Consider the following 440,994-nt stretch of genomic DNA (forward strand, 5'->3'; position numbering starts at 1 on the left):
CACCGCATAGGTCGTCGCGAATGGCGTGAAGCCTTCGGCAGCGAGGCCCGAGGCGGCGCCGAACAGAAGCTGCTCGGCCATGCCCATCTGGTAGTAGCGGTCGGGGAATGCCTTGGCGAAGATGTGCAAGTCGGTGTACTTGCCGAGATCGGCCGTCATGCCGACCACGTCGGCGCGGTTGCGGGCGAGTTCGACGAGTGCGTGCCCGAAAGGCGCGGGCTTCGTCCTTTGCCCCTCGGCCGCAATCGAGGCGATCATGGCCGACGTGGTCAGGCGCGGCTTGCCCGGCGTAGCTGATGCAGTGGGCTTCATGACTGCCTCCCTGCTTCGAGCGCGTCAAGCGCGAGTTGCCATTCGTGCGGCTCGACGCGGATGAAGTGGTTCTTCTCGCGCTGCTCGAGGAACGGAACGCCTTTGCCCATCAGCGTGTCGGCGACGATGATGCGCGGCCTGGCCTCGGCGTGGGACTTGGCGGCGTCGAACGCGGCCACCACCGCATCGAGGTCGTTGCCGTCGACGCGCTGCACGAGCCAGCCGAACGCGGTGAGCTTGTCCACCAGCGGCTCGAACGCCATCATTTCGGTCGAAGGGCCGTCGGCCTGCTGGTTGTTGACGTCGACGATGGCGATCAGATTGTCGAGCCTGTGGTGCGCGGCCGACATGATCGCTTCCCACACCGAGCCCTCGTCAAGCTCGCCGTCGGAGAACAGCGTGTAGACCCGCGCGCTGGAATTCTTGCGCTTCAGCCCGAGCGCCATCCCCACGGCGATGGCAAGGCCGAGCCCGAGCGAGCCGCCCGACATCTCCATGCCCGGCGTGCAGGAAGCCATGCCGGACATCGGCAGACGGCTTTCGTCGCTGCCATAGGTCTCGAGCTCCGCTTCGGGAATGATCCCGGCCTCGATCAAGGCCGCATAAAGCGCGATGGCATAGTGGCCGTTCGAGAGCAAGAACCGATCGCGGCCTTCCCACGACGGCTCCTCCGGCCGGTAGTGCATAGCGTGGAAGTAGGCGACGGCAAGCACGTCGGCGATGTCAAGCGCCTGCGCGATATAGCCCTGGCCCTGGACTTCACCCATCCGCAGCGCGTTACGGCGGATGTTGTGGGCGCGCTGCGCCAGCGTCGGCGTGTTGGCAATTGTCCCAACCGTTTCCATGGCGATCTCCTTCCTCTGCCGCTCAGTGGATGAGCATGCCGCCGTTGACGTCGATCACCGCCCCCGTGACGTAGGCGGACAGGTCGGACGCAAGGAACGTATAGATTCCCGCAACGTCGTCGGCTTGGCCGAGGCGGCCGAGCGGAATGCCTTCGAGTATCTTCGCCTTCATCTCGGCGGTGAGCTTGCCGGCGGTGATGTCGGTTCCGATCAGGCCGGGCGTGACGCAATTGACACGGATGCCGTCGGGTCCGAACTCGCGCGCCATGGCCTTGGCCAGTCCCAGCACGCCGGCCTTGGCCGCGGAATAATGCGGGCCGCCGAAAATGCCGCCGCCGCGCTGCGCCGAGACCGACGACATGCAGGCGATCGAACCGGACTTGCGCGAGCGCATATGCGGGATCACCGCCTGCGAGAGAAAGAGCACGCCCTTGAGATTGACGTCCTGGATGCGCTCCCAGTCTGCCGGCGTGATTTCGAGCAGCTTCACCGGCTGGGTGATGCCGGCATTGTTGATCAGGATATCGATCTGGCCGAAGGCGGCGACGACGTCGTCGATGGCCTTCATGCAGGACTCCCGATCGGCAACGTCGCATCCAAGGCCGAGGTGCGGTCCGCCGGAAACGGCCTCCAGGCTCTTCGATGCAGCTTCCGCCGCGGTGCCGTCGATGTCGAGGATCGCGACCCGGGCACCTTCCGCCGCAAACCGCCGGGCGGTTGAAAGACCAATTCCGCGCGGCGAGGCCGCGCCCGAAATAACCGCCGTCTTGCCGCGTAGCAGCATGTCTTCCTCCCTGGCATTCGATCCCGCAAGGCGTCGATCGGCGCCTCCTTTGTTGAGAATATCGATTACGCCCGGACCTCGATGGCGACAAACGCGCAGTTGTCGCCGATAGGTGAATCTGGTTCACTTATGGCATGTTGTTGTCCAGTATCCCGATTTCGGCGATCCGCGCCTTCGAGGCGGCCGCGCGCACCGGCTCCTTCCGCGACGCTGCGAGCGAACTCCATTTGACGCCGAGCGCCGTCAGTCACGCGATCCGCAAGCTGGAAAGCGCGATGAGCACCACGCTGTTCGAGCGCAGCGCCCGATCGATCCGGTTGACGCCGGCCGGACACAACCTGATGCGTCACGCCGGTGCCGCGTTCGACAATCTGCGCCGCGGAATCGAGGAGGTCGCGGGCCGCGGGCCGCAACTGCTTCGGGTGCATTGCGCGCCGAGCTTCGCGGCGCAGTGGCTGGCGCCGCGTCTTGCGAAGTTCATCGCCGCCGAACCCAGGCTGGAAGTGCGGCTCGCCGCCAGCACCGAATATGCCCGGTTCAGCAATGACGATTTCGATCTCGATATCGTCTATGGGCAGCCCAGGAACGATGCCCTGGAGATCATTCCGCTCGGCGAGGAGACCGTGACGCCGCTGTGCACGCCGGCGCTAGCCAAGAAAATCCGCAAGCCGAAGGACCTGTTCGGCCAGGTGCTCATCCGCTCCGAGGTCAAGCAGGTGCAGTGGCATCAATGGTTCGCCGCGAACGGGCTTGAGTCACCCGCGATCCACGGCATGCGTTTCGACCGCAGCTTTCTTGCGATCGCCATGGCATCGAGCGGTCTCGGCGTTACGCTGGAATCGACGCGTCTTGCCGAGCGCGAGATCGAGACGGGCAGATTGGTCGCTCCGCTCGCCGGCCGGTCCGTCGATATCAGCTATGTCGGCCACCATCTCGTCTTCCCCCGCGCCAACCGGCAGCGCCGCGCGGTGCGGGCATTCGCCGATTGGATCATGGCAGAGCTTGATCGGACCACCACGCGGCCTTAGTGCGCTAAATCATGGAAGCGACCGAGCACATCGGGACGTAGACGCACCGCACGCGGCAGCATCTCCACCGGCATTGCAGAACCAGGGATCGCACCGCATAGCTGGCGCAGGCCGCTCCAGGGTGGTATTCTCATTAGAAGCTATTGATACTCCGAGACCGAAGATTTCGCTCACGCGATCAATCGCGGTCGAGACAATGGCGCTCGAAGAGATGCACTCCAAAGTCAAGCGGACGATCGCGCCTGCGGTCGGATGGCGCGGAAAATGGAGGACGTTATGGCGTCGTGGCGTGACGACAAGGCCAGGGCAACCCTGATCCGCGATGCAGCGGGAAGCGTCCAGCCGGGCAAGACCCCCCGGACTTTTGCCGAGCTTCTGTTCGGCCACACCAATAGCGAGGATCTTGCCAGCTACGACGCTTCGTCCCTCGCCTTCCTGGCGGAACAGGCTTGGCAGCATGTGCAGCAACGCACGGCAGGCCGTGCCGATATCCGCGTCATCAATCCAATGATGCCGGACGGGCGCGAGATTTCCGTGCTCGAAGTTCTCAACGACAACATGCCCTTCCTGTTCGATTCGACCATGGCGGAGCTTGCCGAGCAGGGCATCGAAGTCACGCTGGTCGCCCATCCGATCGTTGCGGTGGAGCGCGACGAGAAGGGCAAGCTCCTGCATTTCTACGGCGAAACGCTGCCAGAAGGGGCAAGGGGTGAGCGCGAAAGCCTGATCCATCTCCACATCACGCGGCTCGACGCCGATGCCGACCGCGAGAAGCTCATCGACGGCCTCACAAAGACATTGAACGACGTGCGCGCCTGCGTGACCGACTGGCGAGCCATGCGCGCCCGCGTCGAAGGGGCGATCAAGACCTTGAGCTCCAATCCGCCGCCGCTGCCGATCGACGTGGTCGCCGAAGCCAACCAGTTCCTGCAATGGCTGTGCGCCGACAATTTCACCTTCCTGGGCCTGCGCGAATATCGCTTCTCGCCCGACAGCGCTGCGTCGGACGAGATCAGCAGCGACGAAGGTCTCGGTATCCTGCGCGATCCTGATGTGAGGGTGCTGCGCCGCGGCACCGAAATGGTGGTGATGACGCGGGAAATCCGCGAATTCATGCGCGAGCCTACCCTCCTGATTGTCATCAAGGCCAACGTCACCAGCCGCGTTCATCGCCGCGTCCACATGGATTATGTCGGCATCAAACTCTATGCGTCCGATGGGCGGCTCGAGGGCGAATTGCGCCTGGTCGGCCTGTTCACCTCGGGCGCCTATACTCGTTCGGTACGGCAAATCCCTTACGTCCGCCACAAGGTGGCGCAGGTGCTCCAGCGCGCCGGCTTCGACGCCAATAGCCATTCCGGCAAAGCCCTCCTGCATATCCTCGAAGAATATCCGCGCGACGAGCTCGTTCAGGTCGACGCCGAGACGCTCTACAATTTCGTCATGGAAATCCTGATGCTTTCTGAGCGCCCCCGCGTACGGGCGCTGGCACGGGTTGATAAGTTCGATCGCTTCGTTTCCATCCTCGTGTTCATCCCGCGCGAGAAATATGACACCGACGTGCGCACGCGTGTTGGTGCCTTCCTGGCGCAGGAATACAAGGGGACCGCGGCAGCCTCGTACCTGTCCTTCCCCGAAGGGTCGCTCGCCCGCGTCCACTACATCATCGCGCGCTTTGAAAGTAAAACACCTGTCGTCGAGCGCGCCACGCTTGAAGCCGGGATCAGCGCAATCACCGCGACCTGGGGCGACAAGCTGAAAGCCGCGCTTGCGACCACCACTGACGGCATGCGGGCGCGCCTGCTCGCCAACCGTTATGCCCGGGCCTTTACCGGCGGCTATACGGAGATCTTCGACGCCTCACAGGCCATCAGTGACATCGCCACCATCGAAAAGCTCAGCGCCGCTCGTCCCGTGGCGCTTTCGGTCTACCGCAGCGACGGCGATGATCCGACGCGTTTCGGCCTTAAGGTCTTTTCGCGCGGCACGCCGCTATCGCTGTCCTATCGCGTCCCGGTGATCGAAAATCACGGCCTGCGCGTCGTCAACGAGCGCACCTACGAGATTGCGCCCAGCGCCACGCCTGCACCCGCACCGGTTTGGTTACACGACATGACGATCGAGGCCAATGACGGCAAGCCGATCGTTGTTACCGAGGAATTCGCCCGTCGCCTGGAAGCCTCGATCATGGCGGTGGTGGGCGATCGCGCCGAATCCGACGGATACAACGCCCTCATCCTGCGCACGAGCTTGAGCTGGCGCGAAGTTTCGGCCATCCGCGCCCTCTCCCGCTACCTGCACCAGATCCGCGCTCCGTTCAGCCAGGACTATATGTGGGGCACGTTGCGCAAGAACGCCGCCATCACCACCAGCATCGTCGCGCTGTTCCAGGCTCGCTTCGACCCGCGCCTCGGAGCCACCAATGCCGAGCGCTCGGCGCGCGAGACGGCTCTCCTCGCCGAGATTGAGGAGCAGCTCAAACTCGTCGCCTTGTTAGACGAGGACCGCATTCTGCGCCGCTTCACCAATCTGGTGCAGGCCACCGTGCGCACCAACCTGTGGCAAATCGGCCAGGACGGACATCCGCGTCCGGTGATTTCCTTCAAGTTCGACACCCGCAAAATCGATGACCTGCCGGCTCCGCGACCGCTCTACGAGATCTTTGTCTATTCGCCGCGTGTCGAAGGTATCCATCTACGTTTCGGCAAGGTCGCGCGCGGCGGCCTGCGCTGGTCCGACCGGCCGCAGGATTTCCGCACGGAGATCCTCGGCCTTGTCAAGGCACAGCAGGTCAAGAACGCCGTCATCGTGCCGGTCGGCGCCAAGGGCGGCTTCGTGCCCAAGCGCCTGCCGCCGCCGTCCAATCGTGAGGCCTGGATGGCGGAAGGCACCGAAGCCTATCGCATCTTCGTTCGCTCGCTGCTCGAACTTACCGACAATCTCGATGGGGATGCGATCGTGCCGCCCGATGACACCGTGCGGCACGACCAGGATGATCCGTATCTCGTCGTCGCGGCCGACAAGGGCACGGCGACTTTCTCCGACACCGCCAACGCGATCTCAGTCGAGAAGGGCCATTGGCTCGGCGACGCTTTCGCCTCCGGCGGCAGCCAGGGTTATGACCATAAGAAAATGGGCATCACGGCGCGCGGTGCATGGGAAGCCGTCAAGCGCCATTTCCGCGAATTCGGTACCGATATCCAGACCATGCCCTTCACCGTTGCAGGTGTCGGCGATATGTCCGGCGACGTCTTCGGCAATGGTATGCTGCTTTCGCCGGCGACAAGGCTGCTGGCGGCCTTCGACCACCGGGACATCTTCCTCGATCCCTCGCCCGACCCCGCCATCAGCCACGCCGAGCGCCTGCGCATCTTCAACCTGCCGCGGTCGAGCTGGCAGGACTACAACAGATCGCTGATCTCGCAGGGCGGCGGCGTTTTCTCGCGCTCGCTCAAGGCAATTCCGCTTGCGCCGGAAGTGCGCACCCTGCTGGACCTCGACAAGCCACAGGCCACGCCTTTCGAGGTGATGACGGCGATTCTGAAGGCACGCGTCGACCTGCTCTGGTTTGGCGGCATCGGCACCTATGTCCGCGCGTCGACGGAAAGCGACGATCAGGCGGGCGATCGGGCCAATGATCCGATCCGTGTTACCGGTTCTGATATCCGCGCCCGAGTGATCGGCGAAGGTGCCAATCTCGGCGTGACCCAGCGCGGCCGCATCGAAGCGGCGCAGAGAGGCGTCAAGCTCAACACCGACGCCATCGACAATTCGGCCGGAGTGAACACCTCTGACGTCGAGGTCAATATCAAGATTGCGCTGGCACGCCCCGAACGCGATGGGCACCTCAGTCCGAGTGACCGCAACAGCCTGCTTGCCGCGATGACCGACGAGGTCGGCACGCTGGTGCTTCGCAATAACTATCTTCAATCGCTCTCGTTGTCGCTGGCCGAACGCAAGGGCGTGGCCGACAATGGCTTCCTTGCCCGCCTGATGCAATCGCTCGAGCGGCGGGGCCTGCTCGACCGCGCCGTTGAGTTCCTGCCGGACGACGTCGCAATCGCCGCGCGCACGCAGCGCGGCCAGCCCTTCACGCGGCCGGAACTCGCCGTGCTGCTCGCCTACGCCAAACTCACCCTTTACGATGATCTGCTCGTCACGAGCGTGCCGGACGACCCTTATCTCACCGGCGAATTGTCAAAATATTTCCCGCACGAGATTCGAGACAAGTTCCCCGATTCCATCAAACATCATCGTCTGCGGCGGGAGATCATCTCCACCAATCTTGCCAATGCCGTGATCAATCGCGGCGGCCCGACCTGCATCGGGCGCCTGATCGATGAGACGGATGCCGACGTATCCACCATCGCCATGGCTTTCGTGGCGGTGGAGGAATCTTACGGTCTCGAGCGGCTGAACAACGCGATTGATGCGCTCGACACCAGGATCAACGGTCAAGTGCAACTCGGCCTCTACGCGGCGATTCAGGATCTCCTGCTCTCCCGCATGGTCTGGTACGTGCGCAACGTTGATTTCAAAACCGGTCTGCACGCGGTGATCTCGCGCTTCGGCCCGAGTATCCGCGAGATCGCCGCCGGACTCGACAACGCCCTGCCGCAGGACTTGCAGGCCGGCCGCAGCAAGCGGCGACAGGACCTGATCGATGCCGGCGTTCCCACCGACCTCGCGGAGGAACTCGCCGATCTCGACGCCTTGATCTCCGCACCGGATATCGTGACTGTCGCCGAGCGCACCACCCGCGCCATCGGCGACGCCGCCACGACCTTCTTCGCTGCCGAGGCCGACTTCCATCTCAATCCCATCATCGTCGCCGCGCGCAGCGTGCCCGCAAACGATCATTTCGAACGTCTTGCCATCGACCGCGCGGTTGACCAGATCGCAGCAGCCGAAAGAAAATTGGCCGCTGATATGCTGACAACCGGCCAATGCGGCCGGCAGGCTGCCGAGATCTGGCTCGCTGCTCATCCTGAGGCGACGCGTATCCGCCGCTCGGTCGAGGAGATTGCCGTCAGCGGTCTGACGCTCGCCAAACTGACTGTGACGGCCAACCTGCTGGGGGATTTGGTGAAGGACTGAAGGGCACGCGGCGGCTATACCAGAGCGCGATGTCGAACCACAAACCCGCCGGACTGGACTGCACCAAGTCACAGGCTGGCGTGCAAAATCGTGACTTTGGTAGCGGGGGAGGGACTCGAACCCCCGACCCCAGGATTATGATTCCCGTGCTCTAACCAGCTGAGCTACCCCGCCACGGCATCGCGGTAGCGGCAGGCAATGCCGCGGTCGCGAACGCGCGGCATATAAGGAGCGGGTCGACGACCTGTCAAGCAAAGCGAGCTGTCCGGCCGGGCATCTGCAAAATGGCGCTATTTCGGCCGAATTGTCGGGTCGCCGCCGGGGCTGCCGGGCGGTGGAATCACCGGCGTCCTGCTGCCGTTTGGCGCAGGCGCGTGCATTTCGGGATCGATCCCCGGAGGCGGGCACAATACGCCTTCGGAGCGGGCCAGTTTGTCGCCTAGCGGCTCCGACCGCTGGCCAGTGGTCGTTCCTTCCGGAACCGTCGGGCTCGAGTGTGGCGTCGGCTGCATCGGTGCGCAGTTGGCGGCGGCGCGGTCAGGCGATGGCGGCGCGGTCTGGGCCGGAGGCGTCGTCGGGCCGGGCGGCGCCTGTGCACCCGCTACGCCCGCGGTCGCAATCCATACGCATGAAAGAAGAAGTGCGCGTTTCATAGCCATGTGGAGAAAACGGTCCGCGCGCGCGGAGGTTCCTCCAATAGATGCCGCTCGCGCCTCACGATTTCCGAAAACGGATCAGCGAAAAATGCCCCATCGGCGGCATCGGCCGTCGCTCGGTCAAGGTGACGCCGCCATGTTTGGCGGCCCAGTTGGTCAGGCGTTCCCACGGAAATTCCGGCCGCCAGCCCAGCCGGCGCGCCAATGGCGCGAACGCCAGTTCGAACGCACGGCGCGGACCGGTTTCCGCGCCGATGTGATTGACCAGAATGAGCTCGCCGCCGGGCTTCAGCACGCGGATGAAATCATCGAGCGTGCGTTCCGGATCCGGTACCGCCGTGATGACATATTGCGCCACCACCGCGTCGAAAAACGAATCCGGGAACGCCAGGTTCTTGGCGTCCATCACCGCAAGCGCTTCGACATTGGTCAGGCCGAACTCGCGCACGCGCTTGAGCGCCCGCCGCAGCATCGGCTCGGAAATGTCGACGCCACACAGTTTCGTGTTGCGCGAATATTCAGACAGCGACAGCCCGGTGCCGACGCCGACGTCGAGAACGCGTCCGCCGATCTTGTCGGCTTCGGCGATGGTGGATCGACGGCCCTCGTCGAACACCTTGCCGAAAACCAGATCGTAGACCGGCGCCCAACGCCCATAAGCCTTTTCGACCCCCTCGCGGTCGATGTCCCCAGCCATTCCCTCTGCCCCGATTTTTCTTAAGTGCGCATCACCTCGGCGAGCGGCGCGGCCTTTTCCTGCGCCCCTCCCCTCGTCACCGGATGGCGTGCGGTCGCGCTCTTGATGAATCCGCCGCCGAGCACGCGCGCCTGTCCCGCAGGCGCATCGTAGAACACGCAGGCCTGGCCGGGCGAAACGCCCTCTTCGCCGGCAACGAGTTCGACCTCATAACCGCCGTCGACCGCGCGCAGCCAGGCCGGCTGCGGCGCGCGCGTCGAGCGCACGCGCACGAACATCTCGATGCCGTCGCCGATGACGCGGTCGAGCGCACCGTCGCCGATCCAGTTGACGTCGCGCAACAGAATGCGATCCATCCGCAACGCCTCGCGCGGCCCCACCACGACGCGGCGGCTGACCGCATCGAGCTTGACGACGTAGAGCGGCGCGCCGGCCGCAATGCCCAGACCCTTGCGCTGGCCGACGGTGAAATGAACGATACCTTGATGGCGGCCGATTGTGCGGCCCTCGAGATCGACGATGTCGCCGGGCTCGATCGCGCCGGGCTTGAGGCGGCCGATGATGTCGGTATAGCGCCCGGTCGGCACGAAGCAGATGTCCTGGCTGTCCTGCTTTTCGGCGACTTCGAGGCCGAAGCGCCGCGCCAGTTCGCGCGTCTGCGGCTTGGTCATGTCGCCGAGCGGGAAGCGAAGATAGTCGAGCTGCTCGCGCGTGGTCGCGAACAGGAAATAGCTCTGGTCGCGATCGGCATCGGCAGCGCACACCAGCGCGCGCGATCCGTCGGCAAGGCGGCGCGAGGCGACATAGTGCCCGGTCGCGAGCGCCTGCGCACCGAGTTCACGTGCGGTCGCCAACAGATCGCGAAACTTGATCGAGCGGTTGCATTCGATGCAGGGCACCGGCGTTTCACCGAGCGCGTAGCTGTCGGCGAAATTGTCGATCACGGATTCGCGGAAGCGGCTTTCATAGTCGAGCACGTAGTGCGGGATGCCGATCCGCTCTGCCACGTTGCGGGCGTCGTGGATGTCCCGTCCCGCGCAGCAGGCCCCCTTGCGATGGGTGGCAGCGCCGTGGTCGTAAAGCTGCAGCGTGATCCCGACCACGTCATAGCCTTCGGACTTCAGCAAGGCAGCCGTCACCGAGGAATCGACGCCGCCAGACATGGCGACCACGATCCGTGTGTCCTGCGGACGACCTTCGAGATCCAAACTGTTTCGCATGCCAGGGGTCATCGACTTCCATCGCGAACGCGCCATGGCGGTTCGCGGCCAAGGTTAAAAATGCCTTTTATTATAAGGCCTTACGGCATCAATCGGCCATACCGGGCCGGATCGGACGCCGCTCTTTAATATAGGCCGTATTCTCGTGAAGCAATCAGCCGATCCTCATTTTGGAGCTTGTCCAGGACGGCAAATCTTGCCGCCGGGCAGAAAAGGAGACCACGATCACGCTTCCACAACCCAACCGCCGCGCTCGTAAACAGTTGAAATTACACGATATTTTTTCAGACGGCCGGTGGCCCGGTCCTTGCTGAATAGTAGCCGAGAGCTCAGCGCGAGGGTTACCCGTGGTTAGTGTCACGTCAGAAGTATCGGCAAACGCATCTTTCCAGAGCGCGGCGGCGAAGTCCGCCCGGCCGGATTCCGATCCGCCGGCCGAAAACGGCAGCTTCGCGGCGCTGGTCGATGGCAACAGGGCGGCCAGCAACAACGACACGCGAACCCAGGACAATGCGCCCGCCCCGCGCCGCTCCGACGATGCGCAAGCCGCGTCCGACAACCGCTCGCGCGACAATGCTGCCGCATCGGACAAGGCCGCGCGCAACGATTCGAACGATCGCAACGCCGCGGCCAACGCCCGCAACGACAAGGCGCGCAACGATAAGGCGCGCAGCGACAAGGCACGCGACGACAAGAAAGTCGACGCCGAGACCAATACCGATACCAAGAGCGATACCGACACCAAGGCCGCGACGACCGGCCGCGCCAATTCGAAATCCGAGGCATCGAAGTCCGAGAAGGCGACGTCCGACGAGACGGCGCAGGCTTCTTCCGGCGACGCCTCGCCAGCGACCGATCAGACCGAGCCGGCGCAGGATGGAACGGCCGCGGCAATGGCCGACGCGATTGCCGTCGTCATCCCTGCTGCCGCGCCGGCGACGACGGCCGCCGCCTCACCCGCGACCGATAAGGCGACCGCGCCGCTTGCCATCGCCGCGGCTGCGATCGCAGCCTCAGCTTCGCTCGCCGCCGAGACCGCACCAGCCGGTCCCGCCGGTGAAGACGCCGTAGCCACCGCGCCCAACGCGCTAGGGGACGGCACCAAGACCAGCGCGCAGGGCATCGGCCAGGCCGTCAGCGCCCAAGCCACATCCGCCGACCCGTCCGTCACCACCGGCATCGCTCAGGCCGCTTCCGTGGTTGCAGCGACACCCGGTGCCACCAAATCGACCGTGCCGCTCAAGAACCCGGATCTCGCCCGAAAAGGTGCCACGACGGTCGTCGAGCAGGTCAAAGCCACCGACGCCAGCGCACCCGCGGCTCCTGCCGCTGACACCATCGTGCCCGCCGTGACGCCGCCGACCGAAGCCGCAGGCAAGCCGACGTCCGAAAATGGCATCGCCGAGACCATCAAGGCCGACGCCTCAGGCAATTCCATCGCTCCGTCGGCCGCCAACGCCAACACGCATTTTGCCGCCCCTGGTATCGTCGACCAGACGCCGGTCAACGCATCCGGCAACGGCGGCCTGCAGGGTCCCGGCGCGATCCAGACGCAACAACCGGCCGCTCCCACCACGACGACTGCCGCTACACTCACCGCCACGGCAGCCACGAGCGCAGCGGTGCCGGTGAGCGGGCTTGCGATGGAAATCGCCGCTTCCGCCAAGAGCGGCAAGACCCGGTTCGAAATCCGGCTCGATCCTGCCGAACTCGGCCGCATCGACGTCCGCATCGACGTCGATCGCCATGGCCAGGTGACGTCGCATCTGACGGTCGAACGGCCGGAAACGCTACAGATGCTGCGTCAGGACGCCAACCAGTTGCAGCGTGCACTCGACAACGCCGGCCTCTCGACCGGCAATGGCGGCCTGCAGTTCAGCCTGCGCGACCAGTCTTCGCAGGGCCAGAACGACGGCAACCAGTCCAATCCAAACGCACATCGCCTCGTCGTCAGCGAGGAAGACAGCGTGCCGGCCGTCGTCGCCGGCCGCAGCTATGGCCGCATGCTCGGGGCGAGCGGCGGCGTCGACATCCGAGTTTAAGGAAGACCGCCATGGCAGTCGATGCAACCATGCCGACGACCGTCGTCTCGGCGCCGGGGACCGGCACCGCCACGAGCAACAACACCGCGTCGGAGAGGACGACTGGGATCGCGGATAATTTCCAGACCTTCCTGACGCTGCTGACCACGCAGTTGCAGCACCAGAACCCGCTCGATCCGCTCGACACCAACCAGTTCACCCAGCAGCTCGTGCAGTTCGCCGGCATCGAGCAGCAGCTCAAATCGAACGAGCAGTTGAAGGCGCTGGTGGAGATCGAAAAGAGCGCGCAGGCGACGCAGGCGCTGGTCTATGTCGGCAACACCGTCGCCGTCGACGGCAGCAAGGCACAGTTCGACAAATCGGCGACCTGGAATTTTCAGTCCGAGAAAGATACGACCGCGACGATCACGATCACCAATTCGACCGGGCAGACCGCCTACACGGGCAACTTTACGCTGAAGCAGGGCGGCTCCAGTTTCGTCTGGGACGGCAAGGGCAATGACGGCGTGCAGTGGCCAGCCGGCACTTACACCTTGACCGCCACCGGCAAGGACAGCTCCGGCAACAACGTGGCGATCTCCACCGAGGTCCAGGGCATCGTCGATTCGGTCGACCTCAGCGCCTCCCCGCCGCTGCTGTCGATCGGCGGCCAGAGCTACACCACCGACAAGATCAAGCGCGTGGTCCGTCCGAGCACCTCAAGCTAGCCCGACCGACCCACTCGGGCCCGGCTCCGACTATTTTTACCCGGCAATCCCTGATCGCCCGAACGCGGTCCGGGAACCGGGCGGACGTATTTTACGGTCATTTCCAAGGAGATTCGTATTGAAGCCGTAGGCTTAGGCAAATTTTAAGCCGCGAGGCGTAGGTTACCATGGTGAGTTCAGTGGTTGAGAGTTTGTGAGTACGCCATGACAGAACCCCATCGCCCGAGGGTGAAATACGTCATCGGGCCTGACGGCAGTCCGTTAACAATTGCAGACCTGCCCGCGCCCGGAACCAAACGGTGGGTGATCCGCCGCAAGGCCGAAGTTGTCGCCGCGGTCCGTGGCGGCCTGCTCTCCCTCGAGGAAGCCTGCAGCCGTTACACGCTGACCGTCGACGAATTCCTGTCCTGGCAGTTCTCCATCGATCAGCATGGCTTGGCCGGCCTCCGGACCACCCGGATCCAGCAATATCGGCAGTAAGCTCTCCCGAACCGAAAGATTTGATGAAAACCGGCTTCGTTTTACGAAGCCGGTTTTCTTCATGCCGGAACTATTCGCGGCGGCTTTAACGCTTGTTAACCATATGGAAACCATCCCCTAGGCAATAATTGCCCAGTCGGTCCCACGGGCCGAATCCCTGGGGGCGGTTGGTGCAAAGTCTCGTTGCTTTCCTGAAAGGCCTGGGCGCAGCGCGGCTGATGGCCATGGTTGCGGTGACGACCGCGCTGATCGGCTTCTTCGCTTTCGTCATCATGCGCGTCACGACGCCGCAGATGACCACCCTGTTCACCGACCTTTCCTATGAAGACTCCTCCAGCATCATCAAGGATCTGGAACGCCAGGCGATCCCCTTCGAGCTGCGCAATGAAGGCGCGGTCATCATGGTGCCGAAGGACAAGGTCACGCGGCTGCGGATGAAGCTGGCCGAAAGCAACCTGCCCAAGGGCGGCGGCGTCGGCTACGAGATTTTCGACAAGTCCGACGCGCTGGGCACCACGAGCTTCGTCCAGAACATCAACCATCTGCGCGCATTGGAAGGCGAACTTGCCCGCACCATTCGCGCCATCGACCGCATCCAGGCCGCGCGCGTCCACCTGGTGCTGCCGGAGCGGCCGTTGTTCGCCCGCGAAGCGCCGGAGCCGTCGGCCTCGATCGTGGTGCGGGTGCGCGGCAGCCTCGAACCCCAGCAGATCCGCGCCATCCGCCACGTCGTCGCCTCCGCCGTCAACGGACTGAAGCCGCAACGGGTATCGATCGTCGACGAAGCCGGCCGGTTGCTGGCCGACGGCGCCAGCAAGGACCCCGAGATCGCCGTCGGCGACGAACGCCGCACCGCCTTCGAGAAGCGCATGCGCAACGAAGTCGAGGCGATCGTCTCCTCGGTGGTCGGCCAGGGTCGCGCCCGCGTCCAGCTCACCGCCGACTTCGACTACAACAAGGTCACCCAGACTTCCGACAAGTTCGATCCCGAGGGCCGCGTGCTGCGCTCCAGCCAGACCCGCGAGGAATCTTCCCTCATTGCCGAGAACAACGGCCAGGTGACGGTCAACAACGAACTGCCCGGCAATCAGGCCAACACCACCGGGCCTGCGGCCCGCGACCAGAGCAAGAAGAGCGAGGAGACCAACAACTACGAGATTTCCCGCACCACCAAGACAGAGGTCACCGAGGCGGGACGGGTCAACCGGATCTCGGTCGCGGTGCTGGTCGACGGCGCCTACACCAAGAACGAAAAAGGCGAAATGGTCTATCAGGACCGCAGCAAGGAGCAGCTCGACCGCATCGCCACGCTGGTGCGCTCGGCGATTGGCTTCGACCAGAAGCGGGGCGATCAGGTCGAGGTCGTCAATCTCCGTTTTGCCGAAGCGCCCTCCGTGCCCCCGGTCGTCGAGCCGACCGGCCTGCTCGGCTTGCTGCAGTTCACCAAGGATGACGTCATGTACGTCATCGAACTCGGTGTCATGATGCTGCTCGGCCTCGTGGTGCTGTTCCTGGTGATCCGCCCGCTGGTCAAGCGAATCCTGGCCGCCGAAGTCGTTCCCGCTTTGGCCGAACCGACGCCAGCCTTGATCGAGGGCAGCGGGCCAAACGGAGAACTCGGACCCAATCAGGCCTTGATCGCCGGCACCAGCGGCGCCGCCCAGTTGATCGACGTCGCCCAGGTCCAGGGCCAGGTCCACGCCCAGGCCGTGCACCGGGTCGGCGAACTGGCCGAACGTAATCCGAACGAGACCGCCTCCATTGTTCGCCAATGGCTGAGCGAACCCGCCGAGAGCTGACATGGCCGCCGTACCGCAAACCTCGAACGCCAACGACATCACCACCGTCATCTCGGCGCTGGCGAGCCGTCAGAGCAACCGGCCCAAGGGCAAGCCCCTCAGCGGCCCGAAGCGCGCCGCCATCCTGATGCTGGCGCTGGGCGAGCAATATGGCGGCAAGGTGTGGTCGCTGCTCGACGACGACGAGGTGCGCGAACTGTCGATCCACATGTCGACGCTCGGCACCGTCGAGGCCGATGTCGTGGAAGACCTGCTGCTCGAATTCGTCTCGCGGATGTCGGCTTCGGGCGCGCTGATGGGCACCTTCGACGCCACCGAGCGGCTGTTGCAGCAATATCTGCCGTCGGAGCGCGTCAGCGGCATCATGGATGAAATTCGCGGCCCCGCCGGCCGCAACATGTGGGAGAAGCTGTCCAACGTGCAGGAAGAGGTGCTCGCCAACTACCTCAAGAACGAATACCCGCAGACCATTGCGGTGGTGCTGTCGAAATTGAAGCCGGAGCACGCCGCCCGCGTGCTGGCGATCCTGCCCGAGGACCTCGCGCTCGACGTCGTCGGCCGCATGCTGAAGATGGAAGCGGTGCAGAAGGAAGTCATCGAGCGCGTCGAGCAGACGCTGCGCACCGAATTCATGTCCAACCTGTCGCAGACCCGCCGCCGCGACGCCCACGAGGTGATGGCGGAAATCTTCAACAATTTCGACCGCCAGACCGAGACCCGCTTCATCACCTCGCTGGAAGAGGAAAACCGCGAATCCGCCGAGCGCATCAAGGCGCTGATGTTCACCTTCGACGACCTCATCAAGCTCGATTCCGCTTCTGCCCAGACGCTGATGCGCAATGTCGACAAGGACAAGCTCGGCATCGCGCTGAAGAGCGCCAACGAGGAGGTGCGCGCCTTCTTCCTCGGCAACATGTCCTCGCGCGCCGGCAAGATGCTGCTGGACGACATGGCCGCGATGGGACCGGTGCGTCTGCGCGACGTCGACGAGGCACAGGCGCTGCTCGTCAACCTCGCCAAGGACATGGCTGCGAGGGGCGAAATCACCCTGACCAAGAACCGCGCCGACGACGAATTGGTGTACTGATGGCCGCGCCCGCAAAATTCCTGTTCGACACCGACTTCGCGGCGCCCGACAAGGCGCGCGAGCGTGCCGCGACGGCCGCCGAGATCGCGCAGAAGGTCGCGGAGGCCGAGGCACGTGCCTACCGCGCCGGCTACGAGGCGGCGCAGCGCGAGGCCAAGGTCGAGAGCGACCGCCGCTCGGCGGTGGCGCTGGAAGAGATCGGCATCGCCATCAAGGGCATCGCCACGCGCTTCTCCGGCATCGAGGCCAGGATGGAAACCGAGGCTGTCGATGTCGCGGTGGCGGTGGCGCGCAAGCTGTGCACCGAGTTGATCGCCCGCGAGCCGCTCGGCGAAATCACGGCGCTGGTCAGCGATTGCTTCTCGCATCTGGTCGCCACCCCGCATCTCGTCGTCCGCATCAGCGACCAGCTCTACGAAGCCGCCCGCGAGAGGATCGAACGCCAGGCGGCCCAAAGCGGCTTCGAGGGCCGGCTGGTGATCCTGGCCGAGCCCGGCATCGTTACCGGCGACTGCCGGATCGAATGGGCCGACGGCGGCGTGGTGCTGGAGCGCGCGGCCATCGAAGCGAAGATCAGCGAACTCGTCGGGCGCTATCTGGCGTCCCGCGATCAGGCCGCAATGTGAAGGCCATAAGGACTGAACCATGAGTGACACCGACGCACAGGTACCGCTACCCGATCTCAACGCCGCGGACGCGCCGCCGGTCGACGACCTCGCCTACAACGAGGACGAACAGGCCTCGCGCATCGCAGCCGACCTCGAGGCCGTGTTCGACGTGCCCGTGCAGGTCTCGGCCGTGCTCGGCCGCTCCAAGATGGACGTCGGCGAGCTCTTGAAACTCGGCCCCGGCACGGTACTCGAACTCGACCGCCGCGTCGGCGAAGCCATCGACATCTACGTCAACAACCGCCTGGTGGCGCGTGGCGAGGTCGTGCTGGTGGAAGACAAGCTCGGCGTGACCATGACGGAAATCATCAAGGCAGAGCGCAGCTAACATTTTTGGCGATACGCGCCCTGAACGGCGCGAACAGACGGACAGGAGACAGATATGCGGCTTCTCATCGTTGGCACCTTGAAGGGCCAGCTCACGACCGCCACCAAGATCGCGATGGCAAACGGCGCTTCGGTGACCCATGCCGAAGCGACCGAACAGGCGATGGCGGTTTTGCGCGGCGGCAAGGGCGCCGACCTGCTGCTGGTCGACGTCGGTCTCGACATCCGCGACCTGGTGATGCGGCTGGAAGCCGAGCACATTCACGTGCCGATCGTGGCCTGCGGCATCTCGAACGACGCCCGCGCTGCGGTCGCCGCGATTCACGCCGGCGCCAAGGAATACATCCCGCTGCCGCCCGATCCCGAACTGATCGCTGCCGTGCTCGCCGCCGTCGCCAACGATTCACGCGACCTGGTCTATCGCGACGAAGCCATGGGCAAGGTGATCAAGCTGGCGCAGCAGATCGCGGGCTCCGACGCCTCCGTGATGATCACCGGTGAATCCGGAACGGGCAAGGAAGTGCTGGCGCGCTACGTCCACACCCGCTCGACTCGCGCCAAGCGGCCGTTCATCTCGATCAATTGCGCGGCGATTCCCGAGCACCTCCTGGAATCCGAACTGTTCGGCCACGAGAAGGGCGCCTTCACCGGCGCGGTCGCCCGCCGCATCGGCAAATTCGAGGAGGCCAGCGGCGGCACGCTGCTGCTCGACGAAATCTCGGAGATGGATGTTCGGCTGCAATCCAAGTTGCTTCGCGCCATCCAAGAGCGGGTGATCGACCGTGTCGGCGGCACCAAGCCGGTGCCGGTCGACATCCGCATCATCGCGACCTCGAACCGCAACCTGTCTGAGGCCGTGCGCGAAGGCACCTTCCGCGAGGATCTCTTGTTTCGCCTCAACGTCGTCAATCTGAAGATCCCGCCACTGCGGGACCGTCCGGCCGACATCCTCGAGCTGGCGCAACACTTTGCCAAGAAATACGCCGACGCCAACGGCGTGCCGCTGCGTCCCATTTCTGCCGATGCGCGGCGGGTGCTAACGTCAAACCGCTGGCAGGGCAACGTTCGCGAGCTGGAAAACACCATCCACCGTTCGGTGCTGATGGCGCAAGGGGACGAGATTGGGCCCGAGGCCATCCTGACCCCCGATGGCGACCGCCTCGACCTCGCCAAGACCGCACCCGCCGTGGCCCACGCCACCTTTGCCGCCGAACAGGTGACCCGCGCCCTCGTCGGCCGCACCGTTGCGGACGTGGAGCGCGACCTGATCCTGGAGACGCTGAAGCACTGCCTCGGTAATCGCACCCATGCCGCCAACATCCTCGGCATCTCGATCCGCACGCTGCGCAACAAGCTGAACGAATATGCCGACGGCGGGATACCGATCACGCCGGCGGGCGCGGGCGAGCACCAGCGGTTTGTGAGCGCGGGGTAGCACAGATCCCTCCGCCGTCATTGCGAGGAACGCAAGCGACGAAGCAATCCAGCTATCCGTTATGCCGCATCATGGATTGCTTCGCTACGCTCGCGATGACGTGGAAAGCGCGGAATAACTCGGCGCATCCGGATTGCGAAAAATGCGAATGGGATCGCCGGGCTGCAGGTCCCGCCCAGTAAACATCGCATAGGCATACAGCGCGAGATAGGCGATCGCGATCGTGCCGACGCCGTAAAACACCCAAGTCGCTAGCCGCTTCATCTTACAACTGCACCGCATTGAGCCACGGCATAGACTAACATACCGCGCAGTGCCGGCCCAGCCACTACCCCGCCGCCACTTTCTGCGCCGGCGCGACATTGATTGCGAGCTTGCCGTAGCGATCCGAAAACGCCTCGGTGTCGATTTCCTCGAGCTGGATCGCGCCGCTCAGCACGCCCTGCTTCCATTCCTCGTGTTCGAGATCATGCTGGAACTCCGGCATCACTTCTTTGGCAAACAGTTCCAGCGACTCGCAGATGTGCTCATGCGTATTCTTGCCCGCCTGATTGAGGAGGATCACCTGGTCGATGTGGGAGGTGCGGAAACGTCTGAGCTTCTTGCGGATGGTTTCCGGCGACCCGATCAGGCCGCCGCGCAGCGCCGCCTCCTGCGCTTCGGGATTCTCGCGCTTCCACTTGTTGTACTCGTCCCACATGTTGACGGTGCCGGGGTCGGGGCGCTGGCGGTTCTGCGAAGCGCCGTAATAGCGCAGCGCGAACTGGAAGAAGGTGGCGCCATCGGCGCGGGCACGAGCCTCCTCATCCGTCTCAGCGCACATGAAGAACGACACCAGCGCCATGTTGGGGTTGATCTCGTAGTCCGCGAGTTTCTTCAGCCGCTTGGTGATCGCATTGTAATAGGCATGCACCCAGGCATGCGCCGCTTCCGCGCTGACGAACTGGAAGCCGAGCGCGCCAAAGCCGTTCTGGCCGGCGCGCTCGATGGTCGGGAGCTGCGAGCACGCCATCCACAGCGGCGGATGCGGCTTCTGCACCGGCTTCGGCACCACATTGCGCAGGGGGATGTCGAAATATTTGCCGTGATGCTCGGTGCCGACCTTGCTGAACATCGGAAAGATCGCCTGAACCGCTTCCTCGAACACCTCGCGCTTCGTCTCCATGTCGCGGCCGAACGGCGTCAGTTCGGTGATCGACGCGCTTTCACCCATGCCGAATTCGCAGCGGCCATTGCTGAGCAAATCAAGCACCGCGACCCGTTCGGCAACGCGCGCAGGATGATTTGTCGTGAGCTGGAAGATGCCGTGGCCGAGACGAATGTTCCTGGTGCGCTGGCTCGCCGCGGCGAGGAAGGACTCCGGTGCGGGCGAGTGCGAATACTCTTCCAGGAAATGGTGTTCGACCACCCAGGCGTAGTCATAGCCGAGCCGGTCGGCGGTCTCGAGCTGCGTCAGCGCATTCTGATAGAGCCGCAGCTCGTCGCCCTCTTGCCAGGGGCGCGGCAGTTGCAGCTCGTAAAAGATGCCGAATTTCATGACGCCTCCCGAAACCCCTTGTTGTTTTCGGACAGTGTATCCTCCGCAAGTCGCAAGTCTAGCCTTGGTCGCGAAGGGCAATTCCGCGTCACGGAAGTTGTCTTGCATGGAACGCGCGAATGGTTAGCTTTACAGTCCGTTGAGTCGCGGCCTTCCGCCCGCTCTTCTCTCCATCTGGACCCCATGACTATTTTTACGCCGCATCAGGATTCCGCGCTGAAGGCCGTCGCCGACTGGCTGAAGGCCAAGCCGGGCCGCAACGGCACACCGCCGGTGTTCCGACTGTTCGGCTATGCCGGCACCGGCAAGACCACGCTGGCGCGGCACATCGCCGAGGGCGTCGATGGCGAGGTGAAATATGCCGCCTTCACCGGCAAGGCGGCGCTGGTGATGCGCAACAAGGGTTGCGACAACGCCTCCACCATCCACTCGCTGATCTATCGCGCCAGGGAATCCGGCGTCGAGCAGCCGAGCTTTGAATTGTGGGACGACGCGCCGGCTTCGAAGGCGAAGCTGATCGTGATCGACGAATGTTCGATGGTCGACGCCGAACTCGGCCGCGACCTGATGTCGTTCGATTGTCCACTGCTGGTGCTCGGCGATCCCGCGCAGTTGCCGCCGATCCAGGGCGGCGGCTTCTTCACCAATTGCGAGCCCGACGCGATGCTGACCGAGGTGCACCGACAGGCGCAGGACGACCCGATCGTGCGGATGTCGATGGATATCCGCGAGGGCCGCGAGCTCGAAATCGGCCGCCACGGCGAGAGTGAAGTGGTGCCGCGCAGCGAGCTCGATCCCGACCGCGTCATGAGCGCCGATCAGGTGCTGGTCGGCCGCAACAACACCCGCCGCGCCTACAACATGCGCGTGCGGCAGAAGCAGAACATCGAGGATCCCCTGCCGGTCGCGGGCGACAAGCTGGTCTGCCTGCGCAACAACCGCAAGAAGGGCCTGTTTAACGGCGGGCTGTGGCGTGTGAAGTCGCGCACCCAGCCGCGATCGAAATCGCAGATATTGAGCATGCGGCTGTCGCCCGACGAAGAGTTCGGCCACAAGGTGACCAAGGTCTCGGTGCGCCATGATTGCTTCCAGGGCGGGATCGAGGCAATCCCGTGGGAGCAGCGCAAGCCCTATGACGAGTTCGACTACGGCTACGTGCTCACCGTGCACAAGTCGCAGGGCTCGCAATGGGACGACGTGGTGCTGTTCGACGAGAGTTTTGCGTTCCAGGACAGCCGGGCAAGGTGGCTCTACACCGGCATCACGCGTGCGGCGAAACGGCTGAGCGTGGTAGTGTAGCCGCCGGCGTTCCCCGGATGGCATAAGCGCGTTCACGCGCGTCTTCGACGCGCTATGGTGATGCGCTGCTAAGCCGGGGTCCAACGAGCGAACGGCAATAAGTCCCGGCTCTGCGGAGCAGCGTTGCACGCTGCACCTCGATCCTCGGCTCCCTGACGACGCGCACGAGCACCGTGGCGAACGGGCTGTTGAGGGAATCGCCGTCAAGCGCGGTCTCGCCGTGCTTGGCGGCGTAGACCACCATGACGAACTCGTGCAGGGCGGCGAAGGCCCGCAACATCGGCGAAACGCTCCGGCGCATGGATTTTGGTCGCGGCGCGCCCCCGGTTCATTGTGGAAAGACAGGCCCGTTCCGGTCAGGCATCACCCGATCGTCGCCCCCTAAATGCCTGGGTAGATGGCCTTATTCACGAACTCGTGTGGCGCATGCCGTAACAATCGCGGGCAAGCGCCGTATCTTGGGCATCGGCGAGAATTGAGCCGATTGCGAAACGCCGGTCCCGCTCTAGACTGCCCCAACCATTGCCGAAAGAGGAAACCATGTCCCCTCGCCATTTCAGCCGCCTGTCGCTCGCCGCTGCCGCCCTCGGCGTGCTGGCCGTCGCAGCCTTCGCGGTCGGACCTTCGCGCGCTTCGGAGGAAGCCGTCGTCATTCCGGCCCCCGCCGCCGACGTTCAGGCGGCCGACGGCATCCAGACCGCCGTGATCGCCGGCGGCTGCTTCTGGGGCGTGCAGGGCGTGTACCAGCACACCGCCGGCGTGCTCAACGCGGTGTCCGGCTATTCCGGCGGCAGCAAGATGACCGCAAACTACACCATGATCGGCACCGGCACGACGGGCCACGCCGAGGCGGTTGAGATCAAGTACGATCCGAAGAAGATCAGCTACGGCAAGATCCTGCAGATCTTTTTCTCCGTCGTGCACGACCCGACGCAATTGAACCGCCAGGGTCCTGATGTCGGCACGCAGTATCGTTCGGCGATCTTTGCCGTGAACGACGAGCAGAAGAAGGTGGCGGAGGCCTATATCGCCCAGCTCAACGCCGCCAAGGTCTACAAGAAGCCGATCGTGACCAAGGTCGGCCCGCTGCAGGCGTTCTATCCGGCGGAAGACTATCACCAGGACTACCTGACGCTGCACCCGAACCAGCCCTATATTGTCTTCAATGACATCCCGAAGATCGAGAATCTGAAGAAGATCTTCGCGGAGAACTACATCGAGAAGCCGACGCTGGTGCGCAACGCGAAGGCTACAAATTAAGGAGGGCAAATGTCCGACACCAAAGCATCCGGCAAGGTTGTCAAGAGCGAGGCCGAGTGGCGCCGCGAATTGACACCGATGCAGTATGCCGTGCTGCGCGAGAAGGCGACCGAGCGGCCATTCTCGGGCGAATATGAGCACGAGCACCGCAGGGGGACCTACACCTGCGCCGGCTGCGGCCAGACGCTGTTCGAATCCGATGCCAAGTTCGATTCCGGCTGCGGCTGGCCGAGCTTCACCGCGCCTGCCGTGGACGGCCATGTCGACGAGGAGCGCGATTTCAGCCACGGCATGATCCGCACCGAGGTGTTGTGCTCCAAATGCAACGGCCATCTCGGCCACGTCTTCAACGACGGCCCCGGCCCGACCGGCCTGCGCTACTGCATCAATTCGGCGGCCTTGAAGCTGCAGCCGAAATAGTTGCAGTAACGCTCGAACTTGTTCCAACCCCCGTGCGACCAAGTGCAGGTCGCGCGGGGTTTTTTGTTTGGTGGGGACGTCCTTTCCGGCCTGCCCCGGGCGCGGAGTAAGGAAAATTTTCGACATGCATATTTCCAAACGTCTGCTGCTCGGTATCGGCGCAGCCACCCTCATCATGGAGAGCGTCGTGATCCTGCCTGCTTTCGCCGCCGACAAGGTCTCCCTGTTCAAGGTCATCACCACCAAGGACGAGATTGTGATCGGGATCAGCGAAGGCGATCTCGCCCGGATCGAAGGCCAGAACGCCGGCGGCGTCGCCAGGATGCTGGTCGCCAGGGGCTCGATGAGCGCCTGGCAATACGCGGTACGCAAGTCCTCGAGCGGCGATCTCGAACAGGTGCCGCTGCACAAGATCGGCCTGCTCGCCAGCGACAGTCTTCGCGTCGAGCCGTATGCGACGCCGTTGAAGGTGCTGCCGATCGACGAGACGAGGAAGTGACGACGTAGTCGTCATTCCGGGATGGTCCGAAGGACCAGACCTCAGGTGCGCAATTGCGCACCGGGGAATCTTGAGATGCTCACGCACCTGAATTCGATGCTGCGCATCGCCCCGGAATGACGGTGTCTCTCTAGCTTTCCGGCGGATCGGCCAAGGACTCGCGGCCCGGAATATGCTTTGATCGGGGCCGCGGGAGCGTGTCCCCGCGGGCCTTCGGGGAGCGCGCCATGTCGCTTGGGACGATACTCGTCATCATCCTGATCGTAGTCCTCCTGGGCGGCTTCTCCGGCCGCTTCCGCGGTTATGGCTACGGCTACGGCCATTCCGGCATGGGGCTTGTCGGGGTGATTTTGATCGTACTCCTGATCCTGCTGCTGCTCGACAAGATTTGACCCTATTAAGCCATTGAAATAACTTGATTAAATTTATGTTCCCCGCAGCCATGCGCGGATTCATCATCACCCCCGATGTCGGGCTTCAGGGGTCGCATTTTTGTCAAAGAAGCTTATATTAGGACCCGAAATGACGTGCACGGCGTGGCCCGCCACTGTGGCCCACCGTCATCCAATCCCCATTGCTCACACGAAGAGAGCCGAAAAAGATTGAGGTCACCGTCCATGCGTCCATTCAGCTACAACACCGCCGCCGAACTGTTTCCCGCCGCGATCCGCAAGAAGAAGCGGGCCGGGTTTGCCTATCGGCGTTTTGGCACCGCGGCGGAAGCGGTTCGCTTCGCGATCGAGGAGCTGCCGGCGGACTCGCTGAACGGCGCCTATCTCCAGGTCGAGGAAGCGCGCTTTGACCAGAGCGGCATCCGCTCGCTCTATGAAAGCGAGGCGTTCCCGCTGCCGCGCCGTCCGCGCCCGGCTGCCAGCACCGACGACAAGGCCGACGCTGCCTAAGCTTCCATATTTTCAAACAGCGCGCCCCTGAGATTCGGTCTTGGGGGCGTTTTTTCTTGATCCTTGTGCGTGACCTCGATCCGAAAACCGGTCGCCACTTTTCGGGGTCACGCGCGCGGCTGCTTGTCGAGCCAGCGCTTGAGCATGCGCACGTTGCGGACGTTGGCGCGGAACATGACGTCGAAGGCATCGCCCGCGACCGGCACCAGGCCAACCGCGCCGTCCACCGCGACATTGGCGAGCATCCGCGCCGTGATGTGCCAGGGGGCGCCAAGCGCGCGCGCCTCGCGCACCACCCACAGCGAAATCGCCGTCGTGATGATGTCGCCGACCACCGGGATCAGGCCGATCAGCCCGTCGATGCCGTAGCGGAAGTTGGTGCCGGGCACGATGAAGGCGACATCCAGCAATTTGGCGATGGCATCGAGCCGCGCGATCCGCTGCTCGCGCGTCAGCTCGCCGAACGGATTGGCGGCGGAATGACCGAAATCGAACCGCATCCCCTCGAACCGCGTATGCAGGTTCGCCTCGGGAAGTTCGCGCCCCTCCTGGTCGATGACGGGGCCGCGTCCGGGCGCGCGCGTCCGGGAAGACGGTCCGGAACGCGAACGGGGCGGCGTATAGATATCATCCTCTGGCATGGTCATCAGATGGTAACGCCAATGCGAGGCGCAAGTTGCGTCATGCGGTCGCTGCTTTAGACCAACGCCGTCATCCCCCGCGTAGTCGGCGTGGGATCCAGTACGCTGTGGCTTCTCGGTTCGATCACAGGCTGCCTCTGAAATACTGGATCACCCGCTGGAGCCTGTCATCGGGCGCGCATTCGCGCGACCCGTTGGCGGGTGACGACGGCTGAATATGCGTTAGCGATCTCGCGACGCATGCGCCCGAGTTTTGCTGTCAACTTCCCACCCTCTCAAACAGAGGGCATCGCAGCCGCGCATTTGAAAATTTCGCTTGGGCGCGAGGCAAATAAGCTTGCAGTCCGCAGGGTTGGCATGGCGCAGATGCGCCTTTGCTCGTGACGGGCTTTTCCTGACATCCCCGAACGAAGCAGGACTCTAATATGCCTTCGTTGCGCGCGACGCAGGTGGAATGCGCGCAGCGGGCCGACCCGCCATTGAGACGCCTTCGGACAAATCAACGGCACGAAGTGAAGACAGATGAAGAAATTCGTCCATCTCGCAACTTCTTTCTTTCTCGCACTGGGAAGTGCGGCGATCGTGGCCTACGCGATGGCGCACCTCGCGCACCATAGCCTGGGCTTTCCCCGATCAGTACTTCGAGAGCAGGCGCTGATCTGCGCGGCTATTCTCCTTAGCCTCGTCGCGATCGAGTTCCTTGCAAGCAGGGAGTGATAACGAGGTAGCCGACGATGAGGATCATAGACCTGGCTGTCGCCGTCATCTTCTTTATCGCGAGTGCCGGCGTGGCCGCACTCCTGATGGCCGTGTTCATTCACTACGGATTGGGCGTCTCTCCGGCGGCATTGAGGATGAATGCCCTCATCTCGGCCGGCGCCCTCAGCGTCGTGCTTCTGGTAGCGATGGCGGGGGCTCATGAGAGCGAAGACTAGTTCGCGGACAATCACGATGGGTGCTACGGGGAAAACGGGGGCTGGAATGTTCAGTGGCAGGACAATCGACGATCGACCTTTGGCGTATTGCGTTCCATGTTCGGAAAGGACGCCGCATCGTTACGAACGATGGGGCGTCAACGGACGTCTCACATCGAGAGCCATCTGCCTGGTCTGCAACAATGATTCGCGCAGCGGCGCGGGTCACGCGAGCGCCACCGAAATCGCATCCGCAAAACTAGGCACAGCGTGAGCATCATGGCCACTGACAGGTTTTTCCTGACGCGCCGGCGCAAGATTGCATTCTAGGATGGCGATCATTCGTGGGGTGGCGTGCGCAATGGGACGAGGAGTACGAAGGGTGGGTCGAACCAAACGCAAATTGATCAAGCTGTCTCGGGCCGAACTGCTGCATGAGCGGGCCGCCTTTTGCAAGCGTCTGGCGATTGGCGCGGGCGATCCGGGCTTTTCCGAGAAACTCCAGGCATTGGCCGACGAATATGAGGCCGAGGCCGCGCAGGCAGCGTTGCAAGCCGGCCCGCAGCCCGGATTCGGCGAGGCCAGCAACACCCGGCCGCAGCATCAGACGGGTTGACGCATTCAAGTACGTACGGCGTGGCGGCGGTGCCGCCATTCGAAGATTCCTTGATTCGGCGATTCGGGCATCCGGTGCCGATCGACACACATATCAGCCCACGGCATGGCAACGCGATACGTTCCCGACGACGTGCGGGACTTCATATTGAAGCACATCGCTTCGGTGGCACAGATCGAATCGCTGCTTCTGATCTGGTCCAGCCCGGAAGAGCGTTGGGGGCTGCGCCAGATTGCGGCGCGCATCTATGCCAGCGACCCGGAAACCGAAAAGGCGCTGGCCGGGCTTTGCGCCGACGGGCTGCTGGTTTGTAAGGGCGGAGTCTTCAGGTTGGGGACTTCAGCGGAAAATGCCGAGATGATCCGAAGGCTTCAGGAAGTCTACGCCCGCCACCTTGTTGCGGTAACCGACGTCATCCACAGCAAATCCCGCAACATACTCCCGGCCGCCGACACGTCCGGGCCTGGAAAGGAGCAATGAAGGTGGCAAGTGTTTCCTGCAAGATGGCAGGCTTGGGTGCGTTCCTGACGGCCTTGTTCATCGCCCAGCCGTGCGTAGCCCAGAAACTCCATTCTTACGAGCCGCTGATGATGGATCCATACTCCACTATCTACGTCGATGACGGCTCCTGTTCGGCTGGCAAGGTGCTGAAGGTGCAGGGCGCACCGAGGAATCATCGCCGGAAAAAGAGCTGCGTGCCACTGAGTGATCTGCAGATCGGCGTGCGCTCGGGATCGGCAAAATAGCCGACGACGAGACGAAGGCGTCGCCGCGACCTCGACCGCCGCGGGCCGCGACGACATCGTCCGCGGCCCGGGACCTTTCCGCTATGGGCAGGGATGTCGATTGCCGTCATATCCGAGATAGGTGCCGGATGCGGGATCATAGGAACGGTATCGTTGCGCGCAGTAGGCGACCGCCTCATTTGCCCGGGCCTGACTGTTGGCGATGGCGCCTCCGATGATAGCGCCGGCGGCCAGTCCGCCGAGCACCGCCGCGCCGGTGCCCTGGTGGCGTCGATGCCAGCCGTGGCGGTGGTGATACGGTCCACGATGCCAGCGCCGATACTGCACGGCCTCGACCGGTTGAGTCGATGCTGCCAGCCGCTCTGCCCCGGCGACCGCCATCATCGGAGACGCCGCGGCCGGCTGGAGCGGGATCAAGGGCGAAACTCCGAGCGCAATCGCTGCCGAGACAAGTTTCCATGATTTCATCTGATTGCTCCTGTTTCTGCGCTCTTGTCCAAGCTCGATCGACAACGCCTCCGTGGCGGGATCGTTCTGACAGGTTAATCCTGACGCTTGACGTGCACGGAGCAGGAACTGGTATTTCCGACAGCGCTTAATTGGGAGCAGCGAGCCAGCCCCGCCTGATGCCGTAGCGGACGATATCCGCGCGGCTGTGCAGGCTCTTCTTTTCGGATGCTCGCGCCTTGTAGGTCTCGACGCTCTTGACGCTCACCTCCAGCTCGCCGGCGATCTGCTTGTTGCTGAACCCTTGAGCGACCAGCTTGAGCACATCCTCTTCACGCCGGCTGAGTTCGCCGCCGGCATCGTCATCGGCCGACGTCAGTTCGGGAGCGTTCGTTGACGCCTTCTCGGCGATGGCCGGATCGAGATAGATGGCGCCCTCGTTGACGGCCCTGATCGCGCGAAGCAGTTCATCACCGGCGGATCGCTTCAGAAGATATCCCCGCGCGCCCGCTTCGAGAGCCGGATGAATATAAGCGCGGTCTTCGTGCACGGTCAGCGCAATGATCTTCACCGCCGGGCACCGCTTGCTCAGCCGGCGCGCCAGTTCCAGTCCGCTGATGTCAGGCAGCGAAAGATCGATCACCGCAATGTCCGGCGAGCATTCGCAAATGGCCTTCAGCCCCGTTACGCCCGTATTGGCCTCGCCAACGAGTTCGACCTCGGGCACGCCCTGCAACAGCGCGCGTATGCCGGCGAGCACGACCGGATGATCATCGACGAGCGCGACGCGAATGGGCGTCATGCGGCCGTTTCCTGCACTTCCATCTCCTGCAGTTCCAGCGGGATCTGGACAAAGATCGTGCTGCCTTTTCCCGGCGTGGATTCCACCGCAATCGTGCCGCCGAGCAGCGCGACCCGCTCCTTCATGCCGGAGAGCCCCAGTCCGGGCGGCTGACCGCGGCCAATCGCATTGCGGCCGACGCCTTCCGGATCGAAGCCAACGCCGTCATCCTCGAGAACAAGTGCCAGCCCGTCCGATTTCTTCTCGAGCACGACGCTGACCTTGCTGGCGCTGGCGTGCTTCAGGACGTTGGTCAATCCTTCCTGAACCAATCGATAGAGCACCGCCGCGACATCGGGAGGCAGCGAATCGTCCCGCCCGAACGTCTGGATATCGACACGAACGCCGTAACGCTCCTGCCACTCCGCCACGTAGGCTTCGATTGCCCTGAAAATTCCGAGGTCGTCGATTGCCGTCGGCCGCAGGTCCGATGCGGTGCGGTGAATGTCCCTGCCGATCTGCGCGGCAAGCTGTTCCAGCCATTGCACCTGCTCGGTCGCGGCTTGCACGTCGCAGCTTTTTGCCAATCCCTGTTCAAGCGCCTTCAGGCCGAGAGACAATCCCGTCACCGTCTGGCCGATCTGATCGTGCAGTTCCCGCGATATCCGGCGCTGCTCCTCTTCCTGGGCCGAGGCCAGGCGACGAAGCAAGTGGGAACGCTCGGCCTCCGCGCGCTTGAGGATATCGATGTCGGCGAGCACGCCGTGAATCACGTGACGCCGGTTGGGCGGACCTTCCGCCCTGCCTGCCGCACGCAACCAGTATTCGCCGCGATCGTCGGATTGAACCGGAAATTCGACGCTGCCTGATTTGCCGCTTTCGAGGCAAGCGCCGCCGAACGAGGCCAACGCCGCGCGGTGCGGCGGGTCGAGCAACGCAAAGATCCGGTCCGCGGACCACCTGGTTTCGCCCGATCGGGCGCTCGGCAAACCCAGCAACGCGCCAAAGCGATTGCAACCGCTGAACTCGTTTGCGGTCAGATCCCAGCGCCATGTACCGAGTTCGGCCGCATCGATTGCAAGGGCCCCGCGCTTTTCGCTGTCCAGCAGCGCTGCCGCCGACTGGAGCGCCTCCATGCGGCGTCGTTGCGCGATCTCGCGGGCGATCACCAGCCCAAGGGCGATGGCGAGCCCGACACTCGCCGCCGTCCCGCCGACCAGTAGCTGCAACGAGCGGGATACGGGAGCGTTCAGTTCAGCGACCGGGACGCCCACGTGGACCGACCACCCTTCGGTGCCCACAAGGCGGCGATGGACGGTTTCGACGTCCATTCCCTCCCGCGTCTGCGTGCGCGGCGAATTCGAGCCGCTGCGGGCAATGGCTTCCTGCACCGCGGGCGTTTTCGCGCTTGCACTGACGGCTCTGGCATCGGGCGTCCGCGCGACAATCTCGTCCTTGGCATCAATGACGGTGCCGACCCATCCCGCGGGCAGACCGCCCTGACCCAGAATGGTGCCGATCTGATCGGGTAACAGCCCGACGGTCAGCACGTAGCGAAGCTCACCTTCTCGAACAACCGGCACGCGCAGTGCAACCAGCCGCTTGCCGATGGAAGCCTGGTACGGACCCAGCCCGCCAAGGGCCGGCTTTCGCGTGCGCAGTACGGCGTCGAAGCTATCGGCGTCGGTCACCGGCCCGAGCGACGTGCCGAGCGGCCGCAATACGTTGAGGACCTGCTCCCGGTCCGGCTTGGTCAGGAACGCGGTCTCCCATAGCGGGCGGGCGGCGACTATTCGCTTCGCCTCGCGATAGAAGTCGGTCAAGTTGCCGTCGTCGAGCGCGGCCGAGCTCGCAAGCGTCTCCGCGACCTGTATTTCGTGGGAAATTTCGCCCTCGATCCGATGCGCCACTTGCGTCAGCGCCTCGGTGGCGGCTTTGCGGGCGTAGCTTCGTTCCTGGTCGGCGGTGATATAGGCCATCCATCCCCCGAGCAGCAGGACCGGAATGGCGGCCGTCAGAACCAGCGCGATGAAAAGCCAGACGGCTTCCTTGCTTCGCCCCGAACCGGAGGAGAGCCTGTTACTTAACTCCGCAATCATGGACGCGCGCATGTTCTTCCGCCGGCGAAAACTGACAACGCTATGGGCTCCTTTACGTTGCATTGCCCGATCGGACCAGCCTGACATTCGTCTGCCAAGCGTCAACTTGACGGCTGAGGTCAGGTAATTCCTGACGTTCGCCGCCGGCAATCCCGCTCCCCGACACGGTCATCTGTGCTTAGTTGGAAGCGTCGCCGTCAGGAGGCCGGCGTGACACTCCAATGTCAAGAGAGCGTGCTCCCTCCAATCATCCCGAACTGGTTGACCGGGACAGGCAGATCGAGGCTTCCACCGGTTCCGACCGAGCGGGCTCGTCCACGCCCTGCCGAACAACCGGACCGGAATCATCGCCGGCTGCATGCGCGGCGGAGCTTATTTGATGGTGAGGTTGCGCGTGCACAAGCAGATAGTTCGACCGGTGAAATATGTCGGCCTCTGGCTTATCTTGATCTTCGCACTCGCACTGGCAATTTCGCCTCTCTCCAAGCGGCTGATAGAACAATGGTCTCGAAGCGACGTCGAGAGCCGGTCCCGACTGGTTTACAACGCAATCCAGAATGCATTGGTTCGCGCGATGTCCGACGTCGAAGCGTTGCGCATCTCGTCGATCTTCGAGAATGTCGCCGCCGACGAACGAATTCTTGCGGTCGGCCTCTGCGACCGTGACAGCCGGTTGCTCAATCCGACCAAACTGATGCCGGCGACTTTCTCGTGCGGGAAGGTTGCCCGTTCCGACGGCGAAAGCTTCTCCACCATTGTGGACGACGGCCGCCGTGTGCTGGTTGGGGCGTTCCCTATCGGCGACAAGGCTCAAAGAGCCCACCTGATAATCCTCCACGATTTGAGTTTTGTGGACGCGCGTTCCGGACAGGCACAGGCCTTCCTGATCGCCACCCTTGGCGCTGCAGGAACCGCGATCGCCGGAGCGGCGGCGATATTCGTCATCGTGGTGCTGCGTGACTGGATGCGTTCCCTGCGGCGGGCAATCGACGAAATGAGGTCCGGATCAATCCCGACGGGGTCCCCATCCGGCTGGTATGCGATCCATCCGGAAATCAAGAAGCTGATTGGAGAACTCGAGGGCGGCCGGGACGCGATCTCGCCGCAGGTCGACTGGTCGCCGACCACTCTGCAGAAGCTGCTTCATGAAATATTGCCGGGTGCCGAGGTTCTGATCGTCTCGAATCGAGAGCCCTACATTCACAACAAGGAAGGCGGGCAGATCGCCATACAGACGCCGGCAAGCGGCCTCGTATCGGCGCTCGAGCCGGTCATCCGCGCCTGTGGTGGAACGTGGATAGCACATGGCAGCGGGACTGCGGATCGCGAGACCGCAAACCGCGAGGACAAGATCGACGTGCCGCCGGGGGCCCCCTCCTACGCGCTCCGGCGCATCTGGATATCGGACGAAGAGCAGGATGGTTACTACTATGGCCTGGCCAACGAAGGCTTGTGGCCATTGTGTCACATCGCTTTTGTGCGGCCACAGTTCCGGCAATCCGACTGGGAGCAGTATCGCAAGATCAACCGGCGTTTCGCCGACGCTGTGATTCATGAAGCCAAGACCGAAGATCCTGTCGTGCTCGTACAGGATTATCATTTTGCCCTGGTTCCGCGCATGATTCGCCAAAGCCTGCCAAGGGCCACGATCATCACCTTCTGGCACATTCCATGGCCGAATGCGGAAACCTTCAGCATCTGTCCGTGGAAGGAGGAAATCATAGACGGCCTGCTCGGCAGCACGATCCTCGGGCTCCATACCCAGTTCCACTGCAACAATTTCTTCGAAACCGTCGACCGCTTCGTCGAGAGCCGCATCGACCGGGAGCACGCCACGGTCACGTCGAAGGGACACGAAACAATGGTGCGCGCATATCCGATTTCGATCGAGTGGCCGCCGGCGGCGCTCGCCGGACAGCCCCCGGTCGAGCGTTGCCGAACCGAAGTGCGCCAGGCGATCGGGATCGCGCCCACGGCCAAGCTTGCGGTTGGCATCGAGCGGCTGGATTACACCAAGGGCATTCTCGACCGGATCAAGGCGGTCGACGACCTGCTGACCCGCGATCCCTCGTGGAAGGGCCGCTTCACGTTCCTGCAGGTGGCAGCTCCGTCGCGCGGCAAGCTGGCAAGTTACAGTTCGTTGAGGGAAGAGGCGCTGGCCCTGGCCCGGGACATCAATTCACGCCACGGCGACGCCGCATATCAGCCGGTTCGGCTGGTGATCCAACACCACGAGTCGGCCGAGGTCTTCAAGCTGTTCAGAGCCGCAGACGTTTGCATCGTAAGCAGCCTTCACGACGGGATGAACCTGGTTGCCAAGGAGTTCGTCGCTTCGCGCGACGATGAGCGAGGCGTACTGGTGCTGTCCAGTTTCACGGGGGCAGCCCGAGAACTCGCGGAAGCCCTCATCGTCAATCCCTACAATACGCAGGAAATGTCGTCGGCCCTGGCAGCGGCCCTTCGGATGCCGCCGAACGAACAGCAGGAGCGAATGCGGCTGATGCGGCAGCAGGTCCGGGAATGGAATGTCTATCGTTGGGCCGGACGAATGCTGATCGACGCCGCGGCGAGCCGGCAGCGGCAGCGAATACTGGCCATCGCCAGCGCGGCCGGATAGCCGATCGCGCGTTCGGGATCGAACAGTTTCGTTCTTTGCGGATCGTGCGCCGGCGACTGCATCACGCGCTTCACAGCGCGTTTATCAGCAGCGCCGAGCCGAAGGCCAGAAACACCAGCACGAGCGGAGGGTAGAGCACCAGGGCCGCATTGAACCGCAGGAAGCGGGGACTGCGCCCGTCCTTGTCGGGCCATCCGGCGTACAAGAGCACGGCGGCTACCGCCACCAGCGCTATTCCGATGCCGTAGTTCATCCTCTGTCCTCTCGACCTGCGCCTCAGCTCTTTCGGCTGCAGCGATCTGGCGGATCAAAGCGCCGATGGCGCTCCACGTGTTCGCCGCGAAAGCTACGCGCGGACGCGGCGCTCAGGTATCCAGACCAAGGGACGAGAAAAGACAGGGACTAAAGTCTAACGACCGGAGGGAACGAACATCGACGTGCGTGGTGAATTACGTCGAATGCACTGGCTGACGCTCGTCCGCGTATCGATGCGCAAGCCACGACGACAGGGCCGCAGGCACCATGCCGACGATGCCGTAGAGCAAAAACTGCAGCACGCCGGTATCCGGCCCGCGCGAGCCATAGATCAACTCGGATGCAGTGAAGCCGATCGCAGCCACGATCAACAGCCGCACCGCCGGAGAGATGCGCTTGACGTGACAGAGAATGTCGTCGATGGCGCCGATCATCAACGCCGGCACGATGCCGAACAAATAGCTGTATTGCAGCGTCTTGACGAATGCGCCGAGAAATTTTCGGATCTCCGGCCAGTTGGTGTCGATCCAGTAGCCCGAGGCCATCGTGGTTGCGAACAGCATCAGAAACCCGCCGACGAACGGGCCGACGGCCCCGAAGATCAGATAGCGTTTCATGGCACTGCCTCCTGCGATGCCTTTTCCATTACAGGAGCTCAAGTGCCAAGTAAATTTGTCCCGCACAACCCCCGATTGCCCGGCCGGGGCCGTTGTTTAGGCCATTGCTCGCGAGGCGCACGGCCGATGTAGGGAAAGGTTGGCTCGCGCGGCTGGAAACGCATTCGTCTTTACCGCCTACGAGATCGACTGGTGCTAGCGATATAAAGGCGCTGAGCTTCAATATTTGTATTTGTAAAAAATGGAACCCGCGCTCCCTTTCATTGCCGGGAGGTCGACGGACCAAGTGACGCGCGACTTAACCGCTGCCTGCTTGAGCAACAAAAGAGGGCCCTTCATTTGGAATGACAGGATTAAAAGCCATCCGAGCATTTAACTGACCCGGCTCGGTTCCTGGAACATCATGCTCTTTCGCCCGTTTTTGAACAGATAATAAAATGGAGGAGGACACCATGCCAGTATTGCTGCTTTGGGCCGTCCCCACCGTCATCGTGGTCGGTGGTCTCGGCTATTATTTTCTTCGCGTAGTCCACTAAAGAGATTGTGAAAAGCCCGCGCCGGCGTTGGGAAAAAGCGGCAAAACTTTCTCTCCGTTAGGAGAGAGCGGAGCGGCCCCGGTGACACCCCCTATTGCCCGGCCGGGGTCGTTTCGTTGCCTAACTAAACAGGGAGCAGCGCTATGCGGAAGCGGCGCCGTTTCAAACAAACTGATCCTCTCGACAAGCGCATCTCAGAGCAGGTGGAGCGACTGCATGAGAAGGCCCAAAGCGCACCGCCGGGTCCGGAGAAGGACAGGCTTATGCGCAGAGCCCAGTTTGCGGAAACCGCCTCTCATGTCAGCGAGTGGCTCAATTCGTCGGGCCTCCGGTCTCCCGATTGACCTACGTAGCCTGTCCACCGACAAACGGGCCGATAGCTCCGAAGATCAGATAGCGTTTCACGTAACGGCATCCTGGCGCTCGTTACTCCAGGACAGTAGCCCAAGGGCCAAGTAAATTTTCCGGTCCACCCTCCCATTTGCGCGAGAATTACCGACAGGACCAGCATTGCCGCTGAGCCAGATGAACGAACGTTCAGCAATATGAAAACGGCCGAACGTAAGACCGAAGCAACTTCCACGCGCTTTCGGAATTATTGCTGACGGGAAAAAGCGGCATGGCGTCAGGCCCGCGAAGGGCAGCCGTGGCGCGAACGTACCGAGATTTGGAACGTGAGGCGGCATTGCCGCGAATGCGATAACCGTGGAGGCGACCGTTTGATGTCCATGCTCACTTCTGCCGTTCAACGGTCCACCCTCGGGCTGCATACGCTCGAACAGTACGAGCCGCTCATCGGCGCTGCGGCGGTCGAGCGCATCGCGGCCAAGGCTGATCGGGTGCGCACGATGCGCATCGCCCATATCAGTTCGACGTTCTACGGCGGAGGCGTCACCGAACTGCTCACGCCGCTCACGCTGATGATGAACGCGACCGGCATCGAAACCGACTGGCACTTGATTCAGGGAACGCCGGGCTTCTTTGGCTGCACGAAGAAGCTGCACAATACGCTGCAGGGCACCAGCCTGGAGTTTTCCGACGCTGAAAAGACGATCTACGAACAGGTCGTCTTCGAAAATGCCACGCGGCTTCATCTCGACGATTGCGACGCCGTCATCGTGCATGATCCCCAGCCTCTACCGCTGATCACGCATTTTTCCGATCGGGAAATGCCGTGGCTCTGGCAATGTCACGTCGATCTGTCGTCGCCGCACGCTCCGGTATGGAGTTATCTGCGCAAGTTCATCGAGCAATATAGCGCGGCGATCTTCTCGCTACAGGAATACGGCCAGGATCTTCAGGTCGGCCAGCATTTCGTCACCCCGGCGATTGATCCGTTCTCGGCGAAGAACCGGGAAATGTCCGACCGCGAGAGACAGGAATTCCTGGGCAACTACAAAATTCCGACAGACCGTCCCCTGGTGACGCAGATTTCCAGGTTCGACCGATGGAAAGACCCTATGGGCGTGATTGAGGCGTTCCGCAAGGCGAGAGAGCAGGTCGACTGCACGCTCGTGCTCATCGGCAACAATGCCTCCGACGATCCCGAGGGCGGGAAGATCCTCGAAACAATCGAGAGCGCAGCCGATGAAGATATCATTGTTCTCAGCGTCGACGATCCAACCCTGGTGAACGCGCTGCAGCGCTCTGCCGCGGTCGTTCTGCAGAAGTCGACCCGCGAAGGCTTCGGTCTCACGGTCACTGAGGCAATGTGGAAGGGCGCCGCCGTCATCGGCGGCGACGTGGGAGGCATCCGGCACCAGATCAAGGACGGATGGAACGGATTTCTGGTGAGCACGCCCGATCAGGCGGCCGCAAGAATGGTCCGGCTCTTGAAGAATCCGAAGCTGCGGGAGGAGCTCGGTGCGCGTGCGAAAGAAAGCGTGCGGCAGAACTTTCTGATGAGCCGACTATTAGAGGATTGGCTCGACCTGCTATCCAAACACGAACGGCCGGTAGTCTAAAAGGCGCGGGTTCGACAAGCCCCGGCATCTCGATGGTGAAAACGCCGATGCGGATTGCCCAAATGGCGCCTCTGGCCGAAAGCGTTCCGCCCAAGCTTTACGGCGGCACGGAGCGCGTGGTGGCGTGGCTGATCGATGAGTTGGTGAGCCTGGGGCATGAGGTGACGCTGTTTGCCAGCGGGGACTCGGTTGTGTCAGCCCGGCTTCATGCCGTTTGGCCTCGGGCTCTTCGCCTCGGCCGGCCGCGGACCGACCCGATGGTTGCCCAGGCGGCGTTATTGGAAGCCGTCGCCCGCAACGCGACCGAGTTCGATGTCATTCACGCGCATATCGATTGGCTGCACCTGCCGCTTCTGAGCCGGCTTGGCGTCCCGTTTCTGACCACCTGCCATGGGCGGATGGACTTGCCCGGCTTTGCGGACGTGGTCCGTCACTTTCCCGACGCGCCGTTCGTTTCGATATCGGATAATCAGCGCACTCCCTTGCATGAGGCTAACTGGATCGGCACCATCTATCATGGCCTGCCGGCCGACCTGTTTCGGCCTTCGTTCGAGGCCGGCTCTTACCTTGCCTTCCTGGGCCGGCTGACGGCGGAGAAAGGACCGGAAGCCGCCATCCGGATCGCGCGCGCCGCCAAGATGCCGCTTCGTATCGCCGCGAAGGTGCCACGCGGAGATAGAAGTTACTTCAAGGAACAACTCGAGCCGCAGATCGATGGCGAGCAGGTCCAGCTCACCGGTGAGGTCAATGATGATGCCAAGCGGCAGTTTCTGGCGGGCGCTGCGGCGCTATTGTTTCCGATCGATTGGCCAGAACCCTTCGGGCTTGTCATGATCGAGGCGATGGCGTGCGGCACGCCCGTCATCGCGTTCAAATCAGGCTCGGTGCCCGAGGTCATCGACAACGGCATTACCGGCTTTGTCGTAGCGGATGAAGCAGAAGCGGTCGAAGCGATCGGAAGACTTTCCGAACTCGATCGAAGCCAGGTGCGCAGGCATTTCGAAAAGAGGTTTACGGCAAGGCGGATGGCGCAAGAATATCTTCGTCATTACACTGCACTGGCTAGCAACCGCGCCAATGAAGCCATCCCCGCATGAGCGGAGCCGTCGTGTGTAAGCTTCTTGGCTACCTTCTACCGGCAGCCGCTACAGCCGCCGGGGGCTCGCTCTTCTTCCCGAGAATCCGGTCGGAGCCGAACCGAATGGTCCACTGCGCTACCGACAGCAGGAGCGATTCATAGATCGCCACGCATTGCTCGAGTTCCCGGTCGGTGGATGGCGGACAGTTCGGACGGTTGCGGACGATCATAGTGGTCGTCGACCAGCTCAGCAGCGCCGCCTTGCACGCGACGATCAGGCCGTATACCCGGTCGGGCTCGAGCAGGGGTTCGATGGCCTCGATCTTGACGTCGGCCTTTAGCGCAAGCGCAGCGACGACGTGCGCGTATTCACCCCTCACCGCAAACCGGTTCACGATCGAATCGTTGAGCTTGCCCGTGCGATTGAGCGCAACGACTTCGCTTTGCGCCTTTGTATAGTCAATCGCCTTCCGGGCTGCGCCCTGTCCAGCGCTTGCCGCAACAGAACCTTTGGTTCTCTGCCGTGCAACGGGTCGCGAGGCCGTCAGGAACCGCGCGCGAACCACGTCGGCGACCTTGTCCAGCAGTTCCCGCAGCAGGCTGCCGGGAATGTCCAACCGAAGACCGAGCTTTTCCGCGAGGACTTCGTCACGCTCAGCCCGTCCCACCAGCGTCGCATAGCCGCATTCGGAGAAGCGCGCCGGCGTTGCGCGCAAGCGCATTGGAGACGTTGACGTCGCCAAATCGCATCAGCGCATCGGTCAGCGCCTCATTGAGGATCTTTCTGTCCGAGATCGCCAGCAGATGGTGCTGGCTGCGGCTCTTGACGATTTCAAGAAGGTCGGCATCCACCAGGCAGTTGGAGCATCTGAGAACCGGCGCCGCCAGCACGTGGTTTTCGTGAAATGCGAGCTTGCGAATGGTCTGACGCGGAGGCCGGTCGATGGTGGAAAGGGCTTCGCTGAGCTGGACCACGGTTTTCGCGTCCACCCGCTCGATCAGGTGGGCGAGCACGCCATCGACTGCAGCGATCTGCGAGTCTCCGAGCCGATCGACGTTGGACAGGAACAGGTCCGTCACCTCCCCGAAAATTCGGGCATCGTGCTCGGGTCCCTCCTTTTCGGCGCCGTTCAACTCCGCGCGCAGGCTCGACGATGCGGCTGGCATGGCTAGCTCAGCTCCATCCGGATCGTCCAGGGTCGCCGCAACGCCTCCGGCCGGGGCCAACCCATCGCGCGGATCGCCGGCATCTTCGTGAATCCATCGGCAGCGGAAGCAACGAGCATGTGAGTGCCACTCGAAAGGCTGGTTTCGGCAGCCCTTTCACTCCAACGAAAGCAATGAGGCGCGCGCGAGCAATAGCCACTGATCGTACCCGGTCTTCCCTAACGGGTGGTTGTTCCGGATCCGGAATTTTCCGCATTTGTACGGAGTTTGGTAGCGAAGGAAAGGTCATGCCCATGGGCCGACAGCCGGGCGAAATCGCCGTTCCGAAGACGGCCGCGCGGATATCCGCCCTGTTCCTTCTTCGAAACCCATGGACTACCCCAATGGACCAGGCAAAAGCGCAGCCGTCAAAACCGAGTTGTCTTGCATCTGCGCTTCGCCCGACGTGGCGCGCTCGCAACAGTCCAGGAAGTGTTGGCGCGAGCCATTGCAGCTTCGCAGCGTTGGCGCATAATTCACTTTGGACGGCGCAGCACTTTTGATTCGAACATCGGCAGAAATCGAGCAACCACACCGGGTGACTCCCGCGTGATGGATGACGCGTGCGGCAGCGCAAACCGCGTGCAGCGCCCCCAATGAACAGCGGCCAGCACCGCACGCAACCCTTCGCACGCAACCCTTGGGGAACGGCTCAATGACCATCCATCATACAAGCAAGATCGCACTTCTCTTCGCCCTCGCCGTCGCGGCGACCGCGCTTTCCGCACGCCCAAGCCTCGCCTTCTCGGAGGCGCAGCAGATGTGCACCGGCGACGCCATGCGGTTCTGCGGCCATGAAGTGCCCAACGTCCAGCGAATCACCGCCTGCATGGTCAGGCACCGCGCGCAGCTCAGTCCGGGCTGCCGCGCCGTGATGGAGCGCGAAGGCGCCGCCCGGAGGCGAGCCGCTGCCGCGCAGTAGACCGGTCGCCTCAGTTGACGCCGAATGCAAAACGGCCTCGGCGGGAGCAATGCTGAGGCCGTTTTCGTGTGTGGATTGTTTGGCGACGCCCGCGGCAATCGATGGATTGCTGCGGCGGATATCAGTTCGGGCTTGAGCGCGCATCGGCGGCGCTCGCCGTAGCTACTCTCCCCACAGCGCGAACGCGTCGTTGAACGCGCGTTCGCCCGGAGAGCCCTTTTCGATCGCGATGATGGCGCGGCGCTGGTTGACGTAGACCAGCGGCACGTCGAACCAGGAGCGCTCCTTCAGAAGCTGCAAATTGCGGGCGCGGTCGGAATCGACGTTGGAGAGGCCGACCAGGAAGAAGCCGTCGGTGACCTTCACGGCGAGGCCTGCGAGGGGCGTGCCGCGCGCCTGCTCGTTGGACTTCATCAGGATGCCCGGCACGTTGCCGACGCCGCCGCCGGAAAAATCCTGCGGCAGGATGAAGGTCAATTCCGCGGTGTGGCTCGCCGGCAGCGAGGTATCGGTGTTGCGGCGGAACGACATCGTCATCTTGAACTTGCGGTCGGGAATCTCGATGTCGGCGCGCACGGCAATGTCCGGCTTCTGGTTGCCGCTCGCCTTGATCGGTTCGGTGCGCCAGATCACCGAGCCGACATATTGCTTGCCCTTGGGATCGGACGGGTCCTCGTCATACAGCACGACGCGCTGCGCCACCGGCGCGACGTTTTCGCCCGGCGAGGGCTGGCCGACGCGATCCGGAATCTTCGGGCGCGACTGCGGCGCGGCCGGATCCTTTGGCGCTTCCACGACGGAGGAGGATTTGAACAGGCCGCTCACGGCTGTGACGACCGACTTGCCCCACAGGATGCCGGCGCCGACCAGAATGAGCACGATGCCGACGGCAATCGCGCTCTTGAACGGAAACGCGGCGCCCGTGCGGGTGCGCTTATTCGGAGGCTCGCGGTCGCGGTCCTGCGACAGCCGCGGGCGATCGCGCAGCGGCGGCGGCGCGTGGCGGTCGGCTTCCTCCGCCGACTCGTCATACGAATAGGGCACCTCGGGATCGGCGCCGCGGTCTTCCATGCTCGGCTCGAGCCGGTCGAATTCCGGCGAGGGCGACGGCACGTTGGCATAGGTTTTCCGCGCGTTGCGGTTGGCTTGCGCGGCGGCGCGGCCAAGATCGTCGGCATCGGCGGCGATGTCGCGGAAGCCGCGCATTCCCGGCGGCTGCGGCATCGGCGGCGGGCCGCCATTCTCTGGGCCGCGGCGGGGGCCGCGCTCGCGGGGCGGCGGTGGCGGCAGGCCGGCGTCCTGCGTCGGAATCTGCGGCGGCTGCGGGCGCGGCGCGCCGGGCGGCGACGCATCGGGACGCAGGTTGCGCGGCGGTCGCGGCTCGTCCTGACCAAGCGGCGGACGGCCGTCGCGCGAGGGGCCTTGCGAAGGCGGCCGCGGGCGCGGCGTACCCGGCGGCGTGGCAGCCGCTTCGGGCGGGCGGGCATTGGCGCGGCGGAAGGCATCCCCGCCGCGCGCGGCCCCGCCAGCGCCGGGCCGCGAAGCCTCGCGGGCGCGTTGGGCCGCTTCCGATTCGACCTTGCGCACGGCCTCTTCCAGCGACAGCCGCTCGCGAGTGATTTCGGATTCGGAAAGCGGCGGCTGCACGCTGCGCAACTGCGCGATCAGCGCGGTGCGCGCCCGCTCATAGAGCGCACGACGGCTCTCGCCTGGAGCATTGGGGTCCAGGCCGGCGATAGCGCGTGCGATCAGCGGGTAATAATCAGCCATTTCTCTTCAATACTGCAGACCCGGCGGTAACATCCCGTTAAGCCTCGAACGGGTTCTGTACCAGGATAGTATCCTCGCGTTCGGGGCTCGTGGAAAGCAATGCAATCGGACAACCCACGAGTTCCTCGACCCGGCGGACATATTTAATGGCCTGGGCCGGCAAGTCCGCCCAGGAGCGGGCATTGGCGGTCGGCTCTTTCCAGCCCTCGATGGTCTCGTAGACCGGAACCACCCGGGCCTGGGCGCCCTCGCCCGCTGGCAGATGGTCGATTTCCTTGCCGTCCAGCATATAACCCGTGCAGACCTCGATGGTGTCGAAGCCGTCGAGAATATCGAGTTTTGTCAGCGCCAGACCGGTGATGCCGCAGGTGCGGACGGTTTGCCGCACCAAGGCGGCATCGAACCAGCCGCAGCGCCGCGGGCGGCCGGTGTTGGTGCCGAACTCGCGGCCCCGCTCGCCGATCTTGCGGCCGATCTCGTTGTCCTGTTCGGTCGGGAACGGGCCCTGGCCAACCCGCGTCGTATAGGCCTTGCAGATGCCGAGCACATAGCCGACAGCGCTCGCGCCCATGCCGGTGCCGGTCGCGGCCTGTGCGGCCACCGTGTTGGACGAAGTGACGTAGGGATAGGTGCCGTGATCGACATCGAGCAGCGCGCCCTGCGCGCCCTCGAACAGGATGCGCTTGCCCTCACGGCGCTTGAGATCCAGCAGCCGCCACACCGTCTCCGCATAGGGCAAAAGCTTTGGCGCCAGCGCGGTAAGCTCTTTCAGAATGCCGTTGCCGTCGATCTCCTCGAGATTGAGGCCGCGCCGCAGCGCATTGTGGTGCGCCAGCAGGCGGTCGATCTTGTGCGGCAGCGTGTCGAGGTCGGCTAAGTCCATCAGGCGAATCGCGCGGCGGCCGACCTTGTCCTCATAGGCCGGGCCGATGCCGCGGCGCGTGGTCCCGATCGCGGTGGCCGTGTTGGCGGATTCGCGGAGCGCATCGAGCTCGCGGTGCATCGGCAGGATCAAGGTGACGTTTTCGGCAATGCGCAGGTTTTCCGGACCGACGGCGACGCCCTGGCCCTTCAGCCGCACCACCTCGTCGAGGAAGGCTTGCGGATCGAACACCACGCCATTGCCGATGACGGCAAGCTTCGACGGCCGCAGCACGCCGGACGGCAGCAGCGCGAGCTTGTAGGTCTCGCCGTTGATGACGAGCGTATGACCGGCATTATGGCCGCCCTGGAAGCGCACGACGATATCGGCCTGCTCCGACAACCAGTCGACGATCTTGCCCTTCCCTTCGTCACCCCACTGGGCGCCGACGACGACAACATTGGCCATTTTTAAGGTGTTCCCTGCAAATCTCTTGGTTCCAGCATGATTTCACCGGAGAACCGGTACTGACGTTTCCGGACCATGCTCTAGCTCGCCCAGCCAAAATCACGGCCGGGGCCGCTCGCGTGCAGGGCGCCCCACCGGATAAAGGAAGCAGGTGATCTAGGCAAGCAAGAAGGCGGCTTTAAGAGGGCCTTAGAGCGGCTCCAACCCATTGATATCCCCGTAAAATCCTGGCCATCCCGGCCTTGCGCGGGCGAGAATCGCATTAACATTCGGCAATGACGGAAAGGCCATGTCCAAAACCACCCGTGCAACGGTAGCGCTGGAAAAGCTCGGCGTGAAATTCGCCCTGCACGCTTACGACTACGACCCGGATGCAGCGAGCATTGGCTTACAGGCGGCGGAAGCCCTCGGCGTCGACGCGGCGCGCGTGCTGAAGACGCTGATGGCCGAAGTCGACGGCAGGCCGGTCTGTGCCGTGGTGCCGTCTGACTGCGAGGTCAGCATGAAAAAACTCGCGGCCGCCTTCAACGCCAAGGCGGCGAAGATGATGCGGCCGGCGGATGCCGAACGGCTGACCGGCTATCATGTCGGCGGCATCTCGCCGTTCGGACAGAAGAAGCGCGTGCCGGTCGCGATCGAAGAAGCCGCGCTCGGCCATACAAGCGTGTTCCTCAATGGCGGCCAGCGCGGCCTGCAGATCGAACTCGATCCCAACGACGCCGTGAAGGCTGCGGGCGCGATTGCGCGGGCGCTCGTGGCGTGAGCGGCCTTCGCCACGGCGGAGAGCCCTATTTGGTGAGTTTGGGCTGCGTCTGCGCCCATAGCATCGCTTCGATGATGGCCTCGCGCAGTTTTGGGCGCTGCTCTTCATCGCATTCGATGAACGCCAATATGGAATTGGCGCGAACGGCAAACTGGTGACGTGTTTCGGCTTCTTCGGCCGACATCGGCTTGTTCAAGGAATGATCCATCATCTGCAAAGTTCGATGTCACGGACAGGCCAAACTCTTAGGAGGCGAATCGCCTGCAGCCCGTGGTCCCTACGATCGAACGAACGCCCAATACTGAAAGTAGCCCCGAACAACTCACTGCATGTGCCCCGGAAAACAAACCAAGGTTGGGTCACATGAATCAATCGTCCTTTGATTGCATACTTGCCCTGCCGCTGGCAACCCCAAACGACTGACAAGGCGGGCTGCATGGTCGCGATGCATCTTGCACCATTGATGAGCGGCGCAAATCCGTGTCTGTGACAGGGGCCGGGCCACATTCCGGCCCGGCGTCGATCGCCGGGCGGGCCGCGGCGCCATGAACCGGTCCCAATCTTGGTTTGACGCGTTTTCTTTGCGCGAACCGGTGTCCACTTCGCTTGAAAACGCTATGGACCGCGAATGTCGGCTACCGAACAGACTTCACCCGCACGATCCGCGAATTGGCTCGCCAATCAACCTTATCTGCTGCTCAGCATCACCGCGCTGTGCTGGGCCGGCAATGCCATCGTCGGGCGGTTGGCCGCCGGCCACATTCCACCGGTGACGCTTTCATTCCTGCGTTGGTCGTTCGCGTTCCTGATCATCCTGCCGTTTGCCTGGAAGCATCTTGTAAAGGACTGGGCCGCGATCCGCAGCCGGCTCGGCATCATGATCGTGCTCTCCGTCACCGGCATCGGCGCCTTCAACACGCTGCAGTACTGGGCGCTGGAGCACACCCAGGCGCTGAACACGCTGTTGTTGCAGTCGGCAGGACCGCTGGTGGTCGCGGTGTGGTCGCTCGTGCTGCTCGGGGTGCGGCTGACGCTGGCGCAGGCCGCCGGCGTTCTGCTCTCGATGGCCGGCGTGCTCATCATTCTGATGCATGGCGACCTCACCAAGCTATCCGGCATCGACTTCAACATCGGCGACCTGATCTTCCTGGTGGCGCTGGCGATCTTCGGCATCTATTCGGTGCTGTCGCTGAAGCGACCCGCGATCCACGGCCTGTCGTTTGTCGCCTTCACCTTCGGCGCCGGCGCGGCCTGCCTGATCCCGCTGTTCATCTGGGAATTATTCGCGCGGCCGCTGATGCAGATCGACGCCGCGAATATGCTGACGCTCGCCTACGTCGCGCTGTTTCCCTCGACCATCGCCTATCTCTGCTTCAATCGCGGCGTGCAACTAATCGGCGCCAACCGCGCAGCCCCGTTCTTTCACGTGGTACCGGTGTTCGGCACCGTCATGTCGATCATCTTCCTCGGCGAGCATCCGCAGGCGTTCCACTTCATCGGCTTTGCGCTGGTGCTGACGGGGGTGTTTGTCGCGTCGCGGAAGCCTCAAACTGCTTAGAACCTGTACTCATATCGCCGATGTCTGATTTCTGAGCTCAAGCGGACACACCTTTGAGCACAGGTGGATGCCCGCAAATGACCCTGGCTGTGTGAAAAGCCACGAGTCAGGTACGATTCCTCCGTTTCCTGATGGGGGATACGGATGGGACGCTTCGTTGAAGGCGCGGACAGATCCCAGCTGACGCTCTTGCCGGAATGCCTGGAGGATTGGGTAAGCGAGGACAACGCGGTCCATGTGATCGATGTGTTCGTCGAGGCGCTCGACCTGCATGGACTGGGGTTTGAGCGTGTGATCGCCAAGGAGACGGGCCGGCCCTCCTATCATCCGGCAGTCCTTCTGAAGCTTTACATCTACGGTTATCTCAATCGGGTGCAATCCAGTCGGCGCCTGGAACGTGAGGCGTGCCGGAATGTCGAGGTGATGTGGCTGATCGGCCGCCTGGCTCCCGATCACAAGACGATCGCCGATTTCCGGAAGGACAATGGCGCGGCGATCCGGAAGGTTTGCGCGAAGTTCGTTGCGCTATGCCGGCAAATGGGCCTGTTGCAGACCCCGAGCGTCGCGATTGACGGCAGCAAGTTCAAGGCGGTGAACAACCGCGATCGCAACTTCACGCATACCAAGATGGCGAGGCGGATGGCGCAGATCGAGGAAAGCGTCGGTCGATATCTGCGTCAACTCGATAGCGCCGATCGGCAGGAGCCTTCGGAAGCGATCATCATCAAGACAACGAGGATCAAGGAAAAGATCGCTCGGCTGAAGCAGGAGATGGGCCGCCTGGAAGTGCTTGATGCGCAGATGCGTAACACGCCGGATCAACAGATATCGCTCACCGATCCGGATGCCCGTTCGATGGCCACCAGCGGACGCGGATCGGGCGTCGTCGGCTACAATGTCCAGGTCGCTGTGGACACCGAACACCATCTGATTGTTACGCACGAGGTCATAAACGTCGGCAACGACCGTGGGCAGCTTGCTCGGATGTCGAAACAAGCCAAAGAAGTGCTCGAAGTGGACAAACTCGAGGCCGTCGCCGACCGTGGCTACTTCGACGGAGAAGAGATATTAGCCTGCGAAGAGGCTGGCGTTGCAGTCACCTTGCCCAAGCCCATGACGTCGAACGCCAAGGCTGAGGGCCGGTTCGGCAAACAGGACTTCGCCTACCTGCCTGATGCGGACGTCTACCGCTGCCCATCCGGCCAGCTGCTGTCCTATCACTACACCAACATCGAGCATGGAATGACGCTGCGCCGGTACTGGTCGACAGCGGCGTGCCAGAGCTGCGCGATCAAGAGCCATTGTACGCCGTCCAAGGAGCGCCGCATCACGCGCTGGGAGCATGAGCATGTGGTCGAGGAGGTCCAGAGACGGCTCGATTCCAATCCCGACGCCATGCGGACGCGGCGCGAGACGGTCGAGCATCCCTTCGGCACGATCAAAGCCCGTATGGGTGCGAGCCACTTCCTGATGAAGCGCCTACGGAATGTCGCCGCTGAGATGGCGCTGCATGTTCTCGCCTATAACCTCACACGGGTGATGAACATCGTCGGCAAACCGAGCCTGATTGCAGCCATCCGCGCCACCTGAAGGTCGGAAAGTGCGTCGAAAAGCGTAATACCGCGTCGCGATACCCACTTTGGCCGTCATTGGACGATCCGACGCGAGAACATCGGCCGCCTGCCGACCACGGCCGCGTGCCGACTTATCGGTTTGCACACAACCAAGACCCAGACCGGACGTACCCCCCGGAAATCGAGGGTCGTCCTGGGCGCGATGGCCCCTCGGCGAATATCTTGAGCAATGGCCCTTGACTATGAGCTGCCGACCCTCCATGTGCCATCTGTACGGATGGTGCATGGATGGTGGAACTCATGTCGAACAATATCCGCGAACTCCGATTAAAGCCGGCTGATACCGAAAAAATCACGATCAATCTGGGTTACGTCGACCTTGGGCACGTCGACCTCATGGTCCAGGAAGGGTTCTACTCGAACCGTACCGATTTCATTCGCACAGCAATCCGCAACCAACTCCAACGTCATGCGGATGTGGTCAAACAGTCGACTGCTCGGAAGAGTCTGGACCTAGGCCTACGGAATTACAGCCGCGAGGATCTCGAAACGGTGCGACGAGCCGGCGAGATGCTGCACATCAATGTGCTAGGTCTTGCGACAATTGCCCAAGATGTCACGCCGGAGCTTGCTCGCGCCACGATTGCCTCGGTCTCTGTGCTTGGAGCCCTCCATGCCAGTTCGGCGGTGAAAGCCGCGCTCGCTGACAGGACGCGGTGACGGCGATGCTCAAGCAGGACATCATTCGCGAAGCTACACGTCTCACGCGCGCGGGCCGACTCGTCGAGGCCACGGCACTTCTCCAGCACATGCTTCGCGGTGAAAGGACGACGGACGCGACATTCCGCACCGATGCCATCGCCCTCCCAGGAGGTAAGCCGTCAATTGTAGACGCGAAAGCAAATTGGGTTAAGGAAGCGGGGAGCTCGCAGTTACCGCGGACCACATCCGCTCAACCGCGCAAGTTCAGCGCCCAGTCAAATCGCACGAACAATTACCCCGGGCTCCGATTGCGGGGCGCAACCAAGCGGGCTCCGCTGTCTACGCGCGATATCGTGCCGGAGGGTGCGAGATTTATCGACGGCAGCTACAGAAATCCTGCGGGAAGTCGTGCCTACCGGCTCTTCATCCCGAGCGGTTACCATGGGCAAGCTCTTCCATTGATCGTCATGCTCCACGGCTGCACCCAGTCGCCAGAAGATTTCGCCGCCGGCACGAGAATGAACTTTGTCGCAGAAGCGCAACCTTGCTTTGTGGTGTATCCCGCGCAGCGTAGCGAAGCAAATCAGGCGAAATGCTGGAACTGGTTTCGCACAACCGACCAGCAGCGTGACACAGGGGAACCCTCGCTTATCGCGGGGATCACGCGCCAAATCATGCGCGAGTACTCAGTTGATCCAAAGCGAGTCTACGTTGCTGGACTTTCGGCCGGAGCGGCCGCAGCCACCATCATGGGAGCAACGTATAACGATCTATACGCGGCCGTCGGTGTACATTCTGGACTCGCATGTGGTGCCGCCATCGACCTTCCCTCTGCGCTCCTCGCCATGCGACAAGGCGGCGGCTTCGATCATCAGGCAGCTTTAACCGACAGGCCAACTGTCCCGACCATTGTTTTTCACGGCGATCGCGACAGCACAGTGCACCCAAACAACGGCGATCAAGTTATTAAGCAGTCCATCAAAGCAACGAGCGTGGAAAGAAACGTGCATCGCGGGCAGGTGCCTGGAGGCCGCGCCTATACTCGCACCGTCCATAGCGACGCCAGTGGACGCCCCGTCTTAGAGCACTGGAGCATCCACGGAGCTGGACACGCATGGTCGGGGGGAAGCTCCGTGGGCTCCTATACCGACCCGCTGGGACCGGACGCCACAAGAGAAATGCTGCGTTTTTTCCTCGAGCATTCGCTTCCGTAGCAGTGACAGATCCGAGCTGGTCCGTTTCTGTGAATTTTCCGGACTTGCGGTGATGTCCGATTGACTCCGGAGTGCGCGCCTAAGCGGACGTCCGCCAACCAATCGAAATTTATGGGTTCACGCCTATAATCAGAATCTCGCCTCAGAACCTCCGCACCAGATCCGGCGTGATCTCGCTGAGCTTGCGAATACCAAGCAACGCAAGATCTCGGTCGATCTCGGACTTCAGAAGCGCGATCGCGCGCTGCACGCCGGCTTGGCCGCCGGCGATCGCGGCGTAGAGGAAGGGGCGGCCGACCCAGACGAAATGGGCGCCGAGCGCGAGCGCCTTGATCACGTCGGTGCCGCGGCGGATGCCGCCGTCGACCATCACCGTCATGCCTTCTTCGGCCGCGATCTCCGGCAGCGTGCGCAGGCCGGACATCGTGTAGTCGAGCTGGCGGCCGCCATGGTTGGACAGCATCACGCCGTCGACGCCGCTCTCGCGCGCGATTCTGGCGTCGGCCGGCGAGACCAGGCCCTTGACCACGAGCTTGCCCTTCCACTTCTTGCGGATCAGCTCGACATGCTTCCAGGCGAGCTGGTCGCGGGCACCGATGTTGCGCATCAGGTTCTTCGCCAGCACCGGCGGCCCGCGCTGCGCGTCCATATTCTCGAAATGCGGCATGCCGTGGTTCATCACGGTGCGCGCCCAGGTGCCGAACAGCCAGTGCGGATGCGTGACCGTGTCCCAGAACACGCGCGGCGTGATCGCAAGCGGCACCTGAAAGCCGTTGCGGATGTTGTTCTCGCGGTTGGGCGGCACCGGCACGTCGGCGGTGACGACGAAGGTGTCGTAGCCGGCCGCCGCTACGCGATCGACCAGCGGCTCGATCCGCTCCGGCAAGCCTGCGAGATAGGCCTGATACCACGCCGCCTGATTGGCGGCGCGCACATCCTCCAGCGTGATCAGCGAGGAGGCGCTCAAGATCATCGGCACGTTCTCGGACGTTGCCGCCTGCGTCAGCACGATGTCGCCGCGATAGGCGCACAGCGCCGAGGAGCCCATCGGCGGAATGCCGAACGGCGCGGCATACGTCTTGCCGAACAGCGTCGTCGTCTGGTCGCGGCCGGAGACGTCGTTGAGGACGCGCGGCACGAAACCGTATTCGTCGAAGGCTTTGCGGTTGTCGCGCATGGCGGCGTCCGTCTCGGCGCCACCGGAAATATAGCCGTAGAGAAACTTCGGAATCCGCCGCCGCGCCACGGGCTCGAAATCGTCGAGCGAAAGATATTTTTGCAGAGTCCGCGGCACCGCGCTCTCGGTGCGGGTCACGGTCGGAGGCGGTGCAGTCAAGCTTGCGGATTTGTCGAGCACGTCGGGCGTTCCATCTTTTTTTGGTTGTTATCGGAAAGGCAGGTTAGCGTCGGGGAGGTGGCCCGCCAAATTTTTGGCCCGCCTTGTTGACGGATTCGCTGACGTCGCCGAGCATTTTTCGCGTCTCGGCGATCACCCGCCCGGACTTCTTGTCGAAACTTTCGATCAGCTCGCGCAGCGAAATCACGGTTGGCAGCAATTCGCCGCCGTACTTGTCGCTGGCGAGGCTGCCGAGGAAATCCTTGGTCTTGTCCATGGCGCCGTCGACCGCGCCGATGCCGGATTCGGCGGTTGCGATGATGGACGTGATCCTCTCGCCACTGCCTGAGAGCGAGGCGGTGAACGTCTCGAAATTCCGCAAGGTATCCTTGATCGCCACCTCGTTGTCGGCGATCACGCGGTCGACGTTGCGCAGCGCCACGCGGATTTTTTCCTGGGTGTTGAGTGTGCCTTCGCGATCCGCGGTGAGCTCTGGAATGCCGTCAGCGCCCTTTGTCGGCGGCGGCGCCTCATCGGAGCCGCCGGTAAACGAGATCGCGGCGATTCCCGTCAGTCCCTGAAACTCGAGGCCGACCTGGGTGTCGCTCTTCACCGGCGTATTGCCGTCGATCATGGCGAGCGCGACCACGCGGCGCGGATGGTCGAGCTTCAGCGACACCACTTCGCCGACCCGGATGCCGGCGAAATTCACGCTGCCGCCCTTGCGCAGGCCCGACGCCGAGCCTTCGAAGATCACGCGGAACGGCACCTTCTGCTTGATCCCGGCGAGCTTCTGATAGCCGAGCCACGCACCAAGCGACCCGGCGATCAGGGCCAGGGTCAAGGTGCCGATCATCACATTGCTGGCGCGGACTTTCATCGAAATTCCCGTGAGAAGCAGGCCAAAGAGATAACGGTTTTATGACGGCAAGTCACCGCCGCGGCCGTACTGATGCAGGGGTACGATTCCGCCTTTCTCGGAAGCAGACATTGGCACAGCCTGCCGGCATGTCGGGCTTGGGCCAGATGTTATTTCGTGTGCTGCGACGCTCCGAATTCATGAGAGGATTCTGAGTATGTGAATGGCGTTCGGGAACGGTCATCGATCAGGTGACACTTAACAGGATCATTCCGGCAACCGTAACGATGCGTGCGAGGTCGGCCCAGCGGCGCTCGCCCTCATAGCGTGCAGCCGATCGCCAGACGCCAACCGTTGCGACGATATTGTAGGGCACTGAAAGTGCGTAACCGACGACAAAGGCCGGGACAATACGATCGGCCATGATCAGAGCCAGAAACAAAATTGACGTGAGCATGTTGACCGCAATTCCGCCGGCCACCGCCCAATTCCAGAACGCCTGCGGCAGCGGCAGGTCCCCTTTCCAAAGGCGAAAGGCGTTCATGTGGACCAACCCGGTATAGGACGGCAATGCCTCGAAACCGAAAACGGCATGACGGTGTGATCGGCTCGCGCAAGTGGTCTAGATGGAAGGTTAGCTTAGCATTCGTCTTTGCGCCAGCGTGAGTGACGAAGCGTGTCGATATGTGGTTGGCCAGAGTAGTCCGCTCAGGGTCTTGGTTGTGTGCAAACCGATAAGTCGGCACGCGGCCGTGGTCGGCAGGCGGCCGATGTTCTCGCGTCGGATCGTCCAATGACGGCCAAAGTGGGTATCGCGACGCGGTATTACGCTTTTCGACGCACTTTCCGACCTTCAGGTGGCGCGGATGGCTGCAATCAGGCTCGGTTTGCCGACGATGTTCATCACCCGTGTGAGGTTATAGGCGAGAACATGCAGCGCCATCTCAGCGGCGACATTCCGTAGGCGCTTCATCAGGAAGTGGCTCGCACCCATACGGGCTTTGATCGTGCCGAAGGGATGCTCGACCGTCTCGCGCCGCGTCCGCATGGCGTCGGGATTGGAATCGAGCCGTCTCTGGACCTCCTCGACCACATGCTCATGCTCCCAGCGCGTGATGCGGCGCTCCTTGGACGGCGTACAATGGCTCTTGATCGCGCAGCTCTGGCACGCCGCTGTCGACCAGTACCGGCGCAGCGTCATTCCATGCTCGATGTTGGTGTAGTGATAGGACAGCAGCTGGCCGGATGGGCAGCGGTAGACGTCCGCATCAGGCAGGTAGGCGAAGTCCTGTTTGCCGAACCGGCCCTCAGCCTTGGCGTTCGACGTCATGGGCTTGGGCAAGGTGACTGCAACGCCAGCCTCTTCGCAGGCTAATATCTCTTCTCCGTCGAAGTAGCCACGGTCGGCGACGGCCTCGAGTTTGTCCACTTCGAGCACTTCTTTGGCTTGTTTCGACATCCGAGCAAGCTGCCCACGGTCGTTGCCGACGTTTATGACCTCGTGCGTAACAATCAGATGGTGTTCGGTGTCCACAGCGACCTGGACATTGTAGCCGACGACGCCCGATCCGCGTCCGCTGGTGGCCATCGAACGGGCATCCGGATCGGTGAGCGATATCTGTTGATCCGGCGTGTTACGCATCTGCGCATCAAGCACTTCCAGGCGGCCCATCTCCTGCTTCAGCCGAGCGATCTTTTCCTTGATCCTCGTTGTCTTGATGATGATCGCTTCCGAAGGCTCCTGCCGATCGGCGCTATCGAGTTGACGCAGATATCGACCGACGCTTTCCTCGATCTGCGCCATCCGCCTCGCCATCTTGGCATGCGTGAAGTTGCGATCGCGGTTGTTCACCGCCTTGAACTTGCTGCCGTCAATCGCGACGCTCGGGGTCTGCAACAGGCCCATTTGCCGGCATAGCGCAACGAACTTCGCGCAAACCTTCCGGATCGCCGCGCCATTGTCCTTCCGGAAATCGGCGATCGTCTTGTGATCGGGAGCCAGGCGGCCGATCAGCCACATCACCTCGACATTCCGGCACGCCTCACGTTCCAGGCGCCGACTGGATTGCACCCGATTGAGATAACCGTAGATGTAAAGCTTCAGAAGGACTGCCGGATGATAGGAGGGCCGGCCCGTCTCCTTGGCGATCACACGCTCAAACCCCAGTCCATGCAGGTCGAGCGCCTCGACGAACACATCGATCACATGGACCGCGTTGTCCTCGCTTACCCAATCCTCCAGGCATTCCGGCAAGAGCGTCAGCTGGGATCTGTCCGCGCCTTCAACGAAGCGTCCCATCCGTATCCCCCATCAGGAAACGGAGGAATCGTACCTGACTCGTGGCTTTTCACACAGCCAGGGTCATTTGCGATTTTGCCGGCCCGCAGCATGTCCGGTCAGTGGGTAGTCTCGGAAGCTCCGGCTATCCGGCTTCATCGGTTGAAGACATCGGTGTGGGGCGAGAAAACACTGCGCTCACCGCTGCCCGTCGTGGACTGAAATCTGATCCACCGAGAGCCCGCCGATGCGCGCGTGGGTGCGGCCGCCGGTCGCCATCACCAGCCCGAACACGATCTCGTCGCGCCGCGGCGCGTCCCAGATCGTCATCTCGGCGGTGCCGAAATGACTGCGGACATAGGCCGCCTCGATATGGCCGAGCGGGACCATCAGCCTGGTGCCAATCGCGCCGACGGTCTTGGCCGCAGGTACGATCGCCTTGGCCTGCGCGATCACTTCGCGGATCGCAGCACCACCCGCCTCATGCCAGACCGCGCCATGCTCGAGTTCGCCGTCGCCGCCGACGATCGCGCCTTTGCCATAGGCTTCGATGGTGTGCTTGCCGCCCAGCCGCTCGCACAACGTCCGCGCCAGTTGCCGTCCGAGATCGCGCAAGCCGGCCTGAAACGGCATCAGATCCGGGTCGTAGCGGCCGGCATGGGGATTGCTGATCACGGCGAGCGCCGTGCCGATCAGAAGCGGCTGCGCCCGGCGCGGCCCGCGCTCGTGCCAGATTTCCTCGATCGAGACCTGCGTCTTCCTGATGTCGTAGGCCATCACTGCGCGGCCTCATCGATCACGGGATTGCGCAGCACGCCGATCTTTTCCACCTCGACTTCGACGACATCGCCGGGCACCAGGAACATCGGCGGCTTGCGCGTGAAGCCGACACCGGCCGGCGTGCCGGTGGCGATGACGTCGCCCGGCACAAGATCGAAGATCTCGGAGGCGTAGTTGATCAGCCGTGGAATCGAGAAGATCAGGAACGAGGTGTCCGACTTCTGCACGGTCTTGCCGTTGATGCGGGTCTCGAGCTTCAACCTGGTCGGATCCGGCAACTCGTCCGTCGTCACCATCCACGGCCCGAACGGCCCGGTGCCAACGAAATTCTTGCCGGCCGCGATCTGCTGCGCATGCATCTGGTAATCGCGCACGCTGACGTCATTGTAGATCGAATAGCCGGCGACATGGTCCATGGCGTCGGCTTCGGAAATGTAGCGGCCGGGCTTGCCGATGATGACGGCGAGTTCGCCTTCCCAATCGAGATGCGTCGACACTCTCGGCCGGACCACCGGCGCGTCATGCGCGACCTGCGAACGCCACACCCGCAGGAAGATCGGTGGGAACGCCGTAATCTCGCGCTTCATGCCATGGGCCACCGCCTCCTGGTGGTGGTCGAGATAGTTGCGCACGGCGCAGACGATCTTTTCGGGACGCGGGATCACCGGGAGGTATTTGATGTCTGACAGTTTCAGATCCGGCTTGTGGCCGGCCAAGATATGATCGCGCTTTTCGAAATCGGGGCTCGCGATGAAGTCCTGCAGCGTGGCGTGGGGCACCTTGCTGCCGAGGTCGACCACGCCGTCGCCGACGATCGCTCCCCAGGTCTCCTTGCCGTTGTTCAGAAATGAGAGCAGCCGCATGGGACGTATATCCTTCTCGGTTGGACGGGCTGATGGACTAGAATTTCGTTAGAAGCGACTATTTTCGAAAATTTTGCCGAACGCAACCGAAATCCACCGTCCCCAGCGGCCTCCATTGCGCACTTTTGTGAGGAAGGTCGGCCGCCGGCGATCAGCCGGCGCTGATCACGCCGGATGCGTATTTTGCGACGTTGTTTGAGGTGGTCTGGATGTGGCTACGGATCAGATCGCACGCCTGATCGGCATTGCGCCCGATCGCGGCCTGCATCAGCGCGCGATGCTCGCCGACCTTGTCGCGCGGGTGCGGCCGGAACATGGCCGACAGATTGCGGTAACGCTCGGCGCGATCGAACAGCGAGTTGCGCACGGCAAGCAGCGTCGGCGATCCCGATGCCGAAACCAGCGCCTCATGGAACTGGCGGTGCGCCGCCTTCCATTCAGTATTGCTTGCATAATCTTCCGGGGCCCGCTCCTCGATCCTGGCGAGCCGGTGAAGCGACGAAATAACCCTTATTTCCCAGTCGTCATCGCCCTTTTCGATCGAGCGGCGCATCAAATCGACCTCGATCAGGATGCGGGCATGCGTCAAGTCCTGCAGATCCTCCAGCGTCACCGGCGCCACCTTATAGCCACGCTGCTCTTCGGCGACGACGAGCCCCTCCGCCACCAGCAACGTCAAGGCTTCGCGCAGCGTCGTGAAGCTGGCGCCAAACGACAGGCGCAGCGCATCGAACTTCAGCGATTCATTCGGCTTGAGCTGGCAGGTGACAATCTCGTTTCGCAGCCGGTGGGCGATGTCGGAGGCGAGCGTCTTGCCGAATTCCTTGCGCGCCTTGAGGGCTGTCGTTGTCATTGATTTTTCTCGCGATCCGTGGCCCGCGATCCTAGCCAAAAAGAATCCCGTTGCAATAATTTTCGCAATGAGCAATATTTTCGAAAATACTCAATTGGGGGAGCCGCTCTTATGAAGGCTGTGCTGGTGCATCGCCCTGGAGGCCCGGAGGCGCTCGACTATGTCGAGGTGCCGATGCCGGCGCTGGGCGAGCAGGATGTTCTGATACGTGCCCAGGCCTTCGGTATCGGCCAGCCCGACAAGCTGATCCGCAGCGGCGTCTACAAATGGATGCCGCCGCTGCCGGCCAATCCAGGCAACGATGTCGCCGGCATCCTCGAAGCGGTCGGAGCGCGGGTGAATGGGCTTTCCGCAGGCCAGCGGGTGCTCTTGAGCGCGCGCGACCTCGCCCAACGCGGCGGCTGCTATGCCGAATATGTCGCCGCCCCGGCTGACGCCGTCCATGTGCTGCCGGACAACGTTGCATTCGAGGACGCGGTTTGCCTGCCGAACTACCAGGTAGCCTGGGCACTGCTGCACAATTGCGGCTCCGCTACGCCGCCCCACTCCGCCCTCGTCATCGGCGCGGCCGGCGGTGTCGGGACGTCGCTGGTGCAGCTCGCGAAAATCGCCGGGATGAAGGTGATCGGGACCATCTCCACACCGGAGAAGGCCGCCTTCGCCCGAAAGATGGGCGCAGATGAGATCATCTTTTATCGCGATGAGGACGTCGTCGCCCGGACTCGCGCCCTGACCGACGGACGCGGCGTCAGCCTGGTGCTCGATCACGTCTGCGGCCCGGAATTCTATTCCTATCTCGGCGCGCTCGACAAATGGGGCACCATCGTCTCCTACAACGCGTTTGCCGGACTGCCGACGGAAAACCTGATGGGCGAGATGCGGAAGTATCTCGACATCTGTCCGGCGATCCGCTGCTTTTCCTTTCACATTTACGATCGCGACCGCGAAGGCCGGCGCGAGATCATGCGCAAGGTGATTGGCTATCTCGCCGACGGCGCCATCTGTCCGTCGATCTTCAAGCGCTTCAGGCTCTCCGAAGTTCGCGCCGCGCATGAACTGCTCGATTCCGGCGCGGCGTTCGGCAAGATCGTGATGACCCCGGGTTGAGAGCCGCGCGATGCTTTCAATCCAAGCCATGCGAGTTCAAGAGGTCACGAGATGATTAGGGTCAAGCGGCTGCGACACGTCACCTTCACCAGCCCGGACATCGAGGCGCAGCTCGACTATTACCAGTCCATCATCGGGCTCGGCGTCATTGCGCGCAGCGCCGGCCGCATCCTGCTCGGCACCGAGTCCGACGAGCTGACGCTCGTTCTCGAGCGAGGCGCTGCCTCGCAACTGACCTCCATTGCCTACGAAGTGGCGCCCAACCTCGATCCGGCCGACCTGCAGAAGTCGCTGGCAAGCCTCGGCATCAAGTCGGAGATCAGGAGCGACACCGCGCCCGGAGTAGCGAAGGCGCTGATCTTCGACGATCCCGACGGACACCGGATCGAACTGTTCTCCAAATGGCAATTCTGCAAGGCCGTCGAACCGATCCGCGGCCTTGCCGTCGCCAAGCTCGGCCACGTCGCGCTCCACACGCCCGATCCTGAAAGCACCGCCAAATTCTTCGGCGACGTTCTCGGCTTCCGCGTCTCCGACCGCATCGAGGAAAATTTCGTCTTCATGCGCTGCGGCCCCGAACACCACGCGATGAACTTTGCCCGCGGCACCGACGGCCGTCTGCATCATCTCGCCTTCGAGCTGCGCGATGCCTCGCACATGCACCAGGCCTGCGACCTGCTCGGCCGCAACAGGTTTCAGATTCTCTGGGGACCGGTGCGGCATGGACCCGGCCACAACGTGGCGGTCTACCACCACAATCCCGATCGCCATCTGATCGAGCTCTATTACAGCATGGACCTGATGCTCGACGAAGAGCTCGGCTATTTCGAGCCCCGTCCCTGGCACCGCGACCGTCCGCAGCGGCCGAAGACCTGGGTGGGCCTGCCGCGCGACGTCTGGGGCGTCGGCCCGGCCAGGGAAGCCACCGAATTTTCTCCGGCGATGCGCGGCGTGAAGTAATCGCGCCGCCACCACCAGCCGGAGCTGATGTTCAAACAACAAAACACCAGGGATGAAAACAAATGGCTCGATCGTTGAACCTCCTGCGCGGACGGTTGCTTGCCCTGCGCTGCTGCATTGCTGCCGCAGCGCTCAGTCTGGCCTGTGTGGCGCCTTCCATCGCCGCCGCGCAAGCCTATCCCAACCGGCCGATCCGGCTGCTGCACGGCTTTGCGGCCGGCGGCGCTGCCGACACCATGGCGCGCATCGTCTCCGATGGACTTTCCAAGCGCCTCGGGCAGCCGGTGGTGGTGGAGGCCAAGCCGGGCGCCGGTGGCAATCTCGCTGCGGACGCCATCGCCAAATCGGCGCCGGACGGTTACACGATCGGCCTCGTCACGGGGGCGCACGCGATCTCGGGCGCGCTGTACAAGCAGCTCGCCTATAGCCCGATCGACAGTTTCGATATGCTGTCGACGATGGTCTACTACGCGCTGGTGATCGCGGTTCGCGCCGATCATCAGGCCAAAACGCTGCCGGACCTGATTGCGATGGCGAAAGCCAAGCCCGATGCCCTGAGCTACGGCTCGGTCGGTTTCGGCAGCACGCATCATCTTGCGGGCGAGCTGTTGAACGTCACCGCCGGCACCAAGATGGTGCACGTCCCCTATCGCGGTGACTCACTGACCGTCACCTCCCTGCTCGCCGGAGACGTTCCCGTGATCGTCGGAACAACCGTGCTGCTCGCAGGCCAGATCGAAAGCGGCGCCATTCGCGGCCTTGCCGTCACCTCGCCCGCGCGCACCAAGCTGCTGCCGAACGTGCCTTCCGTGCAGGAAGCCGGCATTGCAGGCTTCGACGTCCGCACCTGGGCGGGGCTGGTAGCTCCGAAGGGCACGCCGCCCGATATCGTCAAGCGCCTGCACGCGGAGATCCAGTCGATGCTGGCCGCCCCCGCGACGAAGGCGGCGCTGGAGACGGCGACCGGCGGCGAAGTCCGCGACAGCACGCCGGAGCAAATGCGCGCGCTGATCACGTCGGAAATCGGCAAGTGGTCGAAGGTGATCAACGACGCCGGCATCCCGCGCATTTGAGGGGTTGGGCCGGGATTGGTGGAAAGCTCTGAGGCACTGCGCTCTCAGCGACGAGAATGTCGCCACCCGCGAAAGCGATCCAGTAATCCAGAGGCCACAGATGGAGCCGAGACGCCGCGGCGTACTGGATGCCCCGCCGGAGCCTGTCATCGGGCGGCCGTTCGGCCGACCGGTGGCGGGGCATGACGGGAAGTTGGTCACGCGCACTCACGATCCTGTCTTGAACTTGCTGTATGCTTCGCGCGTCGCGATGATCACGTGCTCGGCGCAGCCGTTGGTGCGATGCGGGTCGCAGCGCTGCTCGTAGTCTTTCGACGTCATCATGTCGATGAAGGCGGCGACGCTCGGGTAAGACACCAGCGCCAGATAGTCCCAGGTATTGCCGGCTTCGAGTCCGAGCGCCACCATCTTGGCATTGCCGGTCCATAGCAGCGTGCCGCCGCGCGCCTTGATCATCGGCACGGTAAGCGCGCTGTAGCGCAGATAGGCGTCCCAGCCGGAGCCGTCGCCGTCGAGCGAACGCTCGCGGAAGCGCATCAGGTTCACCATCACGACCGGCGCCTGCTGGTCCAATTTCTCAAGACCCCTGACATTCAGAAACTCCACACCCATGGCCGGCACTCCGCGTCACAAGAACAAGCATACGACATTGTAGCATTGCGCGGGCAGGACTTGTCGCGCGGCGGAATTTTCGCCCTACTCGGACCTGCGACATGACCAAGCCCGCACCAGTGCCGCCTGCCTTCCATCCGGTCCGGTGGCTGACCAACCAGCCTTATCTGCTGCTGAGCCTGACCTCGCTGTTCTGGGCCGGCAACATCGTGCTGGCGCGCCATGTCGCCGGCCATGTGCCGCCCTTGACGCTGTCCTGCGTCCGCTGGATCGGCACCTTTCTGATCCTGCTGCCCTTTGCCTGGCCGCATCTGAAACAGGACTGGCCGGTGCTGCGCGCGCATCTGCCGATGATGCTGTTTCTGTCGCTGGTTGGGTTCGCCTACAACAATGCAATCTCCTATTGGGCCCTGCAATATACCGAGGCACTGAACGCGCTTCTGATCCAGTCGGCGGGTCCGCTGTTCGTCGCGCTGTGGTCGCTGGCGCTGTTCGGCGTCCGCCTGACGCCCGCGCAGCTCGCCGGCATCACCATCTCGCTTGCCGGCGTCCTGACCATCATCCTGCGCGGCGATTTCGGCGCGCTCGCCAGTATCAGCTTCAACCGCGGCGACCTGATGTTTGCGAGCTCCCTGGTGTCGTTCGGATTGTATTCGGCGCTGATCCCGCGCCGGCCGGTGACGCACGCACTGTCGCTGATCTCGTTCACCACCTGCTGCGGCGCGCTGATGCTGGTGCCGTTCTCGATCTGGGAATTTTCGACCGGCGCCACGCTGAAATTCGACATGGTCTCGATGGCGACGCTGGGCTATGCCGTGATCTTTCCCTCGACGCTGGCGTATCTGTTCTTCAACCGCGGGCTGGCGCTGATCGGCCCCAATCGCGCCGCGCCGTTCTTTCATCTGGTCCCCGTGTTCGGATCGGCGATGGCGATCCTGCTGCTCGGCGAGCAGTTGCGGTTATTCCATCTCGTGGGCTATGCGCTGGTGCTGGCCGGCGTCGTGATCGCGTCAAGGCGGGCTTCGGCGAAGACGTAAGCTCTCGTGTCCCGGACGCGGTGCAGCGCTTCAGCGCTGCTCCGCAGAACCGGGACCCAGCGACGGTGGGCCCCGGTTCAGCAGCGCACCACTTCGCGCTGCGCCGCGCCCGGGGCGGGGCATGCGGCGTGGCGTCTTGCCGGGCTTCCACTTTGTCCCCCGGCAGGCTAGCTTGCCGGCCGATTCAACATAAGAACAACAGAGGAAACGACTTTATGTTTGCGTTATTGAAGCGGTACCGGCACGTCGCTGCAACGGCCCCCCTGATGCTGGCGATGATCGCCACGGCTTCCGCGCAGGCCCCCTACCCGAACCGCAACATCACTTTGGTGCTGCCGTTCGCCGCCGGCAGCGGCACCGACACCACGACGCGCATCATCTCGAAGGAGCTCGGCACCGCGCTCGGCGTCGGCATCGTGATCGAAAACAAGCCGGGCGCCAACGGCTCGCTCGCGGCGAGCCAGGTCGCCCGCTCCGCGCCGGACGGCTACACGCTGATGGTATCGACGAACACGCCGCATTCGGCCAATCCGTATCTCATGAAGAACATGACCTACGACCCGGTCAAGGATTTCACCCCGGTCGCGCGCACCGGCGACCTGCCCTTCATGCTGGTGATCCATCCGGACATTCCAGCGAACTCGGTGGCCGACCTGATTGCGCTGGCGAAGAAGGAGCCGGGCAAATACTCCTATGCCAGCGGCAGCTCGGCTGCGATCGTCTCCGGCGCAACGTTTGCCAGCCTCGCCGGCATCGACCTCCTGCACGTACCCTACAAGAGCTCGCCGCCCGCCTTGACCGACCTGATCGCCGGCCGCGTCTCCATGATGTTCATCGACGTGCCGACCGGCCTGCCCCACGTCAACGCCAAGGCGCTGAAGGCGCTCGCGGTCACCACCAAGCAGCGCTCGGCATTGTTGCCCCATCTCCCGACCATGAACGACACAGTGAAGGGTTTCGACATCACCTCGTGGCAAGGCTACTTCGGCCCGGCCGGAATGCCGAAGGATATCGTCACCAGGCTGAACGCGGAAATCCGCAAGGTCGTCGAGCGGCCGGACATCAAGAGCGCGCTCGCCGAGCGCGGCATGGAAGCATTCTCCGGCACGCCCGAGGAGTTCGATGCGTTCGTGAAGGAGCAGCTCAAGGTGTGGGAGAAGCTGATTGCGGGTGCGGGGATCGAGAAGCAGTAGGGCCGCTGCTTCGCTGCGTAGGGTAGGCAAAGGCGCCTTGGCGCCGTGCCCACCATCTATCCGTTAGACCGTCTTTGTGAATGGTGGGAACGCGGAGCCTGTCATCGGGCGCGCATTCGCGCGACCCGGTGGCTTTGCCCACCCAACCAGCTCGCTTACGCCGCCCGCACCTTACCCAGAAATTCGTCCACCGCGCTGCGCAGCATGCCGGACTGGGTGTCGAGTTCGCGGGCGCTCGCCAGCACTTCGGATGCCGCCTTGCCGGTCGCGGCTGCCGCCGTGGTGACGCCGCCGATATGCGTGGAGATTTCGCTCGATCCAGCCGCCACCGACTGAATGTTGCGGGCGATTTCGCGGGTGGCGCCGCCCTGCTGCTCGACCGCGCTCGAGATCGAGACCGTGATCTCGCTCATCTGCGCGATGGTTTCGGTAATGCCGCCGATCGAAGCCACGGCTTCGCTGGTCGAAGCCTGCATGGCCGCCACCTGCGAGGAAATTTCCTCCGTTGCCTTCGCGGTCTGATTGGCCAGCGCCTTCACTTCCGATGCCACGACCGCAAAGCCGCGGCCGGAATCGCCGGCGCGTGCGGCTTCGATGGTGGCATTCAGCGCGAGCAGATTGGTTTGCGCCGCGATCGAGTGGATCAGCTTGACTACTTCGCCGATCTTCTCGGCGCCGGTCGAGAGCGCGCCGACGGTGGCGTTGGTGCGCTCGGCGTCGTTGACTGCCTTGGCGGCGATCTCGCTGGAGCGCGTCACCTGGCGGGAAATTTCGGTAACCGAACTGGAGAGCTCTTCGGCGGCGGATGCCACCGTGCCGACATTGTCGGACGAACGCTGCGATGCCGCGCCGACGGTTGCCGCCCGCGCGCTGGCGTCGCCGGCGGTCGTGGTCATGGATTGTGCCGTGCTCTGCATGCCGGCGGCCGCCGTCGAAACCGAGCGGACGATGCCGGTCACGCTGCGTTCGAAGTCGCTGGCGATGCTTTCCATCGCCGCCCGCCGTTCGGCTTCGGCGCGCGCCTGCACCTCGGCTTCCTTCTGTTCGAGCCCGCGGATGCGCACCGCGTTGTCCTTGAAGATCTGCACGGTCGCGGCCATCGCGCCGATCTCGTCGCCGCGGCCGATGCCGGGAATTTCACCGTCGAGCCGGCCCTCGGCCAAATCCTGCATGCGGGCGCCGAGCTGACCGAGCGGCTTCGAAATGCTGCGGCCGATCATCCAGGCGATACTGCCGGCAACCAGCGCGATGCCGAGAACGGCCAGCCCGAGCACCATCGCGATCGGCTTCATCTTGGCGTCGAGGTCGTCGAGATAGGCGCCAGTGCCGACGAACATGTTCCAGCCGGGGATCGGAACCGCGTAGGAGAATTTGCGGATCAGTTCCTCTTGTCCGGGTTTGCGGAATTCATAGCGCAGCATGATTTCGCCGTTGGCAGCGATTCCGTCGCGCAGCTCACGCACCAGCTTTCGACCACCAGTATCGATGTCCATGCGGTTCTGGCCGATCTGGCTGGGAACCGGGGCCAGCACCGCGACGCCGTCCATCGTGTAGGCGAACACGTAGCCATTGCCGTTATCGAAAGTCAGCGTATTGCCGCGCTTGCTGAACTCGGCGATCGCCGCCTCCTTGGTCATCTGGCCGGCGGCAACCTGCTTCTGCAGGCCGAGCGCCATGTTGCGCGCCATGTCGACGATCGCCTTGGTCTGCTCGATCCGCGCATTGAGCATCTCACGCTGCATCAAATAGCCCGCGAGCAAGCCGGCGGCGCAGAGGCCGAGCAGCGTCACGCCCACCAAAATGCCGAGCTTGGGGGTGATCTTGAGGTTGGTGAGCTTCACGGGGGGGTCTCCGGAAATAGGCGCGTTGCACGCGATTGGCCGATTGATTCGGCGCACAATATCGTGAGACCCTTTAGCGCTTTGTTACGAAGGCCAGCGGAAATCCGGTAGAAGGCGGTGCTGCTGATTTAAACAGCAACCGGCGATTGTAGCCGAAGCAGGTCGGGTCGCGTAAAAGACGAAGTCTCGTAAAAGAAAGGGCGGCGCTCGCCGCCTCAAACCAACACCGAAGAATAAAATCGGGAGCAGGAAATGCCGAAATTCAGGGTGGTGACGCCGAAGGGCGCGAGCTTCACGGTCGCCGGCGGCGGCTATGACTATGAGAAGGAAGCGCTCGATCCGATCGGGGCGGAAATCATCGAGGCGCCGGCCAACGAGGCGGAATTCATCGTCGCCGCACGGACCGCCGACGCGATCTACGCCAAGGGCATGCCGATCACCAAAGCGGTTATCGACGCGCTCGAAAACTGCAAGGTGATCACGCTCGGCAGCGTTGGCGTCGACAGTGTCGACGTCAAGGCCGCCACCGCCCGCGGCATTCCCGTCACCAACATCCCCGACACTTTTATCGAGGAAGTCGCCGATCACGCCATGATGCTGCTGCTGGCAGGCTTTCGGCGGCTGGTCGAGCAGGACAAGATGGTACGCACCGGCCGCTGGTCCGAGGGCCGGCCTGCGCTTCTGAAGATCCCGCGGCTGATGGGGCAGACGCTCGGCTTCATCTCGTTCGGCCGGGTGGCCCGCGCGGTCGCCAAGCGCGCGGCTCCCTTTGGCTTGCGCATGATGGCCTACGATCCCTTCATCCAGGAAACGCTGATGTACGACCACGGCGTGATCCCGGCGACGCTGTCGGAGGTGCTACAGCAGTCGGATTTCGTTTCGATGCATGCGCCGGCCCGGCCCGAGGTGCATCACATGCTGACCGAGAAGCATTTCCGCCAGATGAAAAATTCCGCCATCTTCATCAATACCGGCCGCGGCGCCACCGTGGACGAGGAAGCGCTGATCAAGGCGCTGCAGGAGGGCTGGATTGCGCATGCCGCCCTCGACGTGCTGGAAAAGGAGCCGCCGTCGCACAACAACCCAATGCTTTCGATGGAAAACGTCACCTTGACCGCCCATGTGGCGTCGGCATCGGCACGTTTTGACGAGGCGCGCAAGCGCCGCGTGGGCTACGAATTGTCACTGGTCCTGCAGGGCATGTGGCCGGTAAGCTGCGTCAATCCGTCGGTGCTGCAACACACCTCGCTCCGCCGCTGGCAACCCGTCAGCATGGATCGCGGCCCGAACAGCTAACACGGCGAAAGACGTTTCGAACGACAGGGTTCACCAGCGATTCAACGCCGGGAACCAATACAGGGAGAGCATCATGAGGAACGACATCACCCGTCGTGACGCCTTGGCTTTGGGCGCATCCGCCGCCGCGCTGGCCGTGACCGGCGCATCGGCGCAAACCGCGTCCACGATCAAGGCCGCCGACGTTCCGGCACCCAAGTTCGCAATCGAAAAAGGCGCATCCTTGCGCATGCTGCGCCCGGTGCGCTTCGTGCAGGCCGACGAGGACGTGTTTCGCGCCAATGCGGCCAAATTCACCAAGGAGACCGGCGTCGACGTCAAGGTCGACTTCGTCGGCTGGGAAGACATCAGCCAGCAGACCGCGGTGACCTCGAACTCCGGCGCCGGCCCCGACATGATCATCGGCTTCTCCGACGCGCCGCACATCTATATCGACAAGCTGGTCGAGCTGACCGACGTGGCCGACTATCTCGGCAAGCGCTACGGCGGCTGGCAGCCGCTGGCGCAAAAATACGGCACGCGCAACAAGAGCAACGCCTGGATCGGATTGCCGTTCGGTGCCACTGCCGGCCCGCTGATCTACCGCAAATCGGTGCTGCAATCGGTCGGCTTCGACAAGGTGCCGGAAGACCATGCCGGAATTCTCGACCTGTGCCGCAAGCTGCAAAAGGCCGGCAAGCCGGCCGGCTTCGCGCTCGGCAACGCCAAGGGCGACGGCAACGGGTTTGCCAACTGGGCGCTGTGGTCGCACAACGCCTCCCTGCTCGACGAAGAGGGCAACGTCGTCATCAACAGCAAGGAGACCATCGCCGCGCTGAACTGGGTCAAGGAGCTGTATCCGACCTTCATCGCCGGCACGTCGTCGTGGAACGACGTCAGCAACAACCGCGCCTACTCCTCGCAGGAAATCTCGCTGACCGCCAACGGCGTCTCGCTGTATTTCTCGCTGAAGAACGATCCGGCGACGCGCGCGATCGCCGAGGACAGCGAGCATCAATTGCTGCCGAAGGGCCAGGCCAAGATTTCACCGATGGCGGGGCTGACGCTGAACGCGATGCTGTTCAAGCACAGCCAGTATCCCAACGCCGCAAAGGCATTCCTGCAATTCATGCTGGAAAAGGAACAATACGAGCCGTGGCTCAACGCCAACTCGGGCTACTGGTCGCAGCCGCTTGCCGCCTATGCCGACGCCGCGGTGTGGTCCAGCGATCCCAAGGTCGCGATCTTCAAGAACACCATGAACAGCTCCTATTACGACGGCTACAAGGGCCCGATCTCGACGGCGACCGGTGCGGTCAGCGCCGACTACGTGCTGATCCAGATGTGCGCAGCAGTTGCGACCGGCGCCTCGACGCCGGAAACCGCGGCCGCGGAAGCGGAGCAGCGCGCGAAGCGGTATTTCCGGCGGCAGGGGCGGTGACGGCTACCGTCGAACGGCACATCTGGATCAAACCGTCATTGCGAACGAAGCGAAACAATCCATAACGCCACAAAGGAGGAATGGATTGCTTCGTCGCTTCGCTCCCTTGCACAAACGCTTCGCGTTTGTTGCAGGCAATGACGACGATGGACGAGTATTCAATGTCTGTAACCACTCTCCCCTCGCGCGGCATGGCGCTCCGGCAACCAGGCTGGATCGCGCGCCTGTTCGACTACAAGCCGTTCCTGATCGTGATGTGCCTGGCGCCGGCGATCGGGCTGTTGACGGTGTTCCTCACCTACCCGCTCGGCCTCGGCGTCTGGCTCGCCTTCACCGACACCACGATCGGCCAGCGCGGCATCTTCATTGGCCTGGAGAACTTCCAGTATCTGTGGACCGATCCCTTGTGGTGGGGCGCGGTGTTCTACAGCGTGTTCTACACGGCGATCGCGACCTTCGGGAAATTCGCGCTCGGCTTCTGGCTGGCGCTGCTGCTCAACAACCACTTCCCGCTCAAGAGCCTGCTCCGCGCCATCGTGCTGTTGCCGTGGATCGTGCCGACGGTGCTGTCGGCGCTGGCGTTCTGGTGGATCTACGATCCGCAGTTCTCGATCATCTCCTATCTGCTGGTCGACGTCTTGCATATCCGCTCGACCAACATCGACTTCCTCGGCACGCCATGGCCGGCGAGGTTTTCGCTGATCGCAGCCAACATCTGGCGCGGGATTCCCTTTGTGGCGATCTCGCTTTTGGCCGGCCTGCAGACCATCTCGCCCTCGCTCTATGAAGCCGCGATGCTGGACGGCGCCACCGCCTGGCAGCGCTTCCGCTACATTACGCTGCCGATGATGATGCCGATCCTGGCGATCGTCATGACGTTCTCGATCATCTTCACCTTTACCGACTTCCAGCTCGTCTATGCCATCACCCGCGGCGGTCCGGTCAATTCCACGCATCTGCTCGCAACGCTCGCCTTCCAGCGCGGCATCGCCGGCGGCGAGCTCGGCGAGGGTGCAGCGATCGCGGTCTCGATGATCCCGTTCCTGGTGTTCGCGACGTTGTTCAGCTACTTCGGCCTCGCGCGCCGCAAATGGCAGCAGGGAGAAGCCAATGACTGACGTAGCCGCTCAACCGGGCAACAGCAATGTCGCCAGCGCCACGCCCGACACCATGGCGTGGGATTCCCGCGCGCGGCGGGTGATGATGATCTACCTGCCGCTGGCCTGCTTCGTGCTGATCCTGCTGTTCCCGTTCTACTGGATGGCGATCACCTCGTTCAAACCGAACGCGGAGCTTCTGAACTACAAGCAGCACAACCCGTTCTGGATTTCCTCGCCGACGCTGGCGCATATCAAGCACCTGCTGTTCGACACCGCCTACCCGACCTGGCTGAAGACCACGATGTTCGTGGCGATCGGCTCCACGTTCCTGTCGCTGTTCGCTTCGACGCTCGCAGCCTACGCGATCGAGCGGCTGCGCTTCCGCGGCAGCCCCTATGTGGGCCTCGGCATCTATCTCGCCTACCTGGTGCCGCCCTCGATCCTGTTCATCCCGCTGGCCACCGTGATCGTGCAGTTCGGACTGTTCGACTCGCCGCTGGCGCTGATCCTGGTGTATCCGACCTTCCTGGTGCCGTTCTGCACCTGGCTCCTGATCGGCTATTTCAAGTCGATCCCCTATGAGCTCGAGGAATGCGCACTGGTCGATGGCGCCACACGGCTGCAAATCCTGCGCCGGATCACGCTGCCGCTCGCGGTGCCCGGCCTGATCTCGGCCGGCATCTTCTCCTTCACGCTGTCGTGGAACGAATTCATCTACGCGCTCGCCTTCATCCAGAGCGGCGCCAATAAGACGGTGCCGGTCGCGATCCTGACCGAACTCGTCACCGGCGACGTCTACCAGTGGGGCGCGCTGATGGCAGGCTCCCTGCTCGGCTCGCTGCCGGTCGCGCTGTTTTACTCGCTGTTCGTGGATTATTACGTGTCGTCCCTGACGGGCGCGGTGAAGGAGTAAGGAGAGCCGCCGTGTGCGGCCCATCCTAGTTGGGCCTGAACTCCACCGGAACGTTAATGGGCATTGTCGCGTAAGTGATCTCGGGTGGAAATGCAGGGAATGGCTGAGCTTGGCGAACCAATGCCATGGCCAGTGCATCGAACGCAGGAACTCCCGAAGAGCCGCCGACGCGGCTCGACAATACCTGACCGCCGCGGCCCAGCGTGAAGGACAACCTGACGACGCCGCGCTGGCCGTTGCCGCCGGATGGATATTTATGGAAGCGTAACAAATGCGCGCGGACCCGCTGAGTGTAGGTCGCCATCGCTGAGGCAGAGGCACCCGCGCTGATCGCCGATGCGGCAGGCGCCTGGCGCTCGGCGCGCGGCGGCGCGCTGGTACGCGGAGCCGGCGGCGCCTCCGACGGCTTCTTGGCATCCGGCCGGACGATTTTCGGCTTCACCGGTACCGGCTTCTGCTCGGGGACGATCTTCGCTGGCTCGGGCTTTTCTGGTGTCGGCTGCTGCTTCTGCTCCGGCGGCGCAACGACTTCCGGCTTCTCCTGCGGCGGGGTCGGCGCGATCTGCTCGGGCACGGCGTCTGCGGCCGCGGGCTCGGGCGGCGACGCGTCCGCCTCCTGTATCTCTGGTCCCGGCATCATGTCCATTGTTGCTGCCTCTGGCGACGACGTGATGGGCGCTAGATCGACCATGATGGCGGGCATCGCCACGCCGGGCGCCGGCTGCTGGGTGTACCAGTTCATCGCCAATGCGATTAGTGCGGCATGCGCGGCAACGATCGCCGTCGCCGAAGCTCCCCAACGCCGGACGACGGCCTGATCGGAGACGTCATGCAGGGCGAACGCGTTCATGTCAGTCAAGTGCGGCCGTCGAGGCCGACCAACGCGATCTTGAGATAGCCGGCATTACGCAACAGGTTCATCACCTCCATCAGGTCGCCGTAGCTGACGGCCTTGTCGGCGCGCAAATAGATACGCTCGTTCTTGTCGCCCTTCGTGGCGGCATCGATGGTGGCCGTCAGCGTATCGCGTGCGATCACATCCTCGCCGACTGCCACGGAAAGGTCCGGCTTCACCGTGACGAACACCGGCTTGTCCGGGCGCGGCGATGGCTCGACGGCACTGGCGGGAAGATTGACGCCGAGATCGACGGTTGCGAGCGGCGCGGCGACCATGAAGATGATCAGAAGCACCAGCATCACGTCGATGAACGGCGTGACGTTGATTTCGTGCGCCTCGACAAGATCCTCGCCGCCGCCACGCCGTCCGCCAACTGCTTGCCCGAGCTTCGCGCCCATCGCTTCACTCCGCAGCGCGAGCGAGGCGGAACGCGCCGCGGTCGCCCTCGCGGCTGATCAGGAGCAGCACCAGCGCCGAAGCATCGCCCAGCAACGCCCGATGGACTGAGATCGTGCGGGTGAGATGGTTGTAGATCACGACCGCGGGGATCGCCGCGACGAGACCGAGTGCGGTCGCGAGCAACGCCTCCGCAATGCCGGGCGCGACCACGGCAAGGTTGGTGGTCTTGGCTTCGGAAATGCCGATGAAGGAGTTCATGATGCCCCAGACCGTTCCGAACAGGCCGACGAACGGCGCGGTGGCGCCGATGGTCGCGAGCACGCCGGTACCGCGCGCGATCTGCCTGGACATCGCCGCCTCGACCCGCTCCAGCCGCAGCGCGACCCGTTCCTTGAGGCCATCGTCGAAATGACCGCCGGAGAGACTGGCCTCGCGGGCGGCGGACTGGATGATCTGCGCCACGGCATCGTTGCCGCCGCGGCTTTCCTGTTCGGCCTTGGCGAGCACGGTGTCGGTTTCCAGCATGCTCAAGCGCCGTTTGGCCATCGCGGTCTTGCGGCGGATTTCGACCGTCTTGGCCAGCCAGATCGTCCACGTCGCCAGCGAGGCGAAGGCCAAGCCCACCATGACCGCCTGCACCACGACGTCCGCATTCACGAACATGTTCCAAGGGGACAGATTGCGCGGCAGCAGCGCAACATCAGTGGCGGCGAGCGCCGCCCCCGGCATTCCAGCCACGCCGGCAACGCCGCACCAACGGATCATAACGTTCAGCATTGTTCGCTGCATGATCGTCTCCCGGCTGACAATGCGGATCGGTTACGCCGCGCGGGCGGGCGCGATCCTTTCCGCCAACGCATGAAAGCGCTGCAACTGGTCGCCGCGCAGCGCGCGCTGCTCGTCGCGGCCGACAAACACCTTGAACATGATGCCGCCGTCCACATTGATGAACGCGATGAAGGCCGACGATTTGCCCATGAAGGGCCGCTCGACGAAGGCGATGGCTCCGCAGCGTTCGTGCCGGAGGTGACCGTGCAGTCCCTTCGGCTGCATCAGGTTGAAGTAACCGCGGCCTACTTCGCCTCTCGGGATGCTGCCGGTGAACTCGAAGATCGCGTCGTCGGTATGGACGATCATCGTCACCTCGCCCCACTGCGCGACGTCGTTCATCGCAGCGGCGAATTCACTGCCGGGGCCGAGGCGCACCATCGTGTCCGGCAATGCCTCGAGCACGGCGCGCGGCGCGACCTTGCGCTCCCGCGCCACGTCCTCGATCACCGCACCCGGATTCTCGGCCATATGGGCCTTGAGGTCGGCAAGGTCCGTGCTCAACATGGCGCCCTCTCCGTCACGCAGCAGCGCTGGACTTGCGCTCGCTCAGGATCACCTCGAATCCCTCGAACTTCGGATGGCCGAGGTAAAGGCTTTCACCGGTCTTGTTGTCGGCGCGGGCATGCGCGCGGCGGAACTCTTCCGATTTGGTCCAGGCTTCGAATGCGGCCTTGTCGACCCAGACCGTATGCGACGAATACAGCGTGTGATCCTCGGCAACGGGCCCCTTGAGCAGGTGAAACTCGACGAAGCCGGCCATGTTGCTGAGATAGGACTCGCGCGTGCGCCACACGGTCTCGAAGGCCGCTTCAGAGCCAATCTTCACCTGGAACCGGTTCATCGCGATAAACATTTGAAATCTCCTCGGCTTAGTTGCTGGGGTGCGCCTGGCGTACCGTTTGAGTTGGTTGAAAACATGGATGCACCGAAGCCGCGCTGGAGCATCAGCGCGGCCCGGTGCAACTTTAGTGGTTTGTCAGCTCGTCGAACTACACTCCGCCAAAGTGAATCTTCAATCCGGCCTTGTAGACCCTGCCCGGTCCGGGGCTGGACCAAAGCACATCGTTTTGGTTGGTGCCGTCAGTCGAATTGCCGGGGATCGCATAGGGCCGATAGTACTGGTTCAAGAGATTGTCGATCGATGCCGTGAACATAATGTCCTTGGTCGCGTGCCAGGTCAGGTACAGATTGACCAGCTCATAGCCGGTCGCGGGCAGGTAGCCGGCGGGCACGTCGTTGTTGGGACCGAATGAGGACCATTGCGCCGCCAGGATCAGCCTGCGGTCAAGCAGACGCACGCCGCCGGTCGTCGTGATCTTGCGCGGGGTGATAGTCGAGAGCCCAACATTGGTAGCGACGTTCTTGCCCTGCATCAGGTGACCTGAGAAACCGACATACCACAGGCCGGTGTCATACGCAGTTTCCCACTCGAAGCCTTCGATCCGGGCGTGCGCGATGTTCTGATACTGATAGAACTGGCTAAACAGGCCGGGGACCGGGACCAGGATGGCTGGTCGCGGGGCCGACGCAACGAGGTCGATATAACCATCCACGTCATTGCGGAAGACATTGAACTTGCCGCGGAAGCTGTCGCCGGCCGCGAACACGTCGTTGTACTTGAGATTAACGCCGACTTCCTTGTTCTTGCCGACCTCCGGCCTCAGGTTCGGATTGGACAGGAAGCAGAACAGGCCGGCAGTGCCGCCCGGGCACGGGAAGAGAGCGGGACCACCGCCGGTGGCATGTGCGCCGGCGATCAAAGTCTCGGTAATCGCGGGCGCGCGGTAGCCTTCGGCATAGCTGGCATACGGCGTGAAGCCAGGCACCGGCGTCACGCCGACCGTGAACTTCGGCGAGAAGCGGTCGCCGCCGCCGCCGGTCGCCACTGTCGGCGAATGCAGATCGTAGCGATCGTAGCGGATTGCGCTGACGGCCTCAAACCAGGTCGAATAGTTCTGCTTCAACTGCGCGAACCCGCCGGACACGGTCCGCAGGCCGCTCGGCGTGGTGATGTTGGAATTGCCACGACTATCGAAGGTTTTCACGTCATCCTGAAACGCATCGAGGCCGAGTGTAACCGCGTTGCGCCAATCGCCGACATTGAACCTCGTCGTGTTGTTGACGTCGATCCCGAGCGTATCGAGCACATAGCCGCGCCTGTCGCCGACGCAGCCCGAGATGTTGTTGCCAACGTTGCCGGGGCCGCAAAAAGCCGCGCCGCTTGCGCTGTTATGATGTGTCTTCGTCTGGTCGTTGTCGGTGCGGTTGCCGTACAGCGACATATTCCAATCCCAGAGATTGTCGTCCGGCCTGGCGTACTTCCAGGTGAGCGTTCCCGTGTAGTTCTTGACGTCGGACGCGTAGACTGACGAACCCTGGAAGAGCGCGCGTTGTGCCGCCGTCAGTACCGGCCCGCGATTGAACTGGCCGATGCTGTATTGGTAATCCTGGAAAATGCCGCCGAGTTTGACCTCGTGCCCCTCGGCCGGTCGTACCGTGAGCTTCATCAGGCCGGCCGCGATCTCGTTGCCGCTATTGCCGATCTCGGTGCCGTTGCCGTCCTTGTAATTGCCCTGCGTGCGATAGACTGCGCCGCCGAACACGTCGACGTTGGGATCGGCACGGACGCCGCCGAAGATCGAGCCAAGGCCGCGCGCGTTGTTGGTGCCGCCGGAGCCGGTCATGTCGACGCCCCAGCGTTCGCCCGGGCGCACCACGTCATCGATGTCCTTGGTGCGAAACGAGACCACGCCGCCGATCGCGCCGGAGCCGTAGATGTTGGCGGTTGGGCCGCGCACGACGTCGACGCCACCAACCAGCTCGGGATCGAGGAAGAACGAGCCGTTGGCATTGTGGCCGGTACGTTGGTAGTTCTGCCGCGCGCCATCGACGACGACGGCGACGCGGCCGAAATCCTGCAGACCGCGGATGTTGATGACGGTCGAAGGATCGTCGCCGCGCTCCTGAAACGAGACGCCGGGCACGTTGTAGAAAATGTCGGAAAGCCGGTTCGGCTGCAGGCCCTGAATCTGGTCGAGCGTCACGGAGCTGACCGGCGCCAGCGCGTCGATCGCGCGCTCCTCGGTCTTGGTCGCGACTGCCGTAATCGTATCAAGCGACTGCACCGGCGCGGCTCCAATCTGCGCCCGCGCATTCATCGCCGGCGCTGTTGCCTGCTGATCCTGCGGCGGCTTCGCCGGCTTGCGCCGCGACTGCTTCTGCCGCTCGGAAGAGCCGCTCGCAGCCTGCGTACCCGCCGTCTGCGCGTTGCCGGCTTCCCCGACCAGCAATGCAATTGAAAACACCGACGCGCCCAACAAGAGGGCGCGCGAAATCCTAGCCCCGTCAGCCATACAACCCCAGCCCCGATATCTGTTCTTTATGGGTCTGGCTGGCGGGCGCTGCGCGTAACCTGCGAGCTGCTTGCTGGCTGCCACATTCAGGATGCAGGCATTGTGCCAGCATCGCATCATGCTTGGTTACGTGGCGGTTCCCGGGCGGTCAAGAACCGCCTTAGGCACTTTATATCAATTGTAAATTGCCGCGGTTGGATTGCGGCCCACCGCAACGGTACAAGCATGGCATCGACAGACTTTCGGGGCGCCACAAACGATATGTCCGCAGCAACAGGAGACAAGCTCGGAGCCGCCCGGACGCAAGCCGGCAATCCCGCTTCCGCAGCCAGATCGCTTGCCATCAGCGGCAACCGGATCGACAGCCGCGAACTGTTCGCCACCGAGCGCGAGATCATCATCGCGCATGGCGAGGAGCACTATCGCCTGCGGCTGACGTCGCAGAACAAGCTGATCCTGACCAAGTGACGGACCTGGTGCACCGGAAATGACAATTCGTCGCACGCTCGCAATGTCGGCCGCCGCGGGCTGCTTCCTGCTCGGCGGCGTCGCGCTCGCTGCGGGCATTACCGTGCATGATGCCCGCAACCGCGACGTCACGATCGCAGATCCCGCGCGGATCGTCTCGATCGGCGGCGCGATCACGGAAATTCTCTATGCGCTCGGTTTCGAGGATCGCCTCGTCGGCGTCGACTCGACCAGCCTCTATCCGCCTGCGGCGCTGCGCGACAAACCGAACGTCGGCTACATGCGCCAGCTTTCGGCCGAGGGCGTGCTCGGGCTCAACCCCTCCCTGGTGCTGGCGGCGCAAGGGTCCGGGCCGAAGGAAACCATGGACGTGCTGGAAGCCGCCAAGGTGCCGCTGGTGCTGGTGCCCGAAACCTTTTCGGAAGCAGGCCTGCTCGACAAGATCAAGCTGGTCGGCCACGCCATGGACGCGGACAAGAGGGCCGAATGCCTGACCGCAGCGGTGTCGGACGATTTGGCGCAACTGCGCGAGCTGCGCGCCAGGGTGACGAAGCCGGTGCGCGTGATGTTCGTGATGTCGCTGTTGAACGGCCGGGCGATGGCCGCCGGAAAGAACACCGCGGCGAACGAGATCATCGCACTCGCCGGCGGCGTCAACGCCATCGACGGCTACGACGGCTACAAGATCATCAACGACGAGGCGATCGTGGCGGCGAAGCCCGACGTGGTGCTCTCGATCCAGCGCGGCAAGGATTCGGTGGTCGCCGAGACAGTGTATCTTCATCCGGCCTTCGCGCTGACCCCGGTCGCGGCCAACAAGACCTTCATCTCGATGGAAGGCCTCTACCTGCTCGGCTTCGGACCGCGCACGGCGGCCGCCGCCCGCGATCTCTCGATCAAGCTCTATCCGGCGCTGGCGCCGCAGGCCGAGAAATTCAAGCCTGTGGCACTCACCGCCGATTGCCGGAAATGACCGTTCTGACCGAGGGTGGCGCCAAGCGGCGCAGCGGATACGCGTTGCGCCCTCCGGCCTCACTGACCCTCATCTGCCTGTTCGCCGCGCTGGCCGGCGCAGCGCTGATCGCGCTGACGGTAGGCGCTGCCGGAATACCGCTGGCGCGGCTGCCGGCCGCGCTCGGCCTGTGGGGTGACGCCGCGGCTGGTCCAAGCCTCGCGCGCGACCAGCTCGTGCTGTGGTCGATCCGGATTCCACGGATCGGCGCGGCCGCGATGATCGGCGCGTTGCTCGCGGCATCGGGCGCCATCATGCAGGGGCTGTTTCGCAACCCCCTCGCCGACCCCGCGCTGGTCGGCGTTTCCTCCGGCGGCGCGCTGGCAGCAGCCGCCGCGATCGTCTTCACCGATAGCCAGATCGGTCAGAACTTCCGCTTCATGCAGCATCAGTTACTGCCGATCGCCGCCTTCGCCGGTTCGCTCGCGACCACCGTCATCCTTTATTCGATTGCAAGCCGCTCGGGACGGACCTCGATCGCGATTTTTCTGCTGGCAGGCATTGCAATCGCCGCCATCGCCAATGCCGGTATCGGACTCCTCGTGTTCATCGCGGACGATCGCCAGTTGCGCGACATCACGTTCTGGCTATTGGGCTCGCTGAGCGGCGCGACCTGGCCCAAGCTCGCCACGCTTGCGCCGGTGCTGGGGTGCGCCGCGATCGCCTGCCTCTCGATCGCGCGTGGACTCGATGTGCTGGTGCTCGGCGAGGCCGAGGCGTTCCATAGCGGCGTCGACGTCGAACGGCTGAAGCGGATTTCGATCGTGCTGGTGTCGGCGATGACGGGCGTGGCGGTCTCGGTCTGTGGCATCGTCGGATTCATCGGCATCGTGGTGCCGCATCTGTTGCGGCTGGTGATCGGGCCGGCGCACCGGTTGCTGCTGCCCGCTTCCATGTTGCTGGGCGCGGTGCTGCTGGTGGGGGCGGATACGCTGGCCCGCACCATCGTCGCGCCCGCGGAAATGCCGATCGGCATCCTGACGGCGGCAATCGGCGCACCGTTCTTTTTAGGGATGCTGCTCCGCCAGCGCGGGCTGGTTTCGCTATGACCGCCATTCTTGAAGCGCAGTCGGTTTCGATGGTCATTGGCGGCGCCACGCTGGTCGATGGCATTGATCTTTGTGTCGCGCCCGGTGAGATGGTCGCGATCGTCGGCCCCAACGGCGCCGGCAAATCGACGCTGCTGCGGATGCTATCAGGCGATCTCCGCCCGACGCGCGGCCAGATCAGGCTGAAGCAGCGCGACATCCACCTCTATGCGCCGCGGCTCCTCGCGCATCACCGCGCGATGCTGTCGCAGCATGTCAACGTCACCTTCCCGTTCACGGTCGAGGAGATCGTCCATATGGGTGCGGGCGATGCCGGCCGCGCCGCCGCGCAGCGGCTGGTCGATGCGGCGCTCACTGAGGTCGATCTGGCGCATTTCAGCCAGCGGCAATTGCCGACGCTTTCCGGCGGCGAACAGCAGCGCGCGCATTTCGCCCGCGTGCTGGTGCAGCTCGCCCGCGGCGAGGCGCAGCATGGACCCGGCCTTCTGCTGCTGGACGAGCCGACCTCGAGCCTCGACATGCGCCACCAGATCGACCTGGTGGAAACGGCGAAGCGGCGCGCGCAGAACGGCACCGCTGTCATCGCCGTGCTGCACGACCTCAATCTCGCCATGCGCTTCGCCGACCGCATCGTGCTCTTGCATCGCGGCCGGCTTGCCGTCGACGGCGGCCGCACAGACGCGATCACTACGGAAACCATCCGCCGGATCTTTGAGGTCGACGTCAGAATCGACTACACCGAGCAGGGCGTGCCGTTCCTGCTGCCGCAAACCATGCGGCCCGCCGGCGCGCCGGCATAACGCCGCAGCCGCTTATCCAACGGCGTTACAGGTTCTTCACGGAACTGTCAGTCAACTGTAACAGCCGCTACGCAAGACAGGCGCATCGTCATCATATGGAGATCCGCCATGCGCGTGTCGTTGCTCTGCTCTATCGCGTCAGTCTTTCTGGCCGGCGCCGCCTTCGCCCAGGGTGAAGGCGAGTTTCCCGCCACGCTGAAGGGCCACGCCGTGCTGCCGGCGCAGACCTTTATCGACGCGCCCACTGACGCGCCTGCCGATCTCAAGACATCAGGCAAATACACCACCGGCCGCCGCATGGATGCTGTCGGCACCGTGATGGGCAAGTCCTACGAACGCCCGACCGGCGTGTCGCTACCGTTCAAGGGCCAGCCGTTGCAGGGTCATTCCGGCATCAAGGTGATGCCGGACGGCTCGTTCTGGGTGCTCACCGACAACGGCATGGGCTCGCGCTACAACTCGGCCGACTCGATGCTCTATCTCAACCGGCACAAGATCGACTGGTCGACCGGCAAGATCGAACGACAGGAAACCGTCTTCCTGCACGATCCCGACAAGAAGGTGCCGTTCCGCATCCTGCATGAGGACACCGCCAAGCGCTATCTTAGCGGCGCCGACTTCGATACTGAGGGCTTTCAGATCATCGGCGACACCTTCTGGATCGGCGACGAGTTCGGGCCCTATGTGCTGAAGGCCGACAAGACCGGCAAGGTCCTCGCGGTGTTCGAAACCACCGCCGACGGCAAGCCGGTGCGCTCGCCCGATCACTGGTCGGTGCAGTCGCCGGCAGCGCCAGGCGCGAGCTACACCACCGTCAACCTCCGCCGTTCCAAGGGCTATGAAGGTTTTGCCGGCTCGAAGGACGGCAAGTTCCTCTACGGCCTGCTCGAGGGCCCGCTGTGGGATGCCGAGAAGAAGGGCTTTGAAAAAGTCGACGGCAAGGAAGCCGCGCGGATCCTCGAATTCGACGTAGCAGCCGAAAAATTCACCGGCCGCTACTGGCACTACGTGTTCGAGCAGAACGGCCACGCCATCGGCGATTTCAACATGATCGACGCTTCAAACGGCCTGATCATCGAGCGTGACAATGGCGAAGGCACCGCCGACAAGGCCTGCCCGGCCGGCCAGCGCGGCGAGAACTGTTTTGCGGACCTCGCCAAATTCAAGCGCGTCTACAAGGTCGAGCTCTCCGACGCCAATGTCGGCAAGCCGGTGCGCAAGATCGCCTATATCGACCTGATGAAGATCAGGGATCCCGACAAGAAGGCGCGCAAGGCGCTCAATGACGGCGTGCTGACCTTTCCGTTCTTCACCATAGAGAATGTCGATCGCGTCGACGAGGCACACATCATCGTCGGCAACGACAACAATCTGCCATTCTCGTCGAGCCGCGATCCCAACAAGGCGGACGACAACGAGTTCGTGTTGCTGGAAGTGGGCGAGTTCTTGAAGGCGAAGTGAGCGCCGAAGTTCTTGATTGCGGACGAACTCTGGCAATCCCTTCCCGCCCGCGGGGGAGGGATTGCTCGCGTATTTGCTAGCGTCTCTTTATCCCAATCGCGCAGTCCCCATATTTGATGCTTCCAGACATCACAGGGGACGTCGGTTTGACCGAGCAGCTCGCATTTTTTTCCCGGGTAACCGGCTCGCCGGCGGGCCTGCAATACGTTGCCGAATTCATCCAGCCCGCGCTTGAGCGCGAGCTGATTGACCACGTCTCGGCGCTTCCATTGCAGCCGTTCCAATTTGGCGCCTACGAGGGCAAGCGCCGGGTAGCATCGTTCGGGTTCCGATATGATTATACGCTGCGGCGGCTGCAGCCGGCCGAGCCGATCCCTGGCTGGCTCGGTCCGCTGATCGGGCAGATCGAGGCCTATGGCGAGCCCTCGACCAAGATCGCGCAGGTTCTCTGCACCGAATACGATACCGGCGTCGGCATTGGCTGGCACCGCGACAAGCCGCATTTCGGCAGGATCTTTGGCCTGTCGCTCGGATCGTCCTGCAAATTCCGGTTTCGCCGGGCGGCGGGCGAAAAATGGCAGCGCTACACGCTCGAGGCCGAGCCGCGCTCGCTTTATATGATGTCCGGCGAGGCCCGCGAGGTCTGGGAACACAGCATTCCTGCCGTCGAGGCGAAGCGCTATTCGATCACGTTCCGCACGATGGCTGACCGAAAGACCTGACGGCTCGGCTGCCCGGTCTGATAAGCTGGCCGCCGATTCAGATACCGCAGGAAGCGATGGCAAGACGTACCGGCAGCGCCGATCTACCTCTGCATGGCGGGCGCGTACCCGCTTGGCTCGGGGTACGCATGTCCTCGCTCGGCGCGATCATCACTCAGGCGATCGTGCACCATTACGGCCGCGACGAATTCTTAAGTCGGCTGTCGCACCCGTTCTGGTTTCAGTCGTTCGGCGCTGTAATGGGCATGGACTGGCATTCATCCGGCATCACGACCAGCGTCATCGGCGCGCTAAAGCGCGGGCTCAAGCCGCTGGAGCGTGAGCTTGGGATTCATGTCTGCGGCGGCCGTGGCCAGCACTCTCGAAAGACGCCCGACGAGCTTCGCTTGCTCGGCGAACGCACCGGCTTCGACGCGCCCCGGTTGGTTCGCGCCAGTCGTCTCGTCGCCAAGGTCGACAGCGCCGCCGTGCAAGACGGCTTCGACCTCTATCTTCACGGCTTCTTCGTTACCGACGATGGCAAATGGACGGTCGTGCAGCAGGGCATGAACGGCGACAAGCGGCAGGCGCGGCGTTACCATTGGCATTCCGAGCAGCTCGAAAGCTTCGTCGACCAACCACATAGCGCGATCGACGGTCCGGCACAGGGCGAGATCGTCAATCTCACCGACCGGCGGGCGGCGTCATCGCGCTCGGCGCAGCTCGAGTTGCTGAGCGAGATGGGGCCGGATCGCATCGTCAATGAACTGGCGGTTATCGAACGCAAGGAGCCGGCCCAAGCCTTGCTGCCGCATCTGGTGATGCCGGCACATCACGATGTCAGGTCAAGCGACGTGTTCAGCCGGCGGCTGCACGGCACGCTTGCCGCCGCCGCCGAGCGCGGGCCGGTTGATTTTCCGGAATTGCTGCTAACGCCGGGCGTCGGCCTGCGCACCGTGCGCTCACTGGCGATGGTCGCGGAGGTCGTCCATGGCGCACCCTATCGCTTCACCGATCCCGCGCGCTTCTCGCTGGCACATGGCGGCAAGGACCGCCATCCCTATCCCGTCCCGATCAAGGTCTATGACGAAACCATTCGCGTCCTGAAGTCGGCGGTGCAGAACGCGAAACTCGGCCGCGACGAGGAAATGCAGGCGTTGAAGCGCCTGGACGACCAGTCGCGCCGGCTCGAACGTTCTGCGGCCGGGCCGTCGCTCGACGCGTTCATCGCCGGTGAACGCGCGGCGTCGCCGCAGCTCGGCGGACGTTCGGTGTTTGGATGGGAAGCGGAGTTGAAGGCGGTCAAGGGCAAATGAGCACGGGTGCCAAGTCCCTCCCTCTCCCCGCCCTTCGCGGGGAGAGGGTCGGGGTGAGGGGCCATCTCCACAATCACTGCTGTTCGAGTTTACTGAACGATCCTCTCACCCCTGCCCTCTCCCCGTGAAGAACGGCGAGAGGAGAGCTGCAGCCTTACCCCGCCGGCACCATCACCACGCCCTTGTCCTTGGGCCAGCGTATCCGCCACGCAAAGTTGATATCCCTCACCTCGCCAGCCTTGGCCTCGAACGCCCATTCCAGCACGCCGCGTTTGTCGCGGATGTTGCTCGTGGTCGGCGGCGTCGTGGACGACAGCGTTTCGACCTGGATTTCCTCGTTCTCGCTGACCGGCAACTGATCCTCGATCGCGATGCGGATCGGGAAATCATGGCCGTTGCGCACCGTCGTCTTGAACGCGCGCTCGTCGGTCTTCGAGGTCGTCACGATCAGGCCGGCCGATCCCTCGTTGCGCTTGAGAACCGCGCGTTCGATCTTGATCTTGTCGTCGGCGCCGAAGCCGAGCCGCACGGTCTCGTCCTTGGCCGCAGCGGCCATCTGACCGCGGCCGACGAACACACCGTCGCGGTAGATCGAGACTCGCCCAGGCAATAGCGGAGCGTCCTCGTTCTGCTTGAAGCTCGCTTCGAGGAACGCGGTCGGGTCCTTCACCGGCGCGGCGCGCACCGCGAGATCGGGCGCGATGGTCGCGCCGGAGACACGCAGGCTCTTGGCGCCTTCGCTGGCGCCGAGGCTGACGCGGCCGGGAATTTTGAACACCACCTGGAAGCCGCTGACATCCGCCGTGGCCTGCTGCTCCTCGGCCTTCCCGCCCAGCGCCTCCGCCACCTTGGGCGCCGGCGCCGAGCGGAGCCGATTGTCCATCGCGCCGCTGACGGACGCTTGAGGCCGCGGCGGTGGCGGGTACTGCACGATCAGCGAATTGAGTTCGGGCGCGCTGCCGCCGCGCGCGGTGCGCACGGTCGAGACGCTGAGCGCGACGTTCGACCAATCCTCGCCGGTTGCCTGCGAGATTTCGGCGCGGCGCACCAGTTCGAGCGCGGGCTTGCGGTCTTTGGCGCCGGTGTCGAGACGAGCGTCGTAAAGTGGCGTCCAGCGCGCGCTGCGCACCGCATAAGTCACACGCAGCGTCGCCCTGGTCGCGGCCGCCGCCGCGAGCTCGATCCGCACCTCCAGCTTGCTCGGCGGCTTCTGCGCCTTGTCTTGTTCGAGGCGCGCGATTTCGCGGTCGAGTTCGCGCTGCTTGCGCTCGGCCTCGCGGATAGCAGTGTCGGCGCTGGCGATTTCCTCGCCAACCGCAGCAAAGGCCGCGCGCCATTCGGCGATCGGCCGCGCCTCGCCCTTGTCGCCGATCCCGGCCGGAGACGTATCGGCAAATCGCTCGGCGAATTTGCGCCGCGCGGTCGCCGCATCGATCGCGCCCTGCAGATCGACCCGCGCGTCCTTTAACGCTTCGATGCGCTTGTCGAGTTCGGGCAAATTGACCGGCGGCGCTGCGCGCGGCGGTTTTGCGTCGATCGCGCCGATCGTGAGCTTTGCGCCGGCTTCGCCTTCGACCCGCAGCGACGACGGATCCAGCGTCAGCGGAAAATCCTTGAGAACAGCCGAATTCTCGCCGGCCGGCAGATCGAGCGTGACGAGGCGCGTGACGCTGGCGCCATCGGGATAGACGGTGACGGCATCTACCGCTGAGCTGGCGGCGATGTCGGCAGCCCGCGCCGGCACGGCGGCCACCGCCGTCAGAACGACGAGGCTCGCCGTCAAATAGCTGTTCGCATTCAATCGCATGGAATTTCTCCTGAACCGCGCTTGATGGCAGCGCGCGAAAAGCCCACCACCCCGATGATGAGACGTAGCGAGTGAGAAACAGGTTCGATTAGGATTTGCGGCAAGACTACGGCAGACGACGCCTCAGCGAATCCCGATCCAACCGCTAGACCCCGGAGTTATCGAACAAGCCGAACAGCCACTCGACGCCGGCATCCAGCATCGCAACCTTCGGGGCGATGGCGCGGAGTTGAAAGCTCCGCATCGGCAACGGTGGATCCATGCCGACCAGACCGAAGCGGGCGCCATGGGCATCAATAAGGCCCTTCGGCAACGCGGCGATCAGATCGGTCTCGGCAACAACCGCCAGCATGAGCATGAAACTCGGAACGGTCATCGCGACACGGCGGGACAAGCCTTTGCTTGCGAGTACGTCATCGACATAGGCACGCGTATCGCCGGCAGGCGACACGATGACATGTTGCATCTCGCAATAGCGCTTCAGCGTCGGTTCGTCCGCGAATGGATGCCCTTGTCGTGCAACAATCTGGAATCTGTCTTCGAACACGACCTTGGACACGAAACGGGCAGGAACTTCATCGATGGGTACGACGGCGACATCGATCGCACGCGCATCCAGCTCGGCGAACGCCATGTCGCGCAACACATATCGCAAAGCCATATCGATCAACGGCGCGTCCCGCTGAACGAGCTTGAGCAATTGCGGCATCATCACCGCGGCGATCGCGTCCGGCGCGCCGATCGTGAAGCGACGTTTCGAGCGGGCGGGATCGAACGGCTCCCCCATTCCGATCACACGCCGCGCCCGCGCGAGGACGTCGGCGATGGAGTCGGCAAGCTCGAGTGCGCGCTCAGTCGGCACCACGCCCTTCGGCGCCTTGAGGAATAGCGGGTCGTTGAACTGGTGCCTGAGACGGTTGAGCCCGTGGCTCACCGCCGACGGCGTCACATGCAGCCGCGCCGCCGCCCGCGCGACGTTGCCCTCGGAAAGCACGGCTTCGAAGACCGGAAGCAAATTCAGGTCGACTCGAGCTAACTGAATATCCTTCATCATATTACTGAAATTATATACGGAAACTAATTTTGGAACAATGGCGACCAAGGATCATGCGGCGATCAACAAACCCGCTGCACACGGAAAGCAATGTTTTTTCAAACCCTTATGGAGAAATGCCATGTTTACATCTGCCAACCATCTCACCTCTCGGCTCCTGCAGAGTGCAGCGGCCTCGATCCTCCTGTTAATGGCCGCCAGTAGCGGCGCTCATGCCCGCGCGAACGGCACGATCGCCGGCAACGGCTTCAGCTCTACCATCCTGAAGGTCGTTTCCGAGAATGGAACGTCGTGGACCAAGATCGAGGGCAGCACCATCAGCCTGCCCGTCAAGGTCCACATCACAACGCCGTTGTATCCCATCGTGAACTACAAGGTGCGCCAGCTCGGCCACCCCGAAGGCATGTACTTCGTCAACGTCTCCCCCGATAAAAAGCACGACGATGAGGTGAGCTTCTCGACCACCTATGAAGGCTCGACCGACTTCATGACGGCTGCGGAAAAGCAGGCCATCATTGCGGCCTGCAACAAGAAGCTCGGCGAAGGAAAGGGCATTCGCGAAAGCCACAACACGTTCGGCTCGGTCGGCGTCGAGCTTATCGCCTCGTTCCTGAACCCGGGCAATGATGTCGGTCCGCTTCCTTCGGGCGGACTGGGAGCGCCGCACAAGCATACCGGCAACGTGGTGGTGCCGGTGGAATGCGAAGGCAAGCATGGCAAGGCCGATGACGTCGTCGCCAAGGAGCCGAACTTCAGCGTCAAGGACATCCACCTGCGCTTCATGACCTCTGCCGGCCATGTGACGAGTCCCAACGCCGGGGCGAAATGCCAGATGACCCACGCCCGCGTCCGCGTCGGCACTAGCAAGCCCGGTGGGGTCAAGTTCAAGCTCTGGACCAAGGTCGGTAACGAGCCGATGCAGAGTCAGTTCGTCGAAGCCTGGTCGTCGTTCGTTTCGCCGGGCAAGTACGAGGCGGTCTTCACCAAGAAGATCTCGGTGTCGAAGACGACGAGCGTGCAGGCGATGGCCGAAGACAAGACCAACCCGATCGGTCAGTCGACCGGATGGAAGCAGGTCTCGCTCGACTGCACGGGCGCAGGCGGCGGCGGTTTTGCAAGCACGCCCAACAACGCCAATCCCGACAACAGGACGCACGCGCTGCCGCCGCGGCCGGGCCGCATCCTGGGTGGCGAAGCAAAGCCGCTGCCCGGTGCCCCGCTGTTCCGCCCACGGCTCGGCGAAGCCAAGTTTGCGCCGAAGCCGCAGGCTAACGCAACCGGAGCGAAGGATCGGTTTTACCCATCCAAACCGCACGTCAACTAAAGCATGATCCGGGAAAGTGGACACCGGTTTTCCGAAAAGATCATGCTCGAAAAGTCCGGCCAGGACCGTTGACTTCTGACGCTCCCGAGCGAACCTCGATCCCATCCGTCGAGGTTCGCTCAGCGTTTTGAAGCGGGGTGGCTAGAACGCCAGCGCCTTGGCCTGCTTCACCTGGGGCAGCGCCTGCACCTTGGCAAGCACGTCAGCCGGCACGGGACCGTCGATCTCGACGAGTGCGATGGCGTCGCCGCCCTGCTTGACACGGCCGAGATGGAAGGTGGCGATGTTGATCTTGGCGTCGCCGAGCAGGCTGGCGAAGCTGCCGATGAAGCCGGGCTTGTCCTCGTTGGTGACATAGATCATCGACTTGCCGAACTCGGCGTCGACCCGGATGCCCTTGATGTCGACCAGCCGCGGCTTGCCATCATGATAGACGGTGCCGGACACCGAGCGCTCCTGCCGTTCGGTGGTGACGGTCACGGTGATCAGGCTTTCATAATCGCTCTGCGCCGCGCGCACGATCTCGTCCACCACCATGCCGCGCTCCTTCGCAACGACCGGCGCCGAGACCACGTTGACCTCACCCAGCATCGGCCGCAGCAGGCCGGACAGCACCGCCGAGGTGATCGCCTTGATCTTCATCTCGGCGACATGGCCCTCATAGGTGATCTGGGTCTTGAGGATGCCGCTCTCGGTGAGCTGGCCGGCGAACGAGCCGAGCTTTTCGGCGAGCTCGATGAACGGCTTCAGCTTCGGCGCTTCCTCCGCCGTGATCGAGGGGAAGTTGACCGCATTCGAGATCGCGCCGGTGAGGAGATAGTCGGACATCTGCTCTGCGACCTGGAGCGCGACGTTCTCCTGCGCTTCGGTTGTGGAGGCGCCCAGATGCGGCGTGCAGATCACGTTGGGATGGCCGAACAGCACGTTCCTGGTGGCGGGCTCCTCGACGAACACATCGAAGGCGGCGCCAGCAACATGCTTGGAATTCAGTGCGTCCAGCAACGCCTGCTCGTCGACCAGGCCGCCGCGGGCGCAATTGACGATGCGAACGCCCTTCTTCATTTTCGCGAGCGCCGCCGCGTCGATGATGTTCCTGGTCTTCTCGGTCAGCGGCGTATGCAACGTGATGAAATCGGCGCGCTTCAACAATTCGTCGAGCTCGACCTTCTCGACGCCGATATCCTTGGCGCGCTCCGGCGACAGGAACGGATCGAACGCAACCACCTTCATCTTCAGGCCGAGCGCGCGGTCGGCGGCGATCGAGCCGATATTGCCGCAGCCGATCACGCCAAGCGTCTTGCCGGTGATCTCGACGCCCATGAAGCGGTTCTTCTCCCACTTGCCGGCCTGCGTCGAGGCGTCGGCCTGCGGAATTTCACGCGCCAGCGCCAGCATCAAGGTGATCGCGTGCTCGGCAGTCGTGATCGAATTGCCGAACGGCGTGTTCATCACGATGATGCCCTTGGCGGTCGCCGCGGGAATTTCGACGTTGTCGACGCCGATGCCGGCGCGGCCGATCACCTTGAGCTTCTTGGCCTTGTCGATGATCTTCGCCGTCGCTTTCGTCGCGGAGCGGATCGCCAGGCCATCGTAATTGCCGATGATCTCGGCGAGCTTTTCCTTGTCCTTGCCGAGATTGGGCTCGAAGTCGACCTCGACGCCTCGATCCCTGAAGATCTGCACGGCAGCGGGAGACAGCGCATCGGAAATGAGAACTTTGGGTTTGGTCATCTGAACGTTTCCTTCACCCTCCCCTGGAGGGGGAGGGTCGGCGCGCAGCGCCGGGGTGGGGTGAAACTGTCGATTTGAAATTCGCTGTGCGTCGGATGCGGAGAGATCACCCACCCCGACGCACCTACAGTGCGTCGACCCTCCCCCTCCAGGGGAGGGTCAGGCTTCAAGCCGCCTTCGGCAGCGCAGCCTTGGCTTCGGCGAACGCCCAGTCGATCCACTGCGTCAGCAGCGCGACGTCGGAGGCTTCTACCGTTGCGCCGCACCAGATCCGCAGGCCCGCGGGCGCATCGCGGTAATAGGCGAAGTCGTAACCGGCGGCTTCCTTCTCCACCAACGCAACCAGCTTCTTGGAGAATTCGGCCTGCGCGTCCGCGGTCAGCGAGGTGATCGCGGGATCGACGAACTTCAGGCACACCGAAGTGTTGGAGCGGATCGCGGGATCGGTGGCCAGGAAGTTGATCCACGGCGTCTTCGCCTTCCAGTCCGACAGCACCTTGGTGTTGGCGTCGGCGCGCGCGATCAGAGCCTTCAGGCCGCCGATCGATTTCGCCCAGTTCAAGGCATCGAGATAATCCTCGACGCACAGCATCGACGGCGTGTTGATGGTCTCGCCCTCGAAGATGCCCTGGTTGAGCTTGCCGCCCTTGGTGAGGCGGAAAATCTTCGGCAGCGGCCAGGCCGGCTTGTAGGTCTCGAGCCGCTCCACCGCGCGCGGCGAGAGGATCAGCATGCCATGCGCGGCCTCGCCGCCCAGCGCCTTCTGCCAGGAGAACGTCACCACATCGAGTTTTGCAAAGTCGAGTGCTTGCGCAAACGCAGCCGACGTCGCGTCGCAGATCGTGAGGCCTTCGCGGGTCGAACTGATCCAGTCGGCGTCCGGCACGCGCACGCCTGAAGTCGTGCCGTTCCAGGTGAAGACGATGTCGGAGGCCGGATCGGCCTTGCTCAAATCAGGAAGATCGCCATAGCCGGCGTGCAGCTTGGTGACGTCCTTGAGCTTCAATTCCTTGACGATGTCGCTGACCCATCCCTCGCCGAAGGATTCCCAGGCGATCGTGGTGACGGGGCGAGCGCCGAGCAGCGACCACAGCGCCATTTCGACCGCGCCGGTATCGGACGCCGGCACGATGCCGATCTTGTAGTCGGCGGGAACTTCAAGCACCTCGCGGGTCAGTTCGATCGCGAGCTTGAGCTTGTTCTTGCCGATCTTCGCGCGGTGCGAACGGCCGAGGGCTGCGTCCTTGAGATTTTCGGGATTCCAGCCGGGGCGCTTGGCACAGGGGCCGGAGGAAAAATGCGGCACGTTCGGCCGCGAAGCGGGCTTCGCTACGGTCATGATCTATCCTTCCAGATAGTAAGCCTCCCGTTGGGGGGAGGTGTCCCGCCGCGGTCATTAGGGGAATCGGGCACGATCGTCAAGAAGCTTCGGGTGCTTCACGCTCGATTGATGGGTCCTCGTCCGCGCAAGGAGCCGGCTCCTGCTGCAGAAGTTCGGCGGCATCGGTGACCAGCTTGGCAGCCTCTCGCCGGCTCGAGACCTTCAAAATGCTGGTCTTCCCGGCCTGCACGACATATTCGTCTCCGATCCGGACTATCGAATATTTTTTCATTGGAAATCCCCAAGCTGCCCAAAGCCCCATGGGAGACGCCGGCATAGCGGAGACTTTCCGGTCCGTAAAATCACGGACGCCTGCGTAGTTTATCGGCTGTTAACCGGATCGCGTAGTGAAGACTACCTCAGACATTCGTCGCAAGCGCGCTTCAACCGCGGTTGGCTGACCTTTATTCTGACGCGTTTTCTTTACGCGAACCGGATTCCACCCCCGGATCAAGTCCGGGGGCATGCTTCGCTCGAAAACGCTATGGCTATCAAAATCGCAGCGTCATGCCGACATGGCTGCGCGCGAAGCCGAGCCGCTCGTAAAATCGTTGCGCGTCGACGCGGGTCTGATGCGTCAGCAGTTCGACCAGCTTGCAGCCCCGCGCGCGTGCCTCTGCAACGGCCCACTGCACCATTTGCTCGCCGATGCCGCGGCTGCGGCAGTGGCTGGCGACGCGAACGTCCTCGACCAGGCCGCGTGAGGCACCCTGCGAGCTCAACCCCGGCAGAATGCAGAGTTGCAAACAACCGACCACGGCGCCCTCGCCGTCTGCGGCGACGACGAGAAGGATGTTCGGGTCGCGGTCGACCGTCTCAAAGGCTGTGAAATAGCATTGCGGCAACGGATCTCCGATCCGCTCGCGCGGCCCGCCGAGCGGATCATCCGCCAGCATGGCGACGATGGCACCGACGTCCTCGCGACGCGCGCGACGGATGGTGACGTTCGAGATGGCAGACATGACGATTTCCGGTGAAGTCAGCGCGCCGGCGGGAGGCCGAGGAATTTTTCGGTCTCGCCGATCCAGCGGCGCACCGCGGCGTAGCCGTCGAGATGAAAGCCGCCTTCATGCGCCACGCGGGTATAGGCCAATAGCGATATGTCGGCGAGCGTGACGGCGTCGCCGACCAGGAACGGCGTCAGCGCAAGCTGGTGCTCCATCCGCGCCAGCGCCGCATAGCCGCGCGTGACCTTTTCAGGGTCGAGATCAGAGGCCGGCTTCTTCAGGTAGAACATCTGGAAGCGGCAGACGGCGATGTAGGGCTCGTGGCTGTATTGCTCCCAGAACAGCCACTCGTCCATCTTGGCTGCCGCGAATGCATCCTGCGGAATGAGACGAGAACCGCGGGCGAGATAACGGATGATGGCGTTGGATTGCGCCAGCGTGCGGCCGTCGTCGAGTTCGATTGCTGGCACCTGGCCGGCGCTGTTGAGCTTGAGGAAGTCCGCCGTCCGCGTCCCGCCCTGGAGGGTGTCGACCGCGACCCAGGTGTAGGGCAGCGCGAGATGGTCGCAGACCCATTTCACCTTCAGGCAATTGCCGGAATTGGTATCGCCGTAGATTTTCATGTGCCGCCCCTCGTTAGGGCGACACTGCAACAGGCGGCGGCAATTCTGTCAACGGCGCCGTGGCGGGATCAGAATTTGTAGCCGAGGCCGGCGCGGACCGTGTTGACGCTGGTGTCCACCGAAGAGGTAAAGCGTACGTATTCCCATTCCGCGCGCATGAACAGATTCGATATCAGCATTATCTCGGTGCCGAGACCGAACGAATAGCCGTAGATCAAATGGCTGTACTGGCCATCGCTTGCGCTGATATCGAACGGCACGTTGTCGAAAGGCGGCGGAGCGGCCGGATTGACCTGAGTTCCGTAAACACGGGCGGTGCGAATGATATCGGCCTGCCCTAGCGCTATGCCGGCAAACATATAAGGGAGAAACGAACCGTAGGCGTAGCCGCCGCGGACCCGAAGCGTTCCCATGTCGGAAATATTCATCCGCGCAGTCCCTTCATAGGTGGCGCCGACCGTGTACCCGGAAGGAAGCGTGAAGATCCGCGACATGCTGCCAGTCTGCGAGCCGCCGAACTTGCCGTGCGTGTAATTCAATTCAACGCCTATGACGACGTCGGTCCACTGGAAGTTGTAACCGACGAATCCGCCGAACCCCTCTCCGTGAGCCGAAACTTTTCCCATGATCGGCCACTCAGATATTCGCTGGATCTGCTCCATCTCCGTGCCGTCCAAGAGGCGCGCTGCGATGGTCCTCGTCGAATTCGCAAAATTCATGTTGGAGGTGCCATAGGCGGCATGTCCGCCGATGTAGCCGCCTTGCCAGTTCACTGTGCTGGTGCTCGGCCCATCGGTGAAGCTGCCGCGGAGAAACGGCAGGTCCGGCATATCGGCCGCCCGGGCGACGCTCGCCGCTCCGCACAGCACAGCCACAAGCAACAATCGACGCATTGCAACGCTCCATCAGACACCCTGAACTTGCGTTGATCATCGCCTGTTAACCTTAACCAATCGTTGTCGCGTGCACCGATTGGGCGCAATCTTGCCGGAAAGCCGACAAACATTTTCGCGTGGTCGCAGCTCCTGCATCGCGATGCGCCAAAAGCGAACGGCGCGGGAGAGGCCCGCGCCGTTCGACAATCGTTAACGAAGGAAGGTCGCGATTAACCTTTGCGGATCAGCGGCGGCGGCGCGTAGACCTGCGGGCTGGTCAGATCCCAGCGCACGCCGAGCTTCAGGTCATGCGAGGTGATGTTCTTGAAGGTCGTCGGATTGTTGATGGCGTTGGTGCCGTCAAACGTGCGGAGATCGCCGGTCAGGCCGTCGCCCATGTCGAGGTAGCGATACGCGAGTTCGACGGTGAAGTTCGGGGTGACCTTGTAGGCGATACCGGCATGCGCGGCCCAGGCGAAATTCCACTTCGCGACGTTGTCGCCGAAAGCGAGACTGGGCGATGTGACGCCGCCAATATTTGTGATGCCCTGGTCGGTGAAGTTCGCGATCGAAACCCGTGCTCCGCCGACACCGGCGCCGATGAAAGGGGTGATGCACCACCACGTGCCGAGATCGACATAGGCGTTACCAAGCACCACCCATTCCGACTTGGTGGCGTGATAGGTATCGGTGCCGAAGCCACCCGGAAAGGTGATGACATCTTTGCCGAAGAACTGCGAATTGCCGCGATACTCACCGGTCACGTCAGCACGGAACCAATTGTTGACCTTGTAACCGACGCCGAGGCCGAAAATGCCAGCGGTGCCGAAGCTGTTCGTCTGCACCGACGAAGTAGTGGTGGCATCGAGCGCATTGTTCAGACGATCGACGCGCTGATTGCTGAAGCCGATATCGCCGCGCAGATACCAGCCGCCGAAATCCTCGACCACCGGAGGAGCATAAGGGGGCGGCGCAATCGCCATGTCGGCAGCAAACGTCGCCTGGGACAACAAAGTGGCCGCACCGGCGGCAATGAAAGACTTAACGCTACGCATGGGCTTCGTCCTTTGTCCGGTGAGGCTGACTGCAAAAGGCCCCACTTCAAAAACTCACGGAAGGACGATGCCATTAAATGCTTAAGCGGCGCTTAACCCTAATTTTTAAGGTTGACAATCTCTGACTTTTTTCGCGGCGCTATTTTTCAACGCGAGTCCCGATGCATTTTGCAACACGACAGATGAGGCGCAACGCGCCACACGTCCTAACGAAGTATTGAGAAGCCCGCAGCTGCGCCGTTAAGAATTTATTGATGCGGCGAGTATGCGCTCGCCCTCGCGCGAACTCATCAGTGCGCGTGCTTCGGCATCTTCGGCAGGAACACCGCGAGCAATCCGAGCGCGGGCAGGAATGCGCAGAGATGATAGACGAAGGCGATGCCGGTGTTATCGGCAAGCTTGCCGAGCACCGCCGCGCCAAGCCCGCCGATGCCGAAGGCGACGCCGAAGAACACGCCGGAGATCATCCCGAAGCGATGCGGCATCAGCTCCTGCGCGAACACGATGATCGACGACGTCGCCGACGAAATGATCAGCCCGATGAACACCGTCAGCACCGCGCTCGCGTAGAGGCCGGCATAAGGCAGCGCCAGCGTGAACGGCAGCGCGCCGAGGATCGAGAACCAGATGACGTATTTGCGCCCGAAGCGATCGCCGAGCGGCCCACCGAAGAACGCGCCCGCAGCGTTGGAAGCAAGAAACAGGAAAAGATAGAGCTGGGCCGCCTGCGTCGAGACCTGAAACTTTTCGATCAGATAGAAGATGTAGTAGCTCGACAGGCTCGACACGTAGAGCTGCTTCGAGAACAACAGCGCGACCAGCACCGCGAGCGCGATCTTTACGCGCCGCGAATCCGGCAGATCGGGATGACGCTCGACCGCAGCCGATTTCTTCGTCGTGATCTGCGGCTTGTACCAGGCGCCGATCCGCCACAGGATCACGATCGCCAGAAAGGCGATCGACGAAAACCAGGCAATCGAGGGCTGGCCGAACGGCACCACGATCAGCGCTGCCAGCACCGGTCCCATCGACGTGCCGAAACTGCCGCCGAGTTGAAACACCGATTGCGCCATGCCGTAGCGCCCGCCGGAAGCCAGGCGCGCGATCCGCGCCGACTCCGGATGAAACACCGCAGAGCCAAGCCCGACCAGCGCCGCCGCTATCAGGATGATCGGATAAAGATGCGCGACGCTGAGCAGCAGCAAGCCGAAAAACGTAAAGCCCATGCCGATCGCGAGCGAGAACGGCTGCGCCTTCTTGTCGGTGAAATGCCCGACCACGGGCTGCAGCAGCGACGCAGTGAACTGGAACGCCAGCGTGATCATGCCGATCTGCGCATAGTCGAGCGCGTAGGCATCCTTCAGGATCGGATAGACCGAGGCAATCAACGACTGCATGGTGTCGTTGAGGAAATGCGAGAAGCTGATACCGGCCAGCACGACGTAGGCCGGTCCTGCCACCGCCGCTTTCGCAGCGAGGACCGGCGCCGCGTCCGACACGACCACCGGCGCGGTCGCGGTTTCCTCCGTTACGATGACGGGCTTGTTCAACGGCGCATTCCCAAAAGGATTCGCTGACGCAATGCTGCCTTTTACGTCGCACGCCAGGTTGCGACCAGCAGCAATAGCCGATAGCTGCGATGCGCTGCCGCGCACCGCCGATCAGCGATCACGCATCCTTCGGATAAAACGCGCTTATGCTGCCGCGGCGTGGCCCAGCGCATTGACGATCTGGTCGACGACGTCCTCGACCAGGACACGATCGTCGCCCTCGCCCATTACACGGATGACGGGCTCGGTGCCGGACGAGCGGACCAGCAAACGGCCGTGGCCGTTGAGGCGATTCTCGCCGTCTGTGATCGCCGATTTCACTTCGGCATTGTCGAGCGGCTTGCCGGAGCGATAACGCACGTTCTTCAGGATCTGCGGCAATGGATCGAAGCGGTGGCAGACTTCCGACACCGGTCGGCGAAGCTTTTGCACCACGGCCAGCACCTGCAGCGCGGCGACGAAGCCGTCGCCGGTCGTGGCGTAGTCGGAGAGAATGATATGGCCCGAGGGCTCGCCGCCGAGATTGTAGCCCTGCGCGAGCATCTGCTCGAGCACGTAGCGGTCGCCGACCGGCGTACGCACCATGCCGAGCCCCTGCCCTTCGAGGAAGCGCTCGAGTCCGAGATTCGACATCACCGTGGTGACGATGCCCGGCTTGGCGAGACGGCCCTCTTCGTTCCAGCTCTGTGCGATCACCGCCAGCAACTGGTCGCCGTCGACGACATGGCCGCGCTCGTCGACCAGGATGACGCGATCGGCATCGCCGTCGAGCGCGATGCCGATGTCGGCGCGCATCTCGCGCACCTTCTTGGCAAGCGCTTCCGGCGAGGTCGAGCCGCATTCCTTGTTGATGTTGAAGCCGTCGGGATCGACGCCGATCGCGACGACGTCGGCGCCCAATTCCCACAGCGCCTCCGGCACCACCTTGTAGGCCGCGCCGTGCGCGCAATCGATCACGACGCGCAGGCCGTCGAGCGATAGCTCGCGCGGCAGCGTGCGCTTGGCGAATTCGATGTAGCGGTCGTGGACGCCGTCGATACGACGGGCGCGCCCTAAGCTGGCGCTCTGCGCGAGTCGGCGATCGATCGGCTCGTCGAGCAACTGCTCGATCTGCTTCTCGACATCGTCGGACAATTTGAAGCCCTGCGGACCGAACAGCTTGATGCCGTTGTCCTCGAACAGATTGTGTGAGGCCGAAATCATCACGCCGAGATCGGCGCGCATCGACTTGGTCAGCATCGCGACCGCAGGCGTCGGCATCGGGCCGAGCAGCAGCACGTCCATGCCGACCGAGGTAAAGCCGGCGACCATGGCGTATTCGATCATGTAGCCGGAGAGGCGCGTATCCTTGCCGATGACGACGCGGTGGCGGTGATCGCCACGCTGAAATACCAGGCCGGCCGCCTGCCCCACCTTGAGCGCGAGCTCCGGCGTGATCAGACCATTGGCGCGGCCCCGAATTCCGTCGGTACCGAAATATTTGCGGCTCATGTGACCCCCAGCCAATTCAGGTCTTCTTGAGGCCATCACGGCCACGAATCCCGAACGCCTCCATCGTAGCGTGCTGGGGGTTATAATCCTTCGCCCGCTAAAATGGCTTCAAAAAATATGATGAATCATTACGGCCATTAGTGGTACCACTAACGCATAACCCGTTGTTACAGCATGATATTCTTGTAGAACCACAGCACCGGGTCAAGGCGCTAGCCGCCCCGCTTGACGTGGTGGTCGCCCTTCGAGGGAGGCGGCTGGATGACATTGACCGGGTCGGACGCCGGAAAGGTCTCCTCCAGCCCTTCCTCCAAGGCGTCGTCGAGCCGGCGCTTTTCCTCGCGATCGGCTGGGCCGGTGTCGGTTCGGGTGGAAGTGCGTGGTCCGGCCATGGGATGTCCTCCCGGGAATGGCGCCGCGAGATGCGATTTGGCTGGCCATCCAGCCATGATAGATGACAACACAGCCAAGGAATTCAAGAAGGGGCCGGGACGTCCATGAAGCATATCACCTGCATTGAGGATCTGCGCCAGTTGCACAAGCGCCGGGTTCCCAAGGCGTTTTTCGACTACGCCGACCGCGGCTCCTACACCGAGGACACGCTGCGCGCCAATTCCGAGGATCTGCAGCAGATCAAGTTCCGCCAGCGCATCCTGGTCGATGTCTCCAAGCGCGATCTCTCCGCCACGATCCTCGGGGAACCTGCCGCGATGCCTTTGATCCTGGCTCCGGTCGGCCTGCTCGGCATGCAGCATGGCGATGGCGAAATCCACGCCTGCCGCGCCGCGCAAGCCGCCGGCATTCCCTTCACCCAAAGCACGATGTCGATCTGCTCGATCGAGGATATCGCAGCTAGCGTCGACAAGCCGTTCTGGTTCCAGCTCTACGTGATGAAGGACCGCGGCTTCATTAAATCGCTGATCGAACGCGCGATTGCGGCAAAATGCTCGGCGCTGGTGCTGACCGTCGATTTGCAGGTGATCGGCCAGCGCCATCAGGACATCAAGAACGGCATGTCGGTGCCGCCGGAATGGTCGCTGTCGAAGCTGATCGATTTTGCCAGCAAGCCTTCCTGGGTCGCGGGCGTGCTGCGCGGCAAGCGCCGCACCTTCGGCAACATCGTCGGCCACGTCAAAGGCACCGAGGATCTCACCAAGCTCTCGGAATGGACGGCGTCGCAGTTCGATACCTCGCTGAGCTGGAAGGACCTCGACTGGATCCGCTCGATCTGGCCGGGCAAGCTGGTCCTCAAAGGCATTCTCGACGTCGAGGACGCCGAGGAAGCCGCCAAGACCGGCGCGCAGGCAATCGTGGTCTCCAACCATGGCGGGCGTCAGCTCGACGGCGCCCCCTCGTCGATCGAGGTGCTGCCCGAAATCGTCGATACCGTCGGCTCGAAGATGGAGATCATGTTCGACGGCGGCATCCGCTCCGGCCAGGACGTGGTGCGCGCGCTCGCGCTCGGCGCCAAATCCTGCATGATCGGCCGCGCCTATGCCTATGGCTTGGGGGCCGCCGGCCAGGCCGGCGTCGCCAAGGCGCTCGATATCATCGCCAAGGAAATGCTCACGACGATGGGGCTGTGCGGCGTCAACACGATTGCCGAAATCGACGATCGCGTGCTGGCGGTTTAGGTTGCGCGCTCTTTTGGCCCCGCTCCGGCAGAGAGGGTTGGGTGAGGAGCTTACTATCTTACGCAAGGACCCTTTTCGCTGCCGGACCATAATTTTAGAGGCGCGTGTAACCTGCTCTCTTCCGTCAGCGAACCTTCCCGTGGACTTTTCCATGCCGCCGGCGTCTGCCGAGCGACATATGGTCTTGTGTCAGCAAAATTCTTCGTGGCCGCAACGACTTGGCGCCATCAGGAATTCGGAACGAACTGGAATTGGCCCGGTTGTTCTACTGAATGGACAATAAGATCCATTCGGAATTGATGGAGGACCCTCTCTCGGGAGGATCTGAGAAGGCGCAGCGCTCCCGGGGCGAACGCACATTCGCACAGGAGGAACCGCATGCAGGTACACAATTTAAGCCCCAGCGATTGGGGCAAAGCTGCCGGTGTCGGACTGGCGGTCGCCATTCTCACCGCGGCGTTCATGTTCACAGGCTTCAAAACCGGCATCTCACCACTTCCCGAATCGCTCGGCCTGGCATTTTCCGAGACGCTGCTTGGAAGGGAGTTGCCGCTGCCCGTCGGGCTTCTGTTTCATACAGCATGGGTCACACTGTTTTCAGTGATCTATGTCGTGCTGTTCCGCGATTCGCTGACATTCATGCGGGCCTTCTGGCTCGCGTTCGCGCTGTGGATATTGGTCCTTGTGTTCTTCTTTCCGTTCGTCGGATGGGGGTTCCTGGGTCTGAACATCTCGCCGAAGCTGATCGTAGGCTCCGCCGTGCCGCACCTGCTCTTCGCGGTGCTTCTTTGGGGCTTGTGCAAAATGATTTTCAATGCGCCGCGCGAACAGCCCGCGCATGACGTGCAGCACCGTTATCAGCATCGGTGATGCGAACGGCAAGTCTCGGGGCGCGGACGATACGCGGATATTGCGGGCCTCACATCGGCGGCGTGATGCCGTCGCGGCCGACATTGACGCGCGCGGCTTCGAGCGTGCCGTCGTCCTTCTTCACCGCGCCGAAGATGATGATCTTCGCGCCCGGCTTCAGCTCGGACTTGTCGCCGGCGACGAAGGTAACGATTGGCGTATCCGGCGGCACCACGACTTTCTTTTCGCCGTCCTTGTATCTGACCAAAATATTCTGTCCATCGGTGCCCTTCACCGTCTGGGCGACGGTGGCGTTCGTCATGGTCGAGTTCGGGCGCTGATCCCACGGCCGAAAGCCTTCGGCCGCGCCGCGCTGGTTCTCCGGGAAGATATGCACCGCAACCGCCTTTTGGGTGCCGTCCGGCTCCGGCATGCCGGTGACGCCGATGTAGGAGCCTTCCTTGATCTCGGACAGCGCGGTCTTGGCCACGCCGAACACGGCGACATTGTCGGTGAGACGGACCTTCATGTCGGCGCCCTCGCGCGACTTGATCGACAGCATGGACCCGTCGACCGCCTCGATGGTGCCGCGAATGCGCACCGTCGGTGGCTGCTGCGCCGAGGCCACTGATCCGAGCAGGATGACGCAGGTCAGCGAGGCCGCGAGCGCGCGCGGCCATGAAGAACATTTCGGCATGGTAGTCCTCCCAAAGTTGGATCGGCGCCCAATCCAACGCCAACAGCGGGAGGAAATGCCTATTCCACGACTGGCGCCCGCCTACCGATCATCAAGGCGTGATCGGGTTTAGGCGCGCCAGGGCCGATCATGTATTGGTGAGATCGGCTTCGATGAGCGCGCGAAGCTCCGGCGTCACCTCGGGGCGCCGACCGAACCACAATTCGAAGCCGCGCACCGCCTGATGCAGAAGCATGCCGAGCCCATCGGCGGTCTTCAGGCCGCGGGCGCGTGACGCCGTCAGCAATGGCGTGTCGAGCGGCACGTAAACGAGATCGGCGACGACGGCCTGCGACGGCAACAACCCGATGTCGATTTCGAGCGGCGGCTGGCCTTTCATGCCGAGCGAGGTCGTATTCACCAGAAGCCCGGCGCGCGGCAGGAGATCGCCGAGCGCATCCCACGTCACGGGCAACACGCTCGCGCCGAACTGATCCGCCAATGCGCTCGCGCGCGCCATGGTGCGATTGACGAGATGAATGCGCTTGATGCCGCGTTCGCGCAGGCCAAACACGACGGCGCGCGACGAACCGCCGGCGCCCAGAACCAGCGCATCCTCGCACTTGTCCCAGCCGCTGGCGCAGGCGTCGAGATTGTTGATAAAGCCTTCGACGTCGGTATTGGTCGAGCACAATTCGCCGCCTGCGAACCACAGCGTGTTGGCGGCGCCGACCGCGCGGGCGCGCTCGTCCGGCTTTGACAGCGCAAGCGCGCGCTCCTTGTGAGGAATGGTGACATTGGCGCCGACGAAGCCGCGCAGCGACAGCCGGAAGATGAAATCCTTGAACTCGTCGGGCGGCACCGCCTCGATGACGTAGCCGCCCTCGATGCCCAGCGTCCTCAGCCAGTAATGATGGATCAACGGCGAACGCGAATGCGCAGCCGGCCATCCGATCAGGCAGGCGGCGCGCGGCTTAGGCACGGTCGGTCTCGGTGGAGCGGGCAGGCATGGTTTCCTTCCAAAATTCTTGGAAGGCGATCCATTTCGTGTCCCGCCAGCCGTGTCAAGCACGCGGCCGGTGTTCTCTCCCCGTCCTTCACGGGGAGAGAGAGAGACCAAAGCTACGCCGCGACGCGATGCGCGGCGATGATCTGGTCGGCGGCGCGGCCGGTGACCTCGGCCATGCGGTCGAACTGGCGGGTGAACCCGCCGGCGCCGGCGGTGGCCGAGCGCAACTCCACGATCAGGTCGCCGATCTCCGCCTCCGGCATGGTGGCGCGGACGCAGTCCCATCCCGGCCAGCCCTCGCGGGTATCGAAGCCGAGAATCTGGCCGCGCCGCGCCGACAGGATGGCGTTGATCTTCGCCGTCGCTTCCGTCGGGCAGACGATCTCCACCATGTGGATCGGCTCCAGAAGCACCGGCTGGCACTGCGGCAGCGCCTCGCTCATGCCGATCCGGGCTGCCGTACGGAAGGCGAGATCGGAGGAGTCGACGCTGTGATAGGAGCCGTCGATGAGCGTGACATCAACGTCGATGACGGGAAAACCGAGCGGGCCCTTGGCGAGGCCGTCGACTACGCCCTCTTCCACCGCGCCGATATAATTTTTCGGCACAGCGCCGCCGACCACCTTTTCGTGGAACTCGAAGCCCGAGCCGCGCGGCATCGGCTTGATTTCCAGCACCACGTCGCCGAACTGGCCGTGGCCGCCGGATTGCTTCTTGTGCCGGCCGCGCTGGGTGATCGATTTGCGGATGGTCTCCTGGTAGCCGATCGCCGGCGGCTGCGATTTGACGTTGACGCCGAAGCGGTCGCGCAGGCGTTCGAGCGCGACGCGCAGATGCATCTCGCCCTGCCCCCACAACACGATGTCGTGGGTGCGCTGATTCTGGATCATCGTCAGCGACGGATCTTCCTCGTTCAGCCGCAACAGCGCCTGGCCGAGCTTGACGTCGTCCTTGCGATCGGCAGCCGACAGCGACATCGCCAGTACCGGCGGTGTCGGCGCGATCTGCACCAGCGCCGCCGGCGCGGTCTTGCCGCCGGACAGCGTGTCGCCGGTCTTGATCGCGTCGAGCTTGCCGAGCGCGATCGTCTCGCCGGCGTCCGCCGCGGCGCGCTTGGTATCGTGCCCGCCGTTGACGGCGAGAATGCCGGACACCCGCCCGGCCTCGCCGGAGGAGGATTGCAGCGTCGCGCCGTCGTCGAGATGACCGGCGAGCAGCCGCACCATTGACAGCTTGCCGCCGTGCTGCAGATGTAGCGTCTTGAATACATAGGCCAGCGCTTCCTTTTGCGACGGCACACCGAGGCGCTTCGCGGTTTCGGCCACGCCGGGCGATTCATGCCGCAGCGCCTTCATCAGCCGCAGCACGCCGTTTTCGCGGCTCGCAGCGCCCAGCAGCACCGGACAGATCAAGCCTTCGCGCAGTTCGCGGGCGAGATCGTCGAACACCGCGTCGCGTGGCGGCTGAATGTCCTCCAGCAACTGCTCCATCAGCGCGTCGTCATGATCGGCGAGCTTTTCCAGCATCGAGAAGCGCGCCTCCTTCTCGCGGTCGAGATCGCCGCCTTCCAGCGCGATCACTTCGGAAGGCTTGTGTTCGCGATAAACAAAGGCCCGCTCCAGCGCGAGATCGACAAAGCCTTCGATCAGATCGCCGTTCCAGATCGGAATCTGGCGCAGCACCAGCGGCACGCGCGAGGCCGGCTGCAACGTCGCCAACGTTTCGCGGATGCGCTTGTTGGCGCGATCGATCTTGTTCAAAAACAGGAAACGCGGAATGCCGAGATCTTCCAGCTCGCGCAGGATGATCTGCAGTTGCGGCAGCTTCTTTTCGTCCGCCTCGCAGACCACGACCGCGGCATCGACCGCGGGCAACGCGGCGCGCATGTCATGCGTGAACTCGACCGAGCCTGGACAATCGACAAAGGTGTAACTATCGCCCATGAAGGTGGTGGTGGCGGCGCTCAAGCCCACGCCCATCTTGTGATGGCGCGCTTCGGGGCTGGCATCGCCTACGGAAGTTCCGGCATCGACGCTGCCGGCATTTTTAATGGCGCCCGTTCGCGCCAATATTGCCTCTAACAGTGTGGTTTTACCGCTTTGGAAAGGGCCCACCAGTGCAATGCACCGTGGACCTTGGGGACTTCTGACGTCTTGTCCCATTGCCGCCTCCTTACTTTTGGAGCTCGGCCCGTGATTGGGTCGGCGACCTCTGATGCTCCGCCTGTCGCAACGATTTGGCAAGCGGGAAAACGCGCTGCGGTGCGAGGCGGTACGAGGAGGAGGCGCAGCAGCGTGATCCGGTTTCAGACCGAGCCGTGCGGGAAGTTCCGCCCGGTCTGGAGGCGCTGCTGCGTCCATCCGCATCCCGCCCCCGACGTTCGCCACGACGACCATCGCCCGTCTGAGGGACCGCTGCGCCACCGTCACCGTGGGCGGTCTTAGAACGAAAGTAATGTTGACCCGGTCGCTCTTTGCGCCAGCGCAAAGAGCACCGGATCGTGCGCATCCAGGTTGTGGGCGATCAAGACAGCCCGATTGCCATCCAGATCAACCTCAAAAGTCAGGAGCTGCCCAGGGTGTCGCTTCGGTGACGGCCTGGGCAGACGTGACGATATTCGCGTGGGCAGAGGAATTGTTCGTGACCGAGAGAAGAGTGTGGATTTCGACGGCACCGCCGTGCCTTGTGCCTTCGTGCGGGACACGAGGAACGAAATTGTTGTCGCGGACAGCGTCGGCATTGTTGCTGTCGACTGCTGCCAGCCAGGTCTGCCTCGCGCAATCGGCCAGTCCGTGCTCGGCGGTGCGCTCAATTTCGTCTCGCCGACCGGCTCGACGCAGCCGGGCGCTCAGGTGACGGTGAGCGGCGGAAGCTTCGGTCAGATCGGGAGCACCGGCCAGGCCGGCTTCAAGAAGGACAACGTCGATGGCCTCATTCAATTCGATGCGAGCCGTCGCGACGGCTTTCGCGACTACAATAGCTTCGAGCGCGTCAGCATAAGCGGCAATGTGGGAGTCAAGCACTCGGATAATGTGACCACGCGGTTCTTCGCCGGTTATACCGATCTTGGCTTCGACGTGGCGGGACCGCTGACGAAGAGCGCGATGTATGCCGATCCGCGTCAGGTCCATGGTGGACCGAGCGTCGTCGGCGGCGTCGCCATCAACCCTGGCCCCAACGTGCTGCGCGACAAGCCCCGGCGCGAAGCAAGCCAGTTCCTCGTCGGGTCGAGAACCACGGCGATTTTCGATGCCCACCTGGTCGACGTCGCAGTTGGATACACCCATACCGATGACATGTTCCGGTTTCCGATCTCATCGGGCGTCCGGACGACGGAGGGCGGCGATCTCACCGGGGTGGTGCGGTACGCCTATAGTCCCGGCGCTGCCGTTCTGCCACTGCTGGAGACTACGGCACAATTCTCCGCGGGCTCGGCAGACCGCGAGAATTACATCAACCAGGCCGGATCGACCGGTGCGAAGTTCGGACAAAGCGAGCTCGATGCCACCACGCTTGCGCTCTACTCCGGACTCAACATTCCGATCTGGCCAGCCTTCACGCTTTCACCGGCCATCTCCTATGCCCATGCAACGCGCGACAACGACGATACCTACAGGCTCGCGACACGCCCGACGATCGCCTACAATCCAGCCAATCCCACGATGCTGTTGCCGAACGGCGCGGTGCCGACGCAAAGCACGAGCTACTCGCGCGCTTATGAAGGGTGGAGTCCAAGTCTCGCGCTGTCATACCGGCCCGACAACATCAGCACGGTCTTTGCCGCCGTGAGCGGCAGTTTCGAGCCGCCGACCCATGACGATCTTCTCGCCACCGTGAATGGCCCGCCTAACTCGAGTCCGGGTCGGCCGATGCCGGGCAATCCATTACTGGCGGCGGCGGCCTTCAGGACTATGTCTTGAGCGGCTGCCTCTGGTCGTTCGCGTTCGCGATCTGGCTCGTTGGCTTCGTGCCGCTGCTGCGATACCCGATTGACGAAACGGCACGTCAGGCTTGACGCATTCGCTGTCGACGAGGATTTCCCAAGCCGCCTCGCCGCCACCGCTCCAGCAATGACGGCAGACAGCCTGACTACCGCCCCGGCCGCAGTTCCAGGCTTTCCAGTCCGGCGGCGATACTGACGCCGACCTGGCCCTGCAAGCTGAGCGGCTGCAGCGCGATCGAATTTGCGGAGCCGCCGACCAGCACGTTGCCGCCGACACCGACGCCGAGCGTGGCGCTGCCTTGCGCGCCGACATAATCGCCGGAAAGGCCGCCCGGTCCGAGCCGCACCACCGGCGCGTAGACGACCCACGCGAGCGCCGACTCCTGGGTGATGCCGAGATCGAGCCCCACCTTCCGGATGGTGGCGACATAGCGATCCTCCGGCACGCCTTCGGCGCGCAGCACGCAGCCGAGATGAGTGACGGAACCGACGACGAAACCGACGCTCGCGCCGCCGCGGCACTCCAGCACGCCGACCTGCACACGCTGCTGCTGCGCATTGGCGCCGCCGGATGCAGCCAGCGTGGCGAAAGCGGCAGCGGCAAGGATGAGAGAACGACGCATGAAGTAATCTCCGGAAAAATCGTGAGGCGAGCAAGAATCAAGAACAACGCCATGCCCAGGGCACTCGCCGTTCTATGCCACATCGTCACTGGGCGTGCCACATTGGTTGGAGCTGAAGCAAGCCGTCTCCATTCGCTCGACATTCCGGGACGATGCGAAGCGACGAACTATGGTGCGCAATTGCGCACCTGAGAATCTCGGGATTCTCCGATGCGCAATTGCGCATCGTAGTTCGATGCTGCGCATCGCCCCGGAATGGCATCAACAAAAAGGCCCGCTTGCGCGGGCCTTTTCCTTAACGTGTCATCCTCAGCCGCGGCGGTGATGGCGGCGGACGTGCCGGCGCGGACCGTTGCCGTAGAAGGGCTGCAGCTCAAGGCCGGCGATGCCGGCGGTGACGTTCAATCCGGTCTGCCCCTGCAGGCTGATCGGCTGCAGCGCGTAGGCATTGGCGGGACCGCCCACCAGGAAGTTGCCGCCACCGCCAACGCCGATCGATGCGTTGGCGCCGACGCCCCCATAGCTGCCGGCGAGTTCGCCGCGCCCGAGCCGGCTGTTCGGCGCACTCACGGCCCAGGACAACTGGGTCTGTTCAGTGACACCGAGATCGAGGCCGATGCGCTGCACCCTGGCGATGTAGGGTTCAGGCCGGCGGCCTTCGCTGCGGAACACGCATTCGAGGCTGGTCACCGAGCCGACCACGAAGCCGACATTCTGGCCGCCCTGGCATTGCAGGATGCCGGCGCGCACCGGCGGCGCCGCGTCAGCGCTTGCAATCGGCGCGATCAGTGCCGCCGTGGCGAGTGTCAATGTCAGAAGGCGCATGTGTCCCAGTCTCCGCATGTTGATGAACAAATTCAGCGGAGCGGACAGGATGGAAGCGCCGTGTCGAAAACATGGCGCTTCTTCGAGAAGCCGTCAAAACATTGCGCAGTCGTTCACGCGCGATGTGATTTGACGGCCGTCCTTTTGACGCGATTGTTCGTTGCGAACCGCAACCCGTCCCGCATCAACTGCGGAACGGGCTTGTGCCGCGAAAACGCTTCCTATCGCAAATTGCCGCAAAAGCGCTGGATGCGCTTGCAGGCGTCTTCGAGGTCGGAGGTTTTGGTCGCGTAGGAAATGCGGAACGCCGGGCCGAGACCGAACGCGGAACCCTGCACGACGGCGACGCCTTCGCTCTCCAGAAGCTCCGTGACGAAGTCTTCGTCATTGGCGATCACCTTGCCCGAGGGCGAGGTCTTGCCGATGGTGCCGGCGCAGGACGGATAGACGTAGAACGCGCCTTCCGGCCGCGGGCATTCGATGCCCTTGGCCTGGTTCAGCATCGACACCACGAGGTCGCGGCGTTCCTTGAACACCTTGTTGTGCACGGGGATGAAGTCCTGCGGACCGTTGAGCGCCTCCACGGACGCCCACTGCGCGATCGACGACGGGTTCGAGGTCGACTGCGACTGGATCGTCGCCATCGCCTTGATCAGGTCGGCAGGGCCGCCGGCATAGCCGATGCGCCAGCCGGTCATGCAATAGGCCTTCGAGACGCCGTTCACCGTCAGCGTGCGCTCGTAGAGTTTCGGCTCGACCTGCGCGGGCGTTGCGAACTGGAAGTCGTCGTAGACCAGGTGCTCGTACATGTCGTCGGTCATCACCCAGACATGCGGATGCTTCACCAATACGTCGGTGATCGCCTTGAGTTCGGCGCGCGTGTATGCAGCACCGGTCGGGTTCGACGGCGAGCACAGGATGATCCATTTGGTCTTCGGCGTGATCGCCTTTTCGAGATCCTCAGGCCGCAGCTTGAAACCGCTCGACGCCGGGCACACGACGGGGACCGACTCGCCACCGGCGAGCGCCACCATTTCCGGATAGCTGACCCAGTACGGTGCCGGGATGATGACTTCGTCGCCGGGGTTGAGGGTTGCCATCAGCGCGTTGTAGAGCACCTGCTTGCCGCCGGTGCCGACGATGACCTGGTTCGGCTTGTAGGAGAGCCCGTTCTCGCGCTGGAATTTGGCGATGATGGCTTCCTTCAGCTCCGGAATGCCGCCGACGTCGGTGTACTTGGTCTTGCCCGCCTCGATGGCGCGGATCGCCGCCAGCTTGATGTTGGCGGGCGTGTCGAAGTCCGGCTCGCCGGCGCCGAGGCCGATGACGTTGCGCCCGGCCGCTTTCAGCGCGCGCGCTTTATCCGTGACCGCGATCGTCGCGGACGGCTTCACACGGGCGAGCGAGGCAGACAGGAAGGGCATCATCATCTCCTGGCAAACGTCGTGACCTCAAGAATTCACGACTCTTTTTGATGGGAACGCCGCACCCTAAAGTGCTGCGCGCTGCCCCGCAAGAAGCTTGGCCGGATCAAGGCCAAACTTTAGGGAACGTTAAAGCGGGCTCGGTACGGTCGGAACAATACGGCGCAATATTCGTAAAAATCCAGCGGTGAAATGACTCATATCTGGCAAAGGTTGCGAACCGGCGATTGGCTGACGGCGGCGCGCATGCGCGGTTACAGCCTGCTGCTGCTCGCCCTCTTCGTCCTGGTATTTGCCGGATGGATCGCGGTTTCCGATGGCCTGATCGACCGCAACGGCAAGCCGATCGGCACCGATTTTTCCAGCTTTTACGCGGCCGGTTCGCTCGTCCTCGATGGCCGGCCCGGTGACGTCTATAATATGGCCGCCCATTACGCCCGTGAGCAGCGGATCTTCGGCGCGGCCACACCCAACTACGGCTGGCTGTATCCGCCGATCTTCCTGTTGGTGGCGACCCCACTTGCGTTGATGCCCTACATCATGGCGCTGGCGGTCTGGCAAATCAGCACCTTCGCACTGTATTTGTCCGTGATCGGCGCCATCCTGCGGCGAATACCGGGCAACGTGATCGGCCCTATATGGCTGCCGATCGCCGCCGGATTTCCCGCGGTCTTCATCAATCTGGGACACGGCCAAAACGGGCTTCTCACAGCGGGACTGTTTGGCGCTGCCTTGCTCGCGTTGCCCGCCAGGCCGGTCCTGTCCGGCATCTTGTTTGGTGCGCTCGCCTACAAACCCCAATTCGCGCTGGTGGCACCCTTCGCGTTGCTCGCCGCAGGTCAGTGGCGCACCGTCGTTGCCGCCGGCATCACCGTGGTGGCGCTGATGGCCATAACAAGTCTGATATTTGGCGCCGATCTCTGGCTTGCTTTCGCCGCCTCTACCGAGACGTCGCGCAGGCTGCTGATTGAGCAGGGCAGTGTCGGATTCGAAAAACTGCAAAGCGTTTACGCAGCGGTGCGAATGTGGGGTGCTAGCGTCCCGGTCGCCTACGCCGCCCAGGGCGCAGTGTCAGCCGCGGTCGTGTGCTGCACCGTGTGGGCATGGCGTTCGGCTTGTAACCCCGACGTCAAAGCCGCACTCCTCGTCATCGCGACATTGCTGGCTTCACCGCACGTTCTGGATTACGACCTCGTGATTCTCGCTTTGGCGATCGCATTCGCGGTCAGAGCCGGCTTTGCCGGTGGCTTTCGCGACTACGAGATCAGCCTGCTTGCCGCGGCCTGGATCGCGCCGCTGTTGTCGCGCAGCATCGCCGGCGCCACTTACATACCCCTCGGTCTGCTCGCGGTGCTGGCCTTCTATGCTTTCGTCCTCCGGCGCGCGACCCTCGATCGCGGACAACTCCGGGTCGGCGCGCCAGGCGTCGCGCAAGCGTGATCTCAATTGTTCCGATGTGCAGATAGAATCATTCTGCGCGCGTGCAGTGCAGTAAAGGTTTTCGACTTTTTCCATTCCTCGGGTCTTGCGACGCATTCGTATCGGCATCATTGTTTAGCCGCGTTGCGGCGCGAAGGCTTTCCGCAATTCGCTTCTGTGCGCCTCTCGACCCTGTGAACCCAACGACGATGTACAAGCTCTATTCGATGCAGCGCTCCGGCAACAGCTACAAGGTCCGCCTTGCGCTGGCGCTGCTCAACGCGCCCTATGAGGCGATCGAAGTCGACATTCTCCGCGGCGAAAGCCGCACGCCGGAGTTTCTGGAGAAGAATCCCAGCGGACAGGTGCCGCTCCTGGAAGTCGCCGAAGGACGCTACCTCGCCGAGTCGAATGCCATTCTCTGGTATGTCTGCGGCGGCACCTCGCTGGCGCCGGAGTCGCGGGTCGAGCGCGCCGAAGCGCTGCAATGGATGTTCTTCGAGCAGCACGCGCTGGAGCCCAATATCGGCGCCGCCTATTTCTGGCTGTCGCTGGTCAAGGGTGGCCGCGACCTACAGACGCATGCGCTGGAAGACTGGATGGAGCGCGGCTATGCCGCTCTTCAGGTGATGGAAAACCATCTCAAGACCCGCGCCTATTTCGCGGCTGGACAACTCACGGTCGCCGATATCGCACTGTACGGCTACACCCACGTCGCCGACCGCTGCGACTACGACCTCACGACCTTCCCCGCCATCCGCGCCTGGCTGCGGCGGGTCGAACAGACGCCTGGTTTCGTCACCATGGACTGGCGGCCTCAGGCCGAGGTCGACGACCAGGCCGGCATGGCCGCCGGCGCATAACCGCCCTCGCCTTCTCACTTTCGCGCGAGCACGCCGGCAAAGGTTAATAATAGCGGGCATAACGTTAACCTTTGCCGTGATTCCGCCATTTTCAGCCCCAGATCGCCAAAATGTTGCCGGTGATCGTTGCAAGATTTTCCTGACGTCGTGAGTCGCGGGTGATTCGGCCCGCGTTACAAGGATTTACTCCATGATGCGGTTACCCGGCGCGGTCGGCTTCGAGAGCAGCCGCACGCCCGTCGCTTCTTCCCGATTGCTTGGTGCCATCGCTACCTCGCTTGCGATCGGCACACTATCGCTTTGCCTCGTGGTCACCCTGACGGTGCTGTCGATCAAGGCTACCGTCGCGATGCCCATTCCGTGACAGGTCCAGCCTTTTTGTTTGCATCATTGGACTAGCGAACGCGCGATGATCGGCATCGCGATTGGACTCGGATGAAGACACCCGTCGCCCTTGTGACCGTCGCCTTGACGGTAGCGATCCTGCTCGCCGTCTCGTTCCTGATCGCCACCAGCACGCGCGGCGAACAGCCGGCGTTCGACTCGTCGGCAGGCGAACTCGAGGTTCGGACCATTGCAAGGGGCCTCGCCAATCCCTGGGCGCTGGCATTCCTGCCCGATGGAAAGATGCTGGTGACCGAGCGTGCCGGCCGCATGCGCCTCGTCAACACGGAGGGCCAGGTCTCGCCGCCGCTCAAGGGCGTGCCTGACGTGTGGGCCTCAGGTCAGGGCGGCCTGCACGATGTCGTCACCGACAAATCCTTTGCGCAGAACCGGACCATCTATTTCTGTTACGCCGAACGCACCGAGGGTGGCGGCCGCACCACGGCCGCGCGCGCGAAACTGAGCGACGACAATGGCCGGCTCAACGAGGTCAAGATCATCTTCCGCCAGCAGGGACCGCTGTCGTCGGGCAATCATTATGGCTGCCGCATCGCGCAGGCCGAGGACGGCAATCTGTTCGTGGGGCTGGGCGATCACTTCACCTATCGCGACCAGGCGCAAAATCTCGGCAATCATCTCGGCAAGCTGATCCGGATCGCGCCCGACGGATCGGTGCCCGCAGGCAACCCGTTCGCCGGCCGCACTGATGCCAAGCCGGAAATCTGGAGTTACGGCCACCGCAACGTGCAGGCGCTAGCGATCAATCCGGCGAGCGGCGAGCCCTGGGAGATCGAACACGGCCCGCGCGGCGGCGACGAGGTCAATGTCGTCGGCAAGGGCAAGAATTACGGCTGGCCGGTGATCGGCTACGGCATCGATTATTCCGGCGCGAAAATCCACCAGAGCACGGCCAAGGACGGCATGGAGCAGCCGCTCAAATACTGGGTGCCGTCGATCGCACCCTCAGGCATGACCTTCTATACCGGCAAGCTGTTTCCGAAATGGAACGGCAGCCTGTTCACCGGCGCGCTGCGCGGCGCCATGCTGGTGCGGCTGACGCTGAACGGCAACGCGGTGACATCGGAGGAACGCCTGCTGCAGAACCTGCACGAGCGTATCCGCGATGTACGCCAGGGACCCGACGGCGCGCTGTGGCTTTTGACCGACAGTACGAACGGACGGGTGTTGCGGGTAGCGCCGGCCGTGAAATGACGATGATCTGAACAAAAGCGCTCACCATTTGTGAAAGATCAGAAACGCGCCGATGGCGATGAAGAGAAAGCCGAGCGCGTGATTCCACCCCAGCGGCTCCTTCAGATAGAGTACCGAGAAGCAGGCGAATACCACCAGCGTGATCACCTCCTGGATGGTCTTGAGTTGCGCCGCCGAATACACCGCACTGCCCCAGCGGTTGGCCGGCACCGCCAGCCAGTATTCGACGAAGGCGATCCCCCAGCTCGCCAGCACGACTACCGGCAATGCGCTTTCCTTGAATTTCAGATGGCCGTACCAGGCAAAGGTCATGAAGACGTTGGAGGCAAACAGCATCAGGATCGGCAGTAGCGTCGGCGAAACGGTGGGCATCGATGTCCTCTTGCAAATGTCGAGCAGTTCAATGGTCGGGTGCGATCCGGCGTTCCTTAACTCGATATCATTTGATTTCAAAAACGCGAAAGCTTTACGGATCCGCGCAACGCTCTCTTAGGACTGGCGGCAGAAAGGCGTGCACAATCGCAACAATCAGGCATGCTTGCGTCTTATTCCCGGCAAGTGGCGAGAACGGGCATGCAGTTAGACTGGCGCGCAATCTCCGGTCCGGCTCTTACGACAGCGACGGCGTTGATCGCCTTCGTGGTCGACCGACATTTCGTTGCAGTCCCCAATCCCGCGCCGCTATTCGTCTGCATCGTCGCGTTTGCCGCTTCCATCAGCGGCATCACCTCCGGCATGATCAGCGCCGTGATTGCGGTGGCATCTTCGGCGGTGTTCTTCCTCAACCACCGCGCTACGCCGGGTTACGACATGTCGGATTTGGCGCGCATGCTGCTGCTGGCGGCAACCGCCGGCGGCACCGCGCTGATCACGGGCCTGTTGCGGCAGAAATGGGTCGATGCGTTCGCGTGGGAAAAGAAGCATCATGCCACCGCGGACCGATTGTCGGCCGCGCTCGACCAGGTCGACATCGGTATCGTTCTGCTCGATTCCGACACCCGCGCCGAATTCATCAACCGCGCCTTTCGCGATTATTTCAAGCTGTCCGACGAGCAGGCCGACAGCAAGCCGCCCTTCATTGCGCTGATGTATCACGGCCGCGACACCGGCGCCTGGCAACTGCCGGAGGACGAGTTGAGCGCCTTCATCGCCAAGCGCACCGAGATGATACGAGCAGGCGATTCCACGCCGATCAACCTCGATCTCGCGGATGGCGAGGTGCTGCGCTTCACCTGCACGGCGCTGCCCGATGGCGGACGCATGCTGAGCTATGCGCCGGTCACCGACCTCGTCCGCCACAGCGACGATCCCGGCAGCGCCAACTATTATCGCGCGCTGCGCGGCAGCCATCGCAGCCTCGCGAGGCATCTCGGCGCCGCGGAGTAGCGAAGCGCGCGACGACGAGCGGTCGCTCTTCAACCTCGCCCCGCCTGCAGGAGAGGTCGGATCGCGAAGCAATCCGGGTAAGGGGGTACAGGTCTCACCACGATCACGACTCGCGGAAGCAGCCCTCACCCCAACCCTCTCCCCGTGAAGAACGGGGAGAGGGAGTAGAGCCCTTCTGCAAAGTTGATCGCACCCGAATGCGTCTGTAATAGGAGTCTTCCCCAGCGTGTTCGCGACGCTGCTCCCTCTTATCAACGCGGAATCGCGCATGTCCGGCGACCTCACCATCCGCTTCGTCACCCGCCAGGACTACGCGCAATGGCTGCCGCTGTGGGATGGCTATAACGCCTTCTACGGCCGCGCCGGCGCGACCGCGCTGGCGGGCGAGATCACGGCGATGACCTGGGCGCGCTTCTTCGACGCTTACGAGCCGGTACACGCGCTGGTCGCCGAGAGCGGCGGCGAGTTGCTCGGGCTGACGCATTACCTGTTTCACCGCTCTACGACCATGATCGAGCCGAACTGTTATCTGCAGGATCTCTTCACCAGCGCCGCCGCACGCGGCAAGGGGGTCGGCCGTGCCCTGATCAACGGCGTGTACGAACAGGCGAAGCTCGCCGGATGCTCCCGCGTCTACTGGCAGACGCACGAGACCAACCACACCGCGATGCTGCTCTACGACAAGGTGGCGGAGCGTTCGGGTTTCGTGGTGTACCGCAAGATGCTCTGAGGAACCGCTGTAAGTTCGCGCCCCGCCATCGTTGTCACGCAGACGTAACAAAGCCCGGGTAGCCTGCCCCTGCGTCTGATCAGGCCCCCCGTCTCATGATCACGCGCCCCCAGCGGTCCCCGTCAGTCGCCGCGTCTGACCGGGGCCGCATCTTTTTGTGCCGCATGGCTGCCAAGCGCGGGCGCTGGTCCCCTGTTCTTGCGGGTCGAAGCCGTGCGCGCCACAATGCGCCTCCCCGCTCTTCCCACAGGATCGATCCATGCAAATTCGCAACCTCGGCGGCTCCGGCCTGCGTGTTTCCGCCGTCGGCCTCGGCTGCAATAACTTTGGCCAGCGCACCGACCTGGAGACCTCGCGCAAGGTCATCCACAAGGCGATCGATCTCGGCATCACCCTGTTCGACACCGCCGACATCTATGCGGGCATGGGCGGCTCCGAGACCGTGCTCGGCACCGTCCTCGGCGACCGCCGCAAGGACATCGTGCTGGCGACGAAGTATGCGAAGCCGATGGCGACCGACGGCACCAGGCAGGGCGCCTCGCGCCGCTACATCATGTCCGCGGTCGAGGCCAGCCTGAAGCGGCTGAAGACCGACTACATCGATCTCTACCAGCAGCATGAATACGACGCCCTGACGCCGATGGAAGAGACGCTGCGCGCGCTCGACGATCTCGTCCGCCAGGGCAAAGTCCGCTACATCGGCAATTCGAACTTTCCGGCGTGGCGCATTGCGGAAGCCGAAATGCTGGCGCGGCAGATGAACGTTGGCCGCTTCGTCTCGTGTCAGGACGAATACAGCCTCGTGGTGCGTGGCATCGAGAAAGATCTGTTGCCCGCCGCGCAGGAATACAAGCTCGGCCTGCTACCGTTCTTCCCGCTGGCGAGCGGGCTTCTCACCGGCAAATACAAGCGCGGCACTGATGCCCCCGCCGACACCCGCTTTGCCAAGGCGCCGGCGCTGAAGGATCGCTACGCCACGGCGCGCAACGAGGACATCGTCGAGAAACTCCAGGCATTCGCGCAAGAGCGCGGCCACACCATGCTCGAACTCGCCTTCTCCTGGCTCGCCCAGCGCCCGCAAGTCGCAAGCGTCATCGCCGGCGCCACCCGCGTCGAACAGGTCGAGCAGAACGTGAAGGCGGTCGGCTGGACGCTGAGCGCAGAGGAACTGGCAGAGGTGGATCGGAGTACGAAGTAATTGAGACGGCGGTCTCGCCCTCCCTCTCCCCGTCCTTCACGGGGAGAGGGTCGGGGTGAGGGGCTGCTTCCGCGAGCTCTGAACGCCGTGAGACCTGTACCCCCTCACCCGGATCGCAAGAGCGATCCGACCTCTCCCCGCAAGCGGGGCGAGGTTAAGAGAGCAGCGCGGTTCTACTTCAAGAGCTCGGCTTGTATCGAGAGTAGGACGCCTTCGGTATTTCCGAGAACGTCGTTGTTCCAGAATCGTAGCACCCTGTAGCCGGCTTCGATTAAACGCCGATCACGGACTGCGTCGGCGGCTGATTCATTGTGCTGTCCACCATCCACTTCAATGATCAGCCGCCGCTCGCGGCAGACGAAATCGCAGACATAGCCAATGATCGGCTGCTGCCGGACGAACTTGTGCCCGTCGATCTGCCGGTTGCGAATGCGATTCCAGAGGATAGTTTCCGCATCTGTTTGATTGACCCTCAATCGCCTCGCGATTCGGATAGACTTTTCATTGCGGCCGCGCATTGCCATGCCCCTCACCCGGATTGCTTCGCAATCCGACCTCTCCCCGCAGAAGAGCGGGGAGAGGTTAAGATACCAGCCCCTGCATCGGCTTCACTGCCGCACTGTCCGGAAACACGCTCTCCGCCAGCACCCGTTCCGCCAGCCCGAACTGGTCCTTCAGCATGCCTTTCATCACCGCGCGCAGATCGGTGGTCGGCGCGAGGTCGCGGCCCTGGTAGAGGCTCGTCGCCTTCAGCCCCGGCCAGTCCGCGATCACGCGCCCGCCGTTCACCGCGCCGCCGGCTAGCAGCGCGACCGTGCCGGTGCCGTGATCCGTGCCCTGCGTGCCGTTGATGCGTGCGGTGCGGCCGAATTCGGTGGCGACCACGATCACGGTGTCGCGCCAGCGCGGGCCCAGGCCGCGCTCGAATTCGGCCAGCGCGCCGTCGAGGCCGCTGAGCAATTGCGCCAGCCGGCCGACCGCGCCGCCTTCATTGGCATGCGTGTCCCAGCCGTCGAAGGCGAGCGCACCGATCCGCGGTCCGTCGTCGGCCGCCATCAATTTCGCGGCGCCGCGCGCCACCAGCCGCATCGCGGCCACGCCGCCGGCGCCCGGCTTCGGCTTCATGTCGTCGCCTCGCGCGGCCTTGTCGAGCGCCAGTCCCTGCTTCAAAGCCGATGCCAGTGCGGCGTCGCGATGTTGATAGAGCTCGAGCAGCCGCATCGCGGTATCCTCGGCAGCCTGCGGCAACGCCACTGGCGCCCAACCGACCGTCGGCGCCGTGCCGCGCAGCACCAGCGGCGTGGTCGGACCGACCGCGAGCGCGCTCGTCACCCGCTCGCCTCTGGGCAAGCCTTCCAGCGCGCGGTTGAGCCAGCCGGACTGGACCCGGCCGGGGCCGGCAAAGCCGCTTTCGAGCACGTCCTGCCCGTCGAAATGCGAGCGGTCGCGATAGGGCGTCGCCACCGCATGGATCACCGCGGCTTTCTTCTCGCGATACATCCGCGAAAATTCCGACATCACCGGATGCAGCGAAAAGAAATTGTCGAGCGGCAGCGCCGCGTTCGGTCCGCTCGACGACAACGCGATCGAACCGTGCAGGCCGGCATAGTCGGGGTCACCGATCGGCGCGACGGTGGCAAGCCCGTCCAGTGCGCCGCGCAGGATCACGATGACCAACCGCGGGTCGCGGCCGTCGGCCCCGCGCGCAAATTTCGGCAGGTAGGCCCATGCCGCAAAGGAGGCGCCGCCGAGCAACACGGCACGCCGCGACGTCACCAATGATCGCATGTCGTCGCAGCAATCCATTGTCGTCTCCATTGGCATCATCTCCTCTGGAATTCCGGCGACATCAACAACAGCGCGAGCGCCTGCTGCCGCGATTCCGCGCGCTCGATGGTTCGCCGCGTCTCGGGCGAAGCCGCATCTGCGGCGACGAGTTCGAGCAGGTCGCGCGGATCGATGCCCTCGGCGAGCCTTGACGCAATCTGCGCGGAGATGTCGAGCCGCAGCTTCATCCCTTCCGGCGACGCCCATGCCGCGTTGCCGTCGGGAAAACCGTTCGGTCCGGCCGGCGACCATAGCGGTTGACCCAGCACGTTGAGCCCGCCGAGATAGCGGCCGGGATCGTTCGGGATCTGCACCAGCAGCCGGCCGGCCGCGATCAGGAATTCGTAGGGCGAGCGCATCTTGGAAAGCGGCGCCTTCCAGGCCTCGTCGGAATCCACCAGCGCCACCGCCAATGCCTTGAGATCGCCGTCGGTCCTTGTGAAGACATCCGCCAGCCGCGCCACCAGCGCGGGCGGCGGATCGTCGGCCACGAAGTGGCGCGCGAATTTTGCCGCGATGAACTTTGCGGTCGACGGATGGCGCGCGATGTCCGCCAGCACCGCCTCGCCCTGCGCGACGCCGGGCGCGTCGTAGATCTTTCCCATCACCCGCTGCGCGCCGGGTTGGTGGGCGTTGGCGTTGAACACGAAGCTGCCGGGCGCGCCCAACCGGCCCAGCCTTCCCGCATAGGTCCACCCGGTGATGATATTCGCGAGCGCCGTGACGTCGTCCTGCGAATAGCCGCCGCCGACGCCGAGCGTATGCAGTTCGAGAATCTCGCGGGCGAGATTTTCGTTCAATCCGCGGTTGCGGTTTTTCCCCGCGCGCGAATCCGGGCCCAGCGATTGCTGGTTGTCGAGGAAGAACAGCATCGCCGGATGCTGCTCGACCGCCCTCAGCATGTCGCCGAAACGTCCAAGCACGTGCGGCCGGATCGCCTCGCGCTCGAACGAGCCCGCCCACATCCGCGCCGGCCCGCCCTTGCTGGCGGAGATGCAGAAATGATTGGACCAGAACACCACCAACCGCTCGGCAAATCCGCCATCGGTGATGACGGCGCGCTGCAACCGCGCCAGCGCCTCGGCGCGAAACGTCTTCTGGATGATGTTGAGCGGAGGCGGCGACAGCTTTGGCACATTCGGCTGCATCGTCTCGGCGGATGCCATCGCGCCGGAATTTTCGGCGGGCCTTGCCTGCGGCTCCTTTGGCGCCATCTCCATGGCGATGCCGTTGAGTGACGGGTTTCGCCGCTGGCCCTTGGCCTCCGGCCGCGGCGATGTGCCTTCGCCTGCCGCCGGCGGCGCGGCCGATTTGGCGGCGGCGTCGCGCGCCTGCTGGATTTCGAACTGATAGTCGAACACCGCCTTGCCGAGCGCGGGCGTCGACTGCAACCCGGGCACTTCGAGCAGCACGCCGTTGGAACGGCCGAGTTCCGCCTTGACGAAGCCGCGCGGATCGGACGCGGCATTGAGAAAATCGCCGGACGCCCCGCCGCGCGCGCCGAAGCCGAAGCGATTGAGCGCAACGAGGGCCGCTTGCGAATCGCGGGCCATCGGATTTCCTTCGAGTTTTTCCGGGCGTATAGTGCCGAAGTATAACGCGCTTCGGCGTGAACCCGGGATTAATTCCTCGTCAGGATTCAGCCTCGTTGATGACAAATCGTTTGGAAAATGCGCGCTCGCGCCGCCTCGCCTGCGCAGGCTGCGGCGACGATTTCGGCTGCAACCCGTCTGGCCCCTGCTGGTGCAACGACGAGGCGTTCCGCCTGCCGATGCCGGTGGACGGCAGCGATTGTCTATGCCCGGACTGCCTGCGCAAACTCGCTGGCCAGCGCACCGGCGCGGGTGCGGCGTGAGCGGCAAATGGGACGTCGGCGCCGTCCTGCTCGACATGGACGGCACGCTGCTCGACACCGAGCGGGTCTATTTCGACAGCCTGGTCGCGGCACTCACCACGCATGGCTACACCGACGACGCCGTGACGCTGTGCCAGGCGATGGTCGGCCTGCCCGGCCCGGAGTGCGAGGCCCTGCTGCATGCGCGCTACGGGGCAGACTTTCCGCTTGCGGAGGTCAGCCGTGCCTTCGTCAGCAACCGCGATGAAATTCTCGGCGCAGGCCTGCCGCTGAAGAGCGGCGCGATCGAACTCTTGGATGCGCTGCGGGCGGCCGAATGTCCGATGGCGATCGTCACCTCCTCGTCGCTGCGCACGGCGGATGCGCATCTAAAGCTCGCGGGTATCCGCCACCGTTTCGAAACGCTGCTGACCTGCGACGACGTCGCCCGCGGCAAGCCGAGCCCCGATCTCTATCTGCTTGCGGCATCGCGGTTCGGCCTGAAGCCGGAGGTTTGCGTCGCGGTGGAGGATTCCAACCACGGCGTGGCCGCCGCGCACGCCGCGGGCGCGATTACCATCATGGTGCCCGACATGGCGACGCCGACGGAGGAGTCCCGCGCACGATGCGCGGCTGTGGTGCCGAACCTCGTTGCGGTACTCGAGATACTGCGCGAGCGTGGGACCTTAACGCGAAACCGCCAGCAACCGTCATTGCGAGCGAAGCGAAGCAATCCATAGCGCGCCACGGAGGCATGGATTGCTTCGTCGCTATCGCTCCTCGCAATGACGGAGAGTTACGTGCCCGCCGCGCTGGGCGAACGCATCGATGCGTGGCTCGAACGCCGGCCGCCGCTCCATCACGGCGACTAGCGCCAGGCCAGGATCCTGCTACCGGCTCCGTCCCGGCCGGCTAAGCGGCGTCCTTGGTCGCAACCATCGTCCGGATGTCGCCGGCCAGTTCGCGGTAGTGCAAGCCGAGGCGCAGGTATAGCTCGCGCTTTGCCCCATCCGACGTCAACTTGCTGATCAATTCGCATTCGGCAGCGAGAGTCTCAAACCGCTCCAATTTGGCCTCAAGATCGGTCATGACGCGTCTCCCCTAACGGCCACCAGGGGAATCAGCTTACGCCTCGATTTTACGTCATGGCTAACATCGTTATCGGATAGAACTAATTTACAGCCTCGGCGATAGCGCGGACAGGCGCGCAATCATTGCTGCCTGTTTTAGGCCAACGAAGCTCATGACGCGCAGCGCCGACGTCAGGCGTGATAGCTCGGCGACTTCCGCGCGGTGCCGTCGAACGCGTCGAGCAACCGCTCGCGCCAGGCATAGACCGGATCGTCTTCCATCAGCAGCTTGAACGGGCTGACCACGCGTGCCCATTGGAACGCGCCGAACACGATGTAGTCCGCATAGTTCGCTGCCGCGCCGCCGAGGAAAGGCTGGGTCCGCAATGTCAGCCGCAGCGGATCGAGGCTCTTGCGAAAGCCGTCGACCGCCTGGTCGCGGCTTGCCATGATCTCTTCCAGCTTCTTGCCGAAGCGCGCCTCGCGCGTCTTGCGGAAGTAGGCAGCGTCCTCCGGCTTCAGGTTGAGCGGGATGTCGGCGATGATGAGCGGAAACATGCCGCCGATCACCCCGTCGCCCCACCAGTTCAGCATCCGCCCCATGGCACGACCGCCCTCGCCGCCGAACAGCGAGGGCCGGTCCGGATATCTGTCTTCGAGATAATTGGCGATGGTCCAGGAATCGACCACCGCGCTGCCGCCGTCGAGCAGCACCGGCACCTTCTCCGAGCCATGCGGCGCGATGGCGCCCTTCTCGGTGAAGCACCAGGGAATGGTTTCCGCTGATAACCCCTTATGCGCCAGCGCCATCCGCGTGCGCCAGCAGAACGGGCTGAACGGACGGGATGGATCGGTGCCGACGAGTTCGTAGAGTTTGAGTGGCATGCTGGACCGTTCCAAGATGATTACCAGCCTAGCCGTCAATGCGAGGAGCGCAAGCGACAAAGCAATCCCTCTGTCACCGTCGTGCGAACGCAGGGACCGATAACCACAGATGTCCGGGATGTCATCTGAACTCGGCTGCGCTTCGCCGATATTGCCTATGTGTCTTTCGGATGGATATCCGGGATGTGGGTAGAATCCCAGCCGATCGCGCCGGGAAGATGGACACGGGGGCTTCGGCGCCCCGCGTGCCCATGGGTGCGTACGCCGCGGACCCTGCCCTACCGCACCACCGCCGCGGTTTGGCCGAACAGGATTTTGCGTTCCTCCTCGGTGCGGTTCACCGGCTGGCCGAAATTCGGGTTGACCTCTTTCGCCTTGGCATAGGCGCGCTCGGTCGCCGGCCGCGCGCGGATGGTTTCCAGCCAGCGCTTCAGATGCGGGAAATCGTCGATGTTCTGGCTCTGGTTCTTGTAAGGCACCACCCAGGGATAGCTCGCCATGTCGGCGATCGAATAGTCGCCGGCGATGAATTCGCGGTCCGCCAGGCGCTTGTTGAGCACGCCGTAGAGGCGGTTGGTCTCGTTCACGTAGCGGTCGATGGCGTATTTGATCTTCTCCTGGGCGTAGTTGGAGAAGTGATGGTTCTGTCCGGCCATCGGCCCGAGATTGCCCATCTGCCAGAACGTCCACTGGATCGCGTCATAACGGCCGTAGAGATCGGCGGGCAGAAACTTTCCGGTCTTCTCGGCGAGATAGAGCAGCATCGCGCCGGATTCGAAGATCGAAATCGGCTTGCCGCCGCCCTTCGGCGCGTGATCGACCAGCGCCGGGATCCGGTTGTTCGGCGCAATCGCCAGAAACTCCGGCTTGAACTGCTCGCCCTTGCCGATGTTGACCGGGAAGATCTTGTAAGCCAGCCCGGTCTCCTCGAGGAACATTGTGATCTTGTGGCCGTTCGGCGTGGTCCAGTAATGGAGGTCGATCATGGGGCGATCCTTGCAGTGCGTTGATTTCTTGTTTTTCGCAAGAAAGATGCGATTGCATGAATTTGATCGGGCCGGTGCCCCAAGTCAATGCAGGCCGACGGCGTAGCGCGGAAATGTGATGACGCGGGACTAGCGTTGCAGCGGGCCGATGCGGCCGTGTTCCCGCAGCAACTTTTCGCCTGATGCGGTGACGGTCACCATCAATCCGGTTCCGGCGATGGTTTCGCGCACGACGTAGCCGCGATCGGACGCGTCTTCCCAGATTGTCAGGCGCGGACACGAGGTCCGCCAGGTCGCAACCACTTCCGCATAATTCCGCGGCTCGTGGGCGATCCATTCGACGAAGTCGAGCACCAGGGGATCTGCAGCATCCGGCATCCGCCCTCTCCCTTCAGAAGGAAGCAACCGAGCCGCGAACCAGCAGCAGCCAGCTTCCGTAGAGGATGTAATAGCCGGCCACCGTCGTGATCAGCCGGTTCGCCCAGGTGCGAAACTGCGCGTCGCTCATCGCTTCCAGGATGCGCCGCGCCAGCGTGGTGCCGAGCATCGAGGCCGCGACCGCAACCGCAGCCAGCACCGGATCAAGCGTCGCCGCCTGATCGACGATGCCGCCGAAATAAATGAGCTTTGTGAGGTGGCTCGCGACCTGACAGGTTGCCTTCGTTGCCACCACCTCGCGGCGGCCGAAATTGCCGCCGAGAAAGAACGTATCCATCAGCGGGCCGGAGACGCCGGTCATCAGCATCAGGCCCATGCAGATGAAGCCGTAGAACGAGCCCTGCCAGATGCTGTCCGGATTGGGCTTGAGGTTCTTCGGCATCAGCCGCGCCATGAACGGCGTGGCCCCGAGCAACAGCAAAGCAATCGGCTTGTCCGGCACGTAGCGGGTCAGCGACCAGACGCCGAGCGCGAGCGCGCAGCCGATCAGATAGACGAACACGGGCCGCCAGCGGATATGCGCCCGCCACAGAAAGGCGCGCCAGCCGTTGGAGGCCATCTGCGTGATCGCGTGCAGCACCATGGCGGTGGGCAGCGGCATCAGCATCAACAGTACGCCGATCAGGATCATCCCGCCGGCCATGCCGAACAGCCCCGACAGGAAGGCTGTCGCGACCATCAACGCACCGAGGGCTGCGATCATCAGCGGCGTCATTGGGAAACCTCCTTCTTCCCTTGTGCCTCGCTTGTCGCGCCTGCGCAAACTGAGTTATCTTGCACTGGCATCAGTTTTCCTGAGGGTTAAGTGCGGCGGCTGCTCTTTCTCAACGGCATCAAGGCGTTCGAAGCCGCGGCGCGCACCGGCAGCTTTGCGGCGGCCGGCGCCGAGCTCAACGTATCGGCGGCTGCCGTCAGCCGGATGGTGCATCTGTTGGAAGAGCGGCTGGGGGTTGCGCTGTTCGAGCGCAAGGCCAACCGCCTCGTCACCACCGCCGCCGGGCGCGCCTACCAGAACGGGCTGACACCGATCTTCGATGCGCTGGCGAGCCTGACCGCACAGGTGACCGCACCCTCGAGCGTGCGCGTGCTGACCATCGGCGTCGGGCCGACCTTTGCGATGAAGTGGCTGATCCCGCGGCTGGCGGACTTCCGCAAGGAAGACCCCGACATCGACGTCCGCATCACCACCGGCGGCGCTGCGGTGCCGTTCGGCGAGGACTGGAGCTGCGGCATCAAGCTCGGCGGCGGCGAATGGTCCGGCCTGATCGCCGAGCCGTTATTTGCCGCGGATCTGCTTCCGGTTTGCGCGCCGCGCCTTGCCAACGCGCTCAAACGTCCCGGCGACCTGAAGGGCCCGGCGCTGCTGCGCGTGGCGCATTCGCCCGACGACTGGCCGTCATGGCTCGAAGCGGCCGGCACCGCCCGCATCAGCGCCCGCGGGCCGGAGTTCGAATTTTACGGCCAGGCGCTGCAGGCCGCGGTTGACGGCCTCGGCATCGCCATGGGCATCCGGCCCTATATCGACGACGACCTCGCCGCCGGCCGGCTGGTCGCGCCGTTTGCGTTAAGTGTGCCGAAAGGCATGCGCTGGTATCTGGTCTATCGCGGCTTCAGCACCGCCCAGCGCGATTTCGCCGCGTTCCGGCGCTGGATCATTCGCGCGGCAGCCGAGCCCGCCGCGCGCCGCAGGGGCCATAGACATGCCGGATGAGAAGATCGAAACGCTGGTGATCGGCGGCGGCCAGGCCGGCCTCGTGATGAGCCACCGCCTCAAGCAGCGCGGACTGTCGCATCTGGTGCTCGAGCGCCACCGGATCGCCGAGCGCTGGCGCAGTGAACGCTGGGACGGATTGAAATTCCAGTTTCCGAACTGGTCGGTGCGGCTGCCGGAGTTTCCGTTTCCGCACAGCGATCCCGATGGGTTTTCGGACACGTCCACCATCATCAAATTCATCGAGGCCTATGCGGATTTCGTCGCGCCGCCGATCCGCTGCGGCGTCGCGGTGACGCGGCTGGCGCAGCGCGACGGCGGACGCTTCATCGCCGAGACCACGGACGGCACGATCGAAGCCGACAATGTCGTGGTCGCCACCGGCCCCTATCAGCGCAACGTCATCCCGGACCTGTTGCGTGATCACCCGGTATTTCAGGTGTGTGCCGCCGACTACAAGAATCCCGAACAGCTTCCGCCCGGTGCGGTGCTGGTGGCCGGCGCCGGTGCGTCCGGCGCGCAGATCGCCGAGGAATTAATTGAGGGCGGCCGACGCGTCTATCTCTCGGTCGGACGGCATCGCCGGCTGCCGCGCCGCTACCGCAGCCGCGACCTGATCTGGTGGCTGGCCGAGATGCAGTTCGACCAGATCACGCCGGAGGAGCGGGGGCCCGCGCGGCTCGGCCCGGTGATCTCGGGTGCCTATGGCGGCCGCAACATCGATTTCCGCGACTTCGCCGCCCGCGGCGTGATCTTGCTCGGACGTCTCGACGGCGCACATGACGGCGTGCTCGACATCGCGCCGGGCCTTGACAAAAGCCTTGGCGACGGCGACATCGCCTTCACCACCTTCCTCGATACCGTCGATGAATATGTGAAACGGCGCCGCCTGGACTTGCCGGAAGAACCCGGCGCGCGCGCCACGCTTCCCGACCCTCCTTGCGTCACCGCGCCGCTCACGCGCCTCGACCTCGCCATGGAAGGCATCTCCTCGATCGTCTGGGCCACCGGCTACGGCGTCGATTTCGGCTGGATCGATATCCCGGTCCTCGACGCCCGCGGCGAAGCGGTTCACCGCAACGGCATCTCAGCCGTATCGGGCCTGTACTTCCTCGGCCTGCAATGGCTGTCGAAGATGAACTCTTCGTTTCTGTCCGGCGTCGGCGACGATGCCGTGGTGCTCGCGGATCATATTGCTTCCCGACGCTGAGCACTCGTGTCGCGGACGCGGTGCAGCGTGAAACGCTGCTCCACGGAGCCGGGACCCACGACTCTCGCCCGAACCGATGGACCCCGGAACAGCAGCGCATCACGCCGCAAGGCATAGCGCGTCGAAGACGCGCGTGAACGCGCTGTTGGCGCTGCGCAGCATCCGGGGAACGCCGACCGGGACGACGCCACCGAAAAACTCCGCGACATGTGAACCCCTTCACATCTGCCTCCGCTGCGCCGTGCTCTGCTCGCGCCATGCGCAATTCCGGGGGACGCGCCATGATCTACGGCGGCTTTGAAATTCAGTCGTTCGAAGCAGGGAGAGGGCTATGGCACGCCAGGATTCAACGGGCCGACCAGGAGCCGGTGGTGATCGATGGCATGGCGTTTCCGACGCTCGAGGTCGGCTTCGCCTGGTCGGATCCGGAAGCGGCGATCGCGGATGCGAAAGCCCATATCGATCGCTTCATGCCGCGGTTCACGAATCGGTAAGCGTGCCGGCCGGCCGAATCTCGATACCCGTTCCCGAACAGACCCTGCAGGCGACGCCGGTGTTGTCCACCTGCCCGGATTGCTCGGCCGCGCTGGCGGTCTTGCGTATCATCCCCGGCCGCGCCGGTGCCGAGTACTGGACCATGCGCTGCACGCGCTGCGGCGGGATTCATCTGGATATCGTCAAGGCGACGCCGGCCAGAGCGGATAATGGCGATCTTCACGTCTGAGGCGCACGACGGTTCCCAATTGCGGTCTTGCTGACATCTGCTGACAGGCGGAAGCGCGCGCTTTCGCGCGGCCATTTGCCCTTTTCTCACCGGCTGACTCGTCCCATATTCGCCGCATGGCGAAGAAACCGGACGCTCCCAAAAAATCAGGCAAAACCCCGAGATCCAAGGCGCACCGGCCCGAAGTGCAACCAATCGGACCGGCGCTGGCGGAACTGCTCAATCCCGCCATCAACCGCGGCGATGCCGGCACGGGTTCAGGCACTGGCCTGCAGCCTCCGCCCGACAATTCCTGGGATCGCCGCGCCGGCGGCGAGGCGGCGGCGCATCGCGCTCGCGCTTCGACAAAGGGGACGGGCGATGACCTCGCAACACGCGATGCCGGACGCGGCCTCGACGAAGCCCCCCAAGCCAACTACGGCACCGCGGCCACCATCCCCACGCTCGACCCCGAACTCGCGCGCCAACTCGGCCTGCCGACCGCCGAAGACGACGAGGATGCCCTCGCTCGCCCGCCGCGCAACAAGATGGAAGCGCTCGGCGTCAAAGCGACTGCCGATGCGCTGGAAAGCTTGATCCGCGACGGCCGCCCCGAATTTCGCGGCGATAACGGCCAGCTCAAAGTCTGGACGCCGCACCGGCCGCCGCGCCCGGAGAAATCCGAAGGCGGCGTGCGCTTCGAGATCAAGTCCGAATACCAGCCGAAGGGCGACCAGCCGACCGCGATCGCCGAACTGGTCGAAGGCGTCAACCGCAACGACCGCACCCAGGTGCTGCTCGGCGTCACCGGCTCCGGAAAAACCTACACCATGGCCAAGGTGATCGAGGCGACGCAGCGCCCGGCCCTGATCCTTGCGCCGAACAAGACGCTCGCCGCCCAGCTCTATGGCGAGTTCAAGAACTTCTTCCCCGACAATGCGGTGGAGTATTTCGTCTCCTACTACGACTACTACCAGCCTGAGGCCTACGTCCCGCGCACCGACACCTACATCGAAAAGGATTCTTCCATCAACGAGCAGATCGACCGCATGCGCCACTCGGCGACGCGCGCGCTCTTGGAGCGCGACGACGTCATCATCGTGGCCTCCGTGTCCTGCATCTACGGTATCGGTTCGGTCGAGACCTACACCGCGATGACCTTTGCGCTGAAGAAGGGCGAACGCATCGACCAGCGGCAGTTGATCGCCGACCTCGTGGCGCTGCAGTACAAGCGCACGCAGGCCGATTTCACCCGCGGCACGTTTCGCGTCCGCGGCGACGTCATCGACATTTTCCCGGCGCACTATGAGGACCGCGCCTGGCGCGTGAACCTGTTCGGCGACACCGTGGAAAACATCGAGGAGTTCGATCCGCTCACCGGCCACAAGCAGGACGATCTCGAATTCATCAAGATCTACGCCAACTCGCACTATGTGACGCCGCGGCCGACGCTGGTGCAGGCGATCAAGTCGATCAAGTCCGAGCTGAAGCTGCGGCTCGACGAACTCAACAACCAGGGCCGCCTGTTGGAAGCGCAGCGGCTGGAGCAGCGCACCACCTTCGACCTCGAAATGATGGAGGCGACGGGAAGCTGCGCCGGCATCGAAAACTATTCGCGCTACCTCACCGGACGCCGCCCCGGCGAGCCGCCGCCGACGCTGTTCGAATACGTGCCCGACAACGCGCTTGTTTTCGCCGACGAAAGCCACGTCACCGTGCCGCAGATCGGCGGCATGTTCCGCGGCGATTTTCGGCGCAAGGCGACCTTGGCCGAGTATGGCTTCCGCCTGCCCTCCTGCATGGACAACCGCCCGCTGCGGTTCGAGGAGTGGGACATGATGCGCCCGCAATCGGTCGCGGTGTCGGCGACGCCCGGCGGCTGGGAGCTGAACGAAAGCGGCGGTGTGTTCGTCGAGCAGGTGATCCGCCCGACCGGCCTGATCGATCCGCCGGTCCACATTCGCCCCGCGCGCACCCAGGTCGACGATCTCGTAGGCGAGGTCCGCGCGACCGCTGCCGCGGGCTATCGCTCGCTGATCACGGTACTGACGAAGCGCATGGCGGAAGACCTCACCGAATATTTGCACGAGCAGGGCATTCGCGTCCGCTACATGCACTCGGATATCGACACCATCGAACGCATCGAGATCATCCGGGATCTTCGCCTCGGCGCGTTCGACGCGCTGGTCGGCATCAACCTCTTGCGCGAGGGCCTCGACATTCCCGAATGCGCGCTGGTCGCGATCCTCGACGCCGACAAGGAAGGCTTTCTGCGCAGCGAGACCTCGCTGATCCAGACCATCGGCCGCGCCGCGCGCAACGTCGACGGCAAGGTGATCCTCTACGCCGACCAGATGACCGGCTCGATGGAGCGCGCGATTGCGGAGACCAACCGCCGCCGCGAAAAGCAGGTCGAATACAACACGGCCAACGGCATCACGCCGGAGAGCGTGAAGAAATCGATCGGCGACATCCTCAACTCCGTCTACGAGCGCGACCACGTGCTGGTCGAGATCGGCGACGGCGGCATGGCCGACGACGTCATCTCGATCGGCCACAATTTCGAGGCCGTGCTCAACGACCTCGAAACAAGGATGCGCGAAGCCGCCGCCGATCTGAACTTCGAGGAAGCCGCCAGACTCCGCGACGAAGTCAAACGCCTCCGCGCCACGGAGATGGCGGTGGTCGATGATCCCACCGCCAAACAACGCGCCGTGCAAGGCAAGGCCGGCGCGTATGCCGGCACCAAGAAATACGGCGAGGCGGCCAACTTGCCGACATCCGCGATGAAGAAGCGCCGCGCCTCTTCACCCTCCCCTGGAGGGGGAGGGTCGACCGCCGCAGGCGGTCGGGGCGGGGTGAGCCGCAGCGGCGGTCCCTCCACCTCCAAAGTCCACAAACCCCACCTCGACGAAATGCACGGCCCCGAATCCCTGCCCTACCGCCCCGGCGGCGCCAAACCGCGCAAGCCCGCGATCGGCAGCGGCAGCAAAATCTTCCAGCCGACCGACTCGCGACAATCAGGGCCGGAGTTCGGGCCGGCGCCGCGATCGAGCGGCGGCGCGCCGGGGCATCGGGGCGGGTGGAAGAAGAGGTAGGATTCGCCGTGCCAGCTCTTGGATGAGCCTGCTGCAACTAACCGTCATTGCGAGCCTAGCGAAGCGATCCAGCTTCTTGGCTCTGGATTGCTTCGTCGCGGAGCCAGCCATCGGGCGCGCATTCGCGCCTGCAAAGAGGAATTCGAACTCAAGAGCCAGAAAGGCAGGTTCGGAACGCGAGTCGTCGACGGCGCGTTCAAGACCAAGTGCGAACGTCTTGCCGCCAGCAATAATCCGAATCTGCTTCTGATGAATTACGACCTCAAATCGCTTGCGGTCGTGAACCTGCTCATCGTGCCAAAGCACTTCTTCGTTCGTGAGATCATCGAGGAACGTAAGCCGTTGGCTTCCACCGCGCGACGGGCCGGCTGGATCGGCTCCAACATCCTGCTCAGCCGAATTCCAGAGTCCGGAAAAATACACATCGTCCAGAACAGCGTCGTTCGCGCGAAAGAACTCGTTCTCGCCGATTGGCAGAAGACACTCTTCCTCAGAAATGAATCTCCGGAAACCCGCGGCTGGTTGCTGGACGTGATGAACTGCGTGGAATCGCTCGGCAAGCGAGACTTCACGCTTGACGAGGTCTACGCGTTCGAACGGCACCTCGGCGATCTCTATCCCGGCAACCAGAATGTCAGACCGAAGATTCGGCAACAGCTTCAATATTTGCGGGATCGCGGGTTTATTGAATTCGTTTCGCGCGGGAATTATCGTCTGCGGCAGTAGGGAGGCTGGCCATGGCGTGGCTTCTAAATCACTACAAATGCGACCGTTGCAGACGCCGATGGGCTGATGAATGGTCCTGCATGTGCGACGACACCTGCCCGCATTGCGGCGCGCGAGATATGACGCCTTATGAAAGCGAGGAACTGACCACGCTGATTGAAGAAGAGGGCAAAGAGTTCGTCGTGTTGTGGTCGCCCGAAACGGCCGAGCACGACCCTGACTATCGTGAACTGGGCCGCTTTCCTACCCGTGAGAAGGCATTGGAGTTTCTGGCTGCCGACCAATGATGCTTTGTCATTCCGGGATGGTCCGAAGGACCAGACCCCAGATGCGCAACGCGCATCGGGGAATCTCGAGATTCCGGGTTCGAGCTTTGCTCGCCCCGGAATGACACGCGGAAACCTACCGCCCGCTCGCCACCGCCAGCACCGACAGCATCATCACATTCGTCACCAGTTGCAGCGACACCGTCGGCTGCGCGCGCCATTGCGCGAGTTTGTCGGAAAACGACAGGCTGGCATCGAAGAACAGCGGCTCGTAGCTGTTCCTGAAAAACTTCGGAAATTTTGGCGCGAGCCAGGGCGTCAACAGGCCGTGGAAGATCGAGGCGGCGACTACGAACAGCACCGCGCCGCCGGCGATCGGATGATGCGAGAGCTTCAGCAGCAGCGCGGCGGCGGCGAAGGTCGGAAAGCCCTGGAAGATGGCGGTGAGCGCAAAGCCTTCGACGCGGTTCTGGAGGGATGATTTCGGGGCGGCGATGGCGATCATGGCGGCGGCTCCGGAGAAAGTCCTCGGCGAGGACGGTCATGAGCGCCAGCCTGCCCAAACACGGGCGGGATTGCCGTGACATGTGTCACGCTGAAGCGCTGGAGCGCGTGGCGAGGGCCCTCACCCGGCGCTTCGCGCCGACCTCCAAGAGCGAGCTTCGCTCGTTTCGACCTCGCAAGAGGCGGGGTGAGGTGACTTTCGGTGCGCTTCGCGCGCTCGCGAACGGGTGTTCCGGCGCACCTGCAGTCCGCCGTGTGCATTTTTGCGCACGACTGCGGTGTTTGGGCACCCGGCTTTCCCTCGGCTTTCCCTGCGCCCTCTTCGATTTCGAGGGCGAGCGAAACTGCAAATCTCGGGCGGATGGCGCTGCGGGAGGTTTGGTGCTGTTTGAAATGCAGAGCGAGCGTGAGGCGCATTCGGTGTCGTCCCTGCGTTCGCACTGCGTTCGCAGGGACGACACCGAGAATGCCGCAGCACCGCTCCCCTCACCCCGACCGCCGGTGGCTGGTGTTCTGCGTCAGATTGCCGTGCCCGGCCTGTTCGCGGATGTTGTTCTTCTCGTCGTCGCGATGGCCCTTGGTGGTGTCGAGGGGCACGCGGGGCGCGCTACCGGGGCCCTTGGGGCTCTGATTGTCCCGGGGAATCGGAGGCGCGGTCTTTGTCATTATAGTCTCCGTCATCAACGGAAAGGACAACACTGGCCTTGGCGAAATCGTTCCGCTGATAACGGCGGCATGCATTGTCGCCGGCCGCAAAAGCCGGTGCCATGACAAGGCAAGGTTCGTGATCGACATGCAGACCAGCAACGCGGTGCCGGAAGCGGAGTGCGGAGAGCGTCAGGCCCCGGCGCGCATCGCGGCGTCGCCGCACCGCGGACGGCAATGAACCTTTTGGAAACCACCGCGTCAGATACTGTAGGTCCTTATGCTGTTGATCCCGCCGCCGCTCCCTTCATAACGAATCGGGCCGTGCGGGTCGAACACAGGCGGGGAGCGACGAATGACCGACGGATCAAATCGTCAGCGCGTGCTGGATTTTCTCGAGGTCCTGTATTCCGGCGACGTCGAAGGCGCGCTGGAGCGCTGCACCGACGACATCGAATCCCTCGCCAACGCCCCGATCGACATCCTGCCGCATATGGGCCATCGCCGCGGCAAGGCCGAAATGCGCGAGATGTGGAACGCGGTGCGCGCCCGCTATTCCGAACTACGCTGCGAGGTGCCGATCCTGGTCGTCGAGGGCGACAAGGCCGCCGCCTTCATCCGCGTGTTCTTCCGCAAGAGCATCAACCAGCGCATGGTGCAGTTCGACATCGCCGGCTTCTACACGCTGCGCGACGGCAAGATCAGCCAAATCAGGGAAATCATCGACACCTTCGATCTGGTCCAGCAACTGCTCGAACGCGACGTCGCTGCGATCCTGACCGGTAGAAGGCCGTAGCCGATTTAGCGATTAGCCATCGGCGTCATTCCGGGGCGATGCAAATCATCGAACTACGATGCGCAATTGCGCACCGTAGTTCGCACTTCGTGCGCCCCGGAAGGACACCCCAATTTCCCCGCGCCATTGAACCTCACCGCGCTGTCCGCGACACATCACAAGGATTTTTGCGGACAAGAACACCCCATGAAGATCGCGTTACTGGCTTTGCTTGGTTTGGCGTTGGGGGCGCTGGGAGGCGCGGCACTGGGCATCGGGGCGGGTCTCGCCTGGGTGGAAATCTTCAAAACCACGAGTTTTGAAGGCTATAGCGGCATGCTGGTGTTCTTCACCTTCATGCCGCTGGGGGCCGCGATCGGTGGCATCGGCTGTGCCCTGCTGTTCGCCATCCTCGCCATTCGCGACGCCGAGATCGCCATCGAGCGCAAGCCGGTGCACGGTCGCGACCGATAATTCGGCCAAAACAGTCGCATTTGTGCATTGCAAAAACGACAATTGTATTCTGGCGAAACTGCTCTATTTCTGGCTGCAACAGTGAAGTTCGGCATTTCGGCCCGGCGTCGATGAAGACGCCCGATTGGGCGCGATTGCCGTTTTTTGAAATCCAGTTTCAGGGACCTAATCGAAATGACAGAGCATAGTCTCTGGCGTTTTTCGCGCGCGTTGCATCGTGCGATCAATGAACGCCAGCCCGCCGATCTCGAAGCCCTGCTCGACGAGGAAGTCGACTGGGCGATCTATGGACCGATCGACATGTATCCGTTCTTCGGCTCGCGCCGCGGCAAGGCGGCCGTGATGGAAGTGATCAGGCAGATCGCGGACAATTTCCGCGTCCATCGCTTCGACCGCGAATCGATCATGCTTGGAGTGGATTCAGCCGCCTCGATGATGCGCTATTCGCTGACCGCGCTGGATTCGAACAAGCCGATCAGCCTGCGGATCGCCCATTTCGCCCAGTTCAAGGCGGGGCGCCTGACCAATCTGCGCGTGCTGGTCGACACCTTCGATCTGGTCGAGCAGACCGTGGGCTACCCGATTCACCTGCCGCGGATGGCGGTGTAGCTCACAGATGCCGTGACGAGAACCCGGTCATAATTTCGCACTAAAACAAACGCATTCTTGGCGCGACTTGGAATGCGGGCGGGCAATGATTCCGAAAATGCGATTTGGCTGGGCGCGGCTGCCAATGCTGGTGGCCGGCGCAAGTTTGGCTTCGATATTGGCTGTGGCGGCGCAAACGCCGCCGGCCGACGACGAGCCGGAGATGCAGGAGGCTGAAGAAGCCGAGGTCGCTCCCAGCGTCAACGATGCCGACATCATGAAGGACATCGACGTCGAAAAGCTCGACTGGAGCCAGCTCAATGTCGATGCATCGACGCTGACCGGCCCGGCGCCGAAGGGAAGCAACGCGTCGAAAGGCGCTACCAGCGCGGACGCCTCATGGTCCGCCAATGAGAGGCCGAACGGCACCTCCGCGGTGTCGGTCAAGCAATCCATCTCACCGTTCTGGGATACGCGGATCGGCGCCGACATGACGGTCGCACGACAAGGCATCGCGACGACATCCGAGCTGCTCTCCGAAAGACTCGCCAATGGCGGCAGCCTGCCGCAATCGTCCGGTACTGCGTGGGCTGCGATCACGGCCCCCGGCGTTGCCTCGATCTGGGACACGACCGCGGTCGAGGCCCGGGTCGATCCCGGATCCGAGCAGAGCAAGTTCGGCACCTCCTTGAGCAAATCGCTGCCGATCAGCGAGCAATATTCGCTGACCCTGAAGAACGACTACAACCTGATCCAGCAAGGCATCGTGCCGGTGCCCGGCATCGTCAGCCATCCAGCACGCAGCTACGAGACCGACCAGTCGGCAAGACTCAGCATTGCCGAGACCGGCACCAGCTTGATCGCCGGCCAGACGCTATCGACATCCGACGACAAGTGGCTGCGCAAGGTCGGCGCCGAGCAGAAGCTGTTCGATGGCGTCACCATCTCCGGCTCGATCGGCGAAATGCCCTCGGGCGGCGCCAACACGAGCCTCAACGCGGGCTTCAGGCGTAGCTGGTGAGGGCCGAAGTCGTCCCAATTTGACGCGCTTTCCGGCCTCGAGCGCACCGCCCGCGAGAATGAACGACCATTGCCGCAGATTGGCCAAGATGCGGCCAAAATCGGCAGGACAGATGGGACCGCTCCACTTCGTCGTGCGGGGGACTGTCCGCGCTCGCCTGAAAGCGAAACAGAGGAATAGCCGATGAACGCCATCAATCGTTCCGAAGAAGTTGATTCCACCCCGGAAGTCGACGGCGATCTCGCCGCCGTATCCGAAGTCGAGGCCGGAATCCGCGATTTCGTTCGCAACGATATCGCCTATCTGCGCCGGCCCGCGGTGGCCCCGGATACCGCGCCGCTCGATGCCAATGCCGAAGCGACCGTCAACAACGTCAACTCGCTGATCCAGCGCGTCGCCGGTACCTCGCTGGCGGAAATCGAGAAGCTGATTTCCGAACTCGAAAGCCTCCGCGACCTCCTGCATGCCGAAGGCCAGCGCGTCCAGCGCGAGATCTCCGGCTATGCCCAGCTCAGCCAGGCGGCGATGAAGTCGACGCGCATGATCGCCGACAACGTCACGCAGTGGAAGCGCGCCGCCGACGGCCTGCGCAACGCCTGATCCCGATCGTTGCAAAAATCTGACACTCCGCCGCGTTCCGTACAGGAGCGCGGCGGTTTTGTTTGGCTGTGTTCGATCTGAACTTTATAAGCACGGTCGCGTCCAACGACGGATGTCGTCACGTGGCGGCAGGCACCTTTTGGGGACACACCGGCGATGCAAAACGTTCAGCCAGACAACATGGATTCAATGCCGTTGCGGCAATCGCCGCATAGCATGCGCACGCTCGTGATCCGATTCGTCGGACTGCTGACGCTTGCGGTCGTGGCGATGACGCTGATCTGGAGCCGCTGAACTGCTTCAGCGCTGATTGCTGCCCGATCCGCAACTACTGGCGGACGAACGCGGTATCTTCGATCGTGTAGACACCGTCGGCATAGGATTTCACCACCATGGTGGCGGTCAGCATCACCGCCAGCGTGACGGTTGCGAAGACAAAGCCGACGAATTTCAGGCTGCTGCGATCTGCCATGTTCATCCCCTCGGTACTTCCCCTGAGACGCATTTGGCAGGCAGAAAGTTCAAAATGCGTTAGCAAAAAAACGGTTTCGTGGAGTCGTGGATTACGAAGCACTAACGAAACAATTGGCTAACCATGTTTCGCCGGACGGGCGCGCGTAACCCGGATGGAGCGCGTGGCCCGGATGAGCAATCGGGCGCGCCTTCGCGTGACCCGTTGGCTCATCCGGCTACAATTAACCCGCATTCCGCCGCGGCACGAACGCGGTGGCGAGGAACGAGAACACGACTTCGCCGCGCTGATTGGTGCCGGTATTGCGGGCCTGCAGGATGCCCCATTCGGGACGCTTCTCCGAGGTCCGCTTGGTTTCGACCTGGTTGGAAAAGCTGACGGTGTCGCCCACCAAAACCGGCCTGATCCAGCGCAGTTCACGAAAACCCGGCGACGGCCCCCACACCGCGACCTTCTCACCGCGTGCGGCGGCCTCGGCTGTCAATCGCTTGCCGTCGGCGACCAGGAGCTTCATGCACACCGCCGCGACGTGCCAGCCCGACGCGGCCAGCCCCCCGAACAGTGATTTGCGCCCCTCTTCCTCATCGAGGTGAAAGCGCTGCGGATCGAACTGCGCGGCAAACCTCTTGATGTCTTCGGCGGTGAATGTAAACGAGCCGAACTCGCGCCGCGCGCCGATCTCGATGTCCTCGAAGAAACGCATCGCTACTCCGCTCCCGCTTCAAGGCGCCGCCGCACGATGATCGGGGACTCCATCTCGCACAGCACGACCCCGGCCGCGTTGCGGATCGTGCCCTTGAAGGTCACGATGCCGGTCTCGGGCCGGCTCTTCGAAATCCTGGCCTCCGCGACGCTGACATCCAGCGTCAGATCGTCGCCCGGGCGCAGCGGCGCCAGCCAGCGCATTTCGTTAACACCGGGCGAGCCGAGCGAGGCGGTGCGGCCAATAAAGCCGTCGAACAGCATTCGCATCATGAGTGAGCCGAGATGCCAGCCCGAACCGGACAGCCCCTTCAGCATCGACGCGTTGGCAGCAGCTTCGTCCAGATGCATCGGTTGCGGGTCGTATTCGGCGGCAAACGCCAAAATTTCCTCGCGCGTGACGTGGCGCGGGCCGAACGTGCCGAAATGGCCGGGCGTGAAGTCTTCGAAGGTCAGCGTGGTCATCGATTGAGAATTTGGATTGAGGATTGTAGCGGGGAAGCCCGATTGTGGCCGTTATTTGCAGCAATCTCAACCCGCCCACCCGCATGGCTCGTTCGCCGGTGGCGAGTACCGTCCGCGGCGCTCGCCCTGACTTGCCCGAAGCAATTTTCGGGGATAGCCCTGTACCATCTGGGACCAGTTTTTTGACTCGCCGGAGAACCATCGATGTTCGATTTCCAGGATCTGTTTCAGTGGGACCGCTTCATCACGCCCACGATCATCAAGACTTTCTACTGGCTGGTCATCGGCTTGATCGTGCTGTTCGGCCTGTCCGGAATTTTTTCGGCGCTTGCCGCCATGGCGATCAGCCCGTTCGGCGGATTCATCCTGCTGTTGTCCTCGATCGCCGGCGTCGTGGTCGGCGTGGTGTTTTCGCGCATCGCCGCGGAGTTCATTCTGATCGTCTTCCGCATCAACGAGCATCTCGGCGCGATCCGCGATCAGGGCGGGATGCGGTAGTCGGCGCGGGAATTGTAGAATTATAGGGTGGGCAAAGCGTAGCGTGCCTATCATTCACTCGCACTGATGGAAGGATGGTGGGCACGGCGCGATGCGCCTTCGCCCACCCTACGGGATCCACATCCGCGGCACCCAATTTCTCACGTATTAAACCTGAAATGCATCACGTCGCCATCAGCGACGACGTATTCCTTGCCTTCCAGCCTGAGCTTGCCGGCATCGCGGGCGCCGGCTTCGCCGTCCAGCGCGACGTAATCGGCATAGGCGATGGTCTCGGCCCGAATAAAGCCCTTTTCGAAATCGGTATGGATCACGCCGGCCGCAGCCGGCGCCTTGGTGCCGCGGTGGATGGTCCAGGCGCGGGCTTCCTTCGGACCGACGGTGAAATAGGTGATGAGGTCGAGCAACTGGTAGCCGGCGCGGATCAGGCGATCGAGGCCGGCCTCTTCCAGCCCCAGCGTCTCGAGGAATTCGGCGCGCTCCTCGCGTGACAGGGTCGCGATCTCGGATTCGATCTTGGCCGAGATCACCACCGCGACCGCGCCTTCTTTCTTGGCGTGCTCGAACACTTGTTTTGAGAAGCTGTTGCCGTCCTTGGCCGAACCTTCCTCGACGTTGCAGACATAGAGCACCGGCTTCGACGTCAGAAGGCCGAGCATGCCGAACGCGCGCTCTTCCTCCGGTTTGCGCTCTAGTGCCCGCGCCGGCTTGCCTTCGCGCAGCAGCACCAATGCGCGATTGACGAGGTCGAGCGCTTCCTTGGCGTCCTTGTCGTTGCCCTTGGCTTTCTTGGCGAGGTTATCGACCCGCTTCTCGAGACTGTCGAGATCGGCGAGCATCAGTTCGGTCTCGATGGTCTCGATATCGGCCAGGGGGGCGATCTTGCCTTCGACATGGGTGATGTCGGAATCTTCGAAACACCGCACCACGTGCGCCACCGCATCGACCTCGCGGATGGTGGCGAGGAACTGGTTGCCGAGGCCTTCGCCCTTCGAAGCGCCGCGCACCAGCCCTGCGATATCGACGAAGGTCAGTCGCGTCGGGATGATCTGCGCCGAGTCTGCGATCGCCGACAGCTTGTCGAGCCTGGGATCAGGCACGGCGACTTCGCCGACATTGGGCTCGATGGTGCAGAACGGATAATTCGCCGCCTGCGCCGCTGCCGTCTCGGTCAGCGCGTTGAACAGCGTCGACTTGCCGACATTGGGCAGGCCAACGATACCGCATTTGAATCCCATTGCGTGTCCTGAAGTTCGTTGCTGACGGTCGACAACGCGTTACGTCGCGCCATCATCACCCTTGTCGAAAAATCCCTTAGCCTGCAGCGCCAGATGCACCTTGTTCGCGAACGAGGAATCATGCCCTGCGGCCAGCAGACCGGCGTTGTCGGCAACCGCCGCGCACAGGGCTTCCACCCAGGCGCGGTCGCTCTTGGCGAAATCCGAGAGCACGTGGCTGTGCACCAGCTCCTTGACGCCGGGATGACCGATCCCGAGCCGCACCCGGCGATATTCGTTGCCGATATGCGAGGTGATCGAGCGCAGCCCGTTATGGCCGGCGATACCGCCGCCGACCTTGACGCGGACTTTCGCCGGCGGCAGTTCGAGTTCGTCCTGGAACACGGTGACGTCGGAGGCACCGAGCTTGAAGAAGTTTGCGGCTTCCTGAACCGCGCGCCCGGACTCGTTCATGTAAGTGGTCGGCCGCAGCAGGACGACCTTCTCGCGATCGAGCGTGCCCTCGGATGTCTCGCCCTGAAAACGGCGGCGCCACGGTGCGAAACCGTGACGCCGCGCAATTTCATCGACGGCCATGAACCCGATGTTGTGCCGGTTGTTCGCGTATTTCGAACCGGGGTTACCGAGACCGACAAACAGGCGCATGACGCGGCATCCTGCCGCTGCTTACTTCTTCTTGTCGCCGCCCGCCGGCGCCTTAGCGGCCGCCGCCGGAGCTGCAGCACCTGCCGCAGGTGCGGCAGCAGCCGGAGCCGCAGCACCCGCCGCCGGAGCAGCGGTGCCTGCAGCCGCAGCAGCCGCGGCAGCCTTCTGCTCTTCAGCGTAGCCGGACGGCGGCACGATGGTCACAAGCGTCGCGTCTTCGCGCGACAGCGACCTCACGCCCTTCGGCAGCTTGATGTCGGACAGATGCAGCGAGTAGCTGATTTCCAGTGCGCCGGCATCGGCCTCGATGTACTGCGGAATATTGTCGACCGAGCATTCGAGCTCGATGGTGTGGGTGACGATGTTGATGGTGCCGCCGCGCTTGACGCCGGGCGCGGTTTCGCCGTTCACGACGTGCAGCGGGACACTGACGCGGATGGTCGCGCCTTCGCCGAGCCGCAGGAAGTCGACGTGGAGCGGGAAGTCCTTCACCGAATCGAGGTGAAAGTCGCGCGGAATCACGCGGTGCTTCTTACCTTCGAGATCGATATCGAACAGCGTGGTCAGGAAGCGGCCGGCCAGGATGCGCTGGCGCAGTTCCTTGTCGTCGACCGAGATGGTCACGGGGGGCTGGTTGTTGCCGTAGATCACTCCGGGCACTCTCCCGGCGCGACGCTCTGCCCGGGCGGCCCCCTTGCCGCTCTTCGGACGCGCGGTCGCCTTCAATTCCTTGACGGTCGCCATCGTGTTAAGTCCTTGTTTTCAAAAAGTTAAAGGCCGCATCGCGGCCCGTTGGCGTCCGACAGCAAGCCTCCAGGGGTGCGGGGGCTGCGGACGTGGCGGGCTTTTAGCCCCAAAGGGGCGAAATGACAAGGAAATGAAGGGATTTTTCTGCGGTTATTACCCTCCCCTGGAGGGGTCCGGACGAGCGAAGCTCGCTCGGGGGTCGACGCGAAGCGGCGGGGTGGGGTGACGGTCCATCCCTCGATCCGTGCCCGAGTGGAGAGATCACCCCACCCCGTCTCACAGTTCGCTGCGCTCCATGTGAGCCGACCCTCCCCCTCCAGGGGAGGGTTGGCAAATCCTCTACCCGTCTGCCAAACTGCCGGCGGCCGGCGCAATTCCGAGCTTGGCTTCCAGGACAGCAATCCGGCTCTTGAGCGCCTCGTTCTCCTCGCGCGCCAGGCGAGCCATGTCCTTGACCACGTCGAACTCCTCGCGCTTGACGACATCAAGATCGCGCAGGATGCGCTCGGCCTGATTGCGCATGACCGTGTCGACCTCGCGCTTGACGCCCTGAGCGGCGCCGGCGGCGTCGTTCATCAAACGGCCGATCTCGTCGAAAAACCGATTGCTGGTCTGGGTCATCTGAAACGCTCCGGTCGCTGCAAATTGATTGTCACGACAAGACAATGGCAATCCCAAGGGAAACGTTCAAGAGCGCGGTTCAACGCCAACGTGACGGCCGTTCGCCTTGTCATGCTGCGGTTTCCTTGCAATCGTATCGAACACCCAGCCAGGCACCAGAATCACAAGCAAAAAGAAGCGCCCATGATCGACCAGCAGATCGATATTGCGACCAAGGACGGCAAGATGACAACCTTCATCACCCACCCCGAGCGCGGCGGTCCCTTTCCCGTCATCATCTTTTACATGGACGCGCCGGCCATTCGCGAGGAGCTGCGCGACATGGCGCGGCGGCTCGGCACGTCGGGCTATTACGTGATGCTGCCCAACATGTACTACCGTTCCGGCGTCATGGAGCTGGGGCCGATCCCACCCGATCCGGAAGCGCCCGAGCGCAAGCGGATGTTCGGCTTCATGAACTCCATCAATATTCCCATGGTGATGGAGGACACCAAGGCCCTGCTCGCTTATGCAGAGACGCAGAGCGCAGCGAATACGAAGATCGTCGGCACGGTTGGCTACTGCATGAGTGGCCGCTACGCCGTCAACGCGGCGACGCATTTTCCGGACCGTGTGAAGGCAGCGGCTTCCATCTACGGCACCCATCTTGCGACCGACCAGGCTGACAGCCCGCATCTGGCTGCATCGAAGACCAAGGCTGAACTCTATTTCGCCTGCGCCGAGACCGACATCTACGCGCCGCAGGAGATCATCGACAAGGTGAAGCAGGCAATGGAAGGCACGAAGAACGAGGTCGAGATCTACCCGGGCACCCATCACGGCTTCGCCTTCCCGAAGCGGCCGGTCTATCATCGCGATGCTGCCGAGCGGCACTGGGAGCGTCTGCTGGCGCTCTATCGCCGCAACCTCACGCAATAGACCTTCCGCCCGATGCCCGTTCTCACCATCGCTTTTCCGGTATTCGACCCGGTCGCCTTCTCGATCGGGCCTATTGCGATCCGCTGGTATGCGCTGGCTTATATTGGCGGCATCGTGCTCGGATGGATTTACGCGCGCTCGCTGCTCAAGAACGAAAGACGATGGGGCGGGCCAGCGCCGATCACGCTGGTGCAGCTCGACGACTTCATTCTATGGGTCACGATCGGCATCATCCTCGGCGGCCGCACCGGTTACGTGCTGTTCTACAATCCCATCTTCTTCATCCAGCATCCGGCCGAGATCTTCCAATTGTGGAATGGCGGCATGTCGTTTCACGGCGGCTTCCTCGGCTGTGTCGCTGCGGTGATGCTGTTCGCCCGCCTGAACAACATCCCGATCCTGTCGCTTGGCGACATCACGACTGCGGTTGCGCCGATCGGGCTGTTCCTCGGGCGGCTGGCCAACTTCATCAATAGTGAACTCTGGGGCCGGGAGACGGATTCCAGCGTGCCCTGGGCGATGGTGTTCCCCAACGGAGGGCCGGAGCCGCGCCACCCCAGCCAACTCTACGAGGCCGGCTTGGAGGGCATCCTGCTGTTTGCGGTGCTGGCGGTCATGGTCCGGATGGGCGCGCTGAAGCGGCCGGGCCTGATCCTCGGCAGCTTCATCGCCATCTACGCCCTTGCCCGCATTACCAGCGAATTCTTCCGCGAACCCGATCCCCAGCTCGGATTTTTGTGGGGCGGGCTGACCATGGGTATGTTGTTGTCAGTACCAATGATCATTGCCGGGGCCATCCTGATCATGATGGCATGGCGCCGCGAGACGCAGCATATAGAGAAGTCGATTTAAGGCAGGCCGTGACCGAATTTTCGCCGTTAGAGTCGGAGATCCACAAGCTGATCAGATCGTCAGGACCGATGCCGGTCTGGCGGTACATGGAACTGTGCCTGATGCATCCCGAGCACGGCTACTACGTGTCGCGCGATCCATTGGGCCGCGAGGGCGATTTCACCACCGCGCCCGAGGTCAGCCAGATGTTCGGCGAACTGCTTGGTCTATGGACGGCCTCGGTGTGGAAGGCGATCGGTTCGCCGCCAATGCTGCGGCTGGTCGAACTCGGCCCGGGCCGCGGCACCATGATGGCGGACGCGCTTCGCGCGGTCCGGGTGCTGCCGCCGCTCTATCAATCGCTCCAGATCCATCTCGTCGAGATCAATCCGGTGCTGCGCGAGAAGCAGCAGGCGACGCTATCGGGCGCGCGCAACATCACCTGGCATGACAGCATCGACGACGTGCCTGAGGGCCCCGCGGTCATTCTCGCCAACGAATATTTCGACGTGCTGCCGATCCATCAGGTGGTCAAGCGCGAAACCGGCTGGCACGAGCGCGTCGTCAAGCTCGACGATGATGGCAAGCTGGTATTCGCCGCCGCGGACGAGCCGATGCCGCGCTTCGAAGTTCTGCTCCCGCCGCTGGTGCGCGCCGCTCCCCTCGGCGCCGTGTTCGAATGGCGGCCGGATACCGAGATGATGAAGATTGCGGCGCGGGTGCGCGACCAGGACGGCGCGGCACTGATCGTCGATTACGGCCATCTGCGCAGCGACGCCGGCGATACCTTCCAGGCGATCGCTCGCCACAGCTTCGCTGATCCCCTGAAAAATCCGGGACAGGCCGACGTCACCGCCCATGTCGATTTCCAGGCGCTGGCGCGCGCGGCGGAAGACGTCGGCGCGCGCGTTCATGGCCCGGTAACGCAGGGCGAGTTCCTCAAGCGGCTCGGCATCGAGACCCGGGCTGTTACGTTGATGGCAAAAACCACGCCGGAAGTGTCCGCCGATATTTCCGCCGCGCTCAAGCGTCTGACCGACAGCGGCCGCGGCGGCATGGGATCGATGTTCAAGGTGCTTGCGGTTACCGAGCCCAATCTTACCTCGGTCGCAGGCCTCAACGACGAACCGCCGGCGCCGGGAGACGAAGCAGCATGACCTTCGGATCGTCGTTGCTCGCAGCCATTCCCGGGCTGCGCCACGCGTTCTTCACCCGCGCGGGCGGGGTATCGGGTGGAATTTACGAAGGCCTCAATGGCGGCCTCGGCTCCAACGACGATCCGGCCTGCGTCGCGGAAAATCGCCGCCGGATGGCGGAGCAAATGGGCGTTGCGCCCGAGCACCTTCTCAGCGTTCACCAGATCCATTCGCCCGATGCCGTGGTGGCGAGCGGACCTTGGCAAGGCGACAAACCGCGCGCCGACGCGCTCGTCACCCGCACGGAAGGTATTGCCATCGGCGTCACCGCCGCGGATTGCGGCCCCATCCTGTTCGCCGATCCGACCGCCCGCGTGATCGGCGCGGCACACGCCGGCTGGAAGGGCGCGCTGACCGGCGTGCTGGAATCCACCATCGACGCGATGGAGAAACTCGGCGCCGAGCGCAGTGGCATCGTCGTCGCGATCGGCCCGCTGATCCGCCAGCACTCCTACGAAGTCGGCAGCGAATTCGTGGAGCGCTTCCTGGATGCCGACGCGGAGAATGGCATGTTCTTCATCCCCTCGGTTCGATCAGGACATTCGATGTTCGATCTCGCCGGCTTCATCCGCATGCGGCTGGAGAATGCCGGGATCCTGATGATCGACGATCTCGGCGTCGACACCTATTCCGACAAGCGTTTTTATAGCTACCGCCGCTCGGTGCACCGGAAGGAGCCGGACTACGGCCGTCATGTTCATGCGATTGCGTTGGCGAGCGAGTAATTCCTACTTCACCCGCAGTACCACCTTTCCCCGCGCCCGGCCGGCTTCCAGGTAGGTGAGCGCCGCCGGCAACTGCTCGAAGGCAAATTCGCGATCGATCACCGGCTTGATCGCGCCGCGATCGACGAGCTCGGCGATCTCGCGCAACTGATCGCCACTCGGCTCGGTGAAAAACCAGCAATAACTCGCACCGGCCTCGGCGCTCGCGGCATAGACCTTGCGGCTCATGAACCAGACCGCCGCACGGACCAGCCAGCCGGCGCCCTCGCGCCGGGCGAAATCGCGATCGGGTGGCCCGCTCAAGGAAATCACGGCGCCGCCCCGCTTCACGATCTTGAAGGCATCGACCGTGAATGCACCGCCGAGCGTGTCGTAGACGATGTCGTAACCGCCGCCCGCTTCGAGATAGTTCTCGCGGTCATAGGCGATCACCCTGTCGGCGCCTAGCGACTTGACGAAATCGACGTTCTTCGAACTCGTGGTCGTGGTGACGTGAAGGCCGAGATGCCTGGCATACTGGATCGCGAACGTGCCGATCCCGCCGGCGCCGGCGTGGATCAGAATGCGCTGGCCGGCGCGCGCCTTGACGCGTGCAAATCCCTGCAGGGTCGTTAATCCCACCAGCGGCAGCGCCGCGGCTTCCGTATACGAGATGGCGGCCGGCTTGGGCGCCACCAATTTCTCCGGCAGCGCGATCTTTTCGGCGAACGTGCCGATGGTCTCGCGCGAGGCACGCACGTAGACCGCATCGCCCGGTTTGAACCTGATAGCGCGCGCACCCGTGGACAGCACGATACCGCTGGCATCGAAGCCGAACGGGCGTGGGAGTCGGTATTTCGAGACGCGCTTCAGGTCGCCATGCACGATCTTGAAGTCGATCGGATTGAGGCTGGCGGCATGGATTTCGATCAGGACGTCCTCGAGACCCGGGGCCGGATCGGCGATTTCGGCAAGGCGGACATGGTCGGCGGTCGCGCCATAGCCGTCGAGAACAAAGGCTCGCATTGAGCGTCCTGTGGCGTTGAAGAATTCTGGCAACAACAAGGAGAAACGGGCCGAGCCGGACGCGATCTTTTTGGCGAGCCTATCCACCGGCTGCCCTAGACCTTAACACATTTTAACGATATCGCAGGGAGCAATGAGGAACACCTTGATTGCTTCGTGCCTGCGAGCTCCGCGCGCCATGATCGCCGCGGTGCTGCTTGTCGTTTCTTGCGCGCTCGGTGGCTGTGCCGGTGGCGGCGCGGCCAGCGGCTCGTATGCGATGGCACCGAGCGCAGGCGGCGGTCCCACCGTGGCGTTCGAATCGATCGACGGTCCGCCGCCGCAGGTGTTCGACCGGATGGTCAGCGTGCTCGACAGCGAATCGAAGCTCCGAAACCTGTCGATCGTCTCGCGCGAGGGCGGAGCATCCTACCGCGTACGCAGCTATCTGTCGGCGCAGGTGGTTCGCGGCAAGACCGTGATTGCCTGGGTCTGGGACGTCTATGACAACAACCAGCAGCGCGCGCTGCGGCTTTCCGGCGAAGAACCCGCCGGCAAGGCTGGCCGCGACGCCTGGGCGGCGGCCGACGACCTCGTGTTGCGGAAAATCGCGCAGGCCGGCCTCAGCGGTCTGTCCGGCATGGTCAACGGAAGTCCGGATGCAGCGCCTGCGCCGGCCCCGGAGCGCCGCGGTCCCGCCGTCGCGAGTGCGGAAGAAACAGTACCCGCCCAGGATGCGGCCGGCGTCACGACGCTCAGTTTCAGCGCCCAATAAACAGCCCTGTTAAAGTCCCGTATCGGCCGATTTTTGACCGGGAAAACGACATCAACGGGTTGCCAGCCGAGCCACCCGCCTGATATCTCCTCGCTCACAAAACGCGCCGGTTCCCGAGGACTTCTCGATATGCTGAACGTCGTATCCAGCAAGGCGCGAGGAGAAGCGTTGATGGCGGCCAAGAACGGCTCGATCAAGCTGGTCGCTGGCAATTCCAACCCCGCGCTGGCCCAGGAAATCGCGAACTGGCTGCATCTGCCGCTGACCAAGGCGGTGGTCCGGCGCTTTGCGGACATGGAAATCTTCGTCGAAATCCAGGAAAACGTCCGCGGTTCGGACGTCTACATCATCCAGTCGACGTCGTTTCCGGCCAACGACCACCTGATGGAACTTCTGATCATCACCGACGCGCTGCGCCGGGCTTCCGCGCGCCGCATCACCGCCGTCATCCCCTATTTCGGCTACGCCCGCCAGGACCGCAAGGTCGGCTCGCGCGCACCGATTTCCGCCAAGCTGGTCGCCAACCTGATTACGCACGCCGGCGTCGACCGCGTCATGACGCTCGATCTTCACGCCGCCCAGATCCAGGGCTTCTTCGATATTCCGGTCGACAATCTCTTCGCCTCGCCGGTGATGGTGCGGGACATCAAGGAGCGCTTCGACCTCGGCAATGTGATGGTGGTGTCGCCCGACGTCGGCGGCGTGGTGCGAGCCCGTGGATTGGCCAAGCGCATCAACACGCCGCTCGCCATCATCGACAAGCGCCGCGAGCGCGCCGGTGAATCCGAGGTTATGAACGTGATCGGCGACTGCGCCGGCTACACCTGCATCCTGATCGACGACATCGTCGATTCCGGCGGCACGCTGGTGAACGCGGCCGACGCCCTGATCGCCAACGGCGCCAAGGAAGTCTACGCCTATATCAGCCACGGCGTGCTCTCGGGCGGCGCAGCCGCGCGCATCGCCTCGTCGAAAATGAAAGAGCTCGTGATCACCGACTCGATCCTGCCGACGGAGGCGGTCAACAAGGCCGCCAACATCCGCACGCTGTCGATCGCGCCCCTGATCGCGGAGGCGATCAGCCGCACCGCCTCGGAAGAATCGGTGTCGAGCCTGTTCGACTAAGATGTAGCTTGTAGGGTGGGCAAAGCGCAGCATGCCCACCATTTGATAGCGCTGGGATAGATGGTGGGCACGGCGCAAGAGCGCCTTTGCCCACCCTACCGCTCCCTCATTCAAATCCCGGTCGCGGCACCAGATTCATCAGCATATTGGCGTAGCCGCCATCGACCATGATCTCCTCGCCGTTGACATAGGACGCGCGGTCGCTGGCGAGAAACAGGATCGCGTCGGCCATGTCCTGCGGCATGCCGACCCGCCGCAACGGTACGACTGCGGCGCGGCGTTCGGTGACGCCGGGCGTATCGTAGAACGCCTGACTCATCGGCGTGATCACCATGCCGGGGCTGACGACATTGCTGCGGATGCCGTGCGGCCCCCATTCATTGGCGAGCTGCCGCGACAGCATGATCACGCCGGCCTTGCTGACGCTGTAGGCGCCGCTCTGCCCCTGCGCGTTGCTGCCGGCGATCGAGGCGACGTGAACCAGGCTGCCGCGGCCGAGCGAACGCATCTGCCGGCCGAACACCTGCGCGCAGAGGAAGTAGCCGGTCAGGTTGACGGACAAAACGGCGTTCCATTCGGCAAGCAACAAGGTGTCGAGCGCCCCGGGACGCAGCACGGCCGCGGTGTTGACCAGCACTTCGTACTGCCCCAGCGATTTCTCGATCTTCGCGGCCGCGGCGGTGACGCTCTCGACGTCAGTCGTATCGCAGCGCGCGATGACATGCTGAGCGCCGAGCTTGCCGAGCTAGGCGTTCGTTATCTCAAGGCCACGTTCATCGAGATCGATCGCGGCCACGCGAGCGCCGGCCTGGGCAAAACTGAGGGCAACGGCGCGGCCGATTCCGCCTCCCCCGCCCGTCACCACGCAGACGCGGCCTGACAGGCCGAGCCAATCGGAAGATTCTCTTTCGGCTGTGACCATCGATGACTCCAATCCTGCATCCATTCGTCATTGCGAGGAGGTAGCGACGAAGCAATCCATTCTTCTTTTCGTGACGAGATGGATTGCTTCGCTTCGCTCGCAATGACGGGACTTGCTACCCCACGATCCCCGCCGCCACCTGGCCGCGCAGCCGCTCCAGGCTGTGCAGCGTGTTGGCGCAGGCTTCGGCTACCTCGATGCCCTTGATGACAAAATGCTTGCGGAAGAATTCGTGGTGCACGGCGCTGTCGTGGAATTGCTGTGGCGTCAGCACCGCGGAGAATACCGGCACCTCGGTCCTGAGCTGCACGTCCATCAGCGCCTTGATCACGGTGTCGGCGACGAATTCGTGGCGATAGATGCCGCCGTCGACCACGAGCCCTGCCGCCACGATTGCGGTGTAGCGCCGCGTCTTGGCGAGCAGTTGCGCGTGCAACGGAATCTCGAACGAGCCCGGCACCTCGAACAGATCGACCTGCGCGCGCGTGATATGGCGCGCCTCGATCTCTTCGAGGAAGGCAATGCGGCATTCCTCGACCACGTCGCGGTGCCACGACGACTGCACGAAGGCGATGCGCTGCGGCTTGACGAAACGCGGATGCACCGGCGCCGGCGGACGCTCGGGCACGTCAGGAACGTGATGGGCTTCGGCTGCTTGGGATTGGACTTCAGGCTCTTGCAACATCTGATTCATGGCTTTCCTCTTTCAGGACCAGAATCAGGGCATACGGAACGACGCCAGCCCACGCGCAAAGGTGCGAGGCCGCCGCAAACCGTTCTCTTTCATCCGGACTGTAACCGTCGGCTTCGGAATCGCACCGAATCTGCTGACCCTCCTGCTCAAGCGAGAAGAAGGCGCTCGCGGGCTTGGGCTACGTCACCCTTACCGCCGGTGGGGATTTTCACCCCGCCCTGAGAACATCGGCCGCCCGGAATGGACGACCTGCCTTCAGGATATGACCAACTTTGGGGCGGCAGCAAGCGTCTTTGGCATGGGGAAACGGCATGTCCCCATGCCGCCGAAACAGGGGTGCAGCACGCCAGCGAACAGGCGTTAACGCGCGATTTGCGAACGGTCTGGGAGGTAGCGATGCAGGGGCGAAACATTCACGAATCCTTAAAGCCGGCGTCCTAGAGGTGTCTATCGTGCCCAACTCCAGATCGCCCGGCCGAACGCACATGGAACAAGCGTGACACACGCCGCTGACGTTACCGGCACGGATGCAGCAAGGCCCGCGGACCGGGCCTGGCGAACGCCGATCCTTCAAACCAACATCCTGGTGCCGATGGCCATCGCGCTCGGCTCATTGCTGGCCGGCGCTATCTACACCTGGTTTGCCGGCGAGGACGTCAACTGGGATTGGCGGAATTACCACGAGTACAACGTCTGGGCCGTCATCAACGGCCGCTACGGCATCGATGCCTTGCCCGCCGGCTTTCAGACCTATTTCAATCCAACCGTCTATTTCCCGGTCTACTATCTGCGTCACCTGCTGCCGCTGCCCTACGGCCTGATGATCATCGGCGCGGTGCACGGCCTCAATCTGCTGCTGATCTATTTTCTCGTCCGCGTCCTGCTGCGGGAAGCGGCGACGGCAAGCGCGATCGGGGCAGCGGTCCTGATTGCCGCCGTCGGGCCGATGACGCTTTCTGAAGTGGGCACGAGCTTCTCCGACATTCTCACCGCACTTCCGATTGTTGCAGGCTGCATCCTGATTCTGTCGTCCAATGGATCGCATCACGGGCGCTACGTCCTCGCCGGGCTGTTGATCGGCGCGGCCGTCGGGCTGAAGTTGACCAACGTCGTCTATGCGCTCGGCGCGGCTGCCGCCGTGCTGGTTGCGGCCCGGCCGCTGCTGGCAACGCTCTGTCTCGGAGTTGGCGGACTGATCGGCGCGTTGGCGACCGGCGGCGCGTGGGGGCTGATGCTCTGGCGCGAGATGGGTAATCCGATTTTCCCGCTCTTCAATGCCGTGTTCCAGTCCAAAGAACTGATCCCGATGAACATCATGGACTGGCAGTTCATGCCGCGAGGCATTCTGGATGCGCTGGCTTATCCGTTCTACTGGTTGGTCGGCGACAACAGGAGCTCTGAACATCCGTTTCGTGACGCGCGCTTTGCGGTCGCGATGCTGCTTCTTGTATTCGGCATCTGCAGGTCTCTCGCCACCCGCGTTACGATCTTCACGCAGCGCGATATCCAGTTTCTGCTGTTCTTCATTGTCTCGTATGCGACATGGCTCGCGGTCTTTTCGATTCAGCGCTACGCGATCGTGTTGGAGCTCTTGTGCGCGCCGCTGATCGTCCTGATGATTTCCCGGGCTTTGGCTGGGCCGCCCGGAGCGGTCACGGAGGGCACATCGTCGCTGCGCGTCAATTCGGTTATCGTCACGACAGCCCTGTTGATCGCATTATGGTCGCAGCCTGGAGACTGGTTCCGCCGCCCATGGTCCAATCCATTCAACCCGGCCATTCCCCAGCAGCTTCGCCAGCCTGCAGACTATTTTGTTCTCGACAAGCCGATCGCCTATATCGCCCCGCTGCTGCCGCCGCAGTCGCGGTTCTATCAGATCGCCGACATTGCCTTGCCGATCATGCCTGATGGCAGGTTCGACCGCCGCATTCGTGCCGGGCTCCAATCCCCGTTGCCGGGCGGCACATGGGAATTGCACATGCGGGGCAAACCGATCCGCGAACAGTTGCTGGAGCGATTTGGTCTGCGCGTGGATCCTTCCAGGCCCTGCGTCGAAATCGAGGGCGCGCAGCTCGGGACCGCGATTGAGGCGTGTCCATTGGCTGCGCGCGAGTAGGCCGTGTCTTCTTGGAGCACCGGCGAACGCGAAGAGGCCTTCTTAACCGTCCGTTAACCATTGTGGCGGCAAGACTCCTTAGTTCCGGAATCCGATTCCGGTTTGTTCTCAAATTTGCATTCGTAGCCCCGAACACCTGTGGACGACGTCGCTTTGGCCTGTGGACGGACTCAGGGGTGAGTTGCGCGGATTCCGCAAATCACATCACTTGAGCTCGGCAGGCCCCGGGATGATCCGCGAACGGGGGATTGCAGTCGGCGCCGCCGCATCGGTTCAGCGCGCGCCGTGCTCCGCGTGCGTATCAGAAGAATTCAAGAAACAGGGTCGAGACGGCATGTCCCTCCTCGAAAGCATTATTGATTCCCGGAACAACCCGCTCGCGGCCGTCGAGGACATCGCCGCCGAAAACAATTGGGCGTTCGAGCGCTCCGGCGAAGACGAAGTCACGATCGTCTCCAAGGGGAACTGGACCGACTACCAGCTTTCCTTCACCTGGATGGCAGAGATCGAGGCGCTGCACCTGGCCTCCGCCTTCGACATGAAGATTCCCCCCACACGTCGCGCCGAAGTGCAGCGGCTGATCGCGGCGATCAACGAACAATTATGGGTCGGCCACTTCGACATCTGGACCCACACCGGCATGATCATGTACCGGCAGGCGCTGGTGCTGCCGGGCGGGCTGACCGCCTCGACCGCGCAATGCGAGGTCATGCTGGCCGGCGCCATCCACGCCTGCGAGCGCTATTACCCTGCGTTCCAGTTCGTGGTCTGGGCAGGAAAGAGCGCCGCGGAAGCCATGAGCGCGGCGATGTTCGACACCGAGGGCGAGGCGTAGGCCCCCCGTTGCTTCCAAACACTCAGGTCGTCCCTGCGAACGCGGGACCCATACTCCGTCACTTCTCGGCTCGAGCAAACTGCTTGTGGCTCCTGCCGAGCTCTACTAAAACCGCCGGTGGCTATGGGTCCCTGCGTTCGCAGGGACGACGGCACAATCCATGGTGACACCGTGAACACCAACACACTCCAAAACCTACACGGCACCATTGCGCTGGCCGGCGCCGGCAAGATGGGCGGCGCGATGCTGACTGGATGGCTGGCGGGCGGCCTCGATGCCAAGCGTGTTGTGGTGATCGAACCGCAGCCATCCGCCGAGATCGGCGCGCTGGCGGCGCAAGGCATCCGCCTCAATCCGAAAGACGCCGGCACGGTCGATACGCTGGTGATCGCGGTAAAGCCGCAGACGTTCCCCGAAGCGGGGCCGGCGCTGAAGTCTTTCGTCGGAGCAAGCACGCTCGTCGTCTCGATCATGGCGGGCACGACGATTGCGGCACTTGAAAAAGTCTGCGGCGGCGCGGCGGTTCGCGCGATGCCGAACACGCCGGCCGCGATCGGCCGCGGCATCACGGTTGCGGTCGCGGCGAAAAAAGTCAGCGCCGCGCAACGCGCCACGGCCGATGCGCTGCTGCGCGCCACCGGCTCGGTCGAATGGGTCGAGGACGAAAGCCTGATGGATGCGGTGACCGCCGTATCCGGCTCCGGCCCGGCCTATGTGTTCCTGCTCGCCGAAGAACTCGCGCGCGCCGGCGTCGAGGCCGGCCTGCCGGCAGAGCTTGCGACAAAGCTCGCGCGCCAAACCGTCGCCGGCTCCGGCGAATTGCTGCATCGCTCGGAACTTGCCTCGGCCACGCTGCGCCAGAACGTCACCTCGCCCGGCGGCACCACCGCGGCCGCACTGGAAGTGCTGATGGCCAAGGATGGCCTGCAGCCGCTGATGATCCGCGCGATCGCCGCGGCAACGAAGCGCTCGAAGGAATTGGCGAAGTAGTTCGTAGTCGCCGCTACTTCCCTGCAAGCCTCTTCGTGAACGTCTCGACATTGACGAGACCGCGCGCGTGGCGGCCGTCGCCTATCTTCCGCTCGCCCTCGAAGGCTTCGACTTCGAAGCGGATCACGCGGCGCTCGACGGCTACGACCTTTCCCGTGACGCGCACCGTCGCGCCGACCAACGAGGCGCCGAGATGGCGGATATCGACCTCGGTGCCAACCGTGATCCAGCCCGGCTGAAGATGACTGCGGATGGCATCGCTCGAGACCATCTCCATTTCCAGGATCATCATCGGCGTCGCATAGACCATCGGCATGTTAGGCACGAAATGCCCGACCGTGCGCTCGGGCGGCACGACCAGCGTCCGCTCGGCGCTCATGCCGATCTTGATGAAGTCGCGTGCGTCCATGGATTGTTTCCGCAAAACCGGCGTCGTCGCGGCCCTTATGCGCAATTGCGCATCAGGAGCCGGGCCCCATAACCACAAACAGCCATTGTTGCAGCAGGCTGGAGCTCCAGCTTCGCCCAACAACTAATATTGCTGGTTATGGGTCCCTGCGTTCGCAGAGACGACGGGAAAGCTACTTCTGCATCGCCTTGCGCTCGACGAAGGTCTTGCCGCCCTTCATCTTGTGGGTAAGCGGCGCCTCGTTGATCTGGATCACGACGGCTTCCGCGTCGACGCCGAGATTCTTCACCAGCGCCTGGGTGATGTCGCGCATCATGCCGACTTTCTGTTCCTCGGTACGGCCGGCGGCCATGCTGATGGTAATCTCAGGCATCTTGGTGCTCCCTCGTTGTTTTTGTCGCGGCCGGACTCGTTCCGGCCATCCACGACCTTTCCATCAAACAAGACGTGGATGCCCGGGACAAGCCCGGGCATGACGCCAGGAATGAATGGCTATCCCCAGTTCACGTCATGGCGCGCGAGCACCTCGCGCACTTTTGCGACGATCTCGCCCTCAGCGCAGGAAAACTGCGCCGGGCGGGTCTCGCGCCATTCCTGGTTGGAGGCGATGGCGGCAGCCGCCTTCGCGCCCTCGATCAGGTCCTTGATCTGGATTTCGCCGCGCGCCTTTTCGTCCGAGCCCTGGATGATCACGCAAGGCGAGTTGCGACGGTCGGCATATTTGAGCTGGTTGCCCATGTTCTTCGGGTTGCCGAGATAGAGCTCGGCGCGGATGTTCGCGTTGCGAAGCTCGGCGACCATTTTCTGGTAGTCGGCGACACGATCGCGGTCGAACACGGTGACCACGACGGGGCCGAAGTCCGGCCGCGTGTCGAGCTTGCCGAGCATCGTCAGCGCAGCCTGCAGGCGCGACACGCCGATGGAAAATCCCGTCGCCGGCACCGGCTCGCCGCGGAAGCGCGAGACGAGGCCGTCGTAGCGGCCACCGCCACCGACGGAGCCGAAGCGCACGGGACGGCCTTTTTCGTCTTTGGTTTCGAGCGTGAGTTCGACCTCGTAGACCGGACCGGTGTAATATTCGAGACCGCGCACAACAGAAGGATCGATCACGATACGATCCGCTCCATAGCCCGACGCCGTCACCAGCTTGCTGATCGCATCGAGTTCGTCGCGACCTTCCTGTCCGACCTTGCTGTCGCGCAGCCGCGCATCGATCTGCCCGCCCTGCTCGATCGCACCGACGACCAAGGCAATGTCATCAGGCTTCAGGCCGGCGCCTTTGGTGAAGTCACCTGACTCATCCTTGCGGCCCTCGCCCAACAATTGCTGCACGCCGGAAATGCCGAGCCGATCGAGCTTGTCGATCGCACGCATTACCGTCAGCCATTGCCCGTCATCGGCAATGCCAAGCGCGTCTCTCACCCCATCAAGCACCTTGCGGTTATTCACCTTCACCACATAGCTGCCGCGCGGAATACCGAGCGCTTCCATCGTGTCCGCCGCCATCATGCACATCTCGGCGTCCGCCGCAGGCGAAGCCGAGCCCACCGTGTCGGCGTCGAACTGCATGAACTGGCGGAAGCGGCCTGGGCCCGGCTTCTCGTTACGATAGACGTAGCCGGCGCGGTAGCTGCGATACGGCTTCGGCAGCGCGTCGAAATTTTCCGCGACATAGCGTGCCAGCGGTGCGGTCAGGTCGTAACGCAGCGATATCCACTGCTCGTCGTCGTCCTGGAACGAGAACACGCCCTCGTTCGGCCGGTCCTGGTCAGGCAGGAATTTGCCCAGCGCGTCGGTGTACTCCATCGCCGGAGTTTCCACCGGTTCAAAACCGTAACGCTCGTAGACCTCGCGGATTTTCTCGACCATCTGGCGCGTAGCCGCAATCGCGGCCGGGCCACGATCTTCCAGCCCGCGCGGCAGCCGCGCCTTCAGTTTCTGGGGTTTTTTGGGTTTTTCAGCCATGGCGGGTAGGTATCAGCCGAGGCGCGGCAGGGCAACCCGGGCCAATGTACCCTCTCCCCTTATGGGCCCCACAAGGGGAGAGGGAAGAATCATGCGGCCACGGCCTTGCCCTTCGGCTGCACCTCGACGCTGTAGTCTGCCATCAATTGCTCGGAGATCTTTCCCGGCGTGAACGTCCAGTTCGCGATCTCGGACACTGGCGTCACTTCGGCGGCGGTGCCGGTGATGAAGCACTCGGTGAAGCCATCGAGTTCTTCCGGCATGATACGGCGCTCGATCACCTCGATGCCGCGGCGTCTGGCGAGGTCGATCGCGGTGGCGCGGGTGATGCCGGCGAGGAAGCAGTCGGCGATCGGCGTGTGGATCTTGCCGTCCTTGATGAAGAAGATGTTGGCGCCGGTGCATTCGGCCACCCGGCCCTGCCAGTCCAGCATGATGGCATCGGCATAGCCTTGGCGTTCCGCCTTGTGCTTGCTGATGGTGCAGATCATGTAGAGGCCCGAGGCCTTCGCCATCGCCGGGATGGTCGCCGGATCGGGCCGCCGGTATTCGGCCATGCACATACGAATGCCCTTCAGCTTCTCCGCCGGATCGAAATAGCTCGGCCAGTCCCAGGCGGCGATGGCGAGATGGATGGTGTTGGCCGGCGCCGAGACGCCCATCATCTCCGAACCGCGCCAGGCGATCGGGCGCAGATAGGCGTCGGGCAGATTGTTGTTGTCGATCACGAGCTGCTTGGCGGCGTCGATTTCGGTGACCGAATAGGGAATCTCGAAATCGAGAATGTTGGCCGAATTCTTCAGCCGCTCGGAATGCTCGGTGCTCTTGAAGACCTTGCCGCCATAGGCGCGCTCGCCCTCGAACACGCAGCTCGCATAGTGGAGGCCATGGGTCAGGATGTGAACATTCGCATCAGCCCACGGCACCAGCCTGCCATCGTACCAGATGACACCATCGATCTTGTCGAACGAAACTCCCATTGGCTCCCTCCCGGTTTGGCGCTGTTTCAATGAGCCAAGCGTCAGCCTCGCGCGACTCGACGAGACGCGCGCTACCGGGCGCTTGAAGTGATCTATCGGCTTAAGCGGCGGAATAATTCCGCCGCCGGTCACAGGACCTTTCTGATCCAGTCGTGCGGATCCGCCGCGCGACCGTACTGAATATCCACGAGCTTCTTGCGCAGGCCCATGGCGACAGGCCCGGCCACGCCGCCGCTGATCTGAAAATCGCCGCTCGCCGAACACACCTTGCCGATCGGCGAGATGACGGCCGCCGTGCCGCAGGCGAACGCCTCTTTCAGCTTGCCGCTGGCGGCATCGGCGCGCCACTGCTCGATCGTGTAGGTCTCCTCGCGCACGCGCGTGCCGGAATCCTTGGCGAGCGCAATGATCGAATCGCGGGTGATGCCCGGCAGGATGGTGCCGAGCGGCGGCGTTGAGAGCGAGCCGTCGTCGAACACGAAGAAGACGTTCATGCCGCCGAGCTCCTCGATGTAGCGGCGTTCGATCGCGTCGAGGAAAACGACCTGGTCGCAGCCGTGCTCGATGGCCTCGGCCTGCGCGCGCAGGCTCGCGGCGTAGTTACCGCCGCACTTGACGGCGCCGGTGCCGCCGACCGCGGCGCGCGTGTAATTCTCCGACACCCAGATCGACACCGGCGCAGGTCCGCCCTTGAAATAGGAGCCGACCGGCGAGGCGATGACGGCGAAGATGTATTCCGCTGATGGCTTCACGCCGAGGAAGATCTCGCTCGCGATCATGAAGGGCCGCAAATAGAGACTGCCCTCGCCGCCCGGGATCCAGGCGCTGTCGATGCGCACGAGCTGTTCGACCGCTTCGAGGAAGATAGCCTCGGGCAGCGGCGCCATGGCCATGCGCTCGGCCGAACTGTTAAAGCGCCTCGCGTTGGCGTCGGGGCGGAACAGGTTGACGCCGTTGTCGCGCTTGTAGGCCTTGAGACCTTCGAAAATCTCCTGGGCGTAGTGCAGGACGGCTGTGGCCGGATCGAGCGGAAAATTCGCGCGCGATTCGACCCGCGCGTCATGCCAGCCGTTCGCCTGGTTGTAGCGGACGATGGCCATGTGATCGGTAAAGATCCGGCCGAAGCCCGGGTCCACGAGCTTGGCCGCGCGCTCCTTTTCGGCAGTTGGATTTGCCGTAGGCCGGATTTCGAATTTCAAACTCATTCCCTTGTTTCCCGCCCTTGCTTCCCGCTATCGGAATCGACGCCAAATCGGCGATGGCACGCTTCTTTCCGGGCCTGCCGGCTCAACAGTCTGGACTTCACAGGTCTGGACTTCACCATCACCGGCCTTGCGGCCGGCTTCCGTCGCCGTCATGTCGGTGGAGGACATGCTTTTGCGGGATGCCGAACTCCAGTATGTTTGCCGAAATGCCGCTCGACAATCGCACGGTAGTCCATTTGCGGCCGTTGCCGCCATCGCTGGCTTTTTCCGGCTGCCTGACACGTCACCAGGTTCGAAACGACCTAAAGTTTCGTCGTGGCTGGCAGTTTTGTAACATTGAACCCAAGATATGTCAACATGGCTGACATAAATTTCTCAAAGGGCCCCGCAACCTCCGATTCGCAGGGGACCGCCGGTCCTGCCCCGCGGGCCGGCGAATTTCGCTGGGACATTATCGAACTGCTGTTCTTCGCCTATCGCGACTTCGTCGGCGATGCCGATCATGAACTCGAGGCTTTCGGGTTCGGCCGCGCCCATCACCGCGTGATGCATTTCGTCTACCGCTACCCCGGCCTCAAGGTCGCCGACCTCCTGGACGTGTTGCGGATCACCAAGCAGTCGCTTGGCCGGGTGCTCAAGCAGTTGCTCGACGAGGGCTACATCATCCAGAAGACCGGCAATAACGACCGCCGGCAGCGCCTTCTTTACGCCACCCCGAAGGGCGAAGCGTTGGTGGCAAAGCTCGCAGGGCTGCAGACCGATCGCATCACCCGCGCGCTCCGGGACATCAATCCCGAAGGCGCCGCGGCGATCAGCCAGTTCCTGCGCGCAATGATCGATCGTGACGACCCCGACAAGGTGTTAGAGGCGATCTTCGGGATCGGCAGCAAGAAGCCAAGGGAGTGATCGTGCCGCAAGGAGCAACCATCGCTGCAGCCACCACGCGCGCGCCGCGGCAACTGGCCGATGACGCCCCGCATCTGCTCCTGGTCGACGACGACCGCCGTATCCGCGATCTGCTGTCGCGGTTTCTGACCGGCGAGGGTTATCGCGTCACGACCGCCTCGAGCGCTACCGACGCGCGCGCAAAACTGCTCGGCCTGCATTTCGACCTCCTGATCCTCGACGTCATGATGCCCGGCGAAACCGGGTTCGAGCTGGCGCGGTTCATTCGTACCTCCTCCTCGGTGCCGATCATCATGCTGACCGCGCGCCACGAGGCGGAGGCGCGGATCGAGGGCCTGCAGATCGGCGCCGATGATTATGTGGCGAAACCGTTCGAGCCGCGCGAGCTGATCTTGAGAATCGGCAATATCCTCAAGCGCTCTGCGCCGCCGCCGGTGGAGGCGCTGGAGCAGATCGCGTTCGGCCCTTACGTTTTCCATCTCGATCGTGGCGAACTGCGCCAGGGCGAGGAGATCATTCACCTGACCGACCGCGAGCGCGAAATGCTGCGCATCCTGGCTGCCAGTCCCGGCGAAACGGTACCGCGCGCCGCACTGACCGGCGGCGGCACGGTGAACGAGCGCGCGGTCGACGTTCAGATCAACCGCCTGCGGCGCAAGATCGAGCGCGATCCCGCCAATCCGCTGTTCCTGCAGGCGGCGCGCGGCATCGGCTATCGCCTGGTCGCGTCGCCCTGAGCCAGCTCATGAGCACGCTCGACACCGGCCTGACGTTCATCCGCAACGCGTCGCAACGCGTCTCCAGGGCCAATGGCTGGATGGGCAACGCGTTCAAGAGCTGGATGCCGACCGGCCTCTATGCCCGCGCGCTCCTGATCATGATCGTTCCGATGGTGATCCTGCAGACGGTCGTGGCGTTCGTGTTCATGGAGCGGCACTGGAACACGGTGACGCGGCGCCTGTCGGCAGCCGTCGTGCAGGACATCGCCAGCCTGATCGACGTCTACAAGGCGTTTCCGCAGGACAAGGACCGCACGCAGTTGCGCCGCATCGGGCAGCGGCTGCAACTGGTCGTCGATTTTCTTCCCGTGGGCGATATGCCGCAACCCGGGCCAAAGCCGTTCTTCTCGCTGCTCGACCAGACGCTGTCGGTACAGCTCAGTCGGCAGATCGGCCGCCCGTTCTGGATCGACACCGTCGGCAAATCCAATCTGGTCGAAATCCGCATCCAGCTCGACGATGCCGTGATGCGCGTGTTCGCGCAGCGCAGCGCCGCCTATGCCTCCAACTCGGAGATCTTCATCTTCTGGATGCTCGGCACATCCTCGATCCTGCTGATCGTCGCGGTGCTGTTCCTGCGCAACCAGATCAGGCCGATCCTGCGGCTGGCGGACGCCGCCGAAAGTTTTGGCAAAGGCCGCGAAGTGCCGCATTTCCGTCCCCGCGGCGCGCGTGAGGTGCGGCAAGCGGCACAGGCGTTCCTGGAGATGAAGGCACGCGTCGAACGCTCGATCGATCAGCGTACCGCGATGCTGGCCGGCGTCAGCCACGATTTGCGCACCATCCTGACCCGCTTCAAGCTCGAGCTGGCGCTGATCGGCGACAGTCCCGAAGTCGACGGCATGCGCAAGGATGTCGACGAAATGTCAGGCATGCTGGAGGCCTATCTCGCCTTCGCGCGCGGCGACAGCGGCGAGATCGCGCAGCCGACCGACATGGCGATGGCGCTGGAGGAATTGCGCAGCGACGCCGAACGCCACGGCCATGCCGCAACGGTGACGTTCCACGGGCTGCCGGTGGTGACGGTGAAGCCGGCCTCGTTCAAGCGCTGCATCGCCAACCTGGTTTCCAATGCGGCGCGCCACGCCAACACGGTCGCCATCACCGGCCACCGCGATCACCGCTATCTGACGGTGACGGTCGACGACGACGGGCCGGGCATCCCCGTCAACATGCGCGAGGAAGTGTTCAAGCCGTTCCTGCGGCTCGACGATGCCCGTAACCAGGACGAGGGCGGCACGGGCCTCGGCCTCGCCATCGCCCGCGACATCGCCCGCTCGCACGGCGGCGACATCACGCTCGGCGACAGCCCCATGGGCGGATTGCGGGCGGCGGTAAGGGTGCCGGTGTAAATCGGGGCTACGCCCTACTTCTTCGGGATCAGCGCCTTCAGCTTTTCCATGTCCTTGATGTTCATCTTCATGCCGCCGGGCATGATGATGTCGCCAGGCTTCTGATCCGCCTTGCAGGCGCCGAGCCATTTGGCCTCGATCGTCGAGCTGTTGTCGCGCGCGGCGCCGGCCATGCCGCCCTCACTCTGCGAGGTCGATTTCACGGTGTACGCGGAATTGAAGTCGCCGGTGATCTCGGCACGGGATTTGACCGTAATCCCTGCGACGCCGCAGACGGAATCAGTGACATAACCAGTTGCGGTCTTCTGGATATCCTGCTTGGAGCAGATCTCCTTGGCCAACGGCGACATTGCGGTGCTCATGCCCTTGTCGGTGGTCTCGTCGGTGCATTGCTGCATCGTCATCTCGGATGACGGCGAGCCTGTGCTCACCACCTTCATCTCCCACAGCCCGGCCTTGCGCACTGGCAACTCCACGGCGACGGCGCCGCTTGCCGACAACAGAGCAAGCGCACCAACGGCCAAACAAGATACAAGAAGCAGTCGTCTCATGCGTGGCTCCCGCTGAACTCTTCCAGAGATCGTCATCGCGAAGTGAACACACGCTCGGCGTGGCGAAAACATGTCCAGCGGGAAAACAGGAGCGCCAGCGCTCAGTAAAGCGTGCGTAGCGGTCGCTCGGCGGCGCCATAGGGCACCCAGCGGCAGGCAAAGGAAACGTAGCCGCCGTAATTCGGCTGCACGCCGAGGAATTTCACCACCTTGCCGTAGCGGGCGCAGTGATCCACGGCGAGCTGACGGGCATCGGCCTGCATCGCGAGCGGATAGGCGATGATGCCGCCGGTGTCGTTGCCCTTGAACGGCGGCACCGTGTCGATGTCCCACCAATGCGCCGGCGCCGGCGCCGCCGCCAGCATTCCGCCCATGGCAATCAGGCTCGCGGCCACAATTCTTCGCATCGCAGACTCCATTTCGCTCGAAGCCCACCATAGTGTGCGCCGGTGGCCGTGAAAAGAATGCTTGCGGCACGAGGCGGACTTGGCTGTCAGGTGTTGCCGCGCTGCACTTGACCTCGTCAGGGCTTCGCGGCACCGTCCCGTGCGTTGGCTTACCGGCGGATTCCCCATGCGCAATTTGTTCAAATCCTTGAGAGCACTCGGTCCGATGACGGCGGTGCTCGCCCTGCTGGTCTCCGGCCATGCCGCCCAGGCCGCCAATCCCCTGGAATTGAATTTCTGGCTGTCAGGCCCACGCTATGACGGCCGCGTCGCCGAATGCGAGCGGGCGCTGTCGACCATCGCGTACCAATTCCGGGAAAAGGAGGGCAAGTTCTGGAATTCGGCGCTGACGATCACCGGCTTTGGCCGGATCCATGAAACCGCGTTTCGGCCCTGGCAGTCCGACAACATTCCGCGCCGTTATTGCAGCGGCGATGTGATGCTGAGCGACGGCAAGATGCGCAGCGTGCACTACTCGATCATCGAGGATGGCGGCTTTGCCGGCTTCGGCCAGGGCGTCGAATGGTGCGTGACCGGGCTCGACCGCAACTGGGCCTATAGCCCGGGCTGCAGGGCCGCGCGGCCCTGATCGCCTCGCTTCTGTCGCTCGAACCAGGCCAGCCGACGGCTGGCTTCGGGATCTATTGAATTTTGTTCTTGAAATGTTCTGGCCCCCTGCTAGGCTCCCGGTAGTCGGGTAGAGGGGCGTTCGATGCACCGGTCCATCATTATTTCGCGGCTTCTGATTTCGCTGGCTCTTATTATCGTCCTGGCCGGGACGGCGTCCGCACAGGACCGCCGGCAGAACGCCCCGGGCGAGTTCGATTTTTACGTCCTTGCTCTTTCCTGGTCGCCCTCCTTCTGCGAGGCGGCGGCCGAACGCGGCAATAGCGGGCGCTCACAGGCCCAGTGCAGCCGTCCCTATTCCTTCGTGGTTCACGGCCTGTGGCCGCAATATGAGCGCGGCTTTCCCGAATATTGCCAGCGGCCCTCGCCGCGGCTCGATCGCAACATCATGACCTCGATGCTGGACCTGATGCCGGCGCCCGGCCTGATCTTCAACGAGTGGGACAAGCACGGCACCTGTTCGGGCCTAAGCGCGCGAGCCTATTTCGAGACCACCCGGAAAGCGCGCGCGGCGGTAAAGATTCCCGAGGAACTCCTGCAATTGTCGGAGCAGAAGATCATCGCCCCCGCCGATCTCGAAGAGGCCTTTATCAAGATCAACCCGGGCTTGAGCAGTTCGGCGATTTCGGTGACCTGCTCCAGCCGCCGCCTGAGCGAGGTGCGGGTCTGCCTGAGCAAGGACATGCAATTCCGCGCCTGCGACGAAATCGACCGCCGCGCCTGCCGGCGTGACGAAGTGGTGATGCCGCCGGTACGGGGCGGCTGAAGACCCGCTTACCGTCATGCCAGAGCATGGCGGCCTCATGCGCAGACCGCTCGAAGTTGTCTGCGTTCCCGGTCATCCACGGCTTATCGTCATCTGCAAGACACGTGGATGGCCGGGACCTATCTGTAGCAAACGTCGTCGGCATTTCGGCCGCGATGCTGAGGCGTTTGCGAGCAGGACCCGTCTTCGCCAAGGCTTCGCCGGGTTTTCAGCCCTGGTCCTCCGAAGCGTTTCGCGAAGGAGGACAAGCCCGGCCCTGACGCGTAGAAGACACTTTCGTCTTCTCCAATTGGTCGGCCGATTGCCATGAACTACCGACACGCCTTTCACGCCGGCGGCTTTGCCGATGTCATCAAGCACATCGTGTTGGTACGCATGCTGACCTATCTGCAGGAAAAGCAGGCCCCGTTTCGCGTCATCGACACCCATGCCGGCGCCGGGCGCTATGACCTCACGGCTGAGGAAGCGCGCCGCGGCGGCGAATGGCTGACCGGCATTGCGCGGGTTATGCAGGCGCGGTTCTCGGAAAGCGCGCTGCCGCTGGTGACCCCCTACCTCGATATCGTCAGGGCATTCAACGCCCCGGGCCGGCTCGAGGCCTATCCCGGATCGCCCCTGATCGCCCGCGCGCTGCTGCGGCCGCAGGACCGCCTCACGGCCTGTGAAATCGAGCCCAATGCCCGCAGGCAACTGATCGATGCGCTGCGCCGCGACAGCCAGGCGCGGGTGGTCGATCTCGACGGCTGGACGGCGTTGCCGGCCTTCGTGCCGCCCAACGAGCGGCGCGGCCTGGTGCTGATCGATCCCGCGTTCGAGCAAAAGGACGAATTCGAGAGGCTGGCTGGCGGATTTGCCGAGGCGTACGCCAAATGGCCGACCGGGAGCTATCTGATCTGGTATCCGGTGAAGAGCCGGCGCGCCGCCGACACGCTGGCACGGCACGTCGCTGGCGCCGCCGCGGCCAGTAAGCCAGCCGGGAAATGTCTAAGGCTCGAATTCAGCGTTGCGCCGCAGGCGCCGGGCGGTCCCCTCGCCTCGACCGGCCTCCTCATTGTCAATCCGCCGTGGACGCTGGCGGGTGAGTTGAAGACAATTCTACCCGAACTCGAGAAGCCGCTCGGCCAGGGCGGCGCTGGCCGGTTCAAACTGGAGACGCCCAAGCCGTGAGGCTCGGCGCGAGCCGGTGAAGCGTGCGAATCCCGTAGTCAATATACGCGAAACCGTATTATGCTCAGGCCATTGGGACTGGCTTTACGTTCCGCTACCGCGAATGGTTGCGGCGGAGTGATCAAGGCCGAATAAAATCCGGGTCGGTCGGCGACGTGAATGCGATCGGCTCAGGTGGCCAAGCTTCCGGCAGCGAATGTCCGGTCAGCCGTTTCGCGACGTATGCGTGGCGGCGGAGCAATACGGGGGAGGAGTTTCCCGATGGCCATGACTGGAACAGTCAAGTTCTTCAATGGAGAACGCGGCTACGGCTTCATCAAGCCCGACGACGGCGGGCGCGATGTGTTCGTGCACATCACCGCTGTCGAGCGGGCCGGATTGAAGGATTTGACTGAAGGGCAGCGCATTACGTTCGAGGTCGAACCGGACAAGAAGGGCAAAGGCCCCAAGGCGGTCAACCTGGTGATTTCATCGTGAGCTGACGCTCGCGTTGAACGCGGACTGAATTCTTGCTGCGAAGATTGCGCTGGGCATGGCGTCGCCGTCCACAGCGTTGAGATTTGCAATGCCCGTGGCCTGAAGAAAAAAATCCCGGCGACCACTGCCGCCGGGAGATGGTAGCTGCCAGTTTCTTTTTTCTTAGAAGTGCCAGTTCACGCCGGCCCGTATCAGACCGAACCGGTAACCGTTCGAGGCGCCCGTAATAACGAAGTTGCTGTTGGCCAGATCGACATAGAGATATTCGATCTTGGCGCTCCAGTTCGGGGCAAGGCCTACCTCGGCGCCGGCGCCTAGCGTCCAGCCCGCATTGGTATGGGATTCCGTCAGGCCAAAGGTGGTGGCGCGCAGCTCGCCGAAGGCGAGACCGCCGGTGCCGAAGAACAAGATGTTGTTGAACGCGTAGCCGGCGCGGCCGCGAACCGTGCCAAACCAGGGATTGGAAAATTTCCATGGGGCGAAGGTTTCTTCGGCACCGGTCGCCTGGATGTCGCCTTCGAGACCGAACACCCACGGTCCGTTCCGCCAATTGTAGCCGGCCTGAACACCGCCGACGAAACCGGACGGCTTGGTCGGATTGTGTGCGACCGATCCCCAGGCGTAGCCGAGATTGCCGCCGAGATACGGACCGGCCCAACTATCGGGACGAAGCAGCGTGTGATTGACTGTCAAGGGCGCGCGCGATCCGTAGAGGTCTGCTGCCTGAGCCGACATGGTCCAGCCCGCAGCGATCAGCGCCAGCGCGCCCGATACGACCCTACTCATCACGCAACTCCACGCAACTGCCGCGACCATGCCGGGCGAGAAACCGGCCTGGTTACGGAACTCCACCTTTTTCGCTAAGATTTATCGAGAGTTTTAAGTTAAAGGGTTGTTAAGCTGGGTTAGCCGCCCACTCATCAGTCTTAAGGAAGCGTTACCGGCGTCTCTTGGGGAGCGCGTTGCGAGCGCTGGCGATGCCGCCCTGCAGCGCTTAAATTTCGGCCCATGGATCACGATTCTACCGACCATCCGAAGCCTCCGCGCAGGGCGCGGCGGGGTTCCCAGCCGGATTTGCCGTCACCGGACCTGATCGCTGCCGATGTCGATCCCGCGACCTCCGCTGCCGAGGAGGACGACGAGGCTCGCCTGCCGGAAGCGCCCGAGGAACCTGCCGAAGCGATTGCCGAAGGCCCGCTGGCGATCGGCCACGCGGCCATCGAAAACGCGGTGCGCCTGGCGCCGACCTCTGCCGGCGTCTACCGCATGCTCAATGCTGCGAGCGACGTGCTCTACGTCGGCAAGGCGAAAAACGTCCGCAAGCGGCTTACGTCCTACGCTCGCGTCAACGCGCCCTTGCCCGCGCGCATCCTGCGCATGATTGCCGCGACGGTGACCGTCGAGATCGTCTCCACCACGACCGAGACCGAAGCGCTGCTGCTGGAAGCCAACCTGATCAAGCAGTTGCGGCCGCGCTTCAACGTGCAACTGCGCGACGACAAGTCGTTTCCCTATATCCTGATCACCGGCGACCATTGGGCGCCGCAGATCCTCAAGCATCGCGGCGCCCAAACCCGGCCCGGACGGTATTTCGGGCCGTTCGCATCCGCCGGCGCCGTCAACCGCACCATCACGGCACTGCAGCGCGCGTTCCTGATCCGCTCCTGCACCGACGGCTTTTTCGAGAGCCGCACGCGGCCCTGCCTGCTGTATCAGATCCGCCGCTGCTCCGGGCCCTGCACCCGCGAAATCGACTTCCCCGGCTATTCCGAACTGGTGCGAGAAGCGACCGATTTCCTGTCCGGCCGTAGCCATGCCGTGAAGGAGTTGCTCGCCGCCGAGATGGAGAAGGCGTCGAACGAACTCGAATTCGAGACCGCGGCGCTCTATCGCGACCGCCTCGCGGCGCTGTCCGCAATCCAGTCCCAGCAGGGCATCAATCCGCGCACCGTGGAAGAGGCCGACGTGTTCGCCATCTATCAGGAAGGCGGCTATTCCTGCGTCGAAGTGTTCTTCTTCCGCACCGGCCAGAACTGGGGCAACCGCGCCTATTTTCCGCGCGCGGAGAAGTCGTTCACGCCGGAGGAAGTGCTGGCCTCGTTCCTCGCACAGTTCTACGACGACAAGCCGCCGCCGAAACTCATCCTGCTGTCGCATGACATCGAGGAATGCGCGCTGCTGGCCGACGCCCTTTGCGTGAAGGTCGGCTACAAAGTCGAAATCTCCGTGCCGAAGCGCGGCGAGAAAAAGGAACTGGTCACGCATGCGCTGACCAATGCGCGCGAAGCGCTTGGCCGCAAGCTCGCCGATACCGCGACGCAGAGCCGGCTCTTGGAAGCGATGGCCGGCACGCTCGGACTGCCGCAGGTGCCGAAGCGCATCGAGGTCTACGACAACAGCCATATCCAGGGCACCAACGCGGTCGGCGCGATGATCGTGGCGGGACCGGATGGCTTCATCAAAAATCAGTACCGCAAGTTCAACATCAAATCCGAGGGACTGACGCCGGGCGACGACTACGCGATGATGCGCGAAGTGCTGGAGCGGCGCTTCAAGCGTCTGTTGAAGCCGCCGGAGGGCGACGCGGCCAAAGCCAAGGCTGACGATGACTCGTTTCCGCAATGGCCCGACCTCGTCATCATCGACGGCGGCCGGGGGCAACTCAACGCGGTCAGGGAGATTTTCGAAGGTCTGGGACTTACCCAGGTCTCGCTCATGGCCGTGGCAAAAGGCCCGGACCGCGATGCCGGGCGCGAGACCCTGTTCATGCCGGACCGCGAAGCCATCAAGCTCGAACCACGCGATCCCGTGCTGTATTTCATCCAGCGGCTGCGCGACGAGGCGCATCGTTTCGTGATCGGCTCACACCGCAAACTGCGGAAAAAGGACATCCGGGAAGCCGGCTTACAGGAGATCCCTGGCATCGGCCCGTCACGCAAACGTGCCTTGCTGCATCACTTCGGAACGCTGAAGGAGATCGAGCGGGCCTCGATCGCGGACCTTGGCAAGGTTCCGGGCGTTAGTGCCGAAAGCGCCCGCAAGATCTTCGAATTTTTCCATGCACAAGCGGGTTAAGGGGACTTCGCGTCGAAAGGTATGTCATTGGGACGTCGCCTGCGGCAGATGATCTGGTTCCGCACGGTTGACCTTCACGCTCCAGCGGTATTGGTAAGACGGATGAACATCGCAACAGCCAAGGGGCAGGCCAAGACCCTGTCCCTGCCGAATATTCTGACCTACGCCCGCATTGCCGCCATTCCGGTGGTGGTCGGCTGCGTTTTTGCCCAATCCATCCAGGACGGCCCGCTGTGGCTGCGCTGGGTAGCGCTGGCGGTCTTCATCGCCGCCGCCGTGACCGATTACCTCGATGGCTACTATGCACGAATTTGGGACCAGCAGTCCGCCTTTGGCCGGATGCTCGACCCGATCGCCGACAAGCTGCTGGTAGCGTCCTGCCTCTTGATGCTGGCAGCCGACAGCAGCATCCATGGTTGGACCCTATGGGCCGCCATCGTGATCCTGTGCCGTGAGATTCTGGTCTCGGGCTTGAGGGAATATCTCGCTGCGTTGCGGGTCAGCGTGCCCGTGACCAAGCTGGCGAAATGGAAGACCACCATCCAACTGGTCGCGATCGGCTTCCTGATCGCGGGCGAGGCCGGCGAGCAGATATTCCCTGCGACCACCCTGATCGGGATCATCTTGTTGTGGATGTCGGCGCTCTTCACGATCTATACCGGCTGGGACTATTTCCGCGCCGGGATCCATCACCTCACCAAGGAGGATGAGGGATGAGGGTCAAATATTTCGCCTGGGTGCGTGAGCGGGTCGGCGTGGCGGAAGAAACCGTCGAGCCGCCGGCCGACGTTCGCACCGTGAGCGACCTGATCGGCTGGCTTTCCAGCCGTGGCGAGACTTACGCCCATGCCTTCGAGAAGCCCAAGGTGATCCGCGCCGCGATCGACCAAGCCCATGTCAAGCCGGATGCCGTAATCGCTGGCGCGCGCGAGATCGCGTTCTTCCCGCCGATGACCGGCGGCTGACCTACTATGTCCGTCACCGCGACCATTCGCATCCAGGAAGCGGATTTCGACGCTGCGCAGGAAATCGCGGCGCTTACCCGTGGCCGGACCGATATCGGCGCCGTCGTCACCTTCAGCGGCATCTGCCGCGGCAGCGAGAACGGCGAGCCGATCGCCGCGCTAACGCTCGAGCATTATCCCGGCATGGCCGAAGCCGAGATCGGGCGCCATGCCGACGAGGCGCTGTCGCGCTGGCCGTTGCAGGGCCTCACCGTCATTCACCGGTTCGGCCGCATCGCGCCGGGCGAGAACATCGTGCTCGTGGTAACCGCCTCGCCGCACCGGCAGGCAGCCTTTGAAGCGGCGGAATTCCTGATGGATTATCTAAAGACCAACGCGCCGTTCTGGAAGCGCGAGGAAAGCGAAAAAGGCACGAGCTGGATCGAAGCGCGCGATCATGACGACGCCGCAGCCGCGCGCTGGACCAAGTCCTGATGGCCAGGCGCACGAAGCCGGCGGCGAAGCGCGGCCAGACCACATCAAAACTTCCCAAGGTCGGCGCGGGAGAATTGCTGACGCTGCTCGATTTCGTCCGCTATGCCGTCAGCCGCTTCGTCGAGGCCAAACTTGTATTTGCGCACGGCACCACCGATCCGGTTGCCGAAGCCGCATTCCTGGTCTGCGAGGCGCTGCACCTCCACCCCGACCAGTTCGAGACCTTCGCGACCGCGCGCGTCACCGCGGCCGAAGGCAAGAATATCCTCGATCTGATCGCGCGCCGCGTCACGACGCGAAAGCCTGCCGCCTATCTCGTCAACAAGATCTACATGCGCGGCCTGCCATTCTATGTCGACGAGCGCACCATCGTGCCGCGTTCCTTCATCGGCGAATTGCTGGACCAGCATTTCGGCCGCGACGGCGACGACGAGGCGGGCTCGCTGATCTCGGACCCCGACACGGTGGAAAGCGTGCTCGATCTCTGCACCGGCTCGGGCTGTCTTGCCATCCTGGCCAGCCGGAATTTTCCGAATGCCGCGGTAGACGCGGTCGATATCTCCAAGGATGCCCTCGAAGTCGCCGCACGTAATGTCGGCAACTATGGGCTTCAGGACAGGCTCACACTGTACCGCGGCGATCTGTTCAAGCCGCTGGGGGATAAGCGCTACGACCTCATCATTTCCAATCCGCCCTATGTCGATGCGGAAGGCATGGCCGGCCTGCCGCGCGAATGCCGCGCCGAGCCGAAACTCGCCTTCGATGGCGGCTTCGATGGGCTCGACATTGTCAGGCGCATCCTCGACGAGGCGGCCGCGCACCTGACGCCGCAGGGCGGGCTGTTATGCGAGATCGGCCGCTGCCGCCCGCAACTGGACGCCGCCTATCCGCAACTGCCGCTGCTCTGGCTCGACACCGAGGATTCCGAGGGCGAAGTATTCTGGATCGCCGCGACCGACCTCTGAACTGTCCGATTGCGCGAAAATATCACGTCGTGGTGGCGTTCCCGTGTCGCGACGAAACTGATAGGTTTGCAGCCAGCCGCTCACAACTCAGAAGAGGCCTTCCATGCTGGACAAGAGCCCTCGCCCCACTCCCGTCAACGTTCCGAACGATCTCGCCGCGCACTGGATGCCGTTCACCGCGAACCGGGCGTTCAAGAAGAATCCGCGGCTGCTCGCCGGTGCCAAGGACATGCACTACTTCACCGTCGACGGCCGCAAGATCATCGACGCCGCCTCGGGCATGTGGTGCACCAATGCCGGACACGGCCGCACCGAGATTTCGTCGGCGATCGCCAAGCAGGCCGAGGCGCTGGACTATGCGCCGCCATTCCAGTTCGGTATCCCGCAGGCGTTCGAACTTGCGAGCCGCATCGCCGAGCTGGCACCCGACGGCCTCGACCATGTATTCTTCTGCAACTCCGGCTCGGAGGCGGCCGACACCGCGCTCAAGATCGCTCTCGCCTATCACCAGATCAACGGCCAGGGCAGCCGTATCCGCCTGATCGGCCGCGAGCGCGGCTATCATGGCGTCGGCTTCGGCGGCACCTCCGTCGGCGGCATCGTCGGTAACCGAAAGCTGTTCGGCTCGCTGCTGACCGGCGTCGACCATCTGCCGGCGACCTACGACCGCGAGAAGCAGGCGTTCAGCAAGGGCGAGCCGGAATATGGCGCGCATTTCGCCGACGAGCTGGAGCGCCTCGTCAACCTGCACGGCGCCAACACCATCGCCGCCGTGATCGTCGAGCCGATGGCCGGATCGACCGGCGTGCTGCCGGCGCCGAAGGGCTATCTCAAGCGCTTGCGCGAGATCACCCAGAAGCACGGCATCCTTCTGATCTTCGACGAGGTCATCACCGGCTTTGGTCGGCTCGGCTTCGCCTTTGCCGCCGAACGCTATGGCGTCACGCCCGACATGCTGACCTTCGCCAAGGGCGTCACCAATGGCGCGGCGCCGATGGGTGGCGTGCTGGTGCGCGACACGATCCACGACGCCTTCATGAACGGCCCGGAATATGCCGTGGAACTGACCCATGGCTACACCTATTCCGCGCACCCGCTGGCCTGCGCCGCGGCTCTTGCTACGCTCGACATTTACCGCGACGAGAAGCTGTTCGACCGCGCGCGTGAGTTCGAGCCGAAATTTGCCGACGCCGTGATGTCGCTGCGCAACGAGCCGGGCGTCGTGGATATCCGCACCATCGGCCTGACCGCCGGCATCGATCTCGCGCCGCAGGCCGACGCGCCGGGCAAGCGCGGCTTTGCCGGGCTCAATAGCGCCTTCCACGACCATGATCTGATGCTCCGGGTGGCCGGCGATACGCTGGCGCTGACCCCGCCCCTGATCGTCACCGAAGACCAGATCGGCGAGATCATCGACAAGGTCGCCAAGGTGATCCGCGCCACGGCGTAGGCGGCCGCGCCCGGGTCCCGGCTCTGCGACGCAGCGTTACACGCTGCGCCGCGTCCGGAACACACAACCGACCGGCACTGCATTTTCCAGTTCCGACCGTGTCCAAAGAATCACTAGCCTTGCGAATCAACATTGATGCTAAGGTTGTGTGGCGCTTGGGGGAGCGCAAACCGGAACGTGCCTGAAACTTCCGTGTTTTCCCGGGTGAAGACAGTTCGGACCTGAGGGCGTAGCGCGCGACATGATTCGCATTTCGACGATTTTCATCGCCATCTGCATGGTGCTGGTCGCAGCCTCCCTTGGCCTCGTCCTGCATGCGGTGGCGGGCTTCAATGGCACCGAATCCGCGATCGTGGCGCTCACCGCGCTGACGTTCCTGATTCTCTACAACGCCGTGTCGATGCGGCTGCGCGACCGCTCCGACGTCGGCGGCCAGATCGCCGACCTTTCCCGCGGCACCGCCGACCTCGCCCGTCAGGTTGCCGAATTCGGCCGCCGGCTCGCCGCCGTCGAGGGCCGCCTGGTGTCGTCGAACTCCGCAAGCTCCGATCGCATCCAGGCGGTGGTCGGCGAAATCAACGAACTTGGCGTCCTGGTCAAGCAACTGGCCGTCTCGGTGGCCGGCCATGAGGATCTCTTGGCGCAGGGTGCGGCGGCCGCAGCCCCCGCCCCGGCGAGCCGGCCGGATCCGGAACCTCCGAGCGAACCGGCGATCGCCGCGGAGCAAACCGCGCCGATCGTCGCCAGGCCCGCACCGGCTGTTGTCGCAAAGCCGGCAGCGGCTGCAATTGCCGGGGAAGCCGCTTCGCCCTCGCGCAACCAGCCGCAACTGCTTGCCGCAGTGAAGAACGCCATCGAGGAAAGCCGGCTCGACATCTACCTGCAGCCGATGGTCACGCTGCCGCAGCGCAAGGTGCGCTTCTACGAGGCGGTGACACGGCTGCGCGACGACAAGGACCAGATTCTCGCCGCCGACGATTTCATTCCCACTGCCGAAGCCGGCGGGCTGATCGGCAAGATCGATCACATGGTGATGCTGCGCTGTGTGCAGGTGCTGCGCCGCCTGATGGTGCGCAACAAGGACGTCGGCGTGTTCTGCAACGTCTCGGCGGCGACGCTCGGCAATGCCGCCAATTTCGCGCAATGCCTCGACTTCCTCGAGGCCAATCGGGCGCTGGCGCCGTCCTTCGTGCTCGAATTCAAGCAGGCGGCGTTCCGCCACCTCCGTCCGACCGAGATCGAGAATCTCGCCGCGCTGTCGCAGCGTGGTTACCGCTTCTCGATCGATCATGTCACCGACCTCAGGATCGAGCCGCGCGACCTCGCCGATCGCGGCGTCCGTTTTATCAAGGTCCCGGCGGCGTTGTTGCTCGATCCCAAGCAGAGCTCGACCTCGGACATTCACCCTTCCGATCTTTCCGACCTGCTAGGCCGTTTCGGCATCGACCTGATCGCCGAGAAGATCGAGGGCGAGCGCGCGGTGGTGGACCTGCTCGACTATGACGTGCGGTTTGGCCAGGGTTTCCTGTTTGCGCCGCCGCGGCCGTTGCGGCCCGAGGGGGCATCTGCTACCGGCGGGGCGACAGCGAACAAGGAATCCGGAAGCCCCAATGGCTCCAGCAACACCATTCCCATGGCCAGCCAGACCGCAGAGCCTCCGATGCGGGCGACCGGCAATGCCGCTCTGGCGCGCCGCGCCGCGGGACCAGGCTAACAGGCTTCCAACATCATGACCTCATTGCGCTTCGTCGAGCGGCTGCGCGACCTCGTGGACGGCGTCGAGGTCATTCTCTCCGATATCTGGGGCGTGGTGCATAACGGGCTCGAGGCCTTTCCGGAAGCCTGCGAGGCGCTCCACACCTATCGCCAGCGCGGCGGCATCGTCATCCTGATCACCAACGCGCCGCGGCCGGCCGATTCCGTGCAGCGGCAATTGCGCAAGCTCGGCGTCGCCGACGAAACCTACGACGCCATCGTCAGTTCCGGCGACCTGACCCGGCACTTCGTCGCCGATCACCCCGGCAAGAAGATATTCTGGGTCGGTCCGGAACGAGATTCTTCGATCCACCGCGGGCTCGATGCCGTGCTGGGGCCGCTGGAGCAAGCCGACTACATCATCTGTACAGGCCTGTTCGATGACGAAACCGAATCGGCCGAAGACTATCGCGCGATACTGCTGCAGGCGCGCGAGCGCAAACTGCCGCTGGTCTGCGCCAACCCCGACATCGTGGTCGAACGTGGCGACCGGCTGATCTATTGCGCGGGCGCCATTGCCGAACTCTATCGCGAGCTCGGCGGCGAGGTGGTTTTCTACGGCAAGCCGCACCGGCCGATCTATGAACGCGCCATGGTGCTCGCCGCCGAGCGCCGCGGCCGACCGACCTCACTCGACCGCGTGCTGGCGATCGGGGATTCAGTGCGCACTGACCTCACGGGCGCGCTCGGCTTCGGGATCGACTGCCTGTTCGTGACTCGCGGCATTCATTCCGAGGAATTCGAAGGCATCGAGCAGCTCGACCCGGCCTCGGTGAAAGAGCTGTTCGGCCACCCGCCCCGCGCACTGATGCGGGAGCTGCGCTGGTAGGTGCATCGCTGCACCGGACTCAAAATTGCGAAAACAACCCCATGCAAAGTAGGAATGGGCCTTACATCATCCGACAACGCAAGACCTGGCAGGCCGTGGACTCATGAGAGCGCAGCATGCCCGGGACTGGGCCGGGCATCGCGAGAATTGGAGCGAGTTGGAGACCAGGCGCCTTACGCCGTCGCCATGTCCGGGAAGACCGCCTCGATCTTGGTCTTCAGCGTTGCCGCGTTGAACGGCTTGACGATGTAATTGTTCACGCCGGCCTTCTTGGCGGCGATCACGTTCTCGGTCTTGGATTCCGCCGTGATCATGATGAAGGGGGTGGTGGCGAGGTTGGGATCGGCGCGGACTTCCTTGAGCAGGTCGTAGCCAGTCATCGGCTCCATGTTCCAGTCCGAGATCACCAGTCCGTACTTCTTGCTGCGCATCTTGTTCAGCGCGGCCGAGCCGTCGCTGGCGTCGTCGATGTTGTCGAAGCCGAGCTGCTTCAAAAGATTTCGGATGATGCGGATCATGGTGCTGTAGTCATCAACCACCAGAACCGGCATGGACAAATCAACCGCCATCTTTTCCCCCGCTCAACGCTCTACGCGACAAAATATCGACAGGCCTGCGCGATCCGCAGTCCTCCTCCAACGTCTAGCAGCAGCCGTTAAACAGCCCGTTAACCGGGCGACACCGGATTGCACTCGTTTTGGCCCGACCCGCCCGGCTTGACTTCGGCGGCGACGCCGCGTCACCGTCCGGCCGCCTTCACCGAGACCAAGAATCCTTGAAATGACAACTGGTTTTACCGTTATCCGAGACACCACCCCTGCCGCCGACATCCCCCGCGGGGCGGTGGTCGCCATGGGCAATTTCGACGGCGTCCACCTGGGCCACCGGGCCGTGATCGACGCGGCTTTGCGGATGGGCCGCGCCCACGGCAAGCCGGCCTTTGCCGTCACCTTCGAGCCGCATCCGCGCAGCTTTTTCAGCCCGAACAGCCCCCAGTTCCGCCTCTCCGACGAGACCAGCAAGCTGCGGCTGCTGGCCGGAACGGGGCTAGACGGCGCGGTCGTGATGACCTTCGACAAGACCCGCGCCGGAACCTCGGCGCAAGATTTCATTCACCATGACCTGATCGGGCGGCTCGGCGTCAGCGGCATTGCGGTCGGCTACGACTTTCATTTCGGCAAGGGCCGGGCCGGCTCGCCGAGCCTCTTGGTCAGCGAGGGGCCGCGGCTCGGCATCGAGGTCGACGTCCAGGCCCATGTCGATATCGAGGAACGGCCGGTGTCCTCCAGCGCGATCCGTATGGCCTTGGCGGAGGGCCAGATCGACGAAGCCACCGCCATGCTGGGCGGACCGTGGTTCGTCAGCGGCGCGGTGATTCATGGCGAGAAGCGCGGCCGCGATCTTGGCTATCCCACCGCCAACATCCGCCTCGACAAGAATTGCAGCCTCAAGCATGGCATCTATGCGGTGCGGGTTGGCCGCGGGACTGATCGCTTCGACGCCGTCGCAAGCTTCGGCCGCCGCCCGACCTTCGACAATGGCGCGCCGCTTCTGGAAGTATTCCTGTTCGACTTCAAGGGCGAGCTCTATGGCACGGTGCTCGACGTCGCCTTCATCGGCTTCATCCGCGACGAACTTAAATTCGACTCGATCGACGCGTTGATCCGGCAGATGGACGACGACAGCACGCGCGCCCGCGCGCGGCTGGCCGCCGCGCCTGATGCGTTTCCGAAGCTCGGAGTGATCGGTTGAGCAAGACCGAAAAAGAAAAGATGCTGGCCGGCGAGCTCTATCGCCCCGGCGATCCGGAACTGCAGGCGGATGCCGCCGCCAACAAGGCCTGGCTCGCGCGCTACAACGCGGCGATGGCTGCGCCTGTGTCCGAGCGGCATGCGCTGCTGTCGGCCCATTTCGGCCGTGTCGGGACTGGTGCGGTGATCCGTCCGCCGTTCTTTTGCGACTACGGCTACAATATCCGGCTCGGCGACGAGGTGTTTCTCAACTTCAATTGCGTCATCCTCGACGTGGTCGAAGTGACGATCGGCGACCGCACCCAGATCGGGCCGGCGACGCAAATCTATGCCGCCGACCACCCGCGCGACGCCGAGACGCGGCGAACCGGCCTCGAATTCGGTCGCCCGGTGCGGATCGGCAGCGACGTCTGGATCGGCGGCGGCGCCATCATCCTCCCCGGCATCACGATCGGTAATGGCGCCGTAATCGGCGCCGGCAGCGTGGTGACGCGGGACGTCGGCCCTGGCGTCACGGTCGCCGGAAACCCGGCGCGGCCGCGGTTGACATCAACAGCTTGACGGCCTTCCTCGGACCGCGACGCCAGCTCAGGCAAAGATTCCATGATCGATCTGTTCGAGCAGTTCGCGAACAACAACCGTGCCGAGGTCATCCTTCAGGAGGTCGCCGGGCTTTTGGCCTGACAACGAGCCGTTGGGTCGCTGGAGCCAAGCCTCGGCTTTCTCCTCATCGCCAAAGATCTGATTGGCGAACGACCGTATCTCAAGAATTCTGACCAAATTCACCGCATTATCCGAAGCGCTGGATGCTTCATTTATCTCCGATTATCAATAAATTAGTGCCTCAGGAAACATCCGCAACACAACAAGCAAACCCAATAAGCTGCCCGGCAGGCAGACCTTTGCGATTTTCCCGGCCCCCTGCTATGGAAAGCCCCATGTTTGCGCGGCGCACCATCAGCATTAGCGGCCCGGCTTCCGCCTGAGCTTTGGCTCGGCGCAAGACCGGGATTTCCCTGTTCACCCCGCGATATCCGCTTTTCAGCGCCGTCTTCGAGCCAACCAGAGCGTTCATGTCCCAACAGCCGCAAAAGTCCGACGTATCAGACTATTCGAAAACCCTGTTCCTGCCGCAGACGGAATTCCCGATGCGCGCCGGCCTGCCGCAGCGCGAGCCGGAGATCCTCAAATACTGGAACGAGATCGACCTCTACGGAAAGCTGCGCGAGAGCGCGCAGGGCCGCGCCAAATTCGTGCTGCACGACGGGCCGCCCTACGCCAACGGCAACATCCATATCGGCCACGCGCTGAACAAGATCCTCAAGGACGTCGTCACCAAGAGCCAGCAGATGCTCGGCTTCGATTCCAACTACGTGCCGGGCTGGGATTGCCACGGCCTGCCGATCGAATGGAAGATCGAAGAGGAGAACTACCGCTCCAAGGGCAAGCCGAAGCCGGACTTCCGCGATTCCACCGCGATGGTGGCGTTCCGGAAAGAGTGCCGCGCCTACGCGACGCACTGGCTCAACGTACAGCGTGAGGAGTTCAAGCGGCTCGGCATCATCGGCGACTGGGACCACCCCTACGCGACCATGAGCTATCCGGCGGAAGCCCAGATCGCGCGCGAATTGATGAAGTTCGCCGCCAACGGCACGCTCTATCGCGGCTCGAAGCCCGTGATGTGGAGCGTGGTAGAGAAGACCGCGCTGGCCGAAGCCGAGGTCGAGTACGAGGACTATACCTCGGACATGGTGTGGGTGAAATTTCCGGTCACCTCGCCGGCGCATGGCGCGCTGGCCGAGGCCTCCGTGGTGATCTGGACCACCACGCCGTGGACGCTGCCCGGCAATCGCGCCATCTCTTTCTCGCCGAAAATCGCCTATGGCCTCTACAAGGTCACCGATGCGCCCGCCGACAATTGGGCCAAGACCGGCGATCATCTGATCCTCGCCGATGCGCTCGCGGCAGAAGTATTCAAGCAGGCGCGCGTCACCGCCTATGAAAAGGTGCGCGACCTGCCCGGCGACACGCTCGACGCGGTGGAATGCGCCCATCCGTTGAAGGGCTTTAGCGGTGGCTACGAGTTCACGGTGGCGCTGTTGCCCGGCGACCACGTCACCGACGACACCGGCACCGGCTTCGTCCATACCGCACCGGGCCACGGCCGCGAAGATTTCGACGTCTGGACGGCAAATGCGCGTGAGCTCGATCAACGCGGCATCAACACCGCCATCCCCTACACCGTCGACGAGAACGGTGCTTTCACCGATCACGCTCCTGGCTTCACCGGCAGGCGCGTGATCAACGACAAGGGCGAAAAAGGCGACGCCAACGAGGCCGTCATCAAGGCGCTGGTCGAGGCCGGCAAGCTCCTGGCCCGCGGCCGGCTCAAGCATCAATATCCGCATTCCTGGCGCTCGAAGAAGCCGGTGATCTTCCGCAACACGCCGCAATGGTTCATCGCGATGGACAAGGACATTGCGATGGACGGCAAGACCAAGCCTGGCGATACGCTGCGCGCGCGCGCGCTGCACGCGATCTCGGTAACGCAATGGGTGCCGCCCGCCGGCCAGAACCGCATCAACGGCATGATCTCGGGCCGCCCCGACTGGGTGATCTCGCGCCAGCGCGCCTGGGGCGTGCCGATCGCCGTGTTCGTGCGCGAGAAGGGCGACGGCTCGGCCGAAATCCTGCAGGACGACATCGTCAACCAGCGCATCGTCGAAGCCTTCATGGAAGAAGGCGCCGACGCCTGGTACATGGACGGCGCACGTGAACGTTTCCTGGGCGAGCGCGCCGGCGAGGATTGGCAGAAGGTCGACGACATCCTGGACGTCTGGTTCGACTCCGGCTCGACGCACGCCTTCGTGCTGGAGGACCGCCAGAATTTTCCGAGCCTCGGCAACATCGTCCGCAAGGTCGATGGCGGTGCCGATACCGTTATGTATCTCGAAGGCAGCGACCAGCATCGCGGCTGGTTCCATTCCTCGCTGCTGGAGAGCTCCGGCACCCGCGGCCGCGCGCCCTATGACGTGGTGCTCACCCACGGCTTCACGCTGGACGAGAACGGTCGCAAGATGTCGAAATCGCTCGGCAACACCGTCGAGCCGCAAAAGGTGATGAAGGATTCCGGCGCGGATATCCTGCGGCTGTGGGTCTGCGCCACCGACTATGCCGACGACCAGCGCATCGGCCCCGAAATCCTCAAGAACACGATCGAGACCTACCGCAAACTGCGCAACTCGATCCGCTGGATGCTCGGCACGCTGCATCATTTCAACCCGGCCGACACGGTCGCCCATGGCGACATGCCTGAGCTGGAGCGCTTGATGCTGCACGAACTGGCAAAGCGCGCGACGACCGTGCGCCAGGCCTATGCCGAGTTCGACTACAAGACGGTGGTCGCGACGCTCGCGGCTTTCATGAACAGCGAATTGTCGGCGTTCTACTTCGACATCCGCAAGGACACGCTCTATTGCGATCCGCCGTCCTCGGTGGCGCGCAAGGCGGCGCTGACCGCGATCGACATCATCTGCGATGCGATCCTGCGCTGGCTGGCGCCGGTGCTCAGCTTCACGACCGAAGAAGCGTGGCGGATGTACAAGCCGGACGCGGAAGCCTCGGTGCACCTGACGCTGTTCCCGGAAGGTTTTGACCAGTTCCGCGATGAGAAGCTCGCCGCCAAGTGGGAGACCATTCGCGACGTCCGCCGTGTCGTCACCGGCGCGCTCGAAGTCGAACGCGCGGCCAAGAACATCGGCTCCTCGCTGGAAGCCTCGCCGCTGGTCTATGTGTCGGACAAGAACATCTTCAACACGCTGTTCGACGTCGATCTGGCCGAGGTCTGCATCACCTCGAACGCGATGGTGACCCATGACGATGCGCCGGCCAGCGCATTCAGCCTCGCCGACGTGCCAGGCGTCGCCGTCGTGGTCGAAAAGGCCATGGGCACCAAATGCGCGCGGTCGTGGAAGATCTTGCCGACCGTCGGCGAAGATACCGAGTATCCCGACGTCTCCCCGCGCGATGCGCAGGCCTTGCGGGAATGGGAGGCGCTTGCCGAAGGCCGTAAGCCGGTCGACGCGGTTGAACATGCCAAGCCTGTCGCGTTGGTCGAGCAGCCAGCCGTAGAACAACCGCAACAAGCGGAGGAGGCGCTGGAGCAGGCCGATTCAGGAAAGGCAACGGCGGACACGACTGCGAAGAAGGTCAGAGCCAAGAAGACTTTGCAAACCGCGGAGGCCGAGCAAGCCAAGAGCGAGGCGAAAGCCAAGAGCGCCCCCGAACTCAAGGCCGAAGTCAAGAAAGCAGAACCCAAGAAGGCTGCAGCCAAGACGGCCACAACCAAGAAAGCCAAGGCCAAGAAAGCCAAGGCCAACAAAACCACGGCCAAGAAAGCCAAAGCCAAGAAAGCCAAGGTCAGGAAAGCCGCCAAATCCAAAAAAGCAGCTTCGGCAACGAAGGCGGCCAAGAAGGGAGCCAAGAAGAAAGCGGTAAAGAAGGCGAACAAGAAAAAGGCCGCCAAGAAGACCGGAAGAACGTCGTCTGCGACCGCGTCGAAAAAGAAGAAAAAGAAGAAAGCGAGATAAGTGTCTGGCCTCGAACGCTCGACAACCCCTCACCTTCGCGCCGGCGTCATGGCCGCGGTCGCGACGCTGGCGTTCGACCAGGCCTCGAAGCTATGGCTGCTCTACGTGTTCGACCTCGCCAATCGCGGCGCGGTCAGGGTCACGCCGTTCTTCGACCTGGTGCTCGCCTGGAATCTCGGGATCAGCTTTGGCTGGTTCCAGAGCGATAACCAGCTCGCCCAGCTCGCGCTGATGGCGATCAAGGCGATTGCGGTGATCGTGCTGGGAATCTGGATGGCGCGCTCCAGTACCCTCCTGGCGACGCTGGCCCTCGGCCTGATCATCGGCGGCGCGGTCGGCAACGGCATCGACCGATTCGTGCACGGCGCGGTGGTCGATTTTGCCCTGTTCCACATCGAGATCGGGGGAAAAACCTTCAATTGGTACGTGTTTAACCTTGCGGACGTGGCCATTGTTGCCGGGGTAGCGGGCCTATTGTATGACTCGTTCCTGGGGGTACCCGCCGCAAAAGCGCCCTGATCCCGGCCGATACGAACCCCTGCGGTATGGAGCCGTTAGGCCCCTTAAGCGCGGCCCCCGCGTGTTGCAGAAATTGTGAATGGGAACAGCGCGATGCGCGAGACCGAAGCCCGCTTCTGGATGGTGCAGGATAGCTCGCTGAGCCGGGCGCTGCGGTTCGCCGCGATTGCGCTGGGCATCGGCCTCGTGATGGCCGCTGGCCCGGTCCGTGCGGCTGACGACGAGGACGAAGACGACAAGACCTTCGAGGAAAAGATCATCGAAGGCATCATGCGCGGCATCGGCGGCACCAACATGGAAAACCGCGGCATCGAATACCGCGAGCGCTCCCCGTTGGTCGTTCCACCCAAACTGGATTTGCCGCCGCCGGCCGCGGCCGCGGCCGACGCGAACGCGCCGAACTGGCCCAAGGATCCCGACGAGCAGCGGCGCAAGGCGGCGATTGCGGCCCGCAAGAAAGAGAACAAGGATCCGCGCGAAGCGGCCCGCATCCTGACGCCGGCCGAACTCGCGGTGGGCAAGACCGCGGCGCCTGCGCGCAAGGACAACGATCCGGTGCAGCCCGGCACCTCGAACAACAACCCAATCCTGAGCCCGTCGCAGCTCGGCTATAGCGGCGGTTTCAGCGGCCTGTTCGGAGGCAACAAGTCCGAGACGGCCCAATTCAAGGGCGAGCCGACGCGGGACTCGCTGACCCAGCCCCCGCCCGGCTACCAGACGCCGTCGCCGAACTATGCCTACGGCACCGGGCCGAAGGAATCGCTGAACAAGGAATACAATCCCTCCAAGGGCAAGTATGGCGATTAGTTAAGCTGATCTCTCGCCATCGTGACGATAGTTGATACCGGCGCGGTGTACGATGCCGCGGCTTTGATCCCGAACGGTTTTGTCGGGTTACTTCTAACATTTGCGCGGATTGGTTTCGCAGGGCCGGTAACCAGCTTTGCGGAATTTTAGCGCCAGATAGGTCATGATGTCCTCACACCGTCTTGCCGTTTCTCTCGCTATAGCCCTCATCTCGACGTTTGCTTTCTCCGCCGGCAGCGCACTCGCCCAGACCACGGTCACGTCGGAACGTCCGGCCAGCTTCACCCTCGACAACGGCCTGCAAGTCGTCGTGATCCCGGATCACCGCACACCCGTCGTCACGCAGATGATCTGGTACAAGGTCGGCTCCGCCGACGAGACGCCGGGCAAATCGGGACTGGCGCACTTCCTCGAACACCTGATGTTCAAGGGAACGGCCAAACATCCCGCCGGTGAATTTTCGCAGACCGTGCTGCGGATCGGCGGCAATGAGAACGCCTTCACCTCGCTCGATTACACCGGCTATTTCCAGCGCGTGCCGCGCGAGCAGCTTGCGAAAATGATGGAGTTCGAAGCCGACCGCATGACCGGCCTTATCCTCAAGGATGAGAACGTACTTCCCGAGCGCGATGTCGTGCTCGAGGAATTCAACATGCGGGTCGCCAACAATCCGGACGCCCGGCTCACCGAACAGATCATGGCGGCGCTGTATCTCAACCATCCCTATGGCCGTCCGGTGATCGGCTGGCGCCAGGAAATCGAGAAGCTCGACCGCGAGGATGCGCTGGCGTTCTACAAGCGCTTCTACGCGCCGAACAACGCGATCCTGGTGATCGCGGGCGACGTCGATACCAAGGAAGTCCGGGCGATGGTGGAGAAGGCCTATGGCGGCATCCCGGCGCAGCCGGCCATTCCCGCGCGACGAATCCGTCCGCAGGAGCCGGTGCCGGCGGCGCCGCGCACGGTGACGCTGTCCGACCCGCGCGTCGAGCAGACCAGCCTGCGGCGCTATTATCTCGTCCCCTCTTCCACGACCGCTGCGGCCGGAGAAGGCCCCGCGCTCGACGTGCTCGCACAACTGATGGGCGGCGGCTCCAACTCCTATCTCTATCGCGCACTGGTAATCGACCGTCAGCTCGCGACCAGCGCCGGCGCCGGTTACCAGGGCACCGCGCTGGATCCCTCGCAGTTCTCGATCTCGGTTTCGCCAAAACCCGGCGTGGAGTTTTCGCAGATCGAGCAGGCGATCGACGGCGTGATCGCGGAGGTCATCCAGAATCCCGCCCGCGCCGAGGATCTCGAGCGGGTCAAGACCCAGTTGATTGCGGAAGCGATCTACGCCCAGGACAACCAGGCCACGCTGGCACGCTGGTATGGCGGCGCGCTGACCACGGGACTGTCCATCGACGACATCAGGAGCTGGCCGGACCGGATTCGCGCCGTGACCGCCGAGCAGGTCCGTGACGCCGCGCAGAAATGGCTCGACAAGAAACGTTCCGTGACCGGCTATCTCATCAAGGATACGACGGCAAAACGCGAGGAGAAGCGCTCGTGATCCGTTTTTCGATTCCCGCGCAGCGCCTCGCATCCGCCCTGATCGCCGGCGCCGTATTGCTGTTGCTGGCGGCGAGCCCGTCGCACGCCGCAGCAAAGATCCAGCGGCTGGTCTCGCCAGGCGGCATCGAGGCCTGGTTCGTGCAGGACGCCACCGTGCCGCTGATAGCGATGGAATATGCCTTTGCCGGCGGGGCCGCCCAGGATCCGGCCGGCAAGTCCGGCGTCGGCAACATGGTCGCCAGCCTGCTCGACGAGGGCTCCGGAGGTCTCGATTCCAAAACCTTCCACGAGCGCCTCGAGCGCCGCGCCATCGAGTTGAGCTTTTCGTCGACCCGGGATTATTTCCGCGGCTCGCTCCGCATGCTCAAGGACAACAAGGACGAGGCTTTCGGCCTGCTCCACCTGGCGCTGACCTCGCCGCATTTCGACGCCGCCGATGTCGAGCGCATTCGCGCGCAGGTACTCTCCAGGCTGCGCCGCGACTCCACCAACCCGACTTCGCTGGCGAGCCGCAATTTTCTGGAACTGGCCTTTGGCGATCATCCGTATGGCCGACAGGCCAACGGCACGCTGGACAGCGTGCCGAAGATCGATGTCGCCGACATGAAGGATTACGTCGGCCGCGTGATTGCGAAGGATAGCTTGCGGATCGCCGTGGTCGGCGATGTCGATGCCGACACGCTCGGCAAGCTCCTGGACAAGACGTTCGGCGGCCTGCCGGCCAAGGCCAGCCTGACGCCGGTAACCGAGGTCGAGGCCACCAAGCCGCCGCGGCGCGCGTTCGTGCCGCTCGACGTGCCGCAGACCGTGGTGATGTTCGGCGGCCCCGGCATTCGCCGCCACGATCCGAATTTCATGGCCGCCTATGTCGTGAACCACATCCTCGGCGGCGGCGGCTTGTCGTCGCGGCTTTACAGGGAAGTCCGCGAAAAGCGCGGCCTCGCCTATTCCGTTTATGAATCCCTGCTCTGGATGGATCGCTCCGCGCTGTTCATCGGCAATACCGGCACCCGTGCCGACCGGGCCGGCGAGACGGTGGACGCGATCGAGAAGGAAATCCGCCGCATCGCCGAGGACGGCCCGACCCAAAAGGAGCTGGACGAGGCCAAGTCGTATCTGAAGGGCTCGCAGATGCTGGCGCTCGATACGTCCTCGAAGCTGGCGCAGGCGCTGCTGCAGTACCAGCTCGACAAGCTGCCGATCGACTACATCGAGAAGCGCAATGCCCTCGTCGACGCCGTGACGCTCGACGACGCCAAGAAAGCCGCGCAGAAGCTGTGGGGCCAGGGCCTGCTCACCGTGATCGTCGGCCGCGCCCCGCAGGCCGCCGTGCAGCCCGCTGCGGCGCCGCCGAAGGCGAACTGACGGGTATTTCTCCGCCATCGCCGGGCATAGCCGTCCGAAGGACGGCGTCGCTTCCGCTCGCCTGTGCCCGGCCATCCACGTTTTCTTTTTTTGATACGCTGGTAAGACGTGGATGCCCGGGACAAGCCCGGGCATGACGATTTCCGGTGAACGCCATGCGGGTTTCCCGCGACCTCACGATCGACGAAAACGACATCGAGATCGGCTTCGTCCGCGCCTCCGGCCCGGGCGGGCAGAACGTCAACAAGCTCGCGACCGCAGCCCAGCTCCGCTTCGACACGCGCAAGATCACGCTGCCGGAAGATGCGGCCGCGCGGCTCGTCCGGCTCGCCGGTCAGCGCATGACGAAGGAGGGCGTGATCGTGATCCACGCCCAACGCTTCCGCACCCAGGAGCGCAACCGGGCCGACGCAATCGACCGCCTGCTCGAATTGTTGCGCGAGGCCCTGATCCGCCCGACGCCGCGGCGGCCGACCAAGCCAACCTTCGGATCGAAGCAGCGGCGGCTGGAAGGCAAGAAGCGCCGCAGCGACATCAAGGCCAAGCGCACTTCCCGCTTTGACGATTGAACCTCCGATCACGACGTCTTAATCGCGGATCAGATATTCCCGGATCATCAATCGCGCGCGGTGAATGCGCGCCTTGACGCTTTCGCGCGTCAAGGCAAGAACGCCTGCGATCTCGTCGATCGATAGTTCCTCGATGTCGCGCAACAGGATCACCTCGCGATAGTGGTCGGGCAGCGACTGGATGGCGCGCGAAAGGTCGATGCGAATGTCCTCCGGCGCAAGTTGCGCCAGGCGTATTTCCGCATCGCCGGCCGGCGCCTCCGCGCCCCCTGCTGCGCGACGCAGCAAGCGAAGGCAGGCGCGACGCGCGACCGCGAACAGCCACGCCGAAAACGACGTCACCGCGCGCAACGTGCCGACCCGCCGGTACAGCAGCAACAGCGTTTCCTGAACCGCGTCGTCGATGTCGGCCGCGCGGCAATTGCGTGCGGCATAGCGGCGGATGTCGGGTTGCGCCGCTGCGATCAGCGACACCAGCGCCTCGGTGTCGCCGCCGCGGGCGGCCTCGATCAGCGAGGGGCTGCAACCCCTCGCCCGGACCAACGCGCTCATGACGAGGAGAGCCTGCGGCCAGCCATGGCGCACATCGGACAAAAGCCGAAAAATCCGGTCAGAATCGCGACAGCTCCGGTGGCCGCGATCAGGTAGCCGACCGTTGTACCGGGCATGCCGAAAAGCCCATAGGCGATCATCACAACGCCCAGAATCGTCCGCATCGCCCGCTCCCAGCCCGGCAAGTTCTTGCGATAAAACATAACAGCTCCTTTCAGTGAGAGAACCCTCGTTCTCATCTGATAGAGCCGTCCAGCCGGGCTTTCGGTTCGCGGATCGCAGGCCGAGACACAAAAAAAACTCCGGCCGCCGATCGCGGCCGGAGTTCTGTTTGGAGAACAACCCGATGGAGGAGCCGGGTTTCCTCCAGGCACTTAGCGGCTAGTCGCCGGAGGGGTCGCCGCTCCGCCCGTGGCCTTGGGCGGCGCTGCACTACCGCCCGCTCCGACGGTGCCTTTCATACCCGGCTTGGCGCCTGCCCTCTGGCCCGTGGCACCCGCGGGCGCGTCTTCGTCCATGCTGCCCGACGCGCCGCCCTGCATCTGGGTCGTGCCCTTTGCTCCGCCGCGGATATGGGTGTCGGATGAGGCGCCTTGCGCCAGTACCGGACCGGCAAGCAGAGCCGAGATTGCAACCGCGATCGCCGAGGTTTTCACTAGCTTCATCCATTTCTCCGAAGTTTGTCGACGACGAACAGTTCGGCTTCTTCAGGCACCGTTCGCAACCCGAACATGGTCATCGCCGGATCAGTCATTATCCGCGAACGGCGCAGGCGCCATGCAAGCCGCGCGATGTGGTAATCGTGCAGGGATTTCGAGGTCATTTTGCGAATCCTTGGCCACGGCCCGACCGCATATGCGACGCTTCCGCAGCTCCGGAAAAGTTCCGTAAAAATATTTTGACACATGCATTTGATGCGCTAGCCGCCTAAAATCACCCACCAGCCTCGAATCGATCCGAGACCTCATGCCCGTCCGCCAACTCCCCGAACAGGTCGTCAATCGCATCGCCGCCGGCGAAGTGGTCGAACGCCCCGCGAGCGTGGTCAAGGAACTCGTCGAAAACGCCATCGACGCCGGCGCCAGCCGTGTCGACATTTTCACCGATGGCGGCGGCAGGCGCCGCATTGGCATCACCGATGACGGCAGCGGCATGACGTCAGCCGATCTCGCGCTTGCCGTCGACCGTCACGCCACCTCCAAGCTCGACGACGAGGATCTCTTGCGCATTCGCACGCTGGGCTTTCGCGGCGAGGCCCTGCCCTCGATCGGCGCCGTGGCGAAGCTCGGTATCACCACGCGCCACGCCAGCGAGCCGCACGCCTGGTCGCTGTCGGTCGAAGGCGGCCTGAAATCGCAGGTCATGCCGGCCGCGCTGTCGCAAGGCACCCGCGTCGAGGTCAGCGATCTCTTTTATGCAACGCCCGCCCGGCTGAAATTCCTCAAGACCGACCGCACCGAGGCCGAGGCGATCCGCGAAGTGGTGCGGCGACTGGCGATGGCGCGGCCTGATATCGCGTTCACGCTGGCCGGCGAGGAGCGCGCGCCGGTGACCTGGGCCGCGGCGCTGCCGGGTGCTGCGGGCCGGCTGACGCGGCTCGGCGATATTCTGGGTAGCGATTTTCGCTCGTCCGCCATCGAAGTGCGCGCCGAGCGCGAAGGCGTCGTGGTGGAGGGTTTTGCCGCCGCACCGTCACTGACGCGCGCCAACGCGCTCGGACAGTATTTGTTCGTCAACGGCCGCCCGGTGCGCGACAAGCTCATCCTCGGCGCGGTGCGTGCGGCCTATTCCGATTATCTTCCGCGCGACCGCCATCCGGTCGTCGCGCTGTTCGTGACGCTGGCGCCGCAGGAGGTCGACGCCAACGTGCATCCGGCCAAGACCGAGGTGCGGTTTCGCAATGCGGGCCTAGTCCGCGCGCTGATCGTGCATGCGCTCAAAGACGGCCTCGCCCGCGAGGGCCGGCGCACTGCGGCGAATACTGACGGTGCGGCGCTGTCCGCGTTCCGCCCCTCCTTTGCGCCGCGCCCGACCAACTGGGACTGGCGGAGTTCGCCGGCCTATCCGGTCAGGCCCGCGTTCGAAAGCGCGGCGGCGACAGCGCTCGCCGAATCCGGGCAAGCCGCATTCGACGTCGGCGCGCCGATCGCCGACGTGCGCTTCGAGGCGCAGCCCTCTGCCGACCTGCTCGATCGACCGCTCGGCGCGGCGCGGACGCAAATCCACGAGACCTATATCGTCTCGCAAACCCGCGACGGCCTCATCGTCGTGGATCAGCACGCCGCGCATGAGCGCATCGTCTACGAGAGGCTGAAGGCGTCGCTGGCGAAGCACGGCGTGCAGCGGCAGATTCTTCTGATCCCCGAGATCGTCGAACTCGATGAGGCGACCGTCGAGAATCTGCTGGCGCGCGCCGAGGAACTCGCCTCCTTCGGCCTTGCGATCGAATCCTTCGGCCCCGGCGCTGTGGCGGTGCGTGAGACGCCGTCGCTGCTCGGCAAGACCGACGCCGCAGCGCTCTTGCGCGATCTCGCCGAGCACATGGCCGAATGGGACGAGGCGCTGCCGCTGGAGCGCCGCCTGATGCATGTCGCCGCCACCATGGCCTGTCACGGCTCGGTCCGCGCGGGGAGACGCCTCAAGCCGGAAGAGATGAACGCGCTGCTGCGCGAGATGGAAGACACGCCGAATTCCGGCCAGTGCAACCACGGCCGTCCGACTTATGTCGAGTTGAAGCTCGCCGACATCGAAAAGCTGTTCGGGAGACGTTAAGACGATGTGCCGCCATTTTTTCCGCTGTCATCGCCCGGCTTGACCGGGCGACCCAGTACGCCGCGGCGTTCGAGTAAATCGCTGCCGTCTCGGAGTACTGGATGCCCCGCCTTCGCGGGGCATGACAGGTCAGGATTGGGAAGCAGCCCGTAAAAATACGAACTCCGTATCGTCATAGGCGCGCCGCTCCAATTCCTCGAATCCCTTGGGCGCCGCGAACGCCGCAGCCTTCGCCTCCTCCACAACGAGCAGCGCGCCGGGCGTCAGCCAGCCGCCATCGCGCAGCGAGGCCAGCGCCTTCTCCGCGAGGCCCTTGCCATAGGGCGGATCGAGAAACACCAGCGAGAACGGCTCGACCGGATGCGCGGGCCCGAGGTTGGTGGCGTCGCGGCGATAGACTTTTGTCACGCCGCCGAGGCCCAGCGCCTCGACATTGTTGCGCAACAACGCACGCGCTTCGGCGCCGTTGTCGACGAACAGCGTGAAGCTGGCGCCGCGCGATACCGCCTCGATGCCGAGCGCGCCGGTGCCGGCGAACAGGTCGAGCACGCGCGCGCCTTCGATCGGATTGTCGTAAGCGTGGATCAGGATGTTGAATACGGACTCGCGCAAGCGATCCGCCGTCGGGCGAATGTCCCGCGAGGATGGCGAGGCCAGGTTACGGCCCTTCAGTCTTCCGCCAACGACGCGCATAGGCCAGCTATTCGTCCCGCGGCTTCAGGTCGCGCTTGCCGTGATAGCCGCGTCGCGGGCGGCGCGGCGGGCCGTAGCCATTGGCCTCGTCCTCGTTGCGCGCGCGGGCTTCCTCGCTGCCAGTGCGCTGCACCAGCACGCGCCGGCCCTTGCGGTCGGCGATCAGCGCGCTTTTGCCGGCCGGCTTGAACGGCTTCTTGCCGCGCGCTGCGTCGTCATCGTCGTCGGATTTCTCGCCCGGCATCGGCCGGTTGAAATCCGCGCCCGCGAGTGCAGCGATCTTCTCGCCGAGCTGCTCGCGCAGCACCCGGGTCTTGACCTCCTCGACCTGGCCCTCGGCCAGTTCGCCGAGCTGGAACGGTCCATAGGAGACGCGGATCAGGCGATTCACCTCGAGGCCGAGATGCGCCATCACGTTGCGGACCTCGCGGTTCTTGCCTTCGCGGATCGCGAACACCAGCCAGACATTGGCGCCCTGGTCGCGCTCCAGCGTCGCATCGATCGAACCGTATTTAACGCCGTCGACTTCGACGCCCTTCTTCAGCTCGTCGAGCTGCGCCTGCGTGACCTCGCCATGGGCGCGGACGCGATAGCGCCGCAGCCAGCCGGTGTCGGGCAGTTCGAGGGCGCGCGCGAGCCCGCCGTCATTGGTCAGCAGCAACAGCCCTTCGGTGTTGAAATCGAGCCGGCCGATCGAGATCAGCCGTGGCAGGCCTTCGGGCAGATTGTCGAACACGGTCGGCCGCCCTTCGGGATCGGCATGCGTGGTCATCAGGCCGCGAGGCTTGTGATACATGAACAGCCGTGTGCGCTCGCGCGGCGGCAACACCTTGCCGTCGACCGCGATCACGTCATTAGCGGTGACGTCGAGCGCCGGCGAATTGATGACGCGGCCATTGACGGTGACGCGGCCTTGCGTGATCCATTCCTCGGCATCGCGGCGCGAGGCAAGGCCCGCGCGCGCCACCACCTTGGCGATGCGCTCTCCGGCCTTCTTCGGCTTCGGCTCCGCACGCGGCGCGCGCTTGTCGAAATCGGTCGGGCGCTCGCGATAGGCGCCACGGCCGCCGAACGCAGGCCGCTTTGTAAAGATCCTGCTGTCGTCCTCGTTGTCGCGGCGCGGACGATCGCGAAAGCGCCCTTCGCTGCGCGGATGCTCCTGCCACTCGGTGCGGCCTGCCGGCCGCTCCCTGTCATGATCTCGATCTCCGCGCTCGCGCGGACGATCGAACTTCGGCCGGTCCTCGCGCGAGCGCGAAAACCGTGGGCGTTCGCCGCCACCACGATCATCACGCCTTTGCCACGGCTTGTCCTCACCCCGCTCGGGACGATCGCCAAAATCCTTGCGTGGACCGCGCGAAAATCGCTTCTCGCCATCGCGCGGCGGACGATCACCATAGGGCCGATCGCCGCGCGGACGGGCGCCGTCTTTGCGGAAACCTTCTCCGCGCTGCGTGTAAGGCCGCTTGTCGCCGAACTTCCGGTCGGAGGAACGCCCGGCCGGACGCGCTTCGTCACGATCCCTAGGGTCGCCCTTGCGATCCCTGCGCGGCGGGCGATCATTGCGATCATAGCTCGGCCGTTCGCTGCGCGGCTTAAATGAACGCTTGTCGCCATCGCGATCGTCCCGCGCGCGAAAATCCTTGCGCGGACCCCGCTCAGGACGATCACCGCCGGCACGATCCTCCCGGTCAAATCTTGCCCGAGGCCGATCGCCAAAATCCCGGCGCGGCGGCCGATCATCGTCGCGGCGGAACGAACCGCCTTCCCGCTTGCCGGCGTAAGGCTTCTTGCCGAACGACTTTGTCCCCTCGGACTTTCCAGCATAGGGACGCCGCTCACCGCCGCGCTCGTCGCCATCCCTGGCGCCAAAGCCGCGTTTGGCAAATTTCTTCTCAGGCCCCCTCGCCGCCCCCGAGCGGCCCTTGCCACCGCCGGCGCGGCCCTTGCCGCCTCCGGGCCGGTCACGCCGGCCGCGGGAATCGTTGTTTTTGTCGTTATCGCGGGGCATGAATGTTCTCTTGGGTCCGAATAAAATGGCCATCAGGCGGATCAGGATGGGCTGTCATAGCGATAACGCGCGCGCACTTCGCTCAAGGCGCATTCTCACGCAAAACCGGCATCCACGTTTGCTGAAGGCGGCCCTCATAGCAGGTTTATTGCAATGATACGAGGCATGACTGCCCCTTCTTTCATGGATTTGGCGCTGAAAACCGCCGAAAACGCCGGAAAAGCCGGCGAAGTTCCGATCGGCTGCGTGATCGTGAGGGATTACGAGGTCATCGCCACCGCCGGCAACCGCACGTTGACCGACCGCGATCCGACCGCGCATGCCGAAATCCTGGCGATCCGGCAGGCGGCAGAGGCCATCGGAACCGAACGGCTGGTCGATTGCGACCTCTACGTCACGCTGGAGCCCTGCACGATGTGCGCCGGCGCGATCTCGTTTGCGCGGATCCGGCGGCTCTATTACGGCGCCGCCGATCCCAAGGGCGGCGCGGTGGATTCCGGGGTGCGGTTCTTCGCCCAGCCGACCTGCCATCACGTGCCGGAGGTTTACTCGGCCGTCGGCGAGAGCAAGGCCGCGGCGCTGCTGCGGGAGTTTTTCAGGGAGCGGCGGTAGGCGCGCGCCCCCCACACTCCGCTGTCATCATCCGCGAAGGCGGATGATCCAGTATTCCAGAGACAGCAGCGATTGACCGAGAGGCCGCGGCGTACTGGATACCCGCTTTCGCGGGTATGACAATTTCGATGTACGGCGAGTTACGCCGCCGTAAAAAACTCCCTGAGCAACTTCGCCGTCGCTTCCGGATTCTCCTCGGTCAAAAAATGCCCGGAATCCACCGGCGCGCCCTCCACCTTCGTCGCCCACTTCTTCCACGCATCGAGCGGCGTCGTTGCAGCGGGCGCGACGCCGGCGTCGCCCCACAGCGCCAGCATCGGAATCGTGATCTTCTTGCCGGCGTCGAAATCCGCCTTGTCGATCTCATAGTCGGCATAGGCGCCGGCGCGGTAGTCCTCGCACATCGCATGCACACGGGCGGGATCGCGGAACGGCGCGAGATAATGTTCCAGTGCGCGCGGATCAATTGCGTCGAGTGTCTTCGATTTAGTCTGGCTCGCCATCTTCCATCGGAGGAAAAACTCTCCGTTGCTGGCGATCAGCGTCTCCGGCAACGGATAAGGCTGCGCCAGGAACGCCCAGTGGTAGATCTTCAGCGCGGAAAGCCGGTTCAACTTCTCCCAATAGTCATAGGTCGGCGCGATATCGAGCACCGCGAGCTTCGATAGCCGGCCGGGATGATCGAGCGCCAGCCGATACGACACGCGCCCGCCGCGGTCGTGCCCGGCGAGCGCAAAATGCACGTGGCCGAGCTGCTCCATCGCCTCCACCATCGCTTTCGCCATCGCGCGCTTGGTGTAGGGCGTATGGTTCTCATCGCTGCGGGGCATGTCCGACCAGCCATAGCCCGGCAGGTCAGCGATGATCAGCGTGAACTGGTCCGCGAGCTGCGGCGCGACTTGGTGCCACATCACATGCGTCGATGAAAATCCGTGCAGAAGCAATAGCGGCGGCCCCTTGCCGCCGACACGGGCGAAGATGCGTCCCGACGAGGTGTTGATCCATTCGGAAGCGTATCCGGGAAACAGATCGGCAAGATCGGGCATTTTCACACTCTCCCGTCATCATCCGCGAAGGCGGATGATCCAGTAAACACCAGCGCCGCGATCAACAACAGACGCATCGGCGTACTGGATACCCCGCATGCGCGGGGTATGACAGCCTTGGCTGCTTCAAACTTTGTTTGCCGTTGCCGCTGGCAGACCGCAGGTTTATGCCATCCCCCAAGCCCGACCAACAACAACAAGACGCGAGGAAACCAGCAATGTCGATCGATTTCGAGATCCCGGCCGAAGCCAAGGCGATTCGCGAAAAAGTCCGCAAATGGGTGCACGAGGAATGCATTCCGGCGGAGAAGGAACTCGATACCAAACCGCTCGCCGAAGTGCTCGGCCCGCTCCGCGCCAAGGCTCGTGCACGCGGCCTGTGGTGCCCGTGGGTGCCGAAGGAATATGGCGGCATGGGGCTCGGCCCGCTTGCCAACGCGCTGGTGCAGATGGAGCTCGGCGAAAGCATGCTCGGCGCATTGTCGATGAACACGCAGGGACCCGACGACGCCTCGATGATGACGATCCTGGCCCACGGCACGGAGTATCAGAAGGAGAAGTTCCTCAAACCGCTGCTCAACGGCGAGAAGCGCATCTGCTTCTCTATGACGGAAAAGGCCGCCGGTGCCGACGCCACCGGCATGCAGACCACCGCGGTGAAGGACGGCAACGAGAACTATATCCTGAACGGCGAAAAATGGTTTTCCTCTTCCGCCAGCGTGGCCGACATGGCGCTGGTGATGGCCAAGACCGATCCGAACGCGCCACGGCACAAGCAGTATTCGACCTTCATCGTGGAATTGCCGAACCCCGGCTACAAGATCAAGCGCAACGTCGCCAACATGGCGATCGAAGGACCGCACGACGATGTGCTGCACGGCGGCCACTCCGAGATCGAGATCAAGGATTTGACGGTGCCGGCCGACAATCTGCTCGGCGGCGAAGGCAATGGTTTTGCCATGGGCCAGCACCGCCTCGCCTATGGACGCCTGCGTCACGGCATGCACAACGTCGCCAAGGCGCAACGCGCGCTCGACATGGCAGTGGCGCATGTCACCAGGCGCTCCACCTTCGGCAAATTGCTCGCCGACCGGCAGGCGGTGCAGTTCATGCTCGCCGACTGCGCCAGCGAGCTCTATATCGGCCGCCTGATGCTGCTGCACATCGCCTACAAGGCGGAGAAAGGCCTCGACATCCGGCAGGAGAACTCGATCGCAAAGATCTTCCACGCACACATGGTGCACAAGGTGATCGACACCGCGATCCAGCTCCACGGCGCGCTCGGGTTCAGCCAGGATACGCCATTGGCGAAGTGGTACACCCAGGTGCGCTCGCAGCGGCTGGTCGACGGTCCGGACGAAGTGCACAAGTGGAAGATCGGCAAGAACGTCATCAAGGCGTTCCGCGAGCACGGCACGACGGCAAGCGCCGCGGGCGGGGATTTGTTGTAACGACTCGACTCGTCATTCCGGATCGACGCGCATGCGCGTCGTCCGGAATGACGGAGTGTGCATGGTTAGCCGTGCATGAAGTCGCTATGTTTCAGGCCGAGCGCTTTGACGGCTGCCTCCGGAAGCCGGCCCCACGCTTCAACTTTCTCGTTTGGAGCCATGACAGCCGCAATGATTGCGGTGGCCTTCTCCGGATCCTGTTCGGCCACAAAGTAGACCGACCGGATAGGCGGACCGCCTTCCAATGGTTGCGTTGTCACCAGCACGACCTGACCATCTGCCATATCCGAGTATATCACGGCCGTTGCCCAGGGCAGCTGTGGAATGTCGCTGACGAGACACCCACCTGATCTTCAGGGCCAATCTCTTGCCGGAGTGCCATCATGATCGAGAGCATCAGCGCAATCACCCTCGGCACCCACGATATGCAACGCGCCGTCCAGTTCTACCGCTCGCTGGGGTTTAACATGTTGTACGGCGGCGAAATGTCGTCGTTTACGAGCTTTCGGGCTGGGAGCGGCTATCTCAACCTGATTGTCCAGCCTGATCAACGGCGCTGGTCCTGGTGGGGGCGCGTCATTTTCTACGTCACCGACGTCAATGCATTTTACGACCGTGCGCTGGCGGCAGGGTGCCGGCCGGCGACCGTGCCCCGCGATGCCGAATGGGGGGAACGCTATTTTCACATCACCGATCCCGATGGGCACGAGCTCAGCTTCGCGCGGCCTTTGCGGTCTTCGGCCTAAAATCCTCCGCCGAAACGGCCGGATAAGTCACGCCCGCTGACCTTTCCGATCGAGCCGGTGGCAGCGCTGCAGGTGCTGTGTCAAGCTCGGCCTCATCCCGCGCAGGGTCCTAACCGGGGAGGATGGCCATGGTAGCTTATGTCGTGTTGGCGAATTTCACGGATCAGGGAATCCGCAACGCCAAGGAATCGCCGAAGCGCGCGGACGCCTTCAAAGCAATGGCGAAGACGTTCGGAGTGAGAGTGAGGGAAATTCTCTGGACACAGGGACGATATGACATTGTGACCATCGTCGATGCGCCAGATGAGTTATCCTTCATGTCGCTCACGCTGAGCCTCGGCGCGCTCGGCAATGTCCGCACCGAATCGCTGCGGGCCTATTCCGCAGACGAGATGACGAAGGCCGTCGGCAACATGCTTTGACCATCGCGTCGGCTCCGTCGCAGCGAAGCCAACTCGCATTCGCCGCCGCAGGACACCGTTTGCCGACTTTGCGTCAGTGCCTGGCCCGCTCCGCCTCCAGCGCCTGCCAGGCGATGTCGCGGCGGAAGAAGCCATCGGGCCATTTGATGCGGTCGACAGCCTGGTAGGCACGCTCTCTCGCCTCCGTGACGGTCTTGCCCATCGCACAGACGTTCAGCACACGCCCGCCATTGGCGACAATGCCACCGTCCTTCGCCAGAGTGCCGGCATGGAAAATTTCGACACCGTCGATCTTGACCGCGTCATCAAGCCCGTCGATGCGCGTGCCCTTCTTGTAGTCGCCCGGATAGCCCTTCGCCGCCATCACCACCGTCAGCGCCGGATCGGGAAACCAGCGCAAATCGAAGTTCTTCAACTGCCCGTCGCAGGACGCCAGAAATGCCGGGACGATGTCCGACATCATCCGCAGCATCAGCACCTGGCATTCGGGGTCGCCGAAGCGGACATTGTATTCGAACAGTTTCGGTCCCTGCTCTGTCAGCATCACGCCGGCATAGAGCACGCCGCGAAACGGCGTGCCGCGCTTCCTCATCCCTGCAACCGTCGGCAGAATGATCCGCGCCATGATCTGATCATGAATTTCCGCCGTCACGAACGGCGTCGGCGAATACGCGCCCATGCCGCCGGTGTTCGGTCCCTCATCGTGATCGAACACGCGCTTGTGGTCTTGCGCCGAGGCGAGCGGGATCGCGGTGTCGCCGTCGCACAGCGCGAAGAAGCTGATCTCGCGGCCGGCGAGGAATTCCTCGATCACGACTTCCGTTCCCGCCGCGCCGAACGCGCCCTCGAACATCATGGCGATGGCGGCTTCGGCTTCCGCCAGGGTTTTTGCCACCACGACGCCCTTGCCGGCGGCCAGCCCATCGGCCTTGACCACGATGGGCGCGCCCTGCTGGAGCACATAGGCCAGCGCGGCATCCGCATTGTCGAAGCGCCGATAAGCGCCGGTCGGGATGTTGAACTCGTTGCAGAGGTCCTTTGTGAATCCCTTGGAACCCTCGAGCTGCGCCGCCTGCTTGCTCGGACCGAACGCCTTGATGCCGGCTTTCGCGAGATCATCGACAATCCCCGCCGCCAGCGGCGTCTCCGGCCCGACCACGACGAGATCCACGGCGTTGCTTTTGCAGAACTCGATCACCGAGCCATGATTCGCAACGTCGAGCGCGACGCATTCAGCTTCGCGCGCGATGCCGGCATTGCCGGGCGCGCACCACAGTTTGGTCAGCAGCGGGGAAGCGGCGATTTTCCACGCCAGCGCGTGTTCGCGGCCGCCGGAACCGAGCAGGAGAATGTTCATTCAGAGTGCAGCCAAGTGGAGGGTTGCCGGCTATCGTGCGACGGTTTAGCACGACGGGGGCCGGCCGCAACAACGCGTCTATTCCGATGTGGATATGTGCCGTGAGGCCCCCATGACGGCCTCGGCACCTTGCGGAAGCGCCGGAAAAGGCCGATTCTACGCCCTGACATGCCAGCAGATAACCTGATCAACGCGCCTGAATTTACCGTCTCGGAGCTCTCCTCCGCGCTAAAGCGGACGGTCGAAGACCGCTTCGGCCATGTCCGCGTCCGCGGAGAAATCTCCGGCTTTCGCGGGCCGCACTCCTCCGGCCACTGCTATTTCGCGCTGAAGGACGAGAGCGCCAAGATCGAGGCGGTGATCTGGAAGTTCGCCCACGCCCGGATGCGGTTCAAGCCGCAGGAAGGGCTCGAGGTCATCGCCACCGGCAAGCTCACGACCTATCCAAACTCCTCGAAATACCAGATCGTCATCGACTCGCTGGAGCCTGCCGGCATCGGCGCGCTGATGGCGTTGATGGAGGAGCGCAAGCGGAAACTCGCGGCCGAGGGCCTGTTCGACGAGACGCGCAAGCAATTGCTGCCTTGGCTGCCGGAAGTGATCGGCGTCGTCACCTCGCCGACCGGGGCGGTCATCAGAGACATTCTGCATCGGTTGGAGGACCGCTTCCCCCGCCGCGTGCTGGTGTGGCCGGTCAAGGTGCAGGGCGAAGGCTCGGCCGAACAGGTTGCGGCGGCCATCCGCGGCTTCAACGCGCTACCCGAGGGCGGCCGAATCCCGCGCCCCGATCTCCTGATCGTCGCGCGCGGAGGCGGCTCGCTGGAAGATCTCTGGTCGTTCAACGAGGAGATCGTGGTCCGCGCTGCCGCCGACAGCATGATTCCGCTGATCTCGGCCGTCGGCCATGAGACCGACATCACGCTGATCGATTTCGCCGCCGACAAGCGCGCGCCGACGCCGACGGCGGCGGCCGAAATGGCCGTCCCCGTGCGCAGCGAACTGTTCGCCGAGGTGGAAAGCCTGGCGCGCCGTACGATGGTTTGCTGGCAACGCGGCCAGGAGAGCCGTCGCAATGAATTGCGCGCCGCCGCCCGCGCGCTGCCGAGTTTGAGCGAACTGCTCGCGATCCCAAGGCAGCGGCTGGATCACCTCGGCGCCGCCCTGCCCCGCGCATTGAAGGCCAATACCCACGCGCATCACCGCCGCTTTTCTCATCTCAGCGCCGGCCTGACGCTGAAGGTGCTGCGCGGACAGGTCACGCAGGCCAATCATCGCCTTACGGTATCGGGCGAACGGATCAGGCTGTCCGCCCGCGCCCTGCTGCGCAACCGGCGCGAACGCTTTGCCGGGCTGGAGGTCAGGCTGAAAGCGTCGAAGCTCTCCAACGCGCAGGCGCAGCGCAATGCCATTGCGCGCAACCGCGAACGCGCGCAACGGCTGGCCGAGCGCGCGCGCCGCGCGCTCGATACCGCCATGCAGCGGCTCGACGCGCGGGTCGCCCATAGCGGACAATTGCTGTCGGCGCTGTCCTATCGCGGCGTGCTCGCCCGCGGATTTGCCCTCGTGCGCGACGACCATGGCCATGCCGTCCATGGCGCCGCCGCGGTCGGACCGAGCGCGCGTCTGTCCATCGAATTCGCCGACGGCCGCGTGGGCGCCACCGCGGATGCGGATCGGCCTCAGGCAACGGCGCCAGCCTCCGGCGCGCCGAAAGCGGCACCGCGCGAAGCCAAGCCGGCAGCACCGAAGCGCGTGTCAAAGCCAGTCGATCAGGGAAGCCTGTTTTAGCGCGCCAGCCATTCCGTGGCGCGCTGCCGCGAGTCCTTGCGCGCATCCGCATCGGTGCCGATATGGCCGCGTTCGGGCAAGGCAGCGTCAACCCCCGCGATCGCCCGCAGCGGAAGGTTGGCGCGGTCGAAATCGTGAGCCGCCCCAGGATAGACCACGATCCGCGCCAGCGCGCTGCGGCCGCGGGCACCATCGACCATCTGGCGGCAGGCCGATGGTGAACTGACATCGTCGTCGGCACCGATCAAGAGCAGCGTCGGCACGCGTGCGCTCCAGCCGAGGCCGGAAGAGATCCGGCAATCCGGATAGAACGCAATCGCCGAGCGGAAATCGGGGCCGGCCCCGCGCGGCGACAGTTGCGGGCGCACCGCCCACAACAGCGCGCTGGCGCCGCTTGCCCATCCCATCAGGCTGATGCGGTCACGCGCGACCCAGGGCTGCTGCTGCAGCCACTGCCGCGATGCGTTGATATCGGCGACCCGCTCGCGACGGGCGAGCACCCGGCGCTCCTTGACGCCGCATTGCGGATCGAGTTCGCGCGAACCGTAACTGTCTGGCAACAGCACGGCATGGCCGGTCTTCAGGAGCTGTTCCGCCCAGTCGCGGTAGCGCAGCAGCACCGGCTCGGATTGCCCGCTCAATCCGCCGCAGCTATGCAGCGCGATGACCGTGGGAAATGGCCCGTCACCATCAGGCTTGTAGAGCTGCGCGTGCAAGGTCAGACCGGTCGCCGGGATATCGACCTGGCGCGGGGCCGGCAACGGCGCGGCACCGGCCGTGCAGGCCACGGCAAGGAGCGTCAGGGATAGCATTGCTGACAACAGGCGCATCGGTCTCTGTCGGATCGTTATGACGCTGTGGGCACGATAAAATTCACGCTATCATGCAGGTAGACACAAAATCATCACAAGTAGGTCAGTTTGCGGGGCGGACAGTTCGACCTATTTATGATAGATGAAGCTCGGAAAATACACTTCACGCCAGCCCCGCGCGGGCCGGCCGATCGGAGAGTTTGGCGGTGCTCAATAAATTCGGCCCCTCGGGCCATGGCGAAGCGCAGGTGCAATATCTGGACGGCGATTTCCGGGTGATCTCGCCCGGAACCTACGTGCGCTGCGCCATCACCGACGTGCGGATCCCGCTCGACGAATTGAAGTACTGGAGCGTCGATCTGCAGGAGGCCTATTCGATTCCGAGCGCCGTGCTGCAGCGGCACTTTCCCGGCGCGCTGAAGTCGCAGGGTTGAGATTTGCAGGGTGGACAAAGCGAAGCGTGCCCACCGTTTTCGATGTAAGCTGGTGGGCACGCTTCGCTTTGTCCACGCTACTCTTTCCTCTCGCGCGCCTTGAATAGCCGGTCGGCGACGAATTTTCGCAGACGCGCAGGATCGTCGAACTCCAGCGTTACCGCGAACGGCACGATATGCTGCCGATCGCGCAGCCGCGCCAGATCCTTTTCCGTCGTCACCAATGTCAGCCCGTCGCGCCGAGCCTCGGTAATCAAGCCTTCGATCTCAGTCTGTGAATACGGATGATGATCGGCGAAGGCCTGCTGCCTGACGACATCGATGCCGCTTAAGCGCAGCGTGTTGAAGAATCGCGCGGGATCGCCGATGCCGGCGAATGCCAGCACGCGCTTGCCCTGAAGGGCCGCGACCTGCGCGTCATCCGGCTTCAAACGCGCGCGCAGCACCGGCTTGCCCTGCGCGGCGATCTCGGCGGCCACGGGCTCGGCAGCCGTGCCGTTGCCGACGACGATCAGCGCGTCGGTACGCGCCAGTTGCGGCCGCAGCGGCGCACGCAGCGGACCGGCGGGAAATACCTTGCCGTTGCCGAGCCCGCGTTCGCTGTCGATCACGATCAGGGATGCGTCCTTGACGATCGACGGATTCTGGAAGCCGTCGTCCATCAGGATCACGGTCGCGCCTTGCGAGCGTGCCAGCGGCACGCCCTCGGCGCGCTTGCGCGACACCACGACCGGCAAATGGCTTGCCAGCATCAGCGGCTCGTCGCCGACATCGGCCGCCGTGTGCCGCTCCGGGTCGACCCGGACCGGCCCGCGCAATTCGCCGCCATAGCCGCGGCTCAGCACGACCGGCGTCTCGCCGAGGTCGCGCATGAGCTTTGCCAGCGCCAGCACGGTCGGCGTCTTGCCGGCGCCGCCGACATGGTAATTGCCGACGCAGAGCACGGGAATGCCGGCATGCAATCCCTTGCGCTGCAGGCGCTGTGCGGCGATGGCGCCATAGAGCGCACCGAGCGGTTTCAACAGATGCGAGTTGAGCGAGGACGGGCCGTGCCAGAAGCCCGGCTCACGCATTTCCGGCTCCCATCTCGATCCGCAATTGCAGCAGATACGGCTCGAGCGCAAAGAGCGTTCGCTCCAGCGCGCCGCCGAGCTGGCCGACCACGCGCTCGGACGCGGTGAGCACGGCTTCGCGCGCGTTGGGATCGGCGAGCATTTGCCCGAACTGCTTGATCAACATTTCCTGCGTGTCGGCCCGCCGCGCGCCGCCGGCGGAATCGAGGGCTTCATAGACGTCGGTGAAGTTGAAGACGTGAGGACCGTGGACGATCGAGGCGCCGAGCTTGATCGCCTCGATCGGATTCTGCCCGCCATGCTCGACCAGCGATCCGCCCATGAACACGATCGGCGCCAGCCGGTAGAACAGTCCCAGTTCGCCCATGGTGTCGGCGACATAGATGTCGGTCGTGGCGGTGGGCAAGTCCTCGTGCGAGCGCAGGGTCGGATTGAGGCCGGAAGCTGCGATCATGCGCGCGATGGCCTCGCCGCGATCGGGGTGCCGCGGCACGATCACCGTCAGCAGCCCCGGGAAAAATCCGGCGAGCGTCCGGTGGGTAGCCGTCACGATTTCTTCTTCGCCCGGATGCGTGGAGGCCGCGACCACCACCGGGCGGCCGCGTGTCATGGACATCAGCATATCCAGCTTGTTGCCGTCGGCCGGCGGCGCCGGAACGTCGAGCTTGAGATTTCCCGTGACCATGACGTTGCGGCTGCCGAGCGCCGTAAAGCGATCCGCATCGGTCTGCGACTGCGCCAGGCAGATGTCGAACTTGTCGAGCAGCGCCGAGATGGTCCCTTGGACCCGGCGCCAGCGCGGAAACGAGCGCTGCGACATCCGTCCGTTGATCAGCACCATCGGCAGCCGCCGCGCAGCGCTCGACAGGATCAGGTTCGGCCACAGGTCGGATTCGATGAACAGCGCCAGCGAGGGCCGCCAGTGATCGAGGAATCGCGCGACGTAGCGCGGCGAGTCGTAGGGCACGTATTGATGGATGACGTCGGAGGGGAACCGCTTGGCGACGATCGCAGCCGAGGTCACCGTACCCGAGGTCACGAGGATGCGCAGGTTGAGCGCCCGCAGCCGCTCGATCAGTGCCGCCGCCGCCAGCACTTCGCCGACGCTGGCGCCGTGAATCCACACCAGCGGACCAGGGGGGCGAACATCGGCGCTCATGCCGCGGCGCTCGCCGACCCGCGCCGGGTCCTCCTTGCCAAGCCGCAACCGCCGGCTGATCAACGCAGGCGACAATGGCACCACGGCGGACGAAAGACTCCGGTAGACGCGCAACGTCATCGGTAGCGAGTTAGCCAAGAGCGGCCTCCGGACGTCCGACCGCCTTATAGGCGCGACGGGTCGCTTCGTTCAGATAGGATTCTACCTGAAGGCGCAGCTTTTCCATAGTCTCGGCATCGGCATCCGGCGGCACATGAACCGCCTCGATGCCGACCACCGCACCGCGTCCGAATGGCAAATTGATGGTGGTGGAGTCCCAGTTCTTCAACCGGATGAAGCGGCTGGTCACCATCGCAAAGGGCATGATCGGTCGGCCAGACTCCCGCGCCAGCATGATGAGGCCGAGCCCGCTCACGCGGGCGCGCTTGGGTACGTCGGCGGTGGTCGCGACGTTCCAGCCGTCTTCCAGCGCCTGCAGCATCTCGCGGAAGGCGCCGACGCCGCCCTTGCGGTGAAAGGCGCCGCCATGATCGCCGGACCCCCTGATGGTTCCGATGCCAAGCCGCTCGGCGGCGATGGCGTTGAACTCGCCGTCGCGGTGCCGCGAGATCAGGACCTTGGCGCGGTGGCTCTCCTTGGTCTTGATGAATGGCGTCATGAAATGCTGGCCGTGCCAGAACGCGAAGATCGCTGGCATCTCCGGCTCGACCCGCTCATAGACGTCGGCCGGCTCATAGCTGAAGCGGTTGGTCAGCCAGACCAGCCGCAGATATTCGGCCGCAAGCACGCCCAGCGCGCGCTGAACCCAGCTGCTGCGCAGCAAATCGCGAAGGAGACGTTTCAACTGGAGGACTTCGTGTCTTGACCTGGGTCGAGCAGCCGGTGGAGGTGAACCACGAAGTAGCGCATGTGGGCGTTGTCCACGGTCTGCTGCGCCTTCGCCTTCCATGCCGCGAGAGCGGATGCGTAGTTGGGATACACGCCGACGATGTCGACCTGGTCGAGGTCCTTGAACGTGGTGTGTTCGAGGTCGGTCAACTCGCCGCCGATGACGAGATGCAGCAATTGCTGCGGGGCACTATCTGGCATGATGGTCTTTCCTAACGAGGTGCCCGGCAAGCAAGAGTGATATTGTGAATCGCAGTATGAACGGGATGATTTGTGGCACGGATTTCGACCGATTCAGGGCGACCGGCGGTCCCGGAAATGCTCGACAATGCGCGCATGCCGATCGTATCCCGCCGCCACCAGCACCCCGTGCACCACCTCCCGGCGATTATACTCAATCGCATCCCCCGAGAGTGCAGTCATTCTACCATTCGCTTCCTGCACGATCAAATTCGCCGCGGCAAGATCCCAATCGCGGCTCTGGCCGCCCGCAAAAGCGGCATCGAGACTGCCATCGGCGACCCGGCACAGCCGCAGCGCCAGCGATCCGATTCGCGGATGCAGCGTGATATCGTCGGGCGACGAACTCAGCCGCTGCACCAGCGGCTTCGGGCCCGCCATGCGGGAAAAATCGAGTTCCGTTCCAGCGGATGCGCGGACCGGCTTTTCGTTCAGCGTGGTGCCCTTGCCGTGCACCGCGAAGAAGAATTCGTCGCTGGCCGGAGCGAACACCGCCGCCAGCACCGGCATCGAGCCGGCGACCAGCGCCACGCTCACGCACCAGTCTTCACGATGCGCGAGATAGGCGCGGGTGCCGTCGATCGGATCGACGATCCAGACCAGCTTCTTGCCGAGACGTGTGTCGTCGTCGACGCTCTCTTCCGACAGCCAGCCATAATCCGGCGTCGCCGCGCGCAGCCGCCGCTCCACGAGCTCGTTGACGGCGATATCGGCCTCGGACACCGGCGAGGAAGCGCCCTTGGTCCAGTTCTTCAATTCGGTGCGAAACAGCGCCAGCGCCAGCGCGCCGGCCTCACGCACGGTGTCCTTCAGCAGCGCGGCATCGCGCGCCCAGATCCGGTCGGCGGTATCAGCGTCCGCCAAGCGTCAGGCCCTCGATGCGCAGCGTCGGCGCGTTGACGCCGTAGCGGAATTCCAGGTCATTGGCCGGAACCAGCGACTTGAACATCGCCAGCAGATGGCCGGCAATCGTCACTTCGCTGACCGGATAAGTGATCTCGCCGTTCTCGATCCAGAAGCCGGAGGCGCCCCGGCTGTAATCGCCGGTCACGCCGTTGACGCCGGAGCCGATCAGGTCGGTGACGTAAAAGCCCTGCTTGATGTCGGAGATCAGTTCCTTCGGCGTCATCGCGCCGGGTTCGAGATGCAGATTGTACGATCCCGGCGAGGGCGACGAGGACACGCCGCGATGGGCATGTCCGGTCGTGACCATCCCGAGCTCGCGCGCGGTGGCGCAGTCCAGCAGCCAGGTAGTCAACACGCCCTCGTCGATGAGCGCGTGCTTCTTCACCTTGACGCCCTCGGCGTCGAAAGTCTGCGAGCGCAGGCCGCGCACGCGCAAGGGATCGTCGATGATGCGGATGTTCTTCGAAAACAACTGCTCGCCGAGCTTGTCCTTCAGGAAGCTGGTCTTGCGCGCGATCGAGGCGCCGTTGATGGCGCCGACCAGATGCCCGACCAGCGATCCCGATACCCGCGGGTCGTACACGACCGGCACCTTGCAGGTTTCGACCTTGCGCGGATTGGCGCGCGCCACGGTACGCTCGCCCGCCCGGCGGCCGACGCTTTCGGGAGAATCGAGATCGGACGCGTGCGGGGCCGAGGTGAAATCGTAATCCCGCTCCATGCTGGTGCCCTCACCCGAGATCGCGGTCATCGAGATGCCGTGGCTGGAGCGCAAATACGAGCCGTGGAAGCCGGTCGAGGTCACCAGCACCATGCCGCCGATGCCGCTCGAGGCGGACGCGCTGCCCGATTTGGTCACGCCCTTGACCGCAAGGCCCGCGGCTTCCGCTTCGCAGGCGCGACGCTCCAGTTCGCTCGTGGTCGGAATGTTGCGGTCGAGCAGGTCGAGATCGGCGAACTCGCGCGCCAGCAGCGAGGGATCGGCGAGGCCGACATATTTGTCGTCGGGTGCGACGCGAGCCATTGCGACCGCCCGCTCGGCGAGCCTGGCGACGCCGTCGCCGGAAATATCGTTGGTCGAGACCACCGCCTGGCGCCGGCCGACCAGCACGCGCAATCCGACGTCGTCGCCTTCGGAACGCTCGGATTCCTCGACCCGGCCATCGCGCACCTCGACGCCTTGCGAAACCCCGCGCACTGCGACCGCGTCTGCTGCGTCCGCACCCGCGCGCTTGGCGGCCTCGACCAGCCGCTGCGCCAGCGTCGAGAGCGCCGATTGGTCGAACAGGTCGGAAGTTGCGGGAGCCTTCGAAGGCGGCGAAGCCGTGGATGGTGAAGAGTTCACAAACAAAATCCCTGACATTGAAGGGTTCGGACGCCGGCCGGCAAGGCCCTCAGATGTGCCTGATTCACAGGGATTTCAAGCATTTTGCGACGCCAAATACCAAACATTTTCGGCATAGCGGCAAGGTCTCGTCAATCATGCTGGCGGGTGACCTCTTCTTAACCAGGCTTTTTAAGGCGATACGGAAATCGCTCGGCTAAGGTCTCGCGTATCGACCGGGAACATAATCCCGGCGGGGAGATGAGAGCCGTGAGGCGTCAAACAGCAACAAGCGGGATCAATCCCGCCGGGTCGAGCCGTGCACTGCGGCTCGACCCTCTTTCTCTGCCGCTCAGCTTCCATGCGCACGACACCCGTGCGGACGGCGGCGTGCGCAGGATCGAACTTCACCGCGAACGCGTCGTGCTGCACCGTGCCGTCAAGGGCATGCGGATGGCGATCAACGTCCGCGTCAGCGATTTTCTCGGCGTTGCGCTGCGCGGTCTGGACGACGACGCACAGATGCTGGTGCTGGCGCATCGCGACCCGTCCTTGAACATTCCCTTGTGCGTGAGTTCCGACGACGAGGAGATCGCCTCCGCCTGGCAGATGTGGAGCGACATCTTCGCACTGCCGCTTTTGACGGAAGACGATCATCGCGAACCGGCCGCCCGCCGCCGCCGCCACAACGCCATCCGCGCCCGCCGCCCGAAATTCCTGGTGCGCCGCCGGCTCGGCAATCTCGGCAATACCGAGACGGTTCATCGGGACGAACGCGAGATCATCGCGCGGGATTAGATTTCGGTCGAGGACTGGTCGATCATGACTATCGGCGAACCTTACAGGTCGCCATACGGCCCCAGCTCTGGTTGACGCTTCCGCTCCATCTGGGTCAAGTGAGATGGTCCTCAAGATGTTACGCATCTTAAGTCTCGTTTTGATGGGCATGCTTACCGCCAGCTACCCGTCCGAAGCCCAGCAAGTGCCACGGATCAACTGTGGAGCCCCGCACCAGCGCGACCTAAACCTCACGCCGATCGGTGACGGGCCGTTGCAGCTCAGGGCGGTTTACTGCCAGATCGTTCGCACGACCTTGTATCCGTCAAACATGCCGATGGTATCGCCGGACGGTCAATCAATCGCTTATCTCGAGAATGACGCGATCCTGCGAATTGCGCAGCTCGACAATAGCGATGGCTGGATCGACTATCGAACCAAGATGGGCGTATTTTCGCGGTTTGGCCGAAGCGGACGGTCCCGCCCTGCTGTTGCCTGGGCCTCGAATTCAAAATCTGTGTGGGCTGCAAATCACGACGCAGTGATGCCGAGCGGATTTGCGACATCTCCGCTGCAGCCGCTGAAGACAGTCGACGACGGCAGCATCCTGACGCTCCCTCCGCTTCAACATGAAGCGGGCCCGCTGGATGGGTTGTTGTGGGCGGGCGGCGACGGGCTGGCTGTGGCCCAGTTTGGGACGAGAGGAGGCTACTATCGGCCCGAGCATCCAGACCCGAATCCGTCATTCGCAATCGTCGACGCACAACGCGGCCTAGTGCGAGATACGCTTGCGTTCTCGGCCATCGAAGCTCTCAAGGACCGCGCAAAGGGATCACCGCACGCCGCTATAACAGACGCGGCAGCAACACGGCTCCGGGATGGCAAGGTGCGAACGCTATTAAATGTCGGCCGGTGGGTAGTCTGGACCGAAGGCCAAGCTCCGGTCACCATAACCGATCCCTATGCCGACGACTTCTATAGTCATAGTCACATCGTCATGTCGCCTGATGGATCGCGCGTTCTGGTGGCACGCTTCATTGGGCCAAGGGAAATGATATGCGAGCGCAGGCCACGTCCAGATTGCGGCACGCGCGATCCCCCTGTGGAGGGCGTGATCGCGGCCATGCACGATCTCGAAGACGGTCGCCTGCTTTGGAGCATTCGGGCGACGGTCAGCTACAAATACGAAGGCCCGCCCCCCGCGATCAGTCCGGACGGCCGGTTTGCGCTGATCGAATTGCCTCCCGAAGGTGACCGACCGTTAATTGCGCTGGTCGCTCTGGAGGACGGAAGAATTGTACAGACCATTCCTGCGCCCAGCGGATATTTTGGGATGGGCTTTGCACGCGACGGCCAGTCCGTCTGGACGCATGCACATGGACTGACGGCTCTTTACGACGTTCAGTCGCACCGACAGCAGTGACCAATCAAAGCAGATAGGGACCTTCGCTCGCCGACCGCAAATAGCGCCAGCGACCCATAGCGGACAAGTCATCGCTACCTCGCAAGCCGCCGCGATCATGATTCTGCCTGCCATCTCGATTTTACGTTTTCAAACATCGATAGGGCAAAGAGGAAGCGTGCCCACCATCATGAAGCGTGCTCGATGATAGATGGTGGGCACGGCGCATGCGCGCCTTTGCCCACCCTACGAGACCGAACGCATCACCGCATCTGCGAGCAATCCGGCAAACAGCAACAGCCCCGCATCGCGGTTGGACTTGAAGATGCGCAGGCACAGCGCGGGATCGCTGATGTTCAATCGGCCAATCTGCCAGGCGAGATGCGCGGCAAACGCGATCAGCCCGATCCAGGCCGGCCAGCGCGCGCCGCCCAGTGCCAGCGCGGCGCCGATCAGGACCACGGCGAGCGAATAAAGCACCGCCAGCGCCAGATGGGTGCGCGCGCCGAACAGGCGTGCGGTGGACTTGATGCCGATCAGCGCGTCGTCCTCGGCGTCCTGATGGGCGTAGATCGTGTCGTAGCCGATCACCCACGCGATCGAGCCGGCATAGAGCACGAGCGCGGTGAGATCGATCCGGCCGAGCGTGACCGCAAATCCCATCAGCGCGCCCCAGGAGAACGCCAGCCCCAGCACGACCTGCGGCCACCAGGTAATGCGTTTCATGAACGGATAGACCGCGACGATGACGAGCGAGGCGATGCCGGTCAGAATCGCGAAGCGGTTGAACTGCAAGAGCACCGCGAGCCCGATCAGCGCCTGCAGGACCAGGAAGGCGAACGCCTGCGTCACGCTGATCTGACCAGCGGGCAGCGGCCGCGAGCGCGTGCGCTCGACGCTGGCGTCGAGGTCGCGGTCGGTGATGTCGTTCCAGGCGCACCCCGCGCCGCGCATGACGAAGGCGCCGATGAAGAACAGCACGATCACGAGCGGCAGTTGCGCGACGTCGCGCGCGATTCCGGCGGCTAGCGCCGCCGACCACCAGCACGGCATCAGCAACAGCCACGAGCCGATCGGACGGTCGTAACGGGAAAGCCGCAGGTAAGGCTGCGACCAGGACGGCGCACGCGTATCGACCCAGTTGCCGGTCGCATCGGCAACGCGGGTCGTCGCGTCGCTCATCGGATCGTGGTCATCGCGCGAGAACGTTGCCGTTCAGCGTATCGAAGGTGCTGCCGCCCTTCCTGACTGTCTGCGCCTCGGGGAGTGACGCCGAACCCAGCACCTCGCTCAGGCTCGGACCGGCCGGCCTTGCTGCCGCCGCCTGCTGCGCCACCGCACAGACCTGCTTCTGCATCTTCTCGGTGTTCTTGTGGCCGTTCCTGAGCTGGTCGGCGATCTGCGGCGGAATTCCGCATTTGGCCGAATTGGTCTCGACGTACTTGATCATCTTCAATTCGGCCTGGCCGAAATTGCCGATCAGCTTGCAGGCTTCATCCGGCGGCGCCTTGCGGTCGCTCGCGGCCTTGATCAGCTTGCCGCGCCGCTCGGCTTCCTCACGCAGGGGAACGAAGCCCTGCATGCAGGCGTCCGCGGATCCGCTGGCCTGTGGCGGCGGCCCGCTGAATCCTCTGGAAACCGGGGCCGCGCCCTGCGACGGGAACGGCGACGGGGCGCCGACCGAAGCCGACGGCGCCGCGCCATTCACCGGCGGAAACGGAGAATTCGCCGGGGCGGCACTCTGGTTGGGCAAGGGCGCCGGGAACGCACCTTGCGCAAACGCGTGGCCCGCGTGAACGGTCACGACGACAACGGTCAGCGGCACAATCAGGCGGCGGATCATCAAGGATGTATCTCCGGCTAGGTCCAGGCAACCCCAGCGTCTTCGAAAACGAAGCGGATTTGCGGTCGGTACTTTTTACGATTCCTGCCGACGCTTAACAACCCGTTGATTGGGGCAGCAGCGCGGCGTAACGCCCCGTCGGAACTAAAAATAGCGTCCGGATTCTAGCGCTTTAGGCTAAAAGCGGCGTGGAAATGGAACATTACCGATGCCCGAACTCGATTTTCGCGCTCCGCGCCTGTTCGTCGATGCCGCATTGCGGGAGGGTGAAAGAATCGCGCTGGAGCGCAACCAGAGCAATTATCTGGGCAACGTGCTCAGGCTTTCCGCTGGCGAAACCATTTTAGTGTTCAACGGCCGCGACGGCGAATGGCAGGCAGCAATCGAGGGCCGCAAGCGGCCCGATGGCTTGAGCATCGTCGCGCAGACGCGGCCGCAGGACCGCCTGCCCGACATCGCCTATGTCTTTGCCCCGCTGAAACACGCCCGCCTCGACTACATGGTGCAGAAGGCGGTGGAGATGGGGGCCTCAAGCCTACAGCCTGTATTGACGCGGCACACCCAGGTCTCTCGCGTCAATGGCGAGCGGATGCGCGCCAACGTCATCGAGGCGGCCGAGCAATGCGGAATCCTTAGCCTTGCGCACGTTGCCGAGCCGGTCGCGCTGGACCGCTTTCTCGACAAGCGCGAAGCCAGCCGCCTGCTGGTGTTCTGCGATGAGGCGAGCGACGCCGCCGGTCCGGTGCAAGCGCTGCAAGCGGCGCAGGCCGCAGGGTCCGGCATCGACGTGTTGATCGGTCCCGAGGGCGGGTTTGCCGGAGAGGAGCGTGAGCTGCTGTTGCGTCAGCCGAGCATCCTCAGGCTGTCGTTGGGCCCACGGATTCTGCGGGCCGATACGGCAGCCGTGGCCGCACTGGCGCTGGTGCAGGCGGCGCTCGGCGATTGGACGAATTAGTCAGGGACGGACCGCCGGCTTGCCCCTCTCCCCAACCCTCCCCGCGGGGGGGAGGGAGCCTGAACTGCGTGCTCACCTTACATTGGGTTACGGGCTCACCCCGTTCATTCGAACCACTGGGTAGCCCTCAAGCCACCCCCCATTAATTCAGTTGGCCGTTCCCTGTCGAAACGCCGCCCGAGCCATGCTAAGGCCTGCGCCAACCCGCCCGGAACCCCGGGGAGCTCAGAGAACCCTGGAACCCGGATTTTCCGGATATTGGACGTGAAATGACCGCGACCGCTGCCGCCAAAAGTGCTGCCGGGTCCGCCGCCTGGGCGGACGCGCTGCTGTTGTCGTTTGCACAGGGCGGCTACGTCCAGGCCCACCCGGCCATCCTGCAGCCAGCCGAGCCGTTTCTCGACCTCTCCGGCGAGGACATCCGCAAGAGCCTTTACCTCACGACCGACGCTTCCGGGGAGGAACTCTGCCTGCGCCCCGACCTCACCATTCCGGTGGCGCGGGACTATCTCGCGTCGGGACGCGCCGGCCAGCCAGCCGGGTTCAGCTATCTCGGGCCGGTGTTCCGCTATCGCGGCGGCGGGCCCAGCGAATTCCTGCAGGCCGGCATCGAATCCTTCGGCCGCCAGGACCGCGCCGCGGCGGATGCCGAAATGCTGGCGCTGGCGCTGGAAGCGACTTCGGCTTTCGGATTGCAGGATGTCGAAATCCGCACCGGGGACGTAGCGCTGTTCAATGCGCTGATCGACGCGCTCGAGCTCTATCCCGTCTGGCGGCGGCGGCTGATCAAGGATTTCAACCGCAAGGTCAGCCTCGCCGAGGACATCGAACGGCTGACGCTTGCGACCGCGCCGGGCCATAATGAATATGAGGGCGTGCTGGCGGCGCTCGCCGGCTCCGACCGCAAGGCAGCGCTGGCGCTGGTCACCGATTTGATGTCGATCGCCGGCACCACCAATGTCGGCGGACGCACGGTCGACGAAATCGCCGACCGCTTCCTCGAACGATCGACCTTGAAAGGCGGCGCTCTGCCGCGCGACGCGCTCGATATTATCAAGCGCTTCCTCGCGATTGCGGGCGATCCCGATGAATCGGTGGCGCAACTGCGCGCGCTGGCATCAGACGCCAAGCTCGATCTTGCGCCGGCGATCGACCAGCTCGAAAGCCGCGTCGGCTTCATGGCCGCGCGCGGCATCGACACCAAGCGGACGCGCTTTTCCACCTCGTTCGGCCGCGGGCTCGACTACTACACCGGGTTCGAATTCGAGCTGCATGCCAAGGGTAATGGCGTCGAGCCGCTGGTGGGGGGCGGTCGCTATGATGGCCTGATGACGCAACTCGGATCGCCGACGCCGATTCCGGCGGTCGGATTCTCGGTGTGGATCGAGGCCTTGATTCAGCACGGCAAGCCCGCCTCGCAAGGGAGCGCCGCATGAGCGCCCCCTTCGTCCTCGCCGTTCCCTCCAAGGGCCGCCTGCAGGAAAACGCCGAGGCGTTTTTCACGCGCGCCGGCCTTTCGCTGGCAAAACCGCGCGGCGCGCGCGACTATCGCGGCACCATTGCAGGACTCGACAACGTCGAGATCGCCTATCTCTCGGCCAGCGAGATCGCTTCGCAGCTTGCGCGCGGCATGGTGCATCTTGGCGTCACCGGCGAAGATCTGCTGCGCGAAAGCATCCCCGATGCCGACAAGCGCGTGCTGCTGATCGACAGCCTCGGCTTCGGCAGCGCAAATGTCGTCGTCGCGGTGCCGCAGGCCTGGATCGACGTCCGCACCATGGCCGATCTCGATGATGTCACGACAGGCTTCCGCGCCCAGCATAACCGGCGGATGCGGGTCGCTACCAAATACATCAACCTGACGCGCAACTTCTTTGCTTCCCACGGCGTGGTCGACTACCGCATCGTCGAAAGCGCCGGCGCCACCGAAGGCGCGCCCGCCGTCGGTACCGCCGAGATGATCGTCGACATCACGACGACAGGCGCGACGCTCGCCGCCAACGGGCTGAAGGTGCTCGACGACGGCGTGATCCTGCGCAGCCAGGCCAATCTCGTGGCATCCCGCGATGCCGACTGGTCGGCAGAGGCCCGCGAGACCGCGCGCGTGATTCTCGATCATATTGCCGCGCGCGCGCGGGCCAGCAAATATCGCGAGGTGCGCACACGTTTCGCCGGCTGCAACGCGGCGTTGCTTAACGAGGCGCATAACCGTTTTGGCGTGGTGGCGCCGTTCGGCGGGCCGACCTCGTCCGGCATGCTCACGCTGCACTGCCCACCGATGCATCTTTACGCGCTCGGCAGTTTCCTGCGCGAGCATGGCGCCGACACGGTTTCGATTGCCTCGCTCGACTATGTGCTCGACCGAGAAAACCCGCTATTTGCCAGGCTCGAGGCGTTCCTGCGGCAATAAGGCCGCCGTTTCGTTCATCGTTGCGACAGCTTCTCGCAGGTAACATATACGGTTGAATAATCTGGGACCTGATCGATGACGCTCGGCTCTGACGTTTCCCGCCTGACGACCACCGCCTCCAGCGCGGCGGCAAAGGGGCTGTCGATCGTCGTGCCGCTGTACAACGAGGCGGCAGGCCTCGCCTTGCTGCACGAGCGGTTGATCGGCCTCGCCAGAACGCTGAAGGCGCGTTACAGCCTTACCTGCGAAGTGGTCTATGTCGACGACGGCAGCGCCGACGACACGCTGGCGATCGCGCGCGCGCTTAAGCCCGATGCGCTCGACGTCCAGGTGGTGTCGCTGTCGCGCAACTTCGGCAAGGAGGCCGCGCTGATGGCGGGGCTCGACCATGCACGGCTCGGCGCGATCCTGTTCATGGATGGCGACGGCCAGCATCCGCCAGACCTGGTCGAGAAGCTCGTCGCGCACTGGATCGATGATGGCTACGACGTCGTCTACACGGCGAAGGCGCATCGCGACAATGAATCGTTCCTGCGCCGCCAGGCGGTGCACGGCTTCTACGCGCTGATCAATTGGGGAGCGCGGCAGAAGATTCCCGAGGACGCCGGCGATTTCCGCCTGCTGTCGCCGCGCGCGGCCGCAGCGCTGCGCCAACTTCCCGAACGCAACCGCTTCTTCAAGGGCCTGTCGAACTGGATCGGCTTCCGCCAGATCCGCGTTGATTACGAGCCGGCGCCGCGCGCGCATGGCGTCACGACGTTCAGCCCGGGCCGGCTGATCGGCCTGTCGATCGAGGGACTGACGTCGTTCTCGGTGGCGCCGCTGCGCTTTGCGAGCCTGCTCGGCGTGCTGCTCGCCATCAGCGCCTTCCTGTTCGGCCTCACCATTCTCTGGGAAGTCTGGACCACCGGCAAGCAGGTCCCCGGCTATCCCTCGCTGATGATCGGCATGATGACGATCGGCGGCGTGCAACTCATCATGATCGGTATCGTCGGCGAATATATCGGCAAGATCCTCTCCGAGCTGAAGGCGCGTCCGATCTATTTCGTCGCCGAGCACAACGAGAAGCGCGCCGACGGCGAGACGACGGCCAGCACCGAGCGGACCGCCGCCGAATGAACGATGCCGCGCCGCCGCGCCGGATCTGGCTGTGCGCCGACGATTACGGGCTGGCCGAAGGCGTCAACCGCGCCATTCGCGATTTGATCTCACGCGGCCGTCTCAATGCCACCTCTGTCATGGTGGTGGCACCTGCGATCGGGCGCGCCGAAGTCGCCGCGCTGCAGGAGGTGGCCGCGGCGAGCCCACGCTGCGCCATCGGGCTGCACGCGACGCTGACGGCGCCGTTTCGTCCGCTGACGATGCACTTCAGGCCGGTCGATGGCGGCTTGTTTTTGCCGTTTCCGAAATTGCTGCGGGCGGGCCTGTTGCGGCGGCTCGATCCTGAAATGATCGAAGACGAACTCGCCGCTCAGCTTGCCGCCTTCGAGGACCTGTTCGGCCGCGCGCCCGATTTCGTCGACGGCCACCAGCACGCACAACTCTTCCCGGGCGTGCGCGACGCTTTTCTGCGCGTCGTGAAGGAGGCCGCCCCCAACGCCTGGGTTCGCCAGGGCGGACGTCTCAAACCGTCGCTCGACGCGCCCAAGGCCTTGGTGCTCGACATTCTCAGCGCGCAATTTCGCAAGCGCGCCACCCACGCAAAAATCCCGTTCAACCCCGCCTTCGCCGGCGCCTATGATTTTTCGAAAGAGTCCGATTTCGGCGCGCTGATGGGTAAGTTCCTCGAAGGGCTGCCCGAAAGCGGGCTGGTGATGTGCCACCCTGGCTTTGTCGACGAAACGCTCGAGAGTCTCGATCCCCTGACCACCCAGCGCGAGGTGGAACATGCGTTTCTGGCAGGTGATCGCTTCCCGACATTGCTGGCGGCGAATAAAGTTACGTTGAGTTGACGAGAAATTCGGGAAATCCGCCTGGCGTTTTGTCGCATACCAAAATTTAATTCGGCCACCCACTACTTGCGTCACAAAGCCCTCCTTACATCTTTCCCGCGCGTCGCTGGGATTTCGACGCGAGGGAGAGGGCCATGACACCGCAAGAACGCCAACTGATTGACGATCTTTTCGACCGCCTCGCCAAGCTAGAAAGCGCCAAGCGCGATCCGGAAGCAATGTCGGCGATCATGCAGGGCCTGCTCAACGCGCCCAATGCGGTGTATGCGCTGGTGCAAACCGCGCTGGTGCAGGACGAAGCACTGAAGCGCGCCGACATGCGCATCCAGGAATTGGAAGCGGCGGCGGATCAGCAAAACCAATCCGGCGGCTTCCTCGATTCGATGCGCGATGCAATTTTCGGGCAGAACCAGCCGCAAGGCGCGTCGGGTTCGGTACCGAACGTCCGCGCGCCCGACATGGGCGGCCGTCCGACCTGGAACAGCGGTCAGGTGCTGCAACAGAGCCAGGCGCCCGGACAGTATAATCAGCCGGCCTATGGCCAGCCTTCGGGCGGCGCGCAGCAATCGCCGTTCGGCGGCGGTGGCGGCTCGTTCCTCGGAACGGCAGCGGCGGCCGCGGCCGGCGTGGTCGGCGGATCGCTGCTGGCCAACAGCATTCGAGGGATGATGGGCGGCGGCAACCACCAGGCGTTCGGCGACACGGCGAACCACCGCGGCGGCGTCGAAGACCGCAGGCCGTGGGGCGATCAATCCGGCGGCGATCTGGCGCGCGAGGCCGGCATCAACGACATCGGGTCATCGAGCCGCCGCGCCGACAACAATGATGACAATGGTTCGCGGCAGGGGTTCTTCGATTCTGCGTCGCACGACGAAGACGACATGGATCACGATGGTGACGGTTTTGACGGTGATGACGGCGACAGCGATTACGCGTGACGCGCGCCGGACCTAAAAGGAGAAACGGCCGCCCGATCGGGCGGCCGTTTTTTGTGACCGTCGTCCCTGACAAGCAAGCGGGTCGCGCGAATGCGCGCCCGACGACAGGCTCCGCGCGATCAGGGCCCCATAACCACAGATGCCTGTTGTGGCAGAGGCTGTACCGCTATCTCGCACAACAACGAGCAGTGGTGGTTGTGGGTCCCTGCGTTCGCAGGGACGACATTGTTTTCGCGGCTTCACTCTTGCTCAACAATCAAATCACCACCACCTTCGCGCCGACGCCGACGCGGCCGTAGAGATCGATGACGTCCTCGTTGCGCATGCGGATGCAGCCGGACGAGACGTTGGTGCCGATAGTCCAGGGCTCGTTGGAGCCGTGGATGCGATAGAGCGACGATCCCAGATACATCGCGCGCGCGCCGAGCGGATTTTGCGGGCCGCCTTCCATGTACCGTGGCAGATCGGGGCGGCGCGCCAGCATTTCCGGCGGCGGCGTCCAGGCCGGCCATTCCTTTTTCGCCGAAATCGTCTTGACGCCGGACCAGGTGAAGCCGGGGCGGCCGACGCCGACGCCGTAGCGCAGCGCCTTACCGTCGCCCTGGACCAGGAACAGGAACTTGTTCGGCGTGTCGATCACGATGGTGCCCGGGCTTTCCTTGCCGTGATACTCGACCACCTGCTTTTCATATTTCGGATCGAGCCGGTGCTGGGCGGGATCGAACGCTTCCTCCTCCTCGCGCCGCATCGACTGCTGCGGATCCATCGGCGGCAGCAGCGTGCGCCGGCCGGCATATCCGTAGTCGGGTTGCTGCTGGTAGACGGACTGCTGATAACGCCCGCCCTGGGGCGCATCGCCGAACAGGAATTCGATGAAGCCGCCGCCCATATTGGAGCGTTCGGCAGCGGCTACGCGCACCGGCACCGGCGGCGCGGGCTGGCGGGCGTAGATCACGGTGGGCTCGGCTGATGATGAGGCGTCGATCGCCGCAGCCTCACTGGCAAGGCAAAGACAAGACCCGCTCGCAAGGAGCGCAACAAAAATTTTTCCGGACATCGACGTACTCTGTACTGTTCGTCACTGCGGGTTCGCGGGCGGCGCGACGAACGCCGCTGCACGCGATCAATACAAATCAAAACCTAATCGGTTTGGTAAACGGAAGCCGCGTTTTGATTCACCACGTCGGCAGGCGCGTCTGGATTTGTCCGGTAGCGTTTATTTTGGGTGAACGCGCACCCCTCATGGTTAATCGTTGGTGTGCGCCCGCATGCAAAGCGCCGACGCACGATATCGCGCCGTGAACCTGACGTTAAATCGCCATGGTTTAAAACACCCAGGCAATGAAGGGGTGGGAAAAACTCATGTCGGTAAGTCGCAAACGTTTTCGTATCGAACAAGCCATTCTGGGCGATACGCCAATTGTCATGCCTGCAGTCGAAGGCGGCGAGATCGGCCCGATGCATCGCGAGATCATGGCCGAACTGCGCGCGATCCGGGCACAGATGGCCGGCTTCGGCCACGCCCGCGCCGCTTCGACCGAGGGCGCGGACATGATCCGCGAAGTCGCCGAGTCCCACGCGCTTCTGGAAACCTATCGCGCGCAGATCGAGCAGTGCGAGAAGCTGAAGGTCGAACTCGATCTCATTCACGACGCCATCAACCGCACCAAGCGCGAAATCGCCACCCTGCACGGCAAGAGCTTTGACGGCCAGGAAATGGCCAAGGTCAACGGCGAACTCGGCGCCGTCGTCGGCGGCACCGAACAGGCCACCCAGCAGATCCTGGAAGCCACCGAAGCGATCGACCAGGCGGCGACCGCCCTCTCCAAGAACATCTCGCCCGACCAGCAGAAGCTGCTCAGCGAGGACATCCAGGAACGCGTCGTCTCGATTTTCGAAGCCTGCAACTTCCAGGACCTCACCGGCCAGCGCATCAGCAAGGTGATGACCACGATGAAGTTCATCGAGCAGCACATCTACACGATGATGGACATCTGGGGCGGCGTCGACGCCATCAAGGCGCACGCCCAGCCGATCGTCGATACCCGCGAAGGCGACGCCAAGCTGCTCAACGGCCCGAAGCTGGACGGCGACGCCGGCCACGCCTCGCAGGACGACATCGACGCCCTGTTCGATTGATGGTGAACAGAGACCTAAGAATCAAAACGCCGGCATGATGCCGGCGTTTTTTTGTTTTCGCTGTCATTCCGGGATGGTGCGTCAGCACCAGACCCGGAATGACGGTGTGAAGTTGGCCGCCTCACGCCCGCGGCGCGCAGCGCACATACACCATGTTGCCGTAACGGACGGCGGCATCCTTTTCGATGAAGCGGGTCACCATCACGCGGCCGTCGAACGAGACGATCTCGCGGTCCTGGTCGCCGCCGGCGGGACCGGGCGGACCGATATAGTTCTTGCCGCTCGGGCTGCCCTTGAGGCGCAGTTCCTGCGGGGTGGCCTGGTCGGCCAGATGCATGACGACGCCGCCGCTGGCGCCGGCGCCGATCACGTAGGGCTGCTTGCACTGCCCGCGCGCGGCCGCCTCCGTGCGGGTGCGGTCATTGGGATTCTGGAACGAGGCGAGGCCCCAGCGGCCGACGATCTCGTCGGAGCGGATGGTTGCGGGCATCTCGGGCGCAGCGGCGGGCTCGGCCTCGGGCGGCGGACTGGACGACAGCGATGGCAGGCTCATGCTGCTGCACGCCGCCAGCAAGATCGAAAGCGCCGACGCGATCGCCAGATTGGCAACCGTACGCGCACTACGTGAGCTGATCATCGCATTCCCCCGAGCAAGTACTTGGCCGCTCCCGTCAGCAGCCAACCGCAAAAAGCCTGCCGGAGCAATGACGTCGGTTAAAATTACGCCACTGCACCGATTTGGTTTCCGAAGCACCATCCTATATTGGCCTCACCAAGGCTTTAACCCCCTTGTTTGCTTGACAGGATCGGCGCCAAGCCATATTCCCCGGCTCCACGTTTAGCACTCAAATACGACGATTGCTAAGGGTCGTGCTGTCCCGCCCGGGGCGGCGTCGAATACCCGGCATTCCCAGCCATTTTCGAGTGGCACAGACCCGAAACCCAAGCCTCCCAGAGGAACTTCAAAGAGGAGACGTCATGGCTAAGACCAAATTCCGTCCACTGCACGACCGCGTCGTGGTGAAGCGCATCGATGCCGAAGAGAAGACCAAGGGTGGCATCATCATTCCCGACAGCGCCAAGGAAAAGCCGTCGCAGGGCGAAGTCACCGCCGTGGGTCCGGGCGGCCGCGACGAGGCCGGCAAGCTGATTCCGATCGACGTCAAGGTCGGCGACCGCGTGCTGTTCGGCAAGTGGTCGGGCACCGAAGTCAAGCTCGACGGCGAGGAACTCCTGATCATGAAGGAGTCCGACATCATGGGCGTGCTGACTTAATTAGCGAAGCCGAAGCGGCGCCGCGCTCTCCTTCGTCATGCCCGGGCTTGACCCCGGGCATCCATCACCCTTCGAAGAAGATGGATTGCCGGGCCGAGCCCGGCAATGACGGGTGAATGGAGCCGCCGCTGATTACCCCAATTTTAAGGAGTCCAAACAATGGCTGCCAAAGACGTTAAATTTTCCGGCGACGCCCGCGACCGCATGCTGCGCGGCGTCGACGTTCTCGCCAATGCGGTAAAGGTGACGCTCGGTCCGAAGGGCCGCAACGTCGTGATCGAAAAGAGCTTCGGTGCGCCCCGAATCACCAAGGACGGCGTCACGGTCGCCAAGGAGATCGAGCTCGAGGACAAGTTCGAGAACATGGGCGCGCAGATGCTGCGCGAAGTCGCCTCCAAGACCAACGACACGGCCGGCGACGGCACCACCACCGCCACCGTGCTGGCGCAGGCGATCGTGCGCGAAGGCGGCAAGGCGGTCGCGGCCGGCATGAACCCGATGGACCTCAAGCGCGGTATCGACATCGCCGTCCACGCCGTCGTCAAGGACATCGAGAAGCGCGCCAAGCCGGTCGCCGCCTCCTCCGAGGTCGCCCAGGTCGGCACCATCTCGGCCAACGGCGACACTGCCATCGGCAAGATGATCGCGCAGGCGATGCAGAAAGTCGGCAATGAAGGTGTGATCACGGTCGAGGAGAACAAGTCGCTCGAGACCGAAGTCGACATCGTCGAAGGCATGAAATTCGACCGCGGCTATCTGTCGCCCTACTTCATCACCAACGCCGAGAAGATGACCGCCGAGCTGGAGGACGTCTTCGTGCTCCTGCACGAGAAGAAGCTGTCCGGCCTGCAGTCGATGCTGCCGGTGCTGGAGGCCGTGGTGCAGTCCGGCCGTCCGCTGCTGATCATCGCCGAGGACGTCGAGGGCGAGGCGCTGGCGACGCTGGTCGTCAACCGCCTGCGCGGAGGCCTGAAGGTCGCCGCCGTCAAGGCGCCGGGCTTTGGCGATCGCCGCAAGGCCATGCTGGAAGACATCGCGATCCTGACCGGCGGTCAGCTCATCTCCGATGAGCTCGGCATGAAGCTCGAAAGCGTCACCATCAACATGCTCGGCCGCGCCGGCAAGGTGGTGATCGACAAGGAGAACACCACCATCGTCAAGGGCGCCGGCAAGAAGAAGGACATCGAGGCCCGCGTCACCCAGATCAAGGCGCAGATCGAGGAAACCACCTCGGACTACGACCGCGAGAAGCTGCAGGAGCGCCTTGCAAAACTCGCCGGCGGCGTCGCGGTGATCAAGGTCGGCGGTGCGACCGAGGTCGAGGTCAAGGAGAAGAAGGACCGCGTCGAGGACGCCCTCAACGCGACCCGCGCGGCCGTTCAGGAAGGCATCGTGCCGGGCGGCGGCGTGGCGCTGCTCCGCGCCAAGAAGGCGGTCGGCCGCATCAACAACGACAATTCCGACGTCCAGGCCGGTATCAACATCGTGCTGAAGGCGCTGGAAGCCCCGGTTCGCCAGATCTCGGAGAACGCCGGCGTCGAAGGGTCGATCGTGGTCGGCAAGATCCTCGAGAACAAGTCGGAGACCTTCGGCTTCGACGCCCAGACCGAGGAATATGTCGACATGGTCGACAAGGGCATCATCGATCCGGCCAAGGTGGTGCGCACCGCGCTGCAGGACGCCTCCTCCGTCGCCGGCCTGCTGGTGACCACCGAAGCCATGGTCGCCGAACTGCCGAAGGAACCGGCCCCGGCGATGCCCGGCGGTGGCGGCGGCATGGGTGGCATGGGCGGCATGGGCTTCTGAACCCCGCGCCTTCTCGCACCAACAGATCGAAGGCCGCCTCCGGGCGGCCTTCTTTTTTGGAGATGATGCGAGCCGATCGCTTCAGGATGTGCTTGGCTCGAAAACGCTGTCGGGGTTTGCTACTTACGACCCCTGCCGATTCCATCGTTTCAGGGAATTTCATATGCGCGCGCGCTTCCTTCTCCTGCTCGGTCTGATCACGGTCTCCCCGAGCCTCGCTTTCGCCCAGATGAAACTTCCCTCCAAGACGGCGCCGGGCGCCACCGAGACGCGCTATTTCACCGCGATCGACGGCCTGATGGACGGCAACGCCGACGTCATCCTGAAGGAAACCCGCCAGGGCAAGAACGTCACCGCTGCTACCCTCGACGTCTGCTACCCCGCCACGAAGGGCGCCGACCGCAAGGACCGCTTCGTCGCCAACCTCACCGTCAGCGGCCAGAACCTGACCGGCACCACGCAGAGCCTCGGCGACAAGCTACCGGTTTCCGTCAAGCTGGTGCGCAAGCCTGTCGGCGACACCTTCGAATTCCGCGGCCAGATCAGCATCGGCCAGACCGTGACCGAAGTGACCTCGACCGACAATTCCGATCTCAGCGAGAAGGAATTTCTGGACAACCAGACCAGCGACGACGGCATTACGCCGGCGCCGAAGGATTTTACCGACGTGTCGCCGGAAACGATCGGCGTGCGGGTCAAGCTCGACGCCGCGCTGGATTTCCTCAAGAGCCTGAAGGGCGAGGCCGTCGAGGTCGGGCTCTCCAGCCTTTCGATCTCCTGCGATGCGCTGCGCGCCGGCGAGCAGACCATCAACCTCACGGCCGATCCGGAACGCGCCGCGGCGCTGATTGCAAAGGCCAAATCGATGCCAGGCGTGGTGGCCGCGGGATGGACCAGCGGCTCCGTCGAAATGGACCGCACCATCCGTTTTGCCGCGGCCGATTGGCGCGATGGCGACAAGATCAACAGGGAGAAGATCGCGTCGGCCATTTCAGGCGTGCTCGCAAAAACGCTTGCCGCCAAGGCCGCGGGCGCCGAGTGGGACGCCAACACCGGAAAACTGACACTGAGCTTCAAGCGGCCGAGCCCGATCTATCCCGCACTCGCGCTGACCGAAACCGTCGAGGTAACCGCGCTGGTCTCGCCGGATAAACCGGGCGCCACCGATCGGCTGATGCTTTGGATCTCGAGCCCTGTGATCACGACCGCGGATGAAGGCGCAGGCCCAAAACTGAATTTATCGGAAGAGTCCACCGGCGACGAGGAAGGCGGCGAGCCGAAGGACGACAACGGCTCGCTCGAAGCGCTGGCGAAAGAGTTCAAGGGCCAGCGCTGGGATGCCGACAGGAGTGTGTGGAAGTAACGCGGTTTTCGGCGTGTGAAGAAATTGCGTGGAAAAACCGCCCCAGCTCTGGCGTTTTCGAGCGAACCGGACACGCGGTTCGCGTGAAGAAACCGCATCAAAACAAGAATCTAGGGCCCGGTTCTGATTCAATCAGAACCGGACTCCAGTGTTGGTCCGCGTTCGCGCCGCGAGACATCGAGGCCAGCTACCTCGAGGTTGATGGCATGGCCGAGGAATGGTGGTCGACGATCAGCCAACGCTGGCCGTTCTTGACATAGGTGAAGCTGTAGCGCGCGGGCAAGGTCTTCGTCTCGCCATCCTTCACATAAGAGAACGTGTAGTAGCCGGTATTGACCGCTGCATTGCCGTACACGCGGATCAGTTGATCGCCGAAGGTTACCTTGAGGCTGGGCAGAACCTTGAAGGCGCCCACGAAATAGTCTCGTAGCGCCGCCCGGTCGGAGCGCACGGTCGGCGACAGTGTGCCCCAGAGCACGGCATCGTCCGAATAGAGCGGCAACACCTTTTCGGGATCGCCTTCGCCAAGAACCTGCCCCCATCCCGAAGTCGCCGCCGCCACTTCCGCCTTCGGCTCGGCCAAGGCGCTGGAGCCAAGCGACAACACCACCATGCACAGGGCAAGTGCTGCGCTCGCCAATTTTGGAGAAGATTGCATGACATCCTCCCTTGTGAGTATCGTGCAGACAAGTGTCCGCTTGAGACGGCCTCTTGCAATGCAAGCGGCTACTGTTTGCGCGGATCGTCAGCCGGATTGATGTAATCGATGCCACCAGGGCCGATAAATTGGACTTGAAGTATCCCTTCCTCGTTTCCGGTCCAGGCGTAGTGCGAGTGTCTTGCGGGGTACACCCATAGCGAGCCTGGCTTCAGCAGATCACCCTTCTTTTCGAATTTATCACCATGGCTGCTGCCGACGTCACCGCTTATGACTGTAACAACTTCGGAATAGGGATGCGTATGCGGAGGCATCTGGAAGTTAGGTGGAAACTTGATGCGCAAGACAACGACCTCGCCCGCTTTCGTCGGATCACCGACCAGGGTCGCAATCTGAACGCCCTTCGGAAAGGCTGGATTATCCTTCCAGGTGAGCGTATCGGGCATCACCCGGACCTCGGTATTTTGGGCCATTGCCGGAATGGAGAGCGCAATCAAACCGGTCGCCGTTAGCAGCAACTTTTTCATGCGAGTTCCTCCCAAGCTGTATGCAGCAAGAGACGCAAATCGCAATGGGCGGTCAGTTATGGGGACTGGAGTGAAGCCTCGCGCCACGATGTTGCGTGCGTCACACGAGAAAAACTACATCATCAGCGAAGGGCGAACCACAAGTCAGAGATGCTGACTTAATAGGTTGCCAAAGAGGTCGGTGTCCGCTTTGGGTCCTTCGCGTCGTACGGTTCGACGCCAATGGCCCAGACGAACATCTTTCCTGTCAACCGAGCTCGCTGCAGCACTTCGTTCGCCAGGTTGTTAAGACTCGATTCAGTTTAAAGGAACATCATCGGCTAGTTGAACCTGGGTCATACCATGCAAGACCGCGAGCCGAGTACCGTTGAAAGCATCTTGTCGGGGAATGTGGTTGACGGGCTGGGACCACGGCAACCGGAGAGCCTGTGGAATTTCCTCAAATCTGATCGCGATGAAATCTTGGTGGTGCGGGAGTCCTTTCATGACCGGGCGCGCTCCGCTTTGCTGGTCACCGCGGCAGTAGTGGCAAGCTTTGGGCTGGGATGGGCCGGCGGCCTGAGCTGGCCCGAAGTGGCAGGCACGCTCGGCCTTGAAACGGTTGCGCAGAAGGAAGCGCCCGCGCCGCGCATTGCCGAAGCACGGTCGAGCGGCAAGATCGAAGGCACCCGAAAGACCGCATCCACCTCAGACTCGCCCGCCATTGTCGGAAGCATTCCCAAGCCATCCGCCCTGTTGTCGGGTAGTGCACGCCCGGCTGCGGGCCCGACCTCCCAGGTGAATGTGGCCCCCTCGGCGATTGCGATGCGGCCGCAGCCTTTGGTGGCGGCGCCGGAAACGAAGCCAACGACCATTGCAGGCTGGACGGTTGTCGATGTTCGGGATGGGACCGCCGTTCTCGAAGGTCCCGACGGTATCAGGATGGCTGCGCGCGGCGACACCATTCCCGGAATCGGACGTGTCGAATCGATCGTGCGCTGGGGCGGCCGTTGGGTCGTTGCAACCGCCAGCGGCCTGATTGCGACCCCCTGACTGAATTCCCGACCTAGTTCGTGTTGATGCGGAAGCGCAGCGTTTTCGCGCCGACGAACGACACGAAATCGCCCTGCCGCTTCCAGGTGCCCGCCTCGGCGAGCGCTGCGATCAATTCGTCATCCTGCTGCGCGCGATCCGGCGGACAGGTGCGGTTCTCCATCGCGCCGGGAACGAAGATCACGGTGTTGCCGGCGACCGAAAACTGGCCCTTGCCGCCCTTACACCAGAGTTCCAGTACCACCTCGCCCTTGTCGCCGATCTCGAGATTGGGAATCCGCTTCGACCCGCGCTGACGATCCACGTCGAGCGTCATTTCCGAGCCGAACGGAAAACCGTCATCGGCGAGCGCCGGGCTGAGATGAAGTGCGGCGGTGATCAGCAGAATTGATGCCGCCGGCTTCGACATGCGCGCGAATGAAATCATGCAACCTCTCAAGCGTTCAACACCGCGCGCCGTTCTATTGAACAACGATGTGATTGGCTAGCTGCCCGGCACGGCGAATTGGGCACTGCCGAATCGCTCACATCCTCGCGAAGTGGCCTGCCGTCCCGCGCCGTTGTGAAGATGCCAGGGTTGACTTCAACACCGGGACACGCCAACGCTGACCGCGGCACCCCGTGTGGCCTAGCCCCGTAAAATCACCAATTGTCCCGATTTTTCAGGCCTTTGAGGCCCTCCCCGGAGACGGCAATCTGTGAAAAACCTTCGCTCGACACTCGCCACCGTGTGGCGCATCGCCATCCCGTATTTTCGCTCCGAAGACAAATGGGCCGGCCGCGGCCTGCTCGCCGCGGTGATCGCCATCGAGCTCGCCATCGTCGGCATCAATGTCCTGATCAATCAGTGGAACAGCCGTTTCTACAACGCACTGCAAGAGCGTAACTGGGACTCGTTCGTCAGCGAGATCATCTATTTCAGTGTCCTTGCCGCCGCTTTTATTCTGCTGGCGGTCTATCAGCTCTATCTCAATCAATGGCTGCAGATCCGCTGGCGGCGCTGGATGACCGCGCACTATCTCGCTGACTGGCTGCACGAGGCGAACCATTACCGGATGCAGCTTCAAGGCGACGCCGCCGACAACCCCGACCAGCGCATGACCGAAGACGTCAAGCTGTTCGTCGATCGCACCCTCAACATCGGCGTCGGCCTGTTGAGCTCGATCGTCACGATAGCATCCTTCGTTACGATCCTGTGGGGGCTTTCCAACGCGGCGCCGCTGCACATGTTCGGGCAGGACATTGCCATCCCCGGTTACCTCGTCTGGGGCGCGCTGATCTATTCGGTACTCGGCACCATCCTGACCCATCTGATCGGCTGGCCGCTGGTCGGCATCGACTTCCGACAGCAACAATACGAAGCGGATTTCCGTTTCAACCTGGTGCGCGTGCGGGAAAATTCAGAACAGATCGCACTGTTGAACGGAGAAGCCGCGGAGCGCGAACGCCTGCTCGTTCGCTTCGGACGCGTGGTGGAGAACTGGCTCGCCATCATGAGCCGAACCAAGAAGGTGACGGCGTTCACGGCCAGCTACAATCAGGCTTCGGTGATCTTTCCCTATGTGCTGGTGGCGCCGGCCTACTTCGCGCAGAAGATCCAGCTCGGTGGCATGATGCAGACCGCATCGGCGTTTTCGAACGTGCAGGGCGCGCTGTCGTTCTTCATCACCATCTATCGCCAACTGGCGGAGTGGCAGGCTGTGGTCAATCGCCTCGACGGGTTCGAGGCAGGGATCGTGGCGGCGGGCGAACTGGCAACCCGCAAGGAGAGGATTCACGTCGTCAACGCGGGCGACGGCGCCATCGACCTCAAGGATTTGACGCTGCGTCTGCCGAACGGAACGCCGCTGGTGAACGCGGACGGATTCAGCTTGCGCAGAGGCGAGCGTACGTTGCTGACGGGCCCGTCGGGCTCCGGCAAATCCACGCTGTTCCGCGCCATCGCCGGCATCTGGCCGTTCGGCTCCGGCTCGATCGCCGTACCGGCGGGGGCGACCTTGATGATGCTGCCGCAGCGGCCGTATTTCCCGACCGGAACGCTGCAAGCAGCGATCGAATACCCCGCCAAGGAAGGCGCGTTCACGCCCGCTCAGATCAGCCAGACGCTGGAATTAGTGGGATTGCCGAAGCTCGCGTCGCAACTCGATGAGCACGGGCACTGGAATCGAACGCTGTCGCTCGGAGAGCAGCAGCGCCTTGGCCTGGCGCGGGCGTTGTTGCATGTGCCGCAATACCTGTTCCTCGACGAGGCGACGGCGTCACTCGACGAACCTTCGGAAGCGGCGCTGTATCGCCTGCTCGAAGCTAAATTGCCGGCGACCACCATCATCTCGATCGGCCATCGTTCGACGCTCGATGCCTTCCACGATCGCAATGTCGTGCTTGCCCGCGCCGGAGACGGATTCGCGCTTCAGGACAGCAAGAGCGCCGCCGCGTCGTAGGCCCCGGATGCAGCGAATATCTCCTACAACCAGCGCCGCGGCCATGGCTGGCGGCGCACCCAGCGGTGCCAGAGATAGGAGAAGGCGGTCAACAGCAGCGCGCCGGCCAGCACTGGCGCCAGCAGGAATGTCCAGGGCAGATTGCCCGAGACCACCAGCAGCGGATTGATGCCTGCCGGCGGGTGAAAGGTCCCGGTGACGTACATCGCCAGAATCGAGAGGCCGACGGCGGCCGCCGCTGCCCAGGCCTGCGGTCCCGTCAGCTTCAGCACGGCGAGGCCGACGAGGGCCGACACCACATGACCGCCGATCAGGGCGCGCGGCTGCGCCGGCGCCACGTCGGGCGATCCGATCACCAGCACGATCGAGGTGGCGAACGGAATTACCGCGAGCGGATAATGCGCGGCGAACGAAAACCACTCCATGATGCCGATGGCGATCGCGCCGCCGAGGCCCGCGACCGCGCCCGCCAGGACATTACGGTGATCGTTGCGGGAGATCGCTTTACGCGCCGCGCTGCGCCAATCTCGCTTCATCGCTCCACCCAAAAGAAAAGGGGGCGACAGATCGCTCTGCCGCCCCCTTCGTCTTCGACAGGAAGATCTTACTTCAGGTTGGTCATCGCGGTCAGGTCGGCCGAGAGCTTGACGATACCGGCGGCGCCGCACCACTTGGAGCCGACGCCAGACGGATTGATTGGCGTGAAGCTGCCGTTGAACGTCGCGGTATGGTCGCTCGTGAAGGCGTTACAATCGCCCTGAGACAGGTTGGTGTCGGAGTAACGGAAGTCCAGCGTGAACACCTTGTAGGTGAAGCCAATGCCGACGTTCCAAGTGTTGTAATCGGCATAGTTGATGCCGTTCGGGAACGCAGGAACGCCGTAGAATGAGTCTGACGTGCCGAGCCACTGGCGACCGAACTCGCCTGACACATACATGCCGATGCCGCTGGCGCCGAACCAGGCGCTCGGCGCGATCGCCTTGCCGACGATCGAAGCATAGGTGCCTTCGGCGCCGGTGTTCAGGAAGTTCGGCGAATAATAGACGTTGCCGCCGAGCGAGAAGTTGTCGTTGAAGGTGTAGTTCACCTTGCCGTAGACCTCGAAGAAGTCGAGGTCCTTCTTGATGACGTTGCCGTTAAGCAGGGCATTGACCTGGCATTCGTTGCTGAGCGGCACGCCCGCAGTGTCAGTTGCCGCACCGTAGTGGCAGGTGCCGCCCGGATAGAGGTAGCCCCAGGCGCCGACGTCGAAGGCGAAGGCGCCGAACGTCGCACGGATACCGCCGTAAGCGTCAATTTCAGCGGCGGCACGGTTGGCGAAAGAGATGCTTGCGCCGGCCACGCCGACGTAGAGCTGGACGTCCTTGGTGACGTTGTAGCGCGGCTCGAAATAGGCGCTGACCGAAGGCTTGTGGTTGGACTGGGTAATGCCGCGGAAGACGTAGTCGTTGGTGATCGCGCTGCCGAAGGCGACATCCCAGGGATCGAACGCGACCGGCGGCGGCGCCTTGACGGCCTTGTAAGCCATGTCCGCCGCGAGAGCCGAACCCGAAACCATTGCCAGCGCCGTTGCCAACAAAGCCACTTTCTTCATGTCGATCCCCATCACCCTTCTAGACAGTCCCGTTCCGGCGCCCCCCAGGGCAAGCGATAACCGACTGCGGCCAAATGTCTTAACGTGGTCACAGAGTGGGCCGCGGCGTCATGGTCGTGAAGCAAAAAAGTCAAGCAGGTGCCGCCTTTTTAGGCGTTTGTGACGTTTCCCGAAATCTTCTCCGCGCGTGTTGCATTCTCACAACAATTTTACAGGTTCCCGGACCGCGCCGGCAGCGTGCATGACCCGAAAAGTTGGCATCGGCGACACACCGGAGGGTGGCGCTTACGAATCAACCTCCCCGTGAAGTGCCGCTCCGGCCGCTTCGCCAGTCCTTTCGACAGCCGTAACGAAAAGGCCGCAGCGGTGACGCTGCGGCCTCGAAACATCGGTCTCGGCGAGCGACCTAGTGCTGGTCGCCACCGTTCGAGGAGCTCGAACTCCACGAGGGGTTGGACGGCTCCGGAGAAGCCCAGCTCGGCGCAGGCTCGGGCTCAGGCGTCGCCATCGCCGGCTCCGCCTTGGGAGCGGCGGGCTTGGCAGCCGCTTTCCTTTTCCTGGCCGGGCTCTTCTTTGCGGCCTTCGGCGCGGCCTTCGACTTCTTGGCCGCCTTCTTGGCGGATTTCTTCGCCGACTTCTTGGCGGATTTCTTGGCGCCCTTCTTCGCCGATTTCTTCGCAGCCTTCTTCGCCGACTTCTTCTTCGCCGCTACGGCCTTCTTGGCCTTCTTGGACTTTTTAGCCTTCTTCGCCTTCTTACTCTTCTTCGCCATCGTGGTCCTCCTGTTGCGCCTGTCCATGTCGAGCGCTTCGATAGTCCGCAGGCTAGACCGGGACGACACTTCTTCGAAGTGCCCTCCTGCTCCATCCTTGTCTGGCATGATCTCGGGCGAGACGCTTCGCGCGCCTGTCCCGAGGAAAACCGAATGCCGATCCGCTATAGAAGCGCGGAGCAGGCTTTCCGGTTCATGCCCAAGGGCCGATCGATCAATTCAATCCTGGCCTGGGACCTCCCGTCGCCCAATCGAGAAGCTCAATCGTGTGCACCACAGGAACTGACGTACCGCCGGCAATTTGCACCATGCACCCAATGTTGCCTGCAGCGATCATGTCCGGTTTGACTGTCGCAATGTTGGCGACCTTTCGATCGCGCAACCTGCTCGCAATGTCGGGCTGGAGAATGTTGTAGGTCCCCGCCGAACCGCAACACAAATGGCTCTCAGGCACATCTTTCACCACGAATCCATTCTTGGAAAGCAATTCTTTCGGAAGCCCTGTGATTTTCTGTCCATGCTGCAGCGAACAGGCGGAGTGATAGGCGACGGTGACGTCGCCTTTCTGGCTCGATGGCGCGAGCGCGATGCCGGCGACATACTCGGTGATATCCTTTGCCAGCGCAGAGATTTGCGCTGCGGGGCTAGCGAAATCGCGATCCTCCCGCAGCATGAAACCATAGTCCTTGATGACCGTGCCGCAGCCCGAGGCCGTGATCAGGATGGCGTCGAGGCCGCCTTGTTCCGCTTCCTTTTTCCACACCTTGATGTTGGCCCGCGCCCGCGCCAGCGCGTCGCCGTCCTGCCCGAGGTGGTGGGTGAGCGCGCCGCAGCATTGCTCGTCCCTGACGAGGACGACCTCGATGCCGTGGCGCGTCAGGAGATTGATGGCGGCCTGGTTGATGCGTGGCGCCAGCACCTGCTGGGCGCAGCCCTGCAGCAGCGCGACACGCCCGCGCTTCTCGCCCTGGGCCGGAAACACGCTGCCGCCCGAGGGGCCCGGCGGGGGAAGGCTGTTCGGCGCGAGCGCCAGCATCGCCTTGATCCGCCGCATCAGGCCGGGGGTCGCGTCCGCCTTCGCCGGTAGCAGGGCCGCGAAGGGACGGGCAAGCCGCGCCATGATCATGCTGGTGCGAAACAGGCCTGGCCGCGGCAGCACGAGCGCCAGCACCGCGCGCAAGGCCCGCTCGGCCAGCGGCCGCGAATAGTCCTTCTCGATCCGGACCCGCGCCTGATCGACCAGATGCATGTAGTGCACGCCGGACGGACAGGTGGTCATGCAGGCAAGGCAGGAAAGGCAGCGGTCGATATGCTTGACCACCTCCGCCGTCGGCGGCTTGTCCTTTTCCAGCATCTCCTTGATCAGGTAGATGCGCCCGCGCGGGCTGTCGAGTTCGTCGCCGAGCAGCACATAGGTCGGACAGGTCGCGGTGCAGAAGCCGCAATGCACGCAGGCGCGCAGGATCTTGTCGGCTTCGGCGATGTCGGGATCGGCGAGCTGGGCCAGTGAAAAATCGGTCTTCATGCCGCAGACCCCTTCACCATCCGGCCGCGGTTGAGGATGATCTTCGGATCGAAGCTGTTGCGCACGCGCTCGCTCAGCGCCGCGACGCCGCCGGATTGCGGATGGAAGACGTCGACATTTCGCCTGGTCGCCTCGGGCGCGCGGATCAGCGAGGCGTGGCCGCCGGCCGCCTCGACGCGCCGACGCACCATCGCGGCCAGCGCGTCCGGCTTGGGCGGCAACGCCGCCCAGATCAGCCCGCCGCCCCAATCATAGATCACGTCGCCCCCTGTCTCGCGCGCCAGCGCCTGCCCGAGCGCGCCGCCGGATGCCGGCGGACAGACGATCCGCCACACCGGCCAGGCGCCGAGCGCGCCGCTTGCGGCGAAAGGCTGGACGTCGCGGATCGCGCTCCAGAGTGTTGCCGAGGCAGCGTCCTCAAGCATTTCCACCGCCCCGAACGGCGCGAGCGTCTTGCCCAGCGACGTGGCGCGATCCGCGACCGAAGCCGCGATGCCTTCGAGCCGCAACAGCGTGACCGCCCGCCCCTCGGACGCCAAGTCCGCAAGCGCGCCGGTCGCGGGGCGGAACGCCGAATTCGGCAGGTGCGCCGCGCCCGAGACGTCGAACGGCGAGCCGAGCGCCGCCGTCATCGCCCGGTTCGCGGCCACATCGTCGAGGCCTGCGAGCACCAGCGTGCGCTCGCTCTCAGGTCTAGGCATCACCTTCAGCGTGACTTCCGTCATCACCGCCAGCGTGCCCCACGATCCCGTCAGGAGCTTGCAGAGATCGTAGCCGGTGACGTTCTTCACCACCCGTCCGCCGGTCTTGAAGCTGTCGCCGAAGCCGGACACCGCATGCGCGCCGAGCAGGTGATCGCGGGCGCCGCCGGCCTTGATGCGGCGCGGACCGGCAAGGCCTGAGCCGATCATGCCGCCGATCGTGCCGCTACCGGATACGCCTGTCAGCGCCGACGTATCGATCGGCTCGAAGGCGAATTGCTGGCTCTTGGAATCGATCAGCGACTGCACGTCGGCGAGCGGCGCGCCCGCCTGCACCGTGATGATCAGCTCGTTCGGCTCATAGGAGGTGACGGCATTGAGCGCCGAGACGTCGAGCACCGCGTTGGTCGCCATCGGCTGGCCGATCAGCCGCTTGGTGCCATGGCCGATAATCTCCAGCGGCTGCTCGCTGGCGATCGCAGCGCGTACGACTTCTTCGACGTCGTTGGCGTCACGTACTTTCAGGGTGTCCACGCTTTCAAACCTGCACTTTGTCGTCATCGTCCGCGAAGGCGGACGATCCAGTAATCGCAACCGTCGAGCATGAAAATCGGCGGCGCGGAATCCTGGATACCCCGCCTTCGCGGGGTATGACGATTGAAGGATTGGGCTACGGTCATACTCAGAACCTCGGCAAATCCGGAAACGCCAGCTTGCCGCCGTGCACGTGCATGCGGCCGAGTTCGGCGCAGCGGTGCAGCGTCGGGAACACTTTTCCCGGGTTGAGCAGGCCCCGCGCGTCGAAGGCGCATTTCAGGCGCTGCTGCTGGTTGAGGTCGATTTCGGAAAACATCTCGCCCATCAGGTCGCGCTTCTCGATGCCGACACCATGTTCGCCGGTCAGCACACCGCCGAATTCGACGCAGGCCCGCAGGATGTCGGCGCCGAAAGCTTCCGCCCGCTCGATCTCGCCGGGCTTGTTGGCGTCGTAAAGGATCAACGGGTGCAGATTGCCGTCGCCGGCGTGAAACACGTTGGCGACGCCGAGCTGGTATTTTTCCGAGAGGTCGCGGATGCGCGCCAGCGCCTTCGGCAGCGCACCGCGCGGGATGGTGCCGTCCATGCAGAGATAGTCGGGCGAAATCCGTCCCACCGCCGGAAACGCCGCCTTGCGGCCGGCCCAGAACAGATTGCGCTCGGCCTCGGACGTCGAAATCTGGCAACTCGTCGAGCCGCAGCCTTGCGCGATCGCCTCGACCCGCTTGATCAATTCGTCGACCTCCACGCCCGGACCATCGAGTTCGATGATCAGAAGCGCCTCGACGTCGAGCGGATAGCCGGCGTGAACAAACGCTTCGGCGGCGTGGATCGCCGGCTTGTCCATCATTTCCATGCCGCCGGGAATGATGCCGGCGCCGATGATCCGTGCCACGCATTCGCCGGCTGCCTCGACCTCGGCAAAGCCGACCATCAGAGCGCGGGCCGTCTCCGGCTTCTGCAGGATTCGCACCGTGATCTCGGTGATCACGCCGAGCAGGCCCTCTGAGCCCGTGATGATGCCCATCAGGTCGTAACCTGCGTTTTCGGCCGCCTTGCCGCCGATCCTCAATATCTCGCCCGACATCAGCACGATCTCGCAGCCGAGCACGTTGTTGGTGGTCATGCCGTATTTCAGGCAATGCACGCCGCCGGAATTCTCCGCGACATTGCCGCCGATCGAGCAGGCGATCTGCGAGGAAGGATCGGGCGCGTAGTAGAAGCCGGCATGCGCCACCGCCTGGCTGATGGCGAGGTTGGTGACGCCGGGCTCGGTCACCACCACGCGGTTGTCGAAATCGATCTCGCGGATGCGCTTGAACTTGCCCAGGCCCAGCAGCACGCCGTCCACAAGCGGCAGCGCGCCGCCGGACAGCGACGTGCCGGAGCCGCGCGGCACCACCTTGATGCCCTGTTCGAAGCAGTATTTGAGGACCCTGGATACCTGTTCGGTGGTATCGGGCAGCACCACGACCATCGGCGGCTGCCGGTAGGCGGTGAGACCATCGGACTCATAGGCCAGCATCTCGGCCGCGCTGTCGATCACGCCCTCGCCCGGCACGATCGCGCGAAGAGCGGCGACGATGGCCTCCCGGCGTTCCAGAACCGCCTGATCGGAAGCCGGCATCATGATGGCCATGCGAATCCTCCAGGCCCGGCGAATAACGATTTGTGGTGGTAAATCAAGCACGTCTACCAAGATTTGGGTAGGCCATCCGAAGGTCGGATTGCCAACGCCTCAAACGATCAGTTCTCTCTGGGACAAGTCGGCAATGGTGAAACCTGTCAAAGTTTCGTGGCTTGTCCAATCCAAGCGGGCCTGCCACAAGAAATCCGCCTCTCTGGGAAGAAACGAAGAGCACCACATGAAAATATCGACTTTGACCGCCCTGGTCGTCGTTACCTCATTGGCCGCGGCATCGGGCGCGCTGGCGCAGGACGCCGCCGCGGGCAAGACCTCGTTCAACAAATGCCTGGCCTGCCATGCGATCGGCGAAGGCGCCAAGAACAAGGTCGGCCCGGTACTGAACGGGCTCGATGGCCGCAAGTCCGGTACCATCGAGGGTTATTCCTATTCGGAAGCCAACAAGAACTCCGGCATCACCTGGGGCAAGGATGTGTTCCTCGAATACATCAAGGACCCTAGGGCAAAGATTCCCGGCACCAAGATGATCTTCGCCGGCATCAAGAACGAGAAAGAAGCCGGCGATCTCTGGGCCTATGTCTCCTCGTTCGACAAGGACGGGAAGCAGAAGTGAAAGCTGCCCTCGTGCTCGAATCCATCGAGCACCTGAGTCGGCCTCTGGCGTTATCTTTACCCTCCCCTGGAGGGGGAGGGTCGGCTCACATGGAGCGCAGCGGAATGTGAGACGGGGTGGGGTGATCTCTCCACTCGGTCACTGTTGGCTGTGGAGAGACCGTCACCCCACCCCGCCGCTACGCGGCGACCCTCCCCTCCAGGGGTGGGTGAAAGATGCAGCCCTGCTCTGATTGAGAGAGCACTCACCCCCGTTCAAGCCAACGTGTGGACGATCACCGGCCCTGCCGTCGCGGTGGCCGGCCCGGTCAACAGCGGCGCCAGGTCGTGCTCGATCCACGCCAGCGCGCGCTTGTTGGATTCTTCGGCGGCGGCAAAGTTGTTGAACAGGCTGATCGCGATCACCGTATCGTCGGGCGCGTAGACCACATAGTAGCCCATGAAGCCTTCGACGCCGCTGATGACGGGAATCGCGCCCTCCTTGATCCTGCGTGTCAGTTCTTCGGCCTTGCCGGCCTTGGCCTTGCCCTGACGGATTGCGGCGTACATGGGGCCCTCCCTCGAAGGTAAGCTGCCCGATAGCGCGACTGCTTAAGGTTCATCCCTGGCGGGCGAGCAGCGGAATCCCGCGTGCCGATCGTATCTCATCCGATGCCGTCAGGCCACGCGCACGCTCAAGGCGCTGCCGCGGCCGCCACACTCGGCGCCAATGCGCCGATCATCGCCTCGATTTCCGCAGTGACGAGATCGGGAACCGCATGCTGGATCATGTGACCGACGCCCGGCAGCACGATCAGTTTCACGTTGGGTGCAGCCGCCGCGAACGGCCGGGAGTGGATGTTGGTCGACACCGTCTTGTCGGCGTCGCCGGCGATGATGGTGACGGGCGCCTTGATCTCGCCGTAGCGCGGCGCCTGCTCGGCCACCGCCGCCTTCAGCGTCACCAGATCGCGCGCATTGGCGATGAATTCGCGCGGCCGCAGCAACAGCGGCGTGGCGGAGTTTTTGACAAAACCGTCCGGCATCGTCTGGGGCAGGAAGACGCCGCGCGCGCCCGAATCCGCCAGCAGCAGTCCGAGCGGCAGTGTGACGGTGTAGGCGAACAGCGGGCCGACCACCGGCATGGCGATCAGTTTGTTGTAGCGCCCGACGCCGCCGGGCCAGGGATAGGCCACTGGTGCCAGCATCACCAGGCCGGCGACGGCCTGTGGATAATCCAGCGCGATGCGCGCCCCGAGCGCGCCGGCCCAGGAATGCACCACGAAGATCGCGCTGCCGACGCCGAGCTTGGCCAGCGCCTCGCCGATCATGCGGGCCTGAATTTCAGGCGTGGAGTCCTCAAGGCGGGCGCGGGTGCTCCAGCCATGCCCGGGACGGTCGATCAGGATCACGCGGTGCTTTTCGGCAAGCCGCTCCCCGACCGGCTGCCGCATCACTTCGAGATTGGAACTGGCGCCGTGCAACATCACGATCGGCGGACCGGCCGCATCGCGGGGGCCGATATCGACGATGTGAAGCGCCCCGCCTGCCACCTCGACCATCCTGCCCTGGGCCGGATGGGCGCGCTGCGCAAGAAAAACGCCGATTTGCGTGATCAGCGCCAGCAAAACCAGCGCTGCCACCACAATCACCACCACCATCGAGAATTTCCGGCTGATTCTTGGCACCAGCGAGCTACGGCCCCGGCCGGCGCAGGTTTCGGACGTTGTCCACAGGGGGCCGACCCTGTGGATAGCGGGGTCATACTGACGTCATCAGCAAATTTGTACAGTGACGTTGCCACTTTTGCCATGTGTGCGCGTGCCTGATTGGGGGGTAGCCAGGCGCCTGCACTGTACCCAACATCCACAGGAACAGGGACGCTCACTACAAATTGTTCCAGCGTATCATCGGAGGACTATCCATGATTTCCGACGCAAGCGAAGCCGCCATCGATCAGATCGTAGCGAGTTGCAATGGCGACATCCGCGGCGCGCTCAAGGCGTTACTGCGGGTCAACGAGCAGCTTGAGACGGAACTGGCGCAAATCTATGCGGCGGTAGGCCTCGACAATCTGGCCCGCGGCAGCAACGCCGTACACTAGGACCTCGTGGGCCGACGCGTTTTCCAAGACGCGAAACGGCTCCGAGCAATCCAGCCTATTGTCCTCGTTTTCCGGCGTCTCTGCGGGCGGCCCTTCCACCGCCGGACATTGATTGATGATCGAAGACTGATGGTCGAACGGGCCATCTCGGCGTCGTCGAGCGACTTGCCCGGTTCCGGATCAGATGCTTCCGCCGACCTGGATGCGGAAGCTCAGATATCGCGGCCTTCGACCTTTTCGGTCAGCGACTTGACCAGTTCCGGCACCTTCTCGAGATGCGGATTGACGGCCAGCGCCTTGCGGAACGCTTCCAGCGCGCGCTTTTCGTCGCCGATCTCCTGCATGATCATGCCGAGCCCGGCCAGCGCGCCAAAATGCCGGGGCTCGCGCGTCAGCACCTGGCGAATATCCTCGAGCGAACGGGTATAGTCGTTCTTCAGGTAGTACAGCGTCGCGCGCCGGTTCCATGCCTCGACGTAATCAGGACGCAGCTTGACGAGGGAATCCAGCAGCTTCAGCGCGACGTCGATCTTCTGCGCATCCATCGCGGCCTTGGCGCGCAGCATCAACAGCGCAGCCGTGTCGCTAGGGGTCTGCATCCATAGCGCCCAGATCCGCGCCTCGACGTGTTTGGCGCTGGCTTCATCCGGGGCGGCTTTCAGGGCACCGAACAGGAAATCCAGCCCGCGGGTGCGGTCGGCGCCGACCTTGGGAAGCTTGCTCGGCGCTTCCGGCAATTTTTTCTCGGCCTTCGGCGGGGGAATGACCCTGGGGTCGTTCTGGGCAAACGCGAGCGCCGGCACGGCCGTCATGACCGCGGCGAGGACCACGATCCGGCAGTTGCGGGCACCCGGGAATCTCAAAACCATGGGGCAAGTCTAGACGCGCAAAACCGCGCCGCAAAGCAGCGGATCGTCAAAGACCCGTGAAGCAAAGCCGGCTCTGCGCCAGGATTAACCTTGGCGGGCCTTGAAGCGGCGCTGCACCTTGTTGATGACGTAAACCCGGCCCTTGCGGCGGACCAGACGGTTGTTGCGGTGGCGGCCGCGCAGCGATTTCAAGGAGTTACGGACCTTCATGGGACAATCCTGATGCTTTGAAAGGCCGTGCTGGAGGCCCGAACCTGAGCTACCCGAAAGTGGCAAAATGGGATTAATCCCGAAAAGCGGCCGACCGCCCGGGACGGGGCGGTTTCTAAGCAGCGCAGGCGCGGATGTCAATGCGGATGGCCCGTTTTCGGGTCCATCTGTCCCGTTCCGGGCCTAACGTTGGCAGATCGATGCCCGGCATTCCGACCGGCACCGAATCGCCTGGCGCCTCCCGGAGAGCTCTCCGGAATCACTGGCAGAACAGGTCGCGCGGGAACTCGACCAGGGCCTCGCCGGTCGCGACCTTCTCGCCCGTCTGGTTCTTCACCACCACGTCGATCAACACCCAGCGGGATTTTTCAGTCACCTGCTTGGCCTTGATGATTCCCGCAGGCTGAATGGTATCGCCGGGCCGGACCGGCTTGACCCATCGCGTCTCCAGTCGGCGGTGAATCGCGCCGGCCGGATAGGCCCAGTCGGTGATCATGCGCGAGATCAGGCCAAAATTATTCATGCCGTGCATGATGATCCCGCCGAAATTGGTCTTACCGAAACTGCCCTTCATGTACTCGTCGTCGAGATGCAGCGGGTTGTAGTCGAGCGAGGCGTCGCAAAACAGTCGGATGGATTCGCGGCTGACCGCGAAGGCGGGACCGTCGATGGCATCGCCGGCTCTGAGCTTTTCGAACGTCGTGGTCATCGCAACCTCCCTGCTCACAGCGGCCGAATCGTCCAGCCACGGCCGGAACAGATTACGTCGCCCTTCTGATTAAAGAACACATTGTCGTGCACCACGAACAGCCGCTCGCGCTTGATGAACTTGTCGAGCGCGCGGGCCTGCAGGGTGATGACGTCGTTGGGGCGCGCCGGAACGTTGTAGCTCCAGGACTGCCCGGCATTGACGGTGCCGGGCGAGCGCATCCAGTCATCCGCCGGCGTGCAGGAAAACATCAGGAGGATGTGGATTGAGGGCGGCGCGATCAGCCCGCCATAGCGCGTGGTCTTCGCATAGGCCTCGTCGAAATAGATCGGATGAGTTTCGCCGACCGACTTGCAGTACAGTTCGATCGCCTCTTTGGCCAGCGTGTAGGGGATGGTCTTGCGCGGCTCGCCGGGAACGATGTCGTCCCACACCTTTCTTAAGCTGGCGTCTTTCCAGAAATCGGTCTCGAAGGCCTGCGTTTGGGCCATGCCACACTCCCTTATTTTCCGTCTTTTATTTCTGCCGCCTTGCGGAATTCGTTATATAGTATAATCAATTTTCCAGACCCAAAAATCAAGCCGGCGGGAAACCCAGATGCCCAAGCTCAAGCTGCCCGATATCGAGAAAGTCGTCGCGATCGACATCCACACCCATGCGGAAGAACCCTGCGGGTTGCATGGCGACGACGGCTATGACGATTTTCAGGAGCGCATGGCGGAATATTTCAAATCGCCGCACAAGCATCCGCCGACCGTGCCGGAGACCGCGGCCTATTACCGCTCGAAGAACATCGCGGCGGTAATCTTCCCGGTCGATGCCGAGCGCGAGACCGGTTTTCGCCGCTACAACAATTACGAGATGCTGGAGGTCGCCTCCGACCATCTCGACGTTCTGATCCCGTTCGTCTCGATCGATCCGCACAAGGGCAAGCTCGGCGTACGCGAGGCGAGGAAGCTGATCGAGGAATACGGCGTCCGCGGCTTCAAATTCCATCCGACCATGCAGGGCTTCTACGCCAACGACCGCATGGCCTATCCGCTTTATGAAGCGATCAATGACGGCGGCGCGATCGCGCTGTTCCACACCGGCCAGACCGGTGTCGGTTCAGGCATGCCGGGCGGCATGGGGATGCGCCTAAAATATTCCAACCCGATGTACATGGACGACGTCGCGGCGGATTTTCCGGACCTCAAGGTCATCCTCGCGCATCCCTCCTTCCCCTGGCAGGAAGAGGCGCTATCGGTCGCGACGCACAAGCCCAACGTCTATATCGACCTCTCCGGCTGGTCGCCGAAATATTTTCCGCCGATCCTGGTGCGCTACATCAACTCGATCCTGCAGGACAAGATGCTGTTCGGCTCGGACTGGCCGGTCATCACGCCGGACCGCTGGCTGGCGGATTTTGCAAAACTCGAGATCCGCGAGGAGATCCGGCCGAAGGTGATGAAAGCCAACGCAAGGAAGATTTTGGGTATCTAAAGGGGTATCATCGGCGGCAAAGCTGCGAGGCGGTCCATGACGAACTCCGCCAGAATTGCCATCCTGCTCGCCGCCGCGCTCCCGGTCTGGGTCGCCGGCGTGACCCTTTCGCCGGCGACCGACAGGCCGCCACGCCTTGTCGAGTTCGAAAGCCCGCTCGCAGGCCCGCAAGCGTTGCAGGGTTACCTGCGATTGCCCGATGGTCCCGGCCCCTGGCCCGCGGTCGTGCTGCTACACGGCTGCGGCGGCGGTTGGCGCGGGATCGACGAGCGGTGGGGCAGGCTGCTCGCGGAATGGGGCTATGTCACGCTGACCATCGACCGCTTCGGCACGCGCGGCATCACCCACGCCTGCACGGCCTGGCCGCCGCCATCGACCCTATACGATGCCTATCGCGCGCTGAAATTCCTCGTCGGACAGCCGTCGGTCAACCCAGGCCGCGTGGCCGTGGTGGGGTTTTCGCAAGGCGCCATGCTGGCGCTGCATGCGGTCGAGCGCAGCCAGATCGAACGCAGCTCAGAAGAAAAATTCCGTGCAGCGATCGGCTTCTATCCGCCCTGCCGTGGACTCAAGGGCAACATGACGGTGCCGACGCTGATCCTGATCGGCGAACTCGACGACTGGACGCCGGCGAACGAGTGCCGCAGCCTCGCCGAAGGCCGGGACGACTGGGGTATCTCGCGCGAGAAAGGCAAGGGGGTTCCGATCGAGATTATCGTCTATCCCGGCGCCCATCACGATTTCGACGTGCCGAACTTCGCTACGCCCGTGAAGATGTTCGGCCATCACCTCGAGTTCAACGAGACGGCCCGGGATCAATCCGTCGACGCACTTAGGAAATTCCTGTATGCGACCATCGGCGGAAGAGAGAAACAACCATGACCATCAAAGCCGTTGTCTTCGACGCCTATGGCACGCTTTACGATGTTCAGTCGGTGGCTGACGTCACCGAGGAGGCGTTTCCCGGTTATGGCGGGATCATCACCCAGGTCTGGCGCATCAAGCAGCTCGAATATACCTGGCTGCGCTCGCTGATGCAGCGCTACCAGGATTTTGCCGAAGTGACCCGCGACTCGCTGGCCTACACGCTGGCCAGCCTCGGACTGCAGTATGACGAGGATACGTTCGCACGTATCATCGATAAATATCTGCATCTCGATCTCTATCCGGATGCGCTGGCGGCATTGTCGGCCATGAAGGACCGCAAGCTCGCGATCCTGTCCAACGGCAGCCCCGGTATGCTCAACGCGCTGGTGAAGAACAGCGGGCTCGACCGCGTGCTCGATGCGACCATCAGCGTCGACGCAAAAAAGATCTTCAAACCCAGCCCCGCGGTCTATGCGCTGATCGAGGAGGTGCTGCACGTGCCGCCGGCCGAGGTGCTGTTCATCTCCTCCAATCCCTGGGACGCCTGCGGTGCCAAGGCGTTCGGGCTCAACGTCGCCTGGATCGAACGGGTGACGCCGGAAGCGATGGCGCTGGCCTGCCTGGAAAGCGAGACGCTGCCGCCCTTGACGATGTTCAAGATATTGCGCACCCAGATGGATGAGCTTGGATTTGTGCCCGATCATCGCATCCACAGCCTCTCCGAACTGCCCGCACTGGTGTCTGCCCAAAGGTCCTGAACAAGATGAGTCTAGAGTCCGTGCGCGCCTTCTTTGCAGAAAAGGCGCCGGAAATTTCCGTGATCGAATCCGAGATGAGTTCGGCCACGGTCGCGCTGGCGGCGGAGGCCTACGGCGTCGAGCCGGCGCGGATTGCGAAGACGCTGAGCTTGCGGATCGGCGACCGCGTCATCCTGATCGTCGCGGCCGGCACGTCGCGGATGGACAACAAGAAGGTGAAGGCGCTGTTCGGGGGAAAGCCGAAGATGCTCGGCCTCGAGGAAGTCGCCGAAATCACCGGCCACGAAGTAGGCGGCGTGTGTCCGTTCGGACTGAAGACGCCGCTGCCGGTCTATTGTGACGTGTCACTGAAGGCGTTCGACATCGTGGTGCCCGCCGCGGGCTCAACCCACAGCGCGGTGAAAATCACCCCCGCGCGCATGGCCGAACTGACGTCGGCCGAATGGGTCGACGTCTGCGAACTCAGGCCCGTCGAGGCGGCGTCGGCCTAATCGTCTTCTTCAAAGAACGGTCTCGGCTGCGGCGGCACCGTCTGCGGCTGCACATATTGCGGCTGCACATATTGCGGCGCGCGTGAACGCGGCACCGCCTGCTGCCGTACCCCGCGCGGAGGCGGCGTCGGCTGCGCGTTGGCCTGCGATTCGAACACCGCGCGGCAATTGGTGGAGAGCTGGGGCGTGTTTTGCCGCAAACATGCCACGATCCGGCTGACGTCCGGGATCTGGTTGCCACAGAGCCGCCAGACGTCGGGCGTGCAGGCCATCTGCTGTTCCCAGGTTCCGCGATATTCTTGCGAGAAAGCGGGAAAGGCCGCGCCAGTTCCGCCGCCGATCGCGAGGGCGAGTGCAAGGACGATCCGCTGCGTTTGCATGGACAGGTCCCCTTCTTTTCGATTTTCACAGGCGCGGAAGCACCGCGCGGCGACGGGCATTGAGCCTGCCGAATGAATGCGGCCACGCGACGTTAGTGCGAACAAAAAAATGTGAAGCGGGTTCCCTACCCCACCTTGCCGATCTTCTTCACCGCCGCGACCAGCCGCGCGCTGTCTTCCGCGACGAATTTTGCAAATTCCGGCGCGTCCAGGTAGGCGACCGGGCTGCCGGCGGTCTCGAAGGTCTTGACCACCTCGGGCGCCTTCACCGCCTCCGCCATCGCTTCGCGCAGCCGCGTCATGATCGGCGCCGGCAATGCGCTTTGCGCGAACAGTCCCGCCCAGATGTAGAACTCGACGTCCTTGTAGCCGAGTTCTTCGAAAGTCGGCAGATCGGGGAAACTCTTGATGCGCTGGGCGCCCCAATTGGCGAGCACGCGCATCTTGCCGTCATCGACTTGCTGCTTCAGCGTACCCGGCGCCGAGGCCATTGCCTGCACGGTGCCGCTCAGCAAGGCGGTCAGCGCCGGCCCCGCGCCGCGGAACGGCACGTGCAGCAATTTGATGCCGGCGCTGGCGGCAAACATCTCCATCGCCACGTGCAGCGTGCCGTAGGGGCCGGACGAGCCATACGGAATCTGCCCGGGGCGCTTCTTGGCGTCGTCGACGAACTCCTGCAGCGTCTTCCATGGCGCGGAAGCCGGCACCGCCAGCAGCGTCGGATCGGCGAGCACCCGCGCGATCGGCGCGAATTGCGAGACTTCATACGCCACCGGACGATCGAACAGCCGGTCGGCTTCCGGCAGCACCGCAAGCGAGGACAGCGTCATCAGCAGCGTGTGCCCGTCAGGCTCGGCGCGCGCCGCCGCCGCGTTGCCAACCGATCCGCCGCCGCCACCGGCGCGGTTGTCGACGATCACAGGCTTGCCGAGGATCCGCTCCAGCGCCTGCGCGATCGGCCGCGCCGCGAGATCGGCCTGCCCGCCGGGCGGAAACGGCACGATCATAGTGACGTTGCGCGATGGGTATGGGCCTTGCGCGAAGGCGGGGCTGGAGAGCGCGGTGCGTGCCAGCGGCAGCGCGGCGGCGGCCTGCAAGAGTTCGCGGCGGTTCATGGTGGTTTCTCCCCAGCGTTTGTTTTTTGTCCGGCGAGATTAGCCGATACATGGCACATGGCGATAGCGCGCGTCTTCCCACCCTCCCTGGAGGGGGTCGCCGCGTAGCGGCGGGGTGGGGTGACGGTCCGTCCCCATCCAACGGTGCCCGAGTGGAGAGACCACCCCACCCCGACTCACATTTCGCTTTGCTCAATGTGAGTCGACCCTCCCCCTCCATGGGAGGGTAAGCGCACACTTCACTGCTTCCGCTTCTTCGCTCGCGCAAACTGCTTCATCAAAAACTCCGCCAGCACTTCGACGCGCGCGGGCCGCGGGCCGCCGGGTGGGGTCACCAGATGCACCGCGCCTTCCGGCTGGTGCCAGCCTTTCAGAATCACTTCGACCTCGCCGGATGCAATGGCGTCGCCGATGATGAAGTCCGGCAGGTCGGCGATGCCGAGCCCGGCAATAACGCTCGGCAACAGCGCCTCGCCGTTGTTGACGCGGAGCTGGCCTGCGGGGCGCACGCTGGCCTGCTCGCCTGAGGCGTTGGTGTAGTGCCAGACGCCGGGTGTCGAGAGATAGGCGTAACCAAAACACTTGTGCTGGGCGAGATGCATCGGATGCGTCGGCCTGCCGTGTCGCTTCAGATAGGATGGAGCGGCCACCGTGTAGCGCGGCATGGCGCACAGCCGCCGCGCGATCAGGGAGGAATCCGGCAGCCGCGCGATGCGCAGGCCGGCATCGAATCCTTCGCCGATCAGATCGACGGTCGCGTCGCTCAAATGAAGATCGATCGAGACTTCCGGGAAGGCTGCGAGAAACTCCGGCAAGATCGGCGCCACCGCCTTGACCCCAAACGTCATCGGCACTGCGAGCCGCACCAGCCCGCGCGGCGCCATCGATTGCGACAAGGCTTCGTTCTCGGCGTCCTCGCCGTCGGCCAGGAGGCGCGCCGCGCGCTCGGCGAGCCTCTGCCCGGCGTCGGTCAGCGCCAGCCGCCGCGAGGTGCGGTTGAACAGCCGCGCGCCGAGCCGCTGCTCCAGCCGGCTGACCGCCTTGGAAACGGTGGCCTTGGACAGCGCCAGTTCGGTCGCGGCCGAAGCAAACGACCGTAATTCCACGACTTTTGCGAAAATTGCCAGCGCCTCGAAGTCCGGAAGTTTGGACATGCGGATCTGCCTCCAGAGGCTCATTTTAGAAACAATGAGTTTCAATAGTTTCTATTTCTATATCACGCCGGGACGCATATCCAATGGCCATCGGAATTCAAGCAACGGAGAAATCCAATGACCAAGAAGCTCTCAGGCAAGGTAGCCCTCGTCACCGGCGGCTCGCGCGGCATCGGCGCGGCGTCTGCCCGTGCACTCGCAGAAGAAGGCGCCAACGTTGCGATCAGTTACGTGGCCTCTCCCGACAAGGCCGAGGCCGTCGTCGCCGAGCTGAAGACCAAGGGCGTCAACGCGCGCGCCTACAAGGCCGACCAGGCCTCCTCCTCAGACGTCGATCAACTCGTGAAGAACGTTGCGAAGGATTTCGGCCGGCTCGACATTCTCGTCAACAATGCCGGCGTGGCCGTCGGCGGCGCAGTCGACGACCCCAATGCAGACACCGCGGCACTGGCCCGGCAGAGTGCGGTGAACGTCGATGGCGTCATCGCCGCGATCCGCACCGCCTCTAAATTGATGGGCGAAGGTGGCAGGATCGTCACGATCGGCTCCGATATCGCGACCCGCGCCTCGTTCCCCGGCCTCGCCGATTACGCCGCCACCAAGGCCGCGGTCGTCGGCTACACCAAGGGCGCGGCGCGCGACCTCGGACCCCGCGGCATCACCGTGAACGTGCTGCAGCCGGGCTCGATCGACACCGACATGAACCCGGATGACGACCGCGACTTCGCCGACCTCCAGCGCAAGCAGCACGCGCTGCAGCGCTTCGGAAAGCCGGAAGAAATCGCAGCCGGCGTCGTGTTCCTCGCGAGCCCCGAGGCGTCTTTCGTGACCGGCACGGTGCTCAACGTCGATGGCGGCTTCGGCGCGTAATTCAAATCCAGCCGAGCCGGACGCGTGCCGCCCGGCCCGCCAGTTCAAAAACTCTCAATGAAGGAATGTCCCATGATCGAACTCAGACCTTTCGCAAAACTCGGCAGCGCCGATCACGGCTGGCTGAAGGCAAAACACCACTTCTCGTTCGGCAGCCATTACGATCCGGACAATATGGGTCACGGCGCTTTGCGTGTGTGGAACGATGACGAGATCGCGCCGAACACCGGCTTTCCCGCCCATCCCCACGCCAACATGGAAATCATCACCTATGTCCGTGAAGGCGCGATCACGCACCAGGACTCGCTCGGCAACAAGGGCCGGACCGAGGCCGGCGACGTGCAGGTGATGAGTGCCGGAAGCGGCATTCGTCACTCCGAATACAATCTGGAGCCGTCGAAGACGAAGATCTTCCAGATCTGGATCGAGCCGACGACGAAGGGCGGTCAGCCGACCTGGGGCGCAAAGCCGTTTCCGAAGTCGGATCGCTCCGGCAGGCTCGTGACGATCGCGAGCGGTATTGCCGGCGACGAGGACGCACTGCCGATCCGCGCCGATGCGCGGGTGCTCGCGACCACGTTGAAGGCGGGCGAGAGCGCGGCGTACGAAGCGGCAAAAACGCGGCATCTCTATCTGGTGCCGGCGGCGGGCAGCGTCGAAGTCAACGGCGTGCGCGTCAACGCCCGCGACGGCGCTGCGATCCGCGGCGAGGCGAGGCTGACGATTACCGCGCTGGAAGATTCCGAACTGGTGCTGGTCGACGCGGCGTAAGGCCACTCACTGATCGTCATGCCCGGGCTTGACCCGGGCATCCATCCTCTTCGGAAGAGTCTTTCTCAAGATCGATGGATTGCCGGGTCAAGCCCGGCAATGACGGCCCCAAGGAACAACTCACTTCAAACCCAAAGGACAACCAACATGGCCAAAGTACTCGTGCTCTATTATTCCGCTTACGGTCACATCGAGGCGATGGCGAATGCGGTCGCCGAAGGCGCGCGCAAGGCCGGCGCCACCGTCGACATCAAGCGCGTGCCGGAGCTCGTACCCGAAGCGGTCGCGAAGGCTTCACACTACAGGCTCGATCAGGCCGCCCCGATCGCCAAGGTCGAAGACCTCGCTAATTACGACGCGATCGTCATCGGCACCGGCACCCGCTTCGGCCGCATGGCCTCGCAGATGGCGAACTTCCTCGATCAGGCCGGCGGCCTCTGGGCCAAGGGCGCGCTGCACGGCAAGGTCGGCGGCGCCTTCACCGCGACCGCTACCCAGCATGGCGGGCAGGAAACCACGCTGTTCTCCATCATCACCAACCTGCTGCATTTCGGCATGACCGTCGTCGGCCTGAACTACGGCTTTGCCGGCCAGATGAAGCTCGACGAAGTCACCGGCGGTGCGCCCTATGGCGCCACCACGATCACCGGCGGCGACGGCAGCCGCCAGCCGAGCGAAAACGAACTCGCCGGCGCGCGCTATCAAGGGCGCGTGATCGCGGAGACCGCCAACAAACTCCACGGCTGATGCGATATGGGCGGCGTTCTCTCTTACGAATGCCGCCCTATCTAGTCCTTCGGGGGCGCAGCAAGCGGCGCTGCCCGGAATGCACGAAATCGTGAGGCATAGTTTCTAAACGCCTTATGAATCCGTGATAGGTCTTCGGCCTCCTGGTCGGCGCGCAAAGGTTCTAGCATGAGCAACAATTCGCAAGTCCGGTGGCCGGAATTGCCGACCGCGGCGTGGCGTGACACCTATGCGACACTCCATCTTTGGACCCAGATCGTCGGCAAGGTCCGCCTCGCCAAATCGCCATGGCTCAATCATTCCTGGCACGTGGCGCTTTATGTCACGCCGCGCGGATTTACGACATCGCCAGTGCCCGACGGCGCACGAACGTTCCAGATCGACTTCGATTTCATTGACCACACGCTGCGCATCTCGACCAGCGACGGCTCGCTAGAGCAATTTGCGCTAGCAGGACATTCGGTCGCCAGCTTCTATGCCGCCACGATGGCAGCGCTTGCCGAGCTCGGCATTGCCGTTGCCATCGACGAGATGCCGAACGAACTGCCCGATCCGATAAAATTCTCCGAGGACACCGTGCACGCCGCCTACGATCCAGATGCTGTCGGGTGCTTCCTGCAAATTCTCGTCAACTGCGACCGCATCTTCAAGCAATTCCGCACCGGCTTTCTCGGCAAGGCAAGCCCGGTGCATTTCTTCTGGGGCAGCTTCGATCTCGCGGTGACGCGCTTCTCGGGACGCCGCGCGCCACGCCATCCCGGCGGCGTGCCACATTTGCCCGACGCGGTTGCACATGAAGCCTATTCACACGAAGTCAGCAGCGCCGGCTTCTGGCCGGGCGGTGGCGCTATCGATTATCCCGCGTTCTATTCCTATGCCTATCCCGAGCCGCCAGGTTTTCGCGCGGCGAAGGTGCAACCAGATGCGGCGCTCTTCAGCGAAGCGCTCGGCGAATTCATTCTGCCATACGACGCTGTCCGGAGGGCTGCCGATCCCGACAAGGCGCTGCTCGATTTCCTGCACAGCACCTATGAGGCCGCGGCAATCGCGGCACATTGGGATCGCGACGCGTTGGAATGCGATTCCGGGCAGCCCGGCGTGGTGAGGCGGGTTTAAAGCTGCTGTGCAGGGTGGCAAAGCCAACGGGTCGCACGCCCGATGACAGGTTGCGCGTGCCCACCATCTTCCTGCTTCGCTGAAAATATGGTGGGCACGGCGCAACGCGCCTTTGCCCACACTACAGAACGCGCGCCCTCAATGCCGCAGTTCCGGCTTCGCCACAGTCTGCCGGACTTCGGCGCCGCAATCGGCGCATTCATAGGTGAGGTCAATCTTTGCCTGGTTCCAATGCGGTTCGACGTCGCGCACGAACATCGGAAGCCCGACACAGCTCGGACAAATGACGAAACCCGGCTCAATGCCATCATGATGAATGTAGGCTGGCATGTTGGCTCTCCCCACGGCAGCAATTCACGAGTACCCTTCACCCGACGCGCAGCATACGCACGCGCGGCGAAGCCGGTCATCAACTCTCGCGAACACACAATGAACGACTGCACAATCCTGGCATGTGTTGCAGATTTGCACGGCAGTTCCCATGCGGCAACAATGTGTCAGTTCTCTTCGCGCGACAGTGGCTTGCCGAGCAGGCGCTTCACGTGGCATCCGAGCCGCGGATAGTTGCGCAATTCGCGCACCGCGCGATCGCGCAAGGCGTAGGGCCACCCGCGCCAGCTCAAGGCGGCGCTGACATCGATCAGCGGCACGCGCGTGACGCCGAAGCGGCGCTTGTAGGCGTAATTGCCGACGGAGAAGTCGAACTCGCGTATGCCATCCTTGTGCAGGGCTGCCATGGTGCGCTCGATGATCAGCCGGCCCGGCGAACAGTTCAACCATTTCTCGCCGGCATTGCTGATGCGGATCATCACATAGCGTGAGCCGGTCCTGATGCCGAGCAGCGTCGCCACGACCTCGTCGCCAGCCGTGAGCGCCGAGACGAGCGCATAGCCGTTGCCGACGCCATCGCGCACCAGGTTGCGATAGAACGCCGCGCAGGTCTCGTCATTGAGGGTGTAGTTCAGCCCGAGGCTCTGCATCCGCGTGCCCTGCTGAACTTCGGTGGTCGAGAGGATCCGCAGCGCCTCGTCGCTGTCGGCGACGATCGCAAAGGACGCAGCCGGATCGCGCGTGAACACGCGCCAGCTCCGTTCCAGCTCCTTGCGCACCGTCCTTCCCAGCGAGTAGCGCCAGGCGTCGTAATCCTCGCCTGTCGTGACGATATTGCCGTTGAGCGAGCACGCTCCGGCAGCGTCGAGCAAGGCAATCGGATTGGGCCTGCCGTCGAGATCGACGGGCACCTTGCGAAGGCGGATGAGATCGGCCGCGTCAGGCATCCGGCGCAACGCCGACAACAGGCTGCGCCACAGCGCGCGTGCTACCTCGGCATCGCGCGGCGCGGCGCTGCCCAGGATCGGCGCGTTGTAGTCGGTCAAATCGAGATCGGCGAATTCGACAATGGCGATCTTGCCTTGGTGGCGGCGGATCAACGGCAGCAGCACCACCGGCTCGCCGGTCGATGCATCCGTGACGATCGCGATCAACGGCGCCACGCCTTCGGCCGCGGCGAAGGCGCCATACCATGCCTCATACCATCGCGGATGCTGGAACGGCGTCGACGGACTGATGTCGTGCCAGCTCGCGACGGCCTGTTGCCAGTCGCGCACCAGTTCGACGCGGAATCCGGCCGCGCGGCTTATTGCGTGCGCCGCTAGTTGCCCCGCATTGGTCGTCAGGACCGTCATCGGTTGCGATTATGCCGCCTTCGGCAGATCGACGATCTTACCGGGTTCGTTCGCATCGAGGCGGAAATCGATCGCGCGACGCGCCTTGCGCTCGCGCTTGACCCAGTTGCTATCGCGCACGAGTTTTTGCAGCACCTTCTTGGCGAAGAAGGACGGCCCGCGCAGACTGCGGCTCTTCGGCATGTAACCGAAACGATGGCGCAGCAGGCCATTGGCGAGGTGGACGATCTGGGCGCGGCGGATATCGTCGTTGCCGTAGGACACCGTCATGGAAATGTTGACGGTGCCGAGATTCTCGACGCGGTGCGGCGCGTTCAGCGGCCAGTTCAGCATCTGGCCGGGCTCGAGATCGAACACCAGCGCATGCGCGTCATACCAGGGCGCGTAAGGCAGATCGACCTCGACGTCGAACAGCGCGATGTCCTCGAGGTGCTCCGGCTTGAGGAACGGCGCCGTGTTCGGATAGACGTAGACCCGCTTGCGGCCGGCGATCTGGATCAGGCCCTGCCCCGGCAAATCGGCATGGTAATAGACCTGCGCGTCCGGCGAAGAGACCAGAATGCCGGCCTGGTGGTTCGGCATCACGAATCCCGGAACCTTGGCCGCGATCTCCTCGAACATGCGGTCGATCAGCTTGCGGTAGCGGCTGTCGACCGTGCCGACATCGCGCATGTTGAGCCAGAGCCCGCCGCGGGAAATCGCTTCGATGACCTGCCGGCCGGAGAGGTTACCGATATCGCCCTCGCGCCACACCCGGCTGGATCCCTTGGCCCCCGTCTTCACCAGACTGTAGTGCTCGCGCGGATAACTCTCGATCAGTTGCGCGAGCTCATCCATCGAGAACGCCGGCGATTTGTGCATCTCGTGCTGCAGCCGGATCGGCTGATGGCTCCAAAGCTCGGAATGGGTGTCATCCCACGTCCTGAAGATCCTGCCCGTCATCGCCGCGCTCCTGCTGACTTTCCTGTTGCCTGGCGCACCACCCATATCGGCTGTCTCGAAATCGCGGTTTGGCGCCATTGCGTTACCGTCCGATGTCCCGTTATGAGACGACCGGACGATCTTCACGGTCGGATTGGCAAGAACGGTGCCGGGCGAACGTTGCCGCTTACCGGAAGCTAATGTCTGGCAGGTATGGCTAACGCCAGGAGTTACTGGAACCCGCCGCCGCACAATGACTGGAGAAACCCGATATCGGGCGCTGTTTCTCGGCGCGGGACCGCAGATGCATTGCGGCATCGGCCAGTTCACCCGGTTGTTGCAGGAGACGATCGAAAAGCACGAACCTGGTAGCAGTACGACGTTAACCCTGACGCGCAGCGAAGGCTCGCTCGCGGAGATCTGGCGCGCGGCCGGCTCTGCGCAAAGCGTGGTGTGCAACTTCCCGATCGTGGCCTGGAAACGCGTGATCTTCGCGCCGCTCGCGGCGCTGGCGGTCGGCTGGCTGCTCCGGCGCAAAATTATCCTGATTCAACACGAATGGCGCGGGCTGCATTGGCTGCGTCGCATCACCTACATTCCAGCGCTGCTGCTGGCCGACACCATCGTCATGTTCTCACCGCTGGTCCAGCGCGAGCTGGCCGACGATCCCCTGCTCGGCTGGACCGCGAGAAAAGCCGTGCTGGCGCCGCTGCCACCGAACATCGAGGCCCCGGCAGGCATCGAGGACTCGAAATTGCGCCATCGCCTCATCGCCGCCAAAGCGGACGGGCGGCTCTTGATCGGTCATTTCGGATCGATCTATCCGAGCAAGCAGCCCAACGCGCTGCTCGAGATCGGCGCCATCCTGAAGCAACGCGGGCTCAAGCCGCTGCTCGTCTATATCGGCTCGTTCATTCGCGGCGTCGACAAGGTCGAGGAGGAGTTTCATGCCCGTGCCCGAGAACTCGGCATTGCCGACGACGTGATCGTCTCCGGCTTCGTCGCGTCCGATCACGAGGTGTTCGGCCTGTTCAGCGAGATCGACGTATTCTGCTATCCACTTGACGAAGGGATCACGGCGCGGCGCTCCAGCATTCTCACCTGCGTGCAATCCGGCCGTCCGCTGATCGTCGCCGGGCCTGCGCTGCCGGAAGAATTCGACCATCATCCGCGCTTCAAGGAATTGATCAGCCGCGGCGCCGTCGTGCTGGTCGCGCGCGGCTCGGACAACGAGGCCTATGCCGACCGGATTGCCACGGTGTTGAAACGGCCGCCGGTGCCGCTGCCGTTCGATTTCGACGGCTGGTGGAAGGATGTCGCCGAGGCCGTGCGGGCGCAATTGTGAGATGCGTTCCCCGGATGCAGCGCAGCGCGCCGCCCTTGCACTCGGGTCCGCGCTCTGCGCGGCCCGAGCACAGGCTCTGTAGTGCGCTGCTGATCCGGGGTCCAGGAAGTCGCGGGAACAGTGGGTCCCGGCTCTGCGGCGCAGCGCGAAGAGCGCTGCACCGCGTCGGGACACGCAATCGTCAGGCGCGCGCGCGAAACCGGGCGAGATAGTGCAGGCCGAATACCGCCATCAGGAACGTGAACCACAGCGGATCGGAGCGGTCGAGGAAGAAGCTTTCCATCGCCGACAGATAGAGCCCGAACAGCCAGATCCGCAGCAGCATCGTGGCCAACGGACCGTTGTTGCCGCCCTCGCCTGCCTGCTGAAAATTCCGCAGAGGCAGGATCACCAGCACCAGGATCAGCACGAGAAGCCCGGGAACGCCCATGCCCAGCGCCGTGTCGAGATAGCCATTGTGGCTGTGGGCGGCGAAGCCGGCCCATTCCTTGCCGTCGGGAAGGCTTTGAATGGCGCTGCTGCCCCAGAAGGACGCAAAACCGTAACCGGTGAGCAATCGCGCCTGTAGCGACTGCAACGCAAACGCCCAGATGTCGGTGCGGCCGGTGAATGTTGAATCGAACGGCAGCAGCTTGGAGATTCCGGCGAGGCCTTCGAACATCACCGTGCCGACGCTGAGCAGGTTCAGCAACGCCAGCGGCGTGAGCAAGATGATCGCGCGAAGCCAGAATGAACGGATGAAGGAGGAGACCGATGTCAAGAGCAGCACCGCAAAGCACAGCGTCAGCGAGCTCTTTCCGGCCGAATACAATACGAACAGCGAGGCAAGCGCGACGATGGCGGCGCCGGATATCCATGAGCCGGAGCGGATGACGTAGATGCCGAGAAATAGCACCATCACCATGATGGCCGCGGCCTGATTCTTGTGGCCGAATGCGCCGCGCCAGTTGCCGGCCAATCCGGGCTCCTGCGGATCGCTCGCCAGATGGATCGAAAGGTCTGGCGCCAGCAATATGCCGAGATAGCAGACCGCCAATAGCGCGAGCGCTGCGATCGTGAACCAATGCATCAATTCCTGCTGGCTTCTCGGCAGCAGCATCAGCGCGGCGGTCACTGCGACAACGCAGATCGTCAGGCTAAGACGCCTGATCGACGTTGCCGGATCGAACGACAACACGACGCTCACCAGCACCCAGGCGCCGAAGAGGACGAACGCCGGCGACAGCAATGTCGCCAATCCCCGCGCGTCATTTCGCATGGCGAGTGCAGCCGTCAGCACGCTGAGTGCGCCGAACACCGCATAGGTCGCGAGCTCGTTTCCGGTGCTGACGTCGCCGATCTGCATGTCGCCAAGACTGACGAATGGATGGAGCGAGATCCAGCCGAGCAGCAGCGTGCCGACAAAGGTCGCGCCGCGAACGATATCCATCACCTGCTGGCGCTCTATCCCGGCGGCAACGTTGCGGACTTCGTACACGTCGATGAGGTGGCTCATGAGACGATCTTCGACGCCTTGTAGGGCTGCGGTTCTAGGCCGAACGCGGCCAGCACGCTGCCGATCGCCACAGTTACGGGATGCATGGCAATGGTCCACTCACGCTCGGTGAGGACCGCGTGCGCGGCATAGCTGAGCGAAAGCGGCAAGGCTGCCAGCAGTTTGGCCGTCAACTTCGCCCGCAACCAGACGGTCGGTGTCGCCTTGCGCTGGACGTGATAATTGATCGCGCCGATCCGCAAGCCGCGCATCGCCAGCCATTTCAGGCTGGTCCGGCTTCGCGGCACGGTCTCGCTGATCGCAGCTTCGGCCGCCCAATGAAACCGCAGGCCGAGCCTTCGACACCGGTAGAAGAAGTCGGTGTCTCCGCCGCCCAGGAAATTGAAACGCACGTCGAATGCGGGGATACCCAACCGATCGAACACCGCGCGTCGGATCAGGCAATTGCCGCAGCCATAGATCACCGGAACTGGACCTGAGGCGTCGTAGGCCGGCGCAAACGCGGGGTGACGACGCAGCCCACGCTTCCGTTCGTCATCGAATTCAGGAAATACCGGCCCGCCGACGATGTCGGCGCCAGTCGCTTCCGCAGTGCCGACCATCTGCTCCAGCCAGTCCGGCGAAGCCGTTTCGTCATCGTCGATCATCAGGAAGCTGGTCGCCAGCGGGAACATCTGTAGCGCGGTCTCGAAGGCGGCGTTGATCGCATGGCAATTGCCCTGACGCGGCTCGATCACGCAGAGTCCCGAGAGTCTCCCCGACGCGAGGTATTCGGCGGCAACCGGCACGCTCTTGCTGTTCGACGCATCGTTCTCCACCATCACGACCGCGAAGCGGCGGCTGGTGCGCTGACCGGCAAGCGACTGCAGCGTCCGGCGCAGGTACTGAGGACGGCGAAAACAGGGAATGCACACGACGTTTTCGATGGCGGGATCGAGCGCCGGCGAAACTGCCACCAGCGCACGCAGAGCCCTGACCGCCGGATCAGGCTTGCCCATCCCAATATCGCCGATCGAGCTCTCTGCCATGAAAGTCTGGTCGTTCACGAATATGTCTCATCGTCCCGAAACGGGATTGGCGGATTAATTCCGGCACACTTCCGTCTCGAGAAAGCCGCTCGTTCCGGGATTTGTCCGGCCGTTGCGGACGTAACGCGCACGGTGGTGCAAATTTCGATCCGGCAGCGAAACGTGAGACACTGAACTTCGGCGACGGTTAATGGATGGGGTTAATCCGCGATGTACGAACGTCGGGTGCAGTTCAGCGGCTGAACAGTTTTCGGAACAGCCTTTGCGAGTTCGGAAACTGGCCGTTATCGATCTGGGTCGGCCACGCCCCGTTGACGTCGAAATAGGCGGCGTAGGCGATCCTGTCTTCGTTCTTCATGAACCAGTCGTGCATCTGCTGAATGAAGAACGGATTGTCGCCGAAATTGCCCACGCCCCATTCGGGATAGCTCATGCGCTTGCCGTGCCGGAGCGCAAAGTCGCGGTGCCACTCGAGGCCGAATGGCGCTTTGACGTAGAAATTGTTCCAGCGCTCCTCAGGCGTGCCTTCATGCTTGAAGTCGTAGACGTCGAGACCGATGTAGTCGACGACATCGTCGCCGGGATAGCTCGCGTCCGCCGGCATGTCCTGCGGCCCCCATCCCGGACACCAGTCGAACTTGAAGCCTGAGGAGTGACGGCGGAATATCTCCACGACGCGGCGGAACGCCTTGACGTAGTCGGCTTCATGCCCCTTCGCGAACCACGCCATTTCAGCCAGGTTCATCTCCCAGCCGAGCCGGATGATCGCTTGCGGATGCGCCTCTGCAATTGCCCGGGCCGCAGCTTCGAACTCGGCATCGTGCAAGCCTTCGGCAACGTCGGCGAGAGGCGTCCCTTTCATGGTCAGCGGGATCGACCAGACCACATTGCGCGCGGGGTTGAGCTTCTTCCAGACGCCCGGCACCCAGCTCAATCTGGAGAAATCCTCCCAGGTCGACTCCCCGTAAAAATCGACGCCGAGCACCGAGGACGGCTTCTGCTTCAGCCATTTCTCCCATGCCTGCAGCGTATGCTCGCGTCCCACGGGCCCCCAATTGACGAATGCGCCTGCGAATTTCGCCGGATTGGAAGAGGCGCGCGAGGCAGCATTGCCGTCGACGTGCGCCAACAGCAGCACGGTCAGGACGAAGGCCGCCAGGAACAGCACCAGTCGCCGCAGGCCGTGTTTCTTGCGTCGCCTCGGATCAGTTCGAAACATCGCCTACCCTCGCGTGCTTTCTGGCAAGGGCGATCCGGCCAGCAAAGCCGGACGCCACGGCGTTAACGAGCCATAAGGAACGGTTGCGATGATGAACGCTCGTCGTCGCATAAGGACACAGGCCGTACAGGGTAGCTGTCCCAAAAGGAACAGGACTCTCGCAGCGCTCTTCTTGTGGAAAGAGATCTTGTTGAAAACAACCTAACCAAACGCTCATCGGCAATCCATTCGCCGAAAAGGCCGGCGATCTCGGTGACGGGCTTTGCAATATCCAGTCCACTGCGGGCGCGTGCACAAACGGCGCATCCGAAATGGTTACTGCGCAGCGAGATCCGCAGCAGCGTGTCGCAGATGCGGACAGCGCGGACAGATCGGATGTGCCGAAAATTCCCGACCTCGCCGTTTGTCCGCAGGAGACGCCGGAAACCATCGGGTTAACCACGCTGATGCGCCGCAAGACATGCAGCGCCGGTTCGGCACCGATCTTGCTCCATGGCCACCGCGGGAGGTTTGCGCCGGTTAGCGACTGGCCTCCGGCAGATCGTCGAGATGAATTGTCCCGCGTCGTTAACCCTGAACCCATTGCCGGAGTAATGCTCAGCCAGACTTTCCATTATTCGGTTGCGAGCGTCGTATCGGCAGCTATCGGCTTGCTGAGCGCGGTCGTATTCACGCGCCTGCTCTCTCCGGACGAATATGGAATCTATGTCGTCGGTCTCAGCACCGCCGGCATCGTCTCGGCGCTGCTGTTCACCTGGGTTCGCGTCGCCGCGCTGCGTTTTCAGTCGGAGGGCGGCGCGGTCGACGTCAGGAAGACCATTTTTCTTGCCTATCTCATCTCCGCGCTCGCTGCGCCGATCGCACTACTTGTTGCCACGCTGACGACGTCGGTATCGCTGGAACGAAATATCGCCGCCATCTTCTTCGCGCTGGGACTCGGCCTGTTCGAACTCGGGCAGGAATTGCTCAAGGCACGACTGCAATCGCTCGCGTTCATGACGGCGTCGATCATCCGCGCCTGCCTGGCCTTCACGCTATGTCTGGCCGCTGCTCTTCTGGGCGGCGGCGGACTGTGCCAGCTCGCGATGGTAGCCATTACCTATTTCGTCACGACGACGCTGTTTGCGAGCACGATCCTGCGGTCACCCGTCGCCGGACCGAAGATTTCCGACCTGCGAACGTTTGCAGCCTTCGGCATTCCGATCACGCTGTCCGGCATCGTCTTCGCGATCCATGCCGCGCTCGACCGAATGCTGGTGTTTCATTTCATGGGCGACCATGCGGCGGGCCAGTACGGCGCTTCCGCCGATCTCGTCCGGCAGATCATCCTGATTCCAGCCGTCAGCATTGCGTCGGCAACGATCCCGCTGGCGGTTCGCGCCTACGCCAAGGGCAGCGCGCCCGAGGCGCGGCCGCATTTGGAATTCAGCCTCGAAATCCTCTTGGCCGCCGTCCTGCCCGCGGTTGTCGGCGTTGCATTGACGAGCAGCTATATCGCCGGCGTGATCCTCGGCCGCGAGTTCAGTGAGACCGCGGCGCAGATCATGCCGATCCTGGCGTTCGCCTGGTTGTTCCAATCATTCTCCCAGTCCTACATTCACGCGAGCTTTCATCTCGCCAAGACGCCGTTCATGATGACGATGCAGAGCACCGCGATGCTGATCGCGAACCTGCTGGTCATGCCGGTTCTGCTTGCCAGATTTGGCCTGGTCGGCGCGGCGTCGAGCCTTGTCATCGTCGAGGCATTCGGCGCCGGTTTCGGCTGGTATCTCACGCGGAAGGCACTTCCGCTTCCCTTCAACGCATTCCAGCTCATGCGCATCGGTGCGGCGACAGCGATCATGGCGCTGGCGCTGGCATTCCTGAAACCCCTGCTTCCGATCGGCGTGGTCTCGTTCATCGTACTGGCGACAGCCGGCTGCGTGGTCTACGTCGCCGCAGCGTTCGCACTCGACATCGCCGGTTTGCGCAAGGCTGCATTCGCCTACGGCGCGCGGCGCAAGCTCTGGTCGGCCGACGGCAGTTCGAAACACGAAGGACACGACACCTCATCCATCACCGCCCCGCCCACGGGACTCCCCAGCATGTCGATCAGAAAACCATGATGCGGCTCGTCAGCAAAAGCCCGGTCGTTGCGGCCGACAACCGACATGTCACCTGTCGACCCAGCCCGGCGCCGCTATCGGACTTCACCGACAAGCGGCGCGAGGCGACGCGCCCGCTCGCGTTTCGGGGTGAGAACTTCGACCGCGACTTCGACAACAATACGCTGTTCTACGATGCAGTTCAGGTCAGCAAATCAAAGATTGCCCTGTTTGCACCGCCATTCTTCAACCTCGCGCGCGACATTGCGACGACAACTTTCATCAGCGGCGCCGGCACCTGCAAGGCGCGGACAAGGCAACTCGACCGCCATGCGCAACTGTGGCTGGACATTTACGAGAATGCCGGCCCGATCCAGGCGTTGGGCGAGCTGGGGAGCTTCACCTTCTCGGTGTCGCCCAACGAGTCGGAAATATTCCGCGACTGCCGCGTCATCTTCACGATGTCGAAGGACAATCCAATCGAGTGGATTCTCGATTGGGTGAGATTCAACCGCGATATTCACGGCGCGGATGCTGTTCTGATTTATGACAACGGCTCCAGCGCCTATGACAGCGCCACCTTGAGCGCAGCGCTTCGGTCGGTCGCGGGCATCCGATGTTCGGTCGTGATGGAGTGGCCTTTCAAGTACGGGCCGCAGGGCGCCAATAGCTGGGATCACTGGGATTCCGATTTCTGCCAGTTGGGGGCCTGGGAGCACGCAAGGTGGCGGTTCCTGCAGCATGCCCGAAGCGCCATGAACTCCGACATCGACGAGCTGGTCCTGTCGAAGACGGGAAAGTCGGTGTTCGAAGCCGCCGAACAATCGTGGACGGGGCTGGTCCGATACCGGGGCCGCTGGATCATCGGTATCGACGACGGCCTCCGCGACGAGATGCGCGCTCCCCATCGCCACGCCGATTTCTCGATCTTCATGCCACCGAAGTACGAACTCTCGCGGCTCATGATGCGGCGCGACGCGAACGCGTGCCTCCCGAAATGGACGGTGGTTCCGGGCCGGTGTCCGACGCATGCGCAATGGCACGTCCATTCGATTTTCTCGTGGTGGGCCTCGTACTTCTGCACCAGGGACTTTTCGTTCCGGCATTTCCGCGAGATCGGCAGCAACTGGAAGTATCAGCGCACCAGCCGCGTGCCGTTCGATCCGTCGATTCACAAACCGGACCGGGCATTGATGGAAGCTTTCAAGCGCGTCGATTGGGACAACTAGAATGAACAAGGCAACCGCCACGTCAGAATGGATGAAGTCGATGAACGAGGCAGTCACGATCGGCCACGTGCCGGCAGCCAATTCTACCGATGCCGTGCAGCATCCGCAGGCGCTGCTCGAGCTGGTGCACGGCGAGGCGCGCCAGAGCCTGCTCACGGTTCACGCCATCCTCGAAGCGACGCTGCCTGAAGGTGAACTGTCGATCTACGAAGCCGGCGGCGGCTCGACCAGCTTCCTGCCGCTCAAGGTGCTGCACCGCGCCGACGTCACCGTGGTCGACATCGACGAGGACCAGATCCGCAACAACGACTACGCGCAGCAGGCCATCCTCGGAGACATCCAGATCCATCGCTTCCGGCCCAATAGCTTCGACCTGGTGATCTGCTACAACGTGATCGAGCATGTGCCCAACGTCGAAGCCGCACTGCTGCGTTTCTGCGAAGCACTGAAGCCGAACGGCCTGATTCTGATCGGCGCGCCCAATCCGCGCTCGCTGTCCGGCTTCGTCACCCAGCACTCGCCGCACTGGTTCCATGTCTGGTTCTACCGCCATGTCCGAGGCGACAAGAAAGCCGGCCTGCCCGGCCACGCGCCGTTCCCGACGCTGTTCCATCCGCTGGTCACGCTTTCCAATCTGGAGGCGTTCGCCGAGCAGCACGGCCTGCAGATGATCTATCGCAAGCAGTATGAGAGCCCGCGTTATCCGGAGATGCGGTTGCGCATGCCATTGTTTGCTGCGCTGGTCGATGCCGCCGCGCGCGTGATGAACTTCTTCCTGCCCGGCCGCACCGACGTGCGGCACGGCGACTACCACGTGATCCTGCGAAAGCGCTGAGCCATGAACGCGCTATTGTCAGAGGCAAGGGCGAAGGTCGGCCACCGGCTGGCGATGCACCTGCGCGTCGATCTGTTCCGGCTGCACAACAGCACGCCAATGGTCAGCTTCACCTTCGACGATCTGCCAAAGAGCGCGGTGACGTCTGGCGCTGCGATGCTCGAAGCGCATGGCGCGCGGGGGACGTTCTATGTCTCGGGCAGCCTGGTCGGCGCCGATGGGCCGGACTGGGTGGCGGGCGATGCCGACGACGTGGTTGCACTTCATCGCAGGGGTCACGAGATCGGCTGCCACACGTTTTCGCATCAGCGCGCCTGCGACCTCGACGCGGCCGCGATGCAGCAGGAAATCACGCGCAACCGCGCTTACCTTCACGCGCTCGATCCTTCGATACGGATCGATAGTTTTGCCTATCCGTTCGGATACGGCTCCTACGCCCGGAAGCATCAGCTCAGGAAGGAATTTCAGACCTGCCGCAGCATCGTCCAGGGGGTCAACAGCGGCGGTGTGGATCTGCAGTTCCTGCGCGCCATGCCGCTGATCGATCGCGAGATGGATCGTGACGGGATCGAACGCGCGTTCGACGACGCGCAAACCAATAATGGATGGTTAATATTCTACGGCCACGACGTCACCGACCGGCCGAGCCCCTATGGCTGCTCGCCTGCCCTGCTCGAGCATGCGCTTGCGGCGGCATCGCGGCGGAAAATTCCGGTCCTCACCATGGCGGAGGCGATGCGATGCGCCCGCGGTTAAACGCTTTGTTTGCCATTTCGGTGAATAGTCCCTCGGTGAGTATGGTTAATTTTCCCTGTTGCGTTTTCTCGGCGCTTTTTTCCGGCGCATCTGGCGTGACCAGAAGAGTAACCCCTCAGCCGATGCGTGCGGCAGTTCGAATGGATGCTGGGGTCGATGCTTATCTATGACCAGCCGATAAAGCCTGACGCCAGGCCCGCCGCGGTGACCGCGCCGGCCGGCTTCAGCGTGCTCGACCTGGCCCAGTTGCTGTGGCAACGGAAGGCTGCGATCGCATCGGCAGCTCTGATCTCCGCCTGCATTGCCGTTGCGGTCGGCAAGAGCCTGACGCCGAGGTACACGGCCTCCGTCCAGCTCTACGTCGATCCCCGCGAACTGCAGCTCGTCGATCGCGAATTGACGCCCCGCGCCCAGGATATTTCCGGTCTCGCGATGGTGGTGGAGAGTCAGGCGCGCGTCATCACCTCGAACAACGTGCTGCTGCAGGTAATCCGCGACACCAATCTGGAAGAGGATCCGGAGTTCGGCGGCGGCGATGCCAGGGGCTTGCTCGGATCGCTGCTCGGCCTGTTCGGGATCGAGCTGCGCCCGACCGCCGAGCAGCAGAAGCAAATTCAGATGAGCGCGCTGGAAGCGCTCAATCGCCACATCAACGTCAAGAAGACCGACCGCACCTTCATCGTCGACATCGACGTCTGGTCGTATGAACCGGCCAAGGCGGCGATGCTCGCCAACGCGATCTCGAAAGCCTATTTGGCCGAATCCAAGCAGTCGCAGGCTGCCGCCGCGCGGCGCGCGACCAGCGATCTATCCGGCCGGCTGAAGGAATTGCAGGAGCGGCTTCGCAACGCCGAGAACACGCTTGCCGTCTACAAGGCGCAGAACAACTTTGTCGGTACCCAGGACACGCTGATCAGCGACCAGCAGCTCTCCGCCAGCAACCAGCGGCTCGCCGCAGCGCGTGCGCTGACGCTCGACGCGCAGGCCAAATACGACCAGATCGCAGCCAGCCGCAAGGCATCGAGCGACGCCGGCGCCATTCCCGAGGCGTTGCAGTCGGCGACCATCGCCAATCTGCGCGCGCAGTATGCCGAGGCGCGGAAGCGCCAGGCGGAGCTGCAGAGCGAGCTTGGACCGCGTCACCCGGCGCTGCGCCAGATGGAGCAGCAGGTGCAGGACCTGCGTCGCGCCATCAACGAAGAGGTCGAGCGCTTCGCGCAGGCCGCGAAGAACGACCTGATCCGCGCCCGCGATTACGAGGCATCGCTCAACAAGGCGCTGGAAGCCCAGAAGCGCCAGAGCGTCCAGATGAGCCAGGCTTCGGTGCGCCTGCGCGAACTCGAACGCGAGGTGGAGGCGAGCCGCGACGTCTACCAGTCGTTCCTGAAGCGATCGCGCGAAACCGAAGAGCAGGAGAGCCTGAACACCTCGAACGCGCGCATTATCGGCGAGGCCACCGTGCCGCAGCGGCGCACCTTCCCGCCGGCCATGAGCCTGCTCGCGATGATCGGCTTTGTCCTTGGCGGCCTCGCAGCCGCCGGCTGGATCGTCGCGGCCAATCAGTTGATGTCGGGCACGAACCCGCTTCAGCCCGGGGACAAGGCGCCGTCGGAATTGACCAAAGAGCCGGCCGCGCCTGAACCTGCGAGGAAGCCGCCCGCCGCCGAACTCCGGGCGCAACCTGCCGTCAGCCTGATCGAAAAGCCGTTGATCGCACAGCTGCAGGAAGCCGACGTGATACGCACGCTCAGTGGCATCCTTGCGACGGATGGCACCGCCGACGTCACGCGGTTCGGCTGGCCGACGCTGCGCGCCGGTTTTCCGCTGATGGCTGTGCTGAATGCCATGCGCGAGATGCGCGCGGCGCTGGCCAGGCGCGCCGGGCAAACGCCGCCCGTGATGGCTGTGATCGGCGCAGGTTCGGATCAGGACCGCAGCATCGCCGCGCTGAACATCGCGCTCGCCGCAGCACGCGACGGCGCCAAAGTGCTGTTGATCGATGCCGACCTCAAGCAACGTGCGCTGTCGGAGGAGGTGAGCCACCTGGCCAAGTGCGAGCCAAACCGTTTCGGCTGGCTCAACATCGGCGCCAAGGCCCCCCGCGCGATCCAGACCGCCAACGGAATTTCGATCCTGCCGGCCATCAAGGCTATGGAGGCGAAAGCGGGCGATACCATTCGAAAGGCGATTGCGCAGGCCCGTTCCGCCGGCGGCCATGACCTCGTGATCCTCGACGGGCCGGCGATGCCGTGGAGCCCGACCGACCGCAAACTGCTGGACATGGCCGAGGGACTGGTTGCGATCCTCCCGGTGCACTTCGACATCAACGACAGCATGGAAGACATCATCGCAGCCCTCGGCGGGGCCGAGCACAAGCTGGTCGGTGTCGTCCTCAGCGAAGTCGAGCCAACGGCCGACGGCCAGCAGCGGGCCAAGCAATATGCTTGAGCGCCGCGCAAATCCCGTCGGCCGAGCGGCTACGGCCGGCATACCCCGGATTACGCTGGGCGGGCTGCGGCTGGCCGTGCTGGACATCGAGCAGACTGCGAACTTCATGATCGACATGGTGTTCCCGCAACGCCGCATCAATCGTCCGCTCTATCTGACCTCGGCCAATGGCGAGGTGCTGGCGCGCTGCTCGACCGAACCGATGACCGACCGGCTGTTCCGGGCGGCCGATCTGATCAATGCCGACGGCCAGCCGCTGGTAACCGCGTCGCGGCTGAAATCAAGGACGCCGCTGCCCGAGCGCGTCGCGACCACCGACCTGTTCCACGTCGTCGCCCGCAAGGCACAGGCGGCCGGCCTCACCTTCTACCTGCTCGGCGCGGACGAGGCGGAGAATGCCGCCGCGGTCGCCGGCGTTCGCAGGCAATATCCCGATCTCAAGATCGTCGGCCGTTGCCACGGCTATCTCCGGGGCGAGGCCCTGCGCGCCAAGGTCGCCGAGATCAACGCGCTGGCGCCGGACTATCTCTGGGTCGCGCTCGGCGTTCCCTATGAACAGGCTTTCGTCGAGGAATTCGCGCCCGCCCTCTCCAATGTCGGCGTCATCAAGACGGCTGGCGGGCTGTTCAACTTTCTGTCGGGCAGCCGCGCCCGCGCGCCGCTGTGGATGCAGCTTGCGGGCTTTGAATGGGTCTGGCGCATCTGGCTGGAGCCGCGCCGCCTGTTCTGGCGCTATTTGACCACCAATCCCCGCGCGCTCTATCTATTGCTGAACAGGAGCCGATCGAGGGACATCGGCGGGACACGGAACCGATGAACAGCCGTCCAACCATTCTCGTCACCGGCGGTGCGGGCTATATCGGCTCGCATTGCTGCAGGTCGTTGGATGCGGCGGGCTACCAGCCCGTCGTCTACGACAATCTTTCGACCGGCCACCGCAGCTTCGCCGCGGGCGAACTGGTCGTCGGCGACATCGCCGACAAAGCGACGCTGGCGCGGACCTTTGCCGAGCATGACATCGTGGCGGTCATGCACTTCGCCGCGTCGAGCCTGGTCGGCGAATCCGTTGCCGATCCGCAGAAATACTACGTGAACAATCTCGCCGGCACGCTGTCGCTGCTCGAGACCATGCGCGCGGCCGGCTGTAACCGCCTGGTGTTTTCATCGACCGGCGCAGTTTACGGCAACGCCGACAGCAAGGCGCTGCGCGAGGATTACCCCTGTGCGCCGATCAATCCCTACGGCGCCTCGAAGTGGATGATCGAGCGCGTGCTGGCGGATTATCGCGCAGCCTATGGCTTCGGCTCGTTCGCGCTGCGATATTTCAACGCCGCGGGGGCCGACCCCGCCGGCGGCATCGGCGAGTTGCGCGAGGTGGAAACCCACCTCATCCCCCGCGCCATGATGGCGCTGCAAGGGCACGTGCCTGATTTCGCCGTGTTCGGCGACGATTACGAGACGCCCGACGGGACCGCGATCCGCGACTACATCCATGTGACCGACCTGGCGACCGCCCACGTGCTTGCCCTCGAGCTTCTGCTGCAGGGGCATACCGGCGGCGTCTTCAATCTCGGCACCGGCAACGGCTTTTCGGTGCGCGAAATACTCGCGACGATCGCCGCCGAGACCGGCCGCGAAGTCCCGCATGTCGTCAAGCCGCGCCGCGCGGGCGATCCGACCTATCTGGTCGCCGATCCGTCCGCCGCACGCGCGACATTGAACTTCCGTCCCGCCCATTCGGATGTGGGCGCGATCATCCGCACCGCCTGGGCGTGGCACAGGAAGGCCCACCCGCAGAAGGCGGGTTCGCCTGGCCGCGATTGAGGCGGATCGACTTCCGCCTCGACATCGACAATCGAAGAACGGCGACCGAAGGCCGCCTATGCCTCCCCCGCAAGCGGGAGAGGGAGTCCAAAGAGCGGCACAAAGCCCAACGACCTACAGCGGCTTGATCTGCACCTTGCGGAACTTGATGACGCCAGAGCCGTATTGCAGGGCGAATGGGCCGCTGGCGTGTTTTGAGTCCTGGACGTCGGCGGTCTTCTGGCCGTTCAGCACGACGACGAGATGCGGCCCCTTGGCCGTGATTTCGAAGGTATTCCACTTGCCGCCCGCCTTCGGCATCGGGTCGACCTTGGCCACGTCGACGATTGCGCCGGTGCCGTAGGTCGGATCGGGGCGCTTGTCGAAGATGTTGACCTCGTAGCAGATCTTGGAATCGATCTTGGCCGACTGGTCGCAGCGAATGAAGATGCCGCTGTTGGCGTCATCGTCGGCCCAGAACTCGACCTTCATCTCGAAATCCTTGTAGGACTGCTTGCTGACAAGATAGGAAGGATCCTTGCCCTCAGTGATCTTGTCTGCGACCAGCGCGCCGTCCTTCATCGCCCAATTGGCTTTTCCGACCTCGGTCCAGTCGCCCATCTTGGTGCCGTCGACGAGCGTCACCCAGCGATCGGTCTGGCCCAACGCCACGCTCGAAAATTGAACGGCGGCCGTGCCCATCAACAGGCCGGCCGCAAGCATCGACAAACGGTTCATGAACATAACCTCCCGTGGCTGCTTTTAATTGGGCGGAAACGTAGCATCACAGCAACAAGCGTAAATCCGTTTTTCATGCTGCAGTTGCGTCATACGCATCGCCGATGCCGGCTGGCAGTCTCGTCACGCATTTCGGCAAGCAGGTGCATTGGGACGGCGCCAAGGACGAAGACGCCGCGCTGCTGATAATGGGCGAACGTCTGGCGACCTCAACGGCGGCAGAAGAGAGTAACACCGGCCTCGCCGATCTATTCCCGCAGGCAACTATTTTGGATGCGGCGCGTTCTTGTGTTCTGAACCAGCTTACGGATGTAAGAACATGGCTGTTACCGCGCAGATCAAGGAACACATGGACGTCATCTCGTCGGACAGGAAGACGGTCGGAAAAGTCGACCGTCTCGAAGGAACCGACAAGATCAAGCTGACCAAACAGAGCTCGCCTGATGGTGAGCATCATCACTTCATTCCGGTGTCATGGGTCGATCACGTCGATCAGCACGTGCATCTCAACAGATCGGGCGCGGATGTGACCGCGCACTGGCAGCACGGCCGTCAGTGACCGGCTGATACGCATTGCGCCGCGTGCGGATGCGGATATCATCTGATGAGAGGAGATGGGATGCATCCGGCGGCGCGATTGCAGTTCGAACGCTTGATCGGCGAATACGCGCGCTGGCGGGCTGTTCCCGAAACCGAACGATCGCCCGCCCCGGCATGGTGGTGGGGACCGGCGATGGAGTTGCGCAGCGCGCCGCAATCCCTGCCGGCGGAATGGAGTGCCGAGCTTGGCCTGCCCAACCAGGCGACGTATGCCGCCGCGGCAGAGCTCCTTCTTAGAGCTTTCGCGGGGCAAACGTCCCTGCCCTGGCCGGACGATTTTCCCCGCAAGGCTGACGCTCCCGACGCAAAGCTCGTGCGTGAGTTGCACCCGCAGCCGTCAGACGACGGTGCGTTTCAACCCTGACCCGGCCTCCGGCTGCAGCGGCGGCGAGGCGAGCCGCGGTTCGGCCCGAAGCAGATCAGCCATTTGCTTTGCAGGGAGCGGCTTCGAGAACAAGAAGCCTTGCATCTCATCGCAGGCGTGATTGCGCAGGAACGCCTCCTGCTCGACGGTCTCGACGCCCTCCGCAATGACGGTCATGCCGAGCGCCTTGCCCATGCTGATGATCGCCTGCGCTATGGCCTGGTCTTCGGAATCGACAGGCAGGTCACGAACGAAGGAGCGATCGATCTTGATGGTATCGATCGGGAACTGCTTCATCAGCGACATCGACGAGTAGCCGGTTCCGAAATCGTCAATCGCAAGGCGAATGCCGCGGCTCTGAATCGCGTCGAGAATCTTGATCGCGCGCGAGACATTCCGCATCACCATGCTTTCGGTGACTTCGAGCTGCAGCAGCACCGGCGACATGCCGCTTGCCAACAGCGCCTCGTCGACATCGTGCAGCAGATGTGGGTCGGCGAATTGCCGCGGCGACAGGTTGACTGCCATCGTCACCGGCCGCAGGCCGCGGCGCTGCCAGGCCATGTTCTGGGCGCAGGCTTCCCTGAGCACCCAGCGGCCGATCGGAACGATAAGCCCGGTTTCCTCGGCGAGCGGGATGAATTGCCCCGGCGATACCGAGCCGAGCGCGGGATGATTCCAGCGTAACAACGCTTCGACGCCGGTGATCTGACGGCTCTCCATGTCGATCTTGGGTTGGTAGTGCAGCGAGAACTGGTCGCGCTCCAGTGCGCGGCGCAATGCGCTCTCCAGCGTCAGCCGCTCGATCGACTGCGTCTTGATCTCCTTGGTGAAGAAGCGGAAGCCGTTCTTGCCGTCTTCCTTGGCGAGGTACATCGCCATGTCGGCGTTCTTGGTCAGCGTCTGCATGTCGGCACCGTCAGAGGGGTACATCGCGATCCCGATCGAGGCGGTGGTATGGCATTCGTGACCGCTGAGCTGCAGCGGCTGGCTCAGTACGGAGAGAAGCTCGCCGGCAATGCGCTCGACCTCGTGGGGCTCGGCCGTCTCTTCCAGAATGACCACGAACTCGTCGCCGCCGAGCCGTGCCACGACATCGCTCGAACGCAGCGCGCGGCGCAGCCTGCCGCCGATCTCCACCAGCAGCATGTCGCCGGCGTCGTGCCCCAGCGAGTCGTTGATGACCTTGAACCTGTCGAGATCGATGAACAGCAGCGCAAACTGCCGCTGGTAGCGCGCGGCGGCGTCGATCGCGCGGCGAAGCATGCCGTTGAACATCTCCCGGTTCGGCAGGTCGGTCAGGCTGTCGTGCGAGGCCAGGTACTCGATCCGCTCGTCCGCGCGGGTCTTTTCGTCCGCGCGGTCGAAATTCTCCAGCGCAAAGGACACGTTGTCGACGAGCCGCTGCAACAGCTCGGCAAATTCGAGCGTAAATGTATCCTTCTCGAGCGACATGAAAGACATCACGCCGACGGCTTTCCCGTGTACCAGCAGTGGGAATGAAGCGCCGGAATTCGTGCCGTCAAGGCGCGCTCTGTGGTGAAACGCCTCGGCATTGGGATCAGCAAGGTAATCGTTGATGATACAGGCCCGCTGGGAACGGATCGCCTGACCGCACAGCCCACGTCCCTCCGGGTGCGCCTCACTGGCCGATATCTTTGCCAGACGCGCGCTAAGGGCAGTCGGACCGGCGGCACCTACAACGTCGAGATAATCGCTGTCGGGATTCCTCAACACGATGGAGGTCAGGGTGAACTTGCCGCCGTTGGCCGCGGCCTCGCACACCAGATCGAACAATTCCGACCGGGAGGTCGCGCGGATGATCGCCTCATTGGTCGCGCTCAGCGCCGCCAACATGCGCGTCAAGCGCTCCTTCTGCACCTCGGTCCTCGCCTTGTCGTCGGCACGGTCGAAATTCTCCAGCGCAAATGACACGTTGTCGGCCAACCGCTGCAGCAGTTCGACGAATTCGCCGGTGAAGGTGTCCTTGTCCAAGGACATGTAAATCATGACGCCAACTGGCTCGTCGCGCACCAGGAGGGGAAAGGCGGCGCCTGACTGAGCGCCATAGCTACCTACGACGGCCTGGAAGGCGGCAACGCGCTGGTCGCTGACATAATCATTGGTGATGCATGGACGCCTGGTTCGAAACGCCGTTCCGCTGAGCCCCCGTCCCTCGGGAAGGCTTTCATCCGTCGACAGCCTGACGTGCCGCGTCGTCTCGGCTGCCGGGCCCGAGGCGGCCACGATTCGGAGAAGGTCGCTGGCCGGAGTGGCCAGCGCAATGGTGGTCGACGTGAACCTGCCGCCATCTGCTGCAGCGTCGCACACGAGATCAAAGAGCTCGGTGCGGGACTTGGCCCGCATGATGGCTTCATTGGTCCTGCTCAAAGCAGCGAACATCCGCGTCAGGCGCTCTTTCTGACTTTCGGTCCTCGCCTTCTCGTCCGCGCGGTCGAAATTCTCCAGCGCGAACGACACGTTCTCCGTGAGCCGCTGCAGCAGTTCGGCAAATTCGGGCGTGAAGGTGTCTTTCTCGGACGAGATGAAGAACATCACGCCGACGGGTTGACCGGAAACGAGCAGCGGAAATGCAGCGCCCGACATAGCGCCATCGCTGTGAATGAACTGACGAAATGCCGATCCTCGGGGATCGGCCCGCAAGTCGTTGGCGATGCAAGCTCGCCTGGAGCGGAACGCATTGCCGCAGAGACCGCGCCCTTCAGGCAGATCCGCGTTGGTCGAGACCTTGACCCGCCGCATGTTGTTTGCCGTCGGTCCCGCAACGGCCACCAGATCGATATCGTGGCTGTCGGGGTGGGCCAACAGGATACTGGTCGAGTTGAATCGTCCGCCGTTCGCGGCAGCTTCGCACACGAGTTCGAACAGCTCCGTCCGCGACGTAGCACGGACGATCGCTTCGTTGGTGGCGCTGAGCGCCGCCAGCATGCGTCCCAAACGTTGCTTCTGGGCGTCGGCCCGCGCCTTCTCGCTGGCGCGCTCGAAGTTTTCCAGCGCAAACGAGACGTTTTCCGCAATGCGCGCCATCAGCGCGACGATCTCTTCATCCTCCGCCCACAGCCTTCCGACGAAGAACAGCAGCACGCCGATACTCTCATCCGCCTTGATCAGGGGAACGGCGACGCAGGCGGTAACGCCCGTCTCGCGGGCGGCCTGATGCCAAGGCTGCCCCTGTGACGAGTTTAGGATGTCGTTGTTGACGGCCGGCTGCTGGGTCCGGAATGCCTTGCCGCAGACACCCGTCCCATACGGGTTGCCCGCGTCGATCGAGAACGGCGCACGCATGATCTGTTCGACGATTGCGCCTGTCCCGGCGGCCGGCTTCAACCAGATCGAATCCGGCTCTGCAAGCAGGACCACGGTGGCCGCGGATTTGCCGCTATATACCGCTGCGTCGCAAACGCGCTGATAGAGATCCTGTTCGGTCTTGGCGCGAAGAATGGCCTCGTTGGTCGCGCTGATGGCGCCGAACATCCGGTTCAACCGCCGCATCGCGCGCTCGCCGTTCTTGCGCGCGGCTTCATGGTCGAAATTGTCGAGTGCAAACGAAATGTTTGCCGACACACGCTCCAGCATCGAGACGAGCTGTGCGTCGATCGAGTGCGCCTCACGGCGTGAGACCAACAACACACCGACGCTGTGGCCATTGCAGATCAACGGCAACGCTGCCGCCGCACCCACCTGGTTGGCCTTGGCGCCCTCGCGCCAAGCCAACGAGCGCGGATCGTTCAGAAAATCATTGATGACGCATACCCGCCGATCGCGGAACGCGTTTCCGGCAGCCCCCGATCCCTCTGGCGTGCCGGCCACGATCGAAATGTCGATGCTGCGCAGGCGGGGCACGTCATCGCCGCAGCCGGCGGCGAAGCGCAGGAGACTGGTTTCGCTTTCCAGCAGGAAGACCGACACGGCCAGGAAGTCGCCGACCGAGAACGCGGCTTCGCAAACCTTGGCATACAGTTCTTCGGGCGATTTTGCGTACAGAATCGCTTCGTTGGTCGCATTCAACGCCGCGAGTGTGCGCGCGATATCGGTCTTCACCGTCCCCAAGCTCCCTTCCGGCAGCGCCGGGCTGCCCGCGGATTTTATGCGTGCAGCAGGCCTAAATGCTCGTTATTGGCGACCGGGAGTTGCGATTCAGAGTAAATGTCGGACCAACGACGAACGGCGCCGCTCCGGAGAACTACGGCCATTCACGATTTGTCAGCCATACCGCTGGCGCGCGCCGGCCGGGACGCGTCGCCTACCGCAAGTAATTTTCGAATTTTGCAGGATGAAAATCCTGATACGTGAGGGCCGTGCTGACAGCATGCCTAACGGGATATTTCCACGCTTGCCCTGCCGCTGATGCTTTGAGAGCATGCCGGCCGCGGCAACAAGCAAGACCCGCTATCGCGCGGGCGTTCAAGGTGAGGAAATTCCTAATGACGACGGTCCAGGCCGATCGTCTCACGCGCATCGGCGCGCAATTTGAGGCGTGTTCTATCCCGGTGAGATCGAACATATCCGCGAGCAGCAGCGCCGGCGCGACGGCATCGAGGTCGAGGACGACACGTGGGAAAAACTGAAGGCACTCGCCACCGACCACAAACTCGCCGCCGAACTCGACCTGAAATGAAATCCAATCCTGCCCGCACAAGGAGAACGGCATGACACGGCAAATGGCGCTGGTGGGATTTTTGCAGGCGCAGAACTGCACCAACCTGCCGAGTTCGTGGCGGCATCCGGAATCGCGTGACGATTCGATGTCGGTCGACTACTACCAGGAGATCGCCCGGATTCTCGAAGCCGGCAAGTTTCACATGGCGTTCTTCGACGACCGCCTGGCGATGCCTGACCGCTACGGCAATGACCACGCTCATACCGTCGAATACGGCATCCGCTGCGTCAAGATGGATCCGTTGATCGTGCTGACCACGATGAGCATGGTCACCGAGAAGCTCGGCCTGGGGTCGACGTGTTCGACGACTTACTACGAGCCGTTCGACGTCGCACGGCGCTTCGCTACCCTCGACCTGATGTCGGGCGGACGCGCCGGCTGGAACGTCGTCACCTCGCTCAATGATGGCGAGGCCCACAACATGGGCAAGGACGCTCATCTCGAACATGATTTCCGCTACGATCGCGCCGACGAATTCATGGAAGTCGTACTCGGCCATTGGGACACCTGGGAAGACGGATCCTTGATCATGGACAAGAAGACGGGCCGCTTCGCCGATCCGGCCAAGGTGAAGCGGCTCGACCACCAGGGACAGTTCTTCAAGTCACGCGGCCCGTTCACCGTGCCGCGTTCGGCGCAGGGCCACCCCGTCATCATCCAGGCCGGCGCGTCCGGCCGCGGCCAGCGATTTGCGGGGCGATGGGGCGAGGTGATCTTCACCGCCGCACGCAATGTGGCCGCCGCCAAGGAAGGCTATGCGGCGGTTCGCAACGAAGCGGCGAAAGCCGGCCGCGATCCCGACCAGATGTTCCTCTGCAACCTCACCACGCCGGTTTGCGGCGCGACCAGGGCGGAGGCCGAGGACAAGATGGCGCTGATCAACAAGCTGCCGCTGGAAATCGACGCGCTGTCGCTGCTTGCAGAAGCGCTGAACTACGATTTCGCCGCCAAGCCGCTCGACGAGCCGCTGACGTCGGAAGAGCTCAAGAGCATGCAGGGCATATTGGGCATTCGCGACGGCGTGCTCAAGAATTCGGGCAAGATCAATCCCAGCGCGCGCGATTTCGTCACCTTCTCCGGCCGCGGCCAGGTGCAGGACGCGATCGTCGGTGGCCCGAAGGAGATCGCGGACAAGTTAGAGGAGATGTTCATTGAGCGTGGCTGCGACGGCTTTGTCATCGCGGCCACCATCGTGCCGGGCTCCTACGCCGATTTCGTCAAACATGTGGTGCCGGAATTGCAGCGCCGCGGCCTGTTTCACAAGGATTACGCCGGCAAGACTCTGCGCGAGAATCTCGGCCTGAAGCGGCCTGCCGCCAGCGCCTGGAAGACCCGGCCGCAGGCGGCTGCAGAATAACGAGAGGCCACTTCATGCGTTGGCTGAAATTCACCCGCCGCCGGCAACACCCGCTTCGCGCCGTCCTGCCGCGGCGCCTTGCGGAAGGCGAGCGTTCCTGCTGATGTCACCGCGCCATCAGCAGCGTGGCGACGACATCCAGGGTGTCACACGGCCGTCGCCTTGGCGAACTCGACATAGATCTCGCGCAGGCGGTTGGTCATCGGGCCGGGCTTGCCGTCGGCGACCTTTTTGCCGTCGATCGACACCACGGCCTGTACGAACACACTGGCGCTGGTGACGAAGGCTTCCTTGGCGGCCAGCGCCTCCTCGACCGAGAAGGCGCGCTCCTCCACGCGAAGCTGGCGCTCTTCAGCCAGCGCGACCACGGCTTTGCGGGTGCAGCCGGGAAGGATCTCGCTGCCGTTCTGCCGCGTCACGATGACATCATCCTGGGTCAGGATAAAGCATGACGACGAGCCGCCCTCGGTGACCTTGCCATCCTCGATCATCCAGGCCTCGCCGGCGCCGGCCACCGCCGCAGCCTGCTTGGCCAGCACCTGCGCCAGTAGCGCGACGCTCTTGATATCGCGGCGGGCCCAACGCAGGTCGGGCACCGTAATCACGTTGATGCCGGTCCTGGCCGAGGGCGCGTTGATGATGTCCTTGGTTGAGGTGAACATGATCAAGGTCGGCTTTACGTTCTTCGGAAACGCGAAGTCGCGGCCGGTGTCGGCGCCTCGCGTTACTTCCAGATAGACCATGCCGTTGACCAGATTGTTGCGCGCGACCAGCTCCTTCTGGATCTCCTGGATACGCTCCGTCGTCTCCGGCAGCGCCAGTTCGATCTCGCCGACCGAGCGTTTCAGCCGCGCCAGATGCGAGGCATTGTCGATCAGCTTGCCGTCGAGCACGGCTGCAACTTCATAGATGCCGTCGGCAAACAGGAAGCCGCGGTCGAGGATCGAGACCTTCGCCTCTGAAAGGGGGACGAATGAGCCGTTGACGTAAGCGATCTGTTCCAAAGTAGAGTCTCCTGGAGGAAAAAGCGAAACGGTTGTTTCGAATGTTATCCGCATTCTTTATAGCGCGGAACTCTAGCCGTCATTCCGGGGCGATGCGCGGCATCGAACTATGGTGTGCAATTGCGCACCTGAGAATCTCGAGATTCGGGTTCGCCTCTGCGAGGCGCCCCGGAATGACGGCGAAGTTAATGCGACAAGATCTTCGACAAGAATTTCTGCGCGCGCTCGCTGCGCGGGCTGCCGAAGAAATCCGTCTTCAGCGCGTCCTCGACGATCTCGCCCTTGTCCATGAAGATCACGCGATGCGCGACCTTGCTGGCAAAGCCCATTTCGTGGGTGACGACCATCATGGTCATGCCCTCATGGGCAAGGTCGACCATCACGTCGAGCACCTCGCTGATCATTTCGGGGTCGAGCGCCGAGGTCGGCTCGTCGAACAGCATCGCGATCGGATCCATCGCCAGCGCCCGCGCAATCGCGACGCGCTGCTGCTGGCCGCCGGACAGTTCGGCCGGATACTTGGTTGCATGCGCCTGCAGCCCGACACGGTCGAGCAGCTTCTCACCCTTCGCCACGGCCTCGTCATGCGAGCGGCCCAGCACCTTCTCCTGCGCCAGGCACAGATTTTCGATGATGCGCAGATGCGGAAACAGCTCGAAATGCTGAAACACCATGCCGACGCGGGCGCGCAGCTTTGGCAAATCGGTCTTGGGATCGTTGACCTTGATGCCGTCGAGAATGATCTGGCCTTCCTGAAACGGCTCCAGCGCGTTGACGCATTTGATCAGCGTCGACTTTCCCGAGCCTGACGGGCCGCATACCACCACCACCTCGCCCTTGGCGACGCTGGTGGTGCAGTCCTTCAGCACCTGGAAACTCGGCCCGTACCATTTACTGACGTGGCTGATTTCGATCATGAACCTATCCTTTTGAGCATGATCTCCGGGCAAACGCTTCGCGTTTGTCCCGAGGAAAACCGGTTTCCACTTTTCCGGATCATGCTCTCACCGAACAATAGCAATGCGTGCCTGCAGGCGCCGGACGCCATAGGACGCGACACAGGAAATCACGAAATAGACCGCCGCCGCGAACAGATACATCTCGACCAGCCGGCCGTCGCGCTGCGCCACCTTGCTGGCGGCACCGAGGAAATCCGGGATCGACAGCACGTAGACCAACGAGGTGTCCTGGAACAGCACGATGGTCTGAGTCAGCAGCACCGGCAGCATGTTCCGGAACGCTTGCGGCAGCACGATGTAGCGCATGGACTGGCTGTAGGTCAGGCCGAGCGCGCTTGCCGCGGCCGGCTGGCCCCTGGAAATCGACTGGATGCCGGCGCGCATGATTTCGGAGAAATACGCCGCCTCGAACATGATGAAGGTGACGAGCGACGAGGTGAACGCGCCGACGCGAATGGGCCGCGACGCACCCGTCAGCCACTGGCCGATATAGGGCACCAGGAAGTAGAACCAGAAGATGACAAGCACCAGCGGCAGCGAGCGCATGAAGTCGACATAGAGCCCGGCGATGCGGCCGAGCAGCTTGTAGCCGGACAACCGCATCAGCGCGATCAGCGTGCCGAAGATCAAGCCCCCTAGCGCCGACAACCCGGTCAGCATCAGTGTGAAGGTCATGCCGTCGAGAAACAGATAAGGCAGTGAGCGGCGGATGACATCGAAATCGAGATTGTCGAACATCGCTATTTCCCCGTGATGTAGCCGGGGATCGCCAGGCTGCGTTCGAGGAAGCGCATGCCGGTGACGACGACGATGTTGATCGCGAGATACATCACGGTCGCGGCGGTGAAGGCCTCGAACACCTGGAACGAGAATTCCTGCATCGCCCGCGCCTGGCCGGTCAGTTCGATCAGGCCGATGGTGATCGCGACGGATGTATTCTTCACGGTATTGAGAAATTCGGACGTGAGCGGCGGCATGATGATGCGGAACGCCATCGGCAGCAGCACGTAGCGGTAGCCCTGCGCCGTCGTCAGCCCGAGCGCGGTCGCGGCATTCTTCTGTCCACGCGGCAGCGAGGCGATGCCTGCGGCCAATTGCACGGCGACACGCGCCGACATGAACAACCCGACCCCGATCGCCGCCGTCCAGAACGGCGCATTGGGAATCTGCTTCAGCCACAGCCCCGCGCCGCGCGGAAGCAGCTCCGGCAACACGAAGAACCAGAGGAATAACTGCACCAGCAGCGGCATGTTGCGGAAGAATTCCACATAGCCGAAGCCGATCCAGGACGCGGTCTTCGACGGCAGCGAACGCAGAATGCCAATGATCGTGCCGAAGATCAGCGCTATGACCCAAGCCAGCAGCGCGGTCTTGATGGTCAGCAGCAGTCCCGACACCAGCATGTCGAGATAGGTGCCCGCCCCTGTCGGGTTCGGCTCGAAGAAGATGTGCCAGTTCCAGTTATAGTTCACGCTGCACCTTGTCCCCGAAAGTGCCGATAAAGCCTTTGGTCGCTGACGCTCTTGACCGCTAATGCCTATGCAAATGTCCGGCCATTTTCATTGCAAAAATGGCCGGACTATCTTGCTAGAAGTTCCTCATCCTGAGGAGCCCCGCATTGCGGGGCGTCTCGAAGGATGGAGGCCCGAGTGGGACCTCATGGGTTCGAGACGGCGCTGACGCGCGTCCTCACCATGAGGATTTACTTTTTACTTATACGAATCCGGATCCGGCGAGTCCGACGGCTTGGCGAATTCGTTCTTCAGCTCGGGGCTGATCGGCGTGTTGAGGTTCAGCCCCTTGGGCGGGATCTTCTGCGTGAACCACTTGTCGTAGATCTTTTGGCCCTCGCCGCCGGTGTAGAGCGCGGCTGTTGCCGCATCGACCACCTTCTTGAAGGCCGGATCGTCCTTGCGCAGCATGATGCCGTAGGGCTCGGGCTTGGAGAACGCATCCTTGGAGATGACGTAATCATTCGGCGCTTTCGAGCCGGCAACCAGGCTCGCGAGCAGGATGTCGTCCATCACGAAGGCCACCGCGCGGTCGGTCTCGACCATCAGGAACGCCTCGGCGTGATCCTTCGCCGGGATGATGTTCACGTTGAGGCTGCGCGCCGCGTTGGCCTCGGTGAGCTGCTTGATATTGGTCGTGCCGGCGGTGGAAACCACCGACTTGCCCTTGAGGTCGTCGATCGAATTGATCTTGCTCGCCTTCTTGGAAACGTAGCGGCTCGCGGTCAGGAAGTGGGTGTTGGTGTAGGAAATCTGCTTCTGGCGTTCGACATTGTTCGTGGTCGAGCCGCATTCGAGATCGATGGTGCCGTTGGCGAGCAGCGGGATACGGGTCGACGACGTCACCGGGTTCAGCTTGACCTCGAGCTTGTCGAGCTTGAGCTCCTTCTTCACGGCATCGACGATCTTGTAGCAGATGTCCATGGCGTAGCCGATCGGCTTCTGGTTGTCGTCGAGATAGGAGAACGGGATCGACGAGTCGCGGTAGCCGAGGGTGATGGCGCCGGTGTCCTTGATGTTCTTCAGCGTCCCGGTGAGTTCCTGCGCCATCGCCGGGGTGGTGCACAACGCACCCGCGAGCAGACAGCCGATAATCTGACGGTGTTTCACGTGACTTCTCCCTCCAAAGGAATTCAGATGATTGCTCATCCACCCTAACTCAGCAACTTGCCGGGCCGTTTGGCCGGCGGTCTCGAGCCTGTCCTGGCAAGACCCTTGGCAAGACCGCCTCCGGCGTGCCCGGCACTATGCCTGCACAATTCGGACCAAAACAGATTTAGCGCCCGTTGACCATCATGCATTCGGCCCCTGAATGCGACTAAAGACAAAGGCAACGCCCATTTGTCGCCGCCGATCGGGACCATCCGCTTCCGGCCGGAAGCCGCCACAGTGCCCTCCGTTAACCAAGCCACGGGATCGACCAGCCGATGACGTCGAGCCCTGGTGCGAGCTTCGTCCGATGACACCGGACAGCCGGCCGATCAATGGCTGGTCGCCGATCGACAGCCTCTTCATCAATTCAGGACATGGCATGCTGGGCTGGACGCTGTCGTACGGCAGCGCCGCGGCTGACGGCGGACATGATCGGTTGCAACCCCTCGGTCACCGCGACCAGAGCGTTTGCCCTGCGCTGCCAAATGGTCGATACGTTGCCAACGAACGGGCCGCCCCCTCCGGGTCGGGCCGTGATTGCACAAGCATCCCACGGTGCGACGGCCAAATTCCGTCATCCGGGATGCCGCCGCAGACCAAATTGTCGCATGCGCCATTTCCAGCTTGTTGCGGCACGGACGGGCCGGGCCCGGTCTCCCAATTAGCTTTTCTTCCACGGTAATTTCAGGGATGATCGAGCCTGGGAAGAAACGAGCGGCTCTCGTATCAAGGGAAGCTGCAGGGGAGAGTTGCATATGTTCAGACGTAGCCATTTCGCGGCCGCCATTGCTGCCTTCATGCTGATATCCGCAGCCGCCGGCGCGCAAGAATATCCCACCAAGCCGATCACGCTGATCGTCCCCTGGCCGGCGGGCGGTTCGACCGACATCTCGATGCGCGCGATCGCCGAGAGCGCTTCGAAAGTTCTGGGCCAGCCGATCGCCGTCGACAACAAGGCCGGCGGCTCCGGCACTGTCGGGCCTGCCACCATGGCGGCAGGCGCCAAGCCCGACGGTTACACCATCGCGCAGATTCCGATCACGGTGTTTCGGCTGCCGCTGATGCAGGAAGTCTCGTGGGATCCGGCCAAGGACTTCACCTACATCGTTCACCTCACCGGCTACACGTTCGGCGTCACCACGAGCGCCGAGTCGCAATTCAAGACCTGGAAGGATGTGGTCGATTACGCCAAGCAGAATCCCGGCAAGGTGACTTATGCGACGCCGGGCGCCGGCACATCACTGCATATCGGCATGGAGCAGATCGCCTCGATGGCCGACATCAAGCTGACCCAGGTGCCGTTCAAGGGCGGCGCGGAGACCAATGCCGCGGTGCTGGGCCAGCACACCATGCTGCAGGCGGATTCAACCGGCTGGCGGCCGCTGGTTGATGCCGGCAAGCTGCGGCTATTGATGGTATGGACCTCGGCACGCTCGCCGAACTATCCCAACGTGCCGACGCTCAAGGAACTCGGCTATCCCATGGTCTACGACTCCCCGTTCGGCATCGCGGGCCCGAAAGGCATGGACCCGAAGATCGTCGCCAAGCTGCACGACGCCTTCAAGAAGGCGCTGGAAGATCCGGCTGTCGTCGCCACGCTTGCCAAATTCGACATGGTACCGAACTACAAGAACACCGAGGACTACAAGAAGTTCGTCGTCGAGGTCACCGAGTCCGAGCGCAAGGTGGTCGACAAGCTCGGCCTGGCAAAGAAGACGAACTGAACACCGCCGTGGCCCGGGCGCGATGCAGCGCGCCAGCGCTGCTTCGCAGAACCGGGACCCATATCGCCTAAAAATCGTGGGCCCCGGCTCTGCAGCGCACCGCCATAGCGCGTCAAGACGCGCGTAAACGCTAACGGCGCTGCGCTGCGTCCGGGGAACGGCTGAGAGAGTGATCTATGAGTAACGACAGCGACGTCAAATTCCGCCTCAACAATTCCGAATTGTGGGGCGGGCTGATCGGGCTCGCACTTGGCGGCTTTGTCGTCTGGTCCGGGCTCAAATTGAAGCTCGGCACCGTCAACGATCCCGGCGCGGGATTCGTGCTGTTCTATACCGGCATCCTGATATGCCTGTTCGCCGCCGCGATCATTATCGCGGCTCTGACCGAGGGCGGGCCGACTTTCGGTTCGCGCTGGGAGAACACGCGCTGGACCAAGCCGGTGATCATCATCGCCTGCCTCATCGCGTTCGCGTTTTCGCTCAATACGTTCGGTTTTCTGCTGTCGTCGATCCCCCTGATGGTACTGCTGTTGCGCCTGGTCGATCCGGTGCGCTGGCAGATCACCATTCCGATCGCGCTACTGGTCCCGCTCGGCATGTGGTGGATCCTCAAACGTTTGCTTCTGATCCAGTTGCCTTCCGGCATCTTCGAAATCGGCTGACCGAACCATGGACACGCTCATCAACGTCGCGCATGGCTTCGGCGTCGCGCTTCAACCGGTCAACCTGATCTACTGCTTCATCGGCGTCTTCATCGGCACCCTCGTCGGCGTGCTGCCGGGCATCGGCCCGATCTCGGCGATGTCGCTGCTGCTCCCGATCACGCTGTCGGGGACGCCGGAATCCGGCATCATCATGATGGCCGGCATCTATTACGGCTCGATGTATGGCGGCTCGACCACCTCGATCCTGGTCAACATTCCAGGCGAGGCCGCTTCCGTCGTCACCTGCATCGATGGCCACCAAATGGCCAAGAAAGGCCGCGCCGGCCCGGCGCTCGGCATCTCCGCATTCGGCTCGTTCATCGCCGGCACTTTCGCGCTGGTCGCACTGATGCTGGTGGCGCCCAAGCTCGCAAGCGTTGCGATCGCGTTCGGACCGGCCGAGTATTTCAGCCTGATGGTGCTCGGCCTCGTCGTGCTGACCTTCCTGACGCAGGGCTCGATGGCGAAGGCGTTGCTTATGGCCTGCGTCGGCGTCGTGCTCGGCGTGGTTGGGCTCGACAGCATCACCGCGCAGCCGCGCCTGACCTTCGGCCGGATAGAGTTGATCGACGGCATCGGCCTCGTTCCCGTGGTGATGGGCCTGTTCGGCGTCGCCGAGGTGCTGCTCAACACCGAGCAGGTCATCAAACGCGACGTCATCAACACCAGGATCACGCATCTGTTGCCGAGCCGGGAGGACTGGAAAGTCAGTGTCGGCCCGATGTCGCGCGGGACGATTCTCGGATTCCTCCTCGGCATCCTGCCGGGCGGCGGCGCGGTGATCTCCTCCTTTGCGTCCTATGCGCTGGAAAAGCGGCTATCGAAGACGCCGGAGCGGTTCGGCAATGGCGCCATCGAGGGCGTAGCCGGCCCCGAGGCCGCCAACAATGCCGCGGCCGGCGGCGCCTTCATTCCGCTGATGACGCTTGGCATTCCACCGAATGTGGTGATGGCGCTGTTGCTCGGCGCGTTCGTCATTCACGGCCTGCAGCCGGGTCCGCTGATGATCACGCAGAACCCAGGTCTGTTCTGGGGCATCATCGCCAGCATGTATATCGGCAACCTGATGCTGCTGGTGCTTAACCTGCCGATGATCGGCATGTGGGTCCAGCTCCTCAAGCTGCCCTACAACATCCTGTTCCCGCTGATCATCCTGTTCACGATCATCGGCGTCTATTGCTCCAGCAACAACGTGTTCGACGTCTATGTGATGATCGCGTTCGGCGTGATCGGCTATTTCATGCGCAAGCTCGGCTACGAGCCGGCGCCGCTGGTGCTGGCCTTCGTGCTCGGACCGATGCTGGAGAACAATCTGCGCAAGTCGCTGATCCTCTCCCAGGGCGATCTGATGACCTTCGTCGAGCGGCCGATCTCGGCCGCCTGCCTGCTGTTCGCGGTCGTGCTGCTGGTCGCGCCGTTGCTGCCGGCGCTGCGCAAGAAGCGAGAGCTGGTCGCGCTGGATGAAGAGGCCTAGCGCCGCACGCCCGTACCTGGCGGCCTTTCGCCGAGGTCCCAGAACAGGCCCGCCATGATCGCCAGCGCCTCCTCAGTCACCGGCAGCAGAATGTGCTCGTCCGGCGCATGCTGAGAACAGCCGGGATAGGAATGCGGCACCCAGATCGTCGGCAAACCCAACCCTTCGGCGAACACGTCGTTGGGCAGCGAGCCGCCGAAATTCGGCAGGATCGCCGGAGCCTTGCCGGTGGTCTGCCGAATCGAGTTCGCAGTCCAATCCACCCAGGGGCTGTCGACGTCGGTGCGCGATGCGGCGAAACGCTGCGTGCCGCTGACTTCCACCATGGGAAAGCCATTGGCGTGCAGGTGCGTGCGCACGGCGTCGATGACCTCTTCATACTTGGTGCCAACGACGAAGCGGAGCTGCAGCACGGCATTGGCGCGTCCGGGAATCGCGTTGGCCGGCTTCTCGATACTGCCCGACGACATCGCCAGCACTTCCAGCGTATTCCAGGCAAACAGCCGCTCCGCCGGCGATAACCCCTCCTCGCCCCAGTCAGGCGCCAGCGCCGGCTCGTCCGCGGTCGGCTCGACCTTCACATCGGCAAGCGCCGCGCGGACGGCGTTCGAGATCCGTGGCGGCTTGAGCGCATCGAGCTTCATCCGCCCCTTGCCGTCGACGAGACTGGCGATGGCATTGCAAAGGATCGTCGCGGGATTGGCGAGCACGCCGCCCCAATTGCCCGAATGGTGGCCGCCTTCGCGCAAGTTGACATCGAGATGGATGCGGTTGCCGCCACGGCAGCCAAGAAAAATCGTGGGCCGATCGGCCGAGAGCCGCGGCCCGTCGGACGCCAGGAACAGATCGGCTTTCAGCGCATCGCGATGGGCTTCGCACACCTGCCGCAGATCGGGCGAGCCGATCTCCTCGCCGGTCTCGATGATGAATTTGGCGTTGAAGCCGAGCTTGCCGCCACGGGTCTCGCGCACGGCGCGCAATGCCGCAAGGTTGATGCTGTGCTGCCCCTTGTTGTCGGCGGTGCCGCGGCCGTAGACGCGCGCCCCCTTGGTCGTGACCTGCCACGGATCGAGATTGTCGCGCCATTCGCCCTCCATGCCGTCCACCACGTCGCCGTGGCCGTAGGTGAGCACGGTCGGCAGCGAGGCGTCCTCGCGATAGTCCGCCAGCAGATACGGGCCCTTACCGGTCGGCGATTCGATCAGGCGGGTGGAGAAACCGAGCGCGGCGAAGGCCGGCTGGAGGTCGTCGACGAGATAGGCGCGCAATGCCTCGCCGCTGCCGGGATTCTGGCTTTCGGTCCGAAATCCTACTCGGCGGCCGAGCTCGGCGAGAAACGCGCCGGAATGAAGATGCTCGCGTACCCGCGCAATCGCGTCGGCTCTATCAGCCATATTTCTTTCCTTTGTTCGCTAACGTGTTGGGGCCGCAACCTATCGGGATAAGTCGCCCGCTGGAAGTGGCAGGGCCTTTCGAAGGGGCCTTGCTAAACGCAGCCAGGATGCAACAATTTCAGGCAACCGCCCGGCGTTTAACCGGGCTAATGCGCGAGGGAACTGCGCACTGCGAGGTTCGCGTCATGACAAAACAAATCCGGCTCAATGCCTTCGCCATGAACTGCGTGGCGCATCAATCGCCGGGGCTCTGGACCCATCCGCGCGACCGCACGCTGGACTACAACCGCCTGCCCTATTGGCTCGATCTGGCGAAAGCGCTGGAGCGCGGCCGGTTCGACGGGCTGTTTCTTGCCGATGTGCTTGGCGTCTACGACGTGTTCGGAAACAGCCCGGACGCCGCGTTGCGCAATGCCGCGCAGACGCCGGCCAACGAGCCGCTGATGCTGATTCCGGCGATGGCGGCGGTGACGCAGAATCTCGGCTTCGGAGTCACCAGCAATCTCTCTTTCGAGCCGCCCTACCCGTTTGCGCGGAGAATGTCGACGCTCGATCATCTCACGGATGGCCGCGTCGGCTGGAACGTGGTGACCGGTTATCTGGACAGCGCGGCCCGCGGCGCCGGCAAGGATCGGCAGACCGCGCATGACGACCGCTACGACATTGCCGATGAATATATGGAGCTGGTCTACAAGCTCTGGGAAGGAAGCTGGGAGGACGACGCCGTGCTGCGCGATCGCGCGCGCGGCATCTTTGCCGATCCGTCGAAAGTGCATCGGATCGTGCATGAAGGTACCAACTACAAGCTCAACGCAATCCACCTGAGCGAGCCGTCGCCGCAGCGGACGCCGGTGCTGTACCAGGCCGGTACATCCCCGCGCGGTCGAAAATTCGCCGCCCAACATGCCGAATGCGTGTTCATGTCGGGTCCATCTGCAAAGATCATCGGGCCGCGCGTGGCGGCAATCCGCGCGCTGGCGCAGGAGATTGGACGCAACCCGGCGGAAATCCTGATGTTCTCGATGATGACGATCATTCTCGGTCGCACCGAGGCGGAAGCAAAAGCGAAATACGCCGATTATCGGGCGCACATCGCGACTGAGGGTGCGCTGGCCTTGATGTCAGGCTGGATGGGCGTCGATTTCTCGACCTACGACCTCGACCAGAAAGTGCGCCATGTCCAGAACGACGCCGGCCGCACCGCGCTCGACAACGTCACCCGCGCCGATCCGGACAGGGTCTGGACCGTGCGCGAAGTCGTCGAGCATGTCGGCATCGGCGGCGCCGGGCCGGTCGTGGTCGGCACGCCCGAGAAGGTTGCCGACGATATCGAGGCCTGGTTCGAGCAGACCGACGTCGACGGCCTCAACGTCGCGTTCGCCACCTCGCCCGGCGACTTCGAGGATATCGCCGACATGCTGGTGCCGGAACTGACAAAGCGCGGCCGGTACAAGAGCGAATATGCGAAGGGAACGCTGCGCGAGAAGCTGTTCGGCACAGGCAGCGCGCGGCTGACGGAGCAGCATCCGGCGAGTCGGTATCGGCATGCAGGCAAAGGCGGCTGAGTAGTGCTTCGTCGTTCCCGGATGGTCCGAAGGACCAGACCCGGAACGACGAGATTCTCAGGTGCGCAATTGCGCACCATAGTTCGATGCTTTGCATCGCCCCGGAATGACCGCTTCTAATTCACCGAATTACTCACCATGACCTCGATCAGCTTCGCGCCGGGGCGGCTGAAGGCCGACGACAACACCGACTTCAACTGACCGGGATTGGTCACCTTCGTTGCCTCAAGACCCAGCGACTTCGCAACGCCGGCAAAGTCCACCGGCGGATCGACAAAATCCATGCCGACGTAGTGATCGTCGCCGTGGAAGGCGAGCAGCCGCTGCTTGATGATGCGGTAGCCGCCATTGTTGATGATGACGAACGTCAGCGGCAGCTTGTGGTTTGCGGCCGTCCACAGCGACTGGATCGAGTACATCGAGCTGCCGTCGCCGGAATAACAGACCACCGGCCGCTGCGGATTGGCGAGGCTGACGCCGACGGACGCCGGCAGCCCCCAGCCGATGCCGCCCGAAGCCAGCGCGTGATAGCCGTAGCGGTCGCGATGCGGACGCAGCGCGATTATCTGCCGCGACGACGTCAATCCTTCGTCGACCAGGATGGCGTTGTCGGGCATCGCCTCGACCACCTGTAGCGCCAGCCAGTCCGGATCAATCGGCGAGGTCTCGGCATGTTTCGAAATCTGGTCGACCAGCGGCCGGCGCCGCGCCGTCCAGTTCTTCGAGGCGAGTGCATCCAATCCTTGGCTCGCGCGCGCCTGGAGCGCGCTGCCGCCGGCGGCCTTTAGAGCCGGCACCAAGGCGCGCAAGGTTTCCCGCACATCGGCCTTGAGCGCGATGTCTGCACCGTAATTCCTGGCGAGGTCGTGGTCGACCAGACCGACCTGCACGATCGACAGCCCATCCGGCAACGGATCGACTTCGCTGTAGACCGACATCCGCAAGGGATCGCCGCCGAGCGCAATGATGAGATCGTACGGCGACAGCGCGTCCCGGGCGATCTTCTGGATGCGCGCCAGCGCGCCCATGAAGCACGGGCTTTCCGACAGGAAATGCGCGCCATAGGGCGTCGGCGACTGGTACGCCGGGCAACCCAGCGTTTCCGCGAGTTCAGCGGCCTCCTGCAACGCATCGCTTTTTACGATCTCATCGCCGACAATGATCACGGGCCGCTCTGCCTTGAGGATGCGCGCGGTGAGCGCCTGCAGCGACTCCTCCGATGGTTTGACGCGCGTATCGACGCGGGTCGAGCGGCCGAGCTCGATGCCGGCCTCGGCATTGAGGATGTCGCCCGGCAGCGAGATGAACACCGGTCCCGTCGGTGGCGTGGTTGCGATCTTGGCGGCACGGCGCACGATCCGCGGCAGGTCCTCCAGCCGCGTCACCTCCACGGCCCATTTGACCAGCGGCGCGGCCATCTGCACCAGCGGACCATAGAGCACCGGTTCGGTCAGACCATGGCCTTGCTCCTGCTGGCCGGCCGTCAGGATCAACGGCGTGCCGGTGAAGCTGGCGTTGTAGAGCGAGCCCATGGCGTTGCCGAGCCCGGGCGCGACATGCACGTTGCAGGCGACGAGCTTGCCGGAGGCCCGGCTGAAACCGTCGGCCATCGCGACGACCAGGCTCTCCTGCATCGCCATCACATAGGTGAGGTCGGGATGGTCCTTCAGCGCGTGCATGATCGGCAGTTCGGTGGTGCCGGGATTACCGAACAGATGCGTAACGCCCTCGTCCTTTAGCAGCGCCAGGAATGCGGAGCGGCCGGTGATCTTGTTTTTCATACTTCCTCCCACCCGCCGCTTCGAAGAAGTGCGGGGTGGAAACAGATGACCAAACTTGGCGCGTGTAAGCAATGGAGGGCGGGTTATGGCTGCTCTGCACAGGTATTTTCCGTGTCCCGGACACGTCCAGCGCAGCAGCGGTACACTGCGGGACCCGGACACAAAATCGCGAAAACAACCCCATGCAAAGTAGCGTGGGACCCGGCTCGCCGCACTCAGGCCGCCTGCGTCCGAGGCACAAGATGGACCGTCGTCACGGCCTCATCCCGCTTAGGCCGAGTACTCATTAAGCGACTGACATGTCCGCTCAACCCTCAACAGCGGCGAAATAGCGGACATAGCCCGATGTCGCAGAAAGGCACAACTCCGGACACCGGACGACACGCCAATCGGGTCGTGGCGGCGCACTTACCGCCGACCGAGCCGCGGGCGCCGGTCAGCCACGCTGACTTACTATCTCAGTTGTGAGGTTGCCGACGTAAGAGCCGGTCTTCAGCCTTCAGGCTCTAACCAATTTGAGACATGGTGCATTCTTGATGCTGTTTCTCAGGGCGCGTCCGGTCGTGTATAATCTTCTTGCCCCCTGAAACGGGACAGCCGAAATCGCCGTCCGGGGCGAACAAGCACCACCGATGCCATCGGCAGGCACGCTCTCTTAACAGACCGACGCTTTTTTCGGTTCGCACCACCATTCACATTCCACGAAATGCGCGCGCCGCTTCTGCGGCGGCTCGTTGCGCGACCTCAGGAGAAAAGCGATGAACAAGATCGATCGAAGGTCAGCATTGGGAATCGGGTTGGCTGCGGCTTCGGCCGCCATGTTGAAGCCAGCCGCCGCTCAAACTACGGGCTACAAGGACACGACGCCGTGGCCAGGTGTCGTGGTGCGCGCTTATGATGGCGAGACACCATCCATCATCCCCGGTTTTAAGACCGTCTCGATGCGCGATGTCATTATGCAGCCGGCATCGAAGACAGCCGGCCCCCCGATGATGAATGCCATGATCTGCCATATCACCGAAGGGGAGCTTCGGCTCGAGCAGGACGAAAAGACCTTTACGGCCAAGAAGAACTTTGTCTGGACCTGCAACAAGGACACAAAAGAGCAGGCGTACAATGACGGGAACGTGGTCGCGATCATGCGGATCACGGACCTGAAGGCTTAAGGCTCCTTCTTCGTAAGAGACCGATTCGAGGTCCGGATGGCGCACTCGACGAGGCGCCATCCGCGAAATGTCGACCGCCAATGATTGCCGTGGAGCACAAGCCGCTCTGAACGATGCGAGAAGGCGTTGCCGCCGAGAGTCTTCCTGGGGTCATTCGCCACCGGCCGCCCGTCGCCGAGCCGGAAACGAAGGCTACAGTGGCCCGAAAGCTGACCTGATTCCAACGCCCTGGCCCATGCTTCTCGCCCTCTCGAACCGAGGAGTAAGACCATGCAAGATCAAGAGAACGCGACCCTCGCGCACCATAATCGAGTGCCCTGGAACAATCCATGAATCACGATTTCAACCCGCAAGACTATTTTAGTGCCTATGCGCGAAGGCGGGAGAGGATCGCTACGCCGTCGCGTGCGAAGCGCGCTCGGCCGGCAGCATCACCCGCCAGCCGGAGCGGCTGTCGAGCAGCAACAGGCCGTAGACCACGAACACCATGCCGAGGCCGATGACGGTGGTGATGATCTCCGGGAACACCAGCAGCATCGCGCCGACCACCAGCGCTACCCGCACCGCGAGGCCGAGCGGCGTGTTGCGCACGGCGCCGGCAAACGGCAGGTAGCCCTGCAACGCATAGGCGAGCACAGACACGCCGATCAGCGCCGAGATCAGCACCTTGACGAAAGTGAAGGCGTCGAACTGCTGCAGCACCAGCACCGGCGCGTAGACGAAGAAGAACGGCAGCGCGTACTTCACGGTCGCGAAGCGCACCGACTCCATCATGGCGCTCATCAGGCGCGCCCCAGCAATGCCGGAGGCCGCGATCACGGCGAGGCCGACGGGCGGCGTCACATTGGAGAGGCTCGCCCAGTAGAGGATGAACAGGTGCACGGCCATCGGGTCGAGCCCCTGCCTGATCAGCGCCGGCGCCATCGTGATGGCGAGGAAGATGTAGGCGGCCGTGATCGTCATCCCCATGCCGAGGATGAAGCATGCGATGGCGCCCATCACCAGTAGCATCAGCACGCTGTCGCCGGCCGCACGCACGAGATCGCTCGACAGCGTGCCGGCGAGCCCGGTCACCGAGAGCGAGCCGATGAGGAATCCGACGGCGGCGAGGATGGCGACGATCTCGGCGAGCAGCTTGCCGGTCGACATGATGAGCTCGACGATGCGCGACCAGGTCCATCGCGTTTCCTTCCGTATCATGGCCAGCGCCAGAAGCAGGGCTGTGGCGTAGAACGGGGCCACCACCTCCATGCGTGCGACGATGAGGAAGTAGATCAGGAGGCCGAAAGCGATCAGGTAGAACCAGCCCTCACGTAGCGTGCGGCCCATGCGCGGCAGTTCGTCCACCGGCACGCCCTTGACGTCGTTCTTGGCGGCATAGCCGTCGAGCTGCAGGAACAGGCTGATGAAATAGAGCAGGATCGGGATGGTGGCGGCGATCGCCACATCGACGTAAGGCACGCCGAGGATCGAGGCCATCACGAAGGCGGTCGCCGCCATCACCGGCGGCATCACCGTGCCGCCGCTCGACGCATTGGCCTCGATCGCCGCCGCGCTTTCCGGCTTGAAGCCAGTACGGATCATCGTCGGGATGGTGACCTGGCCGGTGGAGAGCACGTTGCTGATCGCGCTGCCGCTCATCGAGCCGAACAGCGCACTCGCGAAGATCGCGACCTTCGCCGCCCCGCCGCGGAACCGGCCGAGCATGGCGAGCGCGAGATTGGTGAAGAAATGGCCGCCGCCGGTCACCTGCAGCGCAACGCCGAAGATCAGGAATCCGACGAACAGCGTGCCGAACACCCGCATCGGAATGCCGAGAACGGCTTCGACGCCCATTGTGTGGTAGCGGATGGTATCGGTGAAGGCGAGGTCGTAGCCGGAAATCGGATCGGGAAGGTGGCCGGCGACCACTGGATAGAGCGAAAAGGCGACGATGATCGCCATGAACATCCACCCGCCGGTGCGGCGCGCCGCCTCGATCAGCAGCAGCCACAACACGATGCCGAAATAGACAGCGTATTCCGGCGCGTTGAACTCCCACGCCTGCATGACGATGTTCTCGGCATTGTAGGCGAAGAAGAAGGTGCTCACGAGGGCGGCGAGGAACAGCACCGCGTCGTACCAGGGCACACCGCGCGCCGCGCCCGCATGCGCGGGAAAGATCACGAACGCCATCGAGAGAAACACGCCGAGAAGCACGTAGAGGTAGCGGTTCTCGAGAAGCGTGATGCCGACGAAGAAGCGCAGGTTGAAGATCTGGTTGACCGCGATGAAGACGCCGACAAGCGTCATCGCGACAAAAACCGCTTGCCAGAACGGCTCAAGCTGTCGGTGGCGCACCACGACTTTTGCAGCGACGTCGTCGGCTATCGCCATCTGTCGGTTCCTTTTGGGCCTTCGGCCCATGTCCGTTTCGCGACCCAAGGCGTATGTGTCAGCGCCTTGCCCCGGGAATGTCGCACTATCCGTCCGCGCGAGGTAATTACCGCCCGGCAGAGCCGGGGGGCCTCCCTTGATGGGCTAGCTTCATAAAGCTGCTAGGTCCCTTCAGGTTCTAACGTTCGCAAACGAGAGTGCAGCAAAGTGACGCGAACGTTAGAACCGGGACACCAGGGTCTGCGGTCCGCGATTGTGCGCGGCGCGGCTGACGCCTTACCAGAACTTCTCGACCCAATAGGGCTCGAAGTTCCCCTTCTTCAGCGCCTCGGCGCGATGCTTCATCCACAGCGTGGCGAAGTCCTTGACCGCGACCTCCTTCTCGTCGCGTTCCGCGAGCGCCTTTTCCCAGGCCTCCGCCAGCACCTTCTGCCGCTCGATCAGCCGCGCATTGTGCTTGTCCTCTTCCTCCTTCCAGACGCCGCGCTCCTTGTAGTAGCGCACCGCACCGGGGTGATACGGGATCACCCACTGAAGGCGCTGCCGCTCCATCGCATAACCATCATTGCCGGGGAAGGCATCCTTGTAGTCCTTGTTGAGCTCGACGATCATCCGCGTCTGCTGATAGACGAGCTCTTCGTCCTGATCGGCATAGGCTGAGACGATCGGGTAGCCGTAGGTCGCGCCGACATGCGGGGTCTGCTTGGAGACCGGCTTCGCGCCGATGGTCGCCTCGTTGTATTCGTAGTAGGGCGTCACCCGTCGCAGGCGCTTCCAGGCTTCAGGATCCTCCTGCGGCTTCGGCATGTGCGCCGGCTGATAGCCGCGCGGAGAATTCGCCAGCTCATAGACGCCGCCGGAATTGGTGCTGGCGATCCAGCAGTCGGCCTGCCCCTCGCGCACCGCGCGGGTGGATGCGCCCCAGCTCGGGAACTCGATCTTCTGCACGTCATCCCAGGTGAGGCCGCCGCCGGCGAGCCAGCCGGTCATGTTGAGGTTCAAGGCCGGCGCACCCACCACCCAGGCAATGCGCTTGCCCTTCATGTCGGAAACCATCTTGACGCCGGAATCGGCCGCGCAGGACGCCACGCCCGTATTGAAGTCCGCCCACGCCATGTTGAGGATGCGCATGGGTTGCGGCCCCCATTCGGGTGCGCCGAACTCCATCACGCCTTCCTGCGACAGGAAGCTCGCGATGCCGAGCGCGCCGAAATGCGCGCGCCTGGCGGCGAGCGGCGACTGGCGCGCGATGTCGTTGCCACCTGGAATCACACGCATGGTGATCCCTTCCTTCTGCGCCATCACGTGGCCGATCGAGGCCGCGGAAGAGTAACCGCCGGAGCCGACGTCGTAGGCGGTCCAAACGACCGTGCGCGGCAGATCTTTCTTCTGCTGCGCCTGCGCACTCCATTGCGTGCCGAACGCCAGCGCCAGCGCGCCCAGCGCGACGCCTCCCGCGAGAGCAATCTTTCCGATCGAGAAACTCATCCTTGATCCTCCCTCTCCAACTCAGGTTATCGAGGTAGACCGACGCCTTGGTTGAGCGTCTTGTCGTTGGTTGGGCGCCGCTGTCGGGGGCGCTGCCAGGCGGCAAGTCTGCCATGCCCGCGTCGTGAAACAAAGGCCGCGGACCGCCTGTCAGCGTGCGACGCTCGCGCGCAGCGCCTGGCTCTTCCATTCCGTCGTCTTGCCCTCGGGAGTGCTCAGCCGCGCGCGTGGCACCTCGGTTTCGACCGGCCCGAAAATCCCGTCAGCGACCGCGTCCGCCTGCCGTGGCGGTGACCCGCAACCCCTGTGGCTCCTTCATCGCCAGCCTTCCGACCTCGCCCGCAACGCAGACGTGCCAGCACCGCGTCAACTCGTCGCGGATCAGCTCATCGATGAAATCGCGCGCGCGAGCGCGAACCTCTGTCTCCTCGGAGACTACGCCACACCCAATTCCTACCCACCGCCTTGTCGACGGCGAGCTGGCGTCTTTGGGATGCAGTTGAGCGGACACGTTGCGAAAAATGAGTTCCGCGACCGAGCTGTACATCTTTTCCACGATCATTCTGATCGAGTTCTATCTCTTGACGAACGACTTGCTGGCTTACGCTTCCGAAAAATTCCAATTCGACTTCGGGCTGCACTTCTCGGAGATCCGACTTAAGTTCGACCTCGATAATTTCGACACGCCCATTCCGATTAGAACGAAGCTCCTGCAATTGTCCTCTCACTATTATTCTGACACTGCTTGGGTTCGCTCTCGCGCTCATCACTCGGCAATAAGATCAATTTGGCAAGTCCGCGTTGGGTCAAGAACGACAAAGCTCAGCGTGAGCATAGTAGGTCCGCTTTCGGGTGCATGGCGTCCGACCCGCTCCTTGGCGGGCCACATTGAGCCGGACTGTCTTGCCGTGATTCAAGCCCCTTATCGCCTTCGTCCAGCTCGCATCCATCCGGCTATGGCTGGCTGCGCGTAGTGGGTCCACGCTCTAGAACATCCCCTCGCTATTGGCGCGCTTCTTCTTTTTCGAACGCTGCCAGACCACGCCGGGATATCCCTTCAGCGGCACCAGCGGCTCGCCGGTATAGGCCCATTCCTGCAATTCCTCGATCGCGATGTGATAGAGCGGCTGGCGGCCGGTGCGGCCGGAGAACAGCGCGCGGGGGATGTTGACCATATGGGGCGAGCGCGGACGCTCATAGACGACAGGGGTGCCGCAATTGGAGCAAAAACTGCGCACCGTCTTGGTGGCCTCGTCTTCGTACCGTGTGAGACTGGCCTTGCCCTTGGTAATGCGAAAGCGCTTGCGCCAGCTTCCGACATAGGTTGCGTAGGCCGCGCCATGCGCGCGGCGGCTTGACGGCGAATGATCGTGCCAGGCCCAGCGCGCGGGCACGTCGATCTCGAAGGCGACCTTGCCGCACAGGCATTGGCCCGCGGCGGGTTTGCCGAGTGAGACGGCCTTGGTTTTCTTCTGCTCCAGCTCGGTTTCAGGAAACATTTTTAGGGTCCTGCTCTCACACTCCGTCATTGCGAGGAGCGGAGCGACGACACTCCGTCATTCCGGGATGGTCCGAAGGACCAGACCCGGAATCTCGAGATTCTCTGGTGCGCAATTGCGCACCATAGTTCGATGCTTCGCATCGCCCCGGAATGACGGGTTCATTCTCTACGATTTCGCAATGACGCCTGTGGCTCACGCCTGCTCCAGTTCAATGTGCTCCGGATAATCCGTATAGCCCGCTACGTCGCCGCCGTAGAACGTCGCGCGGTTATAGGGCGTCAGCGGGAAGCCGCGCTGCAGCCTGCGCGGCAAGTCCGGATTCGAAATGAAGATGCGGCCGAACGCGACCGCGTCGGCATGGCCATCCCTGATCGCCGCATCGGCCGTCTCGCCGGTGAAGCCGCCGGCCGTGATCAGCACGCCCTTCCAGATCGGGCGGAACAGCACCATCGCCGACGGCACGTTCTGGTGGTTGACCTCGGCGCGGCCGGCGCCGGAAGAGCGCGGTTCGATGAAATGCAGGTAGGCGAGGCCAAGCGGATTGAGCTGTTCGACGGCATACGTGTAAAGCGGCATCGGGTCAGGCTCGCCGCTGCCGTTGGCGACGCCATAGGGCGACAGCCGCACGCCGACGCGGTCGGCTCCCCAGACCTCGACCACCGCCCTGGTCACTTCCATCAGGAAGCGCACACGGTTCGGAATCGAGCCGCCATACTGATCGGTGCGCAGGTTGGTGTGCGACTGCAGGAACTGCTCGATCAAATAGCCATTGGCGCCGTGCACCTCGACACCGTCGAAGCCGGCGGCAAGCGCGTTCTTCGCGGCCTGACGATAGGCGTCGACCACACTGGGAATTTCCGACGTCTCGAGCGCGCGCGGCGTCTCGTAGGGCACCGCCCTGCCGTCTGCCGTGCCGGTCTTCAGATCGGCGATCGGCACCGCCGATGGCGCGACCGGCAACATGCCGCCCGGCTGGAAGGAGGAATGCGAGACACGACCGACATGCCAGAGCTGCAGGAAAATGATTCCGCCCTTGGCGTGAACCGCATCGACCACCTCGCGCCAGCCTGCGGTCTGCGCTTCCGTATAGATGCCGGGAACGCCGGGGCTGCCGAAGCCCGTCGCCATCACGGGCGAGGCTTCGGCGATGAGCAATCCCCCCGGCGTCGCACGCTGCGCATAGTACTCCGCATTCAACGGCCGTGGTGCGAGGCTCGGCTTCGCCGCCCGCATCCGCGTCAACGGCGCCAACGCGAGACGATGATTGATCTGATAGCGCCCGACCTCGAGCGGCGAAAACAACGATGGATAATTCATGTCTTCCAGAACCCCCGTGTTGATACCAATATGTAACCGCGTCAGCTTGTTCGTAAAAGGTTTGATACGCAACAACGGCGGCCGAAGCCGCCGCCGTCGCATACGTCGATCTGATAGTGCCTCAGGCCGTCTTGATCCAGACCGCTTTGACGTTGAGATATTCCTCGACGTGCTGCTTGCCGGACTCACGGCCGTAGCCGCTCATCTTGTAGCCGCCGAACGGAACGGCGGGATCCATGGCCTGATAGCAGTTCACCCAGACCGAGCCGGCGCGTAACGCCTTCGCGACCTGGTGCGCCTTGCTGACATTGGTGGTCCAGACGCCACTGCCCAATCCGAAGGTGGTGGCATTGGCGCGCTTGACCAGTTCGTCGGTATCCTTGAAGGAAATCGCCGAGATCACCGGGCCGAAGATTTCCTCCTGCGCGATCCGCATATTGTCCTGCACATTGGCGAACACCGTCGGCTGCACGAAGAAACCCTTCGAGAGCGCGCCTTCGGTCAGTCGGCTGCCGCCGGCCACCGCCTTGGCGCCTTCCTTCTGGCCGATGTCGAGGTAACCAGCGACGCGGTCCATCTGCTGCTGCGAGACCAACGGCCCGATCTGCGTGCCCGGATCGAGGCCGTTGCCGACCTGCAGCTTCTTGCCGAATTCGGCGACGCGGCCGACGAATTCGTCATAGACTTTCTCTTCGACGAACAGCCGCGTCCCCGCGCTGCAGATCTGCCCGGAATTGGCAAACACCGCCATCGCGGCGCCCGGCACTGCCGCGTCGAGATCGGCATCGGCGAACACGATGTCGGGCGACTTGCCGCCGAGTTCGAGCGACACGCGCTTGAGGTTGCCGGCGGAGGCGCGGATGATCGACTGTCCCGTGACGTGCGAGCCGGTGAAGGCGACCTTGTCGACATCGGGATGCGAAGCGAGCGCCGCGCCGGCGGTCTCGCCGTAGCCGGGCACGACATTGACGACGCCAGGCGGAACGCCGGCTTCCATACAGAGCTCGGCGAGCCGCAGCGAGGTCAGCGGCGCTTCCTCGGCGGGCTTCAACACCACGGTGCAGCCGGTTGCGATCGCGGGGCCGATCTTCCAGACCGTGGCAGCAAGCGGCCCGTTCCAGGGGATGATCGCTCCCACGACACCGACGGGCTCCTTCAGCGTGTAGGAGAAGATGTCGCCGGGCAGCGAGTTCTCGATGGTCTCGCCGTGCAGCGCGGTGGCCTGCCCGGCGTAATAGCGGAGCATGCCGAGCACGCGCAGCCTGTTGCCTCGGGTACGGCTGATCGGCGCGCCCATGTCCATCGTATCGAGCTGCGACAGCTCCTCGAAATGCTTCTCGACGAGATCGGCGAGCTTCAGCAACAGGCCTTGCCGCTCATAGGGCTTGACCTTGCTCCACGGTCCCTCGAAGGCGCGGCGGGCCGCCGCAACGGCGCGGTTGATATCCTCCACGTCACCCTCGGCAACGCTTGCCAATAGCTCGCCGGTTGCCGGATTGTGGGTCTCGAACCGTTTGCCGGAGGCGGCATCGATCCACTGGCCATCGATCAGCATGCGCTTGTAGGAACCATCCGCATACGGATGGCGCGTGATCGGAATTGCCTGCGTGACAGCCATGTTTACACTCCCTTGAAAGTCGGTCGGAATTCTAAGCCGCTATGCTTGCGGATCTATAATGGTTGCATGAAATCGTAATGCGGCCGAACGATTGCGGAAAGCAGCCGATGCGAAGACCTCCCATGCCCGTTCGTCCATGGTAGTCTGAGGCGTCGACCTGCGAATACCTACCTCATCTGTCCGGAGAATGACGATGCCCCATCCTGCGATGTCGCCAAATCATGTTGCCGTGATTACCGGGGGTGCCTCCGGCATCGGGCTCGCCGCCGCGATGCGTTTCGCCGGCTTCGGCATGAAGGTGTGCATCGCAGATATCGGCGCCGAGCGCCTCGCCGAGGCCGCGGCCACACTGGTAGCCGTCGCCAGGGGCGGCGCGGCCGATATCATGACGGCATCGGTCGACGTCAGCCGCTTCGATGAGGTTGCGGGCCTGGAAGCCGCAGTGCAAAAGCGGTTCGGCGGCACCGACATCCTGATGAACAATGCCGGCATTGGCCCGGACAGCAACAGTTTTGGTCCGCTGGAAAACTGGCAGCGCATTCTCGCGGTGAACCTGTGGGGCGTCATTCACGGCACGCAAGTTTTCGTGCCTCACATGGTCGAACGCGGACGGGCGGGCCTCGTGATCAACACCGGCTCCAAGCAGGGCATCACGACGCCGCCCGGCAATCCCGCCTACAACGTCTCCAAGGCCGGCATCAAGGCGCAAACAGAAGCGCTGCAGCATGAATTGCGGAACCTGCCGGGCTGCAAGATCAGTGCGCATCTGATGATCCCCGGCCACGTCTTCACGCCCCTGACCGCGCGCGGCCGCACCGAGAAGCCACCCGGCGCCTGGACCCCGGAGCAAACGATCGATTTCATGATCGAACGCGTCGACGCCGGCGACTTCTACATCCTCTGTCCGGACAACGACGTACCGCGGCAGCTCGACGAGCGGCGCATGCTGTGGGCGATCGGCGATATCGTCGAGAACCGCCCTGCGTTGTCGCGCTGGCATCCGGATTATGCGGAGGCGTTCGCCAGGTTTGCGAAGGGGCAGTAGCCGGACGGTGGAATCGTAGGGTGGGCAAAGCGAAGCGTGCCCACCATCGCGAGCGCGGCATTAAATTAAAATGGTGGGCACGTCGCTATGCTCCTTTGCCCACCCTACAAACCGAGCCCTACAGCGTTACCTGCTTGTCGCCGCATTGCTTGCAGGCGTATTTGACGCGGGTCGCGCCCTTCTCGGCCTGGACGCGGTTCGGCGCGCCGCACTTGCCGCAGACCGCCTCGATCCTGGTCTGTCCTTGCTTCACGACGATGGTCTTCTTTGCCATCGTCTCGCGGATCAGGCGCTCGGCCTCCTCACGCATCGCTTGCTTCGACATTGGCCTGCCCCGTCATGAACTCGCTACGGCGGCGGTCTTATCACAGTCACAACGCGTTTCGTAAGACGGGCGTGAAAAATCTCGTGACTGAATGTCACGTCGTCTCCGGCGTCAGCGCCAGCAGGCGCCGCAGCAGGGCCAGCGCGGTTTCGGTGGCCGGATCGGCCGAAATCACGGGAACTGCTAGTGTGATGACATCGATCGGATCATGCGATAGCACGATGAGGTGCGTCGCGCTGTTGGCCGCCAGCAGCGACACCACCCGTTCGACGGCCGGATCGGTCGATGTCAGGCCCCACGGCGCATCGGGCTGGCGCAGCACCCGCCGGGTCGAGAGAAAATCGCGCAGCAGTTGCGGATCGTAGCTCGAGAGATCGCTCTCCCGATAACGCCGGGCACTCTCGAAGATCGGATGACGCGCGAGTTCCGCGATCAGCGCGTCGCGCGTTCTGGCCGGCGAGGCCGCGACGGAATTGAGAACGCCGGGCACTTGCGCTTCGAAGTGGGCACGCAGCGCATCCACCATCAGCCCGATGGTGAGAACGCCCGCGATGGCAATGGCGCAGAATCGCACGACCTGCGCGACATCGGCATCCGGCGCGACGAACGCCGCGGCAATACCGAGGAGCGCCGAACTCGACAGCCGCAATGCCGTCATCGTCAGTGCCTGACGCTGCGTCTCCGCGCCGCGTTCCGCAATCAGTATCGCGGTAACGACGAGCAGCGCACCCAATGCCCCGAGCCGGACCGGGATATCCGGAAACAGCACCCTGAAATCGGTGACGATGAAAGGAATGACCAGGATGGCGCCGACGGCGAGACGGCCGACGATGCGATTCTCTGATACCATCAGCATCCCCCGGTCGCGGGTTGCCAGCAGCCAGGCACAGATTGCAAAGCCACCAAGCTGGAACAGCGCGAGCAGGATGGCGGCAGGTGCTGCGAGGGTCTCCAATCCAGCAGCGCCGGCGAGACCGAGCGCGATGCCTCCGCTCAGAAGCGCGATCTTGGCCGGGCGCGGGGCATGACGCCGCAAAATACCTTCGGTGACGATCAATGCGCCGAGCGGTATCAGCGCGGCCGGAATTGCCGACAGGTTATTCAGCAGCACGCTGCCGCTCCACCACGCTGTGCCCCGCACCAGGAACAGCGACGCGATAATGCCAAGCGCGACCAGAAGACGCCGCGTCAGCGGGCCCTTCGGATCGCGCCGGTGCAGCGTGATCATGGCGACGCCAAGCCCGATCGCGCCGCAGAGATTGACGATGGAATCGGCGATCATGCCAGATGTCATTTCACCTGGTGTCATCGGCCGTTCCCTCGCCACGGCCGCAAGCTGCCGAACGGACGCGTATCGTCGAGCCAGTAAACCACCGGCAGTATCAGCCGCTGCAGCGCCAGGATGGCGGAAGCCGCGAGCAGCGCCGGCAATGAACCGGCCGGCACATCGCGCTGGATGTAGCGGCGGGCACCGGCGAGATCGATGCGGCCGAGCTGCAGGACGTCGTCGCCCCTGACGTAATCGAGCTCACGCGCACACCAGGCGTTATATTGCTCGTCGCGATGTTTGGGCGCGGCTTCGAACGTCTTCTTCAGCGCGTCCGATCCGCCTGTATAGGCATTGGTGATGACAAACCGGGCCACGTCGAAGCCGGCTTCCTCACCCACGCCGAACACGGCGCGGTGACGGGACATGATGCCGCGCGCCAATTGCAGATGTGCAAAACTCTGGCGCGAGCCCGGATGCGGCGACGGAAAGACATCCGAAAAGGTCTGGCTGACCATGCCGACGACCGACGGCACCTGGGTGACGTTCGAGATCCATTTTGGACGCAGGCCGTCACGGGCAAACAGAACGAGCGCCGTCAGGCCGTACAGTACCCAGGGGAGCCCTTGCCCCCGCTCATCGGGATCGACCATGACCAGGCCGAGATGGGTGACCTCCACCGGCTCGCCGTCAAGCTCGACCTTCATGACCGACAGCGCGTTGAAGGCAATCGGCCGGCCGGTCGCTTCCTCTGAGATCAGCGTGACGATGGCGCGCGACAGCCGTTCGCGCTCGCCGGAGAATATTCCGTAGGTGAGGCTCTCCTTCGGCAGCGTCTTGGCCGCCACGACGCGCAGTTGCGAGACCAGCTCGTCGAGTTCGGCTTCGGAAATCGACAGGCCGGGGGCTTCGACGATTCGGGTGATCAGCCCGGTGTGGGTGCGCAGGGTGAGATCGATGGTTGGCTGGCGCAGCGCCTTTAGCCAAAAGGCGGCATACCCGCGCAGGCGGCCGGCGGTTGACCTGACCTGCACCAGAACGCGACGTGTCGCTGAATTGTCGCTCCAGAATGACGCCATGCGATTCGCTTGCATTCCGGCCGGACTTGTGCGCCCCGCCCGTTAAGGAGCCATGATTGCGGCACCTCGCGGTTGCGGCAAGGTAAACGATGTGTTGAACGCCTCGAACGCCCAACATGATATGCAAACGGCGGATACCGAAGCATCCGCCGCCTGCCTTCGCCAGTACCACGCCACAGGTTACGATGCCCGAATTCTATTTGTGCAACTTCGCCCGCTTGGGATTTCTGCGCCCGCGCCAGTTAACGACCTATAAGACATGCAGTCTTAGGTTGCGGTAGGGTAAACGGTGCATTTAGCGGCCGTATTAAATGATTCAGGACGGGGAGCGTCTGACGTTGCGGGTCAGGTCGTCCGGCTGCGACGGCAATAGTACGTGAGCAGCGAGCACGCACCTGTATTGAGCGCTCCGATGACTGCGATCGGAATCAGGGTGTGCAGCGGCAGCGTCATGCCTCCCAGTTCGGCTCCCAAGAAAAGGACGAGGCCGACGGCAGCGGCCGCCCCGACGATCGCGGTTAAAGGCGCCCTCAAGGAAATAGGCACAACCCAAGCCAGAGCTCCATCAACGGGGCCGGTGATCGCACATACAACCAGACTGAACAAAAACGCTATCGGGATGCCGTAAAGGTCGGCCGCGTATCCGCGGATGGCAATGGGCACCACCGAAACGGCAATGAGCACTCCGAGGCCGGGACCCAGCAACACGAACACGAGCGCTCTTCGCAGCGAAGTCGAATGCCCACGGCCTCGATCATTTTCAGGAGGATCCCCAGGAGGCACGGACATTCCCTTTCAGTTTCTGGTGAGGGCGAAGGCGGACGAGCGAACGGTGGATGCCGAAACATCCGCCGTCCGCCCTCGCCAGCACCGCGCCACAGGTCACGCGGCCTTGGAAACTAGGCAGCCTTGGAAACTTCCATCAGCAGCCGCTCGGCCTTGGCGTCCTCGATGCGGTTCACCAGCTTGCCGCTCTCGTGCATGTCGCGCACAGTCTTGGTCAGGGTGACGCAGGACTGGACGAGCATGACGATGCCCATCGCGAGATAGCCCTTGATCCAGAGATCGAGCGGCAGGAAGAACACGCCGACGGCGACCATGAAGGCCGAGGCGGCGAACGAAACATAGGTAAAGGTAACCCAGGCACCGCTGTGGGGTTGGACGTTCTGGTTCATGATAATCTCCTGTTGATATGGGATTTAATCGATCGGGTTCAGTTTCAGGCAGCTTGCGTGCGTTTGGCGTTCAGCCGCGCGAGCACGTCGTCCGCGGTTGATTTCAGGCGTGGCCCAAAGCCCTGTTCGGCGAGCTTTTCGGCCGTCGCCAGCGGTCCGCTGGCGGCATCGAGTTCGATCAGTGCGTCGGCCGCGGCCTGGGCCTCGATCTGCCGTTCGCGCAGGCGCTTCAGCGTGTTCTCCGCCTCCGGCAGCGTGGATTCGTAGGGCCGCGCGGCCTCGACGCCGCCCCTTCGCAGCGCGCGAACTGCTTCTGACGCGCGGGCAATGCGGCGGCCGCGATCGAGCTCGGTGATCCGCGCCTCGGCGTTGGCGACTTGGCGCTTCATGCGGGTGATCTCGGAGGCAAACAGCGTCCGCGCAGTCATCGCGGCGTCACGGTCGGCCTCGAGATTGGCGATCGCCTGCGCCGCTTCGCGGGCGAGGTCTTCCCGTCCGCCATCGAGCGCAGCGGTGGCGCGAACTTCAAGATCGGCGATGCGAGCGTTGGTGGCGTCGAGACGGCGGCCTTCCTGCTGGTCGCCTGCAATTGCCAATGCCAGCGAGCGCTTGGAACGTTCGACGGCGGCCGCCGCATCGCGCATCTGCTGGTCGAGAATGAGCAGCGCCGCGCGGTCTTCCAGTTCTTCCGCCGCGACAGCCACGCTGCCCCGGAAAAGCGTCAAAACAGTTTTGAACATCGGTAGCTCCCTGTGTTATGAGCATTGCTCATGAAAGAGTTGTACCAGCGCTGTGAGCGCTGCTCAAGAATTATTTTGAGCGACGCTCAAGATTGGAGAATGATGTCTAAGGCATTGGAACGACGAGCAAAACTCCGGGAATCGTTGATCGAAGCGGCGGAGCGACGGATTGCCGCAGGGGGTCTGGCGGGTCTGAAAACACGCGATCTGGCGCGGGACATCAGCATCGCCAACGGCGCGGTCTATAACCTCGTCGAAGACGTGGACGAACTGATCCTGCGCGTTGGGTCGCACACGCTGGCGCGGCTCGACGCCGCGCTCACGGCTGCCGAAGGCGATGGCCCGCCCTCCCCTCGTGAAACGCTGGTGCGCATCGCGGTCGCCTATTGCGATTTCGCCGCCGAAAATCTCGAACTGTGGCGCGCGCTGTTCGAACACCGGATGGCACCAGGCAAGCCGGTTCCGGAATGGGCGGTCAGTGAACAGATGGACCTGTTCCGTCACATCTACCAGCCGCTCGCCACGCTGTTTCCAGAACGAACGCAGGACGAACTGGGCGTGACGGCGCGCAGTCTTTTTTCCGCCGTGCACGGCATGGTGCTGCTAGGGCTCGAACAGAAGCTGATTGCGGTGCCAGTCGAAGCATTACGCGAGGAGATCGCGGCGATCGTTCGCGCGATGGTCGACGGGCTGACCGGCAAGTCTGATTGGACCTCGAAGAGAATGTAACGGTCAGTCGCGGTCGTATTCGGGCAGGCGTTTCCACGGATCCTCGCCTCTCGGAGGCTCGCCCGGGCCGTAATTCTCCACTATCAAATCTTCAAGCCAGACTTGGCCGTGCGGGCCGGCGACGCGCTTCGAGCGCAATGCGCTGGTCAAGTTGCACACCTCGGGTTGATAGAACACATAGCGGCTGCTCTTCGCCACGATCGCGAAGAAGAGGTAGGCACGGCCCGGCTCGAAGTAAAACTCGCAATCCATGTCCTTGTAGACGTCCAGCAGCCTGACGCGAGCAGCCAGCTTGTCGGCCCCCTTCCAGACGCGATCGACGTCAACGGTCCAGGTATGGTCCTTCACTTCGAGCACCCTGCCGATGAAAACGTATTGAGTGCGTGCAAAACTCTGGGCAGGCGAGATTGAATCGCACGTGCAGGCATGCGCGACGTCGGCCCCCGCCGACAGACACAGCAAACCGACGAACCACGCGAGAACTTTTACGGGCGGCCGGCACAACGTGTGATGGGTCATAATTCACCTCCCGCGAAAGGAGCTCGGTCGTAGGGTGGGAGTCGCGCGAATGCTCGCCCGGCGACGAGCGCAAGGGCGCTCGCGGAGTGATGACAGGCTCCGCGTGCCCACCATCAAGAGCGAAGTGTTCGACGGTAGGCTCGGCGCAAGTGCGCCTTTGCCCACCCTACAGACCTTCACGTCTCAATGATCACGTAACTGTCCTCGACGTGGACCGGGAAAGTCTCGGCCACGTAAGGCCCCTTTTGCAGTTCCTCGCCGCTTTCGACTGCCACCGGATACGAGCGCACTTTCACCCGTTTCGGATCGAACCAGGACTGGCCGTTGCGCATGTCGAATTCCCAGCCGTGCCATGGACAGCGCAGGAGCTCGCCGACGCGGGAGCGCTGGTAGACGCCGGGCTCCGGCGAGGTCAGGCGCGCAACGCAGGCGGCCTTTTCCAGCGGTGCGCCCTCGTGCGGGCAGCGATTGAGCAGCGCGAAGAACTCGCCGTTGACGTGGAACACGACGATATCGCGGCCCTCGACGCCGAACACCTTGTTGCCGCCGGGCGGGATGTCTGAGGTACGGGCGACGATGTGCCGGGTCATGTGATCCTGTCGTTACTCAGAGCTTGTAGAGCGCACGCGCGTTACCATTGAAAATCTTGCGACGCTCGGTCTCCGTGAGCGGGGTCTTGAAGGCATAGCGCGGATCGTCGAAATCCCAATGCGGGTAGTCCGACGAGAACAGCAGACGATCGGCGCCGACCCATTCGATCAGCGAGCGCAGATGCTTTGCCTCATCGGGCTCGTCGATCGGCTGCGTCGTGAACCAGAAATGCTGCTTCACATATTCGGACGGGCGGCGCTTGAGATGCGGCACTTCGCTGCGGAACGCCTCAAAGTGCCGGTCCATGCGCCAGGTGGCGGACGGAATCCAGCCGAAGCCGCCTTCGATGAAGACGATCCTCAGGTTCGGGAACCGCTCGGGCACGCCTTCGAGCATGAGGCTGGCGAGCTGCGCGGCCATGGTGTGCGCGTTCGACTGGTGCTCCTCGACATAATAAGACGGCCAGCCGCCGCCGGTCGGCGCATGGCCGCCATAGCCGCCGACGTGAATGCCGAGCGGCAGGCCGAGCTCCTGCGCGCGGGCATAGATCGGCCAGTAACGGCGGCGGCCGAGCGGCTCGTTGGCGCGCGGGCAGACGTTGATCTGCACGTAGCGGCCGATTTTCGCGCAGCGCTCGATTTCGGCGATCGCGAACTCTGTGTCGTCCTGGCCGGCGAGGATCGAGGCTTTCAGCCGCGGCTCGCGGTCGGACCAGAACGCGAGCTGCCAGTCGTTGATGGCGCGCTGGATCGCAGCGCCGAATTCCAGATTCTGCTGCGAGAAGATGAAGAGATCGAGCACCTGCAGAATGCCGTACTCGATATCGAGCGGATCGAGATGCTGCTTGCGCATGAAATCGAGATCGGAGCCCGGAGGCCCGCCGGTCGGCGGCCACGCGTCGCGGCGCGCGATCAGCGGCGAGGAACGCGGATACGGCGTGGTGCCGATATAGGGCGTGCGCAGATGACTGCCGTAGGTGCGCAGATGCTGCTGCCAGCGCTTCGGCATGAACTGTTCAATATCGGCATGCGCGTGAATGCTCGGATGCACGTCGCAATCGATGATGCGCAGCCGGCTTTGCGCGGCGGCTTCCTCGGCGAGCATGGGGCGGTCGATGACGTCACTCATGCGATCCTCCTTGCGTAGCTCTTTGTTTGAGCATGATCTTTTCGGAAAACCGGTGCCCACTTTTCCGGATCATGCTGTATTCACGCCGCGAGCTTCAGCCGCGGAAAGGTCTCCAGCGGATTGTCCGCGCACATGCGCGAGACAATGCTATCAGGCAGATGCGGCGGCATCGGATCGTCACCGTCGAACTGCCAGTGCGGATAGTCTGACGCAAACAGGAACATCTTGTCGGAACCGATCTGCTCGATGACATCGGCAACATCAGCGGCATCCGGCGGGCCGTCGAACGGCTGCATGGTGACGCGGACATGGTCGCGGATGATTGCGGCCGGCTCGCGCTCGACCCAGGGCACTTCGACGCGGACGCCGCGCCAGGTCTTGTTGGCGCGCCACATGAAGGCCGGCAGCCAGCTCACGCCGGACTCCATCAGCACGACCTTGAGATCGGGGAATTTTCCGAACACGCCTTCATAGATCAGGCTCAGGAGCTGGGCCTGAAATGCCTGCGCTTCGGCTAGATAATATTCGTAGCGATAGGACGGCCAGCCGATCGAGCTCGGCGCGGTGCGATAGGCGCTGCCGGCATGGATCGCAACCGGCAGCTTGTGTTTCGCAGCCGCCTGCCACACTGGCCAGTAATGCCGCCGTCCGAGCAACGTCTCGCCCTGCGCCAGCACCAGCACGGAGACGAAGCGGTTGTCGCTGGCTCTGCGCTCGATTTCCTCCACCGCGAGATCCGGCGCCTGCAGCGGTAACACGATCGATGCGCTCAGCCGCGGATCCTTCGAAAGCCATTCGGCGGCGATCCAGTCGTTGATCGCCTTGCAGAAACCGGCCGCCATGTAAGGATCGAACACCGCCTGTGCGCCATAGACCACGTTGCAGATCGCGTGGCTCGAACCAAGCTGGTCGAACGCACCGCGCTGCACCATCTCAAAATCGCTGCCCGGCTTGCCATTGGCCGGCCGCCAGTCGGCCCGGCCGGAGAACGGCATGTTGGGGGGATAGGAATTGAGGTCGAGGCCGTCGATCGCGCGACTGACGACCTGCTCTTTCCAATGATCGTCAAGATAAGGCAGCAGCGTGGTGCGGGTGCCGCCAACGGCGGGATGGATATCGCAGTCGATCCGCGTGGCCGCCATCAGGGTTCCTCGGGATTTCGTTTTGCCAGCGATCTTGGTGTCGCGATCGCAACTGTGCCGCCGATGTCAGAGCGGCGCAAGCGCTTTACCGGAGGGCCGCCCTGCCCTGGATGCACGGCGCGCGTTTCCCTTGTGGGAGAAGGGAAGAAGCGCCCGCGATTGACAGGTCAATCGATCCCAACCCAAATGTCGACCCCAAGAAACGAAAACGAGGCGGATCGCGTGACGGGCAACGAACAAGAGATTTACGAATGCGATGCGCTGGTGGTGGGCTCGGGATGCGCCGGCCTGTCGGCGGCCGTCACTGCCGGGCATCATGGGCTCAACGTTCTCATCGTCGAAAAAGAGCCGCGCTTCGGCGGCACCACCGCGCGCTCCGGCGGCTGGCTCTGGATTCCCGGCACGTCGCTGGCGAAAGCCTGGGGCATCGAGGAAAGCCCGGACCAAGCGCGGACCTATCTGCGCCACGAGGCCGGCAACAGTTTCGATGCCGCGCGCGTCGATGCGTTTCTCTCCGCCGGTCCGGAAGCGGTGGACTTTTTCACCAGCAAGACGGCCGTGCAGTTCGACATGCCGCTGACCTTTCCGGATTACCACGCCGAAGCCCCCGGCGGCGCACAGGGCGGCCGCTCAATGGTGACGCGGCCGTTCGATGGCCGCGAACTGGGCGAGCATATCAAGGATCTCGGCAATCCCCTCCCCGAGCTCACCGTGTTCGGCATGATGCTGGGCTCCGGCAAGGAGATCATCCATTTCATGCGGGCGACCAAATCGCTGACTTCGGCGGTCTACGTCGCAAAACGCCTGTCGAAGCATTTGATGGACGTGATGCGTCACGGCCGCGGCATGACCTTGACCAACGGCAATGCGCTGGCCGGACGTCTGGCCAAATCCGCGTTTGACCTGAAGATACCGCTGTGGCTGTCCTCGCCGGTGCATGAACTGATCGTCGAGCACGGCGCGGTGCGCGGCGCGATCGTCGAGCGCCACGGTAAGCTGGTGCGTATTATCGCCAGGCGCGGCGTGGTGCTCGCCTGCGGCGGCTTTCCCCATGATGCGGCGAGGCGCAAGACGATGTTTCCGCACGCGCCCACCGGCGCCGAACATTTTTCGCCGGGCCCCGTCGGCAACACCGGCGACGGATTGCGCCTGGCCGAGACCGCGGGCGGACGTATCGAAGACACGCTGCCGAACGCGGCAGCCTGGGTGCCGGTCTCTATCACCGAGCGCAAGGACGGCAGCAAGGGCGTGATGCCGCATTTCATCGATCGCGCCAAACCCGGCGTCATCGCGGTGATGCGCGACGGCAGGCGCTTTGCCAATGAAGGCAATTCCTATCATGACTTCGTGCAGGCGATGGTGAAGGCGGCAAAACCCGGTGAGGAGATCACCGCGTTCCTGCTGTGCGATCACCGCGCACTGCGGAAATACGGCCTCGGATGCGTTCCGCCGTTTCCGATGCCGCTTCGCCATCATCTCGCCACCGGCTACCTCAAGCGCGGCGCAACGCTGGCTGAACTGGCCGATAGAACCGGCATCGACCCAAGAGGACTCGAGGCGACGGTTGCCGAGTTCAACGGCTCGGCAGCGGAGGGGCGCGATCCCGCGTTTGGCAAGGGATCGCGCGCCTATAACCGCTACCAGGGCGATGCGCTGCACGGGCCGAACCCTTGCGTTGCGCCGATCAAGGACGGACCGTTCTATGCGATCAAGCTGGTGGTCGGCGATCTCGGCACCTATGCCGGCATCAAGACCGACCAGCACGCCCGCGCACTCGACGAACACGGCCAGCCGATCGCAGGCCTCTATGCCGCCGGCAACGACATGGCGAGCATCATGGGCGGCAACTATCCCGGCGCCGGCATAACTCTGGGCCCCGCGCTGACGTTCGGATACGTCGCGGGGAAGCATCTTGCGGGCACGACCACGTCCTAGAAATGTCCGGAGCTGGAACGAACCTCGATGGAATCGATTGTCTCGAATCGAACCGGAGATCGTTCCATGCCTGCGCCGCGCATTTCTGCCGCTCTCTTGGCCTTGGCGTTCGTTCCAACCCTCGCATTCGCCGGCGACACCGAGTGGCGGCGATACGTGATCGCGAGCACCGGGACCAGCGTCGACATGCCGGTCTCGATCTTCACCGTCGACGCCGGACCGCCGGAAGGTGGCACAGGAAGGCGCTTTTTCACCGACGACCGCCGCGCCGACCTGACGGTGCAGTCCGTTCCCAATCCCGACAACAATTCGCCCGCCACGTTCCTGGCCAAGATGCGGCCGCCTGCCGGCATCATCTACAAACGGATCACATCTGATTTCTTCGTTGTGTCCAGCATTCGCAAGGACCGGATCTGGTACAACCGCTGCAACCGCGGCAACGGCACCCTGGATTGCGTGCTGATCAATTATCCCGTCTCCGAAAAACGCCAGTGGGACGACGTGGTCACGCGGATAAGCCAAACGCTGCGAAGCTAGCGCGCGCTCGTGACCGGATCTTAGGCAATCGAGAAAAAACGGCAGCTCTATTTCGGCGCGGGGAACCGTCCCGTGTGCGCGGCGTTGCCGATGGTCCGCATCAGTAACCGCGAGGTTGTTTCGTGAATCGCAGGGATTTCCTCGCTGTTTCCGCATTACAATTGGCAACCGGCATGGCGCCCGGGCTTTTGCCCGCCGCCCATGCCCAGCCTGCGCCGTTCGATCGATCCATCGTCCGGCAAATGGCGCGCGACCTCGCAGGCAAACCCTACAAGGCGCCAAGCGAAAAGCTGCCCGACAATCTCGCAAATCTCAATTACGACCAGTATCGGGCGATCCGGTTCTTGCCGGACCGCGCGCTATGGCGCGGCGAAAAACTGCCCTTCGAGGCGCAGTTCTTCCATCGCGGATTCAACTACAAGAACCGCGTCGACATCTTCGAGGTGAAGAACGGCCAGGCGTCGATCATCCCCTACCAGCCCGACCTGTTTTCGTTCGGCGATCTGGCGCCGCCCGGCCCTGCGGTCGATCTCGGCTTTGCCGGCTTTCGGCTTCATGCGCCGATCAACAAGCCCGACTATTATGACGAGGTCTGCGTCTTTCTCGGCGCAAGTTATTTCCGCGCATTAGCCAAAGGGCAACTCTTCGGCCTTTCGGCACGCGGCCTGTCGATCAACACCGGCGAAGCCAAGGGCGAGGAGTTTCCATTCTTCAAGACGTTCTGGCTCGAGAAGCCGTCGGCCGACGCCAATTCCATCGTCGTGCATGCGCTGCTCGACAGCGAGAGCGCGGCAGCAGCCTATCGTTTCACCATCCGCCCGGGCGACACCACTGTGTTCGATGTTGAAATGGCGATCTATCCGCGTGTCGATCTGACTCATGCCGGCCTTGCGCCGATGACCAGCATGTTCTTCTTTGGGCCGAACGACCGCAAGGACGTCGAAGACTTCCGTCCGTCGGTCCATGATTCAGACGGCCTGGCGGTTTTCAACGGCCGCGGCGAGGAGCTTTGGCGGCCGCTGCACAATCCGCGCGACCTTCAGGTCTCTTCGTTTGCCGACCTCAATCCGCGCGGCTTCGGCCTGATGCAGCGTCAGAAGGATTTTGCCGCCTACCAGGACCTGGAATCGAATTTCGAGCGCCGGCCGAGCCTGTGGGCGGAGCCGATCGGCAATTGGGGCGAAGGCGAAGTGAAGCTGCTCGAAATCCCGACCAAGGAAGAGATTCACGATAACATCGCCGTGTTCTGGCGCCCCAAAACGGCGTTGCCGGCCAAAGGCGAGCACACCTACACCTACCGTTTGCACTGGGGGCCGGATAATCCAAAGTCGACATCACTGGCGCGATTTACCCGAACCGGCATCGGCACACGAGGCGACAACGCTACGCTCTTCGTGCTCGACGTGACTGGCGAGAAGCTGAAGTCGGTCGATCCGAAAAGCCTGCGCGGTGTCGTGACGGCTGAGAAGGCGAAGATCCAGAACATCGTTACCCAGCCGAACCCGGCGACAGGCGGCTGGCGATTGAGCTTCGAGTTGTTGAAGGAAAAGACCCCGGTCGAACTCCGCGCATCGCTCGTGCAGAACGAGGAGGCGGTATCGGAGGTCTGGGTTTATCGATGGACACCTTAGCGAATACCCGCGGCTCGCGAGCAGCCCGCGCTATTCCATTGAGCGAATTTCTCCCGCCGGAATCGCCGATGGAGATGGCAGCCCAGCCGTTGCGGCGATTCGAGCCACCACCTGCCCCGCGCTTTGCGTCGATGTGGGCTCGGCGTGCATTCATCCTGGCCGGCACCGCCGCCCTGACGTCAGCGGCCTGCTACGAGATGTACCGGGTTCTTCAGGTCGGCGGTGTCACGATCCTGGAGTCGATCATCCTTGTGCTTTTCGTGCTGCTGTTCGCATGGATCGCCTTCTCCTTCATGTCCTCCCTTGCCGGCTTCGCCATGCTGCTGACGCGAAAGAAGAACGAACTCGGCATCGATCCGGCTGCGCCTCTGCCGGCGACCCAAAGCCGGACCGCGATGCTGCTGCCGACCTACAACGAAGACCCTTACCGCGTGCTGGCGCGATTGCGGGCGATCTATGAATCGGTCGAGGAGACCGGGCACGGCTCTGCATTCGACTGGTTTGTTCTCAGCGACACCACCGACCCCGCGATCTGGATCGCCGAGGAGAAATGCTTTCTGCAGCTTCGGCGGGACGTCGGCAGTGCCGCTGCGATTTTCTACCGCCACCGCCCCGAAAACATCGCGCGCAAGTCCGGCAATATCGAGGAGTGGGTCAGGCGGTTCGGCTCCGGCTACGAGTGCATGCTGATTCTGGATGCCGACAGTTTGATGACCGGCGACACCGTCGTTCGCTTGGCCGCAGCCATGGGCGAGCATCCGAAGGTGGCGCTGATCCAGACGCTGCCGATTGTCGTCAATGCGCGATCCCTGTTCGCGCGATGGCAACAATTCGCTGGCCGCCTGTACGGTCCAATGCTGGCCGCGGGGATCGCATGGTGGCACGGCTCGGAAGGCAATTACTGGGGACACAACGCCATCATCCGCGTGCGCGCCTTTGCGCAATATGCCGGCCTTCCCGAACTCAGGGGCCGCAAGCCGTTCGGCGGACATATTCTCAGCCACGACTTCATCGAGGCGGCGATGATGCGGCGGGGCGGCTGGGCCATTCACATGGCGCCGGCGCTTCGAGGCAGCTACGAGGAATGCCCGCCGTCACTGTCGGATTTTGCCGCCCGCGACCGGCGATGGTGCCAGGGTAACCTGCAGCATCTGGCGTTGCTTCCCGCGCGCGGCTTTCACTGGGTTTCGCGACTTCATCTGCTGACCGGAATTGGATCGTATCTCACCGCGCCGCTCTGGCTGATTTTTCTGACGTTCGGAATCCTGGTGTCGCTGCAGGCGCAATTCGTCCGGCCCGAGTATTTTCCAAAGGGATACTCGCTGTTTCCGACCTGGCCGGCGCAGGATCCGATCCTGGCGGCGTGGGTGTTCGTCGGCACGATGGGCATGCTGATTCTGCCAAAACTGCTCGCCTTCATCGTGCTTCTCACCGATCGCGACACGCGAAGGAAGTTCGGCGGCGGCTTTCGGGTGCTGGCCGGCATCGTCACCGAGACGATCCTATCGGGCCTGACCGCACCCGTTATGATGGTCTTTCAATCCTCCGCCGTTGCGGAAATCCTGCTTGGGCGCGACGCAGGATGGCAGGTTCAGCGCCGCGACGACGGCGTGGTCTCGCGCCGGGACACCGTCAACACCTATGCAGTACCGACATCGTTTGGGGTCATCATGGCCGTGAGCGCCTACGCGGTGTCGCTGCCGCTATTGCTCTGGATGATGCCGGTGATCCTCGGCTTGTTGCTTTCTATCCCGCTTGCCATGCTGTCGTCATCGGCCGGCTCGAGCGGTACGCCGCGATTGTTCAAGACCCCGGAGCAGACCGCGCCGCCGCTCGTACTGGCGAGGGCCAACGAGCTGGCCAACGCACCGCATTCGCCACTTTCCTGTCCACTGCACGAGCTGCACCGCAACGCGGATTTGCGCGAGGTGCATCTGAACAACCTGTCCGGCCAACGGCCACGAAACCGCGGCGACGTCGATCCGCATCTCGCGATCGCGCGCGCCAAGATCGAAGATGCTGAAAGTTTCGAAGAGGCGGCTGGGTATCTGAACCAGCGCGAGAAGTTCGCGGTGCTCAATGCGCCTGCAACCCTCACCCCGTTGCTGGCACTGCCCCGCCATCGGACTTGAAGCCAGAGTCAGGACTCATAAACTGAACGAAAAACTCGGATGACGACTTCGAGCCCAGTACGGACCTCATCAGCCGGTCGGCGGCTTGCCGGTGTTAACCGCCAATTGAGCGGCGAAAGCCCGTTTGTAGGCAGGCCGCGTTTCACCGCGGACGAGGTAGGCTGCCAGGTTTGGGTATTCGTCCAGAATGCCCGATGATTTCAGCCTGAGCAGCACCGACACCATCATCAGATCGCCCGCACTGAACGCACCATCGAGCCAGTCGGTATCGCCCAGGCGTGCGGAAAGTTGATTCAGCCGGTTGCGAACGCGATCCTCGACCAAAGGCAAGCGCTCGTCATGCCAGGGCTTGTCACCCTCCAGAAGCCTGGCGGCTTCAAGTTCAAGGATCGGCGGCTCCACCGTGTTGACCGCGGCAAACATCCAAGTGATCGCGCGCGCCCGGGCATTGGCGTCATCCGGCAAAAGGCCCGCATGGCGCTGGGCGATATGGAGGATGATCGCCCCTGTCTCGAACAGGGCGAGATCGCCTTCCTCGTAAGTCGGAATCTGACCGAAAGGATGAAGCGCCAGATGCGCGGGTTCCTTCATCGCGCGAAACGAAACAAGGCGAACCTCGTAGGGTTGGCCCACTTCCTCAAGCGCCCAGCGAACGCGCGTATCACGCGCCAGTCCCCTGCCGCCATCGGGTGACCGTTCAAAGGCGGTAATGGTGATGGTCATCGTGAGGCTCCTCCTTGGCCAAAATCATCGGCTGCGGTGCGGGCAAGCTGTCGAGGCAAGCTCACCGAGATTGAAGACGATCTCGTTCCGTGTCCGGTTTGTCCGCACAGCAGAGACCTTTGCAAGCCCAGATTCCATCTTCAGCGCTATCTGCATTCCGGCAACCGTTGTCTTTTGGCTCGGTCAACGAGTCCTGCCCCTGGCTGAAATTTGCGTCAGGTCAACCGCAACCTGAACTAAACGTGGTCGGACCTGATCGCCCGGAGCGCAATCTTGGCCCGCGCGGCAAATCTGCTAGACTGCCTATCGGCGAGACAAAAAAATGCAAGCGCCCGGACCCGAGCGGAGACTCGCTGCGGTCCTCGCCACCGACATGGTCGGCTACAGCCGGCTGATGGAGGTCGACGAGGCGGGGACACTTGCGCGTCTCAAGACCCATCGGCTCGAGTTGATCGATCCCTCGATTGCCAAGAACCGCGGCCGCATCATCAAAACCACCGGCGACGGCATGCTGGTGGAATTCCACAGCGTCGTTGACGCGGTATCGTGCGCCGCCGAAATCCAGCGCCGGATGGCGCGGCGCAATGCCGACGTATCGCCGGCGCGGTGGATCCAGTTCCGCATCGGCATCAATCTGGGCGACATCCTCATCGAGGAGAACGACATTTTCGGCGATGGCGTCAACGTCGCGGCGCGCCTCGAGGTGCTCGCCGAGCCGGGCGGCATCTGCGTCTCGGGCGCGGTGCGCGATCAGGTCGGCGACCGGCTCGATGACATCGCCTTTGAGGATCTCGGCAAGCAGAACCTCAAGAATATCACCCGCCCGATCCACGTCTTTCGGGTGCGCCTGGAGCGAGATGCAACCGAGGCGCCCGTGAGCGGCAAGGACAGCGCGGCAACAGCAACCACGACCAGGAAACCGTCGATCGCCGTGCTGCCGCTGGTCAACATGAGCGGCGATCCGGAGCAGGAATTCTTCGCCGACGGCCTCACCGAGGACATCATCACCGAACTGTCGCGCTTCCGCGACCTTCTCGTCATCTCGCGCAACTCGACCTTCGTGCACAAGGGCAAAGCCGTAAAGATGCAGGAGGTCGCGCGCGAGCTCGACGTCGAGTACGTGCTCGAGGGCAGCGTGCGCAAGGTCGGCGATCGCGTCCGCGTCACCGTGCAGCTGATCGACGCGCAAACCGACCGGCATGTCTGGGCCGAACGCTATGACCGGAAGCTCGAGGATATCTTCGCCATTCAGGACGAAGTGACCGGCGCAATCGTTGCCACGCTTCCCGGCCGCGTCGAGGCCGCCACGCAGGAACGGGCGAAGCGCAAGCGGCCGGACAACATGGCGGCGTATGAGTGCGTGCTCGCCGCCAAGGTCCTCCACCACCGCTCGCGGCGCGAGGACAATGCGCAGGCGCAGATCCTGCTCGACCGCGCCATCGCGCTCGATCCGAATTATGCGCACGCCCATGCCTGGAAGGCGTGCGTGCTGGGCCAGACCTGGGTCTATGGATGGTGCGAAGATCGCGACGTCACCTTCCAGCACGTGGCCGCCGCGTTGCAGATCGCGCTGGCGCTCGATGACAATGACAGCGACGTTCACCGCATCCTGGCCGCGGTGAACCTGACGCGCGACGATCACGACAGAGCCGCCTATCATCAGGAGCGGGCGCTCGCACTCAATCCCAACTACGATCTGGTGGTGGTGCAGCAGGGCGAGTTTCTGACCTGGCTGGGGCGGCCGGAAGAAGGGATCGACTGGATCAGGAAGGCGATGCGCCTCAACCCCTTCCACCCCGAGCGCTTCTGGAACCACCTCGGTCGCGCGTATTACTGCGCGGAGAAATTTGCCGAAGCCGCCGAGGCCTTCGCGCGGATCACGCGCCCGGACTTCACCCATCATGCCTTCCTTGCCGCCATCTTCGCGCAGATGGGCGACGCCGTTGCGGCCAGCGCACATGCCGCAGAGGTCATCAAGCTAGAGCCGGGTTTCTCGGTGGCCGGCTATCTCGCCACCCAGCACTACAAGCACGAGGCCGACCGGGCGCGTCATGAGGCAGGGCTGCTAAAGGCGGGGTTACCGGCGTGAGATTGGCTGGATCAGATCGCGGTGGATGAAGTTTTGATGCTGCCGGCCCGTAGTTCGCGACCGAGAGCCCGGCTTCGCCCTTCGGGCTATACGTCGCGGCAGCCTTCGCTTGCTTCGCTACGATAGGACTGAGTATGGCTTGCCGAGCCGTAGCTTGCGAAGCAAGAAGGCTGGTGGGCGCGACAGGGATCGAACCTGTGACCCCTACCATGTCAAGGTAGTGCTCTCCCGCTGAGCTACGCGCCCCAGAATGGGATGATCTGTCATCCCGCTCCAGCCTTGTTCGTATTGGGTGGGGTCCGTATATCGGCTCCAAAGCGCCCGGGCAAGGATGCTCGGGACTAATTTCTGGTGCCTTTTCGAACGAAATAGCCGCCGAATCAGGCCGCCAGCATCTTGTTCACTTCGCTGACCAATTCGCGCAGGTGAACGGGCTTGGCCAGCACCTTGGCGTTCTTGGGCGCCTCCGAATCGGAATTCAGGGCGACGGCGGCAAAACCGGTGATGAACATGATCTTGATATCGGGGTCGAGTTCCGAGGCGCGCCGCGCCAACTCGATGCCGTCCATTTCGGGCATCACGATATCGGTCAGCAGCATCTCGAACGGCTCCTCGCGCAGCCGCTGATAGGCCGACATGCCGTTATCGTGGGGCGAGACCTGAAACCCGGCGTTTTCCAGCGCCTTGACCAGGAAGCGTCGCATGTCGTTGTCGTCTTCGGCGAGGAGGATCTTGTGCATGGCGGTCAGTCGTCGAACCCGGCTTGGAGGATCATTGCACCCACTAAGCCCGACAGAGGGTAAATTTCGGGTGAAAGGTAACGGCGTCTTGGCGGCGGCGGGCGACGCTATTTTGGTAGCGGCGCGCATCAAGGTCGATCAACGCGGCGCTTTTCAGGCGTTTGCGACACCTTCCAGAAGAACAGCGGCTTTTTTCGCTTGGCAGAATGATTACGATTACGGACAATGCATCCTTACAATACCCTGCCCTTCCGGCAGAATCGGTCGCATGATCGGCCAGTCGAAGGGAAATGCGGACATTCAAGGGACGGCGCCCGACGATGACCCAGTTTGATGGCGAACTGTCGCCTCCCTTCGAGATCGTGGAGCCAGCTAGCTGGCGGGCGCCGATCATCTTCAACTCGCCCCACTCCGGCTCGGTCTACCCGTCCGAATTCCTCAACGCCTCCCGGATCGACCTCGCCGCGCTGCGCCGATCCGAGGATTCGTTCATGGACGAATTGATCGGTGGTCTGAGCGACCAGGGCTTTCCGACGGTGCGGGTCAATTTCCCCCGCTCCTATGTCGACGTGAACCGCGAGCCCTATGAACTCGATCCACGGATGTTCACCGGCCGCCTGCCAAGCTTCGCCAATACCCGCTCGATGCGGGTCGCCGGCGGTCTCGGCACCATCCCGCGCGTGGTCGGCGATGGGCAGGAAATCTATCGCGAGCGGCTTTCCGTCGATGACGCGCTGGGGCGGATCGAGGCGCTCTACAAGCCGTATCACCGCGCGCTGCGACGGCTGATCAACAAGGCCCACCAGGCGTTCGGGACCGTGATCCTGGTCGATTGCCACTCGATGCCGTCAGTCGGCGTGTCCAGAGACGAACCGCGGCGACCCGATATCGTGATCGGCGACCGCTACGGCACCAGTTGCGCGAGCCTCTTGCCCGATGTCGTCGAGCAAATCATGAGCGAGCTCGGCTATTCGACCGGCCGCAACAAGCCCTATGCCGGCGGATTCATCACCGAGCATTACGGCAACCCGGCGAGCGGGCTGCACACCGTGCAGCTCGAACTCAACCGCGCGATCTACATGGATGAGCGGCGCAGGGAGCGCAGCCCGCGCTTCGCACAGGTGGTTGCCGATTTCGCCGCGCTGGCTGATGCGCTGGCACAAGTGCCGCTCGGTGATCTCGGCCCGTTCCAGGCGGCGGCGGAGTAAAAGTCAGACTTATCATTCCGGGATGGTCCGAAAGGACCAGACCCGGAATCTCGAGATTCTCAGGTGCGCAATTGCGCACCATAGTTCGCTTCGCGCCCCGGAATGACTCCGACACCAAAAGAAAAAAGGGCCGCTTGAATGAACAAGCGGCCCAAGTCTAGGGAGGAAACGCCCAAGGAGGGCAGCGATAGCGCGAGGCGCTACCGCACCGCAACAATATGCGGCCGCGCTGCACAAAACGCAAGGGTTTTCCGATCTCTTCCGGCGCAAACCGGGTCAGTCTGGCGAATCGGCAACACTGCCGCGGCAAGCTATTTACTATAGTAATATCAATACCTTGTAGAATAGACTTAGCCAGTTCCGTGCCTGCTGCAGTGCTGGTATGCCAAAACTCGCGACTTCGTGATGGCCGGGCTAACCAAAAATCCACGCCTGAAACGAAGCCTTTTCGAAAGCCGATTCGAAAGTCCGCTCGCAAGACGAATGGGAATAACGTGCCGTTGGCGGTGCGCGGCAGCCCGGATTGGGCTAGGCAAGAGACGGCATTTCTATTGCGGTAAGGGACAGCCGTGACGGTCATCGATTTTACAGCGTTTATCGGGCGCCTTGCTACCGCTTCGGGCGAGACCATCCTGCCGTTCTTCCGAACCTCACTCTCGATCGACAACAAGAGCGCCAGCGACTTCGATCCGGTCACCGAGGCCGACCGCGCCGCCGAAGCCGTCATGCGCCGCCTGATCAAAGCGAATTTTCCCCAGCACGGCATCGTCGGCGAGGAATTCGGCAACGAGCGCGAGGACGCCGACTATGTCTGGGTGCTCGATCCCATCGACGGCACCAAATCCTTCATCGCGGGATTTCCGATCTGGGGCACCCTGATCGCGCTGCTGCACAAGGGCACGCCGGTGTTCGGCATGATGCACCAGCCCTATATCGGCGAGCGCTTTTCCGGCGATAGCGGCTCGGCACACTATTCCGGGCCATCGGGCGAACGCCGGCTGACAGTACGCCGCTGCGCGTCGCTGAAGGAGGCGACCTCCTTCACCACCAGTCCATTGCTGATGAACGCCGCCGACCGCGAGATCTTCGGCCGAGTCGAAAATTCAGTGAAGCTGTCGCGCTACGGTGGCGACTGCTATTCCTACTGCATGCTGGCGGCCGGCCATCTTGACCTCGTCGTCGAGACCGAACTCAAGCCCTACGACATCGCGGCATTGATCCCGATCGTCACCGGCGCCGGCGGCGTCGTCACCAATTGGGAGGGCGGGCCCGCCCAGAGCGGCGGCCGCATCGTCGCCGCCGGCGACGCCCGTGTGCACGAAGCCACGCTGAAGCTACTGAACAGCTAGAGACGGCCACACCAAGCGTTCGGTAAGATGCGCGCGTACCGACGAACTGCTGCCTTGATAGTGGTTTGCTCCCGGTGCAATCGCGGGATCTTGCATCGAGCAGTTCATCGCGTACGATGCCCCGAACACGCACGTTAGATGCGGGATCGGGGAGCACTCATGGGACCGCTGAGCAAGCTGCTTGCCGGACTGACGCTGTTATTGTTGCCGGCGCTAGCCTCGGCGCAGGATTTCCCGAACAAACCGATCAAGCTGATCGTGCCGTTCCCGGCCGGCGGCCCCAACGACATCATTGCGCGGCTGGTCGGCCAGCGCATGTCGGAAATCACAAAGCAGCCGGTCGTGATCGACAATCGCGGCGGCCAGGGCGGCGTGCTCGGCACCGATGCGGTCGCAAAGGCAGCGCCTGACGGCTACACGATCGGAATCGTGAGTGCGAGTTCGCTGGTCATCAATCCGACGATGGAGAAGGTGCCCTACGACGTCTCGAAGGACTTCGCGCCGGTTACGCTGGTGACGACGGTGCCGGAGATGCTGGTCGTCGCAAGCAACGTTGCCGCCAAAAACATGAGTGAGCTCGTTGCACTAGCCAAGGCCCAGCCCGGTAAACTCAATTTCGCATCCGCCGGCGTCGGCGGCCTACCCCATCTCGCCGGCGAACTGCTCAAGCTGACGGCGGGAATCGACATCGTACACGTGCCGTATCGGGGCGCTGCGCCCGCGATCAACGATCTGCTCGGACAGCAGGTGCAGATGGCGTTCCTCGACCTGCCGGTGCTGCTGCCGCATATCAAGGCGGGCAGCCTGCGCCCGATTGCCCTTGGCGCGCCGAAACGTGCGCCCACCTCACCTGACGTGCCGACCACCGCGGAGGTCGGCATGCCGGATCTCCTGATCGAAAACTGGTACGGCATGATCGCGCCGGCCGGAACACCCGAGGCGATTGTCGCCACCCTGAACCGCGTCGCCAACGAGGCGATGAACGATCCGCAGGTGAAGCAGAAGCTTGCAGATCAGGGCCTGACGGTTGCCGGCAACACGCCGGGGCATTTTCGCGACTACATCGGAACCGAGGCCCAAAAGTGGGCGCGCGTCATCAAGGCTGCCGGCCTCGCCACCGGCAAGTAACGCCGGACTTCCCCATACTTTCAGCATTCGCTTTCCTCAACGTGGAGCAGATTTGCGGAGGTGCTCGGCCAATTGCTGTGCGGGCTTGGGCAGCGCCCGAAAGCTCCGCGCGCAGATCACGAGCCGCCGGTTGGCCCAGGAATCCCTGATCCTGATGACATTGATCTTCATTGATCGCGCGCATCGCTTTGCCGCGACTTCAGGCATCACCCCAATCCCGATGCCGGCGGCGACCATCTGGCCAATCGCATCGAAACTGTTCAGCCGCGCGCGAAAGCGCATCCGCGCGCCGAGACGCGCCGCATGTCCGCTGACATGGGCATGCAGCGCGATCGAGCTGATCAGGCCGACGAAATCGCGCTCCACCACTTCGCTGAAATCGACCTGCCGCCGATTAGCCAGTTCGTCGTCCCGCGCGGCGACCAGCACCAGCCGATCTTCGCTGAACGGCATCCGCTCGATATTGTCTGCGAGCGCGTGTTCGGCGGCAAGCCCGAGATCGGCGGCACCGATGACGATGGCGCGGGCGATGTCGCTGCTTTCGCGTTCCTCGACATCGATCGAAATGTGAGGATGTGCCGCCAGAAAGGCAGCCAAAGTTTTCGGCAGATACTCCGAAAGCCCCGAGGTGTTGGCGAGGAAGCGGACGGTGGCCTTCATGCCGCGGGCAAAGTCGGCGAGATCGCCGCGCATCGCCTCCACATTGTGGAGCACGACTCTGGCATGATCGAGCAGGCTTTCGCCGGCCGGCGTCAGTTCGACGCCGCGACGGCCGCGATTCAGCAGCGAAACGCCGAGCGCATCCTCCAGCCCCTTGATCCGCTCGCTCGCCGACGCCAGCGCGAGATGGACCCGCTGCGCGCCATTGGTGATGCTGCGGGTCTCGGCCACGGCGACGAAGAGCTGAAGATCGACCAGATCGAAACGCATGGGGAATTTCCTAACCCTCATGGTGAGGAGCGACGAAGGCGCGTCTCCGGACGACGCTAGGCATCGCCGGGTGAGGACGTGCGCTGCGCAGCCTTCGCCTTAGCCGAAGGCTATCTCCGTATTCTCCAGATTGTGCCCGATGCGCCGATGGGTCAAGGTCCGCCCCATGTTCGATTCCTTGCTCATTCTCATCGCCGCGGCGTTCCTGCTGGCCGGCTTCATCAAGGGCGTGATCGGGCTCGGCCTGCCGACGGTATCGATGGGCCTGCTCGCGGTGACGATGCCGCCGGCGCAAGCGATTGCGATCGTCATCGTGCCGGCGATCGTCACCAATATCTGGCAGACCTTCGGCGGCCCGTATTTGCGCGACATCATGCGGCGGCTGTGGCCACTGATGGCCGGCACGGTCGCCGGCATCTGGCTGAACGCGGGATTGTTGACCGGCCCGTACGCGCCCTATGGCACCGTCATTCTCGGCACGCTGCTGGTGATCTACGCCATCCTCGGTCTCAGCAAGCTCCACTTCAAGGTTGCGCGCCGCAACGAGAAATGGGTCGGCGGTATCGTCGGGCTGATCACCGGCGTGGTGTCGGCCGCGACCGGCGTTCAGGTGATTCCGTCGATGCCTTATCTGCAGGCGATCGGCATGGAGAAGGACGAACTGGTGCAGGCGCTCGGCGTGTTCTTTACCGTCGCCACGGTGGCGCTCGCCTTCAATCTCACCACCGCGGGTTTGATGACGGCGGCGACTGCGCTACCCGGCGCAGTCGCGATGGTGGCGTCCTTTGCCGGCATGTTCATCGGACAGGCGGTGCGGAATCGTATGCAGCCGGACGTATTCCGCCGCTGGTTCCTGATCGCCATGATCTTGCTCGGCCTCTATCTCGCCGGCAGCGCCTTCGTGAAAATCCACGGCTGAAGCATCAGCGCGCCTCCAGCATCGCAACGCGGATGCCGAGATAGACGAACAGCCCGCCGAGCACGCGGTTGATCCATGCCATCGCGCCGGCCGATTGCCGGATGCGCCGGGCCGCCCTTGCGGCGAAGGCCGCAATCCCGAGGCACCATAGCGTGCCGGTGAAGATGAAAATCAGGCCCAGCGTCAGGAAGGCAAGGGTCTTGTGGCCTGAGTCCCCCGCCACGAATTGCGGCAGGAAGGCCAGGAAGAACAGCGCCACTTTCGGATTGAGCACGTTGGTCAGCGCGCCTTGCCAGAACACACGGGCAAGCGAGGTCTCGGCGGCTGCCGCCGACTCCACCAGCGGGCGCGGGCGCGAGAGTAGCATCTGGACGCCGGTAAACAGGAGATAGGCCGCGCCGACCCATTTCAGGACCGCGAAGGCCGTCGACGATGCCATCAATAGCGCGGACAAGCCGATGGCGGCCCCGAACACATGGACCAGACAGCCGCAGCAGACACCGGTCGCCGCCGCCGCCCCGCCGCGCCATCCGAACTGGATGCTGCGGCCAATAATGTAGGCCGTATCCGGCCCCGGGGTGATATTGAGCAGCAGTCCTGAGAGGATGAACAGCCAGAGTTGGTGAATGCCGAGCGTCTCTGTCATCGTTTGACGGTTCCCTTGGGCGCCCCTCGGACTTATTGCACATGCCAATCCCTGAGGGATTGCAGTACTATCATGAGCAAATCAGGCTTCCACCAGATTGCGCATATTTTATAAACATTGGAATTGGTTGGCCAACCGCGTAGTGGTTATCCTGCCCATTCCGGCGCCGTTGGGGATATAGTGGGGAAATGGAAAGACGCTTGGCAGCCATCGTCTGCGCTGACGTCGCCGGCTACTCCCGAATGATGGGGGCCGACGAGGCGGGGACGCACGCCACGTTCAAGGCCCATCGGAGCGCGATCTATCCGATCATCCTCAATCATGGCGGCCGTCTGGTGAAGAACACCGGCGACGGCTTCCTTCTGGAGTTTCCCTCTATCGTCGGCGCCATAGAGGCCGCGGTCGCGATGCAGATCGTGATGGCGGAGCGCAACGAGCACCTGCCCGCCGACCGCGCCATGCAGTTTCGCATGGGCATCCACATGGGCGACGTGATGGCCGACGAGGACGAGGTGTTCGGCGATGACGTCAACATCGCGGTCCGCCTCGAATCGGTTGCCGCTCCCGGCGGCGTGGCGGTTTCGGGCAAGGCCTGTCATGAGGCCGGCAAGCGCCTCAGCGTCACGTTCGTCGATGCCGGTCCTTACCGGTTCAAGAACATCGAGGAGCCGATCCATGTCTGGACCTGGCAGCCCGGGGGTGCCGGCAGCGGCCCGGCCCGTAAAGCCGCGTCCGAGACATCGGCCACGAACCTGCCCGCCCAATATCGCACCGCGATCGTGGGCGTGCTCCCATTCGCGAATTTGAGCGAGAGCGCGGACGAGTATTTTTCCGACGGGCTGACCGAGGACCTGATCCACGCGCTTTCGCTGCAATCGTTCTACCGGGTGCTGAGCCGGAATTCGACGTTCTCGTTCAAAGGCAAGAACGTGAGCACGCGCCTGATCGCGCGCGAGATCGACGCCACCTACCTGATCCAGGGCTCGGTGCGCCGCGCCGTCAACAAGATCCGCGTCACCGCCGAATTGATCGCCCCTGAAACCGGCGAGCAGTTATGGACCGGCCGTTTCGACCGCGACATGGGCGATCTGTTCGCGATGCAGGACGAGCTCACCACCAGCCTGTCGGCGGCGATCGCGGCCGAAATCTACCGGGCGGAGGCCTCCGCCCCGCCCCGCTCCTCGTCGAACGACATCACGGCCTGGGATCGATTCCTCAAGGGGCTGTCGCACTATTACCTGCAGACCAAGACGGATTTCGAGATCGCGATCGGGTTGTTCAAGGAAGCCATCGCGCTCGACCCGACGCTATCGATCGCTCGTGCCTATCTCGCCACCATCCAGACCCAGGCCATCCATTTCGGGTGGATCAAGGGCACGCGCGAAGTGTGGGATACCGCGATGAGCCTTGCGGAGAGCAGCGTCCGGCTCGATCCGCGTTCGTCCTTTGCGTTTCAGATTCTCGCCTATCTGCATGCGCTGGAAGGACACTACGAGGCAGCGATGGATGCCGCCAAGCGGGCGGTCGGGCTCAACCCCTACGACATGGGCGCCCGAGGCGTGCTCGGCGCGTGTCATCTCTACAACGGCGAACATCGGGCCGCCGTCGAATTGTTCACGATGGCAGCGCAGCGCGGCAACAGCGATCCCCGATACCAATTTGCGGCGTTCAACGCATTCAGCCACTATCTTCTCGGTCAATACGATGCCTCGCTGTCATGGGCCCGCGAGGCTCTGTACGCCAATCCCAATCATCTGCAGGCGCTTGCGGTACGGCCGGCGGCGCTCGCCCAGTTGGGACGAACCGCGGAAGCGGCCAACGCTACCGAGGTCCTGCTCGGCAACTATCCGACACTGACCGTCGAGCGATTTTTGCGGAATTTCAACTGGAAGGTCCCGGCCGACATCGCTCATTTCCGCGACGGACTTTTGAAGGCCGGCATCCCCTTCAGCAAATTGACGCTCGTCGATTCCTCACCAAGGCTCGCTGCAGATTCCTGAGCGTGTGTAAGCCGGTCGATTGACACGGCGTCGTATTCCGAAGACTTTGGCCTACAGCCTGAAGTAGCGAACCACTTCCTTTTCAGATCGTCATCCGCCTCGCATTGAAGGCGGACCGTTTCCATACTTTGCGCCTTTGAGGATTGAAGCCATGTCGGATAGCCCCATTGGACAGATTCCCGTTTCGCCCAACAATCCCTGCCCCTTCCTGCGCGCCTTGGTCGTCAACGGCTATGTCGGCGGCCACGTCGTGCCGCTCTCGCAACTGTCAGAAATGATCGCGCTCGCAAGCGGCGAAACGGGCTCGGAGCAAAACAAGGTGCGGCGGAAAGCCTGGATGGTCGCCGTTATTGCCAACGGCCTCGGGCCGCTGAGCGTATTCAAGAGCGCGACGTCCGGCGCCGTGCTCGACGAGCTGCGCAACGGCCCGCTCGACAAGCATGGCGGCGGTTCGCGCATTCTCGATGCCGACGCGAAGGTCCATGAAGAGGAGATCGACCGGCTCGCCACCTTCGGCAAGGACTGCAAGGATCCTGCAGGGGGCATCGAGTTGGGGCTGACGGCGAAGGAGATCGAAACCTTCATGGCAGCCAATATCAAGCGCGACGGCGACGCGGCGCGCTGGTACTACCCGATCCTGATGAAGGGCGAATGGCCGGTCCTGCTGAAAATCCTCGGCAAGGGCGAGGGCGAAGCGCGTTACCTCAGCGTCGCCGAGGTCAGGACGCTGTTCGTGGAGCAGCGATTGCCGGAACGAATTACCTCACGATTGCCGAAGCCGGCCTAATCACGAACACCCTTGTCATACGCGGGCTTGACCCGGGTATCCATCGTCCGCGCCAGCGGACAACACGATTGATTCGAAGCAGGATGGATTGCCGGGTCAAGCCCGGCAATGACAGCGGGTGCGCGTCACTTGAACAGCGGCGTCCCCGGCACGAAGGCGTCGAATGCCGCCCAGAATTGCGCGCGGTAGCGGTCCTGTTCCTGCAGGATCTCGTGCTTGGAGCCTGCGATCACCAGATGCGAGCCGGCGCGTAAGTGATAGGCGAACTCCTCGATCGCCGCCGTTGAAACGATGGTGTCGTTGCTGGCGGCCAGCATCAGGATCGGCTGGCGGATTTCCGACGGGTAGTTCATGCCGCGGAAAGTGTGCATCGCCCGGAACGCGGTATCGGCCCAGGCCACCGTCGGCGAGCCGATGCCGAGCGTCGGGTCCTCTTCCAGGATCGCGGCGTTGCGGGCATAGCGCACGGGATCGCTGGTGAATGGGTTGTTGATGAAGGATTCCGTTCCGGTCAGCGCGTCGCTGCCGCCGGGCACGTAGCGGCCGCCCTGCCCCATCAGCCGCATGATCCGAAGCAGCGCCCGCGTCGGAAACGACGTCGTGCGCCCCGGCAGGTCGATCATCGGCGCCGACAGCACCATGCGGTCGAACCAGCGTTTTCCCGCGTGCGCCACCCGCAGCATGACCGCACCGCCCATCGAATGCGCCAGCGCGAAGTAGGGCGGCGGGCAATCCGGCAGCACCACCTGTTGCACGAAGGTTTCGACGTCCACTTCGAAATCGGAGAAGTCGCGGACATAGCCCTTGCGCGGGTCGCGCAGGCGGCGCGAGGAATGCCCCTGCCCGCGCCAGTCGATCATCGCCACCGCAAATCCGCGATCGCGCAAATCGCGCACCGTCTCGAAATATTTCTCGATCTGCTCGCTGCGCCCGGTGAAGACGCAGACGGTACCTTTGCGTCCGGCCGGCGGCGCCCAGCGCGCAAACCTAAGTTCCGCGCCATCGGGCGTCTTGATGGTGCCCGAGACGACGTCCTCCGGAACCGGATTGGCGGGAATCGAGACGAGCGTCATGACGGGAACCGGCTAGGTGGAAAGGGCTGGAAATCAAGGCTGGAGCGCAAAAAAGGGCCTGTTTCGCCCCTCTTGAACGCCGTTTCACCCCTCCCATATCACTTCTGTGCAGGCCGCTACCAGTGTTTCGGAACCAAAACCAAGGCTTCCCAAGAACCTGAGGCTGCACGGGACTACAGCCCGGCCCGATGGCGGGCGGGTAATTGCAACAGTCGCTCAATGGAGGACTACCCTATGCGCACCTACGATCTTACCCCGTTTTATCGTTCCACCGTCGGCTTCGACCGCTTCTTCAACCTGCTCGACCAGGTGACCTCAGACGGCAGCCCCGGTTATCCGCCCTACAATATCGAGCGCACCGGTGAGAACGCCTACCGCATCAGCGTTGCGGTATCCGGCTTCTCGCAGGGCGAGCTTTCGATCGTCGCGAAGGAAAACACGCTGACGATCAAGGGCGAGAAAACCGCCAACGAGAACGGCAAGGACAAATCCGAAGTGCTCTACCGCGGCATCGCCGCACGCGCCTTCGAGCGCGTCTTCCAGCTCGCCGATTTCGTGCAGGTGAAGAACGCCTCGCTCGAGAACGGCCTGCTCCACGTCGATCTCGTCCGCGAAATCCCCGAGGCCAAGAAGCCGCGCAGCATCCCGATCAATTCGGGCGCGCAGACCCCGCAGGTGGTCGACGCTTCGGTTGCCGCGTAACACGGTAAGTTCAGCCGGTATTGGCTGAATGCGAAAACGCCCCGGGAAGCCGGGGCGTTTTTTTATCTCCATCGCCCACCTGCGCCTTCAGAACTCAGGGTGTGGCCCTCAACCGGCCTTGACCGGCTGTCTCAGGATCGTCTTGAGTTTTTCGGGCGGGCACCTTGCGCGCATCGCTCAGGTAGATCTCAGTGATGCGGAGCTGCGAAAGTCACTCACTGCGCGGGCATGATTGACCCGGCGTTTCTTTGCGCAATCCTGGCCTGCATTCTTGCACACCCTCAGGTGCATCACGTCGACGTGACAACCGTAACGATGCCGTTGCTCCCATCGAAATCCCCAACGAGCCGGGACAACCAGATACGGAGCAGATCGATGAAAACTTTACGAACACTGACAGTCGTTGCCGCCCTTCTTGCCGGATCGCTCGGCGCGCAGACGGCGCCGGCGCTCGCCGCCGCACCGGTCAAGGTCAAGAACGTGGTGCTGGTGCACGGCGCCTGGGCCGACGGATCGAGCTGGTCGGAAGTCATTCCGCGCCTGCAGGCGGCGGGCCTTCACGTGACCGCGGTCCAGAATCCGCTGACCTCGCTGGAAGATTCCGTGGCCGCAACGCGCCGCGCGCTGGCGCAGCAGGACGGTCCGACCATCCTGGTGGCGCACTCCTGGGGCGGAACGGTCATCAGCGAAGTCGGCACCGACCCGAAAGTCACGGGGCTGGTCTATATCGCAGCCCGCGCCCCCGATGCAGGCGAGGATTTCGTCGCACTCTCACAGAAATTTCCAACGGGGCCGGCGCGGGCCGGCGTTCAGGAGCATGACGGCTTCACCAAACTGTCCGAGGACGCATTCCTGAAATATTTCGCCAACGGCGTCGACCGCAAGACGGCGGAAGTGCTCTACGCCGTGCAGGAGCCGACCGCTTCTTCCCTGTTCACCGGCCGCACCACCGCTGCCGCCTGGCACAGCAAGCCAAGCTGGTACGCAGTCTCGAAGCAGGACTACACCATCAATCCCGACCTCGAGCGGTTTCTCGCGAAGCGGATGAATGCCACGACGATCGAGCTCGACGCCGGCCACCTGTCGCTGGTCTCGCAGCCCGACAAGGTCGCCGGCCTGATCCTGGCCGCCGCCGGACAGCACGAATAGCGCATCGCAATGAAAAACGCCCCGGGAAAACCGGGGCGTCTTGTATTGCTGTCGTCCCTGCGAACGCAGGGTCGACGATAGAGTTACTCCAGGCCCTGCACCTGCGGCATATCCTGCGTCGGCGCAATTTGCGGGGCGGGCTTGGCCGGGACCGAACCCGTCACGCTCGGCGAAGCTGCAGCCTGAACCTCGGTCGGCTTCGGCACGGGTGCTGCAGCCCGCTGGACCGGCGCCGGCGCAGGTTTGGCGGCGATCGGGCTGGCCTTTGGCATCGGCACCGCGCGGCTCGCCACCTGCGAGGCCGGCCGCGGCGGCCGCGGCGCGGCCTGGGCATGGACCGGCGCATGGGCCTGCGGCGCCGGAGCCACAGAGGGCCCATGGAGAGCACCTTGGTCTTCGTAATAATTTTCGCCCATGCGGTAGGACGGCACGAAGCGGATGATCCGGCCGTTGCGTGCGTCGATCACCAGCCGGCCGTCCTCGCCGCCGCGGTCGAGCACCGCAATCGTGTAAACGAAGCCGCGGAGCCTCGGGATGCCGAGCGGGGAAAATCCATTGTCGCGCAGCACCGAATAGACTTCCGTCGACGGCAACAAGCCGGGGCCGTATCCGTATTGCGGTCCGGGTGCGTAGCGTGGAGCGGGTACGTACTGCGGCTCGGGAACCGGGGGCGGCGCCACCGCATAGGGCGCATCGAAATCGGATACCGCCCGGTAAGGCCCGGGCACCTGCGCCTGCGCGCCGCCCGCAAGAAGGACCAGTCCCGCCGCCAAAGATCCCGTGAACAACTTCATTGTCGAAAGCTCCTGTAAGCCCCGCAGCCGCCGGGCCTGAGCGGGAGCATTTCGCTTGCTCGCCTGCCGGCCCAAGCCCAATTTCATTGCGAAATCCGGCGGTCCTTGGGCCGGATCGGGGCGCCCCTGTCGCAACCCCCCGCGGGCGGCTTTTCCCCCGCATCACCGAGCGCCAATTCCGCATGCGGGCGAGGACTTTCACGCGCTTGTGTGATAAAGAAAAATTTGGCATGGTCGAAGTTAGGACAGCATCACTGTCTCAATTGCGGGGTGGTCCCGGCACAGGGATTGCAACGAAACCGTGGCGCCGTGAGCGCCAGGGCAGTGCAGGCAAGGCCGTTCCTCAGGGACGTTGAACGGGAAGGCCTGAATTTAAGAAATTGCGGCTCGCGGCGGACGAGCGGTGGCCCAGTGGGTGCCGCAAGCGTCCAAGGTGCGCCGACGATGCGGTGAGGCCCTTAGCCTTTTTTGAGAGGAATGAAATGAGCGGGTCGGAATTCGAGCGCGAAAACATCGTGGCAGAAACCCTGTCGGCGACCGCGGCTTCGAAACCGGCCGACACTTTGCTTGAGGATTCTCGGCGCGAACATGACTGGCGCCCGCCGGCTGTGGGCCTGTACGACCTCGGCCTGGAGAAGGATTCCTGTGGCGTCGGCTTCATCGCCAACATCAAGGGCAAGAAGTCGCACCAGATCGTCTCGGACGCGATCAACATTCTGTGCAACCTCGAGCATCGCGGCGCGGTCGGCGCCGATCCGCGCGCCGGCGACGGTGCCGGCATTCTGGTGCAGATCCCGCACGCGTTCTTTGCGCGCAAGGCCGCCGAACTCGGCTTCAAGCTGCCGGAGCCCGGCCACTACGCGATCGGCGCGCTGTTCATGCCGACGGAGACGGCATGGCGAAAGGTGATCCAGAGCATCATCGCCGAGCAGATCAAGGAAGAAGGCCTCGTGCTGCTCGGCTGGCGCGACGTCCCATCGGACAACGCTTCGCTCGGCGTAACCGTCAAGCCGACCGAGCCCTATCACATGCAGGTGTTCATCGGTCGAAACGGCACAGCGAAGACCGAGGAGGAGTTCGAGCGCAGGCTCTACATTCTGCGCAAGTCGATCTCGCAGGCGATCTATCAGCGCCGCGACCGCGGCATGGCCGGCTATTACCCGGTCTCGCTGTCGTGCCGCACCGTGATCTACAAGGGCATGTTCCTCGCCGACCAGCTCGGCAAATACTATCCCGACCTGCATGAAGCGGATTTCGAGAGCGCGCTGGCACTGGTGCACCAACGCTTCTCGACCAACACCTTCCCGACCTGGTCGCTGGCGCATCCGTACCGGATGATCGCGCATAACGGCGAAATCAACACGCTGCGCGGCAACGTCAACTGGATGGCGGCGCGCCAGGCTTCCGTTCACTCGGAGCTTTACGGCAAGGACATCAGCCGGCTCTGGCCGATCTCCTATGAAGGCCAGAGCGACACCGCCTGCTTCGATAACGCGCTCGAATTCCTGGTGCAGGGCGGCTACTCGCTGCCGCACGCGGTGATGATGATGATTCCGGAAGCGTGGGCCGGCAATCCCTTGATGGATGAGCAGCGCCGCGCTTTCTACGAATATCACGCAGCCCTGATGGAGCCGTGGGACGGCCCCGCCGCGATCGCGTTTACCGACGGCCGCCAGATCGGCGCCACGCTCGACCGCAACGGACTGCGCCCGGCGCGTTATCTCGTCACCAAGGACGACCGCATCGTGATGGCGTCCGAAATGGGCGTGCTGAAGATCCCGGAGGACCAGATCGTCACCAAGTGGCGGCTGCAGCCCGGCAAGATGCTCTTGGTCGATCTCGAACAGGGACGCCTCATTCCCGATGACGAGATCAAGGCGACGCTGGCCAAGAGTCACCCCTACAGCGACTGGCTGCATCGCACCCAGCTCGTCCTGGAGGAATTGCCCGATGCGCCCGTCAAGGGCATGCGTTCGAACCTGCCGCTGCTCGACCGGCAACAGGCATTCGGCTACTCGCAGGAAGACATCAACATCCTGATGACGCCGATGGCGGCAACCGGCGAGGAAGCCGCCGGCTCGATGGGCAACGACACGCCGATCTCGGCGCTTTCGGACCGGCCGAAGCCGCTGTTCACCTATTTCAAGCAGAACTTCGCACAGGTCACCAACCCGCCGATCGACCCGATCCGCGAGGAGCTCGTCATGAGCCTCGTCTCGATCATCGGGCCGCGGCCGAACCTGTTCGACCTGCAGGGCATGGCCTCGACCAAGCGGCTCGAGGTGCGCCAGCCGATCCTGACCGATGCGGATCTGGAGAAGATCCGCTCGATCTCCGATGTCGCGGACACGCATTTCAAGTCGCGCACGCTCGACACCACCTTCCATGCCGGCTTCGGCGCGGCGGGGATGGAGCAGGTGCTCGACGAACTCTGCGCGCGCGCCGAAGGCGCGGTGCGCGAAGGCGTCAACATCATCATCCTGTCCGACCGCATGGCGGGCACGGACCGGATTCCGATCCCCTCGCTGCTGGCCTGTGCCGCCGTGCATCATCATCTGATCCGCACCGGCCTGCGCACCTCGGTCGGCATCGTCGTCGAGTCGGGCGAGCCGCGCGAAGTGCATCATTTTGCGTGCCTGGCCGGTTACGGCGCCGAGGCGATCAATCCATATCTGGCGTTCGAGACCATCATCGCGATGAAGGATCGGCTGCCCGGCGCGCTCGACGACTATGAGATCGTCAAGCGCTACATCAAGTCGATCGGCAAGGGTCTGTTGAAGGTGATGTCCAAGATGGGCATCTCCACCTATCAGTCCTATTGCGGCGCCCAGATTTTTGACGCCGTCGGGCTGAAGGCCGATTTCGTCGCGAAGTATTTTGCCGGCACCCACACCCGCATCGAAGGCGTGGGCCTGGTCGAAATCGCCGAGGAAACGGTGCGGCGCCATACGGACGCGTTCGGCGACGCGGAGGTTTACAAGACCGCGCTCGATGTCGGCGGCGAATACGCCTACCGCACCCGCGGCGAGGACCACGCCTGGACCGCTGAATCCGTATCGACGCTGCAGCATGCCGTGCGCGGCAACTCGCAGGAGCGCTACCGCGCGTTCGCAAAAATCCTCAACGAGCAGTCCGAGCGGCTGTTGACGCTGCGCGGCCTGTTCCGGCTCAAGACCGCCGAGGACGAGAAGCGCAAGCCGGTGAAGCTCGACCAGGTCGAGCCGGCCTCCGAAATCGTCAAGCGTTTCGCCACGGGCGCCATGTCGTTCGGTTCGATCTCGCGCGAGGCGCACACCACGCTTGCGATCGCGATGAACCGGATCGGCGGCAAGTCCAATACCGGCGAGGGCGGCGAAGAGGCCGATCGTTTCAAGCCGATGCCGAACGGCGACAGCATGCGCTCGGCGATCAAGCAGGTCGCCTCGGGCCGCTTCGGCGTGACGACGGAGTATCTCGTCAACTCCGACATGATGCAGATCAAGATGGCGCAGGGTGCCAAGCCCGGCGAAGGCGGACAGTTGCCCGGCCACAAGGTCGACGCGACGATCGCGCGCGTGCGCCATTCGACGCCCGGCGTCGGCCTGATCTCGCCGCCGCCGCATCACGACATCTATTCGATCGAGGATCTGGCGCAGCTCATTTACGACCTCAAGAACGTCAACCCGGACGGCCAGGTCTCGGTCAAGCTGGTCTCCGAAATCGGCGTCGGCACGGTGGCCGCGGGGGTTGCGAAGGCCCGCGCCGACCACGTCACCATTGCGGGCTTCGAGGGCGGCACCGGCGCGTCTCCCCTCACCTCGATCAAGCACGCCGGCAGCCCCTGGGAAATCGGCCTTGCCGAAACCCACCAGACGCTGGTGCGCGAGCGGCTGCGCAGCCGTATCGTGGTCCAGGTCGACGGCGGCTTCCGCACCGGGCGTGACGTCGTGATCGGCGCGCTGCTCGGGGCCGACGAGTTCGGTTTCGCCACAGCGCCCTTGATCGCGGCCGGCTGCATCATGATGCGCAAGTGCCATCTCAACACCTGCCCGGTCGGCGTGGCGACGCAGGATCCCGTGCTGCGCAAGCGCTTCACCGGCCAGCCCGAGCACGTCATCAACTACTTCTTCTTCGTTGCGGAAGAAGTGCGCGAGATCATGGCGCAGCTCGGCTACAAGAAGTTCGACGAGATGGTCGGTCAGACCCAGATGCTCGACCAGTCCACGCTGGTGGCGCACTGGAAGGCCAAGGGGCTCGATTTCTCAAAACTCTTCGTCCGCCAGAAGGAGGAGAAGGGCCAGAAGATCTATCATGCCGAGGCCCAGAACCATCATCTGGAGAAGGTGCTCGACCGCCGCCTGATCGAGAGGGCGCAGGCCGCGCTCGACCGCGGCGCGCCGGTCAGAATCGAGGAAGAGATCAACAACACCGACCGCTCCGCCGGCGCGATGCTGTCGGGAGCCGTTGCGAAGATCTACGGCCATGCCGGGCTGCCGCATGACACCATTCACGTCAGCCTGAAGGGCACGGCGGGCCAGGCGTTCGGCGCGTGGCTTGCCAGGGGTGTCACCTTCGATCTCGAAGGCGAAGGCAACGACTATGTCGGCAAGGGCCTGTCGGGCGGCCGCATCATCGTCAAGCCGCCGAAGAATTCCGGCATCGTGCCGGAAGAATCCATCATCGTCGGCAATACGGTGATGTACGGCGCCATCGAGGGCGAATGCTACTTCCGCGGCATCGCCGGCGAACGCTTCGCGGTGCGTAACTCCGGCGCCATCGCAGTGGTCGAAGGCGCCGGCGATCACTGCTGCGAATACATGACCGGCGGCATCGTCGTGGTGCTCGGCAAGACCGGGCGCAACTTCGCAGCCGGCATGTCCGGCGGCATCGCCTATGTGCTGGACGAGGCCGGCGACTTCGCAAAGCTCTGCAATATGGCGATGGTGGAACTGGAGCCGGTGCTCTCGGAAGAGATGATCAACCAGAACACCTATCACCACACCGGCGATCTCGAATCGCATGGCCGGGTCGACGTGTTCCAGAACCTGCTCGACTCCGACGTGGAGCGGCTGCACGTGCTGATCACGCGCCATGCCAAGCTGACCGGTTCGAAGCGGGCCGCCGAGATCCTCGCGAACTGGAAGGCCTGGCTGCCGAAATTCCGCAAGGTGATGCCGGTGGAATACCGCCGCGCGCTGAAGGAATTGAAGGTGAACGCCGACGCCGAGCCGAAAATCGCGATCGGGGCTTAGCCTTTAGACCCTCATGGTGAGGAGGCGCAAAGCGCCGTCTCGAACCATGAGGCCAACACACGGGCCTTCATCCTTCGAGACGCGGCGCATGCCGCTCCTCAGGATGAGGGTCGAGCGAACAGACGAACGAGATGCAGGGGCATCAGGGTTTAATGGGCAAGATCACAGGTTTCCTCGAGATCGACCGCAACGAACGCAAGTATACGCCGGTCGCCGAGCGGTTGAAGCATTATCGCGAGTTCGTCATTCCCTTGAGCGAGAAGGACACCCGCGACCAGGCCGCGCGCTGCATGAACTGCGGCATTCCCTATTGCCACGGCACCGGCTCGGTCGCACCCGGCACGCCGGGCTGCCCGGTCAACAACCAGATCCCCGATTTCAACGACCTCGTCTATCAGGGCAACTGGGAAGAAGCCTCGCGCAACCTGCACTCGACCAACAATTTTCCGGAGTTCACCGGCCGGATCTGCCCGGCGCCGTGCGAGGCGTCCTGCACGCTCAACATCGACGACAACCCGGTCACCATCAAGACGATCGAATGCGCGATCGTCGACCGCGCCTGGGACAATGGCTGGCTGAAGCCGGAAGTCGCGCCGGCCAAGACAGGCAAGAAGGTCGCGATCGTCGGCTCCGGCCCTGCGGGCCTTGCGGCGGCGCAGCAGCTCGCGCGCGCCGGCCATGACGTCCACGTCTACGAGAAGTTCGCCAAGGCGGGCGGACTGCTTCGTTACGGCATTCCCGACTTCAAGATGGAAAAGCACGTCATCGACCGCCGCGTGGCGCAGATGGAGGCCGAAGGCGTCACGTTCCATTACGGCGTCCACATCGGCGGTACCGCGCAAGGCGCGATCGATCCGCGCGAACTGCTCAACCAGTATGACGCCGTGGCGCTGACCGGCGGCGCCGAAGCCGGCCGCGATCTGCCGATCCCCGGCCGCGATCTCGACGGCATCCATTTCGCAATGGATTTCCTGCCGCAGCAGAACCGCCGCGTCTCCTCCGAGCCGCTCGGCGAGGCAAAGGACATTCTCGCCGGCGGCAAGCATGTCGTCGTGATCGGCGGCGGCGACACCGGTTCGGACTGCATCGGAACTTCGTTCCGGCAGGGTGCGAAGTCCGTCACGCAACTCGAAATCATGCCGGAGCCGCCCGAGCACGAGAACAAGGGCGTGACCTGGCCGAACTGGCCGTTGAAGATGCGGACTTCGTCGAGCCAGGCCGAGGGCGCGAGCCGCGAATTCGCCGTGCTGACGCAAAAATTCTCCGGGGTCGACGGCAAGGTGCAAAAGCTGCACTGCGTGAAGGTCGACGACAAGTTCAAGCCGATTGCCGGCACCGAATTCGAGCTCGAAGCGCAGCTCGTGCTGCTCGCCATGGGCTTCGTGCACCCGGTGCACGAAGGCATGCTGAAGACGCTCGGCGTCGACCTCGACCAGCGCGGCAACGTCCGCGCCAACACGTCCGATTACAAGACCTCGCTGCCGAACGTCTTCTCCGCCGGCGACATGCGGCGCGGGCAGTCTCTCGTCGTCTGGGCAATCCGTGAGGGCCGCCTGTGCGCGCGGGCGATCGATCAGTACCTGATGGGATCGACGACGCTGCCGAGGTGAGCGGTCCTGAGCGCGAGCGATCTTGTCATTCAAGGCCGCTCCCTTTTGAGACCGCTTCAATGTACGATTGTGGTTCACGCTTGATTCTACAGGGTAGATTCTGGTGAGGCCCACAATGACCCAAACGCCATCAAGACCCAGCTTTTATCGTTACCTGCATAATGAGCGAGAATCTCTGGATAGTCATATTCATGATCAAATCCGAGTTCGTCTAGATAAGCGACGAGCAACCCTCCTTGATGAACGCAATGTTCATCGTTATCGCCACGGCGATCGTTGGGCCACTGAAGTATCCAATGACGCTCCCTCCACGATGCATACGATGGCCGCCGAGTCGACCATCCACACAATAGACGTCATCAACCACGAGACAGCTATTATCGAGCGTTACATTGAGGGCATGGTGGAACAACTCTATGCCGACTTGATGAAGCATCTCTATCAAACAGTTGGCGAAGCTGCTGAGTCGCACGGAAATACAATTACACGGAACGAGCATAACGGTGACATTTCTCTCGGCTTTCTAGCTATGCTCCAAAAGATAGAATTTGGGGTAAATCAGTATGGAAGCGCTCAACGACCATCGATCCATATGGCCCCTGGACAAGGACACAAGTTTATCAAGGCTCTCCAAGCTCAGCCCAATGATTATCACCTCAAAGTTGAAGCAACATCGCTTGAGAAGGAGAAGAGTGCCGTAGCTCGAGAAGCAGAGCGCATATCCCGTTTTCGCTGGGAATAGAATAGATGCGAATCTTACTCGCGGTTGGATGTGACGATTATCAGAGAGCCGCAAAGCTAAGTGGAGCCGTCAAAGACGCGAGATCCGTATTCTCGGCGCTTGTTGGAGATCAAGAGCATCAGTATAGCCCTGAACAGTCTAGATTGCTCGCATCTCCAACTGCTGAGCACCTGCGCACTTCGCTTGCGGAGATTCTTTACAACAATACAAACATCACAGTATTCACCCTGTACTTCGCTGGACATGCCGTCGTATTTGACGAAACGCTGTACATCGCACCGATTGATACGCTCACCGACCGCATCCCCGCCACAGCGATCGGTTTCCCCGACATCCTACGGACAACAGCGGGAGCTCGGCCAAAGCAGGCCAATTTCATTATCGATGCCTGCAATTCGGCGGGCCTTGGTTTTGACATCGGATCAATTCTGAAGCGCACCATCGTCGGGAATTCCGACACGATGGGCATATCATTTGTGGCATCCGCTGCGGCCGAAGAGACGGCCAAGGAAACCATCGAAGGCGGCCGATTTACTATAGAGTTTACGAGAATCCTGCGTGGCGATGCGTTCGTCCAACAAGCTAGGCCATTTCTAAGCTTGGCGGAGATTGCGCAACAAATTCAAGCGCAAGGAACGATCGAGAACCAAACGATCTCGTATTGGACTCTAAACCTTCAGGGTCCGAACCTGTTTGCCAAGAATCCGTATTTCTCGGGTTCTGCACAAACGACAGACAGAATAGTCGCGCAGGTCCAGAGGCAAACGATCGGCACAGGCGTTCATGTCGCAGAATTCAAGTCCGCGCTCGCAAAAATCTTAGATGGCGTCGACGAAAGGGCCCTCTCAAGAACTCTCGAGAGCGCATTTTCGAAGATTGAACCCGAACAACGTACGCCGCTTATCTACGGTCTCGCAGAAGGATTGGCCATCGAATTGTCTGAGGCCAACGATAGGTTCCTGGAAACCCGCGTGTATAACGTACTATGCGGGCAGCTCTTAGGACTCTGCCCAACGAATGCGCGAACATTGGCGATCAACGAATTAATCGAATGGCACACAAGCGCCAGCCGGAGAGCGCTCGCGCAACTCAACGACGCGATGGCCACCGATCGAAACGCGCTGATGTTGGATTCTCTTTCGGACCTGTACGAATTACCCATCCGCCTTTCCGACATATTGGGACAGTGCGCGCTCTTCTTCTTTAGCCAAAGCAAATTTTCGGAGAGTGATTCGAAATTGGTTTCAGATGTGGTGCAAAAAATACTCGCTCGCTATGGCAATTCAATTTTGGCGCTGACCGACGATCAAGCGACTGGCTTCCTACTTTTCCTTGAAATGTGCCGACGCAAAGGCTGGTCTAAATATAGCGAAGAGGTGATTGGCCGCCTGTACCATGACATGCATGAAAACTTTGCGAAATGTGGTGCCTATTCGCTCGGTGTGGAACAGCGCCTCTTATTGCTGACGGAGCGGTATCAACACTCCTTCTCGATCACCAAAGATATTTACAACTTTCCTTCAGACCTAGCTACGGTCATCCTGAGCTTCTGCGCGCTTGCCAAATTAGATGAAGCTGTAGATCGGAGTCTGATCAGTATCGATCACACATCGATCAATTATTTCATTCCGGATAATTTTGACCGATTTGGATTGAATGAGGGTCTCGTTGGCACAAACTACACCATTACCCTCGGTCGCGATTTTTGGCGATGTATTGATCTTCGTCGAATACTGCTGAATGATCTTCTCCCGAGGCTAAACGCATCAAGTTCGAGTTTGAGTTGGCAGGATAGCTTTTGCTCTGTAGCATCTGCGTTGGCGTTGAGAGATCGTTTGCCTTGGCACATCGTTCATAAGCACGCTGCCGAGATATCCCTCTGAAGCAAAAGGGCGTGCTTGTGGGTCAAGCCGCCCGGCCCTGTCGACGGTGTCCGAGCACTCTAATGCTGCAGCCTCACCCCCAGCATCATCACCGTCGACGCCGTGCTGTTCCCCGGCAGGTTCGAATCCAGCCAGTCGCGCCGCAGTGTGCCGCGGAGCCAGACGTTGCGGTTCATCTTGTAGATGGCTTCGCCCGACACCGTGTAGATCTTGTCGCGTCTGGGATTGCCCTGGTAGTCGAGCGATCCCCAGGTGAACTTGCCGATCGCGGTCAGCCAGCGGCGGAAATCATGATCGACCTCGACGGTGTAAACATGCGTCAGCACGCCGGACGTGCCGGGCAGCGTGGTCTCCGTGATCGTGGTGTCGGAATAGAACTTCGCCGTCGTCAGCGGCGTTGCGGTCCAGACCAGCGAGGACGAGACGAGCAGGCCTTCCAGGCGATCGAGCCTCGGATCGACATAGTCGCGCGCGGCGTAGCCGACGGCGATTTCGCCGGTCAACAGCCGCGAGAATTCGAAGCTGCTGCCGCCCTTGACGTAACCGCCACTGGAATCACGCGCAAATCCGGCACGGTCCAGCTTCACATCATGCACGCGGCTGTCGCCCTGCACTTCCACGAACGGCTTTATACCCGGCTTCAAATCATAGCTGACGCGGCCGACGCCACCATACTGGCTGAAATTGCGGTCGTCGTTGGTGGTTGAGGTGCCGTCGGTAAGTTTCGAGTTGGTGTAGTCGGTGCGATCGACGGTGGCGCCGGCGGAAACCTGCAGCCGGTTGAACGTCTGGTCGACCCCGATGGTGCTGCCGACCGTGGTGAAGATCGGATATCTGGCGAGACCGGCCTGCACGTTCGGGCTGCCGGGATTGTCGGTCGAGACGAACAAGCGTCCCTGCGCGGTCAGCCTCGTGTCGCGGCTGACGTCGAGCCGGCCGTCGACGTGGCCGATGAAATTGGGCCGATCAATATCGAGCGGCGCCGACAGCGGCGTGCCGTCCGCGTTCGGCGTGAGATTGCTGCCGTAGCCGGTGAAGGAGCCGCGGAGATCGGCCACCAGCGCATGACGCTCCCAGTCGGAGATCGCCAAAAATTCAGGCGCGATCACATAAAACGGTTTGCCTTGCGCGGCGGCGAGCCGGCCCGGATTGGTGTCGTAGCCGCCGGAGAATTCGACCGCGGATTTGATCAGGAAGCTGCCGGCGTAATCGCCGACCGCGCCGAACGGATCGTCGTCGATCCGGAGACGCTTGCGCGGCGGTTGACCCACCACGGTGCCTGCCATCGCTGGCGGGATAGGGGTTTTGTGCGCCGTCTCCGATGGGGGAATCGACAGCCGCAGTCGCGTATTCGACGCAATCGGCGGCGGCGGACTACCGGGACCGACCGGCGGTTTCGGCTTCGCCTGCCCCGGATAGTATTTCGGCTTCTTGCGCTTGCGGTTGAGTGAGTCGTAGCCGATGTCGGCTGCGCCGCTCGCGGCCGGCAGACCGTATTTCGGGATCTGTCCGATCCGCGACGGCGCGGGCTTGTCGCCCTCCTGCAGCTTCGGACTGTTGAGGGGATCGTTCACCTCTGCCGCCGTCCGGCGCAGCGGCGAATCCGGCGGCGCCATCTGGCTGGTGCGCCTTGAGCTGAACAGATCCGGCGTGACGGTTTGCGCTCGCGCTGCGGTTCCGGTCAGGGCGATCAGCGCAAGGCACGGCAAGGCTGCGCGAAAGAGGCGCGCGCGGCTGTTCCGGCCCGTTGCTGGCCCCGCCCTCACGATAAAAATATACTCCAACAAAAACAGATACTTGAAGGACGCACGCCGCACGCTCGCGGAACACGTCGTTAATGGAGTTAAAACAATTATGGTTAATGGGCCGTTGAGGGCGGCTGCCCGCGTCGCATCGCCAGACGGCCCATGCTATGCAGGGGTTCGGGGCGCGAAGCCCCTCCTCCCTGGGACAGACATGGCCAATCCGAATCCGCTGATGGTACAATCATCCGGCTCCGATCCCGCTGACTCCGCCGTCCAATCGGCGCTGCGCACGCTCGACGCCGAGGGCAGCGGCATCGCCGCGATCACGGCGGCACTGCAGTCCGACCTTCGCCCGCCCTTTGTCGCCGCCGCCGATCTGATCCGGAACGCCAAGGGACGGCTGATCGTCACCGGGCTCGGCAAGTCGGGTCATATCGGCCGCAAGATCGCCGCGACCTTCGCCTCCACCGGCACGCCAGCGTTTTTCGTCCATGCCGCCGAAGCAAGCCATGGCGACCTCGGCATGATCACCGCCGATGACGTCATCCTGGCGCTATCATGGTCCGGCGAGCAGCCGGAGATGAAGAATCTGATCAGCTACGCCGCGCGCTTCCGCATTCCCGTGATCGCCATGACGGCGGAGCGCGAATCGTCCCTCGCCAAGGCCGCCGACGTCGCGCTGACGCTGCCGAAGGCGCGCGAAGCCTGCCCGCACAACCTCGCGCCCACCACCTCTTCCCTGATGATGCTGGCGCTCGGCGACGCGCTGGCGATCGCGTTATTGGAAGGCCGCGGCTTTACCTCGGTCGATTTCAGCGTGCTGCATCCCGGCGGCAAGCTCGGCGCGCTCCTGAAATACACCCGCGACCTCATGCATACCGGCGACGCGGTGCCGCTGAAGCCGCTCGGCACCAGCATGTCCGAGGCGCTGGTCGAGATGACGTCCAAGGGCTTCGGCTGCGTCGGCATCGTCGACGCGCGCGGCCACATCGTCGGCATCGTCACCGACGGCGATCTGCGCCGCCATATGGGGCCGGGCCTGATGACGGCATCCGTCGACGAGGTGATGACGAGGAATCCGAAGACGATCGACCGCGACGTGCTGGCCGGCGAGGCGCTGGAGATCCTCAACTCCTCGAAGATCACGACGCTGATCGTGACCGACGCCCACAAGCCGATCGGCATCGTGCATCTGCACGATTTTTTGCGCGCGGGCGTGGCGTAGATCGCGACCTCTCCACGTCATTGCGAGGAACGCAAGCGACGTAGCAATCCATCTATTCGTTATGCCGCGAGTGGATTGCTTCGCTCGCAATGACGGGTCAGGCCCTCGGAAATCTCGCCGCGTTCTCCTCCAGCGGCAGCGCCAGTCCGTTCGCGAGGTACGACACGGTGCGATAGAATCCGCACAGCAGGATGATCTCGAATATTTTTGCCTCTTCATAATGCTCCGACAGCCCCGCGAACTCGGCGTCATCAAGCGTCGCGCGTTCGTGCAGTGCATCGACCGCGGCGATCAGCGCCTGCTCAGCGGCAGACCAGCACGCGTCGGTGGCGGCGCCCAGCACGGTGACGCGGACCTGCTCTTCCGTCAGATGCGCGGCTTCCGCGAACGTCGTGACATGCACGCCCCATTCATACTCGCAGCCCGTCCGCGCGCAGGTGCGGTCGATGACGATCTCGCGCTCCCGCAAACTGAGCGGCCCGCGATCCAGCAGGCTGCCGGCGCGGAATTTCTCCCAGGTGCGGGCGTTGCCGGCCATGACGCGAAACAGCACCAGCGGCGGCGCGCCGCGCATGATGCGGTCGAACTGCTCGGCAATGTCCGTTGCATAAGGCGGCTCAAGTGGCGCGATCCGCGGCATGGTTTGTGACACGGCCAACTCCTTCGCTACGAATAATGTAGCATCATGCTACATTTTTCGTAGCTAAATGCAAGGAGGGCGGTTAGTCCGAGGCGAACTAAGCCGCCGCCACGGTCAGGCTGGCGCCATCGACCTGCACGACCCTGACGCGGCTGCCGGCCGGCGCGTCGGGGCCGGCAACACGCCAGATCGTATCGTCGATCCGCACAGTGCCGGTGCCCCCGACGATCGGCTTTTCCAGCGTGAATTCCCGGCCGATCAGTGCCTTAGTCCGTTTGTTGAGGAACGGGTTGCTGATGCTGCTGCTCGATGCGCTGCGCGCAAAGTGCCGCCACGCCGGTACCGCGGCGACCGCGAATACCGCGAACATCAGGAGCTGCGTCTGCCAGGACGGGTTGATCGCAAACGACACGAGCCCGACTAGGAGCGCCGCGAGCCCGAGCCAGAACATGAAGACCCCCGGCGCGAGCAATTCCAGCGCCATCAGGACGAAGCCGAAGATCAGCCAATTCCAGGCGCCCAACGTCGAAAACATCTCGGCCATGACACGAACCCCTAATCAATCTTCCACATCAAGCTCTCACCGCTGCGGCGCCACCGGCGGCGGGGTGGGACCCGTATTCGGCACCGAGGGCGTCCGTCGCGCGGCCGCCACAGCAGAAGTCGCAGCTTCGCCGAAGGTCGCCTTGGCGATCTCGCCGATGCCGGCGAGCGAAGACAGCACGGAAGTGGCTTCCAGCGGGATCATCAGGATCTTCTGGTTCGGCGATTCCGCGAACTGTCCGAACGCCTTGATGTACTTGTCGGCGATAAAATAGTTCAGCGCGGCGACATCGCCCTTGGCGATCGATTCGGAGACCATCTGCGTCGCCTTGGCTTCCGCCTCCGCCAGGCGCTCGCGCGCTTCGGCGTCACGGAAGGCGGCTTCGCGGCGACCTTCGGCCTGCAGAATCTGGCCCTGCTTGGCGCCCTCGGCACGCAAGATTTCCGACTGGCGCTGGCCCTCGGCCTGCAGGATGTCGGCGCGCTTGACGCGCTCAGCCTTCATCTGCCGGCCCATCGCCTCGACCAGGTCGGCCGGCGGCACGATGTCCTTGATCTCGATGCGGTTGACCTTCAGACCCCATGGCGACACCGCCGCATCGACCACGCGGAGCAGCCGCTCGTTGATCTCGTCGCGATGCGACAGCACCTGGTCGAGGTCCATCGAACCCATCACCGAGCGGATGTTGGTCATGGTCAGCACGATGATGGCGTGCTCGAGATTGGCGACCTCGTAGCTCGCTTTCGCGGCATCAAACACCTGGAAGAACGCGACGCCGTCGACCGTCACGGTGGCGTTGTCCTTGGTGATCACCTCCTGCTCGGGGATGTTGATCACCTGCTCCATCATGTTCATCTTGCGGCCGACGCGGTCGAAGTAGGGAATAATGAGATTCAACCCGGGCGCGAGCGTGCGGGTGTATTTGCCGAACCGCTCGATGGTCCAGTCATAGCCCTGCGGCACCGTCTTGACGCCCGCGAACAACGTAACAATGACAAGCAGAACAAAGGCGATCGCGAAAATATCGAAGCCACTCATAAAGTCCCTCCAAAGCCGGCAAGGTGCGTTACCGGGCGCGGTCTGTCATTTTGTCGGCAAAGGCGCGGCGCCGGTTCAGCCGGCCGTTCTCGAGTTATGGTTATAGCTAGGGAACGTTCTGCGGGCCACCAGATGTTCTCGGCGCGGAACGGCGAGTTGGTTGTCGAGGTGGTTAAATCCAGCCTTGAAGCTCGCGCAAGACGAGCTGGCGGATGACGTCCATGCCGGGCTCGCTATCGTTCAGGCAGGGAATCGCTGAAAACTGCTCGCCGCCATTGTGCCTGAAGATCTCGGCATTTTCCTGCGCGATCTCCTCCAGCGTCTCCAGGCAATCGGCGGAGAAGCCGGGTGTCACGACGGCAATGCGCTTCACGCCGTCTTTCGCCAATTTTTCGATGGTCTTGTCAGTATAGGGCTGCAGCCACTCGTCGTTGCCGAAGCGCGATTGAAACGTAAGAAGCAGCTTCGAGGCATCAAGGCCCAAGCGCTGGCGCAGGCTTTCCGTTGTTGCGACGCACTGGACGTAATAGGGATCGCCCTTGTCGACGTATTTCTGCGGCATGCCGTGAAAGGACGCCACGATCAGTTCGGGCTGAAACGGCAGGGACGCCAGATGTTCTGACATCGAAACGGCAAGTGCTTCGATGTAATCGGGATCGTCGTAGTAAGGCGGGCTCACCCGCAGCGTCGGCTGCGCGCGCATGTCGGCGAGCGCGCGAAACACCTCGTCGCAGACGGTCGCCGAGGTCGCCCCGGAATACTGCGGATAGAGCGGCACCACCAGCAGGCGATCGCAGCCTTGCGCAGCCAGCGCATCGATGCGCGAGCGGATCGACGGATTGCCGTAGCGCATCGCCCAATCGATCACGACGTGCTCGCGATCGGCGATCGCTTCCGCGAGCTTCTCTGCCTGCGACCGGGTGATGGTCTTGAGCGGGGATTCGCCTCTCTCGGCGTTCCAGATCTTCTGGTAGTCGCGCGCCTTCTTGGCCGGACGCACGCGCAGAATGATGCCGTTGAGGATCAGCTTCCAGACGAGGCCCTGATCCTCGATTACGCGCGGATCGGAGAGGAATTCCTTCAGATAGACCCGCACGCCCCGGGCATCGGCGGTATCGGGCGTACCGAGATTGACCAGCAGCACGCCGATGCGTTGCGGCTGGGTTGCCGGCACAGGCTTCGCACCGCCAAGGGGGACGACCACGGTCATGATTTCGATGGCTTCGCGCGTTGCACCATCCTTGTCAAGATAACCGCCGGTTCGGTACGCTTCCCAAATTGCCGCGGGGCGCGCGGGAGGAACCATGACGATCGCCGAATGGTGCGTTTTCGGAACGCTGCTGCTCTATCTGCTGACGATCGCATCGGTCAAATGGGCCGCCTACGGCCGTTTCGACAATGCCAAGCCGCGCGATCCGGCCTTCTACCAGGATCCGCTTCGCGCCCGCGCGCTCGGCGCGCATCAGAACGGCATCGAGGCGTTTCCGTTCTTTGCCGTCGCCGTACTGCTGGCGGAGTTTCGGCTGGGGCCGCAGCGGCTGATCGACGAACTCGCAATTCTCTTCGTGATCGTGCGGATCGCCTACGTCTTCACCTATCTCGGCAACCGCCCGACGCTGCGCTCGATCCTCTGGAGCCTCGGGTTTGCGATCAACATCGCGATCTTTTTCATGCCGGCGTTCAAGGGGTACTTGCCGGTGTAGGATCGGCTTATCGCCGGATGAATTGCTGCCGTCCCTGCAAACGTAGTGACCCATAACCACCGTCGTTGATTGTCGAAGGAAAGTCGACAACCATCTTGCCAAGATAACGTCCGCCGCGGCGTATAAATTGCGCTGGTGCGATGACGCTGGAGATAGTTTCGCGCTCTCGCAACGCAAATCTCACGCCGCCAAATGCCGCTCCCGCGTCGCGATCAGGTCGCGGATCTCCTTCGATATCGGGACCGGGCGATGCGTCTTCTGATCGGTGTTGACCCAGACGATCTCGCCGGTCACGAGTGCGTCGCTGCCGCCTTTGAGGAAAATCGCGAGTTCGAATGTCAGACTCGAATTGCCGATCCGCGCCACCCGCGCGCCGACGTCGAGCTCCCAGTCGAACCGGACCGGCGCCTTGTATTCGATGACCGATTTCACGACGTGGAAATCGACGCCGCTCTTCTTGGCGTCGGCGTACTGGTCATACCCGAGCGCGCGAAAATATTCGGTGATGGTGGTGTCGAAATAGGTCAGGTAATGCGCGTTGAAGACGACGCCCTGGCCGTCGATTTCGGAATAGCGCACCCGGAACGGATGGAAGAACCAGAATTGCTCGCGTGACATGGGATTCCAGTTCGTAGCGTGGATCAAAGACACGTCGCGCGTTCGGCGGCGAGATAGCCGAACAACAGGCCGAGGCCGAACAGTAGCACCAGCCCGGCGGCGCCGAATTCGATGCCGCGCATGATCAGCACGCCGCCGCCTTCGCGTCCGGCGCTCAGCCGTTTTGCCAGACCTTTCGCCGATACGGCGATTACGGCAATGGCGGCGACCGTGATTGCGGTGCCGAGGCCCATCACGAAGGTTGCGGCGATGCCGGCCAGGAACAGGCCCTGTGCCAGCGAGAATACCAGCACCAGGATCGCTCCCGAGCAGGGCCGCATGCCCACGGCAAAGATCGTACCCAAGCCGCGCCGCCAGCCGCCGGGGCCGGCGAGCTGATCCGGGGTCGGCCCGTGCGAATGGCCGCAATGCTCGTCATGAACATGGGCATGGCCGTGATCGTGGTGATGTCCCTGGTCGTGATGATGACCATGGTCATGATGTCGGTGATGCGCGTGCTCATGATGATCATGATCGTGATGATGGGCCGTGACCGACACCATCGCCAGCTCCGGCTTCGCCTGCAGCGCGCGCATAAAGCCGCCGCCCTTGGTCCAGACCAGCCGGGCGCCCAACGCCGCGATCAGCGCGTAGCTGACGATCTCGATCGCCTTCTCCGCGCTGCACATCGTCTTGGCGGTGGAGGAGAGCAGCCAGGCGAAGACGGCTACGATGGCGACCGCCACCAGCGCCTGCAAGAGCGCCGAGGCGAACGACAGCACGATGCCGCGTCCCGCGGTTTCCTCGTTGGCGACAAGGTAGGACGAGATCACCGCCTTGCCGTGGCCTGGGCCGGCGGCATGAAAAATGCCGTAAGCAAAGGAGATTCCGAGCAGCGTCCAGACCGCGCTGCCGTCCGATTTCGCCGCGCGGATGGTCGCCGACATTTCGCGGTAGAATTCGGATTGCTTGGCCAAAATCCATCCGATCACGCCGCCGACCTGCGGCTCGGCCGCGGGACGTGGACCGCCGAACGGATTCTGCGCCATCAGCGCATGCAAGGCGGCATCGAAAACCACAACGGCCGCGATCGCTGCGGCCGTCATTGCGATCCCTCGCGCGAGGCTTGTGGGGAGCATCAGCCTCACGGGCAGTTCACCATGATCTTGTTGGCGAACATCGCGCCATAGTTGGAATTGTCGCCGTTCATGAAGTTCTGCTCGTTCAGGCGCTGGGTGTTGGCGGTCTCGTCATTCGGCCGCTGGAACTGCAACTGGCAGGCAGCGGGCGCGCCAACCAGCCTGATCGGGTCCTTGTCTTCGAACTTGAAGTCGATGAAATAGGAAGGATCGAATACTTCCAGCGCCAACTGCTTCGATGTCGCCGGTGCCTTCAGCGGCAGCACGAAATGCAGCGTCAGCGCGCTGTCCTTGTATTCGAGATAATAGTCGACCGGCTCCTCGAATTTCGCTTTCTTGCCGTCGGTCTTGACGAAGGTGAAGTAGGCGAAGTCCTTCAGCGACTCGACATTGGTCTGCGCCAGCGGTGCCAGTTCCTCGCGGGTGTAGACGCCCTTGGTCTTGGTCGCGACGCCCTGCAGCGCGTAGGTCGAGAACATGTCGTCGAACGTCCAGGCGTGGCGCACGCCGGTCATCGCGCCGTCGGGCGCGTAGACCACCTCGCTTCTGGCGGTGATCCAGACATGGGGATGGGCCTGCGCGGACGGTACGCCGAGCAACAACGCGGCGATCAAGCCGAACACTCCGAGCATTACACGTAACACATCATCCCTCCGAAGGCGGAGACCGATACGCCGTGTCGTCTCTTTTTGGTAGTGTGGCAAAGGCTTTTCCTTCACAACGAACACCAGGGGTTATGGGTCCCTGCGTTCGCAGGGACGACTCGTGGGCGGCGCCGGCCAGTCAGGCCGCCGGCGTTACTTCAAGCAGGCCGCGACGGCGCAACAGCGCGTCGGCCTCCGGCTCACGGCCGCGGAAGGCGACATAGGCGTCCTCGGGGTCGCGCGAGCCGCCCGACGAATAGATGTCGTCGTGCAGGCGCTTTGCCACCGCGGGATCGAAGATGTCGCCGGCCTCCTCGAATGCGCCGAAGGCATCCGCATCCATCACTTCCGACCACATGTAGCTGTAATAGCCGGACGCATAATGATCGCCGGAGAAGATATGGCCGAATTGGGTCGGCCGGTGCCGCAGCGCGATTTCGGCGGGCATGCCGATCTTTTCCAATTCCGCCTTTTCGAACGCGGCAACATCGCGGCTGGCCGCGGCCGGCTGGGTATGGAATTCGAGATCGATCAGCGCCGAGGAGACGAACTCGACTGTGGCAAAGCCCTGGTTGAATTTTCGCGCGGCGAGGAAGCGCTGCAGCAGGTCGTCCGGCAGCGGCTCGCCGGTCTGGTAGTGCTTGGCGAACTGCCGCAGCACCTGCGGCTGTTCCTGCCAGTGCTCGTAGAGCTGCGAGGGCAGCTCGACGAAATCGGTGAACACGGAGGTCCCCGACAACGAGGGATAGGTCACGTTGGACAGCATGCCGTGCAGGCCGTGGCCGAACTCGTGGAACAAGGTGCGCGCGTCGTCCGGCGACAGCAGCGACGGCTGGCCGTCCGCACCCTTGGCGAAATTGCAGACATTGATGATCAGCGGGGCGACGTCGACGTCGAGCTTCTGCTGGTCGCGCAGCGAGGTCATCCAGGCGCCGGAGCGTTTCGAGGGCCTCGCGAAATAATCGCCATAGAACAGCGCCTTGTGCTTGCCGTCGGGCCCCTTCACTTCCCAGACCCGGACATCCGGATGCCAGACCGGAATGTCCTTGCGCTCGGAGAAGGTGACCCCGAACAGGCGGGTGGCACAGTCGAAGGCGGCCTCGATCATGTGGTCGAGCACCAGGTAGGGTTTGATCGCCGCATCGTCGAAATCGGCGCGGCGCTGGCGAAGCTTTTCGGCGTAGTAGCGCCAGTCCCACGGCGCCAGTGCGAAGTTGCCGCCCTCCTCCGCGATCAGCGCCTGCAGCGCGTCGCGGTCGGCGAGCGCCCGCTCCCGGGCCGGCTTCCAGACCCGCTCCAGGAGGCCGCGCACCGCCTCCGGCGTCTTGGCCATGGAATCCTCGAGCCGGTAGGCAGCGTAGGTCGGAAAGCCCATGATCTTGGCGGCCTCCTCGCGGAGCGCGAGGATCTCCACGATGGTGGCGTTGTTGTCGTTGGCGTTGCCATTGTCGCCCCGCGCGGTGAAGGCCCGATACAGCTTCTCGCGCAGGTCGCGGCGGGAGGAGCTCTTCAGGAACGGCTCGACCGAGGAGCGCGACAGCGTCACGATCGCCTTGCCTGTCATGCCCCGCTCTTCGGCAGCCGCCTTGGCCGCGGCGACGAAGGCCTCGGGAAGGCCGTCGCGGTCGTCCTCGCCGAGCTCCATGAACCAATCCTGCTCGTCGCCGAGCAGATGGTGGCTGAAGGAGGTGCCGAGCTGGGCCAGCCGCTCGTTGATCTCGGCCCGGCGCTTCTTGGCGACCTCGTCGAGGCCGGCACCGGCGCGGTAGAAATTGGTGTAGGTGCGCTCCAGCAGCCGCATCTGCTCGCCGGTCAGGCCGAGCGTGGCGCGGTTCTCGTGCAGCAGCGCGATCCGGCCGAACAGCACCGCGTTCATCATGATCGGGTTCCAGTGCCGCGCCATCCGCAGAGACACCTCCTTGTCGATCTCGAGGATCGCCGGGTTGGAGTGCGCGGAGACTAGGTCGTAGAACACGGCAGAGACCTTCGCGAGCAGCTTGCCCGAGCGCTCCAGCGCCGTGATGGTGTTGGCGAAGTCCGGCACTGAGGGATCATGGGTGATCGCCGCGATCTCGGCGGCGTGATCGGCAAAGGCCTGCTCGAAGGCCGGCAGGAAATGTTCCGGCTCGATCTCGGCAAAAGGCGGTGTCTCGAACGGCGTCTGCCACGGCCGGAGCAGCGGGTTTTCGCCAGCTTCCGAAGGGGCCGCCGTCTGCAGGGTTTCTGACATCACAATTCCCGTTTTTGCCTCGTTTTCTTGGGCTGAAACCGGCACCGATTTCGCTCGAAAACGCTCCAGAAGATGCGGCAATCTATAGCACGCGATGCGGCATTTTTGGGCCTTTTGCGCTTGATAGATGGGGCCTTTTCGGAGAGATTGCGCCCCCAGAACAGGACCTTTTCCATGAGCCCACAGCCCGCCTCCACCTCCTCCGGCACGATCGCCTGGCCGAGCGTCATCACCGTCATCTCGGCGGCGATCCTGATCGGCGCGGAAGTTTTCGGCGCGGCATTTGCCGGCGGCTGGGCGCTCGCGATCCTGCTCGGACTCGACGACACCAGCGCGCACATCCTGCAGGCGGTGCTGTTCGGCATCGGCGTGCTGATCATGGTGGCGTTCGTCCGCGCCGCGCAGCGCATCGAGCCGTTCTTCAAGCGCGCCTGACGCGCGTTCAAGAAAGCGCTGCGGCACAGGCGCTGAATCGTTTTTCGCCCGCCTAAGAAATCTTAACTTCCATTCATGTTTGTCGTGAGCCGTGCGCGCTGCGAACGCTTTCGTAATCACGCGCGCGGGAAATTTGTCCCCAGCCTAAAAAAATTCTTGCGCGGCAGAATCAAAAGTCTTATTTCCAGCCTTGCCCAATTTCGCACGTGCCTGTGGTCGTGTGTCAGTCGGTAGGTATCCGGACAAGAGGCCGGACAGCCGCCAAGGGATGAAGAACCGAGGGTCGCTCCCGTTCGAGTGGCCAGCATCTCTCTCAAGGGATGCCGTTGAAGGTCTCTCCATCCTTTGCAACCGTGACTGGCAGCCGGAGGCGAACCGGCGCACCCCGCTCTCAACGGGGGACGCGACTTAAAGCAACGACGGATCGGGCTTTTTTGGTCTCTACCGGCATTCCACCGCCGGCGCGGGCTACTGAAAAGGCTTGTCCTTCATTGCCAGGTGTGCGGGCGGGAAATTCCCAACCAATCCACGGCAGCACAATTCGGATTTCGAGTTCGAGGCTTCGTCGCGTCTCCATCGTGCGGCAACGCCAAAGCACTCACGTCCGAGATCAAATTTGAACGGGTCCTTGTCGCAAAGGCCGTTTGGAGGGTGCTATGACCGAACGTATTCAGGAATTCCTGCGCAACCGTCGCAGCGAGGGCCAGGACACCGAGCCGTGCCTCGTGGTCGACCTCGAAGTCGTGCGCGACAACTACCAGACCTTTGCCAAGGCGCTGCCGGACAGCCGCGTGTTCTATGCGGTGAAGGCCAATCCTGCGCCCGAAGTGCTGTCGCTGCTCGCCTCCATGGGCTCCTGCTTCGACACCGCGACCGTTGCCGAAATCGAGATGGCGATGGCGGCGGGTGCGACGCCGGACCGCATCTCCTATGGCAATACGATCAAGAAGGAGCGCGACATCGCGCGCGCCTTTGCGCTCGGCATTCGCCTGTTCGCGGTCGACTGCGCTGCAGAGGTCGAGAAGATCGCTCGCGCCGCTCCCGGCGCAAAGGTGTTCTGCCGCATCCTTTATGACTGCGCCGGCGCCGAGTGGCCGCTGTCGCGGAAGTTCGGCTGCGACCCGGAGATGGCGGTCGAGGTGCTCGACCTCGCCAAGCGCCTGGGGCTGGAGCCGGTCGGCATCTCGTTCCATGTCGGCTCGCAGCAGCGCAAGGTGAAGGCGTGGGACCGTGCGCTGGCGATGGCCTCGACGGTGTTCCGGGACTGCGCGGAGCGCGGGATCAACCTGTCCATGGTCAACATGGGCGGCGGCTTCCCGACCAAGTACCTCAAGGACGTTCCTCCGGTCGTGCAGTACGGCCGGTCGATCTTCCGTGCGCTGCGCAAGCACTTCGGCAACCAGATCCCGGAGACCATCATCGAGCCGGGCCGCGGCATGGTCGGCAATGCCGGCGTGATCGAGACCGAAGTCGTCCTGATCTCCAGGAAGAGCGACGAGGACGAGGTGCGCTGGGTCTATCTCGACATCGGCAAGTTCGGCGGTCTCGCCGAGACGATGGACGAGTCGATCCGCTACGCCATCCGCACGCCGCATGACGGCGCGGAGATGACGCCGTGCGTGCTCGCGGGGCCGACCTGCGACAGCGCCGACGTGCTGTACGAGAAGCTGCCGTATCCGCTTCCGGTGACGCTCGAGATCGGCGACAAGCTGCTGATCGAAGGCACCGGGGCGTACACGTCGACCTACTCGTCGGTGGCGTTCAACGGCATCCCGCCGCTCAGGACCTACCACATCTGATCGGCCTCGTTTGAGGCTTGAATAGCGGGAGCCGGTGCGCCGGCTCCCTCCCCGTCATTTGCGAATTTTTGACAACGCTTTGCGCGGCAAGCTTGCCGTTGCGAGCGGGGACTGACGTGCCATGACTGCTTTGCGGAAGACCACCCTTGCCCTAACCCCCGAGGCCGCTCCGTTCGCGATCCGTGCGGAAAAAGCCTCGGACGTCGCCGCGCGTGAAGCGCTGCTGGATGCCTGCTTCGGCGCAAACCGCCATGCCCGCACCTGCCAGCGCCTGCGCGACGGACGCGCGCCCGCCGAAGGCCTCAGCCTGTTGGCTGTGAGCCAGGGCCGGCTGGTCGGGACCGTTCGGTTGTGGCACGTCAGCGCCGGGGGCATCCCGGCGCTCATGCTCGGCCCGCTGGCGGTGGAGGCCTCCTCCCGCCAGCTTGGGGTCGGGGCTGCGCTGATGGACCACGCGCTTGCGGCGGCGAAGGCGCGTGGCCATCGCGCGGTAATCCTGCTGGGCGATGCGCCCTACTACGCCCGCTTCGGCTTCTCTGCCGCGAAGACCGGCGAGCTGTCGCTGCCGGGCGCCTTCGAGCGCGACCGCCTGCTCGGCCTGGAGTTTTGCGAAGGCGCGCTCGACGGCGCCCGGGGCATGATCGTTCCAACCGGCGCACGTTTGCCGAAAACAAGGGCAGTGCGCGCCAGGAAGGCGAAGGCCCTGCTCCTGCCGCGGGTGGCCTGAAGGCCATGCCGGCGAACCTCCCCGTGCGCCCGCGCTGGCGCAGCGCCGTCACGACCGTCCTCCTGATCATGATCTCGGTCATGATCGTCAGGGACATTCTCGTGCGTCGCTGGAGCGCCGGCGCGCCGCCGGCCTCCGACCTCACCCGATATTCCCGGTGACGCCGCGAGGGGTTGCGCGCGCCGGGGAAAAACCCTTAAACCGCGCCCATCCCGCCGCCGGATCATTCCCAGGATCGTTCCCAAGATCGAGGTTCCGATGCCCCGCCGCCTGATTTCCACCGGCTCGCCATTCGAGAAGACCGCCGGCTACAGCCGCGCCGTCATCGACGGCGATTTCGCCTTCGTCGCCGGCACTACCGGCTACGACTACACGACCATGGTCATTCCGGCCGATATCACGAGCCAGGCCCGCAACTGCTTTGGGAATATCGAGGCTGCGCTCAAGGAAGGCGGCTTTGCGATGGCCGACATCGTCCGCGCCACCTACTACATCACCGATATTGCCGACGCGGACGCCTTCTTTGCGGTCTGCGGCGAAGTCTTCGGCGAGATACGTCCGGCCACTACCCTCCTGGTCGTCGCAGGCCTCTACAAGCCCGAGATGAAGATCGAGATCGAAGTGACCGCAAAACGGCGCACCGCCTGATCCTTCCATTCCCGCCAATTTCTGCTTTCTGGAGACCGACTGATGAGCGCACTCGCGAAAATTCACGCGAAAATCACTGGCCCGATTGTCATGATCGGCTTTGGCTCGATCGGCAAAGGCACGCTGCCTTTAATCGAGCGTCATTTCGACTACGACAAGGAGCGCCTTGTCATCATCGACCCGCATGATGACGGCGAACTCGCCAGCAAGCACGGTGTACGATTTGTCAAACGGGCTGTGACCAGAGACAACTACCGCGAGCTGCTGATTCCGCTGCTCACCGCTGGCGGCGGCCAAGGATTCTGCGTCAATCTCTCCGTCGACACCTCCTCGGTCGACATCATGACGATGTGCCGCGAGATCGGCGCGCTCTACATCGACACCGTGGTGGAGCCTTGGGCAGGCTTTTATTTCGACAAGAACATCGGTCCCGAGAAGCGCTCCAACTACGCCCTGCGCGAGACCCTGCTCGCCGCCAAGCGAAAGAGTCCGGGCGGCATCACCGCGGTCTCCACCTGCGGCGCCAACCCCGGAATGGTGTCCTGGTTCGTCAAGCAGGCGCTGCTCGACATCGCCCGTGATACCAACACGCCCTTCAACGAACCGAAGAGCCGGGAGGGCTGGGGCCTGCTCGCACACAAGCTTGGCGTGAAGGGCATCCATATCGCCGAGCGCGACACCCAGCGCTCCAGGAATCCGAAGCCGATGAACGTGTTCGTCAACACTTGGTCGGTCGAAGGTTTTGTGTCCGAAGGCATGCAGCCGGCGGAGCTCGGCTGGGGCACGCATGAAAGATGGATGCCAGACAACGGCCGCGAGCACATCGAGGGCTGTGGCGCCGCAATCTATCTGCTGCAGCCCGGCGCCAACACCCGCGTGCGGTCGTGGTGCCCGACGCCGGGGCCGCAATACGGCTTCCTCGTCACCCACAACGAGTCGATCTCGATTGCGGACTACTTCACCCTGCACGACGGAAACAGGGTGATCTATCGTCCAACCTGCCACTATGCCTACCACCCCGCCAACGACGCGGTGCTGTCGCTGCACGAGATGTTCGGCGCCACGGGCAAAATGCAGCCAAGCTGGCACATTTTGGACGAGCACGAGATCGTCGACGGCATCGATGAACTCGGCGTCCTTCTCTACGGCCACGCCAGGAACGCCTATTGGTACGGCTCGCAGCTCTCGATCGAGGAGACCCGCCTCGTCGCGCCCTACCAGAACGCCACCGGCATGCAGGTGTCTTCGGCGGTGCTCGCCGGCATGGTGTGGGCGCTGGAAAACCCCGAGGCCGGCATCGTCGAGGCCGACGAGATGGACTTCCGCCGCTGCCTGGAAATCCAGATGCCGTATCTCGGCCCGGTGAAGGGCTTTTACACCGACTGGACCCCGCTGTCGGACCGCCCCGGCATGTTCCCGGAGGATATCGATACGTCGGATCCCTGGCAGTTCAGGAACGTGCTGGTGCGCTGACAGCGGCAACACTGGCGCTGCAGCTCCTCCGCTGCAGCGCACATCGCTTGCGCAAGCCCGACCGGCGTAGAACTACGCACGGGAACTCCAACTCCTCGTAACACTCGATTAATTCAATCGCGCCATCCTGAAGGGTAAATTTCTGCGAGGGCCCATGGCCGTCGCCGCTTTTATCCGAGCGATGGCTCCGGTTGGAGCAACCGATATGCGCGTCATCATTGCCATTATCCTGGCAGCCGCGGCCTTGGCCGCGTGTACGCCTGAGGCCAGCCACGAGGTCACGGGCTCGATCGACAATTGCGCGCGCAAGCTTTACAGCCAGTACAATCCCAAGGACAAGAAGCAGTGCGTCGCGGTGTGCATCGCCTGCGAGCGCGGGGTCATGACGACCTGCTCGACCGCCTGCACGCTCAGGGGCGCACAATAACCGCAACGTCTACCGCACCGCGCCGTCACACGACGCCGCCGAGATAGAGCCGCTTGACGATGTCGTTAGCCTTCAACTCGTCGACCGACTGCGCCGCGACCGCGATCTCGCCGTGGACGATGATGTAGCCGCGGTCGGCGATGCGGATCGCCTGGTTGAAATTCTGCTCCGCCATCAGCACCGTCAGTCCCACGCGCTGCTTGAGCTCGCCGATCTTGGCAATGGTCTGCGAGACCAGAAGCGGCGACAGCCCGACGGACGGTTCATCGATCAAGAGCAGCCGCGGCGACGACATCAGCGCGCGCGCAATCGCCAGCATCTGCTGCTGTCCGCCGGACATGGTGCCGGCGAGCTGGTTGCGCCGCTCCTCCAGCACCGGAAAGGTATCGAAGACGAGCGCGAGATTCTGCTGGATGGCGCTGCGGGCCACTTTCCTGAACGCGCCGAGCATCAGGTTTTCCGTCACCGTCAGCTTGGGAAACAGCCGCCGCCCTTCCGGCACCAGCGCCACGCCGAGATCGACGATCGCCTCGGGCGAGAGTTTTGTGAGATCATGCGCCACGCCGTCGATCGAAAGCGCAAGCCGGCCGCTATCCGGGCGCACCAGACCCATGACGCACTTCATCAGCGTGCTCTTGCCGTTGCCATTGGTGCCGAGCAGGGCCACGGTCTCGCCGGCCTCGACGTGCAGCGTGACGCCGCGCAGCGCCTTGACCGCGCCGTAGCCGGCATCGAGGCCTTCGATGGCAAGGCTAAGTGCCAAGATAGGCCTCCTGCACCCGCTTGTTGGCCATCACCTCGCCAGGCGCGCCGAGCGCGATGATCTTTCCGGCGTCGAGGCACATCACCCGCTCCGAAAAGCGCATTACCGCCTGCATGATGTGCTCGATCATGATGATGGTGATGTCTTCCTCGCCAAGGCTGATCAAGAGATCCAGCACCTCGTCGACCTCGGAAGAGGACAGCCCCGCCATCGCTTCGTCGGAGATCAGAAGCTTCGGCCTGACCGCCATCGCGCGCGCGAGCTCCATCTTGCGCAGCTCCACCTGGCTCAGCGTATTGCTTGGCGCCGCCGCTTTCGAGGCGAGTCCCATCCGTGTCAGGATCGACATCGCGACATCTTCCTCCGGCAGGCGCGAATCGACCGAAGCGAAGTCGAGCCCGACCATGAGGTTTTCCAGCACCGTCATGCTTTTGAAGGGCCGCGGAATCTGGAAGCTGCGGGCGATGCCGCGGCGGGCGCGCAGGTGCGGCGGCAACTGCGTGATGTCCTCGCCGCAGAACACCACGCTGCCGACCTGCGGCTTCAACGCGCCGGAAATGCAGTTGATCAGCGTGGTCTTGCCCGAGCCGTTCGGACCGATCAGGCCGAACCGTTCGCCCTTTCGGATATCGACGCTGATATTGTCGAGCGCGGTGAAGCCGCCGAAGGTCTTGGTGAGCGTTCCCACCTGCAGTAAGGGCGCGTCGACCTCGGCAACCATCGTCATGGCTTGCCTCCCGCGCGCAGGCGGTAGCGCGGCCGCAATAGGCCGATGATGCCCTTCGGCGCGCCGACCACGAACAGCACCAGCATGATGCCGAGCACCAGCACGTTGACCTCCGAGGAGATGGTCACGGCGAGAAGCTGTTGCGTCGAGCCGAGCAGGATGGCCCCTAGCACCGGGCCGATCCAGTGCGCGGTGCCGCCGATCAGCGCCATCGCCAACGCCGAGACGGAGTAGCTCAGGTTGAACGCCGAGGACGGGTCGGCATATTGCAGGTACATTGCGGCGGGCGCGCCGGCCGCGGAAATCAGCGCGCCCGAGGTCATGCAGGCGACCAGCTTCAGCCTTAGCGTCGGCACGCCGGTGCATTCGGCCGCGAGTTCGTCGTCCCTGAGCGCCTGCAGGCCGCGGCCGATCCGGGAATTCTGGATGTAGCGCGCGATCGCAACGGCGATGACGGCCAGGACGGCCTGCACGAAGAACAGCATCTTCACGTAACTGTCGAACGGCGCCATCACCGGCGGCCGCTGGATCTGGATGCCGGCCGCGCCGCCGACGAACCGCCAGTTCATCACAAAGGTCTCGATGATGATCGCTAGCGCAATCGTGGCGATCGAGAAGAAGATGCCGCGCATCCGTAAGGTGAGGAGACCAACGCCAAAGCCGAGCGTCATGCCGACGACGGCGGCGGCCGCGATCTGCACCACGAGCGGCGCGCCCGTCGCCTTGAACAGGGCTACTGCCGTGTAGACGCCGACGCCGAAAAAGGCGTTGGTGCCGAAATTGACGTAACCGGCATAGCCGCCGAGGATGCTCCAGGCGACCGCAAGCGCGATGAACTGGAGGATGACGTAGCCGGCGAAAAACGGATATTCGTTGCGGACGATCTGCGTCATCGACAGCACGGCGACCAGGAAGACGGCGACGGCGGCCCAGAATGCGATGCTATGGCTGCGCTTGTTCATCGGCCGAGCAGACCTTGCGGTCGGACGGCGAGCACGCCGAGCAGCATTGCGAACGAGATCGCCGGCGCCCAGGAGGCGCCGAACAACGTCAGCACGATGGATTCGGCGACGCCTAGGATGATGGCGGCGATCAGCGTGCCGCTGATGCTGCCGAGCCCGGCCATGACGACGACGCAGAAGGTCCGCCCGATATAGGCGCGATCGAGCGTCGGCTCGACCGGCGCTACGATGATCAGGAGCGCGCCGGCGATGCCGAGCACGGCGGTGGCGATGCCGAAGGCAAATTGCTTGATGCGGACCGGGTTGGCGCCCATCAGCCGCAACGCCTCCTCGTCCTGCGCGACCGCGCGGATCGCGCGGCCCATGAAGGTTTTCGACAGATACATGGCAAGCAGCACCGTCAGCGCCAGCGCCACCGCGAACGCCACCAGTTGCCGGATCGGTATTCGAAACTCGCCGAACCGCCACGACTTGCCGATATAGGTCGCGGAAACCGAGCGCTGGTCGACGCCGAATTGCAGGATGATCAGCACCTCGATAATGAAGGCGATGCCGAAGAAGAACGCGATGCCGCGGACGCCCGCATCGCTGCCGCGCCGCTCAAAGGTTTCGTAATAGACGCGGTAGGCGAGCAGGCCGAACAGGAAGAACAGCGGCGTGATGGCGAGTCCCGCCAGCAGTGGATCGATGTCGTAGCTCTCGTTGAGCTGGAACACGCCGTAGGACGCGAGCACCAAGAAGGCCGGGTGCGCGACATGGGGAACGTCGAGCAGTCCGAACGCGACGGACAAGCCGACGCTGACGGCTGCATAGAAGCAGCCGAGCAGCACCCCGAGCACCACTGCGCCAAGCAGCAGGTCCATCGAAAACAATTCAGATCCCCCCTTGGCCCTGAGCCGGAAAAGCCACGAGGCCTAGTTTCGGGCAGCCTCGAAGGGACTGATGAGCTCTCCGGCTTTCAACTTGTCAGGGAACAGAATCACCTGCTTGCCGGAGGTGCGGAACTGTTCGATATCCTTGTCCTTTACACCGCGGAACTGGGCCTGCAGCGTCGCCGTTTCCTTGCGCTCGCCATCGGCCGAAAAGGCGATCGGCCCGACGATTGTCTTGTGCTCGTTCTCGCGCAGGTATTTCGCGATGCCCTTCTGGTCGAGCGACTTGGTCGCGCCGACCGCCGCCTCGATCATCTGGCCCATCGCATAGCCGAACGGCGCCAGATAATAGCCGAGCGGATCGACCTTGGCCTCGACGGCGCGCTTGGTGTACTTGTCGAAAAATTCCTTGGTGCCGTCGAAATACATGCTCTTTTCCGGCAGCCAGGTATTGTAGTTCACGACGCCGTTGAGCAGCGAACCGAGGTTCGACATCACAGCGGCGAATTGCAGGCCGACCATGCCGCCACCGAAAATCTTGACGCTGTCGCCGATCCCGATCTCGTTCACGGCGCGCAGGATGCCGGCCGAGTCCGGCGGATAGGACGCGACATAGACGATGTCGGGCTTGGCCGCCTTCAACGCGCGAATGATGGACGAGAATTCCACCGTGTTCGGCGGATAGGTCTGATCGAAGACAATCGGAATGTTGCGCTTCTTGGCGACATCCCGCGCGGTGAGCGCGAGGTTCTGCGCGAATTCCTGATCGGCCGTTAACAGCGCCATGTTCTTGCCGCCGGCCTTCTGCGCCAGGTCGAGGAACGAGGCCGCCCAGCTATCGGCCGGCCCCCATGGTGCATTGTTGAACCACATGTCGTGGCCGACCTTGCTGTTCACCTGGAACGAGAAATTCCCCATCAGCAGCAGGCCGCGCTGCTTGACGAACGGCATGATCGGCGCGGTCGGCACCGTTGCATAGGGCGCGAACAGGAGATCGACCTTGTCGACATCGACCAGCTTGGCGTAGATCGCCGGCGTCTCCGATGCGCTCGACTTGTCGTCATAGACGACCAGTTCGATCTTGCGGCCGAGCAGCCCACCCTTGGCGTTGACGTCGTCACGCCAGATCTCGATGCCGAGCAGCGACGCCTTGCCGCCGCCGGCGAGGCCGCCGGTCTGCGGCATCGACATGCCGATCTTGATCGGCGGTTGCTGGGCAAGAGCGCTCGACCCGTGCCCAACCACCGCGACAGCCATTGCGCCGCCCAGGAATGTTCTGCGTTTCATCGATTCCCCCCTATGTCGTTGCCGTTCTGCGTCCGCCGGATCTTCGCCCGGCTGCGGTGAAGTGGATCGTGTCAGGCTCGGGCTCTAGCCGCCGGCGCCCGCCGGGGCAGGTTCGCTTTTGGCTTGTTTCATGATCGCCGACGGATCGGCGCCGACGCGACCACTGGTCTTGTCGGTGGCGCTTTCGCGCGACAGCCGCATATCGAAGCGGATGCTCGGCATGCCCTTGATCGGGCAGTCCGGATCGTTTGCGACCACGTCGACGGCGAGATCGCCCGACGAGCCGAACACGACATCATCGGCCAGATGGGGATCGTCGCGCAAATAGAGCGCCGTGACCAGTTCGCGATAGCCGGCTGCGCCGACCAGGAAGTGAATATGCGCCGGCCGCATGCCGTGCCGCGCCTGCGCCTTCACCATGGCGCCGACAGGTCCATCCATCGGGATCGAGTAGCCGAGCGGCCTGACGGTGCGCAGCATATAGAGTCCGTCAGCGTCTGTCGTGAATACACCGCGATAATCGACCGAGGTCGCGCTGGACTGGATGTCATAGAGGCCGTCGGCGCCGGTCTGCCAGATCGAGACGGTGGCGCCCGCAACGGGCTTGCCCGCGGCATCGGTGACACGGCCATACAGCACGCACTCGCTGCCGGGCTTCGGGTTCTTGGCGATCGAACTGCCGGCTGCGAGCGTCGGCGTGGCCTCGCGATAGAACGGGCCGAGCAGGCTGGTGTGGGTGGCTTCCTCGAGCGCGGTCGCGTCGTGCAGTCCGTTGACGAGTGCCGAGAGGCCGAGCGTATCCGACAGCAGGATGAATTCCTGCCGTTCCGGCGAACACATCTTGCCGGCGGCGGTCATGAATTCGATGCCCTTGATCCATTCCGCGGGCGTCAGGTTGACCTCGCGGGCGAAGGCATGGAGGTGTTTTACCGCCGACGCCATGATCTCCTTCAGGCGAGGGTCCGGCGTCGTCGCCATCTGGTCGAGCACGGCGTCCGTGATCGTTTCCGGCGTTAACTCACGCATGCGTCACTCCCTGACCTGCCGGCTGTTCGACCTGCCGGCTGTTTTGCAGCAAGCCTAACCGCTTGTTGGGGATCAACACAAGGCGTTCGAAGGCAAGGCCTGCGCCCTCTCCTACAAATTGATACGGGCCGATAGGGTCGCATGGCCCGCACATTCGCGCATCAAACGCGCGCACGGCCCACGATTTTGCGTCTGCACAATCAGCGCAACGGCAGTGGGATCATTTTTCGCGGATCGGCGGCGCGACTTTCTCTGCGGGCGCCGGCGGCAGTGCGGGCTGAGCGCCCGCCTTCTGCGCATCCGGATCGGGACGGGCCGGCTGCGGCGGAACGTCTGATGGTCTTTGCCCGGTCGTACCCGGTTCGGACGGCGCGGGCGGTTTCGTTTCTGCGCCCGGTGTCGATTGTGTTGGCGGCGTCGCCTGCGCGACGTGCTGCGAATCTCGCGCCGTGATCTCGGTCAGCGACAGCACCGAAATGACCAGCCCGACCGCGATCAGCGTGGATGCGCCCAGCATTTCCATTCGGTATTCGCGTTGGCGGTCATCGGCAGGCATATCGTTCGACCCACGAAATGGTTCGTGGATTCAACGGACGTCAAGGCGCTTGGTTCCGCGGGGAACCTGCTTCGTAACCTCTCCGAGATGCCTAGAATTCCAGCATCCCGGCGTCGCCGTCCTCAGTGCCGAAGGCGAGCAGCGTGCCCTTTGCGTTCCAGGCCAGCGCCGAGACCGGCTCGCTGCCATTGCGGCGCACCAGAATCTCCGCGCCATCCTCGAGCCGCACGATCAGCACGGTGCCGTCGCTATAGCCCGCGGCCATGATGTCCTGCTTCGGATGACAGGCGACCATGGAAACGCGCGCCTGCAGCGGTGCCAGCATCGCCGGCTCCTTGCCCATCGGACCGTCCTTGCTGGTGAACGGCCAAATAATCACGGTGTCGGCACCCGACGTGGCAAGCCCCTTGCCTCCCGCGCTCCACGACATCGAGCGGACGCGGCCGGGATAGCCGCTCATCCGCATGTGCCTGTTATCGGCGAGCCGCCAGCCGTGCAGCGCCGGTTCGTGCATGGCGGTGACCAGGAATTTGTTGTCGGGACTGAAGGTGACGGCGAGATGCGAGCCGGCCCATTCCAGAAATTCCGGCTTCGCCGCCATATTGGGAAACCACAGCGTCACGCCGTTGTAATGGGCAACCGCCACGCGCAGCCCCTTTGGCGCGAAGGCGACGCCGCCGACGGTCGATGGGACGTCAAAAGTCTTCTCCTCACCTTTGCCGCTGCGGACGAACGCGGTCTTGCCGGCCGACCAGGCAAACGCACCATCGGGATGCAGCGCGACATTGTCAATCCAGCGCCGCTTTGCATCGGTCGCGAGCACCGACGTCTCGCCCTTTGCGTTCAATGCGACGAGCTTGCCGTCGTCGCCACCGGTGACGACGCGCTTGCCGTCGGATGCCGTGCAGAGGATGGCACCGCCATGCACGTCCACGCGGGAGATTTCGCCGGCGGCATCGGCCATCGCGACTTTCTCTTCGGCGCATACGAAGGCGGCGCGCTCGCCGAGGAAATGCACGGCGGAGACGGGTGCACTGACCGCGACGGATTTCACGCGATCGGTCAGGGACGCAATGGTGAGCTGATCGGACATGATCTCATGCAGCAATGCAGCTTTCGAAACCTTCGCGGATCGTCTTTTCCGGTAACTCGCGGCCGATGAAGACGACGCGGCTTTCGCGCGGCTCGCCTTCCTTCCATTGCCGCTGATGATCGCCTTCCAGCATCATGTGCACGCCCTGGAACACGTAGCGATCGTCGTCGTCGGTGAAGGAGAGGATGCCCTTCGAGCGCAGTATCTTCTGGCCCTCGGTGGCGACGAGGTTTTGCAGCCACGGCATGAATTTGGTCGGGTCGAGCGGCTTGTCCGAGCGCAGCGACAGCGATTGCATGTCCTCGTCGTGATAGTGCTTCAATCCGCCATGGCTGTGGCTGTGATCATGATCATGCCCGTGATGGTGATCATGATCGTTATGGTGATGGTGATGGTCGTCGCCGGCGTCCAGGAATTCCGGTTCGATTTCCAGGATGCGGTCGAGATCGAACGCGCCGCGTTCCAGCACGTCCGATAGCGCGACCTTGCAGCGCTCGGCGCGGTGCAGCTTTGCATATGGATTGATGCCGCGAATCCGGGCCTCGACTTCGGCGAGCTCCGGCTTGGAGACGAGGTCGGTCTTGTTCAGCACGATGACGTCGGCGAACGCGATCTGGTTCTTGGCTTCCGGCGCGTCTTTCAGGCGATCGCTCAGCCATTTGGCGTCGGCCACGGTGACGACAGCATCGAGCCGCGCGTTCTTCTGCACGTCCTCGTCGACAAAGAAGGTCTGCGCCACCGGGGCCGGATCGGCAAGGCCCGTGGTCTCGACGATGATGGCGTCGAACTTGCCCCTGCGCTTCATCAGGCCGTCCATGATGCGGACGAGGTCGCCGCGCACGGTGCAGCAGATGCAGCCGTTGTTCATCTCGAACACTTCCTCGTCGGCACCGATGATGAGGTCGTTGTCGATGCCGATCTCGCCGAATTCGTTGACGATGACGGCGTATTTCTTGCCGTGGTTTTCCGACAGGATGCGGTTGAGCAGCGTGGTCTTGCCGGCGCCGAGATAGCCTGTCAGCACGGTCACTGGAATTTTTTGGGACGAAAGTTCAGACATAACGGCTCCGGGACGGAATTGTAGCGCGCGCCGGCAGCAGGGAGGCCCCTGCCTATTGGCTCAGCGCGCTGGTCAGGGCCTTTATATTGTGCCTGACCATCGCAATGTAAGTGGGAGAATCGCCCTTTTCGCCGGTCAGACTGTCGGAATAGAGCGTTCCACCGACCCTGGCGCCAGTCTCGGCCGATATCCGGCTCATCAGGCGGGGATCGCTGATATTTTCGAGAAAAACTGCCGGTATTTTGGCCGCCCTGATCTGGGTGATGATCTTTGCGACATCGCGGGCGCTGGCCTCGGATTCGGTCGAGACACCGACCGGCGCAATGAATTCGATGCCATAGGCAGCGGCAAAATAACCGAACGCGCCGTGGGTCGAGATCACCTTGCGACGGCCTTGCGGAATTTTGGCGACTGCCTCGCGCACTTCGCGGTCCAGTGCGTCGAGCTCGGCCAGATAGGCGCTCGCACTGGATTTGAAGGCTTCAGCGTGCGCGGGAGCCGCCGCCGCCAGCGCATCGCGGATATTGGCGACGTAGACCTTGGCATTGACGACCGATTGCCACGCATGCGGATCGGCTTGCGAGCCGAGCTTGAGCGGCGTAATGCCGGTCGTCGCGGTTACGACGGTCGCCTTTCCGCCGGCGGACTTGACGAGCCGCGACAACCAGCCCTCGAATCCTAGACCGTTAACGAACACAAGCTTTGCACCCGCAACCCGTTTGGCGTCCGAGGGCGCCGGCACATAAACATGCGCATCGCTATTGGGGCCGACCAGCGTCGTGACTTCGACGCGGTCGCCGCCGACATGGCGGACGAAATCGCCGAGGATCGAGAAGCTGGCGACGACGTTGAGGCGATCCGCGGCGCGAGCCGGTCCGACGACTGCGAGCATGGTGAGAGCGATGAGCAAGAACCGGATCATGACTACGCCTCGAGATGACGGCCGGGAAACATCTGCCGGACCAGGCCGCTGACGGGACCGAACAATAGCGATGCGACATACAGCACCGCCGCGATCAGGATGACCGCGGGGCCTGAGGGAATTTTGGTCTGAAACGACAGCACCAGCCCGGCATAGCCCGAGACGATCGCGCTTGCGACCGCGATGCAGATCATGCCGGTGATATCGCGCGACCAGAACCGGGCGATGCCGGCGGGCAGGATCATCAGGCCGACGCCGAGCAGCGTGCCGAGCGCGTGAAAACCGTTGACCAGGTTGATGACGACCAACGCCAGGAACGCCAGATGCGCGGGCGCGCCGGCGCGAGAGACGGTGCGCAGGAACACCGGATCGACGCATTCGATCACGAGGGGACGGTAGATCACCGCCATCACCAAAAGTGTAATCGTGGCGTTGAAGGCGATCACCAAGAGCGTCTGGTCGTCCATCGCGAGGATGTTGCCGAACAGCACGTGCAACAGGTCGATATTGGTGCCCTTGATCGAGACGATGGTGACGCCGAGCGCGAGCGACACCAGATAGAAGGTCGCGAGCGAGGCGTCTTCCTTCAGCTCGGTATTGCGCGCGACGAGGCCGGCGAGCAGCGCGACGGTAAAGCCCGCGATCAAGCCGCCGGTCGTCATCGCGAACAGGTTCAGCCCCGAGAGCAGGAAGCCGATCGCAGCCCCCGGCAGGATTGCGTGCGCCATGGCGTCGCCGACGAGGCTCATCCGCCGCAGCATCAGGAACACGCCGATCGGCGCAGCCCCGAGCGCAAGCGCGATCACGGCAGCAAGCGCGCGGCGCATGAATTCGAATTCGATGAAGGGCGCGAACAGCGCGTCGTAAATCATCATGCCGCTCGCGACGGCATATCGGCGGCGCAAGCGGCGGCGCTGTCGTCGAAGGCTTCGCACATCTTCATCGCCACCAGCAGGTTTTCCGGCGTCAGCACGTCGGCGGTCGGCCCCCACGCCACCGGCCCCCGCGCCAGCAGCAGGGTTTCGGGGAAGTGGCTTCGCACCATCTCCAGGTCGTGCAGCGCCGCCAGCACGGTGCGTCCCTCGCCATGCCAGCGCCTGACCAGCGCGATCAGGTCCGCCGAGGTTTTGGCGTCGATGGCGTTGAACGGCTCATCCAGCACGATGAGCCCCGCATCCTGCAGCAGCACCCGCGCAAACAGCATGCGCTGCATCTGCCCGCCGGACAGCGTGCCGATCGAGCGGTTTTCGAAACCGTTGAGCCCGACCGCGGCGAGCGCCGCCAGGATCTTCGCGCGCGCGGCCTTGCCGATGCCGCCGAACGGGCCCGTCGAGCGCCACAGGCCACTGCCGACGAAATCGAACACCGAGATCGGGAAGCTGCGATCGATGTCGACGCTCTGCGGCAGATAGGCGATGTCCCTGCTATCGAGACCGCCGAGATCGATCCCGCCGGACAGCGGCTTGAGGATGCCGGCCACCCCTCGGAACAGCGTCGACTTGCCGGCGCCGTTCGGCCCGATCACCGCCACCAGCGCACCCGGCACGACCTCGCCGTTGAGGTGATGCACCGCCGGATGCCGGTCGTACCCGAGCGTCACGTTCCGGAATTTGATCTGTGCGGCCATGCTCACCTCATCGCCACCAGCACGACGGCCCACAGAGCGGCTGAGACCGCGAATGCTGCGGCAAGGCGGGCTGACAGGGTCATCCGCAGGATCGACCAGGGCGCGGGTTGCGCCGGATGCGGCGTTGCCGGGCCGTGGCTGTGGGCGTGGTGGTGATGCGCGTGGTCATGGGAATGGGTGTGAGGCATGGGTTGACGTTATAATATAACATAATGGGAGTCCACGCGGTGAAACGGCCGTAAACCGGTGTTCTCGAAAGCCCCGCCCTCGTCCGCCATGCCCCCGCGAAGGCGGGGCATTAGGCACGGCAGCACCAAAGCCGGGAGTGGCTCCAGCATCTCTTAGGAAGGCTTATGGTCGGTTTCCCCTCACGGCTTCCCAATCGCCATCGCGATCGCGGCCGCGAGAAACGGAAACGGCACCGAGACCGCGGCGCGAAACCAGACAAAGCGGGCCGGCATGAACGGGATTTCCCAGAGGATCATGCGCTGGAAGGCGAACAGCGCCCAGGCGACGACATAGGCGATCACCTGCGGCGGGCCGCCGCCGACCTTCAATGCCACCGCGGCGATCGAAAAGCCGACCACGGGGCCTCCCGGCGTTGCCGCGCCGGCGATGACGGCGGTCAGCACGCCGAACCAGCCGCTGTCCGGCCCGAGCCAGCCGGTGATCACTTCGGGCGGGATAACGGCGGCGATATAGCCCGAGCCGATCACGCCGAGCGCAATGCGCGGCAAGATGTTGATGAAATCCATCGAGCCTTCGCGCACCGATGACACCAGCACGACGCGCCCGCGCCGCCAGGCCATGAAACCGAGGATCGCGACAGAGCCCCACAGGGTGATGTCGATGATCAGCGCCGAGGCGGTCATTCGGACGGCTCGCCCTTCGGATACATCCGCACGAAGACGAAGCGGCCGAGCCAGCCTGCCAGCACTGGAATCGGCAGCGAGATCGCGATGCGCCACAGCGTGAAGTCGGTGCCGAGAATCGGCAGCTCCCAGGCGACGGCGCGGCCATAGCCGATCAGCGTCCAGCTCACCACCATCGCGATGGTGGCGCCGAAATCGGCACCGACAGTCAGTAATGCCGCCGCCACCGGATAGGCGGTGAACGGGCCGCCAGGCAGGATCGCGCCGAATGCCGTTCCGATCAAAAGTCCCTTCAGGCCCGATTCCGGACCGAGCGATCGCGAGACTTTGTCGTGCGGCAGAATTTCCGCGATGAATCCGCCGAGCAGGCAGCCGGCCAGCACGCGCGGGATGATTTCGCCGAACAGCCAGAGGTCATGGGTGAGAATATTGAGCACGCCGTCGATGCCGTCCCGCCGCCACACCAGCGCGACGCAGATCGCGACGAGCGCGCCGATCACGATCATCGACCAGCCGACCGGCTTGCGGGCACGCCGTGGCTTCGGCTCGGCGTCTTCGGCTGGCGCCGGGTCCTTTAGCGGAGGTTCTGACAAGGCTGCGGGTTTGGCGGGTGAAGCTAATCCATCCTGCTTAGTCCCGCCATTGCGGCGAAGCAAACGGAAGCTCGCACGATATCCATGCGCTTCTCAGGGACGCCCATGCGAGGACATCGCGCGGGCCCGTGTTCGCGGGCGGCTGGTTCAGGTGAACTGCCGCACCAGTGCAAGACCGCCGAACAGCCCGGCAATCGACAGCACGACGGAGCCAATCACGTAAAGCGCCGCGAGCCCAAGCTCGCCGCGTTCGTAGAGCAGCGCGGCATCGAGCGAATAGGCCGAGAATGTGGTGTAGCCGCCGAGGACGCCGGTCATCAAAAACAGCCGCCAGGGTTGCGACGCCTCGCCCTTGAAGGCGAGATAGCCCGCGATCAGCCCCATCACGGTCGAGCCTGATATGTTGATGATGAAGGTGCCCCAGGGGAAGCCGGTGCCGAGGCAGCGGGCGCAGGTGAGATTGATGAGATGGCGCAGCGTCGCGCCAAGGCCGCCACCGAAAAAGACCAAGAGATAGCTTGTCGCGTTACCCACTATTGCCCCGGTGTTCACCCTCCCCTGGAGGGGAGGGTCGACGCGAATGAAATGAGCGGCGGGGTGGGGTGAAGGTCTATCCACCCGGACAGTGCCCGAGTTGAGAGATCACCCCACCCCGGTCCGCATTCCGCTTCGCTGCATGCGAACCGACCCACCCCTTCCAGGGGAGGGTGAAACGGCGCTACCGCGCCCGATCGTTAGGCTCCGGCCTTGCCGAACAGTTCGTCGACGTAGTCCCAGTTGATCAGGTTATCGCAGAACGCCTTCAGATAATCGGGACGGCGGTTGCGATAGTCGATGTAGTAGGAGTGCTCCCAGACGTCGCAGCCGAGGATTGGCGTCGCGCCGTAGACCAGCGGGCTTTCGCCATTCGCGGTCTTGGAGATTTCGAGCTTGCCGTTCTTGACCGACAACCAGCACCAGCCGGAGCCGAACTGGCCGACGCCGGCGGCGGCGAAATCGGCCTTGAACTTGTCGAGACCGCCGAGGTCCTCGGTGATCTTCTTTTCCAGACGGCCGGGCAGCTTGCTGCCGCCGCCATTCGGCTTCATCCAGTTCCAGAAATGCAGATGGTTGTAGTGCTGGCCGGCGTTGTTGAACACGGCCGGATTCTTGCCGAACGAACCCTTGACGATCTCCTCCAGGGACTTGCCTTCGAATTCAGTCCCCTTGATCGCGTTGTTTCCGTTGGTCACGTAAGCCTGGTGATGCTTGTCGTGGTGGTACTCCAGCGTTTCCTTGGACATGTGGGGCGCAAGGGCGTCGTGGGAATAGGGAAGATTGGGCAGCGTGAAGGTCATGGGGTGATGTCCGAACTGATGGGAGAACGTGGTCTAACGGGAACCCTTATAGAAGGTTCCATTGCGCATAAACACCGCAATTTGGCAAGAACGGGAAGGCTTCCGGTAACGCCGCTCCGCGTCCAGCGTATGACGGAGTGTGGCAGCCGCATGCATTGGCGCACATGGTGATGAAATGAGCATCGAGATCGACGTCCTGAACGGGGACTCCTCATGGCCGCGGGCCGAACCGCTGTTGGAGGCGGTATGGCCGCACGAAGTCGTCGAAAAATTGTCCTGGGGTCACGTCAAATGGGCCCATGCCGATTTGCGCGTGCTGATCGACGCACCGGAGGATGCGGAGAGGCCGGGCCTGGCCTGCCATGTCGGGATCTATTTCCGCACCGCGACCTGGGACAGCCGCAAGGTCCAGATCGGCGGCATCGGGGGCGTCTCGACCCGCAACGATTGCCGGGGACGCGGCTATGCCACGCTGGCGCTCAACGCCGCGATCAGGACTCTGCGCGACCACGAAGCGGTGCGGTTTGCGATGTTGTTCTGCGAGCCGCACAATGAAGCATTCTATGAAGCGCGCGGCTGGCATGCGTTCAAGGGCGAGGTCTATGCCGAGCAGCCGGAGGGAAGAATTCGCTTCGAGGCGATGGCGCCCTACGTGTTCGATTTCACCCGCAAGCCGCGCGATGGAATAATCGACCTATGCGGCCTGCCGTGGTGACCCCTGCAGCGGCGCGGTGGCTCGAGCCGCGCCGGCTAGATAATATGTCATCCATAATCTATTCGATTTGGATCGCCGGTGCCGCATGACCATTGATGCCCCGCTCGACATGCGTCCCACTGCCGCCGTTCCGCCCGCTCCGACCAACGCGCTGCTCACCTCGCCGATCCTGCCGACGCTGTTGAAGCTCGCGCTTCCCAATGCGATCGCCATGGTCGGCACGACGCTGGTGGCGATCGCCGAGACCTCTTACATCGGCCGGCTCGGCACCGAGCCGCTCGCCGGCATCGCACTGGTGTTTCCCTTCGTCATGTTGACGCAGATGATGTCGGCGGGCGCGATGGGCGGCGGCGTTTCCTCCGCCATCAGCCGCGCGCTCGGCGCCGGCGACCGCGATCGCGCGGCGACGCTCGCGCTGCATGCCGCGATGATCGGGGCCTGCGCCGGAATCTTTTTCACGGTCATGATGCTGGCCTTCGGCCGCGCGTTTTACACGCTGCTCGGCGGGCGCGGCGGCGTGCTCGAAGAGGCGATGCAGTACTCGCACGTGCTATTCTCCGGCGCGATCGCGATCTGGCTGGTCAACACGCTGGCTTCGGTCGTGCGCGGCACCGGTGACATGCGGATTCCGTCGGTGACCTTGATCGGCACCGCGCTGGTGCAGATTGCGGTCGGCGGCGCGCTGGGCCTCGGGCTGCTCGGCCTGCCGAAATTCGGCATGGGCGGCGTTGCCGCGGGCCAACTCGCCGCTTTCACGCTGGGCGCGATGTTTCTCGCCTGGTATCTCGTCAGCGGCCGCAGCCGGCTGACGCTGAACTTCGCGGGCTTCAAATTCCAGCGCGCCATGTTCGTCGACATTCTCAAGGTCGGCGCGGTGTCCTGCCTGGCGCCGCTGCAAACCGTGCTGACGGTGCTGATCTTCACCAAAATCCTGGCCGGCTACGGTGCCGAGACGTTGGCCGGTTACGGCATGGGCTCGCGGCTGGAATTCTTGCTCACGCCGATCGCATTCGCCTTCGGCGTCGCCTCGGTGCCGATGGTCGGCATGGCCATGGGCGCAGGCCTCGTGACACGCGCGCGGCAGGTGGCATGGATTGCGGGCATTGCTGCCGGAATCACCGTTGGCACTATCGGGCTCATCGTTGCAGTCATGCCGGCGCTCTGGGTTTCGATGTTCACCAGCGATCCCGGCGTAACCGCCGCGGCTTCTTCGTATCTCGTCTGGGCAGGACCGGCGTTCGCCTTTTTCGGAATGGGCGTGTGCCTCTATTTCTCTTCGCAAGGTGCTGCGAAGGTCGGCGGCCCGGTGGTGGCCGGCACCGCAAGGTTGCTGATCGTCGGGGGCGGCGGCTGGTGGCTGGCCTCCATGGACGCGCCGGCATCGGCCATGTTTGCACTGGTCGGCGCAGCGATGGTCATTTATGGCCTCGGCACGGTGCTGTCGATCCGTTTGACCCGCTGGGGCAAATGATAACGGCAAATTGCACTCAATCCGACGTTGCACAAATCTGATTTGTTGCTATGCAGGCCTGCTTTTTCGAAGGAATGATTCATGGCTTGCAGAACGGCTTTCATCATCGCGATCTCGGCGGCATTGCTGGCCGCGCCATCCGCCTTCACGCAAGGCACCGGCGAGCCGACCGGCGTCTGGCTGACCCAGGCGGGCGATGCAAGGGTGAAGGTCAGCAAATGCGGCGGTGGAATTTGCGGCGTGGTCGTCGGGCTGAAGGAGCCTATCGACCCGGCCACCGGCAAGCCCCAGGTCGATGACAAGAATCCGAACCTCGCCCTGAAGCGGCGGCCGATGATCGGCCTTCCCTTGTTCAGCGGCATGAGCCCCAGCGGCCCCAACAAATGGTCGGGCCAGATCTACAATGCCGATGACGGCGGCACGTATGCGAGCAGCGTCTCGGTGACGGGTCCGGATACGCTCAAGGTCGAAGGCTGCGTCGGCGCGCTCTGCGGCGGCGAGAGCTGGACGCGCGTCGGGCGGTAAAGAATTCGGAATGGTGGGCAAAGCGAAGCGTGCCCACCATTCCGAGCGATGACCTTGGAAAGATGGTGGGTCCGGCGTTGCCTCTGCCCACCTTACAATCTACGCCGCCATCGCCTTCAGCGCTGACGCCGCCGACGCATAGCCGCCGCGGGCGCCGTCGATGAAGTGGACGTGGTCGCTGCGCATCACCGAGGGCGCGAAGCAGGTCATCATCGCGGCGTCCTGCCGGTGCAGGCCGTAGCGCACGATCTTGGCTGAAGCGGCCATTGCGAGAAGCTCCGTCAGCGCCCGTTCGAGCTCGACCGTGCAATCGAGGATCATCCGCAGGCCGTCGTCATATTTGCGGAAGTCGGAATTCTCCACCACCTGCTGCACGTAGTTCTTCGGCACGAAATTACCGACCTTGATGCCTAACCGCATCACGACATAGGCCCAGAGCGTGAAGGCGAGCACGACGGTGCGCCGCTTCAACAGCGGCCCGCCGCGCGCGGCGCGCGCCTCATATTCGACGCCGGTCGGCGGCCAGCGCAACGGCGGACCATCCGGCGGCACCGGCCGGCCCGCATCAGGGCTCTGCTCGACCAGCTTGATGACGTCCTCGATCACCTTGCGGAAGCGTTGCGGATCGGCGCCCTTGGCGGGCACCACCAGCACGGACAGAATGAGCCCGCGGGAGGAAGGAATTTCCTCGAACCGGCACGACAGCCCGGACAGATCGGGCTGTGTTCCCGCTGCCGCCGGCGGGACTGCGAATTCGCCCCGCTTCATCGCGGCATCCGCCCATCCCAGCCCACCGCCGGAAAACATCGCATAGGACAGATTGGACGACGGCCCGAAGCGGGCGACTTTGATATCGAGGCCCTGCGCGCGAATGTCCTTCACCGGCACCAGCGCCACCCGCATCATCAGATCGAGATCGGCCCGGACCCAGGCCGCGGTCGCCGCCAGCGCCTCGCGCGCGTGCGAAAGATCGGCCGGCGACACCGCAAAGCTCGCACCGTCGCCGCCGAACACGAAGGGAAATTCGCGCCCGCCTAACGCATTGGTCACGGCCGCGATCACGGCAGCGCCGGCCATGTTGACCGCCTTGTAGCGCTGGTTGGCGATCGCCTTGGTCGATTCGACGATGTCGGCGACACCGACGGCCCAGTCGTCCGGCAACGGCGTGTACAGCGCCGGGTCCATCAGGCTGCCGAAGCCGCGAAAGACCGGGATCGCGCCATAGAAAATATCGGTGCCGTCAGACGTCGTCATGGCGGTGCCAGTAACCCGGTTCACGAACCTCTCTAGCAGATACGGCCGGTTTTGGAATCCGGTTCAAGCGCGCGGCAGAACGTCCTACCCCTTTGCGATCCCGCGCAGCACCAACTGGTTCAGCCGGTTGGCAAACGCCGCCGGATCTTCCGGCAGTTCGCCGTCGAGGATCTGCGCCTGCTCCAACAACAGGAACGACAGGTCCCTGGCCGCGTCCTTGTCGCCGGCAATCGCCGCGACCAGCGGATGGCGCATGTTGATCTCGAGGATCGGTTTGGTGGTCGGCCCTTTGTTCTGCATTGCGAGCAGCCGCTCGAGCATGCGGTCCTGTGCGCCGCCGCCGGCGACGAGGCACGACGCGCTCGAGGTCAGCCGCTGCGAGGCGCGCACGTCGGAGACACGCTCGCCGAGCGCGTCCTTGATCAGCGCGATCGTCGTGGCTTCATCCGCGCCGGCTTCGTCCTGCTTGTCCTCGGCCTTTTCATCCAGGAGCGGCATCAACCCGAAATCGATATCGCCCTGACTCAGCGACTTCAGCGGCTTGCCGCCGAAATCGAGCGGGGCCGAGGTCCAGAACGCGTCGACCGGATCAGTCAGCAGCAGCACCTCGATGCCGCGGGCGGTTGCGGATTCGAGCTTCGGATTCGACTTCAGCCGTTCGACGCTCTCGCCGGTGAGATAGTAGATGTCGGTCTGGTTCGGCTTGAGATCCTCGACATATTGCTTGAGCGAGCGCTTCTCGCCCTTAGTCGTAGTGAAGCGCGACAATGCGAGCAGCTTCTCGCGGCGCTCAAAGTCCTCCCAGATGCCTTCCTTGATCACGGGGCCGAATGCGTCCCAGATTTTCGCGAACGCTTCCGGCTCCTTTTCACCGAGGCTTTCCAGCTCCGATATCACGCGGCCGGTAACCGCTTTGCGGATTTGCGCGAGCTGCGGATTGTTCTGCAGCATCTCGCGCGAGATGTTGAGCGGCAGGTCCTCGCTGTCGATCACGCCGCGGATGAAGCGCAGATAGGCCGGCAAGAGATCGGCGTCGTCGGCGATGAAGACGCGGCGGACATAAAGCTTGACCTTGCCCTTGCGTGCCTGGTCGAACAGGTCGAACGGTTTCGTCGACGGCACAAACAGCAGCACCGCGTAGGACTGCCGTCCTTCGGCGCGATAATGCAGCGTCATCGCCGGTTCGTCGAAGGCGCCGGCGACCTGCTGATAGGCCTGCTTGTAGTCCTCCGGCTTGAGCTCCGATTTCGGCCGCTGCCATAGCGCGCTGGCCGAATTGATCTGGCGCGGCTCGCCCTCCTCCGGCACCAGTTCGATTGGGAACTGGATATTGTCGGACCAGGCACGGACGACACGTTCGATCTCGTAGGTCTCGAGATATTTCGCTGCTTCCTTCTTCAGATGCAGGACGATCTCGGTGCCGCGCGTGACGCGTGCGGCATCCTCGTCGCCAGCTTGCGCGATTTCAAATCCGCTGCCGCCGGAGGACGACCAGACGAAGACCTGATCGGAGCCGGCGCGGCGGCTGGTGACGACGATGCGCTCGGCGACCATGAACGCGGCATAGAAGCCGACGCCGAACTGGCCGATGAGGTTGGCGCCATCCTTGGCCTCGGTGAGGCGCGAGAGAAACGACTTGGTGCCGGAGCGCGCGATGGTACCGAGGTTGTCGATCAGTTCCTGGCGGTCCATGCCGATGCCGCTGTCGACGACGGAAAGCGTATTGGCCTTCTTGTCCGGCGCGATACGGATCTTGGGCGGCGCGCCGTCGGCGATCAGCTCGGGCGTTGATATCGCCTCATAGCGCAGCTTGTCGCAAGCGTCAGATGCATTCGAGATCAACTCGCGCAGGAAGATGTCGGTCTCCGAATAGACCGAGTGCACCATCAGGTTCAGAAGTTCGGCGACCTCGGCCTGGAACGGCTGGGATTCGGGGGCAGTGGTGGTCGTCATGCAGGGCTCACCGGAAACGAGGTGGGAGGAAAGCCCTGATATAGCGATACCATCTGGGGTGGCAAGATTTGACCTTGCTGCAACCCGATTCGCCCCCTCACCGCTCGACGAAAGCACGCTGGAACTGATCCAGAATCGGCTTGAAAAGGTAGCTGAGCATGGTCCGGCTGCCGGTCTGCATGAAGACTTCCGCGGGCATGCCCGAGCTGAGCTGCAGCCCGGCGAGCTGGCGGCGCTCCTCTTCCGGCAGCATGATCCGGACCGTGAAATAGGACGTGCCGGTCTGCTGGTCGCGGGTGGTGTCGGGCGAGACGTACGATACCTGTCCGATCAATTGCGGCGTTACCCGCTGGTTGAAGGCCGAGAAGCGAACGAAGGCCTGCTGGCCCTTGCGCACCTGATCGATATCGTTCGGCTGCAACCGCGCCTCGATCTGCAGGTCGTCGGAATCCGGCACCACTTCCATGACGGTGTCGCCGCCGCGGATGACGCCGCCGATGGTGTGCGCGGTGAGCTGATGAATCACACCCGACGTCGGCGCGCGCATCTCGATGCGCTCGAGCACGTCGCGCGCCGCGATACTGCGTTCGTTGAGTTCGGCTTCCTTGCCCTGCGCCTCGCCGAGCTCCTTGACGACTTCGGTGCGGACGTCCTGGTCGAGCCTGACCATCTGAAGCTTCGCCTCGTCGATCTTGTTTTTGGTCTCGGCGATCGTGGAGAGCAACTGGCCGCGTTCGCCTTCGATTCTCGCGCTCTCACGCTGCAGGGTCGTCAGCCGCGCCAGCGGCACCAGACGCTTGTCGAACAGGTCCTGAACGCCCGTGAGTTCGCCGGTGATCAGTTCCAGTTGCTTGGCCTTGGACGCAACCTGCGCGTCGAGGCCGACGATCTCGTCGCCAAGCTGCGTGACCTTGCTCTGCAGCAATTCCTTCTGGCTCTCGCGCGCCGTCACCCGCGCCCTGAACAGCGAGGCTTCGGAAGCGAGCAGCGTCTTGACACTGGGATCGTCAAGCCGCGCCGACATCTCGGCCGGTATCGCCGGCCTGGGCTGACCGTCGCGCTCGGCCACCAGCCGCGCGATCTTCGCCCGCATTTCATCGAGTTGCTTGCTCACCACCTGCAGGCTGGCTTGCGCCTGCGTCGAATCCAGCCGCAGCAACAGATCGCCGGCGTTGACCCGCATGCCGTTGTGGACCGGGATCTGCGCGACCACACCGCCGGTCGGATGCTGGATGGTCTTGACGTTGGACTGCACCACCAGATTGCCCGGCACCACGACCGCGCCCGACAGCGGCACGAATGCCATCCAGCCGCCTGCCAGCCCGCCGACGACGAGCAGCGCCCGCAAGCCGGTGCGCAATTCACGCTCGAAGGCGCGCGCCGCCCGCAGCACGATACTTTCGCCGTGTGCGTCCGCCACATCCGCCGCGGCATCGCGATTGGCAAGGAATGCAACCCCTGCGGTCAGGCCACTGCGGACGACCCGCGTCACGGAGCGCTCGCGCGGCACCGGCCCCGCCGGGCTCGGCGGCGCCAGTTGGGGCGCTTCGACGCGAGGCGGCTGCCGCCTGTCGTCGATCTGCAAAACCTCCGGCCTGAACCTCGGCATGTTCATCAGCGACGGATCGTCGGATGCGATGATCGGACCGCGCGCCTGCCGTTCGTTCAGCCGTGAATTGCTCCGCGCGCTGGCTGCCGGTGGCGGGGTCATGAATTGCGGCTCACGCGCGCTGCGTCCGCTGCGCGCCGCCGGAGGTTCGGCATCGAAACCGTCGGACTGAGATCCAAAGGGGCCGAGCCAATCCAGCACCCGCCCCATCTTGCCCTTCTTTTTCGACCGCTTCGGCCGGGCCGGACGCGGCCGCCGCGGAGCCGGACTTTCGTCATTCGCCGGACGGCGAAGCGGCCGCTGGCCTTGCAGATTGTCCTGCTCAAAAGCCTGCCGCAACCGCTGCAGTTCGAGGATCAGCGCCTGGCCCTGCGGCGCCACGACATCTTCGTCCGTTCCACCCACCCGACGCCGCACTACTCTTTCATCGGTATGCACGTGATCGAAATGCTTCATGATGGAACACTCTCGGCAAGTGACGCACGCTGATCTGACTTTGCCTGCGGTGGGGACGGCGATCCCTGCGCCGCCTTGCCGTTGGCGTTGCGGACGCGCGCGAATACTTCTTCGCGCGGGCCGAATGCGATCGCCTTGCCCTCATAGAGCACCATCGTCATATCAAGCGCGGAAAGCGCGCTCGGGCGGTGCGAGATGACGACGACGATGGATTTGTTCTGGCGCATGATCGCGATGGCGCGGGTCAGGGCGTTCTCACCGTCGGCATCCAGATTGGCGTTGGGTTCATCAAGAACGATCAGAAACGGATCGCCGAATACCGCCCGCGCCAGGCCAACCCGCTGCTTCTGTCCGGCCGACAGCGAGATGCCGCCCGCCCCTATTCGTGTCGCATAACCCTCGGGCAGGCGCAGGATGATGTCATGGACGCCGGCGATCTGGGCGGCCTTGAGAATGGCGTCGGAAGTTGCGTGTTCGTCGAACCGGCAGATGTTCTCCGCCACGGTGCCATCGAACAGGCCGACATCCTGCGGCAGATAGCCGATATGCCGGCCGAGATCCTCGTTGCGCCAATGATCGAGGGAGGCGCCGTCAAGCCGCACGGCGCCCCGATGCGCTGGCCAGATTCCAACCAGCGCCTTGGAAAGCGAAGTCTTGCCCGACGCGCTCGCGCCGAGCAGCGCCAGCCCCGCCCCGGCCTTGAGCGAAAACGTGACGCCAGACACGATCGGCATGTCGAAGCCGGGTGCTGCCACCGCGAGGTTCTGCACCGACAGTTCGCGGCAGGGACGCGGCAGCATGACCGGCGGCGCCGGAGGCGGCGCGGTCGCCTTGCAGATGTCGCGCAGGCGCGCCAGCCCCTGGCGGGCGGCGGCCAGTTGCTTCCAGGTGCCGAGCGCGATTTCGACGGGTGCGAGCGCGCGCCCCATCAGGATCGACGACGCGATCATGATGCCGCCGGACGCCTTGTCGACCACGACGAGATAGGCGCCGATACCGAGCATTCCCGATTGCAGAATGTAGCGCAGCACCTTCGCGGCCGAGCCGAGATTGGCATAGACGTCGGTGGCGCGGATGTTTTCCTGCAGGTAGCGCTCGTTGGCCTGCGACCAGCGCGCCGTCAACCGGTCCGTCATGCCGAGTGCGCGGACGATTTCCGCGTTGCGCTGGGTCGCATCCGCCAGCACCTGGCGCTGCGCGCTCATATCCATCGCCGCCTTGGCCGAATTGCGCGAGATTCGCTCGGTCAGCAATGTCATCGCAATGATCGCCGCAGTACCCAGCAGCGCCGTGAAACCGATGAGGGGGTGAAACAGAAACAGCCCGATCAGAAAGACCGGGATCCAGGGCATATCCAGGAATGCCGTCGGCCCCATGCCGGACATGAAGGTACGTACCTGATCGAGATCACGCAGCGGCTGCTGCATCAGGACCGGCTTGACGCCGCGCAGCGGCAAGGTGGCGAGCGCCGAATGGATCGAGCCTTGCAGGCCGGCATCGAACAGCGTTGCGATCCGGCACAGCATCCGCGACCGCATCGCGTCGAAATATCCCTGCACCAGATAGGCGAACAGCACCATCAGGGACAGGCCGAACAGGGTCGCGAGGTTGCGGCTCGGAATCACCCGATCGTACACCTGCAGCATATAGAGTGAGCCCGACAGCATCAGGATGTTGATGACGCCGCTGAACACTGCGACGCCGATCATGCGGCGCGCGCTGGCGCGAAGCGCGTTGGTGACGGGATCGTCGCCGGCCAGCGTCGAACGCAGGCCCGAAACAGCGCGGAGCGCCGACGCTGCCCGCGCTCGGTCCTGTGCCTGGCCCTGAGCGATACTCATTGAACTGCCCTTCGACCCGCCCCATCGGGTCTCCCTGCAGGTCTCCTTGACGCGCGATGCGGACCATTTTTCGGCAGGAATGCGACGAATGCCGATTGTTCAAGTTCGCTCGTGGGTAGAACGATGGCAAAGGCGTTTGTCGCTGATACCGCGCGGACCTTCTGGCCAAGATTCCGGCAGCGAGCACCTGGCGCGCCAGACAAGGGCCGCGTTATCCTTCTCGCGCGTGCTTCATTCGCCATTTCCGGCGCGGCGCGCGTCATGGATTCGTCCGTCTATCACCTTGCTTCGGTGCTCATTGGTCGCTGTGTCGGCCGAATGACGCCATGAAGCTAAATGATCCTTCACCATGCGCAACGTCCCGCCCCCTGGCGGATGGCCGCGCTTACGCATCAATGGATTCGACTGGACAGCAGGGGACGAACAATGGCTCGCTTGGCTTACGAGGATCAGCCCGACGCTGATCTCGATCTCCCGATCGATGAAGTCGCCAGCCCGCCAGTCGTTCCGGCCCCCCCGTCCACCACACCGCTCGAAGAACCGCCGCCGGCCAGCCAAACGACGTCACGGCCTGTCGGTTCGAATTTCTCCGACCTCGGCTCAACCTCCAACGGCATGGCTCGGGCGCCGGTGGATGCCCCGCAGCAAAACGCGCTCGGCAACGGCGGCCAGGCGGCCGGCAGCATTGCACACCACACCAACGATCTCGCCGCCGTGCAGAACAGTCTGCTGGCCGAGCTCAATACAGGCCAGTTTTCCGGTGCCGCGCTCGGCCATGTTCAGGCGATCCTGTCCGACATCACCAGCGCCATTTCGGCGGCCAATGCCTCGGTGAGCGCGGCAGGCTCGTTCGGCAACGCCGCCGGCGCAGAACAAGCGCTTCGCGCCAGCCAACTCAGCGTCATCAATGCCGTCAGTACCGATCCCGTGCTGGCGAGTCCGACGCCGGCCGCGCCGCTGCCCACCGGCAGCGCGGCCGCCGCGCCTCACAATCTCGCGGAGATCGGGGCGATGTTCGACGAGGTGGCCAGCCAGATCCTTGGCGGGGTCAATGAGGGTAACCAGGCGCAGATCACCGATGACATCAATGCCGTGATATCGGACATGCAGGCGCTGATGACCGCCAACCCGGAACTGTTCGAGGGGCTCACCGGCGTCCACGCCGAAGAGATCGTGAGGCAACTCCAACTCGAACTCGTCTACATCAACGACCCCGCGATAAGCCCCACCGCGGCACAGGCCAGCGCCGACAACATCCTCGACATCATCGATATCGTCCAGAGCGATGCCAATCTGGCTGATATGGCAACGCAAGACGGCGTCAGCGGCTTCTCGCCGTTTCCGGATGACACCTCGCCGGCGCCCAAACATCTCGACAACGATGTGCAGACGGTGTTCCTGGCCAATTTCATTGCGCAATCCAATGCGCTTGGAAAGCAAGCCGTCGACCTCGTGGGCAGCCAGGACGCCGATGCTATCGCCGCGCTGATCGACGATCTCATGGCCTTCGAAAAGAGCGTCACCGACTTCGACGCGGATCAGGGCGGCATCCTTGGCGCCGAGATTGCAGCGATGGTCAAGGGGTTGCAGACCGGCAACGCGGCCCTTGTCGTCGCCGCCGCGGACCAGATGCACGGCAACGCGGCCGATATCGGCAGCAACAATATCCCCGTCACCGGCGGCACTTACAATCCGGACGGCTTGACGGTCGCCGAGGTGCTGGGGACGCCAGTCGCGGAGACGCCCGTAGCTGAAACGCCGGCGGCGGGGGCCGCGGCGGCTGCCCCCGACGTGCAACAAGTCGCAGCCCCGACCGTCAGCGTCGAGGCGGTGACGGTTGCGACCGCCGACGTCGCCATCGGCGGCATGGACTATGCCCAATCGGACATGCCGGAATTGGCTCATCATTTACATCACACGTGGGGATAGCGGCGCGCGGCGCGACCTCCAGCGCCCCCAATACTCAGGGGACGCTGGAGGCCGACACATCAAAGCAAGAAGCGCGTTTTGCCGGTCCGGCATACGCGGCGGGCGCAAAAGAGCTCTTCACTGGCCTCGCCCGCAAAAGAACAATCTGGACGATGGCCTCAATGACCTTGGGGATCATCATTAGTACGGCAGCGACATCTGCGGTTGGTGGAATTGGCGCCAACGGTTGCTGTTCGGAAGTGAAGTAGCGGGGCGTATGTGTGAGGCAGCGTAAGACGGACTATGGGACCATCATTCTACACTGGACGTTCGTGGCTGCATTCGCCGTTGCGCTCGTTACCGGCTTACGCATTGCAACTGAGACGCCCGACCGGACCTGGATCAACTGGTTCGACGCCGTGCTGCCGCGCGACAGCGTATGGATCGCCCATATGCAGGCGGCCGTCGTCCTGGTCGCCGTGGCGATCGGCTACCTCGTCTACATGCTCCGCTCCGGCCTCGGGCGCCGCGTCCAGCTCGACAAGGTCCGCCTGCGCGGCTTGTTCGGCCGTGGACAGGCGAGGTTGAGCGCCGTGATCGCCCTGATGTACTGGATCTTCTTCGTCACGATGTTCGGTTTGCTGGTCAGCGGCGGCGCGCTCTATTTCGGCTTCTACTCCGGCTACGACGTGGCGATGCTGCATTGGGTGGGGACCTGGGTGATCCTCGCCTTTGTCGTCCTTCATGTCCTGACCCAGTACAAGAGCGGCGGCATCTCGCAACTGCTGCGCATCTTTCGTCCCGCTCCGCTGCCGGCGCCGCCGCCGCGGCTCGATGCCGTCGAGCTCTTGGGGCTATTGGCCGAGCGATCGGCGCGCTTGCCGGAATCCGAAGGCGCGAGCGCGCCGCCCGAGGTTTCATCGCATCCCCTGCAGCCGCGCGCAGAGACCCGCCGCGATCGGACGGATGAGCCGGATCCGGCGCCGCGATCCCATGGCGGGCCTTCGAGATCGCGAAATCCGACTCTGCAGGCCAATCCGTTTCTCGTGGCGGCCGCCGCTGCGATCACCGGCGCGTCGCTCCTCGTGGCTACCGATCGGCTGGCGGTGGATAGCGTGCAGATCCGCCGCATCAATCCCGCCGACGCGCCGGTCCTCGACGGCGACACGTCCGATCGGGCCTGGCGCGGTGTCAGGCCGTTCTCGCTGTTGACCGGAGAAGGCGGCAATTTCGACGGCAAGGGTGAAACCAGGATCGCGATCCGCGCGGTGCATGACGGCACCTACGCGTACTTCCTCTTCACCTGGGAGGATTCGACGCGCTCGCTGAAACACCTGCCTCTCGTCAAGGAAGCCGATGGATGGCACCTTCTTCATTCCGGTCTTCAGGCCGGCGATGAGCATCGCTACAATGAAGACAAGTTTTCGGTGCTGCTGACCACGTCGGACGTCACGCTGGCCGGCGGGCGAACCTTTCATCCCGGACCGCAGCCGGTCGCCGGCGCGCCGGCCACCATGAGTGGCCGCGGCCTGCATTACACGGCGTCCGGCTATGCCGATGTCTGGCAGTGGAAGGCAACCAGCGGCGCGATTGGATGGATGGACGACACACATTTCGGACCGCCGCTGGATCCGACCCCGATGCAGGCGGCAAACGTCGTTCCGTACAAAGGCGGCTTCGCGCCCGACCCGGGAACGGCAAGCTACCGGGACAATTTCACCGTCGAGGCCGACACGTCCGGCGGTCCACGCCGCAGCCGCCTGATCGCTCCGCTGCGCCTGCCCAAAGACGTCGCCGCCACGACGGGCGCGATGGGAGATATCGACCTCGACCCCAATCACGGCGAAAGCGAAGGCGCGCGCTGGTTCATGACCGAGCAGGATTCGGTGCCCTATTCGACCAGCATCGACGCCCGCATCCCGACCGGGACCGTGATCCCCGGCGTCATCCTGGGCGGCGAATTTTCAGGCGACCGAGCCGACGTCAGATCTGCAGCCCGCTGGGCTTCCGGCCACTGGGCGCTCGAGGTGAAGCGTCGGCTCGACACCACGAGCCAGTTCGACGTGCCGATCAAAACCGGCATCTTCATGCGGGTCGCAGCTTTCGACCACAGCCAGATCAGACATACACGGCACGTCCGTCCTATTCGTATCGAGGTGGAATAAATGTCGAACATTTGCAAAGTCACGATCAACGACGAGCCGTTTCTGGCCAATCGCGGCGAGCTTCTGCTCGACTGGGCGTTGATGAACGGGGTCGATCTTCCGCACGATTGCCGCTCCGGAATCTGCGGCGCCTGCCGCGTGCGGCTCGTCGACGGCCAGGTATTCGGCGGCCATAGCCGCGGCGACGACATGATCCATGCCTGCCAGGCCCGAATTGTCTCCGATCTCGAAATTGCCATCGAGGCGGCGCCCGAGCCGGTGGCGCTATCGGCGGAAGTGGCGCAGACCGTTCAGCTCGCACCTGATGTGGTGGGTGTCGACATCGAGCTGGCGAAGCCGCTCGACTATCTTCCCGGCCAGTACTGCAAGCTGCAGTTTCAGGGATTCCCGGCAAGGTCCTACAGCCCGACCTATCCGCTGGAAGGCCCTCCCCACGATCGCATCCTGCACTTTCACATCCGAAAGGTTACGGACGGACTGGTATCGTCAGCGCTTGGCCGCGACATCGGACCCGGGCACCGCGTCAAACTGACGGGACCGTACGGCCGCGCTTTTTTCAGGCAAGGCCATGCCGGGCGCATCGTTCTGGTCGCCAGCGGCACCGGTTTCGCGCCAATGTGGTCGGTCGCGGTTGCCGCGATCATGGAGCAGCCGCAGCGCGAAATGGTCTTCGTGGTGGCGGCCCGGAGCATCCGCTCGCTCTACATGCACGCGGCGCTGTGCCGGCTGGCGCTGTTTCCCAACGTCACGCTGATTCCGATGGTGTCGGAGCCGCAAAATATCTCGCATGCCGTTCGCAGCGGCCGGCCGACCGATCATTTGCCAAAACTCACGCCTGACGACGTGGTCTACACCGCGGGCGCGCCGGCGATGACCGATGCCGTGGCGCGGATTGCAAAGGCTGCGGGCGCAAGGTGTTACACCGACCCCTTCGTGCAGGAGGCGCGGACGGTGGAGCAGGCCGGCCTGATGTCGCGCCTCACCGGATGGCTCAGCGAGCCCAAGAGCGCCATCCCGCTGCAGCCGGCGCAAGGGCCGGGGCCGATGCCGCGCGGCGTATCCGCAGTTGGCGCGGGTAACCGCTAGCCGGTGCCGGAGATGGCCGCGATATATCGCCGGACGGACATTTCGAATGCCGCCTTGGCATGGTCGGCGATGTTGCGGCCCCACCACGCGCCATAGATGCGGTCGAACGCTAGCGGTTCGACCGCCTGCGCGATCCGGCGCACGGCTGCGGCATTGAGCGGGATGTAGTTCGGATAGCTGTACATGAAGCTGAGGGAGCGGCGGTCCATCGCGACCATCGCGACATCGCCGGTGAGCAATGCGCCCTGCCCCTGCGCGCCCGCGCGCCAGTGCAGAACCGTGCCGCCGGCAAAATGCCCGCCGGTCCGTACCAGCAGGATATCGTCGGAGAGCCGATGGCTGTCGCCGGTCCACGGCACGATGGCGGGATGCGGCCGCGTGACGAAGGCGCGGTCGTCGCCATGAAGATAGACCGGCACGCTGCCGAACGCCTCGCTCCAGTCCGCGACCGCGCCATAATAATGCGGGTGCGAGACCGCGATCGCCTTCAGGCCGCCGAGCGAGCGGACGTAATCGATCGCCTCAGGCGTGGCCAGCGGCACGCAATCCCACATCACGCAGCCATCCGCCTCCCGCACGAGCAGCGCGCGTTGTCCTATCGCAAAACTCGGCTCAGTCCCGATGCCGGAAATGCCGAGATCGTCGCGCCAGACGAGCTTGTGGCGCTGTGCCAGTTCCTCGCGTGTGAGCCACGACTGTCCTTTCCAATTCACATATTGCCGCTCGTCCTCGCAAACCGGGCAGGCCTGCGGCGGCTCAGCGTTTTCGGAAAACTGGGCGCCACATTGTTCGCATGTCCACAAAGGCATCGGCGTTACTCCTGTCGAGAGGAGTAGTAACGCATAACGGCACGACCGGCCAATGCGAGACGCGGACAATTAGTAACCGATCGCCGCGCCATCGCTGCGCGGATCGGAACCGCCGCTCAGCACGCCGTTCCGCCGGTCGATGGTGATGCCGTGGGCGTGACCGGCCATTTCGTTCCAGGCGTCCCAGCGGTTGATGGTGTGGCCGCGCCGTGCGAGCGCGTCGATCGTGGATTCGGAAAAGCGGCTCTCGATGTGCAGCGTGTCGCGCGCCTCGCCGAGCGCGAAGCGGCCGGACAGGAACCGCGGCATCTCGATCGCTTCCTGGATGTCGAGACCGAAATCGATCATGGCCGCATAGAGCTGGAGCTGGATTTGCGGCTGGCCATCCGCGCCCATGCAGCCGAGCACGCTCCAGAGCTTGCCGTCGCGTTTGGCCATTGAGGCAATCAGCGTGTGCAGCGGGATCTTGCCGGGTTCGAGGCGATTGGGATGATTGCGATCCAGCGAGAAATACGCGCCACGATTTTGCAGGATCACACCGGTGTTTCCTGCAACCACGCAGGATCCGAATGCGCCATACAGGCTTTGGATCAGCGATGCTCCGTTGCCATCGCGATCGACGGCGGCGACATAGACCGTGTCGCCGGCAAGGCTGCCGAAGGACGGCACCATGTCCCATTTCAAGGCCGATCTCTGGTCGATCAGCCGGCCGCGCAGGTCCGCATATTCCTTCGATATCAGCCGCTCGATCGGCACTTCGGCAAACGAAGGGTCGGCGAGCATCTGATCGCGGTCGTGATAGGCGATCTGCTTGGCCTGCACCAGGAGATGGACATGATCAGGCCCGAGCAAATCCTTTCGGTGCAGTTCGTGCGACTCGAGGAGGTTAAGCATTTCGAGCACGGTAAAACCTTGCGTCGGGGGTGGCGTATTGAAGACCGTGACGTCGCGGTAGCGACCAACAAGCGGCTCGCCCCAGGTGGCCTGTTGCCGGCCGAAATCGGCGAGCCGGAACAGGCCGCCCTTCTCTTCCGAAACGCGCGCCATTTCAGCAGCGACATCTCCTTGATAAAAGCCGGACCATCCGCCATCCGCGATCGATTGAAGCGTGCGGGCAAGGTTTGCATTGGCGAGCTTCGAGCCTGGCTGCGCGGCCGTGCCTTGCGGAAAGAACTGCGCGGCGGCTTCGCGATCCCCAAGCAGATCATCGCGCATCATCTCGATGAAGCTGGCGAGGCGGCCGGTGACCGGAAAGCCATCGCGGGCATAGCCGGTGGCGCTTTCGAGCACGCGCCGCAGGGGCAATCGTCCATGGACATTGTGCGCCTCGATCCAGCTCGCCACGGCGCCGGGCACGGTGAGTGTCGCCGGCACGATTCCCCGGAGCGGGATTTCCTTCAACCCTCGCTGCTCGATCGACGACAGCGTGGCAGTGGCAGCCGCCTTGCCGCCGCCATTGAGGTAGCGGATCTCGCCGCTGGCGCCGTCGTGAATGAGCCAGAACGCGTCGCCGCCGAGACCGGTCATGTGCGGATAGACCACCGCGAGCACCGCGCTGGTCGCAATCGCCGCATCGATGGCGGAGCCGCCGGCGCGGAGCACGTCGATGCCGGCCGCGGAAGCCAGCGAATGCGGCGACGTCACCATGCCGTTCGACGCCAGCGTCACCGGCCGGCCGGTACGAATGTCCAATCCAAGCCTCCGAAGATACTGAGCCGTCAGACGGCGGTCAGGCGCGAATCCGCCTGACCATATAGTTGTCGTAGGTGGCCTCGCAGACCTGATGCCACTGGTACTGTTCGTTGCGGAATGCGATCGTCGATTCGTACAGCGTCTTGAACTTCGGGTTCTTGGCCGCGACCTCGGCAAACAGGTCGCTCGTCGCCTTGAACGACGCGTCCAGGATGTCGTTCGAGAACGGCCGAAGTTGCGCGCCAGCCGCAACCAGGCGCTTGATGGCGGAGGCGTTCCGCGCGTCATATTTGGCCGTGAGGTCGGCCGCGACCTGCCCCGCCGCAATCGTTACCATGGTCTGATAGACCTTGGGCAGCTCGGCCCATTTCGCGCTGTTGATGTAGAGGAAGCCGTTCGCGCATCCTTCCCACCAGCCGGGGTAGTAATAATAAGGTGCGACCTTGAGGAAGCCGAGCTTCTCGTCGTCATAGGGGCCGATCCATTCCGCAGCGTCGATCGTACCTTTCTCCAGCGCCGGATAGATATCGCCCGGCGGAATCTGTTGCGGGACGACGCCGAGCCGGCTCAGCACCTGCCCGGCCACGCCGCCGACCCGGAACTTCAATCCCTTGAGGTCGTCGAGCGTCTTGATCTCCTTGCGGAACCAGCCGCCCATCTGTGCGGTGGTGTTGCCGAACGGGAAGCCCAGGATGCCGAACGTCCCGTAGAGCTCGTTGAGCATGTCGAGCCCGCCGCCATAGGCGAGCCAGGCGTTCATCTGGCGCGTATTGAGGCCAAAGGGAACGGCGGTGCCGAACGCGAACGCCAGATCCTTGCCGATGTAATAGTACGAAGCGCTGTTTCCCATCTCGACCGTGTTGTTCGCCACCGCATCGAAGACTTGAAACGCCGGCACGATTTCGCCCGGGCCGAACACGCCGATCTGGAATTTCTGGTCGGAAAGATCGGCAACCGCCTTCGCGAACATCTCGCACGCGCCATAGAGCGTATCGAGACTCTTCGGAAACGAAGTGGCGAGGCGCCAGCGCAAGTTGGGTGTGGACTGGGCGATGGCGGGCGCGGCGATGGCGGTGGAGGCGACAGCGGCGCCGGCTGCCGTGAGGAGCTTCCTGCGATTCATGGTCAGTCTCCTTGCTGGATCAAGGAAAAAAGCAATCGGCGGATCGTCAGCCGCAGCACGAATTCTTGTCGCGGTTGTCCCGGCTGGCAGCGTTCCGGTCGGGCGGCAGGTCCATCGCCGGGTTCTCCGCAAAGAAGCCGTTCGGCTTCAGCGTGAAGCCGACATATTCGACTGGCATCACCGGAAAATCCTCGGGCCTGCAGACATGCGTCGCCCCAAAGCTGTGCCAGACCACGATATCCTGGTTTTCGATGGCGCGGTTCTGGGCGACATATTTCGGCAGACCGTCGCCGCCGGCATGCTGGTTCGGAAACTCGCCGCTTGCGTAGCGCTCGTCGGGCGCATAGCGCGTAACCCAGATATGCTTGGTCGCAAATCCGCCGCGCGAGGTCATGTAGCAGCCCTCCTGCGCCAGCATCGTAGGCGCACTGTGCGCTATCAGCTTATACGCCGTCGGACCGCCGACGCTGTTCTTTCTGTTGGGATTGCTGATCTTCCAGTAGCGCCCGGTCCGGCCGTCGGCCTCGCGCGCGGCGTCGCGCTCACGCGAGAGCGTCCGGGCCGTGACATCGAACACGTTACCGTATGGGTTGTCCGTACCCCAGGGCCGCGGGCGGAATTCGTGTTCGGTGACGGTGTTGGCTTCGCCGTCGAGCATCATGTGCAGGCGGGCGTTGAAGAAGTGCTGATGGGTCGGACCACCCAGATTTTCGGCGACCATGCCGCCCCACGGGTAGTCCTTGCCCGCGGCGATCGCCGCGGTCTGGATGATGCCGGTCAGCTTGACCTCGAGCTGGATGGTGCCGTCCTGATAAAAGTACCAGAAGAAGCCGTAATCGTAGTTTCCGACTGTCGTGAAGAACGAGATGACGAGGCGGCGCGAGCGGCGGACCTCAAACGTCTCATTGCGGAATTCGTAATGCTTCCAGAGGATTCCGCAATCCTCCTCATGCAGGCAGATCGCATTCTTCATGACGCCGGGTTTGCCGTAATCGTCGGCGACCGGGACATCGAAATAGTGGATGTGGCCGAGGCAATCGCAGCCGAGTTCGAGTGCGTTGGCGAGCTTGCCCAGTCCATACTCGCCGGCATCGAAGGCGCATTTCCAGAAATGGTTGGCGGTCGGATCGGCATAGGGCACGATCATGTCGGTGACGCTGGCGCGATAGATGATCGGCCGTTCGAGCCCACCGTCGCGGAAGGAGATCTGGTGCAGCACGAGGCCTTCGCGCGCGGTCCAGCCGACACGGAACGACCAGTTCTGCCAAGAGACCTTCCAGCCGTCGACCGTAAAGCTCGGGCCGTCCTTCTGCACGACGTCGAGCGGCCTGACGTCGTTGCGCGTTTGCGGGATCGACGCCCGGTCGTAGTTGCGTGATGTCTTCGGAATCGGGATAACGTCAGGCTCGTCGACGAGGTGGACGATCCTGTTCTCGATCAGGTCGACCAGCGCGACGACGCCCTCGATCGGGTGCGCATAGCCGTTGTCCTTGGGATTCCTGCGCCAGTAGGATACGGCGCTGACCAGCCGGCGGCCCTTCTCCACCTCGCGGTCGAAATAGCCGGCCGAGAACGGATCGACCTGAACCAGCTCGATCTCCTTGTCATCGAGGCCGCGCCGCTTCATCGCGCGCCGCCAGTCCGCATCGGCCTTCACGATGTCGCCGACCTTGAACACCTCCTCGATTGTGATCGGCGGCTGGCCGTAGGGATGGGCTTTCGTCGAATACTCGCGCCACTGCGTCACGGACTCTGATTCGAGGTCCACGGTGGCGACATGCGTCGCGCCGGTCTTGCAGTCGAACAGGGTTGCGGCGGCCCGGCGTGCGAGCCCGGCACCGGGCTTCCAGCCGAGAACGTCGGACTTGGCCGGCTCTTCGAGTTGCACATGGGTAAATCGCGCATCGGGGCCGAGCTTCTTGACCCTCTGCAATATTTCGGACGTCAGCGCGACTTCGGCCTCGCTGAGCGGGTCGAGCGGATGACCGGCATGCGCCAGAGCGGAAGGTTTTGTGCGTGTCATATCGGACCGGGTGGATGGGGTTCGGATATAGGCTAGGCCGGTCCGACCCGGGCGTCTTGAATGAGACTGCCAAAGAGACGCCATGTCTGCCCTTGCCAGACCCACCGGTCATGAGCGACGCTGCGGCGCCACACAGCGGAACCCAGCTTGCGCGATGCCGATCAGCGTCTCCACCGACCCGATCCGTCCGACCGAACGCCGGGCCTTCTGGACCGAGGCGATCTGCCGGTCGTTCGCCAATGTCGAGACCAGGCCGATCGGCTCCGCCGTGGTCAGCGGTCATTTCGAGTTCGTCGAGATCGGCGGGGCAAAACTCGTCCGTTTCGACAGCAGCCCGCAATGCTACACCCGCGACGCCAGGCTGGTGAGCCGGGCCGGTTCGGACGAATTCATGTTCGATTTTCAGCGGCGCGGGCGAAGCTCGATGGTGCAGGCCGGCAACGAAGGCACGATCGATCCCGGATATGGCGTGCTCTACGATGCACGGCGCCCGTTCGAGGACCGGCTGTTCGGCGGCCCCGAACAGCGCGCGGAGTTGCTGATCGCGACGGTTCCCGCCGCGTCACTGTTGCGGTCCGTTCCTGACGCAGAGCGATTATGCGCCAGGCCCGTGCCGCTATCCGGGACGGTTGCGCGTTCGATTGCCGCAATGGTCCGCGATGCGATTTCCTCACTCGATGCGCCGGGGCGACAAGACGAGCCCGACATCGTCGCCTATTTGTCGGCCCTGCTGCGTCTCGCCGCAGGCGCCACCCATCAACTCTCCCGGCCCGACCTGTTCCGCCTGATCGATACCCATCTGAGGGCCAATATCGCCGCTGTCCGGCCAGTCCCGGCGCTCGCCGCCGAATTCGGCATCTCGGAGCGGACCTTTCATCGCATCTTCGCCGATCGTGAGACCACGTTCGAACGACATGTCCTTCATTTACGGGTCGAGCTGTTACGCAACCTGCTGCGACAGGATTCGCTGGCCAACATTTCGATCGCGAGATTGGCGCATCAGTGCGGGTTTGCCGATGGCGCTCACGCTGCACGCGCGTTCAAGAACAAGCATGGCACCACGCCGCGGGATTTTCGCGCAGGCGTATCGGTTCGGCTCTAGAGCTTTCGGTTCTGATTGAATCAGAACCGGGCTCTAGATTCTTGTTTTGACGCGTTTTCTTGACGCGAACCGGTGTCCACTTCGCTGGAAAACGCTCTAGGATGCGGCCATCGACTGGTTTGTTTCGTGATAGCTGCGGTACCAGGCTGCGAACCTCTGGATGCCGTCCTCGATCGGAGTTGCCGGGCGAAAGCCTACGTCTCGCACGAGGTCATCGACGTCGGCATAGGTGGTCGGCACGTCGCCCGGCTGCATTGGCAGCAGTTCCTTGTTGGCCTTGCGCCCCAGCTCCCGCTCGAGGATGTCGAGCACGAGCATCAATTCCTGCGGCTTGTTGTTGCCGACATTGTAGATGCGCCAAGGGGCGATGCTCGATCCCGGGTCCTGAATTCCGTCCAGCCCCGGCCCGGGCTGTCCGATCTGCGGCGCGCGATCGATCAGGCGGACCAGGGCCTCTGTCACGTCGTCGATATAGGTGAAGTCGCGAAGCATGCGGCCGCCATTGAATAACTTGACCGGATCGCCGCGAACGATCGCGTCCGCAAACACGAACAGCGCCATGTCGGGCCGATACCACGGGCCGTACACCGTGAAGAAGCGCAAGCCGGTGCACGGGATTCCGTAAAGATGGCTGTACGAGTGGGCCATCAGTTCGTTGGCCTTCTTGCTCGCGGCATAAAGACTGATCGGATGATCGACATTATCATGCACCGAGAAGGGCAACTTCCTGTTGGCCCCGTACACAGACGACGAGGATGCGAACAACAAATGGCGGCAGCCATTGTGCCGGCATCCCTCCAGGACATTGGTGAAGCCGACCAGATTGGCGTCGACATAGGCGTGGGGATCCTGCAGCGAGTAGCGCACGCCTGCTTGCGCGGCCAGATGGATGACGACGGGAAACCGATGGCGCGCAAACAACTCGGGTATCGCGACGCGATCCGCCACGTCCAGCTCTTCAAATTGAAAACGTGGATCGTTGCGCAGGATCGCGAGCCGGGCCGCCTTCAGTTGCGGATCGTAATACGTATTGAGGTTGTCGAGCCCGACCACGCGATGGCCGGACTGCAGCAGCCGCTGCGCCACGTGAAATCCGATGAAGCCTGCGGCCCCCGTTACCAGAATTGCCTGATCCGGCATCATGCGTGCATCCTCCGCCAGCCGTTGTCATGACGGCTCATGCTTGTCAGTACGCCACCGATTTCGGCCGTCCCACGCCGCAATATAGAAAGCCGTTCCGTTCCACCTCTTCCGGAGAGTAGATGTTGCGGAGATCGACGATGACGGGACAGGCCATGATGGTGGACAATTCCTTGAGATCCAGTGCCCGGAACTGCTCCCATTCCGTGACGATGACGAGCGCGTGGCATCCCTTGGCGCAACGATAGGCGTTGTCGCAGAAGGTGACGTTCTCGAACACCTTCTTTGCCTGCTCCATGCCGACGGGGTCGAACACGCGCACCTCGGCCCCCATGTCCTGCAGCGCGGTGATCAGCGGAATCGACGGCGCATCGCGCATGTCATCGGTCTCGGGCTTGAAGGTCACGCCAAGTACCGCAATGGATTTTCCGCGGATGTTGCCACCGAACGCGTTCGCGACCTTGCGCGCCATCGCCCGCTTGCGCTGGTCGTTGACGGCGACCACCGTTTCAACGATGCGCACCGGCGCTTCATTGTCCTGGCCGGTCTTGATCAGCGCCATCGCGTCCTTTGGAAAGCAGGAGCCGCCGAAGCCCGGCCCTGCGTGCAGGAATTTCTGCCCGATCCGGTTGTCGAGGCCGATGCCGCGTGCGACTTCCTGCACATTGGCGCCGACCTTTTCGGCAAGATCGGCGATTTCGTTGATGAAGGCGATCTTGGTGGCGAGAAAGGAATTGGCCGCGTATTTCGTCAGCTCCGCGGTGCGGCGGTCGGTATAGAGGATCGGCGATGCATTGAGGTGAAGCGGCCGGTATACCTCGGCCATCACGCTGCGGGCGCGCGCGTCGTCCGTTCCGATGACGATCCGGTCGGGATGCTTGAAGTCGCGGATCGCAGCCCCTTCGCGCAGGAATTCGGGATTGGAAACGACGGTAACTTTGGCGGTGGGATTTTGTTCGCGGATGATACGTTCGACCTCGTCACCGGTCCCGACTGGAACGGTCGACTTGGTAACCACCACCGCCTGAGTGGGAAGCACGCCGGCGATCTCGCGCGCTGCCGCATAGACATAGGAGAGATCGGCATGGCCGTCGCCGCGGCGTGACGGCGTGCCTACCGCGATGAACACCACTTCCGCACCGCTGACGGCGGATTTCAGATCGCTCGAAAATGACAGGCGACCTTGACCAACGTTTCGCGCCACCAGTTCGGCAAGCCCGGGTTCGTGGATCGGCATCTCCCCGTTGTCGAGGCTCGCAACTTTCTCCGCATTGCTGTCGATACAGACGACCTGATGCCCGAAATCGGAAAAGCACGCCCCCGACACCAGCCCGACATAGCCGGCGCCAATCATCGCTATATGCATTACGGTTCCTGTCTGAAAGGCCGCGCCGGCGGAGAGGCGGCGAAACGACGAGCTAGCTGCTCAATATCGATTCGCCGTCGAGATGACGGGGAAAGAAAAAGAAGTTGTTGACGTAGAACTGTCCGTTCTTGCGGCCGCCGTCCGGCCGCAGCGCATCGGCGTCCTGAAGCCTTTGGGAATCGAACTGTTCCACTCCGATCACGTCGTTGTCTTTCAGGAAGAACCCCCGATAGGCTTTGTTCCGGAAGAATTCGAACACCGAGCGCGTCGCCTCGGCACGGTGGCGATCCTCCGCCTCCACCAGGAATACCGGCTGGCAGCGCTCCAGAAGCTCGACGGCGCCGTTCAGGACATTCAACTCGTGACCTTCGACGTCGATCTTCACGAACGCCACATCCTGGTCAATGACAGCGTCGAGGCGCGCGATCGGCACGTGGGCGGAAACGAGTCTCTCCGATGAATCGGCTCGCGCCTCCAGCGAGGCAAGGCCGTACACTAAACCATCCTCACCTTGCGGGATGTACAACTCGGCGCCGCCGTCATGATCCGACAGCGCGATCTCGTGGACGCTCACATTGCGCGCCGAGGTTCGGCGCAACAATCTCGCCATCTGCTGCGAAGGCTCGAAGGCGTGGACCTGCCGGGAAAGGCGCGCCAGCCGCCGCGTGTAGAGGCCGCAGTTTGCGCCGACGTCGACCGTCACCGCGTCGTCGGGAATGACCTTGTCCAGATAGGACAGTTCCCGTTCCGCCGATTTGGGGCGCTTCATGAAATGCCATTGCAGCCATATCGAAGGAAACGCATCCTTCACCAGCTCCTTGACGTGTTGTTTTGGGTTCATCGCTGCCTCCCTTCGTGTCGCGCGCGCACGCCTCGATGCGGATGCTGCCTCCCACCCCACCACACCTCAAACGCGGTCATAGATATCCTGCACGCGGACGATGTCGTCCTCCCCGAGATAGGCGCCGGACTGGACCTCGATCAGGTTGAGGGGAACCTTTCCGGGATTTTCCAGGCGATGCATGCATCCCAGGGGCACGAAGATCGACTCGTTCTCTCGCAGCAGGATTTCCTCGTCGTCGCGCGTCACGATCGCGGTGCCGTTCACCACGACCCAATGTTCGGCGCGATGATAATGTTTCTGCAGCGAAAGCTTGGCCCCGGGATTGACGGTGATACGCTTGACCTGAAACCGCTCCCCGGCATGGATCGACTGATAATAGCCCCAGGGGCGGTGGACGCTGTGGGTCTGGGTTGCCGAGCGATGGCCGTTTGCCTTCAGGCGCTCGACCAGTTTTCCGACATCCTGGTCGCGTTTCCGGCTGGTCACCAGCACCACGTCCGGCGACGTGGCGATGACGAGGTCCTCGACACCGAGCGCCGCGACCAGTTGGCCGTCGCCCCGCACGTAGCACCCCGAAGCATCTTCCACTACCGCATCGCCAATCACGACATTGCCCGACGAATCCTTCTCCGCCATCGACCACAAGGCCGACCAGCTTCCGACATCGCTCCAGTCGAACGTGGCGGGAACCACCACCGCATTGTCGGTCTTCTCCATGATCGCATAGTCCATCGAGATGGTCGGACACGTCTCGAAAGCGCGCTCGTCAAGTCGGAGAAAATCGAGATCGCGGGTTGCGCCCATCAACGCATTGCGACAGGCAGCCAGGACCTCCGGCGCCCGCTGCGCCAATTCGTCAATGAACTGACGCGCCGGCAGCAGAAATATCCCGCTGTTCCAGACATGCTCGTCGCAGGCCAAAAGACGCTCGACCGTCACCAGGTCCGGCTTCTCGACGAAGCTGGCAACGTTGCGAATCGGGGAAGCGGCTTCCAGCTCATCGCCCATCCGGATATAGCCGAATCCGGTCGCGGCCGACGAAGGCCGCACGCCGAACAGCACGAACCGGCCGTAGCGCGCGGCCGTGACGCCCGTCGATATGGCGGCGCGGAACGCAGCGTGGTCGCGCACCCAATGATCGACCGGCATCGCCAGTATCACGGCGTCGGGATCGGCTTCGCTGGCAAGCAACGCCGCAACCGCAACCGCAGGAGCGGTGTTTCTTCCGAACGGCTCGAGCACGATGGTCGGACGGTCGACGCCGACCGCGCGCAACTGCTCGCCGATCGCAAAGCGATGCTCGGCGTTTGCGATCACCATCGGATCGGTAAACAGCGAGCGATCGTCGACCCGCAGCGCCGTTTGCTGCAGCAACGTGCTCTCGCCGAGCAGCGAGAGCAGTTGCTTGGGATAGGTTTCGCGTGAAAGCGGCCACAGCCGCGAGCCGGCGCCGCCGGACAGGAGAACGGGTACGATACGGCCGCGCGGCTCGATCATCGGCATTGCATGGTCCTTCGATGTTGCGACGTTGAGGTCCGTCAGAATCCGCTTCCGGACAGGAATTCCTTGCGGATGGTGCGGATGATGATCATGATGTCCATCCGCAGCGACCACCTCTCGATGTAATCGAGATCGTAATCGATCCGCGAAACCGCGGGACCGAATTCGGCCGTGCTTCCCCTGCAGCCGCTGACCTGCGCAAGCCCGGTAATGCCCGGCCGCGCCGTGTGCCGCTGAAAGTAATACGGCACGAGGTCTTCGTAGGGCAGATCCACCGCCAGCATTCCCGGCACATGCGGCCGCGGCCCGACCAGCGACATGTCGCCCTTGATCACGTTGATCAGTTGCGGAATCTCATCGAGGCTGGTCTTGCGCAGAATTCGCCCCACCGGCGTCACGCGCGCGTCGCCCTGGACCGTCTGCCTTACGCCGCGCACATCGCCCGCATCGGCACGCATGGTGCGGAACTTGTAGATCTTGAAGCGGCGATTTCGATAGCCGTAGCGATATTGAAAGAACAGCACCGGGCCTGGCGACGTCAGTTTTATTGCGACTGCAATCGCGATCAGGAGAGGCGCGAAGAACAGTAACGCGCCGCTCGCCGCGGTCACGTCAAAGATGCGCTTTGCGATCGACGAGGACGGTTCAGTTCGCGCGCTCCGGCGCGGCCGCCGGCGGACCCGGTACGCGCGATGCGCACCGCCGCCGGCAAATTCGACAGGACGGACCGAGATCTCAGTTCGCTCTCTTCGAATCGGCGCAACCTTGTTCCGATCGAAGCTGGCTGTCACGATGGAGGCCATGACTCTCCTCTCTGCGGGAACCGGAGTGTGATCGAGCACGTCGAGTTGCTCGACAACGGGTGCGACGATTTCGCAGCAGCGAACGTCCGCACTTCGCGGTCGCTAACACTTTCCAGAATCTTGAGCGAAGTTTGGCGCAAAAGCGAAAGCGGGTGCCGCACTCGACGGAACTGAATCGTTCATGAGATTTGTGCGACGCGATATTCCGGTTTGTTCGGAGATGCTTAGTCTCGATTTGCCTGGTTAATGAGCTGCGTGTGACTTGACGCTGCTATGCATATTCGAAAATCGCGGAACAAAATCCGTTGTTCGATTCTCGACGTCAATTGAACAGGTGCAGCGTCGCTGTACGGGCAACAAATGGCCGTCACGTCGTTGATTTGAACGAGATTGTTCATCGAAGCTAAAGCGATTCGATCGCAGCCTGACGAACGGCGTGAGCACGATGGTCGAAGCTTCGAAAAAACAGAGACGGCAGCGATTCGCGAGCCGTCCACTTTGCGGAACGCTTCCAGGGAGGCGCTCATGATGGCCGAACGTCTGGAAAGCCGCGCGCTGGTGCCGCACGGCAGATTGTCGCCCGACCGCGGGCTGAGGAACCGCATCATCATCGCGAACGCGATCGTGTGGATCGCGATCGTGATCCTGATCAGTCTGCTTTTCTTCTGATCTATTACTTGTGGCTCCATCTCGGCACGTGGTGTCATGGATTGACCGCCGCGCGGTTCCATGATCGACATTGCATGCCATGCACAGATCGTCTGCGCGACCTTCACGCTCCGTTAACGCTTCAACGCCCGCCGATACACGCATCTATGCGGTCGGCGACATCCATGGCCGTGCCGACCTGCTGACCGAGATCGTTGAGCGCATCGACGAGGACATAATGCGTAGACCGATCGCGCGCGCGATCGAGGTCTATCTCGGCGATTACGTTGATCGCGGACCACATTCCAGGACCGTGATCGACCTGCTCGCGGTCCGGCTCGTTGCCAATCACGCAGTATGTCTGCGCGGCAACCACGAGGCCGTGATGGAAGGGTTCCTTCAGGATCCCGACATCCTGCAGTACTGGCTGCAATTGGGCGGCATGCAAACGCTTGCATCGTATGGAGTCGAACTGCACGACGGAACCGAGACGGCGAACGAGGTGCATCGCCGCTTTCTCGACGCGTTCCCGCGCACTCACGAACTGTTCATGCAATGTTTGCGTAATCAGTTCAGGTGCGGCGATTTCCTGTTCGTGCACGCCGGCATTCGTCCGGACGTGCCAATCGAGCATCAGGACGCCAACGATCTGATCTGGATTCGCGATGCGTTCCTCGACTCCACGCGGGATCACGAACAATTCATCGTGCACGGTCATACGCCAGTGCCGCGTCCGGATATCAGGTCCAACCGAATCAACATCGATACTGCGGCGTGGCGGACGGGAATGTTGACCTGCATTGCGATCGAAGGATCGTCGATCCTCTTCCTGTAACTCGTATGCAAACGTTTCGTTAACGCGTGCGCGCATATTGGGCACATGGAACTTCGTCATCACATTCTTTCGCCGTTTTTGCTTCCATATGATCCGCGGCTGTTACGTGCATTCATGGAGATGCAGCCATGCAGCAACGGTCGTCCAGCGCCGGCCCGACGCTTCCCTTCGTTCTCTTCGTCCTTGTAGTTGCCGGCATCAGTGCCGGATTTTCGATTCGCGCGTCGGCACAGACGCCACCATCCGCATCGTCTGCGGAACGATACGTTCTCGGCCCGAACGATCGAATCAGGCTGAAGGTCTACGGCGAACCCGACATCACCGGCGAGTATGAAATCGACAATGGCGGTCAGGTTTCGATTCCGCTCGCCGGTCATATCAAGGCTGCTGGCGCGACGACGCGGCAGCTCGAAAAGTCGATCGCATCCGCGCTTGCAAAGGGAATCGTGCGCGATCCGCGCGTCAACGTCGAGATCGCGCAGTATCGCCCGTACTACATTCTCGGCGAAGTAAAGAAGAGCGGCGAATATCCCTACCGCAATGGATTGACGGTCATGGACGCGGTCGCGAGCGCCGGCGGATTCACCTACCGCGCCAATGAAAACAAGGTCTTTCTCCGCCGCGCAGGCTCCGGCGCGGAAGAGACCTACCCTCTCGATGCTCCGGTTCCGGTCTATCCCGGCGACAACATTCGGATTCCGGAGCGCTACTTCTAGCGTTTCGGAATTGCAGATGAGGTGATGCCGCTCGTGAGCAGATGATGGCGCGTGTTGCGCTGTTGTCACAGTTCGCATTTTGCACATGCGAAATATTTTGCGACGCGAGGAAAACTTTTTCCGGCAAGGCGCGTTGCAAGCGTGCGCATCACTTCAATCTCACAACTCAAAACCCTTGCGCCCGCGTATCGAGTATGAGGCCTGCCGTTCTTATGCGCAGTCGACGATCATTTTTTGAGCGATGGGCTTCGCCCGACAAGTGTTCGCCGCCTTCGCGTTCCCGCAAGGGATGGGTGATGGGATTCGAGTCTGCATCGCTGATTGCGTCTGAAGGAAGCGGAGAGCGATTCCGTCCCATAGGCGTGCCCGGCCGATGCCGCTTCAACCTGTTGCCCGCTCCGGCGGCGGTCATCCTGCTCGGTCTCGGATCGTCCGCGCATGCACAAGCCATTCCGTGGACCAGCGGAGAGTTCGCTTCGCCCTGGAATGCGCAGAAGATCTTCGAACCGTCATCGTTGCCGGACAGGACCGATCCGGACAACCGCGAAGAGATACCGCCCGAGGACATGCCGGTGAAGAAGCGACAACAGCCTGGCTATGAACCCGTCGGTATTCGCGCCGGCTCCTGGATGTTCAACCCGTCGCTGACCGCCGGCACTTTTTACGACAGCAACGTCTTTGCGTCGAACTCCACCAAGCGTTCCGACATCGCGGCGGTGATCGAGCCCACCCTTCGCGCGCACTCATTATGGGGACGGCATGGCGTTGATCTGAAGCTGAATGCGCAGCAGACGCTCTACAACCAGAATTCGAGCCTGAACCAGACCAATGCCAGCCTGAAGGGTAACGGCTGGCTCGACATTACAAAAGACACGATGCTGCTGAGCAGCTTTCAGATCGCGCATCTGAACGAAGGCGTCGGCACGCTCGGATCGCCCAGTAACGCGATATCGCCAACGCCATATAACCTGATGTCAGGCGACGTCACGCTGCGCAGGGAGTTCAACCGGCTGACGACCTCGATCGGCTTCCGCACCGATTCCTACGACTTTCAATCGACGCGCGCGCAGGACGGCAGCGTCATCAACCAGGATGCTCGCGACGGGCAGATCTATGCACTGCACAGCCGGATCGACTATGCGATCTCTTCCACGCTCGGCTGGTTCGGCGGCGTCGAAGGCAATCAGCGCGACATCAGGGGAACGCCGGGCCACACCCTGGACTCGCAGGGCTATCGCGCACTTTCCGGCATCACCATCGGGCTGAGCAACCTGGTCACCGGCGAATTCGGCGCCGGTTACGTCCAGCAGCGTTTCGACGATCCCTCGATCGGCATGATCGAGGGCCCTTCCTATCGCGCACGGCTGACATGGCGGCCCACCCGCCTGCTCGACGTGCATTTCAATGCCGAACAGCTCGTCACGCAGACCTCCGACACCAGCGCCACCGGCGTGCTCGCGAACGCAGTTCAGCTCGGCGTCGACTACGAACTGCGTCGCAACATCATCTTGTCAGTGGCGGGCGGCTACGAGAACGACCGGTTCTTCGGTCAGCTCCGCAAGGACAACGTGCTGACGTCAGACACGCGGGTCAAATATCTCGTCAACCGGTTCGGCGCCGTTTCCGCCTACTACCGCTACACCAAGCGCGACAGCGATGTTCCCGTCTTCAGCTTCGACAAACACCTGGTAGGAATGAATGTTACAGCGCAATTCTGACCTGCCCTATGTGGTCCCCGACGATCCTCCGCTTCGCCAGGCGGAAGGCTGGCAGTATCCGACCGTCGATCTGCGCGAGATGGGCCGCATCCTCCGCCGTCGCTATAGGCTGGTGGTGCTTCCGGTCGCGGTCCTGCTCGGGTTGGCGCTGACCTACCTGATGCTCGCGACCACATTATATGTGGCGACGTCGACCGTGCTGGTCGATCCGCGCCGAGCCAATGTCGTCGAGACCAACCAGTCCGTGCTGTCGAACTTCGGCACGGACGATGCGACCATCGAAAGCCAGACACTGCTGATCCAGTCAGTCGCGATATTGATGCGCGTCGTCGATAAGCTGAAGCTGACGGAGGATGCGGAATTCAAGCCCAAGCCCGGCCTCCTTGATCCGATCAGACGGCTGTTCAGCAGCAGCGGGCCAAGTAATGGCGCGGGCCCCGAAGACGCCGCCAGAGCGCGATCGGTCGAGATCCTTCAGAGACGGATGAAGGTAACAAGGCAAGGCACCACCTTCCTCGTCGACATCGCCGTCGGTTCGGAAGCGCCGCAGAAGGCCGCAACCATCGCCAACGCGGTTGCGGACGCCTATTTCGACGAACAGGTCCGCGCCAAACACGACGCCACGCGCATTGCCGCGAATTGGCTCAACGGCCAGATCGACGAGTTGAAGTCGCGGGTCGTTGCGTCCGAGAAAGCGGTGGAGGACTTTCGTTCGGCCAACAACCTGATGGTCTCGCAGGGCGTAACGCTCAACGACCAGCAGCTCACCGACCTCAACAACAAGTTGATCGCTGCGCGCGTGCAGACGGCGGAGGCGCGGGCAAAGTACGAGCAGGTCCAGGACATTGCAAAATCGGGCGGCGATCCCGGCGGCATCAACGCGGCCATTTCCTCGGAAATGATCACCAAGCTGCGTACCCAGTATGCCGACATCGCCAAGAACGAGGCGGATCTGTCGAGCAAATACGGCGCACGTCATCCGCTCGTCGCCAATGTGCGGGCGCAGCGGCGCGACACCCAGAAGCTGATCAACGACGAAATCCGGCGGATACTGGAGAGCACGAAGCACGACTATGACGTCGCGCGTTCGCGTGAGGTGTCCCTGCAGCAGAACCTGGACCAGCTCCAGGGCGTGTCCACCTCCTCCGGCCAGGCCCAGGTACGCTTACGCGAACTGCAGCGCGAGGCCGAGGCCAGCCGCACGCTCTACGAATCCTATCTGGCGCGCTCCAAGGAGACCACCGCGCAAGAGAGCCTGGAGATGCCGGATTCCCGGATCGTGACCAAGGCCAGCATTCCGATCAGGCCGTCGTCACCCAAGACGATGCTGATCCTCGGCCTTGCGATGATGCTCGGGCTCGGGGCGGGCAGCGTGCTGGCGTTTCTTGCCGACTATCTTGATGGCCGCATCAAGACGCTCGAACAGGCCGAAGCCATTGCGGGTGTGCCGGCCCTCGCCGCGGTTCCGCTGATCGGCACGCGAGAGCTTGCCCGTCTCGCCAAGCGTGGGCGTAGCGAACTCGGCCGCTACGATCCGAAGACCACGAAGCTTCTGCCAGCGCCGTTGCAGCCGCCTTTGACGCGCTACGCGATCGACGAGCCCGGCACGTTCTTCGCGGAGGCCATCCGCGCGGTCCGCCTGTCGTTGCAACGGACGATGCGGTCCCAGCCGGTGAAGGTCGTGCAAGTCACCTCGGCGCTCGACAGCGAGGGCAAAACCACGCTTGCCATCAACCTCGCGCAGTCGCTGGCGACTCTCGGCATCCGAACGCTGCTCATCGATGGCGACCTCCGCAATCCACAAGTGACCCGCTCCCTGTGTCCGCGCGCCGACGCCGGACTGCTGGAAGTCGCGATCGGACACGCCGCCCCGGAGCGCGCCATCCTCGTCGATCAAAGCACGGGGCTTTCCATTCTGCCGTCGACCAGGATCAAGCAGGTCGAGTACATCACGGAGCTGATGTTCTCCGACCGGATCGTCGATGTTCTCGATCACTTCCGCCACCGCTACGAATTGATCGTGATCGACTCGCCGCCGCTGGTGCCGCTGGTCGATGGCCGCGCGCTCGCCGAACTGGCCGATCGCATCATTCTGGCGCTGGCCTGGGACCAGACCCCCCGCGAAGTGCTGTCCCATGCCATGGACCTGCTTGCTCCCGTCAGTGACCGGATCATGGGAACGGTGCTGACCCGCGTCGATCTCAGTCGCCTGCAGTTCTACGACTATTACCGCAGTTCGGCTTACCTGAAGCCGTACGGCACCACGGCCCTGAATGCCGGAGCGGCGCGGTGAGAGCGCGCGGACCGTTGAACGGACCGGCCGGTGTCGCCGCCGCACGGGTGCATCGGCGTCCCCCTGCGCCACCGGCACGGCGGCCGGCTTCACATGCGCATGCGCGCGTCACGAATGCCGATGCGTTCATTGAGCGGATCGCGACCGGCTTGATGCTGCTTGCTGTGATGGCCACGTTCACGCTCTCATCATCCGTTTTGACCAACTGGAGAATCCACTATCTGACGGCGGGCGGAAATTTTTACGAGAAGCTGCACCCCGCCACCTATTTCACGGTACTCGCGTTCTCCGTGCTGCTGATACGCAGCCGCGGCCCGGTCGCCGAGATCAACCGGATGTTTTCCGAATCGAAGCTGCTGCTAGCCTATCTGCTCTGCTGGTTGTTTCTGTTGATCCAAGTGATCGTGCTCGGACGGCCGTTCACGATCATCATCGACACGTTCCTGCTGCCGGTCCTGATTGCGCTGGTGATGTGGCAGTTGTCGCCGGCGCAAAGACGCCCGCTGGTCTGGGCCATTCACCTGACGATCCTGCTGAACGTCGTACTCGGATATTATGAGTATTTCTCCGGCCATCGGCTGATCCCGCTGACGCTCGGCGACGTGGAGGTGATGGGAGAATGGCGCTCCGCGGCGCTGCTGGGTCACCCGCTCACGGCATCCGGCATCGTCGGCGCCTACGTGCTCGCGCTGGTGCTCCGTCCGGCGATCTGCCCGCCGCTCCTGGTACGGCTGCCGCTGATCGCATTCTGCCTGGCGTCACTGATGACCTTTGGCGGCCGGACGTCGCTGGTCACGGTGCTGGCGATGATCGGGCTGGTTGGGGGCTTTGAAGCGATCCGCCTGATGCGCGGAAAGCGAACGCAGCTTCCGGCGGCCATTCTCGCCATCTGCGTGCTGTTTGCCACCGGCGCCATCATCTTCGCCGCGCTCGACCTCGGCATTTTCGACAAGATGCTGCTGCGATTCTCCTCGGACAAAGGCAGCGCGCTGGCGCGCTTTGCCACCTTCAGCCTGCTCTCGCATTTCGATTGGCACGAACTGATCCTCGGGCCCAATCCGGTCCGGGTGAACGCGTTGCAGTCGCAGCTCGGCCTCAACTACGGCATCGAGAACTTCTGGATTTCCGCAATCGTCCAGTTCGGCCTCGTCCATACCGTCGTTCTGACGATCGGACTGATCTGCTTCTTCGTCGAGTTGCTGCGCCGTTCGAACCCCGCCGTGTGGGCGATCGTGCTGCTGATCATCGTCATCGCCGCGAGTTCGGTGAGCTTCTCGTCGAAGAACATTCAGCTCGCACAGTTCGTGATCCTCATTTCGGTCCTGCTGCCGCGCGAGCGGCGGCGCGTCGAGGCGTCGGCGCAAGTCCGCACGCCCGTCACCTACCGGTCCGTTCCGGCATAACTTTAGGATTCCCTTTCGTATGGCCATCTACGTCGACAACACCCACCTCGGACGCCACGTCACCGGCCTCGAACGCATCACGCTGGAGCTGTTCTCCGCCGCCGCGCTTGCGCCGCTCGACGTCGTGCCGGTGACGGCGCAAGGCCTTCGCCAGATGCTGACGACGCAGACCCTGGGCCTGCCGATGCGGCTCGCCGCTTCGTCCTCGATCCTGCTATGTCCCGGCTTTCCGCCCAGTCCGCTACTGCGGCCGTTCGCCTCGCGGGTGCTGCCCTATATTCACGATGACTTCCTGATCACGCGACGCGCCGAGCTCAACATGCGGGCGCGGCTCTATATGGCAGGTCCCTTCAAGCTCGCGTTACGTCACTATCCGCGTTTTCTGGCCAATTCCGGCGACACCAGGCGCAAGCTTGCCGCGCATTGCCGGTCCGATGCCGAAGTGACGCTCTACCGGCCCGCAGTGCGCAACGTGTTCGGCCTCGACCCCGGACGGCGCGGCGAACGAAGCGCGCAGCCCCAGCCGCTTCGGCTGATCGCGCTGGGCACGGTGGAGCCGCGCAAGAATTTTGGCGCGGCGGCGAAAATCCTCGACGTGCTGCACATGCGGGGATTTCCGGACGCGACGCTGGATATCGTCGGAAGGCCGGGATGGGGCAACGACTGGCAAGCCCTCGAGGGGCAGCCGGGCGTTACGCTGCACGGATATCAGTCGGCCGATCGCGTCAATCAGTTGCTTGAAGCGGCCGATCTGTTCATCTGCACCTCCCATGACGAAGGCCTGGGATTGCCGCTGCTGGAGGCGCAATACGCCGGCCTGCCGATCGTCGCCCCCGATGCGGCCATCTTCCGCGAGGTGCTCGGCGAGTCCGGCATCTACATCGATACCGCAGATCCCGCTTCGGCGGCCGCGCAGATCGCGGCTGCGCTTTCGAACGAGGACTGGCGCGCCCGATACGTGGGGCAGGCGGTCCGAAATCTGACGCGATGGAACGATCTGGCCCGCAGCGACCGCGAGAATGTCATCAGCCTGATCGCCCGCCTTGCTCACCTCCAGGGAAGCGCTACGCCGGAGTACCGCCGCCTTGCATGACACGAGCGCCACGAGGCACCAGGACGGATTGCGGATCATCGCGGCCGGCGCCGTGGTGATCCTTCACTATTCCGATTACTTCAAGGACCTGCCCGTCGGCCGTTTCATGGTCGCGCACACCTGGCATTTCAATCTGTTCGTGGACCTGTTCTTTGTGGTCTCCGGCTTTGTCATCGCCCGCCAATATTTCGGCCGCGTCGACGATGCCGCATCGATCGGCCGCTTTCTCTGGCGTCGCCTCGCCCGCATCTATCCGCTGCATCTCGCCACACTCGCCTTCTATGTGGCGCTTGCCGGCGCGCTCCATTTCGGCGCCGCCCGAACCGACAACCCAGCCCGTTATCCGCTTTCCGACCTGCCCGCGCAGTTCCTGCTGCTTCACGCCTTCATCGGCGAGCGCCTGACGTTCAACTTCCCGAGCTGGTCGCTCTCGGCGGAGATGTTTTGCTATCTGCTTTTCCCGCTCGTCGCGCTGATCGCGCGGCGCCGCAACGAGGCGGTCATTGCGCTCGTGGTCCTTGCCGCGCTGGCCAACTCATTTTGGGCGTGGGTAGCGGCAACGACACCCTGGGCCGACTGGATCAACCAGGGCGGCGCGTTCCGGGCGCTGCCTGCCTTCAGCCTCGGCATGGCCTGCTATCTGTTTCGCGACCGGATCGCGCAGTGGCCCGCGATACCCGGCGCGTTGGCGATATCTCTGGCGGCGTTCATCATGCTCGGCTCCCTGCTGCCGACGATGACCGCCCTGCTCGCGATCTACGTCATCGCAATACTGGCGGTTCAGGCGGACTGCGCCGGCCGCGCGACGCTGCTGTCGCGGCTCGGCTTCGATCGCTGGTCGGCGCTGACCTATTCCTGCTACATGCTGCATATTCCGGTTGCGACCGTCGTCATCACCCTTGGATCGCGCCTGCTTTCCTTGTCGCCGCATGAACGGCTGCTTCTGGCACCGGCGGCAATCATCGTTCTTGCATTCGCGAGCGTCGTCTCGCTGCGCACGTTCGAAACGCCGCTGCGGCGATATCTGACCGAGGCTTACGACCGCCGCGCCCTCAAGCAAGTGCCGTCTCCAGCGATCTCGCGGCAGGAGAGCACATCATGACGGTCGTCGAACGCGTATCAGCAAATCCGTCGTCCCTGAGCCTCGCGCATGCGCCGACCAAAGCCCGCGATGCCGTCATCGACGCCATGCGCGGCATTGCCATTCTGATGGTGATCGGCATTCATTCGCTGCCGCAGCCGCTCGATGCGAACTGGGCAAAATCGCTCGATGCGGCGCTGCGGCCCTGCGTGCCCGTGTTCCTGTTCGCTTCCGGATATCTGACGGCGCTTTCCGGCCGCGTGCCGCTCGCAAAGCGGTTACGGGCGACCCTGATCCCTTACGCAATCGCGTTCGCGGCCGCCTACATCTACATGGCCCTGCATAATCCCGCGATGGATCATCGCATCGGCACGACGCTCGCCCGGTTCGGGCTGGGATATGTATTCGTCTACTATTACGTCTTCGTCTATGTCTGCTGCACGCTCGGTCTGTGGTTCGTCTTTGCAGCGGGCGGGGACGGACAAACCGCTCCAAGGCAACGGATCGCGACTCTGCTGCTGCTCTCGATCGGCTGCGGCTTGCTTGCCGGCAGTTATCTAGACCCGGCCATGTCCAAGTTTGGCGCATCGGAGGCACTGCTCGACGAAATCCGCATGCGCGACATTCCGTTCTGGTTCTCGTTCGCCGCGCTTGGCGCGCTGACCGCGATGTTCGCAGACCTCACCGACCGAGGCATCTGCCGCTCGCTGCTTGGCGCCATGCTGGCGGCCTACCTGCTCTATGCCGCCGTTCGCATGCTCAACCTCGGCGACGCCGCCACTTACGATTCGACCGCGTTCTTCCTCTATGCGGCCCTGTTCTGCATTTCACTGTTTGCCGTCCAGCCGAGGTTGCCGCTACTCGGGTGGATCGGCTCAGGGAGCTACTTCATCTATCTCTGGCACATCTTCATCGTGATGGCGCTGCGCGATCACACCGGGATGCGCCAGCTCGGCGGCGTCTCCAGCTTTGCCGTTTCCTGCATCCTGACCGCCCTTGTCTCTACCGCTGCGCTGCTGGCCGTCCGGCAATTCGCCTCGCCCCGAATCTGCCGCTGGCTGGGTGCATAGACCATGCTCCTGAAGCACACCCTGCTCTATCTGCCCGCGCAATTCGTCGGACCGCTGTTCCAGCTTCTGGCGATGATCGTATGGACGCATGTCGTCGACGAGCACACGCTCGGCGTCATCACGCTGATCACGGCCACGCACGAATTGCTGCAGATCGGCTTCCTCGCCTGGTGGTCGCAATTTGCGTTGCGCTTCCTCGGACGTTACCAGGACGCCAACGACGCGCCGCGCTTCTATCGCACCGAAAACGCGGTCTTGCTGGCATCCCTTGCGTTGCAGAGCGCGGCCATCATCGGAATTCTGCATCTGGTCATCGCGCCCGGCGCAGGAACGGGCCTTCTGCTGGCCTCCGTCGCCTATGTGATGACCCGGTCGCTCAATCTCTATATCGGCGAGCGCGCCCGCGCGCGGCAGCAGATCCGCGTCTACACGATCCAGCAAGTGTTCGGGCCATCCGTCGGATTCATCCTGGGCCTGGTATTGATCAAACTGCTCGGCCAATCCCCGGATTGGCCACTTGCAGGTTACGCGGCCGCGCAACTGACGGCCGCGCTCATCGTCCTGCCCTGGATCGGCTGGGGTCACCGCCTGTGGCCGATCGACCGGGAGATCGTGGTCCACGCCCTGCGCTACGGCATTCCGCTGATCATCGGCGGCGCGCTCGGCTGGGTCGGCCTCAATGCATCGCGCTTCATCGTCAACGAAATGTCCGGCGTGGCTGCCGCCGGACTGTTTGCGGTCGGGTACGGCCTCGGCCAGCGGGCCGCGGCGGTCGCGGCCATGCTGGTAACGGCAGCGGCCTTCCCGCTGGCGGTGAGAAGCATGGAGCAGCACGGCGACCAGGCTGGGATGCGCCAGCTCGCCAACAACAGCGCCCTCCTTGTCGCAGTCCTGGCGCCAAGCCTCGCCGGCATCATCATGCTGAGAACGGAGATCGTGCATCTCCTGATCGCCGCGCCGTTCCAGGCGGTGACGCTCGCCATCCTGCCGCTTTCGACGCTCGCTGGTGCCATCCGCAACCTGCGCGCCCATTTCGGCGACCAGGTATTTCTCCTGCAAAACCGCACGCGCTGGATGATGGCCATTGCCGCGATCGACGCGTCGATGACCGTGGTGTTGAGCGTCTTGTTGCTGCCGCGGTGGGGACTGCCCGGCGTCGCTGCCGCCACGGTTCTGGCGGCACTGGCCGCCGCCACCGTGAGTTTCTCGATCGGGTTCACGCGGTTTGGCCTGCGCCTTCCGGTTGGCCATCTCGTGCGCATCGTATTGGCCACCATCGCCATGGCGGCCGTGCTGCGGATATTTCCGGAGGCCAGGACGATCCCGATTCTGGCGGCCCACATTGCGGCAGGCGCCGCCAGCTATTTCGCAGCGCTTGCCCTGCTCTATGCACCGTCGCTGGTGCGGATGCTTCGGCCACGCCCCCAGCATTCGGGGGCGTGAGCGCACCCGACATGTTGGCGGCTACGACTTCCTGGCATTCTCGAATGCGCGCGCCATCGCGAACCAAAGCGGCTTCTTCTGCATCGACGAATCGAATGGAAGCGGCCGAGGCAGCCGTTGCGCGAGCGGATCCTTCTTCTTCGCCGCATCGGTATAGAACGAGTAGTTATCGGCAAGTTCCCACGCGATCACCACCTTGACGGCCGGCACGCGCAGCGCGTTGGTCAGGAACTTCTCTGCCGTCTCGGCGATCATGGCATCGCGCACTGCGATGTCGTCCGGAAACGTGTCGTCGCGCACGTCGAATTCGGTCAGATAGATATCGACTCCACGTCCGGCGAGCGCGTGAAGGAATTCGGCAAAGCGACCGGGATCGTGCGGGTAGCGCGGCTGCAGGTGACTTTGCAATCCGACGGCATGCAGCGGCACGCCGGCATGCTTCAATTCGTCGACCAGTTGCAGCAGACCGCGACGAACCGCGATGCCGACGTCGTCGTCGCGCTCGCTCTGTGCCTCATTGAGAACCAATTTTGTCTTTCGGTCGACCATCGCCACGCGCTCGAAGGCGCGGCGCACATAGCCGGTACCGAATGCCTCGTACCACGGGCCGAGCCTGTATCCGCCGGGCGCTTTGTGCCCAGGCCAGAACGGCTCGTTGACGACATCCCATGAATGCAACATGCCTACATAGCGGGCAGCAACTTCCTCGATATAGGAATCGAAGAACTTTTCACGCTCGGCACCACTCATGCTCTTGATCCATTGCGGAACCCATTCGTTCCAGATCAGGCAGTGGCCGCGCATCGGAATATTGTGACTCGCACAAAATTGCAGCAGACGATCTGCGCTTTCGAATCGCTTCGGTCCCGGTTTCGGCACGATGGTTCCCATCTTCATTGCAACGTCTGTTGTGACAATGCGAGTATGCGTCCGATACAGCTCGCGGTAAGCAATGTCCTTGTCGATCACCGGACCTGCAGCCGCCCCGAACACGATTCCGTTACGAGCTGCGATGTCGCCGAGACTCTGCGCAGGCTGCGCGGCGAATACTTCCTTCCCGCACGAAGCAACGCCTGCTCCCGCGATGAGGGCGAGCGCATCTCGCCTCGACCACTCCTGCATAGCTGATCTCCATCATGTGAATGATTCGCCGCGATGTCTCGTTGTTCGCAACGCGGCATCGCCATCGTTGCGTCGCATTAGTTCGATTTCGTGACGAATGTCAGTCGAGAAAATTTCGACACGCAGTTCCCCGTCGCGAAGCAAACGCGCCTGTCGATAGTCCCCACGAACGCGTCTCGATCACGTCATCAGCAGGAGTCGACATGTTGGAACCACCAGCGCAGTTGCAGCCAAGCCTCACTGTCGATGGGATAACGATCAATGTTCCCTCCCTTCCCCAAGCCGTTTCGTCGATCGTGTCGGCGGCGCAACATGGCGACAACTTCAGCGTCTGCACACTCAATCTCGACCACGTTGTCCAGCTTCAGCACCACGCCAACTTTCGCGCTGCCTACCGCCGCGCCAGATTTGTCACCGCCGACGGGTTCCCGATCGTCGTGCTGAGCCGCCTCATGGGCACACGAATCGAACGCACGACCGGCGCCGATCTCGTCGAACCGGTTTGCGCGGAAGCTCGCAAGAAAGGACTCCCGGTCTTTCTGTTGGGCACAAACAATCTCACGCTGAACGTGACGGCGCGGCGTTTGTCGGAACGATTCACGGGACTGCAGATCGCGGGATGCTTTGCGCCGGGACCGGGATTCGATCCCTATTCCAGCGAGGCAGATGCTGCGATCGAGCACATTCGCGCCTCGGGCGCCAGACTTTGCTTCGTCGCGCTGGGTGCGCCACGGCAGGAGCTGTTCGCGGCGCGATGCCTCGACGAACTCGATGGAACCGGCGTGTTGTGCATCGGGGCCGCGCTCGATTTCATCGCCGGCACACAGAGCCGCGCGCCGTCTATCGCGCGCCGAACCGGGATGGAATGGGCGTGGCGCATGCTGCGCGAGCCGCGACGGCTCGGCCCCCGCTACATCAAATGCATGACCATTGTTCCGCGCCTCGTTGCGCGAACCATTCCGCAAATCGTCCAGGCACGCATGAGGAAAGCGGCATGACTTCAACATTGACCCTGGCACTACGGGCGCGAAATGCCAACCGGGTAAAGCCACGTTACCAGATCTGTCTGATTCACCCGTTTGATCCGCGTGGCGAGAAGGTCGGCGGCCTCGAAACATACATCCGCGACTTCATCACATTTCACCCGACCGACACCGATATCCTCTTCATCGGCGTCGACTCGACCGGCGAGCTGGAGCTCGGCAAGCTTCACCGGATGACATTCCGAGGTCGCGGCTTCGACTTCCTGCCGATCCTGCACTATTCGGACCAGCAGGCGCGCGAAGCGGCCCGCAGCATCCGCACCTCGCTGACCGGGCAATTCTTCATGGCACTGCTCCGCCACTTCGGCCCGATCGCAAGGCTGATCCGCGCCAGGCGGTGCTCGGTCGACCTGCGGCGGGTGGAATTTTCCTGGTTGCCGGCGATCTTGCGGCTGCCGTTCGTGCAGATGCTGCATGGCGAGGGGGCGCCGAAATTGCAGATGGATTCGCTGCTGCGGAAATACGCCTTCGTCCACAATACCGGTGAACGGTTTGCCGTCGCCATGAGCGAGAAGTTTCTCTGCGTCAATCCGTTCATCACCGAGCGGTTGCAGCGGACCTATCCGCGCCGCAAGGACAAGATCGACACGCTCTGGACGTGGGTCAACACCGATATCTTCAAGCCGCAACTCTGGCCGTTGAGATCGTCGCCGTTCCAGATCGTGTTCGCCGGCAGGCTCGACGAGTTCAAGGATCCACCGCTGATGTTTCGCACGATCGACCGCCTGCGGCGGCGATTGAACGGCGATGTGCGGTTTCACTATATCGGCACCAGCGACCCGCACCGGTTCGAGGAGTTCGCCGCGATCGAAGACATCACCGTTCGCCACGGCTTCAAGGACGCCGCCGGCATGGCGGAGACGCTGGCAAGTGCGCATGCCGGCATCCTGACGTCCGAATTCGAAGGCATGCCGCGTTGCGTGCTCGAGACCCTGGCGGTGGGCCGGCCCGTCGTCGCCATGCACCTGCCGCAGCTCGAACCCGTGATCCATTCCGGCGACAGCGGCTATCTGGTGGCGCGGAACGGCAGTCGGGACGACATGGTCGATGCGCTCGTGCAGCGGTTCGTCGATGTCCGGGATGCCATCGAAGCGGGCGCGATCAATCCGGTACAGATCGCCGACTCCATCAGGTCGTTCACGCCGGGCACTCAGCTCGCGCGGGTCTTCCGCTATCATCAGGAAATTCAGGATGCCCGCGGACTTGCCGCCGCGGCGCCGACCTATTGAGGGCACCGGGTTGAACATCCTTCTGTTGACCAGCGAGTTCGCCCCCGCGATGGGAGGAATTGGGACTTACGCGCGCGAAATTGCGGCGGCGGCGAGCCGGCTCGGCGCCAAGGTAACCGTGGTGGCGCCGGACTACGCGCGACAGACTGCGGACGACGACCGATCCCTGCCCTTCGAGGTCGCTCGCTACAGCGGCGGTCTCCACTCCATGCGCGACATGCCGCGCAAGATCATGCTGACGCGCCGCGGCGTGCGCGGGGATCGATATGACGTGATCCATGCCGCCGATTGGCCGTTCTTCATTCCGGTCGCGCTTTCGAGATGGCGAACGCCTGCACGGGTGTTGATGACGGTGCATGGCACCGAGATCAACGAAACGCAGACACCGCTGAAGCGCATGGCGATCCGCGGTGCCGGAGTGTTCGGGCCGCGGACGGAAGTCGTCGCCAACAGCCGCTTTACCGAGACGCTGTTCCGAGAGCGGTTTGCCGTCGACCCGCGCCGGATCAGCGCGATCAATCTCGGCGTATCGGAATACTGGTTCGGCGCACCAAGGAAACGTCGAGAGGTACGGCTGGCCTATCGGCTGGCGGAAGACCGGCTGGTGATGATCACGGTCGCGCGGATCACGCGCCGCAAGGGACATCATCTGACCCTTGCCGCACTGTCGCGGCTTCCGGACGATCTGCGCAACCGCATCACGTGGCTGGTGGTCGGCCCGGACGGCGAAGCCGATTATGTCAGCGGTCTGCGACGCGATGCCGAAGCGGCGGCGGCCTGCGATATTCGCTTCCTCGGCCCGCAATCGAACGAAGACATCCGCGATCTCTATGCGGCATCCGATTTCTTTTGCCTGACGGGTCTCCCCGACACGAGCGGCAGGGTTGAGGGATTTGGGTTGGTTTATCTCGAGGCCGGAGCCGCCGGCCTGCCCAGTGTCGCGACCGACGTCGGCGGCGTGCCTGACGCCGTGCTCGCCGACGAGACCGGAATTCTCGTGCCGCCTTCGGCGGAAAGCATATCGCAGGCGATCGCAGAGCTGGCCGCCGATCGGGATCTGCGCGCCATTCTCGCAGCAGGCGCATCCTCTCATGCCCGCGCCCTCTCCTGGGAACGATGCGCCGCGACAACATATGGCCTGCCCTACACCGGCAGGCAGGCATCTGCAGCGCGCAACATCGGACTAACGGCATGAAGCGAGTGGCCGCGACCGCGATGCTGCTTGCGCTCGCGACCAGCGCGGCGCAGGCGGACAACGAGAATTGCCGCAAGAGCCGCGAGTATCTCTTGGGCACGCCCGGCGGTGACCAGGCGCTGACGCCGCAGGCCTATAACGACCTGTTCAAGATCTGCGTCGCGGCATCGGCCATGCCCAACGTGAAGGATGCGTATATCCTGCGCGATGGCGGTATCGCGGTGATCCCCAAGCAGGACAGTGTTTCGGCGACGGCCGCCACGCTGGCGCAGTTCTGCGACGACTATCCTCGCGGCGTGCTGCGCTTCATTACTCGCAAGGAACAGCCAGCCATCCGCTCCGTAACTGACGTCGCACGGATGTCGTCGACGTCGTCGACGCCGTGCAAGAAGATCAAAGGCATTTCGTAGAGTCGCGCACCGCTCGCCAAACCTCATTTTTGCCGGTTGTAGTAATCCGGCATGGCATGCGGATCCATCGGCTGTTCGGCCCGGCGCCCGAGAAAGAAGAAGCCGCTGGCGGCATCTGCTGCGGCCCGGCCGCGGCCGAATGCATCGAGATATCGGATCCAGAAGAACGGCAGCACGATCAGGCGTGACAGCTTGTTGCCCGCGCCGAGCGCGCGCGCGAAATAGCGGATCGACCATTCAAGCGCCACACCGGCGCCGCCGACCGGTCCGGCGCTGATCTCGGAAAATCGCCGGAACAGCCAGCGGTGACCGCTCTGCGTAAAACGCGAGAAATCATAGGCCCGCTCGTGCACCTGCTGCATGAACGGCGTCTCCGCGTAGACCAGGCCTTCCAGCCGCAGCACCCGATGCAGCTCGGCAACGACGGTTGCGGGTTCCAGCACATGTTCCAGCACCGCCTGCACCCAGACGCCATCGAACACGCCGTCCTCGAATGGCAGACTGTGGGCGTCGGCCACCAGCGCCGTATGCGGCGAGGCATAGACATCGGTTCCGACCAATTCGATGGAATCGTCCCGGTAGAGCTCGTCGGCGCCCAAACCGATCGTTCCGCCTCCGACCACGAGCACAACCGGCCGCCTCGACTCCCGCTTCAACAGCTCGATGAATGTTGCGCTGTTGGAGACTGCAACCGGATTGCCCCCGAAGGTAAGACGATGCAGCCGCGATCCAAGGGAACGTCGATTGAGGTCCCGCTGCAGCGCCGAGCCATTCTCGGCCTCGTACATCCCACGTTCAAAAATACTGGCTGCAAAATCGATCAGCACCGGTTGTGCGCCGGCCATCGGAAACCCGGCCCTGCTATAATCGCAGCCACGGTTCGAACAGGTTGGTTGTGACCACACGTTCCGCAGCGGCGACGAGCAGCGAGGACAGCGAAGACGTTTTTTCCAGTGCGCGGGTTCCGTATTCGCTACCGAATGGTCGACGGCAGAAAGCTGCAAAGAAGAACCTCATATGTCATTTCTTCTGCCCTGCCCCGCTCATTGTTCGCAATCGATGCTATTTCGAATGCAACGACGGCGCAACAATGCGGGACTGGGAACAATTCGGATGGTTGCAATTGGTCTCGCAGGAAGCTGCAGCCAGATGCCACCGTGAGGGCTTGCGGGAACGCAACGCATGAACCCGCCCTGCTGTTTCGCACAAATTTTAGGATTTCTCGAAAGGGTTTTCGGTTGACGTGCTTCGCGTAGCTTCCTTGGCAACATCGGCATCAGCCGACTGATCGGGCATTGGTGACCGATTCGAGATTTGACAATCCCGACCCCGACACAATCTTGATCTGCCCGATCAGGTGAAGAGCAGATGATCCGATATCAGCGACGTGACCGGTGCATCATGACCGTGACCGGGGACGGTGACGACTTGAGCGGAAAGATGCGCGACATCGGCGACGATCGGAGACTCAATCTGGCTCACGCCGTGGATTGATCCCCCTGCCTTCAAACCTGCCGCATCATGTCTGACCGTCTCGCTGAAAATAAAGGTATCGCGGCCTGCGCTGTTTGGAATGTAGCTGACAGCCCTCGAGATCGAGGTGCCTCCAGCCTCATAGCTGCTCCCGATAGGTGAGCTCTCGTGATGGTCGAAGGTGAGCCGATCGTAGCCGCCACCGAAAAACGGCCTCAAGCCCAGGGGACGCCCCTCCGCATCAGCTCGCACACTTTCGATCCCATCATCGCCATCGACCTGTGGCGGAGAGGCGGAGCTGCCATCGGTCGCCAGCCCTTGAAGCGTGCTGCCGGAGCTGTTCGCCGGACTGGCGACTAGCCCGCTGGCGTCGATGACGCCGTCAGCGAACTGCAGGAATTCAATATGCGTGAGATGATCGGTGCCGTCGCGCCACGCGATCTTGTCGTTCACCACAACTTGGCCGTCGACAACCGAGATGTCGTAGTCGCGCGCGTCGCCGGAAAATTTTGCCGTATCGATGCCCTGTCCACCCTCGATAATGTCGTTCCCGGCGCCCCCCGTGATGAGATCATTGCCCGCGCCACCGTCGATCACGTCATTGTCCGTCGCTGCGCCGGAAAGCCAATCCTGGTGGTTGGTCGTATCGACATGGATGTTGTGGACGTAGAGATCGAACGTGCCCGGCGAGCTGGCGTTGGCGGCGTCGGCCGGCGTCAGTGCGACGCCGTTGATCAGGAAATCCTTGATGTACAGTGCCCGCCCCGGTGTAGCGTTCGCCAGGTTGATGTCGATGGAGGCGATCGGACCGAAATCGACGAAGCTTATCGTGAAGGTCTGGTATTCAGATGGATCCGCAGCCGGCTGGAACTCCATTAGTCCGGATACCGGCTGGCCGTTGAACTTGATCTGCGCCTGCGCGCCGACGGCGCCGACCACCGAGCCATAGCCAACGAGGGTAATGGTTGTTACCGCCAGTTCGCCGTTGGTCGCGGGACCGCCGACAATGATGTCCGCACCGGCACCGCCATGAATGACGTCATCGCCCAGCCCGGCATTGATCGTGTCATCGCCCCGGCCGAGGTCGATGAGATCGGCGACGGCCGATCCCGTTATGGCAAGGTCGGGCACGGCTCCGTCGCCACGAAAGTACAGCGAGACGATCGCTTCGGCCGGCTTTCCCATGACGGAATAGCCCGTGCTCGAATACTGGTTATTGAGATCCCATTGCCAGAGTTCGGCGCCCTTGAACCAGCCTCCGCCATGGGCGGTCCAGACCTGGAAGAAGGCATTGAAGGCGTCGGCCTGCTCCAGCACGTCAGGCGTGCCATCGCTGGTCCACGATCCCGGAGAGATGGCGGTGCCATCGATGCTGCGATAACCGACCTCGGTCATCAGCAGCGGCTTGTGGTATTTGGTCGCGAGTGAATGGAGGAAATCGACCGGTGATTTGTAGTCGAATGCCGCCGCGTAGTAGGGATTGACCGGAACGGCGGTCCAGGCGTCGACCAGATCCTGCACGGTCGGCGCATTGCTGGCCGTCAACGGCGGATAGGTGTTGACGCCGATCGTGTCGAGCAGATCCCAGAAGCTGACATGCGAGGCCTCATCGGTCGCCGCCGCATAGGTCAGTTCGCCATGATAGACCTCGCGGACCGCCGCAATGAGATCGATCCAGTAGCCGCGATATTGCTCGCCGGACAGGCTGCTCATCTCGTTGCCGATCGCGAACATCTCGACGCCACCGGCCTGCGCGACGGCGGCCAGATGCACGATCTCGGCTTTGTAGGACGCGAAGAAGCCCGCGACATCCGCCGGCGCCAGGCTACTCTGGTTCCGTTCAAGGTCGACAGCGCGGCCTTGAACAGCACCGACAGGCCGGCATCATGCGCGGCCCGAAAGCCCGCCAGCAGGCTGGCGTCGCTCTCGGTTTTGGTTGGTTCGGCAAAGATCGAGTTGGACGTTCCGGTCTGTGTCCAGATCCGGGCCGTGAGCTCGATCGAATTCGATCCGAGCGACGCAATCTTCTGAAATGCCTGCTTGGCCGAGGCGCTCGAGAACTGCCCGTTCCATTCGGATAGGGCGCCAAAGCCCTGGACGTCAAATATACTTGCCACCTGCGCACTCCGCCCTGTGCGACGGATAGCGCGAGGGATTAACGTTCAGCTTAAAATGACTTCGGATTTGTACGAGGTGCCAACGATTTTTTCAGCGCATTGCGCGCTGACACCGCCGCGTGTGTCGCGAGTTCCAGCACGGGAACAGGACGCTCAATTGGCGCTCGGCACCTCGCCGAACTGCAGTGCGTGTCTCGGCCATCGGTGTCTACGCTCGCCAACGTGCGGTAAACGCGAATGTCGTTTGCCCGTCTCATCTTGCTTTTGCGAGTGATGACGTACGCGTCCCTCCAAGCGGAGCCTTGCCAACATGATCAAGGGCATCAGTGCCGTTCGACGGCAAGAAGCTCTAACATCGGCCTTTAATGCGACATCAGTACCGGAACGGTCATCGTGTCGAGAATGCCGCGCGTCACGCCCCCGAGGACGAACTCGCGCAGCCGCGAATGGCCGTAGCCGCCCATTACGATAAGGTCGGCTGATAGATCTGCCGCGTGCGACAGGATTACGTTGGTGACATCGGTCCCATCGGCGATGAGCGCTTTGGCGCTACAGTTCAGGCCGTGGCGCGCCAAGTGTCTGCCAACGGCCGCCAGGGATTCTTCGGCCTCCCGACGGCCATTACCTACGTTGATCACCTCGATCGACTTCGCGCGCTCCAAGAACGGCATGGAATCCGCGAGCGCCCGCGCGGCGGTGCGGCTTCCGTCCCAGCAGACGAGAATGCAGCCGAGCTTGATGCCGTCCTTTTGGATACTGGGTACGACGACGATAGGCCGTCCGGATTCAAACATCGCTGCTTCAGCGGCAACGTCTGTGGACGTCACCGCTTCGGGCTGGGTCTGCGCAACGATTGCAAGATCGAACGTCCGCGCAATGTGGCCAAAAATCCTTGGGGTCCCTCCAATGCTGGCCTCGACCATCTGCGCCTCGGCGGGAAGATGAGCCTGCGCCGCGGCCTGTTTGAATCTTTCGATGGCCCCGTTTGCCGCCCTGGCGCTCTCTTCGCGCAGCGACTCGATTACATCGGCCGGAACCGCCTCCATGCCGCCGGCCACAATCGCTGGGGAGTGACACATTGCGATCCCTGCAATCTGGGCGTCGAACATCCTGGCGACGGATATCGCGTATGCTGTTGTCGGATCGCGAGAGTTACCGGTCGCCAAATTGACGACAATATCCTTAATCACGGCCAGCCTCCTCATGATGGGCCGCCCCTTGTGGGGCAAAGGGCTTGCGAGTTCGTTCGCGTAGAACGGCCGCTCAAAATGAAGAACTCCGGGCGATCCGCATTAGTTCCGAGCGCAAAGGTGCCGCCGAGAGCAGGACACGTCCGATGTCCTGCGGCGCATTCCGTGATCGCGAAAACCCGGGAGTTGCGGAGACGCGATCATCCGCTGTGTCACAGCCGCTGCTTGGGCGAGATTGCCGGCTGCGGCGAGAGCCGGCCGCCTTGCGCCTCATCGCGCATCGACCGCAAATAGTGCTCGGCGTGCTGAAGATGATTTTCCGCTGCGATCAGATCCCCCCTCAGCGCTTCGGCGCGAGCCAACTCCAAGTGGCGCTCGTAATTCCTTTGCGCATTCTGAGACTGCCTCGGGAGGCGGGTCCCGACGACTTTGCTTTTCCGTGACCGTGTTCTTCTCGCCATTGTGGTAGCTGCAAAATTGATCTTCGGCGCAAAGGCTATCGGCGACGACGCGCTCTGGTCCGGGCTGCCTTTTTGGCTGCCGCAGAGCGCTGCGCTTGGCCTTTGGTCTTTGCGGCCTTGCGAGCCGCCGCCGAGCGGGCCGAGGCGGAGCGACGCGAGGCGGCGCTTCGTGCTTGTTTCGACAGTGCTGCACGCGATGCCGTGCCGCGTGGTTCACGCTTGAGGGCCTGCGATACAGCACGTGAAACGCGCGGCCGGCGTCGGGTCTTTCGCTTGCCCTGGCCCGCCTCATAGGCGTATTCGGCACTTTTGCGGGTCCTTGCCTTCGCCTTGCCTTTGGCTGGCGGACGAAGCGGAACGCCCGCACGCCTTGCCTTGGACAGGCCGATTGCAATCGCCTGCTGCGGCGATCTCGCCCCATGTTGGCCGCGGCGGACTTTGCGAATCTCCTCATGCACAAACTCGCCCGCCTGGGTGGTTGGCGATTTGCCCGCGCGTTTGTCCCGCCTGGCCTTCTGCACTGTTCTTCGCTCTGGCATGATCGTCTCCAACTGGTGACGCCTCGCCCCGCGAAACGGCTTCGCTAGTCGCCGTTCTCTCAAGACACTAACGTCCGACCACGGGAAATGGTCCCGCAGGCGCGAAGCTCTGACCGAAGCGCTCAATGGGTCGAAAGCGACAAAAGCTGTGCGAAGCCTGATCGAACGCATCGTTCTGCGCTCTGGGCTCACGCGGGAAACGTTCTCCTTCAGTTCCATCGCGGGAACATTCACCGCTAAACGTCGGGCTTCGCGGCGGGGATCGGCGCGCTGCGCTACTGCACCGGACTTGATCCGCTCGAAGCTCGGCATCAAGCGGCATCTACCACAGATCGTCTGGCGAGTTGCGACGAGCCGGCATTCAAGAAATCCGAACCACCGCGAGCACTCCTGGCGCAGCGCTATGCTCAAGTTGTCGCCGAGGCTTGGCGTCCGCTGAGGGCTGGGATCGCCGGTGCGTATCCCGCCGACGTTGTGACTGCGTGTTCAGCATACGCTTAGCGAGAATCGTCGTCGTCTTTGGTCGATAAAAATACAACATCCAACAAAAACGAACGCTGCTTTGAAGGCTTCTAATGCCCGAGACATGTCTGCTTGCCAAACGATCCAGTAAGAGGCCACCACGATGACGATCAAATCGGGGTGAGGATGAATCTTTCGACGAAGAAGCTCTACTGTGCCGTTTGTTGTGGCACAGCGAGTTACCTGGCACTGTCCTTTCAATTGGTAGAAGAAGTTCACGCAAGAGAACCAGTCTCCTTACCTGCCGTCACGATTGACTCACCAAAACGTCAAGCCGTACGACGTCTACAGACTCAGCAGAGCGCAAGGAGCGCGCGCGTCGTTGCTCCACGCATTGCGGCTCCAGCGAGACAGCTCGAGGCTGTCCCATATCTCACGCCTTCGACCGGCACCATTGGTCAGCCGCCGGCTCCCTATGCGGGCGGCCAGGTCGGGACCACTACACGCGTCGGCATGTTAGGCAATCGCAATGTCTTCGATACGCCGTTCAACACGACGGGCTACACGGACAAGCTGATCCGCGACCAGCAGGCCAACACCATCACCGACGTCACCGACAACGATCCCTCGGTGCGCACGAACTCACCACGCTTCAGCGGACTCGACGGATTTCTGATCCGCGGCTTCCCGGTCTTCGCGAGCGACATCGCGTTCGACGGCCTCTACGGCATCACCGATACGCGCCGGCCTGCCCTTGAACCCATCGAGCGCGTGGAGATCCTCAAGGGACCAAGCGCCCTGCTGTATGGGATTTCACCATTCGGAAATATCGGCGGCACCATCAACCTCATCCCGAAGCGCGCCACCGACGATCCGATCACGCGATGGACTACCGGTTTCGTGTCCAACGGAAATGTTGGCACGGCGATCGATTTCGGCCGGCGCTTTGGCGCCGACAAAGAATGGGGCGTTCGCGTCAATGGCGCCTATCGCGATGGCCGGACGCCGATCGACTTCCAGACCGATGGGTTCGGTGTCGGCGCGGTTGCTCTCGACTATCGCGGCGAACGGTTCCGAGCCACGGTCGATGTCGGTTACCAGCAGCAGGACCACAACGCACCCACACGCGTCCGGCAAGTGGCCCCGAACTTTCCCATCCCGGCTTCGCCCTCGCTGACGATCAACCAGCAGCAGCCCTGGGAATATTATAATTCCAACCATCGATACGCTGCGGCCCGCGCCGAATATGACCTCAACGATTTCTGGACGCTGTATGGAGCCTACGGCCGCAGCCGATCCAAGGAGGTCTTCTTCGGCGGAACTCTGCGCATCACGAACGCACTGGGCGCGTTCACGTCACAGCCGGCCCTCACCGTACAAGATGCCGATCGCGAGACTGGAGAGATCGGGCTACGCGGCCGTTTCACCACCGGAGCGGTGAAACATTCTACCGTGCTTGCGGCAACCGGGCTGTGGCAGGACAGCGGAACTGCCACGACCAATGTCGGACCGTCGATCACGTCGAACCTTTACAACCCGGTTTACGTGACTCCGCGTAGCGCGGCGGGTCTGTCGCACAACGCGCCACTTTCATCGCGGCGGACCAATCAAAGCGTCGCGATCGCAGATACGATGTCGATCCTCGATGATCGCGTGCTGCTGACACTGGGCGGGCGCTGGCAGGGGATCGACGTCGCCAACTTCAACACGACCACGGGCGCCGTGACCACACGCCCGCAGAACGAGGCGATCACCCCTGCCGTGGCTCTCGTGGTGAAGCCAATCAACAACCTGTCGCTCTACGGCAACTACATCGAAGGCCTGACGTCGGGTGGAACGGCGCCGCCTATTGCCACTAACAAATTTGAAGTCTTTCCTGCGATCGTGACCAAGCAGATCGAGGTCGGCGCCAAGTACGACTTCGGGACCTTGGGCGTTACCGTGGCGGCGTTTGAGATCACGCAGCCCAATGGCATCACCGATCCGGCGACCAACATCTTCTCGGTCGACGGCGAGAATCGCAATCGCGGATTGGAGTTCAACACCTTCGGCGAGGTCGCCCCGGGGATGCGCCTGCTTGGTGGCGTGGCATTCTACGATGGCGTGCAGACCAAGACCGCCGGAGGCCGCTACGACGGCAAAACCGCGGTCGGGGTGCCCGATATTCAATTCAACCTCTATGGCGAGTACGATCTGCCCTTCTGGCGGACGTCGGGAGTGGCGACCCTGACCGCGCGGGTCATTTATACCTCGCCGCAATATTACGATCAGGCGAATACGCAGCAGATCCCGGACTGGGTCCGGACCGACATCGGAGCGCGCTACGTCACCAAAATTGACGGCAGGCCGCTGACGTTGCGGGCGGCGGTCGAAAACGTCTTCGGTCTGGACTACTGGGCGACGACGGGACGCGGCTTCCTGACTCCGGGCACACCGCGCACCTACCGGCTCTCGGCGAGCATCGACTTTTGAGGCGCCGTGAGACAGTGACATTGTGAACGACCTTTCAGGAGCCAAAGCAGCAGCTGCCTGGGTGCCCATGAAGGCGCCTAGGCTGCGCGTTGCGCTCGTCTGGCTCCACCGATGGGTTGGCCTCAGCCTCGGTGTCCTCCTCGTGGTGATCGGGCTTACGGGCAGCTTCATCGTGTTTTATCGCGAGATCGATGCGGCATTGAATCCGAGCCTGTACACGCCGGCCGGACCTGAACAACGTCTCGAGGTTGCCGAGGTCATGCGGATTGCAGCCACGGTGGATCCGGCGCCGATCCGATCCGTGATCGCGCCTGACCGGACCTGGCCCGTCTGGGTCGTGATGCACTCCCACCCGACGGAGAAAGGTCGGTATCCGAGTCTCTGGACCACCATGATCGATCCTTCGAATGGGAAGGTGCTGGGCCGGCGCGACTACACAAACTGCTTCGCATTCACCGTCTATCGCGTGCACTACAATCTGCTGCTCTATGACTGGTGGGGCCACGAGCTTGTCGGAGTGATCGGCTTCCTGCTGCTCGGGATGGCTTTCTCGGGCCTGTATCTGTGGTGGCCGAAGCGAGGCAGGTTCTGGCGCTCGGTCTCGATCCGCAGGCACGTGTCCCCGCAACGCCTTATGCTCGATCTGCACAACACGGCAGGCTTCTGGAGCCTAGCGTTGCTTGCTCTGATCTCTGTTACGGGTATCGGTATCGTGTTTCCCGGTGTCATCCGCCCGGTAGTCGGCCTGGTCTCGACGGCCACTCCTTATCCGTCGCCGACCATCAAGCCTGCACCGCCAGACGGAGCCGCACGATTGTCCGCTGATGCGATCGTTTTAGCGGCGCGCGCCGCCAAGCCCGGCTACGACATCGCCCAATTGAATCCGCCGAGCGAGGCCCGCAACACATGGCGTGTCCTGTTGCGGTCGCCGGGCTCCGATCCAGCCCTTCGCACCCGCGGTGCCATCTGGCTTGATCCCTGGACGGGTGCACTCGCGCACGACCGCACGGCCGATTCCATGTCGCTGGGCGACCGCTATATGACCGAACAGCTCTGGCTCCATAACGGATCAAGCTTCGGCTTGCTCGGCCGTCTTCTTGTCTTTGCTTCCGGCTTCGTGCCGCTCATTCTCTTCGTCACAAGCTTTCAGGTTTGGCGATCCAGAAGGAGGCACAGAGCAAAAAGGAGCGACGCGCGAAGCTCATGAGTATGCCCTCGTTCAATGAAGCAAATGAGCTCCGAACGGGTGCGAGAGCACCGACGCCACTCTTCCAAAACGAACGCCGCCAAGTCATTGACCTGGCGGCGTTATCTGGTTGCGGGGGCAAGATTTGAACTTGCGACCTTCAGGTTATGAGCCTGACGAGCTACCGGGCTGCTCCACCCCGCGTTAAACCGTTGCACTGCCTTCGAAAACCGGACCCGACACGAACCGGGCCAACGCGTGTTCGGCGCCGATCGATTCCCGTCCGGAGGCTTCCTGAGAAGGCGACCCGGGCAAGGCCATCGGGTGCGAGGGCTATGTATCAACGTCGCCCTGCTTTGGAAAGGGGCAAGAGGGAGCTTTTGCAGATTTTATGACAGCAAAAACGAGGGGTTGGCGCGCCAAAACCGGCGTCAAAACGGCCCTCTGGAACCGCTCTTGCCATAAAAGCCGCAAAAGCGGAGTTTTGCGCCCAAGGCGCGGCCCATCAGGTCGCCAGAACAAAAATCCGGGGGGATGGGCGTGACCGATATCTTCGATTTTGTGGTGGTGGGTGGCGGCTCCGGCGGCTGCACGGTGGCCGGACGGCTGTCGGATGATCCGAAGACGTCGGTAGCGCTGCTCGATGCCGGCGGCCGGAACGACAATTGGGTGGTCACGACGCCGTTCGCACTCGTGCTGATGGTCGCCGGCAACGTCAACAACTGGGCATTCAACACCGTGCCGCAGAAGGGCCTCAACGGCCGCATCGGCTATCAACCGCGCGGCAAGGGGCTCGGCGGCTCGTCCGCGATCAACGCGATGGTCTATATCCGCGGCCATCGCGCCGACTACGATCAATGGGCCTCACTCGGCAATGCCGGCTGGTCGTTCGCCGACGTACTGCCCTACTTCAAGCGCGCCGAAGACAATGCCGATTTCGACGGCGAGTATCACGGCAAGAGCGGTCCCCTCGCGGTCAACAAGTCGCGCACCGGCAATCCGGTGCAGCAGATTTTCCTGCAGGCGGCGCAGGAGGCGCAGTTTCGCCTGCGCGAGGATTTCAACGCCGACGGGCACGAGGGCCTCGGCATCTATCAACTGACGCAGAAAAACGGCGAGCGCTGCAGCGCCGCGCGCGCTTATATCCACCCGCATATGGGAAGCCGCGCCAACCTGCGCGTCGAGACCCACGCCCACGCCACCCGCATCCTGTTCGAGGGCAAGCGCGCGGTCGGCGTCGAATACCGGCAGGGCAAGGAGCTGACGCAAATCCGCGCCCGGCGCGAAGTGATCCTCTCGGCCGGCGCGTTCCAGACCCCGCATCTGCTGATGCTGTCGGGCATCGGCGACAGTGCCGAGCTTGCAAAGCACGGCATCGCCACCGTGCATCATTCGCCCGGCGTCGGCCAGAACCTGCAGGATCACCCGGATTTCGTGTTCGGCTACATGTCCGATAATCCACACTTCAACGGCGTCTCACTCAAGGCGCTGCCGCGGCTGTTGCGGGCGATCCGCCAGTATCGCCGCGAGCGCACCGGGCCGATGACGACCAATTTCGCTGAATGCGGCGGCTTCCTGAAAACCCGGCCCGATCTCGACATCCCCGACATCCAGCTCCATTTCGGCATGGCACTGGCCGACGATCACGGCCGGAAGCGCCATCGCGACACCGGCTTCTCCTGTCACGTCTGCCTGCTGCGGCCGAAGAGCCGCGGCAGCGTTTCGCTACTCGGTGCCGATCCATTTGCGCCGCCGCTGATCGACCCGAATTTCTTTGGCGAAGCGGCCGACCTGGAAACCATGGTCGCCGGCTTCAAGACCACGCGGCGGCTGATGGAGACGCCGGCGCTGCGAGCGTTGCAGAAGAAGGAGATGTTCACGGAAGGCGTGCGGACCGACGACGACATCCGCAACCTGTTGCGCGCCCGGGTCGACACCGTCTATCACCCGGTCGGCACCGCCAAGATGGGCGTCAACGATCCCATGGCCGTGGTCGATCCGAAGCTGAAAGTGTACGGCCTCGAAGGATTGCGCGTGGTCGATGCCTCGGTCATGCCGACGCTGATCGGCGGCAACACCAATGCGCCGACGATCATGATCGGGGAGAAGGCTGCCGACATGATTCGAGCGGAGATGCGGGTAAGTTGATTGCCTCGTCATTGCAGGAAATCGTAGGGTGGGCAAAGCTACCGGGTCGCGCAAATGCGCGCCCGATGACAGGCTCCGCATACCCACCTTCGCAGTGATGCGGATGGATGGTGGGCACGGCGCTGACGCGCCTTTGCCCACCCTACGTGTCTGCGATGGATTGCCGGGTCAAGCCCGGCATGACCCGAGGGAAATGCACACGCGATTTCCGGGATCGCTATATGCATTATCAGCGGGCTCCGCGCTTTATCAGCAGCATCCGACTTGGCTAGAGTGCCCGCATCGGACTACAAGAACATTCGGACTACAAGAACATCACCTGACGCAACGGGAGAGAAGAAATGGATCTTGGGATCAAAGGCCGCCGCGCCATCGTCTGCGCATCGAGCAAAGGCTTGGGGCGCGCCTGCGCCGTGGCGCTGGCGAACGAAGGCGTGCACGTTACGCTCACTGCGCGCGGTGCGGAGGCGCTGAAGAAGACCGCCGACGAAATCCGCAAAGCCAATCCTGGCGTCACTGTAACCGAGATTGCCGGCGACATCACGACGCCGGCCGGGCGCGAGGCCGTGCTGAAGGCTTGTCCCGAACCGGACATCCTCATCAACAATGCTGGCGGCCCGCCACCCGGCGATTTCCGCAACTGGACCCGCGACGACTGGATCAAGGCGATCGATGCCAACATGCTGACGCCGATCGAACTGATCAAGGCGACGGTGGACGGCATGATGGCGCGGAAATTCGGCCGCATCGTTAACATCACCTCGGCCGCGGTGAAGGCGCCGATCGACATACTGGGTCTTTCCAATGGCGCGCGCGCCGGTCTCACCGGCTTCATTGCCGGGCTGTCGCGCAAGACGGTGATCAGCAACGTCACCATCAATGCGCTGTTGCCAGGACCGTTCGACACCGACCGCCTGCGCGGTGTTGGGAAAGCGGAAGCCGAGAAGCGCGGCATTCCGCCGGATCAAGTATTTGCCGAGCGCGCCAAGCAAAATCCAGCCGGACGCTTCGGCGAGCCCGACGAGTTCGGCTACGCCTGCGCCTTCCTGTGCGGCGCCAAGGCCGGCTTCATCACCGGCCAGAACATTTTGCTCGACGGCGGCGCTTTCCCGGGCACGCTGTGAAGGCGGTCTGGTACGAGCGAACCGGGCCGGCACAGGAAGTGCTGGCCTATGGCGAGATGCCGACGCCGGCGGCCGGCCCGGGCGAAGTGCGGGTACGGCTGGAGGCGTCCGGCGTCAATCCCGCCGATGTCGGCCGGCGTGGCGGCGGCTACCGGCCGATGGAATATCCGCGCGTCATTCCCAACAGCGACGGCGCGGGAATTATCGATCAGGTCGGCGACGGCGTCACGCGGCTCAGGATTGGCCAACGCGTCTGGCTGTTCAATGGCCAGCGCAACGGCCGCGCGTTCGGCACCGCGGCTGAATATATTTCGCTCGCCGAACATCTGGTGACGCCGCTGCCGGACAATCTGTCGTTTGCCGAGGGTGCCACGCTGGGCATTCCCGCGATGACGGCGTGGTGCTGTCTCTATTGCGACGGGCCGATCGTGGGGCAGACCGTTCTCGTCACCGGCGGCGCCGGTGCGGTCGGGCACTATGCCGTTCAGCTCGCCAAATGGGGCGGCGCCAAGGTGATCGCGACCGTCAGTTCGGCAGCCAAGGCCGAGCAGGCACGTCTCGCCGGCGCCGATCTCGTCGTCAACTACAAGGCGGATGACGTCGTCGCAAAGGCGATGTCCTTCACCGGGCAGCGCGGCGTCGGTCGCGTCGTCGACGTCGATTTCGGCGGCAATATCGATACCACGCTGAAGCTGATGGGCACTAATTCGACGATTGCGGTCTACGCCACCAACGGCAACCGCACGCCGGTCGTACCAATGCGTGAGCTGATGGAAAAATGCATCTCGCTGCGCGCGCTCGTGCTGTTTGCGCTGCCGCCGCCGCTGCTCGCGGCAGCACAAGCGGACATCACGAAATGGCTGGCGGCAGGTCCGCGCATCCACAATGTCGCTGCGCGCTTCGTCCTATCTGACACCGCGCACGCGCATCTGACGGTGGAGAAGGGCGACAAGCTCGGCACCGTCATCGTGGACTGCGCGCGATAATCACTGGATCGGCGTGGTGCGGGCCTCGGTCCAGGTGAGGCCGAATTCGTCGAGCCCCTCGGCGAGAAGGTCGCCGAGCATCGGCTCGCCCAGCAGATAGTGCGCAGTGGGAACGCGGCGGCCTTCGGCGGCCTGCCGCCGCAAGTCCTTCCATTCCTCGATCGTTCCGTCACCGCGGCCGAGCCGCATCAGCGCGACGAGGTCGACCTGTTCATCCTCGCTCAGCGCATTGATGAAACCGGCGATCTCGCGCGCGACAGCGTCGCACCCGTCGTCCACGAGCACATCGATCATATCGTCGTCAATGGCATTGGACCCGGAGTCCGGATCGGATGCCGCTTCCTTGACGTCGAACTGCCGGGCTTTCTCGATCAGAAAGCCGACTTTTTCGGGCGAAATCGTAAGTTCTGGCATCGCATGTTCCTCATACGGGCTATGCGATAACGCCGAACGCCGCCGGATGATCCATTGCACCGGAAGAGGGAAACCCGCATCCTTGCCCGAACCAGAAACGAGAGGGCGCGCCGGATGCACTGGAACGTGGGCAAGGTCAGGATCACGAGGGTGGTCGAAATGGAGACTGTCGGCAGCACCCGTTTCATCCTTCCGCTCGCGACCAACGAGGAAATCCGGAAACTGCCCTGGCTCATCCCGCAATTTGCGACCGAGGAAGGCCGGCTCAAGATGTCGATCCATTCGTTCCTGGTCGAGACTCCCATGCGCCGGATCATCGTCGATACCGGCCTCGGCAACGACAAGCAGGGCCGCAACGTGCCGACCTGGAACAACCGAAAGGATCCGTTCCTCGACATGCTGACAGCGGCGGGCTTCCCACCCGACAGCATCGATACCGTGCTGTGCACGCACCTGCACGTCGACCATGTCGGCTGGAACACGAAACTTGTCGATGGCAACTGGGTGCCGACCTTCGCCAATGCCCGATATGTGTTCGGCAAAGGCGAATATGAGCACTGGCGCGACCACAGCGATGGGCCGGACAAACGCGCGGTGTTCGACGATTCCGTGAAGCCGATCGCCGACGCCGGCAAAGGCCGATCTCGTTGCCAGCGACGCCAGGCTTGCGGATGAGATTACGCTGATCCCGACGCCCGGCCACAGCCCAGGTCATATGAGCATCCATATCAGGTCCGACGGCGAGGAGGGCCTGCTCACCGGCGACGTCGCCCACCATCCGTGCCAGATGGCCCATCTCGACTGGTCCTCGACCGCCGATTCCGATCCCTGCCAATCGGCCGAAACCCGACGCAAACTGCTTTCGCGCTTCGCCGACACGCCCACACTGGTGATCGGCGGGCATTTCAGTGCCGGTCACATCAAGCGAGATGGAGATGCGTTCAGGTTCGTGGCGCTGAATCCGTAGGGTGGGCAACGCCAACGGTCGCGCGAATGCAGGCCCGATGACAGGCTCCGCGTGCCCACCAATATTCCCGCTGACGATAGATGGTGGGCACGGCGCAAAGCGCCTTTGCCCACCCTACCCTGCGCTTTCGGCAGTTGAATTTCCTGCGCCGCTGTTCCAAGAAGGCGTCTGAAGTTTACGGAAATTCCCCCGAAATCCTCAAAAAAACCCTCAGGGAGCGATAAAAATGAAGCTTGTTCGTTACGGCGCCAAGGGTGCGGAAAAGCCCGGCCTGATCGATAAATCCGGCCAGTTGCGCGATCTTTCCGCCCACGTCAGGGATCTCGACGGGGATGCCTATGCGCCGGCCTCGCTGGTCAAGCTGGCGGCGCTGGATACCTCCAAGCTTCCCGCCGTCGACGGCAAGCAGCGCTTCGGCGCGCCGGTCACCGGCATCTCGAAATTCGTCGCAATTGGCCTGAACTACAGCGATCACGCCAAGGAGACGGGATCGCCGATCCCGACCGAGCCGATCTTCTTCCTGAAGGCCAACACCGCGCTCTCCGGCCCGAACGATGCGGTCGAGAAGCCGCGCGGCTCGACCAAGCTCGACTGGGAAGTCGAAATCGCCGCCATCATCGGCACACGCGCCAAATATGTCTCAGAGGCCGACGCGCTCAACCACGTCGCCGGCTACTGCATCTGCAACGACGTCTCCGAGCGTAACTTTCAGATCGAGCGGCTCGGTCAGTGGACCAAAGGCAAATCGCACGACACGTTCGGCCCCGTTGGCCCCTGGCTGGTCACCAAGGACGAAATCCCCGACGTGCAGAAGCTGTCGATGTGGCTCGACGTCAACGGCAAGCGCTGCCAGACTGGAACGACCTCGACCATGATCTTCTCGATGGCGAAGTGCATTTCCTATGTCTCGCAGTTCATGACACTGCTGCCCGGCGACATCGTCACCACCGGCACCCCGCCCGGCGTCGGCCTCGGCATGAAGCCGCCGAGCTTCCTCAATGTCGGCGACGTCGTTACGCTCGGCATCGAAGGCCTCGGCGAGCAGCGCCAGGAAATTGTCGAGGCCTAGCTGTCATACCCCGCGAATGCGGGTATCCAGTACGCCGCGGCCCTCGTGAGAAAACCGAACCGCCGCGGCGTACTGGATCATCCGCCTTCGCGGATGATGACGTCGAGTGGTCGTCATGACCGCGCATAACAAGAAGAAACCTTCAGGGGAAGCTCCCAGCATGAAACTCACCTTCTCTCCCGCCTCGCCATTCGCCCGAAAAGTCCGCATCGCCGCGATCGAGACCGGCCTGATCGACAAGATTGAATTCACCCCGGCCACCGTCGCGCCGGGTCAGCCGAACGAGGAATATTCGAAGATCACGCCGCTGAAAAAGCTGCCAGTGCTGATCCTCGACAATGGCGACGTCATTCTCGATTCCTATGTCATCGTGGAGTACCTCGACGAGCTCGCCGGCGGCGGAAAGCTGATCCCCGCATCCGGACCTGAGCGATGGAAGGTGAAGAGCGACCATTCCCTGCTGCAGGGCATGCTCGATTCCATGCTGCTGTGCCGCTACGAGAAAATGGTGCGGCCGGAAGGGCTGCGCTGGGACGCCTGGCACGACGACCATTGGAGCAGGGCTTGGGCCGGCATGGCGCGGTTCGAGAACAGGCCCGACGTGCTGTCCGGGCCGTTCAACATTGCGCAGATCGGCCTTGTTTGCGTGCTCGGCTACGCCGATTTCCGCTTTGCCGATTGCGGCTGGCGCAGGGCCTATCCGAAGCTCGACGCGTTCCACCAGAGGATGATGGATCGGCCGTCGGTGAAGATCTCGGTGCCCCCGCCGGCGTAACCACACAACGGAGACGGCAGCATGCGCGAGGTTGGCAGAAAATTCCGGCACCTCGGCTTCGCTGCCGTTGTCGCGCTCGCCACATCGGGCGCATCTGCCCAGCCACGGGAATTCTCCACCGGCCAGCGCAATCTCGCCTGCGGCAGTCCGGCTTCCATCGGCGACGGCTGGCCGACTGCGACGCCGGAAAGTGTCGGCCTCGATGGCCCGCGTCTGTGTGGCATCGCCGCACGGCTCGTCGCCACCAATGCCAATGTGCATGCCGTGGTGATCGTCCGCCGCGGCAAGCTGGTGTTCGAGCAGTATTTCCCGGGTTATGACGAGCCGTGGGGATTGGGCGGCGGACGGCGCGATTTCGACGCGACCACCAAGCACGACATGCGGTCGGTTTCGAAAAGCGTGATCTCGCTACTCGTAGGGATCGCGATAGATCGCGACCTGATCAAGAACGCCGACGAACCCGTGGTCAAATTCTTCCCGGATTATTCGGCGGTGAAATCGCCGGGTTGGGACAACATCACGCTTCGCCATCTGCTGACGATGTCGTCGGGAATTCAGTGGGACGAGAACCGCGCCTGGAAAGATCCAGCGAATGACGAGCCGCATCTCGGCAGTGACGACGATCCGTTCCGCTATGTGCTGTCGAAGCCGATCGCGACGCCTCCGGACACGATGTGGAATTACAATGGCGGCGGAACGGAACTTCTCGGAAACATCCTCGAGCGCGTGTCGGGCAAATCGCTGGACGAGTTCGCGCGCGAGGCACTGTTCGCGCCGCTTGGCATCTCGGACTGGGAATGGATGAAGTACCGGAACGAGCATATCGCCTCGGCCGCCGGTCTGCGCCTTCGCCCGCGCGATGCCGCAAAAATCGGCCAGCTCGTGCTCAACAAGGGGGCGCGGGCCGGCCGGCAGATCGTTTCGGCCAAATGGGTCGAACAATCGATCACGCCGCGCTTTCAGGCGATCGGCTATTTCGGTGGCCTGTTCTATTACGGCCAGCAATGGTGGATGGGCCGCACCTTGACGGGCGACAAGGATGTGAAGTGGATTGCCGCCGTGGGCCTCGGGGGTCAGCGGATCTTCATTGTTCCCGAGCTCGATCTCGTCGTCGTGACCACATCTGGACTTTATAGCAGCCCGCGCCAGGGTCAGGCAGCGCTCGACATCCTTGCCAACTTCATCATTCCGTCTGTCCGGGACAACAACGCGCGCTAATGCAGCAGGTAAACATGAGCCTTAAATTCACCGTCGGCGACCTCACCATTCATCGCATCATCGAGCAGGAGACCACTTTCCTGCCGGCGCTCGAGCTGCTGCCGGGCCTCACGCCGGAAGTTCTCGCGGAGAACCGCGCCTGGATGCAAAAGGCCGGCGCGCTCGACGACAAGGATGTGCTGATGCTGTGCTTCCAGTCTTACGTCGTGAAAACGCCGCACCACACCATCCTGATCGATAGCTGCATCGGCAACGACAAACCGCGGCCGCAGCGTCCGAAATGGAACATGAAAACCGACGACACCTATATGCGCGGCCTCGCCGCGGCCGGCTTCTCCGTCGAAGACATCGACTACGTCATGTGCACGCATCTGCACGTCGATCATGTCGGCTGGAACACGCGGCTCGACAACGGCCGCTGGATACCGACCTTCCCCAAGGCGCGCTACGTGTTCGACAAGACCGAATTCGACTACTGGACCGAGACGCACGCGAAAACGCCGGTGCCGCCGTTTGGCGACAGCGTGCTGCCGGTCGTCGAGGCGAAGCAGGCCGAAATCGTCCGCAGCGATTACGCGATCGGCGACCACACCCGCATCCTGCCGACGCCGGGCCATACGCCCGGCCATGTCGCCTTCAGCTTCGGCCGGGCTAAGGATGACGCGGTATTCTCGGGCGACCTGATGCATTCGCCGCTACAGACGCGCTATCCGGAATTGTCCGTCAAGTTCGACGTCGACCAGGCGCAGGCCGCGAAAACGCGGCGCGGCTTCCTGGAACGCTACTGCGACACCAATACGCTGTGTTGCACCGCGCATTTCCCCTCGCCTTCGGTCGGCAAGATTCGGCGCGCCGGCAGCGGATTTACCTGCGAGGCGATATGAGTTCGAACCTATCAGCCTTCGAGACGCTGTCGATCGAGCCGATCGACGAGCATGTCGCACTCGTCCGGCTGAATCGGCCGGATGCCGCCAACGCGCTCAATACCCAGATGGGCCGCGACCTCGTGCACTATTTCGAAGACCTCGCGCTCGATCCCAAGCGCCTGCGCTGCGTCGTGCTGACCGGCGCCGGCGACAAGGCGTTCTGCGCCGGCGGCGATCTGAAGGAACGCCGTGGCATGACCGACGAGGCGTGGACACGCCAGCACGTCATCTTCGAGCGAATGGTGCGGGCGCTGATCGACTGCCCCGTGCCGATCATCGGCGCCGTCAATGGCGCGGCGTATGGCGGCGGCTGCGAGATCGCTGGCTGTTGCGATTTCCTTTACGCCGCGGACAGCGCGCGCTTCGCGCTGACCGAAGTCACGCTCGGCATCATGCCGGGTGGCGGCGGTACGCAAACCCTGCCGCGCGCCGTCGGCGAGCGCCGCGCCAAGGAGCTGATCCTGACGGGTAAGCCGTTTACCTCGGCGGAAGCACGTGAATGGGGTTTTGCGAACGAAGTCTTTCCGCTCGCCGAACTATTGCCGGCGGCGCTGGCCACCGCCTCGCGCATTGCGCGCAACGCGCCGATCTCCGTCCGGCAGGCAAAGCTCTCGATCCACCGCGGCCTGCAATTGTCCCTGCGGGACGGCCTCGCGCTCGAGATCGAGGCCTATAACCGCATGGTGCCGACGGAGGATCGCCGCGAGGGCGTGCTGGCCTTCAACGAGAAGCGAACGCCCAATTTCAAGGGCCGGTGAACTCATAGCGTTTTCAAGCGAAGTGGGTACCGGTTCGCGTAAAGAAAACGCGTCAAACAAGAAGGCTTCGGTTCTGATTCAATCAGAACCGAAGCACTCAATCGAACAGGCTCGGCGTGTGGTTCACCGCCGCGCCTTCGATCGCCAGCATCTTCAGCTTCGTCACCACCCCACCATTGGCGGAGAAGCCGCCGGGCTTGTTGCCCGCCGCCAGCACGCGGTGGCACGGCACCACGATCGGACAGGGGTTGCGCCCCAGCGCCTGGCCGACATCGCGCGACAGTTCCACGCCGCCGAGTTTTTTGGCGATATCGCCATAGGTCATAGTCTTGCCCGGCGGTATCGTACGCGCGATGTCGTAGACGCCGCGGTTGAATTCGGGAACGCCGTCGAGATCGAGCACGACATCGGCGAGGTCGTTCGGCTTGCCTTCGAGCAACTCGACGATGCCGTCGATCGCGGCCTGCACCTTTGGCGGCGGCGGCGCCTCGATCAGATCGCCATGGCGCTGCTGCAGGCGAGTGCGGGTCTTCTTCTCGTCGCCCATCGGCAATTGCACCGAGGTAATGCCGCGCTCGCCCCAGACGATGCCACAGCGGCCGATCGCAGTGTCAAATATCGTAAAATGGTGCCCGGTCATGACTGGCTCCATAATTTCCTGTTCAGTGCCACCCAGCTTCGCATCTCGAGCCAAATCTAGGCTTGGAGATTATTGCTATCCACCCGAATCCCGGGGGAACTTGACGGCATGAACAACTTCCGCTGATCTGGGGCCCCCGCCTACGGCCTTCAATGGCCTAAGCCCCTTTCATCCCGCACGAGACCGCATGCAGACCCTTCACGTCAACGGCTATGACATGGCCTATCTCGATATCGGACAAAGCGCTGACAATCGTCCGCCGCTGGTGTGCGTGCATGGCTCGCTGTGCGATTTTAGGATCTGGTCGTCAGTGCTGGGACCGCTGACCCGCAGGCACCGGGTGATCGCACCTTCGTTGCGGCATTTCTTCCCGGAGCAGTGGGACGGCGTGGGCGACACCTATTCGATTTCGCAGCATGTCGACGACGTGATCGGCTTCGTCGAGAAGCTCGATACGAAACCGGTCGACCTGATGGGCCATTCGCGCGGCGGCCACATCTGCTTTCGCGTCGCGCAGCGCCGTCCGGATCTGTTGCGCAAGCTGATCCTGGCCGAGCCCGGCGGCGAACTCGACGCCACGCTCGACCCTGCCTACAAGCCCGGCCCCTCACCGCTGGCCGGAATGATTGCAGCTTCCGCTGAAGCGATCGCCAATGGCGACATCGACGGCGGCCTGCAGATCTTCCTGGATGCGCTGGAGGGACCCGGCGCCTGGAAGCGCCTGCCGGCGACGCCGAAACAATTGCTGCGCGACAACGCCACCACGCTGATCGGCCAGAAGCGCGACCAGCGTCCGCCGTTTTCCAAGGCGGACGCGGCGGCAATCAAGACGCCGACGCTGTTCATCGGCGGCGCCAACACCAAGGGCACGCTGCCAAAGGTGCTGAAGGCCTTGGCGGCGAACGTGAGGGGATCGCGCACCGAGATGATCCCCGGCACCACGCATCCGATGTTCGAGCAAGCGCCGCAGAAGTATGGCGAGATTGTGCTGTCGTATCTCGCGGAGGATTGATCACGATGCAGACCCTTCACGTCAACGGCTATGACATGGCCTATCTCGACGTCGGCCAAGGCGCGGCCAACAGCCCGCCGCTGGTTCTCGTGCACGGCACGCTCGGCGATTTCCGGACGTGGAACGCAGTGCTGGGGCCGCTATCGAAACAGCACCGCGTGATCTCGCTGAGCCTGCGGCGGTTCTTCCCGGAGCATTGGGACGGCGTCGGCAACGACTATCGGATGGCACAGCACGTCGCCGACGTCATCGGCTTCATCGAAAAACTGAATGCCGGACCGGTCGATCTGATCGGCCATTCCCGCGGCGGGCATATCGGCTTTCGCGTGGTGCAGATGCGGGCTGATTTATTGCGCAAGGCCGTCCTCGCCGAACCGGGCGGCGATCTCGAGCCGGCGCTGCAACCGAGCAGTCCGCCTCCCGGCCCCGTGCCGCTGGGCCCGCGTGTTCCGATCGCGGCCGAGATGGTGCGGAACGGTGACATCGACGGCGCGCTGGCGCTGTTCGTCGACGGCATCGACGGTGAAGGTGCATGGGCGCGGTGGCCGGCGGCGCCGCGGCAGCAATTGCGCGACAACGTCCATACGCTGCTCGGCCAGGTCGGCGAGAATCGCCAGCCGTTTCTGAAGAGCGAAGCGGAGGCAATCAGGACTCCGACGCTGTTGATCGGCGGCGGCGACACCAGGGGCGCGCTGGCGGTGACCTGGCGCGTGCTGGCCGAACATATTCCGGGCGCACGGACGGCGGTGATCCCGGGCACGCGTCACTGGATGTTCGAACAGGCGCCGCAGGAGTTTTGCAACGTCGTGCTGGATTTCCTGGCGAGGTAGCTGCGCCGCCGACGTCTTACTTTTGGTCGAGCCGCCACGCACCATCCCAATCGGCGGCCGGCGGATTGACCTGAAAATTCTCGACACGCCTGGCCAGCGCCTTCGCCGGTCCGTCGTTGGGAACCGCCTCGAGCGCCGCATGGAATGCCCGGCGCGCGTCGTCCCAGCGGCGCTCCCGATAGGCGGCGAGCCCTTCGGCATACCGCTCACGCAACGCCAGTTGCTTCGCGGTGAGTTCGCCCTTGCGCCCCAGGATATCGAACACCGCCTGTGGAAGGGTCTGACCCGCAACCACGAGCCGATCGATCTCGCGGGATTCCACCGCATCGCCGGCCGCTGTGATCACAACCTCCGAAACCAGCGAACGGCTGCCATAGACCTTGTTGGCGTTCTCCAGCCGCGACGCGAGATTGACCGCATCACCCATCACCGTGTAGCTCATCATGAACTCCGAGCCGATACTGCCGACCAGCACTTCGCCGGCGGCAACCCCAATGCGAACGTCGCAGTCGCTCGGCACGGCGCGTATGCCGAGCAGTTCGGGCAACTCCCTGCGCAACGCCGTACCGCGATCGGCCATCTCGACGGCAGCGAGGCAGGCCAGGCGCGCCTGCTCGCTATGCTCGGTAAAGGGAGGTCCCCAATAGGCCATGATCGCATCGCCGATATACTTGTCGATGATGCCGCGATTGCTGCGGATCGGTCCCGACATCGTCGACAGATAGTGGTTCATCACCTTGACGAGGCCCTGCGGCGTCATGCCCTCGCTGAGGCTGGTAAAGCCCTGCATGTCGCAGAACAGCACGGTCATCACCCGCCGCTCGCCGGCGCGGGCCGTCAACGATCGCTGGTCGATCAACCCTTCCACCACGCGGGGATCGACGTAGCGGCCGAAAGTCTCGCGCAAGCGCTCCTTGTGGCGCAATTGCTCGACCATGTTGTTGAAGGCGGTCGTGAGCTGGCCGATTTCGTCGCGCGTGGTGACGTCGATCGAGCCGTCGAGCCGGCCGGCCTCGACGGCGCGGGTGCCGTCCAGCAGCCGCCGCACCGGGCGAGTAATACCGGTGCTGACGAAGAACGCGAACGTCAGTCCGAGGATGGCCGCAAGCATCGTCACGATCGCGGAGATGACAATCGCGCGCTGCTGATCCCGCATCGTCACGGCCGCATCGCTGCGGACCTGCTCGAACATGTCGTGTCGGATTTCCTCAATCTTGCGATTGAATTCGTCGCGGAGCGCGTCGCTCCGAACAAGGCTGGCCCGTACTTCGGGCATGTTGCCGGCTTCGAGCAGCGGCCACATCCGCTTGCTCTCTGCTTCCAGATAACGGCGAAGGTCGCTCGTTATGGTTTCGATCCGGTTCTCGATCCGTCCGAGGTTGGCGTCGTCGGAGACGGTGGTCGGATCATCAATGATTGCAATGATCAGGGCGCGCGCAGCTTGCGCCTCCTGGTCAATCTCCCTGCCCTTCGCCTCATAGATGGCTTGCTGATCTGCAAAGGCGGTCTCGTCCGGTGGTGTCTGTATCTTGAGGAATACCATCCGGCGAACCACCACCGCCTGCTCCAGCGAGCGGACGTTCATCCGCGCCAGATGCCCATATGCTTCGACATATTTTGTCGTCAGCTCATCGAGTTGATGCGCAATTTTTCGCGTCATCACCGTCGACAGCGCCGAGATGATCACCATCAGAAAGATCAGTCCGATGGCGATGCCGAGGATTCGCTTGCGGATGGTCGGTCGCAGCATCGAGGTATATTCTAAAACCAGGGACATGTTGGGAAACGGATGAAGGCAACAAAGCGAAAGCCCGGCCGATCCGGCCGGGCTTGATGTTTAGCGCGCGCCGGTGAATTAAGCACGTTCCGGCGCGTTAAAATTGGCGATAGTTTTGGGGATACCCCCTGGCTACACCTTCTAGACGCCCACAGGCTGACGCACGGCTACATTGAGCCTGTTCCAGACATTGATCTTGGCGATCGCCAGAATCAACGCCGAGAGCTCCGCCTCGTCGAAATGCTTGTCGGCCTCACTCCAGACCTCGTCCGGCACCGGATCGGCGCGGTCGCTGATCCGTGTCAGCGCTTCCGTCAACGCCAGGGCCGCGCGCTCGGCTTCGGTGAAATAGGGCGTGTCGCGCCAGGCGGCCACCGCGAACAGCCTCTCGCCGGTCTCGCCGGCCTTGCCGGCGAGTTTTGAGTGCATGTCGACACAGACGCTGCAGCCGTTGATCTGGCTGGCCCGCAGGTACACCAGTTCGAGCAACTTTTCCGGCAGACTGTTCTTGGTCAGGTCGCCCAGCGCCTGCAGCGGTTTCATGGCGTCGGGAAGGACCATGACGGGATGATTCATTCGGGCTTGCATCATTTTGCGCTCCATATGGTTGGTTCTGTTTTTGACGCGGCGGCGCCGATCTGCTGTCACATCGGCGCGCTTTCGTTCGTCATCACCATGACGGAACGCGACATGGGAATGTGACCGATGGACGAGAAAAAGTTTCTGGCTGAGAAATTCGAGGCCAACCGGCCCCATCTGAGGGCGGTGGCCTACCGTATGCTGGGTTCGACGAGCGAGGTCGATGATGCCGTGCAGGAAACCTGGCTGCGGCTGAGCCGCTCCGATACCAGCGCGGTCGAAAACCTCGGGGGGTGGCTGACCACGGTCGTCGCCCGCGTCTGCCTCGACATGCTGCGCTCGCGCAAATCGCGGCGCGAGGAACCTATGGGTCCGCACGTGCCGGAACCTGTCGCTGACGATATGCATGGGCGCGACGCGGAAATGGCGGATTCCGTCGGCGCGGCGCTGCTGGTGGTGCTGGAAACACTCGCGCCGGCCGAACGGCTTGCCTTCGTGCTGCACGACACGTTTGCCGTGCCGTTCGAAGAGATCGCCCCGATCGTCGGCCGCACACCTGCCGCGGCGAGGCAACTGGCCAGCCGCGCCCGCCGCCGGGTGCAAGGCAGCCCGCCGCCAGACGCCGACTTCGGCCGGCAGAAAAACATCGTCGACGCGTTCATCAAGGCCTCCCGCGAGGGTGACTTTGAGGGGCTGCTCACGGTGCTCGATCCCGACGTGGTATTTCGTGCCGATGCTGCCGCGCAACGCCTCGGCTCGCTCGCGGAAATTCGTGGCGCCGCCGCGGTCGCAGAAGCCTTCAAGGGACGCGCACAGTCGGCCAGGCCGGCGCTGGTCGACGGTGCATTGGCGCTCGCCGTCATTCTCGGCGGCCAACTGCGCATCGTGGTGCGGCTGACGATCAGCGGCGAACGGATTTCGGCGGTCGAAGCGGTGGCCGATGCCGAGCGGATCGGACAGCTCGACGTAAACCTGCTCGCGTGAGCGGCGTCATCGGCTCTTTGTCGCGGAGAACACGATCGCCTGAACCGGCATCCGGCCGGGATCGCCGAACTCGCGGCGAAACGCCTGTGCCATCGTGTCGACGATCTGGTCAGGATCTACGCCGCCACGTGCCCGGACCTGATCGATCAGCGGGTTACCATGGACGGCCGCCCGCGCAAAAATTGCGACGTCAGGCAGTTCTCTTACCTGTCTGATCACGGCAATGCCGATGTCGTCGAACCCCGCCGTTATCAGCATCTCCTTGATCGGATCGATCTGGTGGCAGGAGAACGGCACGTTGTAAAACTGCGGCGGATCGGCAGGGAAGAAACGCGCGGCCACCTCATGCGCGATCCGGCCGAACGGATTGTAGCGATGAGAGTCCCAGACGCTGAGCACATAGCGGCCGCCGGGCGCGAGCACACGATAAGCCTCGGAAAAGGATTTTGCCTTGTCCGGAAAGAACATTAGGCCGAACTGACAAACGATCGCATCGAAGCTTGCATCGGCGAATGGAAGTGCGGCCGCGTCGGCAGGCTGGAAGGCGACCTGCTCGCCAGGCTGAAACTTGGCGCGGGCAACATCGAGCATCGGCGGATTGAAGTCGGTCGCAGTCAGCTCTGCGTCTCTTGGCAGCACCTCGCGCAACTGCCGCGTGACGATGCCGGTGCCGGCGGCGGTTTCGAGCACCCGCACCGGACCGCCGCTGGCGACACGCTTGGCAATGTCCGCCGCATACTCGGCGAAGATGATCGGGCCCAGGCCTTGATCATAGTACTGAGGGATATTGCCAACGAAACCGGCTGCGTCGTTGCTCATGGCCGACCTCCGATCGCCCCCGCCACAGCATACCCACAGAAAGGCCAGCAGGCGTCAGCCTTGACCGGGACTGATCTATCCGCTACTTCTGAATTCGGAATTCCGTATTCCAAAAAGGGCACCCGGCATGATCCCACTGGATCCGCTTCCCAACCTGATCGACCAGGTCTATGCCCGGATCCTCGAGGCGATCACCGATCGTTCGCTGCCGCCCGGGCACCGCATCCGGCAGAACGAGCTTGCGGAAAAGCTTGGCGTCTCGCGCCAGCCGGTGTCCCACGCGCTGCATTTGCTGCATCGGCAGGGGCTCGTCGCCGAGAGCGGCCGCCGCGGCTTTGAAGTCACCCGGCTCGATCCCGAACGCATTCGCCAGCTTTACGAAGTCCGCGGCGCCATCGACGCGCTGGCGGCACGGCTGGCTGCCGGGCGATGCAACGCCGATGCGTCAGGCCGCAAGCAGGTCGAGGCGGCGCTGCAGGCCGGGCGGAGCATTGGCAAAGACACGCCGCTTTCGCGGCTGATCGCCCTCGACGTCGATTTTCACGGCGCCATCTATCGCCTCGCGGGCAATCCCGCGATCGAGGAAATGATCGCGCCGCAATGGCCGCACATGCGCCGCTCGATGGCGACCGTGCTGGCGGAGCTCGACTACCGCGAGCGCGCCTGGGCCGAACATGAGGCGATTGCCGCGCAAATCCTCGCCGGCAATGCCAGGGCGGCGGAAGCCGCTGCGCTGGCGCATGCGCAGACGGCCGGGCGGATGACGGAGGAGAGACTGAGAGCGACGGATAGGGCGGCGTAATCGAGGCGCCGTCGTTCCGGGGCGATGCGAAGCATCGAACTATGGTGCGCAATTGCGCACCTGAGGATCTCGAGATTCCGGGTCGGACCATCCCGGAATGACAACAACAAAAGCCAAGGGAGGAAACACCATGAAACTGACGCCACAGCAGATCGAATTCTTCAACCGCGAAGGCTGGCTGTTCCTGCCGGAGTTGTTCAGCCAGGAGGAAGTGGATTATCTCGCACGCGAGGCCGTCAGCATCTACGACGCCAACCGGCCGGAGGTGTGGCGCGAGAAGAGCGGCGCGCCGCGCACCGCCTTTGCCGCGCACCTCTACAACGAGGCGTTCGGCGCGCTCGCTGCGCATCCACGCATGATCGAGCCGATCGAGCAGATCTTCGGCGAGAAGGTCTACATGCATCAGTTCAAGATCAACGCCAAAGCCGCCTTCACCGGCGATGTCTGGCAGTGGCATCAGGATTACGGCACCTGGAAGCGCGACGACGGCATGCCGGAGCCGCGCGCGATGAACATCGCGATCTTCCTGGACGAGGTGATGCCGATCAACGGCCCGTTGATGCTGGTGCCGAAGAGCCAGCACGCCGGCGATCTGAAGGCTTCGCATGACCTTGAGACCACGTCCTATCCGCTGTGGACCTTGGATGAGGAGACTGTCACCCGGCTGGTGAAGGAAGGCGGCATCGTCGCCCCCACCGGCAAGGCTGGCGGCATGCTGATGTTCCACGGCAATCTGGTGCACGGATCAAGCGGCAACATCACACCCTACCCGCGCAAGATCGTCTACCTGACGCTGAACGCGGTCTCGAACTATATCCGCACCCCCACAAGGCCGGACTACATCGCGCATCGCGACTTCACGCCGATCCAGACCGTGGATGACGACGCGCTGCTGCGGCTCGCACGAGCGCATCGCCAGGCCGCGGAGTAGGACTCTCGTGTCCCGGGCGCCGCGCAGCATGAAATGATGCACTGCTGAGCCGGGGCCGATACTCGTTTATAGCTGTACAATAGGTCCCGGCTCTGCGGAGCAGCACGTCGTGCTGCACCGCGTCCGGGACACGACTCACTCCGATCGGACACCCCATGAACCTTCACCACCTCCTCAACGCCCGCCTTGCGGCCGGCAAGCCGGTTCGCGTCGCGCTGATCGGCGCCGGCAAATTCGGCTCGATGTTCTTGTCGCAGGTGCCGCATACGCCGGGACTCGAAGTGCCCGTCATCATCGACATCGATCGCGATCGCGCCCGCGACGCGTGTCGCACCGTCGGCTGGGATCAGGCGCGGATCGCGCAGACAACTTTCACCGATGACGGCGCACGCGCGATCGGAGGCAGTGCTGTTGACGTCGTGGTGGAAGCCACCGGCAATCCCGCCGTCGGCATCCGTCATGCCCGCGCGGCCATTGCCGCGGGCAAGCATGTCGTGATGGTCAATGTCGAGGCCGACGTGCTGGCTGGCCCGCTATTGGCACAGGAAGCGCGCAAGGCCGGCGTGGTCTATTCGCTGGCCTATGGTGACCAGCCGGCGTTGACCGCCGAGATGGTGGACTGGGCGCGCGCGACAGGCTTTCGCGTCGTCGCTGCCGGCAAGGGCACCAAATATCTTCCCGCCTATCACGACGTGACACCGGACGGCGTCTGGCAGCATTACGGGCTGACGGCGGGCGAAGCACAATCGGCCGGCATGAATCCGCAGATGTTCAACTCGTTTCTGGACGGCACGAAATCCGCGATCGAAATGGCGGCGATCGCCAACGCGACCGGACTGGATGTGCCGTCGGATGGTCTGCTGTTTCCGCCCTGCGGCGTGGACGATCTGCCGCATGTGATGCGGCCGCGCGAGGCGGGCGGCGTGCTGGAGAAGGCTGGCCTTGCGGAAGTCGTGTCTTCGCTGGAGCGCGACGGTCGTCCTGTATTCAGGGATCTGCGCTGGGGCGTCTATGTCGTGCTGGAAGCTCCGAACGATTATGCTGCCGATTGCTTCAGGCAATATGGGCTGAAGACCGACGCATCGGGACGATATGCGGCGATGTACAAGCCGTATCATCTGATCGGGCTTGAGCTCAATATCTCCATCCTCTCGGCCGCGCTGCGCAACGAGCCGACCGGTCAGCCGCATGATTTCCGCGGCGACGTCGCGGCGGTAGCAAAACGCAATCTGCGCGCCGGCGAAATGCTCGACGGCGAAGGCGGCTATACGGTATGGGGCAAATTGATGCCGGCATCGAAGAGTCTCGCCGCCGGCGCGCTGCCGATCGGGCTTGCCCATCGCGTCAAGCTGAAGAACGACGTCGCCCACGGCGCGGTGGTGCGCTGGAATGATGTCGAAGTCGACGAAGGCAGTGACACCATCAAGACGCGCAGGGCGATGGAAGCGGCATTCTCCACGAGACGATGACCGCGCGGCGCGTGCGGAAACGCGCTACAGCCGGTAATTCCACTGCCCTGCGCATGCACGTTCAGGTCAAGTGACGGACGCTGTCATAGGCGCTTGTGCGGCGGAATTACCGCACTGCGGCATGTCCGATTAACCAGTCGCGTCTCCACCATCGCCGCCATTTTAACCTTCGTCGGGTGAAGGCGACTAAGCCGCCCGATATTCAGGCAGCTCTTCGCACCTGCGGCGAAACGAGAACGCTTGATTATCAATCACCAATTCGCCATCCTGCCTGCAGGTCCATAAAGCCGGGAAATTGATTGCATCGAAAAACCAAGAGCCTTGGTTTCAGGGCCCACATTCCTAAACAACAGTCCGGCACCGCCCATCGGAAAACCAGAGAAGACGACATGAGATCGTTGTCCCTTGGTCGGTCTCGACGATAACAGAGGGAGACAAAATGAAACGTCGTGATTTCTTGAAGGTGGGCGGCGCAGGTCTTGCCGCGAGTGCGGTTGCCGCGCCAGCAATTGCGCAATCGAACCCGGAGATAAAGTGGCGTTACACGGCAAGCTGGCCGAAGGCACTCGATACGCTGTATGGCGGCTGCGAATATTTTGCCAAGCGCGTTGCCGAAATCACCGACAACAAATTCCAGATTCAGCCATTCGCCGCCGGTGAAATCGTCCCGGGCCTGCAGGTGCTGGACGCCGTTTCGAACGGTACCGTCGAGATGGGCAACACAGCGCTCTATTATTATTGGGGCAAGAATCCTGCGTTCACCTTCGGCACGTCGCTGCCGTTCGGCCTCAACACGCGCTCGCATATTTCCTGGCTGCGTTTCGGCGGCGGCATGGACATGCTCAACGATCTCTTGAAGGAGTATGGCTGCGTCGGCCAGCCGACCGGCTCTACCGGCGCCCAGATGGGCGGCTGGTTCCGGAAAGAGATCAAGTCGATGGACGACTTCCGCGGCCTCAAATTCCGCGTCGGCGGTTTCGCAGGTACCATCATCGCCAAGGTCGGCGGCGTGCCGCAGCAGATCGCGGGCGGCGACATCTATCCGGCGCTGGAGAAGGGCACCATCGACGCGGCGGAATGGGTCGGCCCCTACGACGACGAGAAACTCGGCTTCGTGAAGGTCGCGAAGTACTACTACTATCCGGGCTGGTGGGAAGGCACCGGCCAGGGCCACAACATCATGAACCTCGAGAAGTTCAACGCGCTGCCGAAGCATTACCAGGCT

Annotated in this window: 424 protein-coding genes, 3 tRNA genes, 8 pseudogenes and 1 riboswitch (2 of these 436 cut by a window edge); of the genes and pseudogenes, 221 read left to right on the forward strand and 214 right to left on the reverse strand. The window is 63.3% G+C overall.

Features of this window, described 5'->3' with window-relative positions:
• The 3 genes in view from LMTR13_RS32315 to LMTR13_RS32325 are tightly spaced (at most 22 nt apart) and all read right to left on the reverse strand, a layout consistent with a single transcriptional unit that may run on beyond the window.
• Positions 1 to 312, reverse strand: partial view of a transketolase family protein gene (locus tag LMTR13_RS32315; protein WP_065731295.1) — the 5' portion only. Its footprint begins 714 nt before the window's first position; the window shows 312 of its 1,026 coding nt (coding positions 1–312); it begins with the start codon at positions 310 to 312; the stop codon falls past the left edge of the window.
• On the reverse strand, positions 309 to 1,157 hold the full coding sequence (locus LMTR13_RS32320) for a transketolase (RefSeq protein WP_065731296.1): 849 nt from the start codon (positions 1,155 to 1,157) through the stop codon (positions 309 to 311). Before LMTR13_RS32320 ends, LMTR13_RS32315 begins: the two co-directional genes overlap by 4 nt.
• Positions 1,158 to 1,179: 22 nt before the next feature.
• Positions 1,180 to 1,941: an SDR family NAD(P)-dependent oxidoreductase gene (locus LMTR13_RS32325; RefSeq protein ID WP_065731297.1), complete on the reverse strand. Its 762-nt coding sequence runs from the start codon at positions 1,939 to 1,941 to the stop codon at positions 1,180 to 1,182.
• Positions 1,942 to 2,078: 137 nt separating this feature from the next.
• Here LMTR13_RS32325 and LMTR13_RS32330 point away from each other — a divergent pair, with 137 nt between their 5' ends.
• Together LMTR13_RS32330 and LMTR13_RS32335 are read left to right on the forward strand one after the other, a co-directional pair.
• Positions 2,079 to 2,969 (forward strand): LysR substrate-binding domain-containing protein, encoded by an 891-nt coding sequence (locus LMTR13_RS32330; RefSeq protein WP_065733140.1) that lies wholly within the window; start codon positions 2,079 to 2,081, stop codon positions 2,967 to 2,969.
• A gap of 264 nt (positions 2,970 to 3,233) precedes the next feature.
• A complete protein-coding gene (locus tag LMTR13_RS32335; RefSeq protein ID WP_065733141.1) occupies positions 3,234 to 8,066 on the forward strand; it encodes an NAD-glutamate dehydrogenase in 4,833 nt (1,610 codons plus the stop codon).
• 97 nt (positions 8,067 to 8,163) lie between these two features.
• Here the strand turns inward: LMTR13_RS32335 and LMTR13_RS32340 are convergent.
• The 4 genes from LMTR13_RS32340 to mnmA all read right to left on the reverse strand — a co-directional run bounded on the left by LMTR13_RS32340 (position 8,164) and on the right by mnmA (position 10,639).
• Positions 8,164 to 8,240 (reverse strand) — tRNA-Met (locus LMTR13_RS32340).
• Between the two features lie 116 nt (positions 8,241 to 8,356).
• A complete protein-coding gene (locus tag LMTR13_RS43045; protein WP_083219318.1) occupies positions 8,357 to 8,725 on the reverse strand; it encodes a hypothetical protein in 369 nt (122 codons plus the stop codon).
• 55 nt (positions 8,726 to 8,780) lie between these two features.
• Positions 8,781 to 9,419, reverse strand: coding sequence for a class I SAM-dependent methyltransferase (locus tag LMTR13_RS32345; RefSeq protein WP_057847181.1), 639 nt, complete (start codon positions 9,417 to 9,419; stop codon positions 8,781 to 8,783).
• A gap of 20 nt (positions 9,420 to 9,439) precedes the next feature.
• The gene (gene mnmA, locus LMTR13_RS32350; RefSeq protein ID WP_083219526.1) at positions 9,440 to 10,639 is read right to left on the reverse strand and encodes a tRNA 2-thiouridine(34) synthase MnmA; all 1,200 of its coding nucleotides are present in this window, start codon (positions 10,637 to 10,639) and stop codon (positions 9,440 to 9,442) included.
• Positions 10,640 to 10,986: 347 nt separating this feature from the next.
• Here mnmA and LMTR13_RS32355 point away from each other — a divergent pair, with 347 nt between their 5' ends.
• The 8 genes from LMTR13_RS32355 (at position 10,987) to flbD (ending at position 19,184) form a co-directional block, all read left to right on the forward strand.
• Positions 10,987 to 12,681, forward strand: coding sequence for a flagellar hook-length control protein FliK (locus LMTR13_RS32355; RefSeq protein WP_065731298.1), 1,695 nt, complete (start codon positions 10,987 to 10,989; stop codon positions 12,679 to 12,681).
• A gap of 11 nt (positions 12,682 to 12,692) precedes the next feature.
• Positions 12,693 to 13,388, forward strand: coding sequence for a flagellar hook assembly protein FlgD (locus tag LMTR13_RS32360; RefSeq protein ID WP_065731299.1), 696 nt, complete (start codon positions 12,693 to 12,695; stop codon positions 13,386 to 13,388).
• Between the two features lie 204 nt (positions 13,389 to 13,592).
• Complete coding sequence (gene sciP / locus LMTR13_RS32365; protein WP_002714638.1) at positions 13,593 to 13,868, forward strand: CtrA inhibitor SciP; 276 nt, start codon at positions 13,593 to 13,595, stop codon at positions 13,866 to 13,868.
• Between the two features lie 170 nt (positions 13,869 to 14,038).
• Entirely contained in the window at positions 14,039 to 15,667 is a 1,629-nt protein-coding gene (fliF, locus tag LMTR13_RS32370) for a flagellar basal-body MS-ring/collar protein FliF (protein ID WP_065733143.1), read from the forward strand.
• A gap of 1 nt (position 15,668) precedes the next feature.
• Complete coding sequence (fliG, locus tag LMTR13_RS32375; protein ID WP_028349460.1) at positions 15,669 to 16,754, forward strand: flagellar motor switch protein FliG; 1,086 nt, start codon at positions 15,669 to 15,671, stop codon at positions 16,752 to 16,754.
• Positions 16,754 to 17,380, forward strand: coding sequence for a FliH/SctL family protein (locus tag LMTR13_RS32380; RefSeq protein ID WP_065731300.1), 627 nt, complete (start codon positions 16,754 to 16,756; stop codon positions 17,378 to 17,380). The genes fliG and LMTR13_RS32380 overlap by 1 nt, the downstream gene beginning before the upstream one ends.
• Positions 17,381 to 17,399: 19 nt before the next feature.
• Entirely contained in the window at positions 17,400 to 17,750 is a 351-nt protein-coding gene (fliN, locus tag LMTR13_RS32385) for a flagellar motor switch protein FliN (protein ID WP_065731301.1), read from the forward strand.
• Between the two features lie 54 nt (positions 17,751 to 17,804).
• On the forward strand, positions 17,805 to 19,184 hold the full coding sequence (gene flbD / locus LMTR13_RS32390; RefSeq protein ID WP_065731302.1) for a sigma-54-dependent transcriptional regulator FlbD: 1,380 nt from the start codon (positions 17,805 to 17,807) through the stop codon (positions 19,182 to 19,184).
• An 84-nt stretch (positions 19,185 to 19,268) separates the two neighbouring features.
• On the opposite strand, the gene LMTR13_RS32395 is transcribed toward flbD, so the two are convergent.
• Positions 19,269 to 19,448, reverse strand: coding sequence for a hypothetical protein (locus LMTR13_RS32395; RefSeq protein WP_065731303.1), 180 nt, complete (start codon positions 19,446 to 19,448; stop codon positions 19,269 to 19,271).
• 64 nt (positions 19,449 to 19,512) lie between these two features.
• On the reverse strand, positions 19,513 to 20,721 hold the full coding sequence (locus LMTR13_RS32400; protein WP_065731304.1) for an LLM class flavin-dependent oxidoreductase: 1,209 nt from the start codon (positions 20,719 to 20,721) through the stop codon (positions 19,513 to 19,515).
• Positions 20,722 to 20,904: 183 nt separating this feature from the next.
• On the opposite strand from LMTR13_RS32400, the gene LMTR13_RS32405 reads away from it, so the two are divergent.
• On the forward strand, positions 20,905 to 22,020 hold the full coding sequence (locus LMTR13_RS32405; protein ID WP_065731305.1) for an ATP-dependent DNA helicase: 1,116 nt from the start codon (positions 20,905 to 20,907) through the stop codon (positions 22,018 to 22,020).
• A 52-nt stretch (positions 22,021 to 22,072) separates the two neighbouring features.
• Here LMTR13_RS32405 and LMTR13_RS32410 read toward each other — a convergent pair whose 3' ends face one another.
• Positions 22,073 to 22,300 (reverse strand): caspase family protein, encoded by a 228-nt coding sequence (locus tag LMTR13_RS32410; RefSeq protein WP_156795875.1) that lies wholly within the window; start codon positions 22,298 to 22,300, stop codon positions 22,073 to 22,075.
• Between the two features lie 260 nt (positions 22,301 to 22,560).
• Here LMTR13_RS32410 and msrA point away from each other — a divergent pair, with 260 nt between their 5' ends.
• The 5 genes from msrA to LMTR13_RS32435 all read left to right on the forward strand — a co-directional run bounded on the left by msrA (position 22,561) and on the right by LMTR13_RS32435 (position 25,101).
• The gene (gene msrA / locus LMTR13_RS32415) at positions 22,561 to 23,280 is read left to right on the forward strand and encodes a peptide-methionine (S)-S-oxide reductase MsrA (RefSeq protein ID WP_065733144.1); all 720 of its coding nucleotides are present in this window, start codon (positions 22,561 to 22,563) and stop codon (positions 23,278 to 23,280) included.
• Between the two features lie 9 nt (positions 23,281 to 23,289).
• Positions 23,290 to 23,700: a peptide-methionine (R)-S-oxide reductase MsrB gene (gene msrB, locus LMTR13_RS32420; protein ID WP_065731307.1), complete on the forward strand. Its 411-nt coding sequence runs from the start codon at positions 23,290 to 23,292 to the stop codon at positions 23,698 to 23,700.
• Between the two features lie 124 nt (positions 23,701 to 23,824).
• Positions 23,825 to 24,199 (forward strand): hypothetical protein, encoded by a 375-nt coding sequence (locus tag LMTR13_RS32425; protein ID WP_065731308.1) that lies wholly within the window; start codon positions 23,825 to 23,827, stop codon positions 24,197 to 24,199.
• A gap of 227 nt (positions 24,200 to 24,426) precedes the next feature.
• Complete coding sequence (locus tag LMTR13_RS32430) at positions 24,427 to 24,591, forward strand: DUF3309 family protein (RefSeq protein WP_065731309.1); 165 nt, start codon at positions 24,427 to 24,429, stop codon at positions 24,589 to 24,591.
• 225 nt (positions 24,592 to 24,816) lie between these two features.
• Entirely contained in the window at positions 24,817 to 25,101 is a 285-nt protein-coding gene (locus LMTR13_RS32435; RefSeq protein ID WP_065731310.1) for a hypothetical protein, read from the forward strand.
• A 107-nt stretch (positions 25,102 to 25,208) separates the two neighbouring features.
• Here the strand turns inward: LMTR13_RS32435 and LMTR13_RS32440 are convergent, their stop codons facing one another.
• The gene (locus LMTR13_RS32440; RefSeq protein ID WP_065731311.1) at positions 25,209 to 25,748 is read right to left on the reverse strand and encodes a DUF4112 domain-containing protein; all 540 of its coding nucleotides are present in this window, start codon (positions 25,746 to 25,748) and stop codon (positions 25,209 to 25,211) included.
• A 516-nt stretch (positions 25,749 to 26,264) separates the two neighbouring features.
• Between LMTR13_RS32440 and LMTR13_RS32445 the strand changes: the two genes are divergently transcribed.
• The 5 genes from LMTR13_RS32445 (at position 26,265) to LMTR13_RS32465 (ending at position 28,018) form a co-directional block, all read left to right on the forward strand.
• Positions 26,265 to 26,459 carry a hypothetical protein gene (locus LMTR13_RS32445; RefSeq protein WP_065731312.1) on the forward strand — a complete coding sequence of 65 codons (195 nt, stop codon included), beginning with the start codon at positions 26,265 to 26,267 and terminating at the stop codon, positions 26,457 to 26,459.
• A gap of 17 nt (positions 26,460 to 26,476) precedes the next feature.
• Entirely contained in the window at positions 26,477 to 26,677 is a 201-nt protein-coding gene (locus LMTR13_RS32450) for a hypothetical protein (protein WP_065731313.1), read from the forward strand.
• Positions 26,678 to 27,059: 382 nt separating this feature from the next.
• A complete protein-coding gene (locus LMTR13_RS32455) occupies positions 27,060 to 27,272 on the forward strand; it encodes a hypothetical protein (protein ID WP_156795876.1) in 213 nt (70 codons plus the stop codon).
• A 147-nt stretch (positions 27,273 to 27,419) separates the two neighbouring features.
• Positions 27,420 to 27,752 (forward strand): hypothetical protein, encoded by a 333-nt coding sequence (locus LMTR13_RS32460; RefSeq protein WP_156795877.1) that lies wholly within the window; start codon positions 27,420 to 27,422, stop codon positions 27,750 to 27,752.
• The gene (locus LMTR13_RS32465; protein WP_197521199.1) at positions 27,749 to 28,018 is read left to right on the forward strand and encodes a DUF6719 family protein; all 270 of its coding nucleotides are present in this window, start codon (positions 27,749 to 27,751) and stop codon (positions 28,016 to 28,018) included. Before LMTR13_RS32460 ends, LMTR13_RS32465 begins: the two co-directional genes overlap by 4 nt.
• Positions 28,019 to 28,099: 81 nt before the next feature.
• Here the strand turns inward: LMTR13_RS32465 and LMTR13_RS32470 are convergent, their stop codons facing one another.
• The 3 genes from LMTR13_RS32470 to LMTR13_RS32480 form a co-directional block, all read right to left on the reverse strand.
• Positions 28,100 to 28,486: a BA14K family protein gene (locus LMTR13_RS32470; protein WP_065731317.1), complete on the reverse strand. Its 387-nt coding sequence runs from the start codon at positions 28,484 to 28,486 to the stop codon at positions 28,100 to 28,102.
• A 127-nt stretch (positions 28,487 to 28,613) separates the two neighbouring features.
• The gene (locus LMTR13_RS32475; protein ID WP_065731318.1) at positions 28,614 to 29,267 is read right to left on the reverse strand and encodes a response regulator; all 654 of its coding nucleotides are present in this window, start codon (positions 29,265 to 29,267) and stop codon (positions 28,614 to 28,616) included.
• Entirely contained in the window at positions 29,264 to 31,357 is a 2,094-nt protein-coding gene (locus LMTR13_RS32480) for a sensor histidine kinase (RefSeq protein WP_065731319.1), read from the reverse strand. The genes LMTR13_RS32475 and LMTR13_RS32480 overlap by 4 nt, the downstream gene beginning before the upstream one ends.
• A gap of 367 nt (positions 31,358 to 31,724) precedes the next feature.
• Here LMTR13_RS32480 and LMTR13_RS32485 point away from each other — a divergent pair, with 367 nt between their 5' ends.
• Positions 31,725 to 33,962, forward strand: a complete 2,238-nt coding sequence (locus LMTR13_RS32485; protein ID WP_065733145.1) for an alpha,alpha-trehalose-phosphate synthase (UDP-forming) — start codon at positions 31,725 to 31,727, stop codon at positions 33,960 to 33,962.
• Positions 33,963 to 34,032: 70 nt separating this feature from the next.
• Here LMTR13_RS32485 and LMTR13_RS32490 read toward each other — a convergent pair whose 3' ends face one another.
• The 3 genes from LMTR13_RS32490 to LMTR13_RS42075 form a co-directional block, all read right to left on the reverse strand.
• A complete protein-coding gene (locus LMTR13_RS32490) occupies positions 34,033 to 34,215 on the reverse strand; it encodes a hypothetical protein (protein WP_065731320.1) in 183 nt (60 codons plus the stop codon).
• A gap of 196 nt (positions 34,216 to 34,411) precedes the next feature.
• Positions 34,412 to 34,834 carry a DUF5413 family protein gene (locus tag LMTR13_RS32495; RefSeq protein ID WP_065731321.1) on the reverse strand — a complete coding sequence of 141 codons (423 nt, stop codon included), beginning with the start codon at positions 34,832 to 34,834 and terminating at the stop codon, positions 34,412 to 34,414.
• A 298-nt stretch (positions 34,835 to 35,132) separates the two neighbouring features.
• A complete protein-coding gene (locus LMTR13_RS42075; protein ID WP_210184846.1) occupies positions 35,133 to 35,324 on the reverse strand; it encodes a hypothetical protein in 192 nt (63 codons plus the stop codon).
• A 768-nt stretch (positions 35,325 to 36,092) separates the two neighbouring features.
• Between LMTR13_RS42075 and LMTR13_RS32505 the strand changes: the two genes are divergently transcribed.
• A complete protein-coding gene (locus LMTR13_RS32505) occupies positions 36,093 to 37,334 on the forward strand; it encodes a glycosyltransferase (protein ID WP_197520952.1) in 1,242 nt (413 codons plus the stop codon).
• A gap of 47 nt (positions 37,335 to 37,381) precedes the next feature.
• Entirely contained in the window at positions 37,382 to 38,431 is a 1,050-nt protein-coding gene (locus LMTR13_RS32510) for a glycosyltransferase family 4 protein (RefSeq protein ID WP_065733147.1), read from the forward strand.
• Between the two features lie 28 nt (positions 38,432 to 38,459).
• Here LMTR13_RS32510 and LMTR13_RS43915 read toward each other — a convergent pair.
• Positions 38,460 to 39,579 (reverse strand): annotated as a pseudogene (locus LMTR13_RS43915) (DUF2336 domain-containing protein).
• 694 nt (positions 39,580 to 40,273) lie between these two features.
• Between LMTR13_RS43915 and LMTR13_RS32520 the strand changes: the two are divergent.
• Positions 40,274 to 40,540: a hypothetical protein gene (locus LMTR13_RS32520; RefSeq protein WP_065731323.1), complete on the forward strand. Its 267-nt coding sequence runs from the start codon at positions 40,274 to 40,276 to the stop codon at positions 40,538 to 40,540.
• Positions 40,541 to 40,702: 162 nt separating this feature from the next.
• Here the strand turns inward: LMTR13_RS32520 and LMTR13_RS32525 are convergent, their stop codons facing one another.
• Both LMTR13_RS32525 and LMTR13_RS32530 read right to left on the reverse strand, forming a co-directional pair.
• Positions 40,703 to 42,310, reverse strand: a complete 1,608-nt coding sequence (locus LMTR13_RS32525; protein WP_065731324.1) for a hypothetical protein — start codon at positions 42,308 to 42,310, stop codon at positions 40,703 to 40,705.
• A gap of 37 nt (positions 42,311 to 42,347) precedes the next feature.
• Complete coding sequence (locus tag LMTR13_RS32530; protein WP_065731325.1) at positions 42,348 to 43,640, reverse strand: adenylosuccinate synthase; 1,293 nt, start codon at positions 43,638 to 43,640, stop codon at positions 42,348 to 42,350.
• 289 nt (positions 43,641 to 43,929) lie between these two features.
• Between LMTR13_RS32530 and ybaK the strand changes: the two genes are divergently transcribed.
• Positions 43,930 to 44,403 (forward strand): Cys-tRNA(Pro) deacylase, encoded by a 474-nt coding sequence (gene ybaK, locus LMTR13_RS32535; protein ID WP_065731326.1) that lies wholly within the window; start codon positions 43,930 to 43,932, stop codon positions 44,401 to 44,403.
• Positions 44,404 to 44,428: 25 nt separating this feature from the next.
• Here the strand turns inward: ybaK and LMTR13_RS32540 are convergent, their stop codons facing one another.
• Positions 44,429 to 44,599, reverse strand: coding sequence for a hypothetical protein (locus tag LMTR13_RS32540; RefSeq protein ID WP_156795878.1), 171 nt, complete (start codon positions 44,597 to 44,599; stop codon positions 44,429 to 44,431).
• Positions 44,600 to 45,031: 432 nt separating this feature from the next.
• On the opposite strand from LMTR13_RS32540, the gene LMTR13_RS32545 reads away from it, so the two are divergent.
• The 4 genes from LMTR13_RS32545 (at position 45,032) to LMTR13_RS32560 (ending at position 49,451) form a co-directional block, all read left to right on the forward strand.
• Positions 45,032 to 45,961, forward strand: a complete 930-nt coding sequence (locus tag LMTR13_RS32545; RefSeq protein WP_065731328.1) for a DMT family transporter — start codon at positions 45,032 to 45,034, stop codon at positions 45,959 to 45,961.
• 144 nt (positions 45,962 to 46,105) lie between these two features.
• A complete protein-coding gene (locus tag LMTR13_RS32550; protein ID WP_083218942.1) occupies positions 46,106 to 47,551 on the forward strand; it encodes an IS1182 family transposase in 1,446 nt (481 codons plus the stop codon).
• Positions 47,552 to 47,835: 284 nt separating this feature from the next.
• A complete protein-coding gene (locus LMTR13_RS32555; protein ID WP_065733148.1) occupies positions 47,836 to 48,255 on the forward strand; it encodes a CopG family transcriptional regulator in 420 nt (139 codons plus the stop codon).
• 5 nt (positions 48,256 to 48,260) lie between these two features.
• On the forward strand, positions 48,261 to 49,451 hold the full coding sequence (locus tag LMTR13_RS32560; protein ID WP_065733149.1) for an extracellular catalytic domain type 1 short-chain-length polyhydroxyalkanoate depolymerase: 1,191 nt from the start codon (positions 48,261 to 48,263) through the stop codon (positions 49,449 to 49,451).
• A 142-nt stretch (positions 49,452 to 49,593) separates the two neighbouring features.
• On the opposite strand, the gene LMTR13_RS32565 is transcribed toward LMTR13_RS32560, so the two are convergent.
• From LMTR13_RS32565 to LMTR13_RS32595, 7 genes are all read right to left on the reverse strand, one after another.
• The gene (locus tag LMTR13_RS32565; protein ID WP_065733150.1) at positions 49,594 to 50,745 is read right to left on the reverse strand and encodes an alpha-hydroxy acid oxidase; all 1,152 of its coding nucleotides are present in this window, start codon (positions 50,743 to 50,745) and stop codon (positions 49,594 to 49,596) included.
• 106 nt (positions 50,746 to 50,851) lie between these two features.
• Complete coding sequence (locus LMTR13_RS32570) at positions 50,852 to 51,667, reverse strand: MlaD family protein (protein ID WP_065731329.1); 816 nt, start codon at positions 51,665 to 51,667, stop codon at positions 50,852 to 50,854.
• Between the two features lie 226 nt (positions 51,668 to 51,893).
• The gene (locus LMTR13_RS32575) at positions 51,894 to 52,190 is read right to left on the reverse strand and encodes a hypothetical protein (protein ID WP_065731330.1); all 297 of its coding nucleotides are present in this window, start codon (positions 52,188 to 52,190) and stop codon (positions 51,894 to 51,896) included.
• 309 nt (positions 52,191 to 52,499) lie between these two features.
• Positions 52,500 to 53,945 carry an IS1182 family transposase gene (locus tag LMTR13_RS32580; protein WP_083218930.1) on the reverse strand — a complete coding sequence of 482 codons (1,446 nt, stop codon included), beginning with the start codon at positions 53,943 to 53,945 and terminating at the stop codon, positions 52,500 to 52,502.
• 177 nt (positions 53,946 to 54,122) lie between these two features.
• On the reverse strand, positions 54,123 to 54,701 hold the full coding sequence (locus LMTR13_RS32585) for an amino acid synthesis family protein (protein ID WP_065731331.1): 579 nt from the start codon (positions 54,699 to 54,701) through the stop codon (positions 54,123 to 54,125).
• On the reverse strand, positions 54,701 to 55,567 hold the full coding sequence (locus LMTR13_RS32590; protein WP_065731332.1) for a fumarylacetoacetate hydrolase family protein: 867 nt from the start codon (positions 55,565 to 55,567) through the stop codon (positions 54,701 to 54,703). Before LMTR13_RS32590 ends, LMTR13_RS32585 begins: the two co-directional genes overlap by 1 nt.
• Before the next feature lie 151 nt (positions 55,568 to 55,718).
• The gene (locus LMTR13_RS32595; RefSeq protein WP_065731333.1) at positions 55,719 to 56,420 is read right to left on the reverse strand and encodes a GntR family transcriptional regulator; all 702 of its coding nucleotides are present in this window, start codon (positions 56,418 to 56,420) and stop codon (positions 55,719 to 55,721) included.
• A 111-nt stretch (positions 56,421 to 56,531) separates the two neighbouring features.
• Between LMTR13_RS32595 and LMTR13_RS32600 the strand changes: the two genes are divergently transcribed.
• The 3 genes from LMTR13_RS32600 to LMTR13_RS32610 all read left to right on the forward strand — a co-directional run bounded on the left by LMTR13_RS32600 (position 56,532) and on the right by LMTR13_RS32610 (position 59,560).
• A complete protein-coding gene (locus LMTR13_RS32600) occupies positions 56,532 to 57,527 on the forward strand; it encodes a zinc-dependent alcohol dehydrogenase family protein (protein WP_065731334.1) in 996 nt (331 codons plus the stop codon).
• Between the two features lie 51 nt (positions 57,528 to 57,578).
• Complete coding sequence (locus tag LMTR13_RS32605) at positions 57,579 to 58,487, forward strand: VOC family protein (RefSeq protein WP_065731335.1); 909 nt, start codon at positions 57,579 to 57,581, stop codon at positions 58,485 to 58,487.
• 62 nt (positions 58,488 to 58,549) lie between these two features.
• Positions 58,550 to 59,560, forward strand: coding sequence for a tripartite tricarboxylate transporter substrate binding protein (locus LMTR13_RS32610; RefSeq protein WP_083219322.1), 1,011 nt, complete (start codon positions 58,550 to 58,552; stop codon positions 59,558 to 59,560).
• A 207-nt stretch (positions 59,561 to 59,767) separates the two neighbouring features.
• Here the strand turns inward: LMTR13_RS32610 and LMTR13_RS32615 are convergent, their stop codons facing one another.
• Complete coding sequence (locus LMTR13_RS32615; protein ID WP_065731336.1) at positions 59,768 to 60,172, reverse strand: DUF1330 domain-containing protein; 405 nt, start codon at positions 60,170 to 60,172, stop codon at positions 59,768 to 59,770.
• 101 nt (positions 60,173 to 60,273) lie between these two features.
• Between LMTR13_RS32615 and LMTR13_RS32620 the strand changes: the two genes are divergently transcribed.
• Positions 60,274 to 61,209: a DMT family transporter gene (locus LMTR13_RS32620; RefSeq protein WP_065731337.1), complete on the forward strand. Its 936-nt coding sequence runs from the start codon at positions 60,274 to 60,276 to the stop codon at positions 61,207 to 61,209.
• 215 nt (positions 61,210 to 61,424) lie between these two features.
• The gene (locus LMTR13_RS32625; protein ID WP_065731338.1) at positions 61,425 to 62,402 is read left to right on the forward strand and encodes a Bug family tripartite tricarboxylate transporter substrate binding protein; all 978 of its coding nucleotides are present in this window, start codon (positions 61,425 to 61,427) and stop codon (positions 62,400 to 62,402) included.
• A gap of 155 nt (positions 62,403 to 62,557) precedes the next feature.
• Here the strand turns inward: LMTR13_RS32625 and LMTR13_RS32630 are convergent, their stop codons facing one another.
• Complete coding sequence (locus tag LMTR13_RS32630; RefSeq protein ID WP_065731339.1) at positions 62,558 to 64,243, reverse strand: methyl-accepting chemotaxis protein; 1,686 nt, start codon at positions 64,241 to 64,243, stop codon at positions 62,558 to 62,560.
• A 252-nt stretch (positions 64,244 to 64,495) separates the two neighbouring features.
• Between LMTR13_RS32630 and LMTR13_RS32635 the strand changes: the two genes are divergently transcribed.
• The 4 genes from LMTR13_RS32635 (at position 64,496) to LMTR13_RS32650 (ending at position 68,972) form a co-directional block, all read left to right on the forward strand.
• Entirely contained in the window at positions 64,496 to 65,539 is a 1,044-nt protein-coding gene (locus LMTR13_RS32635) for a C-terminal binding protein (RefSeq protein WP_065731340.1), read from the forward strand.
• A gap of 73 nt (positions 65,540 to 65,612) precedes the next feature.
• Positions 65,613 to 66,959, forward strand: coding sequence for an ABC transporter substrate-binding protein (locus LMTR13_RS32640; RefSeq protein WP_065731341.1), 1,347 nt, complete (start codon positions 65,613 to 65,615; stop codon positions 66,957 to 66,959).
• 161 nt (positions 66,960 to 67,120) lie between these two features.
• Complete coding sequence (locus tag LMTR13_RS32645; RefSeq protein ID WP_065733152.1) at positions 67,121 to 68,077, forward strand: carbohydrate ABC transporter permease; 957 nt, start codon at positions 67,121 to 67,123, stop codon at positions 68,075 to 68,077.
• Positions 68,070 to 68,972, forward strand: coding sequence for a carbohydrate ABC transporter permease (locus LMTR13_RS32650; protein ID WP_065731342.1), 903 nt, complete (start codon positions 68,070 to 68,072; stop codon positions 68,970 to 68,972). The genes LMTR13_RS32645 and LMTR13_RS32650 overlap by 8 nt, the downstream gene beginning before the upstream one ends.
• A 25-nt stretch (positions 68,973 to 68,997) precedes the next feature.
• Here LMTR13_RS32650 and LMTR13_RS32655 read toward each other — a convergent pair whose 3' ends face one another.
• The 6 genes from LMTR13_RS32655 to LMTR13_RS32680 all read right to left on the reverse strand — a co-directional run bounded on the left by LMTR13_RS32655 (position 68,998) and on the right by LMTR13_RS32680 (position 74,453).
• Entirely contained in the window at positions 68,998 to 69,822 is an 825-nt protein-coding gene (locus LMTR13_RS32655; RefSeq protein WP_065731343.1) for a TonB family protein, read from the reverse strand.
• A gap of 5 nt (positions 69,823 to 69,827) precedes the next feature.
• A complete protein-coding gene (exbD, locus tag LMTR13_RS32660; RefSeq protein ID WP_065731344.1) occupies positions 69,828 to 70,268 on the reverse strand; it encodes a TonB system transport protein ExbD in 441 nt (146 codons plus the stop codon).
• Between the two features lie 4 nt (positions 70,269 to 70,272).
• Positions 70,273 to 71,034 (reverse strand): tonB-system energizer ExbB, encoded by a 762-nt coding sequence (gene exbB / locus LMTR13_RS32665; RefSeq protein WP_418219817.1) that lies wholly within the window; start codon positions 71,032 to 71,034, stop codon positions 70,273 to 70,275.
• Between the two features lie 54 nt (positions 71,035 to 71,088).
• A complete protein-coding gene (hutX, locus tag LMTR13_RS32670) occupies positions 71,089 to 71,604 on the reverse strand; it encodes a heme utilization cystosolic carrier protein HutX (RefSeq protein WP_065731346.1) in 516 nt (171 codons plus the stop codon).
• Between the two features lie 13 nt (positions 71,605 to 71,617).
• Positions 71,618 to 71,953 carry a heme-degrading protein HmuQ gene (hmuQ, locus tag LMTR13_RS32675; RefSeq protein ID WP_065731347.1) on the reverse strand — a complete coding sequence of 112 codons (336 nt, stop codon included), beginning with the start codon at positions 71,951 to 71,953 and terminating at the stop codon, positions 71,618 to 71,620.
• A gap of 136 nt (positions 71,954 to 72,089) precedes the next feature.
• Positions 72,090 to 74,453, reverse strand: a complete 2,364-nt coding sequence (locus tag LMTR13_RS32680; protein WP_156795879.1) for a TonB-dependent hemoglobin/transferrin/lactoferrin family receptor — start codon at positions 74,451 to 74,453, stop codon at positions 72,090 to 72,092.
• Positions 74,454 to 74,714: 261 nt separating this feature from the next.
• On the opposite strand from LMTR13_RS32680, the gene hemP reads away from it, so the two are divergent.
• The 7 genes from hemP to LMTR13_RS32715 all read left to right on the forward strand — a co-directional run bounded on the left by hemP (position 74,715) and on the right by LMTR13_RS32715 (position 81,260).
• Positions 74,715 to 74,921, forward strand: a complete 207-nt coding sequence (gene hemP, locus LMTR13_RS32685; RefSeq protein ID WP_065733153.1) for a hemin uptake protein HemP — start codon at positions 74,715 to 74,717, stop codon at positions 74,919 to 74,921.
• A 19-nt stretch (positions 74,922 to 74,940) separates the two neighbouring features.
• On the forward strand, positions 74,941 to 75,894 hold the full coding sequence (locus LMTR13_RS32690) for a heme/hemin ABC transporter substrate-binding protein (protein WP_065731349.1): 954 nt from the start codon (positions 74,941 to 74,943) through the stop codon (positions 75,892 to 75,894).
• Positions 75,891 to 76,982, forward strand: coding sequence for a FecCD family ABC transporter permease (locus LMTR13_RS32695; RefSeq protein ID WP_065731350.1), 1,092 nt, complete (start codon positions 75,891 to 75,893; stop codon positions 76,980 to 76,982). Before LMTR13_RS32690 ends, LMTR13_RS32695 begins: the two co-directional genes overlap by 4 nt.
• The gene (locus tag LMTR13_RS32700; RefSeq protein ID WP_065731351.1) at positions 76,979 to 77,782 is read left to right on the forward strand and encodes a heme ABC transporter ATP-binding protein; all 804 of its coding nucleotides are present in this window, start codon (positions 76,979 to 76,981) and stop codon (positions 77,780 to 77,782) included. Before LMTR13_RS32695 ends, LMTR13_RS32700 begins: the two co-directional genes overlap by 4 nt.
• A 108-nt stretch (positions 77,783 to 77,890) precedes the next feature.
• Positions 77,891 to 79,243, forward strand: coding sequence for an esterase-like activity of phytase family protein (locus tag LMTR13_RS32705; protein WP_065731352.1), 1,353 nt, complete (start codon positions 77,891 to 77,893; stop codon positions 79,241 to 79,243).
• 146 nt (positions 79,244 to 79,389) lie between these two features.
• Positions 79,390 to 79,965 carry an alpha-ketoglutarate-dependent dioxygenase AlkB gene (locus LMTR13_RS32710; protein ID WP_065733154.1) on the forward strand — a complete coding sequence of 192 codons (576 nt, stop codon included), beginning with the start codon at positions 79,390 to 79,392 and terminating at the stop codon, positions 79,963 to 79,965.
• A 56-nt stretch (positions 79,966 to 80,021) separates the two neighbouring features.
• Positions 80,022 to 81,260 carry a DUF763 domain-containing protein gene (locus LMTR13_RS32715; RefSeq protein WP_065731353.1) on the forward strand — a complete coding sequence of 413 codons (1,239 nt, stop codon included), beginning with the start codon at positions 80,022 to 80,024 and terminating at the stop codon, positions 81,258 to 81,260.
• Between the two features lie 154 nt (positions 81,261 to 81,414).
• Here LMTR13_RS32715 and LMTR13_RS32720 read toward each other — a convergent pair whose 3' ends face one another.
• The gene (locus LMTR13_RS32720) at positions 81,415 to 83,067 is read right to left on the reverse strand and encodes a mucoidy inhibitor MuiA family protein (protein ID WP_065731354.1); all 1,653 of its coding nucleotides are present in this window, start codon (positions 83,065 to 83,067) and stop codon (positions 81,415 to 81,417) included.
• A gap of 145 nt (positions 83,068 to 83,212) precedes the next feature.
• Positions 83,213 to 84,121, reverse strand: coding sequence for a LysR family transcriptional regulator (locus LMTR13_RS32725; RefSeq protein WP_065731355.1), 909 nt, complete (start codon positions 84,119 to 84,121; stop codon positions 83,213 to 83,215).
• 121 nt (positions 84,122 to 84,242) lie between these two features.
• Here LMTR13_RS32725 and LMTR13_RS32730 point away from each other — a divergent pair, with 121 nt between their 5' ends.
• Positions 84,243 to 85,445, forward strand: coding sequence for a hypothetical protein (locus tag LMTR13_RS32730; protein ID WP_156795880.1), 1,203 nt, complete (start codon positions 84,243 to 84,245; stop codon positions 85,443 to 85,445).
• A 141-nt stretch (positions 85,446 to 85,586) separates the two neighbouring features.
• On the opposite strand, the gene serA is transcribed toward LMTR13_RS32730, so the two are convergent.
• The 10 genes from serA to LMTR13_RS32780 all read right to left on the reverse strand — a co-directional run bounded on the left by serA (position 85,587) and on the right by LMTR13_RS32780 (position 95,490).
• Positions 85,587 to 87,176: a phosphoglycerate dehydrogenase gene (gene serA / locus LMTR13_RS32735; RefSeq protein ID WP_065731357.1), complete on the reverse strand. Its 1,590-nt coding sequence runs from the start codon at positions 87,174 to 87,176 to the stop codon at positions 85,587 to 85,589.
• Between the two features lie 166 nt (positions 87,177 to 87,342).
• Positions 87,343 to 88,515: a phosphoserine transaminase gene (locus LMTR13_RS32740; protein WP_065731358.1), complete on the reverse strand. Its 1,173-nt coding sequence runs from the start codon at positions 88,513 to 88,515 to the stop codon at positions 87,343 to 87,345.
• A 79-nt stretch (positions 88,516 to 88,594) separates the two neighbouring features.
• Positions 88,595 to 88,789 (reverse strand): hypothetical protein, encoded by a 195-nt coding sequence (locus LMTR13_RS32745; RefSeq protein ID WP_065731359.1) that lies wholly within the window; start codon positions 88,787 to 88,789, stop codon positions 88,595 to 88,597.
• Between the two features lie 259 nt (positions 88,790 to 89,048).
• Positions 89,049 to 89,519: a GNAT family N-acetyltransferase gene (locus LMTR13_RS32750; RefSeq protein ID WP_065731360.1), complete on the reverse strand. Its 471-nt coding sequence runs from the start codon at positions 89,517 to 89,519 to the stop codon at positions 89,049 to 89,051.
• Between the two features lie 17 nt (positions 89,520 to 89,536).
• A complete protein-coding gene (locus LMTR13_RS32755; protein ID WP_065731361.1) occupies positions 89,537 to 90,127 on the reverse strand; it encodes a glutathione S-transferase family protein in 591 nt (196 codons plus the stop codon).
• 68 nt (positions 90,128 to 90,195) lie between these two features.
• Positions 90,196 to 91,020, reverse strand: coding sequence for an outer membrane protein (locus tag LMTR13_RS32760; protein WP_065731362.1), 825 nt, complete (start codon positions 91,018 to 91,020; stop codon positions 90,196 to 90,198).
• 212 nt (positions 91,021 to 91,232) lie between these two features.
• Positions 91,233 to 92,057 (reverse strand): outer membrane protein, encoded by an 825-nt coding sequence (locus tag LMTR13_RS32765; RefSeq protein WP_065731363.1) that lies wholly within the window; start codon positions 92,055 to 92,057, stop codon positions 91,233 to 91,235.
• A gap of 290 nt (positions 92,058 to 92,347) precedes the next feature.
• The gene (locus LMTR13_RS32770; RefSeq protein WP_065731364.1) at positions 92,348 to 93,607 is read right to left on the reverse strand and encodes an MFS transporter; all 1,260 of its coding nucleotides are present in this window, start codon (positions 93,605 to 93,607) and stop codon (positions 92,348 to 92,350) included.
• A 144-nt stretch (positions 93,608 to 93,751) separates the two neighbouring features.
• Entirely contained in the window at positions 93,752 to 95,098 is a 1,347-nt protein-coding gene (gene glmM, locus LMTR13_RS32775) for a phosphoglucosamine mutase (protein WP_065731365.1), read from the reverse strand.
• Between the two features lie 212 nt (positions 95,099 to 95,310).
• Positions 95,311 to 95,490 carry a hypothetical protein gene (locus LMTR13_RS32780; protein WP_065731366.1) on the reverse strand — a complete coding sequence of 60 codons (180 nt, stop codon included), beginning with the start codon at positions 95,488 to 95,490 and terminating at the stop codon, positions 95,311 to 95,313.
• A 105-nt stretch (positions 95,491 to 95,595) separates the two neighbouring features.
• Between LMTR13_RS32780 and LMTR13_RS32785 the strand changes: the two genes are divergently transcribed.
• Positions 95,596 to 96,732, forward strand: coding sequence for an alpha-hydroxy acid oxidase (locus LMTR13_RS32785; protein WP_065731367.1), 1,137 nt, complete (start codon positions 95,596 to 95,598; stop codon positions 96,730 to 96,732).
• Positions 96,733 to 97,110: 378 nt separating this feature from the next.
• Entirely contained in the window at positions 97,111 to 97,602 is a 492-nt protein-coding gene (locus LMTR13_RS32790; RefSeq protein WP_065731368.1) for a hypothetical protein, read from the forward strand.
• A gap of 49 nt (positions 97,603 to 97,651) precedes the next feature.
• Here the strand turns inward: LMTR13_RS32790 and LMTR13_RS32795 are convergent, their stop codons facing one another.
• From LMTR13_RS32795 to LMTR13_RS32805, 3 genes are all read right to left on the reverse strand, one after another.
• Positions 97,652 to 98,278 (reverse strand): single stranded DNA-binding domain-containing protein, encoded by a 627-nt coding sequence (locus LMTR13_RS32795; protein WP_065731369.1) that lies wholly within the window; start codon positions 98,276 to 98,278, stop codon positions 97,652 to 97,654.
• 127 nt (positions 98,279 to 98,405) lie between these two features.
• Positions 98,406 to 99,239, reverse strand: a complete 834-nt coding sequence (locus LMTR13_RS32800) for a shikimate dehydrogenase (protein ID WP_065731370.1) — start codon at positions 99,237 to 99,239, stop codon at positions 98,406 to 98,408.
• Positions 99,240 to 99,379: 140 nt separating this feature from the next.
• The gene (locus LMTR13_RS32805; RefSeq protein ID WP_065731371.1) at positions 99,380 to 101,428 is read right to left on the reverse strand and encodes an elongation factor G; all 2,049 of its coding nucleotides are present in this window, start codon (positions 101,426 to 101,428) and stop codon (positions 99,380 to 99,382) included.
• A gap of 495 nt (positions 101,429 to 101,923) precedes the next feature.
• Here LMTR13_RS32805 and LMTR13_RS32810 point away from each other — a divergent pair, with 495 nt between their 5' ends.
• Positions 101,924 to 103,186: a TonB-dependent receptor domain-containing protein gene (locus LMTR13_RS32810; RefSeq protein WP_065731372.1), complete on the forward strand. Its 1,263-nt coding sequence runs from the start codon at positions 101,924 to 101,926 to the stop codon at positions 103,184 to 103,186.
• A 169-nt stretch (positions 103,187 to 103,355) separates the two neighbouring features.
• On the opposite strand, the gene LMTR13_RS32815 is transcribed toward LMTR13_RS32810, so the two are convergent.
• The 3 genes from LMTR13_RS32815 to LMTR13_RS32825 all read right to left on the reverse strand — a co-directional run bounded on the left by LMTR13_RS32815 (position 103,356) and on the right by LMTR13_RS32825 (position 106,081).
• Complete coding sequence (locus LMTR13_RS32815) at positions 103,356 to 103,832, reverse strand: DUF992 domain-containing protein (protein WP_065731373.1); 477 nt, start codon at positions 103,830 to 103,832, stop codon at positions 103,356 to 103,358.
• A gap of 309 nt (positions 103,833 to 104,141) precedes the next feature.
• Positions 104,142 to 104,657, reverse strand: a complete 516-nt coding sequence (locus LMTR13_RS32820; RefSeq protein WP_065731374.1) for a DUF992 domain-containing protein — start codon at positions 104,655 to 104,657, stop codon at positions 104,142 to 104,144.
• A 221-nt stretch (positions 104,658 to 104,878) separates the two neighbouring features.
• Positions 104,879 to 106,081: a pyridoxal phosphate-dependent aminotransferase gene (locus LMTR13_RS32825; RefSeq protein WP_065733155.1), complete on the reverse strand. Its 1,203-nt coding sequence runs from the start codon at positions 106,079 to 106,081 to the stop codon at positions 104,879 to 104,881.
• Between the two features lie 192 nt (positions 106,082 to 106,273).
• Between LMTR13_RS32825 and LMTR13_RS32830 the strand changes: the two genes are divergently transcribed.
• The 4 genes from LMTR13_RS32830 to LMTR13_RS32840 all read left to right on the forward strand — a co-directional run bounded on the left by LMTR13_RS32830 (position 106,274) and on the right by LMTR13_RS32840 (position 109,959).
• Positions 106,274 to 107,521 carry a glycosyltransferase family 87 protein gene (locus LMTR13_RS32830; protein WP_065731375.1) on the forward strand — a complete coding sequence of 416 codons (1,248 nt, stop codon included), beginning with the start codon at positions 106,274 to 106,276 and terminating at the stop codon, positions 107,519 to 107,521.
• A 188-nt stretch (positions 107,522 to 107,709) separates the two neighbouring features.
• On the forward strand, positions 107,710 to 108,363 hold the full coding sequence (locus LMTR13_RS32835) for a glutathione S-transferase family protein (RefSeq protein WP_065731376.1): 654 nt from the start codon (positions 107,710 to 107,712) through the stop codon (positions 108,361 to 108,363).
• Positions 108,364 to 108,553: 190 nt separating this feature from the next.
• Complete coding sequence (locus tag LMTR13_RS42010; protein WP_197520953.1) at positions 108,554 to 108,727, forward strand: hypothetical protein; 174 nt, start codon at positions 108,554 to 108,556, stop codon at positions 108,725 to 108,727.
• A 71-nt stretch (positions 108,728 to 108,798) separates the two neighbouring features.
• The gene (locus tag LMTR13_RS32840; RefSeq protein ID WP_065731377.1) at positions 108,799 to 109,959 is read left to right on the forward strand and encodes a PQQ-dependent sugar dehydrogenase; all 1,161 of its coding nucleotides are present in this window, start codon (positions 108,799 to 108,801) and stop codon (positions 109,957 to 109,959) included.
• 21 nt (positions 109,960 to 109,980) lie between these two features.
• On the opposite strand, the gene LMTR13_RS32845 is transcribed toward LMTR13_RS32840, so the two are convergent.
• Positions 109,981 to 110,331 (reverse strand): DMT family protein, encoded by a 351-nt coding sequence (locus tag LMTR13_RS32845; protein WP_065731378.1) that lies wholly within the window; start codon positions 110,329 to 110,331, stop codon positions 109,981 to 109,983.
• A gap of 201 nt (positions 110,332 to 110,532) precedes the next feature.
• On the opposite strand from LMTR13_RS32845, the gene LMTR13_RS32850 reads away from it, so the two are divergent.
• From LMTR13_RS32850 to LMTR13_RS32860, 3 genes are all read left to right on the forward strand, one after another.
• Positions 110,533 to 111,345, forward strand: coding sequence for a PAS-domain containing protein (locus LMTR13_RS32850; protein WP_065731379.1), 813 nt, complete (start codon positions 110,533 to 110,535; stop codon positions 111,343 to 111,345).
• Between the two features lie 268 nt (positions 111,346 to 111,613).
• Positions 111,614 to 112,075 (forward strand): GNAT family N-acetyltransferase, encoded by a 462-nt coding sequence (locus LMTR13_RS32855; protein WP_065733156.1) that lies wholly within the window; start codon positions 111,614 to 111,616, stop codon positions 112,073 to 112,075.
• A 259-nt stretch (positions 112,076 to 112,334) separates the two neighbouring features.
• Positions 112,335 to 113,273: an aldo/keto reductase gene (locus LMTR13_RS32860; RefSeq protein WP_065731380.1), complete on the forward strand. Its 939-nt coding sequence runs from the start codon at positions 112,335 to 112,337 to the stop codon at positions 113,271 to 113,273.
• A 173-nt stretch (positions 113,274 to 113,446) separates the two neighbouring features.
• On the opposite strand, the gene LMTR13_RS32865 is transcribed toward LMTR13_RS32860, so the two are convergent.
• From LMTR13_RS32865 to LMTR13_RS32875, 3 genes are all read right to left on the reverse strand, one after another.
• Positions 113,447 to 113,791: an endonuclease domain-containing protein gene (locus tag LMTR13_RS32865; RefSeq protein ID WP_065733158.1), complete on the reverse strand. Its 345-nt coding sequence runs from the start codon at positions 113,789 to 113,791 to the stop codon at positions 113,447 to 113,449.
• A gap of 64 nt (positions 113,792 to 113,855) precedes the next feature.
• Positions 113,856 to 115,091 (reverse strand): DUF1501 domain-containing protein, encoded by a 1,236-nt coding sequence (locus LMTR13_RS32870; RefSeq protein WP_236843212.1) that lies wholly within the window; start codon positions 115,089 to 115,091, stop codon positions 113,856 to 113,858.
• A 5-nt stretch (positions 115,092 to 115,096) separates the two neighbouring features.
• Positions 115,097 to 116,653, reverse strand: a complete 1,557-nt coding sequence (locus LMTR13_RS32875; protein WP_065731381.1) for a DUF1800 domain-containing protein — start codon at positions 116,651 to 116,653, stop codon at positions 115,097 to 115,099.
• 98 nt (positions 116,654 to 116,751) lie between these two features.
• Here LMTR13_RS32875 and LMTR13_RS32880 point away from each other — a divergent pair, with 98 nt between their 5' ends.
• The gene (locus tag LMTR13_RS32880) at positions 116,752 to 116,955 is read left to right on the forward strand and encodes a cysteine-rich CWC family protein (RefSeq protein WP_065731382.1); all 204 of its coding nucleotides are present in this window, start codon (positions 116,752 to 116,754) and stop codon (positions 116,953 to 116,955) included.
• Complete coding sequence (locus tag LMTR13_RS32885; protein ID WP_065731383.1) at positions 116,952 to 117,674, forward strand: HAD family hydrolase; 723 nt, start codon at positions 116,952 to 116,954, stop codon at positions 117,672 to 117,674. Before LMTR13_RS32880 ends, LMTR13_RS32885 begins: the two co-directional genes overlap by 4 nt.
• A gap of 172 nt (positions 117,675 to 117,846) precedes the next feature.
• Here LMTR13_RS32885 and LMTR13_RS42015 read toward each other — a convergent pair whose 3' ends face one another.
• The 5 genes from LMTR13_RS42015 to LMTR13_RS32905 form a co-directional block, all read right to left on the reverse strand.
• Positions 117,847 to 118,023: a hypothetical protein gene (locus tag LMTR13_RS42015; protein ID WP_197520955.1), complete on the reverse strand. Its 177-nt coding sequence runs from the start codon at positions 118,021 to 118,023 to the stop codon at positions 117,847 to 117,849.
• Between the two features lie 173 nt (positions 118,024 to 118,196).
• Positions 118,197 to 118,889, reverse strand: a complete 693-nt coding sequence (locus LMTR13_RS32890; protein ID WP_065733159.1) for a glutathione S-transferase family protein — start codon at positions 118,887 to 118,889, stop codon at positions 118,197 to 118,199.
• A 278-nt stretch (positions 118,890 to 119,167) separates the two neighbouring features.
• On the reverse strand, positions 119,168 to 119,875 hold the full coding sequence (locus tag LMTR13_RS32895; protein ID WP_065731384.1) for a glutathione binding-like protein: 708 nt from the start codon (positions 119,873 to 119,875) through the stop codon (positions 119,168 to 119,170).
• A gap of 129 nt (positions 119,876 to 120,004) precedes the next feature.
• A complete protein-coding gene (locus LMTR13_RS32900) occupies positions 120,005 to 120,253 on the reverse strand; it encodes a hypothetical protein (protein ID WP_065731385.1) in 249 nt (82 codons plus the stop codon).
• A gap of 13 nt (positions 120,254 to 120,266) precedes the next feature.
• Positions 120,267 to 121,028 carry a sulfite exporter TauE/SafE family protein gene (locus LMTR13_RS32905; RefSeq protein ID WP_065731386.1) on the reverse strand — a complete coding sequence of 254 codons (762 nt, stop codon included), beginning with the start codon at positions 121,026 to 121,028 and terminating at the stop codon, positions 120,267 to 120,269.
• A 90-nt stretch (positions 121,029 to 121,118) separates the two neighbouring features.
• Here LMTR13_RS32905 and LMTR13_RS32910 point away from each other — a divergent pair, with 90 nt between their 5' ends.
• The 7 genes from LMTR13_RS32910 (at position 121,119) to LMTR13_RS32940 (ending at position 128,048) form a co-directional block, all read left to right on the forward strand.
• Complete coding sequence (locus LMTR13_RS32910) at positions 121,119 to 122,024, forward strand: LysR substrate-binding domain-containing protein (protein WP_065731387.1); 906 nt, start codon at positions 121,119 to 121,121, stop codon at positions 122,022 to 122,024.
• Positions 122,014 to 123,234 (forward strand): NAD(P)-binding domain-containing protein, encoded by a 1,221-nt coding sequence (locus tag LMTR13_RS32915; protein ID WP_065731388.1) that lies wholly within the window; start codon positions 122,014 to 122,016, stop codon positions 123,232 to 123,234. The genes LMTR13_RS32910 and LMTR13_RS32915 overlap by 11 nt, the downstream gene beginning before the upstream one ends.
• 281 nt (positions 123,235 to 123,515) lie before the next feature.
• Complete coding sequence (locus LMTR13_RS32920; protein WP_065731389.1) at positions 123,516 to 123,728, forward strand: hypothetical protein; 213 nt, start codon at positions 123,516 to 123,518, stop codon at positions 123,726 to 123,728.
• A gap of 2 nt (positions 123,729 to 123,730) precedes the next feature.
• The gene (locus LMTR13_RS32925; protein WP_236843213.1) at positions 123,731 to 123,958 is read left to right on the forward strand and encodes a hypothetical protein; all 228 of its coding nucleotides are present in this window, start codon (positions 123,731 to 123,733) and stop codon (positions 123,956 to 123,958) included.
• 116 nt (positions 123,959 to 124,074) lie between these two features.
• Positions 124,075 to 127,035: an excinuclease ABC subunit UvrB gene (gene uvrB, locus LMTR13_RS32930; RefSeq protein ID WP_083219324.1), complete on the forward strand. Its 2,961-nt coding sequence runs from the start codon at positions 124,075 to 124,077 to the stop codon at positions 127,033 to 127,035.
• A gap of 87 nt (positions 127,036 to 127,122) precedes the next feature.
• Entirely contained in the window at positions 127,123 to 127,761 is a 639-nt protein-coding gene (locus LMTR13_RS32935) for a DpnI domain-containing protein (protein WP_065731390.1), read from the forward strand.
• Between the two features lie 80 nt (positions 127,762 to 127,841).
• On the forward strand, positions 127,842 to 128,048 hold the full coding sequence (locus tag LMTR13_RS32940) for a hypothetical protein (protein ID WP_236843214.1): 207 nt from the start codon (positions 127,842 to 127,844) through the stop codon (positions 128,046 to 128,048).
• Between the two features lie 115 nt (positions 128,049 to 128,163).
• Here LMTR13_RS32940 and LMTR13_RS32945 read toward each other — a convergent pair whose 3' ends face one another.
• Both LMTR13_RS32945 and LMTR13_RS32950 read right to left on the reverse strand, forming a co-directional pair.
• Positions 128,164 to 128,532, reverse strand: coding sequence for a hypothetical protein (locus LMTR13_RS32945; protein ID WP_065731392.1), 369 nt, complete (start codon positions 128,530 to 128,532; stop codon positions 128,164 to 128,166).
• Positions 128,533 to 129,017: 485 nt separating this feature from the next.
• Positions 129,018 to 129,197 (reverse strand): hypothetical protein, encoded by a 180-nt coding sequence (locus LMTR13_RS32950; RefSeq protein ID WP_197520956.1) that lies wholly within the window; start codon positions 129,195 to 129,197, stop codon positions 129,018 to 129,020.
• Positions 129,198 to 129,531: 334 nt separating this feature from the next.
• On the opposite strand from LMTR13_RS32950, the gene LMTR13_RS32955 reads away from it, so the two are divergent.
• From LMTR13_RS32955 to LMTR13_RS41410, 6 genes are all read left to right on the forward strand, one after another.
• Entirely contained in the window at positions 129,532 to 129,972 is a 441-nt protein-coding gene (locus LMTR13_RS32955) for a nuclear transport factor 2 family protein (RefSeq protein ID WP_065731393.1), read from the forward strand.
• Positions 129,973 to 130,158: 186 nt separating this feature from the next.
• Complete coding sequence (locus tag LMTR13_RS32960; protein WP_065731394.1) at positions 130,159 to 130,425, forward strand: hypothetical protein; 267 nt, start codon at positions 130,159 to 130,161, stop codon at positions 130,423 to 130,425.
• A 174-nt stretch (positions 130,426 to 130,599) separates the two neighbouring features.
• Entirely contained in the window at positions 130,600 to 131,034 is a 435-nt protein-coding gene (locus tag LMTR13_RS32965) for a nuclear transport factor 2 family protein (RefSeq protein WP_065731395.1), read from the forward strand.
• Positions 131,035 to 131,131: 97 nt separating this feature from the next.
• A complete protein-coding gene (locus LMTR13_RS32970) occupies positions 131,132 to 132,034 on the forward strand; it encodes a hypothetical protein (protein WP_236843215.1) in 903 nt (300 codons plus the stop codon).
• A 183-nt stretch (positions 132,035 to 132,217) separates the two neighbouring features.
• Positions 132,218 to 132,634 (forward strand): hypothetical protein, encoded by a 417-nt coding sequence (locus tag LMTR13_RS32975; RefSeq protein ID WP_065731396.1) that lies wholly within the window; start codon positions 132,218 to 132,220, stop codon positions 132,632 to 132,634.
• A gap of 156 nt (positions 132,635 to 132,790) precedes the next feature.
• Positions 132,791 to 132,928 (forward strand): hypothetical protein, encoded by a 138-nt coding sequence (locus LMTR13_RS41410; RefSeq protein WP_156795883.1) that lies wholly within the window; start codon positions 132,791 to 132,793, stop codon positions 132,926 to 132,928.
• 34 nt (positions 132,929 to 132,962) lie between these two features.
• Here LMTR13_RS41410 and LMTR13_RS42020 read toward each other — a convergent pair whose 3' ends face one another.
• The 3 genes from LMTR13_RS42020 to LMTR13_RS32985 all read right to left on the reverse strand — a co-directional run bounded on the left by LMTR13_RS42020 (position 132,963) and on the right by LMTR13_RS32985 (position 134,273).
• The gene (locus tag LMTR13_RS42020) at positions 132,963 to 133,106 is read right to left on the reverse strand and encodes a hypothetical protein (RefSeq protein WP_197520957.1); all 144 of its coding nucleotides are present in this window, start codon (positions 133,104 to 133,106) and stop codon (positions 132,963 to 132,965) included.
• A gap of 223 nt (positions 133,107 to 133,329) precedes the next feature.
• Positions 133,330 to 133,809, reverse strand: coding sequence for a MaoC family dehydratase (locus LMTR13_RS32980; protein WP_065731397.1), 480 nt, complete (start codon positions 133,807 to 133,809; stop codon positions 133,330 to 133,332).
• A gap of 2 nt (positions 133,810 to 133,811) precedes the next feature.
• Positions 133,812 to 134,273, reverse strand: coding sequence for a MaoC family dehydratase (locus LMTR13_RS32985; protein WP_065731398.1), 462 nt, complete (start codon positions 134,271 to 134,273; stop codon positions 133,812 to 133,814).
• A gap of 204 nt (positions 134,274 to 134,477) precedes the next feature.
• On the opposite strand from LMTR13_RS32985, the gene LMTR13_RS32990 reads away from it, so the two are divergent.
• The gene (locus LMTR13_RS32990) at positions 134,478 to 134,771 is read left to right on the forward strand and encodes a DUF4282 domain-containing protein (protein ID WP_065731399.1); all 294 of its coding nucleotides are present in this window, start codon (positions 134,478 to 134,480) and stop codon (positions 134,769 to 134,771) included.
• Between the two features lie 140 nt (positions 134,772 to 134,911).
• On the opposite strand, the gene ychF is transcribed toward LMTR13_RS32990, so the two are convergent.
• From ychF to LMTR13_RS33010, 4 genes are all read right to left on the reverse strand, one after another.
• A complete protein-coding gene (gene ychF, locus LMTR13_RS32995; RefSeq protein WP_065731400.1) occupies positions 134,912 to 136,009 on the reverse strand; it encodes a redox-regulated ATPase YchF in 1,098 nt (365 codons plus the stop codon).
• A 39-nt stretch (positions 136,010 to 136,048) separates the two neighbouring features.
• The gene (pth, locus tag LMTR13_RS33000; RefSeq protein WP_065731401.1) at positions 136,049 to 136,654 is read right to left on the reverse strand and encodes an aminoacyl-tRNA hydrolase; all 606 of its coding nucleotides are present in this window, start codon (positions 136,652 to 136,654) and stop codon (positions 136,049 to 136,051) included.
• 21 nt (positions 136,655 to 136,675) lie between these two features.
• Positions 136,676 to 137,398 (reverse strand): 50S ribosomal protein L25/general stress protein Ctc, encoded by a 723-nt coding sequence (locus LMTR13_RS33005; protein WP_065731402.1) that lies wholly within the window; start codon positions 137,396 to 137,398, stop codon positions 136,676 to 136,678.
• Positions 137,399 to 137,740: 342 nt separating this feature from the next.
• Positions 137,741 to 138,022: an accessory factor UbiK family protein gene (locus tag LMTR13_RS33010; protein WP_065731403.1), complete on the reverse strand. Its 282-nt coding sequence runs from the start codon at positions 138,020 to 138,022 to the stop codon at positions 137,741 to 137,743.
• A 183-nt stretch (positions 138,023 to 138,205) separates the two neighbouring features.
• Between LMTR13_RS33010 and LMTR13_RS33015 the strand changes: the two genes are divergently transcribed.
• From LMTR13_RS33015 to pgeF, 4 genes are all read left to right on the forward strand, one after another.
• Positions 138,206 to 138,940 (forward strand): dienelactone hydrolase family protein, encoded by a 735-nt coding sequence (locus tag LMTR13_RS33015; protein WP_065731404.1) that lies wholly within the window; start codon positions 138,206 to 138,208, stop codon positions 138,938 to 138,940.
• Positions 138,941 to 138,952: 12 nt separating this feature from the next.
• Complete coding sequence (gene lgt, locus LMTR13_RS33020; protein WP_065731405.1) at positions 138,953 to 139,792, forward strand: prolipoprotein diacylglyceryl transferase; 840 nt, start codon at positions 138,953 to 138,955, stop codon at positions 139,790 to 139,792.
• A gap of 68 nt (positions 139,793 to 139,860) precedes the next feature.
• Positions 139,861 to 140,928: a class I SAM-dependent methyltransferase gene (locus LMTR13_RS33025; RefSeq protein WP_418219818.1), complete on the forward strand. Its 1,068-nt coding sequence runs from the start codon at positions 139,861 to 139,863 to the stop codon at positions 140,926 to 140,928.
• Complete coding sequence (gene pgeF / locus LMTR13_RS33030) at positions 140,925 to 141,692, forward strand: peptidoglycan editing factor PgeF (RefSeq protein ID WP_065731407.1); 768 nt, start codon at positions 140,925 to 140,927, stop codon at positions 141,690 to 141,692. Before LMTR13_RS33025 ends, pgeF begins: the two co-directional genes overlap by 4 nt.
• A 3-nt stretch (positions 141,693 to 141,695) precedes the next feature.
• Here pgeF and LMTR13_RS33035 read toward each other — a convergent pair whose 3' ends face one another.
• Entirely contained in the window at positions 141,696 to 142,697 is a 1,002-nt protein-coding gene (locus LMTR13_RS33035; protein WP_065733164.1) for an NADP-dependent oxidoreductase, read from the reverse strand.
• A 133-nt stretch (positions 142,698 to 142,830) separates the two neighbouring features.
• Between LMTR13_RS33035 and LMTR13_RS33040 the strand changes: the two genes are divergently transcribed.
• Entirely contained in the window at positions 142,831 to 143,451 is a 621-nt protein-coding gene (locus LMTR13_RS33040; RefSeq protein WP_065731408.1) for a hypothetical protein, read from the forward strand.
• 171 nt (positions 143,452 to 143,622) lie between these two features.
• Complete coding sequence (locus tag LMTR13_RS33045) at positions 143,623 to 144,576, forward strand: ribose-phosphate pyrophosphokinase (RefSeq protein WP_065733165.1); 954 nt, start codon at positions 143,623 to 143,625, stop codon at positions 144,574 to 144,576.
• Positions 144,577 to 144,682: 106 nt separating this feature from the next.
• On the opposite strand, the pseudogene LMTR13_RS33050 reads toward LMTR13_RS33045, so the two are convergent.
• Positions 144,683 to 145,522: pseudogene (locus LMTR13_RS33050) on the reverse strand (SDR family NAD(P)-dependent oxidoreductase).
• Positions 145,523 to 145,613: 91 nt separating this feature from the next.
• Positions 145,614 to 146,192 carry a 6,7-dimethyl-8-ribityllumazine synthase gene (locus tag LMTR13_RS33055; protein ID WP_065731409.1) on the reverse strand — a complete coding sequence of 193 codons (579 nt, stop codon included), beginning with the start codon at positions 146,190 to 146,192 and terminating at the stop codon, positions 145,614 to 145,616.
• 77 nt (positions 146,193 to 146,269) lie between these two features.
• A riboswitch (FMN riboswitch) is annotated at positions 146,270 to 146,422 on the reverse strand.
• Positions 146,423 to 146,688: 266 nt separating this feature from the next.
• Between LMTR13_RS33055 and LMTR13_RS33060 the strand changes: the two genes are divergently transcribed.
• The 3 genes from LMTR13_RS33060 to proC all read left to right on the forward strand — a co-directional run bounded on the left by LMTR13_RS33060 (position 146,689) and on the right by proC (position 150,133).
• On the forward strand, positions 146,689 to 148,308 hold the full coding sequence (locus tag LMTR13_RS33060; protein ID WP_236843216.1) for a glycosyltransferase family 87 protein: 1,620 nt from the start codon (positions 146,689 to 146,691) through the stop codon (positions 148,306 to 148,308).
• A gap of 334 nt (positions 148,309 to 148,642) precedes the next feature.
• Positions 148,643 to 149,143, forward strand: a complete 501-nt coding sequence (locus tag LMTR13_RS33065; RefSeq protein WP_065733167.1) for a type III secretion system chaperone family protein — start codon at positions 148,643 to 148,645, stop codon at positions 149,141 to 149,143.
• 123 nt (positions 149,144 to 149,266) lie between these two features.
• On the forward strand, positions 149,267 to 150,133 hold the full coding sequence (gene proC / locus LMTR13_RS33070; RefSeq protein ID WP_065731410.1) for a pyrroline-5-carboxylate reductase: 867 nt from the start codon (positions 149,267 to 149,269) through the stop codon (positions 150,131 to 150,133).
• Between the two features lie 13 nt (positions 150,134 to 150,146).
• Here proC and LMTR13_RS33075 read toward each other — a convergent pair whose 3' ends face one another.
• The 5 genes and pseudogenes from LMTR13_RS33075 to LMTR13_RS33095 all read right to left on the reverse strand — a co-directional run bounded on the left by LMTR13_RS33075 (position 150,147) and on the right by LMTR13_RS33095 (position 154,692).
• Positions 150,147 to 150,542: a thioesterase family protein gene (locus LMTR13_RS33075; protein ID WP_065731411.1), complete on the reverse strand. Its 396-nt coding sequence runs from the start codon at positions 150,540 to 150,542 to the stop codon at positions 150,147 to 150,149.
• Between the two features lie 172 nt (positions 150,543 to 150,714).
• The gene (locus LMTR13_RS33080) at positions 150,715 to 150,915 is read right to left on the reverse strand and encodes a tautomerase family protein (protein ID WP_057842245.1); all 201 of its coding nucleotides are present in this window, start codon (positions 150,913 to 150,915) and stop codon (positions 150,715 to 150,717) included.
• Between the two features lie 250 nt (positions 150,916 to 151,165).
• Positions 151,166 to 152,507 (reverse strand): annotated as a pseudogene (gene hisS, locus LMTR13_RS33085) (histidine--tRNA ligase); the annotation flags it as partial.
• Between the two features lie 89 nt (positions 152,508 to 152,596).
• Positions 152,597 to 153,487: a branched-chain amino acid aminotransferase gene (locus LMTR13_RS33090; protein ID WP_065731413.1), complete on the reverse strand. Its 891-nt coding sequence runs from the start codon at positions 153,485 to 153,487 to the stop codon at positions 152,597 to 152,599.
• Between the two features lie 128 nt (positions 153,488 to 153,615).
• Positions 153,616 to 154,692, reverse strand: coding sequence for a branched-chain amino acid aminotransferase (locus LMTR13_RS33095; protein ID WP_065731414.1), 1,077 nt, complete (start codon positions 154,690 to 154,692; stop codon positions 153,616 to 153,618).
• 357 nt (positions 154,693 to 155,049) lie between these two features.
• On the opposite strand from LMTR13_RS33095, the gene LMTR13_RS33100 reads away from it, so the two are divergent.
• The 3 genes from LMTR13_RS33100 to LMTR13_RS33110 are packed head-to-tail and all read left to right on the forward strand — an operon-like array spanning position 155,050 to position 157,729.
• Complete coding sequence (locus LMTR13_RS33100; RefSeq protein ID WP_065731415.1) at positions 155,050 to 155,598, forward strand: MarR family winged helix-turn-helix transcriptional regulator; 549 nt, start codon at positions 155,050 to 155,052, stop codon at positions 155,596 to 155,598.
• Complete coding sequence (locus LMTR13_RS33105; protein ID WP_065731416.1) at positions 155,595 to 156,335, forward strand: response regulator; 741 nt, start codon at positions 155,595 to 155,597, stop codon at positions 156,333 to 156,335. The genes LMTR13_RS33100 and LMTR13_RS33105 overlap by 4 nt, the downstream gene beginning before the upstream one ends.
• Before the next feature lie 8 nt (positions 156,336 to 156,343).
• The gene (locus LMTR13_RS33110; protein WP_065731417.1) at positions 156,344 to 157,729 is read left to right on the forward strand and encodes an ATP-binding protein; all 1,386 of its coding nucleotides are present in this window, start codon (positions 156,344 to 156,346) and stop codon (positions 157,727 to 157,729) included.
• A gap of 14 nt (positions 157,730 to 157,743) precedes the next feature.
• Here the strand turns inward: LMTR13_RS33110 and LMTR13_RS33115 are convergent, their stop codons facing one another.
• On the reverse strand, positions 157,744 to 158,280 hold the full coding sequence (locus LMTR13_RS33115) for a DUF3617 domain-containing protein (RefSeq protein ID WP_065731418.1): 537 nt from the start codon (positions 158,278 to 158,280) through the stop codon (positions 157,744 to 157,746).
• 101 nt (positions 158,281 to 158,381) lie between these two features.
• Positions 158,382 to 158,687 (reverse strand): hypothetical protein, encoded by a 306-nt coding sequence (locus LMTR13_RS33120; protein ID WP_065731419.1) that lies wholly within the window; start codon positions 158,685 to 158,687, stop codon positions 158,382 to 158,384.
• 166 nt (positions 158,688 to 158,853) lie between these two features.
• Between LMTR13_RS33120 and LMTR13_RS33125 the strand changes: the two genes are divergently transcribed.
• The 4 genes from LMTR13_RS33125 to LMTR13_RS33140 all read left to right on the forward strand — a co-directional run bounded on the left by LMTR13_RS33125 (position 158,854) and on the right by LMTR13_RS33140 (position 161,763).
• The gene (locus LMTR13_RS33125) at positions 158,854 to 159,315 is read left to right on the forward strand and encodes a hypothetical protein (RefSeq protein WP_065731420.1); all 462 of its coding nucleotides are present in this window, start codon (positions 158,854 to 158,856) and stop codon (positions 159,313 to 159,315) included.
• Positions 159,316 to 159,438: 123 nt separating this feature from the next.
• A complete protein-coding gene (locus tag LMTR13_RS33130) occupies positions 159,439 to 160,119 on the forward strand; it encodes a ribonuclease T2 family protein (RefSeq protein WP_065731421.1) in 681 nt (226 codons plus the stop codon).
• A gap of 306 nt (positions 160,120 to 160,425) precedes the next feature.
• Positions 160,426 to 161,286, forward strand: coding sequence for a 23S rRNA (adenine(2030)-N(6))-methyltransferase RlmJ (locus tag LMTR13_RS33135; protein ID WP_065731422.1), 861 nt, complete (start codon positions 160,426 to 160,428; stop codon positions 161,284 to 161,286).
• 261 nt (positions 161,287 to 161,547) lie between these two features.
• On the forward strand, positions 161,548 to 161,763 hold the full coding sequence (locus tag LMTR13_RS33140) for a cold-shock protein (RefSeq protein WP_028350729.1): 216 nt from the start codon (positions 161,548 to 161,550) through the stop codon (positions 161,761 to 161,763).
• A gap of 162 nt (positions 161,764 to 161,925) precedes the next feature.
• Here the strand turns inward: LMTR13_RS33140 and LMTR13_RS33145 are convergent, their stop codons facing one another.
• On the reverse strand, positions 161,926 to 162,549 hold the full coding sequence (locus LMTR13_RS33145) for an outer membrane protein (protein ID WP_065733168.1): 624 nt from the start codon (positions 162,547 to 162,549) through the stop codon (positions 161,926 to 161,928).
• 222 nt (positions 162,550 to 162,771) lie between these two features.
• Between LMTR13_RS33145 and uvrC the strand changes: the two genes are divergently transcribed.
• The 8 genes from uvrC (at position 162,772) to LMTR13_RS33185 (ending at position 171,276) form a co-directional block, all read left to right on the forward strand.
• A complete protein-coding gene (gene uvrC, locus LMTR13_RS33150; RefSeq protein WP_065731423.1) occupies positions 162,772 to 164,838 on the forward strand; it encodes an excinuclease ABC subunit UvrC in 2,067 nt (688 codons plus the stop codon).
• A 102-nt stretch (positions 164,839 to 164,940) separates the two neighbouring features.
• A complete protein-coding gene (gene pgsA, locus LMTR13_RS33155; RefSeq protein WP_065731424.1) occupies positions 164,941 to 165,555 on the forward strand; it encodes a CDP-diacylglycerol--glycerol-3-phosphate 3-phosphatidyltransferase in 615 nt (204 codons plus the stop codon).
• The gene (moaD, locus tag LMTR13_RS33160; RefSeq protein WP_065731425.1) at positions 165,552 to 165,803 is read left to right on the forward strand and encodes a molybdopterin converting factor subunit 1; all 252 of its coding nucleotides are present in this window, start codon (positions 165,552 to 165,554) and stop codon (positions 165,801 to 165,803) included. The genes pgsA and moaD overlap by 4 nt, the downstream gene beginning before the upstream one ends.
• 6 nt (positions 165,804 to 165,809) lie before the next feature.
• The gene (locus tag LMTR13_RS33165) at positions 165,810 to 166,277 is read left to right on the forward strand and encodes a molybdenum cofactor biosynthesis protein MoaE (RefSeq protein WP_065731426.1); all 468 of its coding nucleotides are present in this window, start codon (positions 165,810 to 165,812) and stop codon (positions 166,275 to 166,277) included.
• Positions 166,277 to 167,242 (forward strand): 50S ribosomal protein L3 N(5)-glutamine methyltransferase, encoded by a 966-nt coding sequence (gene prmB, locus LMTR13_RS33170; protein ID WP_065731427.1) that lies wholly within the window; start codon positions 166,277 to 166,279, stop codon positions 167,240 to 167,242. The genes LMTR13_RS33165 and prmB overlap by 1 nt, the downstream gene beginning before the upstream one ends.
• Positions 167,243 to 167,345: 103 nt before the next feature.
• Complete coding sequence (gene aptA / locus LMTR13_RS33175) at positions 167,346 to 168,692, forward strand: omega-aminotransferase AptA (RefSeq protein WP_065731428.1); 1,347 nt, start codon at positions 167,346 to 167,348, stop codon at positions 168,690 to 168,692.
• A gap of 241 nt (positions 168,693 to 168,933) precedes the next feature.
• On the forward strand, positions 168,934 to 170,406 hold the full coding sequence (locus LMTR13_RS33180) for an EAL domain-containing protein (protein ID WP_065731429.1): 1,473 nt from the start codon (positions 168,934 to 168,936) through the stop codon (positions 170,404 to 170,406).
• A gap of 15 nt (positions 170,407 to 170,421) precedes the next feature.
• The gene (locus tag LMTR13_RS33185; RefSeq protein WP_065731430.1) at positions 170,422 to 171,276 is read left to right on the forward strand and encodes a TIGR01459 family HAD-type hydrolase; all 855 of its coding nucleotides are present in this window, start codon (positions 170,422 to 170,424) and stop codon (positions 171,274 to 171,276) included.
• Positions 171,277 to 171,449: 173 nt separating this feature from the next.
• Here LMTR13_RS33185 and LMTR13_RS33190 read toward each other — a convergent pair whose 3' ends face one another.
• Positions 171,450 to 171,845, reverse strand: a complete 396-nt coding sequence (locus LMTR13_RS33190; protein ID WP_028350718.1) for a response regulator — start codon at positions 171,843 to 171,845, stop codon at positions 171,450 to 171,452.
• Between the two features lie 211 nt (positions 171,846 to 172,056).
• Between LMTR13_RS33190 and LMTR13_RS33195 the strand changes: the two genes are divergently transcribed.
• Together LMTR13_RS33195 and LMTR13_RS33200 are read left to right on the forward strand one after the other, a co-directional pair.
• On the forward strand, positions 172,057 to 173,028 hold the full coding sequence (locus tag LMTR13_RS33195; RefSeq protein WP_065731431.1) for a bifunctional riboflavin kinase/FAD synthetase: 972 nt from the start codon (positions 172,057 to 172,059) through the stop codon (positions 173,026 to 173,028).
• Entirely contained in the window at positions 173,025 to 173,588 is a 564-nt protein-coding gene (locus tag LMTR13_RS33200; RefSeq protein ID WP_065731432.1) for a sugar O-acetyltransferase, read from the forward strand. Before LMTR13_RS33195 ends, LMTR13_RS33200 begins: the two co-directional genes overlap by 4 nt.
• 27 nt (positions 173,589 to 173,615) lie before the next feature.
• On the opposite strand, the gene LMTR13_RS33205 is transcribed toward LMTR13_RS33200, so the two are convergent.
• Together LMTR13_RS33205 and LMTR13_RS41415 are read right to left on the reverse strand one after the other, a co-directional pair.
• Complete coding sequence (locus LMTR13_RS33205) at positions 173,616 to 173,813, reverse strand: MbcA/ParS/Xre antitoxin family protein (protein ID WP_065731433.1); 198 nt, start codon at positions 173,811 to 173,813, stop codon at positions 173,616 to 173,618.
• Between the two features lie 58 nt (positions 173,814 to 173,871).
• On the reverse strand, positions 173,872 to 174,102 hold the full coding sequence (locus LMTR13_RS41415) for a hypothetical protein (protein ID WP_156795886.1): 231 nt from the start codon (positions 174,100 to 174,102) through the stop codon (positions 173,872 to 173,874).
• Here LMTR13_RS41415 and ileS point away from each other — a divergent pair.
• The 6 genes and pseudogenes from ileS to arfB all read left to right on the forward strand — a co-directional run.
• A pseudogene (ileS, locus tag LMTR13_RS33210) lies at positions 174,101 to 177,085 on the forward strand (isoleucine--tRNA ligase); the annotation flags it as partial. The gene LMTR13_RS41415 and the pseudogene ileS overlap by 2 nt on opposite strands.
• 579 nt (positions 177,086 to 177,664) lie before the next feature.
• Positions 177,665 to 178,135 carry a signal peptidase II gene (lspA, locus tag LMTR13_RS33215; RefSeq protein ID WP_065731434.1) on the forward strand — a complete coding sequence of 157 codons (471 nt, stop codon included), beginning with the start codon at positions 177,665 to 177,667 and terminating at the stop codon, positions 178,133 to 178,135.
• Between the two features lie 93 nt (positions 178,136 to 178,228).
• The gene (locus LMTR13_RS33220) at positions 178,229 to 178,942 is read left to right on the forward strand and encodes a hypothetical protein (RefSeq protein ID WP_065731435.1); all 714 of its coding nucleotides are present in this window, start codon (positions 178,229 to 178,231) and stop codon (positions 178,940 to 178,942) included.
• Positions 178,943 to 179,105: 163 nt separating this feature from the next.
• The gene (locus LMTR13_RS33225; RefSeq protein WP_418219732.1) at positions 179,106 to 180,497 is read left to right on the forward strand and encodes a M16 family metallopeptidase; all 1,392 of its coding nucleotides are present in this window, start codon (positions 179,106 to 179,108) and stop codon (positions 180,495 to 180,497) included.
• Positions 180,419 to 181,864: a M16 family metallopeptidase gene (locus tag LMTR13_RS33230; protein ID WP_083219329.1), complete on the forward strand. Its 1,446-nt coding sequence runs from the start codon at positions 180,419 to 180,421 to the stop codon at positions 181,862 to 181,864. The genes LMTR13_RS33225 and LMTR13_RS33230 overlap by 79 nt, the downstream gene beginning before the upstream one ends.
• A gap of 155 nt (positions 181,865 to 182,019) precedes the next feature.
• Positions 182,020 to 182,433, forward strand: coding sequence for an alternative ribosome rescue aminoacyl-tRNA hydrolase ArfB (gene arfB, locus LMTR13_RS33235; RefSeq protein WP_065731436.1), 414 nt, complete (start codon positions 182,020 to 182,022; stop codon positions 182,431 to 182,433).
• An 18-nt stretch (positions 182,434 to 182,451) separates the two neighbouring features.
• Here the strand turns inward: arfB and LMTR13_RS33240 are convergent, their stop codons facing one another.
• The 4 genes from LMTR13_RS33240 to LMTR13_RS41420 all read right to left on the reverse strand — a co-directional run bounded on the left by LMTR13_RS33240 (position 182,452) and on the right by LMTR13_RS41420 (position 183,808).
• On the reverse strand, positions 182,452 to 182,985 hold the full coding sequence (locus tag LMTR13_RS33240) for an RNA polymerase sigma factor (protein WP_065731437.1): 534 nt from the start codon (positions 182,983 to 182,985) through the stop codon (positions 182,452 to 182,454).
• Positions 182,982 to 183,188, reverse strand: coding sequence for a YgaP family membrane protein (locus LMTR13_RS33245; protein ID WP_065731438.1), 207 nt, complete (start codon positions 183,186 to 183,188; stop codon positions 182,982 to 182,984). Before LMTR13_RS33245 ends, LMTR13_RS33240 begins: the two co-directional genes overlap by 4 nt.
• A gap of 171 nt (positions 183,189 to 183,359) precedes the next feature.
• On the reverse strand, positions 183,360 to 183,650 hold the full coding sequence (locus LMTR13_RS33250; RefSeq protein ID WP_065731439.1) for a hypothetical protein: 291 nt from the start codon (positions 183,648 to 183,650) through the stop codon (positions 183,360 to 183,362).
• Positions 183,647 to 183,808: a hypothetical protein gene (locus tag LMTR13_RS41420; protein ID WP_156795887.1), complete on the reverse strand. Its 162-nt coding sequence runs from the start codon at positions 183,806 to 183,808 to the stop codon at positions 183,647 to 183,649. The genes LMTR13_RS33250 and LMTR13_RS41420 overlap by 4 nt, the downstream gene beginning before the upstream one ends.
• A 143-nt stretch (positions 183,809 to 183,951) precedes the next feature.
• Between LMTR13_RS41420 and mutL the strand changes: the two genes are divergently transcribed.
• Entirely contained in the window at positions 183,952 to 185,757 is a 1,806-nt protein-coding gene (mutL, locus tag LMTR13_RS33255; protein ID WP_065731440.1) for a DNA mismatch repair endonuclease MutL, read from the forward strand.
• A gap of 129 nt (positions 185,758 to 185,886) precedes the next feature.
• On the opposite strand, the gene rsmD is transcribed toward mutL, so the two are convergent.
• Together rsmD and LMTR13_RS33265 are read right to left on the reverse strand one after the other, a co-directional pair.
• Positions 185,887 to 186,450 (reverse strand): 16S rRNA (guanine(966)-N(2))-methyltransferase RsmD, encoded by a 564-nt coding sequence (rsmD, locus tag LMTR13_RS33260; RefSeq protein ID WP_065731441.1) that lies wholly within the window; start codon positions 186,448 to 186,450, stop codon positions 185,887 to 185,889.
• A gap of 7 nt (positions 186,451 to 186,457) precedes the next feature.
• On the reverse strand, positions 186,458 to 188,461 hold the full coding sequence (locus tag LMTR13_RS33265; RefSeq protein ID WP_065731442.1) for a pseudouridine synthase: 2,004 nt from the start codon (positions 188,459 to 188,461) through the stop codon (positions 186,458 to 186,460).
• Between the two features lie 153 nt (positions 188,462 to 188,614).
• On the opposite strand from LMTR13_RS33265, the gene LMTR13_RS33270 reads away from it, so the two are divergent.
• The gene (locus LMTR13_RS33270; protein WP_065731443.1) at positions 188,615 to 189,073 is read left to right on the forward strand and encodes a nucleoside deaminase; all 459 of its coding nucleotides are present in this window, start codon (positions 188,615 to 188,617) and stop codon (positions 189,071 to 189,073) included.
• A gap of 140 nt (positions 189,074 to 189,213) precedes the next feature.
• On the opposite strand, the gene LMTR13_RS33275 is transcribed toward LMTR13_RS33270, so the two are convergent.
• Positions 189,214 to 190,119 (reverse strand): alpha/beta fold hydrolase, encoded by a 906-nt coding sequence (locus tag LMTR13_RS33275; protein WP_065731444.1) that lies wholly within the window; start codon positions 190,117 to 190,119, stop codon positions 189,214 to 189,216.
• Between the two features lie 218 nt (positions 190,120 to 190,337).
• Between LMTR13_RS33275 and LMTR13_RS33280 the strand changes: the two genes are divergently transcribed.
• On the forward strand, positions 190,338 to 191,570 hold the full coding sequence (locus tag LMTR13_RS33280; protein WP_065731445.1) for an acyl-CoA dehydrogenase family protein: 1,233 nt from the start codon (positions 190,338 to 190,340) through the stop codon (positions 191,568 to 191,570).
• A 65-nt stretch (positions 191,571 to 191,635) separates the two neighbouring features.
• Here the strand turns inward: LMTR13_RS33280 and LMTR13_RS33285 are convergent, their stop codons facing one another.
• Positions 191,636 to 191,854, reverse strand: a complete 219-nt coding sequence (locus LMTR13_RS33285; protein WP_065731446.1) for a hypothetical protein — start codon at positions 191,852 to 191,854, stop codon at positions 191,636 to 191,638.
• A 99-nt stretch (positions 191,855 to 191,953) separates the two neighbouring features.
• Here LMTR13_RS33285 and LMTR13_RS33290 point away from each other — a divergent pair, with 99 nt between their 5' ends.
• Positions 191,954 to 192,316 carry a VOC family protein gene (locus tag LMTR13_RS33290; RefSeq protein WP_083219330.1) on the forward strand — a complete coding sequence of 121 codons (363 nt, stop codon included), beginning with the start codon at positions 191,954 to 191,956 and terminating at the stop codon, positions 192,314 to 192,316.
• A gap of 128 nt (positions 192,317 to 192,444) precedes the next feature.
• Positions 192,445 to 192,738 (forward strand): GYD domain-containing protein, encoded by a 294-nt coding sequence (locus LMTR13_RS33295; protein WP_065733171.1) that lies wholly within the window; start codon positions 192,445 to 192,447, stop codon positions 192,736 to 192,738.
• A 73-nt stretch (positions 192,739 to 192,811) separates the two neighbouring features.
• Here LMTR13_RS33295 and purD read toward each other — a convergent pair whose 3' ends face one another.
• A complete protein-coding gene (purD, locus tag LMTR13_RS33300) occupies positions 192,812 to 194,095 on the reverse strand; it encodes a phosphoribosylamine--glycine ligase (RefSeq protein ID WP_065731448.1) in 1,284 nt (427 codons plus the stop codon).
• A gap of 168 nt (positions 194,096 to 194,263) precedes the next feature.
• On the opposite strand from purD, the gene xseA reads away from it, so the two are divergent.
• The gene (xseA, locus tag LMTR13_RS33305) at positions 194,264 to 195,883 is read left to right on the forward strand and encodes an exodeoxyribonuclease VII large subunit (RefSeq protein ID WP_065731449.1); all 1,620 of its coding nucleotides are present in this window, start codon (positions 194,264 to 194,266) and stop codon (positions 195,881 to 195,883) included.
• Here the strand turns inward: xseA and LMTR13_RS33310 are convergent.
• The gene (locus LMTR13_RS33310; RefSeq protein WP_065731450.1) at positions 195,880 to 196,713 is read right to left on the reverse strand and encodes a dienelactone hydrolase family protein; all 834 of its coding nucleotides are present in this window, start codon (positions 196,711 to 196,713) and stop codon (positions 195,880 to 195,882) included. The genes xseA and LMTR13_RS33310 overlap by 4 nt on opposite strands.
• 188 nt (positions 196,714 to 196,901) lie before the next feature.
• Here LMTR13_RS33310 and LMTR13_RS33315 point away from each other — a divergent pair, with 188 nt between their 5' ends.
• The gene (locus LMTR13_RS33315; protein WP_065733172.1) at positions 196,902 to 197,129 is read left to right on the forward strand and encodes a DUF2093 domain-containing protein; all 228 of its coding nucleotides are present in this window, start codon (positions 196,902 to 196,904) and stop codon (positions 197,127 to 197,129) included.
• Positions 197,130 to 197,206: 77 nt separating this feature from the next.
• On the opposite strand, the gene lpxK is transcribed toward LMTR13_RS33315, so the two are convergent.
• The 6 genes from lpxK to LMTR13_RS33345 all read right to left on the reverse strand — a co-directional run bounded on the left by lpxK (position 197,207) and on the right by LMTR13_RS33345 (position 202,740).
• Positions 197,207 to 198,202, reverse strand: a complete 996-nt coding sequence (gene lpxK, locus LMTR13_RS33320; RefSeq protein ID WP_065731451.1) for a tetraacyldisaccharide 4'-kinase — start codon at positions 198,200 to 198,202, stop codon at positions 197,207 to 197,209.
• Positions 198,195 to 199,499, reverse strand: a complete 1,305-nt coding sequence (locus LMTR13_RS33325) for a 3-deoxy-D-manno-octulosonic acid transferase (protein ID WP_236843217.1) — start codon at positions 199,497 to 199,499, stop codon at positions 198,195 to 198,197. Before LMTR13_RS33325 ends, lpxK begins: the two co-directional genes overlap by 8 nt.
• On the reverse strand, positions 199,492 to 200,205 hold the full coding sequence (locus LMTR13_RS33330; RefSeq protein ID WP_065731453.1) for a lysophospholipid acyltransferase family protein: 714 nt from the start codon (positions 200,203 to 200,205) through the stop codon (positions 199,492 to 199,494). The genes LMTR13_RS33325 and LMTR13_RS33330 overlap by 8 nt, the downstream gene beginning before the upstream one ends.
• Positions 200,202 to 200,450, reverse strand: coding sequence for a DUF4170 domain-containing protein (locus LMTR13_RS33335; protein ID WP_065733173.1), 249 nt, complete (start codon positions 200,448 to 200,450; stop codon positions 200,202 to 200,204). The genes LMTR13_RS33330 and LMTR13_RS33335 overlap by 4 nt, the downstream gene beginning before the upstream one ends.
• Before the next feature lie 93 nt (positions 200,451 to 200,543).
• Positions 200,544 to 201,353: an inositol monophosphatase family protein gene (locus LMTR13_RS33340; protein ID WP_065731454.1), complete on the reverse strand. Its 810-nt coding sequence runs from the start codon at positions 201,351 to 201,353 to the stop codon at positions 200,544 to 200,546.
• Positions 201,340 to 202,740: a TldD/PmbA family protein gene (locus LMTR13_RS33345; RefSeq protein ID WP_065731455.1), complete on the reverse strand. Its 1,401-nt coding sequence runs from the start codon at positions 202,738 to 202,740 to the stop codon at positions 201,340 to 201,342. Before LMTR13_RS33345 ends, LMTR13_RS33340 begins: the two co-directional genes overlap by 14 nt.
• Positions 202,741 to 202,989: 249 nt before the next feature.
• On the opposite strand from LMTR13_RS33345, the gene LMTR13_RS33350 reads away from it, so the two are divergent.
• Positions 202,990 to 203,517: a DUF6101 family protein gene (locus tag LMTR13_RS33350; protein ID WP_065733174.1), complete on the forward strand. Its 528-nt coding sequence runs from the start codon at positions 202,990 to 202,992 to the stop codon at positions 203,515 to 203,517.
• Between the two features lie 103 nt (positions 203,518 to 203,620).
• Positions 203,621 to 204,919 carry a PD40 domain-containing protein gene (locus tag LMTR13_RS33355; protein ID WP_065731456.1) on the forward strand — a complete coding sequence of 433 codons (1,299 nt, stop codon included), beginning with the start codon at positions 203,621 to 203,623 and terminating at the stop codon, positions 204,917 to 204,919.
• Between the two features lie 225 nt (positions 204,920 to 205,144).
• Here the strand turns inward: LMTR13_RS33355 and ubiA are convergent, their stop codons facing one another.
• Together ubiA and LMTR13_RS33365 are read right to left on the reverse strand one after the other, a co-directional pair.
• Positions 205,145 to 206,080 carry a 4-hydroxybenzoate octaprenyltransferase gene (gene ubiA / locus LMTR13_RS33360; protein ID WP_065731457.1) on the reverse strand — a complete coding sequence of 312 codons (936 nt, stop codon included), beginning with the start codon at positions 206,078 to 206,080 and terminating at the stop codon, positions 205,145 to 205,147.
• Positions 206,081 to 206,090: 10 nt separating this feature from the next.
• Positions 206,091 to 206,741 (reverse strand): hypothetical protein, encoded by a 651-nt coding sequence (locus tag LMTR13_RS33365; RefSeq protein ID WP_065731458.1) that lies wholly within the window; start codon positions 206,739 to 206,741, stop codon positions 206,091 to 206,093.
• Between the two features lie 208 nt (positions 206,742 to 206,949).
• On the opposite strand from LMTR13_RS33365, the gene LMTR13_RS33370 reads away from it, so the two are divergent.
• The 6 genes from LMTR13_RS33370 to LMTR13_RS33395 all read left to right on the forward strand — a co-directional run bounded on the left by LMTR13_RS33370 (position 206,950) and on the right by LMTR13_RS33395 (position 212,996).
• Positions 206,950 to 207,696 (forward strand): 16S rRNA (uracil(1498)-N(3))-methyltransferase, encoded by a 747-nt coding sequence (locus LMTR13_RS33370; protein WP_065731459.1) that lies wholly within the window; start codon positions 206,950 to 206,952, stop codon positions 207,694 to 207,696.
• Positions 207,697 to 207,965: 269 nt separating this feature from the next.
• On the forward strand, positions 207,966 to 209,132 hold the full coding sequence (locus LMTR13_RS33375; RefSeq protein WP_065731460.1) for an ATP phosphoribosyltransferase regulatory subunit: 1,167 nt from the start codon (positions 207,966 to 207,968) through the stop codon (positions 209,130 to 209,132).
• Entirely contained in the window at positions 209,129 to 210,106 is a 978-nt protein-coding gene (hisG, locus tag LMTR13_RS33380) for an ATP phosphoribosyltransferase (RefSeq protein ID WP_065731461.1), read from the forward strand. The genes LMTR13_RS33375 and hisG overlap by 4 nt, the downstream gene beginning before the upstream one ends.
• 75 nt (positions 210,107 to 210,181) lie before the next feature.
• Positions 210,182 to 211,225, forward strand: a complete 1,044-nt coding sequence (locus LMTR13_RS33385; RefSeq protein ID WP_065731462.1) for a glycosyltransferase family 2 protein — start codon at positions 210,182 to 210,184, stop codon at positions 211,223 to 211,225.
• Positions 211,222 to 212,058 carry a ChbG/HpnK family deacetylase gene (locus LMTR13_RS33390; protein WP_065731463.1) on the forward strand — a complete coding sequence of 279 codons (837 nt, stop codon included), beginning with the start codon at positions 211,222 to 211,224 and terminating at the stop codon, positions 212,056 to 212,058. The genes LMTR13_RS33385 and LMTR13_RS33390 overlap by 4 nt, the downstream gene beginning before the upstream one ends.
• 134 nt (positions 212,059 to 212,192) lie before the next feature.
• Entirely contained in the window at positions 212,193 to 212,996 is an 804-nt protein-coding gene (locus tag LMTR13_RS33395) for a DUF2076 domain-containing protein (RefSeq protein ID WP_065731464.1), read from the forward strand.
• Between the two features lie 256 nt (positions 212,997 to 213,252).
• Here LMTR13_RS33395 and LMTR13_RS33400 read toward each other — a convergent pair whose 3' ends face one another.
• Complete coding sequence (locus LMTR13_RS33400; RefSeq protein WP_065731465.1) at positions 213,253 to 214,053, reverse strand: L,D-transpeptidase; 801 nt, start codon at positions 214,051 to 214,053, stop codon at positions 213,253 to 213,255.
• 305 nt (positions 214,054 to 214,358) lie between these two features.
• Here LMTR13_RS33400 and LMTR13_RS33405 point away from each other — a divergent pair, with 305 nt between their 5' ends.
• Positions 214,359 to 215,135, forward strand: a complete 777-nt coding sequence (locus LMTR13_RS33405) for a protein phosphatase CheZ (RefSeq protein WP_065733175.1) — start codon at positions 214,359 to 214,361, stop codon at positions 215,133 to 215,135.
• Positions 215,136 to 215,256: 121 nt separating this feature from the next.
• Here the strand turns inward: LMTR13_RS33405 and LMTR13_RS33410 are convergent, their stop codons facing one another.
• Entirely contained in the window at positions 215,257 to 215,772 is a 516-nt protein-coding gene (locus tag LMTR13_RS33410; protein WP_065731466.1) for a hypothetical protein, read from the reverse strand.
• A gap of 341 nt (positions 215,773 to 216,113) precedes the next feature.
• Here LMTR13_RS33410 and LMTR13_RS33415 point away from each other — a divergent pair, with 341 nt between their 5' ends.
• From LMTR13_RS33415 to LMTR13_RS33425, 3 genes are all read left to right on the forward strand, one after another.
• Positions 216,114 to 216,410 carry a co-chaperone GroES gene (locus tag LMTR13_RS33415; RefSeq protein WP_065731467.1) on the forward strand — a complete coding sequence of 99 codons (297 nt, stop codon included), beginning with the start codon at positions 216,114 to 216,116 and terminating at the stop codon, positions 216,408 to 216,410.
• A gap of 159 nt (positions 216,411 to 216,569) precedes the next feature.
• On the forward strand, positions 216,570 to 218,216 hold the full coding sequence (gene groL, locus LMTR13_RS33420) for a chaperonin GroEL (RefSeq protein ID WP_065731468.1): 1,647 nt from the start codon (positions 216,570 to 216,572) through the stop codon (positions 218,214 to 218,216).
• A 163-nt stretch (positions 218,217 to 218,379) separates the two neighbouring features.
• Entirely contained in the window at positions 218,380 to 219,579 is a 1,200-nt protein-coding gene (locus tag LMTR13_RS33425) for a hypothetical protein (RefSeq protein ID WP_065731469.1), read from the forward strand.
• Between the two features lie 187 nt (positions 219,580 to 219,766).
• Here the strand turns inward: LMTR13_RS33425 and LMTR13_RS33430 are convergent, their stop codons facing one another.
• Positions 219,767 to 220,237: an SgcJ/EcaC family oxidoreductase gene (locus LMTR13_RS33430; RefSeq protein ID WP_083219331.1), complete on the reverse strand. Its 471-nt coding sequence runs from the start codon at positions 220,235 to 220,237 to the stop codon at positions 219,767 to 219,769.
• Positions 220,238 to 220,305: 68 nt separating this feature from the next.
• Positions 220,306 to 220,764: a cupin domain-containing protein gene (locus LMTR13_RS33435; RefSeq protein ID WP_065731471.1), complete on the reverse strand. Its 459-nt coding sequence runs from the start codon at positions 220,762 to 220,764 to the stop codon at positions 220,306 to 220,308.
• Positions 220,765 to 221,229: 465 nt separating this feature from the next.
• Between LMTR13_RS33435 and LMTR13_RS33440 the strand changes: the two genes are divergently transcribed.
• A complete protein-coding gene (locus LMTR13_RS33440; protein WP_156795889.1) occupies positions 221,230 to 221,796 on the forward strand; it encodes a hypothetical protein in 567 nt (188 codons plus the stop codon).
• A 13-nt stretch (positions 221,797 to 221,809) separates the two neighbouring features.
• Here LMTR13_RS33440 and LMTR13_RS33445 read toward each other — a convergent pair whose 3' ends face one another.
• On the reverse strand, positions 221,810 to 222,223 hold the full coding sequence (locus tag LMTR13_RS33445; protein WP_065731473.1) for an META domain-containing protein: 414 nt from the start codon (positions 222,221 to 222,223) through the stop codon (positions 221,810 to 221,812).
• 271 nt (positions 222,224 to 222,494) lie between these two features.
• Here LMTR13_RS33445 and LMTR13_RS33450 point away from each other — a divergent pair, with 271 nt between their 5' ends.
• Positions 222,495 to 224,237: an ABC transporter ATP-binding protein/permease gene (locus LMTR13_RS33450; RefSeq protein ID WP_065731474.1), complete on the forward strand. Its 1,743-nt coding sequence runs from the start codon at positions 222,495 to 222,497 to the stop codon at positions 224,235 to 224,237.
• Positions 224,238 to 224,260: 23 nt separating this feature from the next.
• Here the strand turns inward: LMTR13_RS33450 and LMTR13_RS33455 are convergent, their stop codons facing one another.
• From LMTR13_RS33455 to LMTR13_RS33480, 6 genes are all read right to left on the reverse strand, one after another.
• The gene (locus LMTR13_RS33455; RefSeq protein WP_065731475.1) at positions 224,261 to 224,773 is read right to left on the reverse strand and encodes an HPP family protein; all 513 of its coding nucleotides are present in this window, start codon (positions 224,771 to 224,773) and stop codon (positions 224,261 to 224,263) included.
• A 68-nt stretch (positions 224,774 to 224,841) separates the two neighbouring features.
• Complete coding sequence (locus tag LMTR13_RS33460; RefSeq protein WP_065733176.1) at positions 224,842 to 225,831, reverse strand: TorF family putative porin; 990 nt, start codon at positions 225,829 to 225,831, stop codon at positions 224,842 to 224,844.
• A gap of 406 nt (positions 225,832 to 226,237) precedes the next feature.
• A complete protein-coding gene (locus LMTR13_RS33465; RefSeq protein WP_065731476.1) occupies positions 226,238 to 226,603 on the reverse strand; it encodes a histone in 366 nt (121 codons plus the stop codon).
• 214 nt (positions 226,604 to 226,817) lie between these two features.
• Positions 226,818 to 228,128 carry a glycolate oxidase subunit GlcF gene (gene glcF / locus LMTR13_RS33470; RefSeq protein WP_065731477.1) on the reverse strand — a complete coding sequence of 437 codons (1,311 nt, stop codon included), beginning with the start codon at positions 228,126 to 228,128 and terminating at the stop codon, positions 226,818 to 226,820.
• Entirely contained in the window at positions 228,125 to 229,363 is a 1,239-nt protein-coding gene (locus LMTR13_RS33475) for an FAD-binding protein (RefSeq protein WP_065733177.1), read from the reverse strand. Before LMTR13_RS33475 ends, glcF begins: the two co-directional genes overlap by 4 nt.
• A 148-nt stretch (positions 229,364 to 229,511) precedes the next feature.
• Positions 229,512 to 231,005, reverse strand: a complete 1,494-nt coding sequence (locus LMTR13_RS33480; protein WP_065731478.1) for an FAD-linked oxidase C-terminal domain-containing protein — start codon at positions 231,003 to 231,005, stop codon at positions 229,512 to 229,514.
• A gap of 226 nt (positions 231,006 to 231,231) precedes the next feature.
• Between LMTR13_RS33480 and cycA the strand changes: the two genes are divergently transcribed.
• The gene (gene cycA / locus LMTR13_RS33485; RefSeq protein WP_065731479.1) at positions 231,232 to 231,624 is read left to right on the forward strand and encodes a cytochrome c-550 CycA; all 393 of its coding nucleotides are present in this window, start codon (positions 231,232 to 231,234) and stop codon (positions 231,622 to 231,624) included.
• Positions 231,625 to 231,878: 254 nt separating this feature from the next.
• Here the strand turns inward: cycA and LMTR13_RS33490 are convergent, their stop codons facing one another.
• On the reverse strand, positions 231,879 to 232,172 hold the full coding sequence (locus LMTR13_RS33490) for an antibiotic biosynthesis monooxygenase (protein ID WP_057841446.1): 294 nt from the start codon (positions 232,170 to 232,172) through the stop codon (positions 231,879 to 231,881).
• A 125-nt stretch (positions 232,173 to 232,297) separates the two neighbouring features.
• The gene (locus LMTR13_RS33495) at positions 232,298 to 233,263 is read right to left on the reverse strand and encodes an alpha/beta fold hydrolase (protein WP_065731480.1); all 966 of its coding nucleotides are present in this window, start codon (positions 233,261 to 233,263) and stop codon (positions 232,298 to 232,300) included.
• A 263-nt stretch (positions 233,264 to 233,526) separates the two neighbouring features.
• Between LMTR13_RS33495 and LMTR13_RS33500 the strand changes: the two genes are divergently transcribed.
• Entirely contained in the window at positions 233,527 to 233,706 is a 180-nt protein-coding gene (locus LMTR13_RS33500; RefSeq protein ID WP_065731481.1) for a hypothetical protein, read from the forward strand.
• 212 nt (positions 233,707 to 233,918) lie between these two features.
• On the opposite strand, the gene LMTR13_RS33505 is transcribed toward LMTR13_RS33500, so the two are convergent.
• The 4 genes from LMTR13_RS33505 to LMTR13_RS33520 form a co-directional block, all read right to left on the reverse strand.
• Positions 233,919 to 234,518, reverse strand: coding sequence for a tetratricopeptide repeat protein (locus tag LMTR13_RS33505; protein ID WP_418219819.1), 600 nt, complete (start codon positions 234,516 to 234,518; stop codon positions 233,919 to 233,921).
• A gap of 141 nt (positions 234,519 to 234,659) precedes the next feature.
• A complete protein-coding gene (gene ykgO / locus LMTR13_RS33510; RefSeq protein WP_002718645.1) occupies positions 234,660 to 234,785 on the reverse strand; it encodes a type B 50S ribosomal protein L36 in 126 nt (41 codons plus the stop codon).
• A gap of 259 nt (positions 234,786 to 235,044) precedes the next feature.
• Entirely contained in the window at positions 235,045 to 235,494 is a 450-nt protein-coding gene (locus LMTR13_RS33515) for a MaoC family dehydratase (protein WP_065731483.1), read from the reverse strand.
• Positions 235,495 to 235,508: 14 nt separating this feature from the next.
• Entirely contained in the window at positions 235,509 to 235,985 is a 477-nt protein-coding gene (locus tag LMTR13_RS33520; RefSeq protein ID WP_065731484.1) for a MaoC family dehydratase, read from the reverse strand.
• A 106-nt stretch (positions 235,986 to 236,091) separates the two neighbouring features.
• On the opposite strand from LMTR13_RS33520, the gene LMTR13_RS33525 reads away from it, so the two are divergent.
• Genes LMTR13_RS33525 through LMTR13_RS33540 form a run of 4 tightly spaced genes read left to right on the forward strand, consistent with a single transcriptional unit; the run spans position 236,092 to position 239,092 of the window.
• Positions 236,092 to 236,976 (forward strand): amidohydrolase family protein, encoded by an 885-nt coding sequence (locus LMTR13_RS33525; protein ID WP_065731485.1) that lies wholly within the window; start codon positions 236,092 to 236,094, stop codon positions 236,974 to 236,976.
• Between the two features lie 36 nt (positions 236,977 to 237,012).
• On the forward strand, positions 237,013 to 237,858 hold the full coding sequence (locus LMTR13_RS33530; RefSeq protein WP_065731486.1) for a dienelactone hydrolase family protein: 846 nt from the start codon (positions 237,013 to 237,015) through the stop codon (positions 237,856 to 237,858).
• On the forward strand, positions 237,855 to 238,601 hold the full coding sequence (locus LMTR13_RS33535) for a haloacid dehalogenase type II (protein WP_065731487.1): 747 nt from the start codon (positions 237,855 to 237,857) through the stop codon (positions 238,599 to 238,601). The genes LMTR13_RS33530 and LMTR13_RS33535 overlap by 4 nt, the downstream gene beginning before the upstream one ends.
• Positions 238,602 to 238,606: 5 nt before the next feature.
• Positions 238,607 to 239,092 carry a YbaK/EbsC family protein gene (locus LMTR13_RS33540; protein ID WP_065731488.1) on the forward strand — a complete coding sequence of 162 codons (486 nt, stop codon included), beginning with the start codon at positions 238,607 to 238,609 and terminating at the stop codon, positions 239,090 to 239,092.
• Here the strand turns inward: LMTR13_RS33540 and LMTR13_RS33545 are convergent.
• The 3 genes from LMTR13_RS33545 to LMTR13_RS33555 form a co-directional block, all read right to left on the reverse strand.
• On the reverse strand, positions 239,089 to 239,472 hold the full coding sequence (locus LMTR13_RS33545) for a hypothetical protein (RefSeq protein ID WP_236843518.1): 384 nt from the start codon (positions 239,470 to 239,472) through the stop codon (positions 239,089 to 239,091). The two genes, LMTR13_RS33540 and LMTR13_RS33545, sit on opposite strands and share 4 nt — an antisense overlap.
• A gap of 125 nt (positions 239,473 to 239,597) precedes the next feature.
• Complete coding sequence (locus tag LMTR13_RS33550; RefSeq protein WP_065731490.1) at positions 239,598 to 240,587, reverse strand: tripartite tricarboxylate transporter substrate binding protein; 990 nt, start codon at positions 240,585 to 240,587, stop codon at positions 239,598 to 239,600.
• Positions 240,588 to 240,826: 239 nt separating this feature from the next.
• Positions 240,827 to 241,741: a LysR family transcriptional regulator gene (locus tag LMTR13_RS33555; protein WP_065733178.1), complete on the reverse strand. Its 915-nt coding sequence runs from the start codon at positions 241,739 to 241,741 to the stop codon at positions 240,827 to 240,829.
• A gap of 117 nt (positions 241,742 to 241,858) precedes the next feature.
• Between LMTR13_RS33555 and LMTR13_RS33560 the strand changes: the two genes are divergently transcribed.
• The 4 genes from LMTR13_RS33560 to LMTR13_RS33575 all read left to right on the forward strand — a co-directional run bounded on the left by LMTR13_RS33560 (position 241,859) and on the right by LMTR13_RS33575 (position 245,245).
• Positions 241,859 to 242,611, forward strand: coding sequence for an SDR family NAD(P)-dependent oxidoreductase (locus tag LMTR13_RS33560; RefSeq protein WP_065731491.1), 753 nt, complete (start codon positions 241,859 to 241,861; stop codon positions 242,609 to 242,611).
• 72 nt (positions 242,612 to 242,683) lie between these two features.
• Complete coding sequence (locus tag LMTR13_RS33565; protein WP_065731492.1) at positions 242,684 to 243,382, forward strand: pirin family protein; 699 nt, start codon at positions 242,684 to 242,686, stop codon at positions 243,380 to 243,382.
• 147 nt (positions 243,383 to 243,529) lie between these two features.
• The gene (gene wrbA / locus LMTR13_RS33570) at positions 243,530 to 244,129 is read left to right on the forward strand and encodes an NAD(P)H:quinone oxidoreductase (RefSeq protein ID WP_065731493.1); all 600 of its coding nucleotides are present in this window, start codon (positions 243,530 to 243,532) and stop codon (positions 244,127 to 244,129) included.
• Positions 244,130 to 244,297: 168 nt separating this feature from the next.
• Positions 244,298 to 245,245, forward strand: a complete 948-nt coding sequence (locus tag LMTR13_RS33575) for a DUF5996 family protein (protein ID WP_065731494.1) — start codon at positions 244,298 to 244,300, stop codon at positions 245,243 to 245,245.
• Positions 245,246 to 245,383: 138 nt separating this feature from the next.
• Here LMTR13_RS33575 and LMTR13_RS33580 read toward each other — a convergent pair whose 3' ends face one another.
• The 3 genes from LMTR13_RS33580 to LMTR13_RS33590 form a co-directional block, all read right to left on the reverse strand.
• A complete protein-coding gene (locus LMTR13_RS33580; protein ID WP_065731495.1) occupies positions 245,384 to 245,575 on the reverse strand; it encodes a hypothetical protein in 192 nt (63 codons plus the stop codon).
• Positions 245,576 to 245,742: 167 nt separating this feature from the next.
• Positions 245,743 to 246,930, reverse strand: coding sequence for a GNAT family N-acetyltransferase (locus tag LMTR13_RS33585; RefSeq protein WP_065731496.1), 1,188 nt, complete (start codon positions 246,928 to 246,930; stop codon positions 245,743 to 245,745).
• A 9-nt stretch (positions 246,931 to 246,939) separates the two neighbouring features.
• Complete coding sequence (locus LMTR13_RS33590; RefSeq protein WP_065733179.1) at positions 246,940 to 247,872, reverse strand: cupin-like domain-containing protein; 933 nt, start codon at positions 247,870 to 247,872, stop codon at positions 246,940 to 246,942.
• 232 nt (positions 247,873 to 248,104) lie between these two features.
• Between LMTR13_RS33590 and LMTR13_RS33595 the strand changes: the two genes are divergently transcribed.
• Positions 248,105 to 249,196: a glycosyltransferase gene (locus tag LMTR13_RS33595; RefSeq protein ID WP_156795890.1), complete on the forward strand. Its 1,092-nt coding sequence runs from the start codon at positions 248,105 to 248,107 to the stop codon at positions 249,194 to 249,196.
• Positions 249,197 to 249,377: 181 nt separating this feature from the next.
• Here LMTR13_RS33595 and LMTR13_RS33600 read toward each other — a convergent pair whose 3' ends face one another.
• The 3 genes from LMTR13_RS33600 to LMTR13_RS33610 form a co-directional block, all read right to left on the reverse strand.
• Complete coding sequence (locus tag LMTR13_RS33600) at positions 249,378 to 250,691, reverse strand: O-antigen ligase family protein (RefSeq protein WP_065731497.1); 1,314 nt, start codon at positions 250,689 to 250,691, stop codon at positions 249,378 to 249,380.
• Positions 250,688 to 251,689: a glycosyltransferase family 2 protein gene (locus LMTR13_RS33605; RefSeq protein ID WP_065733181.1), complete on the reverse strand. Its 1,002-nt coding sequence runs from the start codon at positions 251,687 to 251,689 to the stop codon at positions 250,688 to 250,690. The genes LMTR13_RS33600 and LMTR13_RS33605 overlap by 4 nt, the downstream gene beginning before the upstream one ends.
• 262 nt (positions 251,690 to 251,951) lie before the next feature.
• Positions 251,952 to 252,938 carry a glycoside hydrolase family 26 protein gene (locus LMTR13_RS33610; protein ID WP_065731498.1) on the reverse strand — a complete coding sequence of 329 codons (987 nt, stop codon included), beginning with the start codon at positions 252,936 to 252,938 and terminating at the stop codon, positions 251,952 to 251,954.
• A gap of 593 nt (positions 252,939 to 253,531) precedes the next feature.
• Between LMTR13_RS33610 and LMTR13_RS33615 the strand changes: the two genes are divergently transcribed.
• The 7 genes from LMTR13_RS33615 (at position 253,532) to galE (ending at position 262,114) form a co-directional block, all read left to right on the forward strand.
• Positions 253,532 to 255,043, forward strand: a complete 1,512-nt coding sequence (locus tag LMTR13_RS33615) for an oligosaccharide flippase family protein (RefSeq protein WP_065731499.1) — start codon at positions 253,532 to 253,534, stop codon at positions 255,041 to 255,043.
• The gene (locus LMTR13_RS33620) at positions 255,043 to 256,251 is read left to right on the forward strand and encodes a hypothetical protein (protein ID WP_156795891.1); all 1,209 of its coding nucleotides are present in this window, start codon (positions 255,043 to 255,045) and stop codon (positions 256,249 to 256,251) included. Before LMTR13_RS33615 ends, LMTR13_RS33620 begins: the two co-directional genes overlap by 1 nt.
• Positions 256,252 to 256,291: 40 nt before the next feature.
• Positions 256,292 to 257,086, forward strand: coding sequence for a class I SAM-dependent methyltransferase (locus tag LMTR13_RS33625; protein WP_065733182.1), 795 nt, complete (start codon positions 256,292 to 256,294; stop codon positions 257,084 to 257,086).
• Positions 257,087 to 257,089: 3 nt separating this feature from the next.
• Complete coding sequence (locus LMTR13_RS33630; RefSeq protein ID WP_065731501.1) at positions 257,090 to 257,842, forward strand: polysaccharide deacetylase family protein; 753 nt, start codon at positions 257,090 to 257,092, stop codon at positions 257,840 to 257,842.
• A gap of 156 nt (positions 257,843 to 257,998) precedes the next feature.
• Positions 257,999 to 260,290, forward strand: coding sequence for an exopolysaccharide transport family protein (locus LMTR13_RS33635; protein ID WP_065733183.1), 2,292 nt, complete (start codon positions 257,999 to 258,001; stop codon positions 260,288 to 260,290).
• Positions 260,283 to 261,107 carry a WecB/TagA/CpsF family glycosyltransferase gene (locus tag LMTR13_RS33640; RefSeq protein ID WP_065731502.1) on the forward strand — a complete coding sequence of 275 codons (825 nt, stop codon included), beginning with the start codon at positions 260,283 to 260,285 and terminating at the stop codon, positions 261,105 to 261,107. The genes LMTR13_RS33635 and LMTR13_RS33640 overlap by 8 nt, the downstream gene beginning before the upstream one ends.
• Positions 261,104 to 262,114 (forward strand): UDP-glucose 4-epimerase GalE, encoded by a 1,011-nt coding sequence (galE, locus tag LMTR13_RS33645; protein ID WP_065731503.1) that lies wholly within the window; start codon positions 261,104 to 261,106, stop codon positions 262,112 to 262,114. Before LMTR13_RS33640 ends, galE begins: the two co-directional genes overlap by 4 nt.
• Before the next feature lie 114 nt (positions 262,115 to 262,228).
• On the opposite strand, the gene LMTR13_RS33650 is transcribed toward galE, so the two are convergent.
• Positions 262,229 to 262,831 (reverse strand): 3-keto-disaccharide hydrolase, encoded by a 603-nt coding sequence (locus LMTR13_RS33650; protein WP_065733184.1) that lies wholly within the window; start codon positions 262,829 to 262,831, stop codon positions 262,229 to 262,231.
• Between the two features lie 319 nt (positions 262,832 to 263,150).
• On the opposite strand from LMTR13_RS33650, the gene LMTR13_RS33655 reads away from it, so the two are divergent.
• Positions 263,151 to 263,390: a DUF2171 domain-containing protein gene (locus LMTR13_RS33655; protein WP_065731504.1), complete on the forward strand. Its 240-nt coding sequence runs from the start codon at positions 263,151 to 263,153 to the stop codon at positions 263,388 to 263,390.
• A gap of 60 nt (positions 263,391 to 263,450) precedes the next feature.
• Entirely contained in the window at positions 263,451 to 263,795 is a 345-nt protein-coding gene (locus LMTR13_RS33660) for a hypothetical protein (RefSeq protein ID WP_065733185.1), read from the forward strand.
• Here LMTR13_RS33660 and LMTR13_RS33665 read toward each other — a convergent pair.
• Positions 263,769 to 267,857, reverse strand: a complete 4,089-nt coding sequence (locus LMTR13_RS33665; RefSeq protein WP_065731505.1) for a sensor domain-containing phosphodiesterase — start codon at positions 267,855 to 267,857, stop codon at positions 263,769 to 263,771. The two genes, LMTR13_RS33660 and LMTR13_RS33665, sit on opposite strands and share 27 nt — an antisense overlap.
• A gap of 436 nt (positions 267,858 to 268,293) precedes the next feature.
• Between LMTR13_RS33665 and LMTR13_RS41425 the strand changes: the two genes are divergently transcribed.
• A complete protein-coding gene (locus LMTR13_RS41425) occupies positions 268,294 to 268,434 on the forward strand; it encodes a hypothetical protein (protein WP_236843219.1) in 141 nt (46 codons plus the stop codon).
• 31 nt (positions 268,435 to 268,465) lie between these two features.
• Positions 268,466 to 269,833, forward strand: coding sequence for an LLM class flavin-dependent oxidoreductase (locus tag LMTR13_RS33670; protein WP_065731506.1), 1,368 nt, complete (start codon positions 268,466 to 268,468; stop codon positions 269,831 to 269,833).
• Positions 269,834 to 269,979: 146 nt separating this feature from the next.
• Here the strand turns inward: LMTR13_RS33670 and LMTR13_RS33675 are convergent, their stop codons facing one another.
• The 5 genes from LMTR13_RS33675 to LMTR13_RS33695 form a co-directional block, all read right to left on the reverse strand.
• On the reverse strand, positions 269,980 to 270,837 hold the full coding sequence (locus tag LMTR13_RS33675; RefSeq protein WP_065731507.1) for a D-amino-acid transaminase: 858 nt from the start codon (positions 270,835 to 270,837) through the stop codon (positions 269,980 to 269,982).
• 185 nt (positions 270,838 to 271,022) lie between these two features.
• Entirely contained in the window at positions 271,023 to 271,754 is a 732-nt protein-coding gene (locus LMTR13_RS33680) for an amino acid ABC transporter ATP-binding protein (protein ID WP_065731508.1), read from the reverse strand.
• Positions 271,755 to 271,841: 87 nt separating this feature from the next.
• On the reverse strand, positions 271,842 to 272,534 hold the full coding sequence (locus LMTR13_RS33685) for an amino acid ABC transporter permease (protein ID WP_065731509.1): 693 nt from the start codon (positions 272,532 to 272,534) through the stop codon (positions 271,842 to 271,844).
• A gap of 2 nt (positions 272,535 to 272,536) precedes the next feature.
• On the reverse strand, positions 272,537 to 273,268 hold the full coding sequence (locus tag LMTR13_RS33690) for an amino acid ABC transporter permease (RefSeq protein ID WP_065731510.1): 732 nt from the start codon (positions 273,266 to 273,268) through the stop codon (positions 272,537 to 272,539).
• Positions 273,269 to 273,505: 237 nt separating this feature from the next.
• Positions 273,506 to 274,357 (reverse strand): amino acid ABC transporter substrate-binding protein, encoded by an 852-nt coding sequence (locus LMTR13_RS33695; protein ID WP_236843519.1) that lies wholly within the window; start codon positions 274,355 to 274,357, stop codon positions 273,506 to 273,508.
• A gap of 857 nt (positions 274,358 to 275,214) precedes the next feature.
• Between LMTR13_RS33695 and LMTR13_RS33700 the strand changes: the two genes are divergently transcribed.
• The 3 genes from LMTR13_RS33700 (at position 275,215) to LMTR13_RS33710 (ending at position 278,361) form a co-directional block, all read left to right on the forward strand.
• On the forward strand, positions 275,215 to 276,183 hold the full coding sequence (locus tag LMTR13_RS33700) for a Bug family tripartite tricarboxylate transporter substrate binding protein (RefSeq protein ID WP_065731512.1): 969 nt from the start codon (positions 275,215 to 275,217) through the stop codon (positions 276,181 to 276,183).
• Positions 276,184 to 276,359: 176 nt separating this feature from the next.
• Positions 276,360 to 276,845: a tripartite tricarboxylate transporter TctB family protein gene (locus LMTR13_RS33705; protein WP_065731513.1), complete on the forward strand. Its 486-nt coding sequence runs from the start codon at positions 276,360 to 276,362 to the stop codon at positions 276,843 to 276,845.
• A 7-nt stretch (positions 276,846 to 276,852) separates the two neighbouring features.
• Positions 276,853 to 278,361, forward strand: coding sequence for a tripartite tricarboxylate transporter permease (locus LMTR13_RS33710; RefSeq protein WP_065731514.1), 1,509 nt, complete (start codon positions 276,853 to 276,855; stop codon positions 278,359 to 278,361).
• Here LMTR13_RS33710 and LMTR13_RS33715 read toward each other — a convergent pair.
• Positions 278,358 to 279,755 (reverse strand): M20 family metallopeptidase, encoded by a 1,398-nt coding sequence (locus LMTR13_RS33715; RefSeq protein ID WP_065731515.1) that lies wholly within the window; start codon positions 279,753 to 279,755, stop codon positions 278,358 to 278,360. The two genes, LMTR13_RS33710 and LMTR13_RS33715, sit on opposite strands and share 4 nt — an antisense overlap.
• 185 nt (positions 279,756 to 279,940) lie before the next feature.
• Between LMTR13_RS33715 and LMTR13_RS33720 the strand changes: the two genes are divergently transcribed.
• Complete coding sequence (locus LMTR13_RS33720) at positions 279,941 to 281,320, forward strand: LLM class flavin-dependent oxidoreductase (protein WP_065733186.1); 1,380 nt, start codon at positions 279,941 to 279,943, stop codon at positions 281,318 to 281,320.
• A 116-nt stretch (positions 281,321 to 281,436) separates the two neighbouring features.
• On the opposite strand, the gene LMTR13_RS33725 is transcribed toward LMTR13_RS33720, so the two are convergent.
• On the reverse strand, positions 281,437 to 283,101 hold the full coding sequence (locus LMTR13_RS33725; RefSeq protein ID WP_065731516.1) for a thiamine pyrophosphate-binding protein: 1,665 nt from the start codon (positions 283,099 to 283,101) through the stop codon (positions 281,437 to 281,439).
• 758 nt (positions 283,102 to 283,859) lie between these two features.
• Here LMTR13_RS33725 and LMTR13_RS33730 point away from each other — a divergent pair.
• Positions 283,860 to 284,267 (forward strand): hypothetical protein, encoded by a 408-nt coding sequence (locus tag LMTR13_RS33730; protein ID WP_065733187.1) that lies wholly within the window; start codon positions 283,860 to 283,862, stop codon positions 284,265 to 284,267.
• A gap of 393 nt (positions 284,268 to 284,660) precedes the next feature.
• Here the strand turns inward: LMTR13_RS33730 and LMTR13_RS33735 are convergent, their stop codons facing one another.
• The 6 genes and pseudogenes from LMTR13_RS33735 to LMTR13_RS33760 all read right to left on the reverse strand — a co-directional run bounded on the left by LMTR13_RS33735 (position 284,661) and on the right by LMTR13_RS33760 (position 292,568).
• Positions 284,661 to 286,643 (reverse strand): TRAP transporter permease, encoded by a 1,983-nt coding sequence (locus tag LMTR13_RS33735; RefSeq protein ID WP_065731517.1) that lies wholly within the window; start codon positions 286,641 to 286,643, stop codon positions 284,661 to 284,663.
• 276 nt (positions 286,644 to 286,919) lie between these two features.
• On the reverse strand, positions 286,920 to 288,131 hold the full coding sequence (locus tag LMTR13_RS33740) for a TAXI family TRAP transporter solute-binding subunit (RefSeq protein WP_065731518.1): 1,212 nt from the start codon (positions 288,129 to 288,131) through the stop codon (positions 286,920 to 286,922).
• Between the two features lie 165 nt (positions 288,132 to 288,296).
• Positions 288,297 to 288,678: pseudogene (locus LMTR13_RS43050) on the reverse strand (hypothetical protein); the annotation flags it as partial.
• 439 nt (positions 288,679 to 289,117) lie between these two features.
• The gene (locus tag LMTR13_RS33750; protein WP_065731520.1) at positions 289,118 to 289,630 is read right to left on the reverse strand and encodes a GFA family protein; all 513 of its coding nucleotides are present in this window, start codon (positions 289,628 to 289,630) and stop codon (positions 289,118 to 289,120) included.
• A gap of 195 nt (positions 289,631 to 289,825) precedes the next feature.
• Positions 289,826 to 290,950 (reverse strand): alkene reductase, encoded by a 1,125-nt coding sequence (locus LMTR13_RS33755; protein ID WP_065733188.1) that lies wholly within the window; start codon positions 290,948 to 290,950, stop codon positions 289,826 to 289,828.
• A gap of 121 nt (positions 290,951 to 291,071) precedes the next feature.
• The gene (locus tag LMTR13_RS33760) at positions 291,072 to 292,568 is read right to left on the reverse strand and encodes an aldehyde dehydrogenase family protein (protein WP_065731521.1); all 1,497 of its coding nucleotides are present in this window, start codon (positions 292,566 to 292,568) and stop codon (positions 291,072 to 291,074) included.
• 193 nt (positions 292,569 to 292,761) lie between these two features.
• Between LMTR13_RS33760 and LMTR13_RS33765 the strand changes: the two genes are divergently transcribed.
• Positions 292,762 to 293,613, forward strand: coding sequence for an SDR family NAD(P)-dependent oxidoreductase (locus LMTR13_RS33765; protein ID WP_065733189.1), 852 nt, complete (start codon positions 292,762 to 292,764; stop codon positions 293,611 to 293,613).
• A gap of 118 nt (positions 293,614 to 293,731) precedes the next feature.
• On the opposite strand, the gene LMTR13_RS33770 is transcribed toward LMTR13_RS33765, so the two are convergent.
• The 6 genes from LMTR13_RS33770 to LMTR13_RS33795 all read right to left on the reverse strand — a co-directional run bounded on the left by LMTR13_RS33770 (position 293,732) and on the right by LMTR13_RS33795 (position 298,199).
• Positions 293,732 to 293,938: a hypothetical protein gene (locus tag LMTR13_RS33770; protein ID WP_065731522.1), complete on the reverse strand. Its 207-nt coding sequence runs from the start codon at positions 293,936 to 293,938 to the stop codon at positions 293,732 to 293,734.
• Positions 293,939 to 294,032: 94 nt separating this feature from the next.
• A complete protein-coding gene (locus LMTR13_RS33775) occupies positions 294,033 to 295,232 on the reverse strand; it encodes a hypothetical protein (RefSeq protein ID WP_065731523.1) in 1,200 nt (399 codons plus the stop codon).
• Positions 295,233 to 295,243: 11 nt separating this feature from the next.
• Positions 295,244 to 296,284: a hypothetical protein gene (locus LMTR13_RS33780; RefSeq protein WP_418219733.1), complete on the reverse strand. Its 1,041-nt coding sequence runs from the start codon at positions 296,282 to 296,284 to the stop codon at positions 295,244 to 295,246.
• 345 nt (positions 296,285 to 296,629) lie between these two features.
• The gene (locus tag LMTR13_RS33785) at positions 296,630 to 296,998 is read right to left on the reverse strand and encodes a hypothetical protein (RefSeq protein ID WP_065731524.1); all 369 of its coding nucleotides are present in this window, start codon (positions 296,996 to 296,998) and stop codon (positions 296,630 to 296,632) included.
• A 185-nt stretch (positions 296,999 to 297,183) separates the two neighbouring features.
• A complete protein-coding gene (locus tag LMTR13_RS33790; RefSeq protein WP_057841492.1) occupies positions 297,184 to 297,459 on the reverse strand; it encodes a YiaA/YiaB family inner membrane protein in 276 nt (91 codons plus the stop codon).
• A gap of 44 nt (positions 297,460 to 297,503) precedes the next feature.
• Positions 297,504 to 298,199, reverse strand: a complete 696-nt coding sequence (locus LMTR13_RS33795; protein WP_065731525.1) for a PspA/IM30 family protein — start codon at positions 298,197 to 298,199, stop codon at positions 297,504 to 297,506.
• 102 nt (positions 298,200 to 298,301) lie between these two features.
• Between LMTR13_RS33795 and LMTR13_RS33800 the strand changes: the two genes are divergently transcribed.
• Positions 298,302 to 298,928, forward strand: coding sequence for a TetR/AcrR family transcriptional regulator (locus LMTR13_RS33800; protein WP_065733191.1), 627 nt, complete (start codon positions 298,302 to 298,304; stop codon positions 298,926 to 298,928).
• A 3-nt stretch (positions 298,929 to 298,931) separates the two neighbouring features.
• Here the strand turns inward: LMTR13_RS33800 and LMTR13_RS33805 are convergent, their stop codons facing one another.
• The 4 genes from LMTR13_RS33805 to LMTR13_RS33820 all read right to left on the reverse strand — a co-directional run bounded on the left by LMTR13_RS33805 (position 298,932) and on the right by LMTR13_RS33820 (position 302,308).
• On the reverse strand, positions 298,932 to 299,447 hold the full coding sequence (locus LMTR13_RS33805) for a hypothetical protein (RefSeq protein WP_156795894.1): 516 nt from the start codon (positions 299,445 to 299,447) through the stop codon (positions 298,932 to 298,934).
• A gap of 176 nt (positions 299,448 to 299,623) precedes the next feature.
• The gene (locus LMTR13_RS33810) at positions 299,624 to 300,037 is read right to left on the reverse strand and encodes a Rieske (2Fe-2S) protein (RefSeq protein WP_065731527.1); all 414 of its coding nucleotides are present in this window, start codon (positions 300,035 to 300,037) and stop codon (positions 299,624 to 299,626) included.
• A 16-nt stretch (positions 300,038 to 300,053) separates the two neighbouring features.
• Positions 300,054 to 301,166, reverse strand: coding sequence for an amidohydrolase family protein (locus tag LMTR13_RS33815; RefSeq protein ID WP_065731528.1), 1,113 nt, complete (start codon positions 301,164 to 301,166; stop codon positions 300,054 to 300,056).
• An 80-nt stretch (positions 301,167 to 301,246) separates the two neighbouring features.
• Complete coding sequence (locus LMTR13_RS33820; RefSeq protein WP_065731529.1) at positions 301,247 to 302,308, reverse strand: amidohydrolase family protein; 1,062 nt, start codon at positions 302,306 to 302,308, stop codon at positions 301,247 to 301,249.
• A gap of 186 nt (positions 302,309 to 302,494) precedes the next feature.
• Here LMTR13_RS33820 and LMTR13_RS33825 point away from each other — a divergent pair, with 186 nt between their 5' ends.
• The 4 genes from LMTR13_RS33825 (at position 302,495) to mdoH (ending at position 308,543) form a co-directional block, all read left to right on the forward strand.
• Positions 302,495 to 304,243, forward strand: coding sequence for an FAD-dependent oxidoreductase (locus LMTR13_RS33825; protein ID WP_418219734.1), 1,749 nt, complete (start codon positions 302,495 to 302,497; stop codon positions 304,241 to 304,243).
• A gap of 66 nt (positions 304,244 to 304,309) precedes the next feature.
• Positions 304,310 to 304,780 (forward strand): hypothetical protein, encoded by a 471-nt coding sequence (locus LMTR13_RS33830; RefSeq protein ID WP_065731530.1) that lies wholly within the window; start codon positions 304,310 to 304,312, stop codon positions 304,778 to 304,780.
• Positions 304,781 to 304,953: 173 nt separating this feature from the next.
• Entirely contained in the window at positions 304,954 to 306,411 is a 1,458-nt protein-coding gene (locus LMTR13_RS33835) for a glucan biosynthesis protein G (RefSeq protein WP_065731531.1), read from the forward strand.
• A complete protein-coding gene (mdoH, locus tag LMTR13_RS33840; protein ID WP_065731532.1) occupies positions 306,399 to 308,543 on the forward strand; it encodes a glucans biosynthesis glucosyltransferase MdoH in 2,145 nt (714 codons plus the stop codon). Before LMTR13_RS33835 ends, mdoH begins: the two co-directional genes overlap by 13 nt.
• 69 nt (positions 308,544 to 308,612) lie before the next feature.
• Here the strand turns inward: mdoH and LMTR13_RS33845 are convergent, their stop codons facing one another.
• Entirely contained in the window at positions 308,613 to 309,266 is a 654-nt protein-coding gene (locus LMTR13_RS33845) for a glutathione S-transferase family protein (RefSeq protein ID WP_065731533.1), read from the reverse strand.
• A gap of 322 nt (positions 309,267 to 309,588) precedes the next feature.
• Here LMTR13_RS33845 and LMTR13_RS33850 point away from each other — a divergent pair, with 322 nt between their 5' ends.
• Positions 309,589 to 311,355 carry an adenylate/guanylate cyclase domain-containing protein gene (locus tag LMTR13_RS33850; RefSeq protein WP_065731534.1) on the forward strand — a complete coding sequence of 589 codons (1,767 nt, stop codon included), beginning with the start codon at positions 309,589 to 309,591 and terminating at the stop codon, positions 311,353 to 311,355.
• Positions 311,356 to 311,526: 171 nt separating this feature from the next.
• Here LMTR13_RS33850 and LMTR13_RS33855 read toward each other — a convergent pair.
• Positions 311,527 to 311,601: transfer RNA gene (locus LMTR13_RS33855), tRNA-Val, on the reverse strand.
• A 134-nt stretch (positions 311,602 to 311,735) separates the two neighbouring features.
• The gene (cpdR, locus tag LMTR13_RS33860) at positions 311,736 to 312,095 is read right to left on the reverse strand and encodes a cell cycle two-component system response regulator CpdR (RefSeq protein WP_027539837.1); all 360 of its coding nucleotides are present in this window, start codon (positions 312,093 to 312,095) and stop codon (positions 311,736 to 311,738) included.
• Here cpdR and LMTR13_RS33865 point away from each other — a divergent pair.
• The 4 genes from LMTR13_RS33865 to LMTR13_RS33880 all read left to right on the forward strand — a co-directional run bounded on the left by LMTR13_RS33865 (position 312,094) and on the right by LMTR13_RS33880 (position 315,780).
• Positions 312,094 to 312,429 (forward strand): hypothetical protein, encoded by a 336-nt coding sequence (locus LMTR13_RS33865; RefSeq protein WP_156795895.1) that lies wholly within the window; start codon positions 312,094 to 312,096, stop codon positions 312,427 to 312,429. The genes cpdR and LMTR13_RS33865 overlap by 2 nt on opposite strands.
• Positions 312,416 to 313,303 (forward strand): N-formylglutamate amidohydrolase, encoded by an 888-nt coding sequence (locus LMTR13_RS33870; protein ID WP_065731536.1) that lies wholly within the window; start codon positions 312,416 to 312,418, stop codon positions 313,301 to 313,303. Before LMTR13_RS33865 ends, LMTR13_RS33870 begins: the two co-directional genes overlap by 14 nt.
• A 569-nt stretch (positions 313,304 to 313,872) precedes the next feature.
• The gene (gene hisN, locus LMTR13_RS33875) at positions 313,873 to 314,652 is read left to right on the forward strand and encodes a histidinol-phosphatase (RefSeq protein WP_065731537.1); all 780 of its coding nucleotides are present in this window, start codon (positions 313,873 to 313,875) and stop codon (positions 314,650 to 314,652) included.
• Between the two features lie 159 nt (positions 314,653 to 314,811).
• Positions 314,812 to 315,780, forward strand: coding sequence for a Bug family tripartite tricarboxylate transporter substrate binding protein (locus tag LMTR13_RS33880; protein WP_065731538.1), 969 nt, complete (start codon positions 314,812 to 314,814; stop codon positions 315,778 to 315,780).
• Positions 315,781 to 315,816: 36 nt separating this feature from the next.
• On the opposite strand, the gene LMTR13_RS33885 is transcribed toward LMTR13_RS33880, so the two are convergent.
• Positions 315,817 to 316,710, reverse strand: a complete 894-nt coding sequence (locus tag LMTR13_RS33885) for a LysR substrate-binding domain-containing protein (protein WP_065731539.1) — start codon at positions 316,708 to 316,710, stop codon at positions 315,817 to 315,819.
• A 166-nt stretch (positions 316,711 to 316,876) separates the two neighbouring features.
• Here LMTR13_RS33885 and LMTR13_RS33890 point away from each other — a divergent pair, with 166 nt between their 5' ends.
• Complete coding sequence (locus tag LMTR13_RS33890; protein WP_065733193.1) at positions 316,877 to 317,629, forward strand: sulfite exporter TauE/SafE family protein; 753 nt, start codon at positions 316,877 to 316,879, stop codon at positions 317,627 to 317,629.
• A gap of 4 nt (positions 317,630 to 317,633) precedes the next feature.
• On the opposite strand, the gene LMTR13_RS33895 is transcribed toward LMTR13_RS33890, so the two are convergent.
• Positions 317,634 to 318,275, reverse strand: coding sequence for a LysE family translocator (locus tag LMTR13_RS33895; protein WP_065731540.1), 642 nt, complete (start codon positions 318,273 to 318,275; stop codon positions 317,634 to 317,636).
• A gap of 188 nt (positions 318,276 to 318,463) precedes the next feature.
• Between LMTR13_RS33895 and LMTR13_RS33900 the strand changes: the two genes are divergently transcribed.
• On the forward strand, positions 318,464 to 320,275 hold the full coding sequence (locus LMTR13_RS33900) for an adenylate/guanylate cyclase domain-containing protein (protein WP_065731541.1): 1,812 nt from the start codon (positions 318,464 to 318,466) through the stop codon (positions 320,273 to 320,275).
• A 151-nt stretch (positions 320,276 to 320,426) separates the two neighbouring features.
• Positions 320,427 to 321,059 (forward strand): annotated as a pseudogene (locus LMTR13_RS33905) (di-heme-cytochrome C peroxidase); the annotation flags it as partial.
• A gap of 128 nt (positions 321,060 to 321,187) precedes the next feature.
• Here the strand turns inward: LMTR13_RS33905 and LMTR13_RS33910 are convergent.
• Positions 321,188 to 322,135, reverse strand: a complete 948-nt coding sequence (locus tag LMTR13_RS33910) for an alpha/beta fold hydrolase (RefSeq protein ID WP_065731543.1) — start codon at positions 322,133 to 322,135, stop codon at positions 321,188 to 321,190.
• Between the two features lie 234 nt (positions 322,136 to 322,369).
• Here LMTR13_RS33910 and LMTR13_RS33915 point away from each other — a divergent pair, with 234 nt between their 5' ends.
• Together LMTR13_RS33915 and LMTR13_RS33920 are read left to right on the forward strand one after the other, a co-directional pair.
• Entirely contained in the window at positions 322,370 to 322,837 is a 468-nt protein-coding gene (locus tag LMTR13_RS33915) for an Hsp20 family protein (RefSeq protein ID WP_065731544.1), read from the forward strand.
• Positions 322,838 to 323,212: 375 nt separating this feature from the next.
• A complete protein-coding gene (locus LMTR13_RS33920; protein ID WP_065731545.1) occupies positions 323,213 to 323,986 on the forward strand; it encodes an alpha/beta fold hydrolase in 774 nt (257 codons plus the stop codon).
• A gap of 83 nt (positions 323,987 to 324,069) precedes the next feature.
• On the opposite strand, the gene LMTR13_RS33925 is transcribed toward LMTR13_RS33920, so the two are convergent.
• On the reverse strand, positions 324,070 to 324,780 hold the full coding sequence (locus LMTR13_RS33925; RefSeq protein ID WP_065733194.1) for a hypothetical protein: 711 nt from the start codon (positions 324,778 to 324,780) through the stop codon (positions 324,070 to 324,072).
• 482 nt (positions 324,781 to 325,262) lie between these two features.
• Here LMTR13_RS33925 and gltB point away from each other — a divergent pair, with 482 nt between their 5' ends.
• The 4 genes from gltB (at position 325,263) to LMTR13_RS33945 (ending at position 334,246) form a co-directional block, all read left to right on the forward strand.
• Positions 325,263 to 330,011 (forward strand): glutamate synthase large subunit, encoded by a 4,749-nt coding sequence (gltB, locus tag LMTR13_RS33930; RefSeq protein ID WP_065731546.1) that lies wholly within the window; start codon positions 325,263 to 325,265, stop codon positions 330,009 to 330,011.
• 152 nt (positions 330,012 to 330,163) lie between these two features.
• Positions 330,164 to 331,621, forward strand: a complete 1,458-nt coding sequence (locus LMTR13_RS33935) for a glutamate synthase subunit beta (protein WP_065731547.1) — start codon at positions 330,164 to 330,166, stop codon at positions 331,619 to 331,621.
• Positions 331,622 to 331,736: 115 nt separating this feature from the next.
• A complete protein-coding gene (locus tag LMTR13_RS33940) occupies positions 331,737 to 332,363 on the forward strand; it encodes a hypothetical protein (RefSeq protein WP_156795897.1) in 627 nt (208 codons plus the stop codon).
• A gap of 5 nt (positions 332,364 to 332,368) precedes the next feature.
• Complete coding sequence (locus tag LMTR13_RS33945) at positions 332,369 to 334,246, forward strand: caspase family protein (RefSeq protein ID WP_065731549.1); 1,878 nt, start codon at positions 332,369 to 332,371, stop codon at positions 334,244 to 334,246.
• A 59-nt stretch (positions 334,247 to 334,305) separates the two neighbouring features.
• Here the strand turns inward: LMTR13_RS33945 and LMTR13_RS33950 are convergent, their stop codons facing one another.
• Positions 334,306 to 336,012: an outer membrane beta-barrel protein gene (locus tag LMTR13_RS33950; protein WP_065733195.1), complete on the reverse strand. Its 1,707-nt coding sequence runs from the start codon at positions 336,010 to 336,012 to the stop codon at positions 334,306 to 334,308.
• Between the two features lie 190 nt (positions 336,013 to 336,202).
• On the opposite strand from LMTR13_RS33950, the gene LMTR13_RS33955 reads away from it, so the two are divergent.
• Complete coding sequence (locus LMTR13_RS33955; RefSeq protein ID WP_065731550.1) at positions 336,203 to 337,216, forward strand: KpsF/GutQ family sugar-phosphate isomerase; 1,014 nt, start codon at positions 336,203 to 336,205, stop codon at positions 337,214 to 337,216.
• A 97-nt stretch (positions 337,217 to 337,313) separates the two neighbouring features.
• Here LMTR13_RS33955 and LMTR13_RS33960 read toward each other — a convergent pair whose 3' ends face one another.
• The 4 genes from LMTR13_RS33960 to hemH all read right to left on the reverse strand — a co-directional run bounded on the left by LMTR13_RS33960 (position 337,314) and on the right by hemH (position 340,648).
• Complete coding sequence (locus LMTR13_RS33960) at positions 337,314 to 337,868, reverse strand: carboxymuconolactone decarboxylase family protein (protein WP_156795898.1); 555 nt, start codon at positions 337,866 to 337,868, stop codon at positions 337,314 to 337,316.
• 85 nt (positions 337,869 to 337,953) lie between these two features.
• Complete coding sequence (locus LMTR13_RS33965; RefSeq protein ID WP_065731552.1) at positions 337,954 to 338,400, reverse strand: NfeD family protein; 447 nt, start codon at positions 338,398 to 338,400, stop codon at positions 337,954 to 337,956.
• A 36-nt stretch (positions 338,401 to 338,436) separates the two neighbouring features.
• Positions 338,437 to 339,438 carry an SPFH domain-containing protein gene (locus LMTR13_RS33970; protein ID WP_065731553.1) on the reverse strand — a complete coding sequence of 334 codons (1,002 nt, stop codon included), beginning with the start codon at positions 339,436 to 339,438 and terminating at the stop codon, positions 338,437 to 338,439.
• A 172-nt stretch (positions 339,439 to 339,610) separates the two neighbouring features.
• Positions 339,611 to 340,648 (reverse strand): ferrochelatase, encoded by a 1,038-nt coding sequence (hemH, locus tag LMTR13_RS33975; protein WP_065733196.1) that lies wholly within the window; start codon positions 340,646 to 340,648, stop codon positions 339,611 to 339,613.
• A 94-nt stretch (positions 340,649 to 340,742) separates the two neighbouring features.
• Between hemH and LMTR13_RS33980 the strand changes: the two genes are divergently transcribed.
• Complete coding sequence (locus LMTR13_RS33980) at positions 340,743 to 341,141, forward strand: MAPEG family protein (protein ID WP_065731554.1); 399 nt, start codon at positions 340,743 to 340,745, stop codon at positions 341,139 to 341,141.
• A 180-nt stretch (positions 341,142 to 341,321) separates the two neighbouring features.
• Here LMTR13_RS33980 and LMTR13_RS33985 read toward each other — a convergent pair whose 3' ends face one another.
• The 4 genes from LMTR13_RS33985 to LMTR13_RS34000 form a co-directional block, all read right to left on the reverse strand.
• Entirely contained in the window at positions 341,322 to 341,759 is a 438-nt protein-coding gene (locus LMTR13_RS33985; RefSeq protein WP_065731555.1) for an acyl-CoA thioesterase, read from the reverse strand.
• Between the two features lie 23 nt (positions 341,760 to 341,782).
• Entirely contained in the window at positions 341,783 to 342,844 is a 1,062-nt protein-coding gene (locus LMTR13_RS33990) for a nickel/cobalt transporter (protein ID WP_236843220.1), read from the reverse strand.
• 38 nt (positions 342,845 to 342,882) lie between these two features.
• Positions 342,883 to 343,509, reverse strand: coding sequence for a DUF1007 family protein (locus LMTR13_RS33995; RefSeq protein ID WP_065731557.1), 627 nt, complete (start codon positions 343,507 to 343,509; stop codon positions 342,883 to 342,885).
• Positions 343,510 to 343,660: 151 nt separating this feature from the next.
• The gene (locus tag LMTR13_RS34000; protein WP_065731558.1) at positions 343,661 to 345,751 is read right to left on the reverse strand and encodes a M3 family metallopeptidase; all 2,091 of its coding nucleotides are present in this window, start codon (positions 345,749 to 345,751) and stop codon (positions 343,661 to 343,663) included.
• A gap of 174 nt (positions 345,752 to 345,925) precedes the next feature.
• Between LMTR13_RS34000 and LMTR13_RS34005 the strand changes: the two genes are divergently transcribed.
• The 7 genes from LMTR13_RS34005 (at position 345,926) to LMTR13_RS34030 (ending at position 351,260) form a co-directional block, all read left to right on the forward strand.
• Entirely contained in the window at positions 345,926 to 346,186 is a 261-nt protein-coding gene (locus LMTR13_RS34005) for a hypothetical protein (RefSeq protein WP_065731559.1), read from the forward strand.
• Between the two features lie 656 nt (positions 346,187 to 346,842).
• Positions 346,843 to 347,985, forward strand: coding sequence for a type III PLP-dependent enzyme (locus LMTR13_RS34010; RefSeq protein ID WP_065731560.1), 1,143 nt, complete (start codon positions 346,843 to 346,845; stop codon positions 347,983 to 347,985).
• A 121-nt stretch (positions 347,986 to 348,106) separates the two neighbouring features.
• Positions 348,107 to 348,712 carry a GNAT family N-acetyltransferase gene (locus LMTR13_RS34015; protein WP_065731561.1) on the forward strand — a complete coding sequence of 202 codons (606 nt, stop codon included), beginning with the start codon at positions 348,107 to 348,109 and terminating at the stop codon, positions 348,710 to 348,712.
• A 5-nt stretch (positions 348,713 to 348,717) separates the two neighbouring features.
• Positions 348,718 to 348,873 (forward strand): hypothetical protein, encoded by a 156-nt coding sequence (locus LMTR13_RS42025; protein WP_197520958.1) that lies wholly within the window; start codon positions 348,718 to 348,720, stop codon positions 348,871 to 348,873.
• A gap of 97 nt (positions 348,874 to 348,970) precedes the next feature.
• Positions 348,971 to 349,360, forward strand: coding sequence for a RidA family protein (locus tag LMTR13_RS34020; protein ID WP_065731562.1), 390 nt, complete (start codon positions 348,971 to 348,973; stop codon positions 349,358 to 349,360).
• Between the two features lie 42 nt (positions 349,361 to 349,402).
• Positions 349,403 to 350,833 carry a homospermidine synthase gene (locus LMTR13_RS34025; RefSeq protein ID WP_065731563.1) on the forward strand — a complete coding sequence of 477 codons (1,431 nt, stop codon included), beginning with the start codon at positions 349,403 to 349,405 and terminating at the stop codon, positions 350,831 to 350,833.
• Positions 350,834 to 351,038: 205 nt separating this feature from the next.
• Entirely contained in the window at positions 351,039 to 351,260 is a 222-nt protein-coding gene (locus LMTR13_RS34030; RefSeq protein WP_065733197.1) for a hypothetical protein, read from the forward strand.
• Between the two features lie 25 nt (positions 351,261 to 351,285).
• On the opposite strand, the gene LMTR13_RS34035 is transcribed toward LMTR13_RS34030, so the two are convergent.
• From LMTR13_RS34035 to LMTR13_RS34110, 17 genes are all read right to left on the reverse strand, one after another.
• On the reverse strand, positions 351,286 to 352,023 hold the full coding sequence (locus LMTR13_RS34035; RefSeq protein ID WP_065731564.1) for an ABC transporter ATP-binding protein: 738 nt from the start codon (positions 352,021 to 352,023) through the stop codon (positions 351,286 to 351,288).
• Positions 352,013 to 352,750, reverse strand: a complete 738-nt coding sequence (locus tag LMTR13_RS34040; protein ID WP_065731565.1) for an ABC transporter ATP-binding protein — start codon at positions 352,748 to 352,750, stop codon at positions 352,013 to 352,015. The genes LMTR13_RS34035 and LMTR13_RS34040 overlap by 11 nt, the downstream gene beginning before the upstream one ends.
• Positions 352,747 to 353,712: a branched-chain amino acid ABC transporter permease gene (locus LMTR13_RS34045; RefSeq protein ID WP_065731566.1), complete on the reverse strand. Its 966-nt coding sequence runs from the start codon at positions 353,710 to 353,712 to the stop codon at positions 352,747 to 352,749. The genes LMTR13_RS34040 and LMTR13_RS34045 overlap by 4 nt, the downstream gene beginning before the upstream one ends.
• Complete coding sequence (locus tag LMTR13_RS34050; RefSeq protein WP_236843221.1) at positions 353,709 to 354,575, reverse strand: branched-chain amino acid ABC transporter permease; 867 nt, start codon at positions 354,573 to 354,575, stop codon at positions 353,709 to 353,711. The genes LMTR13_RS34045 and LMTR13_RS34050 overlap by 4 nt, the downstream gene beginning before the upstream one ends.
• A gap of 51 nt (positions 354,576 to 354,626) precedes the next feature.
• Positions 354,627 to 355,871, reverse strand: coding sequence for an amino acid ABC transporter substrate-binding protein (locus tag LMTR13_RS34055; protein ID WP_083219335.1), 1,245 nt, complete (start codon positions 355,869 to 355,871; stop codon positions 354,627 to 354,629).
• Between the two features lie 84 nt (positions 355,872 to 355,955).
• Complete coding sequence (locus tag LMTR13_RS34060) at positions 355,956 to 356,897, reverse strand: dioxygenase family protein (RefSeq protein ID WP_065731569.1); 942 nt, start codon at positions 356,895 to 356,897, stop codon at positions 355,956 to 355,958.
• Between the two features lie 220 nt (positions 356,898 to 357,117).
• Positions 357,118 to 357,420, reverse strand: a complete 303-nt coding sequence (locus tag LMTR13_RS34065; RefSeq protein WP_236843222.1) for a hypothetical protein — start codon at positions 357,418 to 357,420, stop codon at positions 357,118 to 357,120.
• 124 nt (positions 357,421 to 357,544) lie between these two features.
• Complete coding sequence (locus tag LMTR13_RS34070) at positions 357,545 to 358,546, reverse strand: WD40 repeat domain-containing protein (protein ID WP_065733198.1); 1,002 nt, start codon at positions 358,544 to 358,546, stop codon at positions 357,545 to 357,547.
• 4 nt (positions 358,547 to 358,550) lie between these two features.
• Positions 358,551 to 359,606, reverse strand: a complete 1,056-nt coding sequence (locus LMTR13_RS34075; RefSeq protein ID WP_065731571.1) for a CobW family GTP-binding protein — start codon at positions 359,604 to 359,606, stop codon at positions 358,551 to 358,553.
• Between the two features lie 52 nt (positions 359,607 to 359,658).
• The gene (locus LMTR13_RS34080; protein WP_065731572.1) at positions 359,659 to 360,528 is read right to left on the reverse strand and encodes a metal ABC transporter solute-binding protein, Zn/Mn family; all 870 of its coding nucleotides are present in this window, start codon (positions 360,526 to 360,528) and stop codon (positions 359,659 to 359,661) included.
• A 2-nt stretch (positions 360,529 to 360,530) separates the two neighbouring features.
• Positions 360,531 to 361,400, reverse strand: a complete 870-nt coding sequence (locus LMTR13_RS34085; protein WP_065733199.1) for a metal ABC transporter permease — start codon at positions 361,398 to 361,400, stop codon at positions 360,531 to 360,533.
• Positions 361,400 to 362,155 (reverse strand): metal ABC transporter ATP-binding protein, encoded by a 756-nt coding sequence (locus LMTR13_RS34090; protein ID WP_065731573.1) that lies wholly within the window; start codon positions 362,153 to 362,155, stop codon positions 361,400 to 361,402. The genes LMTR13_RS34085 and LMTR13_RS34090 overlap by 1 nt, the downstream gene beginning before the upstream one ends.
• Before the next feature lie 2 nt (positions 362,156 to 362,157).
• The gene (locus LMTR13_RS43055) at positions 362,158 to 362,343 is read right to left on the reverse strand and encodes a hypothetical protein (protein ID WP_083219336.1); all 186 of its coding nucleotides are present in this window, start codon (positions 362,341 to 362,343) and stop codon (positions 362,158 to 362,160) included.
• 180 nt (positions 362,344 to 362,523) lie between these two features.
• Positions 362,524 to 363,027, reverse strand: coding sequence for a hypothetical protein (locus tag LMTR13_RS34095; RefSeq protein WP_065731574.1), 504 nt, complete (start codon positions 363,025 to 363,027; stop codon positions 362,524 to 362,526).
• A complete protein-coding gene (locus LMTR13_RS34100; protein ID WP_065731575.1) occupies positions 363,024 to 363,620 on the reverse strand; it encodes a permease in 597 nt (198 codons plus the stop codon). Before LMTR13_RS34100 ends, LMTR13_RS34095 begins: the two co-directional genes overlap by 4 nt.
• 147 nt (positions 363,621 to 363,767) lie before the next feature.
• Complete coding sequence (gene crcB / locus LMTR13_RS34105) at positions 363,768 to 364,154, reverse strand: fluoride efflux transporter CrcB (protein ID WP_065733200.1); 387 nt, start codon at positions 364,152 to 364,154, stop codon at positions 363,768 to 363,770.
• A 200-nt stretch (positions 364,155 to 364,354) separates the two neighbouring features.
• Complete coding sequence (locus LMTR13_RS34110) at positions 364,355 to 364,957, reverse strand: superoxide dismutase (RefSeq protein WP_028350505.1); 603 nt, start codon at positions 364,955 to 364,957, stop codon at positions 364,355 to 364,357.
• 175 nt (positions 364,958 to 365,132) lie between these two features.
• Here LMTR13_RS34110 and LMTR13_RS34115 point away from each other — a divergent pair, with 175 nt between their 5' ends.
• The 3 genes from LMTR13_RS34115 to LMTR13_RS34125 all read left to right on the forward strand — a co-directional run bounded on the left by LMTR13_RS34115 (position 365,133) and on the right by LMTR13_RS34125 (position 367,668).
• Entirely contained in the window at positions 365,133 to 365,672 is a 540-nt protein-coding gene (locus LMTR13_RS34115) for a GNAT family N-acetyltransferase (RefSeq protein ID WP_065731576.1), read from the forward strand.
• Positions 365,673 to 365,757: 85 nt separating this feature from the next.
• The gene (locus tag LMTR13_RS34120; protein WP_065731577.1) at positions 365,758 to 367,143 is read left to right on the forward strand and encodes an MATE family efflux transporter; all 1,386 of its coding nucleotides are present in this window, start codon (positions 365,758 to 365,760) and stop codon (positions 367,141 to 367,143) included.
• Between the two features lie 81 nt (positions 367,144 to 367,224).
• Positions 367,225 to 367,668: a DUF2147 domain-containing protein gene (locus tag LMTR13_RS34125; RefSeq protein WP_065731578.1), complete on the forward strand. Its 444-nt coding sequence runs from the start codon at positions 367,225 to 367,227 to the stop codon at positions 367,666 to 367,668.
• Between the two features lie 99 nt (positions 367,669 to 367,767).
• On the opposite strand, the gene LMTR13_RS34130 is transcribed toward LMTR13_RS34125, so the two are convergent.
• The 4 genes from LMTR13_RS34130 to LMTR13_RS34145 form a co-directional block, all read right to left on the reverse strand.
• Positions 367,768 to 368,922, reverse strand: a complete 1,155-nt coding sequence (locus LMTR13_RS34130) for a DUF3095 domain-containing protein (protein WP_065731579.1) — start codon at positions 368,920 to 368,922, stop codon at positions 367,768 to 367,770.
• Between the two features lie 84 nt (positions 368,923 to 369,006).
• Positions 369,007 to 370,875 carry a molecular chaperone HtpG gene (gene htpG / locus LMTR13_RS34135; protein ID WP_065731580.1) on the reverse strand — a complete coding sequence of 623 codons (1,869 nt, stop codon included), beginning with the start codon at positions 370,873 to 370,875 and terminating at the stop codon, positions 369,007 to 369,009.
• Between the two features lie 97 nt (positions 370,876 to 370,972).
• Positions 370,973 to 372,940 carry an HlyD family type I secretion periplasmic adaptor subunit gene (locus LMTR13_RS34140; protein ID WP_083219337.1) on the reverse strand — a complete coding sequence of 656 codons (1,968 nt, stop codon included), beginning with the start codon at positions 372,938 to 372,940 and terminating at the stop codon, positions 370,973 to 370,975.
• Positions 372,937 to 374,649, reverse strand: coding sequence for a type I secretion system permease/ATPase (locus LMTR13_RS34145; protein WP_065733201.1), 1,713 nt, complete (start codon positions 374,647 to 374,649; stop codon positions 372,937 to 372,939). Before LMTR13_RS34145 ends, LMTR13_RS34140 begins: the two co-directional genes overlap by 4 nt.
• Positions 374,650 to 375,207: 558 nt before the next feature.
• On the opposite strand from LMTR13_RS34145, the gene LMTR13_RS34155 reads away from it, so the two are divergent.
• The 3 genes from LMTR13_RS34155 (at position 375,208) to LMTR13_RS34170 (ending at position 379,940) form a co-directional block, all read left to right on the forward strand.
• Complete coding sequence (locus LMTR13_RS34155) at positions 375,208 to 376,710, forward strand: hypothetical protein (protein WP_236843223.1); 1,503 nt, start codon at positions 375,208 to 375,210, stop codon at positions 376,708 to 376,710.
• Between the two features lie 311 nt (positions 376,711 to 377,021).
• Positions 377,022 to 378,854 carry an ethylbenzene dehydrogenase-related protein gene (locus tag LMTR13_RS34165; RefSeq protein ID WP_236843224.1) on the forward strand — a complete coding sequence of 611 codons (1,833 nt, stop codon included), beginning with the start codon at positions 377,022 to 377,024 and terminating at the stop codon, positions 378,852 to 378,854.
• Positions 378,855 to 379,940, forward strand: a complete 1,086-nt coding sequence (locus LMTR13_RS34170; RefSeq protein WP_065731584.1) for a 2Fe-2S iron-sulfur cluster-binding protein — start codon at positions 378,855 to 378,857, stop codon at positions 379,938 to 379,940. It abuts the gene before it with no gap.
• Here LMTR13_RS34170 and LMTR13_RS34175 read toward each other — a convergent pair.
• The 4 genes from LMTR13_RS34175 to LMTR13_RS34190 form a co-directional block, all read right to left on the reverse strand.
• A complete protein-coding gene (locus LMTR13_RS34175; protein WP_065731585.1) occupies positions 379,937 to 380,749 on the reverse strand; it encodes an MBL fold metallo-hydrolase in 813 nt (270 codons plus the stop codon). The two genes, LMTR13_RS34170 and LMTR13_RS34175, sit on opposite strands and share 4 nt — an antisense overlap.
• Before the next feature lie 69 nt (positions 380,750 to 380,818).
• On the reverse strand, positions 380,819 to 382,441 hold the full coding sequence (gene ggt / locus LMTR13_RS34180) for a gamma-glutamyltransferase (RefSeq protein WP_156795900.1): 1,623 nt from the start codon (positions 382,439 to 382,441) through the stop codon (positions 380,819 to 380,821).
• Between the two features lie 37 nt (positions 382,442 to 382,478).
• Positions 382,479 to 383,564 (reverse strand): TRAP transporter substrate-binding protein, encoded by a 1,086-nt coding sequence (locus LMTR13_RS34185; RefSeq protein WP_065731586.1) that lies wholly within the window; start codon positions 383,562 to 383,564, stop codon positions 382,479 to 382,481.
• Between the two features lie 46 nt (positions 383,565 to 383,610).
• The gene (locus tag LMTR13_RS34190; protein ID WP_065731587.1) at positions 383,611 to 385,587 is read right to left on the reverse strand and encodes a primary-amine oxidase; all 1,977 of its coding nucleotides are present in this window, start codon (positions 385,585 to 385,587) and stop codon (positions 383,611 to 383,613) included.
• 154 nt (positions 385,588 to 385,741) lie between these two features.
• On the opposite strand from LMTR13_RS34190, the gene LMTR13_RS34195 reads away from it, so the two are divergent.
• Entirely contained in the window at positions 385,742 to 386,689 is a 948-nt protein-coding gene (locus tag LMTR13_RS34195; protein WP_065731588.1) for a helix-turn-helix domain-containing protein, read from the forward strand.
• Positions 386,690 to 386,785: 96 nt separating this feature from the next.
• Here LMTR13_RS34195 and LMTR13_RS34200 read toward each other — a convergent pair whose 3' ends face one another.
• The 5 genes from LMTR13_RS34200 to LMTR13_RS34220 all read right to left on the reverse strand — a co-directional run bounded on the left by LMTR13_RS34200 (position 386,786) and on the right by LMTR13_RS34220 (position 392,342).
• Positions 386,786 to 387,829 (reverse strand): NAD-dependent epimerase, encoded by a 1,044-nt coding sequence (locus LMTR13_RS34200; protein ID WP_065733205.1) that lies wholly within the window; start codon positions 387,827 to 387,829, stop codon positions 386,786 to 386,788.
• Positions 387,830 to 387,875: 46 nt separating this feature from the next.
• Positions 387,876 to 389,195 carry a UDP-glucose dehydrogenase family protein gene (locus tag LMTR13_RS34205; protein WP_065731589.1) on the reverse strand — a complete coding sequence of 440 codons (1,320 nt, stop codon included), beginning with the start codon at positions 389,193 to 389,195 and terminating at the stop codon, positions 387,876 to 387,878.
• A gap of 52 nt (positions 389,196 to 389,247) precedes the next feature.
• Positions 389,248 to 390,036: an FkbM family methyltransferase gene (locus LMTR13_RS34210; RefSeq protein ID WP_065731590.1), complete on the reverse strand. Its 789-nt coding sequence runs from the start codon at positions 390,034 to 390,036 to the stop codon at positions 389,248 to 389,250.
• A gap of 66 nt (positions 390,037 to 390,102) precedes the next feature.
• Entirely contained in the window at positions 390,103 to 391,536 is a 1,434-nt protein-coding gene (locus LMTR13_RS34215; RefSeq protein ID WP_083219527.1) for a mannose-1-phosphate guanylyltransferase/mannose-6-phosphate isomerase, read from the reverse strand.
• A gap of 41 nt (positions 391,537 to 391,577) precedes the next feature.
• Positions 391,578 to 392,342 carry a sugar transferase gene (locus tag LMTR13_RS34220; protein WP_065731592.1) on the reverse strand — a complete coding sequence of 255 codons (765 nt, stop codon included), beginning with the start codon at positions 392,340 to 392,342 and terminating at the stop codon, positions 391,578 to 391,580.
• Between the two features lie 390 nt (positions 392,343 to 392,732).
• Between LMTR13_RS34220 and LMTR13_RS34225 the strand changes: the two genes are divergently transcribed.
• From LMTR13_RS34225 to LMTR13_RS34270, 10 genes are all read left to right on the forward strand, one after another.
• Positions 392,733 to 393,011: a hypothetical protein gene (locus LMTR13_RS34225; protein WP_065731593.1), complete on the forward strand. Its 279-nt coding sequence runs from the start codon at positions 392,733 to 392,735 to the stop codon at positions 393,009 to 393,011.
• 79 nt (positions 393,012 to 393,090) lie between these two features.
• The gene (locus tag LMTR13_RS34230; RefSeq protein ID WP_065731594.1) at positions 393,091 to 393,825 is read left to right on the forward strand and encodes a metallophosphoesterase family protein; all 735 of its coding nucleotides are present in this window, start codon (positions 393,091 to 393,093) and stop codon (positions 393,823 to 393,825) included.
• 128 nt (positions 393,826 to 393,953) lie between these two features.
• On the forward strand, positions 393,954 to 394,541 hold the full coding sequence (locus LMTR13_RS34235; protein ID WP_065731595.1) for a polysaccharide biosynthesis/export family protein: 588 nt from the start codon (positions 393,954 to 393,956) through the stop codon (positions 394,539 to 394,541).
• A gap of 296 nt (positions 394,542 to 394,837) precedes the next feature.
• On the forward strand, positions 394,838 to 396,259 hold the full coding sequence (locus LMTR13_RS34240) for an outer membrane beta-barrel protein (protein ID WP_083219340.1): 1,422 nt from the start codon (positions 394,838 to 394,840) through the stop codon (positions 396,257 to 396,259).
• Positions 396,240 to 398,552 (forward strand): AAA family ATPase, encoded by a 2,313-nt coding sequence (locus tag LMTR13_RS34245; protein WP_065731597.1) that lies wholly within the window; start codon positions 396,240 to 396,242, stop codon positions 398,550 to 398,552. The genes LMTR13_RS34240 and LMTR13_RS34245 overlap by 20 nt, the downstream gene beginning before the upstream one ends.
• Entirely contained in the window at positions 398,549 to 399,955 is a 1,407-nt protein-coding gene (locus LMTR13_RS34250) for a VpsF family polysaccharide biosynthesis protein (RefSeq protein WP_197520959.1), read from the forward strand. Before LMTR13_RS34245 ends, LMTR13_RS34250 begins: the two co-directional genes overlap by 4 nt.
• 19 nt (positions 399,956 to 399,974) lie before the next feature.
• Positions 399,975 to 401,048: a glycosyltransferase gene (locus LMTR13_RS34255; protein ID WP_065731599.1), complete on the forward strand. Its 1,074-nt coding sequence runs from the start codon at positions 399,975 to 399,977 to the stop codon at positions 401,046 to 401,048.
• Entirely contained in the window at positions 401,041 to 402,150 is a 1,110-nt protein-coding gene (locus tag LMTR13_RS34260) for an acyltransferase family protein (RefSeq protein WP_197520960.1), read from the forward strand. The genes LMTR13_RS34255 and LMTR13_RS34260 overlap by 8 nt, the downstream gene beginning before the upstream one ends.
• Entirely contained in the window at positions 402,147 to 403,199 is a 1,053-nt protein-coding gene (locus LMTR13_RS34265; RefSeq protein ID WP_065731601.1) for an acyltransferase family protein, read from the forward strand. Before LMTR13_RS34260 ends, LMTR13_RS34265 begins: the two co-directional genes overlap by 4 nt.
• Before the next feature lie 3 nt (positions 403,200 to 403,202).
• Entirely contained in the window at positions 403,203 to 404,642 is a 1,440-nt protein-coding gene (locus LMTR13_RS34270; protein ID WP_065731602.1) for a lipopolysaccharide biosynthesis protein, read from the forward strand.
• Between the two features lie 21 nt (positions 404,643 to 404,663).
• Here LMTR13_RS34270 and LMTR13_RS34275 read toward each other — a convergent pair whose 3' ends face one another.
• Positions 404,664 to 405,764 carry an endo-1,4-beta-xylanase gene (locus LMTR13_RS34275; protein WP_065731603.1) on the reverse strand — a complete coding sequence of 367 codons (1,101 nt, stop codon included), beginning with the start codon at positions 405,762 to 405,764 and terminating at the stop codon, positions 404,664 to 404,666.
• Between the two features lie 203 nt (positions 405,765 to 405,967).
• Between LMTR13_RS34275 and LMTR13_RS34280 the strand changes: the two genes are divergently transcribed.
• From LMTR13_RS34280 to LMTR13_RS34295, 4 genes are read left to right on the forward strand one after another with little or no spacing between them, the layout of a single operon-like run.
• Entirely contained in the window at positions 405,968 to 406,762 is a 795-nt protein-coding gene (locus LMTR13_RS34280; RefSeq protein WP_065731604.1) for a WecB/TagA/CpsF family glycosyltransferase, read from the forward strand.
• The gene (locus tag LMTR13_RS34285; RefSeq protein WP_065731605.1) at positions 406,759 to 408,036 is read left to right on the forward strand and encodes a glycosyltransferase family 4 protein; all 1,278 of its coding nucleotides are present in this window, start codon (positions 406,759 to 406,761) and stop codon (positions 408,034 to 408,036) included. Before LMTR13_RS34280 ends, LMTR13_RS34285 begins: the two co-directional genes overlap by 4 nt.
• Complete coding sequence (locus LMTR13_RS34290; protein ID WP_065731606.1) at positions 407,999 to 409,231, forward strand: glycosyltransferase family 4 protein; 1,233 nt, start codon at positions 407,999 to 408,001, stop codon at positions 409,229 to 409,231. Before LMTR13_RS34285 ends, LMTR13_RS34290 begins: the two co-directional genes overlap by 38 nt.
• Positions 409,228 to 409,641, forward strand: coding sequence for a hypothetical protein (locus LMTR13_RS34295; RefSeq protein WP_197520961.1), 414 nt, complete (start codon positions 409,228 to 409,230; stop codon positions 409,639 to 409,641). The genes LMTR13_RS34290 and LMTR13_RS34295 overlap by 4 nt, the downstream gene beginning before the upstream one ends.
• Before the next feature lie 23 nt (positions 409,642 to 409,664).
• On the opposite strand, the gene LMTR13_RS34300 is transcribed toward LMTR13_RS34295, so the two are convergent.
• The 6 genes and pseudogenes from LMTR13_RS34300 to LMTR13_RS43070 form a co-directional block, all read right to left on the reverse strand.
• Positions 409,665 to 410,486: a class I SAM-dependent methyltransferase gene (locus LMTR13_RS34300; RefSeq protein ID WP_156795901.1), complete on the reverse strand. Its 822-nt coding sequence runs from the start codon at positions 410,484 to 410,486 to the stop codon at positions 409,665 to 409,667.
• Positions 410,487 to 410,994: 508 nt separating this feature from the next.
• Positions 410,995 to 412,299 carry a hypothetical protein gene (locus LMTR13_RS43215; RefSeq protein WP_418219820.1) on the reverse strand — a complete coding sequence of 435 codons (1,305 nt, stop codon included), beginning with the start codon at positions 412,297 to 412,299 and terminating at the stop codon, positions 410,995 to 410,997.
• Positions 412,300 to 412,383: 84 nt separating this feature from the next.
• Positions 412,384 to 413,231 (reverse strand): annotated as a pseudogene (locus tag LMTR13_RS43920) (glycoside hydrolase family 113); the annotation flags it as partial.
• Positions 413,232 to 413,593: 362 nt separating this feature from the next.
• On the reverse strand, positions 413,594 to 414,436 hold the full coding sequence (locus LMTR13_RS34315; RefSeq protein ID WP_083219342.1) for a universal stress protein: 843 nt from the start codon (positions 414,434 to 414,436) through the stop codon (positions 413,594 to 413,596).
• A gap of 197 nt (positions 414,437 to 414,633) precedes the next feature.
• Positions 414,634 to 414,789, reverse strand: coding sequence for a DUF4167 domain-containing protein (locus tag LMTR13_RS43065; protein ID WP_236843225.1), 156 nt, complete (start codon positions 414,787 to 414,789; stop codon positions 414,634 to 414,636).
• A 128-nt stretch (positions 414,790 to 414,917) separates the two neighbouring features.
• Complete coding sequence (locus LMTR13_RS43070; RefSeq protein WP_236843226.1) at positions 414,918 to 415,832, reverse strand: hypothetical protein; 915 nt, start codon at positions 415,830 to 415,832, stop codon at positions 414,918 to 414,920.
• 564 nt (positions 415,833 to 416,396) lie between these two features.
• On the opposite strand from LMTR13_RS43070, the gene LMTR13_RS34325 reads away from it, so the two are divergent.
• Both LMTR13_RS34325 and LMTR13_RS34330 read left to right on the forward strand, forming a co-directional pair.
• Complete coding sequence (locus LMTR13_RS34325) at positions 416,397 to 418,355, forward strand: TonB-dependent receptor (RefSeq protein WP_236843227.1); 1,959 nt, start codon at positions 416,397 to 416,399, stop codon at positions 418,353 to 418,355.
• Between the two features lie 67 nt (positions 418,356 to 418,422).
• Positions 418,423 to 419,562, forward strand: a complete 1,140-nt coding sequence (locus tag LMTR13_RS34330; protein ID WP_065731611.1) for a PepSY-associated TM helix domain-containing protein — start codon at positions 418,423 to 418,425, stop codon at positions 419,560 to 419,562.
• A gap of 106 nt (positions 419,563 to 419,668) precedes the next feature.
• On the opposite strand, the gene LMTR13_RS34335 is transcribed toward LMTR13_RS34330, so the two are convergent.
• Positions 419,669 to 419,745 (reverse strand) — tRNA-Met (locus LMTR13_RS34335).
• 336 nt (positions 419,746 to 420,081) lie between these two features.
• Here LMTR13_RS34335 and LMTR13_RS34340 point away from each other — a divergent pair.
• The 3 genes from LMTR13_RS34340 (at position 420,082) to LMTR13_RS34350 (ending at position 423,799) form a co-directional block, all read left to right on the forward strand.
• On the forward strand, positions 420,082 to 421,689 hold the full coding sequence (locus LMTR13_RS34340) for a GMC family oxidoreductase (protein WP_197520962.1): 1,608 nt from the start codon (positions 420,082 to 420,084) through the stop codon (positions 421,687 to 421,689).
• Between the two features lie 341 nt (positions 421,690 to 422,030).
• Positions 422,031 to 422,813: an SDR family oxidoreductase gene (locus LMTR13_RS34345; RefSeq protein ID WP_065731613.1), complete on the forward strand. Its 783-nt coding sequence runs from the start codon at positions 422,031 to 422,033 to the stop codon at positions 422,811 to 422,813.
• The gene (locus LMTR13_RS34350) at positions 422,810 to 423,799 is read left to right on the forward strand and encodes an NADPH:quinone reductase (RefSeq protein ID WP_065731614.1); all 990 of its coding nucleotides are present in this window, start codon (positions 422,810 to 422,812) and stop codon (positions 423,797 to 423,799) included. The genes LMTR13_RS34345 and LMTR13_RS34350 overlap by 4 nt, the downstream gene beginning before the upstream one ends.
• Here the strand turns inward: LMTR13_RS34350 and LMTR13_RS34355 are convergent, their stop codons facing one another.
• A complete protein-coding gene (locus LMTR13_RS34355; protein ID WP_065733209.1) occupies positions 423,800 to 424,213 on the reverse strand; it encodes a DUF3775 domain-containing protein in 414 nt (137 codons plus the stop codon).
• Between the two features lie 114 nt (positions 424,214 to 424,327).
• Between LMTR13_RS34355 and LMTR13_RS34360 the strand changes: the two are divergent.
• From LMTR13_RS34360 to LMTR13_RS34385, 6 genes and pseudogenes are all read left to right on the forward strand, one after another.
• Positions 424,328 to 425,180, forward strand: a pseudogene (locus LMTR13_RS34360) (MBL fold metallo-hydrolase).
• A gap of 226 nt (positions 425,181 to 425,406) precedes the next feature.
• A complete protein-coding gene (locus LMTR13_RS34365) occupies positions 425,407 to 426,249 on the forward strand; it encodes a fumarylacetoacetate hydrolase family protein (RefSeq protein WP_065731615.1) in 843 nt (280 codons plus the stop codon).
• A gap of 160 nt (positions 426,250 to 426,409) precedes the next feature.
• On the forward strand, positions 426,410 to 427,024 hold the full coding sequence (locus tag LMTR13_RS34370) for a glutathione S-transferase family protein (protein ID WP_065733210.1): 615 nt from the start codon (positions 426,410 to 426,412) through the stop codon (positions 427,022 to 427,024).
• A gap of 21 nt (positions 427,025 to 427,045) precedes the next feature.
• Complete coding sequence (locus tag LMTR13_RS34375; RefSeq protein WP_065731616.1) at positions 427,046 to 428,242, forward strand: serine hydrolase domain-containing protein; 1,197 nt, start codon at positions 427,046 to 427,048, stop codon at positions 428,240 to 428,242.
• A gap of 14 nt (positions 428,243 to 428,256) precedes the next feature.
• On the forward strand, positions 428,257 to 429,126 hold the full coding sequence (locus LMTR13_RS34380) for an MBL fold metallo-hydrolase (protein WP_065733211.1): 870 nt from the start codon (positions 428,257 to 428,259) through the stop codon (positions 429,124 to 429,126).
• Complete coding sequence (locus LMTR13_RS34385) at positions 429,123 to 429,926, forward strand: enoyl-CoA hydratase-related protein (RefSeq protein ID WP_065731617.1); 804 nt, start codon at positions 429,123 to 429,125, stop codon at positions 429,924 to 429,926. The genes LMTR13_RS34380 and LMTR13_RS34385 overlap by 4 nt, the downstream gene beginning before the upstream one ends.
• A gap of 97 nt (positions 429,927 to 430,023) precedes the next feature.
• Here LMTR13_RS34385 and LMTR13_RS34390 read toward each other — a convergent pair whose 3' ends face one another.
• On the reverse strand, positions 430,024 to 430,566 hold the full coding sequence (locus LMTR13_RS34390) for a methylated-DNA--[protein]-cysteine S-methyltransferase (protein WP_065731618.1): 543 nt from the start codon (positions 430,564 to 430,566) through the stop codon (positions 430,024 to 430,026).
• Positions 430,567 to 430,753: 187 nt separating this feature from the next.
• Between LMTR13_RS34390 and LMTR13_RS34395 the strand changes: the two genes are divergently transcribed.
• Both LMTR13_RS34395 and LMTR13_RS34400 read left to right on the forward strand, forming a co-directional pair.
• Positions 430,754 to 431,578 (forward strand): alpha/beta fold hydrolase, encoded by an 825-nt coding sequence (locus LMTR13_RS34395; RefSeq protein WP_065731619.1) that lies wholly within the window; start codon positions 430,754 to 430,756, stop codon positions 431,576 to 431,578.
• Between the two features lie 5 nt (positions 431,579 to 431,583).
• On the forward strand, positions 431,584 to 432,408 hold the full coding sequence (locus LMTR13_RS34400) for an alpha/beta fold hydrolase (protein WP_065733212.1): 825 nt from the start codon (positions 431,584 to 431,586) through the stop codon (positions 432,406 to 432,408).
• A 16-nt stretch (positions 432,409 to 432,424) separates the two neighbouring features.
• On the opposite strand, the gene LMTR13_RS34405 is transcribed toward LMTR13_RS34400, so the two are convergent.
• Entirely contained in the window at positions 432,425 to 434,158 is a 1,734-nt protein-coding gene (locus LMTR13_RS34405) for an adenylate/guanylate cyclase domain-containing protein (protein WP_065731620.1), read from the reverse strand.
• Between the two features lie 168 nt (positions 434,159 to 434,326).
• A complete protein-coding gene (locus LMTR13_RS34410) occupies positions 434,327 to 434,773 on the reverse strand; it encodes a carboxymuconolactone decarboxylase family protein (protein WP_065733213.1) in 447 nt (148 codons plus the stop codon).
• A 117-nt stretch (positions 434,774 to 434,890) separates the two neighbouring features.
• Between LMTR13_RS34410 and LMTR13_RS34415 the strand changes: the two genes are divergently transcribed.
• The gene (locus LMTR13_RS34415; RefSeq protein WP_065731621.1) at positions 434,891 to 435,748 is read left to right on the forward strand and encodes a sigma-70 family RNA polymerase sigma factor; all 858 of its coding nucleotides are present in this window, start codon (positions 434,891 to 434,893) and stop codon (positions 435,746 to 435,748) included.
• Between the two features lie 6 nt (positions 435,749 to 435,754).
• Here the strand turns inward: LMTR13_RS34415 and LMTR13_RS34420 are convergent, their stop codons facing one another.
• On the reverse strand, positions 435,755 to 436,567 hold the full coding sequence (locus tag LMTR13_RS34420) for a class I SAM-dependent methyltransferase (protein WP_065731622.1): 813 nt from the start codon (positions 436,565 to 436,567) through the stop codon (positions 435,755 to 435,757).
• A 127-nt stretch (positions 436,568 to 436,694) separates the two neighbouring features.
• Here LMTR13_RS34420 and LMTR13_RS34425 point away from each other — a divergent pair, with 127 nt between their 5' ends.
• From LMTR13_RS34425 to LMTR13_RS34440, 4 genes are all read left to right on the forward strand, one after another.
• Positions 436,695 to 437,369 (forward strand): GntR family transcriptional regulator, encoded by a 675-nt coding sequence (locus tag LMTR13_RS34425; RefSeq protein ID WP_065731623.1) that lies wholly within the window; start codon positions 436,695 to 436,697, stop codon positions 437,367 to 437,369.
• Between the two features lie 130 nt (positions 437,370 to 437,499).
• The gene (locus LMTR13_RS34430) at positions 437,500 to 438,300 is read left to right on the forward strand and encodes a phytanoyl-CoA dioxygenase family protein (RefSeq protein WP_065731624.1); all 801 of its coding nucleotides are present in this window, start codon (positions 437,500 to 437,502) and stop codon (positions 438,298 to 438,300) included.
• 155 nt (positions 438,301 to 438,455) lie between these two features.
• Positions 438,456 to 439,769 carry an NAD(P)H-dependent oxidoreductase gene (locus tag LMTR13_RS34435; protein WP_065731625.1) on the forward strand — a complete coding sequence of 438 codons (1,314 nt, stop codon included), beginning with the start codon at positions 438,456 to 438,458 and terminating at the stop codon, positions 439,767 to 439,769.
• Between the two features lie 439 nt (positions 439,770 to 440,208).
• Positions 440,209 to 440,994, forward strand: partial view of a TRAP transporter substrate-binding protein gene (locus LMTR13_RS34440; RefSeq protein WP_065731626.1) — the 5' portion only. It continues 303 nt past the right edge of the window; 786 of the gene's 1,089 nt are visible here — the first part of the coding sequence; the start codon lies at positions 440,209 to 440,211; its stop codon lies beyond the right edge, outside the window.

Source organism: Bradyrhizobium icense, from assembly GCF_001693385.1.
In the GTDB taxonomy this organism is placed as follows: Bacteria; Pseudomonadota; Alphaproteobacteria; order Rhizobiales; family Xanthobacteraceae; genus Bradyrhizobium; species Bradyrhizobium icense.

Excerpts from the sequence above, each read along its gene's own strand:
- LMTR13_RS32320 (WP_065731296.1), bottom strand. The coding sequence starts at position 1,157 with ATGGAAACGGTTGGGACAATTGCCAACACGCCGACGCTGGCGCAGCGC.
- LMTR13_RS32325 (WP_065731297.1), bottom strand. The coding sequence starts at position 1,941 with ATGCTGCTACGCGGCAAGACGGCGGTTATTTCGGGCGCGGCCTCGCCG.
- LMTR13_RS32335 (WP_065733141.1), top strand. The coding sequence starts at position 3,234 with ATGGAGGACGTTATGGCGTCGTGGCGTGACGACAAGGCCAGGGCAACC.
- LMTR13_RS43045 (WP_083219318.1), bottom strand. The coding sequence starts at position 8,725 with ATGGCTATGAAACGCGCACTTCTTCTTTCATGCGTATGGATTGCGACC.
- LMTR13_RS32345 (WP_057847181.1), bottom strand. The coding sequence starts at position 9,419 with ATGGCTGGGGACATCGACCGCGAGGGGGTCGAAAAGGCTTATGGGCGT.
- mnmA (WP_083219526.1), bottom strand. The coding sequence starts at position 10,639 with ATGCGAAACAGTTTGGATCTCGAAGGTCGTCCGCAGGACACACGGATC.
- LMTR13_RS32360 (WP_065731299.1), top strand. The coding sequence starts at position 12,693 with ATGGCAGTCGATGCAACCATGCCGACGACCGTCGTCTCGGCGCCGGGG.
- sciP (WP_002714638.1), top strand. The coding sequence starts at position 13,593 with ATGACAGAACCCCATCGCCCGAGGGTGAAATACGTCATCGGGCCTGAC.
- fliG (WP_028349460.1), top strand. The coding sequence starts at position 15,669 with ATGGCCGCCGTACCGCAAACCTCGAACGCCAACGACATCACCACCGTC.
- LMTR13_RS32380 (WP_065731300.1), top strand. The coding sequence starts at position 16,754 with ATGGCCGCGCCCGCAAAATTCCTGTTCGACACCGACTTCGCGGCGCCC.
- fliN (WP_065731301.1), top strand. The coding sequence starts at position 17,400 with ATGAGTGACACCGACGCACAGGTACCGCTACCCGATCTCAACGCCGCG.
- flbD (WP_065731302.1), top strand. The coding sequence starts at position 17,805 with ATGCGGCTTCTCATCGTTGGCACCTTGAAGGGCCAGCTCACGACCGCC.
- LMTR13_RS32395 (WP_065731303.1), bottom strand. The coding sequence starts at position 19,448 with ATGAAGCGGCTAGCGACTTGGGTGTTTTACGGCGTCGGCACGATCGCG.
- LMTR13_RS32400 (WP_065731304.1), bottom strand. The coding sequence starts at position 20,721 with ATGAAATTCGGCATCTTTTACGAGCTGCAACTGCCGCGCCCCTGGCAA.
- LMTR13_RS32405 (WP_065731305.1), top strand. The coding sequence starts at position 20,905 with ATGACTATTTTTACGCCGCATCAGGATTCCGCGCTGAAGGCCGTCGCC.
- LMTR13_RS32410 (WP_156795875.1), bottom strand. The coding sequence starts at position 22,300 with ATGTTGCGGGCCTTCGCCGCCCTGCACGAGTTCGTCATGGTGGTCTAC.
- msrA (WP_065733144.1), top strand. The coding sequence starts at position 22,561 with ATGTCCCCTCGCCATTTCAGCCGCCTGTCGCTCGCCGCTGCCGCCCTC.
- msrB (WP_065731307.1), top strand. The coding sequence starts at position 23,290 with ATGTCCGACACCAAAGCATCCGGCAAGGTTGTCAAGAGCGAGGCCGAG.
- LMTR13_RS32425 (WP_065731308.1), top strand. The coding sequence starts at position 23,825 with ATGCATATTTCCAAACGTCTGCTGCTCGGTATCGGCGCAGCCACCCTC.
- LMTR13_RS32430 (WP_065731309.1), top strand. The coding sequence starts at position 24,427 with ATGTCGCTTGGGACGATACTCGTCATCATCCTGATCGTAGTCCTCCTG.
- LMTR13_RS32435 (WP_065731310.1), top strand. The coding sequence starts at position 24,817 with ATGCGTCCATTCAGCTACAACACCGCCGCCGAACTGTTTCCCGCCGCG.
- LMTR13_RS32440 (WP_065731311.1), bottom strand. The coding sequence starts at position 25,748 with ATGACCATGCCAGAGGATGATATCTATACGCCGCCCCGTTCGCGTTCC.
- LMTR13_RS32445 (WP_065731312.1), top strand. The coding sequence starts at position 26,265 with ATGAAGAAATTCGTCCATCTCGCAACTTCTTTCTTTCTCGCACTGGGA.
- LMTR13_RS32450 (WP_065731313.1), top strand. The coding sequence starts at position 26,477 with ATGAGGATCATAGACCTGGCTGTCGCCGTCATCTTCTTTATCGCGAGT.
- LMTR13_RS32465 (WP_197521199.1), top strand. The coding sequence starts at position 27,749 with ATGAAGGTGGCAAGTGTTTCCTGCAAGATGGCAGGCTTGGGTGCGTTC.
- LMTR13_RS32470 (WP_065731317.1), bottom strand. The coding sequence starts at position 28,486 with ATGAAATCATGGAAACTTGTCTCGGCAGCGATTGCGCTCGGAGTTTCG.
- LMTR13_RS32475 (WP_065731318.1), bottom strand. The coding sequence starts at position 29,267 with ATGACGCCCATTCGCGTCGCGCTCGTCGATGATCATCCGGTCGTGCTC.
- LMTR13_RS32480 (WP_065731319.1), bottom strand. The coding sequence starts at position 31,357 with ATGCGCGCGTCCATGATTGCGGAGTTAAGTAACAGGCTCTCCTCCGGT.
- LMTR13_RS32485 (WP_065733145.1), top strand. The coding sequence starts at position 31,725 with ATGGTGAGGTTGCGCGTGCACAAGCAGATAGTTCGACCGGTGAAATAT.
- LMTR13_RS32490 (WP_065731320.1), bottom strand. The coding sequence starts at position 34,215 with ATGAACTACGGCATCGGAATAGCGCTGGTGGCGGTAGCCGCCGTGCTC.
- LMTR13_RS32495 (WP_065731321.1), bottom strand. The coding sequence starts at position 34,834 with ATGAAACGCTATCTGATCTTCGGGGCCGTCGGCCCGTTCGTCGGCGGG.
- LMTR13_RS42075 (WP_210184846.1), bottom strand. The coding sequence starts at position 35,324 with ATGACGGTGGGGACGGCCCAAAGCAGCAATACTGGCATGGTGTCCTCC.
- LMTR13_RS32505 (WP_197520952.1), top strand. The coding sequence starts at position 36,093 with ATGTCCATGCTCACTTCTGCCGTTCAACGGTCCACCCTCGGGCTGCAT.
- LMTR13_RS32510 (WP_065733147.1), top strand. The coding sequence starts at position 37,382 with ATGCGGATTGCCCAAATGGCGCCTCTGGCCGAAAGCGTTCCGCCCAAG.
- LMTR13_RS32520 (WP_065731323.1), top strand. The coding sequence starts at position 40,274 with ATGACCATCCATCATACAAGCAAGATCGCACTTCTCTTCGCCCTCGCC.
- LMTR13_RS32525 (WP_065731324.1), bottom strand. The coding sequence starts at position 42,310 with ATGGCTGATTATTACCCGCTGATCGCACGCGCTATCGCCGGCCTGGAC.
- LMTR13_RS32530 (WP_065731325.1), bottom strand. The coding sequence starts at position 43,640 with ATGGCCAATGTTGTCGTCGTCGGCGCCCAGTGGGGTGACGAAGGGAAG.
- ybaK (WP_065731326.1), top strand. The coding sequence starts at position 43,930 with ATGTCCAAAACCACCCGTGCAACGGTAGCGCTGGAAAAGCTCGGCGTG.
- LMTR13_RS32545 (WP_065731328.1), top strand. The coding sequence starts at position 45,032 with ATGTCGGCTACCGAACAGACTTCACCCGCACGATCCGCGAATTGGCTC.
- LMTR13_RS32550 (WP_083218942.1), top strand. The coding sequence starts at position 46,106 with ATGGGACGCTTCGTTGAAGGCGCGGACAGATCCCAGCTGACGCTCTTG.
- LMTR13_RS32555 (WP_065733148.1), top strand. The coding sequence starts at position 47,836 with ATGTCGAACAATATCCGCGAACTCCGATTAAAGCCGGCTGATACCGAA.
- LMTR13_RS32560 (WP_065733149.1), top strand. The coding sequence starts at position 48,261 with ATGCTCAAGCAGGACATCATTCGCGAAGCTACACGTCTCACGCGCGCG.
- LMTR13_RS32570 (WP_065731329.1), bottom strand. The coding sequence starts at position 51,667 with ATGAAAGTCCGCGCCAGCAATGTGATGATCGGCACCTTGACCCTGGCC.
- LMTR13_RS32575 (WP_065731330.1), bottom strand. The coding sequence starts at position 52,190 with ATGAACGCCTTTCGCCTTTGGAAAGGGGACCTGCCGCTGCCGCAGGCG.
- LMTR13_RS32580 (WP_083218930.1), bottom strand. The coding sequence starts at position 53,945 with ATGGGACGCTTCGTTGAAGGCGCGGACAGATCCCAGCTGACGCTCTTG.
- LMTR13_RS32585 (WP_065731331.1), bottom strand. The coding sequence starts at position 54,701 with ATGGCCTACGACATCAGGAAGACGCAGGTCTCGATCGAGGAAATCTGG.
- LMTR13_RS32590 (WP_065731332.1), bottom strand. The coding sequence starts at position 55,567 with ATGCGGCTGCTCTCATTTCTGAACAACGGCAAGGAGACCTGGGGAGCG.
- LMTR13_RS32595 (WP_065731333.1), bottom strand. The coding sequence starts at position 56,420 with ATGACAACGACAGCCCTCAAGGCGCGCAAGGAATTCGGCAAGACGCTC.
- LMTR13_RS32600 (WP_065731334.1), top strand. The coding sequence starts at position 56,532 with ATGAAGGCTGTGCTGGTGCATCGCCCTGGAGGCCCGGAGGCGCTCGAC.
- LMTR13_RS32605 (WP_065731335.1), top strand. The coding sequence starts at position 57,579 with ATGATTAGGGTCAAGCGGCTGCGACACGTCACCTTCACCAGCCCGGAC.
- LMTR13_RS32610 (WP_083219322.1), top strand. The coding sequence starts at position 58,550 with ATGGCTCGATCGTTGAACCTCCTGCGCGGACGGTTGCTTGCCCTGCGC.
- LMTR13_RS32615 (WP_065731336.1), bottom strand. The coding sequence starts at position 60,172 with ATGGGTGTGGAGTTTCTGAATGTCAGGGGTCTTGAGAAATTGGACCAG.
- LMTR13_RS32620 (WP_065731337.1), top strand. The coding sequence starts at position 60,274 with ATGACCAAGCCCGCACCAGTGCCGCCTGCCTTCCATCCGGTCCGGTGG.
- LMTR13_RS32625 (WP_065731338.1), top strand. The coding sequence starts at position 61,425 with ATGTTTGCGTTATTGAAGCGGTACCGGCACGTCGCTGCAACGGCCCCC.
- LMTR13_RS32635 (WP_065731340.1), top strand. The coding sequence starts at position 64,496 with ATGCCGAAATTCAGGGTGGTGACGCCGAAGGGCGCGAGCTTCACGGTC.
- LMTR13_RS32640 (WP_065731341.1), top strand. The coding sequence starts at position 65,613 with ATGAGGAACGACATCACCCGTCGTGACGCCTTGGCTTTGGGCGCATCC.
- LMTR13_RS32645 (WP_065733152.1), top strand. The coding sequence starts at position 67,121 with ATGTCTGTAACCACTCTCCCCTCGCGCGGCATGGCGCTCCGGCAACCA.
- LMTR13_RS32650 (WP_065731342.1), top strand. The coding sequence starts at position 68,070 with ATGACTGACGTAGCCGCTCAACCGGGCAACAGCAATGTCGCCAGCGCC.
- LMTR13_RS32655 (WP_065731343.1), bottom strand. The coding sequence starts at position 69,822 with ATGAACGCGTTCGCCCTGCATGACGTCTCCGATCAGGCCGTCGTCCGG.
- exbD (WP_065731344.1), bottom strand. The coding sequence starts at position 70,268 with ATGGGCGCGAAGCTCGGGCAAGCAGTTGGCGGACGGCGTGGCGGCGGC.
- exbB (WP_418219817.1), bottom strand. The coding sequence starts at position 71,034 with ATGATCCGTTGGTGCGGCGTTGCCGGCGTGGCTGGAATGCCGGGGGCG.
- hutX (WP_065731346.1), bottom strand. The coding sequence starts at position 71,604 with ATGTTGAGCACGGACCTTGCCGACCTCAAGGCCCATATGGCCGAGAAT.
- hmuQ (WP_065731347.1), bottom strand. The coding sequence starts at position 71,953 with ATGTTTATCGCGATGAACCGGTTCCAGGTGAAGATTGGCTCTGAAGCG.
- LMTR13_RS32680 (WP_156795879.1), bottom strand. The coding sequence starts at position 74,453 with ATGGCTGACGGGGCTAGGATTTCGCGCGCCCTCTTGTTGGGCGCGTCG.
- hemP (WP_065733153.1), top strand. The coding sequence starts at position 74,715 with ATGTCCGCAGCAACAGGAGACAAGCTCGGAGCCGCCCGGACGCAAGCC.
- LMTR13_RS32690 (WP_065731349.1), top strand. The coding sequence starts at position 74,941 with ATGACAATTCGTCGCACGCTCGCAATGTCGGCCGCCGCGGGCTGCTTC.
- LMTR13_RS32695 (WP_065731350.1), top strand. The coding sequence starts at position 75,891 with ATGACCGTTCTGACCGAGGGTGGCGCCAAGCGGCGCAGCGGATACGCG.
- LMTR13_RS32700 (WP_065731351.1), top strand. The coding sequence starts at position 76,979 with ATGACCGCCATTCTTGAAGCGCAGTCGGTTTCGATGGTCATTGGCGGC.
- LMTR13_RS32705 (WP_065731352.1), top strand. The coding sequence starts at position 77,891 with ATGCGCGTGTCGTTGCTCTGCTCTATCGCGTCAGTCTTTCTGGCCGGC.
- LMTR13_RS32715 (WP_065731353.1), top strand. The coding sequence starts at position 80,022 with ATGGCAAGACGTACCGGCAGCGCCGATCTACCTCTGCATGGCGGGCGC.
- LMTR13_RS32720 (WP_065731354.1), bottom strand. The coding sequence starts at position 83,067 with ATGCGATTGAATGCGAACAGCTATTTGACGGCGAGCCTCGTCGTTCTG.
- LMTR13_RS32725 (WP_065731355.1), bottom strand. The coding sequence starts at position 84,121 with ATGATGAAGGATATTCAGTTAGCTCGAGTCGACCTGAATTTGCTTCCG.
- LMTR13_RS32730 (WP_156795880.1), top strand. The coding sequence starts at position 84,243 with ATGTTTACATCTGCCAACCATCTCACCTCTCGGCTCCTGCAGAGTGCA.
- serA (WP_065731357.1), bottom strand. The coding sequence starts at position 87,176 with ATGACCAAACCCAAAGTTCTCATTTCCGATGCGCTGTCTCCCGCTGCC.
- LMTR13_RS32740 (WP_065731358.1), bottom strand. The coding sequence starts at position 88,515 with ATGACCGTAGCGAAGCCCGCTTCGCGGCCGAACGTGCCGCATTTTTCC.
- LMTR13_RS32745 (WP_065731359.1), bottom strand. The coding sequence starts at position 88,789 with ATGAAAAAATATTCGATAGTCCGGATCGGAGACGAATATGTCGTGCAG.
- LMTR13_RS32750 (WP_065731360.1), bottom strand. The coding sequence starts at position 89,519 with ATGTCTGCCATCTCGAACGTCACCATCCGTCGCGCGCGTCGCGAGGAC.
- LMTR13_RS32755 (WP_065731361.1), bottom strand. The coding sequence starts at position 90,127 with ATGAAAATCTACGGCGATACCAATTCCGGCAATTGCCTGAAGGTGAAA.
- LMTR13_RS32760 (WP_065731362.1), bottom strand. The coding sequence starts at position 91,020 with ATGCGTCGATTGTTGCTTGTGGCTGTGCTGTGCGGAGCGGCGAGCGTC.
- LMTR13_RS32765 (WP_065731363.1), bottom strand. The coding sequence starts at position 92,057 with ATGCGTAGCGTTAAGTCTTTCATTGCCGCCGGTGCGGCCACTTTGTTG.
- glmM (WP_065731365.1), bottom strand. The coding sequence starts at position 95,098 with ATGAGCCGCAAATATTTCGGTACCGACGGAATTCGGGGCCGCGCCAAT.
- LMTR13_RS32780 (WP_065731366.1), bottom strand. The coding sequence starts at position 95,490 with ATGGCCGGACCACGCACTTCCACCCGAACCGACACCGGCCCAGCCGAT.
- LMTR13_RS32785 (WP_065731367.1), top strand. The coding sequence starts at position 95,596 with ATGAAGCATATCACCTGCATTGAGGATCTGCGCCAGTTGCACAAGCGC.
- LMTR13_RS32790 (WP_065731368.1), top strand. The coding sequence starts at position 97,111 with ATGCAGGTACACAATTTAAGCCCCAGCGATTGGGGCAAAGCTGCCGGT.
- LMTR13_RS32795 (WP_065731369.1), bottom strand. The coding sequence starts at position 98,278 with ATGCCGAAATGTTCTTCATGGCCGCGCGCGCTCGCGGCCTCGCTGACC.
- LMTR13_RS32805 (WP_065731371.1), bottom strand. The coding sequence starts at position 101,428 with ATGGGACAAGACGTCAGAAGTCCCCAAGGTCCACGGTGCATTGCACTG.
- LMTR13_RS32815 (WP_065731373.1), bottom strand. The coding sequence starts at position 103,832 with ATGCGTCGTTCTCTCATCCTTGCCGCTGCCGCTTTCGCCACGCTGGCT.
- LMTR13_RS32820 (WP_065731374.1), bottom strand. The coding sequence starts at position 104,657 with ATGCGCCTTCTGACATTGACACTCGCCACGGCGGCACTGATCGCGCCG.
- LMTR13_RS32825 (WP_065733155.1), bottom strand. The coding sequence starts at position 106,081 with ATGCCCTTCCTGTCTGCCTCGCTCGCCCGTGTGAAGCCGTCCGCGACG.
- LMTR13_RS32830 (WP_065731375.1), top strand. The coding sequence starts at position 106,274 with ATGACTCATATCTGGCAAAGGTTGCGAACCGGCGATTGGCTGACGGCG.
- LMTR13_RS32835 (WP_065731376.1), top strand. The coding sequence starts at position 107,710 with ATGTACAAGCTCTATTCGATGCAGCGCTCCGGCAACAGCTACAAGGTC.
- LMTR13_RS42010 (WP_197520953.1), top strand. The coding sequence starts at position 108,554 with ATGATGCGGTTACCCGGCGCGGTCGGCTTCGAGAGCAGCCGCACGCCC.
- LMTR13_RS32840 (WP_065731377.1), top strand. The coding sequence starts at position 108,799 with ATGAAGACACCCGTCGCCCTTGTGACCGTCGCCTTGACGGTAGCGATC.
- LMTR13_RS32845 (WP_065731378.1), bottom strand. The coding sequence starts at position 110,331 with ATGCCCACCGTTTCGCCGACGCTACTGCCGATCCTGATGCTGTTTGCC.
- LMTR13_RS32850 (WP_065731379.1), top strand. The coding sequence starts at position 110,533 with ATGCAGTTAGACTGGCGCGCAATCTCCGGTCCGGCTCTTACGACAGCG.
- LMTR13_RS32855 (WP_065733156.1), top strand. The coding sequence starts at position 111,614 with ATGTCCGGCGACCTCACCATCCGCTTCGTCACCCGCCAGGACTACGCG.
- LMTR13_RS32860 (WP_065731380.1), top strand. The coding sequence starts at position 112,335 with ATGCAAATTCGCAACCTCGGCGGCTCCGGCCTGCGTGTTTCCGCCGTC.
- LMTR13_RS32865 (WP_065733158.1), bottom strand. The coding sequence starts at position 113,791 with ATGCGCGGCCGCAATGAAAAGTCTATCCGAATCGCGAGGCGATTGAGG.
- LMTR13_RS32870 (WP_236843212.1), bottom strand. The coding sequence starts at position 115,091 with ATGGAGACGACAATGGATTGCTGCGACGACATGCGATCATTGGTGACG.
- LMTR13_RS32875 (WP_065731381.1), bottom strand. The coding sequence starts at position 116,653 with ATGGCCCGCGATTCGCAAGCGGCCCTCGTTGCGCTCAATCGCTTCGGC.
- LMTR13_RS32880 (WP_065731382.1), top strand. The coding sequence starts at position 116,752 with ATGACAAATCGTTTGGAAAATGCGCGCTCGCGCCGCCTCGCCTGCGCA.
- LMTR13_RS42015 (WP_197520955.1), bottom strand. The coding sequence starts at position 118,023 with ATGACCGATCTTGAGGCCAAATTGGAGCGGTTTGAGACTCTCGCTGCC.
- LMTR13_RS32890 (WP_065733159.1), bottom strand. The coding sequence starts at position 118,889 with ATGCCACTCAAACTCTACGAACTCGTCGGCACCGATCCATCCCGTCCG.
- LMTR13_RS32895 (WP_065731384.1), bottom strand. The coding sequence starts at position 119,875 with ATGATCGACCTCCATTACTGGACCACGCCGAACGGCCACAAGATCACA.
- LMTR13_RS32900 (WP_065731385.1), bottom strand. The coding sequence starts at position 120,253 with ATGCCGGATGCTGCAGATCCCCTGGTGCTCGACTTCGTCGAATGGATC.
- LMTR13_RS32905 (WP_065731386.1), bottom strand. The coding sequence starts at position 121,028 with ATGACGCCGCTGATGATCGCAGCCCTCGGTGCGTTGATGGTCGCGACA.
- LMTR13_RS32915 (WP_065731388.1), top strand. The coding sequence starts at position 122,014 with ATGCCGGATGAGAAGATCGAAACGCTGGTGATCGGCGGCGGCCAGGCC.
- LMTR13_RS32920 (WP_065731389.1), top strand. The coding sequence starts at position 123,516 with ATGATCTACGGCGGCTTTGAAATTCAGTCGTTCGAAGCAGGGAGAGGG.
- uvrB (WP_083219324.1), top strand. The coding sequence starts at position 124,075 with ATGGCGAAGAAACCGGACGCTCCCAAAAAATCAGGCAAAACCCCGAGA.
- LMTR13_RS32940 (WP_236843214.1), top strand. The coding sequence starts at position 127,842 with ATGTGCGACGACACCTGCCCGCATTGCGGCGCGCGAGATATGACGCCT.
- LMTR13_RS32945 (WP_065731392.1), bottom strand. The coding sequence starts at position 128,532 with ATGATCGCCATCGCCGCCCCGAAATCATCCCTCCAGAACCGCGTCGAA.
- LMTR13_RS32950 (WP_197520956.1), bottom strand. The coding sequence starts at position 129,197 with ATGACAAAGACCGCGCCTCCGATTCCCCGGGACAATCAGAGCCCCAAG.
- LMTR13_RS32955 (WP_065731393.1), top strand. The coding sequence starts at position 129,532 with ATGACCGACGGATCAAATCGTCAGCGCGTGCTGGATTTTCTCGAGGTC.
- LMTR13_RS32960 (WP_065731394.1), top strand. The coding sequence starts at position 130,159 with ATGAAGATCGCGTTACTGGCTTTGCTTGGTTTGGCGTTGGGGGCGCTG.
- LMTR13_RS32965 (WP_065731395.1), top strand. The coding sequence starts at position 130,600 with ATGACAGAGCATAGTCTCTGGCGTTTTTCGCGCGCGTTGCATCGTGCG.
- LMTR13_RS32970 (WP_236843215.1), top strand. The coding sequence starts at position 131,132 with ATGCGATTTGGCTGGGCGCGGCTGCCAATGCTGGTGGCCGGCGCAAGT.
- LMTR13_RS32975 (WP_065731396.1), top strand. The coding sequence starts at position 132,218 with ATGAACGCCATCAATCGTTCCGAAGAAGTTGATTCCACCCCGGAAGTC.
- LMTR13_RS41410 (WP_156795883.1), top strand. The coding sequence starts at position 132,791 with ATGCAAAACGTTCAGCCAGACAACATGGATTCAATGCCGTTGCGGCAA.
- LMTR13_RS42020 (WP_197520957.1), bottom strand. The coding sequence starts at position 133,106 with ATGGCAGATCGCAGCAGCCTGAAATTCGTCGGCTTTGTCTTCGCAACC.
- LMTR13_RS32980 (WP_065731397.1), bottom strand. The coding sequence starts at position 133,809 with ATGCGTTTCTTCGAGGACATCGAGATCGGCGCGCGGCGCGAGTTCGGC.
- LMTR13_RS32985 (WP_065731398.1), bottom strand. The coding sequence starts at position 134,273 with ATGACCACGCTGACCTTCGAAGACTTCACGCCCGGCCATTTCGGCACG.
- LMTR13_RS32990 (WP_065731399.1), top strand. The coding sequence starts at position 134,478 with ATGTTCGATTTCCAGGATCTGTTTCAGTGGGACCGCTTCATCACGCCC.
- ychF (WP_065731400.1), bottom strand. The coding sequence starts at position 136,009 with ATGGGATTCAAATGCGGTATCGTTGGCCTGCCCAATGTCGGCAAGTCG.
- pth (WP_065731401.1), bottom strand. The coding sequence starts at position 136,654 with ATGCGCCTGTTTGTCGGTCTCGGTAACCCCGGTTCGAAATACGCGAAC.
- LMTR13_RS33005 (WP_065731402.1), bottom strand. The coding sequence starts at position 137,398 with ATGGCGACCGTCAAGGAATTGAAGGCGACCGCGCGTCCGAAGAGCGGC.
- LMTR13_RS33010 (WP_065731403.1), bottom strand. The coding sequence starts at position 138,022 with ATGACCCAGACCAGCAATCGGTTTTTCGACGAGATCGGCCGTTTGATG.
- LMTR13_RS33015 (WP_065731404.1), top strand. The coding sequence starts at position 138,206 with ATGATCGACCAGCAGATCGATATTGCGACCAAGGACGGCAAGATGACA.
- lgt (WP_065731405.1), top strand. The coding sequence starts at position 138,953 with ATGCCCGTTCTCACCATCGCTTTTCCGGTATTCGACCCGGTCGCCTTC.
- LMTR13_RS33025 (WP_418219818.1), top strand. The coding sequence starts at position 139,861 with ATGCCGGTCTGGCGGTACATGGAACTGTGCCTGATGCATCCCGAGCAC.
- pgeF (WP_065731407.1), top strand. The coding sequence starts at position 140,925 with ATGACCTTCGGATCGTCGTTGCTCGCAGCCATTCCCGGGCTGCGCCAC.
- LMTR13_RS33035 (WP_065733164.1), bottom strand. The coding sequence starts at position 142,697 with ATGCGAGCCTTTGTTCTCGACGGCTATGGCGCGACCGCCGACCATGTC.
- LMTR13_RS33040 (WP_065731408.1), top strand. The coding sequence starts at position 142,831 with ATGAGGAACACCTTGATTGCTTCGTGCCTGCGAGCTCCGCGCGCCATG.
- LMTR13_RS33045 (WP_065733165.1), top strand. The coding sequence starts at position 143,623 with ATGGCGGCCAAGAACGGCTCGATCAAGCTGGTCGCTGGCAATTCCAAC.
- LMTR13_RS33055 (WP_065731409.1), bottom strand. The coding sequence starts at position 146,192 with ATGAATCAGATGTTGCAAGAGCCTGAAGTCCAATCCCAAGCAGCCGAA.
- LMTR13_RS33065 (WP_065733167.1), top strand. The coding sequence starts at position 148,643 with ATGTCCCTCCTCGAAAGCATTATTGATTCCCGGAACAACCCGCTCGCG.
- proC (WP_065731410.1), top strand. The coding sequence starts at position 149,267 with ATGGGTCCCTGCGTTCGCAGGGACGACGGCACAATCCATGGTGACACC.
- LMTR13_RS33075 (WP_065731411.1), bottom strand. The coding sequence starts at position 150,542 with ATGGACGCACGCGACTTCATCAAGATCGGCATGAGCGCCGAGCGGACG.
- LMTR13_RS33080 (WP_057842245.1), bottom strand. The coding sequence starts at position 150,915 with ATGCCTGAGATTACCATCAGCATGGCCGCCGGCCGTACCGAGGAACAG.
- LMTR13_RS33090 (WP_065731413.1), bottom strand. The coding sequence starts at position 153,487 with ATGGGAGTTTCGTTCGACAAGATCGATGGTGTCATCTGGTACGATGGC.
- LMTR13_RS33095 (WP_065731414.1), bottom strand. The coding sequence starts at position 154,692 with ATGAGTTTGAAATTCGAAATCCGGCCTACGGCAAATCCAACTGCCGAA.
- LMTR13_RS33100 (WP_065731415.1), top strand. The coding sequence starts at position 155,050 with ATGGCTGACATAAATTTCTCAAAGGGCCCCGCAACCTCCGATTCGCAG.
- LMTR13_RS33110 (WP_065731417.1), top strand. The coding sequence starts at position 156,344 with ATGAGCACGCTCGACACCGGCCTGACGTTCATCCGCAACGCGTCGCAA.
- LMTR13_RS33115 (WP_065731418.1), bottom strand. The coding sequence starts at position 158,280 with ATGAGACGACTGCTTCTTGTATCTTGTTTGGCCGTTGGTGCGCTTGCT.
- LMTR13_RS33120 (WP_065731419.1), bottom strand. The coding sequence starts at position 158,687 with ATGCGAAGAATTGTGGCCGCGAGCCTGATTGCCATGGGCGGAATGCTG.
- LMTR13_RS33125 (WP_065731420.1), top strand. The coding sequence starts at position 158,854 with ATGCGCAATTTGTTCAAATCCTTGAGAGCACTCGGTCCGATGACGGCG.
- LMTR13_RS33130 (WP_065731421.1), top strand. The coding sequence starts at position 159,439 with ATGCACCGGTCCATCATTATTTCGCGGCTTCTGATTTCGCTGGCTCTT.
- LMTR13_RS33135 (WP_065731422.1), top strand. The coding sequence starts at position 160,426 with ATGAACTACCGACACGCCTTTCACGCCGGCGGCTTTGCCGATGTCATC.
- LMTR13_RS33140 (WP_028350729.1), top strand. The coding sequence starts at position 161,548 with ATGGCCATGACTGGAACAGTCAAGTTCTTCAATGGAGAACGCGGCTAC.
- LMTR13_RS33145 (WP_065733168.1), bottom strand. The coding sequence starts at position 162,549 with ATGAGTAGGGTCGTATCGGGCGCGCTGGCGCTGATCGCTGCGGGCTGG.
- uvrC (WP_065731423.1), top strand. The coding sequence starts at position 162,772 with ATGGATCACGATTCTACCGACCATCCGAAGCCTCCGCGCAGGGCGCGG.
- pgsA (WP_065731424.1), top strand. The coding sequence starts at position 164,941 with ATGAACATCGCAACAGCCAAGGGGCAGGCCAAGACCCTGTCCCTGCCG.
- moaD (WP_065731425.1), top strand. The coding sequence starts at position 165,552 with ATGAGGGTCAAATATTTCGCCTGGGTGCGTGAGCGGGTCGGCGTGGCG.
- LMTR13_RS33165 (WP_065731426.1), top strand. The coding sequence starts at position 165,810 with ATGTCCGTCACCGCGACCATTCGCATCCAGGAAGCGGATTTCGACGCT.
- prmB (WP_065731427.1), top strand. The coding sequence starts at position 166,277 with ATGGCCAGGCGCACGAAGCCGGCGGCGAAGCGCGGCCAGACCACATCA.
- aptA (WP_065731428.1), top strand. The coding sequence starts at position 167,346 with ATGCTGGACAAGAGCCCTCGCCCCACTCCCGTCAACGTTCCGAACGAT.
- LMTR13_RS33180 (WP_065731429.1), top strand. The coding sequence starts at position 168,934 with ATGATTCGCATTTCGACGATTTTCATCGCCATCTGCATGGTGCTGGTC.
- LMTR13_RS33185 (WP_065731430.1), top strand. The coding sequence starts at position 170,422 with ATGACCTCATTGCGCTTCGTCGAGCGGCTGCGCGACCTCGTGGACGGC.
- LMTR13_RS33190 (WP_028350718.1), bottom strand. The coding sequence starts at position 171,845 with ATGGCGGTTGATTTGTCCATGCCGGTTCTGGTGGTTGATGACTACAGC.
- LMTR13_RS33195 (WP_065731431.1), top strand. The coding sequence starts at position 172,057 with ATGACAACTGGTTTTACCGTTATCCGAGACACCACCCCTGCCGCCGAC.
- LMTR13_RS41415 (WP_156795886.1), bottom strand. The coding sequence starts at position 174,102 with ATGAACGCTCTGGTTGGCTCGAAGACGGCGCTGAAAAGCGGATATCGC.
- lspA (WP_065731434.1), top strand. The coding sequence starts at position 177,665 with ATGGCCGCGGTCGCGACGCTGGCGTTCGACCAGGCCTCGAAGCTATGG.
- LMTR13_RS33220 (WP_065731435.1), top strand. The coding sequence starts at position 178,229 with ATGCGCGAGACCGAAGCCCGCTTCTGGATGGTGCAGGATAGCTCGCTG.
- LMTR13_RS33225 (WP_418219732.1), top strand. The coding sequence starts at position 179,106 with ATGATGTCCTCACACCGTCTTGCCGTTTCTCTCGCTATAGCCCTCATC.
- LMTR13_RS33230 (WP_083219329.1), top strand. The coding sequence starts at position 180,419 with ATGGCTCGACAAGAAACGTTCCGTGACCGGCTATCTCATCAAGGATAC.
- arfB (WP_065731436.1), top strand. The coding sequence starts at position 182,020 with ATGCGGGTTTCCCGCGACCTCACGATCGACGAAAACGACATCGAGATC.
- LMTR13_RS33240 (WP_065731437.1), bottom strand. The coding sequence starts at position 182,985 with ATGAGCGCGTTGGTCCGGGCGAGGGGTTGCAGCCCCTCGCTGATCGAG.
- LMTR13_RS33245 (WP_065731438.1), bottom strand. The coding sequence starts at position 183,188 with ATGTTTTATCGCAAGAACTTGCCGGGCTGGGAGCGGGCGATGCGGACG.
- LMTR13_RS33250 (WP_065731439.1), bottom strand. The coding sequence starts at position 183,650 with ATGAAGCTAGTGAAAACCTCGGCGATCGCGGTTGCAATCTCGGCTCTG.
- LMTR13_RS41420 (WP_156795887.1), bottom strand. The coding sequence starts at position 183,808 with ATGACCTCGAAATCCCTGCACGATTACCACATCGCGCGGCTTGCATGG.
- mutL (WP_065731440.1), top strand. The coding sequence starts at position 183,952 with ATGCCCGTCCGCCAACTCCCCGAACAGGTCGTCAATCGCATCGCCGCC.
- rsmD (WP_065731441.1), bottom strand. The coding sequence starts at position 186,450 with ATGCGCGTCGTTGGCGGAAGACTGAAGGGCCGTAACCTGGCCTCGCCA.
- LMTR13_RS33265 (WP_065731442.1), bottom strand. The coding sequence starts at position 188,461 with ATGCCCCGCGATAACGACAAAAACAACGATTCCCGCGGCCGGCGTGAC.
- LMTR13_RS33270 (WP_065731443.1), top strand. The coding sequence starts at position 188,615 with ATGATACGAGGCATGACTGCCCCTTCTTTCATGGATTTGGCGCTGAAA.
- LMTR13_RS33275 (WP_065731444.1), bottom strand. The coding sequence starts at position 190,119 with ATGCCCGATCTTGCCGATCTGTTTCCCGGATACGCTTCCGAATGGATC.
- LMTR13_RS33280 (WP_065731445.1), top strand. The coding sequence starts at position 190,338 with ATGTCGATCGATTTCGAGATCCCGGCCGAAGCCAAGGCGATTCGCGAA.
- LMTR13_RS33285 (WP_065731446.1), bottom strand. The coding sequence starts at position 191,854 with ATGGCAGATGGTCAGGTCGTGCTGGTGACAACGCAACCATTGGAAGGC.
- LMTR13_RS33290 (WP_083219330.1), top strand. The coding sequence starts at position 191,954 with ATGATCGAGAGCATCAGCGCAATCACCCTCGGCACCCACGATATGCAA.
- LMTR13_RS33295 (WP_065733171.1), top strand. The coding sequence starts at position 192,445 with ATGGTAGCTTATGTCGTGTTGGCGAATTTCACGGATCAGGGAATCCGC.
- purD (WP_065731448.1), bottom strand. The coding sequence starts at position 194,095 with ATGAACATTCTCCTGCTCGGTTCCGGCGGCCGCGAACACGCGCTGGCG.
- xseA (WP_065731449.1), top strand. The coding sequence starts at position 194,264 with ATGCCAGCAGATAACCTGATCAACGCGCCTGAATTTACCGTCTCGGAG.
- LMTR13_RS33310 (WP_065731450.1), bottom strand. The coding sequence starts at position 196,713 with ATGCGCCTGTTGTCAGCAATGCTATCCCTGACGCTCCTTGCCGTGGCC.
- lpxK (WP_065731451.1), bottom strand. The coding sequence starts at position 198,202 with ATGCGTGAGCCGGGCTTCTGGCACGGCCCGTCCTCGCTCAACTCGCAT.
- LMTR13_RS33335 (WP_065733173.1), bottom strand. The coding sequence starts at position 200,450 with ATGCCAGATAGTGCCCCGCAGCAATTGCTGCATCTCGTCATCGGCGGC.
- LMTR13_RS33355 (WP_065731456.1), top strand. The coding sequence starts at position 203,621 with ATGGTCCTCAAGATGTTACGCATCTTAAGTCTCGTTTTGATGGGCATG.
- ubiA (WP_065731457.1), bottom strand. The coding sequence starts at position 206,080 with ATGAGCGACGCGACGACCCGCGTTGCCGATGCGACCGGCAACTGGGTC.
- LMTR13_RS33365 (WP_065731458.1), bottom strand. The coding sequence starts at position 206,741 with ATGATCCGCCGCCTGATTGTGCCGCTGACCGTTGTCGTCGTGACCGTT.
- LMTR13_RS33370 (WP_065731459.1), top strand. The coding sequence starts at position 206,950 with ATGCCCGAACTCGATTTTCGCGCTCCGCGCCTGTTCGTCGATGCCGCA.
- LMTR13_RS33375 (WP_065731460.1), top strand. The coding sequence starts at position 207,966 with ATGACCGCGACCGCTGCCGCCAAAAGTGCTGCCGGGTCCGCCGCCTGG.
- hisG (WP_065731461.1), top strand. The coding sequence starts at position 209,129 with ATGAGCGCCCCCTTCGTCCTCGCCGTTCCCTCCAAGGGCCGCCTGCAG.
- LMTR13_RS33385 (WP_065731462.1), top strand. The coding sequence starts at position 210,182 with ATGACGCTCGGCTCTGACGTTTCCCGCCTGACGACCACCGCCTCCAGC.
- LMTR13_RS33390 (WP_065731463.1), top strand. The coding sequence starts at position 211,222 with ATGAACGATGCCGCGCCGCCGCGCCGGATCTGGCTGTGCGCCGACGAT.
- LMTR13_RS33395 (WP_065731464.1), top strand. The coding sequence starts at position 212,193 with ATGACACCGCAAGAACGCCAACTGATTGACGATCTTTTCGACCGCCTC.
- LMTR13_RS33400 (WP_065731465.1), bottom strand. The coding sequence starts at position 214,053 with ATGTCCGGAAAAATTTTTGTTGCGCTCCTTGCGAGCGGGTCTTGTCTT.
- LMTR13_RS33405 (WP_065733175.1), top strand. The coding sequence starts at position 214,359 with ATGTCGGTAAGTCGCAAACGTTTTCGTATCGAACAAGCCATTCTGGGC.
- LMTR13_RS33410 (WP_065731466.1), bottom strand. The coding sequence starts at position 215,772 with ATGATCAGCTCACGTAGTGCGCGTACGGTTGCCAATCTGGCGATCGCG.
- LMTR13_RS33415 (WP_065731467.1), top strand. The coding sequence starts at position 216,114 with ATGGCTAAGACCAAATTCCGTCCACTGCACGACCGCGTCGTGGTGAAG.
- groL (WP_065731468.1), top strand. The coding sequence starts at position 216,570 with ATGGCTGCCAAAGACGTTAAATTTTCCGGCGACGCCCGCGACCGCATG.
- LMTR13_RS33425 (WP_065731469.1), top strand. The coding sequence starts at position 218,380 with ATGCGCGCGCGCTTCCTTCTCCTGCTCGGTCTGATCACGGTCTCCCCG.
- LMTR13_RS33430 (WP_083219331.1), bottom strand. The coding sequence starts at position 220,237 with ATGCAATCTTCTCCAAAATTGGCGAGCGCAGCACTTGCCCTGTGCATG.
- LMTR13_RS33435 (WP_065731471.1), bottom strand. The coding sequence starts at position 220,764 with ATGAAAAAGTTGCTGCTAACGGCGACCGGTTTGATTGCGCTCTCCATT.
- LMTR13_RS33445 (WP_065731473.1), bottom strand. The coding sequence starts at position 222,223 with ATGATTTCATTCGCGCGCATGTCGAAGCCGGCGGCATCAATTCTGCTG.
- LMTR13_RS33455 (WP_065731475.1), bottom strand. The coding sequence starts at position 224,773 with ATGAAGCGAGATTGGCGCAGCGCGGCGCGTAAAGCGATCTCCCGCAAC.
- LMTR13_RS33460 (WP_065733176.1), bottom strand. The coding sequence starts at position 225,831 with ATGAAGAAAGTGGCTTTGTTGGCAACGGCGCTGGCAATGGTTTCGGGT.
- LMTR13_RS33465 (WP_065731476.1), bottom strand. The coding sequence starts at position 226,603 with ATGGCGAAGAAGAGTAAGAAGGCGAAGAAGGCTAAAAAGTCCAAGAAG.
- glcF (WP_065731477.1), bottom strand. The coding sequence starts at position 228,128 with ATGAAGACCGATTTTTCACTGGCCCAGCTCGCCGATCCCGACATCGCC.
- LMTR13_RS33480 (WP_065731478.1), bottom strand. The coding sequence starts at position 231,005 with ATGGCCATCATGATGCCGGCTTCCGATCAGGCGGTTCTGGAACGCCGG.
- cycA (WP_065731479.1), top strand. The coding sequence starts at position 231,232 with ATGAAAATATCGACTTTGACCGCCCTGGTCGTCGTTACCTCATTGGCC.
- LMTR13_RS33490 (WP_057841446.1), bottom strand. The coding sequence starts at position 232,172 with ATGTACGCCGCAATCCGTCAGGGCAAGGCCAAGGCCGGCAAGGCCGAA.
- LMTR13_RS33495 (WP_065731480.1), bottom strand. The coding sequence starts at position 233,263 with ATGGTGGTGGTGATTGTGGTGGCAGCGCTGGTTTTGCTGGCGCTGATC.
- LMTR13_RS33500 (WP_065731481.1), top strand. The coding sequence starts at position 233,527 with ATGATTTCCGACGCAAGCGAAGCCGCCATCGATCAGATCGTAGCGAGT.
- LMTR13_RS33505 (WP_418219819.1), bottom strand. The coding sequence starts at position 234,518 with ATGACGGCCGTGCCGGCGCTCGCGTTTGCCCAGAACGACCCCAGGGTC.
- ykgO (WP_002718645.1), bottom strand. The coding sequence starts at position 234,785 with ATGAAGGTCCGTAACTCCTTGAAATCGCTGCGCGGCCGCCACCGCAAC.
- LMTR13_RS33515 (WP_065731483.1), bottom strand. The coding sequence starts at position 235,494 with ATGACCACGACGTTCGAAAAGCTCAGAGCCGGCGATGCCATCGACGGT.
- LMTR13_RS33520 (WP_065731484.1), bottom strand. The coding sequence starts at position 235,985 with ATGGCCCAAACGCAGGCCTTCGAGACCGATTTCTGGAAAGACGCCAGC.
- LMTR13_RS33525 (WP_065731485.1), top strand. The coding sequence starts at position 236,092 with ATGCCCAAGCTCAAGCTGCCCGATATCGAGAAAGTCGTCGCGATCGAC.
- LMTR13_RS33530 (WP_065731486.1), top strand. The coding sequence starts at position 237,013 with ATGACGAACTCCGCCAGAATTGCCATCCTGCTCGCCGCCGCGCTCCCG.
- LMTR13_RS33535 (WP_065731487.1), top strand. The coding sequence starts at position 237,855 with ATGACCATCAAAGCCGTTGTCTTCGACGCCTATGGCACGCTTTACGAT.
- LMTR13_RS33540 (WP_065731488.1), top strand. The coding sequence starts at position 238,607 with ATGAGTCTAGAGTCCGTGCGCGCCTTCTTTGCAGAAAAGGCGCCGGAA.
- LMTR13_RS33545 (WP_236843518.1), bottom strand. The coding sequence starts at position 239,472 with ATGCAAACGCAGCGGATCGTCCTTGCACTCGCCCTCGCGATCGGCGGC.
- LMTR13_RS33550 (WP_065731490.1), bottom strand. The coding sequence starts at position 240,587 with ATGAACCGCCGCGAACTCTTGCAGGCCGCCGCCGCGCTGCCGCTGGCA.
- LMTR13_RS33555 (WP_065733178.1), bottom strand. The coding sequence starts at position 241,741 with ATGTCCAAACTTCCGGACTTCGAGGCGCTGGCAATTTTCGCAAAAGTC.
- LMTR13_RS33560 (WP_065731491.1), top strand. The coding sequence starts at position 241,859 with ATGACCAAGAAGCTCTCAGGCAAGGTAGCCCTCGTCACCGGCGGCTCG.
- LMTR13_RS33565 (WP_065731492.1), top strand. The coding sequence starts at position 242,684 with ATGATCGAACTCAGACCTTTCGCAAAACTCGGCAGCGCCGATCACGGC.
- wrbA (WP_065731493.1), top strand. The coding sequence starts at position 243,530 with ATGGCCAAAGTACTCGTGCTCTATTATTCCGCTTACGGTCACATCGAG.
- LMTR13_RS33575 (WP_065731494.1), top strand. The coding sequence starts at position 244,298 with ATGAGCAACAATTCGCAAGTCCGGTGGCCGGAATTGCCGACCGCGGCG.
- LMTR13_RS33580 (WP_065731495.1), bottom strand. The coding sequence starts at position 245,575 with ATGCCAGCCTACATTCATCATGATGGCATTGAGCCGGGTTTCGTCATT.
- LMTR13_RS33585 (WP_065731496.1), bottom strand. The coding sequence starts at position 246,930 with ATGACGGTCCTGACGACCAATGCGGGGCAACTAGCGGCGCACGCAATA.
- LMTR13_RS33590 (WP_065733179.1), bottom strand. The coding sequence starts at position 247,872 with ATGACGGGCAGGATCTTCAGGACGTGGGATGACACCCATTCCGAGCTT.
- LMTR13_RS33595 (WP_156795890.1), top strand. The coding sequence starts at position 248,105 with ATGACTGGAGAAACCCGATATCGGGCGCTGTTTCTCGGCGCGGGACCG.
- LMTR13_RS33600 (WP_065731497.1), bottom strand. The coding sequence starts at position 250,691 with ATGAGCCACCTCATCGACGTGTACGAAGTCCGCAACGTTGCCGCCGGG.
- LMTR13_RS33605 (WP_065733181.1), bottom strand. The coding sequence starts at position 251,689 with ATGGGCAAGCCTGATCCGGCGGTCAGGGCTCTGCGTGCGCTGGTGGCA.
- LMTR13_RS33610 (WP_065731498.1), bottom strand. The coding sequence starts at position 252,938 with ATGTTTCGAACTGATCCGAGGCGACGCAAGAAACACGGCCTGCGGCGA.
- LMTR13_RS33615 (WP_065731499.1), top strand. The coding sequence starts at position 253,532 with ATGCTCAGCCAGACTTTCCATTATTCGGTTGCGAGCGTCGTATCGGCA.
- LMTR13_RS33620 (WP_156795891.1), top strand. The coding sequence starts at position 255,043 with ATGCGGCTCGTCAGCAAAAGCCCGGTCGTTGCGGCCGACAACCGACAT.
- LMTR13_RS33625 (WP_065733182.1), top strand. The coding sequence starts at position 256,292 with ATGAACGAGGCAGTCACGATCGGCCACGTGCCGGCAGCCAATTCTACC.
- LMTR13_RS33630 (WP_065731501.1), top strand. The coding sequence starts at position 257,090 with ATGAACGCGCTATTGTCAGAGGCAAGGGCGAAGGTCGGCCACCGGCTG.
- LMTR13_RS33635 (WP_065733183.1), top strand. The coding sequence starts at position 257,999 with ATGCTTATCTATGACCAGCCGATAAAGCCTGACGCCAGGCCCGCCGCG.
- LMTR13_RS33640 (WP_065731502.1), top strand. The coding sequence starts at position 260,283 with ATGCTTGAGCGCCGCGCAAATCCCGTCGGCCGAGCGGCTACGGCCGGC.
- galE (WP_065731503.1), top strand. The coding sequence starts at position 261,104 with ATGAACAGCCGTCCAACCATTCTCGTCACCGGCGGTGCGGGCTATATC.
- LMTR13_RS33650 (WP_065733184.1), bottom strand. The coding sequence starts at position 262,831 with ATGAACCGTTTGTCGATGCTTGCGGCCGGCCTGTTGATGGGCACGGCC.
- LMTR13_RS33655 (WP_065731504.1), top strand. The coding sequence starts at position 263,151 with ATGGCTGTTACCGCGCAGATCAAGGAACACATGGACGTCATCTCGTCG.
- LMTR13_RS33660 (WP_065733185.1), top strand. The coding sequence starts at position 263,451 with ATGCATCCGGCGGCGCGATTGCAGTTCGAACGCTTGATCGGCGAATAC.
- LMTR13_RS33670 (WP_065731506.1), top strand. The coding sequence starts at position 268,466 with ATGACACGGCAAATGGCGCTGGTGGGATTTTTGCAGGCGCAGAACTGC.
- LMTR13_RS33680 (WP_065731508.1), bottom strand. The coding sequence starts at position 271,754 with ATGATCGAAATCAGCCACGTCAGTAAATGGTACGGGCCGAGTTTCCAG.
- LMTR13_RS33685 (WP_065731509.1), bottom strand. The coding sequence starts at position 272,534 with ATGTTCGACAATCTCGATTTCGATGTCATCCGCCGCTCACTGCCTTAT.
- LMTR13_RS33695 (WP_236843519.1), bottom strand. The coding sequence starts at position 274,357 with ATGGCGCAGGAACTCACCGGGACGCTGAAGAACATCAAGGACACCGGC.
- LMTR13_RS33700 (WP_065731512.1), top strand. The coding sequence starts at position 275,215 with ATGTTCAGACGTAGCCATTTCGCGGCCGCCATTGCTGCCTTCATGCTG.
- LMTR13_RS33705 (WP_065731513.1), top strand. The coding sequence starts at position 276,360 with ATGAGTAACGACAGCGACGTCAAATTCCGCCTCAACAATTCCGAATTG.
- LMTR13_RS33710 (WP_065731514.1), top strand. The coding sequence starts at position 276,853 with ATGGACACGCTCATCAACGTCGCGCATGGCTTCGGCGTCGCGCTTCAA.
- LMTR13_RS33715 (WP_065731515.1), bottom strand. The coding sequence starts at position 279,755 with ATGGCTGATAGAGCCGACGCGATTGCGCGGGTACGCGAGCATCTTCAT.
- LMTR13_RS33720 (WP_065733186.1), top strand. The coding sequence starts at position 279,941 with ATGACAAAACAAATCCGGCTCAATGCCTTCGCCATGAACTGCGTGGCG.
- LMTR13_RS33725 (WP_065731516.1), bottom strand. The coding sequence starts at position 283,101 with ATGAAAAACAAGATCACCGGCCGCTCCGCATTCCTGGCGCTGCTAAAG.
- LMTR13_RS33730 (WP_065733187.1), top strand. The coding sequence starts at position 283,860 with ATGAACAAGATCGATCGAAGGTCAGCATTGGGAATCGGGTTGGCTGCG.
- LMTR13_RS33735 (WP_065731517.1), bottom strand. The coding sequence starts at position 286,643 with ATGGCGATAGCCGACGACGTCGCTGCAAAAGTCGTGGTGCGCCACCGA.
- LMTR13_RS33740 (WP_065731518.1), bottom strand. The coding sequence starts at position 288,131 with ATGAGTTTCTCGATCGGAAAGATTGCTCTCGCGGGAGGCGTCGCGCTG.
- LMTR13_RS33750 (WP_065731520.1), bottom strand. The coding sequence starts at position 289,630 with ATGTTTCCTGAAACCGAGCTGGAGCAGAAGAAAACCAAGGCCGTCTCA.
- LMTR13_RS33755 (WP_065733188.1), bottom strand. The coding sequence starts at position 290,950 with ATGAATTATCCATCGTTGTTTTCGCCGCTCGAGGTCGGGCGCTATCAG.
- LMTR13_RS33760 (WP_065731521.1), bottom strand. The coding sequence starts at position 292,568 with ATGGCTGTCACGCAGGCAATTCCGATCACGCGCCATCCGTATGCGGAT.
- LMTR13_RS33765 (WP_065733189.1), top strand. The coding sequence starts at position 292,762 with ATGCCCCATCCTGCGATGTCGCCAAATCATGTTGCCGTGATTACCGGG.
- LMTR13_RS33770 (WP_065731522.1), bottom strand. The coding sequence starts at position 293,938 with ATGTCGAAGCAAGCGATGCGTGAGGAGGCCGAGCGCCTGATCCGCGAG.
- LMTR13_RS33775 (WP_065731523.1), bottom strand. The coding sequence starts at position 295,232 with ATGACATCTGGCATGATCGCCGATTCCATCGTCAATCTCTGCGGCGCG.
- LMTR13_RS33780 (WP_418219733.1), bottom strand. The coding sequence starts at position 296,284 with ATGGCGTCATTCTGGAGCGACAATTCAGCGACACGTCGCGTTCTGGTG.
- LMTR13_RS33790 (WP_057841492.1), bottom strand. The coding sequence starts at position 297,459 with ATGAACCAGAACGTCCAACCCCACAGCGGTGCCTGGGTTACCTTTACC.
- LMTR13_RS33795 (WP_065731525.1), bottom strand. The coding sequence starts at position 298,199 with ATGTTCAAAACTGTTTTGACGCTTTTCCGGGGCAGCGTGGCTGTCGCG.
- LMTR13_RS33800 (WP_065733191.1), top strand. The coding sequence starts at position 298,302 with ATGTCTAAGGCATTGGAACGACGAGCAAAACTCCGGGAATCGTTGATC.
- LMTR13_RS33805 (WP_156795894.1), bottom strand. The coding sequence starts at position 299,447 with ATGACCCATCACACGTTGTGCCGGCCGCCCGTAAAAGTTCTCGCGTGG.
- LMTR13_RS33810 (WP_065731527.1), bottom strand. The coding sequence starts at position 300,037 with ATGACCCGGCACATCGTCGCCCGTACCTCAGACATCCCGCCCGGCGGC.
- LMTR13_RS33815 (WP_065731528.1), bottom strand. The coding sequence starts at position 301,166 with ATGAGTGACGTCATCGACCGCCCCATGCTCGCCGAGGAAGCCGCCGCG.
- LMTR13_RS33820 (WP_065731529.1), bottom strand. The coding sequence starts at position 302,308 with ATGGCGGCCACGCGGATCGACTGCGATATCCATCCCGCCGTTGGCGGC.
- LMTR13_RS33825 (WP_418219734.1), top strand. The coding sequence starts at position 302,495 with ATGTCGACCCCAAGAAACGAAAACGAGGCGGATCGCGTGACGGGCAAC.
- LMTR13_RS33830 (WP_065731530.1), top strand. The coding sequence starts at position 304,310 with ATGCCTGCGCCGCGCATTTCTGCCGCTCTCTTGGCCTTGGCGTTCGTT.
- LMTR13_RS33835 (WP_065731531.1), top strand. The coding sequence starts at position 304,954 with ATGGCGCCCGGGCTTTTGCCCGCCGCCCATGCCCAGCCTGCGCCGTTC.
- mdoH (WP_065731532.1), top strand. The coding sequence starts at position 306,399 with ATGGACACCTTAGCGAATACCCGCGGCTCGCGAGCAGCCCGCGCTATT.
- LMTR13_RS33845 (WP_065731533.1), bottom strand. The coding sequence starts at position 309,266 with ATGACCATCACCATTACCGCCTTTGAACGGTCACCCGATGGCGGCAGG.
- LMTR13_RS33850 (WP_065731534.1), top strand. The coding sequence starts at position 309,589 with ATGCAAGCGCCCGGACCCGAGCGGAGACTCGCTGCGGTCCTCGCCACC.
- LMTR13_RS33865 (WP_156795895.1), top strand. The coding sequence starts at position 312,094 with ATGGCGGTCAGTCGTCGAACCCGGCTTGGAGGATCATTGCACCCACTA.
- cpdR (WP_027539837.1), bottom strand. The coding sequence starts at position 312,095 with ATGCACAAGATCCTCCTCGCCGAAGACGACAACGACATGCGACGCTTC.
- LMTR13_RS33870 (WP_065731536.1), top strand. The coding sequence starts at position 312,416 with ATGACCCAGTTTGATGGCGAACTGTCGCCTCCCTTCGAGATCGTGGAG.
- LMTR13_RS33880 (WP_065731538.1), top strand. The coding sequence starts at position 314,812 with ATGGGACCGCTGAGCAAGCTGCTTGCCGGACTGACGCTGTTATTGTTG.
- LMTR13_RS33885 (WP_065731539.1), bottom strand. The coding sequence starts at position 316,710 with ATGCGTTTCGATCTGGTCGATCTTCAGCTCTTCGTCGCCGTGGCCGAG.
- LMTR13_RS33890 (WP_065733193.1), top strand. The coding sequence starts at position 316,877 with ATGTTCGATTCCTTGCTCATTCTCATCGCCGCGGCGTTCCTGCTGGCC.
- LMTR13_RS33895 (WP_065731540.1), bottom strand. The coding sequence starts at position 318,275 with ATGACAGAGACGCTCGGCATTCACCAACTCTGGCTGTTCATCCTCTCA.
- LMTR13_RS33900 (WP_065731541.1), top strand. The coding sequence starts at position 318,464 with ATGGAAAGACGCTTGGCAGCCATCGTCTGCGCTGACGTCGCCGGCTAC.
- LMTR13_RS33910 (WP_065731543.1), bottom strand. The coding sequence starts at position 322,135 with ATGACGCTCGTCTCGATTCCCGCCAATCCGGTTCCGGAGGACGTCGTC.
- LMTR13_RS33915 (WP_065731544.1), top strand. The coding sequence starts at position 322,370 with ATGCGCACCTACGATCTTACCCCGTTTTATCGTTCCACCGTCGGCTTC.
- LMTR13_RS33920 (WP_065731545.1), top strand. The coding sequence starts at position 323,213 with ATGAAAACTTTACGAACACTGACAGTCGTTGCCGCCCTTCTTGCCGGA.
- LMTR13_RS33925 (WP_065733194.1), bottom strand. The coding sequence starts at position 324,780 with ATGAAGTTGTTCACGGGATCTTTGGCGGCGGGACTGGTCCTTCTTGCG.
- gltB (WP_065731546.1), top strand. The coding sequence starts at position 325,263 with ATGAGCGGGTCGGAATTCGAGCGCGAAAACATCGTGGCAGAAACCCTG.
- LMTR13_RS33935 (WP_065731547.1), top strand. The coding sequence starts at position 330,164 with ATGGGCAAGATCACAGGTTTCCTCGAGATCGACCGCAACGAACGCAAG.
- LMTR13_RS33940 (WP_156795897.1), top strand. The coding sequence starts at position 331,737 with ATGACCCAAACGCCATCAAGACCCAGCTTTTATCGTTACCTGCATAAT.
- LMTR13_RS33945 (WP_065731549.1), top strand. The coding sequence starts at position 332,369 with ATGCGAATCTTACTCGCGGTTGGATGTGACGATTATCAGAGAGCCGCA.
- LMTR13_RS33955 (WP_065731550.1), top strand. The coding sequence starts at position 336,203 with ATGGCCAATCCGAATCCGCTGATGGTACAATCATCCGGCTCCGATCCC.
- LMTR13_RS33965 (WP_065731552.1), bottom strand. The coding sequence starts at position 338,400 with ATGGCCGAGATGTTTTCGACGTTGGGCGCCTGGAATTGGCTGATCTTC.
- LMTR13_RS33970 (WP_065731553.1), bottom strand. The coding sequence starts at position 339,438 with ATGAGTGGCTTCGATATTTTCGCGATCGCCTTTGTTCTGCTTGTCATT.
- hemH (WP_065733196.1), bottom strand. The coding sequence starts at position 340,648 with ATGACCGTGGTCGTCCCCCTTGGCGGTGCGAAGCCTGTGCCGGCAACC.
- LMTR13_RS33980 (WP_065731554.1), top strand. The coding sequence starts at position 340,743 with ATGACGATCGCCGAATGGTGCGTTTTCGGAACGCTGCTGCTCTATCTG.
- LMTR13_RS33985 (WP_065731555.1), bottom strand. The coding sequence starts at position 341,759 with ATGTCACGCGAGCAATTCTGGTTCTTCCATCCGTTCCGGGTGCGCTAT.
- LMTR13_RS33990 (WP_236843220.1), bottom strand. The coding sequence starts at position 342,844 with ATGACGGCCGCAGCGATCGCGGCCGTTGTGGTTTTCGATGCCGCCTTG.
- LMTR13_RS33995 (WP_065731557.1), bottom strand. The coding sequence starts at position 343,509 with ATGCTCGGAGTGTTCGGCTTGATCGCCGCGTTGTTGCTCGGCGTACCG.
- LMTR13_RS34000 (WP_065731558.1), bottom strand. The coding sequence starts at position 345,751 with ATGTCAGAAACCCTGCAGACGGCGGCCCCTTCGGAAGCTGGCGAAAAC.
- LMTR13_RS34005 (WP_065731559.1), top strand. The coding sequence starts at position 345,926 with ATGAGCCCACAGCCCGCCTCCACCTCCTCCGGCACGATCGCCTGGCCG.
- LMTR13_RS34010 (WP_065731560.1), top strand. The coding sequence starts at position 346,843 with ATGACCGAACGTATTCAGGAATTCCTGCGCAACCGTCGCAGCGAGGGC.
- LMTR13_RS34015 (WP_065731561.1), top strand. The coding sequence starts at position 348,107 with ATGACTGCTTTGCGGAAGACCACCCTTGCCCTAACCCCCGAGGCCGCT.
- LMTR13_RS42025 (WP_197520958.1), top strand. The coding sequence starts at position 348,718 with ATGCCGGCGAACCTCCCCGTGCGCCCGCGCTGGCGCAGCGCCGTCACG.
- LMTR13_RS34020 (WP_065731562.1), top strand. The coding sequence starts at position 348,971 with ATGCCCCGCCGCCTGATTTCCACCGGCTCGCCATTCGAGAAGACCGCC.
- LMTR13_RS34025 (WP_065731563.1), top strand. The coding sequence starts at position 349,403 with ATGAGCGCACTCGCGAAAATTCACGCGAAAATCACTGGCCCGATTGTC.
- LMTR13_RS34030 (WP_065733197.1), top strand. The coding sequence starts at position 351,039 with ATGCGCGTCATCATTGCCATTATCCTGGCAGCCGCGGCCTTGGCCGCG.
- LMTR13_RS34040 (WP_065731565.1), bottom strand. The coding sequence starts at position 352,750 with ATGACGATGGTTGCCGAGGTCGACGCGCCCTTACTGCAGGTGGGAACG.
- LMTR13_RS34045 (WP_065731566.1), bottom strand. The coding sequence starts at position 353,712 with ATGAACAAGCGCAGCCATAGCATCGCATTCTGGGCCGCCGTCGCCGTC.
- LMTR13_RS34050 (WP_236843221.1), bottom strand. The coding sequence starts at position 354,575 with ATGGACCTGCTGCTTGGCGCAGTGGTGCTCGGGGTGCTGCTCGGCTGC.
- LMTR13_RS34055 (WP_083219335.1), bottom strand. The coding sequence starts at position 355,871 with ATGAAACGCAGAACATTCCTGGGCGGCGCAATGGCTGTCGCGGTGGTT.
- LMTR13_RS34060 (WP_065731569.1), bottom strand. The coding sequence starts at position 356,897 with ATGCGTGAGTTAACGCCGGAAACGATCACGGACGCCGTGCTCGACCAG.
- LMTR13_RS34065 (WP_236843222.1), bottom strand. The coding sequence starts at position 357,420 with ATGGAAATGCTGGGCGCATCCACGCTGATCGCGGTCGGGCTGGTCATT.
- LMTR13_RS34070 (WP_065733198.1), bottom strand. The coding sequence starts at position 358,546 with ATGTCCGATCAGCTCACCATTGCGTCCCTGACCGATCGCGTGAAATCC.
- LMTR13_RS34075 (WP_065731571.1), bottom strand. The coding sequence starts at position 359,606 with ATGTCTGAACTTTCGTCCCAAAAAATTCCAGTGACCGTGCTGACAGGC.
- LMTR13_RS34080 (WP_065731572.1), bottom strand. The coding sequence starts at position 360,528 with ATGATCCGGTTCTTGCTCATCGCTCTCACCATGCTCGCAGTCGTCGGA.
- LMTR13_RS34085 (WP_065733199.1), bottom strand. The coding sequence starts at position 361,400 with ATGATTTACGACGCGCTGTTCGCGCCCTTCATCGAATTCGAATTCATG.
- LMTR13_RS34090 (WP_065731573.1), bottom strand. The coding sequence starts at position 362,155 with ATGGCCGCACAGATCAAATTCCGGAACGTGACGCTCGGGTACGACCGG.
- LMTR13_RS43055 (WP_083219336.1), bottom strand. The coding sequence starts at position 362,343 with ATGCCTCACACCCATTCCCATGACCACGCGCATCACCACCACGCCCAC.
- LMTR13_RS34095 (WP_065731574.1), bottom strand. The coding sequence starts at position 363,027 with ATGACCGCCTCGGCGCTGATCATCGACATCACCCTGTGGGGCTCTGTC.
- LMTR13_RS34110 (WP_028350505.1), bottom strand. The coding sequence starts at position 364,957 with ATGACCTTCACGCTGCCCAATCTTCCCTATTCCCACGACGCCCTTGCG.
- LMTR13_RS34115 (WP_065731576.1), top strand. The coding sequence starts at position 365,133 with ATGAGCATCGAGATCGACGTCCTGAACGGGGACTCCTCATGGCCGCGG.
- LMTR13_RS34120 (WP_065731577.1), top strand. The coding sequence starts at position 365,758 with ATGACCATTGATGCCCCGCTCGACATGCGTCCCACTGCCGCCGTTCCG.
- LMTR13_RS34125 (WP_065731578.1), top strand. The coding sequence starts at position 367,225 with ATGGCTTGCAGAACGGCTTTCATCATCGCGATCTCGGCGGCATTGCTG.
- LMTR13_RS34130 (WP_065731579.1), bottom strand. The coding sequence starts at position 368,922 with ATGACGACGTCTGACGGCACCGATATTTTCTATGGCGCGATCCCGGTC.
- htpG (WP_065731580.1), bottom strand. The coding sequence starts at position 370,875 with ATGACGACCACCACTGCCCCCGAATCCCAGCCGTTCCAGGCCGAGGTC.
- LMTR13_RS34140 (WP_083219337.1), bottom strand. The coding sequence starts at position 372,940 with ATGAAGCATTTCGATCACGTGCATACCGATGAAAGAGTAGTGCGGCGT.
- LMTR13_RS34145 (WP_065733201.1), bottom strand. The coding sequence starts at position 374,649 with ATGATCGGCGTCGCAGTGTTCAGCGGCGTCATCAACATCCTGATGCTG.
- LMTR13_RS34155 (WP_236843223.1), top strand. The coding sequence starts at position 375,208 with ATGGCTCGCTTGGCTTACGAGGATCAGCCCGACGCTGATCTCGATCTC.
- LMTR13_RS34170 (WP_065731584.1), top strand. The coding sequence starts at position 378,855 with ATGTCGAACATTTGCAAAGTCACGATCAACGACGAGCCGTTTCTGGCC.
- LMTR13_RS34175 (WP_065731585.1), bottom strand. The coding sequence starts at position 380,749 with ATGCCTTTGTGGACATGCGAACAATGTGGCGCCCAGTTTTCCGAAAAC.
- LMTR13_RS34185 (WP_065731586.1), bottom strand. The coding sequence starts at position 383,564 with ATGAATCGCAGGAAGCTCCTCACGGCAGCCGGCGCCGCTGTCGCCTCC.
- LMTR13_RS34190 (WP_065731587.1), bottom strand. The coding sequence starts at position 385,587 with ATGACACGCACAAAACCTTCCGCTCTGGCGCATGCCGGTCATCCGCTC.
- LMTR13_RS34195 (WP_065731588.1), top strand. The coding sequence starts at position 385,742 with ATGCCGATCAGCGTCTCCACCGACCCGATCCGTCCGACCGAACGCCGG.
- LMTR13_RS34200 (WP_065733205.1), bottom strand. The coding sequence starts at position 387,829 with ATGCCGGATCAGGCAATTCTGGTAACGGGGGCCGCAGGCTTCATCGGA.
- LMTR13_RS34205 (WP_065731589.1), bottom strand. The coding sequence starts at position 389,195 with ATGCATATAGCGATGATTGGCGCCGGCTATGTCGGGCTGGTGTCGGGG.
- LMTR13_RS34210 (WP_065731590.1), bottom strand. The coding sequence starts at position 390,036 with ATGAACCCAAAACAACACGTCAAGGAGCTGGTGAAGGATGCGTTTCCT.
- LMTR13_RS34215 (WP_083219527.1), bottom strand. The coding sequence starts at position 391,536 with ATGATCGAGCCGCGCGGCCGTATCGTACCCGTTCTCCTGTCCGGCGGC.
- LMTR13_RS34220 (WP_065731592.1), bottom strand. The coding sequence starts at position 392,342 with ATGGCCTCCATCGTGACAGCCAGCTTCGATCGGAACAAGGTTGCGCCG.
- LMTR13_RS34230 (WP_065731594.1), top strand. The coding sequence starts at position 393,091 with ATGCACAGATCGTCTGCGCGACCTTCACGCTCCGTTAACGCTTCAACG.
- LMTR13_RS34235 (WP_065731595.1), top strand. The coding sequence starts at position 393,954 with ATGCAGCAACGGTCGTCCAGCGCCGGCCCGACGCTTCCCTTCGTTCTC.
- LMTR13_RS34240 (WP_083219340.1), top strand. The coding sequence starts at position 394,838 with ATGGGATTCGAGTCTGCATCGCTGATTGCGTCTGAAGGAAGCGGAGAG.
- LMTR13_RS34245 (WP_065731597.1), top strand. The coding sequence starts at position 396,240 with ATGTTACAGCGCAATTCTGACCTGCCCTATGTGGTCCCCGACGATCCT.
- LMTR13_RS34255 (WP_065731599.1), top strand. The coding sequence starts at position 399,975 with ATGGCCATCTACGTCGACAACACCCACCTCGGACGCCACGTCACCGGC.
- LMTR13_RS34265 (WP_065731601.1), top strand. The coding sequence starts at position 402,147 with ATGACGGTCGTCGAACGCGTATCAGCAAATCCGTCGTCCCTGAGCCTC.
- LMTR13_RS34270 (WP_065731602.1), top strand. The coding sequence starts at position 403,203 with ATGCTCCTGAAGCACACCCTGCTCTATCTGCCCGCGCAATTCGTCGGA.
- LMTR13_RS34275 (WP_065731603.1), bottom strand. The coding sequence starts at position 405,764 with ATGCAGGAGTGGTCGAGGCGAGATGCGCTCGCCCTCATCGCGGGAGCA.
- LMTR13_RS34280 (WP_065731604.1), top strand. The coding sequence starts at position 405,968 with ATGTTGGAACCACCAGCGCAGTTGCAGCCAAGCCTCACTGTCGATGGG.
- LMTR13_RS34285 (WP_065731605.1), top strand. The coding sequence starts at position 406,759 with ATGACTTCAACATTGACCCTGGCACTACGGGCGCGAAATGCCAACCGG.
- LMTR13_RS34290 (WP_065731606.1), top strand. The coding sequence starts at position 407,999 with ATGCCCGCGGACTTGCCGCCGCGGCGCCGACCTATTGAGGGCACCGGG.
- LMTR13_RS34295 (WP_197520961.1), top strand. The coding sequence starts at position 409,228 with ATGAAGCGAGTGGCCGCGACCGCGATGCTGCTTGCGCTCGCGACCAGC.
- LMTR13_RS34300 (WP_156795901.1), bottom strand. The coding sequence starts at position 410,486 with ATGGCCGGCGCACAACCGGTGCTGATCGATTTTGCAGCCAGTATTTTT.
- LMTR13_RS43215 (WP_418219820.1), bottom strand. The coding sequence starts at position 412,299 with ATGGGAAAGCCGGCCGAAGCGATCGTCTCGCTGTACTTTCGTGGCGAC.
- LMTR13_RS34315 (WP_083219342.1), bottom strand. The coding sequence starts at position 414,436 with ATGAGGAGGCTGGCCGTGATTAAGGATATTGTCGTCAATTTGGCGACC.
- LMTR13_RS34325 (WP_236843227.1), top strand. The coding sequence starts at position 416,397 with ATGTTAGGCAATCGCAATGTCTTCGATACGCCGTTCAACACGACGGGC.
- LMTR13_RS34330 (WP_065731611.1), top strand. The coding sequence starts at position 418,423 with ATGAAGGCGCCTAGGCTGCGCGTTGCGCTCGTCTGGCTCCACCGATGG.
- LMTR13_RS34345 (WP_065731613.1), top strand. The coding sequence starts at position 422,031 with ATGGATCTTGGGATCAAAGGCCGCCGCGCCATCGTCTGCGCATCGAGC.
- LMTR13_RS34355 (WP_065733209.1), bottom strand. The coding sequence starts at position 424,213 with ATGCCAGAACTTACGATTTCGCCCGAAAAAGTCGGCTTTCTGATCGAG.
- LMTR13_RS34365 (WP_065731615.1), top strand. The coding sequence starts at position 425,407 with ATGAAGCTTGTTCGTTACGGCGCCAAGGGTGCGGAAAAGCCCGGCCTG.
- LMTR13_RS34370 (WP_065733210.1), top strand. The coding sequence starts at position 426,410 with ATGAAACTCACCTTCTCTCCCGCCTCGCCATTCGCCCGAAAAGTCCGC.
- LMTR13_RS34375 (WP_065731616.1), top strand. The coding sequence starts at position 427,046 with ATGCGCGAGGTTGGCAGAAAATTCCGGCACCTCGGCTTCGCTGCCGTT.
- LMTR13_RS34380 (WP_065733211.1), top strand. The coding sequence starts at position 428,257 with ATGAGCCTTAAATTCACCGTCGGCGACCTCACCATTCATCGCATCATC.
- LMTR13_RS34385 (WP_065731617.1), top strand. The coding sequence starts at position 429,123 with ATGAGTTCGAACCTATCAGCCTTCGAGACGCTGTCGATCGAGCCGATC.
- LMTR13_RS34390 (WP_065731618.1), bottom strand. The coding sequence starts at position 430,566 with ATGACCGGGCACCATTTTACGATATTTGACACTGCGATCGGCCGCTGT.
- LMTR13_RS34395 (WP_065731619.1), top strand. The coding sequence starts at position 430,754 with ATGCAGACCCTTCACGTCAACGGCTATGACATGGCCTATCTCGATATC.
- LMTR13_RS34400 (WP_065733212.1), top strand. The coding sequence starts at position 431,584 with ATGCAGACCCTTCACGTCAACGGCTATGACATGGCCTATCTCGACGTC.
- LMTR13_RS34405 (WP_065731620.1), bottom strand. The coding sequence starts at position 434,158 with ATGCTGCGACCGACCATCCGCAAGCGAATCCTCGGCATCGCCATCGGA.
- LMTR13_RS34410 (WP_065733213.1), bottom strand. The coding sequence starts at position 434,773 with ATGCAAGCCCGAATGAATCATCCCGTCATGGTCCTTCCCGACGCCATG.
- LMTR13_RS34415 (WP_065731621.1), top strand. The coding sequence starts at position 434,891 with ATGGACGAGAAAAAGTTTCTGGCTGAGAAATTCGAGGCCAACCGGCCC.
- LMTR13_RS34420 (WP_065731622.1), bottom strand. The coding sequence starts at position 436,567 with ATGAGCAACGACGCAGCCGGTTTCGTTGGCAATATCCCTCAGTACTAT.
- LMTR13_RS34425 (WP_065731623.1), top strand. The coding sequence starts at position 436,695 with ATGATCCCACTGGATCCGCTTCCCAACCTGATCGACCAGGTCTATGCC.
- LMTR13_RS34430 (WP_065731624.1), top strand. The coding sequence starts at position 437,500 with ATGAAACTGACGCCACAGCAGATCGAATTCTTCAACCGCGAAGGCTGG.
- LMTR13_RS34435 (WP_065731625.1), top strand. The coding sequence starts at position 438,456 with ATGAACCTTCACCACCTCCTCAACGCCCGCCTTGCGGCCGGCAAGCCG.